The organism is Fibrobacter sp. UWR2 (genome assembly GCF_002210285.1).
Classification (GTDB): Bacteria; Fibrobacterota; Fibrobacteria; order Fibrobacterales; family Fibrobacteraceae; genus Fibrobacter.
Genome location: NZ_MWQE01000001.1, coordinates 57,672 through 519,044, shown reverse-complemented (window position 1 = coordinate 519,044; position 461,373 = coordinate 57,672). Strand labels below are relative to the sequence as shown.

At 53.8% G+C, this 461,373-nt stretch carries 352 protein-coding genes, 8 tRNA genes and 2 pseudogenes (2 of these 362 running past the window's edge); 156 read left to right on the top strand and 206 right to left on the bottom strand.

The features are described 5' to 3' along the window. The 16 genes from B7994_RS02050 to B7994_RS01975 form a co-directional block, all read right to left on the bottom strand. Positions 1-2,739, bottom strand: the 5' portion of a protein-coding gene (locus B7994_RS02050; RefSeq protein ID WP_158213043.1) for an FISUMP domain-containing protein. Its footprint begins 192 nt before the window's first position; the window shows 2,739 of its 2,931 coding nt (coding positions 1-2,739); it begins with the start codon at positions 2,737-2,739; its stop codon lies off the left edge, out of view. Then, a complete protein-coding gene (locus B7994_RS02045; RefSeq protein WP_144063706.1) occupies positions 2,739-3,401 on the bottom strand; it encodes a hypothetical protein in 663 nt (220 codons plus the stop codon). Before B7994_RS02045 ends, B7994_RS02050 begins: the two co-directional genes overlap by 1 nt. A gap of 140 nt (positions 3,402-3,541) precedes the next feature. Beyond that, entirely contained in the window at positions 3,542-5,011 is a 1,470-nt protein-coding gene (locus B7994_RS02040) for an NADH-quinone oxidoreductase subunit N (RefSeq protein ID WP_088636802.1), read from the bottom strand. After that, positions 5,004-6,794, bottom strand: coding sequence for a NuoM family protein (locus B7994_RS02035; RefSeq protein ID WP_088636801.1), 1,791 nt, complete (start codon positions 6,792-6,794; stop codon positions 5,004-5,006). Before B7994_RS02035 ends, B7994_RS02040 begins: the two co-directional genes overlap by 8 nt. Then, positions 6,794-8,821 carry an NADH-quinone oxidoreductase subunit L gene (gene nuoL / locus B7994_RS02030; protein ID WP_088636800.1) on the bottom strand — a complete coding sequence of 676 codons (2,028 nt, stop codon included), beginning with the start codon at positions 8,819-8,821 and terminating at the stop codon, positions 6,794-6,796. Before nuoL ends, B7994_RS02035 begins: the two co-directional genes overlap by 1 nt. 3 nt (positions 8,822-8,824) lie before the next feature. Further along, positions 8,825-9,139, bottom strand: a complete 315-nt coding sequence (nuoK, locus tag B7994_RS02025; protein WP_088636799.1) for an NADH-quinone oxidoreductase subunit NuoK — start codon at positions 9,137-9,139, stop codon at positions 8,825-8,827. Continuing rightward, positions 9,139-9,681 carry an NADH-quinone oxidoreductase subunit J gene (locus B7994_RS02020; protein WP_088636798.1) on the bottom strand — a complete coding sequence of 181 codons (543 nt, stop codon included), beginning with the start codon at positions 9,679-9,681 and terminating at the stop codon, positions 9,139-9,141. Before B7994_RS02020 ends, nuoK begins: the two co-directional genes overlap by 1 nt. Then, positions 9,681-10,247, bottom strand: a complete 567-nt coding sequence (locus B7994_RS02015) for an NADH-quinone oxidoreductase subunit I (RefSeq protein ID WP_088636797.1) — start codon at positions 10,245-10,247, stop codon at positions 9,681-9,683. The genes B7994_RS02020 and B7994_RS02015 overlap by 1 nt, the downstream gene beginning before the upstream one ends. Continuing rightward, positions 10,247-11,602 carry a complex I subunit 1 family protein gene (locus B7994_RS02010; RefSeq protein ID WP_088636796.1) on the bottom strand — a complete coding sequence of 452 codons (1,356 nt, stop codon included), beginning with the start codon at positions 11,600-11,602 and terminating at the stop codon, positions 10,247-10,249. The genes B7994_RS02015 and B7994_RS02010 overlap by 1 nt, the downstream gene beginning before the upstream one ends. Beyond that, positions 11,602-13,194 (bottom strand): 2Fe-2S iron-sulfur cluster-binding protein, encoded by a 1,593-nt coding sequence (locus tag B7994_RS02005; protein ID WP_088636795.1) that lies wholly within the window; start codon positions 13,192-13,194, stop codon positions 11,602-11,604. Before B7994_RS02005 ends, B7994_RS02010 begins: the two co-directional genes overlap by 1 nt. Before the next feature lie 4 nt (positions 13,195-13,198). Then, on the bottom strand, positions 13,199-14,506 hold the full coding sequence (gene nuoF / locus B7994_RS02000; protein WP_088636794.1) for an NADH-quinone oxidoreductase subunit NuoF: 1,308 nt from the start codon (positions 14,504-14,506) through the stop codon (positions 13,199-13,201). 2 nt (positions 14,507-14,508) lie between these two features. Further along, positions 14,509-15,570, bottom strand: coding sequence for an NAD(P)H-dependent oxidoreductase subunit E (locus B7994_RS01995; RefSeq protein ID WP_088636793.1), 1,062 nt, complete (start codon positions 15,568-15,570; stop codon positions 14,509-14,511). Continuing rightward, complete coding sequence (locus B7994_RS01990; RefSeq protein WP_088636792.1) at positions 15,567-16,760, bottom strand: NADH-quinone oxidoreductase subunit D; 1,194 nt, start codon at positions 16,758-16,760, stop codon at positions 15,567-15,569. Before B7994_RS01990 ends, B7994_RS01995 begins: the two co-directional genes overlap by 4 nt. Further along, entirely contained in the window at positions 16,757-17,362 is a 606-nt protein-coding gene (locus tag B7994_RS01985; protein WP_088636791.1) for an NADH-quinone oxidoreductase subunit C, read from the bottom strand. Before B7994_RS01985 ends, B7994_RS01990 begins: the two co-directional genes overlap by 4 nt. Before the next feature lie 3 nt (positions 17,363-17,365). Beyond that, positions 17,366-18,001 (bottom strand): NADH-quinone oxidoreductase subunit B, encoded by a 636-nt coding sequence (locus tag B7994_RS01980; protein ID WP_088636790.1) that lies wholly within the window; start codon positions 17,999-18,001, stop codon positions 17,366-17,368. A 127-nt stretch (positions 18,002-18,128) separates the two neighbouring features. Continuing rightward, a complete protein-coding gene (locus B7994_RS01975) occupies positions 18,129-20,078 on the bottom strand; it encodes an immune inhibitor A domain-containing protein (protein ID WP_088636789.1) in 1,950 nt (649 codons plus the stop codon). Between the two features lie 175 nt (positions 20,079-20,253). Between B7994_RS01975 and B7994_RS01970 the strand changes: the two genes are divergently transcribed. The 6 genes from B7994_RS01970 to B7994_RS14365 all read left to right on the top strand — a co-directional run bounded on the left by B7994_RS01970 (position 20,254) and on the right by B7994_RS14365 (position 26,295). After that, positions 20,254-21,078: a TIGR02147 family protein gene (locus B7994_RS01970; protein WP_088636788.1), complete on the top strand. Its 825-nt coding sequence runs from the start codon at positions 20,254-20,256 to the stop codon at positions 21,076-21,078. 2 nt (positions 21,079-21,080) lie between these two features. Beyond that, positions 21,081-22,634 carry a LamG-like jellyroll fold domain-containing protein gene (locus B7994_RS01965; protein ID WP_088636787.1) on the top strand — a complete coding sequence of 518 codons (1,554 nt, stop codon included), beginning with the start codon at positions 21,081-21,083 and terminating at the stop codon, positions 22,632-22,634. A gap of 71 nt (positions 22,635-22,705) precedes the next feature. Further along, positions 22,706-22,897 (top strand): DUF362 domain-containing protein, encoded by a 192-nt coding sequence (locus B7994_RS01960; RefSeq protein ID WP_088636786.1) that lies wholly within the window; start codon positions 22,706-22,708, stop codon positions 22,895-22,897. Then, positions 22,890-24,092: an NAD(P)/FAD-dependent oxidoreductase gene (locus tag B7994_RS01955; RefSeq protein ID WP_088636785.1), complete on the top strand. Its 1,203-nt coding sequence runs from the start codon at positions 22,890-22,892 to the stop codon at positions 24,090-24,092. Before B7994_RS01960 ends, B7994_RS01955 begins: the two co-directional genes overlap by 8 nt. A gap of 146 nt (positions 24,093-24,238) precedes the next feature. After that, positions 24,239-24,934 carry a type II secretion system protein gene (locus B7994_RS14370; RefSeq protein ID WP_088636784.1) on the top strand — a complete coding sequence of 232 codons (696 nt, stop codon included), beginning with the start codon at positions 24,239-24,241 and terminating at the stop codon, positions 24,932-24,934. Between the two features lie 128 nt (positions 24,935-25,062). After that, the gene (locus tag B7994_RS14365) at positions 25,063-26,295 is read left to right on the top strand and encodes a prepilin-type N-terminal cleavage/methylation domain-containing protein (protein WP_158213042.1); all 1,233 of its coding nucleotides are present in this window, start codon (positions 25,063-25,065) and stop codon (positions 26,293-26,295) included. Here B7994_RS14365 and B7994_RS01940 read toward each other — a convergent pair. Beyond that, positions 26,292-26,990 carry an NAD(P)H-binding protein gene (locus tag B7994_RS01940; protein WP_088636782.1) on the bottom strand — a complete coding sequence of 233 codons (699 nt, stop codon included), beginning with the start codon at positions 26,988-26,990 and terminating at the stop codon, positions 26,292-26,294. The two genes, B7994_RS14365 and B7994_RS01940, sit on opposite strands and share 4 nt — an antisense overlap. A 95-nt stretch (positions 26,991-27,085) precedes the next feature. Between B7994_RS01940 and B7994_RS01935 the strand changes: the two genes are divergently transcribed. Then, positions 27,086-27,331, top strand: coding sequence for a hypothetical protein (locus tag B7994_RS01935; RefSeq protein ID WP_088636781.1), 246 nt, complete (start codon positions 27,086-27,088; stop codon positions 27,329-27,331). A gap of 90 nt (positions 27,332-27,421) precedes the next feature. Further along, complete coding sequence (locus B7994_RS01930; RefSeq protein ID WP_088636780.1) at positions 27,422-29,896, top strand: glycogen/starch/alpha-glucan phosphorylase; 2,475 nt, start codon at positions 27,422-27,424, stop codon at positions 29,894-29,896. 106 nt (positions 29,897-30,002) lie between these two features. Here the strand turns inward: B7994_RS01930 and B7994_RS01925 are convergent, their stop codons facing one another. Next, a complete protein-coding gene (locus B7994_RS01925) occupies positions 30,003-30,884 on the bottom strand; it encodes a Gfo/Idh/MocA family protein (protein WP_088636779.1) in 882 nt (293 codons plus the stop codon). Continuing rightward, positions 30,881-31,585 (bottom strand): 4'-phosphopantetheinyl transferase superfamily protein, encoded by a 705-nt coding sequence (locus tag B7994_RS01920; protein WP_233142939.1) that lies wholly within the window; start codon positions 31,583-31,585, stop codon positions 30,881-30,883. The genes B7994_RS01925 and B7994_RS01920 overlap by 4 nt, the downstream gene beginning before the upstream one ends. A gap of 115 nt (positions 31,586-31,700) precedes the next feature. On the opposite strand from B7994_RS01920, the gene ybaK reads away from it, so the two are divergent. Beyond that, a complete protein-coding gene (gene ybaK / locus B7994_RS01915) occupies positions 31,701-32,201 on the top strand; it encodes a Cys-tRNA(Pro) deacylase (RefSeq protein ID WP_088636778.1) in 501 nt (166 codons plus the stop codon). Between the two features lie 73 nt (positions 32,202-32,274). Here ybaK and B7994_RS01910 read toward each other — a convergent pair whose 3' ends face one another. Beyond that, a complete protein-coding gene (locus B7994_RS01910) occupies positions 32,275-33,291 on the bottom strand; it encodes a glycoside hydrolase family 11 protein (RefSeq protein WP_088636777.1) in 1,017 nt (338 codons plus the stop codon). A 129-nt stretch (positions 33,292-33,420) separates the two neighbouring features. Here B7994_RS01910 and B7994_RS01905 point away from each other — a divergent pair, with 129 nt between their 5' ends. After that, the gene (locus tag B7994_RS01905; protein WP_088636776.1) at positions 33,421-34,437 is read left to right on the top strand and encodes a glycoside hydrolase family 16 protein; all 1,017 of its coding nucleotides are present in this window, start codon (positions 33,421-33,423) and stop codon (positions 34,435-34,437) included. A gap of 36 nt (positions 34,438-34,473) precedes the next feature. Here B7994_RS01905 and B7994_RS01900 read toward each other — a convergent pair whose 3' ends face one another. Genes B7994_RS01900 through B7994_RS01890 form a run of 3 tightly spaced genes read right to left on the bottom strand, consistent with a single transcriptional unit; the run spans position 34,474 to position 40,295 of the window. Next, complete coding sequence (locus B7994_RS01900; protein ID WP_088636775.1) at positions 34,474-36,030, bottom strand: pitrilysin family protein; 1,557 nt, start codon at positions 36,028-36,030, stop codon at positions 34,474-34,476. 43 nt (positions 36,031-36,073) lie between these two features. Continuing rightward, the gene (locus B7994_RS01895; RefSeq protein WP_144063705.1) at positions 36,074-38,101 is read right to left on the bottom strand and encodes a hypothetical protein; all 2,028 of its coding nucleotides are present in this window, start codon (positions 38,099-38,101) and stop codon (positions 36,074-36,076) included. A gap of 25 nt (positions 38,102-38,126) precedes the next feature. Then, positions 38,127-40,295, bottom strand: coding sequence for a glycoside hydrolase family 9 protein (locus B7994_RS01890; RefSeq protein ID WP_233142937.1), 2,169 nt, complete (start codon positions 40,293-40,295; stop codon positions 38,127-38,129). A 234-nt stretch (positions 40,296-40,529) separates the two neighbouring features. Here B7994_RS01890 and B7994_RS01885 point away from each other — a divergent pair, with 234 nt between their 5' ends. Beyond that, positions 40,530-41,360 carry a hypothetical protein gene (locus tag B7994_RS01885; RefSeq protein ID WP_144063704.1) on the top strand — a complete coding sequence of 277 codons (831 nt, stop codon included), beginning with the start codon at positions 40,530-40,532 and terminating at the stop codon, positions 41,358-41,360. Positions 41,361-41,424: 64 nt separating this feature from the next. Here the strand turns inward: B7994_RS01885 and B7994_RS01880 are convergent. Next, a tRNA-Gly gene (locus B7994_RS01880) sits at positions 41,425-41,496 on the bottom strand. Between the two features lie 123 nt (positions 41,497-41,619). Here B7994_RS01880 and infC point away from each other — a divergent pair. The 3 genes from infC to rplT are packed head-to-tail and all read left to right on the top strand — an operon-like array spanning position 41,620 to position 42,818. Next, positions 41,620-42,237, top strand: coding sequence for a translation initiation factor IF-3 (infC, locus tag B7994_RS01875; RefSeq protein ID WP_233142935.1), 618 nt, complete (start codon positions 41,620-41,622; stop codon positions 42,235-42,237). 21 nt (positions 42,238-42,258) lie between these two features. After that, entirely contained in the window at positions 42,259-42,456 is a 198-nt protein-coding gene (rpmI, locus tag B7994_RS01870) for a 50S ribosomal protein L35 (protein ID WP_088636771.1), read from the top strand. Positions 42,457-42,467: 11 nt separating this feature from the next. Next, positions 42,468-42,818 (top strand): 50S ribosomal protein L20, encoded by a 351-nt coding sequence (gene rplT / locus B7994_RS01865; RefSeq protein WP_088636770.1) that lies wholly within the window; start codon positions 42,468-42,470, stop codon positions 42,816-42,818. A gap of 182 nt (positions 42,819-43,000) precedes the next feature. Here rplT and B7994_RS01860 read toward each other — a convergent pair whose 3' ends face one another. The 5 genes from B7994_RS01860 to B7994_RS01840 form a co-directional block, all read right to left on the bottom strand. After that, positions 43,001-44,272, bottom strand: coding sequence for a pitrilysin family protein (locus B7994_RS01860; protein WP_088636769.1), 1,272 nt, complete (start codon positions 44,270-44,272; stop codon positions 43,001-43,003). Between the two features lie 120 nt (positions 44,273-44,392). Beyond that, the gene (locus tag B7994_RS01855) at positions 44,393-46,315 is read right to left on the bottom strand and encodes a carbohydrate-binding domain-containing protein (protein ID WP_088636768.1); all 1,923 of its coding nucleotides are present in this window, start codon (positions 46,313-46,315) and stop codon (positions 44,393-44,395) included. A 147-nt stretch (positions 46,316-46,462) separates the two neighbouring features. Further along, a complete protein-coding gene (locus B7994_RS01850; RefSeq protein ID WP_088636767.1) occupies positions 46,463-48,886 on the bottom strand; it encodes a DEAD/DEAH box helicase in 2,424 nt (807 codons plus the stop codon). A 243-nt stretch (positions 48,887-49,129) separates the two neighbouring features. Next, positions 49,130-49,214: transfer RNA gene (locus B7994_RS01845), tRNA-Ser, on the bottom strand. A gap of 57 nt (positions 49,215-49,271) precedes the next feature. Then, positions 49,272-50,444 carry a TraB/GumN family protein gene (locus B7994_RS01840; RefSeq protein ID WP_088637208.1) on the bottom strand — a complete coding sequence of 391 codons (1,173 nt, stop codon included), beginning with the start codon at positions 50,442-50,444 and terminating at the stop codon, positions 49,272-49,274. A 154-nt stretch (positions 50,445-50,598) separates the two neighbouring features. Between B7994_RS01840 and B7994_RS01835 the strand changes: the two genes are divergently transcribed. The 11 genes from B7994_RS01835 to B7994_RS01785 all read left to right on the top strand — a co-directional run bounded on the left by B7994_RS01835 (position 50,599) and on the right by B7994_RS01785 (position 62,388). Next, positions 50,599-51,204, top strand: a complete 606-nt coding sequence (locus B7994_RS01835; protein WP_088636766.1) for a hypothetical protein — start codon at positions 50,599-50,601, stop codon at positions 51,202-51,204. 58 nt (positions 51,205-51,262) lie between these two features. Continuing rightward, positions 51,263-51,694, top strand: a complete 432-nt coding sequence (locus B7994_RS01830; RefSeq protein WP_088636765.1) for a hypothetical protein — start codon at positions 51,263-51,265, stop codon at positions 51,692-51,694. A gap of 29 nt (positions 51,695-51,723) precedes the next feature. Continuing rightward, complete coding sequence (cmk, locus tag B7994_RS01825; protein ID WP_088636764.1) at positions 51,724-52,392, top strand: (d)CMP kinase; 669 nt, start codon at positions 51,724-51,726, stop codon at positions 52,390-52,392. A gap of 36 nt (positions 52,393-52,428) precedes the next feature. Next, a complete protein-coding gene (gene rpsA, locus B7994_RS01820) occupies positions 52,429-54,219 on the top strand; it encodes a 30S ribosomal protein S1 (RefSeq protein WP_088636763.1) in 1,791 nt (596 codons plus the stop codon). A gap of 189 nt (positions 54,220-54,408) precedes the next feature. Then, positions 54,409-55,686: an FISUMP domain-containing protein gene (locus tag B7994_RS01815; RefSeq protein ID WP_088636762.1), complete on the top strand. Its 1,278-nt coding sequence runs from the start codon at positions 54,409-54,411 to the stop codon at positions 55,684-55,686. Between the two features lie 68 nt (positions 55,687-55,754). Continuing rightward, the gene (locus B7994_RS01810; RefSeq protein WP_088636761.1) at positions 55,755-57,113 is read left to right on the top strand and encodes a phosphopantothenate--cysteine ligase family flavoprotein; all 1,359 of its coding nucleotides are present in this window, start codon (positions 55,755-55,757) and stop codon (positions 57,111-57,113) included. After that, positions 57,106-57,915, top strand: coding sequence for a hypothetical protein (locus B7994_RS01805; protein ID WP_088636760.1), 810 nt, complete (start codon positions 57,106-57,108; stop codon positions 57,913-57,915). The genes B7994_RS01810 and B7994_RS01805 overlap by 8 nt, the downstream gene beginning before the upstream one ends. A gap of 64 nt (positions 57,916-57,979) precedes the next feature. Beyond that, positions 57,980-59,404 carry a replicative DNA helicase gene (gene dnaB, locus B7994_RS01800; protein WP_088636759.1) on the top strand — a complete coding sequence of 475 codons (1,425 nt, stop codon included), beginning with the start codon at positions 57,980-57,982 and terminating at the stop codon, positions 59,402-59,404. Beyond that, positions 59,404-60,186, top strand: coding sequence for an ABC transporter permease (locus tag B7994_RS01795; RefSeq protein ID WP_088636758.1), 783 nt, complete (start codon positions 59,404-59,406; stop codon positions 60,184-60,186). The genes dnaB and B7994_RS01795 overlap by 1 nt, the downstream gene beginning before the upstream one ends. Before the next feature lie 18 nt (positions 60,187-60,204). Next, the gene (locus B7994_RS01790) at positions 60,205-60,993 is read left to right on the top strand and encodes an ABC transporter ATP-binding protein (protein ID WP_088636757.1); all 789 of its coding nucleotides are present in this window, start codon (positions 60,205-60,207) and stop codon (positions 60,991-60,993) included. A gap of 123 nt (positions 60,994-61,116) precedes the next feature. Next, on the top strand, positions 61,117-62,388 hold the full coding sequence (locus tag B7994_RS01785) for a hypothetical protein (RefSeq protein WP_088636756.1): 1,272 nt from the start codon (positions 61,117-61,119) through the stop codon (positions 62,386-62,388). 97 nt (positions 62,389-62,485) lie between these two features. Here the strand turns inward: B7994_RS01785 and B7994_RS01780 are convergent, their stop codons facing one another. Next, positions 62,486-63,223 (bottom strand): porin family protein, encoded by a 738-nt coding sequence (locus B7994_RS01780; protein WP_088636755.1) that lies wholly within the window; start codon positions 63,221-63,223, stop codon positions 62,486-62,488. Positions 63,224-63,510: 287 nt separating this feature from the next. Here B7994_RS01780 and B7994_RS01775 point away from each other — a divergent pair, with 287 nt between their 5' ends. From B7994_RS01775 to B7994_RS01715, 13 genes are all read left to right on the top strand, one after another. Further along, the gene (locus B7994_RS01775) at positions 63,511-64,194 is read left to right on the top strand and encodes a DUF4956 domain-containing protein (RefSeq protein ID WP_088636754.1); all 684 of its coding nucleotides are present in this window, start codon (positions 63,511-63,513) and stop codon (positions 64,192-64,194) included. 9 nt (positions 64,195-64,203) lie between these two features. Continuing rightward, positions 64,204-65,304, top strand: coding sequence for an HlyD family secretion protein (locus B7994_RS01770; RefSeq protein ID WP_088636753.1), 1,101 nt, complete (start codon positions 64,204-64,206; stop codon positions 65,302-65,304). Next, positions 65,304-66,683 carry a hypothetical protein gene (locus B7994_RS01765; RefSeq protein WP_088636752.1) on the top strand — a complete coding sequence of 460 codons (1,380 nt, stop codon included), beginning with the start codon at positions 65,304-65,306 and terminating at the stop codon, positions 66,681-66,683. Before B7994_RS01770 ends, B7994_RS01765 begins: the two co-directional genes overlap by 1 nt. A gap of 1 nt (position 66,684) precedes the next feature. Further along, a complete protein-coding gene (locus B7994_RS01760; protein ID WP_088636751.1) occupies positions 66,685-67,503 on the top strand; it encodes a polyphosphate polymerase domain-containing protein in 819 nt (272 codons plus the stop codon). A gap of 44 nt (positions 67,504-67,547) precedes the next feature. Continuing rightward, positions 67,548-69,215, top strand: a complete 1,668-nt coding sequence (locus B7994_RS01755; RefSeq protein WP_088637207.1) for a lamin tail domain-containing protein — start codon at positions 67,548-67,550, stop codon at positions 69,213-69,215. 147 nt (positions 69,216-69,362) lie between these two features. After that, positions 69,363-71,165 (top strand): TolC family protein, encoded by a 1,803-nt coding sequence (locus tag B7994_RS01750; RefSeq protein WP_088636750.1) that lies wholly within the window; start codon positions 69,363-69,365, stop codon positions 71,163-71,165. After that, complete coding sequence (locus tag B7994_RS01745; protein ID WP_088636749.1) at positions 71,162-72,160, top strand: HlyD family secretion protein; 999 nt, start codon at positions 71,162-71,164, stop codon at positions 72,158-72,160. The genes B7994_RS01750 and B7994_RS01745 overlap by 4 nt, the downstream gene beginning before the upstream one ends. Before the next feature lie 12 nt (positions 72,161-72,172). Next, complete coding sequence (locus B7994_RS01740; RefSeq protein ID WP_233142934.1) at positions 72,173-73,342, top strand: ABC transporter permease; 1,170 nt, start codon at positions 72,173-72,175, stop codon at positions 73,340-73,342. Continuing rightward, complete coding sequence (locus B7994_RS01735) at positions 73,339-74,520, top strand: ABC transporter permease (protein WP_088636748.1); 1,182 nt, start codon at positions 73,339-73,341, stop codon at positions 74,518-74,520. The genes B7994_RS01740 and B7994_RS01735 overlap by 4 nt, the downstream gene beginning before the upstream one ends. Positions 74,521-74,543: 23 nt before the next feature. Beyond that, entirely contained in the window at positions 74,544-75,236 is a 693-nt protein-coding gene (locus B7994_RS01730) for a zinc metallopeptidase (RefSeq protein WP_233142932.1), read from the top strand. Positions 75,237-75,244: 8 nt separating this feature from the next. Next, entirely contained in the window at positions 75,245-75,529 is a 285-nt protein-coding gene (locus B7994_RS01725) for a hypothetical protein (protein WP_144063703.1), read from the top strand. A 64-nt stretch (positions 75,530-75,593) separates the two neighbouring features. Next, positions 75,594-77,828 (top strand): hypothetical protein, encoded by a 2,235-nt coding sequence (locus B7994_RS01720; RefSeq protein WP_144063702.1) that lies wholly within the window; start codon positions 75,594-75,596, stop codon positions 77,826-77,828. Next, a complete protein-coding gene (locus B7994_RS01715) occupies positions 77,825-79,849 on the top strand; it encodes a CotH kinase family protein (RefSeq protein ID WP_088636744.1) in 2,025 nt (674 codons plus the stop codon). Before B7994_RS01720 ends, B7994_RS01715 begins: the two co-directional genes overlap by 4 nt. 9 nt (positions 79,850-79,858) lie before the next feature. Here B7994_RS01715 and B7994_RS01710 read toward each other — a convergent pair whose 3' ends face one another. Then, positions 79,859-81,217, bottom strand: coding sequence for a ScpA family protein (locus B7994_RS01710; RefSeq protein ID WP_088636743.1), 1,359 nt, complete (start codon positions 81,215-81,217; stop codon positions 79,859-79,861). Between the two features lie 122 nt (positions 81,218-81,339). Here B7994_RS01710 and B7994_RS14410 point away from each other — a divergent pair. Together B7994_RS14410 and B7994_RS14405 are read left to right on the top strand one after the other, a co-directional pair. Beyond that, a pseudogene (locus B7994_RS14410) lies at positions 81,340-81,696 on the top strand (Gfo/Idh/MocA family protein); the annotation flags it as partial. Between the two features lie 693 nt (positions 81,697-82,389). Further along, on the top strand, positions 82,390-83,235 hold the full coding sequence (locus tag B7994_RS14405) for a TolB family protein (protein ID WP_369832748.1): 846 nt from the start codon (positions 82,390-82,392) through the stop codon (positions 83,233-83,235). A gap of 1 nt (position 83,236) precedes the next feature. Here the strand turns inward: B7994_RS14405 and B7994_RS01700 are convergent, their stop codons facing one another. The 3 genes from B7994_RS01700 to B7994_RS01690 all read right to left on the bottom strand — a co-directional run bounded on the left by B7994_RS01700 (position 83,237) and on the right by B7994_RS01690 (position 86,494). Beyond that, complete coding sequence (locus tag B7994_RS01700; protein WP_088636741.1) at positions 83,237-83,893, bottom strand: vWA domain-containing protein; 657 nt, start codon at positions 83,891-83,893, stop codon at positions 83,237-83,239. 140 nt (positions 83,894-84,033) lie between these two features. Further along, the gene (locus B7994_RS01695; RefSeq protein ID WP_088636740.1) at positions 84,034-85,146 is read right to left on the bottom strand and encodes a macro domain-containing protein; all 1,113 of its coding nucleotides are present in this window, start codon (positions 85,144-85,146) and stop codon (positions 84,034-84,036) included. 7 nt (positions 85,147-85,153) lie between these two features. Then, on the bottom strand, positions 85,154-86,494 hold the full coding sequence (locus B7994_RS01690; RefSeq protein WP_088636739.1) for an efflux RND transporter periplasmic adaptor subunit: 1,341 nt from the start codon (positions 86,492-86,494) through the stop codon (positions 85,154-85,156). A gap of 103 nt (positions 86,495-86,597) precedes the next feature. Here B7994_RS01690 and B7994_RS01685 point away from each other — a divergent pair, with 103 nt between their 5' ends. Next, positions 86,598-87,527 carry a cation diffusion facilitator family transporter gene (locus B7994_RS01685; protein WP_088636738.1) on the top strand — a complete coding sequence of 310 codons (930 nt, stop codon included), beginning with the start codon at positions 86,598-86,600 and terminating at the stop codon, positions 87,525-87,527. 90 nt (positions 87,528-87,617) lie between these two features. On the opposite strand, the gene B7994_RS01680 is transcribed toward B7994_RS01685, so the two are convergent. After that, positions 87,618-87,691: transfer RNA gene (locus tag B7994_RS01680), tRNA-Ile, on the bottom strand. Then, a complete protein-coding gene (locus B7994_RS01675) occupies positions 87,682-89,112 on the bottom strand; it encodes a glycogen synthase (protein ID WP_088636737.1) in 1,431 nt (476 codons plus the stop codon). The genes B7994_RS01680 and B7994_RS01675 overlap by 10 nt, the downstream gene beginning before the upstream one ends. Before the next feature lie 145 nt (positions 89,113-89,257). On the opposite strand from B7994_RS01675, the gene B7994_RS01670 reads away from it, so the two are divergent. After that, positions 89,258-90,319 carry a lipoprotein gene (locus B7994_RS01670; RefSeq protein WP_088636736.1) on the top strand — a complete coding sequence of 354 codons (1,062 nt, stop codon included), beginning with the start codon at positions 89,258-89,260 and terminating at the stop codon, positions 90,317-90,319. Between the two features lie 295 nt (positions 90,320-90,614). Here the strand turns inward: B7994_RS01670 and opgC are convergent, their stop codons facing one another. Together opgC and B7994_RS01660 are read right to left on the bottom strand one after the other, a co-directional pair. Continuing rightward, on the bottom strand, positions 90,615-91,682 hold the full coding sequence (opgC, locus tag B7994_RS01665; RefSeq protein WP_144063701.1) for an OpgC domain-containing protein: 1,068 nt from the start codon (positions 91,680-91,682) through the stop codon (positions 90,615-90,617). 29 nt (positions 91,683-91,711) lie between these two features. Next, a complete protein-coding gene (locus tag B7994_RS01660; RefSeq protein ID WP_088636734.1) occupies positions 91,712-92,833 on the bottom strand; it encodes a hypothetical protein in 1,122 nt (373 codons plus the stop codon). Positions 92,834-92,938: 105 nt separating this feature from the next. On the opposite strand from B7994_RS01660, the gene B7994_RS01655 reads away from it, so the two are divergent. The 4 genes from B7994_RS01655 to B7994_RS01640 are packed head-to-tail and all read left to right on the top strand — an operon-like array spanning position 92,939 to position 97,423. Continuing rightward, entirely contained in the window at positions 92,939-93,574 is a 636-nt protein-coding gene (locus tag B7994_RS01655; protein ID WP_088636733.1) for an outer membrane lipoprotein carrier protein LolA, read from the top strand. A gap of 2 nt (positions 93,575-93,576) precedes the next feature. Continuing rightward, positions 93,577-95,214 (top strand): hypothetical protein, encoded by a 1,638-nt coding sequence (locus B7994_RS01650; RefSeq protein WP_088636732.1) that lies wholly within the window; start codon positions 93,577-93,579, stop codon positions 95,212-95,214. Continuing rightward, positions 95,214-96,251: a hypothetical protein gene (locus B7994_RS01645; protein WP_088636731.1), complete on the top strand. Its 1,038-nt coding sequence runs from the start codon at positions 95,214-95,216 to the stop codon at positions 96,249-96,251. Before B7994_RS01650 ends, B7994_RS01645 begins: the two co-directional genes overlap by 1 nt. Beyond that, the gene (locus tag B7994_RS01640; protein WP_088636730.1) at positions 96,248-97,423 is read left to right on the top strand and encodes a DNA replication/repair protein RecF; all 1,176 of its coding nucleotides are present in this window, start codon (positions 96,248-96,250) and stop codon (positions 97,421-97,423) included. Before B7994_RS01645 ends, B7994_RS01640 begins: the two co-directional genes overlap by 4 nt. 49 nt (positions 97,424-97,472) lie before the next feature. On the opposite strand, the gene mscL is transcribed toward B7994_RS01640, so the two are convergent. After that, positions 97,473-97,913, bottom strand: a complete 441-nt coding sequence (mscL, locus tag B7994_RS01635) for a large-conductance mechanosensitive channel protein MscL (protein WP_088636729.1) — start codon at positions 97,911-97,913, stop codon at positions 97,473-97,475. An 84-nt stretch (positions 97,914-97,997) separates the two neighbouring features. On the opposite strand from mscL, the gene B7994_RS01630 reads away from it, so the two are divergent. Further along, positions 97,998-98,870 carry a DMT family transporter gene (locus tag B7994_RS01630; protein WP_088636728.1) on the top strand — a complete coding sequence of 291 codons (873 nt, stop codon included), beginning with the start codon at positions 97,998-98,000 and terminating at the stop codon, positions 98,868-98,870. A gap of 31 nt (positions 98,871-98,901) precedes the next feature. Then, positions 98,902-99,522, top strand: coding sequence for a dephospho-CoA kinase (gene coaE / locus B7994_RS01625; protein ID WP_233142930.1), 621 nt, complete (start codon positions 98,902-98,904; stop codon positions 99,520-99,522). Between the two features lies 1 nt (position 99,523). Here coaE and B7994_RS01620 read toward each other — a convergent pair whose 3' ends face one another. The 9 genes from B7994_RS01620 to B7994_RS01580 all read right to left on the bottom strand — a co-directional run bounded on the left by B7994_RS01620 (position 99,524) and on the right by B7994_RS01580 (position 121,302). Further along, complete coding sequence (locus tag B7994_RS01620) at positions 99,524-101,395, bottom strand: glycoside hydrolase family 9 protein (RefSeq protein WP_158213041.1); 1,872 nt, start codon at positions 101,393-101,395, stop codon at positions 99,524-99,526. Positions 101,396-101,656: 261 nt separating this feature from the next. Further along, positions 101,657-103,723 carry a family 43 glycosylhydrolase gene (locus tag B7994_RS01615; RefSeq protein WP_088636726.1) on the bottom strand — a complete coding sequence of 689 codons (2,067 nt, stop codon included), beginning with the start codon at positions 103,721-103,723 and terminating at the stop codon, positions 101,657-101,659. A 197-nt stretch (positions 103,724-103,920) separates the two neighbouring features. Next, positions 103,921-106,890 carry a glycoside hydrolase N-terminal domain-containing protein gene (locus tag B7994_RS01610; RefSeq protein WP_088636725.1) on the bottom strand — a complete coding sequence of 990 codons (2,970 nt, stop codon included), beginning with the start codon at positions 106,888-106,890 and terminating at the stop codon, positions 103,921-103,923. Between the two features lie 158 nt (positions 106,891-107,048). Beyond that, positions 107,049-108,998, bottom strand: a complete 1,950-nt coding sequence (locus B7994_RS01605) for a cellulase family glycosylhydrolase (RefSeq protein ID WP_233142928.1) — start codon at positions 108,996-108,998, stop codon at positions 107,049-107,051. Positions 108,999-109,119: 121 nt separating this feature from the next. Beyond that, entirely contained in the window at positions 109,120-111,735 is a 2,616-nt protein-coding gene (locus B7994_RS01600) for a carbohydrate-binding protein (RefSeq protein ID WP_088636724.1), read from the bottom strand. Between the two features lie 124 nt (positions 111,736-111,859). Then, the gene (locus tag B7994_RS01595; RefSeq protein ID WP_233142927.1) at positions 111,860-113,524 is read right to left on the bottom strand and encodes a carbohydrate-binding protein; all 1,665 of its coding nucleotides are present in this window, start codon (positions 113,522-113,524) and stop codon (positions 111,860-111,862) included. An 88-nt stretch (positions 113,525-113,612) separates the two neighbouring features. Continuing rightward, positions 113,613-116,315, bottom strand: a complete 2,703-nt coding sequence (locus B7994_RS01590; RefSeq protein ID WP_088636723.1) for a beta-L-arabinofuranosidase domain-containing protein — start codon at positions 116,313-116,315, stop codon at positions 113,613-113,615. Between the two features lie 164 nt (positions 116,316-116,479). After that, on the bottom strand, positions 116,480-119,941 hold the full coding sequence (locus tag B7994_RS01585; RefSeq protein WP_088636722.1) for a glycoside hydrolase family 2 TIM barrel-domain containing protein: 3,462 nt from the start codon (positions 119,939-119,941) through the stop codon (positions 116,480-116,482). 179 nt (positions 119,942-120,120) lie between these two features. Beyond that, positions 120,121-121,302, bottom strand: a complete 1,182-nt coding sequence (locus tag B7994_RS01580; RefSeq protein WP_088636721.1) for an esterase — start codon at positions 121,300-121,302, stop codon at positions 120,121-120,123. Positions 121,303-121,453: 151 nt separating this feature from the next. On the opposite strand from B7994_RS01580, the gene B7994_RS01575 reads away from it, so the two are divergent. Further along, a complete protein-coding gene (locus tag B7994_RS01575) occupies positions 121,454-122,614 on the top strand; it encodes a class I SAM-dependent RNA methyltransferase (RefSeq protein ID WP_088636720.1) in 1,161 nt (386 codons plus the stop codon). Between the two features lie 77 nt (positions 122,615-122,691). Here the strand turns inward: B7994_RS01575 and B7994_RS01570 are convergent, their stop codons facing one another. Genes B7994_RS01570 through B7994_RS01560 form a run of 3 tightly spaced genes read right to left on the bottom strand, consistent with a single transcriptional unit; the run spans position 122,692 to position 126,147 of the window. Then, on the bottom strand, positions 122,692-123,309 hold the full coding sequence (locus B7994_RS01570) for a hypothetical protein (protein WP_088636719.1): 618 nt from the start codon (positions 123,307-123,309) through the stop codon (positions 122,692-122,694). A gap of 23 nt (positions 123,310-123,332) precedes the next feature. Continuing rightward, entirely contained in the window at positions 123,333-124,598 is a 1,266-nt protein-coding gene (locus B7994_RS01565; protein ID WP_088636718.1) for a nuclease-related domain-containing protein, read from the bottom strand. Position 124,599: 1 nt separating this feature from the next. Continuing rightward, complete coding sequence (locus B7994_RS01560) at positions 124,600-126,147, bottom strand: hypothetical protein (protein WP_088636717.1); 1,548 nt, start codon at positions 126,145-126,147, stop codon at positions 124,600-124,602. 152 nt (positions 126,148-126,299) lie between these two features. Here B7994_RS01560 and B7994_RS01555 point away from each other — a divergent pair, with 152 nt between their 5' ends. Continuing rightward, complete coding sequence (locus tag B7994_RS01555; protein WP_088636716.1) at positions 126,300-127,484, top strand: MFS transporter; 1,185 nt, start codon at positions 126,300-126,302, stop codon at positions 127,482-127,484. A 3-nt stretch (positions 127,485-127,487) separates the two neighbouring features. Here the strand turns inward: B7994_RS01555 and B7994_RS01550 are convergent, their stop codons facing one another. The 4 genes from B7994_RS01550 to B7994_RS14210 all read right to left on the bottom strand — a co-directional run bounded on the left by B7994_RS01550 (position 127,488) and on the right by B7994_RS14210 (position 132,881). Further along, positions 127,488-128,258 carry a hypothetical protein gene (locus B7994_RS01550; RefSeq protein ID WP_088636715.1) on the bottom strand — a complete coding sequence of 257 codons (771 nt, stop codon included), beginning with the start codon at positions 128,256-128,258 and terminating at the stop codon, positions 127,488-127,490. Beyond that, on the bottom strand, positions 128,255-130,843 hold the full coding sequence (locus B7994_RS01545) for a hypothetical protein (protein WP_144063700.1): 2,589 nt from the start codon (positions 130,841-130,843) through the stop codon (positions 128,255-128,257). The genes B7994_RS01550 and B7994_RS01545 overlap by 4 nt, the downstream gene beginning before the upstream one ends. Positions 130,844-130,910: 67 nt before the next feature. Then, positions 130,911-131,675, bottom strand: coding sequence for a hypothetical protein (locus B7994_RS13865; protein WP_144063699.1), 765 nt, complete (start codon positions 131,673-131,675; stop codon positions 130,911-130,913). A gap of 69 nt (positions 131,676-131,744) precedes the next feature. Beyond that, positions 131,745-132,881 (bottom strand): GGDEF domain-containing protein, encoded by a 1,137-nt coding sequence (locus B7994_RS14210; RefSeq protein ID WP_233142926.1) that lies wholly within the window; start codon positions 132,879-132,881, stop codon positions 131,745-131,747. A 107-nt stretch (positions 132,882-132,988) separates the two neighbouring features. On the opposite strand from B7994_RS14210, the gene B7994_RS01525 reads away from it, so the two are divergent. After that, positions 132,989-133,582, top strand: coding sequence for an NUDIX hydrolase (locus tag B7994_RS01525; protein WP_088636712.1), 594 nt, complete (start codon positions 132,989-132,991; stop codon positions 133,580-133,582). Positions 133,583-133,590: 8 nt separating this feature from the next. Here the strand turns inward: B7994_RS01525 and B7994_RS01520 are convergent, their stop codons facing one another. The 6 genes from B7994_RS01520 to B7994_RS01490 all read right to left on the bottom strand — a co-directional run bounded on the left by B7994_RS01520 (position 133,591) and on the right by B7994_RS01490 (position 139,474). After that, positions 133,591-134,352 carry a hypothetical protein gene (locus B7994_RS01520; RefSeq protein ID WP_144063698.1) on the bottom strand — a complete coding sequence of 254 codons (762 nt, stop codon included), beginning with the start codon at positions 134,350-134,352 and terminating at the stop codon, positions 133,591-133,593. A gap of 171 nt (positions 134,353-134,523) precedes the next feature. Then, positions 134,524-136,752 (bottom strand): NADP-dependent isocitrate dehydrogenase, encoded by a 2,229-nt coding sequence (locus B7994_RS01510; protein ID WP_088636709.1) that lies wholly within the window; start codon positions 136,750-136,752, stop codon positions 134,524-134,526. A gap of 63 nt (positions 136,753-136,815) precedes the next feature. After that, positions 136,816-137,892, bottom strand: coding sequence for a TIGR04133 family radical SAM/SPASM protein (locus B7994_RS01505; protein WP_088636708.1), 1,077 nt, complete (start codon positions 137,890-137,892; stop codon positions 136,816-136,818). A gap of 37 nt (positions 137,893-137,929) precedes the next feature. Further along, positions 137,930-138,313, bottom strand: coding sequence for a hypothetical protein (locus B7994_RS01500; protein ID WP_088636707.1), 384 nt, complete (start codon positions 138,311-138,313; stop codon positions 137,930-137,932). Positions 138,314-138,315: 2 nt separating this feature from the next. Further along, positions 138,316-138,951 (bottom strand): hypothetical protein, encoded by a 636-nt coding sequence (locus B7994_RS01495; protein WP_088636706.1) that lies wholly within the window; start codon positions 138,949-138,951, stop codon positions 138,316-138,318. A gap of 37 nt (positions 138,952-138,988) precedes the next feature. Next, positions 138,989-139,474 (bottom strand): hypothetical protein, encoded by a 486-nt coding sequence (locus B7994_RS01490; RefSeq protein WP_088636705.1) that lies wholly within the window; start codon positions 139,472-139,474, stop codon positions 138,989-138,991. A gap of 277 nt (positions 139,475-139,751) precedes the next feature. Here B7994_RS01490 and B7994_RS01485 point away from each other — a divergent pair, with 277 nt between their 5' ends. The 3 genes from B7994_RS01485 (at position 139,752) to B7994_RS01475 (ending at position 144,336) form a co-directional block, all read left to right on the top strand. Next, complete coding sequence (locus tag B7994_RS01485) at positions 139,752-141,128, top strand: cellulase family glycosylhydrolase (RefSeq protein WP_158213040.1); 1,377 nt, start codon at positions 139,752-139,754, stop codon at positions 141,126-141,128. Between the two features lie 85 nt (positions 141,129-141,213). Beyond that, complete coding sequence (locus B7994_RS01480; RefSeq protein WP_088636703.1) at positions 141,214-142,929, top strand: MATE family efflux transporter; 1,716 nt, start codon at positions 141,214-141,216, stop codon at positions 142,927-142,929. 21 nt (positions 142,930-142,950) lie between these two features. Beyond that, positions 142,951-144,336: an MATE family efflux transporter gene (locus B7994_RS01475; RefSeq protein WP_088636702.1), complete on the top strand. Its 1,386-nt coding sequence runs from the start codon at positions 142,951-142,953 to the stop codon at positions 144,334-144,336. A 3-nt stretch (positions 144,337-144,339) separates the two neighbouring features. On the opposite strand, the gene B7994_RS01470 is transcribed toward B7994_RS01475, so the two are convergent. Further along, a complete protein-coding gene (locus tag B7994_RS01470) occupies positions 144,340-144,825 on the bottom strand; it encodes a hypothetical protein (protein ID WP_088636701.1) in 486 nt (161 codons plus the stop codon). Positions 144,826-144,926: 101 nt separating this feature from the next. Further along, entirely contained in the window at positions 144,927-145,718 is a 792-nt protein-coding gene (locus B7994_RS01465; RefSeq protein WP_088636700.1) for a hypothetical protein, read from the bottom strand. A 33-nt stretch (positions 145,719-145,751) separates the two neighbouring features. On the opposite strand from B7994_RS01465, the gene B7994_RS01460 reads away from it, so the two are divergent. Next, the gene (locus B7994_RS01460; protein WP_088636699.1) at positions 145,752-146,663 is read left to right on the top strand and encodes a hypothetical protein; all 912 of its coding nucleotides are present in this window, start codon (positions 145,752-145,754) and stop codon (positions 146,661-146,663) included. Here B7994_RS01460 and B7994_RS01455 read toward each other — a convergent pair. Both B7994_RS01455 and mnmE read right to left on the bottom strand, forming a co-directional pair. Then, positions 146,644-147,507: a GRP family sugar transporter gene (locus B7994_RS01455; RefSeq protein WP_233142925.1), complete on the bottom strand. Its 864-nt coding sequence runs from the start codon at positions 147,505-147,507 to the stop codon at positions 146,644-146,646. The genes B7994_RS01460 and B7994_RS01455 overlap by 20 nt on opposite strands. Further along, positions 147,497-148,843, bottom strand: a complete 1,347-nt coding sequence (mnmE, locus tag B7994_RS01450; protein WP_088636698.1) for a tRNA uridine-5-carboxymethylaminomethyl(34) synthesis GTPase MnmE — start codon at positions 148,841-148,843, stop codon at positions 147,497-147,499. Before mnmE ends, B7994_RS01455 begins: the two co-directional genes overlap by 11 nt. Before the next feature lie 43 nt (positions 148,844-148,886). On the opposite strand from mnmE, the gene B7994_RS01445 reads away from it, so the two are divergent. The 9 genes from B7994_RS01445 to B7994_RS01405 all read left to right on the top strand — a co-directional run bounded on the left by B7994_RS01445 (position 148,887) and on the right by B7994_RS01405 (position 162,410). Continuing rightward, the gene (locus tag B7994_RS01445) at positions 148,887-149,870 is read left to right on the top strand and encodes an aldose 1-epimerase (protein WP_088636697.1); all 984 of its coding nucleotides are present in this window, start codon (positions 148,887-148,889) and stop codon (positions 149,868-149,870) included. 184 nt (positions 149,871-150,054) lie between these two features. After that, positions 150,055-151,989: a glycosyl hydrolase gene (locus B7994_RS01440; protein ID WP_088636696.1), complete on the top strand. Its 1,935-nt coding sequence runs from the start codon at positions 150,055-150,057 to the stop codon at positions 151,987-151,989. Between the two features lie 104 nt (positions 151,990-152,093). Then, positions 152,094-153,845: a glycosyl hydrolase gene (locus tag B7994_RS01435; RefSeq protein ID WP_088636695.1), complete on the top strand. Its 1,752-nt coding sequence runs from the start codon at positions 152,094-152,096 to the stop codon at positions 153,843-153,845. A gap of 137 nt (positions 153,846-153,982) precedes the next feature. After that, positions 153,983-155,854, top strand: coding sequence for a T9SS type A sorting domain-containing protein (locus tag B7994_RS01430; protein WP_088636694.1), 1,872 nt, complete (start codon positions 153,983-153,985; stop codon positions 155,852-155,854). A gap of 150 nt (positions 155,855-156,004) precedes the next feature. Continuing rightward, positions 156,005-157,903: a glycosyl hydrolase gene (locus B7994_RS01425; RefSeq protein ID WP_158213039.1), complete on the top strand. Its 1,899-nt coding sequence runs from the start codon at positions 156,005-156,007 to the stop codon at positions 157,901-157,903. Positions 157,904-157,923: 20 nt separating this feature from the next. Next, positions 157,924-160,347 carry a DUF3536 domain-containing protein gene (locus tag B7994_RS01420; RefSeq protein ID WP_088636692.1) on the top strand — a complete coding sequence of 808 codons (2,424 nt, stop codon included), beginning with the start codon at positions 157,924-157,926 and terminating at the stop codon, positions 160,345-160,347. Beyond that, positions 160,340-160,867, top strand: coding sequence for a hypoxanthine phosphoribosyltransferase (gene hpt, locus B7994_RS01415; protein ID WP_088636691.1), 528 nt, complete (start codon positions 160,340-160,342; stop codon positions 160,865-160,867). The genes B7994_RS01420 and hpt overlap by 8 nt, the downstream gene beginning before the upstream one ends. Continuing rightward, entirely contained in the window at positions 160,860-161,348 is a 489-nt protein-coding gene (locus B7994_RS01410) for a hypothetical protein (protein ID WP_088636690.1), read from the top strand. The genes hpt and B7994_RS01410 overlap by 8 nt, the downstream gene beginning before the upstream one ends. A 27-nt stretch (positions 161,349-161,375) precedes the next feature. After that, positions 161,376-162,410 carry a CofH family radical SAM protein gene (locus tag B7994_RS01405; RefSeq protein WP_088636689.1) on the top strand — a complete coding sequence of 345 codons (1,035 nt, stop codon included), beginning with the start codon at positions 161,376-161,378 and terminating at the stop codon, positions 162,408-162,410. 122 nt (positions 162,411-162,532) lie between these two features. On the opposite strand, the gene B7994_RS14325 is transcribed toward B7994_RS01405, so the two are convergent. Continuing rightward, the gene (locus B7994_RS14325; RefSeq protein ID WP_255396888.1) at positions 162,533-162,655 is read right to left on the bottom strand and encodes a hypothetical protein; all 123 of its coding nucleotides are present in this window, start codon (positions 162,653-162,655) and stop codon (positions 162,533-162,535) included. Between the two features lie 149 nt (positions 162,656-162,804). Between B7994_RS14325 and B7994_RS01400 the strand changes: the two genes are divergently transcribed. Together B7994_RS01400 and B7994_RS01395 are read left to right on the top strand one after the other, a co-directional pair. After that, positions 162,805-164,613: a BatD family protein gene (locus B7994_RS01400; RefSeq protein WP_088636688.1), complete on the top strand. Its 1,809-nt coding sequence runs from the start codon at positions 162,805-162,807 to the stop codon at positions 164,611-164,613. After that, positions 164,610-165,374: a tetratricopeptide repeat protein gene (locus B7994_RS01395; RefSeq protein ID WP_088636687.1), complete on the top strand. Its 765-nt coding sequence runs from the start codon at positions 164,610-164,612 to the stop codon at positions 165,372-165,374. Before B7994_RS01400 ends, B7994_RS01395 begins: the two co-directional genes overlap by 4 nt. A 7-nt stretch (positions 165,375-165,381) precedes the next feature. Here the strand turns inward: B7994_RS01395 and sprA are convergent, their stop codons facing one another. After that, positions 165,382-172,137, bottom strand: a complete 6,756-nt coding sequence (gene sprA, locus B7994_RS01390; RefSeq protein WP_233142924.1) for a cell surface protein SprA — start codon at positions 172,135-172,137, stop codon at positions 165,382-165,384. Between the two features lie 231 nt (positions 172,138-172,368). Continuing rightward, positions 172,369-174,261, bottom strand: a complete 1,893-nt coding sequence (locus B7994_RS01385) for an AIPR family protein (protein WP_088636685.1) — start codon at positions 174,259-174,261, stop codon at positions 172,369-172,371. Positions 174,262-174,527: 266 nt separating this feature from the next. Here B7994_RS01385 and B7994_RS01380 point away from each other — a divergent pair, with 266 nt between their 5' ends. The 3 genes from B7994_RS01380 to B7994_RS01370 all read left to right on the top strand — a co-directional run bounded on the left by B7994_RS01380 (position 174,528) and on the right by B7994_RS01370 (position 178,115). Then, positions 174,528-175,280: a leucine-rich repeat domain-containing protein gene (locus B7994_RS01380; protein ID WP_088636684.1), complete on the top strand. Its 753-nt coding sequence runs from the start codon at positions 174,528-174,530 to the stop codon at positions 175,278-175,280. Between the two features lie 171 nt (positions 175,281-175,451). After that, the gene (locus B7994_RS01375; protein ID WP_158213038.1) at positions 175,452-176,657 is read left to right on the top strand and encodes a S41 family peptidase; all 1,206 of its coding nucleotides are present in this window, start codon (positions 175,452-175,454) and stop codon (positions 176,655-176,657) included. Between the two features lie 18 nt (positions 176,658-176,675). Next, complete coding sequence (locus B7994_RS01370; RefSeq protein WP_088636682.1) at positions 176,676-178,115, top strand: S41 family peptidase; 1,440 nt, start codon at positions 176,676-176,678, stop codon at positions 178,113-178,115. A 75-nt stretch (positions 178,116-178,190) separates the two neighbouring features. Here B7994_RS01370 and B7994_RS01365 read toward each other — a convergent pair whose 3' ends face one another. After that, positions 178,191-178,994: an FKBP-type peptidyl-prolyl cis-trans isomerase gene (locus B7994_RS01365; RefSeq protein ID WP_088637201.1), complete on the bottom strand. Its 804-nt coding sequence runs from the start codon at positions 178,992-178,994 to the stop codon at positions 178,191-178,193. 173 nt (positions 178,995-179,167) lie between these two features. On the opposite strand from B7994_RS01365, the gene glmS reads away from it, so the two are divergent. The 3 genes from glmS to B7994_RS01350 all read left to right on the top strand — a co-directional run bounded on the left by glmS (position 179,168) and on the right by B7994_RS01350 (position 184,984). Next, positions 179,168-180,997 (top strand): glutamine--fructose-6-phosphate transaminase (isomerizing), encoded by a 1,830-nt coding sequence (glmS, locus tag B7994_RS01360; RefSeq protein ID WP_088636681.1) that lies wholly within the window; start codon positions 179,168-179,170, stop codon positions 180,995-180,997. Positions 180,998-181,128: 131 nt separating this feature from the next. Next, complete coding sequence (pelA, locus tag B7994_RS01355) at positions 181,129-182,865, top strand: pectate lyase (RefSeq protein ID WP_088636680.1); 1,737 nt, start codon at positions 181,129-181,131, stop codon at positions 182,863-182,865. Positions 182,866-182,884: 19 nt separating this feature from the next. Beyond that, positions 182,885-184,984, top strand: a complete 2,100-nt coding sequence (locus B7994_RS01350; protein WP_088637200.1) for a pectinesterase family protein — start codon at positions 182,885-182,887, stop codon at positions 184,982-184,984. Positions 184,985-185,032: 48 nt separating this feature from the next. Here the strand turns inward: B7994_RS01350 and B7994_RS01345 are convergent, their stop codons facing one another. Continuing rightward, a complete protein-coding gene (locus B7994_RS01345) occupies positions 185,033-185,884 on the bottom strand; it encodes an A24 family peptidase (protein WP_088636679.1) in 852 nt (283 codons plus the stop codon). 149 nt (positions 185,885-186,033) lie between these two features. Here B7994_RS01345 and B7994_RS01340 point away from each other — a divergent pair, with 149 nt between their 5' ends. The 4 genes from B7994_RS01340 (at position 186,034) to B7994_RS01325 (ending at position 192,514) form a co-directional block, all read left to right on the top strand. Further along, positions 186,034-191,415, top strand: a complete 5,382-nt coding sequence (locus B7994_RS01340; RefSeq protein ID WP_144063697.1) for a hypothetical protein — start codon at positions 186,034-186,036, stop codon at positions 191,413-191,415. Further along, complete coding sequence (locus tag B7994_RS01335) at positions 191,400-191,864, top strand: hypothetical protein (protein WP_233142922.1); 465 nt, start codon at positions 191,400-191,402, stop codon at positions 191,862-191,864. The genes B7994_RS01340 and B7994_RS01335 overlap by 16 nt, the downstream gene beginning before the upstream one ends. A 5-nt stretch (positions 191,865-191,869) precedes the next feature. Next, complete coding sequence (locus tag B7994_RS01330) at positions 191,870-192,373, top strand: hypothetical protein (protein ID WP_088636676.1); 504 nt, start codon at positions 191,870-191,872, stop codon at positions 192,371-192,373. A gap of 67 nt (positions 192,374-192,440) precedes the next feature. Next, positions 192,441-192,514, top strand: a tRNA-Val gene (locus tag B7994_RS01325). A gap of 105 nt (positions 192,515-192,619) precedes the next feature. On the opposite strand, the gene B7994_RS01320 is transcribed toward B7994_RS01325, so the two are convergent. From B7994_RS01320 to B7994_RS01300, 5 genes are all read right to left on the bottom strand, one after another. Next, the gene (locus tag B7994_RS01320; RefSeq protein ID WP_088636675.1) at positions 192,620-192,919 is read right to left on the bottom strand and encodes an HU family DNA-binding protein; all 300 of its coding nucleotides are present in this window, start codon (positions 192,917-192,919) and stop codon (positions 192,620-192,622) included. Positions 192,920-193,027: 108 nt separating this feature from the next. Continuing rightward, complete coding sequence (locus tag B7994_RS01315; protein WP_088636674.1) at positions 193,028-194,155, bottom strand: AI-2E family transporter; 1,128 nt, start codon at positions 194,153-194,155, stop codon at positions 193,028-193,030. Positions 194,156-194,164: 9 nt separating this feature from the next. Beyond that, positions 194,165-194,923, bottom strand: coding sequence for a hypothetical protein (locus B7994_RS01310; protein WP_088636673.1), 759 nt, complete (start codon positions 194,921-194,923; stop codon positions 194,165-194,167). Further along, positions 194,907-195,635, bottom strand: a complete 729-nt coding sequence (locus B7994_RS01305) for a hypothetical protein (protein ID WP_088636672.1) — start codon at positions 195,633-195,635, stop codon at positions 194,907-194,909. Before B7994_RS01305 ends, B7994_RS01310 begins: the two co-directional genes overlap by 17 nt. Position 195,636: 1 nt before the next feature. After that, positions 195,637-196,143, bottom strand: coding sequence for a hypothetical protein (locus tag B7994_RS01300; RefSeq protein WP_144063696.1), 507 nt, complete (start codon positions 196,141-196,143; stop codon positions 195,637-195,639). Between the two features lie 53 nt (positions 196,144-196,196). Between B7994_RS01300 and B7994_RS01295 the strand changes: the two genes are divergently transcribed. Both B7994_RS01295 and B7994_RS01290 read left to right on the top strand, forming a co-directional pair. After that, the gene (locus B7994_RS01295; RefSeq protein WP_088636670.1) at positions 196,197-197,021 is read left to right on the top strand and encodes a tetratricopeptide repeat protein; all 825 of its coding nucleotides are present in this window, start codon (positions 196,197-196,199) and stop codon (positions 197,019-197,021) included. A 251-nt stretch (positions 197,022-197,272) separates the two neighbouring features. Further along, the gene (locus tag B7994_RS01290; RefSeq protein WP_072812807.1) at positions 197,273-198,847 is read left to right on the top strand and encodes a biotin attachment protein; all 1,575 of its coding nucleotides are present in this window, start codon (positions 197,273-197,275) and stop codon (positions 198,845-198,847) included. Between the two features lie 113 nt (positions 198,848-198,960). On the opposite strand, the gene B7994_RS01285 is transcribed toward B7994_RS01290, so the two are convergent. The 5 genes from B7994_RS01285 to B7994_RS01265 all read right to left on the bottom strand — a co-directional run bounded on the left by B7994_RS01285 (position 198,961) and on the right by B7994_RS01265 (position 201,066). Continuing rightward, positions 198,961-199,152, bottom strand: coding sequence for a hypothetical protein (locus tag B7994_RS01285; RefSeq protein WP_144063695.1), 192 nt, complete (start codon positions 199,150-199,152; stop codon positions 198,961-198,963). A gap of 12 nt (positions 199,153-199,164) precedes the next feature. Next, positions 199,165-199,578, bottom strand: coding sequence for a PIN domain-containing protein (locus B7994_RS01280; RefSeq protein WP_088636668.1), 414 nt, complete (start codon positions 199,576-199,578; stop codon positions 199,165-199,167). Further along, complete coding sequence (locus B7994_RS01275) at positions 199,579-199,794, bottom strand: hypothetical protein (protein WP_088636667.1); 216 nt, start codon at positions 199,792-199,794, stop codon at positions 199,579-199,581. Between the two features lie 103 nt (positions 199,795-199,897). Next, on the bottom strand, positions 199,898-200,833 hold the full coding sequence (locus tag B7994_RS01270; protein ID WP_088636666.1) for an enterotoxin domain protein: 936 nt from the start codon (positions 200,831-200,833) through the stop codon (positions 199,898-199,900). A 160-nt stretch (positions 200,834-200,993) separates the two neighbouring features. Beyond that, positions 200,994-201,066, bottom strand: a tRNA-Glu gene (locus tag B7994_RS01265). A 132-nt stretch (positions 201,067-201,198) separates the two neighbouring features. Between B7994_RS01265 and B7994_RS01260 the strand changes: the two genes are divergently transcribed. The 5 genes from B7994_RS01260 (at position 201,199) to rpmB (ending at position 205,914) form a co-directional block, all read left to right on the top strand. Continuing rightward, complete coding sequence (locus B7994_RS01260; protein ID WP_233142921.1) at positions 201,199-202,899, top strand: ABC transporter ATP-binding protein; 1,701 nt, start codon at positions 201,199-201,201, stop codon at positions 202,897-202,899. Next, positions 202,886-203,494: an isoprenylcysteine carboxylmethyltransferase family protein gene (locus B7994_RS01255; protein ID WP_088636665.1), complete on the top strand. Its 609-nt coding sequence runs from the start codon at positions 202,886-202,888 to the stop codon at positions 203,492-203,494. The genes B7994_RS01260 and B7994_RS01255 overlap by 14 nt, the downstream gene beginning before the upstream one ends. Before the next feature lie 2 nt (positions 203,495-203,496). After that, positions 203,497-204,696 (top strand): 3-deoxy-D-manno-octulosonic acid transferase, encoded by a 1,200-nt coding sequence (locus B7994_RS01250; protein ID WP_088636664.1) that lies wholly within the window; start codon positions 203,497-203,499, stop codon positions 204,694-204,696. Next, positions 204,693-205,625 carry a 4-hydroxy-3-methylbut-2-enyl diphosphate reductase gene (gene ispH, locus B7994_RS01245; RefSeq protein WP_088636663.1) on the top strand — a complete coding sequence of 311 codons (933 nt, stop codon included), beginning with the start codon at positions 204,693-204,695 and terminating at the stop codon, positions 205,623-205,625. The genes B7994_RS01250 and ispH overlap by 4 nt, the downstream gene beginning before the upstream one ends. A gap of 67 nt (positions 205,626-205,692) precedes the next feature. Next, positions 205,693-205,914: a 50S ribosomal protein L28 gene (gene rpmB, locus B7994_RS01240; protein ID WP_088636662.1), complete on the top strand. Its 222-nt coding sequence runs from the start codon at positions 205,693-205,695 to the stop codon at positions 205,912-205,914. A gap of 143 nt (positions 205,915-206,057) precedes the next feature. On the opposite strand, the gene B7994_RS01235 is transcribed toward rpmB, so the two are convergent. Further along, a complete protein-coding gene (locus B7994_RS01235; protein WP_088636661.1) occupies positions 206,058-206,705 on the bottom strand; it encodes a PolC-type DNA polymerase III in 648 nt (215 codons plus the stop codon). A gap of 5 nt (positions 206,706-206,710) precedes the next feature. Then, positions 206,711-207,268: a lysophospholipid acyltransferase family protein gene (locus B7994_RS01230; protein ID WP_233142920.1), complete on the bottom strand. Its 558-nt coding sequence runs from the start codon at positions 207,266-207,268 to the stop codon at positions 206,711-206,713. 73 nt (positions 207,269-207,341) lie between these two features. Here B7994_RS01230 and B7994_RS01225 point away from each other — a divergent pair. Further along, positions 207,342-207,414 (top strand) — tRNA-Cys (locus B7994_RS01225). A 57-nt stretch (positions 207,415-207,471) separates the two neighbouring features. Here B7994_RS01225 and B7994_RS01220 read toward each other — a convergent pair. After that, complete coding sequence (locus B7994_RS01220; RefSeq protein WP_088636660.1) at positions 207,472-208,140, bottom strand: hypothetical protein; 669 nt, start codon at positions 208,138-208,140, stop codon at positions 207,472-207,474. Positions 208,141-208,287: 147 nt separating this feature from the next. Between B7994_RS01220 and B7994_RS01215 the strand changes: the two genes are divergently transcribed. The 3 genes from B7994_RS01215 (at position 208,288) to B7994_RS01205 (ending at position 212,404) form a co-directional block, all read left to right on the top strand. Further along, a complete protein-coding gene (locus B7994_RS01215) occupies positions 208,288-208,950 on the top strand; it encodes a DNA alkylation repair protein (protein WP_088636659.1) in 663 nt (220 codons plus the stop codon). A 208-nt stretch (positions 208,951-209,158) separates the two neighbouring features. Then, complete coding sequence (locus B7994_RS01210; RefSeq protein ID WP_088636658.1) at positions 209,159-211,132, top strand: 4-alpha-glucanotransferase; 1,974 nt, start codon at positions 209,159-209,161, stop codon at positions 211,130-211,132. A gap of 12 nt (positions 211,133-211,144) precedes the next feature. Continuing rightward, positions 211,145-212,404, top strand: coding sequence for a glycoside hydrolase family 13 protein (locus B7994_RS01205; protein ID WP_088636657.1), 1,260 nt, complete (start codon positions 211,145-211,147; stop codon positions 212,402-212,404). Here B7994_RS01205 and B7994_RS01200 read toward each other — a convergent pair whose 3' ends face one another. Beyond that, positions 212,405-212,578, bottom strand: coding sequence for a hypothetical protein (locus B7994_RS01200; protein ID WP_233142918.1), 174 nt, complete (start codon positions 212,576-212,578; stop codon positions 212,405-212,407). 413 nt (positions 212,579-212,991) lie between these two features. Between B7994_RS01200 and B7994_RS01190 the strand changes: the two genes are divergently transcribed. The 3 genes from B7994_RS01190 to B7994_RS01180 all read left to right on the top strand — a co-directional run bounded on the left by B7994_RS01190 (position 212,992) and on the right by B7994_RS01180 (position 218,812). Beyond that, a complete protein-coding gene (locus B7994_RS01190) occupies positions 212,992-214,299 on the top strand; it encodes an FISUMP domain-containing protein (protein ID WP_088636655.1) in 1,308 nt (435 codons plus the stop codon). A gap of 798 nt (positions 214,300-215,097) precedes the next feature. Then, entirely contained in the window at positions 215,098-217,743 is a 2,646-nt protein-coding gene (gene secD, locus B7994_RS01185; RefSeq protein ID WP_088636654.1) for a protein translocase subunit SecD, read from the top strand. 136 nt (positions 217,744-217,879) lie between these two features. Next, a complete protein-coding gene (locus tag B7994_RS01180; protein WP_088636653.1) occupies positions 217,880-218,812 on the top strand; it encodes a magnesium transporter CorA family protein in 933 nt (310 codons plus the stop codon). Positions 218,813-218,827: 15 nt separating this feature from the next. On the opposite strand, the gene B7994_RS01175 is transcribed toward B7994_RS01180, so the two are convergent. The 6 genes from B7994_RS01175 to B7994_RS01150 all read right to left on the bottom strand — a co-directional run bounded on the left by B7994_RS01175 (position 218,828) and on the right by B7994_RS01150 (position 225,680). Beyond that, positions 218,828-219,832: a polyprenyl synthetase family protein gene (locus B7994_RS01175; protein ID WP_088636652.1), complete on the bottom strand. Its 1,005-nt coding sequence runs from the start codon at positions 219,830-219,832 to the stop codon at positions 218,828-218,830. Between the two features lie 3 nt (positions 219,833-219,835). After that, entirely contained in the window at positions 219,836-221,776 is a 1,941-nt protein-coding gene (gene gyrB, locus B7994_RS01170; protein ID WP_088636651.1) for a DNA topoisomerase (ATP-hydrolyzing) subunit B, read from the bottom strand. A 45-nt stretch (positions 221,777-221,821) separates the two neighbouring features. Then, positions 221,822-222,142 (bottom strand): DUF721 domain-containing protein, encoded by a 321-nt coding sequence (locus tag B7994_RS01165; RefSeq protein WP_088636650.1) that lies wholly within the window; start codon positions 222,140-222,142, stop codon positions 221,822-221,824. Between the two features lie 6 nt (positions 222,143-222,148). Beyond that, positions 222,149-222,922: an ABC transporter permease gene (locus B7994_RS01160; protein ID WP_088636649.1), complete on the bottom strand. Its 774-nt coding sequence runs from the start codon at positions 222,920-222,922 to the stop codon at positions 222,149-222,151. An 18-nt stretch (positions 222,923-222,940) separates the two neighbouring features. Then, positions 222,941-224,716, bottom strand: coding sequence for a S41 family peptidase (locus tag B7994_RS01155; RefSeq protein ID WP_233142917.1), 1,776 nt, complete (start codon positions 224,714-224,716; stop codon positions 222,941-222,943). A gap of 118 nt (positions 224,717-224,834) precedes the next feature. Further along, positions 224,835-225,680: an RNA polymerase sigma factor RpoD/SigA gene (locus B7994_RS01150; RefSeq protein WP_088637197.1), complete on the bottom strand. Its 846-nt coding sequence runs from the start codon at positions 225,678-225,680 to the stop codon at positions 224,835-224,837. 202 nt (positions 225,681-225,882) lie between these two features. On the opposite strand from B7994_RS01150, the gene B7994_RS01145 reads away from it, so the two are divergent. From B7994_RS01145 to B7994_RS01130, 4 genes are all read left to right on the top strand, one after another. Further along, on the top strand, positions 225,883-227,109 hold the full coding sequence (locus B7994_RS01145) for a sensor histidine kinase (protein WP_158213037.1): 1,227 nt from the start codon (positions 225,883-225,885) through the stop codon (positions 227,107-227,109). A 187-nt stretch (positions 227,110-227,296) separates the two neighbouring features. Then, complete coding sequence (locus B7994_RS01140; protein WP_088636646.1) at positions 227,297-228,547, top strand: hypothetical protein; 1,251 nt, start codon at positions 227,297-227,299, stop codon at positions 228,545-228,547. Between the two features lies 1 nt (position 228,548). Then, the gene (locus B7994_RS01135) at positions 228,549-231,062 is read left to right on the top strand and encodes a hypothetical protein (RefSeq protein WP_088636645.1); all 2,514 of its coding nucleotides are present in this window, start codon (positions 228,549-228,551) and stop codon (positions 231,060-231,062) included. Positions 231,063-231,159: 97 nt separating this feature from the next. Continuing rightward, the gene (locus tag B7994_RS01130; protein WP_144063694.1) at positions 231,160-231,945 is read left to right on the top strand and encodes a hypothetical protein; all 786 of its coding nucleotides are present in this window, start codon (positions 231,160-231,162) and stop codon (positions 231,943-231,945) included. 100 nt (positions 231,946-232,045) lie between these two features. Here the strand turns inward: B7994_RS01130 and B7994_RS01125 are convergent, their stop codons facing one another. The 7 genes from B7994_RS01125 to B7994_RS01095 all read right to left on the bottom strand — a co-directional run bounded on the left by B7994_RS01125 (position 232,046) and on the right by B7994_RS01095 (position 238,386). Next, on the bottom strand, positions 232,046-233,776 hold the full coding sequence (locus B7994_RS01125; RefSeq protein WP_088637196.1) for a maltotransferase domain-containing protein: 1,731 nt from the start codon (positions 233,774-233,776) through the stop codon (positions 232,046-232,048). A gap of 97 nt (positions 233,777-233,873) precedes the next feature. Then, positions 233,874-234,818 (bottom strand): hypothetical protein, encoded by a 945-nt coding sequence (locus B7994_RS01120; RefSeq protein WP_088636643.1) that lies wholly within the window; start codon positions 234,816-234,818, stop codon positions 233,874-233,876. Between the two features lie 124 nt (positions 234,819-234,942). Continuing rightward, positions 234,943-235,713 carry a DUF3108 domain-containing protein gene (locus B7994_RS01115; protein ID WP_233142916.1) on the bottom strand — a complete coding sequence of 257 codons (771 nt, stop codon included), beginning with the start codon at positions 235,711-235,713 and terminating at the stop codon, positions 234,943-234,945. 26 nt (positions 235,714-235,739) lie between these two features. Next, on the bottom strand, positions 235,740-236,213 hold the full coding sequence (gene purE, locus B7994_RS01110; protein WP_088636641.1) for a 5-(carboxyamino)imidazole ribonucleotide mutase: 474 nt from the start codon (positions 236,211-236,213) through the stop codon (positions 235,740-235,742). Between the two features lie 11 nt (positions 236,214-236,224). Next, positions 236,225-237,517 (bottom strand): phosphoribosylamine--glycine ligase, encoded by a 1,293-nt coding sequence (gene purD / locus B7994_RS01105; RefSeq protein ID WP_088636640.1) that lies wholly within the window; start codon positions 237,515-237,517, stop codon positions 236,225-236,227. Between the two features lie 50 nt (positions 237,518-237,567). Next, positions 237,568-237,903, bottom strand: coding sequence for a hypothetical protein (locus B7994_RS01100; RefSeq protein ID WP_088636639.1), 336 nt, complete (start codon positions 237,901-237,903; stop codon positions 237,568-237,570). Positions 237,904-237,906: 3 nt separating this feature from the next. Continuing rightward, on the bottom strand, positions 237,907-238,386 hold the full coding sequence (locus B7994_RS01095; RefSeq protein ID WP_088636638.1) for an isoprenylcysteine carboxylmethyltransferase family protein: 480 nt from the start codon (positions 238,384-238,386) through the stop codon (positions 237,907-237,909). 136 nt (positions 238,387-238,522) lie between these two features. On the opposite strand from B7994_RS01095, the gene B7994_RS01090 reads away from it, so the two are divergent. Then, positions 238,523-238,768, top strand: a complete 246-nt coding sequence (locus B7994_RS01090) for a TIGR03905 family TSCPD domain-containing protein (protein WP_088636637.1) — start codon at positions 238,523-238,525, stop codon at positions 238,766-238,768. Between the two features lie 11 nt (positions 238,769-238,779). On the opposite strand, the gene B7994_RS01085 is transcribed toward B7994_RS01090, so the two are convergent. The 6 genes from B7994_RS01085 to B7994_RS01060 all read right to left on the bottom strand — a co-directional run bounded on the left by B7994_RS01085 (position 238,780) and on the right by B7994_RS01060 (position 242,093). After that, entirely contained in the window at positions 238,780-239,367 is a 588-nt protein-coding gene (locus B7994_RS01085; RefSeq protein WP_088636636.1) for a zinc ribbon domain-containing protein, read from the bottom strand. Between the two features lie 11 nt (positions 239,368-239,378). Next, the gene (locus tag B7994_RS01080; protein ID WP_088636635.1) at positions 239,379-240,011 is read right to left on the bottom strand and encodes a GyrI-like domain-containing protein; all 633 of its coding nucleotides are present in this window, start codon (positions 240,009-240,011) and stop codon (positions 239,379-239,381) included. 1 nt (position 240,012) lies between these two features. Next, positions 240,013-240,306, bottom strand: a complete 294-nt coding sequence (locus B7994_RS01075; protein ID WP_088636634.1) for a DUF3795 domain-containing protein — start codon at positions 240,304-240,306, stop codon at positions 240,013-240,015. An 82-nt stretch (positions 240,307-240,388) separates the two neighbouring features. Next, positions 240,389-241,012 carry a CatA-like O-acetyltransferase, family 2 gene (locus B7994_RS01070; RefSeq protein WP_088636633.1) on the bottom strand — a complete coding sequence of 208 codons (624 nt, stop codon included), beginning with the start codon at positions 241,010-241,012 and terminating at the stop codon, positions 240,389-240,391. Between the two features lie 6 nt (positions 241,013-241,018). Beyond that, complete coding sequence (locus B7994_RS01065) at positions 241,019-241,570, bottom strand: GNAT family N-acetyltransferase (protein ID WP_233142914.1); 552 nt, start codon at positions 241,568-241,570, stop codon at positions 241,019-241,021. 1 nt (position 241,571) lies between these two features. Next, entirely contained in the window at positions 241,572-242,093 is a 522-nt protein-coding gene (locus tag B7994_RS01060; RefSeq protein ID WP_088636631.1) for a flavodoxin domain-containing protein, read from the bottom strand. A 67-nt stretch (positions 242,094-242,160) separates the two neighbouring features. Between B7994_RS01060 and B7994_RS01055 the strand changes: the two genes are divergently transcribed. Next, the gene (locus B7994_RS01055) at positions 242,161-243,537 is read left to right on the top strand and encodes an MATE family efflux transporter (RefSeq protein ID WP_088636630.1); all 1,377 of its coding nucleotides are present in this window, start codon (positions 242,161-242,163) and stop codon (positions 243,535-243,537) included. Here B7994_RS01055 and rseP read toward each other — a convergent pair. From rseP to pyrH, 9 genes are all read right to left on the bottom strand, one after another. Then, positions 243,494-244,873 carry an RIP metalloprotease RseP gene (gene rseP, locus B7994_RS01050; RefSeq protein ID WP_233142913.1) on the bottom strand — a complete coding sequence of 460 codons (1,380 nt, stop codon included), beginning with the start codon at positions 244,871-244,873 and terminating at the stop codon, positions 243,494-243,496. The genes B7994_RS01055 and rseP overlap by 44 nt on opposite strands. A 111-nt stretch (positions 244,874-244,984) precedes the next feature. Further along, positions 244,985-246,946, bottom strand: a complete 1,962-nt coding sequence (locus tag B7994_RS01045; protein ID WP_088636628.1) for a glycoside hydrolase family 9 protein — start codon at positions 246,944-246,946, stop codon at positions 244,985-244,987. 118 nt (positions 246,947-247,064) lie between these two features. Beyond that, positions 247,065-248,282 (bottom strand): alpha/beta hydrolase, encoded by a 1,218-nt coding sequence (locus B7994_RS01040; protein WP_088636627.1) that lies wholly within the window; start codon positions 248,280-248,282, stop codon positions 247,065-247,067. A gap of 163 nt (positions 248,283-248,445) precedes the next feature. Next, entirely contained in the window at positions 248,446-249,591 is a 1,146-nt protein-coding gene (locus B7994_RS01035) for a 1-deoxy-D-xylulose-5-phosphate reductoisomerase (protein ID WP_088636626.1), read from the bottom strand. 11 nt (positions 249,592-249,602) lie between these two features. Next, positions 249,603-249,977: a hypothetical protein gene (locus B7994_RS01030; RefSeq protein ID WP_088636625.1), complete on the bottom strand. Its 375-nt coding sequence runs from the start codon at positions 249,975-249,977 to the stop codon at positions 249,603-249,605. A 17-nt stretch (positions 249,978-249,994) separates the two neighbouring features. Further along, on the bottom strand, positions 249,995-250,876 hold the full coding sequence (locus B7994_RS01025; protein ID WP_088636624.1) for a phosphatidate cytidylyltransferase: 882 nt from the start codon (positions 250,874-250,876) through the stop codon (positions 249,995-249,997). Continuing rightward, on the bottom strand, positions 250,869-251,579 hold the full coding sequence (locus tag B7994_RS01020) for an isoprenyl transferase (protein ID WP_088636623.1): 711 nt from the start codon (positions 251,577-251,579) through the stop codon (positions 250,869-250,871). The genes B7994_RS01025 and B7994_RS01020 overlap by 8 nt, the downstream gene beginning before the upstream one ends. A 12-nt stretch (positions 251,580-251,591) precedes the next feature. Next, on the bottom strand, positions 251,592-252,125 hold the full coding sequence (gene frr / locus B7994_RS01015) for a ribosome recycling factor (protein WP_088636622.1): 534 nt from the start codon (positions 252,123-252,125) through the stop codon (positions 251,592-251,594). A 74-nt stretch (positions 252,126-252,199) separates the two neighbouring features. After that, the gene (gene pyrH, locus B7994_RS01010) at positions 252,200-252,904 is read right to left on the bottom strand and encodes a UMP kinase (RefSeq protein ID WP_088636621.1); all 705 of its coding nucleotides are present in this window, start codon (positions 252,902-252,904) and stop codon (positions 252,200-252,202) included. 138 nt (positions 252,905-253,042) lie between these two features. Between pyrH and B7994_RS01005 the strand changes: the two genes are divergently transcribed. The 4 genes from B7994_RS01005 (at position 253,043) to B7994_RS00990 (ending at position 258,432) form a co-directional block, all read left to right on the top strand. After that, a complete protein-coding gene (locus B7994_RS01005; protein WP_088637195.1) occupies positions 253,043-254,581 on the top strand; it encodes a M6 family metalloprotease domain-containing protein in 1,539 nt (512 codons plus the stop codon). A 222-nt stretch (positions 254,582-254,803) separates the two neighbouring features. Further along, positions 254,804-255,685, top strand: a complete 882-nt coding sequence (locus B7994_RS01000; protein ID WP_072807907.1) for an electron transfer flavoprotein subunit beta/FixA family protein — start codon at positions 254,804-254,806, stop codon at positions 255,683-255,685. Between the two features lie 3 nt (positions 255,686-255,688). After that, positions 255,689-256,714 (top strand): electron transfer flavoprotein subunit alpha/FixB family protein, encoded by a 1,026-nt coding sequence (locus B7994_RS00995; protein ID WP_072807905.1) that lies wholly within the window; start codon positions 255,689-255,691, stop codon positions 256,712-256,714. A 5-nt stretch (positions 256,715-256,719) separates the two neighbouring features. Further along, a complete protein-coding gene (locus B7994_RS00990) occupies positions 256,720-258,432 on the top strand; it encodes an acyl-CoA dehydrogenase family protein (protein ID WP_088636620.1) in 1,713 nt (570 codons plus the stop codon). A 61-nt stretch (positions 258,433-258,493) separates the two neighbouring features. Here B7994_RS00990 and B7994_RS00985 read toward each other — a convergent pair whose 3' ends face one another. The 5 genes from B7994_RS00985 to rpsB form a co-directional block, all read right to left on the bottom strand. Beyond that, a complete protein-coding gene (locus B7994_RS00985; protein ID WP_088636619.1) occupies positions 258,494-259,429 on the bottom strand; it encodes a hypothetical protein in 936 nt (311 codons plus the stop codon). 176 nt (positions 259,430-259,605) lie between these two features. Next, the gene (locus B7994_RS00980) at positions 259,606-260,697 is read right to left on the bottom strand and encodes a histidine phosphatase family protein (protein ID WP_088636618.1); all 1,092 of its coding nucleotides are present in this window, start codon (positions 260,695-260,697) and stop codon (positions 259,606-259,608) included. After that, entirely contained in the window at positions 260,697-262,610 is a 1,914-nt protein-coding gene (locus B7994_RS00975; RefSeq protein ID WP_088636617.1) for an SUMF1/EgtB/PvdO family nonheme iron enzyme, read from the bottom strand. The genes B7994_RS00980 and B7994_RS00975 overlap by 1 nt, the downstream gene beginning before the upstream one ends. A 220-nt stretch (positions 262,611-262,830) precedes the next feature. Continuing rightward, the gene (tsf, locus tag B7994_RS00970; RefSeq protein ID WP_088636616.1) at positions 262,831-263,712 is read right to left on the bottom strand and encodes a translation elongation factor Ts; all 882 of its coding nucleotides are present in this window, start codon (positions 263,710-263,712) and stop codon (positions 262,831-262,833) included. 1 nt (position 263,713) lies between these two features. Next, on the bottom strand, positions 263,714-264,454 hold the full coding sequence (gene rpsB, locus B7994_RS00965; protein ID WP_088636615.1) for a 30S ribosomal protein S2: 741 nt from the start codon (positions 264,452-264,454) through the stop codon (positions 263,714-263,716). A 175-nt stretch (positions 264,455-264,629) separates the two neighbouring features. On the opposite strand from rpsB, the gene B7994_RS00960 reads away from it, so the two are divergent. Continuing rightward, complete coding sequence (locus B7994_RS00960) at positions 264,630-265,385, top strand: flavodoxin family protein (RefSeq protein ID WP_088636614.1); 756 nt, start codon at positions 264,630-264,632, stop codon at positions 265,383-265,385. A 72-nt stretch (positions 265,386-265,457) separates the two neighbouring features. Here the strand turns inward: B7994_RS00960 and B7994_RS00955 are convergent, their stop codons facing one another. The 5 genes from B7994_RS00955 to sppA form a co-directional block, all read right to left on the bottom strand. After that, positions 265,458-267,107 (bottom strand): sialate O-acetylesterase, encoded by a 1,650-nt coding sequence (locus B7994_RS00955; protein WP_088636613.1) that lies wholly within the window; start codon positions 267,105-267,107, stop codon positions 265,458-265,460. 140 nt (positions 267,108-267,247) lie between these two features. After that, positions 267,248-267,652, bottom strand: a complete 405-nt coding sequence (rpsI, locus tag B7994_RS00950) for a 30S ribosomal protein S9 (RefSeq protein WP_088636612.1) — start codon at positions 267,650-267,652, stop codon at positions 267,248-267,250. Positions 267,653-267,675: 23 nt separating this feature from the next. Beyond that, positions 267,676-268,104, bottom strand: coding sequence for a 50S ribosomal protein L13 (gene rplM, locus B7994_RS00945; RefSeq protein WP_088636611.1), 429 nt, complete (start codon positions 268,102-268,104; stop codon positions 267,676-267,678). Between the two features lie 246 nt (positions 268,105-268,350). Beyond that, positions 268,351-269,418, bottom strand: coding sequence for a hemolysin family protein (locus tag B7994_RS00940; protein ID WP_088636610.1), 1,068 nt, complete (start codon positions 269,416-269,418; stop codon positions 268,351-268,353). 1 nt (position 269,419) lies between these two features. Further along, positions 269,420-271,708: a signal peptide peptidase SppA gene (gene sppA / locus B7994_RS00935; RefSeq protein ID WP_088636609.1), complete on the bottom strand. Its 2,289-nt coding sequence runs from the start codon at positions 271,706-271,708 to the stop codon at positions 269,420-269,422. Positions 271,709-271,772: 64 nt separating this feature from the next. Here sppA and B7994_RS00930 point away from each other — a divergent pair, with 64 nt between their 5' ends. The 12 genes from B7994_RS00930 to B7994_RS00875 all read left to right on the top strand — a co-directional run bounded on the left by B7994_RS00930 (position 271,773) and on the right by B7994_RS00875 (position 286,394). Continuing rightward, complete coding sequence (locus B7994_RS00930) at positions 271,773-273,869, top strand: polysaccharide biosynthesis tyrosine autokinase (protein ID WP_088636608.1); 2,097 nt, start codon at positions 271,773-271,775, stop codon at positions 273,867-273,869. Continuing rightward, entirely contained in the window at positions 273,870-275,315 is a 1,446-nt protein-coding gene (locus B7994_RS00925) for a lipopolysaccharide biosynthesis protein (RefSeq protein WP_088636607.1), read from the top strand. Beyond that, positions 275,305-276,420: a DegT/DnrJ/EryC1/StrS aminotransferase family protein gene (locus B7994_RS00920; protein WP_088636606.1), complete on the top strand. Its 1,116-nt coding sequence runs from the start codon at positions 275,305-275,307 to the stop codon at positions 276,418-276,420. Before B7994_RS00925 ends, B7994_RS00920 begins: the two co-directional genes overlap by 11 nt. A gap of 6 nt (positions 276,421-276,426) precedes the next feature. After that, the gene (locus tag B7994_RS00915; protein WP_088636605.1) at positions 276,427-277,635 is read left to right on the top strand and encodes an ATP-grasp domain-containing protein; all 1,209 of its coding nucleotides are present in this window, start codon (positions 276,427-276,429) and stop codon (positions 277,633-277,635) included. Positions 277,636-277,644: 9 nt separating this feature from the next. Continuing rightward, the gene (locus tag B7994_RS00910; protein WP_088636604.1) at positions 277,645-278,607 is read left to right on the top strand and encodes a DegT/DnrJ/EryC1/StrS aminotransferase family protein; all 963 of its coding nucleotides are present in this window, start codon (positions 277,645-277,647) and stop codon (positions 278,605-278,607) included. Positions 278,608-278,704: 97 nt separating this feature from the next. Further along, on the top strand, positions 278,705-279,985 hold the full coding sequence (locus B7994_RS00905) for an acetyl-CoA carboxylase biotin carboxylase subunit family protein (protein ID WP_088636603.1): 1,281 nt from the start codon (positions 278,705-278,707) through the stop codon (positions 279,983-279,985). A gap of 13 nt (positions 279,986-279,998) precedes the next feature. Next, entirely contained in the window at positions 279,999-281,054 is a 1,056-nt protein-coding gene (locus tag B7994_RS00900; RefSeq protein ID WP_088636602.1) for an NAD/NADP-dependent octopine/nopaline dehydrogenase family protein, read from the top strand. Between the two features lie 28 nt (positions 281,055-281,082). Then, positions 281,083-282,219 carry a TDP-N-acetylfucosamine:lipid II N-acetylfucosaminyltransferase gene (locus B7994_RS00895; RefSeq protein WP_088636601.1) on the top strand — a complete coding sequence of 379 codons (1,137 nt, stop codon included), beginning with the start codon at positions 281,083-281,085 and terminating at the stop codon, positions 282,217-282,219. Between the two features lie 9 nt (positions 282,220-282,228). After that, entirely contained in the window at positions 282,229-283,158 is a 930-nt protein-coding gene (locus tag B7994_RS00890; RefSeq protein WP_088636600.1) for a glycosyltransferase, read from the top strand. 15 nt (positions 283,159-283,173) lie between these two features. Beyond that, complete coding sequence (locus B7994_RS00885) at positions 283,174-284,229, top strand: glycosyltransferase family 4 protein (RefSeq protein WP_088636599.1); 1,056 nt, start codon at positions 283,174-283,176, stop codon at positions 284,227-284,229. Positions 284,230-284,239: 10 nt separating this feature from the next. Next, the gene (locus B7994_RS00880) at positions 284,240-285,175 is read left to right on the top strand and encodes a glycosyltransferase (RefSeq protein WP_198957809.1); all 936 of its coding nucleotides are present in this window, start codon (positions 284,240-284,242) and stop codon (positions 285,173-285,175) included. A 19-nt stretch (positions 285,176-285,194) separates the two neighbouring features. Then, the gene (locus B7994_RS00875) at positions 285,195-286,394 is read left to right on the top strand and encodes an alginate lyase family protein (protein WP_088636597.1); all 1,200 of its coding nucleotides are present in this window, start codon (positions 285,195-285,197) and stop codon (positions 286,392-286,394) included. Between the two features lie 7 nt (positions 286,395-286,401). Here B7994_RS00875 and B7994_RS00870 read toward each other — a convergent pair whose 3' ends face one another. The 8 genes from B7994_RS00870 to glf form a co-directional block, all read right to left on the bottom strand. Continuing rightward, positions 286,402-287,892 (bottom strand): FISUMP domain-containing protein, encoded by a 1,491-nt coding sequence (locus B7994_RS00870; RefSeq protein WP_158213036.1) that lies wholly within the window; start codon positions 287,890-287,892, stop codon positions 286,402-286,404. A 24-nt stretch (positions 287,893-287,916) separates the two neighbouring features. Next, a complete protein-coding gene (locus tag B7994_RS00865) occupies positions 287,917-289,956 on the bottom strand; it encodes an FISUMP domain-containing protein (protein WP_158213035.1) in 2,040 nt (679 codons plus the stop codon). Positions 289,957-290,046: 90 nt separating this feature from the next. Beyond that, positions 290,047-292,293 (bottom strand): CotH kinase family protein, encoded by a 2,247-nt coding sequence (locus B7994_RS00860; protein WP_144063693.1) that lies wholly within the window; start codon positions 292,291-292,293, stop codon positions 290,047-290,049. Between the two features lie 13 nt (positions 292,294-292,306). After that, the gene (locus tag B7994_RS00855; protein ID WP_088636593.1) at positions 292,307-295,165 is read right to left on the bottom strand and encodes a TIGR02171 family protein; all 2,859 of its coding nucleotides are present in this window, start codon (positions 295,163-295,165) and stop codon (positions 292,307-292,309) included. Between the two features lie 32 nt (positions 295,166-295,197). Next, positions 295,198-296,067 carry a glycosyltransferase family 2 protein gene (locus B7994_RS00850; protein WP_088636592.1) on the bottom strand — a complete coding sequence of 290 codons (870 nt, stop codon included), beginning with the start codon at positions 296,065-296,067 and terminating at the stop codon, positions 295,198-295,200. Next, the gene (locus B7994_RS00845; RefSeq protein WP_088636591.1) at positions 296,067-297,254 is read right to left on the bottom strand and encodes a glycosyltransferase family 4 protein; all 1,188 of its coding nucleotides are present in this window, start codon (positions 297,252-297,254) and stop codon (positions 296,067-296,069) included. Before B7994_RS00845 ends, B7994_RS00850 begins: the two co-directional genes overlap by 1 nt. Before the next feature lie 3 nt (positions 297,255-297,257). Continuing rightward, a complete protein-coding gene (locus tag B7994_RS00840) occupies positions 297,258-298,265 on the bottom strand; it encodes a glycosyltransferase (protein ID WP_088636590.1) in 1,008 nt (335 codons plus the stop codon). A 12-nt stretch (positions 298,266-298,277) separates the two neighbouring features. After that, a complete protein-coding gene (gene glf / locus B7994_RS00835; RefSeq protein ID WP_088637194.1) occupies positions 298,278-299,399 on the bottom strand; it encodes a UDP-galactopyranose mutase in 1,122 nt (373 codons plus the stop codon). Between the two features lie 451 nt (positions 299,400-299,850). On the opposite strand from glf, the gene B7994_RS00830 reads away from it, so the two are divergent. Further along, positions 299,851-300,828, top strand: a complete 978-nt coding sequence (locus B7994_RS00830) for an O-antigen ligase (protein WP_158213034.1) — start codon at positions 299,851-299,853, stop codon at positions 300,826-300,828. Here the strand turns inward: B7994_RS00830 and B7994_RS00825 are convergent. Then, entirely contained in the window at positions 300,815-302,719 is a 1,905-nt protein-coding gene (locus B7994_RS00825; protein ID WP_088636588.1) for an alginate lyase family protein, read from the bottom strand. The two genes, B7994_RS00830 and B7994_RS00825, sit on opposite strands and share 14 nt — an antisense overlap. 179 nt (positions 302,720-302,898) lie before the next feature. Between B7994_RS00825 and B7994_RS00820 the strand changes: the two genes are divergently transcribed. Continuing rightward, a complete protein-coding gene (locus tag B7994_RS00820; protein WP_158213032.1) occupies positions 302,899-304,317 on the top strand; it encodes a CotH kinase family protein in 1,419 nt (472 codons plus the stop codon). 5 nt (positions 304,318-304,322) lie between these two features. Here B7994_RS00820 and B7994_RS00815 read toward each other — a convergent pair whose 3' ends face one another. The 4 genes from B7994_RS00815 to B7994_RS14400 all read right to left on the bottom strand — a co-directional run bounded on the left by B7994_RS00815 (position 304,323) and on the right by B7994_RS14400 (position 308,553). Then, entirely contained in the window at positions 304,323-305,546 is a 1,224-nt protein-coding gene (locus B7994_RS00815; protein ID WP_198957808.1) for a glycosyltransferase family 4 protein, read from the bottom strand. Next, complete coding sequence (locus tag B7994_RS00810; protein WP_088636586.1) at positions 305,527-306,840, bottom strand: nucleotide sugar dehydrogenase; 1,314 nt, start codon at positions 306,838-306,840, stop codon at positions 305,527-305,529. The genes B7994_RS00815 and B7994_RS00810 overlap by 20 nt, the downstream gene beginning before the upstream one ends. Before the next feature lie 20 nt (positions 306,841-306,860). Continuing rightward, positions 306,861-308,231, bottom strand: coding sequence for a UDP-glucose 6-dehydrogenase (locus tag B7994_RS00805; RefSeq protein ID WP_088636585.1), 1,371 nt, complete (start codon positions 308,229-308,231; stop codon positions 306,861-306,863). Between the two features lie 151 nt (positions 308,232-308,382). Further along, positions 308,383-308,553, bottom strand: a complete 171-nt coding sequence (locus B7994_RS14400) for a type II toxin-antitoxin system RelB/DinJ family antitoxin (protein ID WP_088637192.1) — start codon at positions 308,551-308,553, stop codon at positions 308,383-308,385. Between the two features lie 298 nt (positions 308,554-308,851). On the opposite strand from B7994_RS14400, the gene B7994_RS00795 reads away from it, so the two are divergent. Genes B7994_RS00795 through B7994_RS00785 form a run of 3 tightly spaced genes read left to right on the top strand, consistent with a single transcriptional unit; the run spans position 308,852 to position 311,496 of the window. Next, positions 308,852-309,820, top strand: coding sequence for a DUF2589 domain-containing protein (locus B7994_RS00795; RefSeq protein ID WP_088636584.1), 969 nt, complete (start codon positions 308,852-308,854; stop codon positions 309,818-309,820). 59 nt (positions 309,821-309,879) lie between these two features. Continuing rightward, positions 309,880-310,593 carry a hypothetical protein gene (locus B7994_RS00790; protein WP_088636583.1) on the top strand — a complete coding sequence of 238 codons (714 nt, stop codon included), beginning with the start codon at positions 309,880-309,882 and terminating at the stop codon, positions 310,591-310,593. Between the two features lie 9 nt (positions 310,594-310,602). Continuing rightward, positions 310,603-311,496: a DUF2589 domain-containing protein gene (locus B7994_RS00785; protein WP_088636582.1), complete on the top strand. Its 894-nt coding sequence runs from the start codon at positions 310,603-310,605 to the stop codon at positions 311,494-311,496. 306 nt (positions 311,497-311,802) lie between these two features. Here the strand turns inward: B7994_RS00785 and B7994_RS00780 are convergent, their stop codons facing one another. From B7994_RS00780 to B7994_RS00735, 10 genes are all read right to left on the bottom strand, one after another. Then, positions 311,803-314,571 carry a CotH kinase family protein gene (locus tag B7994_RS00780; protein WP_088636581.1) on the bottom strand — a complete coding sequence of 923 codons (2,769 nt, stop codon included), beginning with the start codon at positions 314,569-314,571 and terminating at the stop codon, positions 311,803-311,805. 80 nt (positions 314,572-314,651) lie between these two features. Further along, complete coding sequence (locus tag B7994_RS00775; RefSeq protein WP_088636580.1) at positions 314,652-315,500, bottom strand: EamA family transporter; 849 nt, start codon at positions 315,498-315,500, stop codon at positions 314,652-314,654. Between the two features lie 3 nt (positions 315,501-315,503). After that, positions 315,504-317,846 carry a lytic transglycosylase domain-containing protein gene (locus B7994_RS00770; protein ID WP_088636579.1) on the bottom strand — a complete coding sequence of 781 codons (2,343 nt, stop codon included), beginning with the start codon at positions 317,844-317,846 and terminating at the stop codon, positions 315,504-315,506. A gap of 14 nt (positions 317,847-317,860) precedes the next feature. Further along, a complete protein-coding gene (gene ptsP / locus B7994_RS00765; protein WP_088636578.1) occupies positions 317,861-319,675 on the bottom strand; it encodes a phosphoenolpyruvate--protein phosphotransferase in 1,815 nt (604 codons plus the stop codon). Then, positions 319,650-319,919 (bottom strand): HPr family phosphocarrier protein, encoded by a 270-nt coding sequence (locus B7994_RS00760; RefSeq protein WP_088636577.1) that lies wholly within the window; start codon positions 319,917-319,919, stop codon positions 319,650-319,652. Before B7994_RS00760 ends, ptsP begins: the two co-directional genes overlap by 26 nt. Positions 319,920-319,926: 7 nt before the next feature. Continuing rightward, complete coding sequence (locus B7994_RS00755) at positions 319,927-320,835, bottom strand: MlaD family protein (RefSeq protein ID WP_088636576.1); 909 nt, start codon at positions 320,833-320,835, stop codon at positions 319,927-319,929. Positions 320,836-320,922: 87 nt separating this feature from the next. Next, positions 320,923-321,585 (bottom strand): RNA methyltransferase, encoded by a 663-nt coding sequence (locus B7994_RS00750; RefSeq protein ID WP_088636575.1) that lies wholly within the window; start codon positions 321,583-321,585, stop codon positions 320,923-320,925. Next, entirely contained in the window at positions 321,582-322,625 is a 1,044-nt protein-coding gene (locus B7994_RS00745; RefSeq protein ID WP_144063692.1) for a hypothetical protein, read from the bottom strand. The genes B7994_RS00750 and B7994_RS00745 overlap by 4 nt, the downstream gene beginning before the upstream one ends. A 13-nt stretch (positions 322,626-322,638) precedes the next feature. Further along, positions 322,639-324,189 carry a pitrilysin family protein gene (locus B7994_RS00740; RefSeq protein WP_233142911.1) on the bottom strand — a complete coding sequence of 517 codons (1,551 nt, stop codon included), beginning with the start codon at positions 324,187-324,189 and terminating at the stop codon, positions 322,639-322,641. A 408-nt stretch (positions 324,190-324,597) separates the two neighbouring features. Continuing rightward, positions 324,598-325,626 carry a VWA domain-containing protein gene (locus B7994_RS00735; RefSeq protein ID WP_088637191.1) on the bottom strand — a complete coding sequence of 343 codons (1,029 nt, stop codon included), beginning with the start codon at positions 325,624-325,626 and terminating at the stop codon, positions 324,598-324,600. A gap of 183 nt (positions 325,627-325,809) precedes the next feature. On the opposite strand from B7994_RS00735, the gene B7994_RS00730 reads away from it, so the two are divergent. Continuing rightward, complete coding sequence (locus B7994_RS00730) at positions 325,810-326,925, top strand: GGDEF domain-containing protein (RefSeq protein WP_158213031.1); 1,116 nt, start codon at positions 325,810-325,812, stop codon at positions 326,923-326,925. Here B7994_RS00730 and B7994_RS00725 read toward each other — a convergent pair whose 3' ends face one another. The 7 genes and pseudogenes from B7994_RS00725 to B7994_RS00700 form a co-directional block, all read right to left on the bottom strand. Continuing rightward, on the bottom strand, positions 326,926-327,744 hold the full coding sequence (locus tag B7994_RS00725) for a VWA domain-containing protein (protein ID WP_369832747.1): 819 nt from the start codon (positions 327,742-327,744) through the stop codon (positions 326,926-326,928). Between the two features lie 105 nt (positions 327,745-327,849). Continuing rightward, positions 327,850-328,029, bottom strand: a pseudogene (locus tag B7994_RS14395) (BatA domain-containing protein); the annotation flags it as partial. A gap of 132 nt (positions 328,030-328,161) precedes the next feature. Further along, positions 328,162-330,411 (bottom strand): glycosyl hydrolase family 8, encoded by a 2,250-nt coding sequence (locus B7994_RS00720; RefSeq protein ID WP_088636570.1) that lies wholly within the window; start codon positions 330,409-330,411, stop codon positions 328,162-328,164. A 196-nt stretch (positions 330,412-330,607) separates the two neighbouring features. After that, positions 330,608-331,747 carry an acyltransferase gene (locus tag B7994_RS00715; RefSeq protein ID WP_088636569.1) on the bottom strand — a complete coding sequence of 380 codons (1,140 nt, stop codon included), beginning with the start codon at positions 331,745-331,747 and terminating at the stop codon, positions 330,608-330,610. Positions 331,748-331,819: 72 nt separating this feature from the next. Continuing rightward, positions 331,820-333,703 (bottom strand): cellulase family glycosylhydrolase, encoded by a 1,884-nt coding sequence (locus B7994_RS00710; protein WP_088636568.1) that lies wholly within the window; start codon positions 333,701-333,703, stop codon positions 331,820-331,822. 174 nt (positions 333,704-333,877) lie between these two features. Next, positions 333,878-335,656 (bottom strand): endo-1,4-beta-xylanase, encoded by a 1,779-nt coding sequence (locus B7994_RS00705; RefSeq protein WP_088636567.1) that lies wholly within the window; start codon positions 335,654-335,656, stop codon positions 333,878-333,880. A 203-nt stretch (positions 335,657-335,859) separates the two neighbouring features. Then, on the bottom strand, positions 335,860-337,734 hold the full coding sequence (locus tag B7994_RS00700; RefSeq protein WP_088636566.1) for an endo-1,4-beta-xylanase: 1,875 nt from the start codon (positions 337,732-337,734) through the stop codon (positions 335,860-335,862). A gap of 370 nt (positions 337,735-338,104) precedes the next feature. Here B7994_RS00700 and B7994_RS00695 point away from each other — a divergent pair, with 370 nt between their 5' ends. The 3 genes from B7994_RS00695 to trpA all read left to right on the top strand — a co-directional run bounded on the left by B7994_RS00695 (position 338,105) and on the right by trpA (position 341,963). Next, a complete protein-coding gene (locus B7994_RS00695; RefSeq protein ID WP_088636565.1) occupies positions 338,105-339,622 on the top strand; it encodes a PHB depolymerase family esterase in 1,518 nt (505 codons plus the stop codon). A 273-nt stretch (positions 339,623-339,895) separates the two neighbouring features. Then, on the top strand, positions 339,896-341,164 hold the full coding sequence (gene trpB / locus B7994_RS00690) for a tryptophan synthase subunit beta (RefSeq protein ID WP_088636564.1): 1,269 nt from the start codon (positions 339,896-339,898) through the stop codon (positions 341,162-341,164). Between the two features lie 46 nt (positions 341,165-341,210). Next, positions 341,211-341,963 carry a tryptophan synthase subunit alpha gene (gene trpA, locus B7994_RS00685; RefSeq protein WP_088636563.1) on the top strand — a complete coding sequence of 251 codons (753 nt, stop codon included), beginning with the start codon at positions 341,211-341,213 and terminating at the stop codon, positions 341,961-341,963. On the opposite strand, the gene B7994_RS00680 is transcribed toward trpA, so the two are convergent. Both B7994_RS00680 and B7994_RS00675 read right to left on the bottom strand, forming a co-directional pair. After that, complete coding sequence (locus B7994_RS00680) at positions 341,941-342,903, bottom strand: hypothetical protein (RefSeq protein WP_088636562.1); 963 nt, start codon at positions 342,901-342,903, stop codon at positions 341,941-341,943. The genes trpA and B7994_RS00680 overlap by 23 nt on opposite strands. A 57-nt stretch (positions 342,904-342,960) precedes the next feature. Then, entirely contained in the window at positions 342,961-343,926 is a 966-nt protein-coding gene (locus B7994_RS00675; RefSeq protein WP_144063690.1) for a hypothetical protein, read from the bottom strand. A 92-nt stretch (positions 343,927-344,018) separates the two neighbouring features. Between B7994_RS00675 and hisE the strand changes: the two genes are divergently transcribed. The 11 genes from hisE to B7994_RS00620 are packed head-to-tail and all read left to right on the top strand — an operon-like array spanning position 344,019 to position 354,382. Next, positions 344,019-344,279: a phosphoribosyl-ATP diphosphatase gene (hisE, locus tag B7994_RS00670; RefSeq protein WP_072812962.1), complete on the top strand. Its 261-nt coding sequence runs from the start codon at positions 344,019-344,021 to the stop codon at positions 344,277-344,279. After that, positions 344,276-345,115, top strand: coding sequence for an ATP phosphoribosyltransferase (gene hisG, locus B7994_RS00665; RefSeq protein ID WP_088636560.1), 840 nt, complete (start codon positions 344,276-344,278; stop codon positions 345,113-345,115). The genes hisE and hisG overlap by 4 nt, the downstream gene beginning before the upstream one ends. Position 345,116: 1 nt before the next feature. Then, positions 345,117-346,352, top strand: coding sequence for an EAL and HDOD domain-containing protein (locus B7994_RS00660; RefSeq protein WP_088636559.1), 1,236 nt, complete (start codon positions 345,117-345,119; stop codon positions 346,350-346,352). Beyond that, entirely contained in the window at positions 346,342-346,938 is a 597-nt protein-coding gene (gene recR, locus B7994_RS00655; RefSeq protein ID WP_088636558.1) for a recombination mediator RecR, read from the top strand. The genes B7994_RS00660 and recR overlap by 11 nt, the downstream gene beginning before the upstream one ends. Then, positions 346,935-347,585 (top strand): ribosome biogenesis GTP-binding protein YihA/YsxC, encoded by a 651-nt coding sequence (gene yihA, locus B7994_RS00650; protein ID WP_088636557.1) that lies wholly within the window; start codon positions 346,935-346,937, stop codon positions 347,583-347,585. The genes recR and yihA overlap by 4 nt, the downstream gene beginning before the upstream one ends. Beyond that, entirely contained in the window at positions 347,563-348,435 is an 873-nt protein-coding gene (locus B7994_RS00645; RefSeq protein ID WP_088636556.1) for an ABC transporter permease, read from the top strand. Before yihA ends, B7994_RS00645 begins: the two co-directional genes overlap by 23 nt. Beyond that, entirely contained in the window at positions 348,435-349,250 is an 816-nt protein-coding gene (locus B7994_RS00640) for an ABC transporter ATP-binding protein (protein WP_088636555.1), read from the top strand. The genes B7994_RS00645 and B7994_RS00640 overlap by 1 nt, the downstream gene beginning before the upstream one ends. 5 nt (positions 349,251-349,255) lie before the next feature. Continuing rightward, positions 349,256-350,257 carry a dihydroorotase gene (gene pyrC / locus B7994_RS00635; RefSeq protein ID WP_088636554.1) on the top strand — a complete coding sequence of 334 codons (1,002 nt, stop codon included), beginning with the start codon at positions 349,256-349,258 and terminating at the stop codon, positions 350,255-350,257. Between the two features lie 50 nt (positions 350,258-350,307). Continuing rightward, positions 350,308-351,093, top strand: coding sequence for a 1-acyl-sn-glycerol-3-phosphate acyltransferase (locus tag B7994_RS00630; protein WP_233142910.1), 786 nt, complete (start codon positions 350,308-350,310; stop codon positions 351,091-351,093). Between the two features lies 1 nt (position 351,094). Next, positions 351,095-353,437, top strand: coding sequence for a ribonuclease R family protein (locus B7994_RS00625; RefSeq protein WP_088636553.1), 2,343 nt, complete (start codon positions 351,095-351,097; stop codon positions 353,435-353,437). A 3-nt stretch (positions 353,438-353,440) separates the two neighbouring features. After that, positions 353,441-354,382: a hypothetical protein gene (locus tag B7994_RS00620; RefSeq protein WP_144063689.1), complete on the top strand. Its 942-nt coding sequence runs from the start codon at positions 353,441-353,443 to the stop codon at positions 354,380-354,382. 158 nt (positions 354,383-354,540) lie between these two features. On the opposite strand, the gene B7994_RS00615 is transcribed toward B7994_RS00620, so the two are convergent. From B7994_RS00615 to B7994_RS14010, 8 genes are all read right to left on the bottom strand, one after another. Then, a complete protein-coding gene (locus tag B7994_RS00615) occupies positions 354,541-355,506 on the bottom strand; it encodes a hypothetical protein (protein WP_144063688.1) in 966 nt (321 codons plus the stop codon). Between the two features lie 202 nt (positions 355,507-355,708). Next, positions 355,709-356,209, bottom strand: coding sequence for a hypothetical protein (locus tag B7994_RS00610; RefSeq protein ID WP_088636551.1), 501 nt, complete (start codon positions 356,207-356,209; stop codon positions 355,709-355,711). Between the two features lie 85 nt (positions 356,210-356,294). Continuing rightward, a complete protein-coding gene (locus B7994_RS00605; RefSeq protein ID WP_088636550.1) occupies positions 356,295-358,160 on the bottom strand; it encodes a YidC/Oxa1 family insertase periplasmic-domain containing protein in 1,866 nt (621 codons plus the stop codon). Between the two features lie 2 nt (positions 358,161-358,162). Beyond that, positions 358,163-358,408, bottom strand: coding sequence for a membrane protein insertion efficiency factor YidD (gene yidD, locus B7994_RS00600; RefSeq protein WP_088636549.1), 246 nt, complete (start codon positions 358,406-358,408; stop codon positions 358,163-358,165). After that, complete coding sequence (locus B7994_RS00595; RefSeq protein WP_088636548.1) at positions 358,392-358,742, bottom strand: ribonuclease P protein component; 351 nt, start codon at positions 358,740-358,742, stop codon at positions 358,392-358,394. Before B7994_RS00595 ends, yidD begins: the two co-directional genes overlap by 17 nt. A gap of 39 nt (positions 358,743-358,781) precedes the next feature. Continuing rightward, entirely contained in the window at positions 358,782-358,937 is a 156-nt protein-coding gene (gene rpmH, locus B7994_RS00590; protein ID WP_072813226.1) for a 50S ribosomal protein L34, read from the bottom strand. A 171-nt stretch (positions 358,938-359,108) separates the two neighbouring features. Then, a complete protein-coding gene (locus B7994_RS00585; protein WP_088636547.1) occupies positions 359,109-360,050 on the bottom strand; it encodes a GGDEF domain-containing protein in 942 nt (313 codons plus the stop codon). Further along, positions 360,051-360,194 carry a hypothetical protein gene (locus tag B7994_RS14010; protein WP_158213030.1) on the bottom strand — a complete coding sequence of 48 codons (144 nt, stop codon included), beginning with the start codon at positions 360,192-360,194 and terminating at the stop codon, positions 360,051-360,053. A gap of 115 nt (positions 360,195-360,309) precedes the next feature. Here B7994_RS14010 and B7994_RS00580 point away from each other — a divergent pair, with 115 nt between their 5' ends. Both B7994_RS00580 and B7994_RS00575 read left to right on the top strand, forming a co-directional pair. Continuing rightward, positions 360,310-360,843 carry a DivIVA domain-containing protein gene (locus B7994_RS00580; protein WP_088636546.1) on the top strand — a complete coding sequence of 178 codons (534 nt, stop codon included), beginning with the start codon at positions 360,310-360,312 and terminating at the stop codon, positions 360,841-360,843. Between the two features lies 1 nt (position 360,844). Next, positions 360,845-361,069: a DUF167 domain-containing protein gene (locus B7994_RS00575; protein WP_088636545.1), complete on the top strand. Its 225-nt coding sequence runs from the start codon at positions 360,845-360,847 to the stop codon at positions 361,067-361,069. Between the two features lie 86 nt (positions 361,070-361,155). On the opposite strand, the gene B7994_RS00570 is transcribed toward B7994_RS00575, so the two are convergent. From B7994_RS00570 to B7994_RS00545, 6 genes are all read right to left on the bottom strand, one after another. Beyond that, the gene (locus B7994_RS00570) at positions 361,156-363,225 is read right to left on the bottom strand and encodes a carbohydrate-binding protein (protein WP_088636544.1); all 2,070 of its coding nucleotides are present in this window, start codon (positions 363,223-363,225) and stop codon (positions 361,156-361,158) included. A gap of 222 nt (positions 363,226-363,447) precedes the next feature. Continuing rightward, complete coding sequence (locus B7994_RS00565) at positions 363,448-365,643, bottom strand: carbohydrate-binding protein (protein ID WP_088636543.1); 2,196 nt, start codon at positions 365,641-365,643, stop codon at positions 363,448-363,450. Positions 365,644-365,843: 200 nt separating this feature from the next. Then, complete coding sequence (locus tag B7994_RS00560) at positions 365,844-368,081, bottom strand: carbohydrate-binding protein (RefSeq protein ID WP_088636542.1); 2,238 nt, start codon at positions 368,079-368,081, stop codon at positions 365,844-365,846. Positions 368,082-368,298: 217 nt separating this feature from the next. Beyond that, positions 368,299-370,530: a carbohydrate-binding protein gene (locus B7994_RS00555; RefSeq protein WP_233142908.1), complete on the bottom strand. Its 2,232-nt coding sequence runs from the start codon at positions 370,528-370,530 to the stop codon at positions 368,299-368,301. Between the two features lie 165 nt (positions 370,531-370,695). Then, a complete protein-coding gene (locus B7994_RS00550) occupies positions 370,696-371,937 on the bottom strand; it encodes a carboxypeptidase-like regulatory domain-containing protein (RefSeq protein WP_144063687.1) in 1,242 nt (413 codons plus the stop codon). Continuing rightward, entirely contained in the window at positions 371,934-372,797 is an 864-nt protein-coding gene (locus B7994_RS00545) for a DUF4423 domain-containing protein (RefSeq protein ID WP_088636540.1), read from the bottom strand. Before B7994_RS00545 ends, B7994_RS00550 begins: the two co-directional genes overlap by 4 nt. Positions 372,798-372,959: 162 nt before the next feature. Here B7994_RS00545 and B7994_RS00540 point away from each other — a divergent pair, with 162 nt between their 5' ends. Next, positions 372,960-374,012: an HD domain-containing phosphohydrolase gene (locus B7994_RS00540; protein WP_088636539.1), complete on the top strand. Its 1,053-nt coding sequence runs from the start codon at positions 372,960-372,962 to the stop codon at positions 374,010-374,012. On the opposite strand, the gene B7994_RS00535 is transcribed toward B7994_RS00540, so the two are convergent. The 5 genes from B7994_RS00535 to B7994_RS00515 all read right to left on the bottom strand — a co-directional run bounded on the left by B7994_RS00535 (position 373,996) and on the right by B7994_RS00515 (position 380,295). Then, complete coding sequence (locus B7994_RS00535) at positions 373,996-374,259, bottom strand: STAS domain-containing protein (protein WP_233142906.1); 264 nt, start codon at positions 374,257-374,259, stop codon at positions 373,996-373,998. The genes B7994_RS00540 and B7994_RS00535 overlap by 17 nt on opposite strands. Positions 374,260-374,325: 66 nt before the next feature. Beyond that, positions 374,326-376,266 (bottom strand): SpoIIE family protein phosphatase, encoded by a 1,941-nt coding sequence (locus B7994_RS00530; RefSeq protein WP_233142905.1) that lies wholly within the window; start codon positions 376,264-376,266, stop codon positions 374,326-374,328. Positions 376,267-376,368: 102 nt separating this feature from the next. Then, positions 376,369-376,665, bottom strand: coding sequence for an STAS domain-containing protein (locus B7994_RS00525; protein WP_088636537.1), 297 nt, complete (start codon positions 376,663-376,665; stop codon positions 376,369-376,371). A 31-nt stretch (positions 376,666-376,696) separates the two neighbouring features. Beyond that, positions 376,697-379,153: a SpoIIE family protein phosphatase gene (locus B7994_RS00520; RefSeq protein WP_158213029.1), complete on the bottom strand. Its 2,457-nt coding sequence runs from the start codon at positions 379,151-379,153 to the stop codon at positions 376,697-376,699. Between the two features lie 35 nt (positions 379,154-379,188). Continuing rightward, on the bottom strand, positions 379,189-380,295 hold the full coding sequence (locus B7994_RS00515; protein ID WP_088636536.1) for a GTP pyrophosphokinase family protein: 1,107 nt from the start codon (positions 380,293-380,295) through the stop codon (positions 379,189-379,191). Positions 380,296-380,370: 75 nt separating this feature from the next. Between B7994_RS00515 and B7994_RS00510 the strand changes: the two genes are divergently transcribed. Genes B7994_RS00510 through B7994_RS00500 form a run of 3 tightly spaced genes read left to right on the top strand, consistent with a single transcriptional unit; the run spans position 380,371 to position 381,869 of the window. After that, complete coding sequence (locus B7994_RS00510; RefSeq protein ID WP_088636535.1) at positions 380,371-380,916, top strand: RNA polymerase sigma factor; 546 nt, start codon at positions 380,371-380,373, stop codon at positions 380,914-380,916. Further along, positions 380,909-381,259 carry a hypothetical protein gene (locus B7994_RS00505; RefSeq protein WP_088636534.1) on the top strand — a complete coding sequence of 117 codons (351 nt, stop codon included), beginning with the start codon at positions 380,909-380,911 and terminating at the stop codon, positions 381,257-381,259. Before B7994_RS00510 ends, B7994_RS00505 begins: the two co-directional genes overlap by 8 nt. 4 nt (positions 381,260-381,263) lie before the next feature. Beyond that, positions 381,264-381,869 carry a Spy/CpxP family protein refolding chaperone gene (locus B7994_RS00500; protein WP_088636533.1) on the top strand — a complete coding sequence of 202 codons (606 nt, stop codon included), beginning with the start codon at positions 381,264-381,266 and terminating at the stop codon, positions 381,867-381,869. On the opposite strand, the gene B7994_RS00495 is transcribed toward B7994_RS00500, so the two are convergent. Then, positions 381,870-382,433: an HD domain-containing protein gene (locus B7994_RS00495; protein ID WP_088636532.1), complete on the bottom strand. Its 564-nt coding sequence runs from the start codon at positions 382,431-382,433 to the stop codon at positions 381,870-381,872. It lies immediately after the preceding gene. A 73-nt stretch (positions 382,434-382,506) separates the two neighbouring features. On the opposite strand from B7994_RS00495, the gene pgi reads away from it, so the two are divergent. After that, positions 382,507-384,171, top strand: a complete 1,665-nt coding sequence (gene pgi, locus B7994_RS00490) for a glucose-6-phosphate isomerase (RefSeq protein WP_088636531.1) — start codon at positions 382,507-382,509, stop codon at positions 384,169-384,171. 48 nt (positions 384,172-384,219) lie between these two features. Here pgi and B7994_RS00485 read toward each other — a convergent pair whose 3' ends face one another. Further along, a complete protein-coding gene (locus tag B7994_RS00485) occupies positions 384,220-387,306 on the bottom strand; it encodes a fibronectin type III domain-containing protein (RefSeq protein WP_088636530.1) in 3,087 nt (1,028 codons plus the stop codon). Between the two features lie 35 nt (positions 387,307-387,341). Next, positions 387,342-388,550: a C2 family cysteine protease gene (locus tag B7994_RS00480; RefSeq protein ID WP_088636529.1), complete on the bottom strand. Its 1,209-nt coding sequence runs from the start codon at positions 388,548-388,550 to the stop codon at positions 387,342-387,344. 452 nt (positions 388,551-389,002) lie between these two features. Between B7994_RS00480 and B7994_RS00475 the strand changes: the two genes are divergently transcribed. The 5 genes from B7994_RS00475 (at position 389,003) to B7994_RS00455 (ending at position 395,392) form a co-directional block, all read left to right on the top strand. After that, positions 389,003-390,577: a glycosyl hydrolase family 8 gene (locus B7994_RS00475; RefSeq protein WP_088636528.1), complete on the top strand. Its 1,575-nt coding sequence runs from the start codon at positions 389,003-389,005 to the stop codon at positions 390,575-390,577. A gap of 28 nt (positions 390,578-390,605) precedes the next feature. Continuing rightward, positions 390,606-391,607, top strand: coding sequence for a bile acid:sodium symporter family protein (locus B7994_RS00470; protein WP_088636527.1), 1,002 nt, complete (start codon positions 390,606-390,608; stop codon positions 391,605-391,607). Between the two features lie 150 nt (positions 391,608-391,757). Beyond that, on the top strand, positions 391,758-392,633 hold the full coding sequence (gene dapF / locus B7994_RS00465; RefSeq protein ID WP_088636526.1) for a diaminopimelate epimerase: 876 nt from the start codon (positions 391,758-391,760) through the stop codon (positions 392,631-392,633). Next, positions 392,630-393,838, top strand: a complete 1,209-nt coding sequence (locus B7994_RS00460) for an LL-diaminopimelate aminotransferase (RefSeq protein ID WP_088636525.1) — start codon at positions 392,630-392,632, stop codon at positions 393,836-393,838. The genes dapF and B7994_RS00460 overlap by 4 nt, the downstream gene beginning before the upstream one ends. Before the next feature lie 33 nt (positions 393,839-393,871). Continuing rightward, positions 393,872-395,392: a sigma 54-interacting transcriptional regulator gene (locus tag B7994_RS00455; RefSeq protein WP_088637188.1), complete on the top strand. Its 1,521-nt coding sequence runs from the start codon at positions 393,872-393,874 to the stop codon at positions 395,390-395,392. An 18-nt stretch (positions 395,393-395,410) separates the two neighbouring features. On the opposite strand, the gene B7994_RS00450 is transcribed toward B7994_RS00455, so the two are convergent. Next, a complete protein-coding gene (locus tag B7994_RS00450) occupies positions 395,411-398,815 on the bottom strand; it encodes an MFS transporter (protein WP_088636524.1) in 3,405 nt (1,134 codons plus the stop codon). 637 nt (positions 398,816-399,452) lie between these two features. On the opposite strand from B7994_RS00450, the gene B7994_RS00445 reads away from it, so the two are divergent. The 3 genes from B7994_RS00445 to B7994_RS00435 all read left to right on the top strand — a co-directional run bounded on the left by B7994_RS00445 (position 399,453) and on the right by B7994_RS00435 (position 404,072). Next, a complete protein-coding gene (locus B7994_RS00445; protein ID WP_088636523.1) occupies positions 399,453-400,901 on the top strand; it encodes an anthranilate synthase component I family protein in 1,449 nt (482 codons plus the stop codon). Between the two features lies 1 nt (position 400,902). Then, a complete protein-coding gene (locus B7994_RS00440; RefSeq protein WP_088636522.1) occupies positions 400,903-402,498 on the top strand; it encodes a bifunctional anthranilate synthase component II/anthranilate phosphoribosyltransferase in 1,596 nt (531 codons plus the stop codon). Positions 402,499-402,563: 65 nt separating this feature from the next. Next, positions 402,564-404,072, top strand: coding sequence for a bifunctional indole-3-glycerol phosphate synthase/phosphoribosylanthranilate isomerase (locus B7994_RS00435; RefSeq protein ID WP_088636521.1), 1,509 nt, complete (start codon positions 402,564-402,566; stop codon positions 404,070-404,072). Between the two features lie 97 nt (positions 404,073-404,169). Here the strand turns inward: B7994_RS00435 and B7994_RS00430 are convergent, their stop codons facing one another. The 5 genes from B7994_RS00430 to B7994_RS00410 all read right to left on the bottom strand — a co-directional run bounded on the left by B7994_RS00430 (position 404,170) and on the right by B7994_RS00410 (position 414,977). Next, complete coding sequence (locus tag B7994_RS00430) at positions 404,170-406,011, bottom strand: carbohydrate-binding protein (protein ID WP_233142904.1); 1,842 nt, start codon at positions 406,009-406,011, stop codon at positions 404,170-404,172. Between the two features lie 133 nt (positions 406,012-406,144). After that, entirely contained in the window at positions 406,145-407,656 is a 1,512-nt protein-coding gene (locus B7994_RS00425) for a carbohydrate binding domain-containing protein (protein ID WP_088636520.1), read from the bottom strand. 101 nt (positions 407,657-407,757) lie between these two features. Beyond that, positions 407,758-410,094 (bottom strand): family 43 glycosylhydrolase, encoded by a 2,337-nt coding sequence (locus B7994_RS00420; protein WP_088636519.1) that lies wholly within the window; start codon positions 410,092-410,094, stop codon positions 407,758-407,760. A 257-nt stretch (positions 410,095-410,351) separates the two neighbouring features. After that, positions 410,352-411,995: a sialate O-acetylesterase gene (locus B7994_RS00415; protein ID WP_088636518.1), complete on the bottom strand. Its 1,644-nt coding sequence runs from the start codon at positions 411,993-411,995 to the stop codon at positions 410,352-410,354. A gap of 177 nt (positions 411,996-412,172) precedes the next feature. After that, positions 412,173-414,977 carry a TIGR02171 family protein gene (locus B7994_RS00410; protein WP_158213028.1) on the bottom strand — a complete coding sequence of 935 codons (2,805 nt, stop codon included), beginning with the start codon at positions 414,975-414,977 and terminating at the stop codon, positions 412,173-412,175. Between the two features lie 57 nt (positions 414,978-415,034). Between B7994_RS00410 and B7994_RS14005 the strand changes: the two genes are divergently transcribed. Then, positions 415,035-415,484, top strand: coding sequence for a hypothetical protein (locus B7994_RS14005; protein ID WP_158213027.1), 450 nt, complete (start codon positions 415,035-415,037; stop codon positions 415,482-415,484). A gap of 9 nt (positions 415,485-415,493) precedes the next feature. Here the strand turns inward: B7994_RS14005 and dacB are convergent, their stop codons facing one another. The 3 genes from dacB to aroA are packed head-to-tail and all read right to left on the bottom strand — an operon-like array spanning position 415,494 to position 420,604. Next, the gene (gene dacB / locus B7994_RS00405; RefSeq protein WP_233142903.1) at positions 415,494-417,668 is read right to left on the bottom strand and encodes a D-alanyl-D-alanine carboxypeptidase/D-alanyl-D-alanine-endopeptidase; all 2,175 of its coding nucleotides are present in this window, start codon (positions 417,666-417,668) and stop codon (positions 415,494-415,496) included. 18 nt (positions 417,669-417,686) lie between these two features. Further along, positions 417,687-419,282, bottom strand: a complete 1,596-nt coding sequence (locus B7994_RS00400) for an extracellular solute-binding protein (RefSeq protein ID WP_158213026.1) — start codon at positions 419,280-419,282, stop codon at positions 417,687-417,689. Positions 419,283-419,290: 8 nt separating this feature from the next. Then, a complete protein-coding gene (gene aroA / locus B7994_RS00395; RefSeq protein ID WP_088636515.1) occupies positions 419,291-420,604 on the bottom strand; it encodes a 3-phosphoshikimate 1-carboxyvinyltransferase in 1,314 nt (437 codons plus the stop codon). A gap of 92 nt (positions 420,605-420,696) precedes the next feature. Between aroA and B7994_RS00390 the strand changes: the two genes are divergently transcribed. Beyond that, positions 420,697-421,461 (top strand): acyl-[acyl-carrier-protein] thioesterase, encoded by a 765-nt coding sequence (locus B7994_RS00390; protein ID WP_088636514.1) that lies wholly within the window; start codon positions 420,697-420,699, stop codon positions 421,459-421,461. A 3-nt stretch (positions 421,462-421,464) separates the two neighbouring features. Here the strand turns inward: B7994_RS00390 and B7994_RS00385 are convergent, their stop codons facing one another. Continuing rightward, on the bottom strand, positions 421,465-422,415 hold the full coding sequence (locus B7994_RS00385; protein ID WP_233142902.1) for a ComEC/Rec2 family competence protein: 951 nt from the start codon (positions 422,413-422,415) through the stop codon (positions 421,465-421,467). Between the two features lie 65 nt (positions 422,416-422,480). Here B7994_RS00385 and B7994_RS00380 point away from each other — a divergent pair, with 65 nt between their 5' ends. After that, on the top strand, positions 422,481-422,843 hold the full coding sequence (locus tag B7994_RS00380; RefSeq protein ID WP_088636513.1) for a hypothetical protein: 363 nt from the start codon (positions 422,481-422,483) through the stop codon (positions 422,841-422,843). A 99-nt stretch (positions 422,844-422,942) separates the two neighbouring features. Further along, positions 422,943-423,016, top strand: a tRNA-His gene (locus B7994_RS00375). A gap of 58 nt (positions 423,017-423,074) precedes the next feature. Here the strand turns inward: B7994_RS00375 and B7994_RS14205 are convergent. The 12 genes from B7994_RS14205 to B7994_RS00315 form a co-directional block, all read right to left on the bottom strand. Then, positions 423,075-425,882, bottom strand: a complete 2,808-nt coding sequence (locus B7994_RS14205; RefSeq protein ID WP_088636512.1) for a fibrobacter succinogenes major paralogous domain-containing protein — start codon at positions 425,880-425,882, stop codon at positions 423,075-423,077. Between the two features lie 24 nt (positions 425,883-425,906). Beyond that, positions 425,907-428,372: a fibrobacter succinogenes major paralogous domain-containing protein gene (locus tag B7994_RS00365; RefSeq protein WP_233142901.1), complete on the bottom strand. Its 2,466-nt coding sequence runs from the start codon at positions 428,370-428,372 to the stop codon at positions 425,907-425,909. Beyond that, positions 428,362-429,225, bottom strand: a complete 864-nt coding sequence (locus B7994_RS00360; protein ID WP_088637184.1) for a TIGR02147 family protein — start codon at positions 429,223-429,225, stop codon at positions 428,362-428,364. The genes B7994_RS00365 and B7994_RS00360 overlap by 11 nt, the downstream gene beginning before the upstream one ends. A 192-nt stretch (positions 429,226-429,417) precedes the next feature. Beyond that, complete coding sequence (locus tag B7994_RS00355; protein WP_158213025.1) at positions 429,418-432,057, bottom strand: fibrobacter succinogenes major paralogous domain-containing protein; 2,640 nt, start codon at positions 432,055-432,057, stop codon at positions 429,418-429,420. Between the two features lie 38 nt (positions 432,058-432,095). Further along, positions 432,096-432,941 (bottom strand): TIGR02147 family protein, encoded by an 846-nt coding sequence (locus tag B7994_RS00350; protein ID WP_088636510.1) that lies wholly within the window; start codon positions 432,939-432,941, stop codon positions 432,096-432,098. 207 nt (positions 432,942-433,148) lie between these two features. After that, positions 433,149-434,900 (bottom strand): FISUMP domain-containing protein, encoded by a 1,752-nt coding sequence (locus B7994_RS00345; protein ID WP_158213024.1) that lies wholly within the window; start codon positions 434,898-434,900, stop codon positions 433,149-433,151. Positions 434,901-434,932: 32 nt separating this feature from the next. Continuing rightward, positions 434,933-435,787 carry a TIGR02147 family protein gene (locus B7994_RS00340; protein ID WP_088637183.1) on the bottom strand — a complete coding sequence of 285 codons (855 nt, stop codon included), beginning with the start codon at positions 435,785-435,787 and terminating at the stop codon, positions 434,933-434,935. A 187-nt stretch (positions 435,788-435,974) separates the two neighbouring features. After that, positions 435,975-439,397 carry an InlB B-repeat-containing protein gene (locus tag B7994_RS00335; RefSeq protein ID WP_144063685.1) on the bottom strand — a complete coding sequence of 1,141 codons (3,423 nt, stop codon included), beginning with the start codon at positions 439,395-439,397 and terminating at the stop codon, positions 435,975-435,977. 38 nt (positions 439,398-439,435) lie between these two features. Beyond that, complete coding sequence (locus tag B7994_RS00330) at positions 439,436-442,918, bottom strand: InlB B-repeat-containing protein (RefSeq protein WP_088636507.1); 3,483 nt, start codon at positions 442,916-442,918, stop codon at positions 439,436-439,438. Positions 442,919-443,077: 159 nt separating this feature from the next. Next, the gene (locus B7994_RS00325) at positions 443,078-444,238 is read right to left on the bottom strand and encodes a sodium ion-translocating decarboxylase subunit beta (protein ID WP_088636506.1); all 1,161 of its coding nucleotides are present in this window, start codon (positions 444,236-444,238) and stop codon (positions 443,078-443,080) included. Between the two features lie 13 nt (positions 444,239-444,251). Then, a complete protein-coding gene (locus B7994_RS00320) occupies positions 444,252-444,611 on the bottom strand; it encodes an acetyl-CoA carboxylase biotin carboxyl carrier protein subunit (RefSeq protein WP_073188184.1) in 360 nt (119 codons plus the stop codon). Between the two features lie 46 nt (positions 444,612-444,657). Further along, entirely contained in the window at positions 444,658-445,512 is an 855-nt protein-coding gene (locus tag B7994_RS00315; protein WP_233142900.1) for a hypothetical protein, read from the bottom strand. A gap of 142 nt (positions 445,513-445,654) precedes the next feature. Between B7994_RS00315 and B7994_RS00310 the strand changes: the two genes are divergently transcribed. Continuing rightward, positions 445,655-445,727 (top strand) — tRNA-Lys (locus B7994_RS00310). 59 nt (positions 445,728-445,786) lie between these two features. On the opposite strand, the gene B7994_RS00305 is transcribed toward B7994_RS00310, so the two are convergent. The 8 genes from B7994_RS00305 to B7994_RS00275 all read right to left on the bottom strand — a co-directional run bounded on the left by B7994_RS00305 (position 445,787) and on the right by B7994_RS00275 (position 458,381). After that, positions 445,787-447,343, bottom strand: coding sequence for a histidine phosphatase family protein (locus tag B7994_RS00305; protein WP_144063684.1), 1,557 nt, complete (start codon positions 447,341-447,343; stop codon positions 445,787-445,789). A gap of 3 nt (positions 447,344-447,346) precedes the next feature. After that, positions 447,347-449,635 (bottom strand): histidine phosphatase family protein, encoded by a 2,289-nt coding sequence (locus tag B7994_RS00300; protein ID WP_088636505.1) that lies wholly within the window; start codon positions 449,633-449,635, stop codon positions 447,347-447,349. Positions 449,636-449,671: 36 nt separating this feature from the next. After that, the gene (locus B7994_RS00295) at positions 449,672-451,675 is read right to left on the bottom strand and encodes a histidine phosphatase family protein (protein ID WP_088636504.1); all 2,004 of its coding nucleotides are present in this window, start codon (positions 451,673-451,675) and stop codon (positions 449,672-449,674) included. A gap of 79 nt (positions 451,676-451,754) precedes the next feature. Continuing rightward, complete coding sequence (locus tag B7994_RS00290; protein ID WP_088636503.1) at positions 451,755-453,245, bottom strand: acetyl-CoA hydrolase/transferase C-terminal domain-containing protein; 1,491 nt, start codon at positions 453,243-453,245, stop codon at positions 451,755-451,757. A 46-nt stretch (positions 453,246-453,291) separates the two neighbouring features. Continuing rightward, a complete protein-coding gene (locus B7994_RS00285; protein WP_088637182.1) occupies positions 453,292-453,708 on the bottom strand; it encodes a GtrA family protein in 417 nt (138 codons plus the stop codon). Positions 453,709-453,783: 75 nt separating this feature from the next. Continuing rightward, complete coding sequence (locus B7994_RS14125) at positions 453,784-456,240, bottom strand: thrombospondin type 3 repeat-containing protein (RefSeq protein WP_088636502.1); 2,457 nt, start codon at positions 456,238-456,240, stop codon at positions 453,784-453,786. A gap of 17 nt (positions 456,241-456,257) precedes the next feature. Continuing rightward, positions 456,258-456,602 carry a hypothetical protein gene (locus B7994_RS14200; protein ID WP_233142898.1) on the bottom strand — a complete coding sequence of 115 codons (345 nt, stop codon included), beginning with the start codon at positions 456,600-456,602 and terminating at the stop codon, positions 456,258-456,260. Positions 456,603-456,629: 27 nt separating this feature from the next. Then, positions 456,630-458,381, bottom strand: a complete 1,752-nt coding sequence (locus B7994_RS00275; RefSeq protein WP_255396885.1) for a GNVR domain-containing protein — start codon at positions 458,379-458,381, stop codon at positions 456,630-456,632. 209 nt (positions 458,382-458,590) lie between these two features. Here B7994_RS00275 and B7994_RS00270 point away from each other — a divergent pair, with 209 nt between their 5' ends. The 3 genes from B7994_RS00270 to pflB all read left to right on the top strand — a co-directional run. Beyond that, positions 458,591-459,349 carry an ABC transporter ATP-binding protein gene (locus tag B7994_RS00270; RefSeq protein ID WP_088636501.1) on the top strand — a complete coding sequence of 253 codons (759 nt, stop codon included), beginning with the start codon at positions 458,591-458,593 and terminating at the stop codon, positions 459,347-459,349. Beyond that, complete coding sequence (locus B7994_RS00265; RefSeq protein ID WP_088636500.1) at positions 459,346-460,551, top strand: ABC transporter permease; 1,206 nt, start codon at positions 459,346-459,348, stop codon at positions 460,549-460,551. The genes B7994_RS00270 and B7994_RS00265 overlap by 4 nt, the downstream gene beginning before the upstream one ends. Before the next feature lie 209 nt (positions 460,552-460,760). Next, on the top strand, positions 460,761-461,373 hold the 5' end (the start) of the coding sequence (gene pflB, locus B7994_RS00260) for a formate C-acetyltransferase (RefSeq protein WP_088636499.1). Its footprint extends 1,646 nt past the window's final position; only the first 613 of its 2,259 coding nucleotides appear in the window; the start codon lies at positions 460,761-460,763; its stop codon lies off the right edge, out of view.

Here is a 461,373-nt window from a genome sequence, read left to right as displayed (position 1 = left end):
ATCCTTGACCCTCGGGTTCACGGCCCAGCCTGTTTCGGCCTTCAGGGAACCTCCATAACCTGCGCCATTATTGTGGTACGATACATACTGGAACAACCGCGACCATTCCTCTACCGAAGGAACATGCCAGCCTGCAGGGCATATTCCCTGGACTGGTGCGCAGAGTCTCGTCTGAATCGTATCCGCATTGAAATCCGAGGGAACGCCCACAACCGCATCCCAGAAATACAGCCGACCCGTCGTAGAGCACAGGGTCGGAACCTTGGAGCAATCCGAACGATTAACCAGATTGGGCGCGGCAAGCGTATCGTAGTAACCGAGGTTCTCGGCCATCCAGGTCTGTTCTCCGATAGTCACGACGCGATAATTGCGTCCATCACGCGGGTCAGTTATGGAACCGTTCACCACCTCTACCGGCGTCCCCCGTGCAGCCATCTGCTCTTCGCTACAGGCCTCCAGAGGGGGCTTGACCTTCATGAGGTATTCGCGTTCCGGATAATTGGAGTAGTATGGTTCATCCACCTTCAGCAACGTGAAATTCGAATCCATGTCATAATCGCATACGACATAGCGTTTTTCGTACAGGAAACTTTTATAATAGCGCTTCCATCTTGCATTTTCCGCATTACACGGTTCCAAGGTCTTTACCCACTCGTCGACAAGTTTTTCTTTCAGGGAGTCTAGCTCGATAAGTTCATTTTTCCACTCGCCTCCTTCTTCTACGCAGTAATAGTAATACCCGTAGGAATCCCGCTTGTACTCGAGCGTATCTGACTGCGGGTTACAAGGCTCGAGGTTCCCCGACTCATGCAGGCTATTGTAGTAATTCACTTCCCAATAAGGAATCTGAACGTAAGTATAGCCATCATCGACATGCGAGCAATGGTAGTAGCCGTCGCTCTCGGCATTGACCCAAGTTTCCTTGGTATTGTACGGGCAGCTGACAACTTCCGTAGTATCGGATTCAGCAGAGCAACCCGTCAAGGTCTTGGCGAACTCTCCGCAGAAATACGTCCGCCCTTTCTCTTCCTCGACCTCGTAGAACTTGATCTTGTTATTCCGGATTTCACAGTGGTAATACTGACTGCTTAACGAGTCATAATAATACTTCACTGTATCAGCAAGGACAGAACACTCTTTTTTGAAAAAATAGACCTTGTCAAGCGAATCCGCATATGCCTGCGTCGTATCCTTGAAAGTGTACACGGAGTCCTTGCCCCATTTCACATCGTCACATATATAGTAGGTCGAACCGAACGAGAACGTACGCAGGCTATCGGTCTCCTTATCACAGCGACGCTGTTCCGAAAGGAACTTGAGCGTATCGTTCGCGCTCACCCACGAATCATATGTGCAAACATATTCCGATGAATCACCCAACTTTTCTAGGCTCCAGAGATTCTTGACACCACAGTCTCCCAAGAAATAAAGCAAGGAATCCGTACCTTCGTTTTTCCAGAACAGATAATCGTACTGGCATACATAAACGGTATCCCCTAGTTTTTTCCTAATCAGGGACCTATACTCATTCTCCGAACCTTCTACCTTCAGCACTTCCTTGTTGCAAGGTCCCAGCACCTTGTTAAGAGTAACGCCCCACGAAGCCTCGCGCCATTTCTCGATACTGCCAGAATCTTCAAGTTCATCAATCCAGATGGGCTGATAGTTGCAGACATAGAACAGGGAATCACCGATAGAAGCGAACTTGTCCTTGCCGTCAGCACGATATCCGCAAGGGCCTAGTTCACGTTCCAGCGGAGTAAGGGCCCGATAGAAGTAGTCATCGCCAGGCTTAGCCACATCACACACCAGGGAATCCCCCTTGTATTTGGACCCTTTCGCCTTGACTTTGCCAACTTTCCCAGTGGAGTCATTTTCACAGGAAGAAAGGCCATACGCGCGTTCAACAAGCCTCCCTGCGAGTTTCCAGTTCCAGTGGCCTGAGGCAGGGTTCAGCTGTCGCAACAGCGAGTCCAGACGGAGCCAGTCTTCCACGGCATAATCCGCAAAATCAATCATAGCGAGCGTATCGTCAAGAACTCCGTCTTCCATGTCCAAACGGAAATCTTCGATATTCTCCAGGAATTCGCTATCCGACCTGCCACGCAACAGGAATGCATACATCGTTCCGACTTCGACAAATTCCCTTTCGTACGATTCCGCCGGTGCATTCACATACTTAAGGCCGAAATTCTCGCTAAACTTCTGCATGGCAAGTTGCTTGGCCGCCTTGAAAGGGTAGCCTTCGTCTACGAGCGCTTCTACCAGCGGGACTTCCAGATGCGTCATCAGGTCTACAAGCGGATTCATCTCGTTCGAAATATCGCTGATGGTCTCAAACGTCGTCGAGACCGCCTTGGATCCATAGAGTTTCCACTTTCCCTTGACAAGAATCTTCACATACGGGGACTTGTAGTTGCGTGCAGAAAACTCATAACCGATAGCATCGTCCTTGACAATGCTCCCCTTCAAGGTGTCTGTAGCAGCAAGGGAACTATCCAGTAGGACAAGCCGGACCTTTTCGGGAACGAATATATCTTTACCCTTATCCGAAGGGATAACTATTTTCCCTCCGAGGGCTCGGTCCTTTATAGAAATTGCTCCCGAGACATCATGCGAACTCACCTTCGTGTAGTCCGTGTCCGCATTCTCGTAATAGTAATCCTCACAACAGCCGACAAGGGCTATCGCCATCAGCAGTACGGCACAATTCAGTCGCATCTTGCGCATTGATTTCATCAGCAATAAAGACACCATTTCGAAGACCTATAGGAACAAGTTTCAGAACCCTTCTGTGCATCCAGATCAATCTTGACATCGTCCAGGTCGATATTCAGGTGGAAAAAGTATTCCTTGACCACATCGCAATCGTACCCGGCTTCAACCGAAAAGAAATCGCCTTTCGGGCTAGATATTTCAAACTCACCCTTCTTGAGCAACTTGGTAAAACTGTAATCGCCATTACGGAGCACAACCTTTTCAGCCAGCTTACATCCATAATCGCGACACCCGTAGATATCGACAAACAGTGAGTCACCATATTCCTGGGTTCCGTAGGCATCATCCACTACCTTGTATTCCAAGACAAGCTTAATGGAAAAGACATCCTTTTCCGGCTTGACATCGCCCGCGACAGAAAACCTGTATATCGTAGAATTCTTCGAGGTATCGCGTTTCATTTCTTTTGAGCGTGCCATATAGTTGCCGTAGACAACCATTCCGGAATAAGCCGTGTCGGCAAGGAAATCTAGCAGGGCTGAATCTGCTGCCGGCCAGCATGCGGAATAAACCTTAGCCGAATCCAATGTGCTCTCATGTTCGGTATAATCGTATGCCGAGCACCCCTCCATGACGAGACATGCCACAGCAAACAAAAACAAAACGCATATTTTCAACTTCATACCCTAAATATACATTCAACCCGTACAAATAAGGTAACCGGCACCAAGAACCCCGATAAAACGACAAGGAACCGCCCCGAAAGGCAGTTCCTTGCGAAATTCAGCGTTTTTTTTTGCAGTTGGCAATCGCCAAATAGCGACTAGCCAATCAGTGCAAAGCCGGGAACAATGCTCAGTGCAAGCAGGGCGATAGCCGCCACGGCCACCATGAACTTGAGCATGTAACTGTACGAAGACGACATGCAGCTGCACTTGCATTCGCACTGCTTTTTGCGAGGAGCGAACAGCACGAAGGCGATACGCAGGTAGTAGACTGCGGCCACCAGCGAAAGCACGAAGGCAAAAATCGCCACCTTGCTAAGGCCCGCAGAAAATGCACCCGTAAAGAGGGCGAACTTTGCGAGGAAGCCAGATGCAGGCGGAAGGCCGGCAAGGCTTGCAAGGCACACCGCGACGCCAAGCGCCACGAACGGATGCCTGCGGCCGGCACCCTGGATGTCTTCGAGGTTCTCGTTCTTGTCTTCCTTGCCGGCGAGGTAGGCAATACCCGTGAGGGCGCCTGCACTGGCGATGGCATAGGTAACGAGGAAGTAGAACATGGAGCCAAGCTGCACGGTACCTTCGCCCAGGTAATTCGGGAGCAAGAGGCCAAGCACAATGAAGCCCGCGTTCATCACGGCAGAGAAGGCGATAATGCGGCGAATGGATTTCTGGGCAAGACCACTGAAGGCGCCGATGATAATCGAGAGCACAGCGACAATGACCACCACATGGTACAAGGAAGGCCACTGGCCTGCAGCTGTAACAGGTTCAGCCAGGTTCCAGGCACCCGCAACGCCGGCACGCGTCACGAGCATGCCAATCCAGAGGGAACCGAGAGCAGCAAGGGCACCGACCTTCACGACCGCAGCCATGAAGCCCGTCACCGCGACAGAAGCACCCGTATAGACATCGGCAACCCAGTAATGCACCGGAGCAGCACCCGCTTTGAAGAGCAACCCGAAGATTGCAAGCAGCGTACCCACGGCATAGAGTGTTTCGCGGCCATCGATAATCGTGGTGCTGAAGTGCGTCGTGCCGGTAGCGCCGTACACGAGCGATACACCGTAAAGGAAAATGGCGCTGAATATGGAGCCCGAGACGAAATACTTGAACACGCCTTCACCTGCGTTCTGATCCTTGCGGCGGATACCCACAAGGGCATACACCGGGAAACTCGTAAGTTCCATTGCAACGAACAGGGCGAGGAAATCGATGGCCTGAGTCATGAGTACGGCACCGCACGAAGCAAGGAGCAGGAGCCCGTAGGCTTCGCCACCCTTATGCTTCTCGTGAGCGAGGGTCCACTGGAGGCCTGCGACACCCAGGAGGGCGCAAAGCAGCACCGTCACGCCGAGCACTCGACGAATCGGATCCATCGCAAACAAATCATGGCACGTACCCGTATTGACCAGGCAGAACGAAGCCATACCAAGGGCAACGAACACCGATGCAATCCAGGGAATGATCTTATGCTTGTTTTCGTCCTTGAGGAAAGGTTCTGCAGCGAGGGATGCAAGCGCACCGAGCGCGACCAGGATTACCGGGAAAAAGTTGACGATACTAGTCATTGGAAACCTCCTCGCTCTTCACAGCAGATTCATCTTGACTTTCCATCGGGACATCGAATTCCTCGTAAGCCTTGTTCGCGGCGTCGCGGATCCGAGCCTCTTCTTCTTCGCGCTGCTGTTTTTCGGCAGCAACTGCAGTCGCCTTGGCCATATTGGCCTCGGTCTCAATTACCTGCTTGATCAGTTCCTTGCGTTCTTCCTCGGAGAAACCGGCCTGGGTCAGCGAGGAATCGAGCTTTGCGATATCAGCAGAAGAAACGATGTGGGACTCGAGAGGTTCGGATTCCTCTTCCATTTCTTCGTCAATTTCATCTACAGGAACAGCGTCCGCATTTTCTTCCACGACCTGTTCAATGACATCGTCTTCGTAGACATGCAGGGCATTCGTAATGAACGACGGATGGAAGCCGAACACGAGAAGCAGAACGAGCATCACGCCATAGGCAAAGCCTTCGAGATGGCCGCAGAGCTTGCCCTCGGTGTATTCACGAGCAGGCTTACCGAAGATGACCTTCTGGATAAAGCGAAGCACATAGGCCGCCGAAAGGATCATGACAAAGCCCATGATGATTGCGCAAACCGCGCTCAGGTCCCAGAGGGAAAGGAGAACGGAGAATTCTCCGACAAATCCAGCAGTTCCAGGAACGGCAAGCGCCATGACGCCTGCAGCACCGAACAGGAAGCTGAACGCAGGGTTCTTGTGGGCAAGGCCGCCCATCTCTTCGATATTGCGAGTGCCCGTCATGCGTTCGGCAACACCAATCAGGTAGTACTGTACGCCGGCCGAAATACCATGGGCAACCAGGAGCACGAGCACCGCGGGGAGCATCGCCTCGGAAAGGCTAAACACACCCGCAACAGCAATGCCCAGATGGCTCATGGAACTGAAGGCAAGGAGTTTCTTGCCGTCGGTTGCACGCAGGGCCATGAACGCGCCGTAAATGGCGGAACCAAGGCCGAGCCAGACCATCGTGGAAATTTCCTGCATGTTGAACGGGAAAATCGGAAGCACCCAAGCTATAAAGCCGAACACGCCAGCCTTACTCATCGCACCCGTGAGGATTGCAGAAAGCGGAGCCGGGGCCTCGGAATACGTGATAGCCTGCCAGCCGTGGAACGGGAATATCGGAGTCTTCACGATAAACGCAATCAGGAAGCTCATGAGGACAACCAGCTGGGTCGACTCCGGAACGCCCTGGATCGCAATCGCAAGGGACATCAGCAGAGAATTGTCGGCAATGGTAAGCAGGTACCACAGGGCGACCATCATCGGGGCAGAACCGACAAGCGTGTAAATCGCGAACGTCATCGCTGCCTTCTTGCGGTCCTCACCGCCGAAACTGGCAATGAGAATAGCAGCCGGAATCACCATAGCTTCAAAGAAGAAGAAGAACAGCACGGCGTCTGCGGCAAGGAATGTTCCGTTCATCGCGCCCATCAAGGCAAAAATGCCGATGGCGAAATTGCGGTAGTTCACGCCCAGGAGCCCGCGGGCCGAAATCAGGGCGACCAGCGAAAGTCCGCAAGACAGGAACACCATCCAGGAGCCCAGACCGTGACTATACAGGTAATAGTAGGAAGGACCCTTGCAACCAGGAATCCAGAGCCATTCCACAGGAGATGTGGCGATATTCCCGCCAGAGACGAGAACAACGGACATACCCAGGAACACGAGTCCGAAAAGGATTGCCATATGGGTCGCCGCCTTGAAATCCTCCTTGGAATTGAGGACCATCAGGATGGCGGCAGCAAACGGGGCGAGGACAAGGAGATGTAACAGCATTAGACCAAACCTCCAGTCAAAAGAACAACGACAACTAGAGCGACGACACCTAGGATACTAAGACCTAGTTGCAAGCGCACCTTGCGCACCTGGAACACCGTTGCTCCGTCACCCAGAATAGTGGTGATGGCACCGAGTGTCCACTGGAAAGCCTGCAGAAGCGTGTCGACAATCTTTTCGCAAATCCAGGCAGCCACATTCACGCACTTCACGAAGAAGCCGTGCACGTAATCCCACATGAACGTCCAGCCGGCAGCATAGCCTTCAGGAGCGCTAGAGCCCTTGGCAGCCGGAATATGCGCATGCATCCAGCCCTTCCAGGCGATAAACATACCGAACAGTGCGGCAAGCGTGCCGAGCGCGGCAAAGATAATCGGGTTCACGTGTTCAACAGAACGCGGAATGAATTCGCTCAGCAGGACTTCAGGATTGAGAGCCCTAGCCGGGTCAAAGCCCTGTGCCGCACTAAGCACCGGAGCAAGCGTATCGGCGAAGAAGCGCACGCCCATGGAATCTGCCCAGAGGTAACCGGCAAAGATAGAACCGAACGTGAGTATGACCATCGGGATAAGCATCACGGCGGGAGCCTCGTGAATATGGGCTTCGCTTTCCTTGCTACCGCGGTAGCTGCCGAAGAAGGTCATAATGATGAGACGGCCCATGTAGACAGCCGTAACAACCGCTGTGAACAGACCGACGATATAGAAAATCTTGTTCATCGGAACGACAGGAGCAAGCCAGGAACCGGTAATCACCCAGGTGCAATCCGTGAAGATGCGTTCAAGGATGAGGTCCTTGGACCAGAAGCCCGCAAATCCCGGGAAGCCGACAATCGCGAGGAACGCAAAAATCATCACGCAGGCGGTAACAGGCGTCTTCTTGATAAGGCCGCCCATATTGCGCATGTCCTGCTCGCCACCCAGTGCGTGGATAACGGCACCGGCACCGAGGAAGAGGGATGCCTTGAAGAAGGCATGCGTAAACACGTGGAAGATGGAGGCATCGAACGCCGATGCGCCCGCGGCCATGAACATGTAGCCAAGCTGGCTAATCGTCGAGTAGGCAAGCACCTTCTTGATGTCATTCTGGAACAGGCCCGCAAAGGCGGCCCAGAAGGCAGTGAGGGCACCCACGACAAGAATGATGTTCAGTACATCGGGGCAAACGACAAACAAGTTCGAAAGACGGGCCACCAGGTACACGCCACTCGTGACCATGGTCGCAGCATGGATGAGGGCCGAAACCGGAGTCGGACCCGCCATGGCATCGGGCAACCAAGTGAGGAGCGGAATCTGCGCAGACTTACCCGTGCAACCCACAAAGAACAGCAAGCATGTAATGAAGAGCATCGGCATGATGAGTTCGACGTGACCGCCGGCCATCAGCATGCTGATGAAATGGTTGAGCATGTCGTAATTGAGGACACCTGCACCACCGATAGTCACGAGGCTGAGCATACCGAGCAAGAACCCGATATCACCCACGCGGTTCACGATGAAGGCCTTGTTCGCAGCCTTGCAATTATTGAGGTCCTTGTTCCAGAAACCGATGAGCAGGTAAGAGCAGAGGCCCACACCTTCCCAACCGAGGAACGTAAGGAGCAGGTTGTCCGAAAGCACGAGCACGATCATGCTGAACAGGAACAGGTTGATGTAGGCGAAGAAACGCGTGAAACCGCGGTCGCCATGCATGTAGCCTATGGAGTAGAGCGTGATGAGCGTGCCGATACCAGTCACGAACAGCAACATGATGCGTGAGAGGGCATCGAACTGGAATCCGATATCCACCTTCAGGAGAGGAATATCGATCCAGTTGCAAATCGTTTCGCGGAATCCGGATACGGGCATGTTCAGTGCAAGAACCGTCACGCAGGCAAACGAGAGCGCAGGGAGCAGCACGGCAATTGCACCGATGATGCCTTCGGGGGCGCCCTTCTTGTTACCCGAAGAGGAGACGGCGATTGCGCCCAGGATAATCGTTCCCAGCAACGGGAACAACGGAATTAGCCACAAAGGAATATTCGTCATCGATTAGCCCCTCATGTTGGAATAGGAATCCGCATCGATGCTTTCGCGGTTGCGGAAAATCAAGATGACCATCGCGAAACCGACGCACGCTTCGGCGGCGGCAATGGCAATGGTAAACAGCGGAACGATCTGGCCCGTGACACTCAGTTCTGCGGGGAGCGTCTTCGCGAATCCCACAAAGGAGAGGTTCACCGCGTTCAGGGCAAGTTCAATACCCATGAGCACGAAGAAGATATTCCTGCGGGAAATGGCGACCACAATGCCGATAGCATAAATGGCGAGCGAAAGAATCTGGATGAAAATGGGTTGGAGTTCCATCAGTGATTATCCTCCGTATTTTCAGTTTCGATAGACCCGAGGCGCTTCTTGGCCATGAGCACTGCAGCAACCATGGCAGAAAGGAGCAAGAGGCCGAGGATTTCGAAAAGGATAAAGTAGCCAGGGCCGGTCTGGGCCACGTCGAAGAGAGTCTTGGACGTGAGCGCCACGGAGCCGCGGAGCGCCGTCGTGTCAAAGGCAATCGGGGCACGAACGAGCGCAAACCCGACAAGGCCAGCGAGCACGGCCACCGCAGGCACAATGAACAGCGAGACCTTGTCGAACATCGGCGTCTTCGAATCACGGGCACCGTTCAGCACCATGATCACGAACGTCACGAGCATCATGATGGCGCCGGCATAGACCATGACCTGCACGACTCCGAGGAACGGGCTCCCGATAAGACCGTAGATACCGGCCAGGGAAACCATGGATGTCACCAGGGAAAGTGCGCCGTAAAGGGGATGACGGCTCAGGAGCACGCACACGGCAGCCCCGAGGGTAATCACGGCGAGAATGATGAAATAAATCAGGGCAAGCATTACTTAACCTCCATTCCCCAGACCTTGAGGGCCTCGGCATTCTTGGTCCCGCCCGGAGCCACCTGGCTCTGCGCGTCGTCGGGGTAATCCTTCGGATCCCAGGCGGTAAGAGTTTCAAGCGTCGCCACGAACTCGTCGCGGGTGCGGTGTTCGAACACGATTTCCTTCGTATCCATGCGCAGTGCATCCACCGGGCAGGCTTCCGCACACAGGCCGCAGAACACGCAAGTCAAGTGGTCGATATCGAAGCGCTTGACCTTCTTTTCGATACGCGGGTCATCGCTCGCAGTGGCTTCAATGAAGATGCAGTGCGCAGGGCAAGCCGCAGCACACATACCGCAGGCAACACAACGCGGAGTGCCATCGGGGCGCAACATCAGGCGGTGCTTTGCACGGTAGGTATTGCGGACTTCCGGCTGGCCTTCCGGGTACGAAATCGTCGGGAGAGTCTCGTAACGGAACAAGCCGCGAGCAGCATGCTTCAACGTAGTGAACAAGCCACGAAGGGCTTCAAAAATGTAGAGGCGTTCGACCCAGTTCATGGGCCTCTGTTTAATAACGCGCATTAGTTACCCCCTACGAGTTTTGCGATGACGGCAGTCACCACGAGGTTGATGAGGGCGATGTTCAAGATAATCTTCCAGCCCAGGTGCATCACGTGGTCATAGCGGAAGCGCGGGAGAGTCCAGCGGACCCAAATCCACACCCAGCAGAAGAGCACGCTCTTCGCGACAAGCACGAGCAGGTGGATGAGCGCTGTACCGATTGCAGTAGCGAGGCTACCCACGGCAACACCGTTCACGACCATGTTGGCCGGATTATAGAAGAACCAGGCAGCCACACCGAGAATTACGAGCACGGCGACAGCAGCCCAGGCGACAATCTTGTAGAGCTTGTATTCCTGGAGGACTTCGAAGCGGTTCGTCAGCTTGGTCGCAGCGAGCTTCTTGGAATAGCGGTAAATCATGTGGAGGAACGCAAGCGCCAGGAACACGAGCACACCGCAGAGGATGGCGAGCGAACCGCCCATGTGGGCCTGCATCGTCTCGGTCGTCACGAACGGGACGGCGTAACCGCCAAGGAAGAGAGTCGCAATCAGGAAGCTGTTGATGCAGATGTGGGAGTATTCACCCATGTAGAACAAACCGAACTGCATGGCGCCATATTCGGTATGGTAACCAGCAACGAGTTCAGGTTCGCCTTCGGCGACGTCGAACGGGGCGCGGCCGGTTTCGGCGATGCTAGCGATAAGGAAGCAGAAGAACGCCACCGGCTGGGCAACGATACCCCACACATGGTGTTCCTGCCAGTTCACGATATCGGTCAGGTTGAAGGAACCCGCAAGGAGCAAGATGCCCATCATCGAAAGGCCGAGGCACACTTCGTAACTGATGGTCATGGAACTCGTACGCAGCGCACCGAGGAAGCTGTACTTGGACTTGGAAGCCCAACCCGCAAGCACGGCACCGTAGGCAGAAAGCGAGCTGAAACCGAACAACAGGAGCACGCCCACATCGGAATCAATGATGGAACCTGCAATGCGGACGGTCTTGTCGCCCCATTCGAACACCATCGGGCCGAACCACGGAATGACGCAGGGGCTAAGGAACACGATGGCAAACGGGATAGCCGGTGCCACGTAGTAGAGCACCTTGTTCACGCCAGCAGGGGCAAACATTTCCTTGAAGAACAGCTTGGTGCCGTCGCACATGTTCTGCACATAGCCCAACAAGCGGATCTTGCCAAAGAACGGAATCTTGATGTAGGAGCGGTTCGGCCCCTGACGGTCCTGCATGAAGCCCGCACCACGACGTTCCATCGGGATGAGCAACAGGATGTAGAGAACCGGAACAAAGCAGAACCCGAACTTGGCGATGGTAATCAGCCATTCCACCCAGGTTTTGGATTCAATAATATCCATTAGGCGTTACCTCCTTCGAGCAACTTGCCTGTACTCTTGATTGCATCGTAGCTGAGGCCGGCAAGGACCGGCGCATACTCGCCCGCCTTCTTGAAGGCGTCAGCAGCGGTCTCGAACTTGGCTCCGGCCATGTGCGAAATAACCTCGTACGGAGCCCAGAGCTTTTCGTCGGGGCATACCGGGCAGGCGTTCAACTTCTGCAGAATATTCAGGCTGTTCACCATCGTGCCCTGGACTTCGCTCCAGTGGCGAACACCGATGGAAATAGTCGCGTTCTTCACCGTATCGTCATCGAATGCCGAGAGTGCCACACGGCAGTTCACCTTCTCGAGGGCCTTGGCCGCTGCCGGGTCCTCGCCGAAGAGGTTCGCGTTCACGGTCACGAGCGTTTCGAATTCCGCAGTACGCTTCATGAATTCAGAAACGTCGGCGAAACCCAAGAGCTTCATGCCGGCGCGGTTCGCCACCGGGTCACCGCTCTTCGCGATACCGTCGGGTTCACCCACCTTGAGGAGCGAGCCGCCAAAGACTTCGGCGCGGTCACCGAGCGATTCCTTGAGCACGCGGATTGCAGCGAGGTCTTCGATGGTGCAAGAACCGCCAGCAACGATAGCGACCTTGCCGTTACCGAAGGTAACCTTGTGCACGTCCATCGCCGGAATGCGGTTCTTGTCAAAGTTCTGGAACGCGAGGCGGCTCGTGTTAGAAAGCCAGCTGCGGTTCACCACCGGGTTGCAACGCGGCATCACGCGGTAGATGTGGCCGTCGGCATGGTCGAGCCAGATGTTCGCACCGAGGGAATCGTCCATCGAAATCGTCGGCGTGTGGGAAAGCAGCCAAACGCGCTTCTGGAAACGGAAGTACTTCGCTGTCATGGCGCCCACCGGGCACACATCCGTCACGCACAGGTCGTATTCGTGGTCGAGCTTTTCGCCCGGGAACGTAGTAATGTAAGTATGGTCGGCACGGCCAGCGAGCTGCAGCTGTTCGGAACCGGCGATGCTACGCATAAAGCGCACGCAACGGTCGCACTGCACGCAGCGTTCTTCGTCGAGCAAAACACGGGGGCCTAAGTCTACGTGCTTACCGCCACGAACCTGTCCCTTCGCATCAATGAACTGATGTTCCGGATTGCCGTGGTAGTTCTTGCCGTATTCGGGGCGCATGCGGGATTCGTTCTGGCCCGCTTCCATGTAGTTCTCTTGCAGGGTGCATTCACCGGCCTTGTCGCAGATGGGGCAATCGAGCGGGTGGTTCACCAGCATGAATTCCTGGGTGGCCTTGCGGGCGTTTTTGACGCGGGCGCTGGAAGCCGGCGTATAAATCTTCATACCCGGGGCGACAGGCGTGTAGCAGGCAATCACCAGCATGCGGCCGCGCGGGCCTTCCTGTTCCACCAGGCACTGGCGGCAGTTACCCGATACCGGGAGGTAAGGATGGTAACATACGTGGGGAGTTTCAATCCCGACAGCCTTGAGGGCCTCGAGGAGGTTCGTATCGCCAGGAACCATGACCGGCTTGTCGTCCACGAAGATTTCCACCTTCGGGCTGTTCTCGGTCGGGAGTTTCGGCATGTTGTAGTAGTTACTCATATTATTACCAGAAAATTCCAGGACGGTAGGTTTCTTGAACACGCGGCTTGGCGTGGTCGGGATTCTTTGCGATATACTCATCAAAGTCCGCACGGAACTTTGCGGTGTAGCTGGACACCGGACCGCCAAGCGAAATAGACAGCGGGCAAATCGTCACGCCGCCGAAACCGCCGCAGAGGCTCTGCATCAGTTCCACGTCGCCGTCGTGGCCCTTGCCATCGACAATCAGGTTCAGCATGCGGTGCAACAGGCCCGTACCTTCGCGGCACGGAGTGCACTGGCCGCAACTTTCGTGGCTGTAGAAGTTGCCGAGGCAGTTCAGCAGGTCCACCATGTTGTGCGTATCGTTAATCACAATCATGGCGCCCGAACCGAACATCGTCTTCATCGAGGCAAGGCATTCGTAATCCATCGTCGCGACAGCGGCTTCTTCGGCTGTCAAAGGTGCGCAAGAGGAACCGCCCGGCAGCACGGCCTTGAGCTTTCCGCCCACGACGCCGCCGGCATACTCGTTAATCATCGTCATCATCGGGGTTCCGAGAGGAGCCTCGTACACGCCCGGATTCTTCACGTCGCCCGAGATGCAGAACACCTTCGTACCACCGGCACGGGGCGTACCCATCTTGGCATATTCACTCGGGTCGTGCTGCAGGATCCACGGGAGGGCCATGATGGTCTCCACGTTGTTCACGCAGGTCGGGGACTTCCAGGCGCCACTCACCGCCGGGAAAGGCGGCTTCAGGCGGGGCTGACCCTTCTGGCCTTCGAGCGAGTTGATAAGAGCAGTTTCTTCACCGCAAATGTAGGCACCAGCACCGCGATGCACGAAGATATCGAAGCAGAACTTGGTGCCCATGATATTTTCGCCGAGGTAACCGGCAGCGTATGCCTGGTTCAGCGCCTTGTTGATGCTCTCGATGCAGGGCAGGAATTCGCCACGGCAGTAGATGTAAGCCGCACGGGAACCGAGTGCCCAAGCCGCGATAATCAGGCCTTCGATGAGGCGGTGAGGATCTTCCATCATCAGGAAGTGGTCCTTGAACGTACCGCCTTCGCCTTCGTCGGCGTTCACCACGATGTACACGGGCTTGCCGGAATTGCGGGGCACAAAGCTCCACTTCATGCCGGTCGGGAAGCCTGCACCACCACGGCCACGCAGGTTAGAGCGCTGCACGTAGTCGATGAGTTCGAACTGGCTCATGTTGAACAGGCGTTCAGAAATATTCGCGTAGCCGCCCAGCTTCTTGTAGACTTCGATGTCCTGGGCGCCCTTGCCAAAGTTTTGCGTACAAACTTTTACACATTCAGCCATAATTACTTAGCCTCCTCGACCGGAGCCGGCTTCTGGGTGGTCACAGCCTCGTTAGAGGGCTTGGCCGTGCGTTCGCCCGAAGTGGCAATCATGCGGTACACGTCGCCGACCTTGCCGGCAGCGTCCACAAACGCCTTGTCCTTCACGCCGGGCTCGCCAACAGCTTCCCACTTGGAACCGTTCTTCTTTTCCACCACGATCTTCGTGAATTCGGGAGCGCCCTTCCATGTGAGGGTGGCGCCGTTCTCGTCGGCTTCGGCCTTCACATTCAAAACCGGAGAAGGCGGAGCGTAGTCGGCAACCTGCGGCTTGGCAGTTGCACCCGGAGCGCCGGGATGGCCGCCGTGGCCCTTCACCGTACCGCCGAGAACATCGTGCTTCGGCATGTCGTTCACGTGAGCCTTGCACCAGTCAATGATGCGGTCGATGCTTTCTTCGGTAAGGGTCGTGCCACGCTTCATCTTGAGCTGGCCGTCCACGACGTCGGTCGCGAAGTCGTCGTTCACGAGCATCATCGGGCCGTTGCCGCAGCTGCCCAGGCATTCCACCTGGAGGATAGTGAACATGCCGTCGGGAGTGGTCTCGCCGCTCTTGATGCCGAGCTTGTTTTCCACATACTTGATAAGCGGCATGGCGCCCTTGATAGTGCAACTAATGTTGCGGCAGAACTGCAACAGGAACTTGCCCTTCGGGGCGTGGTTATACATGGTATAGAAGGTCGCGACACCGAGCGCATGTGCCGGAGCGCAACCGCAAACGTTAGCCGCCCAGCGGATACCTTCCGTCGGGACCCAGCCGAACACGCCCTGCACGAGCCAGAGCACTTCAAGCAGTGCGCCCTGCCCCACCGGGTAACGGCTGAGCAAGTCGGCGCAACGTTCCTTGATTTCGGGAGTGTTGAGCTTATCGAGCACTTCCTTCGTGGGTGGCTGCGGGACAGCCTTGTGCACATGGCCAAAAGTCTGCGCCGGATCCGGGAGAGCATCGATAGACGCTGCCGGGCCGTCGAACTTCAGGCGGTTATTGGAGACAAACTGAACTGCACCAGTAATGTGATCTCTCATCGGTCAAGTTCTCCAGCGATAATGTTGAGGCCCGAAAGTACGGCCATGGAGTCGGCAAGCTGGCCACCTTCCACGAGTTCGTGGAAAGCAGCGAACTGCGTAAGGCAAGGCGGGCGTACCTTGATGCGGTACGGATGGCCGCTGCCGTCAGAAACAATCGTGAAACCGAGTTCGCCGTTAGCGCATTCGCTACCGCAGTAGTATTCGCCTTCCGGTACGCGGATGCCTTCGTACACGCTCTTGAAGCGACCGATAAGGCCTTCCATATCCTGGTAGGCGAGCTTGTGCGCCGGCACGCGGATGCGTGGGTCGACGATGTCGACCGGCCCTGGCGTAAGGCGCAACAGGGCCTGGCGCACGATCTTCACGGATTCCTCGATTTCGGCGAGGCGCACCTGCAGGCGGTCGTTGCAGTCGCCCTGGGTGCCGACCACGACTTCCCAGTCGTAGGTCTCGTAATCGTAGTAAGGTTCATCCTTGCGCAGGTCGGATGCAACACCGGAGGCACGCAGGCACGGGCCCGTCCAGCCGTAGCTGATAGCCTTCTCGGCACTGATCTTGCCGATACCCACCGTACGGTCGAGGAAGATGCGGTTTCGATCCAAGCAGGCATGCAAGTCCTTCAGGGCCTTCTCGGTAGAATCGAGAGCGGCAAGCACATCGGCTTCGAAACCCGCGTAACTGTCGCGGTAGAGGCCGCCGATACGGGCAAAGCTGTTCGTAAGACGTGCACCCGTGAGCTTTTCCCAAATGCACATGATTTCTTCACGCGGGTTGAACGCGTACATGAACGGGGTCGTACCGCCCAAGTCCTGGAAGGCCGCAGCGACGCACACGAAGTGGTCGTTGATACGGCTAAGTTCGTTCACGATTACGCGGAGCACCTTGGTGCGCTCAGGCAGTTCGATGCCGAACATGTTTTCCACCGCACGGCAGTACGCGATGTTGTTCATGATGGCCGAGCAGTAGTTGAGGCGGTCGGTATACGGAACCACCTGCTGCCAGGTACCGCGCTCCACCATCTTCTCGAACCCGCGGTGCAGGTAACCGATTTCTTCAACACTTGCGACGATGGTCTCGCCGTCCATGGCGGCCATAAAGCGCAAGCAGCCGTGAGTCGCCGGGTGGCTCGGGCCCACGTTCAAGGGCATCAAGTTCAGCTTTTCGCCATTAGGATCCAGTACGATCATTCTTTGATACTCCCTTCCAAAAATTCGTTATCGTTGGTCCCGACTTCCTTGCTACGCTGGATAACCTTGTAGCCGAGATCTTCCAGGCGCTTTTCCAGGGCCGGGAGAAGGTAGTCGTTGGTGGAAAGCCACTGGCGCTTCTGGGCAGGGTAATCCTTGCGAAGCGGATGGCCCACAAATTCCACGTGGTTCAACAGGCGGCGGAGGTCCGGATGGCCCTCGAACACGATTCCGAACTGGTCAAACACTTCGCGCTCGTACCAGTTGGCGTTCGCATAGAAGTCACAGAGCGTAGGCACCTTCGGGCATTCCTCGGAGACCAGCACCTTAAGACGGAAGCGCAGTCCCGGGTTCGAAATGCTCTTGAAGGAATAGGAAACAGCAAAGCGCGGGCCTTCGTGGTTCGGGTAAGTCAGGTAGTCGATACCCGCGATATCCACGAGCATCTCGAGTTTCACATCGGCATCTTCCTTGAGGAACTGCACCGCGTTGCGCAGGTAGCCCGCACTCACGATGGCGGTCACGCTCCACTTGTCAAGCGTTTCCCTCTTGGCACCGAATTTCTCTTCCAGGGCGGTGAAGATTTCTTCTGCAGTCTTCATCTTCTACTCCTTCCAGAACTGTGCTTTTTTTACAAGGTTCTGCTCTTTTTCCTTCACAAAATCCTTGAGTTCCGCGACCTTACCATGGGCAAAATCCTGGGCGTTGGCCTTGGCCTCGGCAGTCTTCGCCTTAATCATCTCGAGCTGTTCCTTGACGCGGTCGGCTCGCTGCTTCATGTAGGATTCGTCCTTGATCTTCTTCTGCAGGTCAAACATCGCGTCGAAGAACGCCTCCGGACGGGAAGGGCAACCGCCGATATACACGTCCACCGGAATGATATGGTCGATACCCGGGACCGTGCAGTAGCAGTCATAGAAACCGCCGGAACAGGCGCAGGCGCCCATCGCGATAACCCAGCGGGGTTCTGCCATCTGCTCGTAGATACGCTTCAGAATCGGAGCCTGCTTGTAGGTAATCGTGCCCGCGACGAGCAAGACGTCGGACTGGCGCGGCGTAAAACGAACATATTCTGAACCGATACGGGAAAGGTCGTAACGACCCACTTCCGTACTCATGAATTCGATAGCGCAACATGCCGTACCGTAAGGGAACGGCCAAAGAGAATTCGTCCTGCCCCAGTTGACTAAAAAGTCCAGGGAGGTCGTTATGATGTTTGGCTTTTCTGCCTCAGCTGTCATAGAGGGTACCTCGTAAAATGCGCGTAAAAGATAGAAAAAACGCCAAAAAGCCGGGAGAATTTACACCCGATTGGAGCATTACAAAACCATCACGAATTTGATACGGAGACGCGTAATTTGGTGATTATCAACGCCTTACGGCACGCAAAGTTTTCAGCAGACGATTGTCCGATTCGACTCGCACAATATACACCCCGCGCACAAGCCTCGGAAGGGGGGCCGAAAAGGCCGTTCCGGCAAAGGATTTCACGAGCAGGAGGTTCCCCTGCATGTCGAACAGGCGCACCGTTTTTTTGCCCGCATCCGGGGCGGCCACATTGAGCGTATTGCCCGAAAGCGAAACGCGCACCCGCGGGTCGGCAGCCGCCACGCCCGCAATCGCGACCGTCGACGAAGACACCGCACCAGAAGACAACGCTTCACTAGAAGACGACCTCACGCTGTTCGAACTCTCCACAGACGAACTCGATTCTTCCGAGCACTCCCCTATGCTGCGGGAGGCATTGGGCGTGAAGCACGCACGGGCATCCCCGTCAAGGGCCACGCTGTATATGCCCGAAATGCCAGCCTTCCCCCCTCCATTGACGAACGAGAAGTCACTGAACTTCGCCCCCGCCTTCAATACACTCTTCACCGCGATACGCTGGTGGTCGCTATCCTTGTTGATGGCGTTCTCGTATTCGTACAGGTCCCTGTCGTAATCGATATACCATACAAACACGCCGTTGTTCCCCAGTTTCGCATCGTATTTTTCGGAAGGGCGGTACTCCACTATATAGTACTCGTCGGACTGCTTCGGATTCGTAATCGAGTACGCCTGCATGTCCACCAGTTTCTTCACGCCATATACCGAATCTTCCACAGAGATCTCGGAAAGCGTAAGCCAGCCCACGGCCTCCCTCTCGAATGCAGAAAAGGCGGCAGGGATGTTGCCAGCATTCCAGCTCGTCCCGTTGTACATTCCCTGCGACATCACGTCGTACTTGTCGGGCCCTACAATCATCTTGCCATTGTCATCTTTGGCGTAATGGTCCTTGAGCCCGAGCACATGGCTGAACTCGTGCGCAAAGATACCCATCTGGTTAATCTGCGAATTGCTGGAACCGTCGGCATACTGGGCAATAAAGAGGTACTTGTCGAAGGAATAGCCGTTAGACTTATAGGCCTCATACCCTGACCCAGAACCGTTGTACATCATCTGGTACGCATGTCCCCAGAAGTTCCGGCTCTGCTTGAGCGCATCCTCTTCCATGCCCGGGAACAGGAATATGAAACCGTCAACACTCTTGCCGCTCGAGCAATACTTGTCAGCATTCGCAAGGAAGTCCGGACGTTGGGTCAGCACCTTGACACCCTCCGCCATAAAGCGCCCCTCGCTGAAACTGTCCCCCATACCGAAACTGGTCAGAGCCGCATTAATTTGTACCGGATACACATCGAAATGCGGGTTAAACCTGCCACCTGACGAATACAGGTAGTAATCGCGGAGGCTTCCAATATTGCCGTTCTTGTTGTAGCCTTCCTGGTTCAGGAAGGCATGGAACGCAGCAGAATCGCCATACGCCTTGTCCGTAGTACCCACGAGCAGCACGGGTATCCAGCGTTCGCCCGTCACCCAGCTCTTGGGCTTGGGTCTGAGCATCCGCGCAGGCATTCCAGCCTGGTCGTAGGCCATCAAGGGAAGGTGCGAAAAGTTTAGTTGTCCCGAGGTTTCTTCGGGAGCGGGAAATCGTCCCCCGTTCAAATTTTTGTGGTTCTTGCGGACCGCCTCCTGATCCAGCCCTTCCAGGAATTTCACATCGGCATCACTGCGGTCTACCGCATTCTTCGCGACCACGGAACTCGGCTTCCCCGACGCATCCACATATACGTAGTTTCCTTCGCCGTCTCCCGTGACCAGGTAGCCGTCGGCCGTTTCGGTAAAGTGGTAATGTTCATCGCCGAAATGGCGGATAGAGACCGAACTGCCGTCCTTGTTCTGCACCGTCTGCACCGCCATGCTGGCCGGACGCGCAAAAACGACCCCGGCACAAATTGCCAGGGCGACAACAACACTTTTTTTCAGAAAACAACCCATTCCAATCCCTTTTCCAAAACGGACCTATTCCGTGTAATCTTGAAAATAATAAAAATTATGCGAAAAATCACACCGGATTTTCATCATGGCCGTTTTTTGGCTTTTTTGGGAGAAAATACGTAAATGTTCTCAAAAAAATTCTCATTTTCAGAAGGGAATTATATATATTTAGAGCGTGAATCGTTTTTTAGACATATTCCAGTTTACGCACTTCCGCAAGTTCCTGGAAGAATACCAGGCCGCCCGCGCCAAGGTGGAGCCGGCCTTTACCCGTACCGAAATCTGCAACATGCTCGGGCTCGAGAAGAGCCGCAGCTACTTCGCCGACGTGCTCCGCGGCAAGAAGGTCTCCCCCCGCATGGTGGCAAAGTTCATCGAGGTGCTGGAACTCGACAAGAAAGAGGCCAAGTACTTCGAAACGCTGGTGCAGCTCGACCAGGCGAAAAGCGACGCCGCCCGCAATGCCGCGATGCAGGAAATACTGAAGTTGCACCCGAACCCGCAGCACATCGTGAACGAGGATGCCTACGAATACTACAGCCGCTGGTACAATAGCGCGCTCTTCGCCATCCTCGATGCGATGGACGTGACCGACGACATGGCGCCGGTGCAAAAGCGCATATTCCCGAAGGTTCCGCTCGGCAAACTCAAGGAATCGCTCGCCCTGCTGGAGAGGCTCGGGCTTGCACGCAAGAACGAGGAAGGCTTCTGGAAGCCCACCAAGGAAAGCATCAGCAGCGGGCCGTACAACAACGCGGACCTGATCAAGCAATACCAGTTGCAGTGTTTCGAGCTCTCGAAGCAGGCGCTGATGACGCCCCCGAAAAAGCCGACCGTCATGAGCACGCTCACGTTCAGCATCTCGAGCGAGGCATACAAGAAACTCGAGGCAGAACTGCAGGAATTCAAGGCGAAGGCAAGGCGCATCATCGGCGAAGACAAGGAAAAGGCCGACGGCGTCTACCAGATGAACATCCACCTGTTTTCGAATTTGGAGTAGGGATGATTGGAGTAAATAAAATTTCCTTTTTTAGCGCGGCGGCACTGCTGTCGCTGTTTATGGCGTGCAGCAACGGCGAAGACACCGCGGGCGTGATTTCCGAGACGGAATCGGGGAAGACCATCGCGGGCATCGTGACGGACTTTGACGGCAACACCATCAAGGGCGCCAAAGTCGCCCTCATGCGGAGAGACTTCATTGCCGTGAGAGACAATCCCGAAATGGAGACGACCACCGACGATTCCGGGAAATTCTCTTTTGAAGATATAAAAAGCGACTCCTTCAACATCCAGGTCTCATCCGACGGATTGCTGGACTTCAGGAATATTCTCGACATCACGAAGCCTGAGGATTCCGTCTATCGCTTTGAGGTCTCCGAAGGCTCGAACCTGAAGCTGGAACTGAACGCCTACGACCTCGCTCTTGGCGACACGATATGCATCGACGGCTCGCTGAATTGCTTCGTCGTGAATTCCGAAGACGTGGACCGTGGCTACATACTGGCCGATGGCATTCCCAATGCTTATTTTGAGAAAATCACCATCATGACTGCAGAAGGCGAAACGGAGACGGATTCCGTCTACTGGAGCTTCCGCTCTGAAGACACCCTCCTTGTGACCAGGAACAAGCCCGGCTATTTGGTGGGACTCCGCAAAATGACATTCAACGACAGTGTCGTGGCAACCCTCAAGGCCATGGATGCAGGCATCACGCTGAAGCACATACCCATCTTGGTGGAAAGTAAGTCCGAAACAGTCCCAACCCTGATCGATGCCAACGGCTACGAAATCGATTACCTGCTGGATGCAAAATCCGCCAAGGGAAAAGAAGTGTTGCTGATGGACCTTCCCGAAATTTCGGCAAACATGCTGGACGGAAACGTATTAAGCCTGCGCGAAATCGAGCCCACCTACCTTTCCTTCGGGCCCCACCCCTACACCTTTTACAACCTGGACGAATACGACAGCGAAGGCTTCTACGGAACCGGCCTACACCTGGATTCAACAAAAAAAGACCTCAAGGTCCACAAATATGCCGATGGATTCCCGCTGTTCGAAGACGGAAGTCTAGGGTTCAGTTTTTGGATCAAGGGAGAAACCCCTGCCGACACCGGGTTCACTATCTTTTCATCTACACCCTCCGTCAACGGAGGCTTTGAAATCAGGCAATGTTCAAAGGACCCCGCCACCATCTGCACAAGAATCTATAGTGGCCTTGAATCCGCATCCACCGACACAACCCTCTACGGAAGCGCCAAAATTCTCGATGGTTCCTGGCACCACTACTTTGTCGTTTTTGTGCAAAAGCACCTGACCATTGCCGTTGACGGGAAAACCATCCGCAACACCGATATCAAAATTAGCGACGATTTTTCTGAATTGCAGTTCAACATTGGTATCGGAGGGAAAAACGCCTTCAATGGAGAAATCGACGAAATCTTCCTCACGTCTTTCGACGATTCCATCCGGGCCAAAGGCGACACCACCTGGCAGCAACTGCAAAGCTGGCTCAGCGTTTTTTACGAGTTGCAAAAAGAACCCGCCATCCTAGACTAGAATCTGTTTATTCCTGATTCTTTGTGATTGTCGCCGCACTCTTGCGGCGATATCTTTGTATATTTTCCTTTATGAAACGTCTCGCTCACAACAAAAGCAAATGCCTGCAGTGCGCCGGCTGTGTGGGCATTTGCCCCAAGATGGCGCTCGACATGTTTGGGCTCGACCTGCAGATTGATTCCGAAAAATGCATCAAGTGCGGCATTTGCACAAAGGCATGCCCCGTCGGTGCGCTCACGATTACGGAGGTGAACGATGCTTGATTCCCGTTACGATGTCGTGGTGATTGGCGCGGGGCCCGGCGGCTCCGTTGCCGCAAGGAACTTGGCACGGGCGGGGCACAAGGTACTGCTCCTCGAAAAGCGCGAACGCATCGGCTTCCCGGTACGCTGCGGCGAAGCGAGCACCAAACTTTCCGACCTTCAGACTTACGGCCCCATCGACGATAGTTGCATCGAAAGCATTATCAACGGGCTTTATATTTACGGCCCTGCCGGCGTGAACATTGAAGTTCCGCAACCGGGCACGGGAATCATGCTGAACCGCGAAGTCTTTGACCCGTGGCTCGCCAAGCTTGCGGCCGACGACGGCGCCCAGGTAGAAACTTGTGCACGTGCCGAATTCGTAGGCGGCGTCGAAGGCGACACCCGCATGGTGCGCGTCGTACTCGGGAAAGGCAACGGCGACGGTAGCGTCACCGAGACCGGCACGCAGGAAATTTTTGCAAAGATGGTCATCGCGGCCGACGGCGTAGAAAGCCGCATCGGGCGCATGGTAGGCCTCAAGAGCGCACAAGACCCGCGCGAAACCTGCACGGGCGTCGACATCCAAGTACAGGGGCTCTTGACCAAGCCCGACTACCTCACCTTCTGGCAAGGCCACGACTTTATCAACGACGGCTACATCTGGAGTTTTCCGAAGCAGAAGTCGAACGTCACGAACTTCGGTGCAGGCTTCCTCGCCAACGGCAAGCATTCGGGCAACATCCTCGAAGTCACGATGGAATGGCTCGAGAAGCTTTTCCCGGGCGCAAAGATCAACCATACCGTCGGCGGGCTCGTGCCCGTTTCCAGCACGCTCAAGGATTACACGCTTGACCGTTTCGCCCTCGTGGGCGACGCCGCCCACCACACCAACCCGCTCACGGGTGGTGGCATCGCTGCCGCGATGAGGGCCGGCCGGTTCTGCGCAGAATACGTGGACCAGGGCCTCAAGGCCGGGAACCTCTCGAAGCAGTTCCTCAAACAGTACGAAAATCGCTGCTACGGCTACTTCGGCAAGATGCACGACTTCGAGTACAAGTTCCGCCGGTTCCTGCTCGCCATCAACCGTGAAGACCAGATCGGCCTCTACAAGGTGCTGCAGGGGTTCGCCCTCGGCGGGTACAAGAAGAGGGCCTTCCTCAAGACGCCCTTCCAGACAGCAAGGTACCTAGTCAAGTTCGCGAAGTTCAAGTAAAAACGTCTTTGGCGTTCGGCATATTGTCGGCAATCACGATAATCAGGCATTCAGCGCAACAAAACAAAAAAAGTTGCGACAGGCGTCCTTGTATATTATATTTTTCTTATTGTTAACTTACATTTTCAACTTTACAAAGGACCACCATGGATAAAAAGAAAGCCTTCACCCTCATCGAAATCATGGTGGTCATCGTCATCATGGGCATACTGGCAGCGGTAGCCGTTCCCAAGCTATTCGGCATGATAGCCAAGGCGAAGGCCGCAGAACTCCTTGCGGCATCGGGCACCTACGTCCACCTGCAAGACGCCTACCTACACCAGGGGCACGGCGTCGGCACATGGAACGATATCGGCTACGTAGGCCCTGAAAACGGAAAGAGTAGCTATTTTGAATACGGGAGCTGCCTCGCTTCCGATGACGGCGGCGAATTTATTGGATGGTATGCGACAAACCTATCCAGCCTCAACGACTGTACCGCACGCAGTTCCTGGGCTATCATCATCACGCCCGTTAGCCAAAACAGGGCCTACTACACCCAGGTAGCGTCATCGGCAGAGTGCGCAACACTCTCTAGGTACTGGGAAGTCGGCAACATCAACGTGAGCGCCTGTACTGCCGCCACAACGCAAACTGCACAGCAAGATTCAGGCGACAACAGTCAATCATCGGACGGCGACCAGGATTCAGACGACGACTCATCAGGTAACTGTGTCGCAAGCAACGGAAAAGGCGCAGGCCTCCAGCACGCCTACGGGCAGCAAAAGAAATGTAACCCGGACGCCGAGAAACCCGGCAATGGTAATGGCAACAGTGGCAGCAATGGCAAAAACAAGCACTAGCCCATATTCCAAGTCGGAGTAACCTAAAAAGGAACAATCATTTCAAGATGACCAAGCCTTATTGCCATAATTTGATTTATTTTTCCTATAGTTCGCATTCCCTGACGAAACAGGGAGGGAGTTCGCCTATGCCCAAAAGGAACGGTTTTACACTCGTCGAGATAATGGTGGTCGTCGTCATCATGGGCGTACTTGCGGCCGTGGGCGTTCCCAAACTATTCGGCGTAATAGCGAAGGCAAAGGCTGCCGAAGTCCCTGTCGCAGCAGGCACCTACATCAGCCTGCAGAACACCTACCTGCACGAGAACAACGCCGTAGGCAGCTGGCAGAATATCGGCTACGGGGCGCCGGACGGCGGCAAGAGCGACAACTTCGAGTACATCGGATGCATCCAGGGGAAGATTGCACTGAAAGCCGGCGGAGAACGCATGGTCGGCTGGCAGGCGTTCAACCTCTCCAGCCTGAATTCCTGCACCCCGCGCAGTTCCTGGTCCATAATCATCAATCCCTTGGGAGAGCACGAGCTCAACTACGAGCACATTGTCTCTTCGGCCGAATGCGGGGCGTTGACACTCAACTGGACCGTCGGAGCCGCAGGCGAAGGCGCATGCGCAGCTACTACCGCAATGAAACCGGAAAGTTCCGCGGCAGAGGAGCCGGAAAGTTCCGACGACAACGAAGAAAATTCCAGCGCATCGGAACCGGAACCGGGCAGTTCCGCAAGCAACCAGAGTTCCACAAGCAGCCAGAGTTCATCGAGCGCCGTTGATTGCGAAGCGTTAATGGCAACAGGGCACGCAGACGACCCCAGACAAATAAAAGGAAACAAGTGCGGATGGTGCTATGTAACAGAATGTAGGCTTGCGGTAAACAAGGGGCATCTCGATGCAGAAACATGCGTGAGATTGTGCGATTACGAAAAGGACCATGACGTAAACAAGGAAATCGAGGAATACGAAGAAGAGCAGCGAAGGAAAGAGCAGGAACAGCAGCAAAGCAGCAATTCCGGAGGATCCGGCACAGGAGGCGGTACCGGTGGAACCAATAGCGGTGGCGGCACTAACCAGGGCACATCTGCAGGCGGAAGCAGCGCGCAACCTACCAGTGCAGTGACACCGGATGAAGAAAGCAGTTCTAGCGAAGGAAGTAGTTCGAGTGAAGAAAGCAGTTCAAGCGCAGTTCCTGTAATAAAGGATCAGAACGGGAACACCTTAAATTATGAATCTATTCCTGCGACTGTATGTACGAAGACTAACGGCAACTGCAACAATAAAGATTATATCCCTAAGGAACAATGTGCTGTCTACAACACCAGTACCAAGCGTTGCACAACGGTGGCATCTTCTTCGTCTTCTAACTAAAGTTTCGTACTTGACAGCATGCGGTTGTATATAATCCGCTTGCCCTTCGTGCCGTCGGAAGCGCATATATGGTCAAATGGCGGCTTGAGCATCGAGGCCACGAGATGAGCCGCGACGGCTTCCGCGAACACCGGGCGGATTCTCGCCGGCAGTATCGCGAGATGCCTGCCAAAAATCTTCTGCATCAGTTCTTCACCGAATCGCTTGTCCTTGTGCTTGCCGAGCAGCAGCGACGGCCGCACGAGCGTGAGCGCCTCGAAGTTCATCATCGTGAGACCTTCCTCGAGCATTCCCTTCAGGCGGTTGTAGAAGAACGGTGAATGCGAATTCGCACCCTGTGCACTCACGCACAGGAAATGCCTTCCCCCCGCCTTCTTCGCGACGGCCGCAAGCGATAGCGGGAGCCTCACATCGATTTTCTCCTGCGCAGGCTTGCTACCCGCCTGCTTTATAGTCGTGCCGAGGCAGCATATCGCCGCATCAAGGCCCGCAAACTTCTCGCGCAACTTGTCCACGTGCTCAAAGTCGACCACATCGAAGTCTACCTTCGCTGCACCTTCCAGGATTCCTGTTTCGGCGGGCTCGGGCACGCGACGTACCGGGCAGTACACACGCTCCACCTGGTCAAGGCGTACCAGGAGTTTCAGGACATTTTTTCCGATTAGGCCGGTCGAACCGAAAAGCGCAACTTTCATGTTGCAAATTTAGTCATTAGTCAATAATCAAGAAAGGAGTTACCAAAAAAGAACTGATTAGGACGCTGTCGGCGTAGATTTCTATCTTTTTCACCATGGCATTCTTCACGAGATCGAACCTAGACGACCTGCGGCGCGAAGCGGACCAGCTTTCCATCTGCGTCGAGCATTTCCTGTACGCCTCCGAAATCGTGCCCGAATGGGACGAGAAGACGAAGGGATTCTACGACAACTGCATCGAGAAATGCAACGGCCGGCTCAAGGCAATCCACTTCCTGATGGAAAACATCCGTACGCAGGGTCAAACACCCGACGAAACCGCCCTGAACAGCGAAAAGTGACCCTGAAACCTTGTAAAGTTTTCTAAATTATACCCCGAAAAAATCGGGTTTCCCGAACCAGTATTTAAACTTTAACCCATAGGCTCATCCATGGCAAAAACATTCAAGAAAGCTGAAGAAGTCGAAGTGCTCGGCACCGATGCGGAATCGTTCCGCAAGGCGTTCACCGACCACATCCACCACACGCTCGCCCGCAACAAGGTGACCGTGACCGACCACGAGAAGTTCCTCGCCGTCGCATACGCCGTGCGCGACCGCCTCGTCGATCGCTGGATCAAGACCCAGGAGACCTACTACAAGCAGGACGTGAAGCGCGTCTACTACCTCTCCCTCGAATTCTTGATTGGCCGTACGCTCGGCAACTCCGTGCTGAACCTCGACGTCGAAAGCGCCGTCACCGAAGCGCTCGACGAAATCGGCATGACCCTCGAAGAACTCCGCGAACAGGAAGTTGACGCGGGCTTGGGTAACGGTGGCCTCGGCCGCCTCGCCGCCTGCTTCCTCGACTCCATGGCAACTCTCGAACTCCCGGCCACCGGCATGGGTATCCGCTACGAGTACGGCATGTTCAGCCAGAAGATCGTGAACGGCGAACAGGAAGAACAGCCGGATAACTGGCTGCGCCTCCCGAACCCCTGGGAAATCGCCCGCCCGGCCAACGCCATCAAGGTCCCGTTCTACGGCTACGTGGTGAGCTGGGTCGACGACAAGGGCAAGCTCCGCAACCGCTGGGAAACCAAGGACTACGTGCTCGCCCTCCCGTACGACACCCCGATTCCGGGCTACAAGAACAACACCGTGAACAACCTGCGCCTCTGGAGCGCGAAGTCCACCGACGATTTCGGCCTCAGCTACTTCAACAACGGCGACTACATCGCCGCCGTGCAAGACATGGAACTCTCTGAAACGATTTCGAAGGTTCTGTACCCGAACGACTCCTCCATGAACGGTAAGGAATTGCGCCTCAAGCAGCAGTACTTCCTGTGCTCTGCCTCCCTGCAGGACATCATCCGCCGCTTCAAGAAGCTCCACGAAGGTGACTGGAAGAAGTTCCCCGAAAAGGTCGCCATCCAGCTGAACGACACGCACCCGGCAATCTCCATCGCCGAAATGATGCGCATTCTCCTCGACATCGAGAACATGGAATGGGACGAAGCCTGGGACATCGTCACCAAGACGTTCGCCTACACGAACCACACCCTGATGCCGGAAGCCCTCGAAAAGTGGCCCGTCAGCCTCTTCGAAAAGCTCCTCCCGCGTCACCTCCAGATCATTTACGAAATCAACGCTCGCTTCCTGCGCATGGTCAGCATGAAGTGGCCCGGCGACAACGCTCGCCTCGCCCGCATGAGCCTTATCGAAGAAGGCGGCTGCAAGATGGTCCGCATGGCCTACCTCTCCATCGTGGGTTCGTTCGCCGTGAACGGCGTGGCCGCCCTCCACAGCGACCTCCTGAAGACGACGCTCTTCAAGGACTTCTACGAACTGTGGCCCGAAAAGTTCAACAACAAGACGAACGGCGTGACGCCGCGTCGCTGGGTCCGCAAGGCCAACCCCGCCATGTCGAGCCTCATCTCTTCCAAGATTGGCGAAAGCTGGGTCAAGGACCTCGACGACCTGCGCAAGCTCGAAAAGTTCGCCAAGGACGCCCAATTCCAGAAGGAATTCATGGCCGTCAAGAAGCAGAACAAGGAACGCCTCGCCAAGTACCTCAAGGAAACGCAGGGCGTGGAACTCGACACCAACATGTTCTTCGACGTGCAGGTGAAGCGCATCCACGAATACAAGCGCCAGCTGTTGAACATTCTCCATGCCATCCACCTGTACATCCAGCTCAAGGACGGCAAGGAAATCATGCCGCGCACCATCATGATCGGTGGTAAGTCCGCTCCGGGTTACTGGATGGCCAAGCAGATCATCCGCCTTGCTAATGCCGTCGCCGCCATCATCGACGCCGACCCGGTCTGCAAGGGCAAGCTCAAGATGGTGTTCCTCGAGAACTACCGCGTCTCCTTCGCCGAAAAGATTATTCCGGCGGCAGACCTCTCCGAACAGATTTCTACCGCGGGCACCGAAGCCTCGGGTACCGGCAACATGAAGTTCGCCCTCAACGGCGCGCTCACCATCGGTACGCTCGACGGTGCCAACGTGGAAATGAAGGAAGAAGTCGGCGACGAGAACATCTTCATCTTCGGCCTCACCGTGGAAGAAGTCACCGACCTGCTCGCCAAGGGCTACCGTCCGCGCGACTTCTACGAGAAGGACGACGACCTGCGCCGCGTGATCGACCTCATCGGTTCCGGCTTCTTCAGCCCCGACCGTCCGGACCTGTTCAAGCACATTGCAGACAAACTCCTCACCCACGACCCGTACATGCTCTGCGCCGACTTCCGCAGCTACGTGGACATGCAGGCCAAGGTGGCGAAGGAATACCAGAACAAGAAGGCTTGGGCCGAGAAGGCCATCCTCAACGTGGCCCGCATGGGCAAGTTCAGTTCCGACCGTACCATCAAGCAGTACGCCGAAGAAATCTGGAACGCCAAGCCCTGCAGCATCAAGCTGTAATCTAAGATGTTCGCCGGAGTTTATCCCGCACTTGATGCGGGACGAACATGACGAATGTCAAAAGTCCCGCGAGAAATCGCGGGATTTTTTCGTTTATCGACAGTATTTATTGACGCGTTGCGACCTTAACGCTATTCGCCGCAGTCTGGGCAAGGCGTTTGCCCCAGTCGCCACAGGCCCCGTCCAAAAGTTTCAGGAAGAATCGGTGTTCGTTATCGAGCGAATCGGGAACATGCGCGATATCCCCGTTTTCGAGATAATGCGCCAGGCTCACGGTATAATCGGAGCCGGGAGAACCGCCCTGACGGCCATAGCTGACGGAAATCGCGCGCACATCCACGTCGCTATCGCGGTTCACATAGAAGTCCGCGGTCACACCCCTGTAGGGCCCACGCACCACCTTCAGGTAAAGCCTCGCCCTGTCGCAGGACTCTGTTGAAGTCTTGAACGAGACTTCGGCATCTTCGTACCTGAACAGCGTGAAAAACAGCCCGAGGTCGTGTACCAGCAGGTCCACAGAAACATCCACGTCGCGGCATCGCGGAGAATACCGGTGTTCGCGCCGGAACTCAAGACGCACTGCTGGCAGTTTGCCACCGGCATCAAGAAGTTCGTTCAATTCCAGCAAGAAGTGCTTACGGAAATTCAGGAACAGCGGGTTGAAGCATTCCGACTGCGCGACAAAAAGGAGCGTACCGTTTTTCACCGAGAGGTCTACAAGTTCCTGCGCTTCTTCCGCCGTAGTGGCAAGCGGTTTTTCCACGAATACGGGAATTCTACGTTCCACAAAGAACTTCGCGTAGGCATAATGCGTTGTCGCAGGCGACGCGATTACCGCGAAATCTACATTTAATTTATCTACAGTACCGTCAAATTCATTCTGGTTGTCTACGACGGCGACAAACTGCACGCCGCACGCTTCAAAACGCTTGCGGTGACGCTTGCCCATGGTACCGTTCCCGACGAGGATTGCACGGAGCGCTCTCATCGCTTTACCTCGTTAAGTGGCAAAACCTCTGCGAGGTCTATTTCACGGCAAGTTACGCGATGCCCCGCAGGCATGTCCTTCAGGCAAAAGGCCGCACAGTAGCCGCCTTCATGGAAAACTTCACGGAAATTATATTCCGGCCTCGGGCCCTCATGTTCCAGCGCAATGCCATCAGGCATCATCGACAGCATGAACTTGTCGGGCGAAAGCGAAATACCGCGACCCGTGACCTTCATGTAGCATTCCTTCAGCGTCCAGAGCCTGCAAAATGCAACATCTTGCGCTTCGCCTTCCGGGAAGGAATGTATCCAGCACGTCTCGGACTCCTTGAAAAAACGTTCCGCCAGTCGGGAGCGGCCTTCCTTTACCCGCTCCACATCGCAACCCGCCTCGTAGGGCGAAACCACGCACATCACGCGCGTCTTGGAATGCGAAAGATTGAAGTGCACCTCCGGCGCATCGCGAAAGGCAGGTTTTCCGTTCTCGCCGAGCACCACATGGGCATCCGCACCTTCAATCCCGAAATCGCGACAAGCAATGCGCAACAACAGCCCCACGCCAAGTGACTGCACGCGCCCGCTCTGAAACTTGAAACGCATTGCCTTCTCGCGGCGATACTCAGGAACCGTCCCGAGCAGCCGTTCAAAAACTGCGGGGTCTTCCAGCACCGATATATCTGCCGTATAGACAAGCGTATCCATACCGCGCAATATAGCAATTTAGGCCTATTGCACGCCATACCGCAAAGATTTATATTTTGCAACGCAAGAAGATCCTCGCCTACGCGAGGATGACACCACTAAGACAACAGTAATCATGGATATCAAGAAGACAAACGCGGCACGCATTCTGGACCGTCAGAAAATCAGTTACGAACTCATCCCCTACAAGGTCGACGAGAACGACCTCGGCGCACAACACGTGGCCGACAGCCTCGGCGAAGACATCAACCAAATTTTCAAGACCATCCTCGTTCACGGCGACAAAATCGGTTACCTCGTATGCGTCGTACCCGGGAATCTCGAAGTAGATTTAAAGGGGGCCGCCAAGGTGAGTGGCAACAAGAAAATCGATACCGTCCCGCTCAAGGACCTCACCCCGCTTACTGGCTACATCCGCGGCGGCTGCAGCCCGCTCGGGCTCAAGAAAAACTTCCCCATTTTCATTCACGAAACGGCGATGCAGTTCCCGTTCATCTACGTGAGCGCGGGCGAACGTGGCCTGCAACTGAAGGTTGCTCCCGCCGACCTCGTAAAGGCGACTCGCGCCACCGTGGGCGTGATTGCACGTGTCCCGCCCGAAGCCCCGCAGGACTAAGCGAGCAACAAGAGTTTCGCATCAAAAAAGCCTCTCCCGAAGGAGAGGCTTAAAAATTTCACAGCAAACCGGATTACTTCACCGAAATGCTACGGACGGTTCCTCCCTGCTTCACCAGGAAGACGCCGGAATGGAACCTAGCCTTGATAGCCGTTTTCAGGGAGGCGTCATTTTCGGTTTCAAAGGAACTGAGGAACTTGCCCTGGGCGTCAAACACGAGCGACGTGTTGCTGCCGATCGCCATAGAACGAATTTCAGCGATAGCCGTGGTCGACGAGCTGCTGGCAATAACAGAGGAACTAGGCGGAGCAACGGAAGAACTGGACGCTCCTTCAATATAGACCTTGGCATAGGGGAAGTCGTATTCGCCACGTGCATTTGCACCCGAATTGCTTCCGGCTTCGCCAAGGATCTTGGCTTCGTGCATCTTACCCATCTTCATGCCAAGTTCTTCCCACTTCTTGAAGTGCGCAGTAATGTCGATGGTACCGCAATCGCGCTTACTCTTACGAACGCTGAAATACTGCTTGAAGTAAGTGTTGTCGCCATCGATGGAATAGGAGGTTCGGTCTCCCTCGTAAACCGTATACTGTGCGCCATCGATTTCATAATCGCCGTGATTCTTTGCCGAAGCGCCCTGGGCAACCCACGAACCAGGCATATACTGGCTACCGGTGTTATCCACAATGTACCATTCCACCAGGGGTTCACGAGTCCAGCCGTAAATACCGATGTAGGAATAATCGATTCCGGAAAGATTACCCTTGACCAACTTGAAATCAGCCTTCATGTGGCCAAGTTCCTCGTGGGTCTTATCGCTGTTGAAAGAAAGACCAGCACGGCACAGATAGTCCTTGGCACCCGTCATCTGACAATTGAACGAACCATCGTCGTAGAACGTCGCGGAGCCACCGTTTCCACCTTCGTTCCAGAGCTCGTAGCCAATGCCATTGGTGAACGCCCCTACTTTATTCGAAGTGACCTCGACCTTGGATCCGCTATGGGCGGCAGTTTGACAGAAATCCTGAGCAAAGGCATTTACAGTCAGGGCACAAGCGGCAATCAAGCCATATTTTAGAAGTGTTTTCATATGGACATCCTTTTTTTTAGAAATCTACTTCAATAAGCATTGTTTTGCTGAGTGCTTTCATCGCCCCCATTATTCCAAGTTGGAGTATCCCCTCCCCCATGAATTGGAATTATAGGCTATATTTAAAAAATGCTCAACAAATTCGCAGCGACCCTTATAACCGTCACGGCAGCAAGTGCATTTTTTTTCGCGTGTTCCGACGATTCGAACAGCTCCGGACCGGCAGATGATACATCCGTAGAGTCATCCAGTTCTTCGCGTCATTCCGAGCTTGACCCGGAATCTTCTAGCACATCGTCCTCATCAAGCAGCGCAGATGGCGGGTCCTTGCCCGCCATGACGAGTTCATCATTCACATTATCCTCGTCACGTCATTCCGGGCTTGACCCGGAATCTTCCAGCAGTTCCGTCACAGTTTCCTCCTCGAGCGATTCGCCCTACCTTTGGAACGACGAATTCGACACCATCGACACCACAAAATGGACATTCGAAATCGGCACGGGAGCGAGCGGCTGGGGCAACAACGAAAAGCAGTACTACACCGCGCGCAGCGAAAATGCCTACGTACAAGACGGCATCCTCCACATCCGCGCGAAAAAGGAAGATTACGAAGGTTCCGGCTACACATCCGCCCGCATGATTACCAAGGGCAAGTTCAGCTTCACGTACGGCACCGTCGAGGCCCGCATCGCGCTGCCCACAGGCAAGGGAATCTGGCCCGCGTTCTGGATGCTCGGGGCAAACATTGACGAAGTCAGCTGGCCCGCCTGTGGCGAAATCGACATCATCGAATCCATCAACGACGAGAGCGTTGTCTACGGGACCAACCACTGGCAATTCGAAGGTAGTCACGCCGAATACGGTAACAACACGGGCGATTTCCATGGAGCAAAGAAGGAACTCGACATCACGCAGTTCCACACATACAAACTCACATGGGACGAAAAAATCATCGCGATGTACGTAGACGACTTCAAGTACCACGAAATTTCCATCGAGAACAATGCCGGCGGGACCGACGCCTTCCATAAGCCGCAATTTTTCCTGCTGAACGTCGCCGTGGGCGGAAACTGGCCCGGATTCGAGATTGATGACACGCAATTCCCGAACGAAATGCTCGTCGACTACATCCGCGTCACAAGATAGTGGCGCAGGCAAAACGCCTTCGCAGGAAATTCAGAGTTACTTTTTCGCAGGGGCCTTGGCGGCCTTTTTCGCCTCGCCTTTCGCAGAAGCCTTTTCTTCCTTCGCAGCGACAACACCGTCATTCTTCAGCAAGAAACCCGCCACGCTCTTTTCGCGCACGAACGTCTCTTTCGCGGCCTTCTGCACGTCGGCAGCGCTGACCTTGTCGAGCATCTCAGCCCACCTCAAGAAGATATGGTAATCACCGAACATCTCGTACCAGGCAAGCATTGTCGCCACGTTCTCCATGTCGGTAAAGCTGCGCACCAGGCCCGCATAGGCGTGGTTCTTCACCTTCTGGAAGTCGTGTTCGCTTACGGGTTCGTTCTTGAGTTTTTCCAGTTCTTCCCAGACAATCTTCTCGACCTTATCGGCATCGGCACCAAGCCGCATGCTCACACGTACTGTGAATTCCGAGACATACTTGTTAGGGCTGTTGCCGGCACTCACGCTCACGGCAAGCTTTTCCTGTTCCACCAGGCGCTTGTAGAGCCTTCCCGAGCGCCCGTTCAGCACGCCTTCGGCAATGTCGAGCGCATAGAGGCTCGTATCGCCCACCTCGGGCGTCTTGAACACCAGGACATACAGGTTCGGGGCATCTGCACGCACTTGCTTAAAGCGCTTTTCCCCCACCTGTTCAGGGTCGCGGATCGTAAGCGGGGGGAAAGCCTCCCCTGCTGGAATATTCCCGAAATACTTCTTCACCATCTCCATCGTGGAGGCCGTATCCAGGTCGCCCGCCAGCACGAGGATGGCATTGCGGGGCTTGTAGTACTTGCGGTAATGCTCGTCGGCCATCTCGCGGGTCAAATTCATGATGTCGCTCGGCCAGCCGATGGTCGGCACGCGGTACGGGAAAGCTTCGTATATCAGGGAATTGAGCGTCTCGAAAAAGCGGCCCGTGGGCTTGTCGTCGTAACGCATGCGGCGTTCTTCGCGCACCACGTCACGTTCAGAATAAAACTCGCGCAAAACCGCATTCTGCATGCGGTCGGATTCGAGCCACATGAAAAGTTCAATCTTGTCTTTCGGGAGCGTCACGATGTAGGCCGTCATCAAATCCGTCGTAAACGCATTGAGACCGGTACCGCCCACGGACTGGTATGCGCCCCAGAGTTCGTCCTTCACAAAGAGCTTGCGCTGTTCGTTCAGGAGGGAATCGTGTTCGGCGGTAAGCTTCTTCACGGTAGCCGTATCGCCCGCAAGTTTCGCCGGACGGATAAGCGCCTGCAGGCTGTCTTCACGCACCATGAACGCCGCATCGGCGATGCTGTCGGTAACGCCCACCTTGTTGGTGCCCTTGAAAAGTTCATGTTCCAGGATATGCGCCAGGCCCGACTTGCCCGGGACTTCGTGCACGGAGCCTGTCACGTAAAACAGGCGGCAGCTCACCGTAGGGGCCTGCTTGTTCGGGTGCAACAGCACCGTAAGGCCGTTCGGCAAAACTTCCTTGTGAACATCCAGTTTCACTTCGGCATGGGTTACAACGCAAAAAGAAAGAACCGCCGCGGTAACCGCGGCGAGCCTTCCAAAATTTCTCGGTAAAAAGCTCATGCCCTAAATTTACACTTTTTTCGGGCGAGAGCCCAGCGCCAGATCAGCGGAGAATGAAGTTCTTCGCGCGATTGTGCGATTCCAGGCGCACTACAAGCGGCGTTCCGCGGGCAAGGCCTTCAAGTCCGATGCGGTACAATGCCCCTGCAAACGAGGAGGACGCGAGCAGATTGCCCTGCATGTCGAAAATGCGGACAACCTTCGCACCCATTTCGGGAGCGTAAATTTCAAGCGTGCGGCCAACAAGAGCAACGCGGATTTCTGCACCTGCCGGAACATGATTCACGATTGTCGTCGAGGAACTGGACTCAGACATAGAACTGCTAGTAGACACACTTGTCGAGCTAGAGCTTGACGGCGGTGTGACGCTGGAAGAGGATTCCGCGCTCGAACACGACTCGGGCTCCGCACTACTGGAGCTAGCCGTACTGCTGGAACTAGCCACGCTGCTTGACGAAGACATAACGAACTTGCATTCAGTCACGGCGACATTCGAATCGAGGGCAAAGCAAACATTCGTATCGGACTCAGTAATATTGAAGAGGCCCGCAAGCACCACAGAACTGTCCCAAGCAAGCACCGGTGAAAGTTTCGTCACGTTCTGACTTCCGGGGAACGGGTCGTCCTTCTGCCTTGTGCCGCCACCCTGGCTCATGTAGCCGCCTGTTTGCGAAAGCACTCTCACGTCTCCCGCCTCGATAATGTCTACACGTTGGTGTTTCGGGTTGTCGTTCAGCGTGTCCTTCACCCATGCCGAGGAGTTATAGTCGATATGCCATACGAGCATGCCATGATTCGGAAGACCGCCATCCCACTTATCCTGCCGACGGTTCTCGAAAACATACCATTCGTTATCGTTTACGCTCACGTAGTATGCAAAATTATTCGTGCCAAGCGGAGGAACAGCTTTCACTTGGGAATCAATCTCAAGCGTTGTATAATCGAGCCACCCCATGAAATTCCTCTCGAACGCATTGTAGTTGGGCGGTTTGCGATAACTACCGCTGTACATGCCAGTCGCCATCACGTCCCAAGCATGCGCCCCCGGGGCCTGGTAGATGCTGTCGGCATAGCTCGCCGAGCAACCGCTAGAACGCACGCAGTAGTGGTCCTTGAGGCCCATCGTATGGCTGAACTCGTGAATCAACTGCACGACATGGCTAGGGCCCTGATCGATGATAAAGCAGGTATTGAAAATCTTTCCATCCGCCGTTTCCACCGTCGACTTGTATTTTTTGAGTGTCGTCTGGAATCCGCCCAGGTGCTTTGTACCACTCTTGTAACGGTCCCCTGCATACATCACGCCGAACGCATCGATTTCGCCATCGTTGTCACGATCGTATAGCGACGCGTCAAACGACGGATATTTTTCGAGCATTGAAATAACAGCCCTTTTCATGAGGGTCGCCTCGTTCCCGATATATCCGATAAACGGTTCGCTCTCGCTTACCAGGAATACATCAAAGGTCGGGACAAACGCACCGGACGACTGGTCGGCAAAGTAATCCCTGGCAGAACCCAGATAACCATCCTCATTGTAGTTTTTTGCGCTCAGGCGCGCGTACATGCCCGCAGAATCGAGATTTTCCCTACCGTCAGCCTCCCCTGCCACAAGGATAACGGGGAAACGCAGTTTCCCTTTGGAATGGTGCGACTTCGGGAGCACTTTAGGTATCCAGGCTGCCCGAGCCTCCTTACGTTCCGCATCCGGAATTTCGAAACGATTCGGCGTATTCAACCGGTGTGCCTTGAAAGCCTTTTCACGGTTGAGCCCGTTCAAGAAAGCCCTTTCGGCACTCCTGCGCTTATGAGAATTTCGAGCCTTGTATTTCGAGGGCTTGCCATTTTCGTCGGCGTAGTAGAAGACATTCCTTTCGTCGGTAACCACGAGGTAACCGTCCTCCGTACGCGTGACACTGTAGTATTCGTCGCCCAGGTCCTGGAGCGTAAGCGAATCGCCGTCGTTGATGACAACTCGGCGTTCACTAGGATCAAGCGGGGACGCAAGCACCGCCGCCGGCAATAGCACGCACAAAGCAGCCATTCCGGCAGTCAAGCGAAATCTACCCATCAAGCACATCCTATTGCACGTCCTGCTAGCGGACAAGCACCTTCTTCGCGCCGAAGCCGTCAACCTTCACTAGGTAGGCGCCGCTCTTCACCGAGGAAAGATCCACCGTAGCATAGCCGGCAACGAGCGCACCCGATGTCACCTTCGCACCGTCAAGCCCAACTACAGTAACAGCCGCCGACTTCGCGTTCGCCGCATTCACCGTAAGTGTACGGCCAGCAAGTTTCACATCAAAGCCTGTCGAAACAGCAACTGTACGCTTGATGGATACGGGCAACTGAATCTTTTCCGCCTTCTCGTCGTAGCGGGTCGCAAGCGCCATCAGATACCAGGTGCTATGCGGAAGCCACTGTTCAATCCAACGCCAGTTGTTCCAAGGTTCCAAAGAAGAGAATCCCACATAGGCAACGCCGTCGTCGTCCCAGGCAATCCCCGAGCCATCCGTATTCTTGCCCGTAATGCCGTTCGCGATACCGCCCTTGAGCGTTGCATCGTACTCGGACTGACCGTTGTACACCTCAGGATTTTTCTTACCAATACCGTTCATCATGCATGTTGCATACGGGTTCTTACCCAGAATCCAGTCAAGCTGGTCGGCAGCATATTTTTGCACGCTATCAGCGACAGTCCCATTCAAAGCACGGTCGGCATATACCGCAGCCGCGGCAAGGCTTGCAATACGAGCGTCCTCACCCTGCCACCAGTAGTCACTCTCGTTGTCGTGCGGAATAAAGAAGCCATCCTTGATAGCGTTGTTCGTCTTGTATGTCTGGCGGGCATAGCCGAACGGATTTTCAACCTTGTTCGTAATAGAAACCAACCAGTTGTAATGCCTTTCAATAGCATTAAGGACATCCATCAAAAGCATATTGTGGCAAGCGCAACTAAGGCAGTCCGGGCATCCCCAGATATCTAGATCATTGTTATCGTCGGCCATTTTAACCGCGGATTCAATTTCCGCGAAACGGACTAGAGCTACCAGCGGAAGCCCCGCATCGCTCGCATGCCAGAACGGGCGCGTCTTCGCGTCGTCGCTCCAGAAATAGCCATCTCTGCTCAAGCGGTTAGAAAGGTTCTGAGCGCGGTCACGGGCTGCCATGCGGTAATCCCTTTTCCCTGTTGCCACATAAAGTTCAGTCGCCGCAAGGAGAGCCGTATAGTCGTCGATGATATTCTCCTTGCCATCGTCGCAATAGGCACAGGACTTACCGATACCCTGCTTTTCGGACAAGTGAGCGAATGCCTTCTCGGCTGCGGCAAGATACTGTTCGCTGGTGTAGTCTCCCTTCGCACCGAGTTTCGACACACGCGCAAGGCCTGCAATCGCCATGCCACCGCCTTCACGGAATGCAGTCTGGTAATCGGCACTCTTTATGCCGTCGGAACCCTTGAACGCGCAGAGTTCGCGCCTGTCCATCGGGTTACCCCACTTGTCGAACACCGTCATGTAGAAGAATCCCTGGTCGTCGAGCATGCGCACCAGGAAATCCGCACCATAGGCTGCTTCAGCAGAGGTTTTCGCCTTGCTAGAGGTAGAACTGAGCAGAGTCGGAATACGTTCCGCCGTAAAGGCAAGCGCCCACACCGTCAGCGGAATCTGCTGCGGGTTCAGGTAGTTCGCATAGGAAAGGTGCGAAAGGTACTTGCTCACGTCGCCGCTGGCATCGTACCAGCCGCCGTGGACATCACGCGTGGCACCGCTCCCGTACACAGGCAAGTTCTTGTCTTCCCTCACGATATTTTCGTTCACCGCACGGTCATCGTAGAAATAGTCGAGAACCATACCGAGCGTCTTTTGCGCGAGAGCCTTGTCGCCGATAAAGAACTTCTGCGAGCTCGACGGGCTACCCGCAGTCACCTCCACATGGAAGCTGCCCGAATACGCAGGCTTGTCCGCCAGTTTAATGGTGTAGTACTTACCGCTCTTAGCCCAATTGTCCGGATCTTCGCCCTTGTCGAACTTGCCAGAAGCAACGGAAGCCCCAGTCATGTCGCCATCCGGATCATACCAGAGGGTCCACGAGGCCCCTTCGAGGTTGTCGGTGCTGCGGACCACGATGGAAATAGGCTGATCAGAATCGTAACCCGCCTCGTTGAAATAGAAGACGTTCTCAGCAAAGGAGGGTACAGAGAAAGCCACGGCACCGAGAACGGCCATGGCGGGGAATTTCTTGATAAAAGGGTTCTTCTTCATATTCCCAAATTTAAATTAAGAGTCGCAAAAACGAGTGTAAACAATTATATAGGCTTCGCACAGGTGACAAAAAACACGAAAAAAAACATTATTTGTACGAATCTAGCTCCTTGTTAGTTGCCTTAATAAAGAGGATTTTAAAAATCGTTGCAAAGTAGGGAATGTTCGTCCGCATTTTTTTATCTTGTAACGAGGAATTTCTCGTTTAATATTGCGTTGAAGGAAGATGAAATCATGAAATTCTGGGCGTTGTTTTTGACTTTGGCCTGCTCGGTTCTTTCTTGGGCGGATTGCCATACCCTTGATCTGTCTGTAGTGATTACGAAGGATTTTATGTTCATCGGTGCCAAGGGCGGTTTTTCTCCCAATATTTTCTATACGACGATGACCGACCAGTATGGAACCCGTTACGTGACGCTCCATCGCGAAAGCGAGGACGACCCTGGCCGCATCATGTGGGCGCTGTACTCCGAAAAGAATGGAACGCTCGATACCGTAATTACCGATAAGAGCCATAAGATGTATACGGCCGTAGGCCTTGGCGAAGGCGGAAAAAATCCTCCGCCGAAAAAAAGTTTTAAGTATCGTGGAAAAGGTGGCGTTGTTGCTCCTTTGTCTGCACTTGATGAAGTTGCTTGGAATCTGGTTGAATTCCGCAAGCAGGGCGAATACCGTGCCGATACGAATGATGTTTTGCTCGGTGTGGAGTCGGAGGAAGATAGAGATGTTTTTCTCCAAAAAATTCGTTCTTACAGGCCCTTGGTGCAGGCTGCAAAAAAATTCGGTTTTACTTATTTTAGCTTTGCTGTGTCGGGTGAGATTGGTTCGAATTTTGGTGATTTGACAAAATTATCCCAAGACATGTTTGATGCGGTGGAACTTAAAATGCCACCCCAGGAAGAGGTGAAAAAACATCAGAGATGCTCTTGCGTCGTTGGGCGTGAAAATAAAACTCTAAGAGCCGTAATATTTGAAAATGACAATCGAGATACGATGAGCAGGGACTCGAAGGAAGTAAACACCCCTCATAATAGGGGAGTAATACAAATTCTTAAAGGTAATTAGTTGTAAAAAGAGCCCTCTTTGAGAAGTAAATGCAAAAAAAGGACCCCTCTGAGAGGGGTCCTAGAGCGGCGGACCGGGATCGAACCGGCAACCATTAGCTTGGAAGGCTAAGGCTCTACCATTGAGCTACCGCCGCAATTTAGCCCAAATGTACTAAAAAAGGGCCATTTTATAAAGGGGTCAGGCGAAAACTATTGGAAAATTTTTTAAAACTTGCTAAATTTTCGCCCACATTAACAATCATACCCAAGGAGTATACTTGTTCCCTAATCCGCGCGATCGTCGCATGCCCAACCGTCCCAGCGATGGGACCCGTACCAACGAAGATATCCATATCTCCCCGATTCGTCTCGTGAAGGAAGATGGCGAGGCCATTATTATCGAGACGAGCAAGGCATTGCAGATGGCAAAGGACGCCGGACTGGACCTGGTGGAAGTGTCTCCGAATGCAAAACCGCCTGTATGCCGCATCATCAACTACGGCAAGTACAAGTTCGAGCAGGTCAAGAAGGCCAAGGCCGCCAAGGCCAAGCAGCACGTGGTGAAGCTGAAAGAAATCAAGATGCACCCGAAGACTGCCGAGAACGACTACCAGTACAGGATCAAGCAGGCCGGCGAGTTCTTGCAGGACGGTATGAAGGTGAAGCTTATCATGCAGTTCCGTGGGCGCGAGATGGCGCACATGGACTACGGCAAGCGCCTGATGGAACGCGCCAAGGAAGACTTGGCTCCGTTTGGCGATTTGGAAATGGACTCTAGGGTCGAAGGCAACACTATGCTTTCTATCTACGGTCCTAAACGTGGTGCAGGTTCTGCCAAAAAGCAGGACCAGGCACCGAAGCCCGCAACCGAGCCCATGGCAGCAGGTGAGGCTTAACATTAACCTAACGAGGTAAAAATGCCTAAAATGAAAACACACAGCGGTGCTAAGAAGCGCTTCCGCCTGACTGGTTCCGGCCATGTCAAGTTCAAGCGCGCTGGTATGCGCCACATTCAAGCCAAGATGACCACCAAGCGTAAGCGCAACCTTCGTAAGGGCGCTCTCGTCAAGAAGGTCGACACCTATCACGTCAAGCGTCTGCTTGTAGTAGCATAAGGAGAGTAAGAATGCCACGCGCTAAAACCAGAGTTCCTTCCCGCGAACGCCGCAAAAAAATCCTCAAGGCCGCCAAGGGCTTCTACGGCCGTCGCAAGTCGAACCTTCGCCTTGCCATCGACGCAGTCGCCCATGCTGGTCAGTATGCCTATGCTCACCGCCGTGACAAGAAGGGCACGTTCCGCTCCCTGTGGATCGTCCGCCTCAATGCCGCCGTCCGTGAACACGGCATCAGCTACAGCCAGTTCATTTACAAGCTTTCCAAGGCCGGTATCCAGATGAACCGCAAGGTTCTTGCTGATATGGCCGTCGCCGATCCTGAAGCATTCGCCAAGGTCGTCGAAGTCGTGAAGGCTGCCTAATTAGCTGACTTAGCGAAAACGCGAGAAATTGTCCCCTGCCGGTAAAACGGCGGGGGACTTTTTATATATCGCTCGTTCGGCGTCTATGGTGCTGAACTTCCGGTTTCTCACTCGCTCTCGCAGCCACGACTAGTTAATACTAGTCGCTTGCTGCTCACGGCTCCTTGCGAGTGGGGCGTTTTTTAGAAGAAGTCAACCGGCAGTTCGGTCTTCTTGCGGCCGGCGGGTTCGATGACTGCGGCCGAGAATTTCGCTGCATTGAATAGTTTATTCGTAGTCGCGACGACTTCGTCTTCGGTCATGGTGCGGATAATCTTTTCAGAGTGTTCCATCGTGTGGAATTCCCCGAGGTGCAGCATCTGTTCCGCCATGCGGACCACGCGCTTCTCGGGGCTATCGGCACCGAGGTACATCCCGCCCAGAATGTTCGTCTTGGTGCGTTCGAATTCGCCCTTGTTGAACCCGCGCTTCAGGAAGTTGCGGGTCTCGTTCAACGAAAGCTCGAGGGCAGTATTCAGCTGGTGCGGCTCGGTCGCAAGCGATACACCCCAGTCGGTGCAGTCGCGGTAGATGTCCGCAGTGGAATACACGGAGTAAGCAAGTCCCTTGTCTTCACGAATCTTCTGGAAGAGGCGGCTTGCCATGCCGGCTCCCATCGCGACGTTGAAGAGCGAGAGGGCGCAGCGCCCGCGCTCGTCCATCAGGTTGCGGTCAAAACTCAGACCCCAGAAGAGGTTCGACTGCGCGATGTCCTGCTTCTGCACGACCTTCACGCTGTTGTGTGCCCTGTAGGTGTCTGCGGGCAACACGCCGGAGCATTTTTTCTGCGCGAACTTTTCCGCACAAAGTTGCACGAGTTCCTCGTGGTCCACCTTCCCCGAGGCACAGATGAGAAGCGGGATTTCGCTCGTGACCTGCTCCCTGTACTTGAGCATCTGCTTGTGCGTAAGCGATTTCACCTGCTTGATATTGCCGGTGATGGAATGCGCAATGCCGCAACCCTTGAAGTGGATGGCGTTGAACACGTCGCCCACGATTTCTTCGGGAATATCGTCGTAGCTGTGAATTTCCTCGATGATAACGCGGCGTTCCTTTTCCATCTCCTTCTTGTCCATGCGAGGGTGCATGAGCATGTCGGCAATCACGTCGACGGCGAGCGGAAGGTGGCTACGTTCAATCTGCGCGTAGAACCCGGTTTCCTGCCTCGTGGTGTAGGCTTCCAGGTTCCCGCCCTTGTCCTCGATGGAGCGAGCTATCTCGAGAGCCGTGCGGTTCTCGGTTCCCTTGAAAACAAGGTGCTCATAGAAATGGCTCAGTCCGTATTCGTCCTTCGCCTCGTGGCGGGACCCGCGCGGGATCCACACCCCCATCGCGACGGAATATGCGTGCGGCATGTAGTCGGTTAGAATGGTAATGCCGTTATCGAGAACGGTCTTCTTTACAAGTTGCTTCATGTTGATTATCAAATTCTGCGGCTCAATTTAATAAAAACAGATGTTGCGTTTTTCCGGCGCATGAAAAAACGCCGCCCTATGGCAGCGTTTCTCGTAAAAGGTCTGTCGCCAAAACTCGCCTTACTTATAGTACACGCAGTTCGTGGTACTGCTTCCAAAACACTGCTTCTGCATGCCGTCGACGCTGTTCACCACGCGGGGCTGACCCACGTTCGATACCATCTTGCTTCCGCTGAAGCTCGGCTTGAACGCGATATCCGATGTGCCGTAGTAGTTGTCGGCGGTAAAGTTCACGCTGTACTGCGTGCCTTCTTCGGAATTGTTCGTGCCGAAGCCAAGAAGCTTGCCGCCCGTGATGCTCGTGGAACCGTCGGAGTCGACCATGCCTCCCATGCCGCCGTTCATGCGGCATTCGATGACGACGACTCCTCCGGATATGTCGATGTCGCCGTTGCTGTCGAGTCCGTCGGTGTCGCCCGTGCCCACGTAGATGTAATGGAAACCGCCGGTCACCTTGGCCTTGCTCCCGTCGCTGCTGCCGAATCCTCCGCCCCAGCCGCCCTGGTTGCCGCCGGTAGAGGTGCTCGTTCCGCCGGCCGCGTTCCAGCCGTCGTTGGTGGTCACGACGCTCGTGACGCCGCCTTCGAAATTCATCTCGGCACCTTCCATGCCTTCGTAAGCCATCGTGACTTCCACGGTGCCGCCCTTGATGGTCAATGCCTTTTCGGAGAGCAAGCCATCATCATCTGTCTTCACGCTCGCGAAGCCGCCGTTCACGGTAAGGTTGCCATCGCTGTGGATGCCGTCGTCGTGGCTGTCGATGTCAATCTTGCCTGCTTCGATGACGATATTCGAGTCGGCCTTGATGCCCTTCATGCTGGAGTCGGGAGAGCAGGAGTTGCCTCCGCCGAATCCGCCTCCGGGGAATCCACCGCCCATGCCGCCGCGGCCGCCTTGGCCACCGGTGCTGTTGCCGAGGCAGGTCTGGCCACCACCCGCCGTAATCTTGATGGTCGGCTCGTCGGTAGTTTCACCCTTGGTCACCTGCACAGTGTTGCTTGCACTGATGCCATCGAATGCCGACGTGATGGTAATGGTGCCGCCCGCAATCTTCACAAGGCCCTTGCCTTCGGCAAGCTTAGTGACGTCGTCCTCGTCGCTCTTGATGCCGTCTCCGCTGGCGTTGACGGTGATGTTTCCGCCGTTGATGGTGAGCGAGGCCTTGCCCTTGATGCCGCAGTTCTGCGCGGTAACATTCAGCGTACCGGTGCTCTTCTTGATCTTGAGGTCGTTGCTCGTGTGGATGCCGTTGTTGTAGTTTGCCTTCACGGTGAGACTGCCGCTACCCTTGATGCTCAGGTCGTCTTTTGCGTAGATGACCGCCTTCGCGGTATCGGCCTTGCCGTTATAGGTATGTACCTGTGTGCGGGTCGAACCGTCTTCGAGCGAGTTCGTGGTGCCCTTTACCAGGTGGAGTTCCGCCTTCTCGGCGTTCTGCACGTAGATGGGAGCGTCGCTGCTCTTGAGCGAGACACCGTTCAAGAAGAGGTCTACCTTGCCGGTGTCGGTCGTAGCGGTACTTACGATAACCTGGTAATTACTTGCCTCACCCTGCAGGTAGTAGTTGCCGGAGCACTTGACCGTAATTGCATTTGCCGCCTTCTCGAGACATCCGTTGTCATTGGTAACAGTTGCGTCGGTGGCGTTGAATATGATGGTCGTCTCGGAACCATCGAGTGCAACCACGTCATCTTCTTCGGTGTCGGCACTTTCTCCGTTGCCACCGGGAGTGATGTTCGCGCTGCTTACGGGTAAGACGTTGGAACTGGATGATTCAATAAGATCAGGTGGCGTTTTGACAAGCGACGTGTCAAACGGATCCAGGTTAGTCGACGACGTAATATCGCCTGGCATGATGCTGCTGGAACTATCAACGGAGCCTTCGCCAGGAACGCCTTCGGGTACGGTAACGCCGGAATCGTCGCCGCAGGCGATTAGCATTGCAGACGCAATCCCGAACGGAATCAAATAAGGAAATTTCATAACATCCCACCTTTTTTATTGTAATATACAATAAACCTCTATTTCAAGGAAGGTGTCGCAATTTGCTTGCGTACGCCCCTTCGGCTCCGTTCCGCGATCCGAAACAAGCTGTTTTAGGGTATTGGGGGGATTTGTCCCGAAAAAGGATTACACTCTGCCGAATCGCCTTGTCTTGCGGAAGGGCTTGTCGCCGAAACTGCGCTCATCGTGGTCCTTGCGGAACGGACGGTCTTCGCGGTCCTTGTGGAACTTGCGGTCGCCGAACATCTTTTCGCGACGCGCCTTGCGGTTCTCGAAAGGCTTGCCGCCTTCAAACTTGCGATCGCGATGGAACCCGCGGCGGCCTTCCCTGCTTTCGCGCGGGCCTGCGGGCGGTTCGTCAGTCATCAGACGGAACTTGGAATCGTTCCCGCGGATTGTCATCCCGGAGAGAATGTCAAGAACTTCCTGCGGGAGCGTCTCGGGCAATTCGACGGTACTGAACCTGTCGAAGAGTTTGATGCGCCCGATGTTGCTGCTGCTGATGTTGCCTTCGCCGGCGATGGCGCCCACGATATCCTTCGGGGTCACGCGGTCCATTCGGCCTACGCCCATGTAGTAGCGCAGGAACCCTTCTTCCACACCGTTGCTGCCTTCCTTGCGTTCCTTGCGCAAGCGGCTCCTTTCTTCACCGGTGAATTCGCCTCCGGACTTTTCGTCACGACCGAGGAAATCCCTGCCGCCCAACTTCTTCTCGCGCCTTTCCTTCGGCGTATCGAGCGGGGCAAGTTCCGGGAACAGCGGCTGCTTTTTCTGGTACATCTTGATGACTGCCGCAGCGACGTCTTCGGCAGTCATTTCGCGCACGGAGCCGTCTTCAAGCACCACGCCGTTTTCCATGTTGCAGCCTTCTTCGACCATCGCACGGACAAGGGCCTTGAACTTGTCGAGTTCGCCGTAGCTCACGACGCTCTTGACCTTGTTCTTGAAAGCCGTAACGCGCTTTTCGCTAATTTGTTCGGAAGTCGGCATCGCCATTGCTTCGATAGGCTGGCGAGTAGCCTTCTCGATGGTCTTCAGCAGGCGGCGTTCACGCGGGGTAATGAACAAGATAGCGTTTCCGCTCCTGCCGGCACGGCCCGTACGGCCAATACGGTGTACGTACGATTCCGTATCGTAGGGAATGTCGTAGTTCACCACCAGCGAGATGCGGTCCACGTCGATACCGCGGGCGGCAACATCCGTCGCGACGACGATATCGAGTTTGCCCATCTTGAGACGATTGATGGTGCGTTCGCGCATGGACTGCGCAAGGTCGCCGTTGAGCGGGGCCACATTGAACCCGCGGCTTTCGAGCTTCTCGGCAACTTCGGTGGTATTCTGCTTGGTACGCACGAATATCAGCACGCCGTCAAAATCTTCTCCTTCGAGCACGCGAGCCAAGGCCTCGATCTTGTACTCGCTTTTAACCAGCAAGAAACGCTGACGGATATTTTCTACCGTCGTCGTCTTGCCCTCGATACGGGCTTCCTCGTATTCACCGAGGTGCTGGTCAATAATCTTCTTCACGTCGGCCGGCATGGTCGCACTGAAAAGGGCGCGCTGGGCATCCGCCGGAATTTCCTTCAGGATGGTTTCCACGTCTTCCATGAATCCCATGTCGAGCATTTCATCGGCTTCGTCAAGCACGATGGCCTTCACGCCGGAGAGCACGATGGAACCGCGCTTGATATGGTCGATAAGGCGGCCCGGAGTAGCGACGATGATGTTCGCCTGGCGCTTGAGCGCACGCATCTGGATGGCGATGTCCTGCCCGCCGTAAACCGGAACCACGTGGACCTTCGGCATCTTGACCGCATACTGCTGGATCGCTTCGGCCACCTGAATGGCAAGTTCGCGAGTCGGCGTCAGCACGAGCATTGATGTCTCATGCCCGTTGAACTGCAGCCTGGAAAGGAGCGGCAGCGAGAACGCGGCCGTCTTTCCCGTACCTGTCTGCGCCGTACCGAGCAGGTTCGCCCCCTGTAGCAGGGCCGGAATCGCCTTCGCCTGAATCGGGGACGGAGTCTCGTAGCCCGCCTTCTTCACCGCCTCGAGCACCTCGGGAATAAGTCCCAGGTCGTCGAACGTGACGAGCGGTTCATCGGCACCTTCTTCGGAATCCAAGGCCGCCGAGTTCGCCGAAGCGTCGTCGGCAGTGACATCGGCACCCGCTTCTACAGGTTCTTCGGACTGCACCTCTGCAGGCACCTCCGCTTCGGCACTTTCTGCACAGTCCTTCTTCGACTCGGCGTATTCCTTGTCGTTTTCTTCGGCGGGATCCTCTTCAACATCTTCCTGTTCGACTTCGCCTTCTTCAAATTCGACCTTCGTGCCGACCTCGATGGCGGATTTCGGGCCCTTCCTGAGCACGTCACCTTCTTCGTCAACAACAACGCCATTCGGATTTAGCGCGAAAAACGCGGCTTCGTCAGCCTCGTCTTCGTCGGCACCGCTGGCAATGGCATCTAGGAACGCGCCCGCTTCGCGAGCAATTTTGGATTTCGGGTCAATACCCTCTTCAGGGATACGTTCTTCGGTATCTTTCGACATAGTTCACCTTCAGGACCCGTAAACTTCATCTGCGGCCCATGCCGCACTATCGTAAGAAAAGCCCCGGAGCGCACTCGCACTCATAAACCTGAAGTCTGTCTGGATCCGCTTGATTGGATTTGGCGCCAAATGTAGAAATAAGCACCTACGAAAACAAGGGTGGATATACACGCCCTCTTCGAGGGTTCGTTCTACTAGCCTATTGAAACAAAAACGAGGCTTTGCAGCCTCGTTTTCGTTTCAAGGAGAGAGAGGGATTCGAACCCTCGGACCTGTGACAGTCTCCGGATTTCGAGACCGGCCCAATCGACCACTCTGGCATCTCTCCAAGGTTCGCATAATGTAGTAAAGTTTTGCCGTTTTGTCTAGACTACACGAACTTGCTCTAGAACGCCTGGTATATCTGGAATATCGCAAGAATCTTCCCGATAATCGCCGGAATTCCAGGGCACAGGAAGCAAAGGATTACGCGGGTCACGCGGTTCTTCCACCAGCGCTTCACCTGCCAGATGTCGTCGGAAAGCGTTTCCATCTCGGACACTCGCGGCGGGCGCATGTACACCTGCGTTAGCGCCGTAAAGAACCCGACCCCGATAAGCGGAGTAAGTCCCGTAAACGGAGCGACCAGCAGAGCCACAAGAATCGTGACCGGATGCCCGCCCGCAATAATCGTACCGAGCATGGCGCCGCCGCCCGTAAGCATCGCCCACTGCAGGCTCAGTTCGCCCGCCTTCTCGACGCCCGCCTTGTACCCCACGAAAATAATGCTTGCGACAATCGCGAGCGGGATGGCCCACCCGATAATCTTCCAGATGGGAGCGCCCTTCGGGATAACCGAGATAGATTCCTCGCTCGGGAGTTCCTTGTTCTCGCTAATGACGGAGGCGATGCCCTTCACGTGGCCTGCACCGACGACCGCCACGACCTTCTTGCCCGGAGCGTTCCTGATCTTGCTTGCGAGGAACTGGTCTCGTTCGTCGATAAGCACCTGCTTCACCTCGGGGAAGCTCTTCCCGAATTCCTGCATCATGGAGCTGAGGGCGTCCTGCTCCTTGATTTTCGCGAGTTCCTCCTCGCTAATCTTCGTCTTGTCGAAAATGCTCGCGAACAGCCCGCCCAGCAGGCTGAACTTGCGGTACCACGGTGTACACGCCCACGTGCGCTTGAGGGTTATCTTGATATCGCGGTCCGCCAGTACCACCGGGATGTTCTTCTCGCCAGAGACATCGACTGCCTCCTTGAGTTCGGAACCCGGTTTCACGCCGGTCTGCTCACCCATCCTCTTCTGGTACGACCCAAGCACGAGGTTCGCAATCAGTGTTGCGAGCTGCTTCTTCTTGATGACCTCCTTCAGGTCGGTCTTTTTCCAGCGGTCCGGATCTTGGATGGATTTCGCACGTCCTTCGTCAAGTTCGACACAGACCGTATCGGGGTTCTCCGCCTCGATGGTTTCACGCACTAGTTCCTTGGACGCCTTCGATATGTGGGCTGTCCCAATAAGGATAATTTCACGACCATCCGGAGTGCCAATGCGGTAAATATCTGCGTTTTCGCTCATAATGAGCGAGAAAATAGAAAAAGTACCATAGGAAAAACGCCATAATTGCAATAATGGCACAGAGTTACGATAAAAATAGTCGTTTTTTTAGATAATTTCTGAAAAAATTGTTATATATTAGGAATGGGATAATTTTTTAAGGAGGTTTCTCCCTATGAAAAAGATTTTGATGGGTTTAGCATTCTCCGCATTCGCACTTATCGGTTGTGCCGGTACTTCGGACGATCCTGAGGCCCTGGACAACGCACTTGTCGGCTTTACATCCTGTGTGCAGGGTTCCCGCTGGCAGGAAGCCCTTGATTACGTAACTCCCGACGAAGCAAACCAGATTAGCCCCGACGGCTACGAATTCAAGCAGGAGTACCAGATTGCCGCACGTCGCCTGCCGCTTTCCACGCTGCGTAAGGCCGGCCTCCAGGTCGATGGCCGTGGCCGTCTCGTCGGCATCAAGGCCGCCATGGACGAAGCCAACGAACGCTACGTGATGTCCGAGGAACAGGCCAAGGTCGGCACGAACCTCGAAGAAATGGAAAAGAAGCACATCCAGCAGCGCCTGGAAGAAGGCCAGAAGATCCTCCAGGAAGAAGAACAGGAAGCCGAGCAGGAACAGCAGGTCGAAGTGTTCACCAACAAGCTGACCGACGAAGAAAAGCGCAAGTACGGCAGTACGCGCGACCTCCAGGCTCCCGAAGAGTTCCATGACGAGAACACCGAGGAAGCCGAAGAGAAGATTTTCAACGGTGACTACGAATCCGACTAATCTTCGCACCGTCTAGTTTTTTCCCCGGCCTCGGTCGGGGTATTTTTTTAGGTAAAGCATGAAATTCATAAAGGCCATACTGTTCGGAACCATTCTGTTCCTGGCTGCATGCGGTGACGGCTGGACCACGAGTTCGCCGGAAGCCGATGGCGCCCTGTTTTCGCGTTCGTACCGCTACTACTACGTAAAGGACTGTCGCTACGATTCGTTCGGGCTGTACGACTGCAGCTACGAGGAGTCGATAAGCCCCGCCTACACGGCCTCGCTCCGGATTGATTCCGATGGCCTCGCCACGCTCAACCTAGACGGCGGGTACAATTACTACTACACAGAAAGGCAGTATTCCCTAGGATACGACGACTACGGGAGCTATTACCACTTCATCGAAAACGACTGGGAAGTGTATTTCTACAAGGACGGTTCACAGATTGTAATCTGGGATACCCGCGAAAATACGGCCACCGTCTACCTCTACGAACTTGAGTACTAGGGCAAATAATTCTATATTTGCGCCCACTCATGAGTAGTTCTGAAAATTTTGTCATAGCCCTTGACGGCGGCTCCGGCACCGGAAAGAGCACGACCGCGAAAATCGTGGCCAAGACCCTGGGTATCACCTACCTCGACACGGGCGCCATGTACCGCGCGGTGACACTCGCCGCCCTCGACAAGGGACTGCCGGCCGAAGAAGGCCCCGCGATGGACGAACTTCTCTCCAACCTCACCCTCGGGTTCGACTCCGAAAACCACATCCTCATCAACGGCGTGTGCCGCGAAAGCGAAATCCGCGGGATGAAGGTGTCGAGCAACGTGAGCATCTACTGCGCCCTCCCCTCCGTCCGTGCCGCCATGACGGCGCAACAGCGCGAAATCGGCAAGAGGCAGAGCTGCATCCTGGATGGCCGCGACATCGGCACCGTCGTGTTCCCCGACGCAAAGTACAAGTTCTTCATGGTGACGGACGTGAAAGTCCGCGCTGAACGCCGCTACAAGGAACTCCTTGAAAAAGGCGAAAAAGTTACCCTGGAAGAAGTCCTCGAAAACCTGGTCGAACGCGACCGTCTGGATTCTTCCCGCGCGAACGCCCCGTTAAAGAAGGCGGACGACGCTATAGAAATTGACACTACACACATCTCAATCCAACAACAGGTCCAAAAGATTCTTGACTACGTAGGTGTAGTGGCGTAGCCTGAATCCTTTGTTCCACAACCCAATCTAAACAATATGTCTCAAAATCTCAAATTCGGAACCGCTGAAGATCTCGCCGAAATCCTTGCCGCCCAGGGTGAATGCTCCCCGGACTTCCGCAAGCAGAACGCCGACGTGTATGCCGGCATGGGCTGCCTCGAACAGGGCAAGCTCGTCATGGGCAAGATCAGCCAGGTCAACGACCAGGAAGTCCTGATCGACGTGAACTACAAGAGCGAAGGTGTTATCGACCGCGCTGAGTTCAAGGAATCTGACTCTCTCGAAATCGGTTCTGAAATCGAAGTGTTTGTCGAAAAGCTCGAAGATGAAGACGGCCGTCTCATCCTTTCGAAGCAGAAGGCCGACTTCGTGCGCGTGTGGGATCGCATCCACGCTGCATTCGAAAACAACGAAGTCGTGCGCGGCACGCTCACCAAGCGTATCAAGGGCGGTGTGGTTGTCGACCTGTTCGGCATCGACGCCTTCCTCCCGGGCTCCCAGATCGACCTCCGTCAGATCCCGGATATCAACGCCCTCATCGGTCAGGAATTCGACCTCAAGGTCATCAAGGTCAACAAGGCTCGCCGCAACATCGTCGTGTCTCGCCGCGTCGTTCTCGAAGAAGAACGCAACAAGCAGCGTGGCGACGTTCTCGAAACTCTCGAGAAGGGCCAGGTCCGCAAGGGCCTCGTCAAGAACATCACCGACTTCGGTGCGTTCATTGACCTCGGCGGCGTAGACGGCCTCCTCCACATCACCGACATGAGCTACAAGCGCATCAACCACCCGACCGAAATGGTCCAGCTCGGCCAGGAAGTCGAAGTCATGGTGCTCGACTTCAACGACAAGAAGGAACGCATTTCTCTCGGCATGAAGCAGCTCAAGCCGCATCCGTGGAAGGACATCGCCGAACGCTACCCCGAAGGCGCTATCGTCAAGGGCAAGGTCGTTTCCATCACCGATTACGGTGCATTCGTCGAACTGGATTCTGGCGTCGAAGGCCTCATCCACGTTTCCGAAATGTCCTGGACCCAGCACGGCAAGCACCCCTCCAAGATCCTCTCTGTGGGTCAGGAAGTGGAAGCCGTTGTGCTCAAGGTTGAAGAAGATGCCGAACGCATCTCTCTCGGCATGAAGCAGCTCGAAAGCGATCCGTGGGATTCCATCGAAACCGAACTTCCCCCGGGTGCCCGCGTGGTTGGCGAAATCCGCAACATCGCTTCCTTCGGCGCATTCGTCGAAATCAAGGAAGGTGTTGATGGCCTCATCCACGTCTCCGACATGTCCTGGACCAAGAAGATTACCCACCCGAACGAAATGGTCAAGAAGGGTGACAAGGTCGAATGCGTCGTGCTCGCTGTCGATAAGGAAAAGCGCCGCATTTCCCTCTCCATGAAGCACCTCACCGAAGACCCGTGGGATTCTATCGAAACCACGTACCCGGTTGATGCCGAAGTGAAGGGCAAGATCGTCCGTATGCTCGACCGCGGCGTCGTCGTTGAACTCAACGACGGTATCGAAGGCTTCATCCCGGTCTCCAAGCTCACCGCTGAATACATCAAGGTTCCGGCCGATGCATTCAAGGTTGGCGACGAAGTTCCGGCTGTTGTGACCGAGATCGACCAGAACAACCGCAAGATCTACCTCTCCGTGGTGGACTACTTCAAGAACCGCGAATCCGCTGAACTCAAGGCTTGGATGGACTCCCACAAGCCGGGTGAATCGGGCACGACGATTGGCGAAGCTACCGCTCCGAAGAAGAAGGCAACCAAGAAGAAGGCTGCTGAAAAGCCGGCCGAAGAAGCTGCCGCTGAAGAAGCCAAGTAAGTTGCCGTTGTGCACTCCGTAAGGAGTGCGGCAATCACTTGCAGCATTAAAAGTCCCGTGGGTAAAACCACGGGATTTTTCGTTCTATTTTTTATCGACAAATTACTGCTATTTATATAAATTATTCGTTACATTTTATCCATTCGGAACAAATTAGCATTCCTATTTCTACAATACAAGGAGAAATCGATGGTCGGGAAAAGCAAGCAATGCTGGGGAGTTTTCGCAGCAGGAATCGTCACTTCCATGTTTTGTCTCGCCGCTTGCGGCGACAACATTACGGAAACAAAAGGCGTAGAGTCGGTAGCCACGTTCAAGAAACTTGGCGACTGCTCCAAGGATAACGCCGGCGACATGGTGTTCGTGGCGGATTCCGCAATGCTCTACTACTGCTACGAAGGCGAATGGACAAGAGTGAAGGGCCTTGACGGCAAAAAGGGAGAAAAGGGCGATAAGGGCGACAAGGGTGATGACGGCGAAAAAGGCGACAAGGGAGACAAGGGCGATAAAGGCGACGATGGCGCCAAGGGAGCAAAGGGCGATGATGGCGACAAGGGTGACGACGGCGAAAAGGGCGACGACGGTGCTGATGGCAAGTCGGCCTACGAACAGGCTGTTGCAGCCGGTTTCACAGGAACAGAAGAAGAATGGCTCGCTTCGCTGAAGGGTGAAAAGGGCGAAAAGGGCGATGACGGCAGCGGTTGCACCGTTGCTAAAACCAGGAATGGGGTCAAATTCGTATGCAGCGGAGACACACTCGATGTCTCCCTCCAGAACGAACAGGAATATCCTCTTTGCGGCGGCATTCCCTTTAATCCCTCGACTAGCTTCTGCGATGTGCGCGACAGTTCGCTGTATTACTATGTTACCATCGGTAACAAGAAGTGGATGGCCGAAGACCTCAGGTACATCGATAGCGTCCAGACCCCCAGCCTGCAGAACAATTTCTGGTGCAAGGACAGCTGTGAAACCGGTGGCCGCTACTACAAGTGGGCGGCAGCCATCGATTCCATTTACACTTACGAGAACAGCGATATCAACTGCCATGATTCGGTCGACTGCAATCTCCCCGAAACGCTGAGAGGCATTTGCCCCAGAGGCTGGCACCTGCCGACAATCGAAGAATGGGAAGGCTTGTTCATTCTTATTGGCGGCCTCGAAAATGCATCGTGGGTTCTCAGGGAAAGAATGGAATGCTACGGACAGTGGTACGGCCATGGAGGCATTCGCGGCCTGAACTCGTTTGATTTTACCGCAGATCTTGGTGGCCACATGGAATACATGGATTACTACGGCTACGAGCATGTCCAGAACTACGGTGGCATGGCGGAATACTGGACCGCATCGACTCCGTTCCAGGAGGCCGACAAGGGTTACGGCGTCCAGTTCTCGTGCGAAAGGAAAGACGCCGTCTTCACAAAATACAAGAAGGATATTGCACTTCCGATTCGCTGCGCTAGAAATTAACCGCTTGCTTGCAAGAAATATTTCCCTGAAAGGGCCGGCCATGCCGGCCTTTTTCTATCTTGCATTATATGGAACTAGCTGGAAAGAAGATCCTCCTTGGCGTTTCGGGCGGAATCGCCGCCTACAAGAGTTGCGAACTCTTGCGCCTGTTGCAGAAGAAGGGAGCCACGGTACGCGTATGCATGACCGATGCCGCCACCGAATTCGTGGCGCCGTTAACTTTTGCAAGCCTCAGCAAGTGCCCCGTCTACCTCAAGAGCGGAGCCGTCGAGGCGCGCCCCTTCCAGCATATTGATTTTCCGCATTGGGCCGACCTCTACCTGGTGGTACCCGCGACGGCAAATGCCATCGGCAAGTTCGCCTGCGGCATCGCTGACGACCCGGTGAGCCTCTGCTTCATGAGTTGCACGTGCCCGCGCGTCATTGCCCCTGCGATGAACGTCGCGATGTACAACAGCCCCGCCGTCAAACGCAACCTCGAAGTCCTGCGCAGCTTCGAAGGCACAACCGTTCTTGAATCGCCTGCGGGGGTACTCGCCTGCGGTGAAGTGGGGCAAGGCCGCCTGATGGAACCGGCAGAGATTGTTGAATTTTTGGAAGGGGAGGGCTCTCCCCTCGCTGCAGCCGCTCGCGCGTCTTCCGCTACCCCTTCTAGCGGGGGGCATCCCCGCAACGCCCCCGAACCGCCGGCATTCCCTGTCGCACAGGACATCGACCCGACTCTGGACGAAACCCTCCCCGGACACGGCAAGAAGTTGCTCCTGACCGCGGGCCGCACCGAAGAAGCGATTGACCCGGTCCGCTACATCAGCAACCGCAGCAGCGGCAAGACAGCCGTCGCGCTCGCTTCCGTATTCTACGCGAACGGCTTCGAGGTCGAAGTCGTCGCAGGCCCGATGGAAGCAAAATTCGCGGATGGCATCCATGTGACGCGCGTACGCAGCGCCCAGGAAATGCACGACGCCGTCATGGCCCGACAGCCCTCTGCCGATGTCATTGTCCACTGCGCGGCTGTCGCGGACTACCGTCCGAAAACCGCCGCCGCCGAAAAAATCAAGGACAGCAGGAGCCAGCTTTCCATAGAACTCGTGCCCAATCCGAACATACTGCGCGACTGCACCGCCGCCCGCACTGCCAGCGGTAACGAAGACAAGCGCCAGGTCATCGTAGGTTTTGCCCTCGAGACCGACCACTTCAAGGAACACGCTGCAGAAAAACTCACGAAGAGCGGTGCCGACGCGCTCCTGCTGAACGCCCCCGTCGCAAGCGGCAGCGGTTTCGGCCATGACGACGTGCGCTACACCCTCATCCGTCCGGGTACCGAGATCCCCGAAATGAAATTGGGCGGCAAGGTCGACCTCGCCACTGAGATTGTTGAATTTGCCTTGAACGAACTACAAGAGAGCCGCGGAGAGACAGATGCCTGAAGAGTTTGACTTTAGCGAATTGCAGAACTACCTGCAAGGCCAGATAGACATGGGCCTTTCCGACGTGTACCTCGACGAGCCCTGGACGCTCCAGAAGCCCCAGCGCGCAGCCAGCGCCCCTGTACCAAGGCCTGCTATACCGGCACACCCGCAACCCGCACCGCAGCCCGTGCATACCGCACCGGCAGCACCTGCACCGGAACCTCCTATTATGCCCGCAGTGGCGATGCCCGCCGCACGCCCTGCCGTCAAGAAGACCGCAGCCGCATTCGAATCCGCGGAATCCCTGGACGCCTTCTACGAAGCCATCCAGGGCGAAGCCGTCTACGCAAATGCAGGCAACCTCGCCCGCTACGCAGGCCCCACGAATCCGAAACTTTTGCTCCTGATGCCGCGCCCGCTTCCCGATACGGCCGACTTCTTCTCGTCGGAACCGGGCGCCATGCTCGTAAGGCTCTTTGCGAACCTGAACATTTCCGCAGGCGAAATCGGGGTCAGCTACTTCTACAAGAGCGCTGTCGCCAAGAACATCCCTGCCCTGCTCGAAACGGCCCTCCGCAAGATGCTCACAAAGGAACTCTCCTTCATTGCCCCGCAGGTCATGGCCACCTTCGGTGAGCCCCTGTTCCACCAGGTATTCGGCAAGGGAAAGAACTTCAACGACCTCGCCGGAACGGATCTCGAGTTTTCGGGCGTCAAGACGTGCGCTCTTGTCGACGCGGTCGAAATGTCCAAGGACAAACAGCTCAAGTGGGTCACCTGGAAAGTCCATATTCCCAAGTGTTCCTACTTCAAGGCGTAAACCAAAAATTATATTTCAGCACATTAGCATCATTCGATAACAGAAGACGACAGAAGAAGCAGAAATGGCAGAATTTGCAAAAGAAAGCGATAAGTTCGAAGGCCGCCAAGTCCCGATGGACTGCGACGCCGAGCGCTATTTGCTGGGTGGCATTCTCCGTGACCCGAATGTAATCGCCCCCGTCATCGAGGTGGTTTCCGAAGACGAGTTTTTCTACCTGGAACGTCACCAGCTAATCTGGCATGCCATGAAGAACCTGTACAGCCAGGGAACCCCCATCGACATGCTCACCCTGCCTGCCGAACTCGAGAAGGCGGGCAAGCTCCCCCAGGCTGGCGGGCGCGAATACATTTTCGAAATGATGGAAAGCGTCGCATCGTCTGCAAACGTGGACTGGAACCTCCAGCACCTGCGCAACAAGTACGTGCTCCGCAAGCTCATCAAGATGTCGTCGGAAACCATCAAGAAGGCGATGGACGCCTCCAACAGCCCGGACGAAGTCCTGCAGGCTGCCGAAAGGGATGTTTTCGCCATCGCCGAAAAGCAGGTGAAAAACTCGCTCAAGCCCATCGAGAACTTCGTGACCCCGCTCCTCGACCGCCTGAACAACCGCAAGGACGGCATCACGGGCGTGCCAACGGGAATCACCGAACTCGACCAGCTCACGAACGGCCTCCAGAATTCCGACCTGATTATCCTTGCAGCGCGCCCTGGCGTCGGCAAGACCTCGTTTGCCCTCACGATTGCAGCAAACGCGGCTATCGACTACCACAAGAACGTGGCGTTCTTCAGCCTCGAAATGGACGGCGTGCAACTCGCACAGCGCCTGCTCTGCTCCAGGGCACAGATCGACCAGAGCAAGCTCCGCAACAACAAGCTTTCGCCCGAAGAAATGCGCAAGCTCATCGCGACGGTCGCCCCCATCAACCAGGCTCCGCTCTATGTGGACGACAATGCCGACCTCGGCATCATGGAACTCATGAGCAAGGCCCGCGACTTGAAGCGCAAGGGCAACCTCGACATGCTCATCATCGACTACCTGCAGTTGATGAAAACCGGCGGCGAAGAAAACCGTGCGGTCGCTATCGGCGCCATTTCCCGCGGTCTCAAGATCCTGGCCAAGGAACTGCAGATTCCCGTCATCGCGCTCGCACAGCTCAGCCGTAAGGTCGAAGAGAAGGGGCGCGAAAGGCCCCAGCTCAGTGACCTCCGTGAATCGGGTTCTATCGAACAGGACGCCGACATGGTCTGGTTCGTGGAACGCCAGTTCGTGCGCACCCACAAGGACGAAGACAAGTACAAGGCAGAACTCATCGTCGCCAAGCACCGTAACGGTTCGGTCAGGGACATCGATCTCTCGTTCGTCCCCGAATACACCACGTTCTACGACGCCACTAACGAAGAAGGCGACGGTGGTGCCGGCGATAGCGAATATAGTTACAGCGACGACCCGCAGGCCAGCGGCTACTCATTCGGAGACTACCAGTAATGTCTATTCTGCTTAAACCAGTAGCATGGATCGGGCACGTCATTGTCGACGGGATTTCGAGTATCGGCGAAGTCCTCTGTATCCTGCTACTGACCCTCAAGCAGATGCCGCATGTTTTCAAGAATCCCGACCTCATCGTCAAGCAGATGATCTCCATCGGCGTATCGAGCCTCCCGCTCCTGTTCGTGACCTCCATATTCACGGGCATGGTGGCGACCGTGTGCGCCGAGTTCGAGTTCCAGAACCTGGTGGCCGACAAGTTCGTCGGAACAGCCGCCTGCAAGATGGTGCTTATCGAACTTGGCCCCCTGCTCACGGCCATCGTGCTTTCGGGCCGCGTGGGCAGTGCCGTCGCCGCAGAACTCGGGAGCATGAAGGAGAAGGAGGAACTCGCCGCCTATACGGTGCTCGGGCTCGAACCCTACCGCTATCTCGCCCTCCCTCGCTTTATTGCCTTCATGACGATGATCCCATGCCTTACCGCCATCTCGAACGCGCTGGCCCTTATCGGCGGCTGGATCGTATGCGTACTCGGCCTCGACATCACCACGTATACCTATACCACCGGCATGCAGTACCTGTTCGATTCCATGGACCTCTGGTCAGGCATGATCAAGTCGCTCGTGTTCGGTGTGCTGATTTTCGTTCTCGGTTACTATCACGGGATCAACGCCAAGCCCGGCGCGCGTGGCGTGGGGCTTGCCACAATGAACGTCGTCGTGTCGAGCTGCCTCATGATCCTAATCTCGGACTTTATACTTGACGCCATCATGTTCTTCTAGTTTATTGCAGGTGAGACTATGCCTAACGTAAAGATAGACCCAAATGATATCGCCATCCGCCTGAAGGGGCTCAAGAAGTCCTTCGGCCCGCAGACCGTGCTCGAGGACGTGAACCTGGATATCCGCCGTGGCGAGACCATGGTCATCATCGGCAAGTCCGGTGGCGGCAAGTCCGTCATCCTGAAGCACATGATCGGCCTGCTGCAACCGGACGGCGGTGAAGTTTCCGTGGACGGTGTCACCATCAGTACGCCGAAATTCTTCGACACCCATACCATCCGAAAAAAAATGGGCATGCTCTTCCAGATGGGCGCGCTCTTTGACTCCATGAACACCGGCGAGAACATCGCGTTCGCACTCCGCGAGCACCACCCGGAACTTTCCGAGAAGCAGATCCAGGACGTGGTGACCGAAAAGCTCCAGATGATCAACCTCGTCCCCGAGTTCCGCACCAAGATGCCCTCCGAACTTTCGGGCGGTATGCGCAAGCGCGTAGCCCTTGCCCGCGCCATCGCGTTGAACCCCGAGATCCTCCTCTATGACGAACCGACAACCGGCCTCGACCCCATCACGAGCGACGTCATCAACGACCTCATCCTCGACATGCAGAGCAAGCTCGGGGTGACATCCGTGGTGGTGACCCACGACATGGTGAGCGCCTTCAAGGTGGCCGACCGCATCGCGATGCTCCTGAACGGACGCATCATCGAGGTCGGGACTGTCGACGAGATCAAGAACACCAGCAACCCCTACGTGCACCAGTTCATCACCGGACAGCGGAAAATTTCGGTCGACGAGGAGCAGTAGAGGGTCAAAAAAGCCGTTTTTGGGGCTAAAAAGCAGTTTTTTCTGTGTTTTCTTTCACGAAAAATTGTTTCAGGCGTCCTTTTTTATAAAGATTAATGTAAATTTCCTCAAAAGAGGTTTTGTATGAAGAAGAAACTTTTGATAGGTCTTTCCGCTATCGGCGTCGCGGCCGGCTTTTGGGCCTGCGGCGGTGGTACCGTGGAACCCATGAATGCAGACGATGACTTTATTAGGGCAATGCTTAATGCAGATGAAGGCGGTCTTCAGCTTTCTACGCAGATAGAAAAAGCCAAGAACCAGTGCACCGAAGATCTCGATTGCTACAACGAGATGATCAAGGCAAACGGAAGCGAACTCGAGTCGTCCTCTAGCGAGGCACCCGTCTCCTCTTCTACGCCGGTGTCCTCCGTCAAGGCAAGTTCTTCTAGTTTCATGCCGTTCTCCTCGATTGGCCCCATCGGCCCGGGTAACAGCAGCAGTTCTTCTACGCCTCCCGTACAGTCTTCCTCTTCCTCCGAAACGCCGCTAACCGGCCTTGGAGACTGCGCTCCCGCTACTGAAACGGTGGAACTGAACACTCCGACAACCTGGAAGTTCACCAGGGGACCGGGCCTAGACATTACGGCAATTTCCACTGTCCAGTTCGATTGGACTTTCGAAGACGGAACACCGACGACATCCTCTGTAGCCCGTTCCTTAACCTCTGGTCAAGTGAGTTACTCCAAGTCCGGAAAGAAGACCGCCACCGTCAAGGTGTCCCTCGCCACTGGTTCCGAGACGATTACCTGCAGCAAGACACTCCAGGTGAACGGCATTCCTATCACGGGCTGCAAGTGCTCGGGCGACAACCTCCAACCTGATATTGCGAAGGGAGAATCCGCCTCGTGGATCCTCTCCGGCTGCACCTCTACCGGAGCGAACATCATCAGCTATACCTGGACCGGCGCCACCGCCGATGCCACGGGCCAAGCCGCAACTGCCGCGGTCACTACGAAGGGCGAAGAGGTCAAGGGCGTTTCCGTTGCCGTCGCCAACGATGACAACACCGTCGTAACTGTCACCTGCCCCGATGCGAAGGCAATCAACTCTGACATTCCCGACTTTTCTATTTCGTCAACCGAAGACCGAGTCACTTTCGACAAGTCTGGCGAATACAGCCTGGTTGCAGACTTGCCGCAGGGATGGCACAACAGCGACCAAACCTGCACTGTATTCTGTAACGGAGGCAACACTTCGTATTCTGTATCCATAGATGGCATTACCCTTTCTGGTGTCAACTACGTTTCTGTACAAAGCAAGATGCAAGTTGCTCACACCATTGGGAAATACGCTATGCCGGTGAAGGTCACTCTCGGATCCGACAACGCACCCATCGAATGCGGCATTGGTTGGTAATCCAACCAAATCAGAGTATACAAGAAGCCCGCTCAATCGAGCGGGCTTCTTTTTTATACAAACTACTTTCCAGTTCCCTATTCCGGAATCCGAATTCCTACAGGATCCAGAATCCGACACCGAACTTGAAGCTCATCAGTTTCGAGCCGTCAAGTACCAGCCAGGAACTTTCGGCATCGTCGCTTTCAACGTAGGCATCCGTCACGCCAAGAACAAGGCGGGCATCGAACGTGAGGCGGTCCATGATGTTGACGCCCACGCCGAACACGAGCCCGAGAGTGAAGGCGGAATTTTCCACATCGATTTCAAGCAGGTCATCCATGTCGACAAAGATTTCATTCTCGACATCGACAGCGTCTTCCGTTTCCAGCGAGGCATCGGAATAGATGTTCAGGTTTGCCTGAATGCCTGCCGAGACATAGAAGATGTCGATAACGAATGCGCGTACGGCAAGGGGAACCTCGATGTCCATCTGCGTGAACCTGCTCTTTGTCCCTTCGTCCGACTGTGTAAGGCTAATGTAGTGAAAGTTCACCTCGGGGTTGAACTGCAAGAAGTTCGTCATGGGGATGCGACCGCGCACACCCACGTCAAGACCGATTCCCGAAGGAGCGTCGGTCTCGTCGCCACCGTTCCAGTCCTGTTCGAGACCGTAAAGGAAGCCGTACTCGAAATCGCCATGTAGCCCGAAGCCGATCTTGTCGGCATTCACAGCCTTGCTTGCGCTCTGTGCAACCGGCTGTGTGTTACCCTGGTCAGCAGCCTGAACATTCTCCTGGGCAAGCGCGCACGTAGCGGCAATCGCTCCAGTGGCAAATGCTTTAGAAAGGTTCATCTTTCCTCCTGTAAATTTTCTGTAAATATAGGAAGTTTTTTGAATGTTTTTCAACGATTTCAAGCGCCCGCTGGTGTACCAAATTACAACGGATTTCGCTTTATAAACTCTTCTTTACGTGTGTTTTGGGGTGCTTTTATCTATTTTTCGGGTGAAAACATCACTCTACACCTTTTTTAAGGAATTAAACATGTTTTTGTTGACCCATTTTTACAGAAAAACGCCCTAAAAAACGGCTTTTTTAAGTAGATTATGGAGACAAAAAGCAATTAATAAATGGAGATGCTATGCTCGACCTTCTTGCGGTCCAATCCAGTACGACCAATGCTACGATCATTACCCTGATCTACACGCTTACATTGGCCTTTATCCTCTCTTCCATGATCGGGTGGACATACGAAAAAACGTTCCTCGGCCTTTCCTACTCCCGCAACTTCGTCCAGGGCATCGTCTTGAGCTCGGTCGCGGCGGCAATGATTATGCAGGCCATCGGCGATAACGTCGGCCGCGGCCTCGGTATGATGGGTGCCCTCTCGGTCGTCCGCTTCCGTACGAGCTTCAAGGATCCACGAGATATCATGTTCATATTCGCTGCGCTAGGCGCAGGTATCGGTTGCGGCGTGTACGCCTGGGGTGCTGCCGCCGGTGGTACGGTCGCTTTCTGCTGCGTGGCATTCCTCCTCTCCCGCACAGGGCTTGGCACCAAGCACTTCTTTGACGGCATGCTCCGCTTCGCCCTCCCCAACGAAGGCCCGGTCCGCGCCCAGGTCGAACAGATCATGAAGACGAGTCTCAAGACGTTCATCCTGATTACCATGCGCGAAGTCGATGGCGGAGCCCGCCTCGACGTGGCCTACCAGATTAGGCTCCGTGCCACAAAGCCCGCCGCAGAAATCCTGAACGAGCTTTCAAAACTTGATGGCATCTCGGACGTGCAGTTCATGATGCAGGATGCCACGACGGAAATGTAGGGGTCGAAGATGAACAAGATTGAAGATTTTCTCGATACATTCTGGAACACCCACAAGAACAACGCTGGCGTAGCATACGTCTACACTCACAAGCTCTCCATCGCATGGGCTCTGTGCCTTATCATGGCAATTGTGCTCGGCTTCATGTACCAGGGAAAGGCCGCCATGTTCCGCGGCATCGCCGAAGCTAGCGAAACCATCATCAGCGTGCCCTCCGCAACAGAAATCGTGAAGGTGCACGTAGTTCCCGGCCAGGAAGTCCAGGTGGGCGACACGATTGTCGAAATCAACCGCCCCGACCTGAACCTCCGCATCTCGGAACTGACCCGCGAACTTGACGCCCTCGAAGGCCGCAGCAACCTGAGTTCCGCCGAAATCGACCAGAAGGTGGCCGAAGTCAAGGCGAACCTCGAGACCCGCCGCCTGGCCCTCTCCGCCGAAATCCGCAACCTCGAGACGGAATACCAGAACAACAAGGCCATTTCCGCTAAGCTCAAGAGCCTCTCGAACTCGAAGTCCGGCAGTGACGGCAACGACGCGATGGCCATGCGCATCAAGAGCCTCAAGAACGAACTTGCACTTGCAACCAAGAGCGCGAACGAACAGATTGCACTCCTCCGCGGTAGCGGCAGGCTCCAGAAGACCAGCGGCAAGAGCGAAGCCGAGAACCTGAAGAAGGAACTCGAGGAACTCCAGAAGCAGCAGGAAGAACTCATCCAGATCGCGAAGGAAAACTGGGTCGTGGGTGACGTGAACGTTCGCGACGGCGAGAAGGTTTCGAGCTTCGCCCCGATCGTGACCCTCACGCACAAGAGCCCGACCCTGGTGCGCGGTTACATCAACGAACAGATTTACCAGAACATGAACGTGGGCGAAGCCGTGAAGGTGACCACGCTCGCCGGCACGGGTAAGGCCGTGGTGGGCGAAGTTGTCGGCCTCTCGAGCCGCATCGTTCCCTTCCCGACACGTATGTGGAAGATGCCCGAAATGCCTGTCTATGGCCGCGAAGTGACCATCAAGATTCCTGAAGAGAATCCGTTCCTGCTGGGCGAGATGGTGACCATCACCGAGACAAGCGTAAAGAAACTCAAGAAAGACGGTAAAAACTAATGAAGCGCATTTTTGCACTCCCCGCATTGCTTTCGGCAGCGGTATTCGCAGGCCCCCTCACATGGGACAAGCTTGTCGAATCCGCAAAGAACGACCCCCGTTATGAGGCCGCGCAGAAACGTTCCGAAGCTACGTCTGGCGAAAGGAACACCAAGCTCTGGGACAAACTGGAACTGCGTTATCAGCTCGACGGTTTCAGTTTCGCAAAGCACGATTTTGAACTGCGCATGACCCCGAAGACTTTCGGCGAAAGCAGCGCCGACAAGGAAAGGGCCGACGCCGTAAGGAATTACGAGAAGGCGAGATTCGGCGTTGAACGCTCGCTGTTGCTCTACGACCGCTACGAACGTGGCGTGCGCTATGTGATGCGCAAGAAGATCAACGAAATCAACAAGCAGCTGTTGCAGGTGAACACCGACCGCATCGAGGTTCTGCACCTCAAGTCCGGTTCGGCGACGTTCAATGCCGAAGACCTGATGAGCACGCTCGAGAAAAGCGCATCCATCAAGGCCGAACTGCTCTCGGACAGCACGGCGCTCCGCGATGCGGAACTCAAGATGAAAATCTGGGTGCCCGACTTTGATGGCGTCGAACTCGATTCCACGTTCCTCCCGACGATGGAAGAACTTGCGCAGAACCTCTCGAACGGCGTAGAAGTGAACGAGAACTTCCCGCTGGTGGCGATGGCCCGCGGCAAGCGCGACAGCGAAGTCGCCCAGGCCAAGCAGGACGTGAGCAAGGGCCGCGACTACATCTCGCATATCGGTATCGGGTACTCCTTGCAGATCGAATCGCTGATGGAAAAGTACAAGACTTTGGACGCATCTGATGTGTTTGGTACAGGGCAGTATCGCGATTATGTAGAAGATTTTAAAACAAAAACGGGTTGCGCGACCGCTGTAAATTGTGTCGAAACAGCGGATTTTCTCGTCCCAGATAAGGACAGCCGCAAGACCGCCGACAAGTTCTTCGTGAACCTCGCCTTCCGCCTGCCGTTCTTCGACAGCGGCAAGGATTCCGACCTCAAGCTCCAGGTTGCAAAGCTCGATGCCGAAAGCGACTACCTGGCCGACGTGCGCGACATTAACCAGAAGGTGGCGCGCCTCACCGAAGAAGTGCTCGCGCTGATTGGCCAGTGGAAGGTGCAGAAGGAATTCGTGGAACAGGTGGGCGCGAGCGGGTTCATGGAACAGTTCGCCCGCAATGCCGGTTCCGACCCGCTGCTGCTCCTGCGCGCCAAGGAAAGCGCGCTTGAAAGCGACATGAAGGCAGTGAAGCTCGAATACGACATTTTCGCCCGCTACCTTGAACTGCTCAACTACGCAGGCATCCTTGCCCGCGAAAACAGCGTGAACCACTTGCGCGAGGCTTTGAAGTAATATGGCAGAAGCCCGCGGTTTTAGCCTCCTCGAACGTTTCGAGCTCAAGTACCATATCCCCGTCGCATGGGCGGACCGGATTGGTGCCTTCCTTGCTCCGTACTGTGAAGAGGACTATTATTCCAAGATTACACCGGGCGGATTCTACTGGATTACGAACCTTTACCTGGATTCCCCGAAGTGGACGTTCCTCGGCTGGAAAAAGAAGCAGTTGCTGGACCGATTCAACATGCGCATCCGCACCTACGGTGAACACCCCGCACAGGACGGCACGTTCCATTTCGAGGTCAAGCGCAAGATCCGCAGCATCTGCTACAAGAGCCGCGCCACCATCAAGGGAATCAATCCCGGCGAAGTCTGGAACATGAAACCCGAGGAATGGCCCTGCAAGGGCGAAAAGGACCGCATGTACCTCAAGGATTTCCTGTACAAGACGGAACTCCACGGGGCACATCCACGCCTTTTGACGCAGTACAAGCGCCGCGCCTGGTTCGGACTCCGCGAAGAATATTCCCGCGTCACCATCGATACGGGCATGCGCTTCCGCGAAGAGAACGGATTCGACTATACGGTGGACCCGCACTACATGCATTCGACCGGCCTCCCCCGCTTTTTCCAGCCGGGAATGGACGCCGTGCTCGAATTAAAGTGTCCTTGCTCACAGGTTCCCTACTGGATGTTCGACCTGATAAGATTTTTGAACCTCAAGCACGCCGCATTTTCTAAATTCGGTAATGCGGCTGCCGAGTGGAAGCGTGTTTACGAGAACCCCCGCCGGTTTAAGAGTCCCTACTGGACAAAACTGGCTGGCAACTTCTAGGAACTTTTACTATAGGTTATGGACATAAAAAAAGGATGGCCCTTATGAACATGAAGAAGTGGCTTTTGGCCGGATCCTGCATCGCAATGCTCGGTGCATTTTCGGCTTGCTCCGACGATCCCACCTCTGCCGACCCCGATAGTTCCTCGTCTGGAACGAGCGCAGGGATTCCCGGCAGCAGCGGAGGCGTTCCCGGAAGCAGCGGAGACAACCCCGGAAGCAGTTCTTCCGTGGTAAAGTCCAGTTCCTCTATCGCGGACAATGCCGAGCCGCAGATGGCCTGTTCCGAAATCATGTACCATGCAAAGGATTCCAAGCTCGAATGGATCGAGATCTACATTGCGGGCGGCATGGACATGGACAACATGCAGAACTTTTTCCTTCACCTGAGTGGCGCCGTCGATTACACGTTCCCGGCAGAGCCCCTCAAGAAGGGTGAATATGTCGTGGTCACGAACGACCTCGCCGCATTTGCCGCTGCCTACCCGACGTTTAGCGGGAGGGTCTTTGGCCCGTGGGACAACGCCTCTACGGTCAAGCTCTTCAACGAAGGTGACGTGGTCAACGTGAAGGTCCAGGGCGAAGGTGACGTGAGCTGCGCCTTCAGTAACGAACCTCCCTGGCCGAGCCTTGCCGATGGCAACGGCCGTTCCCTCGTGTACAAGGGCGGCAATGCTGCCCAGCCCAACTCCTGGGCGGCTAGCCAGGTTGACGGCGGAACCCCGGGCGTAGGCGGAGACCAGTGGGTCGCCCCGACAAACGTACGCATCAACGAAATCAAGCCGTACAAGGCCGGCGAGGAATCCTGGATTGAAGTCTACAACGCGGGCGACCAGGCCGTAGATCTCACAGGCTGGACTCTCGAAGTCAAGCGTCGCGGCCAGACTCTCACTATTAAGTCGGGCACTGTCCCTGCAAAGGACTACCTCGTTCTAGATGCCACAACAGCTTTTGATGCCGAATTGATTGTCGCCCCCGATGGCGGTGAATTCTACCTGCGTGGCCCGCAGGAAGGCGATGAATCAAGCATCTGGGTGTCGGCAACCAACTCGACGAGCGGTGTTGTCGACCTGAGTGACGGATCTACCGCCCAGGGCCCGCTTGCCACGGCAACCCCCGGTGCAAAGAATTCCGCCCTTTTGGTTGGCTCTCTCTATATCAACGAAATCCATTACCATCCGGCAACATCCAACACCAATGTTCCGTTCGAATTTATGGAAATCGTGAACAGCTCTGATGCAGACATCACCCTCTACAGTTCCTCCGTGAACAAGGGATGGAAGGTCGAAGGCATCAACCTGGAATTCTCCAGTACCAAAATTCCCGCAAAGGGCCTGATGCTCCTAATTCCTGAGGTCCTCGAAGACGTAGACATGCAAGATTTGGGCATCACCAACTGGAACGCCGATTTCGTCCGTACCACCTATTCGATTCCGGCCGAAGTACAAATCGTGACCTACAAGGGCAAACTCTCTAACCGCGGCGAAACGATTGCGGTGAAAGAACCCTTCTCCAAGGAGCAGGATCCCCAGGATGCCTCGATTACCAAGTACTTCTATATCTGGCACGATGCAACGCTCTATTCAGACAACTGGGATGGCCTTGCCGAAGCAGACGGCTATGGCTACAGCCTGCATCGCGTAGACACATCCACCATGGGCTACGAGGCCAAGGCCTGGAAGGTCGATGTTCCGACTCCGGGCAAGCTCTAATCCGAAGCCGTAATCATTTGGTAGCATTGCAAGGAACCCGCAAAGGAAGCGGGTTCCTTTCTTGTATACTGGGCGTCGGATGTATTGCACAAATAGCCGACGAACGGAGTTGCCTAAACTTTACAAAATATGTATCTTATTCTTGCTATGAAAAAGTGCTTACTTTACATTGTTTCGTTGGGCGCTTTGGCAATGGCCTCCCCGCTTACGCTGCAGGAAGCCCTTGACATGGCAAAATCCAACAACTCCCAGATTAAGGCAGAAAGGGCGAAAGTGGACATGGCCGAAAGCGGCAAGACCGAAGCCCGTTCCCGTTTCATGCCGAAAATATCCCTTTCTGCCAGCGTAACCAAGATTAATGACCCCATTATTATTGACCTGAGCAGCCTGCAGGAACCCCTTAGCGATATCGCGGGGGCAGCGGCCTATTCCAAGGCCTACCTTTCCGCATACGACATTGCGTACTCCACAGCCTACGATAACGCCGTGAAGCAGACCATGAACGCCTATGGCCTTGACGAGGCGACAGCCAAGAGCATGGTCGACCAGAAGGCCGACGAAATCAGGAGCGGCGTCATGGGCAGCAAGGATGTCGGGGACCTCGCCCAGAAAGCCGCAGGCGAATACGGGGAAGCCGCATCCAAGAAAATCAAGGACACCGATTTCGGCATGAAGGTGCAGGACGACGTGTTCTTCAACGCGCGCGTGACCGTGGTCTGGCCCATCTTTACCGGCCTCAAGATCTATTCGGCATACGATGCCGCCAAGGAGAACGTGAACGCCCGCAAGGCTGAATTCGACATGGCGCAGAACGCCGTGCTGATGGATGTCGCGACCAAGTACTTCACGCTCCGCCTGGCCGAAGAACTCACCGTGATGCGCGAAACGACAATGAAGAACCTGGAAGGGCACCTGGAACGTTCCAAGAAGCTCGAAGAGGGCGGCCAGATCAGCAAGGCAGAACGCCTCCGCGCCGAAGTGGCCCTCGCCGAGGCTCAAAACGCCTACGAAGACGCCCTTCGCGACCAGTCGCTTGCCCGCATGGCTCTCGCAAGCCTACTCCGTACGGACACAAGCATTACGGCGACAACTCCCGTCGAGGCTCCCGAACTGATCCGTTCGATGGAAGAATTCAAGCAGCTCGCCCGCGAAAAGCACCCAGGACTGCGCCAGCTGCGCACGGAACGTAAGCGCAGCCACGACGCTGTAAGCGCCGCTCGCGCCGACTGGTTCCCGACTATCGCGCTGTTCGGCTACCGCGAACTCTACACGAAAGATTTAACTATCCTTGAGCCCGAATGGGCCGTCGGCGCGAAAGCGCAGTGGGACCTTCCCTTCCTAGGCGGTGCGGAATCCCGAGCGAAGGTGAGTTCCGCAAAGGCCATGGAACGATCGCTCGCCAGCAAGGAAGAACAGACTCTCGACAACATCAACCTGCTCGTCGAAAAGCGCTGGCGCGAACTCGAACATGCGAAAGGCCGCCTCGCAAGCCTCGGAAAGACGCGTGAACTCGCCGACGAGGCGCTCCGCAGCCAGACCCGCGCCTACGAAGCGGGACTTGCCACCGGCCTCGACGTGGTGGATGCGGAACTTGCCCTCGCCCGCCTGCAGGTCGGCGACCTCAAGGCGCATTTCGATGCTGTCGTCGCATGGCTCGGGCTCCTCGAAGCCTCGGGTGACGTAGCAGAAGCCGGCAACATGCTGAATGCGGTACGCCCGGTCGAAAAGAACGAAACTGAGACACAGGCCGAAGTTCCTGCCGATACGGCTGCAGCGGCACAGCCTGCAGCCGACCAGAATGCGGCAAGCCAGGACAACGGCGAACAGGCCACTAGCCCAGCGGAAGCAACAGCCAACGTGCAGGAACCTGCCGGAACGACTCCGGCCCAGAATGCTGAAGCACCTGCAAAAGAAGAAGCGGCAAAAGAAAATACGGAGGTCAAGAAATGAACGTCCTGAAAGCTATCGGTAAGGTAATCATTGTCCTGGTGCTTATTGCACTTGTCGTCTTGGGAATCGCCCAATTGCAGAAATTCGCAACCGCCCCGCGCGAGAACTTCTTGCAGGGCCAGATGGAAGCACGGCGCGTGCTCGTGGCCGGGAAGGTCCCCGGCCGCATCGAACGCCTGTTCGTGCACGAGGGCGACATGGTGACAAAGGATTCCATTGTGGCAATCATCTCCAGCCCGGAAATCGAGGCCAAGAAGATGCAAGCCCAGGGCGCCCTCGGTGCCGCACGCGCCCAGGCAAGCAAGGCCCGCAACGGAGCCCGCAGCGAAGACATTACCGCGCTCAAGGCCATGGCCGACCGCGCCCAAGATGCTGCTACCCTCGCGAAAAACACTTACGACCGTGTGCAGAAGCTCTTTAACGAAGGCGTGCTCCCGCTCCAGAAGCGCGACGAGGCCGAAACCCAGATGAAGGCTAGCCAATCCGCTGCCGACGCCGCGAAGGCACAGTACAACCAGGCCGTGGCCGGCGCCCGCAGCGAAGACAAGGCCGCAGCAAACGCTCTCGTAATGCAGGCGAAGGGTGCCACCGCCGAAGTGGATGCCTACCTTGAAGAAACCAAGATCAGGAGCCCCATCAGCGGCGAAGTCTCCCTGAAGCTTGCCGAAGAAGGCGAAGTCGTCGGTTCCGGCATGCCCGTCATCGCGGTGACCGACCTCGACGATGCCTGGGCCGTATTCCACCTGCGCGAAGACATGCTCAAGAATGTATCGAAGGGCAAGAAGTTCACCATGCACATACCCGCGCTCGACAAGGATATCGAGATGGAAGTGAGCTACATCGCCTCCGTGGGCGACTACGCCACCTGGCGCAGCAGCAAGGAAAGCGGCGGATTCGACCTCAAGACATTCGAAGTGCGCCTCCGCCCGACGACAAAGGTCGAGAACCTCCGCCCCGGTATGAGCGTCCTCCTTTCGGCTGACTCCATCAAGTAGCCCGGTTGTGCCATGATATTGAATGGCCTACTAAAAACCATCCGGAAAATCTACCTCAGCCACAATATCGTGCTGTGGATGATTCTCGTGGTCCTGCCTGTCGGCGTATCCCTGTTTACGATGGGGATGTTCTCTTCGCAGATCGTGCAGCACGTTCCCATAGGGATTGTCAAGCAGGACAACGGCCAACTTGCAGACAGGCTTGAATCGAAACTGCGTTCAAGCCCCGTACTCAACATCAAGATGATCTGTTCCGACATGGGCGAATGCGAGCATGCCGTTGTCCGTGGCGACATCCAGGCCTTCCTCGTTTTCCCGAACGAAATGGAACGCCGGGCACTTCGCCTGGAAGCCCCCGTTATTCCCGTGTATTCGAGCGGACAGAACTACCTCACCAACATGTTCGCGACTAAGGAAATCCGCTCCGTGCTCGCGGCCGCGGGGAGCGAACTGTTTACCGCCCAGATGGAAGACCCCGTGAAGGTGCAAATCCATTCGGTAGGGAACCTCAAGAGCAATTACCAGGGATTCCTCGTGTTCGGCCTCGTGACTGCAATTTTCCACCTCGCGGCAATGATTGTCGGGGTGTACGTGACCTCGTTCCCGCTTCGAGACCACCGCGTGACCGAGATGATCCGCTATGCGGGCGGCTCGCGCCTTACCTTGTGGGTGGCTAGCGTGTTCCCGATGAACATTATCCTCTGGCTCGAATCCCTCGGCTGCTACGCCTACTGCCACAGGATTCTCGCACCGCTCTCCTTCGAAGAATTCGTCATGACGGCAGCAGCCCAGCTGTTCATGATTCTCGCATGCTCCGGTGCCGGCACCGTTTTTGTCGGCGTATTCGGAGTGATGCGCATGGCGACCGGCGCTGCAGGCATTATCGGAAGCCCCGCATTTGCATTTGCAGGCCAGACATTCCCCGTGATGGCCATGCCCTTTGCCGTTCGCTGTTTTGCATTTATCCTGCCCCTCACCCACGTTCTCATAATCCAGTCGACCATGCTCCTGGGCGACGTGAACATGGCGACCGCGTGGAACAGCATGAAGATCCTCATCGGAATGGCCGTGTTCTGGAACCTGCTCGGAGCGTTCCTCATGTCGATGCGCTGGAAGCAGTTCACACGTCGTGAAACCAGGCGCGAAGAAGAAGCCAGGAAACTTGCGGAGGCAAGCATATGATCAAGCGCCTCTGGAAAGTCGCCTTTGCCGAATGGAAACTCATATACACGGACCCAGCCGCCGTGCTCTTGCTTGTGGTGGCGGGGCTCATCTATGCGTTCTACTACCCGGTACCGTACGTCTACCAGACGGTATCGAAGGTGCCCGTGGCGGTTGTCGACCTCGACAATACGGCCATGTCCCGCGACCTGGTGCGTATGGCGTCTGCCGCCCAGCAGATCGAGGTAAAGTCCATCTACCCCGACATGCAGCAGGCCGAGGCCGCCATGGCCCGCGACGAGATTTACGGGTTCATGGTCATCCCCGAGAACATGGAGAAGGATATCCGCGGCAAGCACCAGGTGACCGTGAACATCTTTACGCACGGTGCCTACGTGATGTTCCATGGCGCCATCGGAACGGCATTCTCCACCTGCGCCCTGACGGTAGGTGCCACGAACAAGGTGAAGCAGATTGCGCTCGGCAAGAAGGTGCCCTCGGCCAAGGCCATCGCCATGCGTGACCCGATCCCTATCAGCATACAGACCCTGTACAACAGTACCGGCGGCTATGCCAACTATGTGGTACCGAGCGTTCTCGTAGTCATCTTGCAGCAGTCGCTCATCATCGGCATCTGCGTGCTGGGCGGCTCGCGCGCGCACAGGCGATTCCGCAAAAAGTTCCGTGACAGTCCCGTCGAGAACGAGACTGTCGCCTACCGCTATTTCGGACGCTCCCTCGCCTTCTTTGTCCACTACTGCTCATTCATCCTGTTCTATCACTGCATCGTCTACAATATCTTCGATTTCCCGCGCCGCGGAGAACTCCTGCCCATGGTGGTTTTCTCCATCGTATTCCTCGCATCGGTTATCAACCTCGGCATGGTTGTCTCGCAGATCTTCTTGCGTCGCGAATCGAGCATGCAGTTATTCCTATACCTCTCCATCCCGGTGCTGTTCCTTGCAAACTTCAGTTGGCCTGCCTACCTGATGCCGCGCTGGATGACCGCAATTTCGTATATTCTACCTAGTACCTTCGCCGTACCCGCGTGGCTCTCGATAGAGCAGATGGGGGCCGATATCTACGATGTGGCGCCCAAACTCTACCAGCTTGCGATCCAGGCTGTTGTATATTTGATACTTGGACTGTTGCTAACCCGTGCCCGTGACAAGGCGAAGATAGATATAGGAGACATGTAACTATGTATCTCGACCCTTTATACATGATGATTCTCGTAGTGACGATTGCCCTTTCGGGTGGCGTGTCACTGCTTGTCAAGACACGCTTCAATGCGGGCCAGAAGGTGAACATCTCTAGCGGGCTTACCGGCGCCGACGTGGCAAAGGCAATCCTCATGGACGCAGGCATTACCGACGTGAAGGTGCTAATGCACCAGGGATTCCTTTCGGACCACTACAACCCGCTGAACAAGACACTCAACCTTTCGAAGGAAGTCTACTACGGGCGCAACGCGAGTGCCGCAGGTGTCGCCGCGCACGAGGTGGGCCATGCCATCCAGCATGCGCAGGGATATTTCCCGATGTGGCTGCGGTCGGCAATTGTCCCGGTCGCAAACATCGGAAGCAGTCTCGGGCCCTGGCTCGTGATTATCGGAATCATGCTGATGAGCCTCGGGAAAGCGATCGGCTACTCCGTCGCCATTATCGGCGTACTGCTGTTTGCCGCGACTACCATCTTCACGCTGGTTACCGTGCCGGTGGAATTCGACGCCTCCAGCCGGGCAAAGAAGGCGCTCGCCCGCATGGACGTGGTGGCGCAGGGCCGCGAATACAATACCGTTTCGGGCGTGCTCTTTGCCGCAGGCCTCACCTACGTAGCAGCCGCCATCAGTTCGATCCTGCAGTTGCTCTACTGGGCATACCGTGCGGGCCTTATCGGCGGGCGCAGGGACTAGGAGGCTCTATGGCAGTAAGGACTCTTACCATCGAATGCCCCATGTGCAAGGGCGAAATCGTCGTGGATGCCGATTCGGGCGAAGTCCTTTCGCACAAGGAATTCAAGAAGGAAGTCAAGTCTTTCGACGACTTCCTGAAAGAACAGAGCACCCGCAGTTCCGACCTAGAAGCGAAATTCGCCGCAGCGAAGGAAGCACAGAAGAACCGTGCCGAACTCCTACAGAAGAAGTTCGAGGCCGCAAAGCAGAACAAGGACCTGAAGGACCCTCCGCCAAGCATCAACTGGGACTGATTATACAGAAATACAGGAAGGCCGGACCTTGCGCAGGCGGCCCTCTTTATGTATATTTGTTTACATGAGAATTCAGAATCCACTTTTCCTTTCGACGGTAGCATTGTTGCCGCTCTTTTCGGCGTGCGGGGACGATACATCCAGCGCCGGATCCCATACACCGGATAACCACGGCGCACAGGGGGAATACGCCTCCGTAAACGAATTGCCGGAATGCACTTCCGAAAATTCCGGAACGCTCGTCAAGGTAAAGGACTCCTACTACACATGCTTTGACAACGTATGGGAGCAGGTTGACGGCTTTGCCGCCGGAGTCTGCAACATCCGCGCCTGCAATGGCGATACCGAAGGCGAATTTGTCTATGTGGAATCCGGAAAGGAAGCCTACCAATGTAAATCCGGAACCTGGAAGAAGTCTTCCGGCAAGACGTTCTCGGATTCCGCATTCATGGAATGCTATGTGGCCGCCATCGTGACGGCAAAGGCAAGTTCCGTAGACTCGCTGAAAAGCTGCACCGAAAAGCGCGAGGGCGACCTAGCCTATGTCGCAGATGACCTTTATGCCTGCGCTTCCAGGAAGTGGCTTAAGCAGCAGGACCTGGTTGTCTCCGTATCCGACTTGGGCACATGCAGCGACGACAAGAGCGTGTATGTCCTTTCCAAGCTGGCCTCGTACACCTGTAAGGACGGAAACTGGTATCGGACAGGAGAATCTTCTCCAAAGCAGTCTTCCTCTTCCAGCCGAAAAGAAGATCCCGTTACATCATCTTCCAGTTCTAGCGAAACTGTCGTCATTGTCCCGATCAATGACAGCACGAAGGTGCGCGGCGTTTGCGTCGCATCTAAGAGCAATATCGAAAGCGGCGATTCCGTATCGTACGTGTTCTACAACATGGGTGGCACCCCGGTCACGTTTGGCTGGATCTTCGGCGAAAAGGCCTCTCTGCCAAGCAGCGACGAAGTATCCCCGACTGTAACCTATTACGGCGGAGGTAGCCACCGGGCACAATTGATCGTAAACGAAGGTCTCCCCTCGGAAAGCGACGTGATCGTTTGTTCCGGCGTAAAAATCCCGGGAGTCCCCATCAAGAACTGCAAATGCAACTCGGATATCAAATCTGTACGCGTTTCCACAGCATTCCCGGACACCGCAACATGGTACGTCTCGGATTGCGAAGGCGGCACGGACTTTGTCTATGAATGGTACTTGTCGAACCGCACGAAATCCACCATTCTCAACGGAGACACATTCCAGGCGATAATCGACTATAACGGGAAATACGCGCCCGTCCTGACCGCGATCAACAACGACGACGAAATGATGGACGTGACCTGCCCAACCGTCAACGCAATGCAACGTCAGGATATTTCTGCCACTTGCGAGGTCTTTTTCGGAGACCGCTATTACGGCAACAAAGCCGGCGCTGACGATTTTATCATTGAGATGCGTGATCTTAGAAATGCCAATTATGTCACCCAGCTTCCGATTGCCCTGACGAGCGATTACGGATATTCGGCAGACTACACGGTAAAATGCGCGTCTTCGGGCGAGACGTATTACGATGGAGAATACATTCCTGTTTGCTACTATTGGGGCTACAACGAGAATTCATACGCCATTCCCAAGCCGGATGTTCCCGGCAGACACACCTACACGCTTTCGACCGAAGGCGATGTAATCTGTACGGTAAAGAGCCCTGTTACGTGCGGTCCGGCAAACGGATACATTACACGTTTCGATTCTACCCAATGGAAAATTCGCGGAATCGGGAACTACACCGAAGGAACCTACCTGTGGACTTTCGTGGATAGCGACAGCAACATTGTACAGAGTACCGAGATGGAACCGAAGTTCTCCTACCCCGAAATGGGAACAGTCTCTGCGTCACTGACCATAGACGAAGGCAAGGATACGGAGATTACCCTGACGTGTTCCGGCCTTTCTATAAGCGGGCGCCCGATTCTGGGTTGCGAATGCACTTCGGAACTGGTTTCCGATACGAACGACCTAGGCGCAATCGACGAGGTCGTATACAAGTGGACCGTCGCCGGCTGTAAAGACTACGGTGCAGCCCCCCTGACCTACAGTTGGGACGAAGACTATACGCAAGATGCGGAAGACTCCACCATAGCGACGAGAGCCTTCAGCGAAACGGGCGAGTTCACGCCGATTGTACAGGTGATAAACGCGGACAGCACCGTCGCGAACGTAAGGTGCGATACCGTTTCCGTCATAAGCATAATACCCGAAAATCCCATCGACTCGACGCTCACCGACTCAACCGAGGTTGATCCATGAAAAAAATATTCCTTATAGGCATTAGTTTCCTTGCAGTCGCGTTCCTCGCTTGCGGTGATGACAACTCTACGGGTAATTCAGAAAATAACGGTGAAGTTGTCGGGCCAGACGGCAAGGTGATTCCCGATAGCATCCTCTATTCCGATTCGCTCTACTCCTGGTACCTGGAGCAGTTCGACAAGGAAAATCCCAAAAGTTCCAGTTCAAAAAATCCATCGGGTTCTAGTGGCAGCGATTCGACGGGCACATCGGTAAGTTCCAGTTCCGGAATCGTCCTCGACGAGAAACTTGTCGAGGCATCGAAAGTCCACCTGCTGCCGCCGGCAGGGTTCTATAGCGAGTTGACCATTCCCGTTCCGGCACCACTGTACGGCGGCATTATCCGCTGTACCTTCAACGGAAGCGAACCCGACGAGGAGACGGAAGAATTCACCGAGCCGTACAGGGTCATGCGGAATACTCCGGTACGGTGCGCGGAATTTGTCGACGACACTATCGCGCGCAAGTCCAGCCACACGTTCTTTATCCGGGAACAGGTCTCTATGCCGGTAGTGGCCATCAGTGTCGATTCAGAATTCTTCTATACAAGATACGGCAATACGTCGGACTGCTTCGGAGAGAATCCCTATGGCTGCAGGCTCCCCATCATGGAGGACGCCGAATTCCCTGTCCACGTGGAATTCTTCGAGAACGGGAGCGCCAGCACCAAGAAGGCATGGCAAATCGATGCGGGCATATCCCTGATGGGCAATTACAGCCGCACATACGCCAAGAAGCCCGTGGCCATCAAGATGAAAAAAATCTATGAAGACGGCAGGCTCAAGTACAACCTGTTCTCCACGCGCCCCGAAGACAACAAGTTCAAGGGATTCAACCTGCGCAATGGCGGAAACCGCTTTGTAGGCGATTTCGTGGCCGACCCCGCCATGGTCAGCGTAGTGGAAGGATCTAGCGTGGATTACCAGCGTAGCCGCCAGGTCGTGGTGTTCTACAACGGCGTATATATGGGAATCCATGACCTGCGCGAACGCCTGAACGAGCACTTTGTGGAAACGAACCACGGAATCGATTCCAAGAGTGTCGACATGATCAAGCATGTGAAGGATACGGTAACAGCAAATGGGGGAACAGCTGATTCCTATATCGAGATGCTGAACTTTATCGGGGCAAACAACTTCAATACGGACACCTCGGATGAAGATGTCGCAAAAAAGGCGGCAGAAAACTACAAGCATGCGCAGACCCTGCTCGATGTAGGCAACTACGCCGACTACATGGCTGCCGAGATATACCTGCGCAACGGGGACTGGCCTAGCAACAACGTGCGCGCCTGGCGCACGGCTGAACAGCCCTACCGATTCATCCTGTTCGATGTAGACCAGGGCTTCGGATGGGAATGGACTGCATTGCCGGGCATTGGTTCCATGTTTGACTGGATCAAGAACGATCGCGGTTCCGGCCGAACGGCTCCAGGATTCTTTGCCAACATATTTATCCAGCTGCGGCAGAATGCGGATTTCTGCAGGATGTTCGTGAACCACGCCGCCGTGATGCTGACTACATACCTGACATACGACCGGATTGTAGCGGCTGTCGACCGCGTCAATTCCGAAATCCCGCAACAGGAAATGGACCGCGATCTGGATAACGAGGAAGTTTTCCAACGCAGGTACAGCCCCTACGGCTCGTTCCCGCAAGGCTTTGACCGTACCGGCGCATACGTGGTCTCATACGCAAGGACCCGTACGGCAAGTACGCGCAACGAATATCGCGAGGAATTTGGCTTGGGTGAAGATATTTCTGTCACCATTTCCGCCACCGGAAACGGCAAGGTCCTGCTCGACGGCATGACCCTCCCGAATTCCAGCTACACGGGAACATTCTTTGAAGGCAACGACATGCTCCTGACCGCTGTTCCGGAAGGCAGTTCCAAATTTGTCAAGTGGGAAGACGGCTCTACGGAAAACCCGCGCCTTGTCACCCCCGCAGACGGAGATGCTTTTACCGCAATCTTTGAGTAAATCGAGCTGTTAGTCGTCGCCGGAATGAACTTCCAGCGACGGAAACTCATCATCATCGCCGGAATCTTCGGCGATGTTTTCTTTTGAGGAATTTTCCTCGGCCTGGCCGGAGTAGAACGCCTGCGCCTTCTTCATGAAGGCCTCAAATTCCTCATCGGACATTTTTGAAGTGTCGGCCGGCTTGTCGGACGCTTCGACTACTTTATCTGCACTGTCGACATTTTCTGCCGGAGCGATAGCTTCTTCTGCAGGAGCAGAAATATCTTCGGACGGGGCAACGGATTCCTGTACCGGCGGCAGGGGCGACGGGTCCGGCGCTCCACCGGCAGGCGCATTAGACATCGCGGCTTCGGCGGCATCGTCCTCGCGCATCATCTCGGCAAACGGGTTCTCCTGGACTTCGCTCAGGTCCTCGCGGCCCTCGAGCATGGCCTGCAGGTCGTCTTCGGTCACATCCCTACCGCGGGTCGTCCAGAGTACGGCCTCCTTCATCACGGCGGCGATATCGCCTACGCTGCCTGCCTGCGAGCGGGCTAGAGCCATGTTGCGAATTTCTTCTACAAGACCAGGTTTTACATCCGGATCCTTCGAATAGAAGACCGTTTCGCGAGCCATTTCGTCGGCATACTCCGCATTGTTCTTCTTGCGGTAGATCCAGATGGGGCCAAACAGTTCGCTCTGGCGGAACACCACCTCGTCGGTCTTGATCATTTCGAGGAGTGCCATGAATGTCACAGCGGCCACAATCGGGTGGCTGTCGTTGTCGAGCAGGTCCTCGAACAGCGCACGACCGTTCACGCTCAAGTAGTTGTTTATCGCCTGCTGGCGGTCCTGGATGGTCACGTAGTCGAGTTCGATATGGTGGACCGTATCCGAAATCTTTGTCTTGAGGCTCTTCTGGTAAGCGCGGAACAGCTGCCAGATGTTCGCGTCGGCAAGAGTATCTTCTTCGTTCTGCGTCTTTTCGAGGCGGCCACGGCTGTACGTACCGAAGTTCTTGCCTTCCATGTCCTGGAGCCCGCCCGCGACCTGCTTGTAGCGCTGGTACTCAAGCATTTCCTGCATGAGCTTTTCACGGTCGGCATTGTATTCCTCGACGAGTTCGGGGTCGCGTTCTTCGGCAGGGAGCAGTTCCTGCACCTTGAGAGCCATCAGGCGGCTCGCCATATAGAGGAAGTCACCCGCCTTCGAGAGGTCGGTCACCCCAATCTTGTTGACCCACGCAAGGAAGTCGTCGGCGATTTCGGCAATCGGAATCTGGTCGAGCGACATTTCCTTCTTCTGGACCAGGTAGACGAGCAGGTCCATCGGCCCGTTGAACGAACCAATGCGTACTTCGTAGTCTTCCTGCTCTTCGAGTTCAGTCATCCAAACCGAAATGTAGAAATAAACTGTTTACACAGGAGTCCAATTATACGCAGAAAAGGCAACAGATAAGCCCCGAAAGAGAGTATTTTTGGAGAAAAGGCGAATCCAAGAGGAACAAGAAGATGGTCCTAAAATTTGCAATTCTCGGGTGTGGCCATATCGCCACGAAGATGGCCAAGGCGGTCAAGGCTCTTGAAAAGAACGGCATGGGCGTAGAATGTTACGCCGTGGCGTCGCGCTCACTTGACAAGGCGAAAAAGTTTGCCGACGATTACGGGTTCGGCCGAGCCTATGGCAGTTACGAGGAACTTGCAAAAGATGCGAACGTAGATCTGATTTATATCGCAACCCCGCACTCCGAACACTATAATAATATTTTACTTTGTCTGGAATACAGCCGAAACCTGCTCGTGGAGAAGGCCTTTACGGCGAATGCGCTGATGGCATCGGAAGTAATTGCTCTTGCCGAAGAGAAGGGCGTATTCATGAGCGAGGCGATGTGGACCCGCTTTTTGCCCGCGGTGCAGATGGTGAAGGACTGGATTTTGGCCGGGAAGATTGGCAAGGTCGAAAGCGTGGAAGCCGACTTCTCGATGCCGCTTTCGCATATCGAGCGACTGAAGAACCCGGCGCTTGCGGGCGGTGCATTGCTTGACCTGGGGATTTACAGCCTCACGTTCGCGGACATCTTTTTGACGGACGAAGAAATCGGCGGTGCGAATCATGTCGTGCAGACAAAGACGAAGTGCGTCAAGTTCCATACGGGCGTAGATGCGACGGACTGGATTGACCTCGTGTATGCTGGCGGGCAAGTTGCCCACCTCAAGACATCTATGGTGGCCCCGCTCAAGAACGAAGGCGTGATTTACGGTTCCGAAGGATTTATCCGTGTGCAGAACCTCAACGACATGGTAGAAATCCAGCTATTCGATGGCGCCGGAACACTCGTGGAATCCGTGAAACCGCCCCGCATCGAGAACTGCTACGAGTACGAAGTGCTGGGCTGCAAAGCCGCCCTCGAGATGGGATTGAAGGAATGCCCCGAGATGCCGCACAGCAAGACCATGCAGATGATGACGCAGATGGACTCGCTCCGTGCACAGTGGGGAGTCTCTTACCCGTTCGAGCTCAGCCCGGGAGAAGTCTGGGACCGCAGTGACGACAGGTCCTTCTTGGAAGTTTTCGACATCGAGACCGGCGAAACAAAATTGCTCAAGGAATTCGACCGCGTAATCGAGGCACCGAACTGGAGCGCCGACGGCAAGTTCCTCACCTACAACAGCGAAGGGCGAATCTACAAATTTGAACTCGCCACAGGCGCGATTACCGAAGTGCCGAGCCACTTCGTGGACAACTGCAACAACGACCACGTCCTTTCTCCGGATGGCGAGGGCCTTTACGTAAGCCACCACACCAAGGAAGACGGCCTTTCGCGCATCTACAAGATTTTCTTTGACGGACGCATGCCGGAACTCGTGACACCGCTTGCGCCGAGTTACCTGCACGGCATCACTCCCGACGGCAAGACTCTCGCCTACTGCGCCGAACGGGACGGCGAATACGACATCTACACGATTCCTGCTACCGGCGGGAACGAAATACAGTTGACAACCGCCTTCGGGCTGAACGACGGGCCGGAATACGACTGCGACGGCGAATACATCTGGTTCAACTCGGTACGCACGGGCCGCATGCAGGCTTGGCGCATGAAGGCCGACGGCTCCGAACAGACGCAGATGACGTTCGACGCGCACTCAAACACCTGGTTCCCACACATCTCCCCCGACCGCGAAAAAGTCGTGATGCTCGCCTACCACGAGCGCGATGTGCGCCCCGGCGAACACGTGCCCAACAAGAACGTAGAAATCCGGCTCATGACCGGCTGCGATGAAACCGGCTGGAGCGAGCCCCGCACCATCCTCAAGCTATTCGGCGGCCAGGGAACCATCAACGTGAATTCCTGGGCCCCCGACAGCAAACGGTTTGCCTACGTAAGGTACCAGAACCGCCGCACATAACTTACCTCGTGCGGTTGTTGCGTTTCTGGTAGTCGGCGTCGACATTCTTTTTCCACATGCGCTCGTTCTTGCGGTTATGGCGGATATCGCTCATAAGGCAGCACTGTGCTTCGTACATAACTTCGATTCCGGCTCCATCGTTCACGAAGTTTGCGGCACGTTCTTCATCGATACCGAAATTCCTTGCGGTCTCGACGGCATCTATATTCGCGCCGAGGAAGATGAATTCCCAGCCGTACTTTTGTTTTTGGCGTTCCACCATCTGCTTCACGCGATCGGAGGAATACTTGCGGCTCGCATTCTCGTAACCGTCGGTGGTGATGACGAAGATGGTCTTTTCAGGGCGGTCTTCTTCGCGGGCATACTTGTGCACGTTACCGATGTGGTGGATTGCCCCGCCGATAGCATCGAGCAGGGCCGTGCTTCCGCGGGCATAGTATTCCTTGTCGGTGAGCGGCGCAATCTTTTCCAGCGAAACACGGTCGTGCAATACTTCCGTGTCGTCATCGAAAAGTACGGTGGAGACAATCGCTTCGCCTTCCTCCCGCTTCTGCCTCTCGATGGTGGAATTGAATCCGCCGATGGTATCCTTTTCGAGCCCGCTCATGGAACCGCTGCGGTCCAGGATAAAAACGATTTCGGTAAGTCCCTTTTTCATATTTGCGTCCGTGCCGCTATAAGTGCGGCTTAGGTGATGGTCGCTGGCTTAGTGCGTTCGCACTTTTGCGTTTGCTACCGGTTGACGAAAGCAATAATAGGTGCTATATAGGGAAATTTGGTCGCCTGGCAGGCGACATTTTATGCGCCGAGAGTCGGTTGCCCGAACTTGAAAAGCATGCTATTGATTTCCCAGATATCGTACTTCTGTCGCTCAATAAAATACATGACAATCAGGTCGCCCCTGTTGGAAGGCGATAGCGCAAGTTCGGCGCGGGCAAGCAAGTCGGCCGTTTCGTCCATATTCAAGCGCAAGGCGATGGCGAGCGCGAGCGCCGTCTTTTTGGTGGGCCTGTAATTCACGTTGCTGCGAATCTTGGAAAAATGTTTGCGGTCGAGATTCGCGCGCTTGTAGACTTCCACGTCGTCCTGGTTCTTTTCGTGAATGAGTCTGAAGAGCTTGTTACAGAAGGTTTCGCCCGGCTTCGCAAGAATATCCTCGAGGCTTTCGAGGCTTTTTTCCGCTGATTTGACGCACAGTCTTACGCACTCGTCTGCAGCACCATCTTCTTCGACGAATTCTTCTCTATCCAAGATACGGTGAGGTTCCTCGTCGGGAATGTCGCATTGCGGTGCTTCTAGGGCATAAAACCTTTCTTCCTGTTCGACCTGCAAATTTCGCCGGCGATTGCTTACGTACCTATTGACATCGCCGTATTTATCCTGTACGTAGTTATCGTCGATAAATGCCTGAATATCGCTACTCAGTTCTTCCGAGACTTCAAACGCCTTGCGGTCGAATACGACCAGCATTACATTCATTTCGTTCGTCTGCAGGAACTCACCGATGGCGCTCAACGCAATCCTTAGCGCACTATCCTTGGGGAACTTGAACACGCCGCTAGAAATAAGCGGGAAGGCGATGGACTGGCAGCCCAGTTCCTGCGCCTTGTCGAGCGCACCCCGGTAGCAGTCGGCAAGGGCCAGCGATTCTCCGGAATCACCGCCATTCCACTTGGGCCCGACAGTATGGATGATATATTTGGCATCGAGTGCGAAGGCGGGCGTCACCGCGACCTGCGCCACCTTGAGCGGCCCCACCTGCTCACGAGCCTTCAGCAAGTCATCGTAACCGGCGGCCTTGTATATATGATATTCCGCGCCTCCCCCGCAAATAGGATTCTTGTTTGCGGAGTTGACAATGGCATCTGCCTTGACCTTCGAAATGTCGGCGCGGATAATCTCTAAAGGCATGGCAGGCCTACTTCTTCTTTTTATTCTTGCCCGGAGGCCCTGGCATGAAGGGGTTGCTAGCGGAAGCCTTCTCGCTCTTCGCTGCGCTGACGGTTTCCTGGCTTACGACCACGGAATCGCCGACGGAGAGTCCCTTCAGAATCTGGATATTCACGCCGTCGCTGATACCGGTCTTGACCCTGCGCGGGGCAGCCTTCCCGTCGATGCTCACCCATACATGGTCACCCGAGGGCTTCTTCGCGCCGGCGCGCTTCTTGAAGCCACCCTTTCCCGGAGGCCCGAACTTTCCAGGGCCGCCTGCGCCCATGTCGGGCGGCGGAGGCGGGAAATCTCCCTTCGCAAACGCGCTGTCACCGCCGGCAAGCGAATCGCGGCCCATGTGCGGCGGGAACGGCATGTCCTTCGGGTCCGCCATCGGGGTGCCGTCTGCGGGCGTAAACTTGAGCGCCTTCACGGGTATCGCGATGGCGTCTTCGACTTCCTGCGTCACGATAGTGCAGGTTGCCGTCATGCCGGGGAGCAGTTTCTGGTCCGGATTCTCGGCGGTAATCACTACGGTATAGGTCACCACGTTGCTCGTGGTAGTCGGATTCAAGCGGACTTCCTGCACGGAGCCCTTGAACTTGTCGTCCTGGAAGGCGTCGACCGTGAATGTCACGCGCTGGCCCTGCTTCACCTGCCCGATATCGGCCTCGTCAATGGCGGCCATCACCTTCATCTGGCTCAAATCCCTAGCTATTACGAACAGCGTCGGCGTACTCATGGAGGCCGCCACCGTCTGGCCCACTTCCACGGCGCGCTTCAGCACCACTCCGTCGATGGGGCTCTTGATGGTCGCGTAGCTCAGGTTGAGCCGGGCCTGGTTCACCTCGTTCTTGCTGCGTTCCACGGAAAGCTTCGCCGAGTTCATGTTATACTCGGCGGTCTCGAGTTCCACAGCGCTTGCGGCGTTGCTCTCGGAAAGTTTCTTTACGCGGTTGTAGGTGGATTCCTTGTACTTGTAGTCGTTCTCGGCACTCCTGTAGGCGATTTCTGCCTGCGTGAGAGTGGCCTTCAGTTTCGACTTGTCGAGTTCGGCGATGACCTGGCCCTTCTTGACCTTAGAATTGAAGTCGACATAGATCTTTGCGATGTCGCCCGAAACCTGCGTACCCACTTCCACCTGGTCCACAGGCTCGAGCGTACCCGTCGCCGAAATCGTGGTAGAAATCGTCGTCTGCGTGACCTTCGCACTCACGAGTGGCCCTGCGGCGTCACTTGCACTTTCTGAAAAAAAGAAATGCTTCACGCCGAACGCGACAGCAGCAAGGACTGCAACCACAATAATGAACTTTAAAACCTTTTTCATACGAGTCACCCAAAAATAAAAAGTATTATCGTCGTTTTCGTGTATTTGGATGCACAACGTTAGTGAAAGGTTGCGTTTTGTTATATTTAGAAAATCAATAATTATGACCCGTATCACAAAAAAAGATGACAGTGCGGAGGTCCGCCACGTCACTTGGGTAGGGCTCGGCTGGAACGCCGCGCTCTCGGTAGGCAAGTTTTTTGCCGGCTATTTCGGCGGGTCCCAGGCACTCGTGGCCGACGCTATCCACAGCGCATCGGACTTCATCACCGACATTGCGATCATCGTAGGTTCCAAGTTCTGGAACCTGCCCCCCGACGAGCAGCACCCCTATGGGCACCGGCGATTCGAGACACTGATTTCTGTAGGCATCGGGCTTGCCGTCTGTGCGGTAGGTATCGGGCTTGGCTATAACGCCATCATGGCGCTCATCAACGGCGAGCAGTCTCACCCCGAATGGATCGCCGCCATCATGGCCGCCGTTTCCATCATCGTAAAGGAATCGCTATTCCGCTACACGCGAGCAAAGGGCCGCGCCATCCGGAGCGAAGCCGTCGAGGCGAATGCCTGGCACCACCGGAGCGACGCGTACAGTTCCATTCCCGTACTAGTCGCGGTACTTTTCGGGATCCTCTTCCCGAGCCTCTGGTTTGCGGACTCCATCGGGGCCATCATCGTGTCGGTATTCATACTGCATTCAGGTTTCGAGATTGCCTGGCCAGGAATCCACCGCGTCGCAGACGAAGGCGCCAGCGAAGAAGTGGCGCAGAAACTAAAGGATGTCGCCCTCTCCTGCCCTAACGTCATCAGCATTCACGGGTTCCGCACCCGATATGTCGGTTCGGACCTGCATGTGGACCTGCACGTGGTGGTCCCAGCCGAAATGACACTCCTCGATGCGCATGACCTTGCCGAAGAGGTGGAACGCAGGCTTATCGATGCCGGCGAAAACGTAGTCGACGCCCTGGTGCACATCGACCCCTACAGCGAAGAACGCGTGAAGCGCGGAACCATCAAGACACTCGAGCGCTGAGGCCGGACCAGCACCCCTGCATTGCAGGCGAACTAACAAAATTCGAACAAACAAAAAAAGGCCTGCAACCTTACAGTTGCAAGCCTTTCGTGGGACCTCCGGGACTTGAACCCGGAACCCGCGGGTTATGAGTCCGCTGCTCTAACCAATTGAGCTAAAGTCCCAGTTCGCCCAATATTAGCAAATATTTTGAAATCGTGCGGGCCCATTCGTAATGGAAACCGCTGTACGCGTTCACCACCGCCTTGTCCCAGTCGGCGACCTCGTTCTTGTACACGTGGAGCGCATCCTTGAGACGGCGCAACATCTGGTGCGGGGCATTCTCGTCTTCGACCAGGAACGCATTCGCGCAGCCGGCAGTCTCGGGAGCATAGTCGCTCAGCATACTTGCCACGCCCACATTGAAACCCGTAAGCGGAAGCGTTCCGCAAGCAAGGGCCTTGAGGATTATAGAAGTCGACGGTTCACGCAGGTTTGCAGCAAACAGGACATCCGAACCGGCAAGGACTTCCTTGAGCGGCTTCACGTTCTCGGTTTCCTTGTCGAGCGGCAGCACATGCAAGATGTCGGGATACTGCTTCGACACGTCCTGGTAGAAATGCCATTCTGGATCTTCGGGCGAGATGCCCACGATGATGAACACTTCCTGCTTGGTAATATCGGCAAGGATAGTTGCTAGCGTCTCCGAAGTATTGCCGGCTTCGTCATCGAGGTGCACGTAAAGCACAAGTTTCGACCCGAAATTCACGTGGAAGGATTCCTGCAACTGGAGTCTCGCCCTGTGCTTGGCTTCCTTAATCGGGAGTTGCTCCTCTCGGTTGAAGTCCCAGACCTTATAACTCACGCCAAACTGCACACCGATAAGCTTATCGGCATTGTGACTCAAGAATCCACTGAGCCCACCAGGCAAGTTCGTGTTGAGCATCGCGTCGCGATAGCCGGGAGAAGGGAACAGCACCTTTTCGGCAAAGCAGATGCCCGCCTTGAGGAGGCTCACCTTGCCCCAGAACTCGTAACCGTCCATGTTGTACCTATCGCGCGGAAGGCCGATTCGCTCAATTTCATCGGACCTCACATGGAAGTCGTAGGTGATGTTGTGGACGGTAAAGAAGAACGGCACGTCGCCAAATTCTTCCTTGTAGATATTGTGCGCCAGCGCACCTACAAGCGCACCGCCCCATTCGTGGCCGAGAATCGCCTGGACCTTGGTCTTGGTCTCGATAGCGTAGCTCAGGCAAGCCGAGGCAAGGAAGGCAAACCGCAGGTGGTTGTCTCCGTACGGGACACTCTTGGGCGGGCCATAGACATAGGGGCGCCCGAAATAGTCTTCATTATATATATAGGTGTGTAGAGGATCTTCCTCTGATACCCAGACCTCGTAGGGCTTGCCGTGCAGGCGTTCCGCTCCGCGGAACACGCACTTGTAACTTTCCAGATTTTGTAAGTGGTTCTTGTAGAACGGGGAACAGGTTACAACATTCACCCCGGCCTGGGCGAATGCATCGGTCAACCGGTTGACCGCCGTGGTCAGCGGACTCGGTATCTGCCAGTTACCCGCTTCCGGGCTGACAACTAAAATATCCATTCCCTACACACACTCCAAAAAAAAATTTACCTACATGTGTGATATAAGACAAATTTATTTAATTAAATTATCATGTGGAAGGCCTTCGACCCATTTAACATGGGTTTTTAGGTTATTTTGAACTTCATCCTCGAGGATTAAACCAATGAAGAAAATTTTTCTTGCCACTTTAGCCATGTCGGTGGCCTTTACGCTTACCGGATGCAAGGGAGCCAACGAAAAGCGTGGCGACGAACACCTGGCTAACGAACGTTACAGGAACGCCATCGCCCAGTACGTGGATGCCCTAAAGAAGGGCAAAATCTCGGACGAGTTCTACGACAACTTTACGCTCGCCCTCGTGCGCGGCGCAAACATCGAAGCGAAGAGCAATATCAACAGCGACCTCATCAGCGGTTACTTTGACAAGGCTGCATCCAACATTTCCAAGGTGCAGAAGCCCGAAGTCATCGAAGAATTCGTGACGAGCTACGCCACTATCGGTAAGCAGCAGGCCGCCCAGCAGGGTCTGGACTACGGTTCCACCCTCCAGGCCTTCGCCAAGATCGACACCGCCCTCTCCATCGCGAAGAGGATGAACGTCGGTGAAGCCGCCGTGAAGACCATCCGTACCGAAGCCGAAAACCTCTACGTTCCGGCCGCACTCGCCGAAGCGAATGACGAAACGGATCCGGTCGTCTGCGAATACTACCTGCTCCGCATTGCCGAAATCGCTCCGGAAAATGCCGACGTGAAGGCCGCGCTCAACAAGAGCCGCAAGGGCACCCGTGGCTACTTCCTCATCTTCGGTGAAAACATCCCCGACCCGTCCGGCAAGAACCGCGTGGACAAGTGGGGCTACGTGATGGCCCTCCCGACCATCAAGTTGACCGCCACCTCCCTGAGCGGCGAACTGCAGTTCTGGGCATCGACCGGCAACAACACCGTTCTTGACCCGGCAAACATCACGCTCGTCTCTACCGACGGCAAGTCCGTGAACGCCAAGGCCGGCACCGGCTGGTGCGAAGCCGAAGTGCTCGTGGGCAAGAAGGGCGACGAAAAGATCGAGAAGAAGCGCCAGAACCTCAAGGTTGGCGAAAAGGGCAAGCTGATGAACGAATTCCAGTGCGGCGTGAACATCACGTTCAACTTCGAAAAGGGCTTCGTTCCGGACTACATCCAGTACAAGGATGAATTCGGCATCGGCAAGAAGTTCCTCGGTCAGTAATTGTAATTGCTACAGAGAATGTAACAAGGTCCCGGCTTCGCCGGGGCCTTGTTTTATATAGTTGGCTACAGACATGCTTCACACACTCACACGATCACTTCGTTCAAGTGTTCGCTTAGTGAAGCATGTTCCTCCGCCAAGGATAGGCGGTGGCTCCGGTAGAAATCTGTTTGTTGCTCTGTCGCAAATAGGGGATGTGTGTTCCGGGAGGAAAACCTTGTGACTGTTAGTCCCTGCGGCTTTCCTTTAAACTGTTTTTCTCGCCGCACCATGAGGGGCGCCCCCCCCCCTTGTCTCATTTAACTCGCGGTTCGCGGAGTTTGGCGAGCGCCCAGAGCAGCACGCACGAAAAGAGCGGAGCGACGACATTCCACGGCCCGTGGTAACGCACCTCGCCAGGCAGCGACATCCAGATATAGACGAGTACGATATGTGCGGTATAGACGTCGAGGCTGTGCCGGCCCATCACGTTTGTCGGCCTGAAATCCAGAAGGGCCGGCCACCTGCGCACAATGGCGCAAATGCCCAACATGAACGCGAAGAAGTTCACAAAGCGCAGCACCCCCACATGGTCCTTGCTCACGAAGAAATCCGAAGGCAGTGCTAGCGACCCGAATGGGAAAAACTGGTGCGACCAGAGGAAGCAGACTGCAAGAAGCACGATGATTGCGGGAGTAAGCCTCTTGACGGAGCGGACGGCAAGCGTGTCGCCGGCGGATTCACTTTTGCGGGCAATACGCCACCAGGAAGCGGTCGCCGCACCCGAGAAGTACACGAACTGCCAGCCGAAAGGGTCAAAGAACCCGTGGCTTACCCAGGCGGGGAAAACGGAATTGCACATGTCGCGGAGTCCGAACTGCGCCGCAACCCACACGCAAAGGGACGGCAACCACAGCAACAGCACCATGCGTTTGCGGTCCGCCTTCACGAACAGCGGGAACACGAACGACCCCAGAAGCAGGAACAGCACGTATAGCGGGAGCACGTCGAGCCATTCAGGAGTATTCACGAGCAGGAGGCTGAGCACGCTCCCCTGCACCGGATGATTGTACAGGGAATCGAAGAAGTGCGTGACCCGGGGCAAGAACAGCCACGCCGCAAGGCAAAGGCATACAAGCGTCACGATATGGTAGCGCCATGTCTTGAAGGCTCGGGCGCGCATCCACGACTGCTTCGGGTCCTTCACGCCCTTGCTTGTCGCGGCGAGCATACCGACAAATCCGGACAAGAAAAAAAAGCCTTCGGCCGCACTGAAGAAGCCGAAGCACTGATAAAGGTAATAGGATATGGGCCTGCCGAAATGGTCCAGGGTCATCTGCAGGAGCAGGAGCCCCCGTATAGAATCTAAAGCCCTGATTCTCACGGGTATCCCTAGACAGGCTCGGCCGACGGCTAGAAGCTAGCCTTCGCGCTGACACCCATCGCGAAATCGGTGTCGATCTGCTTGCTGAAGTTGTAACCGGCCCAGAACACGAGTTCAGTCTTGAGCGTCGGGTACAGGTAGGCGTTCAAGCCGAGGTAATGGTAGCTGTCCTTATCCACATTGGTATCGCGGTCGTGGTATTCGTAGCCCACGCCGAGAGCAAACTTCTTGTGGAGGTTGAAACTCGGTTCAATGGCGAACATCAGCTGGTCTTCGGTAAGGATCTGGTCAGCAGCTGCGTAGTCTTCATCGGTAATCGCGTAGAAGAAGTTAGCCGAGAGATTGAAGAAATCGTAATTGAAGGTCGGTTCCAAGAGGAAGGAGTGGACGCCCTTGCCCTTGTACGGATGGACACCCCAGACGGCGTACACGCCGTAGTTCAGCTTTTCGTAGCTCCTGGTGTAGTCGACTTCGAGACCAAACGTGTAGGTGTAGCTACGGCTGATTTCCTTACCGAACAGCCAGTCCACGCTCGGGGTAAGCACGAGGTGCTGGTCCACGTGGTTGAGGAGAGGATAGGAGTAGGATCCGAAAAGGGCCATGGAATGCTCGTTGTTCTCGGAAGCACCCATGTAGACCTTACCGCTACCGTACTTCTCGTTGCCGACTTCGATACCGGCACCACGCATGTACTGTTCGCGGACAATCACGGCATAGCGGGCCGGATCGCGCCAGTAGTAGTAATTGAAGGCGCCAGCCGTGTACATGAGGTCACCGAACACGAGGCTAATGGAGTGAGCCACGTCCCAACGGAGTTCCACACCATCAAAGTTGAACTCGGTGTACTTGCCCCCATCGTTGATGGCGGTAGAATGCGCGTAGTAGTGACGGCGGGTCTCGGAAGCCTTGGTAAGGCCATCGGAGCTGTCCACATAGGTGCTGTGGGTATTGGCAAACACCGTGACAGACACGTTTTCGTCAAGTTTGGCCTTGGCAGAAAGGTCGATATCCTGGTTGGCCGCGTTAGTGGGGCTGAAAGAGCTGTCGAAATAGCTTCCGTAGTCAAAGTTTACATCCCCGTGAAATTCCACATCCAAGGCGAATGCGAAAGACGCAGAAACGAGAGCGATAGGCAAAATGAGTTTGCGCATAAAATCCTTCCAAAAATGTTCTAGGACAAAAGATAGAAATATATTGCACAAAAACCCAACCTGCACGGCTATCGTTTTGTATTTTTGTGCATATTTAGGAGCGTTATGAAAAATCGCAGTTTCCTTATTATATTGTGCACCATGATGGTCATGGCCCTGCAGGCATTTGCCCTGACCGCAGAAGAGGCACTCGCCAAGTCTCAGGCCTGGTTCAAGTCAGGCAAGGCATGGAGCCTCGAGTTCCAGGTGCAGGTGTTCTATTCGGAATCGCCGGATATCGCAAGCCAGAAGGGTTCGCTCCTAGTCGCAGACGGCGACAGGTTTAAGTTGAAGGTCGCGGGCATCGAATTTACGAGTGACGGCGAGAGCCTCTGGCAGTACAACCCCGAACAGAAGCAAGTGCTCATCAAGGCCATCGAGGACCTGTCCTCGGCGTTCCACCCCTCCGAGATGCTGTTCAAGTACCTGAACTGCAAGGCGAAGGAACTGAAGGAAGCGGAATTCAACAAGCAGAAGCTGTGGGTCCTGAAACTCGACGCTTCGAAATATGCCGGACAGTTCGACCAGATGGAGGTCTGGCTCTCGCAGAAGGACTTCTCGCCCGTAAGGCTTTTCACCGTAGACCCCTCGGGTAACGCCTCCTGGTACAACATCATCAACCTGAAGGTCGTAAAGAAGGTATCGCCCGACGACTTCAAGTTCAAACCCGGCAAGGACGTCGACGAAATCGACATGAGGTAACGATGGCTCTGAGTCTAAAGAACAGGACAATGCGCTCGCTCGGCATCGTAGCCATTTCTGCAGGCTGCGCATTCGCGGCGAACGAGACGCTGTTCAGCAACTGGGCGTTTTCAGTCGCGCCAGGGAATTCGAAAGGAACCCTGCTGGTATTTTCCCGCGGGGAACTAAATAGCGGAGTGACCCTCCTGAACCTGACGGTCACATCATCGGGCCAGGTGCACGTCGACAAGACTGTGCAGGAATCGCTCTCGGATTCGATGACCGCCGTTCACGACGGCTTCTATAACGATGTATATGCGGAACACCGCCGCATTCCTGTAACGAAAGCCGGCAAGCTCGGGACGGTATTCCCAATGTTCGGGATCGACAACAGCGGCAACTTCATGAATCCCGAAGGTTTCATTGCGGCCCAAAATGCGAACGGTACACTGAGTACCCCGCTCGAAACCCCGCTGGAACTGCCGTCGGCAGCGAATGACCTAGATTCGGCGATGACATATGCCGTAAGCGGGTTCGCCTACGACTCCACGAAGTCTACGCTCTGGATTGCACGGGGCATGCTGGGCCTTACGGGATACGACATCTCGAGGGGGGCGCTCGACCCGAAGGAATTCCACCTCATATTCAATCGCAACGAAAAGCGCCTTGATACGCTCAAACTGAATGCGTCCAAGAACCTGAAGAAGTTCACCGAGATTTTCGACGTAGCCTTCGACAACGAATCCCAGACTCTCTGGCTTGCAACAGCGAAGGGTCTCTGGAAACTCGACAACAGCGGAAAACTCGCAAGCGCATCGAAAGCGCTCGACACCATGCGCGTAACGGGTGTCTGGCTAGGAGGCTCTCCCCCGCAGATTATCGCCGAGACTTCGACACAGAAGAAAGAATCCATCTCGGGCAGCCTGTGGCGCAAATACGCCGACTCGTCAAAGGACTTTGCTAAAGTTCCGTTTATCGGGATCGACGGCAAAGCGCTCAAGAAAGACGTGTACGACAACGCCGACTACACCGTGAGCGACGTGGCCTTCGTCGGGAAGGAAACGTTTATCGCCGTCCGTGCAGTAGGCAGTTCAGAAAGCGGATTCCTGAAACTCGATTCCCTGGGCGTGCGCGCCTACGAGAACGACGATGAAGAAAGCGCATGGCTATACGGTTTCAACATGGGCGTGACCGACCGCGATGTCGTCATATGGTCCATGACCTCGTTCCCGCTCACAAAAGATATCGAAGGTCTCGCCATCGCGACCTACGGCAACGGGATTTCCGTCTCGGCGGATACCGGCAAGACCTGGACTTCCATACAGAACCGCGCAAAGCTTAGCGGAGACCTCGGAACCATCCGTATGGTTCCTTCCGTTATTACCGCCGGCAGCGAATCGCTTGTTTCGTACAAGGTCAGCAAGGATTCGAAGATTACCATCGAAGTGTTCAGCTACGACATGAAGAAGGTAAGGAAAATCGTAAAGTCGGCACCCCGTTTTGCAGACGCTTCGCGCAGCACGAACGCGAAGGAAGATGTGTGGGACGGCCTTGACGACCGCGGCAACCCCTGTACCATGGGCGTGTACTACGTACGCGTAAAGGACAACCATGGCCATGTCGGCTGGGGCAAGGTCATGACGCTGGGAGGGGGTCGATAATGAAACGAGAGATTCTCCTAGCCCTTACCCTACTCCTAGCCGGCAACGCATTTGCGGGCGTCGTCGACAAGAAGGCGGCCCTCGGCGGATTCGACGGCTTTGTAGAACGCATGGGCGCCGGCACGCGCGAACTCGGGCGCGGCAACACCGGCACAGCAGATACTTCGGCAATGCCGGGCGCCTATTGGAACCCCGCCATTCTCGGGTTCCGCCAGAACTTCAACTACACATTGAATCTAGAACGCCGGAGCCTCGACCGTCTGGGCGGATCACTCGGCCTCGAAACCTCCGTCGGGAACCGCATGGGCATCGGGTTTGCCATGCTCTACCGTGGCGATACCGACTTCAAGGTAATCGACGAGGACGACCAGACTCTCGGCACGGCGACTCCATTCTTCTCGATGATGTATCTCGGATTCTCGTACCGCGCAACACGCAAGGACGCATTCGGCATTTCTCTTTCGCTCGGATACGACAACATGGACATATCCGAATACTACGAGAGCAACGAACTGGTCGACGGTTTTACGAGTCCGGTCTCACTCAACTTCGGATGGTTGCGCCAGTGGAACGAGAAATGGTCATCGTCCGTTGTCATCAGGAACATAAGCTTCAGCCGCAACCTCTCTGCCCGATGGACGCGTACCCCGAGTACGGACAACAGCGTTTCCTCCACAGAAGGCGTGCGCCCTAAGGTCCTGCAGGTCGGCCTCGGCTACCGTTCGAAAGTGTTCGACAAGCCCGTTTACGCCTGGATGGAAGCCATCGACTACCAGGTAGCCGACACGCTTCTCGTATTCGACCCGCAGCACCACGTATGGACAGGCCGCGTCGGTTTTGAATGCGAAATCATCCCTGCAGGCACGGTCCGCATAGGCATGGACGGGCTCGATGCGATGCTCGGGCTTGGCTACAAGTTCAACGTACGCATCGGCAAGAAGAAATACCTGTTCGACGTGAACTACGCCCTGACATACGAATCCAGCGCGGGGCTATTCAACCCGCTCAGCATCGGCGTGAGGGGATTCATCCCGTGATCAATTCGCTTTCGGTCGGCCACGTGCGTAGCCTTGACGGCCAGGAGTTCTCGTTTACTCCAGGTATCAACGTAATTCACGGGCCGAACGGTTGCGGCAAGACAACGATTCTCGAATCCGTACACCTGCTTTCGCAGGGGTTCTCGTTCCGTGCAAAGGACCTGAAGGAACTGATTGCGTGGAATGCGGACGAACTGATCTTGCGAGGTTCATTCGACTGCGACAGCATAACACTTTCCCGCGCCTTGCAGGTCGGACGCCGGAAGGTCACCGCCAAGGAAAACGGGAACACGGTTCGTGCCGTCTCTTCATTTTTCGGAAAGTCGCCCGCAGTAATAATGCAGCCCTCCGACATCGAACTGCTGCGCGGTGCGCCTGAGATACGCAGGCACTGGCTCGACGAAATTCTTTGTTTCCGCTCGGTCGCGAATGCAGGTGTACTCCGGAACTACAAGCGCGTGCTCCAGCAGAGAAACCAATGGCTCCGGCAGTTCAAGAAGGACGGCCTTGCCGTAGGTGGCGAAGACCTGTTCCATGTGCTTTCGCAGCAACTCGTGGACCTCGGGGCGAAGCTCTGGCTTGCGCGCATTAACCTTTCCGCAGAAATATCCCCGGTGATAACCGGCTATTACCGCAGGCTTTCCGGCGGCGTAGACGAAATTACCTGCGACTACAGGAGTTCCATCCTCAAGGAACTGGATGCGCTTGACTGTGCCGACTTTTTGGGAACGGACGAAATCGATTCGATGGTCGCGGAAAGCCCTACGGAATACAATGCCGGCGGCGTGACCGAAGAAATGTTGCGCAACGCATTTGCAGAAAAACTAGAGGGACTCGAACTGGTGGAGAAAATGCAGGGCATCACCATGGCCGGCCCGCACAAGGACGACCTCGCGCTGTGCGCCTCGGGCTACGAGATGCGTTCGGTGGGTTCGCAGGGGCAGTGCCGTTCGGCGGCAATCGCCATGCGGTTCGCTGCAGTCGATGTCGCATCGCAACATGTAGGCAAGCCCATCCTTTTGCTCGACGACATCTTTGCAGAACTGGACGTAAACCGCCGCGACGCAGTGGCATCGCTCGTACGTGAAAAAGATTGCCAGGTACTCATCGCTACCCCGCAGGTCGAGGAACTGCCGTTTAAGGCCGACAAGGAAATCCCCCTCGGGGCATAAAAAGAAGGCCGCCTTGCAGCGGTCTTCGTTCCGAAAACATTCGGGAAAATTACTTCTTCAGCAAGTCACGGATTTCAGTGAGGAGCTTTTCTTCGGCGCTCGGCTCAGGAGGAGCCGGAGGAGCTGCCGGGGCTTCTTCCTTCTTACGCATGTTGGACATGAAGCCGAGGAACTTCTTCATCACGATGAAGACAACGAGAGCGACAATCAAGAAGTCGATAATGCCGCCAATGAAGTTGCCGTACGGAATGGTCACGCCTTCAGCGGTCGTGAACGCGAGAGCCTTGAGGCCTTCACCGGCATCCTTGCCACCGCCCATGGCGATGATGGCCGTAACACTCGGCATCACGATGTCGTTCACGAAGGATGTGACGATTTTACCGAAAGCACCACCGATGATAACACCGATAGCCATATCGACGATATTTCCCTTGAACGCGAAGGCCTTGAACTCTTCGAGAAGGGAAGCTGCTTTACCTTTGATACCCATGTGGGCTCCTTTGTTGATTGTTGCTGCTTGAAAAATAGTATTGTGGTAAAGTTTGGCAAGCCATTTTTCTAAATTTGGCGCGCTATGTCATGGTTGATTCTGGCTTTTGCCTCAGCGGTTTTTCTCGGTTTTTACGACCTGGCCAAGAAAAAGTCGGTACAGGACAATGCTGTCCGCCCGGTACTTTGCCTGTGCAGCGCCTTTTACGCCCTCTTTATGCTCCCGGTACTCCTCTCCGGGCACTGTGAACCGCTTTCCCTGCACGACCACCTGCTGCTGATGGTCAAGGCGGTCATTGTAGGCCTGAGTTGGCTATTTACCTACAACGCCATCGCGCACATGCCGCTCAGCATTTCTACGACCATCCGCGCCCTCGCCCCCCTGTTCACCATCATGATTGCGGTCGGGTTCATGGGCGAACGCCCCTTCGCGCTCCAGTGGGTGGGGATAGCCCTCTGCGTGTGCTCGTACATCGGGCTGAGTCTCGCGGGCAGGAAGGAGATGGGGCACTTTTTCAGCAACGGCTGGGTAGTGTCCATGCTCATCGGGACAATACTCGCCAGTTGCAGTGGCATTTACGACAAATTCATCTTGCAGCGCATGAACTTCGAGCCCATGACGGTTCAGGTGTGGTTCAGCATCTACATGCTTGCGGTGCAGTTCATCACGACGGCATTCACGTGGTTCCCGACTCGCAAGAAGACGACCCCGTTCCAGTTCCGCTGGAGTTTCTTGGCGGTGGCAGCACTCCTCATTATCGCAGACCGTTGCTATTTCCTTGCGGTGAGCCACGAAGACGCCCTGATCTCCATCATCACGGTGCTCCGGCGTTCAAGCGTATTCATCAGCTTTCTGGCCGGGATCATCATTTTCCGCGAACGCAAGAGCAAGCTCAAGTTCGTCGCCCTGCTGGGAGTTGTAGCAGGCCTCTGCCTCATTTCGCTCGGCAAGGGGTAGTTCCCGGGGCATGCCCGGAAAATTTGCTATAATGAAAACCATGAGAAAAATCGGTATCACAGGTACAATCGGTGCCGGCAAGTCGTTTGTCTCGTCGCTCCTGCGGGAGCGGGGCTACGCCGTTCTCGATACCGACAGCAAGGTGCACGAACTGTACCGCGGCTGCAAGGAACTGCGCGCAGAACTTGCAGAGGCGTTCGGGCCGGAATGCCTTGCCGAAGATGGTGTAAACCGTGCATTCTTTGTAGAGCGGGCTTTCTCGGACAAGAGCGTCCGCAACAAGCTGGAAAACACAGTCTACCCGTACCTGACGCAGGCGGTGCAAGCGTTTTTCAACGAGCCTTCGGGGAACATCGCGGGTAACGAAAAGCCTGCAAGCCAGCCGCGCTTTCTGGAAGCGGCCCTCCTTTCGCGTGTTCCCGAAATAGTCGGGATGCTTGACGAAATCTGGATCGTAGACGCCCCCGAAGGGACGCGCCTCGAGCGCCTTGTCGCCCGCGGGATGGCCCCCGAAGACGCAAAACGCCGGACCTTGGACCAGGCCGGCATCTGCGATGCAGCGCGATTCCCGGGAAAAACGCTGCACATGATTGAAAACAGTGAAGGAACCCAGAGCCTCAATCGGCAGCTGGATTCCCTTTTGGGTGGATAACTTAGCGGATTACCTTACCGCGAAGGTCGAAGTAGGACTTCGTCCCATCTTTCAGAGTCCTTTCCAGACGCACGGCATTGTCCTTGAACACGAGCCTGTCACCGGCAACGAAGGTCTTTACACCGGGCTTTTTACCAGGAATTGCATCGACCGTGAAGGTTTCCGGCTTTTCGCCGCCCACCTCGTACTTTTTACCCGTCGCATAGATTGCCTGCAAGGATCCGGCGAGATAGGCAAACGGTGCGTTCCAGTTGATAGCGACTTCGTTCGTCGCATAGCTGCAGGAATTATCGTAGAAGGACTTGGCGGGAGCATCTGCATCAATAAACTTCTTGGCGCAGTCATCTGCAGTGGAATTCGGGCCACCCACAAGCATACCCGGAACTGGCGCCACGACGGTATCGCCCTCGCTCGGGCGGTGGTGCGGGTTCATGACCTGGTTTACGCCCCATCCGGTCAGGTACGAGAGGTCCAGCGGGTTCCTGCCCAGCAGGTAATCCAGGATTCCCTGGGCCGCATCAAGGTACTTCTTGTCGTCGCTCAGGATATAGGCATGGATAAGGACCATACCCTTGTTCGCCACGACGCTATTGGAACCCCAGTAGAAATCCTCGTTGCCGATAGCAAGCCCGAATCCATTGTTGAGTTCCTTGATATAGCTGTCAGCCAGTGTGAAAATAAGAATCTTGGCGGAATCGACATCTTCCTGGTCAAAAACCTGCGGGTTCGTGGCCATGGTAAATGCCGCCAGGGCATACACGGTCTGCCAACCCTGCAACTTGCGGCGATTGTTGATCAGCTTGAACTTGTGCAGGTCCTCGAGAACCTCGGGCAGGCCAGAAATGCGGTAAAGTTCCGCGGCGCCCCACATCCTTTCGTCGACAGCGCTGCCGTCCGTATAGCTTCCGGTACCGACATCCTTCGGCTGGGTAAAGTAATCATACGGATGCAAGGTCGCCCACCAGCGGGCCGCACCGGCAGCCTTCGCGCACTTTTCCGCAAATTCGGCATCGAAACGCTTGTAGATATCGGCAGCGAGAGCCGTCACGCCCACAAAATCCCAGGTAGCGGTAATACTCTTACCAATGGCAAAGCGCTTGGAGGTCGCCTTTTCGGGCAAGACCATGCCGGCAAACTGCTTGGTCGTAAGCTTGTGGAACACGCCACCGTCATCGTCCTGCATGGTAAGCATCCATTCAATATTCCAGCGAATTTCGTCCAAAATATCAGGCACATCGTTCTTGCTTTCAGGAATATTCAGGTTGAGCGTATCGAAATACGCCTTGTTGTGCTGATAAAGCTGCAAGAGCGTATAGGTGGTAATGCCCGAGTTCACGACGTACTTGCCGTAGTCGCCGGCATCGTACCAGCCCTTGGAACCATTGAAGGTCGCAGTAAGGTCTTCCTTGCCGGTAGATTCATGGTACAGCACTGCCGTATCCGGGTGGCCCATGGCACGGGCATACTTTCCGGCATATTCCTCGGTGAGTTCCATTGACGAACGCTGGAAGTAGAAGAACTTCAGGGAAGCCTTCGTCACGCCTTCAAGCGCATTATCCGAAATGTTGATGGGGTGGCCTATGGAATCGTCACCGACAAACGCACGGTATGTCCCCGGCGTGGTAAGTTCCGAGAAATCGACGAGGGAGGCTTCCTGGTTTGCAGGGGCCCACATGGAAGCCTCGGGAGCCGTAACCGTCAACACGGAATTGCCTTCGGCATCCCTGAACACGACGTCCTTTCCGGCAGCGTCCACAACGGCTATCTGCTTAGGAGCCTTGGAGATGAACCCTACCTGATTCTGGTAGGATGTTGCGGCAAGCGTCGCCGTTACGGCGAGTGCCGAAAGAATCGTTACTTTTTTCGAAGTCATAGGAACCTTCCCTTTCACACCTTGTTTCCACATTCAAAATTAAACTCGGATGACTCGGACAAGTATAGTCCGCGGATACAAAAGTGTTTTCACCTGAAAACACGGGCGTTTTTTGTTTACCCCCGTATCCGAAAAGCCCCAAAAAGTTACAAAGGTTTACAAATCGGGTCTCAAAAATCCCGTAATATGGCGCAAACGGCAAAAAAAAATAGAACCGGCCCCGCTATTGCGGAGCCGGCCCCATACATCAAATTCGTTCTTTTACTTTACCTGCACACGGAACGCCTTCGAATGCCCAAGGTCACGCACCATGTAGATTCCGCGGGCAAAACCGTCGCGGGCCAAAGCCTTGGCAACAGTTTCTCCCTGCAATTCCACACGGCCCATGTACTGGCCCGAAAGCCCGTAGACATCGAACGTGGTCTGGGCATGAACATCGAGGTGCACATCCTTCGCAATGGAAATCGTGCCGTTCGGGTCGGTAAACTGGAGCCAGTCTACGTTCAGGTAGTCGCCCGTAATCAGGAGCTTGAGCACATGTTCGCCCTTCTTGAGTTCCACGGAGCCCACATCGACAACCTTGTAGGTGGTGAAAACAGAGTCTACTTTTTCGAATGTAACCGCATCCGTAACCGCCTTGTCGTCAACAAACAGCTGCATACCGGCAGTCTCGAACGCAGTCGCGATGTTCGCAGTGACATCGTACTTGGCATCGGCAGTGACATTTATAGTATATTCCACCCATTCGTCCGCCTGCGTGTAGCCGATGGCGTAGCCCGTGCAGGCAGCGTCACCGCACTTGGAATCGCTGATATCCACCACGTCGACCTCGTCTTCGCGGTAGGCCTTGCCCTGGTTTTCGCGGTCGTTGTCGTAGAAGGCCTTGTTGTGGCCGCCTTCGTCGTAGTTTTCAGCCTCGATCTTGCCCGGAACCGCAGCGGCAGTGCCCTTGTAAGGCGTCTGCGGAACGGCAGTCTTTTCGCTTTCCATATACCAGTAGTCGAAATCGAAACCGCCCTGTTTGACGACAAAGAACAGGTCGTCGACGCCGGCAGCATCGGTCACGTCGAAGGTATGTTCTTCCCAAGCAGAACTTGCAGGGATATTCATGGATGCAAGGAGAGCGCCGTTTTCGGAACCGGCATGGAGTTCAAGCTTACCGCCGTTACCCCTGGTGCAAACGATAATGCGGTCGGCACCGTCGCCCATGTCTACGGAGCGCACCTTCGTGTAGAACCCGCTGTTCATCTTGGTGAGGAACACATTGCCGTATTCGGCACCGACATGCTCGATGATGGTGTAACCGCCCGACGTATTGACAGTCATGCCGCCAACCCAAGCCTTGGTTTCGGCTTCCACGCGCACGAACGGGTCAAGATTCTTGATGGGCTTCACGACGCCATTGTTGGTGGCGCGAATAGTGGGAATGGTACCGTCGGCATTCCAAGTGAATTCTTCGATGGCGGTAGAACGGCTGTAGCCGCCGCCCTTCACGTTCTTCTGGTTGTGGTAGAAGAAGAAGCTGCGGCCCTTAAAGTCGACAATGCCGGAGTGGACGGTGAACGCGGCACCCGGTTCGCTACTTGGCATAATGACGCCCTTGTAAGTCCAGGGGCCCGTCGGAGAATCGCTCCAAGAATAGTCAATGGATTCTGGAATGCCACCGGCAGCGTAAATCATGTAATACTTCTTGCCGCGCTTGTGAATCCACGGGCCTTCGGTATACTTGCCGTTAAAGCCGCTCATGTCGGAGACCTTGATTTCGCTTGCGCATTCAATCATGTTCTCCTTGAGGGGGCAGTAATAGAGCTTGGGGTTACCCCAGTAGAGCCATGCCTGGCCATCGTCGTCAATAAATACGGTGGGGTCGATGTAGTCCCAGTTGGGGCCCGCCAAGTGCTTGCCGTTCAGGGCATCCTTGAAGGGGCCTTCCTTCTTGTCGGACACGGCCACGTTGACGGCGCGGCCGCCGCGGGTAGATTCCACGGTCACGTAATAATAGTACTTGTCATTGCGGCGAATACATTGAGATGCCCAGTCGCCGTTTTTCTTGGCAGAACCGTTAAAATCACCCGCTTCCAAAATGAGGGTGTTCATGTCGGTCCAGTTCACCATATCCGTGGTGCAAGAGACGCGCCAGCCGTGCATCGTGAAGAAGCTACCGCCCTCGTCGTTGCCGGAATAGGTGCAAAGCGTATCGCCAAACACCACAGGCGCCGGGTCCGGAGAATAATATGTCTGAATAAGCGGGTTTTCGGCAAAAGCCGTAGACGCAAGTCCGAAACCCAAAGCAACCGTAGCAGTCTTTATCGCTTTTTCAAATCTCATTGTTACATCCCTTTCGCCCGAAAGGCGGGTATATATTTCACACCATTCTAAAGATATTTTCAACAGGCCGGAAAATTACATGAAAAAGGCCAGTTCCTATGGATAACTTGTCAATGCGCCAAAAGCAAAAATTCCCCGAAAAACGGGGAATTTCGCCAAAAAATCATGAACCAGCAGGCAGTGGTGCGCAAGCCAGCCTAGAAAGCCCTGACGCGCAGCGTTTTCTGGAGTTTTCCGCTCTTTACGACCGCAATGTAGTTGCCCTGCGGGAGTTTTTCGCTTTCGCCAAATTCGACAAACGCATTGCCCGTACCGCGCTGGCTAGCGATAAGGTTTCCGTTCATGCCGTAGAGATGCACCTCAAAATCATCCGAGGCATGCACCATGAGGCCGACGGAGCCCCGCGCCAACGATACCGGGCGCACCGAGAGCATGTTCGCCATCTGGACACTCGGGCGAATCGGTGACGGGTCGCTTTCAATGCTAAACCAGTCAAAGTTCATCAGGAAGTCGCTTGCGCCGGAATACTCGAAGTGGAGTTTCTGCTCGCCTGCGCCAAGGGCGATGGTGGCCGAAGTCTCGTACCAGTCGTTCCATCCGTTCGTCTTCTCGGGGTCTACCGTAAGGGTCGCGAGCGCCTTGCCGGTAGAATCCGTTATCGTGATGGTCGAGGATTCTTCAGCCTCGCTCGCCACGCGGGCCGTAACCGTGTAGGTGCCTGCAGTCGGGACCTTCACCAGGTATTCACTAAAATCGCCAGCGTTAATCCAACCCAGATTCGGCTCGCCATCAGCATCGGGTTCGATCTGCACGCCGTCCATGGCGATGTAGCTTTCGGCCTGAATCTTGCCCGGGATGGTCACCGGCTCAAACGGCTGGTTCGTGAGTTTCAAATTGCCATCGAATTCATAAATCTTGCCGGGGACCGTCGTAGTCGTGAAGGTATTCGTACCGCTGACCAAGTTCAGCGTCTGGCCCACATCGGACTTGATGGCAATATACGTGAGCTTGCCGCCCTTCCAGGCCATGGAATCGATTTCGAAACCACCGCGGGCACGGATACCCTTGATGCTACCGTCCTTCCACTGCGATGGGAGCGCCGGCAGGAGCTGGATGCGGCCGTTATGGCTCTGCATGAGCATCTCGTTCACGCCCGAGACCGCACCAAAGTTGCCATCAATCTGGAACGGCGGGTGCGCATCGAACAGGTTGTTGTACGTCTTGTTCGGGGTAAGGAGCATGCGGATCATCGTGTAGGCGTGATCGCCGTCGTGCATGCGGGCCCAGAAGTTGATTTTCCACGCGAGAGACCAGCCGGTCGCATCGTCGCCGCGCTGTTTCAGCGTAACGCCTGCACCCTTGATCAGGTCAGGAGTCTCTTCCGGCGTAATCTGTGCGCTCGGGAAAAGGCCGTACAGGTGCGAAATATGGCGGTTCTTGTTGTTCGGGTCATCCCAGTCCTGGAGCCATTCGGTAATTTGTCCGTACTTACCGGTCTTTGTCGGCGGCAAGCGTTTGACAGTCGCTTCCATCTTGGCGCGCACATCCTCGTCAACGCCGAGAATCTTGGAAGCCTCGATGGTGTAGTTCAGTACGTCGCGGATAATCTGGTTATCCATCGTGGGGCCAAAGCAGACGTTGTAACCGCTATGGTCGTTTTCCGGAGAATCGCTCGGGGCAGTCACCAGATACTTGTGGCCGGTTTCAGGTTCTTCCACAAGGCTGTTCACGAAGAAGAGCGCCGCGCCCTTCATGGTGGAGTAAACATCTTGCAGGTAAGCCTTGTCCGTCGGGTTGAAAAGGAAATGTTCCCAGAGGTGCGTGCTGAGCCAGCCAGCGCCAGAGGGCCACAAGCCCCATGCGCCATCAATCGGGGCAGTACGGTTCCAGAGGTCGGTATTGTGGTGTTCCACCCAACCTTCGTCTACGCCCCAATGCACCTTCGCAGTCTTTTCGCCCTGCGGGACCATGCTCTTGATCTTATCGATGAGCGGCCAAACACATTCGCCAAGGTTAGCCGTCTCTACCGGCCAGTAGTTCATTTCGAGGTTGATGTTGGTAGTATACTTACTCCCCCACATCGGGTTCGTATCCTTGTTCCAGATGCCCTGCAGGTTAGCGGGCTGGCCGCCCTTGCGCGAACTCGCAATCAGCAGGTAGCGGCCAAACTGGTAATGCAGTTCTACGAGCGAGGGATCGTTCGTGGAATTGAAGTTCTTCACTCGGGTGCTGGTGACATCGCCCGCGCTCGCGTCGGCGGTGCCCAGGTCAATTTTCACGCGGTTGAAAATGGTCTGGTAATCCTTCAGGTGCGCTGCAAGCAGGTCATCGTAGGACTTGCCCTTCACCTTGCTCATGATGTCGGCAGCAATAGCGCCCGGGTCGCCGCTCACGTCATTATACGATTTGAAGTTTGTCGCAATCGTGAGCACGAGCATTGCGGAATTCGCGCCCTGCACATTGATGTTCCCGTTCGCAACAGAAACCGTACCGCCGTCAGCAACCACGTTCAGGCGGTTCTGGAACTTGATGGAATTGACCGTCACGTCGTAAATGAGAGTGTTCCCGCTATTCGACATCTTGTTTGAACGATGCGGGGTGGTCATAGTGGCGCCGAAACTCACCGATCCCGACTTGTCTGCAGACAGACGAATGACAATCACGTGGTCCGGATAACTCGCGAAGTATTCACGCGTGTACTTGACTCCCCCGCTCGTATAAGTCGTCTTCGCGATGGCTGTCTTGAGGTCGAGTTCGCGGCGGTAATTCGTGGCCCCCGAATGCGACGTGGTAATCACGAGGTCGCCTACCGGCTGGAAACTCGCAGGGCCGGGGCCAATCATGTAGTTGGAGACGATGGATTCCGCCGTGCGGTAGTCCCCGCGGAACATGGCGTCGCGGGCATCCTTCAGGTGGTTTGCCGCACCCTGCTTGTTGTTGTCGCCCGGGCCGCCCGACCAGACCGTGCTCTCGTTCAGGCCGATGATATCCTTCGTGACGCCACCATAGACGATACCGCCCATGTAGCCGTTACCTATCGGCAGCGCATTCGTAAATTCCGTACCCGCGTCGCTATTGTACCAAAGCGTAAGCGGATTGTCTGCAGAGGCAAAGGCGAGAGTAACCGCACAAGCGAGAGCGCCAAACATTACACCAAAGGATTTCATACGTTCTCCTATTTTTCTAACATCCTCCTTAAAAATATCCCCAAAAAAGGCCAAAATTCCCCTCAAAAAGGCAATTCCCATTGACTTTTTATCAATAGCAAACAAGAAAAACCCGCACATCCGATGATGGCGGGAATGGGGAAAAACGATAAATCGGCCTATCTTACGGTGTTTACCTTGACACTCCTGCGACTTGCAATGTCACGAACCATGTAAACGCCGGGGTTTACGCCCTTGGCTGCGAGAGCCGCCTTGATGCCGCCCTGCGCCTGCACGCCTTCGATGTGACAGACAAACTGACCATCCATGCCGAAAACGTCGTAACCGCGTTCGTCCGCATTTAGGTGCAGTGGTTGCATGTCCACCAAACGCGTTGTGGCCGTGTCTGCCGGGTCGGCAAAATTAAGCCAGTCGATATTCACATAGTTGCCCACAATTTCAAGTTTCAGGACATGCTTGCCAGCAGAAAGGTTCACTTTGCCCGCTTCGAACGTGGTGTAGGTTTCCCAGTCGGCCCCCTGAGGGAACACGATATCGTCCTTGACAACCTTGTCGTCCACATACAGCTTGATGCCAGTATTTTCAGAAGATGTCGCATAGCTTACGGAGAGGTTGTAGTCACCCGCCGCCGCCACATCCACGGTGTACTCGAGCCATTCGCCTTCCTGTGTATACCCGATGGCATACCCCTCGCCCGCCTTTACGATATCTACCGCATCTTCGCGGTACTCACCGCCCTTATTATCGTCGTCCTTATCCAGGTAAGCCTTGCCCGAACCACCGACATCGTAGTTTTCTACCTCAATCTTGCCCGGGATGGCGGCAGCGACATCCTTGTAGGGCGCCTGCGGGATAATCGGCGTAATGTTGATATGATAGCCATACTTGGTGTTCGTAATGTTCACCGGCACCGTAATCTTGCCACCGTTCACATCGTATTCCTTGCTGGATACAGGCGTCGTCGAGGGCACGGCCTTGTCCTTGTTTTCCCAGACAACGTATTCCACGTCGACATTCACCTTGTTGCCAAACGCCTCAGGGATGCCAGAAATGTTCACGCTGATTTCGCCCTTGGTGTTTCCGCCGAGCACGATGCTTGCAAAGCCCTTCTTCTTGTCGAGGGCGGCAAAGCCGTCTACGCCGTCGCTCTTGTCGTTGGGGGGCGTGACCTTCGCCATGTAGCCGCTCATGTCGCCATACCACTTGTACAGCCACCAGCCGCCACCGCGCTCGTTATTGGAGGTAAGGAGACTGCCGAGACGCCCCGGAAGCGGTACGAACCACCAAGAAATCATCGCGCTTTCGACACCGTGGCGTTCGAATTTGGCAATAAACGGGACGGACACTCCGGGGCAACCCTCTTCGGAGTGTTCCGTCGAAGAATATTCGTTAATGCTCAGCGGGCGCGGAGACACATTGTACTTTTTTTCGAGATTGCGGTAGGTCTCGACAGAGCCCACGAAACCGCCCGATCCCCACTGGTGCCAACTCACCACATCGGGCATGCAGTTGTTTTGCGAACAGTACTTAACGAATTCTTCCATTTTCGAAGCGTGATAGAACGAATAAGAAGGTCCGATGATTTTTGCACCGGGGTCCATCTGGCGAATCAGATCATAAGTCTGTTTCCAGAGACCCGAATTAAAGTCGATATTCGATTTCCAAGTGTCGTTCGGTTCGTTCCAGATTTCGTAGCCGTCAAAGTTCTTGTTGTTCGAGGCAAGCTTATCTTGGATAACGGACTTCACCTCGTTTTTCCAGTGGTCCATGTTCTGGAACTTGTACGGCCAGCCGGGCAATACGTCGGCAAGGCGAATCTGGATTTTGGCCCCGAGGCTTTCTACACGCGGAGCAACGAGGAAGGCTCCGCCTATACCCTGCTGGCGACCGCTGCCGCTGCGCGCCGGCGAAAGGAAAACATTAGGCTTGAGCGGAGCAACATCCTTCTCGATATTGCTCGGGAGCGTTTCCGTAAGGCCATAGAGTGAACCCGTGGCCACGTGGGTCACCGGCTTAATGCTATCGCCCAGACTCACATTGAGGTTTACCGCCGCAAAAAGGCACGACGGCAGCAAAACAAGCGGAAAAATCGTACGAAAATCCATCATAACCATCCCTTGTGCCAAAAAAGCACATTTTACATATATAAGGTACCTAAAAGAGCATGGTTTTAAAAGGAGGTCTCCAAATATACTTTTGAAGAAAATACAATGGGTTTTTCGCAAAAAACTAGCGCACAGTGTTTATCCTGATACTCCTATGACTTTCAAGTCCGCGAACCACGTATATGCCGGGATTCACCCCCTTGAGCTTGAGAGCCGCCTTGATGCCGCCCTGCGCACGCACGTCCTCGATGCGACAGATGTAGGAGCCATCTACGCCAAATACATCGTAAGCGCGCTCGCCCAGGCCAAGGCGCATATCCGTCTGGCGAATGGGAGAAAGTTCCTCGGTAGTAAGCGCGAACTTTATCCAGTCCAGATTCACGTAGCTACCGGTGAACAGGATTCTGAGCACATGCTCGCCCTTCGCAAGTTCGGCGGTCTCGCCGTCGATTGTGGCATAAGTATTCCAGTCTTCGCCCTGCGGCACAGGTATCGTATCCGAAACCGCCTTGCCGTCGAGGAACAACTGGAAACTGCCGCCTTCAAGCCCGGTCGCCGCGTTCGCGCGGAACAAGTACTTGCTCGCCGTCACCACGTTCACGCTGTATTCCAGCCATTCGCCCGCAGCCGTGTAACCGATGGCAAAGCCCTTGCAATCCTGGGTATTGAGCGTATCGCTGCAGCCGAAGCCCACCACATCGACGCCGTCTTCGCGGTAGGTATTGCCCTCGTTCACGAAGTCCTTGTCGCTGTACGAAACGCTCTGGCCGCCCACATCGTAGTCTTCGGCCTGGAGGATGCCCGGAATAGTCATCACGACCTTGAATGCGGCCTGCGTGACGGTATTACTGAAGTCTGCCAGCGGAATTTCCTTGATGTCGCGGATGTAGCGGAATTCCTTCTCGATACCGGCATTGTTCACGACATTTTCGCTGTAGTAGTTGCCGTCCTGCTGAATCGTATTCTGACCGGCCTGATTCTGGCCCACGCCCGAAGGGGAATTCTTGAACACATTTTCTTTCACGGTAAAGCCGCTGGAACCTTCGTCTAGGTAAATGGGCACGTTCCAGTAGTCGGCCCACTTGGATGTTCCGTTGTCGTGAATATAGTTGTGCTGGATTTCGCTGCCGGTTCCCTGGTTACTCAAGGTGTAAATCGGGCCGGAGTCGCAAAGCAGGCGGGCAATATGGTGAATCTCGTTCCAGTTCACATGGTTGTTGGTCATGGCCGTCTGGGCCTTTGTCCAGCCAAATCCGATGGAAATGCCGGAGTAGTACGTGTAAGAGACTTCGTTATGCTCGATCACCACATAGCGCGGGTAACCGGCGCCAATACCCACGGCACCCTGATGTTCGTTCGTCACGTTGGTGACCAAATTGTTCTTGACCGTATCGCGGGTGCTGATTTCGTCCTTGTCGCTCGGATTGTAGGCGATGTGGATTTCGGTGGTAGAATCCTGATAGAACTTGCCGAGCATAATGCCCGCTGCACCGATTTCGAAGAAGGCGTTGCCCTGGATCATGTCGTCATTGGTGCCGGAGACAAAGTCGAGGCCCGTAGCCGCAATCTGCGAGAACACATTGCCCTGCACCAAGAAATGATGTGCGTTCTCGACACGGAACGCCGCATCGGGGCGCCATAGCAGATACTTGTTGCTGTTCAGCTTTTCCCAATTTCCGCGGCTAGGATCCGGAAGCACGTCTACGTTGAAGTTTGCCGCCTGCAAATCCAAGAAGCCTTCTTCGCTGGGGCGTGTAAAGTTGGAATGGGCGAAGGTCAGGCCCTCGAAAGACATGTAGCCAACTTTGTTCTTGGTATCTTTACCCAAGACGCTGAACAAGGTATTGAGACGGGGCGCAACCACGTGGGCTGTCGCCATGCTTTCGCCTTCACGGGGCTTGTAATAAAGCGTTTGATTCTTTTCGTCCAGGTACCATTCACCCGGAGCGTCAATCAAATCGTAGGAGTTTTCGAGATAGAAAACCTGCTGCTTGGGCGGATTGCTCGCGAAAGCGGTGCCGAGCATCGGGTAAGCACGGTGGAACAGCTTGGTGCGTTCAGGGTCCTTGGGAATGAGCTTTGCCGTACCGCCGTTCACCTGGGCCTTCTCCAAGCGCAAGATGTTTTCGGACCAGGCAATCATCAGGTGGATTTCGACATCTTCGATGTTCTTGATATTCTTGATGTAGTCGGCGGAGACATCGAAGGCGCGGCCCGAAGAGTCTACCTTCGTGAGGCGCACGAAATCGTGGTCGAAACCGCCATTGCCCTTTTCATTTGCGGCAATCACATTGGGGAAGCAAGCACGAACCGCCTTGCGGTTGTTCACGTAAAGCTGGCGGAAACGACCGTCAACGCCTTCGGCTTTCCAGATGTTTTTCGCTTCATCGTGAATGGCCCAGCCCGTAATGGGCATACCACCGGTAATCAGGGGCTTTTCGCCTTCGTAGGCTTTATAGCGCACATAGTGGCCGTCCTTACCGCCATCGGCTTCCGTGAAGTTGACGGTTGACGGAAGCACGTAGGTGCCCTCGCGTAAAACCACTTCGATGTCGCCCGTCATGGTGCCGTTTATGGCACGCACAGCCTTCTGCGCCTGCGTAATCGTCTTGAAGGGAGCATCCTTCGATCCGTCTGCGGCATCATTGCCCGAAGGGGACACGTAGAAGGTTGCCTGCGTCGCGGCAAGAGACATGCCCGACATCACCAAACAGAAGGATAGTAACGACTTCGTTCCCATAATTTCCTCTTTTTCCCGTTTTTACACCAAGGGGGGATCCCTATCCCGAAAATTACCATTTACGAATAAAAAAAGAACCCCCGGAAAGGGAGTTCTCGTTGACAACTTATCAATGGAGGGACACTTACTTGATGCGGTGGCCCGTCAGGTCGAAGCGCATGCCGTTCCTTTCCACAAACAGCTGGCCGCCCTGCTTGCGGAGGCGCGGGGCCGAAGCCTTGGTAAGGGAGGCGGGCATGATTTCGCGGATTCCCGTAGGCGCCTCGCAGGCCTCGCCTTCGCAGAACTTGAGCCAGTCCACGTTCACGTAGCTACCCGCAATGGCAAGTTTCAGGATGTGTTCGCCCGCAGTAAGGTTCGCGACACCGACATCAACTTCCTTGTACACGTTCCATGTGGTATCGACCTTCTCGAAAGTCACCGTATCGCCAATCGCCTCGCCATCGACAAACAGCTGGATTTTCGAGGTCTCGGACGCGGTCGCCACGTTCGCGCGAATTGCGTACTTGCCGCTCGTAGCGACCTTCACGCTGTATTCGAGCCACTCGCCCGCCTCGGTATACCCGACGGCATAGCCCTTGCAGGCCTCACCGCCACAGGTTGCGCCATCGAGGGTAACGACATCCACCGCATCTTCACGGTAGGTTTCGCCCTTGTTGGCTGCATCCTTGTCATAGAAACTGAAGCGGTTGCCGCCCTTATCATAATTTTCGGCTTCGATTACGCCCGGAATCGCCGCAGGTTCGCCGTTATACGCCTCGCGCACGAGCGGGGTCGTCTCGACCGTGTCGGCCCAGGCCATCTTCATGCGGTCCACGCCCGACTGGTTCACGATTTCAAGCTTGATGTTGGCACCTTCGCCCGTGCGCTTGGTCATGCTGTACCAGTCGCCATCGCGCAGGCCCGGCCAGTAGAAACTGCCCATTTCCCATTCGCGCAACTGGGCAGACATGCCGCGGATGTATGCCATAAAGTAGTTGGTCGGGTTCGCATTGTAGTCCATGTAGTCGTAGTGCACACCGTTCTTTTCGCCGGGGCTCATCGCGCCACCCCATTCCGTACACACGGTGCGGTCGGCATACTTGCCCACCTTGCCCTTGAAGCTGTTCTTCCAGCCCTGTTCGGTGGTGATGCTCATGTTCCAAAAGGTGTATTCGTGCACAGCGAAAAGGCAGCCTTCAAAGCGCGGGTCGTCGGCAATATCGGGCACGTTCCATGCAAGGCCCGAGCCGTCGAGCAGAATATGGTCGCGCGGCACATTCGGGAATTTTTCGAGCCATGTGGCATACAAGTTGCGCAACTCGTCCTTACTATACATGTGCGGTTCGTTGAAAATCTCGAAATAGGCATTCGGGTGGTCGCCGTATTTTTCGACGATTCTCGCCCACATTTTCCACCAGTCGTCCATGTTCTTGGGGCCGGAGGGCTGCGCGGGGCCCCAGTAGCCCATCACGATGCGGCCCTTGGAAAGGCCCATGTCGATAACGCCCGTGTAGGTATCCCAGAACGTAAGAACCGTGGGCTCGTTCACCGGAATGCGCACGCTGTTGGTGCCGAACAGTTCCTGGAACTGCCCGATGACGCGGTCCGCCACCACAGATGCCGACTGGTAATTGTCCGAAAGGCTCATGCCCGAAAGTACGAGCACGCCAGAGACGAAATTGTCACGCTTGTCCGCCCAGTTTACGCCGCGGAACTGGCTCGTGACGGCGAAGGAACTCACTGCCGAAAGTGCGGTTGCAGCAAGAACAGAACAGGCTACACGCCTGAAACCATAACCAAACATCATAAGAACTTCCTTGTTAACACCAATAAGAAAATTACTTGAAAAAAGCGTAAAAAGGAACCCCCGCTAGGGAGTTCCTATGGACAGAATGTCAAAAGCCACCCTTCCTGAAAATCGTTGAAGCATAGCTGAAACCATCCCGCTGGATTTTCAGGATATACATTCCGCTTTTCATGTTACCAATTCCGATGCTGAAACTGGACTGCCCTGCTGGGAGAGCCTCGGATTTCACGAGACGGCCATCCATCGCGTAAATCCTTGCGGTAAAGCCCTGCGAGAGCGCCGTTCCGGAAGCAATCTGCAACTCACCGCCCATCACGCGGGCCTTCAAGTCGGGGCGCGCAGGCATTCTCGCGGGTGTAGCAATCGCCGACGGCACAGAATCCTTTACTTCGGGCTTCGGCTTGTTGCGGAGCAGTCGCACGCCGTAGATGCCGCCCACCATGCCGGAACTTGCCGTAAACGAGATGCGCACGATTTTCTTGCCCTTCACCATGTTGTCCGGAATCGGGTACGTCACGTTCACGAACTCGTTCTTGTTCCAGCGATTCGAAATCGTCTCGGTCACGAGTTTCTCGCCATCGATATCGATATCGAATATGCGGGTGCAGCCCTCGTTGCCCCAGTAGCGCACCATCAGGCTCAGGGAATCCTCGCTGTTCGTCTCGAATTCATAGCTGATAAGGCCACCGTCGCCACCGCTGCACTTGCCCGCATCGCGGTAGAATTCCCCATTCGCCGTGCCCGAGGTGGAATTTTCAATTTTCATCTTGTGGTCCGCTTCGGGCTGCTGCTCACCGGGCGCCACCTTGTCGACCGTCTTCTCGTCGAGCGCAAGAGCCTCTTCCTGCTCCTTCTTCAGGCGTTCAAGAATGGAGGGGTCGGTAAGCACCATCCAGTACATCATGTAGCGGGCATCGTGCACCTCGTAGAATGGCTCCAGCAGCAGGTTTGCATCCTTCTTGGCCGCAAACAGGTAGGGCGCCTTGAAGTGCATCGGCTCGCCCTTCACGGGTTCCACCTTCGAGGGGATATCTTCCTTCTTGCTCGCAAGCATCGGGGCCTGATCCAGGGATTCAAGCGCTCCCGACGCGATATGGCTCCAGCGCCCGTCATCGGCAACGAGGCCGTTCAGGTTCGCCGTCCCCGTCTTCGCGGAAAGCACGATTGGGCCATGCAGCAGGGCCACGTAGTCAGAAACATTCGGGAGTTCTTCCACGTGCGTGTACATCGGGAACAGCACCTCAATCACGTCGCCGGACTTCCAGGACTTACCCACAGACACATAGCTAGACGGGTCGGATTTTTTCACAACGGTATCACCGTTCACGATAACCTTGAACGCATCTTCCTTCACCCAGTACGGATGGCGAATTTTCATGTCGAAACTGCCGCTACCCGTAACGGTGAACTTCGCGCTTTCGCCCTTCGGAAATTCCGTCTCCTGCTTGATTTTCACGCCCTTATCCTTCCAGTTCAAAAGCGAAGCCGCAAACAGGTTCACGTAAAGATTGTCGCCATCCTTCGTGTAGATAAACTGGTTGTACTTCGCGGGGTTTTCCATGCCCGAGCCCACACAGCACCACATGGCGGCATTCACCTTCGAATAGACGCGGTAATGGCGCGGCCTTGCGGGCGTAAAGTACACGTAGCCGCCGTGCGTCGGGTGAATTGTCGAAAGGATATGGTTGAAGAGCGCTCGTTCGTAGAAATCCGCCTGCTTGGCGCTGTGATCCATGTTGAACAGGCGTTCCGTCAGCTTGAGCATGTTGTAGGTGTTGCAAGATTCCGGCCCTTCGCGCTCTTCCACGTACTTCTTGTGGTTATCGAAAGACGGGAAATGTTCCGAAATGCTGTTGCCGCCAATCGCGATACTGCGCTTGTTCACGACGCGGTCCCAGAAGTACTCGGAACCCTTCACGTAAGTCTGGTCGCCGGTAAGTTCCGCAATGCGGGCAAAACCCACCACCTTCGGGACCTGCGTATTCGCGTGCACGTTCGTGAGGTTGTCGTTACTTGCCGCCATCGCGTTCAAAAGCCACTTGTGGCTCCAGCGCTTGGCCTCTTTCAGGTACTTGTCCTGCTTGGTGAGCGCATAGGCGTCGGCATAGACTTCCGCCATGCCGCCGTGTTCCGTACCGAGCATCGATTCCATGGCGTTGTCGTTGAGCCCGCCCGTAATCGTGAGGCCCCAGTCGCAAAGAGCAAGGAACATCGTTTTCGCCTGCTCGTAGCCCGCATAGATATAGGCATCGCGCAAGCCCGCATAAAGCTTGTGGATGTTGTACCACGGCACCCAATAGCCGTTCTGCGCGCCCGCATTGCCGCTCTTGAACTTGAGCCACATCTGCTTGCCATTAGGTACACCGCTGATGTACCCCTTGAAATTGTTGTCGCGGGAATTGTAGTCCTGGATGGTCTTGAGTTCGCTCAGCACGTATTCCAGGCGCTGCTTGATAAGTTCGTCCCCGGTATCCGCAAAGTGCATGGCAAGCGCGCTCAGGTAATGCCCCAGCACATGCCCATCGAGGCCAGCCCAGTTCGAGAACTTAGTCGCCTTCGGCTTCATGCCCGCCTCTTCGTAGAACGGCGCAATTAGTTTGTCCGTATCGTAGGAAAGCAGCGTTTCCGCATTCAGATCCTGGCGATCCTTCAGGGGGCCGCCCAGCAACTGCACGTCGCCCAGCGGGAACATATCCGAGTAAAGCAGGTCCTGCGAAAATCCCTGCGAGAAAATGCCGCAAACCGCAGCGAACGTGACAAAGGCGAGCCTTTTTGCATTAAAGCCAAACATCTTATACCATCCTTTCCCTATACCTTGCACCAATACAAAAAATAAATCCTGCAATATGCAAAAACACCCCCCTTCGGGGATTCTCCTTTGCAGAAATTTCAAAGACGCAAAAAGACGCTCCGGCACGAAGCCGGAACGCCCGATGTTGGATGTGTGGAACTTTTTTACTTGACGTTTATGCGGAACGTCTGCCCTGCCTTGGAACGCACCAAGTAAGTGCCCGCATGCTTGACGGCATTCTTGGTGAGCGCGTGCAGGTCTTCAACACCGCGGGTCATGAACTTCGCCACGAAACGGCCTTGCATGTCGAACACGCTATAGTTGCTTCCCATTTCAGGAATCCTGAAGACAAGAGGCTGCGTTTCCTTTACCGCAACGGTGACGTCGGTATCGGGCTGGTTCTCGTAAATAGCCTCAATTTCCTTCTGGCCATAGGGTTCCGCCGGCAAATCGTTCCAGCCGAAGTTCTTGAAGCCGAGCAGCGAGTATTCCGTCGGGTCATTCAACTGCTTGCGGATCGGAGCGATGCGGAACTTGTGAGAGTATTCGCGGTTCGCATTCAGGCGGTAGGCATCAAGCGGTTCGGCACCCCAGGAGTTGATACCGCCGAGACCCATCTGATGCAGGTCTACACGGAGCGTGATATCCTTGTTGCGCTTGAGTTCCCACGGGAGCTTCACGTCGGTAAGCTGTTCCGGAGTGTAGTGCTGTGCACTGAATTCCATGCGCGGGTTACCCACGACCATGAGGCCCTTGCCGGTCTTCTCGTTCGTGAGCGTCGCCCACTTCACGTCGGTGCGCTGGCCCGTTTCGCCAATTTCCATATACTTGACCGTCATGGAATCTGCAAGCGTAGAGAAGAGGCCCATGAAACTTCCGCGGTTGCGGCCCATGTAGTTCTCGTCGGGACCACGGCCAAACCAGCGGACCTTTTCGTAACCTTCAGGAACCGTGAAGAGAGTACCTACGTTCGGGATATAGCTCTTGGAGCCATCCGGATTGAACGTGTATTCCACAACGATATCGCCACTGCCGTAAACGGTGTAAGTCATCTTCATCTTGGAACTGCCCACATCCGGGAAACCGAAGTTGAATGTCACCTGGGTCTCTTGCGGAGAAACTTCCTTGACTTCGGAGGACACATTACGGTTCTTGCTCGCCTTGCGCCATTCGCCGTGGCCGCGTTCCATATTGAAGCCCTTGTCGTTGTCGGTCGGGGCGCGCCAGAAGTTCGGAATACCGCCGTTCTTGATGATGGTATCGCCATCCAAAACGTAGCTGGCAAGCGTTCCGTTCTTGTCGTCGAAGGTGACCTTGAAATCCGTACCTTCGATGACAACACCGCTGACACGGGAAACCCTGGCGCCGTCCATGGTGCTGATATCCACTTCGGTAGACCAGAGCTGGCCCAAGTTGATACCGAACTGTTCGTGAGCCACGCTGTGGCCTGCCTTCGCCCAGAGTTCATCCTTCTTCAGGCGGAAATCGATATCCAGGTGGTATTCGGCGCCGATGGTCGTCTCGATTTTCGGCATTTCGATAGAAACTTCCTTCTTCTGGAGGGGTCCGATATTCATCTGCGAACCATCCAGCTTACCGCTCTTGATAACCTTGCCGTTTTCCTTGAGTTCCCAGAAGGCATCGAGGAAGTCGCCGAGATTCTTGTAGAGGTAACGGCTCTCGATTTCAACCTTGCCCTTGGCGGCATCCACGTTCTTCACGCGAATCTGGCTGTACTGATACTTGACTTCCCACATTTCCGGCTGAATCGCACGGTCGGGGAACACGAGGCCGTTCGCACAGAAGTTGTCATCGTTCTGCCAGTCACCCCACATACCGCCGAATTCCCAGTACGGAGTGCCCTTGTGGTGCAGGCCCTGGTCAATAAAGTCCCAGATGAATCCACCGAAGGCGCGCGGATTGCGGTAGAAGGCGTCCATGTATTCCTGCAAATCGCCCACGGAGTTGCCCATAGCATGTTCGTATTCGCAGAGCATCACGGGTTTGTTGCCATCGTTGTAGCCGTTGATGTAGTCGTAACCCCAGTACATCTGGCTCGTCACGTCGGCATTGTTGTTATCGCCTTCGTAATGCACGTAGCGGGTGGAGTCAATTTCATGAGCACGCTGGCGTTCGGAGGCAAACACGTTGCCGTTGCCCGCTTCGTTACCTAAAGACCAGAGGATAATGCAGGGGTGGTTCTTGTCGCGCTGCACCATGCTGTTCAGGCGGTCCACCACCGGAGCGCGCCAGTCGTCACTGCTCTTGGGCAAGTCGCCGTTTGCGCCATGGCTTTCGACGTTCGCCTCGTCAATCACATAAATGCCGTACTTATCGCAAAGATCGTACATTACCGGGTTGTTCGGGTAGTGCGACATGCGGAGCGCATTGATATTGAATTTCTTCATCAGGATGATGTCCTGTTCCATGCGTTCGCAGTTCACCGCGCGGCCGTTATCCGGGTCGAGTTCGTGGCGGTTCACACCGTGGAACTTGACCGGCATGCCATTCACCAGCAGGCGCGGAGCACCATTTTCCTTCTTGATTTCAATCTTGCGGAAACCGATTTTGTTGCTTTCGACCTGGATAATCTTGCCGGCATTGTCCTTGATGGTGAGCACGGCCGTGTAGAGGTACGGGGTTTCTGCAGACCAACGATTCGGCTTGGTGAGCGGGAGTTCAAAATGCACGCTCTTTTCGCCACCATTCGCACCGATGCCCGAAACCTTCTGCGCGCTGGGAGCAATCACTTCGGCGCCGGCATCGTTGTAAAGCGAAAGTTCGACGGTGAATTCACCCGAAGAGGAACCCGTAGAGTTGTAGATCCAGGCGGTTGTCTTCAGGAGACCATCGGTATAGTTATTCGTAAGGGTTGCGTCAATCTGGAAATCCTGAATATGCACTTCGGGAACAGCGTAGATGTACACGTCGCGCATAATGCCCGAAAGGCGGATGAAGTCCTGGTCTTCGAGCCAGGAACCGTCGCACCAGCGGAACACCTGCACGGAGATGTTGTTCTCGCCCTTGCGCAGGTACTTGTTGATGTCAAATTCGTGACCCGTGAAGGTGTCTTCGGAATATCCCACGTAGTTGCCGTTCACCCAGACGTAATAAGCAGATTCTACGCCTTCAAAGTGCAGGCGGATGCGCTTGCCGTTCCACTTTTCGGGAACAGTGAAGGTACGGCGGTAGTGGCCCACCGGGTTGAAATCCGTCGGCGCGTACGGTGCGGACACGCGGTTGTTCTGCGCCCACGGGTAAACCACGTTCGTATAAATCGGATGGTCGTAGCCAAGCAGCTGCCAGGAAGACGGAACCGGGATTTCGTCCCAGCCGGAAACATCGTAGTTGTCCTTGTAGAAGTCGTTGTTGCGCTGGCTCGGTTTTTCGACGTGGTAGAATTTCCACTTGCCGGAGAGCGTCTGGTACCATTCGGATGCATGACGGTCGCCCTTCACGGCCTCTTCCACCGTAGTGTAGGGCATCGAGGTCACGTGCGGGTTAAGACGGTTTACACCGAAAATGCGCGGTTTGCCGTTCCATTCGTCGTTCGGGCCGCTCTGCGCAAATGCAGTAGCACAGGCAAAAAGGCCGATAAGGCCCATCGTAGAAACAACTTTGTTCATAACATCCTCTTTTTTTATACACCTAGAATAAAAATACCCCTTTTTAGAACGCAAATCAATCGTCAAAAAACAATCTCTATGGATGTTTTGTCAAGGGTCAAAAACGCATTTAGCCCGCAAACAAAACAAAAATGCCTCGGGATATCCGAGACATTTTTGGGTGTGTGGGATTGTGAAACCTAGAAATTCTTGCACTGGCCTTTCCACTTGCCCGGCTGACCATTAATTGCGCCATCGATGTACTTGCCGCTAGTGCCGACAAAGTCCTTCTTGCGCCAGTCTTCGCCACCGAGGTGCCAACGCATCCAGGCAACCGTAGCAGCCATGCCGCCCCACGGGCCCGAACCGTGGCCCCAGCCACATTCGCCGTTGTAGCATTCATTGCCCTGACCGCCGGTCATCTTGAGGAGGCAAGCCGGAGCCTTGACGTTATTGTTGTTGTAGTCGCCTTCGGCGTTCGGGCGTTCCATACCGCCTTCACCGTAAACGATTGCAGCAGTCTTGGAAGTAGAGACGTTGGCCAGTTCCGCATGGTTGAATGCACCGCTGTTGTTGAGCACCGCAGTAATCACGCGATCGTCGTTAATGAGCATCTTTTCGGACTGGAGACCGCCCATGGAGTGGCCGCTTGCACCCACCTTGGTCATGTCGAGCTTGCCAAACAGCACGTCGCCCTGGGTTTCGTTCTTCTTGGAGAGCCAGTTGAGTGCAGGAATGCCACGGTTCGTGCCATCCGGAGATTCGCTCGTAGCAACCACGACGAAGCCGTGAGAAGCAAGACGGCGAATGATGCCTTCGTAGTCGTTCGGGCTGGAACCGCCGCCGGGGCCCCAAAGGATAACGCCGTGCTTCTTGTCGTTAGAAAGCTGCTTCGGGTAGCAGAGGACGCCACCGCCGTTATCGGCAGTATTCCTGATATATTCAACTTCGAGGTAGTTCTTGTCTTCGTCCGTGCCTTCGGTAAGGAAGATGCCGGCCGGCTTCACTTCTTCGCTGGAAGAAGAAACGACCGTTTCGCTAGAAGAGGACTGCGGATTTGCGACTTCGCTGGAGCTAGAGGCCGGCGTCACCGTTTCGCTAGAAGCAGGGGGGACCGTCTCGGAACTAGCCGGATTGACTGTCTCGCTGGACTCGGGAGCAGCAATTGTGCTGGATTCCGGGCCCACGCCAGTGCTGGACTGCGGATTGACGGACGTGCTAGATTCCAAGTCAACAGCCGCACTGGACTCCGGGCCGAGCGCAGCGCTGGATTCAGGATTCATTCCCGTTTCTGGCCCTGGTGCGGCAATAGTACTTTCATCACAACTCATGAATGCGAAGGCACTCACCATAATCAAACCCTTCAACATCATGGATTTCATGTTTGTACTCCTTTTCCTAATCGGTTGTACCCCTAAACTACATAAACGCTCCCCCCTTCCCTACACGCCGCAAGGCAGTTTTCTTGGACAAAAAATCCATAGTCCAAATTTCCCCCTACAAAGAAATTGCGCAAATTTCTACATTTTGGGCATGCTCTTTGAACAAGCCATCGCCCACCAAATCCCCAATTACACGAAAGAATCCGATTCCGCCTACGGCGAAACCCTCGCTCCCCTCAGCTATAAAGAAGAGCTGAAAGTCAAGAACGATGCCATCCGTGAATTCTGGGATGTAAACAGGCTCCCGCGCAACCCGCAGCCGGTAACCGCAAGCCCCATGCCCCGCAACTACCGTACCACCAGCAAGCGGCGCGTCGACATGCAGCCGGGCGACCTGCGCTTCAACGAATACGACAGCATCTTGGAGCCCGAAGAGCACAACGCCATTTACCGCCTGCTGTTCGACAAGCTTATCACGCCGCCGTACAAGCCCCTCGCCTACGCGCTCAACTGGATTATCATCCGCGGCACGTACAAGTACAGGGTCGTGATATTCAATATCAAGAAAATCGATGCCGCGATCGTCCGCAAATTGAAGCAAATTGCCGAAATTTTGCAAAATTCGCCCTATCACGTGACTGCGGCGCACGCCTACATTGACACGACGGAGTCCGATTACTACCTCGAGGCCAAGCGACCGACCGAAGGACTTTCCTTTAAGCAACTCTTTGGCCCGCGCGAACTTACGCTCAATTTAGGGCATTTCAGCCTCAAGTACCCCGCGACCGGCTTCAGCCAGGTGAACGAGAGCCAGATACACAACCTCATCAAGGCCGCTGGCCGCCTGCTTTCGCTTACCCGCGAAGACAACTTCCTCGACCTGTACTGCGGTTACGGGCTCTTCAGCTTTGCGCTGGGCGAAGCCGCAAAATCCGTACTCGGCGTCGAAATGGAAGGCCCTTCCATCGAATGCGCGAAGGCTTCTGCGAAATATCTCAAGAAGAATTACCGCTTTGTCGCAGGCAAGATCGACGAGAACTTCGTGCAGACAAGGCTCCCGCGCCCCGTAGCCGGCGAACCCGAGAAAATCCTGCTTGACCCGCCCCGCAAGGGCTGCGAACCCGGAGTCATCCACGCGCTCGCCATGCGCAAGCCCGTACGCGTCTGCCACGTTTTCTGCGGCACCGACGAGATTCCCGCCTCCATCAAGGAATGGGAACGCTACGGCTTCCGCGTCAAGGAAGTGCAGCCGCTCGACCTGTTTCCAGGCACCCCGCACCTGGAAACCATCGTGATGCTGGAACGCAAATAGGGTGTCAATCGCCATCTAGGGACGTGAAACACTGAAAAATCCAAGCCCCACTCATTTTGATGGATTGGAGGGGGTGATTATTGTCGATGAGTCAATGCGATGATATTCATTATTAATGCAGTTGCAATAAGAAGCATTGATAAGAAAATCCCGGCTCCTGGAGATACAGAAATCATTCCCATTGCGCTTGTTGACAAATCTCTACATGAAAAATATCCAACCAAGAATGTAATCCATATATATAAAACGCTTATTCCGCCGGCAATAATTGCCAAAACAGCTTTGTTCATAAAGCTAAAAACGGCAGCGGCAATCACAAAGACGAATATTCCCGCCACCCAAGGCGATGCATCATAATGAGTAGATTGATTCTTGTATGAGGAATCGATTTCTCTAGCAATTTGGTCTAGGGAACCAACTGAAGAAGTTCTGATATCACCGCCTATAGTAATCTCATAGGCATTGAATTCTGCGACGGGGACATCGGAACATGTGACTGTAAAAAGAGGCAGCGCTAAAGCAACAAGGACCAATAAGTAAGGAATTCCTGCTATACGATTCAAAATGCCGCCCAGCATTGTTGTGCCAGAAGCTGCGTTTGCTTGCGGTCTCGCCGCAAAAGTTTGCTGGTATTTTTCGTATGCATCTTTTTGTTGGCTTGACAGCAAAGATTCTTTCATTTCGTCTAGAGTCATGGGTAAATTCCTTTTGAAGATTCTTATTGGTCCTTATATAATTTTTCTAGCTTCTCACAAATCTCTTTTTGTGCTTGCCCAGAGAAAGCTTGCTTATCAGGAATGTTGCCTAATTCTTCTGCTAAATATTGAATAAGCCATACGGGAACGCTCGGGCGTTCTGTACGACAAGTAACATCCGCGTTAGCCATAATTACAATTCCATTCACCCATTTTTTTTCTTTATTGCGTATAAAATCTGATTCAAGATATTCAGCAAGTTGAGCGGCATTTGCTTTAACCTGAATGGTCGGATTATTCTTCAATCTCTTCCTTTTCTTTTTTTGCAAATAAAACCAATCGTCCCCTGAATTTTCATATTTTCCATTGTATGTTTTTACTTCGAATACGAAAACGCCTTGAGGGCCAACCAAAACAATATCCATATCTCCTTTTTTGTTTGGCAAAATTAGGTTTCTGAAGGCGTGATATGAACCATCTAGGTATTCTCGCATTACATCGATAACTTTATCTTCTCCTTCTCGGCCTAGCCTGTGCCTTTTGATTTGTTCGCCGTAGTCATCAAATTTTTTTTCTGCAGTATGTTTTATGATGAGGTTGCCTAAGAAGACACAAAGCATAACTATTACAAGAATGAATGTGAATCCCAGAAATTTTGCATCTGCAATAAATTTGACAAGAGTTGGGAATGCTCCTGTTATAGCCATATAGATAAGATCTGCAATAAGTATGACTATGCAAATGGCTAAAAATGCTCCCCAAAACGCTCCTTGTTTGAAAGAAAGTATTTCAATTTGTTTTTCCATGAAACTTCGATTGGCGGTCACCTTTAGTGAGCCCTTTGGTTCGTTCATTCGTTCATTTTCTATGCCTAATTGTGATTGAAGAATAATGTGCGATGCTACACGAACCTGCTCGTCCCATGCTTTTTCTATGGCGTACGCTAAATCCCGCTTTGTTATATCACGGTTGTCAGTTAGCTCACCCATCGTGCAACCGATTTTTCCAGTGTATTTGCTGAACGGCCATATCACAGCCCTTGCTTCATCGAGGTTCTTGGGGATGTGCCCTTTTTCAATAAATCTTTTTGTTGAAAGTTGTTTTTGTTTTAGTAAAACGGTGCAAGCGTTCTTAATTGCCGGATCGTAGGCATTTTTTGCACCCCACTCGAGACGGCTTGTGGTCAGAAAACCACAGTCAAATAATTCACCCATTGGCCTATAATTATTTTTTAGCCAATAAGTACTGCGAGCTCTTTCTAATGTCATAAAAGGTGCAGCATTCTGCATATTATTCCTCTTCCAATTTCAAGATGGGATAACCGTCATTCAGTTCGGAGTCGTAGACGAATTCGTCACCGAGGAGTTCCGCGAAATCCTCGGACTTCATTTCGTCGGATGTCTTGGGGGTGGCGACACCGCCGCCATTGTTGAGTCCAAAGGGTTCCTGTTCGCCTTGCTCAAGGTAATAGTAGTCGGCCATGGTGGTGTTGTAGTTATAGCCAATCATTAAGCCGACTAAAGAATCGCCGTCGACTTTGCCGGTACTGTAAGCGGCACTGGTGACACCTTCTTCGTTATAACCGACAATGCCGCCAACATCATATGAACCAAATATATCGCCATTATTATAAACAGCATCAATCTTTGCTCTTTGAGCGTGACCAGAAATTCCACCAGAGAATTTATTTCCTACAATATCATTCACATTAGACGCTTCATTTATAGACACACATTGGGCTTCTCCAACAATTCCTGCCGTATAATTTGTTCCGGTTATTTTACCAACATTTTTGACATTAGACATAAATCCATAAATTTTATTAGCGGGGCAATAAATATCGCCAAAGTAACTTGCAATTCCTGCAGTAAACTCTTTCCCAGATATGTTCGCATTATTGATTGCTTCATCCAAATCTGTAGAAGAACCTAGATGTCCCGCAATTCCGCCCACACCATACGTTCCCTCAATTTCACCTTCATTCGTCACGCTCCTTATTGTCAATCCTCCATCACTAGAAGCAACAATTCCTGCAACCAGTTTTTCTCCCTGAATAAAGCCGTAATTGCCACAGTTTTCAATAATTCCTTTCTTTGAATAGACGTACGATGTTAGCGCTACAACTCCCGCTGTTGATTCCGCTTTACCGATTACACTTGACTTGTTTTTGGCGTTTCTTACAATTCCATCTCCACGAAGAACAGCAACAACACCCGCAGTATTTTTTCCTCCGCTTACCCAAGAATTTTCCACAGTCAAGTTCTGCACGGTTCCGCTGTTGTTCCCGAACAATCCATTATGCGAACTCGTGGTGTTGATGAACATTCCGCTAACCGTGTGCCCGTCGCCATCAAAATTTCCCGAGAAAGCAACGCTTGAATTCCCGATAGGAGTCCATTTGTGGAGCTTGGCGGAGTCCGCAACTAACGCACCCTTGTCATCGATAATCTTGCCTTCGTTGAGAATGATATCGGCGCCGAGTTTGTAGTACTTGCCTTGATATTCTGTCTCGTTTGCGCCGACGATAAAGGAAAGTTTGGCCAGCTGTTCTGCAGTCAAAATGATATAGGGGCTAAGTTTAGTCCCAGCACCGCACGCAAAATCCTTGGCTGTTGTTCCGTCCCACGCATTGCCCGATTCACCAACGCAATCTTCATCTAGATCCTCTGCAAAACTACTGGAAGAAACCTTTTCTTTTGAACTGGAACTTTTGTCCCCCTTCTTACTAGAAGAACTTTCCGTCGCGGAATCATCTTCCTTCGGAGCCGATACGGTTTGCGAACACGATGCAAAAAACACCGCGCAACCAAGGATTATCATTGCCTTAAAATGATTCATAACATAACCTCCTTTTTAATATACCTTTTTCCTATAAAAAAAGATCCTTGCCACCGAATCACCCTTCCGAAGCATATTCCCAAGCGGAATAAAAGCTCCCTTTTTGTAAGCAATCTCCAAAATTTCTATCTTTGGCCTCCGGGATATTTGACATGACGGACGCTAACACAAAACCTGCCCTCTGGACGCGGAACTTCACGACCTGCGCCGCAGCGAATTTTTTGCTGTTCTTCAGTTTCTACCAGCTGTTGCCCATCCTCCCGATGTTCATCATCGAGAAGTTCCAGACCGACAACGCGACCGCAGGCATCGTCATCTCGCTCTACACCATCGGCGCGCTCGCCTGCAGGCCCTTCGCGGGCTTCCTCGTAGATACCCTCAGCCGCAAGCCGCTGTACTTCTGGACATTCTTCGCGTTCACCCTGTGCTTTATCGGCTACAAGGCGCTCGGGCTCATCCCGCTCCTCGCGGTGCTCCGTTTTATGCACGGGCTATGCTTCGGAATTTCTACGACAGCAAGTAACACGGTCGCCATCGACGCGCTCCCTTCGAGCCGCCGCGGCGAAGGCATCGGCTACTTCGGCGTCAGCGTGAACCTCGCTTTCGCTACGGGCCCCATGACAGGCATGTTCCTGTACGAAGCCTTCGGCGACACCATCGTATTCGCGATTTCCATAATCCTGTGCATCATCGGCCTCGTCCTGGTGCAGACCCTCAAAGTCGCCCCCAAGGAGAAAAAGCCGCATGCCCCGCTCTCGCTCGACAGATTCTTCCTCACGCGTGCCATCCCGCAGTTCGCGAACTTCATCTTCGTGGGGTTCGCCTACGGGCCAGTAACCAACTACATCGCGCTCTACGCGAAGGAACTCGGCATCGGCGGTTCCGGCTGGTTCTACGCGCTCATCGCCGCAGGGCTTATCATCAACCGCCTCACCACAGGGCGGCTCATCGACAGGGGTTACCTCATCCACCTGGTAGGTACAGGCATGACGCTCAACATCGTCGCCTACTTCCTGCTCGCCTTCAGCCACTCTCCCGCAACCTTCTTCGGGGCAGCATTCCTCATCGGCACGAGCCTCGGGCTAATCTTCCCGGGCTACCAGACCATGTGCGTGAACCTCGCCCGCCACGACCAGCGCGGCACGGCCAACAGCACCTACTTAAGCGGCTGGGACATCGGCATCGGTATCGGCATCCTCGCGGGCGGCTCGATGGCCGAACACTTCGGCATGCACCAGCAGGTATTTTTCACCTGCGCCATCGCGCTTGTAATCGCCGACATCCTGTATTTCACATGGACGGCACGGCACTACCTGAAATATAAACTGGAAGGGTAAGGCCTAATTCTTCGACAAAAACGGCTTTTCGTTGCCGACTTTCAGGATTACGGGGTAAAGCGGCATACGGATGGTTTCGCGGGCAATACCTTGCTGGATGACCCGGCCGTTCATGTCGAAAATGAAGTACGTTTGACCAATCAAGCGCTCCGGGATATGCGCAAGGCCATTTTCAAGAACAATTTCCGCGGCACCGTTTTTCTTCACCTGTGCAATGGGGGCCTTTGCACAGGCCTTTTTGGCCCAAGTTATGATTTGATCTGGATACACAAAGGGAGTTTCCATTACTTTGACCCACGATGTCTGAAACACTTCTCCCTCATCATAATCGTTCAGCGCATATACCAAGGAATCAATTAATGAATCAGCCTCCTCGTACGCCATGTTTAAAAAACCACATTGCTGCCAATGGAGGAATTCATCTCTAAAGACATCGCCTAAGCCATGTGTTGCAACGGGAATGCTATACATGTAAAGGATGTGTTCTCCATCTTGAGGATATACCCCCGGAGGCAAGCCCGTATAGAGGAAGACATTAGAGTCAAGAAATGCTTTTTCACTTGCTCTCCCATATTTAAAACATTTATACCCATCTTCCAATTCTTCTGATAACGTATCTGCAACGACAACATAAGTTCCCGATGAAAACACATAATCATCATACCAAATCGTTGAATCTAAAAAATGAATTTGTACCCCATAACGAATATTGCAATCATCTTCTGCAAAGACCAGCGAGCCGACTAGTAAAAGAAAGGCCAGAATTTTTTTCATATCTTTCCTCCATTGTTTTTTTGTTTATTTTCACTAAACACATATTCCACCCGTTCTCGGTCGAATTCAAAGGGAATATTTTTCAACTGGGTATATTGATGTACTGTAATTTTATCTGCAAAGAACTGACCAAAAAATTTTTTTTCGTGTGTTTGACCCAATACAATCTCTGCGTTCGGAGCAATAATCGAGCCGAACCAATTCACATCAAAAAAGACCCTGTCGACACCTGAATAAATCAGCTTAAACTTTGCCGCGACAGGTTCGTAAGAGAACTGTCCATTAGCCTTGTAGATAAACTTTGACCTCCATATGATTCTTCGTTTAACATAAAGAATCGTATTTCGCGCCTGATTTTCAAAACCCACCTTGCCTCCAGAATCCAACTGTAGGTCCCCAACATAAACTTTTCCTGTAGGAAGATAGACCACACCTCCCGATTCAACCTTCAGTTTTTTCAAATGAAGATTATCTCTCAAAAAACAGGTATCCCCCCGCTGGACAACCAGGACGGAATCACCCTCGTCAAAAGAAGGGGCCTTAATATCCAGTTTCCAGGGCCATTCATCATCATCGAAATGCCGTTCAATGGTAGCCTTTCCATCAGGCCTCACCGTGGTCAAATCACTGGAACCATAATAATTAACCGCAAAAGTATTATCGTTGCTGCGAATAAGTATTTTATTCCTTGCATAAAGATTTACCGGAGCCACCCTAGCCCCCATAATCATCCCATATTCAGAGTCTGTCCCTTCCGAGGCATACATACAGTATCGGTTTAAATTACTTTCGCAAGCAGTGCCATCATTGACATTCAGCTGCTTCCGTACGTAAAGCACGACATCTTTCGGCAACTCATTTATGTCCATCGAATCTTTAAAGACGTTTACCTTATAGGGCTCCGGGTCATCTCCATCCAAGATGCCATCGTTGTCAGAATCCGGGTCTAATTCCGCACGCTTGCCATCCCCATCCACATCGGCCATATATTCCCTCTGGACTCCTGCGATAAATCTCATTTGCGTCAAATCAATATTCATCCCGACATACGAGCCTCTTAAATCAAGGGATCCCTTTTCGAGAATGGTGTAGGAATGTATTTCATCCTTGTCTTTCACCCGATCCGAATCGGAATCATCCAGGTTTGGATTAGTCCTGAAGCGATAGATTTCGTCAAAGTCCGTTATTCCATCATTGTCAGAATCAGTCCATTCGATTGTTCCTTCATTGTTTTCAACGCCGAGCAAGGGGCTCATATTCCGAACGCTTTCCGGTTTGTCGATTATTATATACCAGCCAATTGCTTTAAAAAGGGAGTCCGCCAAGAACACTCCGTTATTTCCTAAATTATCTACATTGACACACCGGACAAAGTTGCCATCATCCGTGATATAATAAGAATCTATCAACATAATATGCCCACTAGTCGTATTTGGCCAGGTCATCTTTATTAAAATTTCCTGGTTCTGCGCCAAAAAATCCTTGACCTTATCGAAAGTCAAAGGTTCTTCTTTGTATGAGATATTTTCATAAGGCGCCAGCGAATCTAGCGCATATTTCAGTCCAATTTTACTCTCTTCATAAGAAGCCTCGGCATTCAACAAAAAACGGAACGCATTAACGGAGTCTCCGTTACTCTTCACACGCCAGATTATTTCATCGAGCGACAGGTTGCCCTCATATAACTGATTCAGATTCTTTATAGCAATAGCCCAGCAGGAATAGTCCTCTATTTCGTCCAGAAAAGTTCGCCCTAGGTGAGGTCTGTCCCATTCACGGAGGTCCGCGTATTCTCCCCACCCTACAACAAGCATCGGGGTATCCTTGTGTCCTGATACCGATCTGATATTGTGACTCATCGAATCCCTCACAACCACAGAGCCAAAATAGTCAATAGTCAAGTAATTGAGCAATCCACCAGCCCCTGCACCAGAATAACCGGTTCCCGAATTTTTCGCCTCGACCTGCCACAAATAATCCCCGGCACCAAGAGCGACAGATTCTCGGTTCTCGTAAGTTTCTTTCTGGTACACCAGTTGCGTATCCGTAGTGAAAACCCTCAGCCTGTATTTCTCCGCATTGGGGACCCTGTGCCACGCAAAAGGAATAGGATCTCCCTCGTCAATAAGCATATTGGTTCCAGAGACTAGAGTCACGGGAACTGCATCGGGTAAGTGGTTCCCGTCAACATTCACTTCGACTTTGCTATTGTTTACAAAAATGGATGATGCAATGTAGCTCGGATCCAGACTCTTGTCTCTTTCTTGCCAATTCACGTCATGTATGCCAAGGCAAATACCCGATTCATATGGGTAGATTCCCGGGGGCAAGGTGTCGACGGAAATCGTTAAGACCCAGATATTCTCACGCAGCGAATCTAGTCTAGCTCTAGCTCCGCCCAGATCATACCCCTCTACTACAAGAAGTTCATTTCGCCCTTTCTGTACAAAAAACCTTACATTTATATCATAGAGGTTTTTCCCCGTCTCGTTATTTATCCGGAGTCGAAGAGCAGTCTGCTTCGATGAATTTACCTGCTCGTCTAGAGTCTCCACAGTAATGGCAGAAACATCACAAATAAGCACAAGGAGAAAGATTATCTTCGATAAAAAGAATCGCATCGCCTGTTTCCCGAAGCAGTTTACAACCAATCTATAAAACAGGCACTAGTTTGTCAAGAACAATTTTCTCATTCCCGACTTTCAGGATTACGGGGTAAAGCGGCATGCGGATGGATTCTTTTGCAATGCCTGCCTGGATGACTCTGCCGTTCATGTCGAAAACGAAATACTTTTGCCCCATCAGGCGTTCTGGAATATGCGCCAAGCCGTTTTCAAGAACAATTCCCGCGACACCGTTTTTCTTCACTTGTGCAATGGGAGCCTTTGCACAGGCGCGTTTCGCCCAGTTTTTAATTTGGTCAGAAGATACATCAAAATAAGCCTCCTCAATTTCAACCCAGGACGTTTGAATCACTTTACCCTTGTAAAAGTCATTCAACGCATCAACCAAGGATCCGACCAACGAATCCGCTTCTTCGTACGACAAGTTTAAAAAGCCACATTGCTGCCAATGGAGGAATTCATCCCTAAAGGCATCACCTAAGCCATGATTCAGTATGGAAATACTATACATATAAATACTTTTTTCACCAACATGCGGATAATAAAGAAAAACATTAGAATCAAGGTAGGCAATTTCACTCGTTTCTCCTTTTTTTAAACACTTATAACCATCAGGAAGAGATTCTGATATAGAATCCGCTATTACAGTATAGGTCCAATAAGGGAGAGTTTCACTATTATTCCAAATTGCAGAATCTATGAAGAGCACTCGAATTCTTGTATCAATACCGCAATCATCTCCCGCAAAGGCAAGCGATGCGACTAGTAAAAGAAATGCTAAGGCTTTTTTCATCTTATAATTAATCTATAAAACAGTTGCCAGCCTGTCAACTACATGTCCAGCAGATAAATTAAGGCGCCCTTAAGCGGCGGAGCGCTTGTCTTCGTACATCTTCTGGTCTGCGCTTGCCACGCAGTCCTTGAAACTCGAGATATCGCCATCCCACCTGGCGTAGCCCATGCTCGCTGCAATCCTATAGGAATGCGGGCCTTCGCGGTTAGCGATTTCCTCTTTCAGGCAATCCCTGACTTGGTCGATGACTTCCTGCGGCGATTCCGTCTTCGCCAGCAGCATGAACTCGTCACCACCGTAGCGACACAGGAAAATCGAGATATCCATGCGGCCACAGGCCTTCTTCAGCGCTCGCGAGACCAGCATCAGCGCCCTGTCGCCCTCGATGTGCCCGTAGGTATCGTTAATCCTCTTGAAGTGGTCCACATCCACCATAATCACATGCAGGTTCTTGGCTCCGCGCTGTAACTGCAGGTAGCGTCGCAGCTGGTTACGATTGTTGAGCGATGTCAGCGGGTCGGTCGAAATCAATTTGTTTAGCGAATTCAAGAAAACAAACAGGAGTATCAGTGTACACCAGAAGCAGAAAATCGGAGTCGTCAGCGAGAAGAAAATCTGGGCCCCGGCCGCAACGATACAGCCCGGAGTATAGCTCGCAATAATCAGGTACGTCTTCAGATTCTTCCGGTTTTGCGGTTTAAGCCCACGCGCGACACCTCGGATTGTCACCGAAATTATATAGATAAACGGAAGGAACGACAAGATGAAATAATACAAGTCGCAGGGCTCCAGATTTTCGTCAAGCCAAAAACTAGGCGCTACAGCGAACGAAACAAGCAACACCACCATTTCTACAAAAATCGGAATGCGCAATTTCGCCTGCAAGGAACTGATTTGTGCACGAGTCATATCTGGACGCGTGCTCATTTCGGCATAGATAAAACAACTGTAAAACAGGACCGCCGCAATAATTGCATTCGAATAATTTACAGCAAGAACAGTGACGATATTTTTCGGAATAACGCCGTCATTCACCAGAGCCCACAGAGCATCGCTCACAAAATAAGCGATATGCCAAAGCACCAGTTTGCGGAACAGCGTAAACTTCAGCTGCGGAGTCGGTAGTCTATTGATGCTATATAGCAGGACTGTCAAGATGCACGCACACCCGACGCTGATATAGGCATAAAAGACATAAGTACTCATATTGGAGAAAATACACTAATTCCCCGAAAAAGTCAAATATGGGGTCTCCATACCCCCGCCAGTGTGCAAAAACTCACTTTTTCGCAAAAAATTCTAAATTACAGACCATGAAACCCTGGAAACTACTCGATACGGAATACCTTGTGAACGCCCCCTGGCTCAAGGTCGCCAAGGAAAAATGCGAACTCCCCAACGGGAAGGTTATCGACGATTTCTATACGCTATGGCAACCCGACTGGGTGCTAATCCTCGCCCGCACGGCACAGGGTAACTGGGTCATGACGGAACAGTACCGTCACGGCAGCCAGACCATCGAGCTAGAGTTCCCCGCAGGAATCATCAACAAAGGCGAAACGCCGGAACAGGCCGCACTGCGCGAACTGCAGGAGGAATGCGGGTATTGCATAGATCCTCGCCTACGCGAGGATGACGATGGGGCTCGCGAGGATGACGATGGCAAGGCAATCCGTTACCTCGGGGAGCTACCGGTGAACCCGGACAGGCACCGCGGCAAATTCCACATCGTCTCTATCGACGGTGTCGTAAAGGCTGGCGGCACGCATTTCGACAGCACCGAGGATATTGAATCGTTCGAACTCTCCGACGATGAACTGCAAAAGAAAATGGCGGACGACACGTTCTGCCATCCGCTCCAAATGGCGGGCTACTTCAAGTGGAAACTTGCCGCCCGCACTTTATAGTCCGCTAGCTACTTGCGCCTGATATAGACCGCAGCGCAGGCGTCCATGAACTTCACCTCGAACTGTCTAAAGTTGCCCCAGGCCTGGCCGTTCTTGTAGTGCGGAATGTGCTTGCCCAGCTGTTCCCTAGTAATCTGCATCCACTCGCCCTCACCGGTAAAGCAGAAGAAATCGTTATCATTGAAGTCCTCGAACAACAGCGTTTCCTCGTTGAATTCCGAATCCGCAAGTTCGAATCCGTCCACGGAACCGCCGTTGTCCAAAATTTCCTTGAGGCTATCGAGTTCGGACTGGGCGTCATCAGAAACAGCAGTCATATCGTCCGTCCCGATGGAGAATTCGCCTTCTTCTTCATTTATAATGGTTTCCTTGCCTGCGGTGGCGCTGGACTCGGGTTCAGAGGAACTCGATTCCGCCTCTTCCGAGCTGGAAGACTTCGCCTCGCTGGAACTGGATTCAGCCTCGCCCGAAGAGGAGGAATCCTTCGCGGAACTCGAACTGGAGGTCGCCTTCTCCGAACTAGAAGACCCCTTCGTGGAACTCGAGGACACCTTCTTGGAACTGGACGACTTTGCCGTCGTATCCTTTACAATGACATTGCCCTGGTCGTCGACTTCACCTTTTTCGACCATTTCGGCATATTCATCCTCGCCAAGGATATCACCCTTCGGAGTGATTACCTGAACAGGGCCGTCCGCAGAACAGGCCACGAAAAACGCCATAAGTGAGGCGCCTGCGAGAATCCAAATGTTTTTCACCATCGTTTTCATAATGGCTCTCCTTTCGCTTGTCACGAAATTGGGTTTCTGTCTAGACGAAAATAAAATTTTTTATACAGAAAGTAACGTAACGGACAACATAAGTGTTCTTTTTGTGCTCAAGCACACAAAAAAAAGGGCCCGGAAGGGCCCTAAAATTTGTTCCAAACTGGAATATTACAACTAGATTCCGTCGATGACGGCGTTGAACGCATCCACCGGACGCATCCACTTCTTCAAAAGATCCGCCTTCGGGATGTAGTAACCGCCGATGTCTGCCGGCTTACCCTGTTCTGCGGCAAAGGCAGCGACAATCTCGCCTTCCTTCGCTTCGAGGGCTGCTGCCACCGGGGCAAACTTCGCGGCGAGTTCCGCATCAGCCTTCTGGTCTGCAAGGGCACGGGCCCAGTACATCGCGAGGTAGAAATGCGAGCCACGGTTGTCGAGTTCGCCAATCTTGCGGGCAGGAGTGCGGTTGAATTCGAGAATCTTGCCGTTCGCGGCATCAAGCGTATCGGCCAAAACCTGAGCCTTCTTGTTGCCGGTCTGTGTAGCGACCTGCTCGAACGACGGCACCAGCGCGAAGTATTCCCCGAGGGAATCCCAGCGCAGGTAGTTTTCGGCGAGGAACTGCTGCACCTGCTTGGGGGCAGAGCCGCCCGCGCCGGTCTCGAAGAGGCCACCGCCGGCCATCAAAGGCACGATGGAGAGCATCTTCGCGGATGTCCCGACTTCGAGAATCGGGAAAAGGTCGGTGAGGTAGTCGCGCATCACGTTGCCGGTGACACCGATGGTGTCGAGGCCGGCCTTCGCGCGCTTCATCGTCTCGACAATCGCCTTGCGCGGGCTCATGATCTTGATGTCGAGGCCGTTCAGGTCATGTTCGGGCAGGTAGGCCTCGACCTTCTTCTGGATTTCGCGGTCATGCGCGCGTTCCGGGTCGAGCCAGAAAATGGCCGGCGTGCTGGAGGCGCGGGCGCGGGTCACGGCGAGCTTCACCCAGTCGCGGATAGGAGCATCCTTCGCCTGGCACATGCGGAAGATGTCTCCCGCATCGACATCCTGCTGCAAAAGCACTTCGCCCTTGCTGTTCACGGCGCGGATAACGCCCTTGCCCTTCGCGACAAACGTCTTGTCGTGGCTGCCGTATTCTTCGGCGCCCTGGGCCATGAGGCCCACGTTCGGCACGGTACCCATCGTCTTCGGGTCGAACGCGCCGTTTTCTTTGCAGAACTTGACCGTCTCGTCATAGATGCCGGCGTAGCAGCGGTCCGGAATGCAGGCGACAACCTCTTGCAGCTTGCCTTCCTTGTTCCACATGCAGCCGGAATTGCGGATCATCGCGGGCATCGATGCATCGATAATCACGTCGCTCGGAACATGCAGGTTGGTAATTCCCTTCGCGGAATCGACCATGGCGAGGTCCGGGCCATTCGCGAGGGCAGCATCGATGGCTGCGCAAACTTCAGCTTCCTTCGCATTGCCTTCGAGGCGCTTGTACAAATCGCCCAGGCCGTTGTTCGCATCGATCCCGAGTTCCTTGAACAGGTCGGCATACTTCGTGAACACATCCTTGAAGAACACGCGCACAAAGGCACCGAACAGCACCGGGTCAGAAACCTTCATCATGGTCGCCTTCAGGTGCACAGAGAACAGCAGGCCCTGCGCCTTGGCCTCGGCCATCGTCTTCGCGATAAACTTTTCGAGCGATGCCATGCGGAGCACCGTCGCGTCGAGGATTTCGCCCTTCAGGAGCGGCTTGGCGGCGCGCAGTTCGGTAACGGTGCCAGCAGCATCCACAAATTCAATCTTGAACGTGTCGGCATCGGCAAGCGTAATGGACTTCTCGTTCCCGTAAAAATCATCCGCATCCATGCTCGCCACGCGGGTCTTCACGGAAGCATTCCACGTGCCGTTGCTGTGCGGGTTGTTGCGGGCGAAGTTCTTCACCGCATTCGGGGCGCGACGGTCGGAGTTGCCCTGACGGAGCACCGGGTTCACCGCAGAACCCTTCACCTTGTCGTAGCGGGCACGGATAGCCTTCTCCTCGTCGGTCGCGGGGGCATCCGGGTAATCGGGCAATGCGTAGCCGTTCTGCTGAAGCTCGGCGATGGCCGCCTTGAGCTGCGGCACGGATGCCGAAATGTTCGGGAGCTTGATGATGTTCGCCTCGGGCTTGAGCGTAAGCGCACCGAGGAAAGCGAGGTCATCGCTCACGGGCTTGCCGGCAAAAGTCGTGCCCGCCGGGAGCGTATCGGCGAAAGCCGCGAGGATACGCGCCGGCAGCGAAATGTTCTTGGTCTCCACGTCGATATCCGCAGTCTTCGCGAAGGCGGTTACAATCGGGAGGAGGGATTGCGTCGCCAAGAACGGCGACTCGTCAGTCAGGGTATAAAAAATCTTTGTACTCATACGAATACAAAGATAGAAAAATACGCCTTTTGGCCTTTCGGGGCTGTGGAACGAACTGCGCGTTTATGCGCCGGCATCCTCCAGACGCTGTACGTGGCAGTATGCGAGTTCCTTTGTTTTCTCGTCCCTAAGGTGCAGACTAGAGCCTTCGCAGTAGCGCCAGTATTTACATTTTTTGCAATCGCCAATCTTGGCCCAGCTGCGGTCGCGCATCACCTGGTAGCGGTTCTGCCATACATCCCACAAGTCGTCCTTGTAGATGTTGCCCTGGATATAGTCGCCGCGCAAGCTCGGGCAGGCAGAAATGCTGCCATCGCAGAGCACGGAAGACACGTTCACGCCGGCACGACAGAAGAACGGGTAGTTGCGGGCGTCCTTCTCGTAGCTCCCGAGGAACCCTTCGCAGCCGTAATTCACGTTGATGAGGTTCTGCTTCTTGACTTCGTGGATAAAGTCGAACACCTGGCGAAATTCCTGGTTCGTGAGCTGGAACAGCGGATTGTCCTTCGCGCGGCCCTTCGGGAACACGGTCGCAATGCGCCAGCGCTTCACACCGATTTTTAAAAGCATGTCGAGAATCTTCGGGAGTTCCTTCAGATTCTCGCGGTTCACGCACGTCATCACGTCGAAGGTGAGGCCCTGCGTGTGGGCAGCCATGTCAATGGCACGCAGTGCGCGCTCGAAGCTATGCGGGTCACCGCGGAAATGGTTATGATTCGCCTCGAGTCCGTCAAGGCTGATGGTAAGCGAGCGAAGCCCCGCCTTCAGCAACTTGGTGTAACGTTCGGGAGTCATCGCAAGCCCGTTCGTGACCATGCCCCACGGGTAGCCGCGCTTCTTGATTTCCTGGCCGCATTCCTCGAGGTCAGCGCGCATCAGCGGCTCACCGCCGGTAATCACCACGATAAAATGTTTCGGGTCGATGTGCGGGGCCAACTTGTCCAGCACGTTCATGAAGTCTTCACGCGGCATGTCCGGGATGGCGTCCTTCACGCAGTCACTACCGCAGTGCAGACAGTGCAGGTTGCAGCGGAGCGTGCATTCCCAGAAAAAGTACGTAAGAGGGTGCGCCTTGATTTCGTTGTGGCGGTAAAGGCGGTAGGCTTCGAGAGCGAGTTTCTTCTTGAGAGAGAGTTGCATAAAATGTGTAGTGTGAAATGTGAGGTGTGATTAGGGATTAATGGATGCGTTGTCCATCCACGTAGTATTTCGACTTGAATTCGTCTTCAGTGTAGAGAGTCTTGTTGTCCTTTTCATCGCGACAGTCGAAAGTTTTCGTTTCGTCGTCGGTCGATTGGAAACAGGTGACGTCGTCTTCACAATAGTACGTGTCTGTGCATGCCGGGTACGACACTGTGCAGTTTTCGAAGTTCCCGGAAATCCTGTCTTCGTCGTTCTCGCAATTGTAGAAAATGCCATATTCGGGACATATCTGGTCGAGTTCGCATGCGACCAGTTTTTTCCCGGCTGAAGGGCTGTCGCTGGACGAATCGTCACTACAACCGCCCCAGAACAGAGCGCACAGGCTTAAAAGGATTTTTTTCCAGTGTTTCTTGAACATGATTACTTATCAGCCTCGCCGGAAAGACACTTGTTAATCCGTTCTTCGATTTCCTTCATCTTGTCTTCGTAGACCTTCTGGAGTTCTTCTTCCAGGGCAGGCTTGTTCGCTTCCCACTCTTCCTGCATCTTGAGGAACTTGGCATATTCCTCGCTGGGCCTGATGGTGCCGTCGCTGCAAGAGTCTACCGCGTTATTGATGATGGTCGGGGCGCCGTAAAGGGCCACGAACCTGTCTAGTTCCATGCGCAAATGTTCGAGGCACAAGGGCGTTTCTGCCAAGGTCGGCGTGATGGAGTCTATCTTGTCTACGGCATCGTGCTTGGCCTCTTCCTCTTTCCACATCTTCTTGGTATCTGCGCTGTAATCCTGAGCGAAATACGCAACACTAGAATCCATGGGGGAGCATGTGAAGTCTATATCTATGCCGTAATCGAGCGCCATTCTTTCTAGGTCGAAACTGCTGGAACTTTCGGGCTGTGAAGCCTCGCTGGAACTGGAAACCGGGTTTTCGGTGGCGCTGCTATAATTGGGGTCGGGACCATAAAGGCATACGGCCGATGAGGCCGAGTCTTCGCAACCAGCCCAGAACAGGGCGGTCAGCGAAAGCGCAATTTTTTTCCAATGATTGTAGAACATATTTTCTCCTAAATTTAATCTAGTAACTAATGGTTAGTTACTGTTCTGTCTTTTCCGGGCACTCGATGATGGGGTGGCAGCCAGCAAGAGAATCCTGTTCAATCGGTTTTTCCGGATTCCGTTCGATGCAGATATCTTGGTCGCTTGTGCAGTTTATGGCTTTTCCGCTGCCGGCCTCCGGGGCGAATATCTGGACTCCTTCGGGAAGCTCAACACCCTCGTAACCGGCATCAGACGGATCTCGAAGGTACTTGTTGCCATCGGTGCAGTCGATAATCTTGAACACTTTGCCCGAATCGTTCGTTGCGGTATCGTTGTAGCAAAGGACTCCCTGTTCGATAATGACTGGAGCCTCTACCCCATAAAGGCAAACTGCACCCCCTATAGAGTCGGATGGCATTACCTGAACGCCATACTCGGGAGCAAACACAGCTGTATCGTCTTTCGATCCATCGTCCCCACAGCTGGCCCACAATAATCCGGTCAGCGCAAGTGCAATCTTTTTCCAGTGTCTGTAGAACATTTTTTCTCCTTTTTGGATCCCCAGGAACTTTCTATAACATAAATATACGTTTATTTCCTCACGGCCGAAGTAAGCCTAAATTCATTTTACCTCTTTGCCGATTTTCCGTACACAAATCACAAAAAATCACATTTTTTGGGAATTTTCCACCCAAAACAACCTTTCCAAATATGCGAAAAATCACTCGTTTCCCCCTGTAAACACCTAATCCTGAAAAAAAACACCTTCTTTTTTCGCAAGCGAATATATTAAGAGCGAATGTATGGAGGTTTGTACCATGAAGCATCTGCTTTTCACATCCCTGGCGCTAGTTTCTGCCCTCACGGCAACGACTTTTGCCCAAACCATCACCCCCACCCGCGTGGGGCCCGTGAGCCAGTACGGCCAGCTGATGACCGGCAAGAACTCGCAGGGCAAGGGCCAAATCTACGGTAGCTGCGAAGGCGTGAAGGACGGCGCCGAAGTGCAGGTGCGCGGCATGAGCCTCTACTGGAGCCTTATGCCCCAGGCCGTCGAATACTGGAGCGAAGAAGGCGTTTCCACCATGGTTCGCGACATGAACATCCAGATTGTGCGCGCAGCCATGGCAACCGGCAACGAAGACTGGAGCAACGGCTACAAGGGCTACGGCAGCGACCCGACCACGCAAATGAACTTGATGAAGACCGTCGTGGAAGCGGCCATCAAGAACGACATCTACGTGATTATCGACTGGCATTCGCACAACGCCAACGAACAGACCAATTCCGCAAAGGATTTCTTTTCGAAGATGGCACAGGAATACGGCAAGTACGACAACGTGATTTTCGAACTCTTCAACGAACCCACGGACGTTTCCTGGAACACCATCAAGACCTATGCAGACCAAGTGGTTTCGGCCATCCGCGAACACTCCGACAACTTGATTCTCGTCGGAACACCTAGATGGGACCAGAACCCGCATGCACCTATCGGCAACGAAGTCAACGACCCCAAGAAGAACACGGCCTACACCCTGCACTACTACGCCAACAGCCACTGTTGGAGCGGCAGTTACGATTGGAGCGACCCGACATGGGGAGGTGATTGCGAAGGAACCAAGGGCGAAAAGGCAATGAACGCGGGCCTCTCCGTATTCGTCTCGGAATGGGGCACCGCCAACTCAGATGGTAACGGGAATCCCGACCAGAGCCGCAACCAGAGCTGGCAGGACTACATGAACAAGCACAAGCTCTCCTGGGCGAACTGGTCCGCCTCCTACATTTCCGAAGGAACGGCCGCCTTCCAGAACGGCTCCAGCAAGACCTCGCTGCAGTACACTACATCGGGCAACCTGGTGAAGGGCTACCTTTCCACCAATCCCACGACCTACAAGGCCTGTCACGACGTGACTCCCGAAAGTTCCTCTTCTTCCGTCATCGCCATTCCGTTCTTCAAGAGCAACGACCAATTCAGCGTCTCCTTCGCAAATGGCAAGCTCGCTCTTGAATCCAGCGCTAGCGGCGCCACCAAGATCGAAGTGTTCGACCTGCTCGGCAACACTCGCCTCCAGAAAGAGGAATCTCTTTCGTCCGGCAGCCACCTGGTCGACATCGGCGCACTCCCCGCAGGCAGTTACCTTGCCAGGGTCCGCCAGGGAGCCAACATCCGCCAGGTACGTTTTGACATCCGCTAGGACATAAGTCACAATCATCCCATTTACACCAAAGAGAGAGAAGTCCCGGTGGCCTTGTGCCGCCGGGATTTTTAAATTAAGGTCAATGCGGATCAAATCGACATTCTGCGGAAGGCGCTTCAGGTCGATGCTTTTTACAGCATCTATTTCGGTCTGTGCCGAAACCCTGAATATCCTCGTCGACAAGATTGTCGCGGCACAGTTCCTGGGCGAAAAAGCCCTTGCCGCCATCACATTCTTCACGCCGCTTTTTTCGATCGTGCTATTCGTGAGCGCCGTCGTCATGGTCGGGACCCTGGTTTGCTACTCGTTCGAGATTGGCAAGATGCAGAAGGACCGCGCCAACCAGTTTTTCGGGCAGGGCATCATTCTCTCCTTCGCCAGCGGGATCATCCTAGCGGGGCTATTCACCATCATTCGGAGCCTACTGCTGCGGGGTCTAGCCCTAGATGCCGACCTCATCGGCTACATCGACGGATTCTACACCTGGTTCATCTGGTTCTCGTTCCTCATCCCGGTAAACAATGTTTTGCAGGAGATGGTCTATATCGACGGTGACACCCGCACTTGCAACCTCTCCTACGCGGCCCTCCTGGTCGGCAACGCCATCTTTTCCATCGTATTCTGTCAATCCATGGGCATCAAGGGCGTCGCGCTCGGCACGCTCGTATCGGTACTCCTGAGCATAGCGATTCTCTGCACGCACTTTATCAAGAAAAGCAACACACTCAAGTTCGTATGGTACATTAAATGGCGCGACATGGCAGCGGTAGTCCGCTTCAGTCTCGCCGAGGCCAGCGAGTTCCTGATGTTCGCCCTATTTTCCTCGATACTGAACTACTATTTCATCTGCTCGTTCGGGTTCGGCAAGCTTCCCGTACTCTCGATGGTCTACGAAATCGTGGAACTCAGCGTATTCTTCAACGGAATCTGGATGGCGGCAGAACCCCTGGTGAACACCTACCGCGGCGAGAAAAACTGCAAGGGAATCATGCGTTCCATGCAGTTCGTGAACCGTACTACCATGAAAGAAGCGCTGCTCGCGTCGCTGCTGCTGTTTATTGCCGCACCGTTTGTCATATCGATATTCCATATCCATTCCGAAGGCCTAAAGGACACCGCCATATTTGCAGTAAGGGCTTGCGCCATCGGGTTCCTGCCCCTCGCCTTTTCCAAAATCTACGCGAACTACCACGTACACGAGAATCCCTTCATCTCGTTAACCTTCATCACGCTTGTCATGTTCGTCTCGCCGCTCATAAGCATCGTGACTCTCGGTTCCCTTTTGGGGCCGAAGGCGTTCTGGGTCGGCTTCTCCATTTCGCCGTTTATCGCTTTTGCACTCGGTTGCCTCTTGCAGATTGCCGCCTACGGGAGGGAAAAATTCCCACTCATGATAGAAGACCCGAAGGACATGGCGAACTGGTTCATCACCGACACCAAGCTCTCGCCCGAAAGCCTCCTGATGTTCCGGGACCGCATGGGGCGTATCATGGAACGCCGGAACGTGAATGCGAACACCCGCATGAGGGTAATGCTCATGATAGAGGAACTCGGGATGGAAATCTACCAGCACAACAATGGGAAAACCGTCTATATCGAATTCGCGCTGGTTTTCCGGAACGACCATGTCCTGCTCATCTGCAAGGATGACGGCAAGAGAATCGACATGACCGATCTCGAGCAGTCGATCAACGACCTGCGAATGTACCTGATAAACATGTTCATGGCGGCCCAACAGGAGAAAAAGTACCTGCCTACCGCCAACTACAACCGCTACACCTTCAAGTTCGAACGCTAAATAAGTATATTTGGCGCCGAAATGAGCGATTTCTACTCCAGCAAGCTTAATTCCTTCGGTACCGCGAGCATTCCGAAACTGGTTTTGCAGTTCTCGGTCCCCTCCATCATCAGCATGATGGTGAACGCGCTCTACAATATTGTAGACCGATTCTTCGTGGGCCAGGGAGTCGGAAGCCTCGGTATCGCGGGCATCACGCTCTGCTTCCCCATCACGCTCTTCATCATGGCCATGTCGATGATGATTGGCGTGGGCGGCAACACGCTTTTCGCCATCCGCCTCGGGCAAAAGAAGTACATTCAGGCAAGCATTATCCTGAACAACTCGTTCTCGCTGCTGTTACTGATGGCAGCAGGCACGTTCACGCTCGGCGAGATCTTCATGGAGCCCCTGCTCAAGCTGTTCGGCGCCAGCGACCAGACGCTCCCCGTTGCAAGCAGCTACATGCGCATCCTGCTTTGCGGCGCATTCTTCCAGACGGTCGCCCCGGGCATGAACCATTTTATCCGCAGCATGGGCCACCCCAAGACGGCCATGTTCCGCGAAGTCATCGGTGCCGTCACGAACATCGTTCTCGACTGGCTCTTCATCATGAAGTTCCACTGGGGCATCGAGGGCGCCGCATGGGCGACCATCTGCTCGCAGCTGGTTTCGGCATCGCTCATCACGCAGTTCTTCGTAAAGAAGGGGACTCCCATACGCATCCGCTGGCGCCATATGAAGTTGCGCTTTGCCTATGTGAGGAAGATTATCATCCTCGGCATTCCGCCTTCAATAATGCAGGTCTGTAACAGCCTGATGAACGCGATTCTCGCCTGGAGCCTCACCACCTACGGAAACATCAGCCTGCACGATACGGGCCTGCTTTCGGGCGGCGACATGGCAATTTCTGCCTTCGGTATCGTGAACAGCATAGCCTCCTTCATATTGCTCCCGCTGCTCGGATTCGTGCATGGCACGCAGCCGATTATCGGGTACAACTACGGCGCGCGCCTCAATGCCCGCGTGAAGGCGACCCTCAAGTTCACGTTCATCTATGCGTTTGGCGTGATGCTCGTGGCATGGGCCATCATGATGTGGCAGGCAGAGGCGCTCGTGGCCCCGTTCGCCCCGAACGACCTGAAACTGCAGGAGACCGCCTCCTGGGCCATGAGGATTTTCGGCGCAGGCTTCTTTATGATTCCACTCGGGCTTGTATCGGGGAGTTTTTTCCAGGGTACAGGAAAGGCGCTCAGGTCCATGTTCCTGAACGCCTGCCGTCAAGTTATCTTACTGATTCCCTTCCTGCTCGTGCTCCCGCGCTTCTTTGAACTGAAGGGAGTGTTCCTCGCGCAGCCTATTTCCGATGTCGGCGCGGCCATCATCGGGGTGTGCATGCTCGCGCACGAACTGAAAAAGCTGAAATAAACCTTAGAACAACTTTTTCGCGTCGGTCAGCTGGCCGTCCTTCTCGTGGAACAGGATGACAGAGCCGCCCTCGAGGGTCTTGAGAACTTCGACCAGGCGGTTCACGGTCTTCGCCTCGTCAAACCCAATCTCGTTCTTCGCGCCCTCGTTCACCACGATACCGAAGGTCACCGCATTCGGAGCTGGGCGGCGGAGGTAGTTGATAAAATCTTCTGCAGAGGCAATCACGTCGGTACGGCCCTTGACCTCGATGTTCATCGGGTCGCGGACGCTGGCCGAAAGCGGGAAGAGATCCTCGTTCACGGTCTGCTTCGCGTTCAGGAAGAACATGTTGCCCACGTAGAGGCTGATGGTATCGTCGAGCACCTTGCCCACTTCGATGGAGACATCGCAAGAGGAGGACATCTCCTGGATTTCGAGTTTGGAGGGGCCGCAAGCGACGAGTGCAGCGGAAACGAGGATGGCGAAAGCGGCCAGAATCTTTTTCATAGAAAACTCCTTATGTTCCTGTTATGCTAGGAGATCCCCGCCTTCGCGGGGATGACATTTGCAATTAGGGAACATCTTATATTGCTGAACCTAAATATATACTATTTCGAGAGGATTCCGAGAGCCTTGGACACGAGTTCGGGCGAAAGCTTGAAAATTTCGCTCAATTTCGACACCCTTTCGGGTTCGGCAATACGTTCCATGCGGCTTCCGTTCGCATCACGGGTCACAAGGTTGCCCTTCTGGTAATAGTACTGCACGCCGCGCTCGCGGTCGAGGCGGTTCAGCACCGGGTAGGTCATCATCTCGCGGTAGAAACTTTCACTCCAGTGCTGCTTGAATTCCTCTACGCCTACTCCTGCCACCGGGTACTCGAACCGCAACTTCATGGGTGAAGAAAGCGAACCATCCCCGCGGATGGCGCCGCCGGTCCAGAGTTCCATGGAATCCATGTCGGGCCGTACGAGGCGCACGCTGTTCGGCACGAGCGGGAAAAGTGCTTCGCCGGAACCGAATGGCTGCGGAAGCGGGATAGGCAGTGGATCGAAGATGAGGTAGCCAGGATCGAAGAGGAACTCTTTGGACGAGAGGGAATCCTGATCGGGCAATATCAGCGCGCAGTGGATGTTTCGTTCCTTGCGCTTGTGGCCCATCACAAGCCGAGGTTCAAGTTCCATGTCGCGCAGGCTCTGGTAGAGGTGCCACGTCATGCTGAAGCACGTGCCGCCACCCATCCATGTATCGACATCGTTCTGGTCGCTATCGTCGAGGTTGCGTGCCGCAGTAGCGCTGCCCGTAGATTCAAGGCGTATGATTTTCGTGAGGTTCTCGTAGGTCACATGCGAGAGCCTGTTGCACAGGTCGAGAATCTTTTGCCATGTCGCGGGTTCCATAAGTGCAAAGATAGAAATTGCTATATTATACGCATGCTCGGAATTGAACAGAAAAAAGGAAACGACGAAAAACTTTGCGGCAGGATGATTGCCTACGCAAGAATTTTGCCTACGCCCGACAACGAAGAAAGCGACTCCCCGTTCGGAGATATGATCAAGAACGGACTCCTGACGCTCGAAGGCGATTTCCGCAAGTTCAACCCGACCGTGCCTTCTCGCCAGAAGAGGAACCGTGTCATGGACGAGCGTCTGAACGAACTGCTCGAGACCATGGAAGAGAACGGAGTGGAACTCCCGGAGAACCTCGACGTAGAAACCATGCGCGACCGCCTGCATGAACTTTCGAACATGGAAGTCATCCCGATTCCTGCACGTATCGGGAACTTCACGCAAGAAGAGGAAATTCTCAAGGAAGATGCCGACATCTACTACGTCGGCGAGTTCATCGGCGCGAACCAGGCGCATTTCTGCCTTACGACGCTCCCCATCTACTACCAGGCGCGCTACCGCGAACAGACAAAAAAGCACGAGATGGAGCTTCTGAACGACATGCTCTCGCAATTCGAGAACGGCGGATTCCTCGACAACGACGACATCATGAACGACACGGTGGAACTCTTCCCCGAAGGGGCTTCGCTCAACACGTTCGCGGGCGACCTCAACAACCTGCTGAACGTGAAGGTAATCCCCTTCCTGCTCGCCTGCGAAAGCGACGACGAATACGACCAGCAGGTAAAGCAGCTCTATGCCTTCATGAAAAGCTACCCCGAGCAAGTGGATATAAAGCGCATCGACGCGTCGTTACGCATGCTGCGCGAAAAAGGCGATAACGAACTCGCCCGCAAGGTACTCGAACTCAGCTGCAAGAAGATAAACGCGCTCTACAACGAAGACGCGAAGACCGCCGAGAAATTCGAAGCGGAAATTACATCTTTGAAAGTGTAAGCAGGGCTGCGCCCGCAAGGATAATGACCGTCGAAGCGGCAAGCTTGACGCGTTCCTTGTACGTCGCGTATTCCCCGAAGGCGAACACGCCCCACATCTGGTTCACGACCAGATTGAGTTGCAGCAACGGATAGCCCACCGCATAGCCGAACATGCCGTCATCGGCAATGGCCCAGAATATGGCGAGGGTACCGAGCATCCAGAGCATGCCGGCAGCAAAGGCGAAAATCGTCGGAACCGCAGGCATTTCAAAACGCTTGCTGCGCGCCAGCGAAAGGATAATGAAGAGGACGACACTCCCCACACAGATACCGAACGAGAACGGGAACAGGAATTCCATGTCGCCCATTCCGCTTAACTTGTAAGGAATCAGGTACGTACCGAATACGGCACCCGAAAGGAGCGAGCGCCAGTTCTTCCAGATATGCTTTATATGCCCCGCCGGAATCCAGATGCCCACAAGCATGCACACGATGGCGGGAATCGAGAAATAGAAAAGCGAATGTTCGGCAAAAAGAGTGACGCCCGTGATGAACGAGAGCAAGATGCTCACGCTCATGGAACGCAGCCCCGTGCCCGCGAGGTCGGCCTCGGCCTGCACCGCCCAGAAGCAAAGCGCACCGCCGAAAACCCAGAGGAGCCCGCAAAGGACACCGACCGGATGCAAGTTGAACTGGCCCGTGACGCATGCGATAATCGCCGAGCAGAACAAGGCGCCTACGGCCATCACGGCAAGGAACGCCCACGAGGAATAGTGAGGATACTTCTTGAGAGGGACCATGTAGGTGCCGAAGGCGAAAACGCCCAGCAGGACACCGATAATGCTGAGAGTGCTACTTGCCAATGCAGAACCCCGCGAAAATAGATTGAAGAATGTCTTCGGACGAGATTTCGCCCGTTATGCTCTGGAGTGCGCGACGCACCACCTGCATCTCGAATGCCAGCAGTTCCACAGCAGGATTATTCCTGAGCAGGTCGAGAGCGCGGTCGACTCCGGCAAGGGCTTCCTCGAGGCATGTTTTTTCACGCTCGCTCGTTATCCAGAAGTCTTCGGAATTGCTGTTTTCCTTGAAAAGGCGGCCGTTTATCGCCATGCGGAGGGCGTCGAGCCCCTCGCCTGTCTTGGAGGAAATTCTGAGAGCGTTCTCCGCCAACGTCATGGCGGCCCCAGAGCCGCCATCCGACAAATCACTCTTGGAATAAACGATAAAATCGGGCTCGAAGGCGCGCGGGTCGCATTCAGAATCATGCGCACCATCCACCACGAGAATCTTCATGTCGGCTTCTTCGAGAACTTCCCTGCTCTTTTGCATGCTGAGCGCATCGAGCGCGTCGGTCGCCTTGTCCGCGATGCCCGCGGTATCGACAAGCCGGATTTCTCCACCCGGCAAGAAAAGGCGAACTTCCACGAAATCGCGCGTCGTGCCGGGAATGTCACTCACGAGGATGCGGTCCTCGCCCAGGAGCGCGTTCACCAGGCTCGACTTGCCCGCATTCGGGGCACCGTAGAGAACCGCAAGCGGTAGCCTACCGAGCGATGCCTTGTTGTGGAAACTTTCAAGAATTTTCCGTATGGATTCACGGACGTTTTCAAACTTTTCCTGCCAGCCCGCGAAGTCCGGGTCAGCCTCTTCCTCAGCGAAATCCACATCAAGTTCCAGGCGCGCGGAAATGTCCTTCACCTGTTCGGCAAGTGTCGAGACCCTTTTCGAAAGTGCTCCCCCAAGAAGGCGGTGTGCATTCTCGAGTTCTGCACGGTTCGCGCTGTGGATTACGTCGGCAACCGATTCCGCCTGAGCCAGGTCCATCTTGCCGTTCAGGAAGGCGCGACGCGTGAATTCCCCAGGTTCGGCAAGACGCACGCCGTCGAGCCCGCGAATCGCCTGCAAAAGTTCGCGCACGATAAGTGGGTTTCCGTGCGGGTAGAGTTCCAGCACGTCCTCGCCCGTATAGGAGTTCGGGCCTTCGAAGAACAGGAACAACAGACTGTCAATGAGTTTGCCGTTTTTCGGATCCCGCGCAGTCCCGAGGGATGCCCGACGCGGCTCCAGACTTTTTGCGGCACGTTCCCCGAAAAGGGCAGCCACCACGTCGCGAACCCGAGTTCCGCTCACACGGAGCGCAGCAACGGCACTCACGCCGGCCGGAGTCATCGGGGCAACTATCGTCTGGGAATCCATATGTAAAAAGATAGTTATTAGTTGTTTTGCTATCTTACCCCATATGAGCAACTTCAAACTGATTTCTCGCCCCCTGGGCACTGTCCAATGTTTTGTCCTCCAGCGCGATGACGGCGCCGAATTCGAAGTCCTTTCGGGCTACGGCGGCGGCCTCAATGCCTGGCGCATCCCCGTAGCAAGCAACGGCGCATCCGCCGAAGGCAAACTCGACCTTCTCTACGGTTACCGCGAGGGCGACGACATCTTCAAGATGGGACCCGACACGAACGCGGGCTGTAGGCTCTGCCCCTTCCCCGGGCGCACCGCCTACGCGAAGTTCACCTGGCGCGGAAAGACCTACCAGCTCATCAACAACGTCAGTTGGGCACCGCACGCCCTGCACGGGTTCCTACAGAACCAGGAATGGAAATTCGAGAGCTTCGAGACCGACAGCGAGAAGTGCTCCGCAACCTTTACCTGCGACTGGCCGGGCGCCTTCGCCGGATTTCCCTTCCCGTTCCACGCTACAAACAAAATAACATTCACAGGTGAATCGTACGAGGTCACATCGACCGTCGAGAACACCGGCAACACGGACATGCCCTATTCCGAAGGCTGGCACCCCTACTACATGCTCGGTGAAAAGATTGACAACCTCACGATGGCGCTCCCCGACTGTCTGCTCGCGGAACTCGACAGTGCTGACCTCCCCACCGGAAACTTCCATGCAGACAACCGCTTTACCGGCGGCAAGAAAATTGGGGAAACATTCATCAACGACTGCTTCTGCCTCGTGGACAACAGCAACCCCGGCGAGAATGGGTTCGGGATTGTCACTCTCGAGGGCAAGAACGGCAAGCTCACCCTCTGGCAAGACGCGCACCTGGGGCAATACAAAGCCATCCAAATCTACACGCCCCCGACCCGCGAAAGCATCGCCATCGAGCCCATGACATCGGAGCCCGACGCGCTGAACCACCACCGCGGACTCATCGTGATCCCGCCGGGCGAAAAGCGCACGTTTACCTTCGGCGCGAAATTCGAATAGCCACCCGGCGCACCGTAAGCCACTTACAATTTACTTGCAAATCACTAGAAATGCCGTTTTTACGCCAAAAACGGCATTTTTGATGTTGAGATTTGCCCAACATCTTCTTCGGCCCTATTCAAATAAATAGTGCATTTCGCACCCCATAAACCTATTTTCATGAAAAACAAAAAAGGACGTGTGTATGGACATCCAAAAGATTCTCGTTTCCCTTGGCCTTGCCACCGCCATTTCGGCAAGTGCCGCCATCAGTTACACCCCTGTCACCGAAGGTGCTACCGAAGGGGCCCAGAAACTCTATAACTTCCTCGCCACCAACTACGGCGTTCGTACCGTTTCGGGTGTCATGACGGGCGACGTGAATGACGCAACCGTCAAGGGACTCGTGGATGTGGATACCTTCAACATCCGCACCGGAAAGTACCCTGCCCTCGTGGGGTTCGACTTCCTGTTCGCTACCGGCGTGAAGGCCAGCGATTCCTGGTACAAGAGCTACACGCAGAAGGCCCTTGATGCAGCAAAGGACCTGTGGAGCCAAGGCGGTATCCCCGCATTCACCTGGCACTGGAAAGACCCGAGCGACCAGATTGATGCGTTCTACACCAAGTCGGGCAATGCCAGCGAATTTACCGACTTCGACTTCACCCAGGGTTTCGCGGACCCTGCATGCACGGCCAACTGCACCTGGAACAAGGAAAGCGAAACCTACAAGCAGATACTGAGCGACATCGACGAAATCGCCGACATGTTCCTCGGCCTGCAAGAAGCGGGTGTCGCCGCCATATTCCGCCCGCTACACGAAGCGAGCGGAGCATGGTTCTGGTGGGGCACCAAGGGCGGCGCCGCATTCCAGGCGCTCTACAACCTCATTTACGACGAGATGGTGAGCGTGAAGGGCGTAAAGAACCTCGTGTGGGTATGGAACCCCGAATACACCAAGGATACCGACTGGAATCCGGGTGCCACCAAGTACGACGTGATAAGCCTCGACATTTATGAAGCATGGGATTACACATCCAAGTACACCAAGGCCTACGCCGAACTGACCACCAACTTCGGTAGCGACAAGATGTTCGCCGTTTCCGAAAACGGTTCCATTCCCGATATTTCCGCCATGACTGCTGCAAAGACCACCTGGTCCTGGTGGATGCCCTGGTACCAGAGCTGGAGCGGCAAGTTCCTGGACCAGACCGTGGAATCCGTGTGGAAGGCAAATATGGAAAGCCCCTGCACTATCAGCCTCGAAAGCATGCCGGGTTGGGACAAGTACACCATTTCTACGACTCCGGTCGCCGCCTGCGAAGTCGGCTATGAACTCGGCAAGCTCGATACCGCACGCAAGATCGAAGAAGTGTTCCCAGGCGACCTCGCCACGAACGGATGGCTCCAGGTGAAGTTCTCTGCCAGCGGCGAAGACACCGCCAAGGGCAATGTTGTCGTTCTCGACAAGAACATCCCCGACCTCTCCACCGCCAAGAAGCTCACAATGAAGGTCTACAACACCAATTCCATGTCTGGCATCTGGTTCACGGTAGCCTTCCTCACCGGTGCTCCGGACTGGGCATGGGCACAGCCCGACGGTTGCTGGATCAACGCGGGCGACTCCACTACTTGTGAAATCGACCTCTCCACCACAGCCAAGGACCAGGTTGTGCTAGAAGGCGATGATTACACGAACTTCATGGGCAACATCTCGAAGGTATACCTCGAAGTATTTGCCGCAGGCTTCAACGGAACCGTCTACTACGACGACATTATGGTTGACGGCACAACGCTCATCAACGACTTCAACACCGCACAGAAGATCAAGGTGGAACAGGGCTCGCTCGTCGAAGTGAACGTTCTGCCCCCCGGGTCTAGCGCCATCGAGCCGAAGGTTGCAACCACGGCATCCAAGCTCAGCGTCTCCGGAAACGTCATCTCGTTCGCTGCGGCAAAGTCCGGCATCGTAGCGGTCGACGTGTTCGGCATGAACGGCAAACGCGTCGCAACCCTCTACAGGGGTAATCTCGCCGCCGGCAACTACAGCTTCAGCCTCGAGAACATGCCCAAGGGCCGCTACATCGTGCGCGTGAAGGGCACAGGAATCACAGCCACGCAGCCCGTGCTCGTAAAGTAAAATACTCCTATGGTAAAGGCCCTGCGGGTTTTCCGCGGGGCTTTTTTGTCAAAGAAAAGATAACCAGTTGTTGATTAAATTATCTTAGGTACTGGAGATTCCCTATGAATATATTCAAACTGCTGACCGCATCCGCAATTACATTCACAGGCTATTCGATGGCCGAGGCCCTCCGCTACGAGGCGGAAGACGCCATCCCCGCCGACGACCACGAAATCGAGACGCTCACCGACGCGAAGGCATCGGGCGGCAAGTACGTCGACATGGGCTCGGGAAACCTCCTGTTCACCGTCGACATGCCAAAAGACGGCTACTACACGCTGTTCATCAACTACAAGCTACCCTCCGACCGTACCAGCAAGATACAGAACCTGACCCTAAACGGGAATTCCGCAGGCCAGGTCAGCTTCGGCCTCACCGACGAATTCACGGTCATCAAGGGAGCCGGCAAAATCAAGCTTTCCAAGGGCACGAACACCATCGGCATCGAGAAGTCCTGGGGATGGGTCCAGATCGACTACATCGAGATTACCGAATTCGAGGCGACCCCCTGGAACATCTCTCCGACTCCTGTCACGCCTGAACCGACCGAAAGCGCACAGAAACTCTACAATTTCCTGTACAACAATTTCGGCAAGCACGTGATTAGTGGCGTCATGACGGAACGACCGTTCGAAAATAACGGCCAGTACACTCCGCAAAACTACGAAACGCAAACCGAACTCAGCTACATCTACGAAGCAAGCGGCAAGAACGTGGTTCTCGTGGGCTTTGACTTCTTGCACGCATCGGGCAAGAATTCCGACCAGCAATGGTATCAGGGTTACACACACGCCTCACTCGAAATGGCAAAGACCGTCTGGAAGGCTGGCGGCATTCCGCAATTCAACTGGCATTGGAAAGACCCGATGCACGAAGTCGAAGCGTTCTACACGCAATCTAGCGGAAACGACCCCTATACCGAATTCAGCATCACAAAGGCCTACGACGAAGACACCGGCAAATGGAAAACAGACAGCGATGCGTACAAGGCCATAGTCCGTGACATGGAAATGATTGCCGATTCGCTTTTGACTTTGCAAAAAGAAGGAGTCGCTGTTCTTTGGCGCCCGCTCCACGAAGCTAGCGGAAAATGGTTCTGGTGGGGCACCGATGGCGCCAAGCCGTGCGTCGCCCTGTACAAACTCATGTTCGATATTTTTGTGAACCAGAAAGGCTTGCACAACTTGATTTGGGTGTGGACCACCGACGAAGCAAGCGATGCTCTTGACTGGTATCCGGGCGACGAATACGTAGACGTTGTAGGCCGCGACTACTATTACTACCCGCGCGAATCAAATCACGCCTCACTCATCAGCTCGTTCGAGAAAGTCAAGGACATGTACGGAGCCAAGAAGATTGTCACCTTGTCCGAGAATGGTTCCGTGCCTTACCCTGACGAGATGAAGGCCGATGGAGCAAACTGGAGCTGGTTTATGCCGTGGTATGGCGACTACGCCATGGAAAGCTGGGCGAACGACAACACCAAGGAAAGTTGGAAAACCGTAATGAACAACGAATACACGCTGACTCTCGAAGACATGCCGGGCTGGGACAAGTACGAAATGCAGACAACCGTCGTCGCAACCGTCAGGAAAGCAGCCCCAGCAATTCGGCTTGTCGGTCGCGATTTGCAAGTGAACCTGAACGCCTCTACGGCACAGGTCTCGATTTACGATTTGCAAGGAAACCGCGTAATCGCCCAAAAGATGAGCCAGAACGGCACGATAGCGCTTTCACGCCTCGCCCGCGGACCGTACCTAGTGCGCATCCAGGCAAACGGCTTGACACAAAACCACAAAATCATGCTAAAATAAGCCCCACTTGTGCGCCAGAACAAACACCTGACAAGGTGTTGACATAATCCGTGATTTTTGTCAACACCCCAAAAGCGGAAAAGTCCTTTTTTCGCTTTTTTTATTTATTTTTCGGGGAAAGAAATGAGGATGTTTACATGAAAAAAACTTTCAGGATCTTGCTTGGCGCCACCCTGCTCGGTGGGGCTGTTTCTGCATTTGCCGCTCCGGGACTTACCGTAAGCGGAACCGACTTGCTCTATAACGGCAAGAAGATTTTCTTCTCGGGCACGAACCTCGCGTGGAGCGACTACAATTCCGACGTAGGTGACTCCCCGCTGAACGAGAACGCCTGGCGCAAGGCCGTAGAAGGCACGCGTGCTGCGGGCGGCAACGCCATCCGCTGGTGGCTCTTCAACAACATGAGCCAGAGCCCGACTATCGACCAGAGCACACACCTGGTGACCGGCCCCAAGGAAAATACAATCGCCAACATGAAGAAGGCGCTGGACATCGCCGAGGAATACGGCGTGATGGTCTCGATGTGCCTCTTTAGCCATAACCTGATGGAACCGAACCAATGGGGACTCTACAACGAGAAACTCGATATCACGGCGAACGAAAAACTGTTCGAGGACGAAGGCACCAAGGCCTTCATCGATAATGTACTCGTTCCGGTCGTGAAGGCCATCGGCAACCACAACGCGCTCATGACCTGGGAAGTGTTCAACGAGCCCGAAGGCATGACAAGCGTGGGCTGGACCACCCAGAAACTTGAAAAATCCGTGCTGCAGAAGTTCACGAACAAGATTGCTGCCGCCATCCATACGACGAATCCGGAGCTGCTCGTTTCTACGGGTAGCGTGAATATCCAGTATCAGAGCTGGTGGAACGATTCCGAACTCATCGCCGCCGGCGGCGAAGCCAATGGAACGCTCGACTTTTTCCAGACGCACTACTACCCGTATTACCAAAACGACGACGTTTCGCCCTTCGTGAATACGGCTGCCCAGATGGCTGCAAAATACAACTACGATAACAAGCCGATGATTATCGGTGAATTCCCGGCAAGTGGCTGGAAGGGCGATACCTACACTTCGAGCATGGCCGCGAAGACCCAGATTTCGACCGAGGAATGCTACCGCAAGGCCTTTGATGGTGGCTACGCAGGCGCACTCGCCTGGCAGTACATCGGCGACAAGACCGAATCGCAGTTCGGCGGCTACACCTACACCATCGACCCCGCACTCAATGCCATGACGGCACTTGCCGCTACAGAAGAAGCCTCCATCAAAATCAAGGACGTAACGATTAGCCAGGAAGGCGGCGACGGCAAGATGTCGGTGACCTACGGCGGCGATAACGCGCAGATCGAATACCAGAAGACATGGGACCTGAGCAACGCAAATACGTTCACGTTCGAAGCAACGAACAAGGGCGAAAGCAACGCCCAGTTGCACCTGATTTTCAAGCTGACTAGTGCATGGACCTGGACTCCGGTGAACGACGATGCCGGCGCATGCGTCGTGCCTGCGGGCGAAACGGTAACCTGCTCCTTCGACATCTCCAGTTTTGCCGACCGCAACCAGACCTTGAGCGTCGTTGTCGCAAACTACGCCGCAGGCTATACAGGCACCATCCTGTACGACAACTTCAAGGCGGGCGACCAGGTTCTCTGGGACTTCAACAGCGACAAGTACGATGCCTTCAGCCGCGGTTTCGAGAACACCGAAGAGATGATTCCCGAAATCAAGATCGTGTTCGATGGCTCTGTGGCAATTCCCCACGTCGCCCAGGTACGCACGGCATTCGGCATCCAGAACACCACGATTTCACTTACCACCGCAAAGGCCGGCAACGTGAGTGTCGACGTGTTCAACATGAACGGCAGGCGCATCGCGACCCTCTTCCACGGCAAGCTCGCTCAGGGCAGCTACGCCTTCAGCCTTTCTGAAATGCCCAAGGGAATGTATATCGTGCGCGTGAAGGGCACAGGCTTCACCGCGACACAACCCGCGCTTGTAAAATAAAGGATTTCTGACTCTTCGCCCCTGCGGGATAACACCTGCGGGGGTTTTTGATATTGTGCGTCACGCAACAGGTTTTCTTTCTTTTTTCTTGTAATCGTTCAATCGGGCTTTTTTTAGGATATATTTAGACCAAAGATGTATGGAGTGTTTATGGAATTCAAGTCTATCGCGGCGATAGCCGCATTCTCCGTGGCGGTATCCGCTTTTGCCGCCCCCACAGTCTACGAAGCCGAAGCGCAGCCGGGCGTAAATGCCGGCGATATCTCGGCAGATTCTACCGGAGCGAAGTTCGTGTCGAAATCCTCCGGCACCGAGTTCACCTTCACTGTCAAGGTCGAAGAAACCGCGATGTACGACATCACGACCAAGGTGCTCATCAAGCAGTACGACTGGACCACCTCCAAGATTCTCGTGAACGGCGTCGAGGCGGGCTCGATGCTCACGACCCCGCGCAACTGCGATTCCAGCTACGTGGTGGCGGCATCTGCCAAAATGCGCGTCGGCGAGAACACAATTACCGTAGGGAACGGCGCCATCGGTGTCGACTACATTACCGTAGAACGCCATCCCGATCCCGTTTTCAATATCAGCGCATTGCCCGTAACGCCTAACGCAAGCGAAAGCGCCATGAAGATCAAGACATTCCTCCGCGACAACTTCATGAAGAAGACGGTGAGCGGCATGATGATCAGCGACCAGAACTTCAACTACGATTACGGCAACATGAAACTTTTGAAGGCGGGCGAATGCACTCCGGCAGATTCCTGCAAGTTCAGCGACGAGGAAGTTTCGTGGAAGGGCCAGACCGACATTGCCGAGTTCTACAAGCGCAGCGGGCACTACCCTGCCGTGGGCGGGTTCGACATGCTCTTTGCCGCGGGCGGGCATCACGAAGAAGGCTGGTTCCGGGGCTACACCGAGAACAACCTGGTTATGACCGAGCAACTGTGGGAAATGGGCGGCATTCCGACCTTCACCTGGCACTGGAAAGTCGGGGAAGATACGATTTTCTACACGCAGCAAGAAGGTTTCAGGAACGCGGGCTGCACCGAAGGCGTCACGAAGACGGCCGACAACAACACCTGTTTCAACTACACGAAGGCCTTCAAGGATTCCACCTGCAAGGAAATCGACGTGACTTCGCAGGTCTACAAGGACATCGTTGCCGACGTGGATATCGTTTCGGGCTACTTCAAGGAACTCGAGGAAAAGGGAATCGCCGTCGTGTGGCGCCCCCTACACGAGGCCAGCGGTGGCTGGTTCTGGTGGGGCGTGGGTAGCCCCGAGTGCTACGTGCAGCTTTACCGCCTTGTGTTCGACCGCATGGTGAATACAAATAAACTCACGAACCTCATCTGGGTATGGAACATCAATACCGACCCGAAATTCGGTTACGACTACAGCGCTCTCAATGCGGAATGGTACCCGGGTGACGAATACGTGGACATTGTCGCGGTCGATATCTACGACCCGCTTAACAACCACAATTCCGCCGCGAACTACTTCAATAAGATAGTGAGCGACGTCGGCACCAAGAAGCTCATCGCCCTGAGCGAAAACGGCGCTATCCCGGATATCGACAGCATCGCCGAAGACAAGGCCTATTGGAGTTACTGGATGACCTGGAGCCAGACGTGGAGCGGAAACTTCCTCGAAAAGACTCCTACCGACATGTGGAAGAGGAACCTCGATGACGAACGCATTATCGCACTCGACAACATGCCCGGCTGGGACAACGTCGTCGCCGACACTAGCAGCGAGGGTGCCATTGTCGCCCCGACTGCAATTCCTGTCGCGAAATCCGCGAACGTTTCGAATAAACTAAACATTCACTTGAACGACAATATGCTCGAGATAAACGTGAGCGACAATACGACGGCAAACATCGCGCTGTTCGACATGCTCGGTCACAAGGTCGCAACGCTTGTCCGGGGCAACGTGCCCGCAGGCTCCACACTATTCGACCTGCAGGGAATCGCAAGCGGAAACTACGTCGTTCGCGCCAAGATAGGTAGCACAAACTACGCCCAGAAAATCCTCGTGAAGTAAAGTTTTCTATCTTTGAGGGCATGGACAAGAAGTACCCCCTCTACTTTACGATTCACGGTCATTTTTACCAGCCCCCCCGCGAAAACCCCTGGACTGGCGTCATCGAGAACCAGCCCAGTGCGAGGCCCAATCACGACTGGAACGACCGAATAGCGAGCCAGTGCTACAGTCCCAATTCCGCTAGCCGTATTTTAAGCCCGCACGGCCATATCGTAGATATCGTCAACAACTACGAGTATATGAGTTTCAACATGGGCCCCACGCTCATGGGCTGGATCCGCACGAACACGCCGGATACATACAAGCGCATTCAGGAAGCCGACAAGAAAAGCTTCGAGAGGCTCGGGCACGGCAACGCGATTGCGCAAGTCTATAACCACATCATCATGCCGCTCGCAAGCGAGCAGGACAAGCGCACACAAATCCGCTGGGGTATCGAAGATTTCAAGTTCCATTTCGGTCGCATGCCCGAGGCGATGTGGCTCGCCGAGACCGCCATCAATCTCGAGACGGTTGTCGAACTCATCAAGGCCGGCATCAAGTTCACCATCCTCTCGCCCACGCAGGCCGAAAGTTTCCGCAAGCTCGGTGAAGAGGAATGGAAAGACTGTTCCAACACCAGCATCGATACGACACGCCCCTACCGCGTGTACCCGCGCGACAAGGACGGCAACCTTCTCTGCGACGGCTACCTCGACGTATTCTTCTACAACCCGTGGCTTTCTTCTGCCGTAGGTTTTGAGCACCTCCTGCGCGACGCCGGCACGTTCGGCAGGCGCATCGCCGACGCCTGGGATGCCAACCGCGAAGAGCCTCAACTCGTAAGCATCGGAACCGACGGCGAAAGTTACGGCCACCACGAACCCTTCGGCGACATGTGCGCTGCCTGGCTCTACAACCGCTACGCTCCCGAACACAAGATGGTCCCCGTAAACTACGGCTGGTTCCTCGAGAAGTTCCCGCCGCAGCACGAGGTTCTGCTCAAGAACTTCCACGGCGAAGGCTGTGCATGGAGCTGCGCCCACGGTGTGGGCCGCTGGTACCGCGACTGCGGTTGTTCGACCGGCGGCGGACCCGACTGGAACCAGAAATGGCGCGGCCCCCTGCGTGACGCGTTTAACCACCTGAAAAAGCTCGCCGACCACGTCTTTGCCCGCGAACTCGAAAAAATTTCCACAATGAACCCGTGGGATGTGCGCGACGCCTATGTCGAGACGCTTGTCGCCCCCGAGCAGAAAGCCCGCACCGAAGCCTTCCTGCAGAAGGTCCTCCTGCATCCAGACAATCCCGAAGAATGCGCCAGGGCTATCAGGCTCCTTGAAATCCAGAAGTTCTGCCTGTTCAGCTTCACAAGTTGCGGTTGGTTCTTCAACGACATCGAAGGTCTGGAACCCGTGCAGAACATGCGCTACGCCCTGCGTGCCATGGAGCTCCTGGAACCGTTCCTCCCCTTCGGGCACAACATCAAGAGCGAGGTACTCAGCATTCTCGCCCGCGCCACGAGTAACGAACATAAGTGGAACGGAGCCGAAGTGTTCACGCGTTACGCCGAAGACGCGGTTCCCGTCATCCTCAAGGAGATGGCCGAACGAGCCGCCATATTCCACCTAGAACTCGATGACAACTACAGCGACAAGGATTCCCGCATGAAGGCGGAGAAGATTTCAAGCCGTCGCCGTCAGACCCTCGTGCGCGTCACCTACGAAGACAAGCTTATCGCCGAAAGCCGCGAGACGACGAACCTAGTCATCACCGATGCGCTCGGCCGCATCAATATCGTGGTCGCCATGGGCACCATCGAGCAGAACGGCCTCAAGTTCGTCGAGAATCCGAACATGAGTACGCAGGAACTACGCCACATGTTCCCCACCGCCTATGTTGTCCGCATGCGCGACCTCATGAGCGACTCGCTACAGTGCATCAACAAACTCTGCACGCAGAAACATCTCGCCAAGCTCACCGAGTCGTACTCCAGCTTCGCGCTGAACCACGGCATCTCTATCGACAGTCTCGCCGACCCGGACCATACGCTTCCCGACACCATGCGCAAGATACTCTCGCTCGAACTGAACGCCCGCATTCACCACGAGGCGCTCAAGCTGCTCGAAGGTCCGGATCCTAGCCTGGTCAACGAAATCAAGGGACTCATCGACGAGGCGAACGCCCTCGACACGAAGCCCAGTTTCGGAGGTACGGGCCGCATGTTCTTCCGCAGGCTGAACACGCTCATCGACGATGTCTACGCCAAGATTGACGAATCGACGGTCAAGTACATCACCGACCTCATCACTGTCGCCGACTGGCTCAACCTCTACATCGACAAGACGAGCCTCGAGAACAAGGTCTTCAATATCTACAAGCAGTACCAGCTAGCCCCCACGGGCCCGCTCGCCGCGCTCAAGCCGATGTTCGGCTGGCTCAACTTCGAGGTGGACGATGTATAGGAAATCCGACAAGCCGCTGATTACGGCGCAGGCGATAAACGAGCGTCTAGAATCGCTCGCGAAGGACATCGCCGCATTCGGCTGCGACATCGTAATCACCGTGCTTTCGGGCGGTTTCCTGTTCAGCGCCGACATCAGCAAGCGTATCGCAAGCCCGAAACTGCAACTCGCCTTCATACGCGCATCCAGTTACGGCAACGGCACCGAATCAAGCGGAAACCTGAAAATCACGGGACTCGAGAACATCGACATCCGCGGCAAGAAGGTACTCGTAATCGATGATATCCTCGATACCGGAAATACGATGTTCGGAATCAAGAAGGCCCTCTCGGGTATGGGCGCAGAGGAAATCAGGACATGCGTACTGCTCGACAAGCCGGCACGCCGCACTGCGGATATAACCGCCGACTTTGTAGGCTTTGAAATCGAGAACAAGTTTGTCGTAGGCTACGGTCTAGACTACGCGGGAGACTACCGTACATACCCCGAAATCTGGACAATGGAGGAATCCGATGGCTAAGAACGATTTTGATGACGTCCGACTACACGCCACGCAGGCTTTCGAGGCAGTAGAGCGCAGCTACAACAAGATAAGCCGCGGCAAGCGATTCCTGATCAATGCCGTCGTATGCCTCCTGTTCTTTATCGCGGGCTTTATCGTGAGCAAGGTGATAAACGACGTGCCTTCGCAGGGGATCATCGAGAAGGTGGCCGCCCAACCCGACCTCAAGAACAAGTGCAAGGGCCGTTACGACCGCCCGATGGAATACGCCATCATGCACGAATGCGTCTTCGCGAAGGGCATGCCTTCCAACGAAACGAAGCTCGTGCAGCGCATCAACTACTGTACCTGTGCCTTGCAGAACGTGCAGGCCCGCAAGCCCTACCAGAAGATGTTCGAGAACAACCTGGTCGACTTCACCTTCAAGATCCGCGAAGAGAACCTGTGCCAGGAAGAAAAGAACATCCCGGTACTCGACAGCAATGACGCGGAAAAGTAGCGGCTAGGCATTGTCGGTGAGCGCACGATGAACTTGTTATTGCAAAAAGCCGTCAACGGCACCCGGCTCACTCCGGCGGAAGCGCTCGAGATCCTGAAAAACGCCCCATGGACCGATGTAGTGGAAGCGGGCGACGCTGTGCGCAGGCGCATGAACCCCGGAAACCGCGTGGGCTATACCGCGTTCCGCATCGTGAACTACACGAACGTGTGCGAGGTGACCTGCAGTTTCTGCAGTTTCTGCAGGCCTGCGCACAGTCCCGAAGCCTACTTGCTTAGTTTGGACGAAATCCGCCAGAAGACAATCGAGGCGAAGGCGAAAGGCGCCGACCAGATCTTTTTGCAGGGCGGAGTGAACCGCGATATTCCGCTCAGCTACTACACCGACGTGCTCAAGATGCTCACCCGCGAGATGGGCGTGAAGGTACGCGGCTTTTCGCCGGTAGAACTCGTGCACATTGCAGAATTCAACAGCATTTCACTAGACGAACTGTTGGACACGCTGAAAGAAGCGGGCCTCAGTTCTGTTCCGGGAGCAGGCGCCGAGATTCTCAGCGACCGCATGCGCCAAATGCTGAGCCCCAGGAAACTTACCGCAAGGCAGTGGTGCGACACGCTCGCTGCCTGCCACAAAAAAGGACTTCCCGGCAGTGCAAATATCGTATTCGGGAGCGTCGAGACACCCGAAGAAATCATCGAGCACCTGAACTACGTTCGCGAAACACAGGATATCGCACAGGGTTTCAAGAGTTTTGTGGTATGGACATTCCAGCCTCAGACAGACAAGTTCCCCATCAGGCACGTGCGCGGCGACGAATACCTCAAGTTGCTCGCGCTCAGCCGCATATTCCTCGACAACATCCCGCATATCGAAGTCTCGTTGCTCGGGATGGGGCTTTCCCTCGGGGAACTCGGGCTCCATGCCGGCGCCGACGACATCAACAGCATCGTCATCGAGGAGAACGTGCTCCAGAACTACGGCCTTACCACCATAGAGGCTGCAGAAGAGTTTATCAGGAACGCCGGCTTCACCCCATACCGCCGCAGCCTAAACTTTGACTAGGGCTTTGCCGGTGGATACCACCGGCTGTTTTACAAATCTTTTAAAATAAAACACCGGTCCGCCTGTTCAGCGAAACCGGAAATCACTAGAGAGAGAGTAAAAAAAACGTTGTCGTCTAAAAATTAGGCGCGCTTAGCGTATTTCTTGAAGCTCTTGACCAGCAGGGCGGCGAGAATGCAGTACATGTCTATCCTTTTATCCTTGATTTTTTCTTTTTTATCGCCATTTTCGAAACGGCGAGCCAATATTAACAATTTTTTACTAACGCTGCAAGGGTAAAAATTATATATATTTAAAGTTTATCCTTTCTTTTCCCTGGGTTTCACAGCAAGATGGGCCAAACCCGCCCGGATTCGCTTGGTCTAGCCGTGCAAAATTTGGTATTTTTGGCGGTATGAAACGAATTCTACTCTTATGCCTTGCCCTCGCTCTCGGAGCGTCCGCGCGGCCGTCCCTGCAACTTGACAAGGACAGGATCGAAGCGGGCAAGACTTTTGGATTACAGCTTATATACCCGTTAAGTGATTTGCCCGAAAACAGGAGCGGGTTTTCCATCGATACCCAGAACGGATTTACGTTCCTGGGCCTGGATAGTTCCGACCAGGTGATTCGCCCCAGCATGGAAGACATGTTCAATTCCTTTTTCGGGGGCGGTAGCCGCGGTGGCTACAAGGCACGCGTCTATACCTTCAAGCTAAGGGCTCCCAAGAAGACCGGGCGTTTTAACGCCGGCAAGATCATGATTGAATTTGACGGGCAACGGCACCCCATCTCGGGCGATATTCCCGTAACCATCCAGCGCGCCTATACCGACGACGCACTTGCCGTGTCGCTTACCGCAAGCAAAAAGGCCATCTACGAAGGCGAACAGTTCTACGTGACGCTCGGCCTCCATACCTACGAGCACTTCGAAGGCAACCTGCAGGCGACCGACATGAACACGGGCAACGACTTCATCGTCCACCGTAGCGACCTCTCGAACCTGAAATTCGAACCCGTGGAAGGCAGCCGCCGCGAAATGCAGGCGAACGCAAAGTTCGCATGGCTCAGCCCCACCAAGAGCGGCAACCTGCAAATTCCACCGTTCAAGTTCAAGTACACCAAGCGCGGCGAACCGAAGATTGTCGAAGAGAATAAGCAGATGGGCGGCATGTCGTTCCATTCGCAGAGCATCCGGCAGGAATCCGTCGAAGCCGAGGCACAGTCCCCCACGATAAACATCACCGTGAAGCCCCTGCCCGAAGAAGGCAGGCCCGCAGACTTCAGCGGCATGGTAGGCAGTTACAGCTTCACCGCGGACTTTGACCGCACCAACCTGAAGGTGGGCGAGGCGCTCACGCTCTCCGTCGAAATCAAGGGCGACGGAACGCCGGGCACACTCACTGACCCCAAGTTCCCCGACTTCAGCGACTTCCGCTCCGTGCCGCCCGAAAACAACATCAGCAAGAAGATCGTGGGCAGCAAGGTCATTACCAGCAAGAGCATCAAGGTGTTCCTCTACCCCAAAAAGAAGGGCGAATTCACCATCCCCGCGATTTCCTACTCGTGGTTTAACCCTGCCAAGAAGAAATACGAGTCCGCAACAGCCGGCCCGTGGAACATCGTCGTGGAGAAGGGCGAAGCCGCTCCCGAGGCGATATTCCAGAACCCCGTAGCCGCCACAGGCCCCGCCGCCGTACAGAAGCAGGAAATCGAATCCCTCGGTTCCGATATCCGCTTCATCCACCAGGTAAAGGGCACGGGCAACACCGCCCCCTATAAGAGCATCGTGTACTGGGCCCTGATGCTCGCGGCCCTCCCCTTCTACTTCATCGTGGTATGGGCCATCCGCAAGCGCCGCAAGCACAACAGCGATTCCGCCCTGGTACGCAAGGGCAAGGCAAACAAGATGCTCAAGGTCCGCTTTGCAAGCGCACGCGAGGCACTCGCAAAGGGCGACGCCAAGGCACTCTACGCGGCCCTCGAAAACGGCCTCATCGGCTACCTGAGCGACCGTACCAACCTGGAATTCAAGGGCATGACCCGCCCGCAGATGAAATCGAAACTCGAAGAACTCGGCGTGAAGGCAGAGCTGATTGGCGCCATCGACAGCTGGCTCGAAAAATGTGCCTTCGCGCGGTTCGCACCCGTGAACCCGAACGAAAGCGAGCAGAAACAGATGCTTGCCGACGTGGAAAAACTTTGCGAGGATCTCGACCTATGAATTTCTTGAAATATTTCTTTGTGGCACTTTGCATTTCTGCGGCATCGGCCGCAGCCGCCCCCGACTGCGCGGGTATTGACGCAGGCACCAAAGCCTATAACGGGGGCGACTTCGAGCGCGCCATCGACGAATGGCGCACCTGTGCCGATAACGGCACCCCCGATGCCGACCTGCTCTACAACCTGGGGAACGCCTACTTCAGGAGCGGCAAGATTGGTTTCGCCATCTTCTATTACCGCTCGGCCCTGAGGCTTCGCCCGGGTGACGACGATATCCAGCACAACCTGAAGTTCGCGCAGGCCATGACCCGCGACAAGGTGGACGAAGACGAAGAAGAGAACCCCATCCTTTCGGGCCTCTTCAAGCTGCATCACGCGCTTTCCCTGAAGGCACAGCTCATCACGCTGCTCGCCATCTTCTGGCTCATCGCCCTCATCGGCATCGCCAGCAAGGTTCTCATCGGCGAACGCGCAAAGAACATCTGCACGGGAGCCATCTTCGCGCTCACCGCGATCTTCTGCGTCATCGGCTCCAGCGCCGCCTACAAGATTTTCGTACTTGAAAAGGAAATCTGCGGCGTCGTCACCGCAGCCGATGCCGACGTGACGAGCGCCCCGAGCGACAAGTCGCAGACGCTCAATACGCTTTCCGAAGGCACCACGTTCGAAGTCATTTCCGAACAGGGCAATTACGCCGAAATCCGTCTCGGCGAAAAAATCAAGGGCTTCGTAAAGCTCTCCGAAGTCGGAATCGTGAAGTAATTAGTTATTAGTTAAACTTCAGCATCAGGGCCAGTTCGAACTGCAGGATCTGGCGGAGGTGCGGAGTTTCGTCATCCAGTTTCTCGTGAATCTGGCGGTATTCGATGTAGGCGCTCATCGAGGCCATCTTGTTGAACTGGTAGCCAGCACTCGGACGGATGAACCATTCATGCGTGCGAGAAGGAACGGTACGGTCCGTCAACTTCAATTCAGGATTGTAGGCCGTATAGTCCTGGGAATCGAATTTCCACTGCTTATACACGCCATCGGTACCGCTCTCCTTGTTCCACATGTTATAATCCTGCCCGTTGACAGGCTTGTATTCCTTGCGGATGGTCTTGTTGTAGTCGTAGCCCGCGGTAAGCTTGAGGTCCACGTTGTTTTCGAGCTTGAAGTACCATTTCCACAGCTGGAACCCGCGCTTGAGCTTGAGCGGGTAAGATATCGTAAAGTCGTCGCCGACATTGATGGCGAAATCGTTAAACAGCGCCGTATGGATCCACGGAGTTTCCCAGAAGTAATCCGTGGTATCGGTCATGTTGCCTAGGGAATCCGGCCAGCAGGGGAGCCCAATGACTTCTTCCTTCGGGCGGCGATCGGTCGTCTCGATCTTCAGGCGCACACTATTTTCAATCTTCAGGTTCTTCTGCGTGAGGAACGTGATACGGACGAGCGGGTTGAAGTTAATCTGGTAGCCCCAGGAATCTTCGGCACTCTGGAAAGGCTTCACTGTAGTCGTCTTCGTAAAATCGAACCTGTGGGTCGTACTCACGCTCCTGAAACTGTTCAGGAACGATATGCGCTGTGCAAAGTTGGGGACAGAGACACCGACTCCAATCTTGGGCCACACCGTAGTCGTATCTGTGTATAGCGGGTATTCACGGGACTGCGAGAAGTCTTCCTTCCACTGCAGATCACCCGTAAGGCCGATATCCCATATCGGGAGCGTAATGCCCGTACCAATCTGGAAACTGCGCGACACGGCATGGCGGAAATTACCCTGGTACACAAGCGTATCGACATCCCTGTTGCGGTACTGGCCAAACCTTTCGAAGTCACCGCGGGAAGTGAGCCCCATGTCGCCCGAGACGATATTCCAGAGGCCACGATTGCGGTAGCCATTCCCAAGGCCGAGGCCGTACAGGTAATATTGCAGCGGAGACACGCCCTGCTGTTCGTAGAGCTGGGCAAGAGTGAAGTTTTCACCGATGGTATTGGTACTTGCGTTCCAGTTGAAGCGGACTTCGCGCCACTTGATCTTCTCGAAGAGTTTCACCACCTTGGACTCGTCACCGAAGAGTTTCAGGAAGTCGATAATCTTGAGCGTCGGGCTGAATTCAAAACGGTTCGTCTGCGAAATGGTCCAGTAGTTCTTTTCGAGGTTATTCTGGTCCATGAAATCAAAGGCATCGGGAATCGTCTTCTGCTGGTTGAAATCCGAGGTGAAGTTTGCATTGAACGGCAAGAAGGGTATAAGGCGCGGGTTGAAACTCACCTTGAACTGTTGCTGCCTAGAACGTTCGTTACGGAGGATACCGTAAGATTTGCCATACTCGCGATGCCCCACACTATCGACCTTGTAGAACACCGTCGTATCGTAACGAATCTCATAGGAATCCGGGTTCGACATGTCTATCGTCTGCTTCACGCCGGCAGCATTCGTGCGCGCCACCGTATCGGTCGGTATGATGACCAGGCTGTCGTGCGACACATAGACCTTCCTGTCGGTATGGTCGAAGTCAAACACGTAACCGCTCGCGAACAGGCCGCCTTCATCGGGCGAGAAGAAGTTTTCCTTCACGAACCCTTCCCTATCGCCGCCGCCATACATGTCACGCTTGATATTCAAGGAGTAACTCGTAGAGAGGAACGAAAGGATGTTCCAGCGCATATTCAGCTTGTGGGTCAAATCTGCGGTATAGGTCACGACCTTGTCGACCTGCGGTTCCACGAAATCGGGGTCGCGCACCTGGTTCACATAACGCACGTAGTTGAAGTCGAACAGGGTCAAGTCAAAGGTCTGCGGCCACGGTTCAAGTTCCGTCTTCGCAAGGGCCTTCAGGAACGAATTCTCGGACTTCGCCAGTTTCTCGAAGGGCTTCAACTTGAACAGGCTAAAGGTTCCCAACTTGTATTCAAGCATCGTATGGTAGGAATACGTAGAGTCCGCCGTAGTTGTCGCACGGCCTTCCGACTGCCTAAAGGAGTAACTTGCCGCCGGGCGTTCCAGGAAGATCTGCGAGAGCGCCTCGCCCACCTTGGAATCCGACGCCTTGTAATTCTTGCTATAGCTTATGCTGAAGTTCTTTTCACGCGTGTACGATTCGTAACCCTTGGACTGTGCACCGTCACGAAGTTTCTGTTCTTCCTTACCCGATGTCACGGCAAGTTCATTCTGGAACATGTCCTTCGTGAGTTCGCCAAATCCACTGCGGTCAAGGGTCAGGTCATCCGAAGGTTTCATGTAGGGGCGCTTCGTAGAACTCCTGTAACCGAGATTGAGCGGAATATGGAATCCGAGGCTATCGTTGAGGAACTTGTTCAGGCTAATCGACACATCGCCCGATACATCGAGCTGGGATGCCGCCTGCGAAAGTTTCGGTTTCGGAGACCCGCCCGTTGTCTTGAGCGTTGCGAAGTTTCCGTCCTGGTAACGCACGGCACCGGAAACAGAGAGGAAGTCCGCGAAGTTCACCTGAGCCGAGGTACGGGCCGCGTAGCCCCATTCCGTATCCATGTCCGAAAGGCGCAAGTCATCAATCCAGAAGGTACCCTCGAGGTCATCGGCAGATGCACTCGAGTCCGCAATAATCACGAAGCGCATCCAGTCAATGTTCGTAACGGTCGGGTTACCTACCAGGCGGAGTCTTTCCTCGCGGTCGCCTCCGAGTTCCTTCACCACGGGCTCCACAAACGGCGGGCGCCTTCCCTGCTTCAGGTCGGAGAAGTCCGAGACATTCATGGCGAATGCGTTCGCAAGCCAGTTTTCTTCGTGGCAGTCCTGTTCGCGTTCACACGAAGAACCGTCGTATTTTACCGGGCGGAAACTCCATTCGTAGTAATCGCTGGAACCGTCTAGAGAACCGGAACCGAACTGCAGGGCGAACCTGATCGGGACAGTCTTCGCGGGCGTCGTGTAGTGGATTTCCATCTTCAATGACTTGTACGAGGAGAGGTCCTTCTTGTCGGTCTCGAATATGCGCGTCACACCTACTTCCTGGCCCGGCCGCATATTCTGGTAATCTAGTTTAAGAGCAGTCTCCTTCAGCGGGGCGTTCGTCTCGGAATCGCGTTCCGTCTTGGTGTTCGGTGACTTGAAATACGTATTCGCATCTTCGCGGCTATTGATGGTCGAAACCCTCACATACGTCGTATCCGACGAAGACACGTTCTCCGATATCGTGGTCTCGTTCCCGTTCACGCTCACAATCTGGGAATGTTCCGTCGAGCTAGTCTTGTACAGGTCGGCGACCGTCGTTTCTTCCCAGGCGTTACCCAGCACGGCAAGGCTCACAATCTGCACCTTTGCTTCCGCAACACCCGGATTCAGTTTGCCAATCCACAAGCGGGTATACAGGGACTGGGCCAAGATGGACTTGTAGTCGCTACCCGCCGAAGATACAATCGTGTCGTACTGGTTCAGCGGGATACGCCACTTGCGCCATCCATTCCGGAGTTCTTCGAAATTCGTCCTGTCCGTATCCGAAAGGTCGATGCGGTAGCGTACGAAGTTGATGTCGGTATCGAGCGAGCCATTCTTGTTGATATCCTCGGTATCGTACGTACGTTCACCGGAGTTGTTTTCCGTACCGTTGATGGTGACCGGCGGGTCGCTGTCGTCGTCCAGGTCCTCGTCGAAGTTATCCAATGCAATATCGGTTACGGCGCCCGAGTTGGTCGAGTTCCACACCGTTTTCTCGCAGCCCGAAATACGGCAGTCCCATACGGTTCGGGATTCCTCGTCACCCGATTTTCCGTCAAGACCATTGTCGTGGAGCGCAGTCGTCGAGCCTAGTTCGTTTTCACCGTTGTAGTAGCCGTTAGGTTCTTCGCCATTAATGGAAAGGTCTTCGCTCACCTGCCCCAAGTCGAGGAAGATCGATCCCACGTTACCGCGGGCCACCACCTCGATATACTTCATCTGGCTCATGTCCTGATAGTAGGCGCTATTAGGCCTCATCACGCCACCCCAGGAATTTCCCGCCAAGTTGTCGTTGGCGCGGAGCGTCATCTTGAGTACGGTCAGGTGCTGGTTATCCACGTCGGAGTTACCGACGTTCGGGTAGATGTACTTGTAGAGTTCGGTATTATTGCTGTGCCAGATAAACTCGCCCTTGTGACGATAGTCCTGGTTCTCGATATATGTCGAAGGGTTGCTCGCCACGCCGCCCGGAGGAGACGCATGGTACCACGAAAGTCTCGACAGCGGGTACGTAAGGCCGTTCGACGTCGCCTCGAAATCTTCGACAAGCGCCTCGGCATCGTCACTGGTATTCGCATTGTGGCGGCTGCCGGCAAATTCCGCTTCGAAGCGCCAGCTGGACTTGGCTTCGGTATTGATACCCGGAATCATGTTCACGAGGTCGGTAAGAGCCTGGACTGTATCTTGCAGGCGCAGGTTCATGCCCCACAAGAAACTGGAGAAGGGTTCGTTACCGAGAGTCGGGGTCTTGGCCGTAGTGCTCTGGCTCTTGTAGAGGGCGGTAATGCCGAATACGGAACCCGTACCGAACCCGTAACGTTCCAGCGGCAATTCCGCTCGCGCGCCCAGCAAGAGCTTGTTGTCGATCTCGAAAAGCGGTTCACATTCAAAGGTGACCTTGATTTCCTTATTCGGGTCAAGGGCGCGCTCGCTCAAGAGTTCAATCTGGCCGAGTTCGTAGTTCACCTCGTAGTCGGTGCCGCGGGTAAGTACGGTAGAACCCGCAGTAAGCTTTTCCGTACCCGGCGAAATATCCATACAGGCGCTACCGCTCACGGAATAGCTCGAGTTCGGGTCACGCACGCTAATCGTAGAATTACGGCGCTTGCCAACCGATTCAAAATAGAACTGGCTCGTGTAGCGGTTCAGGTTGTAAACCGGAAGCGTATAGAGCTGCGAGACAGCGTTTGTCGTATCGAGCAGGCGCAACGGTTCCAAGCAGTTCGTGCGCGCACGCTCTGTCGCATTCGCGCCCGAATACTCCGAAAGCGGTTTACACGGGAGCCACATTTCGCCCGTGTAGTTGCCGTTCGCATCCTTCTTGAAAATCGTAGCGTCGCTCACCAGCGGACTACCCGTTGAAGTGTCCGCGACACCAATCGTCTTGAGGAACGACCCCGCCACTCCGGACTTGTTCTTCATGCGCAGCACAAAGCTCGAGGCACTCGCATCGGTGATGCCGATGGAATAGACGTTACGGAGCATGAGCTTGCTGATATCGGTCAGTTCCGCAAGTTCCGCATCCCACTGAATCAACACAATCTTGGCGCCATCGTTAATCGTCGTTCCGGTACGGCCCGTTCCGTCGTCGCTCCAGCTTGCTGCCAAGAGTGTCGTACGTGTTACGCCGTTCACCTTCAAGATACCCGTCTTCTGGTCGTAGGTATATTCGCCACTGGGGATTTCCACCATGCGTTCGACCTTCTTCTCGATGGTCTTGCCGCTCGGAGTCGTGTACACGACCTTAATGTTGTCGAGGACATCCTTCGAGTTGTTCAGCGCACTTCTCTTGTAGAGCTTGAGGTTCGTCGCCGGGTAACTAGAGGTGGTGCGGCCCGCAATCGCAGCATTGATGTAGGCATTCCTCGCCTCATGGTTCAAGAAGTAGTAGCGGTAAGATATGAACTGCTTGTCGAGCACCTGGAATTCCGTAGTGGTCTCCGAGGCGTTGATGGTGTATTCTTCCTGGCTTCCACCATCCTGCGAGGCAATCGTCGTAAGCCTCCAGTCACCCAACTTCCAGTCAGCCTTGATACCGAACAGGCCCTGGTGGTTTTCAGAGTAACCCGTAAGTTCCGTACCGGTAAGCGAAAGCGAAGTCGTACCCGCCTCGACACGCTGCAGTATGTAGTCCTCGAATTCTCCCTTGAACGATTCCTCGTATACCACGCGCACCTGGTTCTGCACACCAAGGCCACTTTCCACGTTGTTGACCTCTACCGTGATATACGGGCCAATCTTTCCCTTCACCATAAAGCTCGGTTCGTACTCGAGCGAAGGCGACGGCCAGAGACTAGTCTTGGTGCTACCCTCGGCATCATCCAGTTCCCCGTACCCCTTGAGGCGTACGTTCATCGTTCCCTGCAGCATCAGTTTCGGCTTGTCGAAACCGAAGGTCTTCATCCATGCAGGCATGTTCACCGGAATCGTGATGTCGAACATGGAGCCCGTCTCGGGCGCCTCGTAGCCTTCATCGCGCTGCCCGATAAGGCTATTGAGCCACAGGTTCTTGCGGCCCACGTCGTACATGTCCGCCACGTAGTCTGTCAGTTCCGGATAGTGTGCCGACCAGAGCGTCGTCGTATCCCTCGACACCGAGTTCACGCGTTTCTCGCTCACGTCGAGTTCACGCGTCGCCATGTTGATGTCGTGCGTGAACACCTGCCCCTTCGTTTCTTTCATCAGGCGGGGAGATGCACCCACACCGCCAAACGGCAGAAGGCTATTCAACGGAGTCGCCGACGAGGGCAGCGGGAAGTAGTTCAGCGTAGGCTGCCATTCCGTTTCCGCAGGGTCAGCCGCAGTCGAGTCCGCAGATTCCGCATCTGCGGAGACGCTCACGGGAGCATCTCCCTGAGACCACGCGATGCCGAATGCCGTTAGGCAAAGGGCAAAAAAACCCGACGGGGTTCTATGTAAGAACCTTCTAAATAGCAACAGTCACAAAATACAGAATTCGGCGATGCCAAATTCATCGGAAAGTTGATTTTTGCGGTAAATTAGCAAATTTTTTACAAAAAAAACACCTGCAGTCCAAGAACCGCAGGCGTTTTCGATACTTTAGAAGAGCGACTAGATGAACATCTCGATGCCACCGCGGACCTTCGCCCATGCGGGGTTCTTCTTCACCAGGAGATCCATCATCTTTTCGTAGGTCGCCGTGTTGGCGAAGCCCTTCCACAGGCGACGTTCCACCGATTCGCCGCTATCCTTGTCGATAGTGGTGATGGTGTCGTAGTACGCCGTGTTGTCCTTGAATTCGTTGATAAGGATTCCCTTCAGGTCTTCCGTATAGATCTTGGAAGCGTACTTGAGGATGGATTCGTTGAAGTTCAGTTCGTTTTCCACGAGCCATTCGAAGTCCTGGATCGGGTCACCGTACACAAGCCAGTGCTTGAGCGCGAGAGCCACAACGAGGTCCTTCACGGCGCTACGGAAGATGAACTTGTCTTCAAGACGGCCATTCCAGGTAATCTTGGTCAGCGGGTTATCGTCGTTAGCTTCGATAGACACGCCCTTGCCCGGAGTCACCTTGCGGATCTTGATCGGGAGGCGGCTAAGGAGCTGCCAAGCCTTCGTGAAGGCGATGGTCTTGCGTACAAAGTCCTTTTCCTTGTCCGGGGAAACACGCACGAACGCGCCGAAGCAACGCTGGTACAGGGTTTCCTTGTCGAAGATGCAGTCGCTGCTGCGGCATTCGCTGAGTTTGCCGTCCATCATAAAGAGGGTCTTGGCAAGTTCGGGGCGCATGCGCACTTCGAGCTTACGGGTACGTGCTTTGAGGCGCACGCCATCCTTGTAAACGTAGGTAAAGCCTTCTTCCTGGTAACGCTGCCAGATGAAGAACTGCAGGTCGTCAGCTGCACGCAGGTGGTAGCTGAACACCGGGTTCTGGCGGTTGTTGGCCATGGTCACCTGGTTCAGGAAGTTGTCGGCACCGGGGTACGGCACAACGACCTTCACGAGAACCATCGGGTTCACGGGCTTCTTGCTCTTCTTCGCATAGGTTTCGTAAGTGAAGAGGGACTGGGCACCGTTGATGATCTTCGGGCGTTCGATGACGAGCACCTTCTTGCCGTCGCGTTCCTTGGCGCGCAGGTCATCGCCCGTGAGGGTCATACCGTTGTGCAGGAACGGGAAATCGTCCACGTTCACGTTTTCGTCGTCGTTACGTTCCATGGTCTGGAAGGCATCGATGAGGGCCGCGTTCGTGTGGGTAAGGTTACCGAGGTAAGTACGGATGTTGGAACTGACGATAGCCATGTTGTGCTTCGTCTTGAGGCGCTTACCGAGGGCAACGTGGTAGTCGAAAATCGTGCGGATCGGGCAGAAACCGAGGAAGAGTTCGCCATGATCGCTAGTGAGGTGGAGCGGTTCGGATTCCATGACAATTTCGAGTTTGTCATCGGCGCTGCGGAGGTCACGGGTAAGGTCGTCGTGTTCGGCGATAATCTCGAGTTTCGCCTTCACTTCGTTCTTCCAGATGCCGAGCTTGCGGCGCATATCCTTGAGGGTGCGTTCCAGTTCGGAGTCAGTCAGGTCACGGCTCGCCTTGGTGCGGAGCACGGTAATCTGGAGTGTTTCCATGTACGGGCGGCTTGCCGGAGCGTCTTCATCTTCATCTTCGTCGCCGTCAGAAATCTTTTTCACGTCCCACGGGTCTGCTTCTTCGCGGAGCGACAGGAAAAACGGGTTTGTGGGGTCGCTTGTGCGGAACACCGCAATCTGCAACTGTTTCAGGTCGGAATTCAGGTGTGCGACAACCTTTTCAAGCGGAGTATCCTCATCCAGGAAGATAAAGAATTCCATGAAGCCCTGAGAATACTGGAATCCGTGGAAACAGGCGTTTTCGTCTAGATTCAGATGCCGGAGTGCCTTTATTCGGTCGTTAGGATCATTAGCGTTGAGACTCAAGAGGCTAGCGACAAATGCCAAGCGGCGTTCCTGCGATTTTGTTAGTTCCATTTTTTCCTCAATTATTATACTTGCGACAAAGCATATATATACATATATGAATGTAGCATGGTATTTCGCACATTAAAAATAGTTTCAAAACACCAATTTGAGTAAAAAAATAACAAATCTTTTGTAAAAACACCAATATAAAGGGCAAAAAGCAGTGCTCACATGTATAGATTTTTGTTTTTTTCGTATTTTTTTACGTCCGTTGCCGCAAAATCGGGGAAAAATACTATGATTTACAGTGTAAGTCTATTGTCTAGGAGAGTTTTATGAATCTGCTCGATATTATTGCAAAAGCCAAGTCCGAAAAGGCCACCTCGCTCGACCTTTCCCAGAAGGAACTCAGGCTCCTTCCGCCCGAACTTTTTGAAATCGAGACACTCGAAGAACTGAACCTCGACCGCAACAAACTCGTCGAGATTCCGGACGAAATCGGCAAGCTCAAGAACCTGAAGAGCCTTTCCATCAGCGAAAACGACCTGATGGAACTCCCCGAGACTATCGGCGACCTCAAGAAACTCGAGCACCTGTACCTGGGCTACAACAGCCTTTCGGAACTGCCCGCCTCGGTCGGCAACCTTGTAAACCTCCGCACGGTGAACATCGCCAAGAACCAGATGCTCGACCTGCCGCAAGAAATTGGAAACTGGAAAAAAGTTGTAAAGCTTTCCCTGCACGATAACATGCTTTCCGAAATTCCCGCAAGCATCGGCAAGATGGAAAGCCTCGTGAAGCTCTACCTCGACAACAACGACTTGACATCTATCCCCGGAACGCTCGGAGAACTTTCGAATCTCGAAATCCTCATGGTGTCCGGCAACAGCCTCGGTGCCGTTCCCTCCGAACTTGGCAACCTGAAGAAGCTCCGCGAACTCGTACTCGACGCCAACCAGCTTTCGACACTCCCCGAGTCGCTCGCCCAGTGCGATAGCCTCGAAACCATCTCCGTCGTCGAAAACCCGATGGAAGGCGGCATCCCCCGTATCTTGCTCGACAAGAAGGGCATAAAGGTAGACCAGTAAGCGCCCTTGGCGCAGTGCTGAATGTGGGGAACGAAGAATGTGAGGTGTGAAATGACAAATGAAAAATCAATCATTACACGAAGCTCACTCCACATCCCACATTCCACATTCCACATTTTTTTCCTCCCGCTAGTAGCGTTGCTCGCCGCATGCAGTGATTTTCTCGAGCCGGTGGAAAGCACTCCCGCGCCCGACGAATACGCCTACAACTACTGGCTTCTGCAGAAGACATATCTGTACGGAGACGAACTAAAGAAACTCCCCGAAGAGGGCGATTCCATACAGGTTCTCTACAACGCGCTCTCGGACAAGTACACCCGCTATACGGAACCCGCAAAGAGCGAAGAAGTCATCGAGTCCCGGAACACAAGCGTCATTACCGGCGACATCGGACTCGAATTCTGGTTCAATCCCGATGAAGAATTCCCGCTCTCCGTGCGGCATGTATTTCCCCAAAGCCCCGCCGATCGCGCCGGAGTCCCAAAGGGTGGCCGGGTTATTTCGATAAACGGCATTCCACTCACCGGAGAAGATGCGGATATCACGTACACCTCGGTATTCAACGAGAACGCAGATATCACCCTGGTCATCGCTTTCGGCGATTCCACGCACACATACGAGATGACGCGAGAGACCATCTACGCGCCCACGGTTCTCGTAGATACCATCGGCGACTACGAAGTCATCAACATCCGTGAATTCAAACTGAACACGCTCGACCGAGAAAACGGCACCTACGGGGAACTCGCCGCCCACCTGGATTCCACTGCGCACGACAAGTCCATCCGCATTCTCGACCTCAGGAACAATCCCGGCGGACATGTGGACCAGTGCATCAGGATGGCGGACCTGTTCGTGAAGAAGGGAACACTGTCGTCAAGAGGCTGGTATGTATTTTCGGCCGACGGCAAGCGCACCAAATTTGAGTCCAGCAGGGAGGCCAAGGCGGGCGACCCCGGAGAGAGCGGCAAGTTCATCATGCTTGCCAACGAGAGAAGTGCCTCGTGCGCCGAGATATTTATCGCGGCAGTTCGCGAGTTGACCGACATTCCGCTTGCCGGGACGACCACATTCGGCAAGGGAATCGGGCAATCGTCCTGGAACACCGTCGACGGAGGGCTGGCAACCATCACGACGCTCGAATTCTACACCCCAAAGGGGAATTCGTATCACGGGAAAGGACTTGTGCCCGACTACCCCTGTACGGAGGGTGCGAATATTCAATGCGCCATCAAAGCAGCAGAAAAGCATTTCGGCAAGGGCCTCAAGAAGCTTCAGGGGCAAAAGACCGTCGAGGAGCACTCGATATTGAGGAATATCCGGCAGGTCGAAGACGTCGAAGGTGGCGCATACGACGAAAATTTTCTATTTAGATAAGAAAAGGAGATCTTAGCAATGAATTTTTTCCACAAGGCTATTTTAGGGCTTTCTTGCCTCACATTGCTCGGCATGCAGGCCTGCACCACGAAATCAAGCGATAATCCGTTCAAAACCACAGAAATCGGCGAAGAGGATTTCGAGAACCTCCCTGAAGACGCAAAGGAACTCTATTACACCGGATGGCTGCTTTCGGTATTCTACGTGAACGCCGACACGGAACTGGGTGAATTCGAGGACTACTACAAGCAAGGAACCAAGAACGGATTCCCGACCGATTATTTCGAATTCCCCGATGTCGAATACATGTTCTACTCCCTGAGCGACAACTACACGAGGTACTTCAGCCCGAGGTATGCCGAGCAGATTATAAACATGCTGCTCTATTCCGAAGAGAACGTCGGTATCGGCGTGGACATCAAGGAAGTCACCGTACCCAGCTGCGAAACTGGCGACGATTGCGATGAAACCCAGACAAAGCTCGTCTTCAAGCACGTGTACCCCGGCGCTCCGGCAGCCAAGTCTGGCATCTTGAAAGACGACACGCTCGTAACTATTGACGGCGTAACTCCGACTAACGCCAACATGTTCCAGAAACTCGCATCGGGCGAAAGCGGCGAGACGACAAGCATTGTCGTCAAGAGAGGCGAAGAGAACCGCACCTATGTCGTAAAGTTCCAGGAATTCCTAACCCCGACCGTATTCGTCGACATGGAAGATTCCATCCCGGTCATCACCATCACGGAATTTACCGACACGACCTACCTGAATACCGGAACCTACGGTGAATTCGTCAACGCCCTCGAAGAGACCAAGGACGCAAAGGCGACAATCATCGACCTGCGTGGAAACCCGGGCGGAAGCGTAGACCAGTGCATGAACGCGACTGCCGAACTGATCGACAAGAACGACACGATGGCATTCATGATCTCGCACAGCATTGACACCCTGACCGAAGACCCCATTGTCGACACCCTCACGTGGACCGCATCAGAAGACGGCATTGCAAAGGGCCGCTACTTCGTGTTCCTCGCCGACACGGGAAGCGCGAGCTGCGCAGAACTCATGCTTGTCGGCGCCATCTCCAACACGAAGTCCCCGGTAGTGGGCCTCACCACATACGGCAAGGGAATTGGACAGAGTTATCTCGGAACATATGCTAACGGCATTGCAGGCATCACCAGCATGAGGATGCTTGACAAGAACAAGAAGATTTACCACAGGTACGGAATCGAGCCCGACTATATCGAAGGCGACCCCGACAAGGCAATGGAGATTGCCGTAAAGCTCGCAAAGGAACGGACTGCCGTACGTACAAAGGAATACGGCAGTGTCGATACGGGCCATTTCACTCTCCTGAAATCGCGCGGATTGGCCGGCAAGGCGGACCGTCCCGAACGTGGCGGAGCCTACAAGGTCATCCGCGAAAAACAGCAGAAGCCTTTCCCGTTCAAATAAGGCGACAAGTCTGATACAACAAAAAATCCCCGCCTCGATGGCGGGGACTTTTGCTTTATAGACTATTTGCCAGAACTAGTTGGCAGCCGGCTTTGCAGCCTTTGCCTTAGCGGGCTTCTTCGGTTCTTCAGCCTTCGGGGCTTCGGCAGCATGCGTATCGATGAGTTCCATTTCGAAAATCAGCATGCTGTTGCCAGGAATCTGAGGAGGACGGCCAAACGGACCGTAAGCGAGGTCGCTCGGGATCCATGCGGTAACCTTTTCGCCAACCTTCATGAGCTTGAGCATCTCGGTCCAACCCGGAATCACGGCGTTGATCGGGAATTCGAGCGGTTCGCCACGCTTGACGCTGCTATCGAATTCCTTGCCATCGAGAAGCGTACCCGTGTAGTGGACCTTCACGATATCAGAATCACCCGGAGTGGCACCGGTACCTTCGGTAATGACCTTGTACTGAAGTCCGCTTGCAGTCGTCACGACGCCTTCGGCGGTCTTGTTCTGTTCGAAGAAGGCGGTGTTAGCAGCCTTGCGTTCTTCGTTAGCAATACTGTCCTTCTTCTGGAGTTCGGCCTGCTTCTTCTGCTGGATGTTCATCAGGGTAGCGAACACCATAGAATCGTTCATGAGAACCTTGCTGGAATCCTGGCTGAAACGATCCCTAAAGGCTTGGACAAAAATGTCGACATCCAGTTCAAGGGAATCACGAGCAATCAGCTGCTGGTAAACCTGGTTTGCAAAGTGGGCACCGAAAGCGTAGCTGTTCGAATCCTTCTCCGTAACGAGGGAAGCCTTCGAGGAGGCCGCACCGGGGCACAATTGATCACAGCCGGTCATCAGCATAGCGAGGGCGCCGGCAGCAACAATCAGTTTAGTTTTCATATAGTTCCTCTTTTTGAGTTTTGAAGACATATGTAAAATAGCAAATCAAACGTGATATTTCTCACACTCTAAATATTTTTTACGATTTCTTTTGATATATTATGCAAAAATCCCCGTTTTCCGCGGTTAAAGCCCCCGGAAACGTTTTTTGAGTTTATTTCAAGGAAAAACTTATGTGCGGTATAGTCGGTTACATCGGTCAAAACGAAGCTTTGCCCATCCTGGTCGGAGGCCTCAAGAAACTGGAATACAGAGGCTACGACAGCTCGGGAATCGCCGTCATTGAGAAAGACGGCATAAGCGTCGTCCGTGCATCAGGGAAGATTTCGGCCCTCGAGGACTGCCTGAAGACGAAGGTTATCCACGGCCATACCGGAATCGCGCACACCCGCTGGGCAACCCACGGCGCACCGACCATCGCAAATGCACACCCGCACACGAGTTTCGACGGAAAAATTTCCATCGTCCATAACGGCATTATCGAGAACTACGCAACCCTGAAGGCAAAGCTCGTTTCCGAAGGCATCCAGTTCAAGTCCGAAACCGATACCGAAGTGGTGGCACACCTTATCGCCCGCTACTACAAGGGCGACCTGAAGGCCGCGGTGTTAAAGGCCCTCGCCCTGGTCGAGGGCACTTTCGGCCTTGCAGTCGTCTGCATGGACGAGCCCGATACGCTTATCGGGGCACGCCGCGGCAGCCCGCTTATCCTCGGCATCGGGAATGGCTCGGAATTCTTCCTTGCAAGCGACGTTTCCGCCATCATCAACCACACGCAGAAGGTCGTGTACCTGGATGACAACGACGTAGTGCAGATAAAGAACGGCGACTATTCCATCGTCAACATGAACAGCCACGAAGTGCAACGAGAAGTCAAAGACGTGGAGTTCGATGCAGACGCCGTCGCGAAGGGCGGGTTCGCCCACTTCATGCTCAAGGAAATCTTCGAACAGCCCGAAGTGCTGCGTAACACCATGCGTGGCCGCCTGCTCAGCGCCGAAGGGAACGCCAAGCTCGCGGGCCTCGACACGAACATCAGGGAACTCAGGAACATCAACCGCATCATCATTACCGCTTGCGGCACGAGCTACTACGCGGGCATGGTCGGCGAGTACATGATCGAGGACCTCGCCGGCGTCCCCGTCGAAGTCGAATACGCCTCCGAATTCCGCTACAGGAACCCCATCATCAAGCCGGGCACGCTCGTGCTCGCCATCAGCCAGTCCGGCGAAACCGCCGATACGCTTGCTGCCCTCAAGGAAGCTCAGCAGAAGGGCGCCACCGCGCTTGCCATATGTAACGGCGTGGGCTCCACCATCGCCCGCACAAGCGACGGCGGCGTGTACCTGCACGCCGGTCCCGAAATCGGTGTCGCAAGTACCAAGGCGTTCACAAGCCAGGTGACCGTCCTCGCCATGATTGCTCTCTTGCTCGGCCGGCAGCGCAGGCTCAGCTTTGAGTCGGGCGCCGACATCGTCAAGGCAATGCAGGAACTCCCCGGCCTGGTGGAACAGACGCTCAAGCTTTCGGACCAGATTGCGGGCATCGCGCACCAGTACGTGAAGGCGAACAACTTCCTGTACCTGGGCCGCCACTACAACTATCCCGTCGCCATGGAAGGCGCATTGAAGCTCAAGGAAATCAGCTACATCCATGCCGAAGGTTACCCCGCCGCCGAAATGAAGCACGGGCCAATCGCCCTTATCGACGAGAACATGCCCGTAGTCGTCATCGCCCCGAAGGATGCGCTGTTCGACAAGGTCATCAGCAACGTCCGCGAAATCAAGGCACGCGGCGGCCGTGTCATCGCGGTCACCACGGAAGACTGCCAGCCGCTCGACGAGTTTGCCGACCACCTGATCAAGGTGCCCAAGACCATCCCCATGCTCATGCCAATCGTGACCTGCGTGCCACTCCAGCTACTCGCCTACCACATCGCCGTGCTCCGCGGCAACGACGTGGACCAGCCGCGCAACCTCGCGAAAAGCGTGACCGTCGAGTAATCTTGGCCAAATAGCAGGCCGTTGTCCATGGACAACTTGTAAATAAAAAAACCGGCCTAGGCCGGTTTTTTCGATATATATTATGTTAGATTAACGGTGTATGGCACCGTTGTCTTGCCAATGAGGATGTTATGGGAAAAGATTGGTTTGGAATTTCTGTAGCAGCCGTTCTGATTTCAGGAACGGCAGCCACATTTGCAGCGGACTATACACCGCCTTCTACCGCAGTATCGAAAATCAACAGCTACCGCGGCTACTCGGAACTCACCGACGCGGCGAGCGGCATGGATATCGACCAGTACACCTACAACATGACCACGTGGCAGATCAGCAACGGCGGTTTTTACAAGGCGATGGCCGACAAGTACAAGAGCGCATACACCGGCGGGCAAAAGTCGGAATGGCGTTCCAAGGACGGCGGCGACCTCGGCACCATCGACAACAACGCGACCATCCAGGAAATGCGCCTGCTGGCGGTACGCTACAAGGAAACGACAAACAGCAATTACAAGAGCACGTTCAAGTCGAGTTTCAACAAGGCTTTGAACTTTATCCTCACCATGCAGCGTTCCACGGGCGGCCTCCCGCAGGTTTGGCCCAAGCGCGGCAACTACAGCGACCACGTAACGCTCAACGACAACGCGATGGTGCGTGCGATGGTCACGATGATGGATATCGCGAACAGGACATCGCCCTTCGATAGCGACATCATCGACGATGCGACACGGAACAAGATGAAGTCCGCCCTCGACAAGGCTGTCGACTACCTGCTCAAAGCGCAGATTGTGAACAACGGAAACCTGACGGTATGGTGTGCCCAGCACGATACCGCAAACTACGCGCCTCGCCCCGCACGCGCCTACGAACTGGAATCCAAGTCGGGCAGCGAATCTGCAGGTGCGGTATGGTTCCTGATGAACTGGCCCGAACAGACCGAAGCCATCCAGAAGGCGGTCAAGGGCGCAATTACCTGGTACAAGAAGACCCGCGTCGTCGGGCTGTACTTCAACAAGAAGGCGGGGACTTTCGAGCAGCGCGACGGAAACGTGCTGTGGTACCGCTTCTACGAGGTGAACAACGACAACTATTTCTTCTGCGACCGCGACGGCGCAAGCACCAAGACGCAGGACTTCACCAAGATTAGCGAGGAACGCCGCACAGGCTACCAGTGGGCAGGCGACTACGGTACGGCTCTACTCTCCACCGAAGCGGCATACCTGACCGCACTCGAAAAGATGCAGGGAACCTACGTGGAGCCTCCCCCGCCGGCGGCCATGTGCGGGAGCGATACCTGCAAGGTATTTATCGACGGCGTAGACTTTACCGAAATCAAGGGAGTGAAGGAAGCGAGCAACCTCGGATTCGTGGGCGAAGGCTACGCGAACGTGGATAACGAAAAGGGCAGCTACGTGACCTACGGCGTGACCGCCGAGAAGGATGGCAAGTACACACTCTACATCAGTTTCGCGAATGGTGGCAGTTCTGCACGCGGGTACAGCGTTACGATCGGCGACAAGACACCCATCGCAGACGGCAGCATGGAATCGACCGGCGGCTGGACCACTTGGAAATCGCAGTCCGTCGAGATTGAACTCGAAAAGGGCTACAACGAACTCAAGTTCGAAAGCCTCTCGAGTGACGGCATGGCGAACATCGATTACATCGGCTGGATGGATACCACCCTGCACGCGGGCAAGGTGGACGCGAGTGACACCACGACCGCCATCGGCACACGCGGCGTGCGCAACACCCCGGTATCGGTAAGCGACCGCTACTTTGTGGACTTTGGCACCCGCGCAAACCGTGCGGGAGTGTACCTGATACGGAACGGCAGGACTTTCCGCGTGAACGGGAAAACAACTAGATAAGACGCCATGGATGACGATTATGCTAAATAACTGGACCTACAAATTTCTTTTGGCGACGCTTGCACTTGCGGCAAGCGCATCCGCAGTCGACAAGAAGAAAATCGACTTCGTGCTCGGAGTCGACGGCGACTTCAAGGCCGCTATTTCGAAGGCCGGCAGCTCGGGAGCATCGGCAAGCAACCGCTTCGTCATCTTCGTGCCCGACGGTGAATACGACATCACCAAGCTTACGGGTGACAGCCACGGCAAATCGACCGTGAGCGCATCGTACCTCTCAATTATCGGGCAGAGTCTTGAAAAGTCGATTATCGCAAACACGACCGACACCGAAGGCATCGGCCTCACGGCGACAATATACTTCCCGAAAAACAACGAGATGTACATGCAGGATATTACGCTCAAGAACAAGAGCACCTACAGTACATCCAATGCGGCGCGCCAAGTGGCCCTGCAGCAGAACGAAGGTGACAAGTATATCTACAAGAACGTGCGCCTGCTGAGCGGGCAAGACACTTACTACACCAAGAAGGGCCGCACCTACTGGGAAGGCGGCGAAATCAACGGCACGGTAGACTTCATCTGCGGTGGCGGCGACGTGTTTTTTGAAGGCACCAAGCTCGTGATGACGCGCAACGGCGGCTACATTACCGCATCGCAGAATCCGGGAGACTGGGGCTACGTCTTCAACAATGCGACCATCACGGTGAGCAACAGCAGTTTCAACGGCACGTTCTACCTAGGGCGTTCCTGGGGCCACGCGAAGACAGTCTTCTTGAACACCAAGATGGTGGCTCAGCCCAAGGGCGAAGGCTGGGGCCCCGACATGAATTCCGCACCGGTTGTCTTTGGCGAATACAACAGCAAGGACGGCAACGGTAACGCGGTGAACACGAGCCAGCGCAAAACGTACTTTGACGGCGGCAAGGATGGTTCTACCGCGACTACGCTCAAGACGGTATGGAACGCAAGCGATGCCGCAAAGTACACGCTCCAGAACGTACTCAAGGGCAGTGACAACTGGGACCCGACCAAGTTGACCGCACAGGTGAACGCTCCGAAAATCGCGCAGGAAGGCGCCGAAATTACCTGGGCCGACGACAACAACGCCCGCTGCTGGGTGATATTCGTGAACGGCAAGTACAAGGCGAACGTGATTACACCGAGTTTCTCGCTCGAAGGCGTTGCGACCGGCTCCAAGATTACAGTGCGTGCCGCAAATAGCATGGGCGGTCTCGGGAGCAGTTCCAACGAAGTAACGACCCTGGATGCCACGGCCACCTATTACAAGGTAACGCTCAACACACCTATCGGCGGTACCATCGAGACATCGTTCAGCGGCAACAAGGTCATGGAAGGCAAGGACGCCGTGTTTACCGCAAAGCCACTCAGCGGCTGGAAATTCGCAGGCTGGAGCGGAGCAAGTGCCGCAGGCATCAACGCGGACAAATCTCCAGCGACCATCAAGGCAACAGGCGACATCGAGCTTGCAGCAAGCTTCGTCGGAGACGGCTCCAACAAGTTCCAGGCCGAAGAAGGCGTTATCGAAAACGCCATCAGCGAGAGCACCAACGCAGGCTTCGCGGGTGCGGGCTACGTGAACTTCGGTACAGGCACATCGTCCGTAAAGGTGCCGGTCTATGCCGACGCTGCCGGCGAATACAAGCTCACTCTGACCTACGCAAACGGGAGCAATGCGGCCCGCAGCCTTTCCATCAAGGGCGAAGCCGGCGCCGCGCAGGAAGTCGAATTCGCGACGACCGCCAACTGGACCACCTACGTGACGAAGGATGTCTCCATCACGCTTCCGCTGGGCGCTAGCACCATCACGTTTGCGACCGTCGGCGGGAACGATGGTCCGAACCTCGACCAGCTGGAACTCACCGCAGTGAACGTGACCAAGCCCGATACCTCCGACACGACGACGGCAATCGGCCAGCTCGCGGAACCCCGCCTGGATTATACGGGCTCGACGCACGTGCGCCTCTTCAGCACGACCGGGAAACTGTTGCGTGAAAGTACCGGAGAGGCTATCAGCACGGCAGGCCTGCCCCGCGGAATCTACATCATGCAGGTGCGTGACGGCTCACGCAACATGCAAAAAACAATCCGCGTGAAGTAAGCCAACGCAGTTTAATACATGCAAAACGCGCGCAGTTTAAGACGCGCGTTATTCCCCGAATACAAATTTTACGTACAAATCAAACAGTTGCTCGCCCCACAGGTACATGAACGGGGCTGCCACCGCAAGGAACGGCCCGAAGGGAATCTGCCCCGAGCCGTCATCACTCTTGCGCAACTTGCCGTAGGGGACCATCACGAGAATCCCCAGCAAGGCAGCAACAATCAGCGTCTCGACGGCACCCGTCACTCCCATCAGCGCTCCGTAACCCGCGAGGAGTTTCACGTCGCCGAACCCCATGGCATCTTTCTTCAGGAGCTTTGTCGCGGTCCAGCCCACCAGGTAGAGGCCGCCACCAGCGACCACCGCCCCGAGCAGGCTCTGGAACGGAGTGACACCGCCGGGAATAATCGAAATCAGAAGCCCCGCGACAATCCCGCCCACCGAGATGGAGTCGGGAATCAGCTTGTACTTACAGTCGACAGCGCATACCGGATACGCCCCGAGCAAAAGCCAGAACATGGCGAACGCGGATGCCCATACGGCAGGTTCCATCACCGGCGCGCTAAGCAGCCCCGCCGAAACCGAGCCCGCGTTCACCGCCACGGCAGAAAACAGCGCGAGCACACCCAGGAGCCCGCACAGAGCCTCCCCTATCGGGTAGATTATGCTAATGGGTTGCTTGCAGCAGGCGCTCTTCCCGCGGAGCCACAGCCAACCCACGATAGGCAGGTTGTACCGGATAGGGATATGCTTCTTGCACAGCGGGCAGTGGCTGGGCGGGTTTATGAGAGAAATCCCGCGGGGCATGCGGTACACGATCACGTTGTAGAAACTCCCGACGCACGCGCCGAACCCAAAAAACACGATAAGCCAGTACCACAGGGGAATTTCTTCCATAAAAATGCCTCGAAATCGGTCTATACTACATAAAGGAATATATAAAGAGCAATATAATATTTTGCTTTTCCCAATTAAAAAGATAAATTTAATTTCATAGGACGCTCCCGAAAGGCGCCCCGTTGTTTTGTGTTTAAAAAGGATTCTTTATGCGAATGAGAACCTCGTGCCTGATTATATCTGCAGTGGCGTGCCTTATTGCGTTATTTGCCTGCTCCAGGGAATCTTCCATCGTGGAGAACCCCAGACTCCGGGACAACCACTCCATCGTCTTTGCGTTCACGCACCCCTTCGAGAATCCCGAATCCTTTGCCGACTCGATTTCGCATGCCGACCTCCCGGCCGACACTATTTCCGACACGATTACCGTAACCGTAGGTGACTCCATCTACTTCATGGGATTCCTACCCCTCTATGCCGAAAAGATCTACCGCTTTGAATGGATTTTCGAAAAGACCGACGAGAATACCCTAAAGGCAAAGAAAAAGGACAAGAAGGTTTCCACGGACACCGTCATCACCAGCCAGAACAAGACTACACAGAGCTGGGCATACGAGAAGGAAGGCGTCTACTTCCCGATATTCCGCGCAGTCGACGGCAATAACGCAATCGACACGGCAGGCGTCCACCGCCGCCCGCTATACATCCGCGTCATCGACACTCCGCCCGCTCTGTCCGTCCCGAGGGATACGGTAAGGGCCAAGCACAAGAAACCGGCGACATTCACCATATGGGCCATGGACTCCTGCGGTACAATCAAGAGCGTGAAGGTGGACCTCGACGCAAGCGGGAAGGATACCGCAAAAGTCTGGGAAACGAAGCCCGTCGAAGATACCGACAGCCTATCCATCACTATTCCCTACAAGGAAGACTATGTCGATTCCCTCGGCAACCAGACCATCCATGTCAGCGTGGTCGACGACGATGGAAACGAGGCGATAGACACCGTATACTTGCACTTCAACCAGCTTCCGACCATCGAGATGCTGCAGCCGGTCGACAATGCCTCGCTCAATAGCAAAAAGCGCCAGGCACTGTACTACCGTGCCGAAGACAAGGACAATCCGGGGTCTCTACGTTACTACATCCGCATGGCGAAAAGCCCCGACGGGCGTAACCCGCCTATCTTCACCGATCCCGAAGAAAGCCTCATCGCATCGAACATCATCGAGAAGAGTTTTGAGATTATCGAGATTACCCCGGACTCCGTCATAAAGAATAACATCGGCATGGCGGGCATCCTCTACTGGGATGTGTGGGTAACCGACGGCTACGACACCGTCTACGCAAAGCATATCAAGGACGGCAACAAGGAAAGGCCGTGGAAATTCTACCTGGGTACCGGCGGCACGCAGAGTCTCGAAGATATCGACGGAAACTTCTGGGGATACGCAAAGTACCAGGGATGGAGCAGCAGGCACAACACCATCCGCATTACCGTCGAAGACACCCTAGGCAACAGGTTCTATACGAACACGAACGAGAAGGGCAAGTACGAGATCAACCTCAAGCCGGGCCTGTACAGCATCACGGCGACGGATACATCGAACTACAGGTTCGCTTCCGCCACGCTCAAAAAACAGCAGATGTTCCCCGACGACACCCTGTTCCTCGACACCATGACCCTCAAGGACACGGCGAAGCCCATCATCACGTTCAACAAGATCGACACACTTAGCAAGCGCGACTTCCAGTTCAACTTCAAGCTATACGATTTCGGCTCCCAGGTCGCAAGCGCAACGGCATGGCTAGACGGCGACGAAGTCGAAGCCTCCTACTTCACGACAAACAGCTGGAGCAGGAACCATACCGGGCTTCTCGATGGCGACCACGTGTTCAAGTTGGTCGTCAGGGACAGCGCGGGCCTCGTCTCCGACACCGCAAAGCAGGAATTCTTCGTGCACGCATCGAAGATAACGCTCACCATAGACGGCAAGACATCGAAGATGGTCAATTCCACGCAGTCGATTACCTTCACCGCGAAGGTCGAGAACGCCATCCCGATGCCAGACACCCTAACCTGGGAGACAAACATCGAAGGCGCCCAAAGCTTCATCTCCGAAGTGAACCCGGACGACAGCACGGCGACACTCACAATCGACAAGAGCAGGCTGCCTGATGTCACCAAGACGGGCACGTTCTACGAAATGATCGCCAAGACCAAGGACAACATCGTAACAAACAAGGTGCGTTTCGGATTCTTCGACGATGGCCCTGTCGTCTACTTCGAATCGCCGGCAAATGACACCACCATTTCCATCAACGACACCATCACCTACAGTATCTTCGCCGACGGCAACAACAGCGACCCGACCGACAAGACCTTCACGCTCAGCTGGGATTGCAACGGCGGCTACCCGTGCCCGACCGGCAACAATCTGAATGGCGAAATTTTCTGGGGCGATGCCGGCACCAAGAAATTCATCGTGACCATCGCCAACACCGCAACCGAAAAGCGCAAGGATACGCTCGTCGTGAACGTAACCAGCGACCCGCCCACGGTCTCGGTAACCTCCGAATCCCTGGACAACCGCCACAAGATCAATTCTTCCGTGACCTTGCAGGTGAGCGCAAGCGATGTATTCGGCACCATCAAGAGGATTGACTGGGGTTGCACGAACGGTTCCATGGTCTCCTTCGACAACAACAAGATCTTCGATACACCGCAGAAGACCATTTCTAACGAGCCCATCACCGTAATCATGCCGGGCACCGCCACCGAAAACTACAAGTGTATCGTGAGGGCGACCGACGACGACTATGAAACCGCTAACGATACCATAACCTTCAAGGTATTGCAGGACCTTCCCTACATATCCCTCAACATCGCAAGTCAGACACTTACCATCAAGGATCAGGTACAGCTTGGCTACATAGCGATCGACACGCTGGGGCAGCTAGTCGGATACGAACTCGCCTGCGACAGCATCAAGAGCAACCTGAAGAACAACTGGACCAGTTTCGCCAACGCAACGACTCCGACCATCACGATGCCCCCCGAAGCCTGCACCTGGTACTGCGCCATCCGCGTCACTGACGATGACAACAATACCGCTGCCGACACGGCGACATTTACCGTATTGCAAGATCCGCCGACCGTACAGGTCCTTGGAAACTACACAGTCACTCCGAAGGATACCATCAGACTCGACGCCATCGCAAGCGACCACTATGGTGAAATCGTTCTGTACGAATGGGGCTGCGGAGCCGCCGGCGCTCAGAATATCGGATTCACCTATTCCAACCCGAATTCGCCCAGCTATTCCGCCATCATGCCCGCTACCGCACAGAGCGGATACCGCTGCATCATCCGCGTCACCGACGATGACGGCAACACCGCCCGCGACACGACCTTCATCGACATCATCCAGGCGCCGCCTACCGTAATAGTCAATACGGAATCCGTGATTGTCCGCGAAGGCTATAACATCGTGCTGGGCGCCACCGCATACGACTATCCCGATTTCCCGGGCTACATCACCAAGCGCGAGTGGAGCTGCGCGACACCTTCTGATATCGACAGGAACTGGAAGACGGTCTCGCAGTTCGACACCGTATGGAAAGCGCCAGCTGCAGCCGCCACCTTCTACTGCGTGGCCCGCGTCACCGACGATGACGGCAACACCGCGATGGATACAATGAATATCATATTCTCGACCGAGACTCCCTCCATCCAGGTGAGGGACGACGTAGTCTACGTCTCTGCAGGGGATCCGTTTGAACTTAACGCCACCGTCAACAACGTATGGCAGGGAATCAGCTGGTTCACCTGGGAATGCTTCGACCAGAAGACGAAAAAATCGCTCGAATCAGACGTTCCCCGGTACGACTACTACGCGAACGGTTCCAGTTTCTACGACTTCCGTGAAGGCGGGTTCACGATGGACGGCAAAGACATGTACTGCGTCGTCAGCGCCGAAGAATCCAGTACCAAGGCCGTATTCCGCGACACCACGAGCGTGCGCATCATCAAGCAGCCGCCTGTAGGCGTGATTACCGCAGCCGACACCGTTTACCTGTGGAGTGGCGACGAATCCTTCGACAACGGCGAGGCTTACTACTTCTACGACACCAGCTGGGGTGGCAAGCACTCTACGCTCGGAACCATCGGCGACCAGAACAATCAGGACTTCTGGTGGAACTTCAGTAACGTCGACGGAAACTACTATCAAGGCAACCACGACGGATCGCTCGACACCAGCATTGCCGAATTCAACTCGGCATTCATCCGCAGTTCAAGAGAAAACTCCGTCACCATCTGCCTCGACTACCGCGACAGTACCGCCGCGCACCCGACGCAGGCATTCTACTCCAGGCACCGCGCCGAAGAAGTCTGCCGCAAGGTATACTTCCGCAAGGCATGGCGCAATATCGCCACCAGCGACACCGTGATCGATTCAACCAAGATGACGACGCCCCCGGTACTCGAGACCCTCGCAAACAAGCCCGTCATCACCTACCTCAAGAACTCGACCACCGTCAAAACTAAGTATCTGGACAGTTCATGGAAAGATCTCAGCACGAGCGGAATTACCACAACTGATTCCATCACGCAGCTTCTGATCAAGGCAGGCGGTTCCGACCTCTACCTCGCCGTACTCACCAGCGCAGGCAAGCTCAACATGTACAAGTCCGCTGGCGGAACATCACCATGGGCAAACATGGGCACTATCAGCGAAGAAGCTTCAAATATCGCCCTAGACTGCCACCCCACTTCCGGCTACCCGCTAGTGAGCTACATCAAGACTTCGACAAAGTTCTCGGCATTCAGCCGCTGGAACGGCTCCGCATGGGTTGCAACCAATATGACGGCCCCGCAGGGGGTTGTTACAAGGAACTGCCGCACATCGCACGGTAAGCAAGTCTGCGACACAACATATGTCGACCGGAAAGTTCGCGAACAGAAAGTAGCCTACCTGCAGAACGGGGCCCTGGCATTCGTCCTCGTCGATACAACGACATCCTATAATGCATACTACACACTTTACAATAATGAATATGACGAGAAGAAGGGTGGCAAGGCCTTCGCAAGCAACGTGAACGGCATCAACCTCGCTGCAGACGGTAACACGGTCTACATGGGATTCCTGAACCGCGACACCGAGCACTACGGCCCGTACGTGTACAAGGGAGATGTGGGCACATCTTCCATCTCGTGGAATACGTCAGGTGTATATGGGGCTTCCATCCACGAAGGCCTTCTCGCCTACCACATCCACATCAAGGCATACGACAACAAGCTCTACGCCATCGTCGACGACAAGGGCAAACCCTCGCTCGCACAGAGCCATGTGTTCAAGCTAGACGGGAACACCTGGAAACTCATGGGCGAAAACGAGTTGCCCTACTTCAAGAGCGTATTCTACAACAGCAAGCGCTACTACCTGCGTGGATCCCTCCCGAACATTGCCATCAGCGCAAACGGGACGGTCTACATTTCCATGCTCGGGTGGGAAAATGCCGGCGGTAGCGGTAAAAACTTCGGCCCCATCATCATGAAGTATGTGGCCGATACATGGACGGTACATTAATGAACATCGAAATAGCATCTATCTGTGACGCCGCCACTGCAAACGGAGCAGGCGGCAGACTCAATATTCTCGGAGCATTTGACAGGGTTTTTCCGCAAAAGTTTCCATTTGTCATTCCGCAGTGCGCGGCGGCGTTCCGCATCCGCTACCTGAGAGCGGAGGCCGGCACACACAAGCTCGCGCTTGCCATTGAAGACGTTTGCGGACACCCGATTGTCCCGGTGATGGAATCCAACATTCCCTTCGAACCGGTCGCCACGGGGCTCGACACCGCGGCCATCAACCTGGTACTGAACATGCAGCGCCTGCAGATTGCCCGCCCCGACAAGTACATCGTGCGCCTAATGATCGATGACGAAGAAATCGCGACACTCCCGCTGTACATTCTCGAGGACCCGCGCACAAAGCAGGCCGGCACACCCTCCCCTAACGGCGAAATGAGGAACTAGTATCGATGGACCTGGGCAAAGTCTCGGCCTTTGTTGCAATGTCGCTCGGGCTTATCGCCTGCAGCGGCATCAACGACAGCTGGGAAGTCAAAGGCGGGGGCTACATCAAGTACAAGATCAATGGCGGCGAAAGCCACACCATCGAACTCCATGCCGACGATGTGGAAATTCCATTCATCCACAATAGCCATCACTACCTATACCTGCAGACACGCGCCAAGGAAAGCTCGCGGGGCGACCAGATTTCGCTCATGGTAAACAAGCCCACCCTGGGCGACAATGCTCCCGTTCAAGGGCAATATTCCTGGTTCGTTGTCGAAAATTCCGAGAAAGGGACGATATTTGCAGACAGCAGCATAGTCCATTTCGACCAGAAGGACGATTCCACCTGGACTGCGGACCTGGACCTGTACGCCATGGACTGCAGGAGCGGATTCTGCAAGGAAGATCTCCCCAGGCTACACATCAAGGGCAGATTGCGCTACTGGATACCTGCAGAAGATCGCTAGTGGCTAAAAAAACGCCATTTCCCCTTGACAAATCGGGCCCAAGTTTCTACTATTGGGCTACCTTAATGGTCGATTAGCTCAGTTGGTTAGAGCGCCACCTTGACATGGTGGAGGTCACAGATTCGAGTTCTGTATCGACCACTGAAAAAGACCCTGCGTTGCAGGGTCTTTTTTTATTCCCGAATATTCAAAAAAAGAAAACCGCTCCGAAGCGGAGCGGTTCCCTAAATTCAGCCGAAGTAGAAATTACTTCTTGGCCTTGCTCTTGGCAGCGTCAGCCTTGAGAGCAGCACCGGCCTTGAAGCCGACGGTCTTGGAGGCCTTGATCTTGATGGTGGCGCCAGTCTGCGGGTTGCGGCCGGTACGGGCAGCGCGGGTCTTGACAGTGAAGGTGCCAAAGCCGATGAGCTGGACGTTGCCGTCCTTCTTGATGCCAGCAGCGATACCGTCGAGAACGGCGTCAACAGCGCGAGCAGCAGCAGCCTTGGATTCAATGCCAGCTTCCTTGTTAGCGAGGATGGCGTCGATGAGTTCTTGTTTGTTCATTTTTTAACTCCTTGAGTTGTTGAGATTAATTGTATGGTGATATTATACCTTTTTTTTTCGCATGTGGAATATTTTTTTTGAAAAAAATTCGTTCCAAGCCCTATAAAATCAAGCCTCGGGTGGTGGTTCGACTTTTTCTTCTTCGCGCGTGTCAGTCCTCTCGTGGAACTTCTTCACATACACAAGACACAAGCAGGTAAAGGGAATTGCAACAAGTAAACCTAAGAAGCCCAACAACTTACCCCACACGGAAAGCGAGAGGAGAATGCCTACGGGAGGCAAGTCCATAGACTTCCCGACGATATGCGGAACCAGGAAAAAGTCTTCGATGACCTGCACCACCAGATAGATGCTGCCGATGATGAGTGCGACTTCCCAGAACGGAAGCCCTGTGTTGAGGGCGTAGACGACCGCCAGTAGCAGTGCGAGCGGGATCGTAGTGAGCTGCATGTACGGAATCATGTTGAGCGCACCAGAGAAAAGACCAAAGGCGACCCCCATAGGCAGTCCCATCACGCCGAAGGCCACCGCATAAAGGATTCCGACAATCAGGGCAACCAGCGCCTGAGCACGGAAGTAGTTGCCCATAAACTTGTCTGTCTCTTTTGCGAACAAACTAGCATCCTTGCGCATGCGCTTCGGGAACATGCTGAGCGCACCAGCACGCAACTTGTGCATGTCGAGCATGATGAACACGAGGTACATGAAGATAATCGCAGCACTAGAGAACCAAATGACAATCGTGCCGGTATAGGAAAGTACGCCCCACGCACCAGGCAACACCTTCGACGCGATGTTCTGCACTTCGGTCCAAAAATCCAAGCGTTGCATTGCCGATGCAAGTTTGTCCCATGAAATCATCGAACGGATGGAATCGAGTAAGTTCGCGGGCAATATTTCGTTTAGGCGTGACGACCATTCCGAGTCCGTGAACAGGCGTGTAATCAATACGCCTAGAGTCTGGACTTCGCGAACGATTTGCGGGATGAAGAACTTGCCAAACCCGAACAAGATAAGGAGAACTGCAATAAGTACGATGATAACGGCAATAACACGATGCTTCACCTTCTTCTGCAGCCAGTTTACGATAGGGTCTACAATGTAGGCAAGCAGGAACGCCGCAAAGAACGGGAACAGCACGCCACGCAGATAATACACCAGGAAAACAGAGAGGCCAACAGCGACACTCCCTAAAACAAACCGCATGACGCGGTCAAGATTCCAGTATCTAGACATTTTTACTTCCTATTTTCGGGAGTTTCCGTCCATGCGTCTTTTGAGCACGCCTGTCTCAATCAGCACAAACGTCACTGCCATCAATAGTAAAATAGCATACATTGCCTTCTCTAAATCGCGATTGATTCCCCAGACACGTACTTTTTTCACGTTGATTTCGTCGGGAATGCCCCGCATCACGCCATCACCGTTCGTTATCTCGAGCAACACGCTCCTGTGCAAATGCGTAAGGCCATCGTCCTTTTCCATGCCCATCGCGGCAATCCACCACACAGCCGTCCTAAAGCCAGTCACCGGGAACTTCACCGATTCAAACGAACGCGTTGCCGACACGTTGTACACAACCGGACGGAGCGTTTCGCGGAAGCCAGCCCTCGTATACACCGGGTCGTCCGTCATGACGCGCACCGAGACCGAGTTCATACGCTTCGTCGCGAGAACAATCTCAAGAGAATCATATTTCGAAAAATCAAAATAATCTACGGGGCGATTATTGACCGACCTAAGATTGAACCCGACTCCTACCGCCGGATACGCAACGCCCGAGCGCACATTGATTTCAACGCCAAGCGTAGAATCCGAGAAATCCAACACCGCAGTAGAGTTCCCGCCCATGGATGCATCCGTTACTTCATATATCTCGAAAATCGAATCCGGGAAAAACTCGTGCGCAGTATTCCTATAAGAAAAAAGCACGAAGACCCATACCAGGAAAAGGGCACAGAAAATCGCAGCAACGATGGCCCTACTTCTATTTTTCTTCGTCATTATGAATCTTGTGGCTACGGCCCACGGCGATGATGGTGAGAATCAGGAACGCAAAAAGCACTGCGCCAAAATAGATGTTGCTTACTCCGCTCGCAGAAATCGAAAGCACCTTCACGGAGAATGCCTTCCCGCGCGGCTGGTTCCAGCCTGGAGTAATCTCAAAGCGGGCGACTGTTTCCTGGTGGCGCTTGTTGAACTTCGGGTCGACACCCGCAGTCTCGTACCAGAAATCCGGCGTATAGAGTTGTTCCATCGGGATAGCGATACGCTGGCGCCCCGCCTTCACGGGGATTTCCTTCAAGAGGAGTTTGAAGGTTGCAGCCTTCTCGATATCCGTCACATCCGGATCGAATGTCCAGACCTTCACAAGGATTTCGTCAGTCCCCTTCACGTCGATATCAAACACGAGCGAATCCACGAACATCCAGTTCCTGTAATTCTTCTCGCCCTGCGGGTCAAAGTTCCAGAGCAGGCCGCACCATGCAAACTTCGAAGTGTCCGTACCGAGCGTACACGAGAAATCGACCGAAGAATCGCGCAGTTCCATGGACGCTTCCGAAGAGCCGCCATCCAGGCGGTCATCGTACTTATCAAGGCTCACGCCTTCGGAAAGCGGGAATACCTCTTCGGAAAAGGACCTATCCGGAAGTAGTGCGTAGGCGACGAGAATCGCAGCAGCGACAATCGCGAGCACGGCATATGTTTTTTTCATGTTATTCGAAAATCTTCTTTAAGTGGAGGTTGTACTGTATTTCGTCCAGAGGGTCCACCTCCGGCATTTTTTCCCCAAACCACTTATTCACGATTGCATCAATCGCACGAATAAAAAAGAAATGATGCTTTGTCGAAGAAGACGCAGGCTTCTGGAAAGGCGAATCCAGCGTACGTTTCAGGATAGTAAGCATCTGCGACGGCGGAAGGTGGAACATCTTGCAACAGGTTGTCACCTTGCCGGGCATCCCGTAATCGGGAATGTTTCCGTCAATCAAAGGTTCTCCGTGATCGATGCAGCAGGCACACGCCATATCGGGGTCGGGTGCATTTTTCGCCTTGAGGGCGTTGTACCACAGTTCGCGCGAACGATCCGGAACATCACCGCGCAAGGCCATCGTCTGGTCGCACGGGAAAAAAGTCGAAAAGCACTTGGGGCAAATGCGCAGGTCCAGATGGCCTATTTTCTTCTGAACTACTTCCGTTTTGCAAAAAGGGCATATACTCATGGTCATGAATATAGTTATTTCAATATCAACAACTATTAACTAAATTTAGGCACATGGCTAAAGTAGTACAGATTACCGCTGAAAATTTTGAGACCGAGGTCATCCAGGCCTCCGAGACCCGCGCTGTCGCGGTGCTTTTCTCTTCCGCAGAATACCCTGACTGCGCCCCCTACTCGCAGTTGATGGGCCAGCTTTCCACCAGCATGGACTTCACCCTCGGGGTGGTGAGTTGCGACGACCGCGAAAACATGCAGCTCATCCAGGCGTTCCGCGTGCAGTCCGTACCGGAGGTGCACGTGGTGGACAAGGGCCAGATTGCAGACGTCATCGCGGGCGTATTGCCCGAAGCCGACCTGAAGAAGCGACTCGAGAAGTTCTTTATCTCGGACGAGGCCCGGTTCCAGATGGCACTCGAAGACGCGATTGCCCAGAAGAACTTTGACCAGGCGCTCCCGATGCTCGACGAGGCCCTCGCGAAGACTCCCGACGACAAGAAACTGCAGTTATTGTGGGCGAAGGCGAGCCTCGGCATGGGCGACACCGAGAAGGCGAAAGCCGTGCTCCAGAAGTTCAACGAGGGCGATGACCAGTACCGCGAGGCGAAATCCCTGCTGGAACTCCTCGACTTCCACGCCGAAGCCGCGAAGAAGGACGTACAGGGCAAGGAGGCCATCGTGTACCACGAGGCCTGCAAGCTCGCCTGTGCCGAAGAATTCGAAAGCGCACTCCAGGCGTTCCTTAACTTGTTCGTAGAAGCGCCCGAATGGAACGACGGCGCCGCAAAGAAGGCGATGCTTACCTTGTTCGGTGTGCTCGGGCCCAAGCACGAACTCACGTGGAAATACCGCGCCAAGCTGAATACAATGATGTTCATTTAATAGGTGTAGAGGTTATAGACTAGGATCTAGGGTTTTACAGAAACCCCTGCGGCTCGGCTATGCCAATTCGCACAAGTGCGATTGGCACGGCTCTCGCCTTTTGGGGTTTTAGGGGCCTGCCCCTAGGCGAAGGGGTAGGTTAAGACCACGGGCTTAACCGAGGGGGAGACCTCCCCCCTTATTTTTTACTATTTTTCCCCCCGTATTTTATTGTACAGTAAAACAAGGGATTTATCCCACAGGAAAACACTATGAAAAAGATCAAGTTCCAGGACACCTCGTTCCGCGATGGTTTCCAGTCTATTTTCGGTGCCCGTGTCTTCGCGAAGGACTTTATGCCCGCCGTCGAAGCTGCCTGCAAGGCCGGCATCACCCACTTTGAAGCTGGTGGTGGCGCCCGTTTCCAGGCCCTTTACCAGAACTGCGGCGAAGACGCCTTCGACATGATGGACGAATTCCGTCGCGTCGTGGGCCCGAACGTCCGCCTGCAGACCCTCGCCCGCGGTATCAACGTGGTGGCCCTCGCCCCGCAGCCGCGCGACATGATCAAGCTCCATGCCGACATGTTCAAGAAGCACGGCATGACCCGCATCCGTAACTTTGACGCCCTCAACGACGTGAACAACCTGATCTACTCCGGCAAGTGCATCACCGACGCCGGTCTGGAACACGAAGTCGTCGTGACCATGATGGAACTGCCTCCGGGATGCGACCTCAACGCCGCCCACAACCCGGAATTCTACGAACGCATCCTCCGCAACATCCTGGACGCGGGTGTTCCGTTCGCTTCCGTCTGCTTCAAGGACGCTTCCGGTACGACGAACCCGACCAAGGTGTACGAGACCTTCAAGCGCGCCCGCAAGCTCCTCGGCGACAAGGTTGAACTCCGCATCCACAGCCATGACACCTGCGGTACCGGTGTGGCCCAGTACAAGGCCGCTATCGAAGGTGGCGCCGATGGCGTCGACCTCGGCCGCAAGCCGCTCTCCGGCGGTACGGCTCAGCCCGACCTGTTCTCCATGTTCCACGCCCTCAAGGGCACGGAATACAAGCTCGCCCTCGGTGAAGACAGCATCGTCGACGATCACATTCCGGAACTCATGGAAGCGAACAACGTCGCCGTCGAATGCCTCAAGGACTACAACTTCCCGCCCGAGGCCCGCCAGATTACGACCGACGTGATCTTCAGCCCCATGCCGGGTGGCGCTCTTACCGCCAACACCCTCATGATGCGTGAAACCAAGACCTTCCACCTGTTCCCGAAGGTTATCGAGAACATGAGCGAATGCGTCCGCCGCGGTGGCTTTGCTTCTTCCGTGACGCCGGTTTCCCAGTTCTACTTCCAGCAGGCCTACATGAACACCCTGAACCAGGCCGCAGGCCGCGGTACGTGGTTCAAGATGACGGAAGGCTACGGCAAGATGCTCCTCGGCTACCAGGGCAAGACCCCGTGCGAACCGGATCCGGAGCTCGTGAAGATTGCCGCCGACCAGTTCAACATGAAGCCGTTCAAGGAAGCCTATCCGGGCATCCAGTGCGCCGAAGAAATCCTTCCGCCGGGCATCCCGGCTGCCAAGAAGCTCCTCGAAGAAAATGGCCTGCCGGTTACCGACGAGACCATCTTCATCACGGGCTGCCTCCAGACGAAGGCTGGCAACAAGGGTATCGAGTTCCTCAAGGGCAACCGCCACATTGGCGTGCCGAAGAAGGACCCGAACGCCGCTCCGGCAGTGGACACCAAGAACATGAAGGCCGGTGCAACGAGCACCTACCGCATTGCCCTTGGCAACCAGAGCTGGGACGTGCAGGTCAGCACGCTCAAGTAAGTCTTATAGACAAATTAAAAGAAGTTCCGCTAATGCGGGACTTCTTTTTTTGTGGAAACGAAAGACTACTTCGCGTCAATCACATGAAGCATAATCTAGACCAGTGGATCGATTTAAATCATCAAACCCTTGATGAATTTTTCTGCATCAACGACCGGTGCTCCGTTATTGATTTCGGAGATGGCTTTGGAGAGTTTAGCATACACGTCGTTCCAAGGCGTAACACGACCGTTCAGCATATCATTGTAGCCTTTCTCGAGTTCCGCATCAAAGCGTTCTTTTGACCATTTGGCAGAGTTTTCCATCTTGTTCATATACTAGAAAAATTTAGACAGGAATTGCCCGGGTTCAATGGCAGGAACGGTGGATGTCCCGAAATCGTCAATATTTCGCGTAACGATGTAATCGAGATTTAAACGGGCGGCGCACTGTTGTTGCAAACCATCTTCCAAATCTTCGGTATCCGGATTTTCTGTGACAGCCGCGAAATCCGAAGCCGTTTCAGGAATAATTGTAAAGAACTGGCAGAACATATTTACCAGTTTCAACCTTTGCTCGGCAGACATATCCTTGCGGAGGATGTAGTAGATGTCGCAAAGGGAATGCGCCGTCACAAAACCGAAATGGCTCTGCCTGATACATTCTGCGATGATTTCTTTTGACTCGCGAAAAAACGGTTCACGATGTTGAACCATGTCAAGAATGACATTTGAATCTATCAGCAGATTCATTTAGAAATCCCTGCTTTCTTCGCGTTCTTTCTTGTAGTCAATTTCGCGTTCTACTGAACCAGCGAATTCGTCAAGCAGGGCAAGACCAGCGGCCACATTAGTCGCAGACTTTTTGCGTTCCAGAATGCGGTCCAACTTTTGCCGAAGGACAATGATCTGAAACAGGGGGAGTTCTTCCACCTGGGATTCGAGTTCTGCAAAAGCCGTATCCGACATAATTGAACCTCTTGTCTATCTTAAATATACTCTTTTCTTTGCCGAAAAACAAGCGAATGGCGTTGCAATATGGAGTAAAAATTTACCTGCTGCGGACAATCCGTTAGTTTTTCGGTATTGGCATCGTGAGGATGGTGGCTTTTACCCTATTTTTATCGTTTATTTCTTTTAGTCCGAGAACAACAATTGAATCTTTTGTCACCAACAACCGTTCGTGTGAAAAAACTGGTATTTTTTCATTTTCCCATGTTTCTCCTCCATTAACGCTATAATATAGATAGTGAAGTAAAGTTCCTGTTCCTATATGAAATCTAAAAATTCCAATCATTAAATTTCCATTAACATAGAAATCAGACGGTTTCATATATTCTAAACGAAAAAAGTGCCATTTATTTGGAAAAGATGTATGGAGTTTAAATACACCTTCTGATCTATGTATAATACGAACTTCATGGATTGACGATGGCGCATCATCATATCCACAAACAACCCAGTCGTTGCTATTTTGGGCATACATTTTTCCCCATCTTTTACAATAGCCGGACAAATTTGAACTGGGACCATTCAATTCTTCTAGTATAATCGTTTTTTCGTTTGAAAAAGAATCTTGTTTACTCACGTATATTTTTCCAAAATTTCCACCTAAAACGGCATCGCCATAATAATTCCATTCATCTATTTTTTCATTAAAATACACTGCTGTGTCAGCACCTGTCAACGTCCAAGTTTTACCGCCATCGTTTGTATTCAGACTTACCTGCCATTGTTTTCCAAAGGAACCCATAATGGAGTATTGCTTTGCATGATCCTTTATTGTCACTTCATTTGCAAATACAAATACTTTATCATATGAAAAAGACTTTTTTTCAAATACATCCGAAACACCTTCATTAATCCATTTTTCATCTATTTCCCTAATCTTCATCCCACCTAAAAGAAGCAACGGAACAAGAATCGCAATTCCAATAGGAAATAGGCAACCGATAGCAAAGATGAATTTGCCTAGTTTCGTAAGTCTAATTTTAGAGAGCATCATCATATGCAGACATCTTAATTACAAAGATTGCGGCTACCTGTAAATATAACCTATTCCGCGAAAAGGGTGACTGATTGGGCAAAGATGAGGTCAAATGGGCACAACCTACCGCTTGAACACAACCAAAAAAGAAAGAAACCAATCTTTCGATTGGTTTCTTTCGTACCCCCAAGCGGTTTCGAACCGCTGTTGCGGGAATGAAAATCCCGAGTCCTGGGCCACTAGACGATAGGGGCGTCTTATGTAGGGCCAAATATAGTTATTCGTGGATTTTTGTAAAGGGGGCCAAATGACTTTTTTTGTATTTTTTGGGGGTGAACATCGAAAAAAGGCTAAAAAAATCCCTGTTTCGCGGGATTTTGCGGTTTTTGCCGCTCGCTCTCATGGCCAGCATCGCCGATGCGGGCATGCTGTGGGGCATCCGCTCGTTCATGGGGCTGCTTTCGGGGCAGTCGCCGTTCAGCCTCTGGGAATGGGCCGCCCTGATGGGGCTCCTGGCCGCGCTCCGGCTCGTGTTCATGTTCGCGAAGGTCCGCAATTCCGAGACATTCCTGTTCAATACCGGCAAACGCGTGACGGAATGGTTCCTCGGGACCCTGCGGGGACTTTCACCCAGGCTTTTCCATGACGGTTCGGGCGATTCGAAGGTCGAGGCCGCCTACGAGGCGACGCTCTCGCTGCAGAATAACGGCGGGGCGTATTTCCAGCTGGTGCAGGCGCTTCTGCAGCTTGCCATCTTCTTGCCGGTGCTCCTGTACATCTCGTGGCCGCTCACGCTGTTCCTGTTTGCGGCGGTGGTGCCGTTTGTCGCCTGGATGCAGCGCAGGCTCCATGCGCTCGGGCCCCAGGAAGAATCACTCCTGTACGCGCGGTCGAACTTTAGGCTTTCGCTGAATACCGCCCGCAGGCTCTACCGCAACTGGAGCGGTAGAACCGAGATTGGGAAGCTTTCGCAGGAGGTGTCGGAGGAGGCTGGCACGCTCAACCGCAAGGGGCTAGACGCGAGCATCCGCAAGAACGCGCTCGCCATCGCGATGGAGACGCTCTCGGTGGTGGCGATGGTCGCGGTTCTCGCATTCTGTGCGATGCTTATCGCCCGCGGGTGGATGGACGGGACGGGGCTTGTGCTGTTCTGCTCGGCGCTGCTGCTCTGCTACAAGCCGGTGAAGGAATGCGCCCGCGCGGTGCCGCAGTTCCGGGCCGCGGCGAGCGCCTGCAAGGTGCTTGTGGAATTCGAGGGGTTGCCGATGCGAGCCGCGGGCCGTTCCATGCCTGAAATAAATGGCGCAGATGAACAAGATGCGCGCGGTTCTAATCAGGATTTAAACGGCGCCGCCCAAGATGCCGGCGCATCTCGTACACAAAATGCCGCCGGGCTTGAAATCGCCCATGGGAACTTTACCTACGAGGGGAGCGACACGCCGGTCTATCGCGATTTCGGGATTACTTTGTCCAGAGAGAAGCCCGTTCTGCTGCGCGGCAGGAACGGCATCGGGAAATCAACCCTCTTGCGGCTACTCGCAGGCCTCGAGGAGTGGGACGCCGCGACCCGCGATACGCCCGCGCAGTCACTGCCCGAAGGAAGCGACCAGTCCGAAAACGTGTTCTTTATCCCGCAGGACCTTGAACTTCCGCCACGCCGCCTGCTTCTAGAACAAGTTAACAGCGTGAAATCCGCGGGCAGTTCAACACCCGCGAACTCATCCAAACCCGAGCGCAGTTCGACATCCGAAAACAGCCCAAACTCCGCGAGCACCCCGAAAGCACAACTTCTCGCGGAATTCGCCCGCACCGCCGGTACCGACCGCCTGCTCGAAAAGCAGGGCCTTTCGGGCGGGGAACGCTCCCGCATCGCCCTCCTGTGGGCACTCGCCAGCGACTCCCCCACGGTCCTCCTCGACGAACCGATGGCGGCCATCGCGCTCGATGATCGCGAAAGGATCCTCCTCGCATTCCTCGATACTGCAGGTGCCCTCGGCAAGTGGGTCATCATGGCAAGCCACGACCCCTTCAGCGAGGCCGCCCAGGCCCGTTTCAACGTAGTGGAACTGGAACATGCGAAAGGCTAGCGCAATCCTCTACCGCTTCCGGGGCTATATCCTCGCGCTGTTCGCCATAGCGCTCATCGCCTGCCCCGCAGCACCGTTCCCGCAGGGCAAAACCATATCCGAATTCGTCCCGTACATCGCGGCACTCTTCCTGTACGCCGGCGGAATTGCCCTCCGGGTAAGGGCGCGCCAGTACATCGGGCAGCACACCCGCGGCAGCACACATACAGCCGACGAACTCGTTACCGACGGGCCATACGCGCAGTGCCGCCATCCGCTCTACACGTCGAACCTGTTCATCGCCCTAGGGGCAGCATCCTTCCACCTCGGCACAAACCAACTGTTTGTCCTTTTCGCCCCCGCGCTCATGCTCTTTGAATTCGTGCTCGCCCGCGCCGAAGACCGATTCCTCGAAGAAAAGTTCGGCGACACCTGGCGCACCTGGGCGTTAAGGACGCCGATGGTCCCCAGCAGAGTGGCGATATTCACCTCCAAAAGCGGTTCTGTACCCAGGCGTACCTTTTTACAGGCTTTCAAGGCCGATGCATCGACGTGGTTCTGGTTCGTATTTTTTAATTTGATTATCGTTCTACTTAAACTACACGGCCTGAGATAAACATGTTTAACGCGATTGATTTTGCACGATTCGCCATTGGCACTGCCGCCAAGGCAGTCGCTAAGGTCCCTGCCGTAAATACACGGTTCCATATCGGCGACCGCCTGAATGGCCCCTGGCCCGAAGGCCCCTTCCTGTGGATGCACGGGGCAAGCCTCGGCGAATGCAAGATGCTCCTGAACCTCGCGAAGTTTTTGCAGGAGGATATCGAGAACTGCCCGAAAATCTTGATTACCTCGCAGAAGGCGGAAGTCGTCGAGTTCATCAAGAACACCGAGACCAACATCGAAACCTGCATCGCACCGGCCGACACGCAACACACCATGGCCGCGTTCGCCAAGACTGTCAAGCCCATGGCGCTCATCCTCGGAGAGAACGAACTCTGGCCGGGCTACCTCTCCACCATGCGCCGTCTCTGCCTCAAGCCGTCTGTCGCCATCGTATCGGGCCGCTACCGCGCCTCGGTGCCGGGCATCGATTTTTCTCCCATCGGTTTCGCAAGCATGCAGACGGGCGACGATCTCTCGCGCTTCATGAACGTAGCCGCCAAGTTTAACATTGCAAGCTCTGCCATCGGCGGGGACTGGAAACTCCTCCCATGGGCACGCAAGGGCGAGCCCGTCAAGCCTGCGGAAAACCCGACAGTCGACGTCGCATTCGTCTCCATGCACATGTCCGAATGGACTAGCCTCGAACGCATGGTAGAATCCTCCATCAAGCGGCAGGAATCGGTAGTACTCGTCCCGCGCAGGCTCGAAGAAGCAGAAACTTTCCGCAGGGCCCTCATCGAAGAAGAATATACGGTCGTCGACTGGCCTCTCGTGCAGAAGGGAGCCATTTCCATCGTGAACAAATTCGGGCTTACAGGCGATATCTTCGCCATCTCGAAATCCGCCGTGATTGGAGGCTCGTTCGCACGCGGCCTCGGAGTCCACAACTTCTGGGAACCTCTACAGGCCGGAGTCGCCACCTGTATCGGCCCGTTCTCCGCGGGGCAAAAGGAAAATGCCGCCGCGCTCGTACGCGAAGGCGTCATCATCCAGCTGCGTACCACGGCCGACTACCCGAGGCGCATGCTTCCCGATTCGAAACTCGTGAGCACGTTCCTCGCCCACGAGCGCACCAAGATCCAGGACTCCTACCAACAGTTCATCGCATTCCTCAAAAGCCTGCCCGGATTCCAGGACGGAACTACGAAATGAAAAAGATTGTACTTGCCACCCCCCGCGGGTTCTGTGCCGGCGTTGACCGTGCCATCCACGTAGTCGAGAAGGCTCTCGAAAAATTCGGCGCCCCCATCTATGTGCGCCATGAAATCGTGCACAACAAGTTTGTCGTCGACACCCTCAGGGAAAAGGGCGTCATATTCGTGGACGAGGTCGACGAGGTTCCCGAAGGCTCTGTCGTCATATTCTCCGCCCACGGGGTCGCCGAACACATCTACGCCGATGCCGAAAAGCGCAACCTGAAGGTCCTCGACGCAAGCTGCCCGCTGGTGCTCAAGGTCCACTACAGCGCGAAGCGCCACTATAACGCAGGCCGCCACATCATCCTCATCGGGCATGCGGGCCACGCCGAAGTGGAAGGTACGCTCGGCCAGCTCCCCGAAGGCGCCATCTCGCTCATCCAGAACGAGGCCGACGTCGCGACCGTACAGGTTCCCGAAGGCAAGGAACTCGCCTACATCACGCAGACCACCCTCTCCGTAGCCGAGACCCGCAAGATCATCGAGGCCCTCAAAGCCAGGTTCCCGGGAATCATCGGGCCGGATGCAGGCGACCTCTGCTATGCTACGGGCAACCGCCAGGCGGCCGTGCTCGAACTATGCAAGCAGGTCGACATGCTCCTGGTTGTAGGTGCCAAGAACTCCTCCAACTCGTCTCGCCTCATGGAACTCGGGCTGGAGCAGGGCATCAAGAGTTACCTCATCGCCGGTGTCGGGGACCTCGATCCAGCATGGTTCGACGGCATCGAATCCGTAGGCATCTCGAGCGGGGCCTCCGCGCCCGAGGTGCTGGTTCAGGATGTCGTACAGTGGCTAAAATCGCATTTTTCGTCCCTAAACATCGAAAATTTCATAAAATTGGTGGAATCAATCAAGTTTAACCTGCCCAGAGAACTCCAGGATTAACTTTAGCCTTGACAATTCGCCAATTTTTATCTAAAATTGCAGTCCGTAAAAAACAACGGAGTTTATTATGAGCCGCATTTGTGAAGTTACCGGTAAGGCCGGCCTCGTGGGTAACATGGTTTCCCACTCCAACCGCAAGAAGTTGATGAAGCAGCTTCCCAACCTCCAGAAGAAGCGCTTCTACATTCCCGAAGAAGATCGCTGGGTTACCCTCCGCGTGAGCGCTGCCGGTCTGCGCACCATCAGCAAGCTCGGCATCCAGGCCGTCGCCCAGGAACTCGGAATCTAATTCCCGTTTCGGAACAAAATTTAACCGCCAGGGTTGCCCTTGGCGGTGTTTTGTGTATTCTTGCCTCTAGTAGGTATTTTCAGTCATCAGTCCAAAGCAGGCGCCACCGGCGCCTTTTTTGACCAATGGCCAGAGACCCGTGACTACTTATTGATAAACAGCGGGATGCCTTTGTACTTGGCCAAGCTCGCCATGATGTTCGCCATTTCCCAGTCCTTTTCCTTGAAACGGCGGCGCATGAGGGCAACGAACACTTCCATGAGCATTTCGCAGTCGTAGACGGCTCGGTGCATCTTGGCAGGGTCGATCTTCATTGTGAATTCCCCGCGCTTCATGAACAGGTTCGCCATGTAGCCCAGTTTGTGGTTTTCGAGTTCCGGCAGGATCGTGCGGGCGATGACCAGGCTATCCATCGCAGGGTTGCCAGGCACATATTGCGGGTTCTTGGAGTAGGCCACACGCAAAAACCCCACATCGAACGGGGCGTTATGCGCAATCAGGATAGAGCCCTGCCCGCAGAACGCGGTAAACTTCTTGAGGCATTCGCCCACCGGGGGGGCGTCCTTCACCATGTCGTCGGTAATGTGGTTCACCTTCGACGCCTCTTCGGGAATCATCATGTTCGGATTCACGAGCGTGTTGAATTCCGAGATGAGCTTGGGCACAACCTTGCCCTTTTCTACGGCAATCGTAAACTTTACGGCACCGATTTCGACGATTTCGTCTTTCGTATTCACAAGACCAGTCGTTTCGAGGTCAAACGCGACAAATTTTGGCGGCAATGTAATCACGACGGTTACTCCTTTTCTGTTTTTGTTTCTTCTTTGCAAAAATACTTAATTTGGATGTCAATTGATGACAGCGGCAGCGGAACGATGAAATTATCCCAGGTCTTGAGCCGGAAATGCGCTCCGTAGCGCGGGCAGACAAGCCAGAGCGGGCGGCCAGAAATTTCGGAAAGCCACGGGGAACCCGGCTTGACCTGCAGTGCCGGACCGCGAGGGCCATCGAGCGCCATGCCCACGAATCCGCCATGCCTAAGAGTTTGTACCAAATGCCGCACGTTGAGCGCGCCATGCGTATCTGACCCACGAGTCACCTCGAAGCCCAGGCGTTCAATCGCACGGGCAAGTATTTCGCCATCACGGGATTCCGAAACCAGGGCATGCACCCCTCTATTCCTGAAAGCGGCAAAACTGGCCATCAAGTCGCAGTGCCACGCCCCGATAATGCCTGGGCTGAACCCTTCGGGGGTGTTCATGTGCACGCGGAGGCTCCGGATCCACACAAACCCGAGCAAGGCAAGGATTTTCAACTTTATTTCGTCAAACATGCGCGTTACTGCACTGAACATGGTCAAAAATTAGTTTTTTTGCCCCTAACCCTTGGCAAAAACGCTCAAATTACCTATATTGGCGCTCACAATCGGCGACGTACCCAAGTTGGTAAGGGGCGGCTCTGCAAAAGCCTTATTCATCAGTTCGAGTCTGATCGTTGCCTCTTAAAAGCCCGCTTTCGCAAGAAGGCGGGCTTTTTTGATTTCTCTTTCCAGGTTATTTACAGCTGTTCCGGCAGCGGATTCTTGCGGGGCCGGCCGCGCGGGCGTTTTACCGGAGTGCCATCTTCTGCAACAGCGGGCGCCACGGTCTTGTTCTTGCGGGCGAGTTCGGCGCGAATCTTCTTGGCGCGTTCTTCCATACGGATGCGTTCCAGTTCCGCGACGGAATAAACCTTGGCCTTGGCCTCGTCGGAGATCTTGGCTCCGAACGAGCCCCTAAGGACGCGGCCCGACGACGGGACGGAGGGCGGCGTGAACTTCGGCTCCTTCTTTACCGGGGCCGCTGCGGGAGTCTCTTCCACATGGCGCTCACGGCGGAAAGCGGCGCTATAGAGCGATTCGAGTTTCTTGCGGGCAAAGGACGGCTGCTTTTTCTGGGGAGCCTCCGTCGCCTTCTGTTCGCCGTTCATGGCAGACACGTGCTGTACAGGAGCGGGCTGGGCTAGGCTTGCCGGCGTGACGCCAGAACCTATTTTCGACATGGCGGCAAGTTCCTTATTCATCTTGCGGCGCAACCTTTCGCGCTTGGAGGGCCTAGCAGCCGCCCGGCGGCGCCTTTCGGTGTCTTCACGTTCCGACATCTGCAAAATTTCTTCATTGGAAGGGCCACGAAGTTCAGGCGGAACCTCGATTACCCCACTATAAAAAGAGCCGTTTTCCGTAGCCATAAAGCCTTAAAAAATCAAAAATTTTATTTGTCAAGAGTATTTTTTGTCATTTTTTTGCAAAAAAGCACAAAAAAAATAAAAAATTTTAAAAAAAAGTTTTGTCAAGACCTAGAAAAAAAAAACTTTTGGGACTATTTTTGTGGGGTCATGTTACGGTTCACTCAAGAAATACTGCTTGCCCTACGTGCTATCGCTAACGAAGAAGAAGCACACGAGATGTCCAAGAAGACGAGGGAACAATTCGATTTCCTCGGCATCAGGCTTGTCCCGCGGCGCGAAGTCACCTACCCGATATTCGACAGGAACCCGCCCAAGGATGACGCTGAACTCGTTGCGAGAGTCGAGGACATGTGGTCGCAGCCCTACCGCGAAATACAGTATGCGGCATGTGACTACCTCTTCCGCCATAAGGAACTTCTCGGTGGCCAGCACTTAAACTTCTTGAAAAAGCTTATCAAGACCCGCGCTTGGAGGGACACAGTCGACACGCTCGCGGCCTGCATTCTGGGCGACCTCGCCCTTAGGCTCCCCGCACTGCGCAGCAAGATATCCGCCTGGATACGCGACCCGAACATCTGGGTCCGCCGTAGCGCCATTATCTTCCAGATCCAGTACAAGGACCGTACCGACTGGCCATTACTCCGCCAGTTCTGCCTCACCTGCGCCAAGGAAGACGACTATTATATTAGGAACGGAATCGGGCGAGCACTCTCCGAATACGCCCGCATCAACCCGACCGAAGTGCGCCGCTTTGTACAGGACAACAGTTTCGCCGAGCAGACCACGCAGGAAATTCTGCGCCTCATCTAGGCGATCGGCTAATCCGCCGAACTCCCTTTAGGCTCCCGCTTTTTGGCGGGAGCTTCTTTTAACGGGAAAGAAACCCGGCCACGCAGGACGCACCCCGGTTCCCCAGGATCGCATTCCTTTTGACGCTTGGCACAGAACGTACCGCGCAAATGCCTGCATTCGTAACTCATATGCAGGAATATAGATATTTATTACTACATTTTCCGACATGCGATATGGTGATATTTCTTCTTTTCAGAGCGGCGTAGCCGTCCCCCTTTTCAGTCTCCGCAGCAGATCCGGCATTGGCATCGGCGAATACCTCGACTTGATTCCCTTTGCAAAATGGTGCAAGATGTGCGACTTCGACATCATCCAGCTTTTGCCGGTAAACGACACCGGTGCAGAGGCAAGCCCCTACAGCGCACGGAGCGCGTTCGCGCTGAACCCGGTCTTCATCAACATCCAGTCGGTGCAGGGTTCCGGCGAATTCGAGAACGAAATTGAAGAAGCCAAGACGGAATTTGACCACCAGGAAAGAATCGACTACTACAAGATTTCGACCTGGAAACGCACCATGCTGCGTCGCATCTTCGACAACCGCTACGACCAGATCAAGAAGGACAAGGAACTGTCGAAGTGGATTGACAACAATTCATGGGCAAAGGCATACTGCGCCTACAGCATGCTCAAGGCACAGAACGGCGAATCCAGTTGGAAAGACTGGAAAAAGTTCCGCGAACCTACCGAAGAAGATATCGAAAAACTTTGGACCAAGCACCACAAGGACATGCTCTACCAGGCTTGGATGCAGTTCATTGCCGAGCTACAGTTCTCGGCAGCCGTAGGCGAAGCCTCCAAGCTCGGCATCCGCATCAAGGGCGATATTCCTATCCTCATCAACGAAGACAGCGCCGACGTGTGGGCCAACCGCAACTACTTCTCGCTCGACGACCGCGCAGGCGCTCCTCCTGACATGTTCAGCTACAGCGGGCAGAACTGGGGCTTCCCCACCTACCGCTGGGACGTCCTCGAAAAAGATGGTTTCCGCTGGTGGAAACAGCGCCTCGCCCAAGCAAGCAAGTTCTACCACGCCTACCGCATCGACCACGTGCTCGGTTTCTTCCGCATCTGGTCTATCCCGCAGCGCGAAGTCACCGGCATCCTCGGGCGCTTCAGCCCCTGCGTCCCGCTTACCTGGGACCTGCTCCACAATGCAGGCTTCAGCCGCGAAACGCTCGAATACCTGCGTAGGCCCAACTACTCCGTGGACCAGCTCCGCGCTTTCCTCGGCGACGAGACCGAAAACCTCGTCTCGGTCTACTTCGAGAACCTCCCGAACGAGGCGACCCGATTCGTGTTCAAGCCCGAATTCTACAGCGAACGCGCCATCACCTCGCTGGATGAACCGCAGAACGTGAAGGACGCACTCCTGAAGGTCTACTGGAACCGCATATTCATCCCGGCGGGCGACGAGAACACGTTCTACCCGTTCTGGTACTGGTACAACCAGCCCGTACTCGGCACCCTCCCGCAGAACGAACAGGACAAGCTGAAAGATATCATCCACGCGAACGAAGCCGCACAGGAAGGCCTGTGGGAACAGAATGCGACCAAGTTGCTTTCCGTGCTCGCGAAAGAGACCGACATGCTCGTGTGTGCCGAAGACCTCGGTGCCGTCCCGAACTGCGTGCCTGTGGTACTCAAGAACCTCAACATCCTTTCGCTGCGCATCGAACGCTGGGCCCGCAACTGGAAAGCCCCGTATTCTCCGTACTACGAGATGGCGGAATACCCGCGCCTTTCCGTATGCACCACTAGCTGCCACGATACCTCGAGCCTTCGCGGGCTCTGGGAAGAGGCCGATTTCGACAGGGATCTCTACTGGTCGCACGCACAGATGACCGGCAAGGCGCCCGAAAAGCTCACCCCGCCGGTGGTCCGCGACATCCTTGCGCACGTGTTCTCCTCGAACAGCATGTTCTGCATCTTGCCGGTACAGGATTACTTCGCGCTCTCCTCGACGCTTTCCGAAATACCCGCCGAAGAAGAACGCGTGAACATCCCGGGAACCGTGGGCGGTAACAACTGGACTTACAGGCTCCCGCTTACGGTCGACGACCTCGAGACCTTCACCGCGCTCAATTCCGAAATCCGCAAGCTGGTCGACACCCGCAGGCGCCGCCCCATGTGGAAAATCTAGTGCACCCCGCCCATGAACGCTCCTGCCTGGGTTAAAGACGCCATCTTCTACCAGATATTCCCCGACCGGTTCTGCCGTTCGGAGCGTTACCATGCGGCAGGAAAGTTCGTGCCATGGGGTACCAAGCCCACCCGCGAGAACATGTTCGGCGGGAACCTTGCCGGCATCGAAAGCAAACTCACGTACATCAAGGGGCTCGGCGTAAACGCCATCTACCTCTGCCCGATTTTCAAGAGCAATTCGAACCACCGCTACCATACGGTAGACTACTTCGAAATAGACCCGGTGCTCGGCACGCTCGCCGACTTCGACCGCCTGGTAGAAAAGGCCCACAGGCTCGGGCTCCGCGTCATCCTGGACGGCGTTTTCAACCATTGTTCCCGCGGGTTCTTCCAGTTCAACAGCCTCATGGAACTCGGGCCCGATTCCCCCTACGTAGACTGGTTCCACGTGAAGGGCTGGCCGCTCAACGCCTACTCGGGCAAGCCGAATTACGAATGCTGGTGGAACTACCCCGCCCTCCCGAAATTCAATACCGACTGCACCGAAGTTCGCGAATACCTTTTCAAAGTCGCCGAATACTGGACAAAACGCGGTATCGACGGCTGGCGTCTCGACGTGCCGAACGAGATTGATGATGACAGTTTCTGGCAGGAATTTCGCAGGCGGGTCAAGCGAATCAACCGCGACGCCTACATCGTGGGCGAAATCTGGGACAACCCGGAACGCTGGCTACAGGGCGACCAGTTCGACGGCGTGATGAACTACCCGTTCCGCAAGGCGGTAATGCAGTACCTCTTCGACGAGAATCCCATTTCCACAGGGGAATTCTGCGAGAAGGTACGCAGCGCGTTCCCCGCGAACCGCTTCGGGGTGCAGATGAACCTGTTGGGGAGCCACGACACCACGCGCATCGCATCGCAGCCCCGCACGAGCCCCGAACGTATAAGGCTCGCGCTCGCCCTGCTGTTCTTTATGCCCGGAGCCCCCTGCATCTACTACGGCGACGAAATCGGCATGGAAGGCGGCAAGGATCCCGATTGCAGGCGAACATTCCCGTGGGACCAGCTGAAGGCCCGCAAGGCACTGCCCATCTACAAGTTTATCCGCGAGCTCACCCGCATGCGCCGCGAAAACCCCGTACTCCGCGACGGGAAGGTGCAAATAGAGAGCGACGGCGACACCTTCTCGGTCGTCCGCACCCTCGGCCGCAAAAAGATGACACTTGCCGTAACGCTCACCGGCGGCCAGCCGACTTTTGAAATCAGATGATTACAACTTGAACTGCAGAATCTCCTCGGCAGTCAGTTCTTCTATTTTCTTCCCGACGCGCTCGGCGTACCTCGCCAACTCTAACAAGTTCAGCCTGCAGGGCGGAGCATCCTTATACGGATTGGGAACAGCTGAAATCGGTATCCGAATATCAGCCAAAATATCTTCAGCCATCTCCGTTCCATTCATAGGTGTACGTCTCCAACAATTTTTTTGCTGCATTTATCCCTAACATAAAATGATAAGGATGAAGAGCCCCAATATGGGAACATCCCAACATTCCAATATAGTGATTTAGCAACTCTTTGTTAAGAGCAAAATGAAAACCACGGTCTCTTTGATTTCTCCAGTTTCGGTATCCTTGAGGCACGGCACGATTTCGTCCAGCCAAATGTCAACACAACCTGTACTCAGCGCATTATTCATTTATACTCCGTTTATGGTGGAACTGCGGAATTGCAGAGCCCCTACCTATAAAACGGATTTGACCCACAAAATGAGCCGAAAAAGTTTGTTTACATGCATTTTTTACAATGTGACGGGGTGTTTTGGTTATATTTGTGGTGTATGATTTGGAAGGAGGACATATGAAGAAGTTTGGACTTTTGTCGTCGTTAAAATGCGTTGGGCACATCGGTATGGTGTTCTTTATCGCAAGTATCTTTCTCTTGGCCGCCTGTGATGATGAGAGCAGTTTTGCCCCGCGCGACGACGAGTCGTCCAGCAGTATCGAAGACGTCACACCGCAGTCGAGCGAAGACGAGACAAGTGTGTCCAGTAGCTCTGCCAAGTCTTCTTCTTCAGTCAACGCGAAGTCGAGCTCTAGTGCGAAGTCCAGCAGCAGTGTGAAGTCTTCCTCGAGCGTCGCGTCTAGCAGTTCCGCGAAGTCCTCTTCGAGCGTCACACCGAAGTCGAGCAGCAGCGAGACAAGTGTGTCCAGTAGCAGTGCAAAATCTTCCAGCAGCTCTGCAAAATCTAGCAGCAGTGCGAAGTCTTCCTCGAGCGTCGCGTCTAGCAGTTCCGCGAAGTCCTCTTCTAGTGTCACGCCGCAGTCGAGCTCTAGCGCGAAATCCAGCAGCAGTGTGAAGTCTTCCTCTAGCGTCACTCCGCAATCGAGCAGTAGTGTGAACTCCTCCTCCAGCGTCACTCCGCAGTCGAGTTCAAGTGTTCCCAGTAGCAGCGGCTATGTCCCGTATGACCATAAGGCTGATTTGGGTGATGCTATTCGTATCAAAAGCAGCGATTACAAGACTTTTGTTGATGAACGCAATGGTCGTAGCTACTACTACATTACGATAAACGGGAAAAACAAAAAAGGCGAGGCCGCTTCTGTGACCGTAATGGCAGAAAACCTCAATATCGGCAAGATGGTTGGTATTACAAAAGATCAGGCAAACGATACGTTAATCGAGCGTTACTGCTACGATAGGGATACCACAAATTGCGACCGTTACGGAGGACTTTACCAGTGGGCCGAGATGATGCAGCTGCCGAGCCGCTGCAATACCGAAAGCTGCGCCGATTTAATCCAGCCGAACCACCAGGGAATTTGTCCGGATGGCTGGCGGCTTCTGACTCAGGACGATTTTTACATTGTGCTTCATGCGGACAACAATAAGCACGGAATTCAAGACGCTCGAGCAATATCATTTGGGGGCTTTAATTACAGCGGCTATTCCCTCGTCGGTGCAGGGTATATTTGGGATCGAAGATTAACGCGTATAGGTGAGGCTACATATTGGTATTATCCCGACGAAGGTTCTTATTCTAAAAATGGTGAAGTAATTTCAACAGCGTTTGCCGCTGCAACATCTCGTTCGGGAGAGTACCTAACTGAGCAGGAAACGTACAAAACTCACGGCTTCTCCGTCCGCTGTACTAAACTAGAAGAATAATCAACATTTTTGAAAATAATTACAACGCACCCCGAGGTGCGCTGTAATTGTTTTATCCCAAATGGAATTTTCTTCAAATTCCACACGAAAAGTTTTAACTAAAAAGGCGAAAATCATGTCCAAGAACGTCAAGTCCAACAACAAGAACACCAAGAAATCCGCTTCCAAGGCTAAAAAGTCCACCCGCAACAATTACAAGATCGACGCCTAAAAAAAAACATCTACCCGCAGTTTAATACGATACCCGCCGTTCGCGAAAGCCGCAGCGACTAACAGCCGCAAGGCTTTCGCAGTACCAGATTCTTGCATGTCCCTACAATAAGCGTTCCCATTCCAAAGAACCTCTCGTGTTTCTTTGCGGAGAGAGGCTCTTCGCTAAGCGAACACTCGAACGAAGTGAATGTGTGAGTGTGCAAAGAGCCTCTTGTAGCAAACTTTCTTATAGGAAGCGGTTCTGGTAAGGAACGGCGATGTCGAAACAAGTTCGGCATGACATCTGGCATGACATCCGGCATGACAATCGGGGGTTTGCAGAACCCCCTTGCGTTCGGCCATAGCCAATTGCATAAGTGCATTGGCTATGGCGCTCACTTCTGGGGGTTTTAGGGGGTGGAACCCCTTAGGCGAAGGGGTGGAGAGCAACGTAGTGCGAACCAGGGGGAGCCCTCCCCCTTAAAACACTCAAAAAAGCCCATTCTCACCCGTATTTCCGGCACCCGGCAACCATTAACCGGTGACTATTTTCTATCTTTGCACCCGCAACTAAATGCGTATTAATGCCTTATTAAGGGATTACAGATGAACAAACATAAATTCGGCATGCGAGAATTCTTTATTCTCCTCGTCATTGCACTCTCGGCCTACACTGTTTGGCCCTCTATCCAGGTTCACACCAAGAAGGGCGAAGAGCAGAAGGCCTTCCTCAAGGAAAACCCGAAACTTGCAACTAGGTCCATCAACTTCGGCCTTGACCTCGCGGGTGGTACGAGCATCACGCTCCAGATCGACCCGTCCGGCCTCAAGGAAGACGACGATATCAAGGACATCCAGGCCCAGTCTCTGGAAATTATCCGTAACCGTGTTGACCAGTTCGGTCTTTCCGAACCGCAGATTTCTCCCTCCGGCGACGACCGCATCCTGGTCGAACTTGCCGGCGTGGACGATTCTACCGCCAAGTCGCTCGTGGGTTCTACCGCAAAACTTGAATTCAAGATTCTCGCAGAATCTGAAAAGTTCAACACGACGCTCACCCTCATCGACCAGTACCTGACCCGCCAGACTTCCGATGTGACCGCAGCCGACTCTGCCGCTACGGACAGTGCCGCAGTCAAGGACTCTACGGTCGCTGCTGCCGCCGACACAGCCAAGCAGCTCTCCGATGAAGAACTCCTGAGCGGAAACGTCGCTGCTGCCGAAGCCCCGAAGGCCGAAGATTCCTCCAAGACGGAAGAAACCGAAGCCGCACCGGCATCCGCGGTCGGGAAGGCTCTCAGCGACTACTACATGAATATCGGCAACGGCGGGTTCATCGCCGAAGAAGATATCGAGAAGGTCAAGAAGATCCTCGAACTTGACGGTGTCAAGAAGCTCATTCCGCGCGATGTAAACTTCGCCTTCGGTAGCGGTCTCGAGAAGATCAAGAATGACTCTCCGGTGAAGGCCAAGCGTCTCTACCTCCTCAAGCGCCGTGCCGAAATGGGCGGTGACGACATCGTGAACGCCCAGCCGCACCGTATCTCTGACGGTGTGAGCGCCGGTGAAATCGCCGTGACCCTCAAGTTCGGCGGCATCGGTCCCAAGAAGTTCTCCGCTGTCACGGCCGCCAACGTCGGCAAGCAGATGGCCATCGTGCTTGACAACCAGGTCATCAGCGCCCCGCGCATCAACGAACGCATCCCGAACGGCGACGCCCAGATTACCGGTCTCGACGACATGGCCGAAGCTAACCGCCTCGCTGTCGTGCTCCGCGCCGGAGCCCTCAAGGCCCCGATGAAGATTATCGAAAGCCGTACCGTCGGTGCCACCCTCGGTGAAGAAAACATCGTCCAGGGTTTCGGTTCCGGTGCTATCGGCCTTATCCTCTGCTTGGTGTTCATGGTCGCCTACTACCGCCTCGGTGGTTTCATCGCGAGCATCGGTATGTTCATCAACACCCTCGTGACCGCCGCCGTGATGTCCGTGTTCAACGCGACCCTCACGCTCCCCGGTATTGCGGGCTTCATCCTCGTCGTGGGTATGTCGCTCGACGCAAACGTGATTATTTACGAACGTATCCGTGAAGAACTCAAGGCCGGCCTCACCGCCCGTGCTGCCGTCGCCAAGGGTTACGAACGCGCCTTCAGCGCCATCTTGGACTCCAACTTGACGACCGTTCTCACTGGCCTTATCCTGTACAAAATCGGTACCGGTTCCGTGAAGGGTTTCGGTCTTACGCTTACTATCGGTATCCTGACCTCCCTCTTCTGCGCCATCACGCTCACCCGCGCTATCCTCGACTGGAAGCTCGCCAAGCGTGACGCCACGACGCTCTCCATCGGCAACGGTTTCAAGGCCATCAACGAGGCGAACCTCCAGATTATCCCGAACCGTCGCAAGTTCGGCATTATCTCGCTCGTCCTCATCGTGGCAAGCATCGCCTGCATCGCCGTGAAGGGTTTCGACTTCAGTATCGACTTCACCGGTGGTCAGGTTTACACCATCCAGTACCAGGATGACGCCAAGCACGAAAAGGATTTGAGCAAAGCTCTCTCCGCTGCCGGCATTACGGGCACGAAGGTCCGCTCTCTCGGCGGTACTTCTGCCAACTCCTACCAGGTCAGCCTCCGCACCGACGACGCCAACTTCGAAGCCACCATGCAGCAGGCCTTCGACAAGGCCAACCAGAAGTGCGTGATCGTTGCTAAGGACACCGTGGGTCCGACCATCGGTAAGGAACTCCGCTTCAACGCTATCTTGTCCGTGATTCTCGCCTGGATCGGCATCCTGCTCTACGTGTGGTTCCGTTTCGGCAAGTTCGGTCTCGGCTTCGGTGTCGCAGCCGTGCTCGGCCTCGTGCACGATACCATCATCACGCTCGGCTTCATCTCGGCATTCAGCCTCTCCTTCGACGGCGCCCTGATTGCCTCGCTCCTCACGATGATCGGTTACTCCGTGAACGACACCATCGTGAACTTCGACCGCATCCGTGAAAACACCGTGGTATTCGGTTCTGCGAACTTCGGCGAAACCATCAACAAGTCCATGAACCAGTGCTTCAGCCGTACAGTGGTCACCTCCCTCACGACCTTGTTCGTGTGCGTGATCCTCGCCGTGAAGGGCGGTTCCTCCATCCGCGACTTCGGTCTCGTGCAGTGCTTCGGTATCCTCATCGGTACCTACTCCTCCGTGTGCATCTGCTCGCCGATCGTTCTTTGGTGGTCCAACCGCTCCAAGAAGACGGTGTAATTCCTGTTATCATCCTCGCGAAAGCGAAGATCTAAAAAGCCCTCGGCACCACGCCGGGGCTTTTTTCTTTATTACTAAACTTGTGGTTTCCGAGAGTTTTTTCTATATTGGCAGGCGTTCGATCAAAGGGGGCTCCATGCTCAAGTATTACAAAATCGAATCGGGTCGCATCGCAGTCGCCCCGAACGAAGACGCAGCGGATATCGTCATCATGGGCTCCCTCAGCCAGGAACAGCGAAGCGTCCTAGTCAAAGAATACGAGATTACCGAGCATACCATCGCCTCCGCATTCGACTCCGACGAGCTTTCCCGCATCGAGTACGACGACGACTTTACCACGATAGTGTTCAAGAAGCCCAAGAACTACTCCGCGGCCGACAATTTCCAGTTCCGCGTCGAATCCTTCGGCATTTTCATTTTCAAGGACTGGGTGCTGCTCCTTACCGACAGCGACATTCCCGTAATGGATGAGCGTCGCTTCTCGAAAATCGATAGTTTGAACACCTTCGTGCTGCGCGTGCTGAGTTTCGCGATTTCTCACTTTAACGAGCACCTGCGTATCATCAACCGCATCAACGACGACTTGGAGTTGCGCCTCAACACGTCGATGGAAAACAAGTACCTGCTTTCCATGTTCAGCCTCAACAAGGGCTTGATTTACTACGTGAGCGCACTCAACAGTAACGATACGCTGCTCCGCAAGTTGCAGCTGGGCCGCAGCCTCAACTGGACGGAAGCCGAGCGCGAGCTCCTGGAAGACATCCAAATCGAGAACGGCCAGAGTTTGCAACAGGCAAACATCTACGCCAACATTTTGACATCCATGATGGATGCCCGCGCAAGCGTCATTAACAACAACGTGAACCAGCTAATGAAGAACTTGACCATCGTGACGATTTCCATATCGCTCCCGACGTTCTTCGCAAGCTTGTTCGGCATGAACGTAAAACTCCCCTTCGGCATGAACGGCGATGCGGTCACCGGATCGGCAATCGCCTTCTGGGGCATCATCGCAGTCTGTATCCTGTCGGTGGTGGTGTTCCTCGCCTTCTGGATGCGGCGTAAATAACTACGCCGCAGGCGCTTAATTTCCGCGGTCGCTCATGCTCGCAAACATGGCGACAATCTCTTCGGTAAACGTGTTCTTCGGGAACTTGTCCGCAATCTCGAGCGCCTGTTCCAGGTGTTCCTGCGCTTCGGCTTTCGCCTTGTCAAAGCTCTTCTTTGCGTTCAGGCGTTCCAGAATCATTTCGGCTACACCCTCTTCCGAAGCCTTCTTGATAAGCGATTCCATTTCAGCGCGCTCCGCAGTACTGCAGTCTTCGAAGTAGTACAACAGCGGGAGCGTGATAAGTCCATTCGAGAGGTCGGTAAACTTCGCCTTGTCCAGGTTCTTGGAGCCGTAGCCGTAGTCCAGCAGGTCATCGATAATCTGGAAGGCAAGCCCGAAGTGAGCCCCCATCTTGCCGCATTCGTTCACGAGCGACTCGTCGAAACCCGCCATGATACCACCCAGGCGCGACGCGGCCTCGATAAGGGCTGCCGTCTTGCGGTTGATAATCTCGTTGTACATTTCCCTGGAAAGCGTCATTTCACCGCAATGATCCAGTTCCATGATTTCACCCACAATGAGCATGTCGGCGGCATCAGAAATAATGACAGGTACGCTACGGACTTCTTCGTCAATCACGCAACGCATGGACTGCGAAAGCACGTAGTCGCCCACAAGCACAGCCACCTGGGTACCCCATTCCTTGTGCGCAGTCTTCTTGCCGCGACGCACGTCCGTACCGTCAATGATGTCGTCGTGCACGAGGCTTGCAAGGTGCAGGAGTTCCACGCTCGCACAGGCATGGGCCACGCGGTTTACGTCCGGCGCCTTTTCCCCGCAGTTTGCGATAAGGCACAGAAGTGTCGAGCGTATGCGCTTCCCCTTGCGGCCAAACAGCGATACAAGGCGGTCAGAAATGCCCACAGGGGCAGTCTCGGCCACCTGCATAATCACCTGTTCCGTCCTTTCTAGCGATTCGCGGACAAGTTCACGCGCCTGCCCAAGAACCACCTGAAAGTCTGCTTTCGTAGGGCTCATAAATTAGACATCCAAATCGTTCAGGACCTTGTAGGCGTTGCTCTCGATGAACTTGCGGCGCGGTTCCACGTCTTCGCCCATGAGCATGCTGAAAATCTGGTCGGCAAGCACGGCATCTTCCACGTAGCACTGCTTGAGGAAGCGGCTCTTCGGGTCCATGGTCGTGTCGTTCAGCTGCTCGGCAGACATTTCGCCAAGGCCCTTGAATCGCGTGATGGTCACGTTCTTCTTGTCCTCGACTTCGGCCATGGCCTTGTCCTTCTCGGTTTCGTCGAACAGGTAGCGTTCCTTCTGGCCCACCTTCAACTTGAACAGTGGGGGCATTGCAAGGAATATGTGGCCTGCATCGATAAGCGGGCGCATGTAGCGGAAGAAGAACGTAAGGAGGAGCGTCTGGATGTGAGAGCCGTCCACATCGGCATCGGTCATGATGATAATCTTGTCGTAGCGGAGCTTCTCCATCTTGAACTCCGTACCGATACCCGTACCGATGGCGTTCACCAGGTTCTGGATTTCCTCGGTATCGAGCACACGGTGCAGGCTTGCCTTTTCCACGTTCAGGATCTTACCGCGCAGCGGGAGGATGGCCTGGAATTCGCGGTTGCGTCCGCTCTTCGCGGAACCGCCTGCAGAGTCACCCTCGACAATAAAGAGTTCGCATTCCTTCGGGTCGCGGCTACTGCAGTCCGCAAGCTTGCCGGGGAGTCCGCCGCTTTCAAGCACGTTCTTGCGGCGAGCGAGAGTACGGGCACGGTGTGCAGCTTCGCGGGCGAGAGCCGCATTGTACACCTTGTCCAAAATGACCTTGATGGCGGCCGGGTTTTCCTGGAAGTATTCTTCCAACTTGGCGCCGAACGCAGAGTTCACGTAGCTTGCGATTTCGGAGTTGCCGAGCTTGCGCTTGGTCTGGCCTTCGAACTGCGGCTGAGAAACCTTGATGGCGATAACGGCGGTAAGGCCTTCACGAATATCGTCGGCGGTAATCTGGGCTTCCTTTTTGCCCTTGGGCATTTCTGCAGCAAACTTGTTAATGACGCGGGTAAGGGCCGTCTTGAAGCCCGTCACGTGAGTACCGCCGTCATAGGTGTTTACGTTGTTCACAAAGCTGAAGAAGTTTTCCTGGTAACCGTCGTTGTACCACATGGCGACTTCGAGCGGATATTCGCCATTGGGGAGCACCAGGTGGATAGGCTCGTTAAACAGCGGAGTGCGGTGTTCGTCCACGTAGCGCACGAATTCCGAGACGCCGCCCGGGAAGCAGAACGTATCGCTCTGGATTTTTTCAGGGTCGCGCTCATCGGTAAGCGTGAGCCTGAGCCCGCTCATGAGGAACGCAAGTTCGCGGAAGCGCGTCGCCAGCGTATCGTACACGTAAACGGTCTCGGTAAAAATCGTATCGTCCGGATAGAACTCCACGGAGGTTCCGGTCGTGCCGTCGCTCTCGCCCACGTCGACCTGCGGGCCACACGGGATACCGCGGGAGAATTCCTGCTTCACGACGCGGCCATTGCGGCGCACCGTAACCACGAGCTTGTTCGAAAGCGCGTTCACACAGCTCACGCCCACACCGTGCAGGCCGGCAGAAACCTTGTAGGAATTGCTGTCGAACTTACCGCCCGCATGGAGCTTGGTCATCACTACCTCGATGGTACCAATGTGTTCCTTCGGGTGAATATCCGTCGGAATGCCGCGGCCGTTATCCGTCACGCGGATGCCGTTACCCGGCAGAATTGAAATCTCAATATGGTTGCAGAAGCCAGCCAGGGCCTCGTCGACAGAGTTATCGACGACTTCCCATACCAGGTGGTGGAGTCCTCGGATATCGGTCGACCCGATATACATGGCGGGGCGGACTCGTACCGCTTCCAGGCCTTCGAGAACCGTAATGCTCGAACCGCTATAGGCCTCTTCGGCCTTCTTCAATTCTTCTGTTTCTTCTGCCATATTTCCTCTAAAAACATCTCAAAAATCTGCACCGGCAATCCCCGTTCAGACAAAGCGTATAGCCTGTATAAACGGCTCTCCGAGCAGCGTATTACACTTGTCAATAATAGTTTTTTTTTGCAAAAAGAGTTCGCTTTTCCAGGCCGAAGAAGCGGCCTTCAGCACCAGTGTCCGCTTGTCCAATTTCACTAGTTGTACATGGGGTAAAACGGCCGTCCCGACGATGTCCCCGAAGTGTTCCGAAATGGTCCTCAGGTGCATGTTTTCGTCGATGTGGTTCTTCTTCAGAACCTGCTCCAAAAGCACGCTCACGTCCATGACGCGTTCCCCAGTAAACCCGTATCCTTTGCGTCTTTTCTCTGGCATCTGGAACTACACGAGCAACAGCTTGGAAAGCGTAAAACCGCCAATAAGGATGCTTGTCATGCCGGCCACCACGGTAGCCTTGGTGCTCTTGCCTACGCCCTCTGCGCCGCTATGGGTGAAGAACCCGAAGAAGCATGCGTAACTTGAAATAAAATAGCCGTAGAGCGTCGCCTTGATAAGGCCAACGACAAGGTCCCAGTTGTGGTAGAACATGCGCACGCCGTAAAAGAACACCGACCACGAGACTTCCTTGTACAGGTGGGCGACTTCGTAACCGCCGGCGATACCGATAAAGATGCTTATGACGGTAAGTGTCGGGAGCATAATGACCGTCGCGATAAGGCGCGGTGCCAGCAGGAACTTGTAAGGGCTGAGCCCCAATACCTTATACGCATCGAGTTGTTCGGTAACCGCCATGGTTCCGAGTTCGGAACACATAGAGGCCCCGATACGCCCAGCAAGCACCATTGCCGTAAGGATGGGGCAAAGTTCCACCATCACGGATTTACCCACGGCCATGCCCACGAACATCATCGGGATCATGTCACCGAACTGGTATGCCAACTGCCACGACATGATGGCACCGGTGGCAAGTGAAGCGGCAAACACAACAGGGATGCTAGTCACGCCCACGCGCTGCATCTGTTCCACGGTCGTGTGGAAGTTAGAGAATGCTCCGGGAATGTTCTTGAAGAGTTCCCATACGAACTTAAAATAGTTCAGGACAGTTCGCAAGAATCTCTTTACGAACCGCCCCAGGGCTTCCGCTATGGCATTCATTAGACTCACGTGCGCGGCCTACTTCCTCTTCTGCTTGGGCTTTACGGCCTGCGGACGCTTGCCCGGGCCCGAGATCGTCTTCTTGAAGAGGGCGTCGTTGGAGAGGTACTTGATAGCTTCCTTCAACTGTTCATCGCGCTTGAGCGAGAACGCCGTGCTCACGGAATCGCCGACCATCGCAGTCAAAAGTTCGCGCTTGATGCCATCCTTGATGTAGTCCTTGTTCTCGTCGAACTGCGCATCGCGCTTGTTCTCGAGGGCCTTGCGCATCTCGGTAAGCCTCTTCGAAAGAGTCGTATCCGCAACCGTCTTCGAGCTGTCGCCCATATAGTTCTGTTCGGCAACGATGCTCTTTTCAAGCTGGTCCACACCCACGAGGGCGTTGCTCTTCACCTTCACGAAGTTCGTATCCTTCATGCAGAATTCCTTGAACTGCGTGTACAGGGAATCAGGCACAACCCAGTTCGCATCGACCTTCACGCCGGCCTTGTCGAGCAGCGGGCGCACCTTCACGGCGAACTTGAAGTACATCGCCATGCGTTCCTGCACCTGCACCACCCACGGCATCGGGGAAAGTTCCACATCTACGTCGGGCTTGATACCGCCACCGCCGAACATCATGCGGCCGTTGTTGGTATAGAACGTATCACGCGTTACGGTATCCTTCTTCACGGAATCTGCCGGAGCCTCTTCGTCATCCTCGGCCGGTTCCTCTTCTTGCAGCTTGAGGCCCTTGATGCCGTTTTCAGGCTTGTTGATGCAGCGGCCGAACGGCAGGTAGTAGAATGCCGTCGTAAGTTTGAGGGCGTTGCCCTGGTTGTCTAGCGGGAAAATCGTCTGCACGGAGCCCTTACCGAACGAGGTCTTGCCGACCACGAGCGCGCGGTCCCAGTCCTGAAGCGCCCCAGAGACAATCTCTGCGGCACTTGCAGAGCCCTGGTTTACAAGGACCACCATGGGTACCTCGGGCCCGAGCATGCCGTCACGGCGGGCACGGCTTTCGGTGCGCTGCGTACGACCGAGCGTAGACACAATCACATTTCCCTGCTTGAGGAAGAGTTCACTAATCTCGATAGCCTGGTTCAGGAGTCCGCCCGGATTGTAGCGCACGTCAAGAATCAGTTTCTTCATGCCCTGCTTCTTGAGGCCACGGATGGCGTTTTCCACGTCACTCGTAGTCTTGTCGCTGAAGGTGGCGAGCTTGATATAGCCAATATCCTTGCCGACCATGCCGTAGTACGGCACTGCATGCACCACGATTTCGGCACGGGTAATGGTAAAGTCCATCAGGTCGGGCACGCCTTCGCGCTGGATAGAGACCGTAACGTCGGTGCCGATCTTTCCGCGGAGCTTGCTCACGGCATCGTCGAGGGAAAGTCCCTTCGTGTCCTTGCCATCAATCTTTCTGATACGGTCACCCGCACGGATACCGAGCCTAAAGGCAGGCGTTCCGGAAAGCGGGGAAATCACGGTAAGCACGTTATCGCGCAGGCTAATCGTAATACCTACGCCGCCGAACTTGCCTTCCATCGAGACCTTGAGGCCTTCGTAATCCTTCGGGGTAAAGACCGTCGTATGCGGGTCCAGGATATCGCGGATACCATTCAGGGCCGCATCCGTCAGTTCCGTAGGGTTCACGTCTTCCACATACTTGCGGTTGACTTCGGAAAGCACCTTGTTCAGGCGGGAAACTTCATCGTAAAAATCGCCGGGAGGGGTCTTCGTGTCGTTCGCGGCGAGAGCGAGAGAGGCCGCAGAAAGCGCGACCACAAGGGAATTGCGTAAATACATCATATTGAAAACCATATGCCTAAAAAATACAATTTCACAGCACAATGGTTCGGGCAGAAACGGAAAAAACCGGCCTTTAAAAGACCGGTTTTTAGTAAAAAAAGGAGAGAGATATGAAAAATCAAGCGGCTTCGTTCAAGATCCTATGAATTTGTTCGGTCTTGAGTTTAGCCAGTGCGGATTCCTTGAGCTGGCGGACCCTTTCCTTGGAGAGGCCCACCATCGGGGCAACTTCCTTGAGGTTCAAGTCCGAATCCATCGCGAATCCGAAATAAAGTCTTAAGATATCGAGTTCCTGCTCGGTGAGGTTGTCCTGCATCACCTTCTCGAAAACGTTCGTACGGTTCCTGCGTTCTGCAAGTTTGTCTGTACGAGACGCAGAAGCAATCGTATCGCCAAGAGTCGCATCGCCATCTTCGCCAACGGGAGTCTCGAGGGATGTCGCACGATTGTCCATCATGAGCACCTTCTCGATAGCATCGCCCTTGTACTTGGAAACTCCGGCGAGGCTTTCGGGGTCGAGAACGTAGCTGCCGCCCACGACCTGGCGGAGCTTGCCGCCCTTCTTCGCGAATCTGCGGAGCACGAGTTCCTTTTCGGCGCTGATGCGGACCATGCGGCCCTTTTCGGCAATGGCGCGGGTGATGTTCTGACGGACCCACCACACGGCATAACTGATAAACTTGATTTTCTGGTTCGGGTCGAAACGGCGGGCGGCTTCCATGAGGCCCATATTGCCTTCGCTGATAAGTTCGCCGACTTCAAGTCCCTGGCCCTTGTACAGGTTGGCGATATTCACCACGAAGCGGAGGTTTGCCTTGACGAGCATGTCCATCGCTTCACGGCTCCCCTGCCTAATCTTTGCGAGCAGGAGAGTTTCCTGTTCCCTCGTAAGCAGAGGATATTTTGAAATATCGTTCAGGTACTGGAAATAGACATCCCTTTCTTCCCTGTTGCGCGTATTCATAATCATAATATTACCTCTGTCGTTACGGGTTCGTTGTTCTTTACGTATTCAAATTTACCTCCGTAACGCCCTGACTGTGTCAGCATCGGGAAAGGGGCTTGCAAAAGTTAAATTGGGTTTTTGTCGTTTTTTTTCGTACTTTCGTCATAAAAATGTCATATAGGGGATGAAATTTGGCCAAAATAGACTTAATTTTGAATACATGACCGTTAAAAAGACAGCAAAAGCAGTTACAAAGTTCTTCGAGACAAAACGTGGGACATTCGAGGGTTTACAAGAAGCAAGCTTCATGCGAAGCGAAAAGTACTTGATGGACCTGCTCAAAGAAGAAACGAAGTCCATCAGCTATCCCATTCCCCCATTCGTACCCCTCCTGCTTATCTGGATTTTCGTACTTCTGTTCCCGCTGGCCACGTTCCTCGACCCCTCCGTCATCACCTCCCCAAAAATTAACGCGAAGGGCGTCGTAGGCTTCTACGTTCCCTTCTGCACCACAACACTCATCTTCTTTCTCAACCAGAAATTTCTCGTTCCGAGCTGCATATTCAAGAAGCACTATATTCCATTCGTCATTCACAACGCCTTACTTGTCATCGGAGCCATCTTTGTACGCGAAGTCGCATTTTTCCTTATCGAACGCAACCCAGGCGAAGGCATAACCTACTTTTTCACCTCGTATTGCTTCTCGAACATGAAGGGCGGGCACTTCTCTTTCATTACAGTCATATTATTTTCCATTCTCGTAGGGTTCGTCTGCGGCATCAGCGTTTTGTACAACATTGTCTTGAGACACACGCTAAGAGCATTCGTCCAGCGCGAACAGAAGAACAAGTCCCTGCAATACGAACTTGACTTTCTCAAGAACCAGCTGAGTCCGCACTTTTTGTTCAATACGCTCAACAACATCTCCGCACTTATCCAGTTCGACCCCAAGCGCGCCGAAGAATCGATGGCGAAACTTTCAAAGCTTTTGCGCGTGATGCTCTACCAGACATCGGACAGCACCATCCCCATCAAGGAAGAAATCGACATCCTGGAAAAATACGCCGACCTGGAAAGACTGCGACTCGACCCCAGCTACAAGCTTGAATTTACGACAGACCTCGAAACCGAAGATTTTCAAATTGCACCGCTTATCGCGATGCCGCTCGTGGAGAACGCCATCAAGCACAGCGTAAATCCGGACGGACCGAGCTTTGCACGAATCAAGATTGTGCAAAAGGGGAACATCGTAGAATTCTTCACCGAAAATTCGAACTTCCCGCGGAAAAAGAAATCAAACGAAGGCGGGCTCGGACTTGCCACCTTCAAGAAGCGTCTCGACCTCCTTTACAGCGAACGCTATGAATATAAGACCGAAGTCGTCGACAACACTTACAAGGCTTCGTTGACAATAGTCACTGATCAAGCAGTCCGGGCAAGTGATTAATCAGCCAAAACGATAATATTGGCAAAAATTTTTCTGCGAATCCTCCTTTACGGAGGATTTTTGTTTATATAGTTTTGACCTTACGACATTCAGGTTTCCCGGAAAATCCTGTCGACTTTTCCTGGCGAAGCTTAGGCAATGGCCGGACGGCCATTTTTTCTATATGCATCAACAATGGAGAATTCCTATGTCAAGTAGGATTCTGAAAGGCGCTGTACTTGCGGGTCTTGTGCTGGCATCCGCAGGCAACGCCGAAAACTGCAGGGAAGCCGTGCTCTACGACGGCTCCACACACAATGGACAGATGGAAAATTCCAGTCGCACGTTCCCCGAGGCGCCGGAATGGACCGCAAACTGGGGAGACTTCGAAAACATGAAGGCCCCCTACATCCGGCTTTCGGGCATCAAGAACGAGACTGCCGACTGGACTGGAACACTCTCATTCAACGGATTGCCCATTCCAGTTGAGGGCGGCTCATTCAGCATTTCGGTCCGTTCCACCCAAAACGTGAAATTCGGCCTTTGGCTTACAGGGAACTCCGGTAACGGCAACGTCGTGTTTTATACACTGACGGCAAACAGCACGCAGGTCATCAGCCTTCCCACGCGCGACCTTCTCGGTAGCAGCAGCACCCTGAACAAGGTGGGGATCGGACTATTCGGCGTAGGAGCCTACCAATACACCACGCTGTTTGTAGACAACATAAAGGTTACGTGCACAGGCAGCGCACAGGAGGGAGACCTGCCTCCAGACAACGGGAATGCTGGATACGTATTCCGCGACGTAAACCCGGAATCGAACGTGAGGAACTTCTACACGGAACCCGTGCCCGATGCAAAAAAAGCGCTGAACGAGGAAACACGAAACGAGTTCGCCCGCAGGACAACAAGGCTTTTCGTGCTTACGGAACAGGAGCATCAAAAGGTAATCCGTTTCCAGACGGCAACAAGCCTCACCCCGAAGGAATCTCGCGACGGCTGGTACAAGAGCATGTTCACTGTCGACAGAAACCGTCTCAGGGACAGTGTCATTGCAAGCCCCAAGAACCTGTTCCTCGAGGCTGGAGATATTGCCGCAAGCATGCAGAAGCACACCATCCCCGTACTTATCGCCGACATAGACTACGCCGTAAAATACTATGCCGACACAACCTTCAAGAAAAGCGAGTTCGAGGATTTTCACCTGCTATTGACAGGGTTGCCGACGAGCACCGTATACGGTTCCAGGGTGACGTTCGTATACGATCCGTACTTTGTAGCAACAACCCGCAGCAGCCTCCCCCTTATGGAAATCTGCGTCAAGGGCACATGCACTGCAGTAGCCCCGAAGACCGAAGCAGAAATAGAGTTCGATTCTGCGGGGGAACAGGAAATCGTGTTCAAGCTCAGTTCGGACGGGAGAACAGTACAGCAGAAACTCAAAGTGGAGGTGAAGTAATATGAAAAAACTTATACATCTCGTCTTGGCAATTGGCTTCACTCTCGTACCCGGAGCAGAGGCGGCCTCCCATGACTTCCATTTCTTCTCGAACCATTCGCAGCCCTGCATATCGGACATCATGAAGCCGGCCCAATGCGATACGCGAGAAGGGAAAACGGAAATCGCGAACGCGGCTCCGGATGTCCGCATCAGGGTCATTGACCCTATCGTAGACGACGCCGCGAAATACGGGATTGCACTCAGCAGGCCGTTCTTTATCATCGACGGAATCCACCTGAGTACCGACGAGGCCAGGACCCTCGAACAGCTGTACGAGGAAACCGAGGCTTTCGGCATTCCTGAAATTCTTTCGAGCCTTGGATACACCCCCGTACTCGTGCAGTTTGCACAGACCGTAAGGGTTGGGCTCGAAGACAATGCGGCCGCACTCTCTAAGTTGCTCAAGTTCCTAAGCGACAACACGCTTATTTCCTTCCCGAACAGGCACGGAGACGGCTTTATCATCCTGGGAATAAGCCAGGGCGGCATCATCGGGCGCTACGGCGCCTACCTGTACGACACATCGCGCAAAGCCGCCGATGCGCCCGTGCGAATCTACGCCTCGCTAGATTCGCCGCACCAGGGTGCCGTGATGCCGCGTGGCCTGATATCCACCATCGACTTCTGGGCGAACGAGGCCGGAGTCGCCTCCGCAGAGGCTTTCTACGACCTGATTTCGAGTCCGGGAGCGCGCGACCTGCTGCTCTATAACACGACAGCCGGAAACAGCACCTACGAAGTAAAGACGGACACGTCACGGTTCCTGTTCGGCAAGTACCGCAAAGCGGCAAACTACAAGGGGTTCCCCGCGATTCTCCTTTCGCAGGGTCAAATGAAGGGGAAAAGCCCCAAGCACGCAAACAAGTACTACTCCCTGAACCGAACCGCAAAAAACGGCGACGAGGCGTGGGGCCGTGCCGTAAGCGAGATGGCCGCCACCGACAAGGAATCCGGGATTTTCTCGCACAACCGAGTCTACGAATACCTCTCGCAGAACACGAAGAAGTCCCAGACGGGCGAAGCCTCACACGACTTTATCCAGGGCAGCACCTATCCCTTCGCGCGGACAATATACAACTCGCTACGCGAAGGCATGATGGAAGCCATTCCCGACGACATGTCGTACACCTTCAAGGCCTTCGGCGCCTCGCTCTATACCATTAATTTCGACAACATCTGGGAAGCGGACACCCTTTACCAGGCAAGCAGCACATTCATCCCGACAGCAAGCGCTATCGACCTGCAATGCAACGGGGACCTGGCCATCCGTTCGGATTGCGCATTCAGCACATCGCAGGCAGGTTTCCCGTTTGAAAATCCGGGAAAGCGTTCCACCGCAAAAGCCGTTTATGCAGTTGACGAAACACACCCGCGCTACAATGAATCCATCAGTGGAAGGCATATCGAATCGCCCATAAACAAGGACGGAAGCATGGACAGCACCGTACTCAAGGGAATGCAGACCGAAATCTGGCGCCTGCTCTGCGAGGTCGCCAAGGCAGATTACGACAGCGTAAACAAGGAGTTCCGCAACGCAAAACTCATCGGGATGTTTTCCCCGACCACAAGTTGCATGGACCTCTCGTCAATGCCCGAAATCATCGCTAACGGAGGCGCGATCCAGTCCAGGAAATTCGGCTACATCCGTTATGACTACAACAAGGATGCCACCGAGACGACCAAGGAAGTAAAGTTTACGCTCCCTTCCGGATGGCAGCGCGTCGCCCTGATTGACAACGCGAAGGACGTTCCCGAAGGTGCAATTTTTGAAACGGAAATCAAGGTGGAAAGCCCCAAGAGCAACTGGATGAAGGCAGAACTCCTGCTGACCCCGAACAAGGGCGGCGGAGGCCAAGTCCAGCTAGAAGAACTAAACGTGGTACAGGATGGAGATTTCCACGCCATACGCTGGCAGATGCCTACGGTCAAGGGCGCGATGGCAAAGTACCGCTGGTTCCGCCTGGTACTCAATTCCAATGGAGGCAAAGTCACCCTCAGGAACACGCGACTGCTGACCACGTTCAAGACATTCAGCGAGAAACCCGCCGATATCGGGAGCGCTACGCTATTCCCCTCCAACTACAAGACTGTTAACTGGAACTCCTCCACGACAATCAAGCAGGTTAAAGTCGGGAACAGCGATGCAACCGAATTCAGTTTCAAGGAGATATACGCAGGCATCCATCTCGATTTCGGCGGAACGTTCTCGCTAGACAACTACAAGGAACTGAAGGTCGAATACCTCGGATCGACATGCCGGAACAGCGAAATCTATTTCGGCACCTATTCGCACGGGAAGGTCAATCTTGGTAACAACTCTATGCAAAATGAGTTTGTTAACAAAGTTTTACCCCTCAAGGATATCATCAATACGGATGTCACCGCAGGCAACGGATTTTCGGCATCACGCCTAACCCTGCAGGCACTGGACGCCAACGAGACCTGCACCATACGGTCCGTAAAGCTCCAATAGCCGACCCTCATCCATTATTGACACAGGATAACGGATAAGGTAATTTATGAGAACAACATATTCCTCCCCCAAAAGGGGAGCCACAATGGGATGAAAAATGAATACAAAGAAACCATTACTGCTGGCTGCAAGTATCGCTGCCCTTGCATTGACCGGGTGTATAGCCCCTTCAATGCAATCCATGGGATCGGCCCCGATGACGACGGCACACCAACCGAAGATCTCGCCGGCAGGCGAAAAGCAAATCGACCTTTCTGTCGACGCATTCGGCACAATCGGCTCTACCGGACTCAACGTGGAGCAGGTGAATGCAGGCGGTGGTGCAGCCACCATCGGGTTCCACCCTGCAAGCGCAATTTCCCCGCTGTTCGTGAGCGCATCGGTCGCAGGATATGCCGGTACGCTGCAGTTCGGCTGCAATGACACCCCGTGCAGCCGCACCTACAACGAATGGCTCGCAAGCGACGACGGAGACAAGGACTATACGTTCTGGAATATTCAGGAACGCATTCTCGCCGGTGCAGAGTTCAATATCGGTAGCCACCTGTTTCTGGGTGCTGCCGGCGGATTCCAGTTCTACCAAGGCGGCGGAGACTTCGAGAGCAAGCGTGACCGTCTAGAATCGCAGCATCTCGTCAAGAATGTCGACGGAAAGTTCGACTGGAGGCCCACCGCCTCTGCCTGGTTCGGGCCCCGCTTCGGCGAGAACGGGAGCGCAGGCGCCATATCTGTCGAATACGCCATCACGTTCGCCGAAAAGGTGAAGGAGTGGGACACCCAGCTGGGGATCTCGTACTTCCACCCGAGCGGATTCCACGGAGGCGTGTTCACGAACTCGAACGCTTCGTTCGTGGCCTCCCTCGGGAAAACATTCCTGTTCTAGAATTCCACTCATCATACGCAAAAAAGCCGCACGGAAACGTGTGGCTTTTCTCATATTAAAAATGTCATCGCAGGCATCGAAGATGCGTGGCGATTACCTACTAGATCTTCTTGAGCACGAGCAGGTGGCCAGGAGCCTTTGCCGGGTCAAGGCGCACAAAGTTGCGATTGCCGCGCCAGACGAAACTCTCGTCGGTAATCAGGTCCTTCAGGAAGAAGAATGAATCCGGCGCAAGTCCGAGCTTGCCCATGTCGAGTTCCACCATACCTTCCTGCGCGTTGTCCATGTCCATGTTGCATACGCACAAGATAACGTCATCGCCAGTCTTCTTGGAGTAGACCATCAGCTGATCGTTGGCGCAGTAGTGGAAGTCCAGGTTGTCGTATTCCTGCAAGGCGATATGTTCCTGTCGGGCGGTATTCACGCGGCGCACGAAATCCTGGATACCCGGGCCCTTCCAGTTGTGGACCTTGTACTGGTACTTCTCGCTGTCGGCGAGTTCTTCCTTGACCGGCGAGGGAATGTTCTCGCACAGCTCGTAGCCGTTGTACATGCCGGTGAGGCTAGAAAGCGTGCCGGCCAGGAAGTAGCGCTGCTTGAAGGCGTTCGGTCCCTTGTAAGCGAGGTACTTCGGGAAGATATCCGGAGTGGTCGGGAAGAAGATGCCGCGCATGTATTCCTTGGCATCGCTCTGCGTGAGTTCCTTCAGGTACTGCTCGAATTCCCACTTGGCGCTACGCCAGGCGAAATACGTGTAGCTCATGTCGAAGCCGGATTTTGCAAGGCGGTGCATCATCTTCGGGCGGGTGAAGGCCTCGGCGAGGAACACGAGTTCCGGGCGCTTTTCCTTCACGTCAGCGATGAGCCATTCCCAGAACGGGAACGGCTTGGTATGCGGGTTGTCGATGCGGAAGATTTCAATACCCTTGTCGGCCCAGAACAAGATAATATTCTCGATTTCCTGCCAGAGAGCCTTGTAGTTCTCGTTGTAGTAGTCGAACGGGTAGATATCCTCGTACTTCTTGGGCGGGTTTTCCGCAAACTTGATACTGCCGTCCGGTTCGTGGTAGAACCATTCCGGGTGGCTCTTCACGTACGGGTGGTCGGGGCTGCAGTTGAGAGCGATATCGAGCGCGAGGCGCAGGCCCTTTTCGCGGGCAGCCTTCGCAAAATGTTCGAATTCCTTCATGGTGCCAAGTTCCGGGTCCACGTCATAGTGGCCACCGTGCTTGTTGCCTACGGCATACGGGCATCCCGGTTCAAGCGGATTCCCCTTCTTGTCGGTCTTGGCATGCAGCGCGTTGTTTGCGCCCTTGCGGTTGGTGACACCGATCGGGTGGATAGGCACCAGGTAGACCGTATCGAATCCGAGGTCGGCAATGTAGTCGAGTTGCTTTTCGCAATCCTTCCAGGTCGCACTCTTCTTGGGGTCCGTTCCCTGGCTCTTCGGCCACATTTCGTACCATGTGCCGATGCGGCTGTAGGAGGGGTCCACGCGGAGCTTCATCACGGGGCTTTCCGTCGGGACATCCTTCGGTTCCTTTGTCCAGGCACAAATCTTGTATTCGTAGTAGCCAATGCTGTTGACCGTAAACGTACCTTCCCAGAGGTCGTTATCCACGAAATGCATGGGAGCCTTCTCCCACTTCTTCTTGCTCACGTGGCGATAGAAAATCGCGGCGTCGTACTTCTCGTGGCTGTGGCGGAAAATGTCCGCCTGGAGAGTCACGGAATCGCCCGGTTCGCGCTTGAGCATAAAACGGCCGCCCTCGATATTCGGGCGGATATTTTCAATAACGAGATTTTCTTTGAGGGTAGGGATGGTTGCCATAGTAGCCCAAAGATAGAAAGTCGGCGGGACAACGGCTCCCCAATACAAAAAAAACCGCAGGCACAGCCCACGGTTTTCAAACTTTCCCAAGTCCAGATTACCTGGAGCGGTTGCGTTCCTTCTCACGCTGGCGGCGGCGCTTTTCGGTATCGTCCGGGAAGAATTCCGGAAGCGCATAGCCGATAGCAATGCCGAAAACAATACCCGTCTTGCTCATGCCATCGGGATTGACCACGGACGAAATGATCTTAGAACTACCTTCGGACTGGTAGCGCAGGCTCGGGTTTTCTTCCGGAGTTTCCTTGCCCAGTTCGGGAGAGTAGTACATACCCACGGAGAACTGCAGGTAGTACCATTCGTTGGTCATGTAGGAGATAAGCACGTCGAACTGGTAGCCGTTAACCGTGATAAGCGGACGGACGCCGTCCTTCGGTTCCACGTTGTGGTCGTAGTATACCGTACCATAAGAGGCAGACACACCCAAGTGCAGCGGGTTCTTCGGGAAGAGGTAGTAGTTGATACCCACCTTGTAGCCGTAGCCTCCCTCGAGTTCAATACCTTCGAAGTCGTTGTCATCGCCCTTGGGAAGAAGACCGCCGGACGCGTAGACACCAAGGCCCCAGCGCGTGATGTATTCGGCGCCGAGACCAAAGCCCATACCCATGCCGGTTTCACCCATGAACGGGTAACGGGAACCCATACCGATCTGGAAAATCAGACGGTCCTTGAGCCAGTTACGACGGCGCAGGGAGTTGGCGTATTCATCCAGACGCTGCTCTTCTTCGAACTTCTTGCGGGCATCGAGGTCTGCTTTCTGGGCACCCGTAAGAGAGGGGTCCTCAGCCTCTTCGAAATCCTCATCGTCGTCGCCAGCAACACTTGCCTGAGACGATTCTTCGGAATCTGCCGATTCAAAACCGCTGTCATCAAATTCGTCTTCAACGGCAGCCTTGGGCGCAGGAGCAGCAGACTTAGCCTTGGGCTTGCCAGCCCATGCCATAAGACAGAGCACGCACAGCAACAAAATCACTTTTTTAAACATTAAAAGCCTCTGATTATAAAATCACCTTTGGAATATAAATTATTATCCGCTTTTTTTCCAAACACATTGTTGTAAAAGTTCCTTAATCTTGGCAAAAAAAGGCACTTTTAGGGAGATTTTCGACCTATTCCGCCTTGGTGAGCTTCGCCTTGATACTCCCCAACGCGATTTCGCATTGCATGAGCACCGGAATCCGGCGGTCATCGTCCGTGAGCCAGATGAAAATACGGCCCTTGGAGTTGAATATTCCGTCGCCGTCGAGCACCGGTTCCACCTTGACCGTATTCACGTTTCCGATAACCGTCTTGAGCGATTCCCGCCCGTGGACTAGCACCTTCAGTTCGTAACGCTTCTTGCCGCTCACCGCCGAAAAACGGGTCGTATCGCCGACCGTGAGGGGCATCGTGCGCACGTAGTAGAACGCCGACATAATGCTGTGCTCCATGCCCTGGATGGTGACCGCGGTATCGGCAGAGCGTTTGACCTTGCGGGTCTTCATGTCGGTGAACACCGTGTCGGAAAGCCAGGCCTTCTCGCCCTTGCGGTCGAAGCGGATGACGGAAGTATTGTGAAACTTGCCCTCGTGCAGCTGCTTGCGGAAGACCTCGGTCATGAGTCCCTTGTTGCGCACACGGGTATAGACCGTATCGTACACGGGGTAGATGCGCGTGATGGTGCTGTTGCCCTGCGCGAACGAGAGGAACTCCGTCTTGCCCTCCGGGAGGGGTTTCACTTCAAGCGTAGCCTCACCCGCGGTAATCGGGCCCCAACCGAGACTGAAGGTCAAGCGTTCGCCCTTCATCCACGGGGCCTTGACCTCCGGCAGGTTCGGTTCGCCCGCGAAGCAGAATGCGGCAAGGAACATCGCGAGCGCGACAATCCTTGCACCGGGCATGGTGTTCCTCCTAAACATCACGCAGACTAGCCCTCGATATCCCCGAGGCTCTTGCGGTAAGCGACGAGCTTCTCACGGACAGCCGGATCTGCGATGGCGACGATGTGGGCGGCGAGGTAACCGGCATTCTTGCCGTTGCCGATGCCGACTGTTGCCACCGGGATTCCCGGGGGCATCTGCACGATGGAGTGCAGGGCATCGACGCCGTTGAGCGGGCCGCCGGCGCAGGGCAGACCGATAACGGGAAGGATGGTGTGCCCTGCGAGCACGCCCGGGAGGGCTGCAGCGAGGCCAGCGACACCGATGAGGACCTGGAGGCCTCGCCCGGCGGCTTCGCGAGCATACTTCGCGGTGGCGTTCGGGGTGCGGTGTGCAGAGAGGATGTTGTATTCCCACACGATGCCGAAGCTGTCAAGCACGGCGGTGATTTTATCTACAGTTTCCTGGTCGGACTTGCTACCCGCAACGATACCGACCTTTGCATTTTCTTTCAAATCCATTTTGTTACCTCTTATTTCGCCATCTTGGCGAGACGGGCCAAGCCCTTCTTGCCGATGTCCTTGCGGTAGAACTTGCCTTCGAACTGAACCTTCTCGGCGGCTTCGTAAGCGATGTCGAGAGCGGCCTGGAGCGTTTCGCCATGGCCCACCACGCCGAACACGCGACCACCGTTCGTGACCAGCTTGCCATCGACCATCTTGGTACCGGCGTGGAGCACCTGGGCGCCGTTCTTTTCGGCTTCTTCGATACCCGTGACGACCTTGCCCTTTTCGTAGGAGCCCGGATAACCGGCGCTTGCGAGCACAACGATAGCGGAGCTGCCCTTCGGAGCCTTCGGGGCACCGAGCTTGGCGAGTTCGCCCTTTTCGGCAGCATCGAACAATGCGAGCACATCGCCGTCGTAGAGCGGGAGCACAATCTGGCATTCGGGGTCGCCGAGGCGGCAGTTGTATTCCACGACCTTCGGGCCCTTCGCAGTCACCATGATGCCCACGTAGAGCACGCCCGTGTAGGGCTTGCCTTCGGCGGCCATGCCCTTGAGGGTCGGTTCGATAATCGTCTTTTTCACCTCGTCGAGGAGAGCGTCCGTCACCACCGGAGCCGGGCTGTAGGCGCCCATTCCACCGGTGTTCGGGCCCTTGTCGTCGTCAAAGACGCGCTTGTGGTCCTGGGCAGAAGAGAGAATCACGTAGTCCTTGCCGTCGCAAACCACGAAGATGGAGGCTTCTTCGCCGTCCATGAATTCTTCAATCACGACCGTCTTGCCGGATTCGCCGAAGACGGCCTTGTCGCCGAGCATTTCTTCGACAGCGTCGTTCGCTTCCTTGTCGGTCATGCAGACGATGGCGCCCTTGCCCGCAGCGAGGCCCGACGCCTTCACCACGATCGGAGCCGGGTGTTCGGCAAGGAACTTCTTCGCGGAGGCGAGATCGGTGAAGGTCTCGAAGGCTGCCGTCGGCACGTTGTACTTCTTCATGATATCCTTGCTGAAGGCCTTGGAGCCTTCGAGCGCGGCAGCAGCCGCAGTCGGGCCGAATGCGCGAAGACCGCGACGGCGGAATTCATCCACCACGCCCGCGACCAGCGGAATTTCGGGGCCGATGACTGCGAGGTCAATATGCTCTGCTACGGCGAGGTCAGCGATTGCCTTCGGGTCGGCCACATCCACCGGCACGCACTTGCCGAGGTTTGCCATGCCCGGGTTGCCCGGAGCGCACACGAGAGTATCGCACAGCGGCGACTTCTTGACTGCAAGAGCGATGGCATGTTCACGACCACCACTACCAACGACGAGAATATTCATATAGCGTATCCTTTACTGTTACGGAAGGATAATTTAGAAAAATTTGCACATCAAAACGCCCAGTACATGCCTAGGGCCCCTAAAGCAGTTATACCTAGGCCACCACCAAGCATCGCACCTCCGTTATCGCCCCCGTCCTTGAGTTCCGCTGCCCCCATCACACCCCAGGAAAAACCAAAAATAACAAGCATAAACGAGATTACGCCCACAAAGGGTTTAAAGAAACTGAAATCAGCCTCCGATCTTTCATTATAGTCAAAATCGTCGGAGGTCATAGTGCCTTCATATTCCTGCATCGACAGAACCAGCGGAGGATTCAGCGACACTGCAAAAGAACTTGTCGCCACCAACGAAAGAGTCAAAAGGAATACTGCTAAAAACTTCATTTACTAAAACCTTCGTGAGTGTTTGCAATACTCTTCGTATTCTTCGCCGAAGTCGCGGCGGAGGCGTTTTTCTTCGCTCAGCACCTGCACCATCATGATGGCAAAGAAGGCGACAAATACAACGCACGATTGCCAAGTCCACAGCCACACGGCGGCACCCACGAGATAAACGAGGGTTCCTGTAAGCATCGGGTTGCGGTTAATCTTGTACGGACCTTCAATCATCAGATGCTGCGTACGCGGGGCCACTTCGTGGCCGAAAGCATCCATCGGGTTTCCTTTGCCACGATTGCGCATGTAGACGATAGTCCAAATACTCAGCACAAGGCCCACAAGCATCACGACAGGCGCCACAATGCAACGCCACGTATCGACCGGCCACAGCGTGGGCATGCCAGACGCAAGCCACATGATTGTCGGGATCAAGGCAACAAAAAGAACTCCGCCCAGCAAGTAACCAAAGAAATCTCTTATACGTTTCATAATTGTTCTCTCCTGATTTTGATATAACATAATTTAAAAAACACAGATGAATACAGGCTTATTTCCATCAGAACATTCTGCGCTTTTATCGGGAATCATTGTATATTTAAGGCAGACATTCAACCCCGAGACACGTATGGAAGAGACTTTCAAGACTAGAGGCGTTTGCGCGACGACAATCCAATTCACGCGCGACGGAGACAAAATCAGGAACATCCGCTTTACGGGCGGATGTAACGGCAACCTGAAGGCGATTGCGAAACTCTGCGAAGGCATGCGCGCCGAAGATATTGCGGCAAAGCTCTTGGGCAACACCTGCGGCGGGAAGCCGACTTCATGCGCCGACCAGCTCGCCCGCGCCGTTCTCGGGAAAGAAGCGTAATATCTTAAACATTACCGTTTCTTGAATACGACAATTTCGGCATCAGCTCCGTTTTTGCCGTATTCGCTCACGAGAATATAGCGTTCGTCGCAGGCGATTCCGAAGCAGCGGCCTTCGGCACCAATTTTTTCGACTTGGTTGCCCCAGTAGCTTGCGTTATCGTCCAGGAGCTTGACGGTGTTGCCGTTGATCTTGTATTCCTGATTGATGAACGAGCCCTGCAGCACAAAGAGGTTGTCGATTTTCGGCATGTCCTTGATATTAAGCGCGTTTACCTCTTCGATGAACTTCTGCTTCATGGGCGAGGTGGCATGCGGCAATTGGTCTGCCGGAAGTCGCCAGCGTTTGAGTGTCGGGAAGTACTTGCGCAGCTCCGCCTTGTATTCTTCGCGGGTGAGGCTCTTGCCTGTATTCTTGTTGAATTCATCAACGAACTGCGAGCAGAATTCGACCATCTGTTCCATATTGAAGTCGCCGGTGAAGGCACCGTCTTTATAGCAGTAGATGCAGTATTCTTCGCTCTTGCTGCCGTCGGCGTTGGTGCCCAAGATTTCCGGCGTGAGCGGCATTCCGCAGCTTTGACAAAATTTCATTTCCATAGGTCCTCCTTTTATTTCTTCTTTATCGGGTGGCGGATGACTGTTTTCAACTTTTCCGGGGCGACTTTGCGCGCGTCGGAGAGGTAAATCTCGTGATGACGCCTCGTGTCCGAGATGTCATTTTCGTAACCGTTGTCGGCGATAAACTTGTCCATTGCAGCGATTGACGCGGGTTCGTCGTCGTACGAGCCGGAATGCATGCACTGTACGCAAAGCCCTTCCTCGATTTCTAGAAATTCGACTTTCGAAAAGTCCATTTTCTTTTTGCGGGTCGCCTCGTCAACAGCCCAATCAAAATCGGCTTTGGTAACAAAGTCAGGGAGCCTGATGACAGAAATCCACTGGAAATTTTCCTTGTGGCTGTAATCGATTCCGTCAACGTCGTCCTGCCACCAGAATCCTTCAAGCGGTGGCACCACGTAATCAAAGTAACCTTCGATTTTGTGGTCACCCTTTTTACTCATCTTAATCGTGTATGCGATTCCGTACAGAAGTTCAATTGACTTCTTGTAGTCACCGCCTTCTTCATTCGGGTTGCCGCTACCACGGACAGCGATATAGTTCATCGCCGGAACGGTGACAATTTCCGGCTTGCCTTTCGGCATGTAGAATTCTTTGTATTCTTTCTTGAAGTCAAAGGGCATCTTATTTATTCCCTTTAAGACGGTTTACTCTTTCTTCCACACTCTTCATGAATTCTTCTTCAGTCATCTTCGGATCTCTCGTGCCGAGAATAATGTCGCACGGGAGTTTGTCGCATTCGCCGCAGGATTTATAGCCATTCTTCGTAACACAGCAGTGATAAATAGCGCATTCCTCGCCTTCGGGGCAATGGAAGACTTTGCCGCATGAGGCATTGCATCCCTGGCACATCTTTCCATAGCAATAGCATACGCTGCAATCGGAGCCGCAGCAGCTGATAATAGCATTATTCGTCATAATCGTTCTCCGCTTTTGCTCAAATGTACACTAATAAAAACGATTCGTCAAGGGATTCCGCAAAAAAAAATGTCACCGTTTTTTAGCGTAGGTCGTCAATGGCTTTTTGCAAGTTCGCGAGGAACTTCCCGGCGTGAGCTCCATCCATTTGCGTGTGGTGGAACTGGAACGAAACCGGCAATTCATAGCGGAAAAGTTTTCGCCTGAAACGGCCCCAAATCATAAACGGGTTGTTGAAAATGCCGGAATTCATGCCGACAGCGCCATCGATTTCGGTATCGATAATAGCCGACGTGCCGATGACCATGCTGTTCTCGGACAAGTCCCAATCCTCACAACTTTCCGCTACGATTTTTGTGTACTTGAGGTAATCGCGGTTGAATGTTGCCAAGTCCTCGGAAAACGGAATGTCGCAAGAACTGACTTCGCCTTTGCTGTTCTTGACGATTGTATTGACCGCAATGGAATCGTATTGCATCAACTTGCCGTTTACCGGAAGCATATAAAATTCCTTAACGCTCGCAGCCGCCTTGCCGATGCAGTAATCCATAAGCATGTTGAATTTCAGGCCGCGTTTCTTGCTGACCTTTACAAGCCTTGTGACGTTCAATGTTTTGAAGAATGTCACCATCGGATTCGGAGCTTGCATCCAAAGTTTGAACGCCATTGCTCTAGTGGTGCTTTTCGGATCGATTTCTTTTGCCATGATGAATTACTGTTTAATTGTTTTGTGGCTTGCTTCCAGTTTCATTACTCTTACGGGGCGGTCGGCACCCACGACAAGGCTTGGGCACAACGTTTCTTTGCCGGTATCGACGAACCCGCATTTTTCCATCACGCGGCCCGATGACGGATTGTCGAGAAAGTAGTCGCCCCAAAGAGTGGTAAAGCCTTTCACGCGAATGCAGTAGTCTACCACCAACTTCATCGCTTCGGTGCAAATTCCCTTTCCCCAATACGGGCGGGCAATCCAGTAGCCCACTTCGCATTCGGTTTCCGCAATTTTCAAGTTCGAAGCGGTTGACGGCAGATAGCCAACGCAACCGATGGCTTCATTCGTCTCTTTCCAGATGACGGCCCACATTCCTTCCCCGCTGAAAATGGTGCGGATGATTTCCTGGCTTTCTTCTACGGACTTGTGCGGAGGCCAACCTGCACGCGGCCCCACTTCCGGGTCGCTCGCATATTTGAACAACGCCGCGGCATCGCTTTCTTGCCAGTGGCGCAATATGAATCGTTCTGTTTCCATCACTTGGTGGCCCATTTTACAGCGCCTTGACAATCGGTTCCAGGGTATCGAGATTCACGAAGTCCACTTGCTTGCCGTAGGTGGCGATGAGGGCGCGGACTTCGGCGTTACGCTCCGCTTCGGGAATTTTCAAGACCTTTGAATACAGGAGCTTCATCATGATTCGATGCTTCAGGCCGAGTTTGGTGTAATCGATGGCGCCGCGAAGGTGGAAGATTTTGCTTTCGTCGTAATGCGATGCGGGAACCTGCTTCTTGATGCAGCCCCTGATATGGTTGACGTTTTCGGCATCGGTCGGATCGGCGAGACCGACGGTCGCAACAAACAGTTCCTGATTTGCAGAGAGGCCGCAAACCGTTTTCTTGAGGCCCATGACGCCACCTGCGCAGAGGGCGCCCAGATAGACGACGCGGTCATAATCGGCAACGTTCTTCACGTCGGTGTAGAAAACGGCCTTGAGCCCCGCGATTTCAGCGAGGCGTTCGGCGTAGCGTTTTGTCGAGCCATAACGGCTCCCGTAGATGATAATAGAGTTCATCGAAATACAATCCTTTCTGTTCCCACAATTTAAAAAACTAAATTTACGCCCGTTTTCAAGGTACTGCATGACGGCGGCAAAGACGAACATAGATATGCTGAACGGGCCCCTCGGGAGAAAAATCCTGAGGTTTGCCATCCCTATTGCCCTGAGCAGCATTTTCCAGCAGATGTTCAACCTGGCAGATGTCGCCGTAGTGGGGCAGTTCGCGGGCGACAAGGCACTGGCGGCCGTCGGCGCGAACACGTTCGTCATCAACATGCTCATCAACCTGTTCGTCGGGATTTCCGTAGGCGCGAACGTAGTGGTGGCCAATTCCATCGGCGCGCGCAGTTACCGCTCCGTAACCCGCAGTGTCCACACGTCGGTGATGATAGCGTTCTTTAGCGGGATATTGCTCTCGTTTGTAGGCATCTTTTTTGCAAGGCCGATTCTCGAACTGATTTCAACGCCAGCCGACATCCTGGACTTGGCGGTGCGCTACCTGCAAATCTACTTTGCCGGGATGCCCTTCGTGATGATCTACAACTTTGTCGCAGCCATTCTGCGCAGCAAGGGCGATACAAAGCGGCCGCTTTACGTGCTCATGGTGGCGGGAGCCGTGAACGTGGCGCTAAACTTGATTCTAGTAGCTGGCTTTGACATGGGCGTATCGGGCGTAGCCATTGCAACCGTCATCGCCAACGTCATCAGCGGAATCACCTTGTTCTACATGCTCATGCACGAGGTGGGTCCCTTCAAGCTGGAATTCTGGAAGTTGCGCGTGACGCCCTTCTTCCTGAGCCGCATATTGCGCGTGGGAATCCCGACGGGACTCCGCGGCGTCGTATTCTCGTTCAGCAACGTGTGCCTGCAATCGGCTATCAACAGCCTGGGCTCCGCGACAGTGGCAGCATCGTCCATCGCCCTCAATTACGAATTCGTCGTATATTACTGGCTAAGTTCGTTCTCGCAGGCTTGCGTGACCTTCGTGGGGCAAAACTTCGGGGCAAAAAATATGGAACGTTGCCGCCGCACGGTCCGTTGGGCTCTCTTGCTCGGGTGTTCGTCCACCATCGTGTTGAGCGCGCTCTGCTGTATTTTCGCAAGGCCCATGCTGAGCGTATTCACGTCTAATAACGATATCATCGAAATCGCGACCATCCGCATGTACGTAGTGGTCGGGCTCCTCGCCATCAACGTCTTCCTGGACGTATTTTCGGGTGCACTTTCTGGAATGGGCAAGTCGCTACCGCCAGCTCTCACCTGCATGGCAGGCGTTTGCGGCATCCGCATCCTCTGGGTGATTTTTGTGTTCCCCAGGTACAACTCGTTCGCCTCACTGATGGTCGTCTACCCCATCAGCTGGGTCATCACGATTGCGGTTATCATGGGAATATATTTCTACAATATTAAGCGTTTCACTTCAGGAACAGCGAAAGCTTGCCGAAGTCAAGAATCGTGATGAACACGAAGAAGCTGATGAAGAATGCTGCAGCGACGTTCTGAATAATGCTCTGCGTCTTGGTGGAAAGTGGCTTGCCGCGCAGCTTCTCGATTCCGAGGAACATCAAAAGGCCGCCGTCGGTAATCGCGAGCGGGAGCAGGTTCATCACGCCCAAGTTGATGCTGATAAGGGCAAGCAGCATCAGGAATTCCTGGAAACCGCTCATCCAGACGTTGCCCATCACGGCGACAATGGAGACCGGACCCGAGAACGCATCGACCTTCACCTGGCCCTGGAACATGCGCTTGAAGTAACGGAAAATACTCGTCGTCATTTTCCAGCTGGTGGCGCACGTCTTGGTGAACGCTTCCACTGGGCCACGGCGTACAATCTTCGTTTCGCGGAAGAGCACGTAGCCCATCTGGATGCCGACCATGTAACGCTTGTATTCCTCGTTGAATACAGGAGTAAGCGGCTTGGTAAGAGTGTCACCATTGCGGATGACGGTCACGTTGACGGTTTCGCCCTTGCTTCCGTCGATAATGCGCACGACTTCCTCATAGCGGGAAATGTGCTCGCCGTTGATTTCAAAAATCGTATCGTTCTGGAGGATTCCCGCATTCGCCGCGGCGGAACCTTCTACAGGCGGAACGCGCACAATGACGCGGTTGCGCGGGTAAATGCCAATGTCGCCAATGCCCATCGCGATTTCGGAACCGGTGGAATCCTGCGCCGGTATTACAAGTTCTTCGGGAACGACAGTAAGCGTCAGCGGTTCACCGCCGCGATGCACCGTGAGGGGAACGCTAGCACCGAGGCTCACGCCTATCTGCTCGCGGAAATCGTCCCAGCCCTGCGTCGGCTTACCGTTCATTTCGGTAATGGTATCGCCCGGCTGGATGCCTGCCGCTGCCGCCGGAGAATCCTTCCCAACAAAGCCCACGATGAGCTCGTTCGTCGCAGGTTCCTGCACTCCCACCATGTAGAGCACCATCAAAAGTACGAACGCAAACACGATATTGATGAACGGGCCCGCGAAAGCAATCGCCGCGCGAGCGCCCACGGACTTCGCCACGAAATCACGTTCGTCAGGGACCTCGCCCTCCTCGAGCGTGTCCGGATTCTCGCCCGCCATGGCCACATATCCACCGAAAGGAATTGCCGAAATGCAGTATTCCGTCTCGCCACGCCTGTAGCGGATTAACTTCTTGCCGAAACCGATGCTGAACGTGTTCACCTTGACGTTGTTCCACTTCGCGACCAGAAAATGGCCGAGCTCGTGAATCGTCACAAGAAAGCTGAGCGCCACTAGGCCCAGCACAAACATCAGTACATTACTAAAAATACTTTCCATCAAGGGACAATGTAGTAAAAAACAAAGATCCCCGGCAGGTCCTATCGCCACTGCGTGGCTCCAGGATGACAGGGGATGACATTACAGAGAAGTCAGGGATGACAATGCGGATTAGTGCAGTCTGTTACCGCGGAGGTCGTAGCGCTTGCCGCTTTTCTCGACAAACAGCTTGTGACCATCCATGCGGAGCTTGGGGCTAGCGTCTTTGCCCGAGTCGGCCTCGTACCCGAAATCACGTATGGCAGTCGTAGACGAACTGCTCGTGGGCACAATTGTCGAGCTAGAGCTCGACTGCGGAACGACGCTGGAACTAGAACTGAACTGCGGTGGGTTCCCCTGCGAAGAACTGGATGACGTTGCCGTATTCTTCCTTGCGACACCTTCCACCGCAAACGAGGGTGCATACCCGGCATTAATCGCCTCGAGCGCACCAGCCAAGTAGGCGAGCGGGGCGTTCCAGTTGATAGCCACCTCGTTCGTTGCGAAACTGCACTGCTGATCGGTATAATCCTTCGCCACATGTCCCGTCCTATAGTCGGCACACTTCCATTCGGCAGCGGAACCAACGTCATCGCCGCCAGAGTGCGGGCCACCCACAAGCATGCCGGGAATCGGTTCAGTTACGTTGTCCGAAGTACTCGGACGGTGATGCGGGTGCATCGGGGACTTGGAGCCATAACCCGTCACGAACGACATGTCAAGCGGGTTCTTGCCGAGCAGGTAATCGAACGCCTTCAAGGCTGCCGTATAATACTTTTCGTTGCCGGTGAGGTAGTAGGCATGCAGCAGCCAAACGCCCTGATTTGCGGCAGACGAATTGGAGCCCCAGTTAAAATCACCCTTTGCCATCGTCACGCCGAATCCCGACTTGGCGCGATCTACGAAACCGTCGGCCGTAGAGAGGATATTCTGCTTGGCTTCGCCTGCATCGTTAAATACGGACGCATGCGTTGCCTTGCCGTAAGTTGCAATTCCATCCATTCCGCCCCACCACGAGACATACGGCGAAGTGCCCGACTGCTTGTAAGATGCATCGCCCGTGGTAATCGCAAGTTCCGTACCCGCAAAAAGTTTCTCGTCGGTAGCATCGGAACCCTCGTAAGCGCCCGTCGAGACGTCAGAAGGATTCGCCTTAAAGTGCACGTTCATGTTATTCGAGCCCCAGGAGTAGGCCTTCTTCGCCGCTTCTAGGCACTTGCTCGCATAACTCGCATCAAACGGCTTATACACGCGCGAAGCCAAGGCCATCACGCCAGCAAAGTCAAAAGCGGCCTCGGCGCTCTTGCCGATAACGTAAAGCTTCAGGTTATCCTGCGCGGGCATCACGTCGCCCGGGAACCCGAGCGATGTCAGTTTGTGGTAAACGGTGCCGTCAGACGCCTGCATGGTGAGCATCCAGTCTAGATTCCACTTGATTTCGGCGAGCAGGTCCGGGAGGCTGCCCTCAGCAGGGATATTCCACTTGGCCATCTTGAAAAAGTCCGGGAAATGTTCGTAAAGCGAGAGGAGCGTGTAGGTGGTAATGCCCGAATTCACGATATAGCGGCCGTAGTCGCCGGCATCGTACCAGCCCTTGGTCGAATTGATGGTGCCCGAACCCGCAGAATTGTGAAGTTCAACCGTCGCGTTCGTGTGGCCCGCCGCACGGCTCCACTGCCCCGCATAACTGGATTCCAACGCCATCGATGCACGCTGGTAGTAGAACCACTTGATGGCCGCCTTGTAGACATCGGCGAAGGTGTTGTTCTTGACCACCAGATCCTGGCGGAGTACCTGCCCGCCCACCTTGATGGAATACTTGCCCTCGGCAGTCAGTTTAGAGATATCTACAAGCTGAACATTCTGGCCGCTTGGATCCCAGTAAGATGCAGCGCTTGGAGTCACCGTAAGCACGGTCTGGCCCGATGCGTTTACAATCTCGACATTGCCAGAGGCATCGACCAGCGAAATTTCCTTGGGGTCGGAAGGGCGGAACCCAACCTGGTTTATGTAGGCATTTGCAGCAAAAGCCGCCGATGTACCGGCGGCAACGATTGCGAAAAGCGCAATCCGCTTGATATCATTCTTTTCCAAAACTGTCCTCTCTTGCGCAAGAAAGTTCCATGCACCAGAGATTAATATAAAGAATAGCGGCCCACGCAGGACCGCCAATTAGCAAAAATTATACTAAAGTGTATCAAGTGTATCCGTGCTAGCGCTTCACGATACGGAACATCTTGCGTTCACCCGTGTTGTACTTCGACACCACGTAGTAGACGCCCGGCCTGAGCGCTTGCTTGTTGAGCACGGAAGAGCGCGAGACCAAGGTACCGTCAAGCGAATACACCGAGTAAGAAACCGGCGCAAGCATGGGTACGCGCATTGAGTGAATTGCGATGGACTGCGTATCAGGCGGCAACGTATCCGTCTTGGACGTATCAGTCACGCTCGTATCCTGCTTGCTTGTATCCGGCGGGACTACGGCGGCAGCGGCCTTGGCCTCGCGAGCCTTATCCAAGAAGGCGACCGCCTTGTTCAGGTTTTCGGTTGCGTACATCACGTTGCCGCCATGCTCACCGTTCGGCACCGTGTCCAATTCCACCACCACATTGTGATGCTTGAGAGAGTCGTAAAGTTCCTTGCTCTGTTCGATGTTCACAACCTGGTCTTTAGTTCCGTGGAAAATGATAACCGGCGGATCGTCGTCGCTCGCATAGTACGGCGAACTTGCGACCATCCATTTGTCCTTGTTGCCCTCGCGTTCCACACCAATGAAGGCGCCTTCCATTGTACCGGAACCGCCAATGCTGATGGGATTCATCGTGTAGATGTCGGTCGGAGGAGACCAGAGAACGGCTCCATCGACGCAGCTGCTGAACGACGTGAATTCACCGAGATTGCCGACCAAATCAACGGTCACCGAGCCAGACTTGCCCTCTTTCAAACCGCAAGTCGTCGCCACAAGGCTCGAAAGGTGACCACCCGAAGAAAACCCGGAAACGGCCACAAAATTCGTGTCGAACTTGTACTTGGCCGCATTGCCACGGACAAAGCGCACCACGGCCTTGATGTCGTGCAACTGCGCCGGATATATGGCATCGCTTGCCGAACGATGGTTCGGAGTCACGACGGCATAGCCCGCCTTGGCATAAGCCGCACAGATAGTGCTCAAGTCCGCGGAGCCTTTCATGTTGTTCATGCTCCAGGCGCTGCCGTAAGTATGGATGACCACCGGATATGAATCCTTCGCTTCCTTGGGAATGTAAATGTCCAGCGTATGGTAAGTTTTTCCGTCGCCAGCGTAGTTCACGTCGGCCGTCTTGTCGGCATCCGGCACACTGCCGCCACCTTGAGGGCCACCGAAACCGCCAAATTGGGCGAACGCCGTCGCCGCGGCCAACAGGCACGAGGCCAAAATTATTTTCTTCATAACCTAGCTCCTTAAAACACCCCATCCAGAGGGGGTATATAAAATTTATCCATAAAAAAGACCTCTTGTCAAACTCGGAGCCAGCAAACGTTGTAAACAAATACAACCCTATTGCCATTTTTAGGCAATAGGGCCAAGAAAGTGTTTTTCAACGATTGTAAAATTACTTTATCAGCGCTTCGGTGAGCCTGCGGGCCTCGGCGTCAGCCTCAAGCACCTGGTCGAGCGTCAGGTGGCCGGTCACGTTCGGGGCTCCCGCCATGATGGTTTCCACATGGCGCGGGATGTCGGTGAACTTGAGGTTGCCCTTGAGGAAGGCGTCAACGAGAACCTCGTTCGCGGCGTTCATCATCGAGGGGACGATACCGCCACGGCGGCCCGCCTCGAACGCGAGGGCGAGGCAACGGAACTTGTTGAAGTCCGGCTCGAAGAAGGTAAGTTTCGCGAGCGTCGGCAGGTCGAGGCGCTTGGTCTCGAGCGGCAGGCGGTCGGGCCACGTGAGCGCCACCTGGATAGGAATGCGCATGTCGGGCGCGCCGAGCTGAGCCATGAGGGAACCATCGCGGAACTGCACCAGCGAATGCACCATCGACTGCGGGTGAACGACCACCTTGATCTGCTCGTACGGAATGTGAAACAAAAAGTGTGCTTCGAGCACTTCGAGACCCTTGTTCATCATCGAGGCAGAATCGATGGTAATCTTCTTGCCCATGCTCCACACCGGATGGTTCAAAGCATCGGCCACGGTTATCTGCTCGAACTTCTCAATAGGCCATTCGCGGAAAGGTCCGCCGGAAGCCGTAATCTCGAGGAATTCCACTTCCTTTTCGGGGCGGCCGGAAAGGCACTGGAAAATGGCGCTGTGCTCGGAATCGATCGGCGTAATGAACGACTTCGGGTTTTCCGCAAGCTTGTCCCAGATGACGGGACCCGCCATGACCATCGTCTCCTTGTTCGCAAGCGCCACATGCTTGCCGTGCTCGATGGCGGTAATGGTCGGGAGGCAGCCCACCGCACCCATCAGGGCGTTGATAATGATGTCAGCCTTCGGGTCGGCAGCAAGTTCGCACAGGCCTTCCATGCCGGCAAGCACCTTCATGCCAAGTTCTTTTTCAAGTTCCTTCGCGGCGTTCGGGTCGAACATGCATACGCGTTCCACCTTGAACTTGCGCACGATTTCGGCCACCTTCGCGACACTGCTGTTTGCGGCAACCGCATACAGATTGAAGATGTCGGAATGCTGCAAGATGACATCTACGCTAGAAGTTCCGATAGAACCGGTTGCTCCGAGAAGAACGACATTTTTCATTTCCTAAACCTCTACATTTCCTGATAGGACAGGCATTCTTTCATAACTTTATTAAAGAACTCGTCACGATTCACGCCCGTGTAAGTCGTATCGTCTTTGTCCATGTGATACGAGTTCATGTAGGCCTTGTAGTCAACCGTGCTCTCGTCGATCCACGTGTAGACATCGATGTAATTCCATGTAGAATACTTGTACTTCCAGACATTGTCTTCTTTTTCAAAGTTACAGCCGGCTTCCAGTTTGCCATCATCCTTCTTGCCTTTACCGCCGTTGTCGGGATCGGTAGTACCATTACCGGAAGTGGGATTGGAATCGTCATCGCCACACGCCGTAAAACCGAGGGCAGCCACCAAAGCGAAAGCCCCAATAATAAACTTGAGTTTCATAATTTCCCCTTAAATTGCTAAGCTATGTTCTTGAGAAAATCCAGAAGCAGGTAGAGTGCGGGAGCCGCGAGGAAGAAGGAGTCGCAGCGGTCGAGCACGCCACCATGCCCCACGAACAGGTTACCCGAATCCTTCGTACCGCTCCAACGCTTGAGGGCACTCATCAAGAGGTCGCCTGCCTGGCCCGCGACAGTGAGCAGCACGCCAATCGCAATGGCAATACCCCAGTTGAAGTCGATATTGAAGCTGGAGAGAGCCGCGCTGCACTTGACCCAGTAGGCCACCCACGCGATAGTCGCGATGGAACCGGCAATGCTACCTTCCCAAGTCTTCTTGGGGCTGATGCTCGGAGCAAACGGGTGCCTCCCGAAGGGGCCCTTGCCTGCCGCAAACTTGCCGAAGAAGTACGCCACCGTGTCGCAGAGCCACATGGAGGTCATCACGAGGATAAACGGATAGCAGTGTTCGAAGCCCTGGCCGTTACCCATCATGAGAGCGTTCATGCCACCCCAGAGACCAATGTACAGGGGAGCGCCGAGCTGCATCACGAGCCAGGGGAACAGGTGGTCGATTTCCACCTTCGCATAGGCAATACCGATATAGATTGCAAAGATTACAAGGAACGTCATGCCGACTACATACGGAACAGCGGGGAGTCCGAAGTAGTCGCCCTTCGAAAGCGCCCAGGCCAGCGTCAACGCGAGGGACGATGCAAAGGAGAGGTACCGCATGTCGGGACCCTTGTACATCTTGGATGCCATGCCCGCCCATTCCCAGGCACCTACGCCCGCCAGGAAGCACATCAGCCCGATACGGCTGTAGTCGCAGAACCACAGCAGGAAAAACACTATCGGTATGGCGATAAACGCCGTTATCAAACGCTGAGCCAGATTACTCATGCAACACCTTCCCAAATCTCCGTTCCCGTGTCTTGAAAAACTCGACAGCCTTCATGAACTCTTCCTGAGTGAAGTCGGGCCACAGCGTGTCCGTCACGTAGAACTCGCTGTAGGCAGCCTGCCAGAGGAGGTAGTTCGAAAGTCTAAATTCACCGCCCGTACGGATAACGAGATCCGGGTCGGGCGCACCCTTCAAATACAAGTTCCTTGCGAACAGGTTTTCGTCGATATCCTCGACCTTGAGCGTTCCTGCAGCCACCTGGGCCGCAATGGACTTCGTTGCATCCACAATCTCTTGCCTACCACCATAGGAAATGGCAAGGTTCAGTTGCATACCCGTATTGTTTGCGGTCATGTCGATTGCGGACTGCAGACTTGCGCGCGGTTTTTCGGGCAGTCGGTCCATGTTCCCGATAACCTTGAGCTTTACGTTCTTTTCCATGAGGTCGGGGATTTCCTTCACCACCATCTCGATGAGGAGATTCATCAGGTAATCCACCTCCTTGCTCGGGCGGCCCCAGTTTTCGGAACTGAACACATAGAGAGTCATGTGCTCGAGCTTAAGGTTTACGCCAACCTCCACCGCGTCGATAGTCGCCTGGGTCCCCTTACGGTGGCCCAGAAAACGTTCGAGCCCGCGGCTCCTAGCCCAACGGCCATTACCATCCATGATAATGGCCACATGTCGAAGTTCGTTACCCACGCAAGCCCCGAACTACACCTTGAGGATGTCCGCTTCCTTCTCGGCGAGAAGGGCGTCAATCTGCGCGATAGCCTTGTCGGTCGCCTTCTGGATTTCGTCCTGCTGCTTCTTGACTTCGTCTTCGGGCAGGTCCTTGTTCTTCTTGATGGCATCATTGGCATCGCGGCGGATGTTACGGATGGCCACACGGCCTTCTTCAGCATGCTTGCGCACGATCTTCGCAAGTTCCTGGCGGCGTTCGGTCGTGAGAATCGGGAGCGACACGCGGATGCAGTTGCCGTCCTTCATCGGGGTAAGGCCGATATTCGCAGCGAGAATAGCCTTCTCGATCGGGTCCACCATGGTCTTTTCCCACGGGGTCACGAGGAGCATGCGCGGTTCGGGCACAGAAACCTTTGCCACCTGCGAAATCGGGGTCGGAGTGCCGTAGTAGTCAACGCGCACGTCGTTCAGGATTGCAGGGGTCGCCTTGCCGGCGCGGACCTTCGCAAATTCACGTTCGGTGGCCTCGATGGCCTTGTCCATTTTTTCGTTATAATCTGCCATAATAACTTTCAGGTTACAGGTTTTAGGTTGCGGCGCTTGGCGCCATTATTCTGAAATAAATATAAGTAAAAACACTAGCAGTGGACCAGCGTGCCGAGGTCGCCTTCGATAGCGGCACGCGTGAGGTTGCCCTTTTCCATCTTGAACACGAAGATGGGCATGTCGTTTTCCATGCAGAGGGCAACGGCTGCCGTATCCATCACCTTAAGACCGCGGGAAATGACTTCCTTGTAGCTGATGTCGTCGAAGCGGGTTGCCGTCGGGTCCTTGACCGGGTCGGCCGTATAGATGCCATCGACCTTGGTAGCCTTCATGATGACGTCACATTCGCTTTCGATGGCGCGAAGGGCGGCGCAGCTGTCCGTTGTAAAGAACGGGTTACCCGTACCGGCGGAGAAGATGACCACAGAACCAGCGGAAAGGAGTTTGAGGGCCTTGCGGCGGTCGAAGAACTCACAGACCGGTTCCATGCGGATGGCAGACATCACCACAGAGTCAATACCCTGCTTATCGAGGGCGTCCTGCATGGCAAGGCCGTTCATCACGGTGCCGAGCATGCCCATGGCATCGCCCTGGGCGCGATTCATGCCGCCTGCGGAGGCGGAAATACCGCGAACAAGGTTACCACCACCAATTACGAGCGCGACCTGCACGCCCTGCTTGACGATGGAGGCAATTTCGCTCGCCATGTCGGAAAGTATAACGTTATCGATACCGTGGCCCTTTTCGCCTGCGAGGGCTTCGCCACTGAGTTTCAGGAGAATGCGTTTAAATTTCATGACGGAAAATGTAATAAAATGCGACTTGCTCGGAGGTCGTTTACACACCTTCAACACAAAAACTGCATACCGGGGCGCCTATCGTCCCCAAAAGAATATATAATTAGAGAAGGTTTATTTTCGGTAATGGGATTGGTCATGAAAAACAGGATTTCACTCTTCTGCCTTGCGCTATTTGCGCTTCACTCGGCACTCTTCGCCGACATCGTGTATCAAGGAAAAAGGGTCGCCGCATGGCCCGATGAGGCTACACCCACGTTCGACAACTCCCGTGGGCTGTTAAAGGCCATCGCGACACAGGAAAAAAGCCACTACGCCGCACCCAAGGGTAAAATATATAGTCTTACCCTGCTCGTGGACTTTACAGACAAAGTAGCGCCAGTCACCATCAACGAAGTCGAGGACTGGCTCAACAAGGAAGGCTTCAACAGGGATGGCTGTAACGGTTCCGTGCGCGACTACTACCTCGACGTCTCCAACGGGCAGCTGGACCTCACCAACGAAGTCTACGGCTGGTACCGTGCGAAGCACCCTAAATCCTGGTACGAAGGTTTGCAAGGGTACTCGGGATCGGATTCCCTCATGAAAGAGGTTTTTGACTACTTCGATCCGCAAGTCGATTTTTCACGCTACGACAACGACAAGGACGGCACCACCGAAGCCATAAATATTGTCTATGCCGGAGCCGGAGAAGTATGGGGTCAGGGACTGTGGCCGCATTCCGGATGGTCATCGGAAAGAAGGGATGGCGTCAAGCTGACGCACCACCAGATGACGGACATGCCGGGCACATTTTCGATATACGTATTCGTACACGAAAGCGGGCACATGATCTTCGGCTGGCCCGACCTCTATTGGTACGGGGACTATTGCACCATGGGCAATAGACCGAGCGACAAGAACCCCGTCGCCATCAATGACTTCTACCGCGCGGACCAGGGCTGGATTCCGTTTGTGGACATTACAAGCGAAGACGTAAACAACGCAACTGTTCTTGAAGTTTCCAAGCCCGGCGAATTCTGCTACCGCTACAAGAACCCCGAAAGGCCTGAAAAAGAAGGGCTCGTCTGGTCGTACGTGCAAAATACGGGCCGAAACAAGGTCCTCAAAGGCAGTGGGCTCCTGATGCAGCATTACGATTTTTCCATTGATGGGAATTCCGCCTCGGACAAACTCGGCTTGAGAATCGTACATGCGAGTTCTCAGGGCAAGTCAAGCGACATCGAGCCCAACCAGTGGCCGGATCCTGGAAGCACGGCGAACACGTTCTTCAAGAGCGGAACCTATTCTGGATTTTCGGACGACGCCTACCCCGCTATCCGTTGGTACAGCGGTTCCAAGACAGGACTCAAAATCACAGACATCGGGACACCTGGAGAAACGCTCACGTTCTGCATCGGTGAAAACTGCTCCGACCCGGTTTCAAGCTCGTCTAGCGAACCGGAACAGTTCTCGTCAAGTTCTGTGGCCCCAGAAACATCGTCTAGTTCCAGCGCACCGGAAATTTCCAGCAGTTCCAGCAGCACGGCCCGCATTATCATTTCGAACATCGAAAAAAATGGGAATGGCAAGCCCGGGAACAGGATTTTTAACGTGCTCGGCCAGCCCGTAGGGGCGCGCAACGCCAACGGCACCCTCCCCGACCTGCCCAAGGGTATTTACGTGGAAATAAAATAGCGGAAGTATAATATAGGATAAAATTATTTTCAGCCAGTCCAAATTTACGGATTGGCTTTTATTGTGCATACTCAAAAGAAGTTTATTACAAAAAAGTGTCAATTTTCTTATGCAGAGATGACGTAGGAAAGACCGCAACTCGAGGTCGGGGCGGAGCACCCGATAATTTCTATCTTGTACACAGCAAAACATTAAACGTAAATTCAACACTATAAGGATATAATGAGTCTTAAAATCGTTGTGCTTGCTAAGCAAGTACCTGATACACGAAACGTGGGCCCCGATGCCATGACGGAGCAGGGAACCATCAATCGTGCCGCATTGCCCGCGGTCTTCAACCCCGAAGACCTGAACGCCCTGGAGCAAGCCCTTCGTTTGAAGGACCAGTTCCCGGGTTCCACCATCTCTGTGCTGACGATGGGTCTCCCGAAGTCTGCCGAAGTCGTCCGCGAAGCTCTGTACCGCGGTGCCGACGAGGGTTTCGTGGTGACGGACCGCCCGCTCGGTGGTGCAGACACTCTCGCCACGAGCTACACGCTCGCCCAGGCCGTCAAGAAGATTGGCGACTACGACATCATTCTCGGTGGCCGCCAGGCTATCGACGGCGATACCGCACAGGTCGGTCCGCAGATTGCAGAAAAGCTCGGCCTCACCCAGGTGACCTACGCCGAAGAAATCCTCTCCCTCGACGAAAAGGCCCGCAAGGTCGTGATCCGCCGCCACATCGACGGTGGCGTGGAAACGGTGGAAGCACCGCTCCCGCTGGTCGTGACCGTGAACGGAAGTGCGGCCCCGTGCCGTCCGCGCAACGCAAAGCGCCTCATGAAGTTCAAGAACGCAACTGTGGTTGCCGAACGCAAGCCGGAAGATGCCGAAAAGTACGAAGCCCTCATCGCGAAGAAGCCCTACCTGAACATTCCGCAGTGGGGTGCCGCCGACATCGACGCAGACCCTGCCCAGATCGGTAAGGCCGGTTCGCCGACGAACGTGAAGGCTGTCAAGAACATCGTGTTCAAGGCGAAGGAAAGCCGCACGCTCACCGCAAGCGACGCCGACGTCGAAGGACTTATCAAGGAACTTTTAGACGGGAAGATTATTGGCTAGCCTATGAATAACGTATTTGTATATTGCGAAATTGAGGGCACGACCGTTGTCGATGTTTCCCTCGAACTTTTGTCCAAGGGCCGCAAGCTCGCCAACACGCTCGGCGTTCAGCTCGAATGCATCTGCGCAGGCAAGGGCCTCGACGGAATCGAAAAGCAGGTGTTCCCCTACGGTGTGGACAAGGTCCATGTGTTCGACGCCGAAGGGCTCTTCCCCTACACCACCAACCCGCACGCTTCTCTCGTGGTGAACCTCTTCAAGGAAGAGCAGCCGCAGATTTGCCTGCTCGGTGCAACGGTGATTGGCCGTGACTTAGGCCCGCGTATTTCCAGCGCCATGCACAGCGGCCTTACCGCCGACTGTACCGAACTCGAAATCGACAGCTTCGAAATGAGCATCGGCGGCGTGAAGAAGTTCTACGAAAACCAGCTCTGCCAGATTCGCCCGGCGTTCGGCGGCAACATCGTCGCTACCATCGTGAACCCGGAACACCGCCCGCAGATGGCGACGGTGCGCGAAGGCGTGATGAAGAAGGAAATCGTGGACCCGAACTACAAGGGCGAAGTCATCAAGCACGACGTGGCCAAGTACGTGCCGGAAACGGAATACGTGGTCAAGGTGCTCGAACGCCATGTGGAAAAGGCCAAGCACAACCTCAAGGGCGCACCCATCGTGGTGGCCGGTGGTTATGGCATGGGCTCCAAGGAAAACTTCGACATGCTGTTCGAACTGGCGAAGGAACTCCACGCCGAAGTGGGCGCAAGCCGTGCCGCTATCGACGCGGGCTTTGCCGATCATGACCGCCAGATTGGCCAGACCGGCGTGACCGTACGCCCGAAGGTGTATATCGCCTGCGGTATCTCCGGCCAGATTCAGCACCTCGCCGGCATGCAGGATTCAGGAATCATCATCTCCGTGAACTCCGACCCCGACGCCCCGATCAACGCTATCGCTGACTACGTGATCAACGGCACCGTCGAAGAGGTCATCCCGAAGATGATCAAGTATTACAAGGCAAACAACAAGTAGGCGTTATGGCGAATTTTTACACAGACCATCCAGAGATTAAGTTCAACCTTGAAAGTTCTCCTCTGATGCAGCGCATCGTGGAGCTCAAGGAAAACGGCTACGCCGACAAGGACAGCTTTGACTATGCGCCGGAAGACTACGCCGACGCGATAGACAGCTACAACCGCGTGCTCGAAGTCGCAGGCGACATCACCGCGAACACCGTGTTCCCGAACTCGGAAGACGTGGACGCCGAAGGCCCGCACTGCGAAAACGGCCGCGTGCGTTACGCAAGCAAGACCTACGAGAACCTGGAAGCCACCCGCAAGGCTGGCCTCAATGGCGTGACCATGCCGCGCCGCTTCGGCGGCCTGAACTTCCCGATTACCGCCTACACGGCCATCAACGAAATGATCGCCTCCGCGGACGCCGGTTTCGAGAACATTTGGTCCCTGCAGGACTGCATCGAGACCTTGTATGAATTCGGCGACGAGGACCAGCGTTCCCGCTTTATCCCGCGCGTGTGCGCCGGCGAGACGATGTCTATGGACCTGACCGAACCCGATGCCGGTTCCGACCTGCAGCGCGTGATGCTCAAGGCCACCTACAGCGAAGAAGACAAGTGCTGGTACCTGAACGGTGTCAAGCGCTTCATCACGAACGGCGACAGCGACATCCACCTGGTGCTCGCCCGCTCCGAAGAAGGCACCCATGACGGCCGCGGCCTTTCCATGTTCATCTACGACAAGCGCGACGGTGGCGTGAACGTGCGCCGCATCGAGAACAAGCTCGGCATCCACGGAAGCCCGACCTGCGAACTTGTCTATAAGAACGCAAAGGCGGAACTCTGTGGCCGCCGCAAGTTCGGCCTCATCAAGTACGTGATGGCCCTCATGAACGGCGCCCGCCTGGGCATTGCCGCACAGTCCGTGGGCATCAGCCAGATGGCATACAACGAAGCTCTCGCCTATGCCAAGGACCGTAAGCAGTTCGGCCAGGCCATCGTGAACTTCCCAGCTGTCTACGAGATGATTTCCAACATCAAGGCACGCCTCGACGCAGGCCGCGCACTCCTGTACCAGACAGCCCGCTATGTAGATATCTATAAGGGCCTCGAGGACATCGAGCGCACCCGCAAGCTCTCCGACGAGGAGAAGGCTGAACTCAAGCTGTACCAGAAACTCGCTTCAGCTTGCACGCCGCTTGCGAAGGGCATGAACTCCGAATACGCGAACCTGAACGCCTACGACAGCATCCAGGTTCACGGCGGTTCGGGCTACATGCTCGAATACGCTTGCCAGCGCCTCTACCGCGACGCTCGCATCACCTCCATTTACGAAGGCACGACGCAGTTGCAGACCGTTGCAGCACTCCCGCACATCAACACCGGAACCTACAGCCAGATGCTCGAGGAACTGGAAGCGGGCGAAGTGGCCGCCGAATACGAGAGCCTCAAGGCCCGCGCGAAGGCCATGGACGCGAAGTTCAACGAAGCTATCGAAACTGTGAAGGCCGCGAACAACAACGAGTTCACCGACCTTTGCAGCCGTCACTTGTACGAACTCGCCGCCAACTGCGTGATGAGCCAGCTCATGCTCCGCGACGCCACCAAGGCACCGGAACTGTTCGAAAAGAGCATGAAGGTGTACCTGAACCTCGCCGAAGCCGAAGTCGCCAAGCACTACAACTTCGTGAAGAGCGTGAACGTGGAAAGCATGGAGAGCTACAGGAAGGCGTAAGCCTCGCTAACGCGAAAAGAAATTGCCCCGGCTCGTTAGAGCCGGGGCTTTCTCTTTGTTCCTACTTTAACCAGTTCCTGAACTTGATCCAGACGTGAAGCCAGATACGCGCAAGCGAATCGATGGCATCGCCAAAGATCATGACACTGTACTTGTCAAAGTCACGCCCCCACTCCGTCTGTTCCATAAACTCCTGAATAGTCTGAGTGTTCTTGAACGTTTCCGGAATCAGGTAGTAGGAGAACACATAGGAGTACTGGGAAACAACACTCATGAAATCCCAGGTGTTGTTGTTGCCGGTACCCCAGCCATGTGCATATTTTCTCGTTTCTACATCATGTTCCACATCCAGAACGAACTGGGTGGGATTAAGGTGAAGCGGATAGCCATCGGGATCATAGAAGAAACGATTGTTGGCCTTGTCAATCTTATAGGACTTGTTGACCTGGTCCTCCCATTTCTTCTCGATCGCTCCATGAATGCCCTTACCATCAGAGAACGGGCGCGCATCACAGTGCAGCGGCATGTGGCAGTCCGCGATGTAATGGCTAAGGATAAAGAATCTCATCGCGATATGGTTACCCGTAGTCGCAATCGGGCAGCCCCTTTCCTCGCGGTGAAGCATCTTAAAATTGTCCACAATACTGTGGGATATAGATTCACAACGGTCAGCGCAGTTACCGCCTTCAATGACATACGGCTTTTCTAGCAGGGGGGACTTCACCTTCGTCATCTTCTGGAATATGGTATGGGTCGAGGGCAATTTACCAAACGCAGAATACGCGGAGTCTTCTGAAGGGCGGTACTTCACAATATGGCTCGAACCCATGTCCTTGAACACATCGTCAGGATACCAAGCCCCTTCGATAACGAAGTCGCGATAATCTTTGAACCATTTGACCAGTGCCTTAGCTTCGGCGCGGACACTATCGCTAACGCCTTTAACGACGGAAGCATCTTCTGTAGAGGCAATAACCTCCAGACGTTTAATTGCCATAAAGGCAATCCATGCGTGAGAGTATTTTTTCATGGTGATATCCCTTATTATTCGTTTGTTAGTGTTTTTAAATATAAGAAAACATTTTTCAAACAAAATAATATACAGGATATTCAGTGAAAAACGGTCTATTTTCCGTTATTTTGTTTACAATTTGTTACAAAAACTTCCCAAACTTACCTGGAATAGCCCCCGTGTTCCGCCATATAAATAGCCAGATAGTCTATAACTCCTGACTCGGCGCCTTTCACGGGGATGTAACGCAGGTTGTTCTGCTCGTCGGCAATGACGGCTAGACCCGCGATATAGTTAATCCAGTGGTAATCCTCGTAGTACTTGAGTGCGACCTTCTTCTGCGAGCCAAAAACGGCGAGCGGCATCACGAAGATATCGTGAGACACCATGATTGTCACACGTTTCCATTTTGGCAGATTCTTGAGAATCACGGACTGCATGAATTCCTGTGCACGCGGTCCTAATTCGTAGAGCGCGTCGGGATAGCCGCCCTCGTACGCCCAATGCGACATGAGTTCAACGGAACCGCCCCTCATTCCAAGCACAGTCCCATACTGCGCCAAAGAATCTGCCGAGATTTTCAGGAACCAGTTGCCAGTGATGTCGTAATTCGTGATGAGTTTCGGGAGACTCGCCTCTCCCCTGCCTTTCGAGATATTATTCGCAGTCTCGTTCGTACGCACGAATCCCGAGGTGACATACGAGAATTCCTCGTCACTTTTGAGAGCCGCCCCCAAGTTTTGCGCCATCTTGATGCCGTTTGCCGTGAGTTCCGTCTCTATCGTCACGGCATCTTCACGCTCCGAATGTCTGATGATGAAAACAGCCTTCTCTCCGGGAGCAAGACCCCGATATACATCGGCCACCGTCGCGAAGCCGTCCTTGTCCAGGACAATCTCCGGAGAGGCTTCAACAATCGCAGACGAGGACGTTGGCTCGATCGATGACGACATCTCAGGCGAAAGATGTCCGTCAGAAGAAGGATCCGGAATGGCCTCCGACGACAAGGCCGCAGAAGACCATTCCGGTGAATCCTGCGCAGATGACCCCCCAAACATATTCCAGGAGCTAGGAATTTCCGAGTCAGAAGAACAGGATTCTATAATCGACGTTTCAGATTGCGATGATGAGGCGGGCTCCGCAGAGTCGGCGGACTGCGGATCTGATGACAAATCCGAATCGCCACATGCGGCCAACACAGTGAGCGCCATGACAGCTGCGACCGCAGTAAAGGATGTAAACTGCACGCGCATCACGAACCCCACTGGTAGTCGCCCGCCTCATAAACAGGATTCTCTCCATTAAACCCACGAGGCCGTTTAATCTTGTCATCAAAAACGGTCTTGTTGAATATGCGGAAATCCCCACGTTCGTAACTCTGGAACGAGATATGGCAGAAGATAGGCCCAGCAGGCATATACTCGCTGTAACTCATGGTGCGTTCGCCTGCGGTATAGAGGTAGTTGAAATACTTTCCATTCAGCACAATGTGAAGCCCGATATTGCCTACGGTGAACCAGCGGCCTTTAGCGAGAATATTCTCGTGGTGCGTGTCATCGTAATCCATCACGACGAATTCCGCATCACCATTCCTATCTAGATGGAAGCGGTACTTGTGGTTTCCACCACAGCAACGGCCATCAAAGAACCAGGTATATCCGCTAGCAGCAGCGATTCGCGGATCACGCACGCTCGTATCGGGATGAGCAAGTTGTTCATCGGTCACGAGGCGTTCGGGCTCTACCGCCGCAATCAACTGCTCCAAGGTCTTCGGGTTGCTGACTGTCGGGAGGTTCACCTTGTTCTTCGCCTCACTTGCGGCGCGGCGGTAGAGACGGTATGGAATGCCGTCGTCACTGATCATGGTGAGTTCATCTTCGCTGAACACGTAGTAGGCATACGTCTTGGTTCCGCTCTTGGTGACCACATTGAAACTGCGGTTATTGAGCGTGTACCACTGGCCAGAAACATTCGGATACCCAGAAACAGCGGCAACGCCGTCTTCACCGATTACCACGGTATAGTCGTCGCTGACCCACGCCTCGTCGGGATCCGTAATCAGGCGACAATCCCGATTCTTGTTGCCATCGCATACCGCAGCCGAGGGGTTCGCCGCCTCGCAGGGGCCAACCATCCCCGGCGGGAGTTCCGACGAAACCCCTATTCGGAACCCCATATCGGCAGCGCCGTCACGGCTGCGGATGGCACGACGGCTCACGCGTGCAAATTCGGCAGGCTCTCCATAACTGCCCCCACGACGCGTCTTGTTGCCGGCGCCCGTAAGCTGAACCGGATTCACCTTGTCTCCGGAAGTATAGCCTACAAGCCAGTCGTACACCCATTCCCAGGAATTACCGCTCATATCATAGAGGCCAAGCTTATTAGGTTTCTTGGTCGCCACATCATGAGCTTTTCCACCACTATTTTCAGAATACCACGCAACATCATCAACAGAATTACTACCAGAAAACTTGAAGTTGTCCGCAACACCGTCCTTGCCGCCACGCGCCGCGAATTCCCATTCGGCGTCAGTCAGCAAACGGTACTGGTGGCCCGTCAGTTGCTCAAGCTTGCATGCAAAAGCGTTCGCATCGAACCAGCTCACACCTATTTTTGGAGCGTTGTCTGATTCCCATGCACTCTTCTTGCCTCCCATCACGGCGTTCCACTGCCCGATTGTAATCTCGGTTTTTGCCGCATGATAATCGCCAACCGTCACCTTGTGTGCAGGGGTCTCGTAGATTTTGTCCTGTTCGGCGCAGTTATCGCAACCACGCGTATACGAGCCTCCCGCCACATACACCATGTTAAACACAGCGCCATTCACCGTATCCGAGAAATTCGCCGGAGCCACATAAACGAATTCTATCTCGCTAGAAGACGAAACAGGAGGAAATGTTGCTGAAGAAGCAGGAAGAGATGCAGAAGACGAAACGGGATGAATCCCTGAAGAGGAACTCACGAGAGTTCCTCCCGACGAACTGACGATAGGATTTTCAGTAGAAGACGTACCGTCTCCCTGAAGGTCTGCAGATGACAGAAAAGCCGCGGCTGAGGAATCCCCCACCACTGGAGAAACCCCACTATCGGTTGACTCCGTACAACCCCCAAACAACCCAGCAACGACAACCGACGCCGCTAAAACACCCGAGGAATGCTTCTGCATAGGCACCTCCATCGAGCAACAAACCATAACCTGGTTGTAATATACACTTTAAAAAAAAGAGATTGCAGTATAAAAAAAATTTACTGTGGACAAAAATGTCCACTGAACAAGTTCTCCAAATAAAAAAAAGGCCGCCCCGCGAGGGAGCGACCAATTTAATTTCGCTAGAGATCCTTCGACTCCGCACCTTTCGGCGCTTCGCTCAGGATGACACCGCAAATTAGTTACCGCGTTCGAAGCGGATGAAGTTCACGACCTTCAGGCTGGAAAGACCGAGCTGCTTGGCAACGACTTCCTGGAGGTAGTCCTTGACGCTGAGCTTCTTCGGGTTCTTTTCGGACATGAAGAATTCCTGATCTTCGAGAACGATTTCCTTGAGGACCTTAGCCACGCGGCCATCGATCTGGCGCTGCATGAACTCAGGCTTGGTCTGCTTGCCGGAGGCTTCGATCTGGGCCTTGGCAATTTCCTTTTCCTTCTCGATCGTTTCGGCCGGGACGGAAGCATCGTTCAGGGCAACCGGAGCAAATGCGGCAGCCTGCATGGCGATGTCCTTGGCGGCAGCCTTGAGGGCGGCTTCGTCGGCAGAACCTTCGAAAGCGAGTTCGGTAATCACACCGATCTTGCCCTTCATGTGGCTGTAAACACCGAACACGGAATTCGGGACCTTCTTGAGTTCGCCGAACTTGCGGAAGTCGATGTTTTCCTGGATCTTCACGAGCACGTCCTGGAGGCGGTCGTTGATCTTGACGCCGTCGACGACAGCGTTCTTCAGGTCTTCCACGGAGGAGATGGCCTGAGTTTCAACAGCCTTCACGGCGAGGTTTGCGAGAGCGACGAAGTCTTCGTTGTTGGAAACCGGTTCGGTTTCGCAAGAGAGTTCGAACGCAGCAGCCTTGTCGGCAGTTTCCACGAGGTAGATGCGGCCTTCCTTGGCAGCCTTGTCGGCGCGCTTTGCAGCGACGGCGGCACCCTGCTTGCGGAGGAGTTCGACGGCCTTGTCCATGTCACCGTCAGTTTCGGTGAGGGCCTTCTTGCACTGCATCATGCCCACGCCAGTCTTCTGGCGGAGTTCGTTAACGAGGGAAGCGGTAATCTGCATATTACTTGTCCTCGCCGTTGTCGAACTTCTTGGGTTCTTCCTTGTCGGCCTTCTTGTCGTTGGCGACGCGGGCCTTGACGTTGGCGGCGATGTAGTCCACGATGAGCTTGATGGACTTCACGGCGTCGTCGTTAGCCGGCACGGGGTAATCCACGAGGGTCGGATCGACGTTCGTGTCGCAGATGCCGATGATAGGAATGTGGAGGCGACGGGCTTCGGCCACGGCAATCTTTTCGTGGGCGAGGTCGGTCACGACCAGGAGACCCGGAAGGTTCACCATTTCACGGATGCCACCGAACACGGAAAGGAGCTTTTCGCGTTCGCGGTTCTTGTCGAGCACTTCCTTCTTGGAGAGGGCCTGGAAAGTACCATCCTGTTCCATGGCGTCGATCTTGTCGATCTTCTTGATGGACTTGCGGACCGTCTGGAAGTTGGTGAGCATACCGCCGAGCCAGCGGTTGGTAACGGAGAACTGGTTGCAAGCGGCAGCGGCATCGAGCACGCACTGACGGGCAGTCGGCTTGGTGCCAACGAAGAGCACGGTCTTGCCAGATTCAGAAATCTTGGCAGCGGCCTTGGCGGCTTCTTCGAGGAGGTCGCGAGTCTTGGACAGGTTGAGAACGTAGATACCGTTCTTCTCGGCCAAGATGTAGGGTTTCATTTTCGGGTTCCAGCGCTGAGTCTGGTGACCAAAGTGAGAGCCTGCAGCAAGCAGATCTTCAACAGAAGGCAGATTTGCCATAATGTATTCCTTTTCGGTTGTTACTACCCGGCATGCAAATAAGCCGCGAAGCGAAGCCCGAACCTAGGGTTGTGGACCGCGCCACCGAAGCGACTCTCGCGTACCGGTGATTGGTTTTACCCTGGCGTAATTACCAAGGCGCGCGTAAATGTAGAAAATTTCTAAATTTGCGTCCATGCCTGAAAAGAAGAAAGTCCTCGTAATGGTTGCAAGCCCCAAAAAAGAACGCAGTGGAACGCTAATTCCCACCAAGGCGTTCGTAGAAGGCCTTGAAGAAAGCGGCGAATACGAGTCGGAATACCTTTTTATCGATAATCTGAACATCAAACCCTGCCGCGGGTGCCTCAGCTGCTGGGGCCGTGAAGACGGCAGCTGCTTCATAAAAGACGACGATGTCCCCTGGATTCGCGAAAAACTCACGAATTCCGACATCGTGATCTGGAGTTTCCCTTTGTACCTGTTTAGCGTGCCGGGCCAGATGAAGGTACTCATGGACCGAATAGTAGGCATGGTCCACCCCTACATGGGCCAGAAACTGAAGGAAGGCGCGAACGCGCTCAACTCGCACCTGCACGGGCTGCAGTTCCAGAAGGAAGGCCAGAAAATCATTCTGCTTTCGAGTTGCGCCTGGATGGACCTGGACGTAGTCTACGAGCCCATCCGCAAGCAGTTCGACATCATCCTCGGGCATGAGGGATACACGCTTGTCGCCGCCCCCCAGATGCGAGCGCTGGACCACCGCGGAGGTCCGCGCCGCCTGAACATGCTGCGCGAAAAGTTCCGCAAGGGCGGCGCAGAACTTGCTAGCACCGGCGCCCTCTCGAAAGAAACAATCGACCTGATGCAGAAGCCCATCTTCAGCGACGACGCCTACGTGACGCTCGTGACCGAGTTCGTCACGCACATGTTCGACAGGCCGGATAATTTTTAAAAAAAGACCCCCGCCTTCGCGGGGATGACAACGCAATAAAGAAAAGCCCCCGAAACTATCGGGGGCATTCTTCTAGAAAACAGAAACTTTTTTCATGCCTAACTTTCCAGGGCCACGCACTAGGTACACGCCCTGACGGATTCCCTTGAGGCCATGCTTTACCATATCCACAGCCGCATCCATGCCGGCAGCCTTGAAGTTTGTCACAAGGTGGCCTTGCATATCAAACAAAGTAAAGTTGCTTTCGGCCTCGGTCATGCTAAAGCGGACATTGGCAATCCTGATTGGAGGATCATCCTTCGCCACGGCCTTGAATTCCACGTAGTCGATATCGATCCAGTCGTTCGTGATTTCAAGTTTCAGTTCGTGTTCGCCCGCCTTCAAGATGGCCTTGCCGCCACTCACCTCCGTGAAGTTGTCAAAGCCCTGCCCAGCGCTTGCCATTTCATCGCCAATGCGTTCGTCATCCATATAGAGGACGAAACTGCCGGTAGTATTGTCGCTTGCCACGTTGGCAGAAATCTCGTATTCGCCATCGGCAGCCACGTTCACGGTGTACTTGAGCCATTCACCCTTCTGGTTGTAGCCCACGACAATGCCCATGTTCGGCTGGTAAATGTCCACGTCATCCTTGCGGAGTTTGCCGCCCTCGTTACCCTTGTTCAGGTCGTAATAAGCCTTGCCCGCACCACCCTTGTTGTAGTTTTCTGCCTGCACCTTGCCCGGGATTTCGATCGGGTCGGTATACGGACCATATTCCTCAGGAGGTTCGTCAGGAACCGTAGACTGGCTCGGGTCCACCAGGTTTACAGGAGGAGCATCCGGGTCAATCGTCTTGTCGATAAGCTTGAGCATCTCGGAGCAGTAGCGACGGCCAAGTTCAATCACGCCCGCACGGCCAAAGTGATACGGGTCCTTGCCGTTGCCCTGCAGACCCTTCGAGGAGGCCAAGCCGAACTTCTTGAAATTGTTCTTGAGCTGAGCGATGCCGCCGTTCTTGCTACCACAGCAGTTATTGCCTTCCTGGAGCAGTTCCCCCGCCACAAACGGGACTTCGTTCTCGTCCAGGCCAAGCGCATCCACAATGTCCTTGTAGGTCTTGTACACGGTGCGGCGCCAGTTGTCGTCGGTGCCATCGCTTTCGCCCTGGTGGAAAATGAAGCCCTTGATTACGCCAACCTCTTGCGCCTTCTTCGCAAGTTCCAGGATGCGTCCCGGAGGGTTGTTATCGTAATCCCTCGGCCAGCCCCAACTCATGATGTCCTTGCCGTCACCCCTGAAATAACTCTCGTACTGGTCCTTGTCAAAAGCGCGGATACTCACCGCACCGATTGCCACCGGGATAATGCCCACGGTCACGCCCGGGAGGGAATCGACCATCGCGCGGCCAAAATAGTCGGCCGGGGAGAGGTTCTCGAAAGCATGGAACATCGGGGGGATTGCCGGATACCACTTGCCCATCTCTATAGACTGAGTGGTGCGACCGCTACGGCTACTTGCACTTGCCGTATGGGAGGCAATCATCAGAAAGTTCTTGGGGTCGGTCGCCTGGTCTACGGAAGGGTCGATATCGCCGTTGCCCGCCATGTTGGACTGCCCGTAGGCAATGTAAATATGAAAATTAGGGTTCGGCGCCGCAGAGGCAAGTGTCGACAGCATAAGAATTCCGCCCACGAGCCACAGGGCCATGGTCAGAAAGTCAGAAGCCTTTTTCAAATCCATCACACACTCCTTTCGTTTTGTATAAAAGTATCCTAAAAAAACGGCTATTTTTATCAAAAAACGGCAGAAATCATGGATAAATAGTCAATAGGAAAAGCCCCGCCGATGGCGGGGCTTTTCGTTGTAAAGCGTTTCGCAGATTAGCGCTTGCTGAACTGGAAGTGCTTACGGGCCTTCTTGCGGCCGAACTTCTTACGTTCAACGGCACGAGCGTCACGAGTCATGAGACCTTCCTTCTTGAGGGCGGGCTTCACTTCGGCGTCGTTGGCGACGAGAGCGCGAGAGATGCCAAGACGGACAGCGCCCATCTGGCCGGCGATTCCACCGCCACGAGCGGTGACTTCGACGTCCCATTCTTCCGCGTTGCCGAGGATGGCGAACGGAAGGTTGGCAATCATGTTCTGCACTTCAGAATGGAAGTAATCCTTGAAATCACGACCATTGATAGTGCGCTTGCCGGTACCCGGCTTCAGGATCACAGCGGCGATGGCGTTCTTGCGGCGGCCCGTGCCACGGTAGATCTTCTTGTTCTTTGCGGTAGCGATAGAGGTATCCTCCGTTCTAAAGATTAGAAGTCAACGACTTCGGGGTTCTGCGCAGCGTGCGGATGTTCGGCGCCGGCATAGATTTTGAGTTTCTTAACCATCTTGTGGCCAAGAGCGCTGTGCGGGAGCATACCCCAGATAGCAGCGGTCAGCGGGGCGGTCGGGTCCTTCGCCATGAGGTCGGCAAAGTTGATCCAGCGTTCGCCGGCGATGTGACCGGTGTGGTGGAAGTATTCCTTGTTCAGGTTCTTGTTGCCGGTAACGGCAACCTTGCCGGCGTTGATGACAACAACGAAGTCACCAGTGTCGACGTTCGGGGAATAGATGGCCTTGTGCTTGCCCATGAGGAGGCGAGCAACTTCGCTTGCAACGCGTCCCATCGGCTTGTCGGCGGCATCCACAAGCTTCCACTTGCGGGTGACGGACTTCGGGTTTACCGTAATGGTCTTCATGTAAATCCTCTAGGTGAATTAGATTCCCGGGCTTCGGCGCCCAGGGAAAAGCGAAACAAATATAGATGAATTCGGCAGGATAAACAAGGGTAGAAAAACCCGTTTTTGCAAAAAAGTCGATAGTTTAGGCGTTTTTCATTCTACCAATTGATATAATTGCCACAATTGATATAGCATTTTTGCTAAAAATCTTCAAAAAAACAAAAAAACGTACACGTAGCCGAGTGCCAATAACAGGCAACAACCCTACTTCCTACTTTCCTTCGGATAGTTCTTGCGCATGAAGGCAAGCGCCTTGCTGCGACGGCGGGCCGTTTCCTGCAAGTTTACGGACTCGTCGTACTCATCGACAATTTCACGACCAAGGATTTCTTCGAGCACATCCTCAAGGCTCACGATACCAGCGATGGCGCCGAACTCGTCAACAACGCCGACCATGTGCCCGCGCTGTTTCAAAAAGCGGAGAAGCAACTTGTCAAGCATGACACTGTCGGGTATCAGCTGCAGGGGGCGCATGAGCTTGCGGAGCGTAACATCGCGTTCCCCTTCCGCCAACTTGTTGTAGGCATCGCGACGGAGCACGATTCCTATCCAACGGTCCTTGCTTTCGGCATACAGGGGAACTCGCGAGAACGGCCAGTTCCCAAGTTCGTCGACAGTCTCACCGATAGTCTTGTCGGCAGGGAGGCTGAACACCACCTGACGCGGAGTCATCACCTTGCGAGCGGCAACCGACTTGAGCGAAAGAATATTCTTGATGACAGACGCCTGCTGCCTATCGATAACCTCCTCGCGGAGGCCGAGACTCACGAGGCTGTTGATGTCCTCGATGCTCACATCCTTCTTCTCCTCGTCCTCGTGCGTCCAGTGCTTGGTTAGCGTGAGGCAGAGCCAGATAAGGCCGGTCCAGCTGAGAATCTTCGTGATATAGTAGAACGGCACGGCGACCAGCGGGGCAAACGTCTTGGCCTGCTTGACTCCGAGCGTCTTGGGCGTAATTTCACCGAAAAGCAGGATAAGGATGGTAAGGATTATCGGTAATGCCATCGCTCCCGTAGAGGAAAGGCGCTTTACCGCGAGAGCCGTGGCAAGCGACGCACCGACAGTATTCGCCACCGTATTCACGATAAGCACCGAGGCAATGTAACGATCGATGTTATCCTTCACGTGCGTGAGGTACTTCGCCGTAAACTTCTTGTTCTTCTGCAAGAACTCCACCGTCGCGGGCGGCACACTGTAGAACGACGCCTCCGTCACGGAGCAGAACGCCGAGAAGAAGAGGCAACATAGGACGGTAAGGACAATTGCGAGCATATCAGGGTTCCATATTCCACAAGAACGGGTCGATGGCCCACAGGCTCACCTGCCCGATATCGTCAAAGAAATTCGCAAGGGTACGCAGTGGCTGTTCCGTCACGAGGCGGGTATCACCTGTTGCAAGCGAGATAAGTTCGATTTCGCGACCTTCGCCGATACCGGCAAGCGTACGCGCCTCCTTGATGGCAAGGTCAATGCCGCCGAGCCCCTGTACAAGTCCATACTGGAGAGCCTTCTGACCCACGAACACGCGGCCGCCACCATACGCCGAATCGACAGTCGCCTTCGGGACTCCGGTCTGTTCCGAGACAATCCCGACGAAGCGGTCGTAGAACTCATCCATGTACTGCTGGAGAGCCGCCTTCTCGGATTCGCTCCACGGGCGAGCGAAGGTCTGCGCATCGGCATGCTCATGGCTCTTGACCGGTTCAGCACGTACGCCCAGTTTGCTCAGCAGGCCCGTAGCATCGATCTTACCGCCATAAATGCCGATACTCCCCACGATGGAGTGGGGCTCGGCGATAATCTTGTCGGCACCGCACGCGATATAGTACGCCCCCGAGGCACCCATACTACCTATACTTGCAACCACGGGAATTTCACGCCCACGAACAGCCTTGACCGCTCCCCAAATCTTATCGGAAGCAAGGGCGCTACCACCCGGAGAGGAAATGCGCAAGATAACGGCAGCGACATTTCCGGGAAGCGTGCGGAGAGCTTCGGAAGCGTAGCGTTCCATGTCGGAGTCAATCGTTCCGTCAATATTCAGCACTGCGATTTTCGCACGGCGGCGCCAGCTTTCAGAAAACACCTTGCGATCGGTCGGGTACCAGTCACTGTAACGCGCCTGCGGGGCATCCAGGTCAAAGAACGTCTTGAGAGCATAGGCGGGAACCTGATCGATATAGAGGAGCGTATCGACAAGATTCGCCTTCACCGCACCCGACGCGGCGACAATAGGCTCCTTGGCCAGCGAGTCCAGCTGCTGCATCCTCCTGTAAGAGTTTCCGCCACCACGAAGCGCGATACGGGCCGACAGAGACTGCCACAAGTCCTTGTATAGGGCTTCCCTATTTTCGCGGGCCTCGACCGACATAGAATCGGCAACATACGGTTCAACGGCCGACTTGTACGCACCATGCCGCAGGAATTCCACCTTCACGCCAATCTTGTCAAAAAATCCCTTGTAGTAGAGCGAATTGCCGCCTAGGCCGCGCCAGGCAAAGTGAGCAGAAGGCTCGGCTACAACACGGTCCACTGACGAAGCCGCCAGGAGCACGGAGGGGCGGATATCGTCCATATAGGCGACAACCTTCGAGCCACGCGCCCTAAGCTGCGTCACCATGCGGTCGATTTCGCTAGAAACACCCACATCGCCGCTATACCCCGAGAAGTCAAGAATGACAAGGCCAGCCGCAGGATCGCGCAGCAGGTGTTCGAACAAATTACGCACTTCGGCAATGCCTATCTTTTTCGTTCCGAAGAACGGTAGGCCCTGCGCCACTTCCACGACATCTGTATTCAAGGGTACGCGTACGATACGCGCAAACCGGGATGCATTCGGATTGCGGGCTGAATGGAAGCCCCACACACCGCGCTTCGGGAGGAAATCGTCAAAGAATGTAAGAGCAAAATCGTTGTATCCACCGATTGACGTGGATACCGTAAGGCGCCATTCATCTTCGCCATAAAGGGGCATCTGGAGACCAAAACGGAACCCATAGAATCCCATTTCCAGGAGCAGCCTATGCTTCTCGAAATCTTCCCAGTCGTAACTTACCGCAAGGAGGTTGCCCAGGCGGAGCGTCGCACCAAAGCTATGGACGCGTTCCTGCGACTGCGGGCCCAAATAGAGCAGGTTTTCGCACATGTACCCAAGCGAGAAGAACGAAGTCGGGCGCACGATAAAGCCCTGGTCAAGCACCCATTCCGTACCCTGGAAATCGGCGCTACGGAACGCCATGGCTCGCGTACCGGAAAATAGCAGACGCGAGAACATCGGGAAGGAATACGTGAGGTTCCAGCGGGATTCGTCGAAGTGCTCTCCATCGGTACGGTAGTCAAACCCGACACCCACGCGATTGAGGTTTACTCCGGCACGGAAAACGGAAATCTCGTTATCGTACTGGTAGCCAAGCAGGGCCCCTTTCGAATCGAACGCAGATAGGCCGGCGGGGTTCCCGAAGACGCCCTGCCCATAGTCAAGAGAAACGAAGCCCGATTCGCCCGGAATGTAGGCAAAAGAAGCACAAACAGCCGTAAAGACAATAGCAATCAACTTTTTCATTGCAAATATTTTAGCAATTTTTTCTAATTTATGGAGAAGTGTTTAGAACATTGAGGATTATCTAATGGCTTCGTCATCGAAAAAAGAAGAAACCGATCTTTTTGATCTTCTAAAGAACATCGCCAAAAACTGGCAGATAATGGTTCCGTGCCTAATCCTAGCCGGAATTATCGGCGTATTCGTCGCCATGTGGATTAGACCTATCTACAAGGTCGATGCGTTGCTACAGATTGAATCGAAAAACGGCAAGAACGTCGGGATGATGGCCGGCCTCGGAAACCTTTTCTCGACAACAAGCCCCGCCGAAACAGAAATCGAGCTCATCATGAGCCGCCAGATTATCGGCGAAGCCGTCGAAAAAATGCACTTGCAATACGAAGCGACCCCCATAAGCAAGATCAACAGGATTCTGCACCAGGAAGGTCGCATGGAACTCAGCGCCTTCGAGGTTCCCTGGAGTAAACTCCCTCCCGACGAAGAAACCGGCCCCTGGCATGCCGTCGTTATCGACAGCAATCACTACTACCTGCTAGACCACAACAAGAAAAAATTCCTGGAATGTACCGTAAGCCAGACATGCAGGGCTCCCTATGCCGGTGACACCGTCACGATCAACGTTTTCTACATGGATGCCGAACCCAAGCAGAAGTTCAAACTCCAGAAAATGGAAAGGCTCGACGCCATCGCCTCGTTCAAGAGCAAGTTCAAAGTGAAGGAACGTGGAAAAAAGACCGGCATCCTGGAATTCAGCTACCAGGACATCTACCCGGACCGTGCAACAAGCATCCTGAACGAAATTGCGACAACCTACCTGCGGCAGAACGTGGAACAGCGTAACGCCGAAGCGCAGAAGACCCTTGAATTCCTGGAAAAGCAGCTGCCCGACGTAAAGGCCCAGATGGACAGTTCGCTCCTGAAGTACAACACCTACAGGAACCGCGTCGGTTCCATCGATATCAATGCGGAAACGCGCCTCGTGCTCGAGAAACGCACCAAGTTGCAGCAGAACCTTCTCGATTTGCAGCAGAAGAAGCAGAGCGCCATCCGACTGTTCCAGCCGGAGCACCCGACCATTAAGACTCTCGAGGAACAGGAAAACGCGCTGAAGCGTGAACTCGCCAGCAACTATAACGAGACAAAGAAACTTCCCTCCACACAGCAGGAAGTCCTGAAGCTCACAAACGAAGTGGACATGAGCAAGATCATGTACACAACCATGCTCAACAACATCCAGCAGTTGAAGCTTGTATCCGCAGGCGAAGTCGGCTCAGTCCGTATCATCGACTTTGCAGAACCTGCCCTGCGCCCCGCAAAACCCAAGAAACCTCTAATCATCTCCGCCGCTCTCTTTATCGGGCTCTTGTTCGGTTTCGCATTAATCTCCATCAAGAGCAAACTGAGCAGCGGAGTCCGCGACGCGAACTTCATCGAACGCGAAACGGGATTCAGCGTCTACGCGAAAGTCCCGAAGGGGAATCCGAAGGGAACCAAGGGAACGCGCCCGCTTGCCGTTGTCGAACCCGACGATGTGGCAGTGGAATCGTTGCGCGCCCTCCGCAGTTCTCTCGAATTCAGCATGGAAGACGGACAGCGCAGGATTATCGGCGTAAGCGGACTTATCCCCGGTGTGGGCAAGAGCTTTATCTCGGTTAACCTTGCCGCCCTGTGCGCCGGCCTTGGCAAGAAGGTCCTCCTTATTGACGCCGACCTCCGCAAGGGCCGCCTGCACAAGGAATTCGGCATCAAGCGCGGCAAGGGTCTTTCGCAGGTCCTATTGCACAACGCAACCCTCGACGAGGTCATTTGCAGCACCGAAGTCGAAAACCTCGATATCATCCCCTGTGGAAACGTCCCGAGCAACCCTTCCGAACTGCTCGGTTCCAAGCACTACACAAGCACTATCGACGAATTGGAAAAGAAGTACGACCTCATCATTGTCGACACGCCGCCTATCATGCTCGTAACCGACGCCGCACTTGCATGCCGCGTCGCATCGCAGATTGTCATGGTCATCGAATACAACAAGCACAGTATTGACGCCATCAAGGACGGCATGAAGCAGTTGCTCAAGGGCAACAACGATGTTCACGCCAGTTTCGTCATTAACAAGTACGAACACAGCCACAGCGATGGTTACGGCTACAAGTACGGGAAATACTAATTGCCCACTAAACGAACTATAATCACATCGCTTTTTTGGAAATACTGCGAACGACTGGGGACTCAGCTCACCCAGTTCGTTGTATCCATAGTCCTCGCAAGGATACTCGCGCCTGATGACTTCGGTGTTGTGGCGTTAGCCCTAATATTCATCGCCATCGCAAACATCTTTGTCCAGAGCGGCCTGAATACCGCCCTTATCCAGAAAAAAGATGCCGACGATTTGGACTTTACTAGCGTATTTTGGGCAAGTCTCGGCGTTTCATTCATCGCATACGCAATATTCTTTTTTGCAGCCCCCCTCATTGCCTATTTTTACGAAAAAGAAATCCTCGTCCCGGTGACAAGGGTTCTTGCACTAACAATCCCCATAGGAGTCCTGAATTCCATCCAGAACGCCTATGTGTCTAGGCACATGATGTTCCGAAGCCTCTTTTACCGGAGCCTCGGGGCCATGATTCCATCGGGCATCGCGGGTATCGTGGCGGCTTTGTATGGGGCTGGAATCTGGGCTATAGTCATCCAGCAACTTTCCATCAGCGTTTTAAACATCGTCATCCTGTGGGTAATCGTTCCCTGGCACCCGAGTTTCAATTTTTCGGGAACACGTCTCAAATCACTATTCAGTTTCGGCTGGAAACTGCTCTGTTCCTCGCTTCTGGACGCCTGCTATTCAAACCTGCGCGGGCTCATCATAGGAAAGGTATTCACCCCAGCAGACCTCGCCTACTATAACCGCGGCGACCATTTTCCGAACCTGGTCGTGAACAACATCAACAATTCTATTCAGTCCGTGATGTTGCCTTCGCTTTCTGCATACCAGGATGACCGTCCCATGATGAAGAAACTCATGCGGCGTTCCATCGTCACGACGTCATTCCTGATTCTTCCGATGATGGCCGGGCTTGCCATTCTCGCCAAGCCCCTTATTCTTTTCCTACTCGGAGAAAAGTGGCTCCCGTGCGTACCCTTCGTACAAGTTTACTGTTTCATCTATGCATTCCGCCCGATTCACACATCGAACCTTTCCGCAATAAACGCCATGGGCCGAAGCGACATATTCCTAAAACTTGAAATCATCAAGGAATTCGTCGGCATAGGCATTCTTCTCGGGAGTCTATTCCTCTTCAAGACGCCCATCGGTATTGCGTACGGCGCGGCATTCGGAACACTCATCAGCGCATTCATCAATGCACATCCCAACAAGAAACTGATGCAATACGGCTATCTAGAACAACTAAGGGACATTTTGCCATCATTCCTATTGTCTATTTTCATGGCCGGATGCCTTTACCTTTTCAGCCTCCTTGATATTCCTCTATATTTTTCGGCAATTCTACAAATTCTGCTAGGCATCGTCATCTACATCGGAACGGCCAAAATACTACATTTCGAATGTCTAGACTACCTAGTTAACACCATCAAAGGATTCCGTCATGGAAGATAAACTGATTACCGTCACGTCCCCCCTTCTTCCTTCTTTGGATGACTTTATCCCGATGCTCAAGGATATTTGGGACCGCAAATGGCTCACCAACAACGGTCACTACCACAAGGAACTTGAGAAAGCCCTTGCCGAGTATCTCGGAGTCGAATATATCAGTTTGTTCACGAACGGCACGCTCCCGCTCATCACGGCATTGCAGGCCATGAGAATCACCGGTGAAGTGATTACCACCCCGTACAGTTTTGTCGCAACAACACATTCCATCTGGTGGAATGGCCTCAAGCCCGTCTTTGTCGACATCGAGGAATCCACGGGAAACATCGATCCTGAAAAAATCGAAGCCGCCATTACGCCGCACACAACGGCAATCATGCCCGTACATGTTTACGGCACTCCATGCAATACAAAACGAATTCAAGAAATCGCAGACATTTACGGACTTAAGGTCATCTATGATGCGGCACATGCCTTTGGCGTCAAGGTGAACGGAGAATCTATCCTAAACCACGGTGATATGAGTACGCTCAGTTTTCACGCCACTAAGGTCTACAACACCGTCGAAGGCGGAGCACTGGTTTGCCACGATGCTGCAACCAAAAGAAGAATTGACTTCCTCAAAAATTTCGGTTTTAACGGAGAAACGACCGTGGTTGCTCCCGGCATCAACAGCAAGATGGACGAAATCCGCGCGGCCTACGGTCTGTTGAACCTGAAGCAGGTAGACGGCGCCATTGCGAAGCGAAAGGCAACCGCCGAAAAGTACCGAGAAGCCCTCAAGGACATCCCCGGCGTACGCTGTCTGCAGGATATCGAGGGCGTGCACCATAACTACGCCTACTTCCCGATTTTCGTTGACGAGAAGGAATACGGCATGAGCCGCGACGCACTCTACGCGAAACTGCAAGAACACAACATCTACGGACGCCGTTACTTCTACCCCCTCATCAGCACATTCAGTGCCTACAAGGGGCTTGAATCCGCCAATCCGAAAAACCTCCCTGTTGCCCACAAGCTCGCCGACCAAGTGCTCTGCCTGCCCATGTTCGCAGGCCTCGACGAAGAAAGTGCGAACCGAGTCATCGACGTCGTCAAGAACAAAAGGTAATCCTGAATGCCGCAAAAGAGGTTGATGCTTTTGGGCGGGCTCCGTTATCTGCTCCCTATAATCGAGGAAGCCCACAGGCTGGGAGTCCATGTGATTACAGCAGACTACCTGCCGAACAACATTGCGCACAAGTATTCCGACGAGTATTGCAATGTAAGCATCATCGACAAAGATGCCGTACTCAAGGCTGCACTGGAACTGAAAATTGACGGAATCCTCTCGCACGCAGTAGACCCGGGCGTTGTCTCTGCAGCCTACGTTGCCGAGAAAATGGGGCTACCATTCCAGTGCAGCTACGAAGCCGCCTGCATTCTGCAGGACAAGTCCTTGTTCCGAAAGTTTCTCTCCGAGCACGGTTTCAACTGTCCGAAGGCGAAGGGCTACACTGACATCGAGGACGCCCTGAAGGACGCCGACTATTTCAACTGGCCCGTCATCGTAAAACCCGTAGATTCCGCCGGAAGCAAGGGCGTCACGAAGGTCGTTGACAAAGCCAACCTGAGATCCGCCATCGAGACAGCGCTCTCGGCCTCCATTTCAAAGAACTTCATCGTCGAAGACTTCTTGGACAAGGTTGGCGCACAGTCCAGCGCAGACGTCTTCACAGTGGACGGGAAACTCGTCTACCCAGCCTATTCCGACCAGCTGTTTGACAAAAACGCAGCAAATCCATACACGCCCGCAATAGAGATCTGGCCAGCATCGATGGAACAGAGTTTTCAGGACGATCTGACCGCGCAACTGCAGCGTCTGTTCACGCTACTCGGTGTGAAATCCGGCATCTACAACGTGGAAAGCCGCGTGTGCTCCGACGGCAAGGCCTACATCATGGAAGTCTCCCCCCGCGGCGGCGGGAACCGTATCGCCGAATTGCAAGACATGGCGACCGGCCAAAGCCTCATCGCCAACGAGATCAAGAAGGCTCTCGGCATGCCAATGGACGACATCACCACACCGCAATACGACGGAGTCTGGTGCAACTATATCCTGCATTCTTACGAAGAGGGCACGCTCGTTTCCATCGAAATCGAACCCGCATTCAAGAGCAAGTATGTTCGCGACGTGGGCCTGATTGTAAAGCCCGGAGACCACATTACACCTTTCAAGGGCGCAAACAATTCGCTTGGCACGCTGTTCCTACGCTTTGATACCCGCGAGGAACTCGACAAGGCCATCAGCAATCCCGATTCGTGGGTACACATCAAGCTTAAATAGGGATTTGCAATGAGACCAATCGGCGGATATTTTGAATGGGAATTCCCTTCGGCAAAAGGACAGCAACTGCACAAAAATGCGGTTTACCTGAATAGTGGCCGCCATGCACTCGAATACATTCTGAAAGGTCTCGGGAACATTCACTGCCTTTGGATACCCTATTTCACTTGCGACGCCGTCATGTTGCCAATTCAAAGAGTCGGTGTCTCTTGGAAGTTTTACCACATCAATGAAAAACTCGAAATCGCCGACAACCTGGAACTTGGCGAAAACGAATTCATTCTCTACACAAACTACTACGGAATCAAGGACGAATACAGCAAGCTGCTTGCAAAACAATATGGCGAAAAGCTCATATTGGACAACGCACAGGCTCTTTATTGCAGGTCTGTTTCGAGTTCGCACCAGTTTTACAGCCCGCGCAAATTTATGGGCATGCCAGACGGCGGCCTTGCCGTAACGACCGTTCCCGACACCACAGGCGAATTGCCGATTGACAAATCCTTTGACCGTTGCAAGCACCTTTTGAAACGAATTGAATTGCCCCCCTCTGAAGGATACAGCGACTTTAAGGATGTGAGCAAGGCCATTACAGAAGCCCCGCTTTGTCAAATGAGCAATCTGTCGAAATCCATTTTTGCCTCTGTCGATCTTGACGGCATCAAGCACAAGAGACGTGAAAATTTCGAGAGCATTCACAAAGCCTTGAATGCCTCCAACCGGCTACAAATTCCTTCCATAGATTCTTTCGAATGTCCGCTGGTTTACCCCTATTGGGCGGACAACGGCGACTCCCTCAAGAAAAAGCTTATCGAGCAGCAAGTATTCGTCGCCACTTATTGGCCCAACGTCTTTGAATGGGCCAAGCAAAACGACTTGGAATACGAACTGGCAAACCACGTGGTTTGCATTCCCATCGACCAACGTTATGGGAATGAAGATATGAAAAGAATAGCAAGCATTATCCTGTAAAAACGTGCGTCCAGAGCCCGTCAAAGAAAGTTTTCACAGGAAAAAAAGTATATTTAAAATTAAGCATAAAAACACACTATTTAAGAACTACAAGACTATGAACGACCTCAAGGGAAAGAAACTTCTCATCATCGGTGCTACCACGACAGAATGCGATATCGTCCGCTACGCAAAGGCGGCCGGCGTGTACACCATCGTCGCCGATTACCTCCCTGATTCCCCGGCCAAAAAGGTGGCCGACAAACCTGTATTGATTAACGCACTTGACGTTGACGCCCTGGTCGATTTCTGCAAGAAAGAAAAAGTTGACGGCGTCATTACCGGTTTTGTAGACATATTGCTCAAGCCGTATATGGAAGTCTGCAAGCAGCTCGGCTTGCCATGCTACATTACCGATAAAATGCTGAGCATGTCGACCAACAAGGTTGACTTCAAGAACACCTGCGACAAGTATGGTGTACCTGTTCCGCAGACTTACCTGATGGACGGCAAGATTGACGACACCACCCTCCAGAAAATCACCTATCCCGTATTCGTGAAGCCGCTCGACGGCAGCGGATCCCGCGGAGCCGGCGTGTGCTACAACGAAAAGGAACTAAAAGAACGCTTCGCCGACGCGGTCAGCTATTCTGCCAGCGGGAACGCCATTATCGAAGACTATATCAGCGGAAGGGAATTCCTGTTGGACTATATCGCTGTCGGCGGAGAATTTAGGCTGCTGTCAATCTTTGACCGTTTTATGGCCTCTGACCGCGGCAGCGCCATCAATTACTCCACAATTAGCATGTCTCCGTCAAAGGCGGTTGATTACTATCTCGAAAAGATCAACCCTGCCGTAATCAACATGTTCAAGAGCGAAGGCTTTACGGACGGTGTACTCTTTATGCAAGGGTACTTCGACGGAAAGAATGTGAAATTCTTTGAGATGGGTTGCCGTCTAGGCGGCTCGTATTTCAACCACGAACAGGCCTGCCTAGGCTACAACGCCATGGACATGATTATCCGTTTCGCATTGACTGGCAAGATGGTCGAAGACATCGGAACCATCAGCGAAGAGTCGGCAAGGTACAAGAAGTTCGCCCTGGATTGCAACTACCTGCTGAAGGGAGCCGACCAGACCGTGGCCAAAATCGTCGGCATGGACAAGGTAGAAGCCCTCCCGGAATGTATCGAAATTCAGAAATATCATGATGTCGGCTACCACTATGGCAAGGACAGGACTGTCGACAGGCCTATCATGGTTGCCGAAATTGTTGCCGAAAACAGGGCCGAAGTCGAAAGACTCGTTAACTTCATCAATAAGGAATACGATGTTTTCAACGAACACGGAGAATCCCTGTTAATGGAAAAACTCAACCCCGAAGCCTTGTTTAACTAAGAGGAAACGACAAATGAAAGTAGCGGTCATTGGAGCAGGCAATTCCGGTTGCGCACAGTCCATCAAGTTGATGCAGAACGGTCACCAGGTCAATCTAATCAAGACTTCGCACAGTCTGCACGACGACAACTTCGAACAGCTTTTGAAAACTGGCGAAATCAGTTGCCTTGACACCACAGACAACAACAGGGAATTTTCTCTCAAGCCCAACATGATCACCCGTGACATCGAAAAGGGCTTGGATGGCGCCGAAGCGGTCATGATCTTGACCCAGAGTCTACAGCACCGCGAACTTGCAAAAAAGATCGGTCCGTTCCTGAAAGAAGGCCAGATTGTATTCTTGATTCCAGGCAACATGGGTTCGACTCAATTCGCCAACCACACCAAGGGCAAGCACATCATTTACGTTGAAGGCGAATCAACCCCATATGACGCCCGCATTATCGCCCCTGGGAAAGTCGAAATTCTTTTCAAGAACGTCCGCAACGCTGTATCGTTCCTCCACAAAGAAGATGAAAAGTATCTGCCCGTCGTTACTTCCTTATTCGGCACGCACAAGTACCTGAGAACGAACATTGTCGAATCGACCTTGCATAACCCCAACATGGTCGTCCACACAATCGGCACCATCATGTCCGCTAGCAGAATCGAATATTCCAAGGGAGAATTCTGGATGTACCGCGAATCGTTCTCACCGGCCATCTGGAACTTAGTCGAACAACTGGACGACGAAAAAAAACAGGTAATCCGAGCCTACGGCGGAAAGAATGCCATCAATTACCTAGACGCATGCAAGTGGCGTAACGAGGAAGACCTTTCTATCGACAGCCTGCAAGTCTTCAAGAACTATGCTGCAACCGGTGGCCCCAAGGGTCCGGCCAGCTTGGACACCCGTTATATTTACGAAGATGTTCCGATGGAATTGTGCATGCTCGAAAAGCTTGCCGCCGAAAAAGGGATTTCGACACCTATCGCATCGGCATTGATTACGATAGCATCCGCTCTGAAGTCGACCGACTATCGAATGATGAGCTACGAGATTTCCGACGTAATCGACTACATACAATAATTAACAACAGCTCATTTCGTTATCGCCTATGAGAGTCGCCCACCTGAGTCTTGATGAAAAGTTCATCGATTGTGCCATTGACCAATTCAAAGAACTGGAGGGAGTCGACTCCACTTTTTGTGCGCTGTCGAACGGTGATATTTTCAAGTACATAAAAAGCGATAATGTCCTTATGTTCCATTCATCCGACGAGATGGTGGACTACATCAACAGTCATGGTTTCGATTACGTCGTAATCCATTCTCTTTGCATCAGCCCAAGATACCTTCTAAAACTAAGCCTCCCTATTCTTTGGAATTCATGGGGCTATGACATTTATTCAGACCGGTCAGATCCTTTCCAAAAAATTCTGAACTTGTCTCTATATAAGCCAATGACTCGGCGCATTGCCAAAGTCGGTCCACAAACGCTAAAGGACAGAGCGATCCTAGTCCTCAGAAAATTCGGAATTCTTTCCAAGAAACAGAAAAGGTACTATCAATTAATAAAAAAGATACGCCACATATCTGTCGTACTGCCTTCCGAATTCACAGAAATAAAGAAGAGATTCCCGCACTTTGAGCTCTACCCATTCCGGTACATTGAAAGAAACACAGAAAACGAAGACACCGTATTATTACCCAACAAGGACGAGCGCTATTCAAGGAGAATTCTACTCGGCAACAGCAACGACCCGACAAATAACCACCTAGACATACTCCATAAATTGAATTCCATCGGCAAGGAATACGAAGTCTTCATTCCGTTTAGTTATCCAAATACCGACCCAAAATACATTCAGAGCGTAATAGACAGAAGCAAGGAATTCAAAAACCTCAAAATAACGTTCATAAAGGATTTCATGCCATTCGAAGAATATTCGAAAATATTGAAATCCTGCCAGTCCGCAATTTTCGGGCATTTCCGTCAGCAAGCCGTAGGGAACATTTCCTACATGATGAAAACAGGAAGGAACGTTTTCTTTTACGAAGGTTCGACCCTGTATTCATTCTACAAAAACAATGGCTACAAAGTCTTTTCTCTAGACAGCGAATTAGACTCCGAGCACATTGAGACTCCGTTAAGCATGGATGACCGGAAGAGCAATCACGACAAAAATGCAGCCAAGCATGATTACCAGGCGTACATCCAAAAATTGCAGGCTTTTTTTGACAGTCTCCGCTAAGCGACAAGCATGACCAATTACTCCATAGTCATCCCCCACTACAACTTGCCGGCGCTGCTAAGGCGCTGCCTTGGGAGCATTCCGCAGAGGGATGACATACAGGTAATTGTCGTTGACGATGGCAGCAGCGAAGAAAGCAAGTCCGCCCTGGAAGATATCGGGATCGATTTTCCTAACGTGCAGGTTGTCTACCAGGAAAACCTTGGCGGTGGTGCCGCAAGGAACAGGGGCCTTGCCGAAGCAAAAGGCAAGTTCGTCATGTTCGCGGACGCAGACGACTACTTCTGCAAGAATTTCATCGAACTGGTCGACAGGTACGCCACCCAAGATAACGATATCGTCTACTTTAACGCAAACTTTGTCGATGCCGACACGGGCAAGCCCGCCAAACAAAAGAACCACGTAGACGAAATCATCAAGCTGTACAAGAAGAATGCCACAAAAGGCGAAACGCTGCTGCGCTACTATTTCGGCGAGCCCTGGTGCAAGATGGTACGCCGTTCCATCATCGAGGACAACGGAATCCGATTCGAGCAGACAAAGATTCACAACGACACCAGGTTCTCTTACCTGGTCGGGTACTTCGCCAAGAACATGGCCGTCTGCGGGGAACCGATATACAACTACATCGTCCGCCAGGGCAGCGTATCGAAAATCATTTCCGACGACAGGCTTATCGCCCGCGTCTCCGTTTTCGGGCAGAAGAACAGGTTCCTGCAGGAACACGGCATCGACTTTTTCGACAAGCTGATGGTATGGCCGTTCAAGTACTGCAAGGAGCACGGCAAGGGCGACATCTACATGCGATGCCTGGAAGAGGCGGCAAAATACGGGTACGACGAGAAATTCATCCGCAAGCTGCTCCGCCAGAACAAAATCGAGACATTCCTCCCGCGTGTCAAGAAAAAAATCTGCAAGATGATGGGAATCAAGAAGTAACCAGGAACAGGCACGATGAAAAAGATTCTCCTGATTTCGAACCGCGTGATGCACTACCGCAGCCGCATCTACAACAAGTTCTTCGACATGTTCAAGGAACTCGGTTACGAATTCCATGTGGCGAGCAACGACTTCCAGAAGGTCGACTTCCCCATTCGCTACATCCGGCACGACGCTCCTTTCAGTACCAGGAACTACACCAGGCTCATCGCCGAAATCAAGCCCGACGTGTGTATCAACTTCCTGCACCTAAAGGATAAAATCATCATTCCGCTCACGTTCTACTGCCGATGGAAAAAGATTCCCATGATTTACTGGAATCACGGGATCAATATCAAGACGCCCGACGCGAAACTCAAGAATTCCATCTTCCACTTCATCCACACTATCAGCAGCGCAATTATCCTCTATTCGCCCGCGCAGCTGAAATACCTGAGCAAGCGGAACCAGAAAAAGACGTTTATCGCGAAGAACACCCTCGACTTTTCCGATGTCGACCGGAAGGCGTTGCGTACGCCCGACGAAGTCAAGGCGGCCTACGGCATCAAGGAAAAACGCGTCATCCTCTACATTTCGCGCATCCTCCCCTACAAGGGGCTCGACATTCTGCTGGAACAGTTCAAGGACTGCACGAATACCGCACTCGTCGTTGTCGGCGGCGGGATAAGCGAACAGCAGCAGGCCATGATCGATTCCAACCCGCACTACTACTACCTCGGCGAAAAGTACGGCAAGGACGTCGATGAAATCTACCAGATTGGCGATGTATTCAGCACGCCGGGCCACATCGGGCTCGCGCTGAACCAAGCCATGTTCTGGGGCATTCCCGTCGTGGTACTGAACCGCATCCACGCGCCCGAAATCATCTATCTAAAGCAGGGCGAGAACGGGTTCATCGTCGATTCGGAAGCGGAACTCAAGTCAAAAATCCTTGAAATATGCAACGACACGGAACTGCACAGCCGCATGTCCGCAGCCGCACGCCATACCTACGAGACCGAGATGCAAATCGAGAACATGTTCCAGGGCTTTATCGACGCAATCCGCTTTGTAGCAGAGCCATATAGATAACTTGAGGCACATGCAACTACGAAAACAAGAAGAAATCATGGCGAAATGGCCTGCCGACGCAGAGCCGCTTGTTTGCGTCCGCTGTGCAACGTATAAACAGGAAAAATTCATCGCAGAATGCCTAGAAGGATTCCTAATCCAGGAAACCGATTTCCCGTTCGAAGTTATCGTCCATGACGACGCCTCCCCCGATGGCACGGCTGACATTATCCGGGAGTACGCAGCCAAGTATCCCAAGATAATCAAGCCCTATATCGAAACCGAAAATCAATGGTCCAAAAAAGACGGGTCTTTTATGAGAATCATGTATTCGCTCTCCAAGCGCAAATATATCGCCATGTGCGAAGGAGACGACTACTGGATTGACCCGCACAAATTGCAGACACAGGTCTCGTTCCTCGAAAGCCACCCCGACTATTCCATGACATTCCACGATGCCGAAGTCAAGGACGAACCCGGCGTTCCGCCAATGGAATCTGTCTATTCGAAACTTGAAGACCGCGACTACTCGGCCACCGAAATATACGAGAACTGGGTCATACCGACAGCTTCCATGGTTTACAGGCGCGAAGTCATTGACTTCCCCATAAAGAATCCACAGAACATTTTGAACGGAGACATTTTCCTTGGCGAAAAGTGCGCCCACATGGGAAAAATCCGCTGTTTCAACAAAAAGATGTCTGTCTACCGCAGGCAACCAAGCGGATGCACATGGGACGAGAATCTTAAAAAAGCGAGAGCACGAGCCCTGCCCAACCACATTCGCGAACTCAAGGCAAACTTTCCCAAAATCAAATCAAAAAAAATCAACGTAGATTTGTGCCGCAGCATCATTCACGTAGCCCATATCGACGGAAAAAAGAAACACCTGAAGGACTTGATGCAGGCGTTCGTCCTTTCTCCATCCACGTTTATCAAGGCCCTAAGCAAAAAGAAGTTCTTCTAGGGATTAAAACAGGCTCACCATGTTCCGACTGCTCCTGGCCATATTCCTTGCCACCCCATGCTTCGCGCAGTTCCTGTGGAACGGGGCGCACCTCCTGCAGGTAAAGGAATCCCTCAAGGCGAAGGACAGCCCGTATGTGCAAGCGTTCCAGAGCCTGCAAGAAAACGCCAGGGAAATGCAGAAGCAGGCATACGCCTCGGTGATGGACAAGAAGCATGTCCCCGCAAGCGGGAACAAGCACGACTACGCCAGCCTCTCGCGGTACTTCTGGCCGGATTCCAGCAAGCCCGACGGACTCCCGTATATATCCCGTGACGGCGTGAGCAACCCGGAATTGAAGGAATACGACCGCAAATCACTCGACAGGATGAGCCGTCGCGTACAGACGCTCACGCTCGCCTGGTTCCTGGGCGGGGACACCTCCTTCGCGGAAGACGCCGTCCGTCAAGTCCGTATATGGTTTATTGACGACTCCACCAGAATGAACCCGAACATGAATTTCGCGCAGATGATTCCCGGGCGCAATCACGGCAAGGGTTACCCCTTCGGCGTCCTGGACGGATACTCCTTCGTGCAGATGATGGACGCACTCACGCTCCTGGAATCCTATGAGGGCTACAAGCCCGCCGACCGCGCCGCAATGAAGAAATGGTTCTCCGAATACGTGCAGTGGCTCACCACGAGCGAGCAGGGAATCGAGGAGAGCAAGGCGAAGAATAACCACGGCACGACATACGACACGCAACTGCTGGCCTACAGCCTCTACACCGGCGACCGCAAAACGGCAGAACGGCTCATCGCGCATTTCGCGGAAAGGCATATCCTGAAGCAGGTCGAAAAGGACGGGAGGCAGCCCGAAGAACTCAAGCGTACACTCGCGTTTCACTATTCCTGGTACAACCTATCGCACATGCTGGACTTCTACACCATCGCAAGAAACAGCGGGCTCGACATCCGCAAGGCGACCGAAATCCAAGGGCGTTCATTCTACAGGGCGCTCGACTTCCTAGCAGGCTACATCGGGAAAGATTCCAGGCAGTGGCCCTACAAGCAGATTTCCGGCTGGGACAACGCGCAAAAGGAACTGACCCGCGATCTATATCGGGTATACCTACTAGATACAAACAAAGTAAAATACCGCGACACCTATTACAGCAACAGGAACAAAGCCGGCTACGGGATGTTCAACCTGCTGTATGTCAGGGCTACGGATCTATAGGATAAATTCAGTCCTTGATGCAGCGGACAGGATAGAGGTTCCTTCTGTCTCCCAATTGATCATCAACTCCAATGTATTCTTCATCACCCCCCAATGTACAAACATACACATACCACATCGATTCAGGCGTATATTTGCCTATCGTCGAACTCCAGAACACCCCCGAAAACGCGTTAAACCCAAACCGATTCGTGCCTCTAGGCCCATAATCGCCCCAGCTTTCCTCAGACATCAGCATATAACCATTATAACTGTGTTCACCACTTGCATCCCAATTGTAATACTCATAATAAATATTAGGCTCTGTTTCCCAAAACAGAGTGTTCCATTCGTCTTTGCTCGGGATATGCCAACCCGCAGGGCATACTCCCCGAACCGGAGTTTCCGGAGCACAAGGCGTTCCAAGGCCGCATCCTTTCGCATTTGTAGAGTATAATGCCGCGCTATCCATCGCGGCGCTCCATAAATACTCCCTTCCGTATTTTTCGCAATACGCAAGCGAATCGTTCCGGCAGAAACTGCTCGAATCCAGCGATTCCGTCTTTTGCAGATAACGGAAATTCAGGTTTTCCGCCATCCACCACTGGTCTCCTATTTTCACAGTCTTGTAGACCTGCCCGTCACGTTCGTCCGTCAGTGTTCCATACTCACAATGGTCTTCTTTCGAATTCCTGCAACGGTCCAGAATGGTACCGGTAGTTAAACTATTGCACGGAAGTTCTATTCCATGAGAAATTTTAGGAGCCGCAGTCGTATTCTTGACGCAACGAGCATGCAACTTCATGCGAGTCTCCCATTCACTCACAAGAGAGACTCTAGCCAACGTATCTTCCAAACGAAAAGCATACCTAGCATTCTTATACATATCTGCATCAGAATCATTTTCAAAGGCTGTATCCGAGACATCGGTAGAACTCCAGAATGATCTTTCAAGTCGGGGAGCACCCCAATATTCCCCATACACCCTAACGGCAGAAAAACCATAATCATCGGTCCCTGCCGGGCAGTTTTCACAATCGTAAAGATTGCTGGAACCGAGCACTCGCCCCGCAACAGAATCTCCACCCACCATAGCAATCAATTTCCTGAACTCAGCTTTTGTGGGCAAATGCCAACCCGCAGGACAAGCATTCAGGACTTCTTTGCTATCATAAGCACGGCCAGGCCTTATGCAAGCATCGCTCTCACAGCAATTCTTAGCAGTACTTCCGTAATTCAGGTTCTCGGCAGTCCACCACTGGTCACCAATTTTCACCGTTTTATAGACCTGACCATCGCGCTCATCCACCACGGAACCATACTCGCAATTATCCTCGCTCTCCGTTTTACATGGTGGCACAATGCCGTCAGACTGTTCGCTGGAACTCTCTATCGTCGCACTGCTTGAAGATCCGGAAGGTCCGGATTCATCAGAATTCCCGGACACGCTGTTGCTACAGGCGGCAAGGTAAAGCGCCGAAAAAAGCACGGCCAACTGTAATGCAGCAAGTTTTCTCATCTTCATCTTCCCTATAGCAAGTTCCTAGTCCTTGACGCAGCGGACTGGAACCGCACTGCTAAGGCTCATCTTCTGAAAAAAAAGCTCAGGTTTTCTTTCTTCATCAATACCCACATCTACAATCTGGGGGATTTCCTCACTAAAACGAGGGCCTTTAGACTTCTCATCGGAATAAGTCCAGAAGATAATATAATCACCATGCCAATCCATCCTCTTTCCATTCCATTTACCATAGCCCACAGCACGCATATCAAGGCCAAAACCGTTTTCACCTTCGTCTTCAGACATCAGCATCGTTCCCTGAGCGAGAAGAAAATCCGTATCCCATTCATCCCACTTCAGGTTTTCCGGGGTTTCACCGTACCTGTCCCAATGCAGCGTGTCCATATATTTCCAAGCCCTCAAATCATGAGTGAAGCTATCCAAGACAGCCCATTCGCTCCTGCTTGGAATATGCCATCCATCAGGACAAACGCCCCGCACCTGTTTTGTCGGAGAACATTCAGCACCGTAGCCACATCCCTTTCCATCGTCCGAATACCGGCCAACACTATCCATCGCAGCGCTCCACAAATAGAACCTGCCCCTGCTTTCGCATTCCTCTGACTGATTATTGAAGCACATGCTGCCGTCAGAATTAAGCCTCAGGTTTTCCGCCATCCACCACTGACTTCCGACCTTCACGGTCTTATAGACCTGGCCGTCGCGCGCATCCGTCAGCGAATCATATTCACAGTTATCTTCATCCTTGTTCCTGCATCGGGAATCACCCACGACAAACGTCCCCTCGCATGGAATCTCCGAAGAAGAAGCCTTCAATGTAGAATAGCCTTCTTCCATTCCATCGTCCACAGAAGCATCCCTTATACAACGTACAGACGCGTATGGAGTTGCAACGTCGATAAAGCAACCCATTGTAGCGGAAGAATCATTCAAATCAAAGTAACAGCCCGAATATTCCAAAGATCCCCGATCCACCCAAAATCTTCTTGTATAGCTATTTTCCATCCACCAGGGCGTATCATCCCTATCCATATCGCTTAATCGTTGCAGCATATAGATAGCCGAAAAGCCGTAAGCGTCCGTCCCCGCCTTTTTCCCGGACCTAAAGGCATTCCTCGAGCCAAGAACCAAGCCCGCAACGGAGTCGCCGCCCACCGCAGCGAACAAGGTGTCCATATCCGAACGTTTCGGCAAGCGCCACCCTGCAGGGCAAGCTGAATCAGCGCCGATATCAACGTTGCTATTACTCCAAACGTGATACATGTAGGGATTACCGTGTTTAAAGCATTCTTCACCATCGCAACAGTTCCTGAAGTTTGCCCCATAATTGAGGTTTTCTGCCATCCACCACTGGTTCCCGATTTTTACGGTCTTGTAGACCTGTCCATCGCGTGCATCTGTCAACGTGCCATACTCGCAGTTATCTTCCGTTTCTGTCTTGCAGGGAACGGCAGTCTTCTCTATTGGAGGGTAATCCTTCTGACAGCGTATATGGCCATGGTCGCGGCCACGATACAGTTCCACCTTGTCATCATCAGAACTAAAGTCCATGTAATAACCTTCACGGGTCCATAATTGCCCCAGGCCAGACGGGAGAAACGAAAAGCCGTACTCATCGGTACCCGATTCGCCATCCCATCCGTCAACCGACCTGAGAACTTTACACGCTCTATTCCAACCCACGAACGACATCAGCCGGTCAATATCATTAGTGTCGGGCACGTGCCAGCCAACAGGGCATATCGAAGGATTTCTTGCATCTTCAGAGGAGTAGGACCTTCCGAACTTTTCACAAAAATCGGGATCGTCAAAACACGTGCTACTGTCCGTTTCGTAATTCAGGTTTTCCGCCATCCAGGTATAGCCCCCGATGGTTACCATCCTGTACCTCTGACCATCGCGGGCATCGACAAGGTACTCGCCATTAGAAGGCAGGGAATCATTGCTCTCGGCGGACGTATCGGGTTCCGAAGCAGAATCGCCGGAACTATCCCTAGAAATATCTAGCGAATCGCTGTTGCTACAGGCAACAAAATAAAGCGCCGAAAAAAGTACGGCCAACTGAAATGCAACAAGTTTTCTCATCTTCATCTTCCCTATAGCAAGTTCCTAGTCCATGATGCAGCGGGCGGTGCGGGCAAACCGCTTTGACTATTTGAATATGGCCGTAAAAGTAGAGTCTCCCTCGGGTGATACAAGGCGCGGATTTTCGAAGCTTCCGTCGGACCATCCGGCAAACACGCTTCCGCCCTGCGGAACGGCCTCTAGAAGAAGGTCGTTTCCCTCAAAAAAAGTACATTCATAGCCATCCGATTGGGAATCAACAGGCAGTTCCATTTCGTCTACGGTAATTTTCCCACGTCCTTTCGCAAATAGCGTTATGGCAATATCCTTGCCGAGATTGAATTCTTGTCTATAATCCTCTCGAACGGAAACATCGCGTTCCTTAGCCCACTGTATAATGGCGTCGCCATCCTTCGACGATTTTCTAGGGAACTTCTGCTTGTCCCTATCCATTTGCTTGGATTCTATGGTTTTTCTCAATTTTTGAATTATAGTCGATATTTTTTTCTCGGTTAGGTAGCTATTGAACATTATTGCGGAGTGGTTGATAAACTTTCTCTTGAAATCCTTGTTTTGAATGAGCTTCGTATAGACTTGAGCAAAGGAACGCTCCGTCGACTTGTTCCTAATCCAATTGAAAATATTCTTGTCGCTATTTTCCCATGATGGCAAGTCCTTGTCGTAACCACAATCCATGTCGTAAGCCATGAATTTCCAAGGGGTATTTTTCGCCTTCCATACACGGACATTATTTGTTGGCCAATCGTCATTGAGGCTGTAAATTTCGAAGGCCATGTAATTCGCAAAGTTGTTGAGATCCATTCGCTGGAGTATAGAATTGTACGACAGGCTATCGGACAAGTCCGATTCTGCAATCCACCTGATTAGACTTTCATATTCCCCCGAGGAGTCACCTTCGAAGCTGTTGTTAATGTGTTTTACGACGGTGACATTTTCTGCCTTTATTCCGTAATTCGTTTCGATATAGTATCTATTGAGCTTTTCGCGAATGTAGTGGATTCCGTAGAATTCACCGTTGTAGAAAACGAGAACCGGATGATGGCGTTGGTAGTCCACACCGGTACCTTCGAGTTGGCTTGTAAAGGCCGCATCGCCAAAGAAATCTTGACTGTATCGGTTTCCGAGGTTTCTCAGGCGGAAAGCCTTGAATATGTTCTTTTCAGGCCGGACATCAAAAAGAGCATACTGGAGTCTTCCGTCTTGATAGTCTTCACGCATTTTTATATCGACTGACTTCTTGGGCAAATAGCGGGTGCAGTTGCCGCCAATGGTTAAACCGGCATCAATTTCAAAGGCCCTTTCCTTGGACTCTACACCATTTTCAAAGTATTCCACATGAACTGGATATTCGGTGTCTTTGAGGTAGCCGGCATCGGGATCCGGGTTATTGCAAGAATGGTTGTTGTAATAATAGGTTTCTTCGAAGAATTTTGGATCGATGCTAATAGAAACAATCGACATCTTTGTATTTTCGCCGATGAAATAGGAATTTGTCATAATCGACTTTGTGAGTGTTTTCGCCTTAAAAAGACCACAACGCAATATTGTGTTTTGCCGTATAGTGATGGGCGCATCAAAAATAGGAGACAGGCTATCGGGGATACTCCCGTCTTGAGTACAACGGACCGTCCCCGAAGAATTCACTGCAGGTGGTTGTATTGTTATGGGTTCCGAGTAAAAGCCCGCATCTGGTTCGACGGAAACTTCCTCGCTTAGATTTCTGTACCAAGTCGAATTCCTATTTACAGCTTCCGGTGACGGAGCCGAAATGAACCCCCAAACCTTTTTTTTGTTTTTACCGAAACTGACTCCCGAAGGTAGATCTGGGTATGAGGCGGAATCGACTACATTAAGCAAGGAATCTAGCAGAAAGATTGTTCCACCATTTTCTTTCAATTTCCAACTGGTATGGTTCGCAGTATTCTTTTTGTCACAGAAAAAAACTTTATATGAATTGGCCTTGATTACAATGTCGCCGAACCGCCACTTTTGTTCCAAGGCAGAATCATTCGACAAATAGAAGTTCTTTAAAGAAAACGGGCAATTGTTCGGGTTGTATATTTCTATCCAACTTGGGGTTTCCCCGTATTCGTCAACCCAGTCTAGATTGTGCGTCAGGATTTCAGAAATTTCCAAGGGTTGCAAATCACTTGTATCCAAGTATTCATTTGTATCCTCTTTGCCAGACGTAGATTCTGCATTTTCGTCATATCCCGTAGCAGAATTGTCGGAATCATCCTTGGAAATATCCAGCGAATCGCTGTTGCTGCAGGCAACGACAAGCAGGAATAAGCAAATCAGCAAACATCTCATAGCGTGCCAAGCCTTAGTTATCAAAATCAATATTCAACGTCTTGATGAGAGAATCGATACGGTGAGTTAACTGTTCGGCACCAGCATGGTTTAAATGACTACAGTCAAGAGCCATTTCACTTGTATAATCGTGATTTCCCATTTTATTTTCGTCCAACAAGATAAATCTCGAATATTTATCGCTCAAACCAGATATTTCTTCTATCAAATCCGGCGCAACACTCCTTCTAATGCCTCCAAAGCCAAAAGCGCCCGTATTTTTGTAGTCAGGACTTTGCGGCAAAATAACTCCAATAATATAGACACCTCTTTCCTGACATTTTTTTATAAAATCTTCCAAAACCTGAAAATTGTCGTAGTACAACTTGGGATTCTCATCATACCAAGAACTATCATTCTTCACAGTAGGAGAAGATCCCCACCCACTAGATGACGTGTATTTAAAATGTCCACGCGTAGGCAAAATGATCTCTGAATATTTCGTTGAACCAGGAGCATTCCTCACGGCTTCAACCATAAAATCCGTAGACTGATTTTTCCAGTACTGATGATTTACATCATAAGAAAAACCGGGTATTTCCTTGTATTTTTTATGGAAGAAACTATTTCCCGAAACCAAATATCCTCGATCAATATCAACACCCAAGACAACATATTTCAAGTTTTTCATATGCGTAATTACATAATTATCGAAAATATACTTTGACCCCTTTATCGTATTGTGCAAGTTAGCCATACTAATCGCAAGATGGTCCTCAGAAAACAATGTCGGGTCAATTCCATAAAGCACTCGTGATGACCCCAAGACAACGACATCGGCCAAATCCTTATATTCCCACAGCAATTCCATCTTGTATCGCCATATGATACTTTCCTCATCACCGCCAGGCAAAAAGTAAATCCCTGCAGAATCCAGATCTGGAATGAAGGCACGGCCTGTTCCAGTAGAGTCATCGGCCTGCGTAGCATCGGAGGGAAAATTTGACGCATTGCGATTGACCCACAGGCACGGGTGCCAGATTTCCTCGCCTGCGGCGAGTTCCAGGACGCTGCTGTCGGAGGGGCTCACGAGCACGATTCTCGTATGAGCGCCATCTGCATTCGCAAGTGTCGCCACAATGTTCGAGGTCACGCCGTCGCTCGCCCATTCGCTATGGTCGAACGTGTAGCCAGCAGGCGCCTTGAGGGTCTGCACCAGTTTCCCGCTACTGTCGGCGACAAGGATGCGTTCGTGCGTGGCGTAGTCCTCCCCGGCGAACTTGCGGCCGGGTTTTCCGCCGAAGTCGAGGAACGCGGTACGCTTGCTGCCGTCCTGCGCGAGCGACGCGTTGCAGGCCTGTGCACTGTCGTACCAGATAACGTTGCGGGCATTTTCTGTGAGCGACGAGCCGGCATCGGCGACGCGGGCGCGGAGCAGCCGCGCTCCCGTAACGGCGAGCGTGTAGTCCTCGCTGATGCCGCCGTGAAAGGCTCCGTCAAAGAGTTTTTCCGGCGTACCGAACTTGCCTGCGGCGAACTTGACCTGCCATGTGGAAGCGCTTCTGAACGCGGTCTCGTCCTTGTTGTTGCCCGCGTCGGTCACATAGACGATCACGGTGTCGCCGCTCCCGAGCACACGCCAGCGCGGGATGGCGGCGCTCCCGACGTCGAGTTTCACGAGGTTGCCCCCTTCGGCATCCAGGTCGCGCACGTACAGCGCGGACTTGCCCGCGACACCCTCGAGCCCGGTACAGAAGGCCACGCGCCTGCCATCGGGGGATATGTCCGGATGATAGACATCCAGGGAGTCGTCGATCTCGGTCACGGAAAGGCTTCCGTCGCGGTAGTCGATGTAGGCGAGATTCCCGCTGATGTCGTTGCGGAAGGCGAGGACCATGTTGTAGGTCCCGGTACGGGCCTTCAGTGACGTCGCGCCGGCAAGCGGCGTGACGACGCTCGCTTTCGCGTGCCCGCTGGCGTCGAGCCATACGGGGTCCGGGATGCGCCCGAAGGCGAGCCTGAACCCGATGCGTTCGGCGCGGCTGGAGCCCACCACGGTATAGTCGTCACCGCGGGCGACGACGTTCATCTCGGACACCCTTTCCGAGAAGTAGCCGCCCTTCAGCACGCGCTCGCCGAGATCTCCACCGTCGGGTGCGCCCAGGTAGTTCGTGACCGTCGTGTCGAAGAAGCTGCCGGCCCAGTCGTTCACCCATTCCTTCACGTTACCCGCGAGATCGCAGAACCCGAGGGTATCCGCGCCCGCACTGCAGACAGCATGCGCATGGTATTCCGAGTTGTCCGCATTCCAGCTGTACTTCGCGGGGTTCCAGCCCTGCGATGCGGCGAGCACCCATTCCGCCTCGGTCGGCAGGCGGTATGCTTCTACTTCGGGGTGGAACACGAGCGCTTCCAGGTTCGTGCAGTGGCCCTCGGCATCGTACACCGCGTTGCCGTAGGCGTAGGCCGTATCGCTTTTCCCGTTTTTGCTCTTGGCGTTTGCGAAGAGTACCGCATCGTAGTAGGTGACGTCGGAAAGCGGCAGGCTATCATTTTCGCACTTGCCGAATTTCTTGAGGCTCATCTTCTTCGCAAGGTCGCGGTATTCCCCGCAGGTCACCTCGTGTATGCCAAGATTGAAGCCGTAGTCCAGGCGGACCTTCATGGCGGGGCGTTCCGATGGCCTGTACTTCGTGTCATCGCTACCGAGTGTCACCGTACCGCCACGGACAACAATCATTCCTTCTATTTCGGGAATATTCTCAGATGCCTCGGAACTGGACGAGTCCACCGCGCCCTCTCCTTCCATACACTCAGACGCGCTATTGCTGCAAGCAATAACAAAGAAAAATGTGAGAAGCCAGAGAACAAAAAAAGGCGTCCATCTAGTCATCAATACACCTCAGCGGACTCTTTTAATATATACTAGTTTTCGCCATTCCGCATTACATCCAGCATGACTTTAGCCGAATTGATGTAATGTTCGTACTGGAAACGGCGTTTCAGGCGGCTTTTTGCCGAAACGGTCTTCGTTGCGGCATCTTCCTTGTGGAAGATTTCGATATCCGGTGTAAAGACGGATTTCATGCCGTTTTGCAGGAGGCGCAGGAACAGCAGGCGTTCTTCGTGATACAGGAACGTGCGGTCGTTCAGGCCATCAAACTTGGAAATGTAGTCTCGCGAAAAAATAAGGAAGCTCCCGTGCAGCAACACATTTTCCGCACGGCGCGTGAGCAGGGATTCATCGAACTTCTTGTCCTTCTGCCCGAGCAGTTTGCGCAAGAGCCACTCGTAGACGGCATCCAGCCCGAAAATCCGGTTCAGGAACAGTTTGAACGAGACCTTGCGCACATACTTCTTGTACCAGTTTTCCGACGGCAACTTCGAAGGCCCCGGGTTGGAACTGTAGGGCTTGTGCGGCGTCTTGATAACCGGTCCCAAGACGGCAAAATGACTTTGTTCGTATTCCTTCTCTACGCGGGCAGCAAAGTCATCCTGCAGAATCATCGTATCGTTATTGAGCATCACGATAAAGTCAGGATTCTGGTATTCCTTCGCATACCGGAATCCGACATTGTTCCCGCGGGCAAACCCCTCGTTTTCGGGATTCAAGATTACCGTCACCTGGGTATCATCGCGGTACTTCGCATCGAGTTCCACGCCAGTCCCGTTCGGGGACTTGTTGTCGACAACCACGATACCGCAATCCCTTCCGACGCACTTCTTTATCGAATCGATGCACTCGATGGTATCGGGCAAGGCATTGTAATGCAAGATGACGAACGAGAATTTCATTATACTCTGGCCTCGTAGCAGTTCAGGTACTGCGTTACCACCTCTTCCCAACCGTTCCTTTCGAGCCCTTCGCCGGCGATATACTTGCGGAACGATTCTAGTTTTTCCGGATGTTCCACGAGGTCCGCCATCGCGCCTGTCAGCGCATCGACATCACATGGCGGGACAATCACACCAGACTTTCCGTTCTCTATGGCTTTCGCAAAGTTACCTACATCCGAAGCGACTATCGGAGTCCCCATGGAGAACGCCGTCTGCACCACACCACTCTGAGTGGCATCCTTGTAGGGGCAGACCGTAAACAGCGCGTTTTTCAACAGGCTTGCTAACTGCGCCAGGGGCACATAATGGTTCATCAGGACCACATTCGCATTCCCCCTGTACAGCGATTCATCGAAATACAGTCTGCCCGAGCCCGCAACCAGCAACTTGATATCAGGGTGTTTCTGCTGTAGTTTACCGAAGGCCTGCAGCAGGAATTCAACGCCCTTGTAGGGAGCAATCAGGCCGAAAAACAAGATGTACTTCTGCCCGCGCAGGGATTCCGGCAACCCAACCAGATTTTCTTGCGAGCTGGAAGATTTTTCGGACAGGTAGTTGATGCAGTCGTATTTCCCGAGCCGTGCATGGAAAAGCCGGCTCCGCGGGAACTTGTACACCTCGCAGAACTTTTCCGTCTGCGCATCGTTCAGCAGGATGATTTTCGGAATCCAGCGGAACGCCAGCTTGCGGCAAAATTCAAACTCGCGGTTGTTCTTTGCAGAATGCGGGAACGGGTCGTGCAGGGTGAATACCAGCTTTTTCCGCAGCAGGTACAGGAGCATCTTGTTGCGGCGCGGGGGCCAGGTAATGTTCACCGCATCAACGCCCAGCTTCTTGATCTTGCTCACCAGCGACAGCATCGTGCGGATGTTCGCCGGGTGGAAATCGGACTGGTGCAGGCTATTGACAACAAACACCTTCGACATGTCCATGTAGCCTTCGTACGCCTTGAACTCCTCATAGACTGTCGCGGGGAAAATTCCCTGCTTCCTGTAGACTTCGGGAATATCTACGAGCGTCGCACGGTGGCTATAGACAGAGACATATATGAAAAAATATACATCGACACCCTGCCGCTGCATCTCGCGGACTAGCGGAAAATCCGCATCTGCAAAAGGCAGGTTGCTGATGTACGCGACCTTCATACGCTACTTCTGGTTGCCCATGAGCCTATGCAACTTCACGCACAGGCGGAATTTCAAGGACGGCTTGTAATTCTTGCGCCATTCCTTGATAAACGGAATCTTTTCGCGCTTGCCGTAAAGGCAGTCGTCGAGAACCTTGTACAGGCGCGGAGATTTCGATTCGATGAACTTGTCCATCTCTATCAGGAAATCGTTGTCGCCTTCTTCGTTCCGCACCATGTTCTGCATGTAGATGCGGCGCAAGCGATGCACCAGATACTGGTCGAAATACTTTCTCTCTTCTTCGGGGAGTGCATCCCAGAATTCCACCATGCGCTTGGTAATAATCAGTTCCTGGCTACGGCCCCGCCTGTAGACCTCCGGAGCCATCGTCTGCCCCGCACGCCCTATCAGGTAGCGGTACAGCGGCTTCGGGAAATAGCAGCAGGTCTTTACCGCCTGCATCGGAAAGAACGCCCATTCCGTATCGGTATACGAAATCCCTTCCGTCTGCCTGTAGCCCAGCCTGCGGACATTTTCCAACTTGTAGGCAATGCTGTGCATGGGCAGTTCGTCGACCTTGCAGTAATCGTCAAAATTCAACGTTTCGCCCGCAGGCATCGAGAACCGGATTTCCTTCACGGTGTCACCATCTTCGGTCACCTGCAGGGTATCGCTCAGGAACAGGTCCACATCGGCCTTGGCTAGAGCGTCAAGGTAGTCGTCCAGAACAGCAATATCATAGCGGTCGTCGGCATCCAGGATCTTCACATACTTGCCACGGCCTTCAAGAATCCCGCGATTGATGCAGGACCCGTAATTGCCGTTCTCCTTGTCGATAACGCGAACCGTTTCCGGATACTTGTCCGCATACCCGTGTGCGATTTCCGACGAACGGTCCTTGCTTCCATCGATAACGACAAGGATATCCAGCAAGCCCCGGGCCTTCTCCGTCAACAGGGAATCCAGGCACTGGTTCAAGTACTTTTCCATGTTGTACGTAGGGATGATTATCGTCAGTAATTTTTCCATACAGTTTCCGAACTAGATTTCCAAATTCAATACGCGTTCAATAATCGGAGCCATGTCGTAATACTTATATTCGGCAAGGCGCCCGCCGAATATGACCGAAGGCTCCTGCGCAGCAAGGGCACGGTATTTTCCGGCGAGTTCGTTGTTGCGCGAATCATTTACGGGGTAATACGGCTCCATGCCCTCGGTCCATTCCGTCGAATACTCCCTGGAAACAACCGTCTTGGGGCAATCATAGACCGTCTGCCCAAACATTTCAAAATGCTTGTGTTCGATAATGCGGGTATAAGGGATTTCTCGCTCGGTATAGTTCACCACGGCATTGCCCTGGTAATTAGGCATATCCAGGGTCTCGTTCTCGAAGCGGACCGTACGGTATTCCAACTTGCCAAAACGGTATCCGTAAAATTCGTCGAGCTTTCCCGTAAAGACAATCTTGTCGGCAACGGATTCCCAATGGGCGCGATCGTCAAAGAAATCCACGTTCACCCGAGTTTCTATGCCTTCCAGCAGACCGTCAATCAGTTTGTTGTACCCGCCAATGGGAATGCCCTGGTAGCGGTCGTTGAAGTAGTTGTTGTCAAAAGCCAGGCGCACCGGGAGGCGCTTTATGATGAAGGCGGGCAAGTCTTCGCACTTGCGGCCCCACTGCTTTTCGGTATAGCCCTTGATCAGTTTCTCGAAAATATCCCTGCCTACAAGCGTCAGCGCCTGTTCTTCCAGGTTGGCGGGTTCGCGACCATTCAGCGATGCAACGGCATCCGCCTTCTGCTCCTCGATTTTCGCGCGCGCCTCTTCCGGAGTCTTCACGCCCCACATCTGGTAGAACGTGTTCATGTTGAAAGGCAAGTTATAGAGTTTGCCCTTGTAGTTGGCCACAGGGCTATTGGTGTAGCGGTTGAACTCGACAATCGAATTCACGAAATCCCACACGGCCTTGTTGGACGTATGGAAAATATGCGCACCGTACTTGTGGACATTGATGCCTTCCGTATTTTCGCAATAGACATTCCCGCCGAGATGCGAACGCTTATCGATAACCAGGCAGCGTTTCCCCGCCTTCCTGGCCCGATAGGCGAACGTCGCACCAAAAAGGCCCGAGCCAACAATTAAAAAATCGTACTTCTTTTCCATACCCATAAGGGATCCTTGTTTCAGCGTAAATTTAATTATTGTCATCTAGGCCATCACCAAAATCTTCCTATATTTAAAGGAAAAAGCCGCCTTTATGTTAACCGCCATTGTCTATGCCATCCTTTTCTCGCTATTGACCATCATGGTCATAGGGTCCTTGAAAGCCCGTTTTCTAGCGTTATTTCTTGGCATAGTTCTTTTTCCTCTCGGAATCAGCTTTCTTCAATCCCCTACGGTAAGGCCCCAGGACCTATTTCTTTATGGTTTCCTCTTCGTCTCGTGCATAAAAGACCGGCAACACCTCTTTGAAGACCTAAAGGCTTTTCCGCTCAAGATATTCCTGCTACTTATCCTCATATGCCACTTCGCTTCTGTATATTTCAATGAGGGTTTCGCCGTCAAGCAATTTTATGCCTGTACGCGAGAATTTATCGAACTATACGGATATCTATTGGCTGCATTCCTAATAACGAGGCACTCCAGTATCGACGACATCATGAAAGGGCTTTATTCCATCACGGTCGTCATCTGTATTTTCGGCATCCTAGAAATCTTATTACAGGGAAACTACCCCTACACCTACATCTGCCGGGCGTTCCCCATCTATAGCGGATACCACTCACTCGATTCCATCGTCACCTGCATCAGGGACTACCGAATCCGCGCAATGCTTACTACGGCACACCCAACAGCCTACGGTACGTTGCTATGCTGCCTGTTCATGCTTTTTGTATCCCTATGGAACAAGCCCAACTGGGAAAAGAAGAATCTCGCCATTCTCTATACTCTGCTAACCCTTAATCTGTTCCTGAGCGGTTCTAGAACAGGCATGGTTTGTGCGGCAATAGGCGCCTTCCTGATTTTCCTCCAAAAGCGATCCATCATGCTGAAAATTGCATGCATCGGCATCTGCTTTTTCATAAGCGCAGCCTATATCAACATGGCCATCGACGAATTTTCTAAAGAAAGCCAGGGAAGTTCTCTTTCGATGCGCCAGCAGCAACTTCTTTTCACATTTTTCCAGATACAGCAAAGTCCCATATTTGGGAATGGCGTCGGCTACACAAAGAATGTCTTTGACTACGATGATGAAGGTAGGCCCATAAACGATGCAGATATCGGAGGTCTGGAATCCATCGTCTTTAAAACTCTCATCGACTACGGAGCTATCGGGCTTTTCGCCTACTACCTCTACAGCATAGGCCTTTTCTTTATTTTCTTTAGGCGTCGGAAGAACTCATGGGCGGCATCGATTGGATACGAGCTGGTTTTCTGCAGCACGCTATTCTTTACACTGTCCGGCCACATTGGGAACAACACTGCGTTCGTATTCCTGATTGAAGGCCTTCTCATGGGACACATCTATAAGGAACATTCCCTAGAGGGAATTGAAGACGCACAGCAGGTAGAGAAAATTACAGAATCCTGATTTTCGTTACGAATTCAACACTACCTTCACGGTCTATTTTCGCGTACAAGTACTTTGCCGGAACCTTCTCGCCAAAGTGCTCTGAATACCAGCCATCTTCACGTATCTCGTAAGAGAGCTTATTGTCGAATTCCATTACCACATGGCGGCTCCCCGGCACAGATATTTCAGCAGTGGAACCATTCAGCTTCACTGTGGCCGACGGATGCAAATGGAACGGTATTTCAAGAGAAACCTTCCGTTCGCATCGCAGAGTATCGGCAATGATGAATTCTTCAGTATCACGGTTAAATTCCACACGACGTTTATGCGACACGCCTTCGGATTCATACCCGTTGTGCGTTGCCTCGGCAAACCCCAGCATCTCATCGTTCGAAACAACATTCACCTTATAATGCTTGAGCCACATCGTCGGGCCAGCCTGCTCCGCCTGATTCTTGCCATTCACGCATACCGTATTGTGAGCAAGGGTGCTAACAAAATAACGACGTAAATCCTTATGCGTATGGTAAGTAAACGTTCCCGGGTCAACAAGAACTGGGGAACCATCTACATGCAATATGAACGAAAGTGCGTCCGCATGCCCATGCGCGGCGATACTCAGGTAACCCAGCGGAGCCGCATCGAAATGCATATACGTCTCTCGGGCCACAGCACCGGCATCAGCCTGCTCTGCCTTGCGGAAAATAAAATGCCCGCTTTCAGCGAAGAAGCGATTGCCGTCTAGTGAGGAAATCGGCGCTACGGGCAAAGCATCAAACTTCTCGCGGCCTTCCTTCCCGAACAAAATTTCATTTTTTTCATCCCAGGCAAGGTTTTCGCGCTTGAACGAGGAATCGCCGAAGTATGTCGCGAAGGAAACAAGCAACGACTTGAAATTATTGAAATGCCCGCCCGCATCAGGGCGTAACACGAATCCGTCGTCACCGTCGCCATACATCGGGTAATTGCAGTTCATGTCCAGCATGGCATCCATATAGCGCGCCATCGCATGGAGGCGGTCCTTGTACGTTGCAGAGAACGGATGCCCCGTAGCATCGCCCACAACTGCTGCTATCAAGAAGAAGTCATCAATAAACTGGATATATTCCGCGGCCTCTTCGCGGTTTACCCCTTCGGACGTATTCTGTTTCAGGATTTCACGTTCGAGCCCTTTTTGGGCATACTTCAGGCGCGAGTTCCGGTGAGGGATGTTCCACTTGCATGCAGCAATGAACAGGCCTGCATATTCAGCAATCAAGTGGTTATTCGCCGACGAGTAGAACGACGGATGCTTGTACGAGAAACAGGCATGGTCTCGAATGAGATAGTTCCAAATTTCAGCAACAAAGCTATCGACAATCGGATTCTCTTTGCGGAGGCCGTCTATATCCAGCAGGTCCCAGCAGAAAAACCAGCAGATTAGGCGCAGGTTCACTTCGATATTGCTATACCAGTTGACACCGACCAGGTAGGGATTTGCATCCTTCCACATTCCAAGGTGATGGCAGAAAAGCACCAGGTACTTTTGCTGGCCAGTCGTCTTGAAGAGCCAGGCAATATGCAGCAGGAACTGCATGCGATTCACTTCCCACACATGCTTTGCACTGCCATACTTATCGCTCCGGATATCAATCGCATGCGAAAAAGTCCTAGGGAAGCGCCGTTCCGTCGATACATCCAGATGCCAGTCAATATCCTTGAAGATATCCACGCTGGATTCGAAAATCGGATAGAAGCAGTGGGCGTTCGAGTCCAGAACAATCGGGCAGTCCGGTTTCTCGTGCGTATAGTCGCTATCGTCAAGCTTTATCCAGTCCAGCACATGCGTACGGATCCGTTGACGAATGCGGTAGAATATTTCCCCTGCAGAAAAGGTACGTAATCTTTTTAAATACCAGGATAGCGCCATTACGATACAATTATAGGATTTTTTCGTTCAAGCAGTGCGCCTGTTTACAATTTGACAACAGAACTTTGATAAGAGGGGGCCCAAAAAGGCACCCACTAATATATTTTTCACGGGAAAGACCACCAAAAAACTCGGATTACCCCATGAAAAGCGCCCGTCTTTATATTGCCAGCGTTTTTTTGGCTACCGGATTCGGCAGCGTTTTCAGCAGTTGCAGCAATTTCGAAGACATGCCCTCCATCGCGAACTCCTCCACAAAGTTCGACGACGAGCTAGCAATCGACCCCGTAGACATCACTGCAAGTACAACCCAGCCCATCCCCACTGCAGGCGTGATCCCAGACTCGCGTTCACCGAAACTCTTCATCCAATGCGAGAATCCCAACTCGTCGGATTTCACCCCTGCGTTCTTCCTATTCTTTGATGCCGTAGAGCACTACTCCTACTTTTCGCCGACTCCGGATCGTACAGAACCCGGCTATATCCGCATCCGGGGAAACTCAACCGCAAAAGCCCCGAAGAAACCGTACAATATAAAATTCAACCAGAAAATCGATTTCTTCGGCATGGGAAAAGCCAAGAAATGGGTCCTCCTCTCCAATCCCTTCGACCCGACCCTAATCCGGAACAAACTGATTTTCGACCTCGCAAGCAACCTATCTTTTGAATACTCCCCCAAATCGTATTTTCTAGATGTCTGGTTCAACGACGAATACGTCGGCAATTATCAACTTGCAGAAAAAATCGAGTTTGGCAAGAACCGCATTCCCTACGATATCAACAAAGGGGATTTCCTTTTCGAATACGTCGAAAAACGCAAAAAGAAGGACGTTACCTACACCCTATCCCCGCTCGATTCCTTCCGGCTTGCCATGGCAGAACCCGAGTCCCCTACAGAAGCCCAGCTGGAGTCTCTAAAAAAGGAGCTCTACAATATTGAAACCGCGATTTCGACCAAGGATATCAGGGAGTATATGAAATTCGTCGACCTGCGTTCCATGATAGACCACTACTGGATCGAGGAATTCGTCAACGACCCCGACATGCATACCGGTTCAAGATACTTTTCCATCCATAACGGCATACTGAGAGCCGGCCCCGTATGGGATTACGACCTCTCCATGGGCAATACAAAATCATCCTCCCGTTCATCCACCACTGGGATACATGCAAGAGCCATATGGTGGAAGGATTTATTCCAGGATTCCGTCTTCGAAAAAATCGCCTGCGAGCGGTTCCTGCAAATCGAGCCCCTCTTCGAGAATCTTGTCAGTGACAACGAACTCGGCAAGAACAAGCTCGATTCTATCCTAGAATTTTTCGGAGAATCCTTCCAACGGAACTACTCTGACTCCGGCTGGGCATACTGCGGCGCTCCCGCTGGCGCGGGCAATTCCAAGCGTACGCTCACCTGCCCATACAACCCCATTCCGCAACCGACCTACGACGAAAACATCCTTTTCTTGAAGGACTGGATTATACAGAGGCATGCATACCTCAAAAAGACAGCTCGAAAGAAATTAACCGAACTTGATTACATCAAAATAGACCTGGAAAGCATTCTTGCCTCCCAAGATTCCATTTTCGCCCAGAAATAGACGAATCAGAGTTTCAGCAGTTTCTTGTACGCACCGATTAGTTTCGGCTTCTCGTAATCCCAACTGAGTTCGTTCACCACGCGTTCGCGACCGAAGCGGCCCATTTCGGCAGCCTTTTCCGGATTTTCGAGCAACCAGAGGATCTTTTCTGCAAAGTCATCCGTGTCGGTATTCTTCGCATAGAGCGAAGCCTCCTGCGCGGAGAATTGCCCTTCCTTGAGCGTAAACTGCACGATGGGCTTTCCGAACGCCATGTACTCCATAATCTTGTTCATGGTGGACTTGTCGTTCATCTCAGAAGGCAGGTCGGGGTTCACGCAGACATCGGCAGTATTCAAGACATCGGCCAGGAACTCATCCGAAACGCGACCCGGGAATTCCACGTAATCCGTAAGTTTCATCTGCTCGTTCATCTGGCGCAGTTCATCGAGAGCAGGGCCACCACCCATAATGCAGAAACGGATATCGGTACGGTTCTTCTTATGCACAAGGTAATCGACCGACTGCAGCAGAAGATCGATACCCTCCTGCTTGCCCATTACACCAATGTAACCGACGAGGTACTTGAACCCCTTCTTGACTTCGGGTTTAGCCGGGCCCACCTTGAGTTTGGAAATATTCGGCCCGCTGCGCACAATCGTCACATCCTCTTCGCACTTACGCCCTCGACGCATCGCGATTTCCTTGTACGATTCGTTTGTCACAATCGCATGCTTCGCAAAGTGGTACGTCAGGCGCTCCACCAAAAGCATCGCACGGTAGCCAAGGCCCTTCTTGCCGAATTTCGCAATCCAGAGTTCGGGATTGATATCGTGATGATCGAACAGGAACTTGCAACGAGTAAAGAAGAAGAACGGCGCCGCCGCAATGAAAATCAGGTCAGGCGGATTACAGGCATGAATTACATCCTGCACGCCCTGCTTGCGGAACACCTTGAACAACAGGCGCGTCTCATGATAAAGCGCACCGAGGTATTCCTTGATGTATTCGATGGAACGGTTCGCCTCGGGGAGCGGATGTCGATAAATCTTTATTCCATCCAGTTCCTCGTATTCCAGCGGATAGTTCTTCGTTTTCGGGCAGATGACTGTAACCTCGGCTCCTGCCTCCTTCAAGGCAAGCGACTCCTGCCATACGCGGCGGTCAAAAGGTACAGGAAGATTTTCGACTACAATGCAGACTTTTTTACCAGCGAGTTCCATGACGTTATTACCAGCAGAATCCTTCATAGTTCGGCAGCGTTTCTACCGCAGAGTCCTTCATGCGCACAAGATCCAAGAAGTGTATTTCCGGATACTTGCGGATCAAATCAGGTATTTCGGGATTCTTGACAGTCACGATAACAAGAGAAGTCTTGCTCACGACGCTTTCCACATCCTTGTCCAGCAACGGAAGCAAGTGCGGGATGCGCTTGTTGAGTTCGTTCAGGTTCGTTTCCTTCTCGCGCGCGATATTCAGGTAGCGGTCGTAAATGCGGAGGGTACAACCCTTGCCAAGAACCGCTTCAGCAAGGCGAATAGCCGCAGAATTGCGGAGGTCGTCGGTACCCGCCTTAAAGGTCAAGCCGACAATACCCACCGAACGTACGCCAATCTGCTGTACGCGCTCGAGTACGCGGTGGATATGGAGGTTATTGCTGTTCTCGATGGAGCCGAGAATCGGAGCTTCCACCTGGTTCGATTCCGCAAGGAAGTTGAGCCCGCGCAAATCCTTCGGGAGGCACGAGCCACCATAGGCAAACCCGGGCTTAAAGTAGTACGGGGAAATATTCAACTGCGTATCCTTGCAGAACAGGTCCATCACTTGGTGGCTGTCGATATCGAGTTTCTTGCAGATAGCGCCAATCTCGTTACCGAAGGCAACCTTCAACGCATGATAGGAATTGTTGACAAACTTGATAATTTCGGCGACCTTCGGGTCGACTTCCACGACCTCGCTGCCGAGTCCCGAATACATTTCCTTGAGCTTGTTGAGGGCCCTGCGGTTCCTGCTTCCGATAACCGTAATCGGCGGATTCAAGAAGTCGGAAACGGCCATCCCCTCACGCAAAAATTCCGGGTTCGAGACCACCGTAAAGTTAATGCCGTCGCGCTTGCCGGAGACCTTTTCAATGAGTTCAGAAACAGCGGCGTTCGTTCCAGGAGGCACCGTGCTACGGATAACCACGATGTGGAACGTAGACTTGGAGCGTATTGCGTTGGCAATAGACTTCACCGCCGACATGAGAAACGAGGTATCAAGCCTACCATCAGATGCATTCGGGGTACCGACGCACAGGAACGATATTTCAGACTTGAGCACAGCCTCTTCAGCAGAAGACGTCGCCGAGATGAGCCCCGCCTTGAAGCCTTCCATCATCACTTCGTCGATATCGCGCTCGACGATGGTCGGAAGTCCCATAGCAACACGGGAGACCTTGTTGAAATCCACATCGCAGCCGACAACCTTATGCCCAAGTTTTGCAAGGCACGCGATGCCCACGCATCCAACATATCCCAAACCAAACACACTGATAGAAGCCATAATAAAAACCTATTCCGTTATTACTCTGCTTTACCCTTGCCTATAGACGACACTTCGAAACCAATCTTACGGAGGGCGTCGGCATCAAGAATATTACGACCGTCAAACACAAAAGCCGGCTTAGCCATGCCCTTATAGATTCGGTTCCAGTCGAGTTCGGCAAAGCACTTCCATTCGGTACAGACAACTACAGCATGAGCGCCTTCGGCCGCCTTGTACGGGTCTTCCTCAAACTGAACCTGATCGAGAACGTCCTTCAGGTCGCGCTTGGCATCGGGGATAGCCTTCGGGTCAGTCACGACCGGCTGTGCATGTTCGGCGAGCAAATCACGGACCACGAGGTTCGCAGGGCTTTCGCGGGTATCGCCCGTGTTCGCCTTGAAGGCAAATCCAAACACGGCAATCTTCTTCCCCGCAATCGTATTGAACATGGTTTCAAGCATGCGGTCCACCACGCGATGGGTCTGCCACTCGTTGATTTTCACGACACTTTCCCAATAGGCGGCAACCTCGGGGAGACCATAGTAGCCACACAGGTACACGAGGTTCAGGATATCCTTCTTGAAGCAGCTACCGCCAAAGCCGATAGAGGCCTTGAGGAACTTCGGTCCGATGCGACGGTCCTTGCCCATCACATAGGCGACTTCGTCCACGTCGGCGCCGGTCTTTTCGCAGAGGGCGCTGATGGAGTTGATGGAACTGATGCGCTGGGCCAGGAAGGCGTTCGCGGTGAGCTTCGTGAGTTCGGAGCTCCAGAGGTTCGTCGTGAGGATACGGTCACGCGGCACCCAGTGGGCATACACGTCCACCAGCTTCTGGCAGGCGGCAAGGCCAGATTCCGTCTGGTGGGAGCCAATGAGTACCCGATCGGGCTCAAACAGGTCGTTGATGGCAGTGCCTTCGGCAAGGAACTCGGGGTTGCTAAGCACTTCGAAATGCAGGCCCTTGTCGTTGCTGTTCAAAATGCGTTCCATCGCGGCGGCGGTGCGAACCGGGAGGGTCGACTTCTCGACGATAATCTTGCCCTCGTCGGCAATTTCAAGAATGTTGCGGGCAGTCTTTTCCCAGTACTGCAAGTCCGAAGCCTTGCCGGCACCATGGCCAAACGTCTTGGTCGGGGTATTCACGGAAACGAAGATGATGTCCGCTTCCTTGATAGCGGAGGGAATATCCGTACTGAAGAACAGGTTGCGGCCACGGGCACGCTTGACCACGTCATCAAGGCCGGGTTCAAAAATCGGGAGATTGTCGCTGTTCCAGGCATCGATTCGGGCCTGGTTAATGTCGACTACGGTAACCTTCACGTCGGGGCACTTGTCGGCAATAACAGTCATAGTGGGGCCGCCGACGTAGCCCGCGCCAATGCAAAGGATCTTAGTATTGAAATTCATAATGTGTAAAAAATAGCAATAACCCGCCTTCGGAGCACACCCGACGATACAAGATAATCGGTATGCCCAGCAAACGGAGCCACAGTACCGCAAAAGTACTGCACAAAAAGGCAAGTTTTATGTGTTTACAGGGCCACGTCCGGCCCCACATTTAATGATGTTCAGAGGGGTGTCCCTTAACATCAAATGGTAAGCGGTTCTCGCGCACAGTCATTTTCACGAACATGTTTACAGCCGCAGAAATCGATATTCCTACGGAACTGCAAAATTCGTCGAACCGTTTCTTTGTTTCATCATCCATTCGTACACTGACCACAGCCATCGCGTACTCCTCTGCAAAAGAGCCCAAAAAATTTTTTACGATGTAATTATAACTATTAGTCAAGGCATTTCAAGTAATATTTTTATTACATATAAACGAATGTCGCAAAAACATTTTTACATACAAACTACATATCATTATACATAGTAGCACAAAGTCACACACATCAAAATTATAAATAAACTTTGTTAAAAAAAACACATACAAATTCACAACATACATATTTTTTTGCTTTTAAAAAATGTTTTTTTAAATTAAAACACATCTATTCAACAACAGCCACATAAAGGAGACGAACATGGCAATAGATACAACCCCCGGCACCGTTGCGCAGAACATGCTAAACGGAATTGATTACAGCGCCCTCATCGGCGGTCCGCTTCAGGCTGCAATCACAGCACAAGCAATGGCTGCAAAATCCACTTGGGAATTCATTCAGCAAGTTGGATTGAACACCAATGCTGACGGAAATAAGGAAGCTGTAAATGTTACATTCACATATCAAAAAGACGGCAACCTAACAACGATGATTGTCCCGATTCTGACAATCGTCCCCATTCCGATGATCGTTATCGACAAGGTTCAAATCGACTTCAAGGCGTCCATCAACGCATCTTCTTCGCAGTGCACCGAGAATTCCGAATCCACTGCGCTGGATGTTGGGGGCGAAGCAAAGGCCAAATTGGGTTGGGGACCATTCAGCCTTTCCATCACAGCAAAGGCGAACTACTCTAGTAAAAAAGATTCAAAGGCAACTTCTGAATCACGTTACTCCGTAGAATACACACAGGATGTCAGCGTTCACGCAACACAAGCCGACGTTCCCGCCGGACTTGCAACCGTACTCAACATCCTGACCATGGCCGCCACAGCCGATGCCGGCGTCAACGGAAAAATTGAGGTCGAGCAGGGAGAAATTACACCTAGATTCGACGAAGAAATTGCCTGCCGTATCGCGCTCAAAACAGCAAGCGGCCTCTACGCCAAAGGCCAAAAAATCAAGATTAACCCCGTTACGGCATCCGGTTCCGGCAACTTTGAAGGACTTACCATCACTTACGACCACATCAAGAAGCCGGTCGTTGCAAACGAAGAAATCACTCTGGCAGATGGCTTTACAACACTCTATATTTCAATTGCCCCTGACGCAAAGAACATTCCACCGATGATTCTCCAGATTACCAGCACCCTCAATAATCAGGAGGTCAAGTCAGAAATTCTCATTGACGAAGTCAAAGCAATCGAAAACAATTCGAATAACCCCTAAACTATAAACAACCCCGGGCAGGTTTTTCCCTGTCCGGGGTATAACCCCCATCTAAAAACATGCCTAAGTTAAAAACTGTTATTGCTTCCATCCTCAATGCTATTGATAGCGCACAACACCAGAGTAACCTCACCACCAGCAAACTTGCCAAGCAGTACAGCAAAGATGAACTGCTCAAATACCTCCAATTGCCAAACGCAGTCATGTCCGAAGTCGACATAACTCTGCGTTATGCCGTAGAGGAATTTATCGAGGGTAACACTCTCAACACGACAAAAAAACTCCAGTCCATCGAACCGCAGATAACGCTGAACAGGTCTGCAAACCAAGCTACAGCCGAAAAACTAATCGACAAACTGCGTACAAGCCTCCCCGAAAAGGAAGCGCTCATACTCGATGACGATATCAAACGGAAAGCACTGATATCACGAGTGCAGGAAACACTCTACGCATCCGGTATCGAAAAGAAATCTGCGGACGACACTTCTACGGCCGTCGCAAAGGTTCTGAGTTCCTCCCTCCTAGGGGATACAGAAATTTCCTCAAGTCAAAAGAAGGCCTTGTCCGATATCATCACCAATGAGCGTCAGAATATCGAAAACTTCACTGCTGAGCAAATCGGTGAACTTGAAGTAATCGTAGATGGTACGACTCTGTCCGGCTTGTCACCGGAAGTTATCCAGACACTCCACATAACCACCAAACTGGAAAATTATCGCTGGGTAGAGAATCCGCATAATCCTAGTGGCGGCGATTTCGTCATAGTTGACTAAGGAGGCTCCATGTCACAAACAGCAACCCTTGAAAACATCTTCTTTACACCCATCGATGCCATCATCACGGCAGATTACATGGCTGCGCGAAGGACCGCTGAATTCATTAGCGAGTATGGCTTCAGCAAAGAACCTGTACACTCGGGCGAGCCCCAACCGGAGCCAAAAGACACCAATATTATCGGAGATCTAAAAAAGACTACATTCCGTTACACGCAAACTGGAGCAAACGGCGAAATCGAGACAAAGGCGATGTCTATTCCCACATTGTCCTTGATTCCTCTTCCACTTCTCCACGTAGACAATGCAGATTTTGATTTTTGTGTCCGGATCATCGATTCTGTCAATGATCTTACAAAACAAATAGACGAGAATTCTCCCGATTTAATCAAAAAAAATATTATCGCCACCCTGGCTCCGCAAAAAGGGAAGAATAGCCCAAGCAATCCCAACAGCCCACATCTCGACGCCAATATAAACGTCAAAGTGAAGGTCGTCCAAGCAGACATGCCTGCCGGATTAAGCAACCTGCTGGCAATGATGGGCGCCAACGCACAGAATATTTCTACAGCAGAGATTTGTCCACAAGACAAGACCGTCAAGGTCGAAATCGGAAAGGGAAACGATTCCTTCCTACAGTTGAAAGACCCCTTAACTAATCAGGGCGTCGCGAACGAACTTGTCACGGTCTACTACGACGAATCCACAGGTCTCTCGCTCTCAAACGACAAAAAACACTGGGGTAGCGGACTCAGCGTGGTCACCAACGAACAGGGCGGAATTCCATGGGTCGCGAGCATCAAGAACAAGGGACAAGTCAAGCATGGTTCATCACAGAAAGTCACTTTCACTCACAGCAATGGTTCAACAGTCAGCGTCGACATCTACTACTACGTAAAATAACCATGAACGAAAAAACATACAATTCACCAACCGGAGTTCCGTGCCCTGTTTGCCAAAAGGGGTACATCAAGTTAAGCCTGCACGACTTTCTCTGCGGTACTTCAGTAAAATGTCCTATTTGCGGAACAAACTTCAATATGGACAAAAGCCAGTGCGCCCCCATCATCGAGAAACTACAGAAACTAGACATGGCCAATAGAGAAGTAGAGCGTTTAAAGCATCAGAAGCTGTAAGCCACAAGTCTTACTTAGGCAAACAGAGACCCGTCGGCTTTTGTCGACGGGTCTTTACTGGATTGCACCCAGACTACTTGAATGTCGCCGTCAGGGCATCGATTTCTTCGGGCAGAATCGTACGGGAGGCTTCCATAACGCCGTCGCTCCAACCGGCAAATATCCCTCCGCCAATTCCCTCTGCAGATAGGGTAACCGGCGTGCCCTTGAAGAAGTTGATTTTCAGCGAAGGACTGTCGAGCGGGAGGCCGTCTACAAGCACACGTCCATTTCCGTTTGCAGAAAGTGTCACCGAGACGATTTCATCTAGATTAAAGAATTCCTGCATTTCACTATAGAGGACACCGGGGCGCTCTTCCGCAAAATCCTTCATACCATCAAGCACCTTTCCCATCCAGCTTGCACTATGGCCCCAACGTTTCTGGTCGCGCCCCACCTCGGCTGAAATCTCATCCATCATCGCCTCTATGCGGGCAAGTACGCGAGATTTTTCGAAGTTCATAGAAAGGAGCGCCGACATACGGTTCACAAACTTATTCGTAAACGACTTGTTTTCTAGCAATTTCCGGAACAGGAAGGTCGACTTGGGGCCATTCGGCCAGTCTTCGCCATCCTCGGCGGCAGCAAACTCAAATATATTGTTCGTGTACTCGCTCATATCGTTCCCGAATCCGAAATCCATGTCGTACAGGAACCACCTCCACGGAGAAGCCGGGTTACGCACACGCCACTTTTTCAGGTTGTTCGAGGGCCAGTCGCGGTTATTCGCGTAAATTTCCGTCTGCTGATAGTTGATAAAATTGTCTATATCAATCTTCGACGCCACATATTGGTAATTCGCGTCATCATCGAGCGGGTGCATTTCCATCCAGTCCAAAAGTTCGGTATAGTCCGAAGACTCTCCACTGCTTGCCGAGTTATCCGCCTTCAGAAGGTCGATGTTGTCCGGATCGTAGCCGTAATGCGTCTCGAAGTAGTAACGGTTCGAGCGTTCACGGATATTCTGGATTCCATAGTACTCGCCATTGTAGTAGACGATTGCCGGTCTGCTCCGCTGGTAATCGACCCCGAGGCCTTCGGAAAGCGAACTTGCTAGGTCATCGTGGATGTAGTCCATCCCGAAATTGCCCGTACGCAGGATAAAACTCTTGAACTTGTTCAGTTCCGGATATGCAGGGAAAAGCGGATATTCCAGGCGCTTGTCGCCGTACTTCTCGCGGAACACGATAGCGACAGACTTCTTCTCGCGGGCCCTGCTGTAGTTGCCAAAAATCTGGAAGCCAGCATCCTTCGCAAATCCGGGTTCACTGCCACCGGGTTCAACAAGTTCCACAAATGCGGGGAGTTCACGGTCGGACCAGTAGTTCGCACCGTAATGCGGCTCCTTTGCCTGCGCATCGGGGCCATCCATGTAGAGGCCCGTATCCGGATCGAACAGCGAAAGCGGATTTGCGGTAATGAACACGGAGGCAATCGTCGGCTGGTCCTCGAATACGTAGGTACGGGTTTCCACGTCGCCCGGATACTTTCCCGGCATAAAGGAGGCGCAGCGCAAAACTGTCGTAGAAGAAACAGTCAGGCCCATTGTTTCGGGCTGGCTCGCATCGGGCAACGCTCCACCTTCCCGGCAACGCACGTGCGCATTGCTCTCCTCATCGGTATAGAAAGTCACGAAGAACGGTTCCTTGTAAAAACCCGAGGGAGGCATCTTATCGGAAACTACCGGAGAACGTTCGGAATAAACAACCGACGAGAAGGCTCCACCATAAGGGCTCGGGTCCGCGAAGCCATAGGTCGCCGCACCTGCAGGCGATACACCGAATGACCACGTCTTACCGACAGGCATCGCAGGGTATGCGACGGAATCCACAATAGCACCGTCTTCATTCATCAGGTAGAGGCTCCCGCCCTTGTGATGCAGCTTGAAGTTCGCATGCGGTTCGTGCCCGCGATTGCGAGCTATGTACGAGGTCACCTTCATGTTGACCTCCTTCGTCTCGTTCGATTCCGGGCTGAATCGCGTACCGTAGATGTTCTCGAGGTCAGGGAGTTTAGTCCCCTGCGGAAGAGCGATAGTATACGTCGTATTGGAATCGCCCGTACCCTCGATGACAGATTCCCACCCAAGCCAGTCATCTACATCGGGCTGCGCGAGCCTAAGCGAAAGCTTGCGGCCCGCCGTCACAAATCCCGTCAAAAGAATCTCGTTCGCATTCGAGATGTCGAGCACATCATTTTTCGAGGACGACCCCGTCCCCACGAAGACTGAAATCGATGTCCACCCCAGTTCCTCGTTCACACCGTACTGCATGCTGCTCCCGAAAGCCTGGCTCCCATTTTCAGCAAAACAGATCTTTGACTTGCCCGGGAGATTATCCGCACGGCTCTCGCCCGCAACGGGCTCATTTTGCGAATCAGTCCAGGTCCAACATCCATGACCAATCAAATCTGCTGAATCATGGGGAGCCTCGTAATCGGGCAAGTCTTTCCCCGAAAGAAACAGCACCATGAACCCCTGCGGCGGCACAGGAACGTTCCCAAAAGCCCACTTCCTAGGCTGCGAAAGGTCATCGGTCAAGTAGAGACCAGCAAGGTTTACGGGCGTTTCGGACGGATTGAAGAACTCCACCCAGCCGGCATCGCCACCCTCATGATCCTTAAAAGTGGTATTCACCGGGTCCACTTCCGTCACCACCACCGGGGAGCCCCCCACAAAGGGAACCGATGACGAGGCGGAACTTTCGGGCAATTCGACGGAAGAGCCCGATCCGCTATCGTCCGAACATGCCGCGAGAAGCACCGTCAACAAAGAGAGTGTTACAAGAGTGGACCTACACACCATATACAGAATATACCTTCTCGAACGGGAAAATTCAAATTTTCCCGCACGTCACGTGATTTTCCGCAAGGGAATCCAGCCAACTAAGGCATTTTTTTCGTCTGAGAGCGGTGCGGGCGCCGGACAATGAACAGGCAAGCGCCAATCAGTACCAGAGTCACCGAAATGACCTTCCCTATAGGGAATGCCTCCGAAAACACGACTGCTCCCGCCAAGGTAGGCACAGCCGCCCCGACGGCAGCACTGAACGGAATGATGAACAGAGCACGCCCACGCGAGAACGAGACCTGCGAATACAGGAAAGCAATGCTGTAGGTAGCCACATAGCCAAGCGTCCTGAAATCAAGCAGCAGGCTTGCAACTGACGAAAGCGCGATATGGTCCAAGTCAAAATCCATTGCGAGGCTCTTGTAGAAAGCAGCAGAAAGGCCGAACCCAACACCCATGATAAGTGAATCCACCACCTCGCGGTTTTTCACGAACAAATGCGCAACCAGCGTTACCGCACAAAGGATACCGGCGTAAACCCAAAGAATTCCAACATTCTGCAGGCTAGTCGATTCTCCCAAATTTTCTACCGAATAGAGTAGGCCTGCCACCACAAAGCAGATTGCGACAACAATGCGCTTTGTCAGGACCTCCTTCAAGATGCAGAACCCCATCAGAGCGGTCAGTACCGGATTCAGGACCATCATGGGCTGCACCTGCGAAAGGTCATAGCGGGCCATGGCGATATAGTACCCGAGAGTTGCAAGCCCCGAGCAAGCGATACCCAGCCACCAGAACTTGTTAGTCACCACGCCCTTGAAGAATTCCCAAGGTCTGGACGTGCCGCCGGTGCGCTTGCCTACCGTCGAAACCCCGGACTTTTCCAGGATATTTCCACAAGCAAACAGGAATGCCGGGCCAATTGTCAGAAGAAGGAAAAGCATCTGCTAAATCTCGTCGTATATTTCCTGATAAATCCAGTAATTCCCCATGACCCGCTTCACGTAGTCACGGGTTTCCCAGTAACTGATTTCTTCGGCACGGATATCCCAGGGCTTGCCCTCACCCGCCTTTTGCCAGCGCTTGGTGGGCTTGGGGCCAGCATTGTAGTTTCCCAGCACATACATGTAGTCGTTGCTGTATTGTGTCTTCAGGTCTACAAGATAGCGGACTCCCAAACGGATATTCATGTACGGGTTGTAAAGTTGCGCCGGATCGAAGGTATCCAGGTATTCCTGCTTTGCAAGCATCTTACCGGTCGCAGGCATAATCTGCAACAAGCCACATGCACCTGCAGGCGACGTAATCTGGTAGTCGAATATGGATTCCTGGCGCATCACGCTATAAACGAAAAACGGGTCTATGCGCATTCCCGAGTGGAACTTCACCTGGTCGCGGTAAGGTAGCGGGAACAGGTAATGCAAAATCGCAATCGGGGCATCGGCCAGAAGGCGACGGTCGATATTCGCCTGGAACTGGCGCGCAAGCCTGTACCCAGCAGCAGTCTCACCCATCTCATAAAAGAGGTTCCCGTACTCATACAAAAAATCAAGGCGTTTCGCATTCTTCTTGCGGGCCTCGTCGTACAGGGCGAAAGCCTCGTCGCTAAACCCGTACTGGAACAGTTTCTTTATGCGGTCATAGCGTTCCTGCGTGTACGTCGGGTCTTTCGCGCCCTTCTGGATATTCTTCACCCAGGCAAGCGTCGCCTCGCCGGTCATAGGCACGCCCTTCGCATAGGGCACCTCGAACTTTTCCATCAGTTCATATTCAACGAGTTTCATGCGGCTCCGGTGCGCATAGTAGCCAAGCGGGAAATCGGCGATACAGTCCAAAAAGGCATCGCGAGCGAGGGAATCTTTCCCCATCTTCATGTAGGTTTCGGCAAGGAAATACCTCGACGCGCTTCCGCTCCACAGGAACGGTTCGCGTTTCGCCTCGGCCAAAGCCTTCTCGGCATCGGCCCAGCGTTCCTGCTTGAAGTAGATAAAGCCTATGCGGAATTTTGCCCACTGGTGCTTGATATTGTTCCCGAAATGCTTATCGGCAAGTTTTTCGAACGTTACAACAGCACTGTCATAGCGCTCCTGCTGTTCGTGTTCGAATCCGCGGACCCAAAGGTTGTTCGCATTTTCCTTGCTGTACTTGTTCGCACTCTGCAACATGGCATCAAGCCTGCGAATTTCCTTTGCATTCTTTTTCGCTGCACTGCGATGCAGGCGCAGCGCCGCCTGAATCCATACCGCGCGCGCCTCGACAGAATCGATAAGGAACGTAAACTGCGCAATCGCCTCGTCGTTCCTGTTCATCGCCTTGAGCGCATCGCCGCGTTTGCTCCACAGTACGATACGCGTATTCATGTCGAGCGAACTCTTCAGTTCTGCAAGCGGGGACCCTTCCGGAACCGGCTGCACCGACTGCGGATTTTTCGCCACCATGTCCTCGTCGAGAATACGGATGGAATCCAAAAGTCCAATACAACTCTGTGCCTCGTCCTTCGCGCAAGCCATCTTCGCATAGGCGACCTTTTCGGCAAGCGTTTCAGGAGATGCCTGCACCGTACGCAGGCGTCTTATGGCCACAAAGGCGGAATCCCTGTACGGAGTCGAAGTCGTAAGCAACTGCATGTAATAGCGTTTCGCCTGCTTCTGTTGCTTATTTTGTTCCAAATACGAGGCGTAACGGTATTTCAGTACCGCAGCATCGTCTCCCTTAGGGAACCTATCCAGAAAGGCCTTCAGGGAATCCGCATGAGCCTTCTCTCCCAGTGTCGAATCGGCAAGGGAAGCCTCCACGCGGAGTCGTGCCGCCGCACGGGCAAATGCATCATTCTTCGAGAACTTCGAGCCAAGTGTAAGTGCACGGCGCATTCCATCATAATCGTTCACATGGAACTTCGATTTTGCCATACGCAGGACCACCTCGGCCTCGAGTTTCGGGTCTCGGCTTCGAAGTGCGTCGTAGGCAGAATACGCACTATCCCATTTCTCGGAGTAATAGTAAAATGCGGCACGGGCATAATCGCGCACATCGCCAGCAAGCAAGGAATCTTCCATGCTCCTCTTGGCACGGTCAGCGCGGACAACGCGATTATGAAAATCGCCCGGCGCTATCTGTTCGAGTGCTGCGTACGGGTCTTGCGGGATGGCGTCTTCTATCGTCGTATTGGAATCAGCGGGGGCAGCATTCTCGGAAGTCCGACCACCATTCTCGCCGCATGCATTGCATGCGACAATCAATCCCAAAGCAGGAATAAAACGGCGGAAGGGCACCGATCTACAAAACAACATTCACACCTCCAAAATCAGGACTTCGCCGATTCGCTCGCGACCTGGCCGATAAAGCTCGAGATGCCGAGATCGGTAATGGTCTGCGCGTACTTCCTGTACATATACCCGTTCACGCTGTTGGCATCGTCCATCTGCAATACAGTAAGCGCACTTTCGCGGACATCTTCGAAGTTAATCGAACGAATAATCTTCTTTGTGGCCATCACGCTCCAGGGCGTCATGGAAAGTTCATCTACACCCAGGCCGACAAGCAAAAGCACACTCATGGGGTCAGAGCCCATTTCGCCACAGACCGCCACCGGAATGCCTTCCCTGTGGGCCGCATTCACCGTTTGATAAATCATCTTGAGTATTGCAGGATGGTGCGGCTGGAACATGTCCGTGATAAGTTCGTTCGTGCGGTCGACCGCAAGCGTGAACTGGATAAGGTCGTTCGTACCGATGCTGAAGAAATCCGCCTCCTTCGCAAGCATGTCTACGAGTACGACTGCGGCAGGCACCTCGATCATCACGCCCACCTTCACCGGAGCGACCTCGATACCTTCCGCCTTCAGTTCGTCGGAACAGCGCTTAATGTAGGACTTCGCCTTGCGGAATTCATCGAGGCCCGAAATCATGGGCAACAATATCCTCAGGTTGCCCTTCTCGTTCGCCTTCAAAAGCGCCTTCAGTTGTGTGCAGAAAATGTCTTCGCGGTCGAGGCACACGCGGATAGACCGCCATCCCATGAACGGGTTTGCCTCGCTCGTCGCGGTAATGCCCGACACAAGCTTATCGCCACCCGCATCGAGCGTTCTAATCGTCACCGGGCACGGAGAAAGCGTATCGAGGATCTGACGGTATGCCTCGGTCTGTTCCTCCTCCGTAGGTGCGGCATACTGCAGGAACAGGAATTCCGAACGGTACAGGCCCACACCCGTCGCACCATAGTCCATCACCTTGGAGGCTTCGCTCGGGAGTTCGACGTTTGCATGCAGCGTAATATACTTTCCATCGCGAGTCATCGGTTCGAGCCTACGCATGGTGAAAAGTTCACGGCGCTGGCGTTCAAACACTTCCTGGCGTTCGCGGAACTTGCGGATATCGTCTTCGTTCGGGTTCACGATGACAAGGCCGCCGGAACCATCCACGATAAGGGTATCATCGGGTTTCACGACCGCAGCAACGTTCCTAAGGCCGGAAACTGCCGGAATCTGGAGGGAGCGGGCAAGAATCGCCACATGGCTCGTTCTACCGCCGGTATCCATCAATAGCGCTCGCGCCTGCCCGGGCTTGAGCGCCATCAAGAAACTCGGCAAAATCTCGTGAGCGACAATGACGGCCCCATCTTCGCTAGACACTTCCTGCAAGGCCGGTCCGGCATCATCCATCGCCGCCATGAGGCGGTTATGCAGGTCACGCAGGTCCGTCGCCTTGTCGCGCATCGCGGGCGAATCAATCTTCTCGAAATTATCGATATAGCCGCCAAGGACCACGTGCAAGGCCCAGCGGGCATTCTTGCGTTCCTTGCGAATCATGTTCAGGACGCCGTTCACGAGCCCCGGATCCTGCAAAATCATTAGGTGAGTCGCAAATATCAGGCTATCGTGCACGCCCGTGCGTGTCTCCGATATTTCCTTGATTTGTGCAATCTCTTTTGATGTACGCGTCACCGCCCTGCGGAACACTTCTACTTCCGCATCAATTCTCGATTCGGGGATTGTCTCTTCGACTACCGTTATTTCACGACTAGCAACCTGAAACGCGCGCCCCATGACAAAGCCGGGCGACGCGGGAATACCGACAAGGACTTGCCTTGCGGACTTAGGGCTCTTCGTTGAAATTGTCATGGAAGAGCGTTTCCAGTTTCAGCACAACTTCCTGCTCGTCCTCGCCGTCCACTTCGAAACGGACCTCCGAGCCTACCGGGATAGCAAGCATCATCACGTTCAAGATACTCTTCGCATTCGCCCTAGAGCCATCGAACTCGATGGTGACATCGCTTTTTGCAGGGCCCGTAATATCGACAATCATGCCAGCAGGCCTTGCGTGAATTCCAAGTTTATTCGTGACTGTGAGAATCTTCTCTATCATCGTTTCCTCAGAAGAAATCCACGTTGACATCAAGCCCGTCGTGCAGAATCACGCGGAACAGGCTATCCGCCGAATGGACCGTCTTGACCAAGTCGTCATGCAATTTTCTGTCAGACAGAAGGACTCCGACCGTATTGTCCTTGGACTGCACCTTAGCAATTAGTTCATCCAAATGCTTCGTCACGCCCTCGAGTTCACCCACCAGGCCATCGGCGTTCCCAATAACCTTGTCGGCGTTGGCAAACAAGCCATCCAGCGGAGGCTTAACCCCATCCACAAGAGCATCGACCTTACCCATCACCTCGTTCAAACTGGCAAGGCTCTTTTTAAGCTGCGGATCGGTCGTATTGACCATGGTCATCAGGCGGTCTTCCAGAGATTCGGCCTTGGCAAGAATGGTCCTGAAGCGGTCCTGAAAATCGGGACTCGCAATAGTGCCGTTCAGGGCGGCTTTCACGGATTCCAGCAGCACCTTGGTGCTGTCACAGACTTCGCCAGCAAGCCCAAGAGCTTCGGCAATACCCGCATCGAACTGACCGTTGATGGTATCGTTCGGGGCCCAGTAGGTTTCGGCATCGCCCAGAATCATGCCAATCTGGCGTTCACCCATGATACCGATATTCTGCACACGAATCTCGGAATCCTTCGGAATCTTCACGTCGGTGCGGAGCCTGATGCGTACGACAACGCGGTGGCCAGCCAGGCTAATGTCCTCGACCTTACCCATCTTGACGCCGTTGACCTTCACAGGGTCGTCAAGAACCAGCGTACTGACCTGGGTAAAGCGCAGATAGTAGGTATGGAATGTTTCGCGCGGGTCCTTCTCGTTCAAGAAGAACATCCCGAACACAAGAATCACGATAGCCAGTAATACGACTAGGCCAACAGAAAAGTATAGGACCGAATTCTTTTTCATTTGTCCCACAATCTAGCATATTCAACAGGACTTTCAACGAAAGTTTCCGCAAAACAGGCGATTTTTGGCAGTTTTTTCAAGGGAGGGTTACCCTTCCACACGTACAATGGGGCTGTTGTTCTCGATGCCGTTCACGTGGCGATCAAGCCAATCGCGCAGCAGGGCATTGCGTTCTTCAGGCGGAAGCAGGAACTTCTCGCGGCCTTCCTTCTGCATGAACACGTCGAGGTAGGTCATGAGCACGCCACCCGCGACAGAGACGTTCATCGATTCGGTAATCCCATACTGCGGCAGCTTGAATTCATAGTCGGCATGCGCAAGCGTATCGGGGTGGTTCCCGTGGAACTCGCTCCCGAGATAGAATGCCGTAGGCTGGCTCAAATCGAGATCCAGCACGGAGTTCGTGGTATTCGTACTCGCAACAGCAATCTTGTAGCCCTTGGTGCGCAGTTTTTCCATGCAGAGCATGCGCTTCTTGTACAAGTACAGGCTCATCCACTTGTAACTGCCCTTCAATATGGACTTGTTCACGCTGTATGCGTTGTCTTCTTCGATAATGTGAACGTCCTGCAGGCCGAACACTTCTGCCGTACGGATTACCGCAGAAATATTGTGCGGGTCGAAAAGGTCCTCGAGCACCATACAGAAGTGCCTCGTACGACGGTTTACCACGCCGGTCAAAAGCTCGCGACGGCGTTCCGTAACACGAGCCAGGAGGGATTCAAGACTTTCTTTTTCGTTCTCGCTCATTTTTTTTCGATCCTTGTATCGTCAACCTTTATCGGGACGCTTTCGAGCCTCTGCTTTTCGCGTTCCTTCTGTAACTTTTCAAAATCGCCCAGTTTCCACGGGGCACCATTCACCACGTTCTCGAAATCAATTACGTACTGCACGTTCTCATAGGATTTCAGGCTCGCGCTTTTGAGCATGGGTTCCTTATTCCCCCCGAAATAGCTACCCGACGCCTTCTTGATATCTTTTACGATATGGTCAATCTTGTCGTTCACCACACTCTTGAACACATTCATCTGCATGATAGAATTGAGTACGGAATTTCCAGGAAACACGACGGCAGTTAGTTTATACTTAATCTGCTTATTAGGAGTTTCGTCCATATCCAGGAAGGCAATAGCCGTGCCATGCAGCGCCCACTTGAGCACCTTCGCATGCCCGTAGCCGAAAAACAGGTTACGCATGCCAAGTTTTTGCCCTGCGCTATCTTGCAGGGCCCAGTAGAATTCGCCCGAAAGGCTCCGTCCGTTACTGCCGTTAAAATACCTGCGGTTCCTGCTCGTGTATTCAAGCGAGTAGTTCGTCCCGAGATAGGCATTGATGAGTTCCGCCGTAAAAGGCATATTGTCAAACAAGTAGCTGATGACATTTTCGCCGAGCGGAAGCGTACCCTTGTTCTCGTAGATAGCCCTGTACCTGCGTCCGAGTCTAGCAAAGACTTCTTCGGCCATCGGGACACCCGGCTTAGGCTCAAATCCGCGCTTCACTACCTCGTGGTATACACTGCAGTACGCTTCGTCGTACTTGAGGTGCGGCCAGGTGTGCTTATCGCCTGCAGAACACCCGGGAAAATCGATATTAAGGCACTTCTTTAGGCCAGAACACAGGGAGCGCAAATCATCTTCATTGCCGAGTTTTTTCAACAGGCTATTGCGCACCACGGAATCGGCGCCGAGCATATTCTCGTTTTCTGCAGCAAATGAACACACACCCGAAAACATCACGAAGAGTATCGCGATTACAACCTGAGGAACGCATGTCCAAATTCTTTTCTGCATAACAATCCGGAAACTACCTAAATTCGAGACTATCAAGCGGGACGACTGTAAACGGCTTCAGCGATTCGAGTTTGCTTACCGGGCCCACTACAGAAATCGTCATCTTGTCCTTGGTGTAGTACTTGGCAATCATCGCCTTCACCTGTTCGGCGGTAACAGCGTTGATTTCTTTCACATAATCCAGGTAATGGTCGAACGTCTTGCCAATCATCTCGTTCTTTGCAAAAATGATGGCCGTCGATGCCGGGGAATCGAATTCGCCCGGCAGGCTTTCGACCAGGGTCTTCTTCGCCATCGCCAGTTCCTCTTCGCTCGGGCCCTCTTTTGCGAGTTTTTCGATTTCGCCGTAAATGAGTTCAAGCGCACGGGCGGCAGACTCCACCTTCGTCTGCAAACTGATGGTAACCATCGCCGTATCGCGGTAGTCGTTGCCGGCACGGCTGCTGATATGGTAAGCAAGGCCCTCGTCGCTACGCACGCGCGTCATGAGGCGCGACGAGAAACTGCCTCCCCCCAGAATAAAGTTCGCGACGGCCGTCGGGTAATAATCCGGATGCGGGCGTTTTACAAAAGGCTGGTTCAGCGAAATGTTCGCCTGCGTAATATCCTTGTCCACAACGTAGGTTCCCGGCTTGTTCAGGAAGGCAATCGGCGTCGGGGCGTCAAAGAGGGGCTTGCCCTTAACGGGCTTCGCCGGTTCCACATTCCAGCGGGCAAAAAAATCCTTCAAGGTGACGATAGCACTGTCGCGGTCGATATCACCCGAAAGCGCGAACACGACACGGCCCTTCGCGAAGGCACCCTGCGACAAGCGTTTCAAATCGGCAACGGCAACCTTCTTGTACTCGTCGGCGTTCGCTTCCCACAGGCGTGGGCAAGGTACATAGTTCACCTTGTTCCGGAGCGAAGAAAGTACCTTTGCCGGAGTGTCAAAGCGCTGTTCGTATGCCGTCACAAAATTCGCCTTGACGATTTCGAGCTGTTCCTTGTCGAATGCAGGCTTCAGGACAACCTTCTGCGCCAAGTCAAGCATTGTCGCAAAATCCTTCGTCAGGCTGTTGACGCTGAAACTCGACACCCATGTCCCAACAGATGTCGAAAGCCCGGCACTTATAAATTCAAGCGTATCGTCCAGTGCATGTGCAGAAATATCGACTCCACCTCCACGACGGAACATGGAGCCCACAATCTCGTTACCCGCCTCGTCCTTGATATCAGTCGGTACGCGCGGATTTTCGAAATAGACGGTAAAGTTCACCAGCGGAAGGCTACGGTCGGGAACGATGTACCCGGCAATGCCTTCACCCAGTTCCACACGGTAATCCTTTGGGTACGGGGCTACGTACTTGTAATCGGGATACTTGATATCCTTATACGAAGCAGGGAGGGCATCTACAGCTACGGGAGCCGGGGCCGGATCCTCCTTTGCAGAGGGAGCGACAGCAGCGGTAGTATCGGCAGAAGGCGCCGGAGTCTCGGTTGCGGGAGCCGGCCCGGAAGAGCACGCCACCATGCCAACCAGCCCGAACCCCATACAGGCAATAATACAGTCAAATTTACGCATTTCCCTTAAATATAGATTTTCCGTAGCGCGAAACAGCATTCTTCCATATTGGAATATCGTTTTTGAGGGCGATGCGCTCCAACGGCAAAAAAATCTGTATATTACAAAATGAGCCCTTCCGGTGGATAATTACTCGGCATCGCCTCGGCGAGCCGCCCGTCTCCAGGAGAGACACAGTCCACCCGAGGGGCTCTTCTCTATCCTCCTAAAAACTAAAAGACTCAGTGCTGATGCACTGAGTCTTTTAGTTTTTAGTTATGTATAAGACCGTTCGCGCTTCACTCTAGCATCAAGTTACTCCGGCATGCGCTCACTCTCGCAACCACGACTCGTTGATACGAGTCGCTTGTTGCTCACGGAGACCTTTCGCGCAACATCCGCACAGCCAACAGCCTACAACAAACGTCTTTAGCTGAAGCGGCCAGCGAGTTGCTTGCGGCGGCGGCCGCGCTCCGACACGACAGCCTCTATCAGGAACAGGAGGGCGGCAAGTCCGAGGAAAATCTGGTAGCGGTCCTGGTAGTTCTCCATGCGGTCAGACGCTTGTTCCTTCTTCTCGAGGCTCGCGATTTCGGTCAGCACCTTCTGCAGCTGGAACTCGCCCGGACTCGCATAGAAGTACAAGGCTCCCGTCACGCTCGCAATCTCCTGCAGCGTCCCTTCCTCGAGGCGCGTCGTCACGATATTGCCCTGCACGTCCTTCTTGTAGGCGACTTCACCGTTCTTCGTCTTCACCGGAATAGGCACTCCCTCGCGGCTGCCGATACCGATGGTATAAATCTTGATGCCCATCTCCGCCGCTTCCTTAGCGGCATTCACTGCGGCGGCCTCAAGTTCCTCGCCGTCACTCATGAGGATCATCACCGAATACTTGCCCGCGCCGCCCGAATTCTTGAACAGGCTCATTCCCTTGCGGATGGCGTTCTCGAGGTTCGTGCCCGGCATGAGCCAACCCGGATTCAGTTCGCGCAGCATCATCTGCACGGTGCCGTAGTCCAGCGTAAGCGGGACCATCACCTGAGCCTCCCCACTGAAAGCGACAAGGCCCACGCGGTCGCCCGAAAGGCTTTCCAGGAACGACGAAATCTCGTGGCGGCTGCGCACAAGGCGGTTCGGTTTCACGTCCTCGGCAAGCATCGAAAGCGAAATATCCTGCAGCAGCACAAGGTCCAGGCCACGACGTTCGATATGTTCCATCTTGCGGCCCCACTGCGGGCGTGCAAGCGCGACAAAGAGGAACGCTATGGCAAGCAGGAGAATCAGGACCTTCGCAAGCCTACGCCAGGGAGAGACACTCGTAGAGAGTTTGGAAAGCATCGGGAGGGACACAAACCGGGACGCCAGCTTTTTACGACGGCGATAGGCATAGTAGAACAGAAGCGCGAAAAACGGGAGCGAAAACAGGCACCACAAGAAGTTCGGTTCGGCAAAACGCATTACATCCTCCGGAGGGGCAAAAAGGCGGGGCATACCCCGCAACACCCTGAATATACAAAATACAGGCTTTTTTGCCCCGTTTTTTGCATTATTTTGCTCCAAAATCACAAGAATTCGTTTTTTCTTACGAAAATGTTATTATTGTTAAGGAAAAGATATATTTTCCTCATTGGGAAGATCGTTATGGCTATAGATGCTTTAAGAATCGAAATCGACATTATCAGCATTATCGTGTACCTATTTATATGGTGTGGTAACAGGGAGCGTGCTGTCCTGGAAAAGTCGGCACGCGCCTTCCAGTGCCTTGTAGAATGTTCCGTCTTGTTTAGCGTACTCAACTCGATCGAGCTATTCATTCCCACATCAAGTTTCCCCATTATCAGGCTCATCAACAGCCTCAAGGTCATCGCCTGCATCTGCATGGGGTGCTGCTGGTTCCTTTCCGTTTTCTACACGACCTCGGCAAACACCTACGTACTGCGCAAGTGGCTTATTCCCATCATAGGTCCCAGCATCATCGTCAGCTGCATCACCCTCATCGAGACCCTAATACACCTGACGGAGGAAGCCGCCGTCATGAACCCGACCGTATGGATCTTGTTGAACATGCTTTCCATCCTCTACATCGCCGCAGCATCCGGTCTCTGTCTAAAAAAAGCACGCAAGTGCACCAGCAGATTCCATAGGCGGTGTTTCTACATAATTGCAGCCGTTATGCTGTTCCCGCTTTTAACCCTGATCCTGCAGGCAAAATTCTATGAACTCCCCATAACCTCGACGGTATTCGTTCTCGTCACCCTGTTCATCCACATGTACCGGACCCGACAGTATATTACCGTGGACCTGACAACGGGACTCAACAATGCGAACAAGCTATCATCCTACCTGGATACCATCACACAGAGCCAGGACCCGGCCAAGAGGCTGTTCCTTGTCAAAATCGAGATAGACAACTTCAAGGCCATGCAAAAGAAGCACGGCAAGGACGCGGGCGTCGTCGCCCTCCAGAAAATGGCGACATTCCTGCGCGAGCAGAGCGTCCAGCGCGGCACGTTTATCGCCCATTACAGCAAAGCCAAGTTTGCGGTTATCGCCGAATGCAGCGACTTCGCAGAAATCGAGTTTTTTGCAAACAAGCTGATTACGGCAAGCACAACGAGCCAGGAACTGTCGCAGGGGGCGTGGCCTATCACATTCAGCATACACTGGTCCGAATACGGCACGCCCGATACCCGCACCATCGACACATTCCTGGACAAGGCCGAAAGTAACTGCATCAAGCCCGCGGCACCGCTGTAACTACGGGATGCGCACGAAGCGCGTATTCGCAAGCAGCAATTCCAGCAACACGAGGATAGCGCCCACCAATAGCCACGGGTAGAACTTTTCGGCATACCGTGCGTAGGCGACTGTCTCGATTTCGGTCTTCTCGAGCTGGTCGATTTCCGAATAGATTTCTTCCAGCTGTTCCTTGTTCTCGGCACGGTAGAACTTTCCGCCCGTCTTTGCGGCGACTTCCTTGAGGGTCGACTCGTCGATACCTTCTTCGGGGGTAATTTCGCGCTCGCCCCACGAGATTTCACCCGTCCACGGGTTCTGCTGGAACGCGAGAATCTTACCCTTCTTCTTGCCCACGCCCACGGTATAGACTTTCACTCCGAGCGACTGCGCAACTTCGGCCGCACGGACCGGCGAAATCACGCTTGCATTGTCGCGGCCATCTGTCAGCAAGACAACGACCTTCGATTTTGCCTCGGACTTCTGCAGGCGGGCGAGCGCGTTCATCAGGCCATCGCCGATTGCCGTGCGACCCGCGATAATGGAATCCTTGGCCAGTTCGTCTGTCGCCTTCAATATCTCGAGTAGGCTACCGTAATCGAGCGTGAGCGGGCACTGCGTCACCGCGCGGCTACCGAAGGCAGAAAGCCCGATGCGGTCGCTGTGGCGCTTCTGGATAAAGTCGGCAATCACCACCTGGGCATAGCCCATGCGGCTGTATTTCCAGTAGTCGCCCGACTTGAGGATTCGTTCGGCATTCATCACCCCGAGTTTCGCCTGCTCGGTACGCGTAAGCATGTCGAGCGTCCCCATGGAGCCCGAGACGTCGAGCGCAAGCATGATGTCTACGCCGTCGGTATTCGTGTATTCCACCTCCATCGCATTCTGCGGGCGGGCAAGCGCCACCACAAAGCAGCAGAGGGCCGCAAGGCGCAGCGCGGGCACAATGTGGCGCAGGCGCACGCGGCGGCTCGGGATAGCCTTTTTCGCTATGGAAAGCGCCGGGAACTTGATAGTGCTCTTGCGGCGCTGCTGGCGGTAAACATACAATGCAATAAGAACCGGTACAAGAACAAACAGCCAGAAGGCTTCGGGATTCTGAAAATGAAGTGAACCGATGTCCATCTTACGCTCCTAAAAACAAAAAATCAGGGCAAAAAAACGCTTGCCGCATACAGAATATACAATTTTACACCCTAAAAGAAAAGGAACCGCGACCCGAAGGCCGCGGCTCCATTTCAAGTTCGATTCACGCGATTACTTGACAGCAACCATGTGGAGCTTGGTACCAACACGTACCAGGAACGTTCCCTTGTTCGGGACAGTGATGCCCTGGGAAGCGCTGGTGATCATGCCGGAAGCGACAACCTTGCCCTGCAGGCTGAACACGGTGTAGGCAGAACCGACGGAGGCGCCGAGCACCTGGACCTGGTTACCGCTAGCAATCACCTTCACCTTGTCGATGGACGGAGCATTGTAGAAGCCGACAGCGGAGCTACCCGGATTGCTGGAGCTGGAACCCGGATTGCTGGAGCACTGGTATTCCGGAACCCTAATGCCGGTAATCAAGAACGGATCAATGACATTCTTACTTGCATCGAGGAATTCGATGGCCTTGATGGAGACAGAGCCGAAGCCGCCCTTGGCGTCCTTGACTTCCCACTTGAGGCCAGTAACACGCTTAATGATCTCGGCGCCGATGGGGGCTTCGGTGCTCACCCAGCTAAGCTTGTCAAATTCGTTCTTGCCATCACCCACAAATCCATACTGACTCGGGGTCATGTCATAGAGAACGGCTGTGTAATCGTCAGTGGGGTCCACATATGTACCCGGTTCAGAACCAGCACCTGCGTTCGGAACGCCCTTGGCATCGTTCTCGTTGGTAATCTCGTTAAGGACAGCCATGCGGATGGGGCCCTGAGTCTTAGCAGTAACGCGCAGGTACTTGACTCCGAGAGCTTCGAGGTCAACACCCTTCTTGTCGTTAGAAAGGAACGACATGGCAATACCGGCGGACGGGTACTTGAGTTCGCACTGAGCCGGAGTATTCTTGCACACGTCAGCCTTGGCCTGCGTCCATTCCGGTTCAGGGCCAATTTCCATGGTAGCTTCAGCAGTAATTTCACAGTTCTTGGCATAGAGCGGAGATTCGCCGGAATCCGGAGACATCACGGTACCAATGCCGAGCTTGTCGTGGTAGCCACCCCAGTTCCAGAAACCAGAAACACCGACCGTAGAATCCTTCTTAGCCATCTGCACGCCTTCGGCATCGCCGACACCGCTCATGAGGCTCGGATCCGGAGTAAACTTTTCGAAGCCCGTCATGTTGTAGAAGTTGGGCATGTTACCCGTCATGAGGAGGAGGTAGAGGAGGTTGAGCGTTGCCGGGTAGTACTTTTCACCCGGGTTGCTGCCTTCACCACAACCAGAAGCATTCTTGCAGCTCTTCATGTTGACAAGAGCCTTGTAGACCGTTTCCATGAAGGACTTGGAGGCAGATTCATCAACGCTAGATGCGGCAATGCCCATACCACCAGAGAAGGTGGAAGACACAAAGTTGCGCTTTTCACTCTTCACGGCCTGGCCATTGATGAAGTAGCCGGAGTTGATACCGCTAGCCGTACGAGTTTCAGGAATCATCCAGTCGTTAATCTTCTTGTTGAATGCCTGAGCCTTGGTATCGCCATACCAGTAGTAGGCCCACGCCATGCGCCACGGGGTACGGGCAGCATCGTCGAAGAAGCCCGGATTTTCGTCCTGGGCAACGGAAGCACTCGTCTTGGTCGGCTGGTGGCTATTCCAGTCGCACCAGTCAGGAACAAGGCCGGTCTTGGAGTTAGCACAAGCGTTCAAATCGGTATACGCCTGGGAAATGACTCCAGTCCAGGAACCACCGGCAACATCCTGGAAAAGTTTGAAGTTTGCGGTAGTCGCATAGCTCGGGTTAAAAGCGTCGTTCCACTGGTTACCCGGCTTAATCTTGCTGCCATTGAGATCGTTCGAGGAAATCCAGCTGATGAGGGACTTTGCCTTCGTCATATAGCTTTCATCACCCCACTGCTTGGAGGCCATCACAAGGGCAAGGGCAGCGTCGAAGTCGGCGTCAGATGCAGAACCCGAACCGCCATCACAGCCAATGCGCCAGTTCATACCGCCATTAGAACCTGCAGCATTGCTTGTCCAGGTGTTATAGAGCTTGTCGAACATCTGCTTGTATTCGGAGCTCTTGCCATCGTCCATGTACACCGTAATCAACATACCGTAAGCGATTGCTTCGGAAACGGTAGAGCAGGTGCCTTCAGGAGCGAGAACCCAGCCCTGGTTTGCATCGTACCAGGCCTTCTTCCACAGGTCAAAATGAACCTTGATCGAATCCGGGCTAGCGAACGGAATCGTGTAGCCGTAGGGGCTCTTCATGTTCTGCGGGAACGGGAAGTTCGCCGCAGCCATGGACATCGTGGCGGCCATAGCGACCGTGCACATAGTAGCTTTAAGGAAAGTTTTCATCTACATCCTCATTTTTTTCTAGTTATTCCCACCCGCAATAAATATAATTGAACTTGGGGATTATTGCACCCCTTAAAGATGTAATAATTCGGTTGCACAAGCCCTAAAAACGTAAAAACGTAACGAAAAACACCAAAAAATCGCACAGAAGTGTGCGCTTACTCACATGGCCACGACAGGCCGCATTTATATACCGTCAATGGGCCTTTTTGCGCTTGCGGCGCCAGGTCTTGAATTCCATGTAGAGTGTGCTCACCGTATACACGAACAACATGAACAGGAGCGTATTTTTGGGGGTATTCAGGTTGCAGATTCCCCACGCAATAGAGATAAGCGGAAGGTGTATAAGGTACGGGTAGAAGCTCGCCCGGCCGACCTTGCGTACAAAGCCTATACAGAAGAACCGGGCCATGAACCCCTTGCCCGAAAGGAGCGAAAGTACGAAAAGCCCGTAAATAAATACGGCGATACTGTGATGTATAAAGTAGTTTACACCCGGATTGTAGGCCGGGGACATGAGGAACAGGCTCCCGTAAAGGGTGGCCAGGAGCAGGGCCTGCGCAATCCCGCTCACGTAGTCCTTCTTGAGGAAATCGAAACAGCCTTCGGCGTACAGGCGGTAGATGACCATGCCGAAGATGTACTCGAACACACGTACCGGCGCGAACATGTGGAAGAACCTGTATTTTTCGGCATAACCGGCGAACCAGAGGTCGCCCGTAAGCCCGAAGGTCACCGCCCAGAGGATTCCAGGGACGAACACGGCCCCGAACAAAATCCAGAGCGTACGGCGGCTGCGCCTGAACAGCCAGCGGCTAAACCACGGCGTAATCGCATAGCACAGGAAGAAACTCGTCAAGGACCAGCTGGGTTCGTTCAGCTTCATGCCCAGATCGGGCACAATGGACCACGTGAGTGTGAGGTGCAAGAGCAGGCTCCGCCAGGGGTGAACCATCGCAGAGAGGCCCTTCGAGGCGCAGTCGCCGATTTCACTGAAAGCAGGCAAGTGCGTATAGCCGCTGAACTTGAACACGAGCACCACGAACATCAAAAGCGTCATGAAGAAGTGCAGGCGGTAGAGCTTAGCTATGCGGGCGAACATGAACGGGATTACCGGAATGCGGCGTTCCGGATCGCTGAACTTGCTTGCAAAAAGGAACCCCGCAAACACGTAGAAAATGCCGGCCGCAAAGGCGGGCGCCGATACGATGGGCATGAGCCACTTGTAGTCCGCCATGTAGGCGAGCGCATTCGAACTGCCCAGGTGGAGCATCACGATATTGATGCTCGCAAGGAGCCGCAGCCCATCGATTGCGGGGAAATAACTTGCCTTCATACCCCAAATGTAGAAAAAAAGCCCCCGAAGCCAGACTTCGGGGCGCTTAAGGTGTATGGATAACAGTTCTTACTAGCGGACAACGCGGACGTTCTGCATTGCGCCGGTAAAGCGGTTGCGCAGGTAGTACACGCCGGACGCCTTCACCATGCTGGAAGCGCGGAGCATGTCGGCAGCAGCGTTAAACCCGTAGGCGCTCATCAGGCCGAGGCGTACGCCGTTCTGGTCGAATACATAGTAATCCTGGAGCTTGCCCGCGTCAAACTTGACATTTGCAATGGAAATCGTGCCCGGGTCATCGTCACCGACAATCGGTTCGGGATCGGTTGCGTCCTTGCCCTTCACGAAGGTGAAGTAGTCCACGTCGAACCAGGCGCCGGTCACGTCCATACGCAGGACATGCTTGCCTTCCGGGAGAGTCACGTTAGCTTTGACCTTGTTGTAGTCATCGTAGTTCTCTTCGCCTTCCTTGGCGGCGGGGACAGATATCTTTTCGGTAAGAGCCTTACCATCGAGGGAAAGCTGGAAGCTGGAGGTAGAACCCGCGGCAGCCACGGCGGCAAACATCGTGTAGTCGCCCGCTTCCTTCACGTTCACGGTCCATTCGAGCCAGTCGCCTTCGCTGTTGTAGCCCACAATCACGCCGGTCGCCTTCTTGTAGAGGTCGACGCCGGTATCCTTGCGGTAGTCGCTATCGCCGTGGTTTTCGGAATCGTCGCTATAGGACTGGTTGCTCGTGCCGTCTTCGTTGACGCCCTTGCCCGGGATATCGAAATCTTCGGCTTCGACCTTACCCGGAATATCAATCGGCTGGCCCTTGAACGGGAGCTGCGGTTCAGGTTCAACCGGCGTGAAGGTCACATCGTTCTGGCCCTTGTTGAGGTTTTGCGCGAAATAGTCTTCGAGCCAGTTCATGGAAGCGCGCTTGCGGCCATCCTTTTCGATGAGGCCGGTGTTTGCCACCCAGGTAGAGCCGTTGATATAGCCCCAAATGGTAATGCCTGCAACCCACGGAGTTTCCCACATGAAGGGAACCTGGTTTGCATAGTCATTTTTCTGCTTGGTATCGTCGGCTTCGCCGATATCGTATTCCGAAACGAGGAGCGGAAGGCCCGTCTCGTTATGGATTCGAGTCATCTTGCTTTCGAAATCAGACTTGCTCATGCCCTTGCAGTCGTGAGCCTGCTGGCCGTAAGCATCGACCGGAGCGCCGTTCTTGACAATGGTCTGGATGAGTTCGATACCTTCGTTGATCTGCCAGGAAAGCGTGTTGTAGTCGTTGTAAATAAGCACTGCCTTCGGCCAGCGTTCGCGGGCCATCTTGAAGGCGTTCGTGATAAAGTCGTACTGGTGTTTGCCATTCACCACACGGTCGCCACCGAGGGCCTCGATAATGTAGGAGCCGCCGCATTCGGTATCGTCGGTGCTGTGGCCTTCGGCACCTGCAGCGGGCTTGCCGTAACCGGAGTGGTAGTTGTCACCGGCCCAAATGGCCTCGTTCACCACGTCGATGTATTCAAGGTCCGGGAACTTGGCCGCGACGGCATCAAACCATTCGGTGATGTACTGCTTCGTGAGCTCTACGGTAATGCCCGGATTCTTCTTCTTGCAGAGGAAGTTCGGGTACTGGGAACCCCAAACGAGAGCGTGGAACTTGAAATGGCGTTCACCCGGTTTTTCCTTGGCCCACTTGTAGGCGCTTTCGCACTTGTCGAAGTTGTCCCAGGCGAACTTGCTTGTACCGCTGTTGCCGTTGGAAAGGGAATGGATGGAACCCCACTTACAGCCGTTTTCGGGAGTAATCTGGTTCCAATATTGAGCAAAGTCGCTACGGATCTGGCCGCCCGTAGTAATATTGCCCAGGAATTTAGCGCCACCATCGGCGAGAGCGGCATTTGCCATGGTGGCAAAGCCTGCAATGGCGGCGACAGCAAGAGAAAGAGAAATCTTTTTCATAACCAACATCCTTTTTTTGTTTCACCTATACCCCAAAATTACCTTGAAAAACGCCAAATATTGGATGTAGGAACGGTGTTTCTATGGATAGATTATCCATGAGGCTAAAAAAAAGAGCCCCGAAACTCTCGTTTCGGGACCCGTCTCTAAAGGATGAACTTTACTGGTCGATGATTAGCGGACCACGCGCACGCTCTGCATTTTGCCAGTCTTGACGTTGCGCAGGTAGTAGATACCGGATGCCTTCACGTCGCCGGAGTTCCGGAGGATTTCCTTGGCGGCATCGAAACCATAGGCAGAGAGCACACCCATGTGCACACCGTTCTGGTCGAACACGTGGTAATCCTGACGGACATTGTTGTCGAGCATGAGGTTCTGCTGCACGAACTGCGGTTCGTCACCATCAGCAGAAATCTGGAACCAGTCGACGTCGATATAGCCCTTGGCAATTTCCATAGTGAGGATCTGTTCGCCCTTTTCAAGCGTAATCGAACCGGAAACTTCATCAAAAGAAGTCCAGGAAGAACCAGTGTATTTCAACGAATCAGATACGACCTTGTCACCGACCTTGAATACCACAGCTCCCTCACCATCTGCAGCAACTGCGGCCTTTATTTTAAACGTGCCAGCAGAAGCAGGGTTAATGGTATACTGGAAGTAGTTTCCTGTAGGGTTGCAACCGAGAACAAGACCGCCATTCTTTTCACCAATTTTTACAGATGTTCCCTTTCTATATTCCGTATTCCAGGTATCATCACAATCGCCAGATACAGAATATGAATTATTGCCCTTACCCTTTCCCGGGATATCAAAGTCTTCAGCTTCAATCTTGCCCGACAAATCAAACGCCTGACCCTTGAACGGCTTCTGCGGTTCAGGTTCAACCTGAGTGAGTTCACCCGTCGGAAGGCCTGTCGTATTGACGCCCTTGTTGCTCTTCAGGTATTCCTTGAGCCATGTCATGGCCGCACGGTCCTTGTTGTCCTTGATGATACCCGATGTACCGTCGTTCCACGTTGCACCGTAGATATAGCCCCAAATGGTAATACCCGCAATATTCTCGTTCTCCATGAAGTAGGAGATCTGTTCGGAGTAGCACTTCTTCTGGACGTTATCATCGCTTGTGAAAATATCGTATTCAGAGATGAACAGCGGAATCTGGGTCTTGTTCCAGATTTCTTCGATGGTGCTCTTGAGCGTGGAGATGTTCAAACAGGAGCCGCCACCGCCGGTACCGCCCTGGCCACCGCCCTGGCTCATCATGTCGTGAGCCTGCAGGCCGTAGGCATCCACCGGAGTACCAGCCTTCTTCAACTTCTGAATGAGGTCGATACCTTCGTTCTTCTGCCACTGAACCGTGTTATAGTCGTTATAAATGAGGATTGCATCCGGCCAACGTTCACGGGCCATCTTGAATGCCGTTTGCACGAATTCGTAATTGCCGTTATCGCCACCGAGGGCTGCAATAATATTGTTGCCACCCTGCGGGCCGTAATTGGAATGGTACTTACCACCCGACTTGATGGCTTCGTTCACCACGTCGATCATTTCGAGATCGGGGTAATGTTCCTTGACAGCATCCATCCAAGCGGTAATCGCCTTCTTGGTTTCGTCGGCACTGAGATTGTTCAACCAGTTCGGGTATTGGGAACCCCAAACCAGGGCGTGGAACTTGAAGTGACCACCGTTGTTCTTTGCCCAGTTAAAGGCAGCATCGCAACCGCTCCAGTTGTAACGGCCGCGGGTTCCTTCAATAGAAGCCCACTTACATTCGTTTTCGGCAGTAATCTGGTTCCACAATTCGGTAAAGTCACTACGGACCTGACCACGTGTCGTAATGTTACCGACAAACTTGGCAGCTCCATCAGCCAAGCCGGGACCAGCGAAAGAAAGGGTCGAAGCAGCGAGTGCGACGGCCAAGGTTTTAGTAGCAGTAGAGAATAGATTTTTCATATCCACATCCTTTTTTTGGCCGACACTTCCAATAACGGCCTAATATGGAATTTATTCTCCACAAGGCTTTATGGATCGCCCTCCGCAAAATGATTCGTAGACAAATTGTCCACGCGCCGCACCACCTAGGTGTGACGAAAATCACAGAATTGCGCCCCGAAACGGTTTTTCGGGGCCTTAAGGCATATGGATATCAGTTATTGCTAGCGAACGACTCGCACACTCTGCATTTCACCGGTCCAGCGGTTACGCAGGTAGTACACGCCGGAACTCTTGACCGCACTGGAGCTCTTGAGGATCTCCGCAGCGGCTTCGAATCCGTAAGCGCTCAGAATACCCATGCGCATACCCATCGGGTCAATGACATAGTAGTCCTGGACACGGTCGACGTTCATGTGCTGGTCGAGAGCGATTGCACTAGGCGGTTCATCCGGTTCGTCAATCGGTTCGGGGTCGGTAGCGTCCTTGCCCTTCACGAAGGTGAAGTAGTCCACGTCAAACCAGGAGCCGGTTACCGTCATGCGGAGGATATGCTTGCCTGCAGTGAGGGAAACGTTGGCAGAAACCTTGTTGTAGTCGTCGTAGTTCTCCTCGCCCTGCTTGGCAGCCGGAACGCTGATGACATCGGTAAGGGCCTTGCCATCGAGAGAAAGCTGGAAGCTGGAGGTAGAACCGGCAGCAGCCACGGCAGCGAACATGGTGTAGTCGCCCGCTTCCTTCACGTTGACCGTGTATTCGAGCCAGTCGCCTTCGCTGTTGTAGCCCACGATGATGCCGGTAGCCTTCTTGTAGAGGTCGACACCCGTCGTGTCCTTGCGGTAATCCTTCACGTCGCCGTGGTTTTCGACATCGCCTTCGCTGTAAGAGACGTTGCTTACACCATCAGTTTCGCCGACTCCGGAAATATCGAAGTCTTCGGCCTCGATCTTGCCCGGAATCTCGAAGGCAGAGCCCTTGAACATCTTGCGCGGCACAGGTTCGACCGGAGTGAGCACGCCAGTCTTGAGGCCGGTAGTGTTCACGCCCTTGTTGGAAGCCAGATATTCCTTCATCCATGTGAGAGCCGGACGATCCTGACCATTCCTGACAAGACCCGAGCAACCGTTCGCCTTACCATTACAGTTAAGCCAGGTCTGACCGTAGATCCATCCCCAAATGGTGATACCGGCAACATGGGGGTCTTCCATCCAGTACTTGACCTGTTCCTGATAGCACTGCTTCTGGATGCCATCGTCAGTAGACGGAACATCATATTCAGAGATGAGAACCGGGAAATTATTGGTTTCCTTATGGATCTTCTGCATGGTAGAAACGAAATTATTGTAATTCATGCAGACGCCGCCGCCGCCAGTACCGCCAGCCTGGCCACCGTCACTCATCAAGTCGTGAGCCTGGAGGCCGTAAGCATCAACGGGAGCGCCATTCTTTCGAATGGTGTTGATCAGGTTGATGCCCTGGTCCACATGCCACTGGATGGTGTTATAGTCGTTATAAATGAGGATAGCCTTTGGCCAACGTTCGCGAGCCATCTTGAAAGCGGTCGTCAAGAAGGCGTAATCGCCGTTGTTATCGCCACCCAGTGCAGGAATAATCTTGGTTCTGGTATAACCAGAATGATACTGATTGTTGCCAGTACGGATAGCCTCGTTGGCCACGTCAATCATCTCGATATCGGGGTAATGTTGCTTGACGGCGTCGAACCAGTCGGTAATCGCCTTCTTGGTATCTTCAACGCTCAGGCTTTCGAGCCAGCCAGGATACTGGCCGCCCCAAAGAAGGGCGTGGAACTTGAAGTGACCGCCATTGTTCTTTGCCCAGTTGTAGGCCGCGTCGCAACCGGCCCAGTTGTAGCGACCGCGAGTACCTTCGATGGAACCCCACTTACAACCGTTTTCGGCGGTAGCCTGGTTCCACAGCTTGGTAAATTGGTCATTTGGACCAGGAGAAGTGTTAGACTGAGTAATGTTGCCAATGAACTTTGCTGCACCATCGGCAATGCCGGGCCCCGCAAAGGAGAAAGAAGACGCTGCAAGAGCGACTGCAGCAACTTTCGTTGCCGTCGAAAGAATGTTTTTCATAACCGCATCCCTTGTGTGTTATGGTCGGCACACCAATACCGGCCTAATCTAAAGATATCTCCTCAGGTTACAAAAAACTCACACCGGCACGCCCATTCCATTGACGTTTTATCCACAATCAAAAGTTTACAGTGAGATTCGAAAAAAGTTCTTGTTTTTGAATAAAAAAACGCATTTTCAAAAAAAAACGGGATTTTTCACCCCAGCAAACGCGAGCGCTTTTAGGAATGGGCTTTTTTCGCATAATTTGCCATTACCAAAATGTAAATAACAAAATGTTTACAAACAAAACAGCACCGCGCAGAAAGATGCAATGGTTAAATTTGTTTATGGTGTGTAAGGAATGAATGGGTAAAAAAAGGAGCAAAAAATGAAATTTCCCAAACTTATGGGCATTGCTAGTGGTATAGCATTGTCTAGCAGCATGGCTTTTGCCTGGAGCATCAGTGGCGTGGTTCAGACCCAGATGGGGCAGCCTCTCCCCGGTGTAAAAATAACTTCCTTCAACTTCGCGGGCGTCGAAGCCACCACTAGCGATGGCGGTACGTTTACCATCAGCGGTGGCGAAGGCTCAGATGCAATCCCCGGAGCAAAGGTTGCAAACATGGCTATCCATATGGATGGCAACACTCTCACCATCTACAATGCAGACGCAAACTCCCTCAAGGTATCCGTGATTGACGCCCTGGGCAAGGTCCTTGTACAGAATAATCTCGGACATGTTCAGGGAATCGTCTCTCTCGACCTGGGCAAGCTCGCCCGCGGTGCCAAGTTTGTCCGCATCAACGCCGATAGCGACAGGGCTACCTACATGGTAACCAGCAAGGGCGTCTCCTCCCTCAAGAAGGAAGGCGACCCGCTGCCGTTCCTGCAGTTCTCCAAAGACGGCTACAAGAATGCCACCTACCAGGCAAAGGCCGAAGTAGAAACCGATGTCCAGATCGTCATGGAAGCCGGCACGACTCCGCCGACCAGTTCCAGTTCGATCCAGCCGCCCCAGAGTTCTTCTGTCGTAGCTTCGTCTTCGAGCGAAGTCAAGTCTTCCAGCAGCGCAGGCAGCGACGAACCTATCGTAGTCGATTGCTCCGGCAAGACTGCACAGTCCGGCAAAGACGAGACGGTAAGATTGACTGTCAAAGGCAGTTCAGGCCAACGCTCATTTATCATGCATGTGCCGAGCACCTACAAGGGCGATAAGGCCGTACCGCTGCTTATTGACTATCACCCGATTGGTGGCAGCAGCGATGGACAGATGAGAGATACGAAGTACAAAGCACTCACCGACAAGGAAGGCGTCATCTCGCTCTACCCGCAAGGCACCACCAAAACGATGGGCCCGGGTTGGAACGTCGGTCCTTGCTGCTCCAACGACGATGACCTCGAGTTCACTCGCGAAATGATCAAGTATGTCAGGGAAAAAGCCTGCATCGATCCGCAGCGTATCTACGCAGCAGGTTTCTCCATGGGTGGCGGTATGAGCAACCACGTGGCCTGCATGATGTCCGATGTCTTCGCCGCAGTAGCACCCGCAGCCATGGACTTGAACAGGACCAACAGCGCCCAGTGCACGAAGGCGCGCCCGATTGCTGTCATCAACTTCCGCGGCACAGCAGACCCGGTCTGCAAATACCAAGGTGGAGACAGTGGCTACAACGACGGTTTGAACTTCCTCGGCGCCGAAGGCACCTTCAGGTATTGGGCAGAAGCGAACGGCTGTCAAGGCTCTCCGTCCAAGAACAAAGACGGTTGTGACGAATACTCCAACTGCATGGACGGCGTGAAAGTCGTGCTCTGCACCAAGCAGGGCGGTGGCCACGAACAGGGCGATGGCAATATCGGCTGGCCGTTCCTGAAGCAGTTCACTCTGCCCGCCAGCTTCGTGAAGTAATATTAGTAGTACCTCCTCGTTTTAAAAGCCCTGCACACAACGTGCAGGGCTTTTTGGTGTTTTTCGGGCCCACCCCTTGCCAAACAGCCGGCGACTTCCTATATTGAGGCCCATGATGATGAATACAGCAATCCGTTTCAACCGTTGGTGGTGGGGCTCTAGAACATAGAGTCCGGTTTCGCCGTTTTCATCAAGAGATTTGTAAAAGGCTTTCGGACTCCCGAAGGCCTTTAATTTTTTCCTGAGAATTTAAACCTAAACCCAAAACCTACTATGATTACTTCTAATAACGGTTTCTTTGACAAGTTCGGCGGCAAGTACGTTGCCGAAATCATCCGCCGCCCTCTCGACGACCTCGAAGCGGCATTCAACAAGTACATCCACGATCCGGAATTCATCGAAGAGCTCCGCATCATCCAGCGCGACTATATTGGCCGCGAGACTCCGCTGTACTTCGCCCCGACGGCGACCGAACTCCTGGGCGGCGCTCAGATCTACATCAAGCTGGAAGGCCTCGCCAACACGGGCGCCCACAAGATCAACAACGCCATCGGCCAGTGTTTGCTCGCCAAGAAGATGGGCAAGACCCGCATTATCGCGGAGACGGGTGCCGGCCAGCACGGGCTCGCCACCGCCGCCGCCTGCGCCAAACTCGGGCTCGAATGCGTCGTGTACATGGGCGAAGTCGATGTCCGTCGTCAGCAGCCGAACGTGGCCACCATGGAAATGTACGGCGCGAAGGTCGTGCCGGTTACGAGCGGAAGCCGTACACTCAAGGATGCCGTGAACGAGGCCATGCGCGACTGGGCCACGAATTTCAAGAACACGCATTACGTGTTGGGTTCCGCGCTCGGCCCTGCCCCGTTCCCGGATATCGTACGCACCTTCCAGTCCATCATCGGCGAAGAGGTCAAGCGCCAGGCGGCAGAACGCCACATCGACATTGCAGCAATCGTTGCCTGCGTGGGTGGCGGTAGCAATTCCATCGGCGTGTTCACTCCGTTTATCGAAGACAAGAACGTGCGCCTGATCGGTGCAGAAGCCGGTGGCATTGGCCCGAACATGGGCGAGAACGCTTCCCGCATGACGGGTAACGCGAGCCGAGAAGGAATTGTGCAGGGGTACAAGAGCCGTTTCCTCATCGATGAAGACGGCCAGTCGCTGCCGACCCGCTCGATTTCTGCCGGCCTCGACTACATGGGTATCGGCCCGCAGCTCGCCGCCCTCGGTGAATCGGGGCGCGTGGAATTCACGAGCATTCTTGACAAGGAAGCGCTCGAGGCCGTGAAGTTCTTCGCCCGCAACGAAGGCATCCTCTTTGCGCTCGAAAGCGCGCATGCCGGAGCCGCCGCCATGAAGATCGCGAAGGAACTCCCGAAGGACAAGGCGCTCGTCATCAACATGAGCGGCCGCGGTGACAAGGACATCTTTATCACGAGTCCGGTGTTCCGCCCCGAAAAGTGGAAGGAATTCCTGAAGGCGGAACTCAAGCGCCTCGAAAACAACGAAGACATCCACGACGCGGAGATAATGAACAAATAAAAGGAGATGCCCGCCTTCGCGGGCATGACAAAACGGGATTATAACTATGAACTTAATGTCTCATCTCATTGCCGGGTTCCCGGACGCAGAAACATCCATTGCCATTGCCGACGCCCTCGTGAAGGGTGGCGCCAACATCCTTGAAATCCAGCTCGCCTTCAGCGACCCGAGCGCCGACGGTCCCGCCATCCAGACGGCATCTACTGTCGCTCTCGAGAAGGGTTTCTCTACCAAGCAGGGTCTCGAAGTCGTGAAGAAGATTCACGAACGCCACCCCGAGACGCCCATCTACATCATGACCTACGGCTCGCTTGCCTTTACTCCGGGCATCGAGAACTTCGTCAAGATGTGCAAGGACGCGGGTGTTTCTGCCTGCATCATTCCGGACCTGCCGTTCGATTGCGACGAAGGCCTTACCGAAGCCTGCAAGAAGCATGGTCTCGAAAACATCCCAGTCGCCGCTCCGTCCATGACGAAGGAACGCCTCGAAACGATGGCTTCTGCAGGGTTCAAGTACATCTATGCTGCGCTCCGTGCAGGCACGACCGGCAGCGAAACGACGATTGACCAGGCGACGCTCGACTTTATCGACACCGTCGGTAAAGGGGGTGCGAAAGTGCTCGGCGGCTTCGGTATCCGTAACGGCGAACAGTCCAAGGTGCTCAGCAAGCATGTGTACGCCGTCGTAGCGGGTTCCGTGTTCGTGAACATCGTCCTCGGTAACGAGGACTCCGCCGAAGGTCGCAAGAAAGCGATTGCCGAAATCGAAGCGAAGGCTAGGGAGTTGACAGGCGCTTAACGAACGCCTCGATGACTTGCGGGTTAGCGGGTTCCCAGAATCCGCCCCTCGCAAAGTCCATGTCCTGCTGGACTTTTTCGAACCGGCTGAGGTCTTTCCTTACGGCATTGAGCTTTACGATTGCCACGGTATCGCGGAATAACGTGACCGTCAGATGCGGAATGCACAGGCAGTTTCCACTGTAGGATTCCCGCTTGGATTCCCGCAACAGCGAAAGAAGTTCACCAATCTGACTGGAATCGAGTTCTGCATACAGAGCCGATTCCTTTTTCATTTCGTATTTTTTCCCTTCTTTCTGGGCCTTCAAAAACGTAGTGAGTTCGCTATGCGGTACAAAGCCCGGCTTGTAAACCGTCACGCGGTTCACGCCCTTCAGCATATCGACAAGAGGCATTCCGAGTGCCGTATCGGATTCAAGAATCATTCCATTTAGGGCATCCGACCCTGCAGTCGCATTCGCATTTCCGTCAGCACATTCCCTGTAATAAACCCACTGGCTCCGGAAAAAAGCATTGATTTTCTTCATCACGGCAGGATCTTGCGGTTGCCATACGCCGACATCATTCCCGACATAGCCAATCTTTTCGGCAACGCGCAATTCTGCCATAGACAAAGTATCACGAAAGAGCTGTACTCGCAAGCCCGTTGTACATTCCGTCTTGAAAGTATCCTGCAGGGATTCCGTCGCATCGACAAAGCGGAGCATCTGCACAAAGTTCCGATAGGCACGCCCGCTCACCACCTTGCCATCAGCACGGTCGCCAAGGCCCTCGGGGGTCACGAGCATCATGTTCGCGCTATCCAGGGTTTCCAAAAGCGGCAACGTCTCGTGCGGGGTAATATTCCCGATTCCACGACAGCAGAATGCCGCAATACAACCCGCCACGACAATACATGCGGCGCCTGCACCACAAATTATTTTCTTGTTTTTCCAAAACATGCCGTAAATATAATTTGTTTTGCCAGCAGAAGAAACCGCGAATCCGGTAATTTTACTTTAATCTTCCAGCGGTAAACTGATGCGGTCAAAGAAAGCCTTGAGCGCAGGTGCGTCAGCACTTTCCCATATACCGCTCGCTCCGGGCCCCAACACAAGATCGTGTTTTTCCAGGCGTCCGTAATCCGACCCGATGACATGTAGTCTAAACGCCTCCACGGAATCGCGGTAGAACGTAACTGACGCCCTCGGGATGCACAGACACCCTCCGGTAAAGGATTCCCTCTTGGGAGTGCGCAATAGAGAAAGGAGTTCCTGCAGCTGGCTGGAATCGAGTTCAACATTTCCGCGTTTCTGCAATTCGGTGTCCACAACGTCTATCTTCTTTTTGTTCTTCTTGTGTGTAACGAACTTCGGCGAGACGATTCTCGTAAAACTGACGACCGCACGTTCTGAATTCTTCAGCAACTCGTAAAGAGGCTTCCCGATAGTCGTATCACGTTCAAGAATTATTCCGTTCAGCACATAGTCGGGATATTCCGACACTTCGGCAGACCCTATGGCGCAGGGTCTGAAGTTTATGCCCTGATTCCGCAGGAACGTGTTCACCTTCCCCATCGTCACGAGCTTCTCGGGTTCCCATACTCCGATATCGTCCCCGACATAGCCAATCTTTTCGGCAACGCGCAGTTCCGCTACAGACAAAGTATCGTGAAAGAGTTGCACGCGAACGCCCGTTGCACATTCCGTGTGGAAGGTATCCAGCAGGGATTCCCTTGCGTCGGCAAGGCGCAGCATCTGCACGAAGTTCTGATAGGCGCGACCGCTCACCACCTTGCCTTTCGCATGTTTCCCGAGGCCCTCGGGGGTCACAAGCATCATGTTCGCGCTGTCCAGGGCAGTGAAAAAAGGCAGAGTCTCGTGCCGTCTTTCGCCGGCGGAATCGTCCGAACACCCAGCAAGCACCAATGCCATACAGGCCACAACCGCAATACAGACAATTTTCTTTTTGTTTCTCTTCTGCACGTTCAAAATATAACTTGATTTTTGGCCCGTGCGGCCTTCGCGCCACTTCTAAAAAACTATCTTTTACCGCGTAAAAACAAAAGAGGTCTATCATGACGTTTGAAGAAATGTACGCCCTGGCATGCCAGCGCAAGAAGGAAATGCCCGAAGGCAAGGGAACCACGGAACTCTTCAAGAAGGGTCCGCACGCCATCGGCAAGAAACTTGTGGAAGAAGCCGCCGAAAGCTGGCAGGCCGCACGCTTCGAAAGCCGCGACGCCCAGTGCCTCGAACTTTCGCAGGTGCTCTACTACGTGGCCGTGATGATGGCCGAAAAGGGTCTCACTCTCGAAGAGGTGTACGCTAAACTATGATCAAGGTAGCTCTCCCGAACAAGGGCATGCTTTTCGAACCCACGCAGGAGCTCCTCAAGGCCTGCGGCTACAAGGCATCCAAGCCCTACAAGACACTGACTCAGCTCGATACCAAGAATGGCATCGAATTCTTCTTCCTCCGCCCGAGCGACATCCCGATGTACGTGGGCCGCGGCATCATCGATGCAGGCATCACCGGCATCGACTTCAACGCCGAAGCGAAGAGTCCCGCAGTGAAGGTCCTGGACCTCCCCTTCGGCGCCTCCAAGATGTGCGCCGCCGTCCCGAACGACAGCCCGGTGCAGTCGCTCGACGAACTCAAGGACAAGACCATCGCCACCAGCTTCCCGAACATCGTGGAAGGCTTCTACAAGAAGCCGATGGATTTTGTGGTGCTCGAAGGCGCCGTCGAGATCTCCGTGAGCCTCGGTGTAGCCGACGCCATCGTCGACGTGGTGGAAACCGGCACGACCCTCAAGCAGGCCGGGCTGCGCATCGTGGGCGACCCGCTCTTCCGCAGCAACGCCGCCCTGTTCTGCAACCCGCAGAAGACGGAACTCGAAGAAGTCAACACGCTCATCCGCCGCATCGAAGGCAAGCTCGTGGCCCAGTCGTACATGATGATCGAGTACGACTGCCCGGCAGAACTGCTCCAGAAGGCATGCGAACTCACGCCCGGGCTCGACGCCCCGACGGTGACCAAGTTGCACGGCCGCGAGTGGTACTCCGTGAAGGCAATGGTCCCGCAAGAAGAGGCGAACGCCATCATGGACAAGCTCTGGGATGCCGGCGCCCGCAGTATCCTGCTATTCGGAATCAAGAGCGCACGAATCTAACATGCATTCTCTTGCCTACCTAGCACGCCAGCCCATCCTCGACCGCGATGGGAAGATTTTCGCCTACGAACTTCTGTTCCGCGACTCGCCCACGAGCGATACCGCAGTTATCGCGAGCGATATGCTTGCGACCGCGCAAGTCCTCGAGAACGTGCTCAACAACATCGGGCTCCCGAAGCTCATCGGCGACCACAAGGCGTTCGTGAACTGCAGTCGCGATATGCTGCTCGACAACCTCTTTGGACTTTTAAACCCGCGCTGCTTTGTGCTCGAGGTCCTCGAAGATGTCGAGGTGGACGACACCCTCGTGAAGGCCGTCGCTCACTACCATGCCCGCGGGTTCGAAATCGCGCTCGACGACTTCATCTTCAACGATGAATTCCTCAAGCGCTGCGCCCCGCTCTATCCGTTCATCTCGTACGTGAAGATGGACCTGGTGGAAAACAGCGACGAGGACATGGCAAACGCAGCCGCATTCTTCAAGGCGAAGAACATCAAGATTCTCGCCGAGAAGGTAGAGACGAAGGCGTGTTTCAAGAAGTGCCTTGCAAACGGCTACGACTACTTCCAGGGATTCTTCTTCGCAAAGCCCGAACTCGTGACCGGCAAGAAGATTGACGCGACCTCCGCGGCAATTCTCCGCATATTGCTCCTGCTCCGCACGCACCCGAGCCTCGACGAACTGTGCGACTGCCTCTCCAAATACGGCGATGTGGCAGCCAACCTGCTACGTTTCGTGAACTCCGACGCGCAGTTCAGAAGTCAAAGCATCGCAAACGTACGCGACGCCATCGTGTGGATCGGCATGCGTAACATCCAGGAATGGCTGATGCTCATGCTGTACGCCCGCCCCGAGATGGGCATGACGCCGCAGAGTTCGCCCCTGTTCCAGAACGCAAGCCACCGCGCGAAGTTCCTCGAGATACTTGCCCGCGTGGTGAGCGGCACCGACAACGACCTGCCCGCGAAGGCTTTCATGGTCGGGCTTATCAGCCGTATGGACGCACTCGTGGGAGCCCCGCTCGAAAACATCCTTACCGAATCGACCGCCGACGATGATATCCGCGAGGCTCTGCTCCAGCGCTCAGGCCGCCTAGGTAAGCTGCTCCAACTCGCCGATGCCGTGGAACAGGACGACCAGCCCAAAATCCTTGGGCTCCTCAAGGAACTGAATATTTCTTCCACCTTGTTGAACCGTTGTGTGAACGACGCGTATACGTGGGCCCATGAGCACTGAACCCGAAAGCCTTGAGGCGCTCATCGCCGAATTCACAAGTCTGCCAGGGATTGGCCACAAGACCGCCCGCAGGCTCGCCTATCACGTGCTGACACGACCCAAGGCCGACGTGGAACGCTTCGCCGGGAACCTCATAAACGCAATCGAGAAAGTGCACCCCTGCCCCAGGTGCCATGCCTATACAGACCTCGACGAATGTTCCATCTGTACCTCGCGCTCCGGAGCAAAATCCCTGTGCGTCGTCGAGAAGAGTTCCGACACGATGCCGTTCGAACGCTCGGGTATTTTCAAGGGGCTGTACTTCGTGCTCGGCGGCGTGATATCGCCACTAGACGGAATCGGTCCGGAACAACTTCACCTACCTCAACTCGTGCAGCGCGTAAAGGACGAGGGCATCGAAGAACTGGTACTCGCCCTCGGGTCAAGCCCTGAAGCCGACAGCACCGCCCTGATGATAGACCGCATGCTTGAAGGAGTGAACGTGAAGCGCACGCGCCTTGCCCGCGGAATCCCGATGGGCAGCGACCTCGAGTTTATCGACGAAGTCACCATGCTCCGCGCCTTCGAAGGGAGGGTGAACCTATGACACAGCACCAGGCTCCCGTCAAGTTCGGCGACTTCACCGTATCCTCCGCAGAATTTGTGAAGGCTGCGGTAAACATCAAGGGACTTCCCGAAGAACGTTTACCCCAGGTGGCGTTCCTCGGACGCTCCAATGTGGGCAAATCTTCGCTCATGAATGCCCTCATGGGGCAGAAAAAACTGGTAAAAGTCAGTTCGACCCCCGGAAAAACGCGCGAAATTAATTTTTTTAGAGTCAACAGGCAATTTTTTCTTGTAGATTTACCAGGTGTAGGCTTTGCCAAGGTAAGCAATTCCAAACGCGACGAAATGGCCGACTTCATCCGCAACTACGTGGAAAAGTGCCAGGACTTGCGAGGACTCGTCTACCTGGTGGACATACGCCACGGAGGCACCGCGATCGACATCGAGACCGTGGAAAGCATCCGTGCAACGGGTTGCCCCGTGCTGGTCATCGCCAGCAAGCGGGACAAGGTGAACCAGTCCGAACTGGCGAAGAACCTGAAGCTCATTCAGGAACGCCTTTCGCTGCCCACCAAGCCCCTGTGCGTAAGTGCCATCAAGAAGTTCGGGCTGGAAGCCCTCTGGCAAGAGATACTGAGTGCAGTGAACGGGACGAACAAGGTAGATGGAAGTACAGGCGAGCAATAAGAAGCTGACCTTCATCGGTCAGAAGTTCCATGCCCTGGGCATGTTCCTGCTCCGTAGAAAGGCGGGGCAAGAAGTCGCTTTGTTTCTCCGGGCCGTAGCCTCTATCTTCTCCCAGAACAGAAGTTTCAAGACAGACTCGAAGAATGTCATCCTCCAAACGTTCTTCACCGGCGTGGAGATATTCCCTATCCTCTTCGTCGTCGCGACCCTTTTCGGTACAGTCGTCATCATCGAAGTCATCACCCTCATGGGAAAGGTCGGCTTCTCGGACGTGGTCGGCGGGCTCATGGTGGTGGTCATCATCCGCGAACTCGGGCCAATCCTCACCGCATTCCTCATCGCGGGCCGCAGCGGTTCGTCGCTGACGACATACACCGGCGGCATGGTCATCAATTCCGAAGTCGACGCACTTGCGACAATGGGCGTGGACCCCGTGCGCTACCTTGTAATGCCCGGCCTTATCGGCGGATCGATTGCGACGTTCATCATGACGATTATCTTCAGTTCGAGCGCTATCGGGGTAGGCTTCCTGATGACAAAGGTCGCGATCGCGCTTACCGGCAACGCAATAAACCTCCAGCTTACGTGGGATTACCTTTCTACCGAAATTTTGAAAGCCATGACTTTCACGGACTTCATTTTCATCATCGTAAAGCCCCTCGTGTTCGGCTGCATTATCACCACGAACGCCTGCTACCAGGCGATGAACATTCCGCGTGATATCCGCCAGGTCCCGAAGGCTACCGGCAAGTCCGTAATTCAGTCGTTCTTCTACATCGTTTGTGCCGACGTGTTCCTTTCCCTGTTCTATTTCCTCGATTACTTCAACGAAATTTCGAAGATTATCTAATGCTAGACGAAGCGCTCAGACTTGAAGGACTGCACCTTTCCTACCAAGGATTGGTCGGTACGGCATTCTCCAAGCCGAGAGCTCTTGGATTCTTCGACCAGTCCAACAAGAACGGCGAGCAGGAACTTATATCCGGAGCAAACCTTACCCTAAGAAAAGGCGAAACCCTCTGTATCGGAGGCGCTTCCGGACAAGGCAAGAGCGCCCTGCTGCGCGTGATTGCCGGACTTGCGAGGCCCACAGCCGGAAAGATCTACGTGTTCGGCGAATATATCCCGCCCGAAAGGCTGACCGCGCTCGAAATCGCCAAGCGTCAGGTAGGTCTCGTGTTCCAGAACGGGGCACTGATCTCGAACCTGAGAGTACGTGACAACATTGCGCTTCCGCTGCGCTACCACAAGATGGGTTCGACAACGGAAATCGAGGACAAGGTTCGAATGGCCATGGACCTCATGCGCGTTCGCGACTACGCCGACCTGTTCCCGCACATGCTGAGCGTCGGCATGCAGAAGCGTGTCGCCATCGCCCGCAGCTGGGCGATGGGCCCGCAACTATTGCTGATGGACGAACCGACCGCAGGACTTGATAACTACAACCGCCGTAACCTGCTGCCGCTGATCGACAACATGCGTACGCTGTTCAAGACTTCCATCATTATCGTGACACACGACCTGATGGTAGCAAAGGAACTCGGTTGCAAGATTACGTTCCTTACACACAAGACGCTTACAGAGCCGCAGTATTTCGACGACTGGCTGAACGGCGATACCGCCATTTCAAAAGAACTGTTCCGCGACCTGCGAACTAGTGGTTAGTTTTTATGTTTCTCCCCTTACCCGACGACTTTCATGCACACCTGCGCCAGGGCGACCTGATGCCCGGCTACGTGCGCGATCTGGTGGGCCAGTTTGGCCGCGCCATCATTATGCCGAATACCGTACCCGCGATGACGAGCGCAAAGGCGATAAGCGAGTACAAGAAACAAATTCTGGATGCCGCGAAGGACGTGCGACCCGACTTTGTTCCGCTTATGACTTTCAAGCTGAATCCGAACTACACGGAACAGGACCTGAAGGACATGATGGCGGAAGGAGTGGTCGCCGGAAAGTACTACCCCGCGGGCGTTACCACGAACAGTGCCGACGGCATCAGCGATTTCGAAGCCGTATTCCCGGTAGTCGCGATGATGGAGAAACTCGGCCTTGTGCTGTGCGTGCACGGCGAGGAACCGGGCGAGTTCTGCCTAGACCGCGAGCCCGCATTCATCAAGCGTGTAGAGACACTTGCCGCAAAGTTCCCGAAACTGAAAATAGTCTTTGAGCACCTGAGTTCTGCAAAATCCGTAGTAGCCGTCAAGAGGCTCCCCGCCAACGTGGCAGCAACCTTTACGGTACACCACCTGATGATGACACTCGATGACATCGTCGGGGACGCCCTCAGGCCGCACCATTTCTGCAAGCCGCTACCGAAGCGGCCTGAAGACCGTGCCGCCATCCGCGAGGCCGCCTTCAGCGGCAACCCGAAGTTCTTCCTCGGCACGGACTCCGCCCCGCACCAGCAGGGCAAAAAGGAATGCCCGTGCGGGGCGGCGGGCGTCTACAGCGCTCCGGTCGCCATCCCGCTCCTGGTGCAGGAATTCGAACGTGCCGGCCACCTCGACAAGCTCGCCAATTTCATCGGCGGCTTCGGTGCAGACTTCTACGGAATCCCGCGGCCCACGAAGCAGATCGAGGTCGTGAAGGAATCGTGGACCGTGCCCACGCTCGTAAACGGCGTGGTGCCCCTCGCCGCCGGACAGACGCTCGAGTGGAAAGTAAAATAAGCCCCTAACAGCGGATTTACTTGTCCCTCTCGGGGCAAAAAATATACATTATGGAGGTAATTATCAGCCTCCAGGTGTTTATGGGTTTTATTCGCGCCATTCTTTACTACATCGTCGTTTTTACCGGGATGATTATTCTCGGCACACCGTACATCATCTACAAGAGCATCACCGGACGCAAGTACGAAATCACGAACGTCTGCAGTTTCTACTTCACGCACGTCATCTTCAAGCTGTTCGGCGTAAAGATCCAGGTCGAAGGCACGGAGAACATTCCCAAGGACCGCGGCTTCATCATCGTCGCCAACCATATCAGTTTCCTCGACATCAACGTCATCTGGCCCGCCATCGGCAACACCGCCTTCATCGCGAAGGCAGCCCTCTGGAAGGCACCCGTCTTCGGCTGGGTGCTCAACAGCATCGGCTGCATTCCCGTGCACAAGAATCCGCGCATGAACGCCGGCATGGGCAAGCTCGTGAGGAAACGCCTCGACGACAAGTACAATATCGCCGTATTCCCCGAGGGCCACCGCAGCGAAGACGGGCACATGGTCAAGTTCCAGAACGGAATTTTCCGCATGGCAAAGGACAACAAGCTGCCGCTCCTGCCCATAACGATTATCGGCACGGGCGACTGTCTCCCGAAAGTCAAGTGGGCGATGAACCCTGGCGTGGTACGCATCATCGTGCACCCGCTGCAGACTCCCGAAAGTTTCGAGAATACTCCCATGAACGACTTGCGCGATACGATGCACGATTTGATCGAATCCGCGCTCCCCTACAAGAAAGAAGAATTAGCCCAGGCGCAAGCCGCAAACGGCACAAAGGAGGCCTAGAATGGCTCAGCATTTACCTAGCGAAGAACAGATTATTGCAATTTTACGCGACGAACCGATGGTCGGAAGCCAGCTGCGCGGAGCACTCGGGCTCCCCAAGAAGCAGAAGATGGCGTTCAAGCAGATGCTCGCCGACATGGTGGAGCGCGGGCTCCTGAAGCGCACTAGCCACAAGGAATACCAGCTCGGTGACGGGGAAAGCCTCGACGAAAAGCGAGAGAAGCGCTTCAAGAAGATTGCAGAACAGTACCCCGAAGACAACCGCCGCCCAGGAGCACGCAGCCGCAGGCAGAACGACAAGGAAAACGAGACCCGCGTCAAACGCGGCATTCTGCACCAGATTGGCGACGAGCAGTGGGAAGTTCACGAAATCGACACCGGTAAGGTGTACGAGATGTGCCACCGCAGGCAGGCTCCAGGCAAGGAAGGCGAGAAGATCAACTTCACACTGTACCCGCACCCGAAACTCAAGCACAGCTACCTCGCAAAGGTCGACCGCAGCGCCGAAGCGATGAACGTGAGCTGGGACGAGGTCAAGGCGAAGTTCATGGAAGAAAGCAACCTGCCCAAGGACTTCTCCCCCGCTATCAAGAAATTCGTGGAAGGTATCAAGGAACCTTCTGCCAAAGATTTCAAGGGCCGCGTCGATTACCGCAAACTCGACGTGCTCTGCATTGACCCCGATGGCGCCATGGACCACGACGACGCCATCAGCGTGGAACGCACCGAGAACGGTTACAGGCTCGGCGTGCATATCGCCGACGTGAGCTACTACGTACCCGAAGGTTCCGAACTCGACGAAGAAGCACTCGAACGCAGCTACACGCAGTACCTGCCGTGGACGGCGGTGCCCATGCTCCCCGAAAAGCTTTCGAGCGGTGTGTGCAGTTTGCACCAGGGCGTGGACCGCTGCGCTTTCACCTGCATGATGGAACTTGACAAGAATGCAAACGTTCTCAGTTGGGATTTCCACCGCAGTATCGTAAATGTATCGAAGGGCATCACCTACCGCGAGGCAGTAAAGCTCATGGAAGCCGGCGACGACTCCATCAAGGCGCTCGCCGAAGTGACCGCCATGCTCAAGAAAAACCGCACCAAGGAAGGCCTGCTCGAATTCAAGAGCACCGAATACGGCTGTAAGTTCAATGAGGCAGGTGAACCCGAAAAAATCGTACCGCGCGAAACCGACGAAAGCAACTCGTGGGTCGAGGAATGTATGCTCATTGCGAACAACTGCTGTGCGAAGGAACTTTCCAAACGCAAGTTGCAGGGCATCTACCGTATCCACGAAGCGCCCGATACCAAGGACATCATGGAACTGTACTACATGTACCCCGACCTGTTCAAGGATGCTCCTGTGATGTTGCGTGACCTGGGCAAGCCGCGCAGTGGCGACACCAACCTGAACCCGGTCGCCTTCAAGCTGTACCAGCACCTGGTGAAGCGCGCCGGCGATGACGAAACACTCATGAACCGTATCCTCCGCAGCATGCAGAAGGCTCACTACGACAGCAACAGCTTCGGGCACTTCGCGCTGAACTGGCAGGACTACAGCCACTTCACATCGCCTATCCGCCGTTATGCCGACCTCTGGTGCCACCGCGAACTTGCGCGCAAGGGCAAGGAAATTACCGCCGAGCGCAAGAACAGCGTCATTGAAGTTTGTGACCTGATTTCGGCAAACGAAATCAAGAACATGAAGGTGGAACGCATCTCCATCAAGGTGTGCAGCTGCTGGATTCTGAAGAGCCGTATCGGCGACGACTTCGAAGCTAGCGTCACAGGCATCGAGGAATGGGGCATCTACGTCTCCATCGCCGACCCGATTGCAGAAGGCCTGGTGCGTTTCCGCGACATCGCGGGCGACGACTTCTACGTATTCAATCCGGACCAGGGACTCGCTTTCGGGAAACGCAGCGGGCGCACCTTCCGGCGTGGCGACAAGGTACTGGTGCGCCTGCTCCGCGTAGACCCCCTACGCGGCCAGGCCGACTTCAGCATCATCGAAAAGCTCAGCAGCGAGCCCAAGAAGCGCCGCCGCCAGGGGGAACGCGACGTGAATGAACGCGCAGACCGCGCCGCCGCTGCAGAAGCACTCGGTTACCTGAGCCAGCCCGACGATATCGACGAGCGCGATGACTTCGGCGATTCTCCGGAATACGAATCCTCCCGCAGTTTCAAGGCCAACAACCGCGCCGCACGCCGTGCAAGCAAGCAGCGCGCCGGCAAACAACGCGGCAGGCAGGAAGACGACTTCCTCGGGCAAAAAGGTGGTCGCAAGGGCAAGCAGAGAGCACGCAAGACCGATGCACGCGGAGGCCGCGGCAAGGGCGGCCGGCGGTAATACATGCCTAGCTACAAGAAAATCGCGCTCTATGCCAGTTACCAGACCGGGAAAGACCTTCCCGGCTACGTGCGGTTTGCACTCAGGCACTTGGCGGCGACAGATTTTCACGTGGTACTCCTGACAAACGACCGCGAACTTTCCGAAGAGACCTACAAGTTCATCGCCGACAACGATATCGAACTGTTCCTCACACAGAACCACGGTTTCGATTTCGGCATGTGGCACCGTTACCTCAAGCTCAAGGTAAACAATCCCACCGCAGGAGTCGCGCAGGAATCCATGGGCAACCTGGACAGACTGCTCGTGCTGAACGATTCCATCGTCTACTTCCAGAACAACTTCGAGAAGTTCTTTGCCGAAGCGGAAAAGAGTACGGCAGACGTCGTCTCGCTCACCAGCAGCAACGAGATCTACCCGCACCTGCAATCATTTTTCCTCTACATGAAGCAGCCCGCACTCGGAGCGTTCTTCATGCACCTCTTCGAGACTCCCGAACAGGAGGACTTCCTGAGTACCGTACGCCACATGGAAGTGGGGCTCAGCGAAAAGTTCGTGGAAGCCGAAGTCCGCATGGAAGCGCTCTACCCCACCGATGGCAAGGCGCTGTTCTCCGCAAGGGAACTTATCGAGCAGGGAGCAGGATTCATCAAACGGAAACTCCTGCAGCGCCGATTCAATTTCGACGAGAAGGTGTACTTTATCCGCATGGGCGCCAAGGACGCGCTCAACACCGACTATGCGGCAATTGTCAAGCAGGCAGGGCTCGCCCACGATTTCAAGGAAGAGTGGCTCCCGACTGCGGTAGACTCCCCGCTGCGGCACAAGGCTGACCTTCTGTGGGAAGGCGCTTTCGACAAGGTCGGCTGGCCGTTACTGCGCACAGCCATCAAGACCAAGTACAAGCTGCTCGGCAAGCCCCTCGAAGGCGACGAGTACAAGTAACCCGTCACTTTAGATTCTAATCCTGAGACGTCGAGGCGAGAGCGAGCGCCTACCGGAGTAATTTAATCCCCGAGTGAAGCGCGAGCGGTCTCCGTGAGCCACAAGCGGCATAGCGTAAGCATGCCGTGGTGGCGAGAGCTCGTGAGATGCCGGAGGTTCTACTCCCCAGACGTCAAACGAGCGGTCTTAAACAAAGTGGTTACCTGGATGGAATCTTTCTCCTCCTGTCCCCCCTCATAATGAGTATATTCCAGAGTCCAGGTAACCGTAGTATCTGCTTCTAGCGTGTTATCTCTTTCAATTTGGTAATAATGTTTTTGGGGGCCCCACTTCTCCGGCCATTTCACATCCGAAATTATCTTGTCTTTGACGATGACACCGATTTGTACCTGTTCCCGGACCGTCAGCGGAAACCCGTGAAAATGCAATTCCGAATTGATTTCAAGGTGGTTCTTGCCTCCCAGCAGAGAATCGCTCACATCCAGGGTATCGAAGAAGTCCCGTAACTCGGTAGAATCGAACGGGAATTCGCCCGGTTCATAGACGCGCTCTGGCGGGATATAGTCGGTCATGCGGCTTTCGCCGTAATTGATAAACGTCGTATCGTGTTTGAAGCTGTACGAATCCTTGTAGAACGTATCCTTGACAACCGTATCCGTAATTGTGACATGGCAATGGACAGTATCTATAACCATAATCTCGTATTCCATAGGGTCATAAGAAATCAATGGACCTTCTATGGGAATCAGGATAGGGTCAGTCGAAGAATATCGACACGAAAAATCATTCTCCCCGACATCACACTTCAATTGTGACGAATATTTGGTCACCGTATCGATTGCGCCGGCCGTATCCCTGTACACGAACGATGTATAGGAACTCCCCTCTTTTTCAATCACCCTTTCCGCCGTATCGCGGAAGATAGTGACCGTATCGTGATGATAAATTACCTCCCTATCCCCACAATATTCCGGCTTATCGCCAGACACCTGCGGTCCAGTCTTTTCGCCGGTTTCGCCTTGCGGCCCGGTCGGCGAAGTCTCTTCTTGCGAGCATGCCACCATGAAAGTGGCCAAAAAAGCCGCCAGCACCAGTAGCGGCACCCTAACACCCAAACGTCTCATTTTTTTCTCCTTTTTTCCCATTTTTTAAAGGGTCCCTTCCCTTTTCTTATAAAATAATTTATTCTGAAGAAAATAAAACAGGCAATTTTCAGCCTGCAAGATTCCCGTATACAAAGTCACAGGATTTTGCAAACGACAAAAAAAGCCCCCGCAGGGGCACTAAGGGCAAAGTTTCAATCGAGACTGACCCGCCGCAATGGAACTAGAAAGCCAACTGCACATCAAGTAAAATGCTAGTCGGTGCGGACAACAGCACCTCCGCATTAAAGCCTACGTGCCTATTGATATCATAGTTCAGGCCAAAAATAAAAGCCGTAGAGAACAGACTATAGGCTGCCGCAGCTACGTTAGCCGAGTACCCTAGGATTACATGGAAGTTTTCACCGCCTAGATGCCATACAGCCGGAATGCGGATTATATTCCAGTCAAACTGCAGACTGACCTGCATATACTGGTGCCAGGTTTCGCCAATATAGAAACGCAGACCAACGCCAAGGTCCAGCAAACCGATTTCTCCAAAGAAACGGACAGGCGAACCGCGATCATCCTTCTCGCCCGAAACACATGCGGATTCTTCCTTCGGGGCAGCCGATTCCTCGCCAATTGCAGACGTATGCTTAGGCCCAGTATATACGGAATCCACGTACAAGTCTGCGAAAGCCGAAGCAGAGAGGAAAAGTAAGACCAGCAGAATCTTTTTCATGGTTATTCTCCTTTTGGGCTACAAATATATAAAAAATCCCGTACTATTACGGGATTTATAAACTTTATATGTAATTTACAAAGGATTACTTCACTATCTTAGCGTCTTTCACGTTCTTGCCGTCGAGCTTAGAAGAGGGCTTGGCGGCAACAATGTTGCGGTTCATGATCTTGTACTGGGCGATGGTCCAGAAGTTACTGATAATCCAGTAGAGCACGAGGCCGGAGGGCATCACCGCGCTAAAGACGAACATCATGGCAGGCATCATCCACACCATCATCTTCTGCTGGGCAGGGTCCATGCCGGCGCTGCCGCTCATGGTGACCTTCGTCTGGAAGTAGGTCGTCACGACCATGATCCACGGGAGAATAGCAAGGCCCGCAGGCATGATGAACGGGATGGAAATTCCGCTCCACACCACATCGCTCTTGCTCAAGTCGGTAATCCAGAGGAATGCTGGCATGCCGCGCAATTCAATAGCACGACCAAGCACAAAGAAGAGGCCCATGAATATCGGCATCTGGAACAGCATCGGCAGGCAGCCCGTGCAGCTAGAGAACGGGTTCACGCCATTCTTGGAATAGAGTTCCATCATGGCGGCCTGCTTCTTCTGCGGATCGCTCCTGTACTTCACGTTAATCTCGTCCATCTGCGGCTTGAGCGCTGCAAGCCCGCGCGTAGCCTTCATCTGCTTGACGGTAAAGGGAGTCGTAAAGGCGCGCACGATAATCGTAATGAGGAGGATGGCCACTGCATAGTTCGGGACAATCGAGTAGAAGAACTTGAGCAGCTTGAGGAGCCACTTGCAAATCCACACGAACCACACACTGGAACCGGGGAACCACTTGGAACCCGTCACGATAATCTTTTCATAGCCCTGGCCGAGGGCTTCAACTTCGTCCCACTGGAGCGGGAGAACCATGAGGTTGTAGGCCATGGAATCGGCACGGACTTCGTCGGCGATGGTGAGGCTGTAGGTACCGGGGTCAGAATGGCCTTCAACAGTAACATTGATATGTTTGGCCTTCACCTTGGCAGGGACAGGCTTATCGAACTGCACTGACATGGCCACGTACTTGCGGCGCAGGCCCACCCAGTAGTAGTTGGCCTCGTCGAACGACATGGCATCAGTAAACGTCTCGCGCTCGGTAATCTCGTTGTTCCTGTAGATGACTTCACTGAAGAAGTAGCTCGCGCCACCGACACTCTTGCCCTGCGGAATGACTTCCGTTTCCTTCATGCCGCCCTTCCAGGCAAGTTCGTAGGCTTCGGGCTTGAACCCGACAAACCTGTTCACCTGACGCACGGCAGCACCGGCCTTCGTAAACCCGTAAGAACGCACGACCTTATTTCCGTTCGCATCGGTAAACGTGAATTCCACGCTCGTATCAGCATCTACCGTAATCCATTCCGGGGCATCGACAGCAAAAAAGGTTTCGCTCAGGTCGGCACCGCCAAGCTTGAGGTCGAGGGCGCCAAGCGCCGTATCCTGGATGAGCTCGGGGAAGTTACCGGCACTGTCCTTCAGGGCCTTCACGATAACGCTCTGGACGCGTCCGCCCTCGTTGGAGAGCGTCATGATGAACTTGTCGGTTTCGACGGTCACCGTGCGCGGGACAATCGCAGGGGCCTTGACTGCGGCAGCAGAATCGGCGGCAGCTACAGAATCGGCAACGGAAGCAGCGCTGTCGGCAATAGCCTGGGCAGCGGAATCCTTCGGGGCAGCGGCAGGAGCGCCAAGTACAGGCGGTTCCTTCTCTTCGGGCTTATTCACCGGAAGCACGAGTTCAGAAGGCGCTTTCGTATCGGCGACCTGTTCCGCAGCAGCCTTCTTGGCAGCCTGGGCGGCCCGGGCCTTCGCCCTAGCCTCTTCGTTCGAAGCGTTCACCGTCATCCACACGATGACGATTACCGCCATGAGTACGGAACCGATAATGGTATTCTTGTTCATCTCTATTCCTTCCTGGGCGGAACCGGATCATAGCCGCCCTTGCAGAATGGGTTGCATCTCAAAATCCTAAAAACAGCAAGATAGAAACCTTTGAAAGGGCCATGAACCCGAAACGCTTCTATCGCATACTGGGAGCAAGTCGGACGGAACCTGCATACCCCATGAAAAAAGAACGGATGGACCATCTGGTAAAGGCGGATCGGGGCGACCAGCACCTCCACAAGCATGTTCCTAACCTTCGCAAGCATTCTCCGAACCACCTTCCGGCACCTTCCATTCCATCTTGCGGAATATCTTCAGGGCAGATTCCCTGAGGCGGTCCGGCGTCATCACATCTGACGGGTCGTTCACGATGACCATCGCCCAAACAGGCTTCTCTATCGCGGGAACCATCCCGAAGAACAGCGGGCGAAGGACACGGCGGCACTTGTTCCTGTATACGGCGTTTCCGTTCCTCTTTTTTGCCAAAAAGCAAAAACGACAAGAACCGTCCGGGCTGTCAATCCACCTCATCGATAACGATGGAGAGCGGACGAACTTGCCTTGGACGGCTACTTGCCGATAAGCAGGCTGGTTTGGCAGCCGGTAAGAGCGCAGAGCGGCGATATGCCACCCCCCGACTTACTTCTTGTAGATGGAATCGCTAATGGTGAGGCGCTTGCGACCCTTGGCGCGACGGCGGCTCAGGACGGCACGGCCCCAGCGGTCTTCCATGCGGGCCATGAAACCATGCTTGTTGACACGCTTACGATTGTGAGGCTGGAATGTTCTTTTCATGATAAAACCTTTTTCTTTGCAAAATTTTGAGCCACAAAAATAGCAAAAAATCCGCACATATCAAGGGGTTACGAGCCGCGTAGCGGCTTTTTTACAGCCTCTTTTGGCTATCCCCAGGAACATCTTCGATTAATCAACAACTTATCAACACCAGGCCAATCCGCACGGGAACTAGTCAGTCAACGTGCGCACCTGGTTCTTGCCACGCGACTTGAAACTGTCGAGCAGAGAATCCACCTTCTTGAGCAGGCGTTCGCGGTCGAACTCATTCTCGTCGCGACACGGCACCAGGCCGCCACTGATGGTGACACGCAGGCGCGGATCAATATTCCAGGAAAGCTTCCATATGCTCTCGCGGAATTCATCTGCCCGCACAAAGGCGTCGACACCGGAATCGGCCGCCATGATGAAAAGGAAGGTATCCTCCCCATAGCGGGCACCACATTCACCCACATCCTCGTTGACACACTTCCACAGTGCATGGGCCACATCGCACACGACGCGGTCGCCCATCACGTGCCCGTAGGTATCGTTCAGGCTATCGAAATCGTCGACAGTGAACATGAACATGTAGAACTTTTCGCGGCTGTGCCACACGATGTTCTCGAGGTACTGGATAACATAACGGCGATTATACAGTTCGGTAAGACTGTCGTGCTTGGACTGGTAATCCAGCTTGCTCATCAAGCTTTCCCTCTGGACACGTTCGCGCACATAGGCGTTTATCGCAAACGAGCAGATAAGGAACAGGCTCACACCTACCAGCAGATAGTTCGTCACGTAATCCAGATACACAATGTCAATCGTCGGGTAAATCGACATCCAGTCCGGATGCCGCCAAGCCACCAGAAACACACCGGTACTGACAACAAGCGTAAGGAAGGCCGAGAAGAAGCGCATCCGGCGATTATCGATAAAGCTACTGAGGAAGGGACCTACCAGCAGGTAATATGTCGCAGCACTCGCCGTACCACCGCAGAAGAAGAACTGCAGCGGTGAAGACAGGCACGAATAGTAAAAAATCACAATGAAAAAGGCGACCGAATAGGATGCGGTCTTTTTCACGAATAACGCCACCAGGACGCACACGACCACGTTGAGAAGGCAGACCACTTATGCCGCATGGTTCACGTTCTCGACAACGGTAAGAATGGTCCCAATCACCGAAACGATAATAAAGACACCCTGGATAATCCAGAATAGCTTCTGCTCCAGAGTTTCAAGGTTATCCCAAAATTTTTTTAGGCGAGCAACCATATTTATGTCAATCTCCACTATCTAATATAACTAGAGATTTCAAAAGTAGGACAAAAAAAGAAAAAATTATTTTATATTTCCTTGAAGAAACCGATTTTACCCCGGAAGGCACAAAATGGAACTCACTCCGCTTGACATCCGCAACCAGACATTCCACAAGAAATCATTCGGCGGCATCGACGCCGAGGAGGTCAAGGCCTTCCTGGAAACAGCAGCGACCGCGTTCGAGCAGCTTTCCCGCAACCGCACGGACCTGACCGAGAGGCTCAAGATTGCCGAGGAACGCGTCAACTACTACCGTCAAATCGAAAAGACCATCCAAGATGCCGTCATCACCATGCAGCGCACCGTGGACGAAGTGAAAGCGACCGCCGAGAAGGAAGCCGAAATCATCATCGCCGAGGCCAAAGCCAGGGCGGTCCGCGAAGTGGAGTCCACCAAGAAGCAGGCCGAAGACCTTCGCGCCGAAATCGAACAGCTCAAGCAGCTCAGAAGCAACTACTTTATCCGCTGCCGCGCACTCATCCGCGGGCAAGAGGAACTCCTTGCCGCCATGGAAAACGACCAGAAGGAACTTGAAGCCCCGGCCGCGCCACAGGTAAGGCCAGCCACTCCAGGCATGAACATGGGCGGCAACGTTCTCGCCTAATATGCGGGTAAATATCAAGGTACATGCGAGGAGCAAGCGCGAAAGCGTAACGCCCCTCCCCGACGGGAGCCTGAAGGTCGAAGTGAAGGCTCCGCCCGTCGAGGGTGCGGCAAACGAGGCCATTTGCGAACTGCTGGCAGAGCATTTCAAGGTACACAAGCGCGACGTGAAGGTCGTCCTCGGCTCCACCAACAACAAGAAAGTCGTCGAAATCGCCGGAATATAGTTAGCCCCTCCCGCAACATTTTTATACCAGAAAAAAAGTCCCAGGATAACCCTGGAACTTTTTGATTTTATCTAGGATAAGGAAATCTACTTGGTCACGGTGAACCGGATCATCTGGCCGCCACGGAGGGGCTTTGCGATAAACATGCCGCCGTTACGGACAAGCGCTGCAGTCTTCGACCTGACTTCGGCGAGACCCGTAGCCTCGACACGCCCGTGGAACACGCCCGACACGTCGTAAATTCCGTACACGGCAGGCGACTTACCCGCATTGAACTTGGTCGTTACAAACGTCGGATCGCAGGGTTCCTCCGTGCACTGGCTGGAACCGTTCGAGAAGGCAAAGTAGTCCACATCGAACCAGGAGCCCGTCACCGTCATGCGGAGGATATGCTCGCCCGCCGGGAGAGTAACTTTGGTCTTCACGTCGACGAACTCATCCCAGCTCGTTCCAGACAGCGGAACTTCGGCAATGGAATTTCCATCAAGGGAAAGCGTAAAGCCCGATGTCGAATTATCCGTCGCCACGGAGGCAGTCATCGTGTAGTCTCCCGCCTCCTTCACGTTCACGGTGTATTCGAGCCATTCGCCTTCCTGGTTGTAACCCACGACATAGCCGGTAGCCTTCTTGTAGATATCGACACCGGTACCTTCACGGTAGTTAATCTCGCCATGGTCATCGGCATCGTTCTCACTGTATGTCTTGTTTTCCTTACCCGTGCCCGGAATGTCGAAGTTTTCGGCTTCAATCTTGCCCGGAATTTCGGCAATCTTGCCGCCGAACGGTTCACGAGGCACAGGGTCGGCCGGAGTACCCACACCCACGAGCGTCACGATACAGTCCTTGAAATTCGAGCTACCCGGATCCATGGTAATGGTCACGGAGCCGTTCTTGACTTCGACTTCGCCGTCATACTTTGCATCCTTCGACTGGCTCGTCGTGTACACATGGAAAGACTGAACGTCCGCACCCTGAACCTTGACGGTCACGGTCTTCGTATTCTGGTAGTCACGGTTCACGAGCACCACGATGACGCTATCGCCTTCGGAACTCTTGTAAGCACTTGCGAACAAATTCGCTTCGGGCTTGGCGGTCGCACCCACGCGGATTGCACCCGGACGGATAAAGCGGGCGAACTGGCTCATCACGTAGCCGCGCTTCGAGACCTTGCCGATTTCGTTGGACGGAATCTGGAGTTTGTTGCCGAAGTCCTTCTCCATGATGAGGCCGTAGCAACGGCGGATATACCACCAGGTGTACTGATTGAAGTTGCCCACAACCATAGCGCGGTGGATTTCGTAAGCCACGTCCATGGCGTTCACGGTATCGCGCTTGTTCTGGTTCGCCTGGTCACCCGTATTCGTAATCGTACGCCAGTAGTTGCCGCTGCCCTGGCTTTCGGTGTAGTGCTCCGTCATCCAACGTTCCACTCCCTTCTGGTCAGCCAAAGAATACTGGAAGAAATTGTCACCAGTCGTTCTGTCGCTCGCATAGAAGTGCGCACCGAGAATGTCCCAGTTCTTGAGGGCAGAAGCATCGTTCAGGACTTTGTTGTAAAGGTTCTTGTCGTAGCGGAAAGATTCCGTCGAAATCACCTTGGTGCCGTTCTTGCGCATCTGATCGGCATAACCCTTGGTGAAGTTGTATATTTCGTCAGCGCTCCAGCAAGCCCATTCACCGCACCAGTCCGGTTCGTTACTGATGGAAATTGCATACAAAGGAACGCCCTGGTTCTTCATGTAGGCAGTAAAGCTGTTCAGGTGGTCCACGTACTTCTGGTAGTTCGAGGAAGCCATGTGCTGGTTTGCACCTGCATACGGCGAAGTCCACGGCGTTGCATACAAAATAAAGTCATCACCGGCCACAGCCTTCGCATACTTTGCAGCCTGAACTTCTTTATTGAAATCACTGGAATTTGCATACACAGGAATACGCAGTGTGTTGAGGCCAATCTGGCCATCGCCCGTACCGAATGCGAGCTTGGCATCGGCCTCGGAAAGTCCGCCACCGCCCTGCCACTGGTTATGCACCATGCCACCAAAGCCGCGAATGACCTGGTGTTCATCGGTCACATCGACATTGACCGTCGAAGCAAAAGCCTGCGCGACCAAGGCGCTGCAGCCAATTGCGAGAGAGACTTTATTGATGAATTTCATACTAGCCCTATTTTTCCAAACAGAAATCCGCAGGATTGCGGTCCCATACTATAAAGATACCTGTTGGAAGGCATTTTTTACCATAAAACGCAATATTTTCCTTTTACGTTTTGGCAACGGACAAGAGCGGAAAAACTCCAAAAATGACAACAAAACAACACCCTCGGACGTTTGCCCGAGGGTGTCGTTTCTGGATGTGTGGTTTAGGGACTCTTTTCTGGTTTACTTTGCAGTAGATACCATGAATTTCTTGTTGCCGGCTACGGAGCGGAGCATGTAGACGCCCTGCCCAAATCCGGCAGCCTTCAAGACCTCCGCGGCACTCCCTGCAGAGAGATCAACCGTACCGAGTTTCTTTCCGGTAAGGCCAAACACGTCGTATGCCTTCGCAGAAGCATGTTGGAACTTGGTCGGGACAATCCCGATGGTCTCGACATTCCCGAGAGAGAACCAGTCCACATTCACGTTGTCGCTCGTAATGAGCAGACGGATGATGTGTTCACCCTTGGTGAGTTGGGCGCTGCCGCCTTCAAATTCCTTATATACGCTCCAGTCCTCGCCCGTCTGCGGAACCTTGATGGTATCGCCAACAAGCTTTCCATCAACAAGCAGGCAGAAACTTGCACCGTTTTCCATGCCGGTAGAAGCGGATGCCTTAATGGCATACTCGCCATCTTCAGATACGTTGACAGTGTATTCAAGCCATTCACCGGAAGCCGTGTAACCGATTGCCTTGCCGGTGCCGCCTTCCACAATGTCGACACCCAAGTCTTCGCGGAACTTAGCATCGCCCTGATTTTCGGAATCGTTGTCGTTGTAGGAATCGACATCGCCGCCGCGGCCCGTACCCGGAACGTCGTAATTTTCAGCCTCAATCTTCGCCGGAAGCGTCACGGCCGTGCCGCCATACGGAGTTTGCGGAGTGGGCGGAGTCGTGCCGCTGCCTTCGAAGCCCCAGGCCTTAATAGCCATGGTAGAATCCCTGCTGCCCTTGAACACGAGGAACACCTGTTCCACGATTCCCTTGAGGCCAGTGACTTCGCAGGAATTCTCGGCAAAGGTATTCTTGTTGCCGGTATTCTTAATCGTGCAGGTGCCGGCGAGCGTACCCGTCGCAGAACCCGTGTGGATTTCAATCTTGTCGCCATCGGCAGTGCTTGCTGCCTGCACCACGAAGCCCGTCGCGGCAGTACCGAAGTCAACGCCACTCACGCGGATCCAGGATTCCTTCGTAGAAAGCGGGAGAAGGAGATGTTCAGCCACCTTGCCCAAGCTCCAGTTGGAACGGCTACGGATGCCCTTCTGCTTGGAGCTCGTGAGAGCCGGATACCAGTCATACGGATCGAAGTTTTCTATCTGCTTCGGGCCTTCCTTCGTGAAAGTCAACGAGTTCATGGAACCATCGGCTGCATAGGTGAATTCATCTACGCTCACGCTGCGGTGGTATGCCGGGTTCGGATTCGCCTGTCCATCTTCGGCAGGAATCTTTTCGAGGCCGTCGTATCCGTTCGCAATGCGACGGTCATGGTAGGCGACGTACCAGTGGCCCTTGAATTCGGCAATGCCATGGTGGTTATTGTTGTTCGCGTTGATGTTCTGGCCATTGATGTTCGGGTTCCCCATGAAGATGCCCTTGTAGGTGTACGGGCCCATGGGTTTATCGGACATGCCGTAGGCAATACGCAAGTCGGCCGTACTGTAAGAGAGATAGTAGTTGCCCTTGTACTTGTGGATGTAAGAAGCTTCCATCGCCTTCGGGCCACCGATCTTCAGGTGAGTCTTGGAACTCACATCAAAGCCCTTCATGTCGGAGTTGAACTTGTAGATATTGAAGATGTCGTTGTTATTGTCGGCAGCCGGACGGCTATCGCTGCTACCGCCACCAAAGGTGAAGTAGCCCGTGCCGTCGTCATCAAAGAAAATACCCGGGTCAAAGCACCAGCCGATGCCGTCGCAGTCCGCAAGGCCGCCGCCCCAGTTGTTGATGAGCTTCTTGCCGCCCGAAACCGGGTTCGTCCACGGGCCGGCAATGCTGTCAGCAGAGATGAGGCCCACACCGCCGCCACCGCCATCGGGGAACACGATGTAGAGCTTTCCGTCCTTGGGGTTCACGGCAATGTCAGACGCCCAGATATCGCCGATACCGTCCACCTTGCGCGCATCGTAAATGATACCGAAATCGGTCCAGTTTTTCATGTCCTTAGTACGGAAACCGTAAAGGGCCTTGATGCTGTAGCCGTTTGCGTTGTATGCCGCCGGGTCATCGGAGTCGGTAATGACATAGAAATACGTATCGTCAGCGGCTGCACCCGGGTCAGCCAGATAATGGTAACTGGAAATCGGGTTATCGGCAAGCGCCACCCCAACGAGGCCACCCATGAGGGCAAGTCCAAATATTCCCTTATGATTCATCTTCATTTTACACATCCCTTTTATAAAACCGTTCCATTACGGCTTTTGCATTCTATAATCTACCCCTAAAAGGGGCTCTTTTTACCCTCAAAAAGGCACATTCCATTGACTTTTTATCCATAACGGCAAAAACATCCCAGAACGACGTCTGGGACGTTTCTAATGTCTAAATCGTCTTTTTTTGCTTAAAAAAACGCAGCTTTGGGCTATTCAGAGACCGTAGCCATAAACTTTTTGCCACCTTCAAAGGCGCGGAGCATGTAAACGCCCTTCGCATAGCCTGCAGCACGGAGGGCCTCGCCCACTTTCGCGCCCTTCAAGTTGATCTGGCCAACCAGGGAACCCTTCAGGTCAAACACGCGATAGCTTTCGTACTGACCGGCCTTGAACGCAACCTTGTTCTGGAGGGAAGTCGTTCCAATCGGGTCGGAATCTTCCGCATCCTTGCCTTCGACAAAGTTGATGTAGTCGATGTCCATCCAGTCGCCAGTGACGGTGAAGCGGAGGATGTGCTCGCCGGCGGTCAGTTTCACGTTGGCAGAAACCTTGTTGTAGTCGTCGTAATTATCTTCGCCGGAGGTTGCCTGAGGTACGGCAATCTCATCGGTGATGTTCTCGCCATCGATAGACAGCTGGAAGCCGGAGGTCGCATTGGCAGAAGCCACGGCGGCAAACATCGTGTAGTCGCCATCCTTAGCCACATTCACCGTGTATTCAAGCCATTCGCCAGCCTGGTTGTAGCCCACCACGTAGCCGGTAGCCTTCTTGTAGATGTCGACGCCAGTACCTTCGCGGTAGCTCTTGCCGCCGTTGCTTTCGGCGCCATGGTCGTCCATATCGTTGTCGCTGTAAGAATCGACACCTGCACCACGGCCCGTACCCGGTTCGTCAAAGTTTTCCATCTCGATCTTGCCGGGGATCGCCCAGGCCTTGCCGCCAAACGGCTTCTGCGGTTCCGGAGGCGTAGTGCCACTGCCCTCGAAGCCCCAGGCCTTCACGTACATGGTAGAATCCTGGTTGCCCTTGAACACGAGGAACAGCTGGTTCACGATGCCCTTGAGGCCTTCGACTTCGCACTTGTTCTCGGCGTAGGTATTCTTGTTGCCGGTATTCTTGAGCGTGCAGGTGCCTGCGAGCGTACCCGTGGCAGAACCCGTGCGGATTTCAATCTTGTTGCCGTCGGCAGCACTTGATGCCTCGACCGTAAAGCCCGTCGCCGCGGTACCGAAGTCCACGCCACTCACGCGAATCCAGGCTTCCTTACTGGAAAGCGGAATCAGCACGTGTTCGGCCTTCTTGCCCTGCACAAAATTGGAACGACTGCGGATGCCCTTCTGCTTAGAACTCGTGAGTGCCGGATACCAGTCGTATGGGTCGAAGTTCTCGATCTGCTTCGGGCCTTCGTTCGTCACCGTAACAGTCTTGATAGTGCCATCGTTATTGTAGAACATTTCGTCTACGGAAACACTGCGGTGATAGCCTTCGTTCGGGTTCGGCTTGCCGTCGTCGGCCGGAATAATTTCAAGTCCGTTATGTCCCTTCGCGATACGGCGGTCATGGTACACCACATAGGAATGCCCCTTGAATTCGGCAATACCGTGATGGTTGTTGTTACCGTTGATGCTACGGCCGTTCATGCTCGGGTCGCCGAGAATCGTGCCCTTCCAGGTGTACGGTCCCATCACGTTGTTGGACATACCGTAGTCAATGGTAGGCGCCCCCTGCTGCCAGCCGGTACTGTACGAGAAGTAGTAATTGCTCCCGTGCTTGTGGATGTAAGACGCCTCGAGCATCTTACGGGTCGGGAGGTTATTCACCTTCACGTGGGAACCGTTACCCACCGGGGCATCCTTCGCATCGTTCAGTTTGACGATATCGAAGTTGTCGGTATTCGGACGGCTATTGCTTTCACCACCGCCCCACGTGACGTAGGTCGTGCCATCGTCATCGATAAAGATACCCGGGTCGAAGCACCACGAGACGCCGTCGCAACCGATGATACCGCGGCCACCAACCAGTTTGTCCTTGCCCTGGCCCACGGCGTTTGTCCACGGGCCGTCAATAGCAGGCGCCTTGATGTAGCCGATACCACCGCCACCGCCATCGGGGAACACGATGTAGAACGTTCCGTTGTGCACGGCAATGCCGGATGCCCAAATGTCGTTAATGCCGTTCACCTTGCGGGCATCATAAATGATGCCGTAGTCGGTCCAGTTCTGCATATCCTTACTGCGGAATGCATAGAGGGCGTAAATCTTGTAGCCGTCGGAGTTGTACGGAGCCGGGTCGTCGGAGTCGGTAATGATGTAGAAGTAATCATCATCAGCAGCCGCACCGGGGTCCGCCAAGTAATGGTAGGTAGAAATCGGGTTATCGGCAAGCGCTGATGCCGCAAGGCCAAACGCAAGCGCTAAACCAAGCTTTCCCTTGGAAATCTTTTTCATCTTAACATCCCTTTTAAAGACCGCACCATTACAGTCTTCACCATTCTATAATTTAACCCCCAAAAGCCCGATTTTCATCCTTCCCCGAGCAAATAGCATTGACGTATTGTCCATAGTTGCATTAATAAAAAAGCACCTCGGGAAATCCCGGGGTACTTTCATGACGCCGAAAAAGGCGTCGGTCTGGATGTGTGGTGTTTAGGGACTCTTTTTGGCCTTATTTCGTCACCTTGGCCATAAACTTCTTGCCACCTTCGACCTGCTGGAGCATGTAGACGCCCTTCTTGTAGCCTGCGGCCTTAAGCGCTTCGGAAACGTTAGCGCCGTTCAAGTCGACCTTGCCAAGCATTGCACCATTCAAGCCAAACACACGGTAGGTGGTGTACTGCAGGGCCTTAAACGCAACCTTGTTCCCGAGCGCAGACGGTCCTCCGATCGGGTCGGAATCTTCGGCGTCCTTGCCCTTCACGAAGTTGATGTAGTCAATATCCATCCAGTCGCCGGTCACGGTGAAGCGGAGGATATGCTTGCCCGCAGTGAGCGTCACGTTTTCCTTGACCTTGTTGTAGTCGTCGTAGTTTTCTTCGCCGGCACTGGCCTGCGGAACAGCGACTTCGCCGGTAATGTTCTCGCCATCGATAGAGAGCTGGAAGCTGGAGGTCGCATTGGCAGAGGCGACGGCGGCAAACATGGTGTAATCGCCTGCTTCGGCAACTTCCACAGTGTATTCGAGCCATTCGCCGGTCTGGTTGTAGCCTACAACGTAGCCGGTCGCCTTCTTGTAGATGTCTACCCCCGTGCCTTCGCGGTAGCTCTTGCCACCGTTGGTTTCGGCGCCATGGTCATCGGTATCATTGTCAGCGTAAGAATCGTTACCCGCACCGTAACCCGGTTCATCGAAATTTTCCATCTCGATCTTGCCCGGAATGGCCCATGCCTTGCCGCCAAACGGCTGCTGCGGTTCAGGCTCGCGCTTGGTGCCCTGGAATTCCCATTCGAGAATGCCCATGGTGGAATCCTTGCCATTGTTCTTGAACACGAAGAACAGCTGGTCCACGACACCGCTCAGGCCCGTCATGGCGCAGTCGTTATCGGTGAATGTCATGTTGTTGCTGGTCTTTGCCAGTTCGCAAGTACCGGCAAGCGTACCGGTGGCACTGCCCTTATGAATTTCAATCTTGTTGCCGTCGCCCACGTTCGCGGCCTTGATGCGGAGGTTCTCGGCACCATTACCGAAGTCCACACCAGAGACGCGGATCCAGGATTCGCTACGGCTCGTGAGCGGCAGAAGCACGTGCTTCACCGGCTGGCCCTTCGTCCAATCGGTACGGCTACGGATATTCATCTGCTTGGAACTCGTAGTCGCCTTGTAGGTCTTGTACGGATCAAAATTCTTGATCTGCTTCGGGCCTTCACGCGTGAAGGTCAGCTTGTTCATCTTGTCGCCACTCCAGGTGAGTTCGTCGATGGACACGCTTCTGTGGTTTTCGTAGTTCGGGTTTTCGGAACGCACGCCAGCCTGCGTCGTTGCGGCCGGGTGGTTGTCGGAAGTCACCAGGCGACGGTCGTGGTAAACTGCATACCACTTGTCCTTGAACGGAGCGAAGCCCTGGTGGTTGTTGCCACCTTCGCCATGAGCATCAGGCACAGAGCCGATTCCCGGAATGACCGTGCCCACAAAGGTATAGGGCCCCCAAATATTGTTGGACATACCATAGTCAATCACCTGGCTACGGTTGTTGAAGCTCAAGTAATAAGTGCTGCCCTTCTTGTGCAAGTACGGAGCTTCGAAGGAGTTCGGCAAAGAGACCTTCTTCAAGGAGTTCTTGTCGAAAGTAATCTTGCCATTGCTTTCGGTAAAACTGATAATGTCAAAGTTGTTGCCATACGGACGGCTGGAGCTTTCACCACCACCGAAAATCACGTAACCCTTACCGTCATCATCAATCAAGATGCCCGGGTCAAAGCAGTGCGCAATGCCATCGCAGCTGCCAATCAAGCTACCGCCACCTGCAATTCTATTGACACCATGAGTTTCCTTAACAGGGTCAGTATAAGGGCCATCGATAGCCGGGGCGGTAATCATGCCCACGCCACTTGCGCCATCAGGGTAAACGATATAGACCTTACCATCCTTGACGGCAATGCCCGATGCCCAAGTATTGCTCGGATAGTTGCCGAATTCGCGCTTGGAACGGAAAATCATGCCGTGGTCGGTCCAGTTTTTCATATCTTCGGACGTAAAGGCATAAAGGCCGACGATGTCGTAGTTCCAGTTGGTCTGGTTGTTGTAGTCATCGACGTCAGTCAAAATGTAGAAGGTGTCACCATCGGAAGCGCAAGAGGGGTCTGCCAGATAGTGATAAGATGAGATAGGGTTATCTGCCAAACCGTAGGTGGCAAGACCCACTACCAGAAAAGAAGTTGCAACACCACAACTGAATTTCATAACAGCTCCTTTTTTCAAGAGCCACGAGTCCACCCACCAAAAAAAGACCCGCGTCCCATACATCTACAAAAATACCTACAAAAACACAAAAAGTGTCACCTTCGGCAACACTTCTCATTTACAATTTGTCTAGACTTCTGTAAGGTTTTTGATACGCAGATTAGGTTAGTCTTCTGGCTTTTTAGCGACAAACTCGCTATAGCCGAACACCTCGATATCGTCTATCCAGAATTCACCGCCCGTACCACCAAAGATGGAGATATCGGTGATGCGCCTCTTCACGACATCCCAGCCCAGGTTTCCGCCAGTCTTGTTGCTGTCGGGCTCCTGCAGTTCGCTGGGCACCACCACATAGCGCTTCCAGGCCGTATCCACATCTATGTGCATCCAGGCCTTTCCGCTTTCTTCTTCGGAGGTGCTGTCGAGGTTCATGTCGAACGAGAACGAGACATAGGTACGCTTGGTCGTGTCTTCATTCGCTTCCGCACGGGCCCAGAACACGATGGAATCAAGCCCGCTCATGTCGACAAAGCCACCCAGCTGGTAGCCCATCAGGACCCACTGGTACAGCGAATCGTTCGTACAGGTAAAGTGTGCGGCTTTGCCTTCGCGGCCAAAGCCGGCATCGGCCGATTCAATTTTGCCCGAGGCATCCTTGGAGTGGTCGATTTTCCAATTGTCTACACCGTTCTCGAAGTCTTCAAGAACAAACGAAAGTACGGGCGGCCTTGCGTCGATAAGGATTTCGCGGAACTGGCCAGACTTGACTTCGGCAAGGACAGAGCCGAGTTTGCGTACGAAACTCACGTGCTGTTTTTTGCCCTTCTCGTTTACAACCGTGGAATCATCCTGGATAAAGGCGACCACTTCGAAATTGCCTGCAGGCAGGGATTCAAATTCAAAATTGCCTTCAGAATCCGTCGAAGTACTATAATCAAGCCCCTGGACCGCAACCGTGACCGGCGCATCGACATTCTCTTCGAGCAACACCTGACCGGCGACCGCCCCCGGAGGTCCGACATGCAGGGACACACGTCCATCGCCAGCATGCCATGATCTGTAATTGAACTTAGAGGCGCCCTTCAATGAATCACTACGGGCTTCCACTATATAGCTACCATAGCCCAAATTGGTAAGAGTCAACGAGCCGGAGTCGTTGGTTTCAAAATTCATGTTCTCGTTAGCAAGGGAGTCCGCAAGAGAATCGCCACTTGCCAAATAGCTATCCGGACGAATAAAAACCTGAACACGGGCCGCAGGAGTACCGTCAGCCAACTGCACGGAAAGGGCGATGGAGTTTTCTGTCTCCAACGACGAACCGGAGAGCTTGTCACCGCCCTCACCAGAACAAGCGGCAAGGATTCCTCCTAGAGCCGCAATCCCAAATTTCCACACCCTATTCATCATTTTTTATCTCCTGCGCCATCCCCCATAATAGCATTTTCAGGAACGCCCCCCTTACGGGCGACCGGATAAAACGCCATCGAAAGTTGCATCACACGGTCCGGATTTTTGGATTCGTCAACGCGTTTTTGCACTAACCTGCGGAATTCCCTCAGCATATCGCCCAAATCCTCGAAACAGGACTGGTCGACAGAAAGAGTCAGGGTGGAAATATTTCTCTCGGTAACAGGCACGTTTTCCAGGGAATCGCTGGCAAGAGACAGCACCTGTCGCTGGAAATTTCTCACGGCCTTCGCTTTTTCGGGGCCACCCACCGTAAGATGCGCATCCGTCAAGGCCAGACGTCCGCTCGCCAACTTCTTGACAAGCCCAACTTCCTTCAAAATTTCAATAGCCTCGGTCACCTGCTCCTCGGAAATGGGCGGGCAGATATCCTTGGCAATCTGCTTTACGTTCACAATCCCGCCATTCAGGTCGAGGTAGGCACGTACAGCCGGAATCCACCAGTTCTCAAGCAACTTGAGCTCGGCAGCCTGGAGGCTGTGGCGTTCCACGTCGCGAAGGGAAAGCGCCTTCGCCATCAGTTCTTCTTTCTTGGCCTTGTCCTTGCTTACTGCGGCAGAGAACAGCAGGTCGAAGTATTCGGCCTCGCGGCCGTTCAGCGCAAGGATTTCCTTGGCAGCCTGGAGCGCATGAGCGGGCAAGTGCTGTTTTTTCTGCAACACGCGGTAAAGGTAGCTGGAATCCAGCCCCAACTTATCGCCCATCATGCGATAACTATAGAAGGGCATCTCCGCCTTGCGGCGGTCGTAGTAGTCCTTCAAAAAATCACGGTAATCCGCTATGTCCGAAAAAATAACCATCAGTTATTAAATTACCCATTGCAAAGTAGAAAAAAAAGGCTGTTTGTAAATTCTCTATTGACTTTTTATCCATAGAGGGGTTGACAAAAATCACAAAAAGGCCCCTTTTTCTCACTTTTTCGGCATTTTTTACTATTATGTAAATGTAAAACGAGGTTCGGGATGTCCATAACAATCGAAAACAACAACGAATTGGTGTCGCGTAACATCATTCGTGACATGAGCGATGGTGTCGTATATACCGGACCCACCGGTAAAATCCTCGTCGTCAACGACGCAGCAACGAAAATACTTGAAAAGTCGAGAGAAGAGCTCGTCGGCAAGAACTTCGCGACATGCTTCTTCGGTTACGAAGAGAACGACGGTTTCAACGACTGCATCGTCAACATGATTTCGCAGAAGGACATCTCCCCCAACAAGAAGGTCACCGATTTCTACACCGGGAAGGAATTCAAGAAACTCTACCTCACAACGTCGTACACGCAAGACGACGAAGGGAACATCACCGGAACAATCCTCATCCTTGACGACATCACGCAGACAATGAAACTGCAGGAACGCCTGTTTAGAAACCAGCTCGGGACCATCATGATGATGGCTGAACTTGTGGAAAGCCGCGACGGCAGTACCGGCGGGCATATTAGGCGCACCGCGGAATACGTGAGGATTATTGCGCAGCAACTTCTCGACGACCACAAGTATCCCGATATCGTGACTCCTGAATTTATTCGTGATATTTCGACTGCGGCACCGCTCCACGATGTTGGCAAGATTAACGTGCCCGACACCATATTGAACAAGCCGGGGCGCCTCACCGACGAGGAATTCGCCATCATGAAAAGCCACGCCGAAACCGGCCGCAAGATTCTTTCGGACGCCGTGGACATGACAGAACACTCCGCCTACCTCGATCACGCCATCGACATGGCGGGAGACCATCACGAATGGTGGAACGGCAGGGGCTACCCCAACGGGATCCAAGGCGACCAGATTCCCGTGAGCGCACGAATCATGGCCATCGCCGACGTGTTCGACGCGCTTGTCTCCAAGAGAGTCTACAAGCCCGGCATGCCCCTAGAAAAGGCCTACTCCATTATCCGCGAGGAATCGGGCACACACTTCGACCCGATCTGTGTCGAAGCATTTTTCAAGGCCCAAAACAAAATTGAGTCGGCAATGAACCGACTCAATGACGATGCTACTCAATCCGCATAACGCGACTGAATCCAGTCTCGTCGAAGTATTCACGGAATTCTTCCGGTAAGTTTCTGATGGCCATGGACCCCTGTTTGTCCATGATTTTCTGGAGCATAAGCAACACGCGGAGTCCAGACGAAGAGATAAACTCCAGTTTCGACAAATCAAAAATAAGATGGGCCACACCGTCGAGTTTACCGACAATCTCACCTTCCAGCTGCGGAGACGTCTGCGAATCCAAGCGCCCACTGACAGCGAGCGTCATTGTTACATCTTTGCGAGTCTTGACAATGTCCATGATAACCTCACTAAAGTTGTTGCTTTTCGGCCTCTAGGCTTTTTCCGGAACGCCATCGTAACGTACCGTCAGCATGGCCATATCGTCCAGCTGCTGCACGTCACCCGTAAAGCGGTCCAACCGTTCCTTCACGAAGTTATTAATCTCTGCAGGCGCCCGGTCGCCGCATTCCGCAAGTGCACGCAGCAGGCTGTCTTTGCCAAAGACCTTGCCTTCGCCGTTCCTGGCACCCGTCACGCCGTCGGTATACATGAACAACGTATCACCCGGATGGAGGTCCAAAGTCTGCGTGTTGTAGGAGAAGTCTTCCTTCACGACAAGCGCGATATCGGGAACGCAGTTCACGAATTCCACGGAGCCATTCTTGCGGCGTACCACAGGGGCCTTGTGGCCCGCCGAGGCAAATTCCATGTGCCCAGTACGCAGGTCCAGAATGCCCATCCACGCCGTCACGAACAAATGGTCCCTGTTATGGCTTAACAACCCGTCGTTCGCCTCATTGAAAATCTCGGCTACAGACGTGTGGTGCAGAGCAAGTGTACGGATCACGATTCGGGACACCATCATGACAAGTGTCGCCGGCACGCCCTTGCCCGCCACGTCGGCGACCAGCAAGGCAAGGTGGTCATCATCCAGCTTGAAGAAATCGTAATAGTCGCCACCGGCATCGAGTGCTGGCAGCAGGAAAGGAGCCAGCGCATGCCGGTTGTCGCCGCAGCCCTCTTCCGCCTCGTTCTTCGAAAGGATTCCCAGCTGGATACTGCGCGAGAATTCCAGGTCGCGTTTCGAGCGGTCCATGTCCTTCTGCGTCTCGATAAAGCTCTTGAGCGAAGTACGCATTTCCGTAAAGGCGCTAGCGAGTTGCGATATCTCGTCGTGGCCTTCGACAACAGGGATTTCCGCATCGAAATCTCCCTTTCCAAGCTTGCCCGCCGCAACAGAGAGCGTCTTGAGCGGACGGGAAACGCGGAAGGTTATCACGAGAATCAGGATAAACATAACCACATAGCCGCCAAAACAGATTCCGGCAAACGTATGGCTTACGGAGCGTTGTTCTTCCATGAACCTGCTTGCAGGCCACACAATCAGGAATGTCCAATCGATGGCATCCATCGCCGTAAAATAAATGGCGGCATCTTCACCGTCAACGGACGACCCGAGGAACAGGCCACTCTTCATGGAATGCACGGCATTCTCGAACTCGACAAGACGCTTATGCGAAGAGTTCCTCGAAAGCGATGCGAAATTCGCCTTGAACGTAAGTTCGTTCTTCGGATGAGCGATAATCGTGTTATTCGCCGAAAGCACCACCGCGTAGCCGTCATTGGAAACCGGCATGTTCGCGATCGCCTCTTTCAGGAACGCGATGGAAATATCCACACACAGGACTCCTGCAAACTCCTTCTGTCCGGCAGCATTGTTGCGGAAGATGGGAGTCGTAAAAATAACGATCGGTTCCTTGATGAAGTCCCCGATAAACGGTTCCTGCCAAAGACCTTTCATTGCACCCTTGGTGCTTGTGTACCAGGGTTTCTCCTGGTAATTGCCTCCGTTAATCACGTAGCTGCTGTCACCCGAAAAGTAGGCGAGGCGCATGTATTCATTGTTCGAGCCATCCGGCGCCATTCCCGGTTCGAAGGCAACGACCATCGCCACCACCTGCGGTACCGTCGCGCGCACACCCGAAAGAGTCCGGAGCAAGAAGTCGTCAAGTTCCGCCCCGGAAAGGTTCTGCTCGCCAACCTTGTACGAAATTTCTTCGCCAATACTGCGGCCCGAGGTAAAGAGCTTGTTGATAAGCGCCACGTTTGCGCGGCTGACTTCTTCGCCCTTATCCAAAAGCATCTGGGAGAGTTTTCCCTGTATCTGGGAATTACTGAAAAGAAACAGAGCGGCGAATACAATGCTTATGCCAGCAAGGACTGCCATCGACTGCTTGAATGCCAGGCCATGAACGTTTATCTTCATCGGCATACCTCTTTATGTTCTTGCGTATAATGTAATAAAAACCATAATAACGTAAAAGTCCCCGGCAAAAAAGCCAGGGACTTTCCGTCTAAAAGCACTTTATGCTGTTTATTCGAGCGTCAGGATGTCGCTGAAGCCAGTAACATCGAAAATCTCGCGAATTTCCGGGCCGGCGTTCCTGATGACCATCGTGCCCTGTTTGTTCATGATCTTCTGTGCGGCAAGCAGAATACGGAGACCTGCAGAAGAGATGTAGGCGAGTTTCTCGAAATCGAACACGAGCGACTTGATGCCGTCGAGCGCACCCTGGATTTCGGCATCCAGCTTGGGAGCGGTCAGTGTGTCGAGACGCCCTTCGAGAGCGATCATCAAGCTGTCATTTTCCTTAATCTTGTTGATTGTCATATAATCACCTCTCTATTCAATTTAAAAAAATTTACAGTGCTTTGGTAATGGCCAACTCGTTGCAATCACCATTTCTACGGTAACATACGCTATCCATGGTCTTCTTGACAATGAATATCCCGAGTCCGCCGATTTCGCGCTCTTCTGCCGGCAAGGTGATATCGGGGTCCTTGCTCTTCAGCGGGTCATAGGGAGCGCCATTGTCGATAAAGGTCAACTTGGCCGTAAGCGTCGCTTTGCGGACCTCGACAATCAAAGTTACCTTCGTCGCACCCGAGAACTTGACAATATTACTGTAGATTTCATCGATAGCAATGTTAATCTGCATCTGCGACTTTACGGAGCCTTCCATCGGAGCAAGAATTCCTTCGACAAAGGCCGTAAGGATATCCTGGTTCTCCGGAATAACATCGACTATCTTCTCATAGCGTTCCCAAGCATTCTGCATCTGTACCTTCGCAAGACCATCCATGGGAGTGAGGATGCCTTCGACAAACGTCTTGAGTTCGCCCTGGCCCTCGATACCCACGTCAATCGTCTTTTCGTAACGTTCCCAAACTGGTTCATCGTTGCCTATGTACTTCACACCCATCATCGTGATATCATCGAATTGGGGCGCTCCGTTCACAAACGAATCGATTTCGTTTTTGACAAATTTACAAATATCTGTAGTAGCCAAATCCTTGCTCTTCGCAAGAGTATCCAAAAGCCTTGCATCGCCGAACAGTTCGTCATTGCTATTGGTTGCTTCGGTCACGCCGTCTGTATACAGGAACAGCGTATCGCCCGGAAGGAGTTCGCAAGTCTGCGTCTGGTACCGGACATCTTCCATGGCGGCCATGACAAGCCCGGACTTGCTCTTCACGAATTCGACGGAGCCATCGGCATGGCGAATTGCCGGCGGATTATGGCCCGCCGATGCAAATTCCACATGGCCCGTGCGCAAGTCGACAACGCCCATCCACACCGTAACGAACATATTCAACTTGTTGCGTCTGGCAAGCGCGAAGTTCGTACTGTTGAAAGTCTTCTCCACGGACTTCAAGTTTTTCATCATCGTACGGAGAATAATTCTTGAAACCATCATGAAGAGTGATGCGGGCACGCCCTTGCCCGAAACATCGCCAATCACGACACACAGGTGGTCATTGTCTATCTTGAAGAAGTCATAGAAATCGCCGCCGACTTCCTTTGCGGGCAACATGAATGGAGCGAGCTCATGGCGGTCGTCATTGCAGTTTTCTTCCACCTCGTTTTCAGGAAGCATCGCGAGCTGGATGTTCCTCGCGAAGTCAAGTTCGCGTTCGATACGGCCCAGGCTCTTTTGCGTCTTGATGTTTTCCTTGATGGACGCCTGCATGCCCGAGAACGCCGAGGCGAGCAGCGCTATTTCATCGTGCCCCTTTACTACCGGGAGTTCTGCATCAAAGTTCCCATGGCCAAACTTATCCACCGCCTTCGCCAGCTGCCTTAGCGGGTGCGAGATACGGTACGATATTATGAGAACAAAAATCAATATCAGTATATAGCCACCCAGGATAAAGACTCCAATGAGCCGAACAAAAGACGACTGGTCCTCGAGGAACTTCTGCATAGGCCAGACCACCATGAAGATCCAGTTATTCGACTTAATTGTGGTATAGTAGATGGCCGACAGGTCACTGTCGCCGACAAATCCACGGAACAACCCATGCTCCGCCTTCTGGGTGACACGGTCAAAATCTTCGCCATTTTCCGTCTTGACCTTCTCGACAACGAGGTTATTCTCGTCGCCACCCAGGTCAACACTTTTCGGGTGAGCCACAATAGTACTCTTGGACGAGAGGATCATGGCATAGCCGGAATCGGAAACTGGGATGGAAGCAATGGTGTTCTTCAAGAAGTCGATAGACATGTCAACAGCAAGCACACCCACCAACACATCCTCGCCCTTTTTGTCCCTACGGATAATAGGAATCGTATAGACGGCAATCGGTTCATGCACAAATTCACCGATAAAGGGTTCCTGCCAGCGGCTCGTACCGCCATCCTTTGTACTGGCATACCATTCCTTGTCCTGGTAGTTAGCTCCAGTGACAAGGACTGTGGCATCGTTGACATAGCGTGCCAGCCTCATGAATTCACCGTTCTTGGTCTCGGGTCCCATCCCGGGTTCGAAAGCAACGACTACGGCAATGACCTGCGGGAGAATCCTGCGAGCATTGCCCAGCGACTGCAACAGGAACTCGTCCATCTCGGCCTTGGTCATTTCGCGTTTGCCCAGGTTTTCTGCGATGTCATCGCCAATCTTTCGGCCCGTATTGAACAACTTGTCAATAAAGGTGACGTTTGCCTCGCTGATTTCTTCGCCCTTCTGGACGACCAAGTTGTATATACCCTGCTTTATCTGCGATCTAATGACGCCGAAGGTCATCGCAAAAGCGATGGTCACGCCGATAAGGATCCATACCGACTGCTTGAAGGCAAGTCCACGGAAATTAAACTTCACTTTACACCTCTCTTTAATTTTCCGTTCTAAAAAAATCAACCGCCCGCCGTTTCCATGAAGGCCAGTTTCTTCGCCCTTTCGTACAGGTGTTCCGCCCTACGGCGGTTGACCTTGGACACTCCGTTCAGTTCGTCCAAGCAACGTGTCAGTTCCAGCACCCCGCCACCGCGCTTCAGGATATGGACGGCGCAAAGATTCACTAGCGCAAGCGACGAGTTAATGATATCGAGATCCGTATTCGCGAGCTGGAACGCCGCCAGCTGATAGGCATCCTCGGAATTTTCCTTTATCATTTTCTCGATATCGCCAAGAGTCTTGAATCCAAGGAACAGGAGCACCTTCAGGTAACCGGCCAGCGAGGTTTCATGGACTTCGGCCTGATTAATAGCCGCAATGCGTTCATTCAGGGAATCGAAAGGCCTTAACTCCAGGTAGTTCCCGAAGGAATCGCCATCCAGCGCCACCTCGTCGAACTTTCCAGAATGCACCAGGGACTGGACCTGGCGTCTATAGTTGTTTATGCCTGTACGAATAGCGCAGAACTGCTCGTCGGCAAGTTCGAGCATCCCCGCAAGGCGGTTCAGGTTGCGCAGGTACTCCTTGGGCACCTCGAATCCCGACTTGTAGCCCGTATCGTGGTCAAGCACCGACCACACATGCTGTAGCGCAGTACGCATCTGCACCTCGAAGCGGATACTATTCAGTTCGGGGTATGCGGGATCCTCGAAGAGCGCCTTGGGGACACGGCATATATAATGGAGCGAACTGTAGCCGAAGCTGTGGATATCATGCATCTTGCGCTTGTCGATACTGTTTTCCCAGTCGATTTCGAAAAGCCTGCCGACCATGGCCGCAATCTTATCGACTTCGTCGCTGTAAAACGTGATAACCCGGACCCCGAGGATATCGGTGAGGTCGGAAAGGCTTGAATACTTGCCCGCCTTGCGTTCCAGTTTGCCCGCCAGGCTGTCTTCGGCCTTGATACGCGCCTCTATGGCGTTGATATATAAATTGTTCGACTTGATGCTATCGGCAAGAACGTCCTTAACAACCTGTAACAGTTTGTCATAGGTAGCTCGTTTTTCGCGATATTCGTCAAGAATCAGGGTTTCCCGGGGGGGGAAGCCCGTAATCGGCCACATTCTGCATATTCGTAACTTAATATAATTTACTTTTTTTTGCAACCGAAACACCCCTATACGCATCAAAAGGGCATAATGGACGAAAAAGTGATACTTCAACACCTGATGGAAGGCAGCCGCGAGGCCCTTGCCATCGTCTGGCAGGAGCACAGTACGAACGTGCTGAACCTCGCCTTCAGGATGCTGAAGGACCGCGACCAGGCCGAGGACATCCTCATGGACGTGTTCGTACAGGTGCCAAAGGCCGTTCAGGGGTTCCGTGGACAGTCCGCGCTCAATACGTGGCTCTACCGGCTCACCGTGAACGCATGCCTCATGAAGTTGCGCACGCAAAAGAGGCACCGCGAACTCGAAGAGGCTAAACTCGATATTATCATCGAGGAGGTTCTTGGCAAGGACGAATCGCAGGACGAAAACTTCGACGCCGAACTCCTGGAAAGGGGGCTCGGGCAGCTGCCGGCCGAAACCCGCAGTATGCTCTGGCTCAAGGACGCCGAAGACCTGGACGTGAAGGACCTCGCCGAGATCTACAGGATGCCCGAAGGCACCGTCAAGGCAAGGCTCAGCCGCGCCAGGCACTTTGTAAGGGACTATTTAAAGGAGCGTAAGGATCATGGCTAACAAAATCGACTTCTCGAAGCTCGAAAGACTTACCCCCAGGGAAGATTCCTGGGCCAAGGTCTGCGCCCGCTTGGACGCGGCTGCCAAGGCGCTACCCGCTGGGAACATCATCAACATCAAGGGCTGGTATAGCGCCATCCCGATTGCCGCGAGCATCGCACTCGTGAGCATTATGGCGCTCCTCCCCGCACTCAACCGCACCACCGCGACAGAGACTATTTCCATAAACAGTTCCGCTCCCTCGGAAGTCATGAGCTGGTATTCCAGCCTGGGCAACTCGATGAGCGACGACTTCGACACGCTCGAAGAAACTGTCGGATTCAACTATTTGATAAAGGAGTAATACCATGAACGGAGCCAAACTATTCGTCGCAAGTCTTGTCGTACTTGCACTCACTTTGGGATTCTTCCTAGGAAACATCTGTAACAAGAGCGGTTGCTGCTGCAACAAGGCCGAAATGGCATGCTGCAAGAAAATGGAAGGCATGTGCCCGCGCCAGGGCATGATGCCCCCACCGCCGCCCCCCGGCCCGCATCATCACGGAGACTTTCAGAAGGGGCCGCGAGGCCCCCATGGCGACTTCCGCGAGAGTCCGAGATTCAAGGAACGGTTTAACCCCGCCCTCATCGATTCCATGCTAGAGGTGACCCCAGAACAGAAGGCCGCCCTCGATGCGAACCGTGCCAAGGGAGATTCCATTTTCAAGGAACTCCGCAAGCAGAAGCACGATGCCGAAAAGGCTCTGGGTATGGCCCTCGAGAAAAACGTAGCTGAAGAGATCGAAACCGCAAAGATTCAGGTTCTCGATGCAGACAAGGCTTTGCTCGAGCACCGTATCAAGGGGGTTGCCGCCCTCACGAAGATTCTCTCACCGGAGCAACGCGCCAAGTTCGACCAATACCGCAAGGAGCAGAGAGAAAAGTTCCGCGAGCAGAAACAGGCCCGTCAATAACTATTTCTTGAAAATCTTGTCTACCGTCTCGGCGAATTCCTCGAAGGCGAGAGTGCCTTCCAGTTCCGAGAGGGCCTTTACCAGCCCACGGTAATGCCATTCGTGCTTTTTCTTGCTCTTGACATGAAAGAGTTTCCACACTTCATCGCCACATGCCCGACAATCGCGATAGATTGCGCGGGCATTACTTAATTTATCCGAAAGAGCCACGATTTTCGCATCGCGCGATGCAGTTGTCAACTGGTCTATCGCGATGGACTTACGCAATTGCCAGCTTTCCTCTTCGGTCTTGCCATTCACGACAATATCGGATTCCGTCTCGACGAGCTGCGCGACCCGTTCGCCGAATTCCTTCCTGATATCGGAATATTTCACGTCGGTATCCTCGACGGTATCGTGCAAAGCCGCCGCGGCCAGGAGTTCCTGGTCGTTTGTCATGGTGGCGGCAATCGAGACCGCCTCCATCGGATGAACGATATAGGGGAATCCCTTGCCCTTGCGCTCCATGCCCGCATGGGCCTTCACGGCAAAGACGATAGCCTTGTCAAGAATCGATGTATCCATGCTTTAAATGTATATAAAAATTGCTATCTTTACCCTCGCAACAAATACCCGCACTTGCGGAAAGGATTAATCTATGTCTAAACTGACTGATTCTAAGGAATGGAAGGCCCTCGAGGCCCATGCCGAAGTCGCCAAGACCTGGCAGATGAAGGAACTCTTCGCGAAGGACCCGACCCGCGCCGACAAGTTCAGCGCCGAAGCCTGCGGCCTGTTCCTCGACTACTCCAAGAACATCATCACCGACGAAACCATGGCGAAGCTCCAGGACCTCCTGAAGTCCGCAAACTTCGACGACATGCGCAAGAAGTACTTCGCCGGCGAAAAGATTAATACCACCGAAAAGCGCGCCGTGCTCCACACCGCTCTGCGCTACAAGGGCAATGAGGCGATTTGCGTCGATGGCAAGGACGTGATGCCCGAAGTCCGCGCGGTTCTCAAGCACATGGAAGACTTTACCCACCTCGTCCGCAGCGGCAAGTGGAAAGGCCACACCGGCAAGTCCATCAAGTACGTGGTGAACATCGGTATCGGCGGTTCTGACCTCGGTCCGGTGATGGTTACCGAAGCTTTGAAGCCGTATGCCGACAAGCCGATTGCCGGCGAATACTCCCCGGAAGTCTACTTCGTTTCTAACATCGACGGCACCCACATGGCCGAAACCCTCAAGAAGGTGAACATCGAGGAGACGCTCTTCATCGTCGCTTCCAAGACATTCACCACTCTTGAAACCATGACCAACGCCGAAACTGCCAAGGCTGCCGTGCTCAAGGCATTCAACGGCGACGAGAAGTCCATCGCCAAGCACTTCGTGGCGCTCTCCACCAACACCGAAGCCGTTGCTGCCTTCGGTATCGACACTGCCAACATGTTCGAATTCTGGAACTGGGTCGGCGGCCGCTACTCCCTGTGGTCTGCCATCGGCCTTTCCATCGCGCTCCGCATCGGCTTCGAAAACTACATGAAGCTCCATCAGGGCGCCTACGAAATGGATCAGCACTTCAAGACCGCTCCGGCCGACAAGAACCTGCCGGTGATCCTCGCCCTCATCGGCGTGTGGTACAACAACTTCTTCGGCGCTTCCAGCTACGCGATGCTCCCGTACGACCAGTACCTGCACCGCCTCGCCGCTTACTTCCAGCAGGCCGACATGGAATCCAACGGCAAGACTGTCGACCGCGACTCCCTGCGCGTCGACTACCAGACCGGTCCGATCCTCTGGGGCGAACCGGGCACCAACGGCCAGCACGCCTTCTACCAGCTCATCCACCAGGGCACCAAGATGATTCCGTGCGACTTCATCGCCCCGGCAAACAGCCACAACAAGGTCGGCGACCATCACCAGAAGCTGCTCTCCAACTTCTTTGCACAGCCCGAAGCCTTGATGAACGGTAAGACGCTCGCCCAGGCTCAGGAAGAACTCCGCAAGGACGGCAAGAGCGAAGAAGAAATCGCATTCCTCGCCCCGCACAAGGTGTTCGAAGGCAACAAGCCGACCAACTCCATCATGATGGACTACGTTTCTCCGGAAACGCTCGGCGCCCTCATCGCCATGTACGAACACAAGATCTTCACGCAGGGCGTTATCTGGAACATCAACAGCTACGACCAGTGGGGTGTTGAACTCGGCAAGCAGCTCGCGAAGAAGATCCTTCCGGAACTCGCCAAGGCCGACGCCGAACTGAACCACGACAGCTCCACCAACGGGCTCATCAAGTGGTTCAAGGCTCACCAGGCTTAAAACTTGACTAAAGAAAAGGCCGCGGTTTTAGAACCGCGGCCTTTTTTGTTACTCGAGCCAAATCAAGTTGTTTGCACTACGGAAAAATCCCTTGGTTTTAGCATCGGTATCAGGCCCCACTCCTATATAGCAAAGTTTTTTATGCTGTTTCAGAATAGCCTGTATCGTATTCGCATCCGCTTCATTATGAGCGCGGAAGTGACACAGGACTCCCTGACTCGACCGTACTTCCACCTTCCACATTTCATCAGTCGCATGGCTTTTAACGACACTAGTATATGCCATCTGTACACATTGCGTTTTAGGCAATGACGTACTGCTTTCAAGAGCGCTAAATTCATAATTATGATTTGGCGAACACGTATAAAGCCAGCCTACCGTATGGACCTTGCTGAATTTTTTCAATATAGTCAAAGCGGCATCCGCATATTTTCTCAGTTTAAACTTCTTCACAAGAACGCCGTTATCGACAACTTTATATACAGTTTCGTTTACACCATCATTGTTTTCGGTAGCAGAAACAACTACCAGATTTGAAGGATTGTAGTAGACATTTTTCTCTTCAGTATCACGGAGCTTGTGAGCATAGTGTTTAAAGCACACGCATTCCTCTGTCGCTATATCATTCATCAACATACCGATATGAAGAGAACCTTCACCCACATAACTCTGCGGAGGCGTCCTTTCGGCAAATGTAAAGTCATAATACATCATGCCCTCCGGCTCCTCATCATCGGTGGGGTCAAACTGATACCTGAATCCCGACTTTTGATTTGACTGTGCAATAAGTATACCCTTAGTGCAGTCAAATGGCAAATTCAGGTCGCCCGATTTATACGCCTCGTAGATTTTAGCACGTTCTTCGTCATTTCGAGCGGCGCTCAACTTTTCTCTAAGCTGTTTTGAATCGTCACGAATCAGCTTGAATACATGGACACCTTCACCTGTTCTGTGGCCGTCCGAATAGCCACTATTGAGATAAAGGTTGTTGTAGTAATCAAAGCATCCTCCCTGCATGCATTGCTTCACGCATTCGGATCCATCGCTAAGATACAGGCGCACCACCTTGGGGTCTACAAATACATTGTCCCATTTTGCATTCTTGATATTATCCACATTAACCTTGAATGAATAGAGCGGAGCATTCGGTCCAAGGGCTTCATCTCCCTCGCAAACATACAGTCTGCCGTCACAGGGGTTTACGGCACACCATCCAAGTTTTTTAAAGGAGGAACCATTATTCTTATGCAATTCAATACATTTAAGCCTATCGCTGCTTTGGACGCAGCTGTTGCTCTTATCTGTTTTGAAAATCCATATCTTGCCGTTTTCCCCACTCTTATACACAGGAACAAATAGATAGCCCTTATAGAAATCGAGGTCTCCTACATGGGCTTCATCAGGCACCGTGTAGTCACGACCGATTCCACTATCCAATGTTCTATCCAGAGAACGTTTTCTTATAGAATGGTACCACCCATCAGCACCATTCGTTATATACCACCACGTTCCATCCGTCGTTATTCCCTGGAAATTGAGTTGCCACTTTTTCGCAAAATTTCCACCGTAATCATCATCTTTATTCTGTCCAATATACCCATAATAATCACCCACCTTTCCTTTATTTTCCGTTATCGGCTTCACGACATCGCAATAGCAGAGGCCGGACTTTCCCCATCCATTACAGGCCTGAATTGTGTACGTGTACAGCTTTCCCGCCGTAATACTGCCGTCGTATAACGTAGTGTACCCAGTTTTCTTGGTCCAATTATACGTCGAAGGATTATCGGTTCTTTCAATGCGGAATGTCTTCGCATTGTTTATTGCGGTCCAGCACAATGTATTTGAACCCGGTTCAAGAATTCGAGGCGTATTAGGAGCCGCATTGGTCATGGTTACGGAAACTGTTGCCGAAGAATCGCCCCATCCATTGTGAGCAGTAACCCTGTATGCATAGGTTTTCCCCTTCTTGAGGACCTTTTCGTCTTCCGATTCGTCAATATCTTTACAGGTATTCTGAGTTGTATTAGAACCAACCTTTGTCCAGGAACTAGTCCCCGACAAAGACCGCTCAACGATAAAATAAGAAATATTCGCAACAGACGGCCACTGTAATGTCACGCCACGGTCAAACGTTTCTATCGTCGCAGTAACCTTTCCCATAGTCGGCTTAAGATTCGAGCAGGAGGCTTTAGCCGTTTTTTTCACAGATTCCCATTTGTTGGCCGCCTCTAGAACATATTCATACGTCTTACCCAGTTCAACATTGGTGTCTTCGTAAGGGCTAGACAAGACCTTCCCCGTGTCCTTTCGATAAACCTTCATCGTACTTGCGTTTTGCACGCTGCATGTTACCACGACCTTTTTATTGATCGAATCCGCGCGAGCACTGAATTCAACAACATTCAATTTTAATTTTTCGTATAGGACAGTCGCCTCAAATGATTCCGTCTCATTTGTGTCCGTGTAGTTCAAGACCAACCGATACGTGTACTTGTTGCCTTCCTCCGCCGTATCATCATGAAGAACAAACCCATTTACGATATGCGATGTACTCGTCGGCACTAATATTTCCCACTCCAGCGTCTTCAGTTTACTAGTAATCGAGGAACTTCCGTTTTTGGCAGTCGCCTGTTGTTTATCACCTCTAACAGCAATAACCTTCAAGCCTTCTTTCTTTCGCAGAAGCGAATACGTATACTTTCTAGCAGGCTGCCTCCACATTCTCACATACTTGCAGGTCACGCCCCCTGCAGGGTCCACTTCTGCAGTGAAACCGGACATTCCATATTTTTTTATGTTATCAAGCGATTCCTGTAGTTCTCTTCTTGCCCTTCCTTCGTCAAAGTAGTCCCTCTTATCAAGAAATTCTCCCTTTTGACGAATTATTTCATCTAGTTCAGTCCTCACGTCATCAAGCGTCTTGCTAGTAGAATCAACCCTTAGTTCCAATACCGAAATTCCAGCATTTTCCCTAAAGTCCAAAAGCTGTTCTTTCTGCACCCTAGAACCCGCTGCAGTCTTTATTTCACTAACGCCCTTGACTTCTTTAACGGAGATGTTCTCCACCCTAGTAGTCTTTTTCAAATTCAAGGAAGCCTTGAGATCTGCTGTCTTCAACGTCTTAGTTGCCATTTTTTATCCTTTTTTTGATTTATTGTTTGTTGATTTTACACGTAGTATAGGTTGTAGAAATATTCAAGGAACATTTCGAACTCAATGGAGAACACCCCATTGGCACCTAACGCTAGTCCATTCCAACTGCCCGTTCTACAATACTCACTCGGGGTTTTCCACGCCCACGGATTTCTCAAGACGATTCGTTTCTTCTTATTCACGGTTTCAATGCCCAGAACCGAGTAGACATGGCTAGAAACAATTCCAAGAGAATCATACCTATCAATACTAGACGTATTGACAACCATGGGGATCATCGTCTTTCCCAAGTAATTGGTATTCTTGTCAAGCCACCCCCATATAGTGTTTATCCTACTCTTAGTGTTATACAGGTAATAAGAGGAATACCCCCTACCCGTAATTTGCCTTAATGCCGTTCCGCCATTACCCCCCGCAATCTTCGAAACATTGGGATGATCATGGCTACAGCCGGTGTCCCATTTTGCAAAAGCCTTCTCCCAGACGGCAGGCCAGATTTCCCCAGTAGTAGTACTGCCCCCAAAAGCAGGTCGATTACTCGAAAGATTGCAGGGAATTTCTTCACTTACGGACACCTTTTCCGGATTTTTTAGCCACGTATAGAAGGTCATCGTATGAGAGCCGTTTACATCGGTACTCCTTATGTAGTTCCTATTGACCCATCCCGCAGAACACAGTGCTGCCAAGAAATAGCAGTCTCCTAGAGAACCCTGGTCAATTTCAAGCGGTTCCGCGCCGTTAATATAATAGGTACCTACTTTTTTCCAGCCGACATTTTCGGGTAGCCAGGAATCGTCCGACTTGAAACTGATTTCTGCGGATGCCGCGCGATTCCTTAACGGAACATAGACGCTAGCGATTTGTTCCGGAATACTTTTCTCTTCTACATCCGATGTTTTGAACACACTCTTTCCGGAGGCATCAATCATCCTTCTAATTGGGCGTAAAAAGGATTTTTTTGGGTCATAAATGTCTTTTACACTTGACGCACCAAGAATTTTCACAAGCATCTTTTCACGTTCTTCATCATTACCCCAATCAATCTTGCGGCCTTCGATTTGTTCTGCAAGGGCGCATGGGTTAATCGCAGTACTAATATCATTTTCAGTAAAGTTCGGGTGTTCCGTTTCCCTGACTGCGCCCAGCTTATATTCACGGAATGTCATATCCTTCGGTTTCAGTTTCATCAACTTTCTTTTCGAGATATACTTGTCTTTTTTCATGTTTTATTCTTGTTGTAAATGTTCAAGGGGAATTGCCTAGTTTTCGCCAAACAATTTTTAAATGTTTTTAAAGCAAATAGTTATTATTCATTTGTTAAAAACGCATGAATAATATAAGAAAAATAACATGTTACACACAAAGTTTGTTTGTAATTTTATTTTGTACGTAATTTAACGATTTTTGTACACACAAACAACTTGATTGTACAAACAGTATATGACAATGAATCACATCTTCACCCGCAGGTTCAAGACTCTCCGGCTCCAATTAGACGGCAGACGCATAGGGCAAAGAGCACAAGACCTCTCCAAGGCAGGATAAAACTCAAGTTACACTAAGGAAACTGGCTTTTTAGCGTGACTCCTTTCACAGTTACCAAAAGTTTTACAGGGAGCCGGCCCCCTTTATTATATATTTGAAGCGGAGAGCGATTGGGTAAAATGGAGACGTTATGAAGAATCTTAATCTTATTCCCCTTTGCATTGCAGCGGCATTCTCTTTCTCGCAGGCAGTGCTGGACTTGCCCAACACCCAACCGAAGGTAGACGAATCCTACTGGAAGGCGGCTCTCGACAGCACATGGCAAGGGCTTATCCGCCGCAACATCAATCCCTATTCTGAAGGCAAGGGGCTGATTCACCGTCCCAAGAGCGAAACCCCGGGTGACGCGGTAAGCGAAGCCGTCGGCTACGGCATGCTCGTAGCCCTGTTCGCCAACGATCAGGATCACTTCAACAGTATCTGGGATGCAGCGAACGACAAGATGTGGGGCGGCTGCTACTACAACTGGCAGATGGCGCCTAGCGGCATGATTAGCGGCGAGGGCGCCGCAACTGATGCCGAAGAAGACGTCGCGCTCGCCTTGATTTTTGCAGACAAACTAGTTTCTGCCGGCAAATGGCAGCCCTATACCTCGACCAAGTTCAATTACGGCTACGCAGACCATGCCAAGAAGATTTTGGGCTGCATGTGGGGAACGCAGCAAATTACGAGCAGCGGAATTCTGGCCCCCGGCGCGGGCTGGGGCGGTGACAGCTTCGTGAATCCCGGCTACTTTTCCCCGGCATGGTACAGGATTTTCGCCAAGTTCGATAGCAATGGCGACCGCTGGAATAAGGTTGTCGAAAAGACCTACGAGATCCTTTCGAAGAGCCCCGGCTATAGCATGGGCATGATTCCCGACTGGATGCGCCCCGATGGTGGCTGGGCAGGAAGCCTCGGCTACAACGCCTATTTCAACAGCCGCGCCTTCTTCAAGGACGCCATCCGCATCCTGTGGAGGCTCGCAATTGACGCCGTCTGGTTCGACGAGTCCAGGGCAAAAGCATTCCTCGAGAACTCGCTCACATTCATCAACGGAAAGGGCGGCCCCGAAGCCGCGAACTTCTACCAGATCGAAAATCCCGGCGAACTACTGCCTGCCGAAGATATCTGGACAGACTTTAACAACAGCAAGGACACGTCGACCTGGCGCTACCGCCGCGAACACAGCCACCTGACAATCGGCATGTGGGCCACCGCAGCCGTCGCCGTCGGTAAATCCGAGGACCGCATCGCCTTCAGCGAGGAACTTGCGAAGTTCTACGAAGGCGGCGACTACTTCGGCCTTGCAAAGGACACGACTGGCGCCCTCGAGGACACGCTCCACAACGAGATGTATTTCGACCAGTTCCTCGCCTGGTTCGGAGCCTCGATGATGAGCGGAACCTTCGTGAACGTGATTGACGCCATCGATAATCCGAAAGAAGCGACTGCAGGAGATTCCTCGTCGCTCACCAAGACTGTCGCCATCAAGGCCGCGGCGCAGGCTCAAAAGGCCGACAACATCGGACTGACCATTAGCGGACATTCCGTCCTGCTTACGCTGCCCGAAGACGCCGAATGGAGCATCTACGACATGAACGGGCACAAGGTTGCCGCAGCGCGCGGCGCCAAGTTCCTGTGGCAGAAGGCAGACCGTGGAGTCTACGTCGTAAGGGCTCGTTCCAAGGGAACAAGCTACATGCGTAGAGTCGCCGTTCGCTAGCCGCCTAAAATATCGCTATATTTTAGGCATGTCCAAGATTATCCGGGCCGTGAGCCACACTCTTTCCGCCTACGCTTCCCCGTTCGTCATCGCAAGCGCAATCGTCGCATTCTTCGTTCCCGTAGCCTTCGGCTGGGTCCACGGGAACGTCTCCTCGGTCATCCTCGGGGTGATCATGCTGAGCATGGGGCTCACGCTTTCCGTACAGGATTTCAAGATCCTGTTCAAGCGCCCGCTCGACATTTTGCTCGGGGCCGTCGCACAATACACCATCATGCCGCTGGTGGCCTTCACGCTCACCAAGATTTTCGGGCTCGACCCCTACCTCGCCGTGGGCATCGTGCTCGTAGGCTGCTGCCCGGGCGGCGTCTCCAGCAACATCATGAGCTTCCTCGCGAAGGGCGACGTGGCCTACTCCGTAGGCATGACCACAGTCTCCACGCTGCTCGCCCCCATCATGACCCCGCTGCTCGTGCTGTGGCTTGCCGACACGAGCATCAACGTGAACGCCCTCGGGATGTTCCTCAACATCCTCTACGTCACCATCCTCCCGGTGACCATCGGGTTTCTCCTCAACGTATTTCTCGGGCACCGCGCCGTATTCAAGGAAATCCAGGCCAACATGCCTGCGGTCGGTGTCATCGGGCTCATGCTTATCGTGGGCGGAGTGATGGTGACCGTGCACCCGCAGCTCGTACTCAACGGGGTCGGCCTCCTGTTCCTCGTGCTCGCGGTCGTGTTCTGCCACAACGCGCTCGGCTACGTGCTGGGTTACAGCGTAGGCAGGCTGTTCAAGTTCAACACCGCGAAGAAGCGCACCATCGCCATCGAGGTCGGCGTGCAGAACGCGGGCATGGCGACAGTCCTTGCTGCAGGGTTCTTCGCTAACCCCGAGAACCTGGCAGTTCACCCCGAAGCGGCACTCTGCGTTGTCCCCTGCGCTTTGAGCTGCATCTACCATTCCATCAGCGGCACGATTCTTGCTAACATATTCGCATGGTTGGACGGGCGCAAGGCAACCGCCAAGTAGTTTTACACAAAATGTAAAATAAAACACTTGTTTTTACATAAAATGTAAACGTTACATTTTATAGAAATATCGTATTCTGGCGAAAAACCGCGGTTTTTCGCATTTTTAACAAAATCTGTAAAGTTGGCATGCTTCTTGCAAATAAGGGGCATGTTTACCAAATTTTCTAAATGGACCGGACTCGGCAACGATTTCATTTTATTGGAACCGGGTCAAAAAGTGTATTACGGCGCGGAATTCGAACAGAGCGTCATCAAGTTGTGCGACCGCCGCTTCGGTATAGGCGCAGACGGCGTAGTCATCGTAACCCCGATGGACGGCGAAGGCTGCCTAGTACTTGACGATGCGGGGGTCGGCCCTGCATCCAAGTCCGTCGCGAACGGCATCGATTTCGAGATGCGCATTTTCAATGCCGACGGATCAGAGGCCGCGATGTGCGGTAACGCGACACGCTGTGTCGCGAAGTTCATCGTAAGCCGCGGGCTCGCGAAGCCGGGGCAAAAGGTATTCAACCTGCACACGAAAAGCGGGCTCGTGAAACCCGAACTCCTGGACGACGGACGCGTGTGCGTAGACATGGGCAACCCGAGAAACTTCCTCGGGAGTATAAAGCTTACGGCGGACAGCTATGACTTTACTGCAGAGACTGTCTCGATGGGAAATCCGCACGCCGTCATCTTCGTTGACGACATCGAGAAAATCCAGTTGGAAAACTGGGGGCGCGTGCTGGAATGCGACAAGCAGTTCCCGGACCGCTGCAACATTGAATTCGCACAGGTTCTCCACTCGGGTCAAGAGACGCCCACCCAAATCCGCATGCGGGTTTGGGAACGGGGTTGCGGCGTCACCATGGCCTGTGGAACCGGCAGTTGCGCAACCCTCGTTGCGGCCCAGCGCACGGGCCGCGTGGGCGTCGAAGCCGATGTCATCCTGGACGGCGGAACGCTCCATATCAAGCACGAAAATGACGGCCCGGTCCTCATGACCGGCCCTGCACAGGAAGTATTTAGAGGAACGATCGAATGAACGAATCCATTATAAATCCGAACTACGACTTGCTGCCCGGCAGCTACCTGTTCTCCACCATCGCAAAGAAGATTTCCGAATACCAGGCAAAGAAACCCGACGCCGACATCGTACGTCTGGGTATCGGTGACGTGACCACGCCGCTTATCCCCGAGGTCATCAAGGCCATGCACAAGGCCGTCGACGAGATGGCCGAGAAGGGAACGTTCCGCGGGTACGGGCCCGAACAGGGCTACGATTTTGTGCGCGAGGCGATTGTCGCCGGCGAGTACACTTCCCGCGGCATCGAGATGGACCCGGACGACATCTTCGTGAGCGACGGATCCAAGTGCGACGTCGCGAACATCCAGGAACTTTTTACAGAAAATGTAAAAATTGCCATCCCGGACCCCGTCTACCCGGTCTATCTGGACTCCAACGTGATGGCCGGGCGTGCAGGCGTGTTGCAGGATGACGGACATTTTTCTAAGGTCACCTACCTTGCGTCGACTGCCGAGAACAACTTCCAGCCCGACCTGCCCAAGAACCCGGTGCAGATGATCTACCTCTGCAGCCCGAACAACCCGACGGGTACGGTGCTCAGCCGCGAGACGCTCCAGAAGTTCGTGAACTACGCGAACGAGAACGGTGCGATTATCCTGTTCGACGGCGCCTACAACTGCTACATCCAGGACGAGAGCCTCCCGCATTCCATCTACGAGATTCCGGGAGCCCGCACCTGCGCCATCGAATTCCGCAGTTTCAGCAAGACCGCCGGCTTTACTGGCGTTCGCTGCGCCTATACGGTCATCCCGCATGAACTATCCAAACTCCGCTCCATGTGGAACCGTCGCCAGTGCACCAAGTTCAACGGCGTGAGCTACGTGACCCAACGTGCCGCCGAGGCTATATACTCCCCGGTCGGCTGGCAGCAGACAAAGGCCGTTATCGCGGGCTACATGAAGACTGCCGGCGTCATCCGCAAGGAACTGACCGCGGCGGGCTACACGGTGTTCGGCGGCGAGCATGCCCCGTATATCTGGTGGAAGATTCCCGATGGCGAAAAGTCCTTCGACTTCTTCGACCGCCTGCTTGCCACCTGCGAGGTCGTGGGCACCCCCGGCAGCGGCTTTGGCCCCTGCGGCGAAGGGTATTTCCGCCTGACCGCCTTCGGTGACTACGAACGCACCTGCGAAGCCCTCAAGAGAATTAAGGAAAAACTCTAACCCCTATTCCCGATTTTCTATCTTATGTCACATATGTCAACACCCATAGGCCCGGAAATCTCGGTCATCCAGAAGATTAGCGTCGCGATTATTCACGAACGCAACGTGGAGAAGTTGCTCGAGAATGTTCTCGGTATCCTAGAATCCGAACTCGGCATGTTGCGCGGCACGTTCGCGCTCCTCTTTGGGGACACACTCAAGATCGAGGCGTCGCGTGGGCTCGACGAATCCGAAAAGCAGAAAGGCTTCTACCGTATGGGCGAAGGCATTACAGGACATGTCGCCGAACGCGGCATAAGCCATGTCATTCCCGATTTGCGCAAGGACTCCAGGTTCCTGAACCGCACCGGTAGCCGCCACTACGATAGCCAGGTGGCCTTCATTTGCGTGCCGCTCATCCATGACGAACAAATTATCGGGACCCTCTCCATTGACCGCCCCGTAGACGGTACGACGGACCTGGACCGTGACGTGGCCCTGCTCGAAATCATCGCCAACATCACGGGCGATGCAGCAAACGAGTGCATCGAACTGCGCAACGAACAGCAGGCCATGATTGACGAGAACCGCAAACTGCGCGACATGCTCTCGAACAATCCCACCGAAATCGTGGGCAACTGCCGCGAAATGCAGATTGTCTACGAGCAGGTCCGTCAAGTCGCCCCAAGCGACGCGACCGTGCTTATCCGCGGTGGGAGCGGTACGGGTAAGGAGATGATTGCCCGGGCTATCGTGAATCTATCGTCCCGAAAGGACAAGCCCTTCATTACGCTCAACTGCGCCGCACTCCCGGAGAATCTCGTAGAAAGCGAACTTTTCGGCCATGAAAAGGGAGCCTTTACGGGGGCCATGGCCCGCCGTATCGGGCGAGCAGAAGCGGCAAATGGGGGAACGCTCTTCCTCGATGAAATCGGTGACCTGACAATACAGACCCAAGTCAAGCTGTTACGCTTTTTGCAGGAACGCACATTCAGTCGCGTGGGTAGCAACGAGGAAATCCATGCGGATGTCCGCTTCTTGGCAGCAACTAGCCGAAACCTCGAGGAACTCATGGCCCAGGGCAAGTTCCGCGAAGACCTCTACTACCGCCTGAATATATTCCCCATCGTAGTACCCGACCTTGCAAAACGCAAGAGCGACATCATCTTGCTTGCGGAACACTTTATCGACAAGTTCAATCTCAAGTACGGGAAAAAGATTGCCCGTCTTTCGACAACCGCCATCAACCTGCTCATGAGCTACTACTGGCCGGGTAACGTACGCGAACTCGAAAACTGCATCGAGCGCGCCGTGCTTACCGCGAAGGACGAATGTATCCACAGCTTCAACTTGCCGCCTTCACTGCAGACAAGCGTCACATCGGGCAACGGGAATTCTATCGTATTGACGGGAGCGCCTCTCGACGTGATGTTGCAGAACTACGAGAAGGAAATCCTGACGGAAGCCATCAAGCAGAACGACGGGAACCTCTCCGCTGCTGGCAGGAGCCTCGGCGTTTCACCCCGCATGATGAACTACCGCATGAACAAGCTGGGAATCGCTTCCCACAAGTAAAGTATATTCCGCGAAAAACTAACGGCCTTGGAGCTTGCTGTCGACAAGTTCCTGGGCCATTTTCTTCATGCCGGGGAAATCCCACTTTCCGGAACCGAGTTTCGGGATTTCATTCACGCTGAATACGGAGCCCGGCAGCATGAGGGGCGGGATTCCCGACTTGCGCAGGTTACGGGAAATTTCTTCGGTATCCATGTCTCCCTTGACCAATAGCACGATTCGTTCGCCCTTCGATGAATCCGGAACCGCCGTCACGGCAAATTCCTGATTGTCCAGTACCTTCGATTCTGCAATACGGAGTTCCACCGCGGTAAGCGAAATCATTTCGCCACCGAGTTTGGCAAAGCGGCTGTAACGGCCGAGAATCTGCACGAAACCATCCGGCGTAATCAGGCACTTGTCACCCGTCTTGTACCAGCGGCGGCCATCGATTTCAAGGACGACATTGTCCGTCTTTTCCTTGTCCTTCAGGTAGCCCTTCATCACCTGCGGGCCGGTCACGACCAGCATGCCTTCGGCACCCTGCGGTAAGAACTCGTTTGTTTCGGGGTCGACAATCGCAGTCACGGTACCCGGAGGCGGGAGCCCAATGCTGGAGGGGTCGCAGCACTTTTCCATAGTGAGGAAGTCGTCGAGCAAGACGTTCGGGGCATTGATGGTTGCCAGCGGAGTAAGTTCCGTACAGCCGTAGCCTTCGTAGATGTCCTTGCCAAACTTGAGCTTGAACGCCTCGCGCATTTCGGGGCGGAGCTTTTCGGCGCCGGCGATAATGAAGCGCAGCGAATCCAGACACATCGGGTGCACCCAGCGGTTGATGGCAATAGCGCGCAAGAAGGTCGGCGTACCCATCATGATAGTAGTCTTGTACTGTGCGCACACGCGTGCAAGCGTCTTGATATCCGTCGGGTCGGGGCAAAGCACCATCGGCACGCCATCGAGAAGCGGCATAACAAACGTCAGCGTAAACCCGAAGGAATGGAACAGCGGGAGTAGCGCGGTCATCACGTCGGTACGGCTAAGCTTTACGACATAATCGCACTGCTGCGCATTCGCAATGACATTCTTGTGCGTGAGTTCAATGCCCTTCGGAGTACCTTCGGAACCCGAACTGAACAGGATAACGGCATCGTCGCCAAGTTTTGCGGCAGTGAACCACAGCCTGCGAAGGAGCGCACCCGGGCATGCCATGATAATCGCAGTAGAGAGCACCTTGCCAATCGAAGAAATCTTGGTCTCTTCTTCATCCAGGTAGAGCATCTTGCATTTTTCTGCGATCTGCATGAAGGCGGAATTCTTGCCGCACAGCTTATCGAAAAAGGCATGCGTCGTCACGACGGTATTCACGTCCGCCTTTGCAATGCACCCGAGGATTGTATCGACAGGGGCGGAATAGTTCAGGTTCACGCTCGTCTTGCCCGTCCCGAGAATGGAGATAATCCCGAGGGCGGCATCCCTGCTCGTAGGCATCATGAAGCCGACATTTTTCTCGTTCTTGGTAACAGACCGGATTACACGCCCGAAATAACGGCAGAGGCGGATCATGCCATAACCGTTCACGTGGTTACCCGCAGGGTCAATGAGAATCGGGCGGAAGCGGCGCTTGCGCATCGCCTTGAACCAGAGCGGGACAATCGTTTCGGAATGGTCTATGGCGACATTCCATATGTCCGCACCCAGGAAATGCAATTCACGGAGGATAGTCTCTTCGGGAGTGTTCGCCGGCAGGACCTTGCCATAACCGACACTAATCACGCGGTTGAATGCCTGCGGACGGTTCACACATTCCGAAGCCTGGCTATAGCGGCTCCCCCACAGCCCCTGAATATAGAACGGGACAATCGGAGCGTTCGTGCCTTCGGTAGCCTTCGAGTAGTCCAGCGAGAACGCAGGCATAAACGTTTTTTTCGAGACTTCGCCTTCGGGGAAAATGACGACCGCCTCGCCCTTCAGAAGGGCGTCGTGAATGCGTTGCATTGCAGGGGCCGGGTCGCGGCGGTTGATATTGATAAAGAACTTTCCGTGCGAGAACCAACGCTGATACCAGTCCGCAAAAGTGTTCCTGTTGCTCGCAATGCGAAGCGGTCTGGGCGACGACATCTGGAGTACAGCCCAGTCAATAAAACTGAAATGCGGCCCCACCAAAAGAACCGGGCCCGTTTCAGGAATGTTCTTCACGCCCACGACCTTCACGCGGTAGCGGAACACGAACGCAAACGCAAAGCGGAGCGCGGCACGTAACAGCGGCATCGGGGTATGCCTCAGGTTCATCACAAAGCACAGTGTGAGAATCACCGCGAGAATCATGAAGCAATAGTCGAGCGTCACAGGCGTAAAGATAAGCAGCAAGGTCTGCCCACCCATGATGAGCACGAGGAACGCCATCTGGATGGTGTTCGCCACCGCATGGATGCGGCCAGCGGTATCGGGACGCGTGAAGTTCTGAATAACCGTGCGCAAGATGACGAACGAGGAACCAGCGCAAAAACCGATAATGCCGTAGAGTACCGCCTGCAGCCAGGCGTTATGCACGAACGGGAGAGCAAACATCGTGATGGCCGAAGCTGCAGCAGAGAACGGGATAAGCCCGGTCTCGACAAAGCCCTTCGACGCCCAGCTGGCAGAAAGCGCACCCAGCACATAACCCATCGTGACGATAAACATCGAAACAGGTATGACGGCCGTGTTGAGCATGTCCGTCATGTTCTGGATAAGGATGAGGAATATCTGCGTGACCCCCCAAATGGCGGAAAGTCCAAGGATGGCAAGGCGCACAATCGGATGCCGCCACGTGGCAGCGAAATTGCGCCGGGGAGAACGGAACTTCAAGGTATCGTGCGTAGCGCCGACGCGGATAAAGAACCCCGCGATTGTCGTGACAACGCTCAGGCCTAGGTAAATCCAGAGCGTGAGTTCGATGCTCACCGGAGAATCGGGCCTGCCCGAAAGTCCCATCGCAAAGAACGCGGCGCTAGCGGTTCCGAGTACGGAAAGAGCCATGTACCACGAATTGATCTTTACGAGGTCCTCGCCCTCGACCATTTCCTTCATGATACCGAGTTTCGCTGGAGTCAGAATCGCAAGAAAAACACCATAGAGGCCAAGCAGGCCATAGGCCACCCATTCGGCTCCGGCCACATAGCAGACGACAATGGCGATGACGGAGGCAAGCATGCCTACCGAGGACCAGGCCATCACGCGACCCTTGTGGTAGCGCCCAGCAAAGAAACTCGCCGCAGGCATCATGAAGATGGCAGGAGAGAAGATGGCGACCTGGAGCAGCATGCTGCGCCACCAAAAAGCCGAACCTTCGAACGAGAAAGAGAGCCAGCGCTGAAAATGGACAAAAAGGCCCATCTGGACAAAGATGCTACAAAACACGAACAGCAGGAACAAAATCGCGCTGGGGTACTTGCTCAGTTTCATAAAACCTCAAAAGATGCCTAATAATAGCATTATGATATTTTTTATGCAGGGTCGCAAATCGGGCAAATAACTTACAATTTTATTACACATAAACCTTTTGTAAGACGCGTTGTAATAGGCTGTATATGAAGAGTAGGACACAAGGCAAATAAAAAACAGAATTTAATAACAATCCTCTTGCTCATAATTGTATATATTTTGTACGTAACGCATAAACTAAAAATACACGTTCCCGGATGGGAATTTACTGGTTAGACTTACACCTCTCTTTGTTGAGACCATACTAGAGCGGCTCCCTTCACCAGGAGTCGCTCTTCCTTTTTTTTGCGAAAAAACGCCATTTTTTCAGAGAAAAACACTTTTTTAGGGACAACCCCTTGCCAAAAATCCGCCCGATTGGTAATTTTGGACCATGATGAACTTTGTGACAACAGCATGCTTCAACCGTCGTTGGTGGCGCGGACTCTAACATAGAGCCCGGTATTTGTCGCAAATCACCCAAGATTTTAAGCAAAGGCTTCCGGACTCACGGAGGCCTTTCTCTTTTACCCAAATCGCTGAAATCCTCCGGGACAAAAAAGCCTTTGCGGAACCCGAAACCGAGAAACGCAAAAGAATTTATAAACCAGAGGATCACATGACGAACAAGATCAAGCACATCACAGAACAACCGGGTTACGAGCCGCGTACCGACAGCATCTACGTGGCGCTGCCCGGTGAACGTTACACCCCGTTTTCGCTCGGCAGGAAGCTCGGCGCGAAGGCAATCTTCGAATCGGCTAGCTTCTCGCATGGCCGTAGCCGCTACTCCACTCTGATGGTGGACGAAGGCTTCCGTCTGCGCCAGAACGAGAAGGACGTGAGCATCATCATCGACGGCAAGGAAAGCACGTTCCTCAAGGAAGGCGAAGGTGATATTCTCGACGCCCTCACGCTGATCTCTGCCGAAAATACAGTGCCGCCCAACCAGATTCCTATTCCTTCTTCGGGCGTGGGCTACCTCGGTTACGAATTCTGTGCCCGTTGCGATACGATTCGCCTCGCCCCGCAGGTCGATGAACTCAACATTCCCGAAGCGGAATTCCTGGTGGGCCACATCTACATCGTGTTTGACCACTTTACCGAAAAGCTTCACTTGTTCGCCCTGAACTATGAAGAACACCAGATTGATTTGAAGGCCGCCATCGAAAAGGTGAAAGCCCGCCTCGCCGACCTCGACTTCAGCTACCTCGCCCCGGAACAGCAGTACGGCAAGGGCATTACGATGACCGACCTGGAACAGTCCCGCAAGGAATACGTGGAAAAGGTCGAAGCTTTGCAGAAGCATATCATCGCCGGCAACATCGTGCAGGCCGTGCCTTCCCGCCGCATTCAGTTTGCAAGCGACATCGCGGCGCTCGACATTTACCGCCGCCTCCGTACGGTGAACCCGTCTCCGTACATGTTCTTCCTCGATTACGGTACGCACCAGTTTATCGGTGCCTCGCCGGAGAGCCTCGTGCGCGTGCGTGAAGGCATTGCGACGATTCACCCGATTGCAGGTACCCGCCGCCGCGGCAAGGATGATGCCGAAGATGAAGCCCTGATGAAGAACTTGAAGAGTGACCCGAAGGAACGCGCCGAACACCTGATGCTCGTGGACTTGGCCCGTAACGACCTGGGCCGCGTCTGCGAAGCCGGTACGGTGGAAACGACCAAGTACATGGAATGCGAAAAGTTCAGCCACGTGATTCACCTGGTCTCTGACGTGCAGGGCCGTGTGGCAAAGAACAAGAAGGCCATCGAAGTGCTGCGCTCCAGCTTCCCGGCAGGTACGGTGAGCGGCGCTCCGAAAATCAGCGCGATCGAAATCCTTTCTGGCCTCGAAAAGGTCAAGCGCCGCTTCTACGCCGGTGCGGTTGGCTACATGGAATCCGACGGTGACTTGGATTTCTGCATCGCCATCCGTTGCTGCCTCAAGCAGGGCAAGACCATCAGCCTGCAGGCCGGTGGTGGCATTGTCGCGGCCTCGAACGCCGACCGCGAATTCGAAGAAACGAATGAAAAATTGGGTGCCATCCGCGCCGTGCTCGAAGGAGAAAACTAAGATGATCGTCATTATCGATAACTACGACTCTTTTACTTACAACGTTTACCAAGCGTTGGCCAAGATTACTACTGAAGAAATCCGCGTGCTCCGTAGCCGCGAATGCACCATCGCCGATATCGAAAAGCTGAACCCGAGCCGCCTTATCGTGAGTCCGGGCCCGGGCCGCCCCGAAGACGCCGGCATATCCGTGGAAGCCATCAAGCACTTTGCGGGCAAGCTCCCGATTCTCGGCGTTTGCCTCGGTCACCAGGCCATCGGTTACGCCTTTGGCGCAAAGATTGTGCAGGCCAAGTTCATCAAGCACGGCATCGCCGAAGAAATCGACCTGGACGGCAAGGGACTGTTCCGCACCATCGGCAAGAAGAACATCTTCACGCGTTACCACAGCCTCGTCATCGATGAATCGACACTTCCTGCCGACTTCGAAGTGACCGCCCGAGCCACCGACGGCGACATCATGGGCATCCGCCACAAGACGCTCCCGATTGAAGGCGTGCAGTTCCACCCGGAATCTATTGCCAGCGGCCGCGCCGACGAATTCTTCAAGGCGTTCCTCAACTACCGTCGCGAACCGCTCGACGTGCGTGGAATCTTGAACACGCTTACCGAGGGCAAGGACTTGAGCCGCGAAACCGCCGAAATGTTCATGGAAGACTTGACCGACGGCATCATGGACGAACGCCAGATGGCCGCAATCCTTACCGCACTTTCCAGCAAGGGCCCTGTCGCCGACGAAATCGCCGGCTGCGCGAAGGTACTCAGCAGCAAGAAGCGCAAGTTCCCCTACAGCGGTGACGAACTCACCGACATCGTGGGTACCGGTGGCGACGGCAAGGGCAGCTTCAACGTGAGCTCGCTCTCCGGCCTGATTGCCGCCAGCTGTGGCGCAAAGATTGCAAAGCACGGCAACCGTGCGGTTTCTAGCAAGTCCGGTGCCGCCGACTTCTACACGGCCGCAGGCTTCAAGCTCGACATGACTCCGGACAAGGCCGCGAGCGTCATCAACAAGACGAATTTCGTGTTCCTGATGGCGCCTGTTTACCACAGTGCCATGCGCTTTGCCGGCCCGGTTCGCGGCGTTCTCGGCGTAAAGACCATCATGAACTTGCTCGGCCCCCTCACGAACCCGGCCGAAGCCAAGTACCTGATGCTCGGTGTCTATAGCACGACCGTGCTGGAACCGTTCACCAAGGCGGCAAAGGCCCTCGGCGCGAAGCGCGTGATGGTCGCCATCAGTGACGACGGCTACGACGAAATTTCGCCCTGCGTGCCGACGACCATCGCCGAAATCCTGGAAGATGGCGAGTACAAGACTTACCGCATCGATCCCAAGGACTTCGGCATCCCTTCCGTGGATCCTGAAGACCTCGCCGGCGGTACGGGTGTCGACAATTTCAACCTCGCTCTCGACGTGCTGAACGGCAAGGGCCGCCCGGGCATCAAGTACGCTTGCGCCCTGAACGCCGGTGCCGCCCTCTACATCAGCAAGAAGGCGGAGAGCATCAAGGAAGGCTTCGACAAGGCCATGAAGGCGATGGAAGACGGCTCCGTTCTGAAGAAGATCGAGGAAGTCAAGGTCGAAACGAATAGCTAAAAGAACAATAATGGATGTCATGCCCGCGCAGGCGGGTATCTCCTTTCATTTTGAAGTACAAAAACATGAGCGAAGATATTCTTGCGAAGATAGTGCGGATGCGCAAAGCCGACATCGAACGGCTTGGGCTTAACTTTGGCATCGACATTCCGGAAAAGCGCCGCGTAGGCCATACGGAATTCCTCGGCAATGCGGGTGCGATTCTCGAAGTCAAGCGCGCATCGCCATCGAAGGGCGATATCGCTCCGGACTTGGACCCGGTAAGGCTCGCGACGACATACGCCGAAGCGCATGCCCAGGCGGTTTCGGTGCTGACCGAAGGCAATTTCTTTAAAGGCTCGCTCCGCGACTTGATTGCGGTTGCAGACCTGATGGAAAAGCGCCGCCAGCAGGGGCTACACGCCTGCGCCGTGCTCCGCAAGGATTTCTTGCTCTACGAAGACGAAATCAACATCGCCTACCGTTGCGGCGCCGATGCCGTCCTTTTGATTGCACGCATCCTAGATGACGAGCAACTTGTGAAGATGGCAAAGCGCGCGCAGTCTTACGACATGCAGGCGTTTGTCGAAGTCCGCGAAAAGGATGACTTCCGCAAGTTGCAAATCGTGACGGAAGCCCTCGGAGACGGCGCCGCAAAGACGATTGTCGCAGGCGTGAACTCGCGCGACCTCGCCACGTTCCATACGGACCCGCTGGTACCGGCATCGGTTCGCAGCAAGCTCCCGGCAAAGGCGGTTTTCGAATCGGGAATCCTCACGCCGGCTGATGCCGACTATGCACGTAGCCTCGGGTTTACAGGAATCCTCGTAGGCGAAGCTGTAGCCAAGAATCCTCCGCTTGCCAAGGAAGTCGTGAACGCATTCGAAAGCGGGCGCGAAAATGCGAAGGGCAAGTTCTGGAAAAAATTTGCCGAACGCAAATTTGGACGACAAGATGTGCGCCGCCCGTTGGTCAAAATCTGCGGCATCACGCGCGAAGAAGACGGCATGCTTGCCGCCGAACTCGGAGCCGACATGCTCGGGTTTGTTTTCAGCACCACAAAGCGTCTCACGACCGAAAGCTTCGTGCGCAGTTTCGCCACAAAACTTCGCACATCTAACGCAAACAAAAACGGTCCGCTCCTCGTCGGCGTCATTACCGACCCGAATTCCGAAGAAGGCAAGACCGCCATCCGGCTTGCACAGGAAGGCATCTTGGATGCAGTCCAGTTCCACGGAATCGCGCCATCAGCAGCCGACACCAACCTCGCCCACTACTGCGCCGCCCGAGTGGGCGAATCCGCAGACTTCGAGCAAGTTGCTTCCCTCCGCAAGAGCGGAGAACCCCGCATCTTGCTGGATGCTAAGGTAGAAGGCATTCCCGGCGGTACCGGCAAGACCATTCCCGAAACACTGCTGCGCGAAAAAGCAGGCGATTTGCCGCTCTGGCTTGCAGGCGGCATCAACCCCGAAAATGCCGCAACCCTCATCAACAAGTTCCAGCCTGAACTCATCGACGTTTCCAGCGGTGTCGAAGACGCTCCCGGAATCAAGAATCACGACAAGATGCGCGCCTTGTTCTCATGCATTGATTAGTGATTCCGATATTCGTCCGGCTGCTTGATGCATATAAAAAATACCCCGCTAGCAATAGCGGGGCGTTTTGTTCTTGTTAGGAGGAGAACTTTTTAGATTAACGCAGGCGATGACCGGTCAGGTCAAATCGCATACCGTTCTTTTCAATGAACGCCTGGTTACCCTTAACGCGGAGACGAGCCGTAGAGGCATCGCGTACCTTGGCCGGAGCCACCACGCCAATCGAAGTCGGATCTTCGCATTTTTCCTTTTCGCAGAATTCGATGTAGTCGATGTCCATCCAGTCGCCGGTGACCGTAAAGCGGAGGATATGTTCGCCCTCCGTCAAACTCACATCGGTTTCGACCACATTGTATTCATCGTAATTGTCTTCGCCAGTGGTTGCCTGCGGCACAGAAATTTCTTCGGTAATGTCCTTACCGTCCATAGAAAGCTTGAAACTCGAAGTATTGTTTGCCGAAGCCACAGCAGCCTTCATGGTGTAAGTTCCAGTTGAGGCGACCTTTACGGTGTACTCGAGCCATTCGCCAGCCTGATTGTAGCCCACAATGTATCCGGTTGCCTTCTTGTAGATATCGACACCGGTACCCGGGCGGTAGCTCGTGCCACCATTGGTTTCAGCACCATGGTCATCGGTATCGTTTTCGTTGTAGGTGGTGTTGCCCTGACCCACGCCGTTAATGTCGAAATCTTCCATCTCGATCTTGCCCGGAATGGCGAAAGCCTCACCCTTGAACAGTCCGCGAGGAACCGGCTTGAGAACCAAGCGGAGCAATGCAGAACCGTGAGCAGGAAGTTCTATAGATACGTGGGAAACCGGTCCCAAATCCTTCTTTTTCCAAGCATCGCGGACTTCCACTTCACCTTCTACGCCAATGTCTGCAAAGTTGCATTCCACAGTCTGAGTAGAGTTGTTGTTATTGAGGAGTGCCACGGCAAGGTCGCCATTCTTCAAGGGCTTGGTCCAAACCTGCTTGCCTTGCTTGTCAGAGATGCGGTGGCCCTGAACGCCCAGGGAATCCTGGTTGATGGCAATCATGTCCTTGTTCAGGTACAGTTCCTTGGTCTCGTTGCTCATGTTGCGCACGTCAGAACTGATCATGATGGGAGCGGCCATGATGGACCACATCGTCATCTGGGAGCGTTGTTCTTCGTAAGAGAGGCCCCTGTTGCCGACTTCGAGCATGTCCGGGTCATTCCAGTGGCCGGGCTTTGCAATTTGCCAATACTTGTTGTTGGCATCGATAATTTCGTAGACGCCGCGGTACCAGGAGGTAGAAATCCATTCGGGACCGATATCGAAAGTGGTGCGCCAGAGGTTAGCGATTTTGGGCATCCAGTCCTTGTATTCCCACATGCAAATGCTGAACACGATATCGCGTCCGGAATTGCGAAGGGCCTTGGACATGGCGGTGTAATCTTTTTCCTGGGTGCTCGGGTCGGAATCGCAGTTATCGTACTTCCAGTAGTCCACGCCCCATTCGGCGAGTTTCTTGGCATCCTGTTCTTCGCGGCCATTGGAACCGCTTTCACTTTGCCAGTTGCTGTTGTAATGGTGGCAGGTACGCTTGCCGCGGTCGCCGTAAAGGCCGAACTTGAGGCCCTTCGCATGCACGTAATCGGCAATGGCCTTCATGCCGCTCGGGAAAGTCTTCGGGTTGTTCTGGAGGTTGCCTTGCGCATCACGCTTGGTGTCCATCCAGTTATCGTCGAGGTTCAGGTAAATGTAGCCCGCGTCTTTCAAGCCGGAATTGACCATCGCGTCGGCGATTTCCTGAATCTGCTTTTCGTTAATGTTTTCGTGGAATACGTTCCAGCTGTTCCATCCCAGCGGGGGCGTAAGCACCAAACTATCCGGGTGCGCGAAAGCCTGAGAGGCCATACCCAAAAAGGCAAGGGCAACAGCCCCGCCAAGCGAGTTCTTTTTTAATCCAAACATCTTCATCTCCACTTTTTTGATTTGCTGATTTAAAAATACTCTCCAAAATGGGCAAAATACCCGCCATAACAGAAGGCGCCATTGATTATTTATCAATGGCGCACTATGAGAAAATTGGCGATTTCAGCGGTTTTTAGCGGGAAACGGGCACCAGGAACGATTTTTCGCCCTTCAGGCCACGCAGGAGGTAAACTCCCTTCGTGTAACCCGCGCGCAGGAGTGTCTCTGCCTCGGTCGCATCTTGCAATTCGACCGTCCCGAGCCTGTGTCCGCGCAGGTCGAACACGGCATACGATGCCGGCTGTTCGCGCACAAACTGCACCCCGCGCAGAGCGGTTTTTCCCGTATCGGCAGGGGCATCCGTCTTCACGATTTTTACGTTGTCGAGCGTGAGCATGCCGGTAGCGGCGCCCGCATTGAAGCTCAGGCGGCTATTCGTATCGGTCGCGGCCGTCATCTGGAACTGGAACGTAAACGTCTTCGATGTAGTCCCAATTTCAAAATTTTGCTTCTCCGTAAGGTAGGAATCCCACGGGTCGTTGTGCTGTTCCACGTTCACCTCGAGCGTACGGGCAGCCCCCGCACTCGCGTCAAAGCTGATTTCATACCACTGGCCCTTTTCTAGGTGCAAGTCGTGCTGGATCAGTTGCACCTGGTAGTTCTGCGTGCCGATTGCCGAGATATCGAGCTGGTACTTGCCATCCTTCGCCTCACCCACTGCACTCGCATCGCCATGCAGCTGCAAGTCCCAGGCCACCGCGCTGGAATCGAAACCGCCGTTAAAAATGCTGTCGCGGTTGGTCGGCACCACAATCGCAGGGGCCGGAGGCGTAATGCTGGAACCGTCGAGCGAGTAGTTCTTCACGAAGTTCCAGATTTCCACGCTCGTATTGACACTGACAGCCTCGTCCATGGAATACCAGTGGCCCTTGCCTTCAATAGTCAGCAAGCGAACTTCCACGTTGTCGGTGCAGCCGCTCCAGATTTCGAGGGAAGCGGCAGAGCCCGGCTTTGTCGAGGGATACGGTTTGATCTTCTGCGAATTGCTAGAACACTTTTGCGCGTTGACCCAGCCCTTGAGGGTATTCACGGTGCTGTTGTAGTTCACCACGTCGTCGCTCGTGCCGTGCGTATGCATAATCGGCATGGCGCGCTTGGGCGAGTTCACGCCACCGCCACCCGAAACGGGCGCGATGGCTGCAATCATGTCGCCCATCTTGTTTGCCGCATGGTAGCTCATCATACCGCCCATCGAGAAGCCCGATACGTAAACGCGGTTCTTGTCGATGCCATACCTGCTGTACATCTCATTGATGATTGCCTTCAGGAAATTGATATCCTTGTCACCACCGATATCCCAGGCCTTGTTCTCACCATTCGGGAACACCACCACGAAGCGTGCCGTATCGGCAATCGATTCCCACTTGGCAGCGTTCTGCTGGTATGGCGCATCCTGGTTCATACCGTGCATCTGAATGATGAGCGGGCGGCCCTTCTCGATATTTTTCGGGGCATACACGTTCATCGTACGGTTAGCACCGTTCACGTTTAGGTTGTCAGCAAAAACCGGGGCCACCGCGATTGTCGCGGCAGCCAGCGCGAAGGCAGAGAGGGCCTTCGCAGAGAGAGATCTGCGTCCAAACATCTGTTCTCCTTTTTGAACATTTTACACCAATCTAAAGATATATACGAAAAACCCCCGCAACCATGTGCGGGGGAAATAAAGCATTATCAAATTGTTAAAGACTACTTTGTAACTAGAACGCGGCGAGTCAGTCCATTCTGGCCACGGATAAGGTACACGCCCTTCTCGGAAACCATCGCGCGGACCTTGGACTGAACCTCGTATGTACTGACCGCATCCACGGAGCCCACGAGCGTACCGTTCAGGGAGAACACGCGGTAGGTCTGCACGCCCTGCACATCGAAACGGACATTCTTTACGATACCTGTCGGGTCAATAGGTTCAGGGTCCGTAGCATTAGCACCCTTCACGAATGTAAAGTAGTCGATGTCAAGCCAGGCGCCAACAACCGTAAAGCGGAGCACGTGTTCGCCTGCAGGGAGCGTTACATTGGCCTTCACCTTGTTATAATCGTCGTAGTTGTCTTCACCGGAACTTGCTGCCGGCACCGCGATTTCTTCAGTAATGTCCTCGCCATCTAGGGAAAGTTTGAAGCTCGAAGTGGATCCAGCCGCAGCGACAGCCGCAAACATGGTGTACTCGCCCGCTTCCTTGATATTCACGGTATATTCGAGCCAGTCGCCTTCGCTATTGTAGCCCACAACGACGCCAGTTGCCTTTTCGTAGAGGTCCACGCCAGTGCCTTCGCGGTAGTTGCTCGTTCCGTGATTTTCGGAATCGCCATCATAGTAAGAGGAGCCATCCTTGCCCTTGCCCGGCACATCGAAATTCTCGGCTTCGATCTTGCCTGGGAGCGAAATTGCGGGGCAGTTCTCGCCAGCGGCACAGAACGGAGTCTGGGGAACAGGTTCCGAGCTGGCACCATCGAGATAGATTTCATCGTTCACGTCGACACCGACCTTGAACCAGTCAAAGTCCGCATAGCCGCCGGCAGTCTTTGTCGCAAAGTTGAAGAGGCCCCAGCGTACGCCCACGAACATGTGGAGGTCGTAATTGAGTTTCACGTCGCTACCGATCTTGGTCCAAGAGTTACCATCGGTGCTGTAGTAGAAGTATGCGGTACCGCGGTCAACCGGAATGTCGAAATCAATTCGCAGGTAAACCTTGGAACCCGAAATCGCCTTGCTATCCTTCAGGCTTTCACCGTCCTTATTCCCGGTGTACATCACCACCTTGTAGCTGCCGCCATCTTTAGCAAGCGCCACAAAGCCCTTGTCATCTTGCAGGGCAACGAGGCCAGCCATATCGCCATCCTTCATGCCGGTGCCATCGACAAGCGTACGGCCGGAGCTCTTGGGGCCAAAGGAGCGCTGGGTCAGCGTGTTCTTTGCATTCACCACGCGACTATCGGTGCGGCCCGTAGTAATGCGGTAGAAGCCCGGATTTGCAGACAAACTCCAGTTCTTGTTATCGGGGTTATGGTTGAACTGCCATTCAAGAGCAAGTTCACTAGATTCGAAATCATCGCTGGTGACCATGCCGTAGCCCGGGAGCGGGGATTCCGGCAGGTCAATCGTAGAGGGAGCCTTGCTTCCGCTGGTCGGAACCGGCCAGCCGTCCTTCCATTCCATCGGGACCAGGTGCGACATACGGCCAACCGGGCCGGAATCGCGGAACAACAGGGCATACCACTTGCCTTCGGGAGTATCGAAAATGCCGCCCTGCGCAACACCGTTATCGGAGAGGAAATACCTTCCGCTAAATCCGGAGAGCAGGCTCTTGGAACGGTAAACAATTTCGCTACGGCTCTTGCCGGCCGGCCAAGAAATCGTGAACAGGTAGTATTCGCCGTTCACCTTTTCCATGTGCGAGCCTTCCTGCTGCACGTAATAGTTGCTAGTGCCAGTCACCTGGTTCACGCTCACGCCGCCGAGCTTACCGCTCTTGCCACCGGCCTTCACGCCGCTCGCATCGTCGTTCAGCTGCACGTAGCTGATCTGGTCGCCACTGCCGTAGAACACCCAAACGGTACCGTCGTCATCGAAGAACAGGGACGGATCGTGATAGAACGGGAGCTGCACTTCGCTCCACTGGCCGCTTTCCACATCGGCGGTCTTGTAAAGGTGCGTCTTGTTCGTGGTGTAAGACGGCGTCAATACGTAGAAGAACCCCTTGTGGTAACGGATGCTCGATGCCCAGGAACCCTTGCCGTAGGCGTCCTTGCCGCCGTTCAAGTTCATGTTGTCGTTATTGGTGAGGGTCTGGTAGGCATAGCCCACCGTGCGCCACTGCGCAAGGTCGGTGCTCTTGAAGACAGGCACGCCAGGCGCAAAGTGCATGGTCGTTGTCACCATGTAGTAGGCGTCGTCAACGCGGACAATGGAAGGGTCCGGGCTATCGACGAACATAATCGGGTTATTGACTGTGACTGCTGCGGCAACGCCAGCAGAAATCATCGTAGCGCACGCTACGCGGGCCAGTAAACGGAAACATCCCATACAGAAACTCCTTTTTGCGCAGGGCACCACCCCTGCACAATTCCATAACCTAAAAATACCTCTAGAAGAGCCCTTTTTATATACTTTAGAGCTGCTTTTTATGGACTTTTTGTCAATAGGGATAGCGCAAAAAAACAAGGCCCCGGCATGACCGGAGCCTTTTTTGATGCGATTATTGAATTACCTAGCCGTAAATGAACCCAAGGGTAACAGCGACAACAATAAAGAACGCAATCTGCTTAACGATGATAAATTCGCTATTTCTCATTGATGACCACCTTTTTCATTTGCTGCTTTGAGGTTCCTGGGTTAGAAACTACAAAATATACGCCCTTAGAGGCAATGTTGTGCATCACACTATTTTTCACTTTTGCCACTGCCTCGTTCATATTTTTTGCTTGCATGCTGAAAATCACACGTCCCTGCAGGTCAACGACCGCGAAATTGGACTCCGTTTCAGTCGCATGCGACACAAAGGCGGGCTTGACAAAGGAGGGGGGCTCATCGGGGTCGGTAGCGTCCTTGCCCTTCACGAAGGTGAAGTAGTCCACATCGAACCAGGAGGCCGTCACCGTCATCCTCAGGATATGCTCGCCCGCGGGGAGCGTCACGTTCGCCTGGACCTTGCTAAAGTCATCGAATGTGCCCGCCACATCGGTTTTTGAGGCAAGGAGCGCATCCGTAATATTTTCTCCGTCAATGGAAAGCTGGAAGGCGGATGTCGCGTTATCCGTCGCCACAGCGGCAAACATCGTGTAGTCGCCCGCTTCCTTCACATTCACGGTATACTCGAGCCACTCGCCTTCCTGGTTGTAGCCCACCACATAGCCCGTAGCCTTCTTGTAGATATCGACACCCGTGCCTTCGCGGTAGCTCTTGCCTCCGTTGCTTTCGGCACCATGGTCATCGGAATCGTTTTCCTTGTAGGAATCGTTGCCGCTACCCTTGCCCGGAACGTCGAAGTTTCCGGCCTCGATCTTGCCCGGGAGTTCAACCACCGTGCCGCCAAACGGAGTCTGCGGTTCGGGTTCCACCGGTTCGACATTGATAAGCTTGAGCATCTGCTGGGCGTAGCGTTCGCCCATGCCGCGGTAGCCTTCCACCGTAAAGTGCAGGCCGTCGCCCTTGCTGCCGTAGCCCGCGGAACTCGCCACACCAAAGTTCGCAATGTAGTTGGAAAGCCCGCGTACGCGGCTGCTAAAGCCCGCACACGAACCGCCGTCCACCATTTCGCCCGCGACAAACGGAGTCTCTTCGGCGTTCAAACCAAGCTGGGTAAGCATGTATTCGTAGGTCTTCTTGACCTTGCCTTCCCACACGCCCTGGCCCATACCGCCGTCGGTTTCGCCCTGGTGGAAGATAATGCCCTTGATAACGCCCTTTTCTTGGGCCTTCTTGGCAACGTCAATGATGCGCTTCATGGCATTACCATCGTTACCGTAAGCCTTGGCGCTGTTCTGCAGCCAGCTCTCTGCCGTACTCAGATAAGCCTTGTAGTCATCCGGGTCAAACAGGCGAATGCTGGTACCGCCCACGGCCACCGGAATAATGCCGATGGTGATGTCCGGGAGGGAATCGGCCATATGGCGGCCGAACCAGTCAGCCACAGAAAGGCCCTGGTTACACTTGAACATCGGCGGAATAGCCGGGTAGACCTCACCGACCGTGGGGCGCCCGAGATTGCTGCACTCCGTCGTCGCAAACATCTTCACGCGGGGATGTTCCTTCTTGTCGACATCGGTAAAGTTCGTCGCGTTGCCTTCCATGTTGGACTGGCCATACGCAATGTAAATGTGGAAGTTAGGGTCCGGAGCAGCCTGCGAAAGCGTCGGTACAAGCAGTGCACCGCCAATAAGCCCGCACGCAACCGTCAGGACCTGGGAGAATTTTTTCACATCCATATCACACCTCTTGTGTTACCCTAAAAGTATCCCGAAAAACACGGAAGGTCACGTAAAGGCATTTTTTTACCGTGGACAAATCGTCAAAAAAAACAGAGGCGACTTTCATAAAAGTCGCCTTTTTTCCATTTTTCGTCACTTTTTGTTTACAAAAAGCGCTTCAAGGTATCTTTTCATTTACTTAAGGGTCCGGAGAACCGAATCTACCTTGGCCGTCATCTTGACCGCCCCGGGATATGCGAGATGGTCCTTGTCGTTGCTCATTTCACCCAGGAAATCGTGGTTCCCCATCTTGTTCTCGTCCATGAAGATGAAGTTCGGGTGTTCCTTGCTCAGGTCTGCTATTCCCTGCAACAACGCGGGAGCCTCGCTGCGGCGCGGGCCGTAACGCCCGAACGAGCCCGTCTTCTGGAAGTTCGGATTCTGCGGAAACACGATACCGATAACATATATGCCCTTGCTTTCGGCCAGTTCTATGATTTCCACAAGGTGTCCCAGCGCCTCATAGTAGTTGTCCGAGGCAAAATCCATCCAGGTGCTATCGTATTCCACGACAGGCAGGTCTTCCCAGGGTTTCGCATTGAACCGCACATAGCCCATCTCGTCACGGAAATAGCCCGCATAGAAATCCGACCCGAACGAAGACTGCACCACCTCGGCCAGGCCGGTAGGGACGCTGTCTTGCCAGAAGTTATGATTTGCGTCGTACACATAGCCCGGATATTTCTTGTACTCATTGTAGAAGAAGTTGTAGTCGCTCCGCTCACTATGGAACCACAGGTCAATATCCAGCGATACGACGAGGTACTTGAGATTCTTCACATGCGGGAGAATATAGTTCTCGAACAGGTACTTGGAACCATAGACCATGTTGGGCACATTTGCCATGTTTATAACAAAGTAATCGTCACTGAACAAGGCCGGCACAAGGCCTTCGAGCGGGCGCGACGACCCGACGATAGCCACGTTCGCGCTGTCCTTATACGTCCAGAGGAGTTCCAGCTTGTAACGCATCATGTAGGGAGCCTCACCCGCACCGAGCGCGCAGTACACGCCCGCGCTATCGAGATCCAGATCCGTCTGGAGAGCACTGCCCGCTTCTTGAGTCCAGAGGGCAGGATGCCAGATTTCTTCGCCTTCCAGGAGGACAATCATGCTAGAATCCGAGACATCCACCAGCAAGACCCAACCGTGCCTGCCTTCGGCATTTGTAATCGAGGTCACCACAAGTTTTTCGTCGGAACGCATTGTGGCATCGTGCACCCATTCCGTATGGTCAAACGCGTAACCTGGAGACATCCCGATGGATTCAATCAGATTGCCGGTGCTATCGGCAATAAGCAGGCGTTCATGCGTGCCATAGTCCTGCCCGACAAAGGTACGGCCCGTTTGCCCACCAAAATCCAAGAACAACGTGCGGTTACTGCCATCGCGCGCGAGGCTTGCATTGCATGCCTGCTCGCCACCATACCATACCGTATCGACAAATGCGCCCGTGCTGTCCGTGATATGAGCCCGCAGTCTCGTGGAACCCGTAACGGCAAACTTGCCATCGCGACTTACGCCACCATGGTACGCCCCGTCAAAGAGTTTCTGCGGTACGCCAAAGCCGTTATTTGCAAATTGCACCTGCCACGTAGACTGCGAAAGGAACGTCGCGTCATCCTTGTTGTTTGCCGCAGAAGTCACAAAGACTATTACCGTATCGCCCGAATCCAGCACACGCCAGCGCGGGATTGCGGCACCATCTACATCGAGCTTTACGATATAGCTCCAGATGGCATCGAGACTACGCACGTATATATGCGACTTGGCATCAACACCCTCGATTCCTGTACAGAATGCGACATACTTGCCATCGGGCGAAATATCCGGATGATATACCTCCAGCGTGTCGACAATTTCTTCGACGTTCGGGACCCCGCTGGAGTAGTCGATGTACGCAAGATTCCCCGTCAGGTCGTTCCTGAAGGCGAGTTTTACGTTGTACGAACCCGTCTTCCCGCGAAGCTTTGCGGCAGTAGACATGACGACAAAGCGGCTGTTCCCCGCATTGCCCTTGTCATTCATCCATACGGCATCGGGAATGGCGCCTATCGCGAGGCGGAATCCGACATATTCGGCATGAGTAGAGGACGTCACCGTGTACACGTCACCACGGGAATACCTCTGCATTCCATTTGCCGGCATGCGGAACGAACCGCCCTTCACGATGCGCTTGCCCTGATGACCGCCATCGGGCGCGCCCGCAAAATTCACAAGCGAAGTATCGCGCAGGTTCGCATACCAGTCGTTCACCCACTCCATCACGTTACCGGCCATATCGCAGACAGCCGCCTGCAGGGCGGCAGAACACACACCATGGGGTTTGTCGTCGGAATTTTCTGCGCTCCACACATGTTGCACGTCCCAATGCCAGCGGGCGACATACATCCACTCCGCCTCGGTGGGGAGGCGAATCCCGTTGGACTGCGGATCAAACGCATAGCCTTCCAAGTAGGTGCAGTGGCCCAGGTTATCCTTCACCATCGAGGAATACCTGTAGGCGGTATCCAGACCCTGCGAAATACTCCTTGCGTTTGCGAAAAGCACCGCATCGTAGAACGTCACATCGGTCACAGGCAAGGAATCGCTTTCGCATGCAGGCACAAACCCTCGACCTTCCATCACCGACTTGTATTCACCGCAAGTCACCTCATGTTTCGAGAGCCAAAAATCGTAGTTTAATTTTACCAGCATACGCGGGCGTTCGCCGGCAGGGACTGTCGCAAGGTCAGACCCGAGATACACGGAATCGCCGGCAGCGTTAAACTTTACGAATCCGGGATTTTCAGAGAGCGAATCTTCAGGTGGTTCAAATGGCTGCGGGGGTCTAGAGGAAACTTCGTCCGAACACCCGATAACAGCAGCAAAAGCAAGCAGAACGAGCAGTGGAATCCTGCAAGCACGGGCAACATCTTTTATGGAACATTTATAAAACATCGCTAATTTTCTCTTTCCCATTCCACCTTCATATCTGCAAATATATATTTTTTCAGCATGCCCACCGAAGCCATCGAATCGCTCATCAAGAAACTTTCCCCGCTCATGGAGGAAGATTCCGAAATATTCCGCGAACTTGCGGTATTTTTTGGCGACAACTCGAAGGTTCAAACGCACCGGGACGATCTTTCGAAATTCCTGGGCCGCAAGCGGCTTTATCAAGTGCTGCGTTTTACGGGCGAAAGCTACAAGGACTGCGTGTACCAACTCGTAGACGACCATCCTGAATCGATGGAAGCGCTCGGCATGTTGCGCTACTACACTTCGCCGAGCAAAAAGATTGACTGGGAACAGATCGAGCATGCCGAAATCGCGCTCGGCAAGGAGCTCACCACAAACGCCTACGGCTGGATGCCCGACGCCTGGACCGCATTCGAAGGCACCGAGGATAGCTCAGAAAAATCGCCTAGCCTCGTAGCCATTCTCGCATTCGATTACGGCGATTAACCGCACGCGCTACTGCGGAATGAATTCAAATAAAGTTATTCCCGGAAGTTTGCCCTTTCGGCTGTCCAGGTAATCGGCAAGGGACATGTCCACCACCTGCTTGCGCTGCGAAGACGCATGGCGGAGTCGCGGCGCTTCGCCCGGCTTGAACACGACAAACCCGGTATGGCTTGCATCGTACTTTTCGGCCTTCGAAATAAAGGCGACGCCCATAACCTTCAGCGTATCGGACCGCGTTTCCTTGGCCCACTTGCGGGCCTTTTCACAAGGCAGGTAGCGGATTTGTACCTTCGGGTCATCGGCAGGTTTGCCGTCGACCAGGTACTTCATCTTTTTCGACTTGAAGAATTCCTTCTTCGCAATGGTGCGCTCCATGAGCGTATCGCCTTCTACGGGCTTGATGCGGGCGAACTTGCCCTCGCCCAGCCAGTCGACAATCATGTAATGCTTGCGCGTGCGGTAATTGATTTTCCCGTCGATGTAGCGGATACGCTGCAACATGTTGAACAGGGAATCTTCGTTCACTGCGTTCGCCATCGCAAGCACGTGCTCTACGTAGGTAACGCAATCCACGGAATCCAGGTACACCATCGGTTTCTGCTCTACGGTATCGATATGGCCCTCACCCATCTTGCCCAGGCCATATGGCGTTTTCATGAGCCTTCTGGAGAAATACTCCAGGCGGGCATCAAGGCCCTTCACTTCAATGCCCTCGCGCCACATATCCTTCATGCGCAGTAGCGACGGGTAGCCGTTATTCGCCCATTCCACAAGCGCTATCCACACAGAATCCATCGTGTTCTTGCAATCGGCATCCTTGTTTTTGCCCGTCTGGTTCAGGTACATCGCTACAGAAAGCGTGTCGCCCGCCATCGTGAAGATGTAGCCCGCAAGCCCGTGGACTTCGGCAATGTAGCCCGTCTTGAAGCGCGTAAACCAGGGGTACAGAAGCGTCTGCATGCGCTTGCTGCCCGAACCGATACGCGGGCTCGCAAACGAATTGATGTAGTACTCGCCCTTCGGGTGGCGCGCCATCTTGGCAAGCATCTGCGTTTCGACAGACGGTTTTAGTTTGTTCTTAGCAGCAAGCCCGCAACCGTCGTAAACTTCGAACCCGCTGGAATCAAGCCCCATTTCGGCGAGGAACCGTCGTTCAAGCTTCTTGCCGTTTTCTACACTGCCCACGCCGTACATGTAGGCTGCCGCATTGCGGAACAGCGTTTCGGCATGCAGGTTTTGGCTCCGCTGGTTGATTTCGTCCATCACGCTCAGCAGGGGCGCAGAGGAGAAAGAGAACTGCCTCATCTTCTCGCCAGAAGAGGCGACGGCGACCTCGTTCAAGATAAGCCCGCGGTCACGGAAGGCCTTCAAGAGCGCCGCACGGAAATAACCGAGGGCTCCGCGCACAGGAATCACGAACTGCGTCGAATCCGTCTCGATATCGAACTCGCCTTCGATGGTCACCACGGGTGCGACCGGGTCGAGAGCGCGGTTCCACTTGAGTTTCTGCTTGCGGCCACGCTTATTGCGGGGGGCCGTCTTCGTAATGAGTTTATTCACGACCTTCACGTAACCCACATCGGGCACCACCGATACGCGCACCGTATCGTCTTCTGCACCAGGCTTAATGCGGATTACCGTGCAGTTATCGTTAAACTGCAGGGGCGTCACTTCGGCACCGTAGTAGTAGTCAAAAAAATCGCTGCGCCAGTGTTCGGGCTTCCAGGGCGGAGTAAAGAAGTTCGTGTCGAGCACGATGCGCCCGCGCACGGTATCGATTCCAAGAGACTTGATGGAATCCGCCATTGCGTAAAGTACGAGCATCGGGTCGGTATAATAGCGGGCCGAAATGTTCGGATCACCTTCGCCACGCACGTTCACCTCGCCGGTAAACACATTGCGCTTTTGAGTCCCGAGCAAGGAAACCTTTGTCTGCGGGGCATAATCAAGCGGCAAAAAATGTAGCGCCGTCGCCGTCGAAAGCGTCTTCATCGTGCTTGCAGGCGTAAAATAGTCGTTCGCATTCACGTTCAAAAGTTCGGCACCCGTGCTCACCGAACGCACCGAAAGCCCGAACTTCACTTCGGGTATAACGGAATCAATATAGGCCTGGTAAGGTGCGAAATCAAACCCCGCAAGGAGCGGCGCTATCGCAAACAAAAGAACAACAACAAACCTACGCAAGAACCCCAACCCAACCACTCACTTTTTGCGACGAACAATGTAGGTTATCAAGCCAATAGGAACAATGATTGCGGCAAGAATAACTAGAACGACAAAAGCGTCTATCAAATGCCACAAATGCACCGAAGCCGCTGACGGCTCGAACTTCAAGTCTTCGGGCATGATTTCCGGGATGTCCGCAGCAAGCGCTTTTTCAACACGCTTAATAGCGCCAACTTCATCGAGCGCGCTATCGTTGCGGAGAATTCCGTTTACATCCTTGTGCGCCTTCACCAAAAGTTTTGCAATATCACGATTGCGAACCTCGGCATTTGCATTTGTAGAAAGCGTCGCGCCGATATCATTGGCAAGCAGGTTCAACACGCCTTCAATTTCGCCCCATTCAGGAATGTTCGGAAAGCTCTTGCCTGTTTCGAGGCTCTTGATAATCTGCGAATAGCGACGGTCCTGGTTCCAGATGCTAATGAGCCCGCGATCCGAAGGCAAGAACCCGACCGCACGGCAGAAGGCATCAATGTTATCGGCGCGAACCAAATAGGCCAGCAGGTTTTCTGCAGCATGGAACCGCACTGAATCGTCATGTACAGGTAAGGCGAGATGGCTCCCGCCCACAAACGTAGAACGGGAGTACGGGCCCTCGGGGCCAGACAGAATCATGATGCCGTCATCCGCGATAGCGCTCGACCGGAGACCGCCGACATCTGCAGGGTACTCCAGCTGACGCACCAATTCCGATGTTCCATAATGGATAAGCAGTTCGGAATTCACGAACCGCGCCGCGTTCTGAGCCGAATTCTCCGAAAGGCTTAGAGGAGCAAGTTCCTCGTCACCTAGAATCTTCACGTACACGGCAAAGCCCGCAAGTGTCAGGGAATCCAGCAGGCTACTCTTGCACTTTCCCTCGTCGCACTTCAAGAAATCACCGCCAAATCCCCACACGAAGGGCGCCATCTGTTGCGGTCCAGTCCAGTCGTCCTTGCCAGGGAGCGCGAACGCGGCGACACGCTTCATTTCAGAATTCTTCAGTTCACCACGATTGATTGCGCGGAGGGCCCCGAGGAACTTGGTAAAGTCATTGATATCGCTATCCTGGATATCAAGCGTATGCCAGAGCCATTCATTTGCGAAAAGGGTGCGCACGTCCAGGAACCACGGGAACGAATACACATCCGCCTGGCCCGCGATGCGGCTCGCCTTGAACGCTTCCGTATAGAAACGAGAGGAATCAATTTGCGTAAGGAGCGTATCGAGTGTGCGGAGTTTACCGACCGAGGCAAAATGCGGAACCCATGTGGAGCCCAACTGCAGTACGTCGGGGAAGTCGGGAACGGAATCCGGATTGGCAAAAGCATCGGAGATGACCGAGTAGGCATTACCCCAGTTCAGTACGCGCACTTCGACAGGGATGCCCGTATCGCGTTTGAATTTTTTCACCAGCTTGTGTACAGCCTTCTGTGAACCAATCCCGTTATCCATGACCCACAGATTAAGCGGACCCGACCAGGGAGCGCTCTGCAGTACCGGCTCTGCATGCACAGGATTTTCAAAGAGTACAACAGCGGCAACCAGCATGGCAAGCAGGCCGCGCTCCGAATGCCGCATAATCTTTTCCATCACGTCCATCATTTTGCGAGCTTGCTGAAATCCTCGAAAAAGTTCGGATAAGTCTTGTTCACGCACGCAGGGTCAAGAATCTTGATAGGCACACCACCAAGGGACACGAGACTGAAGCACATGGCCATGCGGTGGTCGTTGTAGGTTTCAATAGTTGCAGGCTGCAATACTTCGGGAGGCGTCACCGTGATGCTGTCCATGGACTCGCGCACCGTAGCACCCACCTTGCGCAATTCCGCAGCCATCGCCGCGATGCGGTCGGTTTCCTTCACGCGCCAACTTGCGATACCGGTAATCGTCATCGGGGCATCTGCGAACAGGGCGAGCACCGCGACCGTCATCGCGGCATCAGGAATTTCAACCGCATTGAATTCCCCGAGGCTCCTGAGTTTGCCCTTCGGGCCTTCGCATTCGATAAACTCGTTGCCCCAGGTAATTTTTGCGCCCATGCTTTCTAGCACCTTCGCAAACTGTGCATCACCCTGCGTGCTACACTTACCCACACCCACGACCTTCACCTTCCCGCCGGTAATGGCGGCAGCGGCAAGCGGATAACTGGCCGAACTCGCATCGCCCTCGACAAAGAAGTCACCTGGAGTCTTGAACACGCCATGCGGCACATCAAAACGATACGGCTGCGATGCCGGCCACGAGACTTCTACGCCAAAGCGCGTCATCACGGCAAGCGTAAGCCTGATGTAGGGCTCAGAAATCAGTTCGCCATCCACGTGTATTTTCAGCGGAGCCTTGCAGTACGGGGCACAGACCAGAAGCGCCGTGAGGTACTGGCTCGAGATATTGCCACGCACATGCACTTCTCCGCCCTCGAGCCCGGATGCATCGATGCGGAGCGGCGGATATCCCTCCGTTTCGAGGTATTCAATCTTTGCGCCAAGCGTAAGCAACGCGTCTACAAGGTCGCGTATCGGACGTTCGCTCATGCGTTCTTCGCCCGTAAGCGTAAACTGGCCCTTCCCAAGCGAAAGCGCGGCCGTAAGCGAGCGCATCGCCGTACCCGCGTTGCCGAGGAACAGGTCCACGGCGCCATCCACCGCTATAGGCTTGCCGCTCCCTTCCACTACCGCCTCGGAATAGTCATCCGAAAAATCAATGCGCACGCCCAACTTCTGCAGGGCCTCGCCCATGTAGCGCGTATCGTCGCTCTTGAGCAGGTTATGCAGGCGGGTTTCCCCTTGCGCAAGGGCCGCAATCAAAAAGGCCCTGTTGGTAATGCTCTTGGAACCCGGGAGGCGGACCTCGCCATTAAACGATGTAAAAGCCGGTAACTGAATAAAAGAAGGGCGGAACTGAAAATCATCCATAATTCAAAATTATAAATTATTGAAAAGGCGGCGCACGGAGCGACGCAAAATCCGCTTAAATTCGACGACAACCGTAAAACGGCAGGTAGACCATGGAACAAGACATCACGACAAAGGAATTCGAAGTCCGCTTCTCGGACTGTGACCACCATAGCCGCCTAAAACTTTCGAACCTTTTCCTGTTCATGGAAGAGACTGCCATCGCCGATGCCGAAAAGAACGGATTCGGCCTCTGGAAGATGATGCAGGCAGGCTACACCACCGTCATCACGCGCTTCAAGATTCGCATTTTGCACACGCCCGTCTGGGGCGAAAAGATTGCAGTTTCGACCTGGGCAAAGGACATCATCAAGGATAAAGTCGTATTGAAGGACTATTCCATCGTCGATTCGCAGGGGCACTCTATCGCCCAGGCGACTTCGAGCTGGCTCCTGGTGAACCTCAAAACCGGCAGGTCCGAGAATCCCGCCGATTGCCCGTTCCCCATCCCGCTGTTCCCCGGCAAGAACGCGCTGCCCGAAATGATGGACATTCTCGACCCACAGATCGAGCCGAGGGTGGTATGCACGGAAACGGCCAAGTACAGCGACCTCGACATGAACAGGCACGTGAACCACTGCCGCTACGTGGACTGGGTCATGGACGCTCTCGATGCCGAAGAACTCAAGAGCCGCCGCATCCGTTCCATACAAATGAATTATCTTTCGCAGGTCCCGCTCGGGGGCAAGGTGAGCATCGTGCGGTTCAAGAACACGAACCACCACGCCTACATTTTCGGGATGAACGAGGTCGGCATGCAGCGCGACCCGCACGATGCGGAATGCCACTTCCAGGCACGCATCGGATTTGCGGACTAGTCGCTAGTCCCTGCCGGTAACCACACCGATATCAGGCCACAGTTCGAATTCCACTGTCCCATCGCGGTCGGTGCGGAAGAACCGCGCCGTATCCCCGAGCACAAGCCCAAGTTTGCGCAAGACCTCTTCGCGCGGGTGCCCGTAGCCATTACCCGCGCCGACACTTATCACAGCGTAATCCGGAGCAACCTGCGAAAGGAACCGGAGCGTACTGCTCCCCGCAGACCCGTGGTGACCCACCTGCAACAAGCCCGCGCCAAGCGTGGGGGAAAGTTCCAGCAGGCGGCGCTCGCCCGCAGAGTCCAGGTCGCCCGTCAGCAGCAGGGAGGCCGCCCCGAACTCCACCCGCAGAACAACGCTTGCAGGGTTCCCGCCCTCATGCACGTAGTCCGGCGGCCAGAGCACGTCGAACCGCGGGGCATCCCCGGCACCCGCGCAGTCACCACCCGCAATAGACCCGCAACCTGAAATCTGCCCGAGCGAGGATCCACGCACAAGCGTATCCACTGGGATGCCGAACCTGCGGGCCAACCCGAGCACGCTATCGCGCACGAAACCACCCGCGGTATCGGGCCCGACGTACAGGTGCTTCACGGCGACACGCGCCGTTTTGGAAGGCCCGCGCCCCGCAAGCTCCATGAACCCGCCCGCATGGTCCCTGTGGTTATGGCTCATCACCACCCATTCGAGCGTATCCACCCCGCGCACGACAAGCGAATCCACCACCCCCGCGGAATCCGGCCCCGTATCGTACATCGCGTACCGCCCGCCATTCTCGACCAGCACCGCGAGCCCCTGCCCCACGTCCAGGAACGAAACCCTCAGGGGCGCAGGCTCTGACGTGCCATCGTCCACCACAAAACTGCATGACGCCAGCACCAGCGAAAAGAACACGGTCAGGGCAAACACGACCGCCAGAATCCACTTTTTCATCGAAATTTCAGAGTATCTCATACCCTTAATACGGTTATCCCCCTCAAAATCAGCCAAAACCACACCATTTTTACTATCTTTTAGGCATGCAGTTACCCAAATACAAGAAAAAGAAGCGTATCAAGCTCAAAATCTGCCAGGAACCCGGCTGCGGACGCGAATTCTGGGGTCACCCGATTGCCAAGTACTGCGAACTGCACCGCGACATCAAGTTGCGCCAGAAGCAGAAGAAGAACGTGGAGAGCATCGAGTCCAAGAACATCGTCATCCGCCACAACTACACCGAATCCATGGACCTGATGTTCAAGTGCTGCCTCGAGGGGTGCAACGAACTCTTCTCCATCAAGATCTACCCGAAGCAGACCGTCTACCCGCGTTTCTGCAAGGAACACACGAACGACTTCAAGCGCGAGAACTTCATCCGCGTCATGCAGAAGAAAAACTCGTAAAATTAAAGCATCAGGCCAAAATCCGAGCCTTTTTACCAAAAAATTCACGCCATCCCTTGAAATTTGGGATGGCTTTTTTATATTTGGGCACGCTACATGGTGGATGTAGCTCAATTGGTTAGAGTCCCAGATTGTGATTCTGGATGTTGCCGGTTCGAGTCCGGTCATCCACCCGAAAAAAGGCCCCGCTAAAAAGCGGGGTCTTTTTCTTTGATAGTAGAACTCTTAAAATTAATCCTTCACGCAGCGGACAGAAAGTCCCTCGGGCTTGTATCTGTAGGTCAAGTCCGCATTTTCAACGTAGTAAGTCAAAGACATGGTATATACGGTGCCACTATCTTTCTCAGAAGAACTCCAGAAGTTCGTGAAGTAGCCCTTGTTGCGGTAATCGCCACCGGCGGTCCTGCTGTCAGCAGGCAGCGCAGCAAAGGAATAACCATCCGTTCCGTTGCCGTTACTTGTCCAACCGCTTGTCGATTTGAGCATCTTGCCCGCCGTCGACATTCCACCGACAGCGGCAAATAACGTTCCCCATTCCGTTTGCGTAGGCAAGTGCCAGCCCTCGGGGCATATGCCTCGCACCGAGCCCGTCGAATCGACGTTACAAGTCCTGTCATAACCGCACCCCTTTCCTTTCGTAGACCAAACACCCACACTATCCATCGCAACGGACCAGGTGTAAAGACGACCGTACATGGCACAGTTGTCTAAGGCATTGTCAAAGCACCAACTCGTAGAATCGGATTCGTAGGCTGCATAACTATAGGGGACATCAGTGTATGCATAGTTAAGATTCTCCGCCATCCAAGTCTGCGTACCAATGGTGACCGTCTTGTAGGTCTGGCCGTCGCGGGAATCGATCAAAGTTCCATATTCGCAATTGTCTTCGGTTTCAGTCTTGCATGGCGCCACCAAAGCAACCGAACTGGATGATGGGCTAGACACTTCGCTACTGCTGGACGCAGGAACAGCAATACCATCCTTCACGCAGCGGACAGAATTCCCGACGTTTTTCCGTTCGTCATTTATGCACCCTCTATCACATTTCATGTTATTATCCAGTGTCATTTTGTAGGCGTAGTCACTATAGTGATCAAAGGAACTCCAGAAGTCTGCTTCGTCGCCAGCGTGATTGAAACTGCCATTATAGTAACCAGCAGGCAACGCAGAAAAACCGGAAGAATCAGAGCCATTTCCATTTCCGGACCAACCGCTCTGGGATTTGAGAACCTTATTCTCATTTGACTGCCAACCCACAGACGTAAGCATAGCTACCCATTCATCATAGTTCGGCAAATGCCAACCATCGGGGCAAACACCCTGCACTTTCGCAGGCAGGGTACACGACTTGCCATAACCGCAATCCAGCGGCGCCTTTGCATCGTTCGCCAAGGCAACAGAGTCAATCGCTGCAGCCCAGGTATAAAGGCGGCCATACTTTACGCAATTGTCAGATTCATTATCGTAGCACCAAGATTTGTCTTTTAGACTCGCGGTCTTCGTGCTATCTGAATAATTGAGGTTCTCCGCCATCCACACCTGGTCGCCGATTTTCACAGTCTTGTAAACCTTGCCATCACGCAGGTCCTTGAGCGTATTTGCAGTCGCATCGTATTCACTACCCTTTACACAACGGACCGAGTGTCCGACATACGTGCGGCCGCTAATCAGGCGTACGGCAAAGGCATCTGCGAGCAAACGTATAGCGGCCGCATAGTTTCCGTACCCTACAGAGCTCCAAAAGCCTGCAGCTTCCCCCTCAAACATCTTGTTATCCCAGCCACCAGCAGGCAACACAGTGAAGCCGAAATCATCCGTACCATTGCCGTCACTATTCCAGCCACTCGTAGACTTGAGCATCGTGCCCGCAATCGAATCCCCACCAACCGCATCGAGCAGCGTTCTCCATTCCGCAGTATCAGGCAGGTGCCAGCCGCTAGGGCATGCATCCATTGCCGCACTCCATTCATAAAGGCGACCATACTTTGCACAGTATTTGGCAGAATCATTATAGCAGTAACTGGAATCCGTTTCAAAGTTCAGGTTTTCCGCCATCCACACCTGATCGCCGATTTTTACGGTTCTATAAGTCTGGCCGTCGCGGGAGTCCGTAAGTGTTCCTTCGGCAGGCTCAGAACTGCTGCTGGATCCTTCGCTGCTATCGCTGCTCAGGATAACGGTATCGCCGAAGGCTTCGATGTACTTCTCGAATGCGGGCACCACGTCGGCATAGCCCCAGCCCTCAATATTCTTGCGGATAGAATCGAGTGTTCCGTCGGCCGTAGCGGCAATCTGCCACTCTTCAATCGCGGCCTTTGTTTTACCATCGTTCCAGTCGCCCGTTTCCGCGAACGAGTCGGCAAACTTCTCGATGCGCTTTGCAAGGCCCGCATCGTCCGTTTCCGCCTGCATCAAGACGCTCACCGCAAGCAGCGCAGCATTGCCATCGCCGCTTTCATAGATGGTCAAGTCTTCAGAATTGTCAAAGTCACCCGCTATGCCGAACGCAGCAAACACTTCCTTTTCGGCCCGCACCTTCGCGTCTGCAAACTTCTTGCCCTTCTCAGTCACGAGGTACATCAGGCGTTCGTATTCCAGTTCCGTAAGCACGTTGATGTTCACGTTCTTGCGGTCCTTGAGGTCGGTCAGTGCGTGGAGCGTCAACTTTTCCGAAGACTTCTTTCCGGAAATTTCGTTGCGGTAGACACCCGTCACCTCGAACAGCGCGCACGTAGACTTGAGCGAGACATCCTCGACGGTAAAGTCGCCCTTGTCGCTCTTGACCTTACCCTCAAAAATTTCGTCCGTAAACTTGAGCGTCTTGCAGTCAATACCCTGCACCGTCACCGTAGCGCCCTTCACGAACGGGCCCTTCTGCGAAACGCCAGCCACATTCAGGTTGGCGATAATGCCGGCATCTTCCGTAGAACCGCCCGCAAAATCTGACCCGTCGTCGGAACACGCCCAGAACATGGCGCACACCGCAAGCATCCCGAGAGCAGCGCCCCACTTCATTACAGATTCCTTCATCGTGAACATATCTTGTTCTCCCTTTCCCTAAATTTAATCCTTTATGCAGCGGACGGAAAAACCGTAGTTCTTATAGCTGTCGAACAGGCCTGCACCCACGTCGTCGCCGCGATAGTACAAGTACATGCCGTAGGCGTAGCTGCTATCGTTCTCAGTAGCACTCCAAAAATAAGCATAGAGACCATCGAAGTCGAAGTTGGCATAGCTGTAACTGCGGCCGACGGACAACGCGGTGAACCCGAAAGCGTCCGTACCATTGCCATTACCATACCAACCGGTCTGGGACTTGAGAAGTGTGCCAGCCTTCCCTGACCCGCCTACAGCCGTGAACAGGGAATTCCATTCACCGTTATTTGGCAAGTGCCAGCCATCGGGACAGATTCCCTGAATTAAGGTCGCTGAGCCCGCCGAATCGAGGCCACATTCCTTGCCATAGCCGCAGTCCATCGTCTTGTCCGCATCGGTAGCAAGTTTCACCGAGTCGATGGCCGCAGCCCACGTATAAAAACGACCAGCCACATCACAGTGTTCTGCTTTATTGTTGTGGCACCAAGACCAATCGTATTTTGCATCGCCAGAACCACCCTGACCAGGGTCAAAGTTCAAGTTCTCTGCCATCCATACCTGGTCGCCAATTTTCACCGTCTTGTACTGCTTGTTGTCTCGGGTATCGATCATGGTGCCATAGTCAATATCAGGATTAAAACGACATTCCTTCGGCACATCCCAGTTCCAGTCCGTTTCGCCTTCCAAAAGCGCCGAGCAATTCATCTTGTCGTCGCCACTACTGGAACTTGACTCAGTTTCGCTAGAGTTCGGCTGCACTTCAACAGAACTGCTGGACACGCTTGTCTCGCCACTGCTCGACTGCGGTGTGACGCCGGAGCTGGATTCCAGAGCAGAAACGTCATCCTTCACGCAGCGAACGGAGAAACCGTCGGCCTTGATATCACTGGTAAAATTCACAACATTGTTACGGTACAAATACACTCGGTACGCATCGTTTTTATCCACCTGCGTAGAAGTATAGAACCCCGTGCTAACACCCTCATAGTAGGTAAAGGCAGACCCATAACGATCCATGTAGCCGGCAGGCAACGCCGAGAATCCATAAGCGTCCGTGCCGTTGCAGTTTTCTTCTTCACAATCTTGCCAGCCACTCGTTGACTTGAGCATTTTAGCCGCCACATCGAGGCCGCCAACCGCTGTCAATAGTTTTCCCCACTCTGTTGAATCAGGCAAATGCCAGCCCTCGGGACATGCTCCACGCACAGGATATGTCGGAGAGCACTCCCCAGTGTAACGGCAGTTCACACTGTTCGTAGACCATTTGCCTTCAGCATCCATCGCTCCTGCCCAGTTATAAAGACGTCCGTACTTGGAGCAATATTCAGCGGAATCGTGATAGCAACAACTATTCGCCGCATCAATATTCAAATTCTCCGCCATCCACACCTGGTCACCGATTTTCACAGTCTTGTACGTTTGGCCGTCGCGTTCATCCGTCAAGGTACCGTATTCGCAATTGTCTTCGGTTTCAGTCTTGCACGGAACCGCCAAAGTAACCGAACTGCTTGACAGATCCTCGACCGGAGTCGAGGATGACGACGGAAGGGAATCGCTGCTCAGGATGACAGTGTCGCCAAAGGCTTCCACATACTTCTCGAATGCGGGCACCACGTCGGCATAGCCCCAGCTTTCGACATTCTTGCGGATTGAATCGAGCGTTCCGTCGGCCGTAGCGGCCACCTGCCATTCTTCAATCGTGGCCTTCGTCTTGTCATCATTCCACTTGCCCGTTTCCGCAAACGAGTCGGCAAACTTTTCGATGCGCGTTGCAAGGCCCGCATCGTCCGTTTTCGCCTGCATCAAGACGCTCACGGCAAGCAGTGCCGCGTTTCCGTCGCCACTTTCATAGATGGTCAAGTCTTCAGAATTGCCGAAGTCGCCCTTGATGTCGAATGCCGCAAGCACTTCCTCTTCGGCCTGCGCCTTCGCTTCTGCGAACTTCTTGCCCTTCTCGGTCACAAGATACATCAGGCGTTCGTATTCCAGTTCGGTGAGCACGTTGATGTTCACATTCTTGCGGTCCTTCAAATCCGTCAGCGCATGGAGCGTCAGTCCTTCCGAAGATTCCTTGCCGGTAAATTCATTGCGGTATTTACCCGTCACCTCGAACAAGGCACATGTAGACTTGAGAGAGACCCCATCGATGGCAAAGTCGCCCTTGTCGCTCTTGACCTTGCCCTCGAAATGTTCATTCGTCAACTTCATCGTCTTGCAATCGATTCCCTGCACCGTGACCTCGGAACCCTTCACGAACGGGCCCTTCTGCGTCAAGCCAGCCACATTCAAGTTGGCGATGATGCCGGCATCTTCTGTAGAACCGCCCGCGACGCCCTTGTCGTCGGAACACGCCGTCAAAAAAGTCGACGCCAATGCCAACGACATTGCCCAAACAATGCCACCACGGAACATATCACTCAAGTTACTTTTCATCTCGTTCTACTCCCTTATTTTTTAAATCCTTTTTCTTTTCCAGGCGTTCACTCAACGGGAACAATTGCAGATTCATGCGGTACACCTGTTCAGTCTCGTCGTCTTCTGTGGCAATCGCCACGATGCGGCGGCGAAAATCCGCAATTTCCTTCCTGATGCGTTCATACGCATTGCGCGTAAGCCCGAGCGTAAGGCCCGACATATCGCGTTCCGAAAGCGGCAGGTCCAAGGCCTTCACCGCAAGCTCCCCCATCTGCCGCTGCATATCGCGGGCAGCCACCGGCACCGCATCCACGGAGACCATTGACACGGACTTTTCCGTCTGGTGGTAAACGCCGTTTTTGCCCTTCTTCAAAAGCTTCGCCTTCACCAAAAAATCGAGCGTCTCGGAAACCTCCGCCGCCGAAATCTTCGGCTTGCAGGCATGCGCAATCTCGAGCGGTTTCGCTCCAGGCATCTGCACCGCCAGCTCGCGGATAACCGGATTTTTCCACGACTTGAAATAATCGAATTCCTCGCTCCCGAGCACGCGCACCTTGTGCGCCCGCGCCAATGCGCAGCGTTCCTCGAAAGCGGCCCGTTTCGCCACATCGCTCTTGGCATGCGCATACGAGACCATCAGCACAAAGTAAGTGCTCTCGAAACCCGCGAGCCCCATGGCGTTCGCGACCGAGCCCGCCACGCCGATGCTCAGGTTCTTCTTGCCTTCGCACACATATTTCAGGTAAACCGGCGACGTGAACCCGGCATCGCGCGCAAACTCGCGCCACGTAAAGGCCGAACTGCGCTTGCGTTCATCGTAGTAGTCCTGGATGAACTTGCGGTAGTCCGTATATTCGACGATGTCCTTCATGAGCATAAATATAGGTTTTCACAACCCTTATAGAATACAAAATTAGCGTTTTTGAGCAAATTTTACCGCTTTTTGCCTTTTTAGCAAATTTTAGCATTTTGGAATACAAGCAACGTATCCCCAGAATACAGAAAAACCTCGCTAGCGCACTAGCGAGGTCTTTTTCTCTCTTCTTTCCCCTTCGAGCTTCTGCTACTTGTCGTAAATCGTAATCTTTATGTTGGCACGGGTCTCGTACCAGGTCATCAGACCCGAACAGAAATTAGCGCTCGGATAGACTTCTGCCTTGTAATAGAAGCCGTCTACTTCTTTTTCAAAGCGGTACAATGTCACCATTTCACTATCCCTATTGATATCCGTCAATCCCATCGGGCTCGAATATCCCATATTTTCGTACTCCTCAAGCGCATACTCCTTCTTGCTAATCAAGGTGAAGCCATGAGCCTTCATCAACTCGGCATACTCATCGGCCTTCTTCTTGGCGTCGTTCCAATTGCTCGTGCCATACGCGTCGGTAAGGTAGGAATAAACCCAGGAAGTCCACATCGAATCGTTTGAATAATCCTTAACTTTTCTATTAGGAGTTTCAACAGATTCATCAATAAATTTCAAGTCTTCAGGCAAATCCCTATACTGGGGAGAATTGTAATCCTTCCGCGATTCCGAAGGAACTTCGTCAATATTGCTGTCATAAACAATGACCTTCAGGTAGAAGAAACAATTTTCCCGCGTCAAGACAACCATTCTCACATTATCCATCGTGATTATGATCTTGTATACCTTACCCCCCTCAGTCTTGGTATAGACATGGGATTCCGTCGTGTATTCGTTATCCAGGGAGTCGTTGGAATACGCTTCTAGGTATTCGAATCCATTGTCAGACGCTTCACGTATCAACGCAGAAGCCGCAGAATCCCAGGGAGACGCAACACTGTCTCTTCCGCCCGAGATCTCTCCAAACGAAGGAGATCTTCCCCACCATACAAGCTGTTTTCCATCCGCATATTCCTTGTATTGCGTTCTTATATCATAATACTTTTCGACAAAGGCCAGTTCATCGGGCAAATCCGGCAACGTATCCTTTTTCACATGCACGCTCGAAGAAGACTGCTTCGCAAACGGATCGTATATGGAACTCGACGAAGCAATACTGGAGGAGGATTCCGGCCTCTTATTGCCCGTTCCCTTGACGCAGCGGACGGAGAGACCCCAATCGACATCACCACCTCGAGACCTCGTAATCCCGGAAGATTTTTTCTCAAGCATCACATAGTTCAAGGTAGTGATGGAACCATTCATAATAACGTCTACTATTTTCGACGACGTCCAAAAAATAGCCACGGAATCCAGCCCTACATATTTCCCGCTATCAAACATGCCTGCAGGCATGGCATTGAATCCAAACTTGTCTGTACCATACTGCTTTTCCCAATCATCGTCCCAGTAATACGACTGCAAACTGAATCCAAAAGTTTCCTCGTCACTATCATCATCAGTATATTCTATAAGGTCATCCCATTCTCCAAGATCCGGCAAATGCCATCCATCGGGGCACACGCCTTGACGGGGATAGAAATCGCTCTTCAAGGTACATTCATTGAAATTTTTACCGCACCCTTCGCTTGTCGTATCCAAGGCAATGTCCCAGTTATACAGGCGGCCATACTTTTCACAATTCTTCTTGTCATCGCCATAGCAACGGCTTCCTTCAGCGGCATAGTTCAGGTTCTCCGCCATCCAGACCTGATTGCCGATCCGGACCGTCTTATATTCCTGCCCGTCACGGGAATCCTTCATGACGCCAAAAGATATTCCGGACGGATCCTGGTTCGAACTGCTACTCGAACGCGGTTCGTAACCCGGAATGACCCAGCGGCCGCCTTCACAGACAAAGTATTCGTTGTACAGTTTACTGAGCTTGTTCACGTTGCGCTTGGTTTCGTTTTCGCGCTTCGCATTGCAAACGCCAAGGCCGTAATTGTCCCACCAGAAGTTAGACACATACTTCTCGAACGCAGGAACGGTATCGGCATATTTCCAATCTTCCACGTTCTTGCGCACCTTCGAAAGCGACCCCTTCAAATCCACATCGCAGGCCCAGTCCGCAATCGCGGTCTTCGCGTCGGCATCGTCCCAGCTGCCGCCTTCCGCAAGCGATATGCTGAACTCGCCCATGCGTTCGGTAAGCCCGGCCACGTCGACATCGCTCTGCAAGAGCACGCTTATCGCAAGCAGAGCCGCATTTCCGTCGCCCGTCTCGAAGATGTTCAAGTCCTCCGATTCCGCGAAGTCGCCCTCGATCCCGAACGTCGCGAGCACTTCCCTTTCGGCCTGTTCCTTCGCTTCGGCAATAGACTTTTTCTTCTCGGTCACGAGGTACATCACGCGCTCGTATTCCAGGTGCGTGAGCAGGTTGATGTTCACGTGCTTTCTGTCCTTGAGGTCGGTCAAGGCGCGGAGCGTCACCTGACCAGAAGACTTCTTGCCCGAAATCTCGTCGCGGTAGTAGCCCGATGCTTCGAGAATCGCGTACTGCGATTCCAGATTGATGTCCTTGATGGCGAAGTCGCCCTTGTCGCTCTTGATGGAGCCCTTGAAGCTCTTGCCCGTCTGCTTGAGCGTAATGCCGTCAAGTTCCTGCACCGTCACGGCAGAACCCGTGACAAACGGGCCCTTCTGCGACACGCCCGCCACTTCCCAGTCCGTGACGGCAACAATGCCCGCATCGCCCGAAGCACCGCCAGCAACGCCATTGTCGTCGGAACCCGTGTCCGAACAGCCCCAGAACATGGCCCCGGCAGCGAGGCAACCTAAAATACGATTCCACTTCATAATCGTTTCCTTTTTCATAAATCTACACTTTTTCATGACTATCTCCCCTTTTTATCTTCATTTTTCTTCCCCAGGCGTTCGCTCATCGGGAACAGTTGCACATTCAGGCGGTAGACCCGTTCCGTCTCGTCGTCTTCTGTCGCAATCGCCACCACGCGGCGGAAGTAATCTTCCGTTTCTTTTCTGATGCGTTCGTACGCACGGCGCGTAAGGCCAAGCGTGTACCCCGACATCATGCGTTCCGATAGCGGCAGGTCCAGCGACTGGATGGCAAACTCCCCCATTTGCCTTTGCAATTCGCGTGCCGCCACCGGAACCGCATCTACGCTCCCCATCACGATGGCCTTGTCCGTCTGCTGGTAGTTTCCGCTCCTGTCCTTCTTCAGGAGTTTCGCCTTCACCAAGAAGTCGAGCGTCTCGGAGACTTCCGCCGCCGAAATCTTTTGCCTGCAGGCCTTCGCCATCTCGAGCGGCTTTGCGCCGGGCATGTGCGGGGCAAGTTCGCGGATTACAGAATTTTTCCACGACTTGAAATAATCGAACTCTTCATTCCCGAGCACCCGAATCTTGTGGGCCTGCGCGAGTGCACAGCGCTCCTCGAATGCGGCCCGCTTGGCCGTATCGCTCTTGGCATGCGCATACGACACCATCAAGATAAAGTAGTCGTACTCGAAACCGACCAGCCCCATTGCGGTCGCCACCGAGCCCGCCGAAGCGATGCTCAAATTCTTTTTCCCCTCGCAAACATACTTCAGGTAGACATCCGAAGAGAAACCCGCCTTCTGGGCAAACGCGTGCCAAGAAAAAGCGGAGCAACGCTTGCGTTCATCGTAGTAGTCCTGGATGAACTTGCGATAATCTGTGTATTCAATGATTTCCTTCATGGTATCAAATATAGGTTTGTTTTCACGATTCAGAACATAAAATTTGCGTTTTTAAGCAAATTTTACCACTTTTTGCTTTATTTTGAAAAATTTTGCAATTTGGAACATGCTATACATGTTCCCAGAACATGCCGCAATCTGCACAACAAGAAACCCCCGCCAAGATTGGCGGGGGATCCCCTCTTCTTTTTCCTGTTGCAGACTATCCTAGTTCTTTACGCAGCGGACACGAGCTGCCTTTCGAGGTTCATCGGTCGGCATTCCATAATCGATAGAGATTTCGAAAGTGTGATTCTTAATGTCCCTGTAGTTGCCATAATCATTTGCGTAGCCAAGGATCCATTCAACATCTTCGGTGTCCTTATGCTCTTCGTAGTAATCCCACCACATTAAACGTTCCGCTTCTATATCCCCAATAAACGATTCGTCCGTATACGTGTGGTAATAAAGGTCCAAGTACTTTTTATCCATCGGGTAAAGATTGAAATCGAACCTGTCATAGAACACTCCAAACAAATCCTTCGCTGCCGCGGTTTCGGGATCAGTTTTCCAAGATTCATTGAGCAGGTTATTGACACCTCCAACATAGGTAACCAAGGCTTCCCAATCCAGGCTATTAGATATATGCCAGCCGTCCGGGCAAATTCCCTGATGGAGCGAATCAACCGAGCCATCCCTGACAGGCTTCGACATATAGCTCTCACTAAGGCGCATAGCTTCGGCCCAGCTATAGACCCCGGCTTGGCGACGGTTTACAAGGCCTCCCTTTGTAGGCGTTTCCGGAGTAATACTGTACATCAGGTCTTCGGCCATCCACTCATACTTATTCCCGTTGAACTCGAAACTTACCGTCTTGTATTCCCGGCCGTCGCGCGGGTCCTTCATAATTCCCGACTCGTGAGGAATCGGCATCTTGAGGGAATCGAGGTGTCCTTTCGTCGTCTGTTTCCAGTCAGTTCCATCACAAAGGAAGTAGGCGGGATTCTCATATTCCATTTCGGCATCATCATCGTAAGATCTGAACGGCTTGTCGAGCCTTCTAGATTCACCCCAGCGGCTGTCGTTGCAGGTTTCAAAGCCAAGATAGTGGTCCAGCACCAGCTTGTAGAAATAGGTCCTCTCCGCCATGAGAGCGTATTCATCTTTATCTTTCAAGCCCAGTTCTTCACCATACATGACGTTGCCAAAGTAGGTGTTGATTAAGTACGCTTCGGCAGCAAGAGGTGCTATCAGGGAATCACTGAGAGTTCCATCTTCAGCAAGATCATCCGCAAACGAATCAACGTATTCCTGCAGCTTGGAGCAGTCTATATTGGCCGTATCCCGTTCGTATTCCCATTCATCGACATCATCATCATGAGGATAGAAAAAGTCCCTGTCCACAAAAACGCTGAGATGGTAGAGCGTCCTATCCCCATAAGAGGTATTAAAAATATTCAAGTCTTCTGCAGATTGTGCAGGAACATCAACACCGAACGCATTCATAAGTTCCGTTGCGGCCTGCCTCTTGGCTTGCGCGAAGCTCTTGCCCTCCTCGACCAACTTCAAGACGCGCTTGTATTCAAAATGCGTCAACATGTTGATATTTGCCGTATTACGTTTTTCCAGGTTGGAAACCGCATTAAGGCGCAAAACACAATGAGAGCGTTGGCTATTGACCTCGCGGGTATAGTAGCCTTCCGCAGAAAGAAGCGCATACTGACTTTCCAATTCAAGACTGTCGAACTCGAAATCGCCCTTGTCATTGATGGTCTTAGTCGTAAATTCCCTGCCCGTGGGCTCAAGGCTCCCGTCTGCCGAAGTCTCCCTAAGGACAACGTCGGAGCCCTTCACGAAAGGTCCCTTCTGCACCGCACCCACAATTTTCTTGTCAGCCAATGCAACAACGCCTTCAGTTTCATCACTTGTACCCGCCGTTTCAAAAGAACACGCACAAAGCGCGATACCCAAAGCAGACACACTCAAAAAATGATTCATTCGCATAAACATGTTTATTCTCCTTTACCCGTCGTGGACTTTCCACTATTCAAATTTTCCGTCAGCGGGAAAAGTTGCATATTCAAACGGCACACTTTTTCCACGCCCTTATCGGCCGAAACAATAGACACAATACGCTTGCGGCATTCCACAAGTTCTTCTATGACTTTCTCATAGCTCTCGGACGTCATGCTCATGGTAATACCACTAAAAAAACGTTCCGAGATTGGCAACTTATCAAGGGCATCAAGCGCGAACTCGCCCATCTGGCGCAATAAAGAATGCACCGCCACAGAAACAACTTTCAAGCGCCCTGTCGAGAGAGAATGGTTCGTCTGGTGGTAATCCCCTTTTATATCCACCGTGAGGAATCCTGAGTTTACGAGGAAACGGAGGCTGTTGCTTACTTCTGCAGCAGAAATCGGCAGCCTGCAAGCTTTCGCGATTTCGTGCGGTTTTGCTCCCGGCATTGCAACCGCCAGCTCACGGACGACGGAATGCTTCCAGGTTTCATAAAACGTAAAGAATTCGCTCCCCAAAATCTTCACATTGTGGGCCGAGCTCAGGGCCTCCATTTCCTCGTAACACATTTTCTTCTCCTTATCAGTTTTTGCGCTTTCATAGCGCACCATCAAAATAAAGTAGTCGTACTCGAAGCCCTGCAACCCCATTGCATGAGCAGTCTTCTTCGCCCCCTCCAGGCGAAGTCGAGTCTTGCCATCGCAAACGAGCTTCAAGTACGACCCCGATGCGAATCCAGCTATCTTGGCAAATTCGCGCCACGTAAACGCCGATGTGCGCTTACGTTCGCGGTAGTATTCCAGCACGTACTCGCGGTAGTCCTTATATTCAATGATTGATTTCATCATGGCAATAAAATAGATAAAGTAACAATCCGATGCAATATTTTTCAAAGAACAAATTTGGCGATTTTAAGCAAATTTCAGCAATTCAGTATTTCATAGAAAAATTTTTTGCAATCCATAAAACAAATTGCAGATTTCTATAAAACAAGCGATGATCGCGGAACAGAGTCCGCGATGACAAATGCAGGTATTATTTCACGGATACGCGCCGCACACGGTCGCCGACACGGACAAGGTAATTACCGCCACGGCTCACCGGGATGGAGAAGTTCGCGCCATAGACCGCTCCCCTGCGGATTACGCGCCCTTGCATGTCGAGCAACGCATACTGCGAGCCTTGTGCGCCCGCCACCTGGATTGTACGTCCGGCGACTTCTACATTGAACAAAGGCGCGGATGCAATTTCGGGCAGGCCCATTCCAACGCAGTTCTTGCACGAGCTGGACGACTTGGGCGCCTTGCTCGAAGAAGACTTCGCCGAAGAACTGGACTTCGCGCTGCTGCTCGATTTCGGGGCAGAACTGCTGCTGGACTTCAGGGAGGAACTGCTAGTGGACACACTTGTCGAGCTGGAGCTCGACTGCGGTGTGACGCTGGAAGAAGACTTCGCGGAACTACTCGATGGCGAAGTGACGCTGGAGCTGGACTGCGGCGCGCTAGAAGAACTTGAGCTATACTTGCCGAAGTAAACTGTAATGGTCATATCCCTATCGACATAGAATTCACGGACCAGCGGCTGCTCGGTTTCGCCTTTGAGGTCGCTCCAATAGTTCAGATAGAAGCCTTCAAAGGGTTCCACCGTTACCGACACCAATTCGCCATAGGTATACCAACTACCCGACTTAAGGCCCGTAATACGGCCCCCATCAGGATTATTGATCAAAATGCGTACGCTAAAGGTCTTCAGTTCCCACTTGGCATAGAATTTCAAATCGCCCTCATCCGATTCTTTAATGTACGAAACACGGTCCCCACCAAGCATGGCATTATCGTACCAGCCCATAAACCACATGCCTTCCCTTTGTGCCTGCGGGAGTTTCGTTTCCACACCCGCCCAGTATTGATTAAAGAAAGTCGTCGTATCTTCATCAAAGGTATAGAACGTTACGTTGTACCTAATAGCACCAGAATTCTGGATTTTCCCGGAGAACAGCGGGAACGAATCTACACCGACATTCTGGCCCCATATTTCGCCATTTACGCCTTCGCGCAGTATTTCCGCGACCGTACCGTCGGCAAAGCGCGTTCTCGGAGCCAAGATACCTCCGAGTTCCCTTTTCGACGAATCCATATAAACACTATTGACAATCTCCGCAACGCCCTCCAACTGCGCCGAATAGGCAATCAGCTGGCTTACTACGGACGAACTCACCACATAGCTGACGGGTTTCGCATTGTAGCAATTCGACATAACAACCTTGTCGGAAAGGCCAGAATACCCAACAAGCCCCGACATATAGTTCCTGTAACCACGGATTGCCCCCTGGTTATAGCAGTTTTCAATATGCAGGTACGCATCCCTGTCGACATGGCCCACAATTCCGGCCACAGAAAGAGTGCTGTCGGAAGTTTCCAGGGTAGATGTACTGTAGACATTCCTGATTTCGGCATAATAGCTTATCCAGATTGTCCGATATTCCAGAACGCGCGCGACAATACCCCCTACACTCCTCGCATCCGATGCAAAATACGAATCGACAAGGCCCAGGTTCTCTATAACAACGGGCGAGCTCTTTTCGCCTCCAACGGCACCGAAGAGCCCGACGTCCTTCTTTTTACTATGGTCTTTCGGGTCGTTATAATACAGGCCCGAAATCGTATGCATCTGCCCGTCGAATGTTCCCTCGAAACTGTCAATCGGATTCCACGGAATATATCCCGCCATTCCCGCCTCGTTGAGGTTACCTTCATCGTCCAGCACGTTCCTGTTCACCACGATATCCTGCGAAAGGACGGCGCATGCGTCTTGCTGACGGGTAAAGCCATCCGCCCCGTTCACGATGGCGGCAAAGCCGTAGAGCTCTTCCGCATTCGAAATGACATAGCAATCATTCCCATCCATTTCCGGAACCTTCGCCTGGAACCACTTGGCATAGAAAATCTTATCGCCTTCATCTGCTGCGGTAATGGAATCGACGGCGTTCCCGCTGAAGTCTTCTTCTGCATACCAGCCGGCAAAGACATATCCCGTGCGCGAGACGGCCCGCGGGAGTTTAGCTCCGATAGTATGGACATACGAATCTACGCCCAGCGAATCCACCTTACCGCCATTGGTTTCAAACGTCACACGGTACACGCGCTCGTAATGGCCCCAGTATTTCACGTCGGTAGTCTGCGCTGCAGGAACATGCGTCACGGGCTCGTCTTCAAAGTTCTTTTCGGCATGCCAGGCCATCAGCTTGTAATTTTCGCGTTCGATATCGGGTATCCTGAACTTGTAACCGGCAAGAATTTCCTTTGTCCAAGGTTCACCACTACCCGTATCGAGACTGAGCGTAATCGTAGGTAACGCCACATCGCCAGTGACAACCCCGGTAAGTTTTGGCAGCGGATCGGAACCAATATCCTGGCCCCACACTAGGCCGTCAATACCTTCGTAGCTATAATTCCGCATCAGGGTGACCACGGTACCGTTGGCAAACTCTTCTTCCGTCATGGAGATTCCGACCGAATCCACTCCCGGAGCAAGGAAAAACATATTATCGAAGGTTCCCCTTTCTATGACGTACTTGTTGGCACCTCCAATCACAGCACCCACGCCAATAGACTTATCAGATGTCGCATTTACGGGGCCGGCGCTGAATCCATTCACTAGGCGCACGCTCTCACCATAAGCAATGCCAACAATCCCGCCTACATCATTATCACCCGAAATAGAGCCCACATTATAGACATTCGCTATCGAGGCATCCTTGAGTAAACTCACAATTCCGCCAACATAATCTTCCCCACTCACGCGGGCCGCGTTAAAGCTATTGGTGATAGAGAGACTGTTAATGCCCCAGCCCACCAGACCGCCTACCTGCGCTTCACCCTCGATAACTCCGTCGACACCGCACCGGTCGATGGTAGCCTTTCCATAACGATCGACAACGCCGATAATTCCGGCCACGTTAAAGCTTGCATGGAAATAGGTGTCTACTAGGCGAACATTCTTGATAGAAACTTCCATGGCAGCGGCATTCTCCGAATACGAGCCCGCCGAAGAAAATAACCCCACCTGGTCAACATCATCAGAATAAAAGTACAGGCCCGAAATCGTATGGCCCTGGCCGTCAAACGAGCCCATGAAATGCTGAATCTTGGCCCACGGCGCAAATTCTGCCGTGTCCGCCACATTCAGGTTTCCGTCGGCGCCAAGAACATTCTCGTTCACCACGATATCGGCTGTAAGCTTGCCACAGGCGGTGCTATCACGGAGGCCCGCATAATCCGTCAGGTTCCCAAACGTGCCGTTCACAATCTCGGCAAAACCGTACAGTTGCGCGGCAGTCGAAATCTGGTAACAGCCATCTACAAAATCAGGCTCTTCCGAGACAATCGCCTTCGCGGCATGCGCAGACACAGCCAGCATGGCGATTACCACAGACAAAAACAACTTTCTAGAAATCACAACTCCTCCTAACACTACACGCCGCAAATTAAAACTTCTTACCTCACGGATACGCGCCGCACACGGTCGCCTATACGCACCAGATACGTCCCTGCACGTGTAACCGGGATGGCAAAATTCGCACCAACGACCGCCCCCCTGCGGAGTACGCGGCCCTGCATGTCGAGCAACGCATAGTCATACCCGGCCGAAGCCCCCGCCACCAGGATATTGCGGCCGGCAACTTCCACATTGAACTGCGGGGCAACAGCTACGACAGGCAGGCCCACGCCAATGCAGTTCTTGCACGAACTGGACGACTTGGGAGCCTTGCTCGAAGAGGACTTCGCGGAGCTGCTGGATTTCGCCGAGGAACTAGATTTCGCGCTGCTGCTCGAGGACTTCGCAGAACTGCTCGTCATGGCGGACGAAGATCCGCCATCTCCCTTACTGCTGCTGGACTTCGCACTGCTCGAGGACTTTGCGCTGGAGCTGGAAGGCGGCGTAACGCTGGAGCTCGAACGCGGAGCAGACGAGGAACTGGACTCGATTACGCTAGACGAACTCGACCTCGCCTCACCAAAATGCGCCTTAAACGCCGTATCGCCCAGAATCGTAACCGTGCGGACAGGGTTCGTGTTAGTAACATCGTCTTCCCAGTAATAGAATTCATAGTCCCTGTAAGGTACTGCCTCAAAGGTGACTTCCGTGCCGTACTTGTACGAACCACGGTCGTCGTCCTCAAGGCCAACAATTTCACCATAGAGCGAGCTATTCGTACGAACAATAATATCGAACGGTCTCAGTTCATACTTGGCAAAGAATTCAAGGTCGTCTTCATCCTTGGGATAAATAGCCCACTGCTTTTCACCGTCGAAATCGGCCGTCTTGTACCAGCCGGCAAATACCATGTCCTCATTTTCCACAGAGACTTTTTCCGGAAGATACGTGTAGAGCCCCGCCACATAATGGTCAAAGTAGGTTGCCGTATCGCCTTCAAAAGTATGGAATGTCACGTTGTACCACGTAGTAGCAGAATTTTCAACGGTACCAGAAAACACAGGGTACGGATCCACCCCGACGTTCTGTCCCCATATAGAACCGTTCTCGCCCATGTGCAGGGCAAGCGCGACCCTTCCATCGGCAAGTTCATCCTCATCGACCGATACGCCGCCCATTTCCCCATTGGTACTATTCCCGAAAGATTTATACAGGTAATAACTGTTTACAATTGTTCCCTCATCGAACGTGCAAAACTGGCAAATATTCAGAACAAGATGATTTCTCCGTTTACCAAAAACATCTCCGGCGTTATAGCTATTCACAACACGGATTTGTTCATCATCGCCAACCCCAGCCAATCCGGCAGCATCATCCTCAGATGCAATCCTACCAAGATTATAGCAGTTTTCTACAAGCAGGTGGGAATAAGAACCGACATAGCCCACCAAGCCCGCTGCATTACCATACTTATATGTAGAATACACTGAAGACGTGTTAAAAGTATTCCTGATTTCGGCATACAGATTATAGTCCTTCCACGATTCAACAACATAACCGACAACAGCAGCCACTCGCGGAGCATCGCTCATAAAATAGGAACCCACAATGCCTAGATTCTTTACAACAGCAGGTTCTTCCTCTAAGCCAGCCATGACCCTGATAAAACCGACCGGTTTTTTATCAGAAGCCTTGAGCCCCGCATATTCATCTTCGCGCGTCAGCGTATCCACGACGAACAGGCCCGAAATCGTATGCATTTGTCCGTCAAATGTTCCCCACAAATATTGTATCGGAGTCCACGCCACGAACGCGGGAGCCTCGGCCGTATTGAGTTTGCCTGTAGAATCCAGTACGTTCTTGTTGACAACGATATCCTGGGTGAGAACAGCGCATATCGGCTCCTCAAAATCTTCCGCCTCCGATCCGTTCATGATTGCGGCAAAGCCATAAAGTTCACCGGCATCCGAAATGGCATAGCAACCATCGGAATTCTTTTCTGGAGAGCGCATTTCCAACCACTTCGCATAGAAGGTCTTGTCGCCCTCGTCTGTCGCAGTGATGGAATCGACCGGGTTTCCGCTAAAATCGCTCCTGGCGTACCAGCCCGCAAATATATAGCCTTCACGCAGGGCGCCACCCGGGAGTTTCGCTCCGACCGTATGGATGTAAGACGCCACACTGTCTACAGGTACCGTTCCCCCGCTCGTTTCCAAAGTCACCTTATATACGCGCTCATAATAACCCCAGAATTTCACGTCGGTAGTTTGCGTGTCGGGAACATGCGTCACCTTTTCGCCCGTCAGTTCCGCATTGTCGTACCAGCCAAACAGCACGTAATTTTCACGATTGACATCAGGAATCCTGTGACGGTACCCAACTGCAATCTCACTAGTCCAGGGAACAGCGCTCCCCGTATCGAGACTGAGCGTTATCGTAGGCAAGGCTACCGCTCCGGAAATGTTTCCGCTAAAGTTCGGCAGCAGGTCAGCACCGACATTCTGCCCCCATATTGAGCCGTCAACGCCGCTGTAGTAATAATCGTGCATTAGAGAAGCGACAGTGCCGTTGGCGAACTGTTCTTCCGTCATGTGGACCCCTATACCATTCCCGTCCGCAGCAACGTAAAAGACATTGTCGAAAATAGATCCCTCAAAGAGAATAGTAGAATAACCACCTACCACAGGACCAACTTCTTTTGGATTTTCACCTGTTGCAATCACCGGTCCCACATTGAACACATTCATCAATTTCACCGTATCAGCCCAAATATCAACATTTCCGATAATACCGCCCACGTAATCCTTAGCAGACACGACACCAACGTTGTACGTATTCGCCATTTCAAAATAGGTTTTCCAATTAGGATCCACACAGCCCACAATGCCTCCGGCATTATAACCTGTAGCCAACACGCGGGCTTTATTATAGCTATCGTATATGAGAACAGGCAGAGCGTTTTCCACCTCACCAACCAAACCCCCTGCACAACTCGACGCAGCAATAACTCCATCGACGCTACTGCGTTCTATCACCACATTCACCCCGGCATCTATGTATGCAATAAGCCCTCCGGCATCATAGCGGCCAACGTTGAAATATACATCTACAAGATGAACGTCCTTAACAACAAGATTCTGTGGTTTGTCTTTGCTATTGTAAAAATGATCGCCAACAGACGAAATCAGCCCCATTTCGTAACCCGTAGAATCATTGTTGTAGAGACCCGAAATCGTGTGCCCCTGGCCGTCAAAAACTCCCGCAAATTCGTAAAAGGGAAGCCCTCTCCACACGGCAAAATTCGCCGTATCGGCCACATTTAGTGAGCCATCATTGATAACGTTCTCGTTTACCACGATGTCGGCGGTAAGCTTTATGCAGGTATCATTTTCCAAATAATAGTGAGCCGCATAATAGAGCTCTTCCGCATTCGATATCTGGTAGCAGCCCTCAACAAATTCGGGCTTCTGCGGAGTAATTTCCCTAGCGGCATTCGCATACACGGCAAGCACGGAAACAGCAACAAGCAATAGTTTTTTCATGAAATGGTCTCCTCCTACGGATAACAGAAAGAAGATACTTTTTATTCGGAGCCGTGTCAACAAAGGAGCCCCCGGCGCATTGCCGAGGGCTTTCCTTTGCTCAAAGATCCCCGCCTTCGCGGGGATGACATTAATGTCGCGGGGATGACGTATTGTCAACTAGCTCAGGCGGCTAATCATGTAACCAGCGCAGACTGCGGTACCGATAACGCCAGCCACGTTCGGGCCCATGGCGTGCATCAGCAAGAAGTTCTGCGGGTCATACTTGGCACCTTCCACCTGGGAAACACGTGCAGCCATCGGCACGGCGGACACGCCAGCAGAACCGATAAGCGGGTTCACGGGGTTCTTCGGAGAGCACCAGTTCATGATCTTCGCGAGGAAGAGGCCGGCTGCGGTCGAGAAACCGAAGGCGACAACGCCCATGGCGATAATCATGAGGGTCTGCGGCTTCAGGAAGATGTCGGCAGACATCGTGAGGCCCACGGAAGTACCGAGGAAGATAGTCACGATGTTCATGAGTTCGTTGGAAGAAGTCTTCACGAGACGTTCCACGACGCCGGCTTCCTTGAAGATGTTGCCGAGCATGAGCATGATGATAAGTGCAGAAGCGTCGGGCACCACGAGGATGCAGACGATCATCACCATCACGGCGAACACGATGCGTTCGGCCTTGGAGACCGGGCGCAGGGCCTTCATGCGGATCTTGCGTTCCTTGTCGTTGGTCATCAGGCGCATGATAGGCGGCTGGATGAGCGGAACGAGAGCCATGTAGGTGTAGGCCGCCACGGCGATAGGTCCGATGAGGTGTTTTGCGAGTTTGTTCGCAGTGAAGATGGAGGTCGGACCGTCGGCGCCGCCGATGATACCGATGGAGGCCGCTTCACCGAGAGTAAAGCCACCGAGGGCCACGGCACAGAACATGGTCGCGAACACGCCGAACTGGGCGCCACCGCCGAGAAGCAGCGTACGCGGGTTGGCGATAAGCGGTCCGAAGTCCGTCATGGCACCCACGCCCAAGAAGATGATGGGCGGGAAGAGTTCCAGGTGGATACCCTGGCTAATGTAGTAGTAGAGGCCGGCAGTCGGCGTGAACATACCTTCGATGCTCCAGCCGCCATCGTAGAACCCGGCGCTCGGGATATTCACCGCCAGTGCGCCGAGGGAAATCGGCAAGAGCAGCAGCGGCTCATACTTTTTGACAATCGCCAAGTACATCAATACGAAACTCACGATCCACATAATCACCATCGAAGGGGTGACATATGCGAATCCGGTATCGCAAGCGAACTCGACGACCGAATTTAAGAGTGAACTCATTTATCTGTACCTCTTAGGCGATGGTCATGAGGGTCTGGCCGTCGACGACGGTATCGGTTTCCTTGACGGAGATGGAGTTGACGGTGCCGGCGCACGGAGCGACGACCGGGTTTTCCATCTTGAGGGCTTCGATGATAGCCACTTCCTGGTTGGCTTCAACCTTGTCGCCAACCTTGACCTTCAGCTTGAACACGGAACCGGCGAGCGGGCACTTCACTTCGGTACCACCGGCTGCGGCGGGAGCTGCGGCAGGAGCGGCAGCGGGGGCAGCGGCGACCGGGGCTGCCGGAGCGGCGGCGACGGCGGAATCAAGAACTTCAACTTCGACGTCGTAGGTCTTGCCTTCGAAACTGATACGGACTGTTTTCTTCATTTTGATTTTTCCTGGCTATAAGCCTGTTAAGTTTTAAAAGTTTGCCTTACTTGACGATCGTCCAAGCAGGGGAGTTAATGTTTCTGTAGGCGGTCACGCGGCAGGGCTGACCGATGGCCTGGGTCGCAGCAGCGGTCACCAGGGCGAGGAACGTGTCGTTGCTCATGCCGGGGTGTTCTTCCAGGGCGGCGACGGCGGCAATGCCGAGGAAAGCCTGGAGCTGCTTGTTGGTGAAGCCCGGGTGGACGCTCTTGGCGTTCGGATCCCAGTCACAGTGGGCCGGGGCGATTGTCTTGGGAGCAGCGGCGGCAGCCGGAGCAGCCTTGACCGCGGGGGCCGGAGCCTTGATCTTGTTGAGGCCGAGCTTCGCCATGATGAAGTTCATGAGGTAGCAGAGCACCGTGAGGCCAACGATGACGCACATCACCACGATGAGGCCGGTGGCCTGGAATTCAACCAGGGAACCAATGCCGAAGGTGTCGGATTCGCCCTTGCAGCCCTGTTCGGTGGAGTATTCGCCCTTGCAGTAGGTGGACCCGAGCTTCGCCTTGGCGATGGGGAGCACCTTGTGGCCGGCGGCATTCTCGATGGAATCGCGCACGTCACGGGCAAGAACAGCCTGGTCGTATGTCTTGTAGAGAACCGCATGGTTACCGCCGTGGGTTTCCACGATCTTGTAAACCATGTCATCGCTCATGCCCGGCATGGAAAGCTGCGCCTGGACCTGGGCCGCGTCGGAGGGGAGCATGAGCCCGAGCTGTTCGTCGAACTTGCCCTTCACCTTGGCTGCCGGTTCGCTTGCAACGATAGCCGGTTGCTGCACAGCCGCTTCGGCGACAGGGGCTTCGGCCGGGGCCGGGGCTACTGCGGAATCAGCTGCATTCTGTACTGTTTCATTCATATAGGAATGTGTCCATTTAATTAAGTGAACTGTTTGATAAAAATCAACGCGGGATAATTTAGAATTTTTTTTCGGCAAGGGCTGTAAAAACCCTTGCCACATGGCGGGATTTTTCTATAATTGACCCCGTCCAAGCGACAATGGATGATTAGCTCAGTTGGTAGAGCAGCTGACTCTTAATCAGCGGGTCGCAGGTTCGACCCCTGCATCATCCACTCAAAGCCGATTTCCTCGCGAAATCGGCTTTTTTGCACCCTGAACATTGCACTAGAGGCTACATCGTACCCGATTCGAGTCCCTTCACGGGAATATAGCGCACGGAACCGTCGGCAGAGATAATCATCGCGACGCCCGCCATGTAGTTGACCCAGCGGTATTTTTCGTAATAGCGCACGTTCGCGTGGCCGTCCGTCGTGTATGCAAGCAGTGGCACCACCAGGTAGTCGTGCGTGCACATCACGTTCACGCGCTTCATGCTGGCGATATTCGCAAGGATTTCGTCCTTGAGCAACTGCTCGCTGCGCGCCTCCAAATCATAGAAAGCATCGGGATAGGCGCCGGTAAAGCCGTACTTGGAATACACCACCCAGCCACCGCCGTCGGAATCCACGTAAGCATTGGCCTTGTCGGCATCCTTCACGTACCAGGCGCCATCCATGTACGGGAGCGCCTCGATAGTGTAGTTCAACTGTCCCTTGCCCAGCGCAATGCCTTCGCAGGTCTCGTAGGTGCGCGTATACCCGGAGTAGCCGAAGTAGAAATCTTCTGCACCAACTTTTGCGATGCGCGCGCCCAAATCGCGGGCATATTTCTTCCCGTTGTCGGTCAAGTGACCGTTCGGGCCCGTATCGTTCGTGCGTTCGCTGTGCCGGATGATGAACACCACCTTCTCGCTCGACTTGAGGTTCGCGTAGACATCCACGATGTCGGTAAAGCCGTCGGCCTCCTGCGGGGTCGCGACACGCCACGCTCCCTTAGCGGCCTCGTAAATGTAATAGCTGTCGTGATTGACCTGGCCTTCACGCACCTCGCGGTCATACTCGCCCGCACCGAAGCCTGCCGTGTCCTTTTCGATGGCATTTGCAGTACGCCACTGGAACCCATTTGCATCGCAGATGAATCGCACCCGCGAATGGTCTGCATGGTTATAGTCGTTTGCAAAATAAACGCTCTGGCCCTGGTTCACGTACGTGACCTTCCCCGCGTTCGAGGCGCCACACGGTTCAAAGCCGTAGGCTATTGGGAAAAACGCCCGCATGTACTTTTCGAAATACGGCACGTTGCCGCCATAGTACGGAGCCGCGTTGTTGCGGACATCGTTATACCGCCAACTGGAATCTAGCCCCACGACCCAATCTGCAATCCTGATTTTCCAGTTCGGGTCGCTCCACACGCCATCTCCCTTCAGGTCTTCTCCCAGATTGCGGATAAAGTTCTGCGTCTCTTCCTTGCTGGCGCGGTTCTGCACCATCGCCGACACGGCCAGCATTACCGCACCGGAATCCGTCGCAAGCTGCACGGAATCTACGCCGAAGGCTGCAGCCGCCTCGTATTTTGCCTGCACCACCGCCACCTCTTCCGGGACATGGTTCATCAGGAGTTGTTCCACACGCGGTTCAGACAGCAAGTCCAATATGTCTATACCGGCCGAATCAGCAGCCGTACGTTCTGCCAGGATTTCATAGACATAGAGCGGAGCGTCAATCGCCTCGAGATCCTCAGGGGAACCGTTATCGCCGTTTATAAGGCCGTTACCGTCACTGCAGTCAACAAGGAAAAACGTCGCGAAAAACGCAACTACAAACCATACATCCCTTTTTAAATCCACCATAAACTACATCGTCATCGTTCCGCTATCCAGGCCCCGTACAGGCACATAGCGAATCTTCCCGCTACCATCCATAATTATCGCGATACCCGCAAGGTAGTTTATCCACTGCTTTGTATCAAAGTAGCGCAGGTTCACCTTCTTTTCCGTACCGTAGACCGTCAACGGAGTCACAAGAACATCATGCGAAATCCAGACCTGGACACGGTTGTTCACCCTCTGGAATCCGGGTTTCACCACTTCGTCGATAAATTCCTCGCTACGCTTACCGAAGTCATAGAAGGCGTCGGAATAAGCGCCCTTGTAGGCATACGCCGAGACAACGACCCAGCCGCCACCATCGGAATTCTTGTAGTTTTCGAACTTGGAATCGTCCTTCACGTACCATTCACCGTCAAGATCCTTGATGGTATCGGACACAAACGGAGATATGCCGGCACCGGCAGCAACATTCTCGCAGGTTTCGTAGCTACGCGTATACGTAGAATTCGCGAACGAGAGTTTTTCTCCCTTGAGTTTCTCGCCCACGGTCTTGCCCTGCTTCTTACCGCCATCCGTCAGGTGGCCCTTCTTGCCCGTATCGTCGGTACGTTCCGCATGGCGCAAGATAAAGATGACCCTCTCGTTTGAGCCAAGGCTCGCATACACGTCCTTGATATCCTCGAATTCCATGATATCGTCGCTCGTGGCCTCGCGCCACTTGCCCGTACTTTGTTCATAAACGTAGTAGCGGTCACGATTTATAACGCCATTCTTGATCTGACCGTCGTATTCACCCTTGCCAAAGCCCACCGTATCCTTCTCGATATCGGTCGCCGTGCGCCACTGGTGCGTCTCGGCATCGCAGATAAAGCGCGTGCGCGTACCTTCGGGCTGTTCGTAGTACGAAATAAAGAACTTACTCAGGCTGTTGTTCACATACTTGACCGTCCCCGCATTCATGGAACCGCAACTACCGAACTGGTAGATGCCTGTCCAGAAGTTGCGCAGGTGCTTCTCGAAATCTGGGACCTCGCCCTTGTTCCAGCTAGCGATATTCGACCGGATAGTCGCATACGCGCCGCTCGTATCGAGCACCATGAGCCAGTCAGCCAGGTCCGCCTTCGCATTGTTGTCGTCCCAGTTGCCGTTACCCTTGATGCGCTCGGCAATGCCCGACGTGTACTGGAGCATCTCGCTACCCGAGCCCTTGCGCTGCATCATGATGGATACCGCAAGGAGTGCCGCACTGTACTCGTCACCATCGAACAGCGAGATATCTTCGGCAAAGCGACCATCCGTTGTCGTCGTAGTCTGCTGTTGCTGCCCCCATCCCGGGAATCCGGTGTAGCCACCGCCGGAGGAGCCTCCCAGGTTTATCTCGAACGAAGAGAGGATTTCCTTGAGGGCCTGAGCCTTCACGGCGCGTATAGGCTGGTTGTTGCCGCTATTCTCCACGAGCTTCAGAACGCGTTCGGCCTCCATGTGCGTCAGCATGTTCACGTTCACCGTATCGCGGTCCGTCACATCGACAATCGCCTTCAGCGTAACCGTATGCGAAGAAAGCCCGCCGGTAAGTTCGTTCTGGAAATATCCATTCGCCTCTATGCGCAGGTACGGCGAAGCCAGGTCCACACTATCGAAACTGTAGTTGCCCGAAGCATCCGTAATGCAGGTCCTGTGGCTACGCTTGGAATCCCCGAGACGCTGCATGCTGTCGAGTTCCACAATCTTCACCGATGTACCAAAACGGAAGGGCCCCTTCTGCGCAGCACCCACAATGTGAGCACCAACCATGCGCGGTTCGGTATCCATGTCCATTGTCGAATTATTCTGGCCACCGAAATTTCCGCCCCACGGCGAGACATAGCCACCGGACGAACTCGGTTCCACAATCTCTTCACCCGGATTCTTGAGCACGAGCATGCCATCGCGGCAGCTCAGTTCGAAAAATTCACGTACGAGTTCCGATTCGACCCATTCCTTGCTCACGCAGAAATAGAGTTTCTTCTCGCTCTCCACCATGAAGGACTCGCCCTCCTTTTCGGAGGTGCAGTCGGGCAGGTGATCGACGTCGGTCACTACGGTTGAATCATGGATAAGCGTATCGGTAACGACGTCGGGAACACCCGGCGACACGCTGGAACTGCTGTTGTGATGAGAGTGACTCTTACCCGAACTAGAAGAGTCTCCCGGTTTATGCATATAGCCGCTCGAAGAAGGATCTCCATCCACAGAGTCTTCAGATGCCGGGTTATCGGAACCGCAGCATACCAAGAAAAAGGCGAGTAGTGCTATAGGCCAGTACGTCTTCATAGGTACGAAGAATAGTAAATTCCCCTCCAGAATCAATTACATATATGCCGAACTCAGGCCTTTCACGGGAATATAGCGCCTGTTTCCGAGTTCATCGATGATAATGGCGACTCCCGCAAGGTAGTTGAGCCACTTTCCACCGTCATATTTCTTGAGGTTCACCTTCTTGTTCGTGCAGTAAACCACAAGCGGGACCATCACCTTGTCGTGAGAACTGAGTATCACGAAACGCTGCGTGGGGTCGTTGTATTTGGCAAGGAGCACATCCTCGATAAGTTCAACAGAACGTTCCGCAAGGGGGTAGAACGCCGCATTCTCGCCGGTCGTGTAGGCTGCCGTGTAGGCATACTTGGAGGTCGATTCCCAGCCACCACCACATTCGGACTTCGCCTTCTCGCTCGCCTCATGGTTCTTCTCGTACCAGTCATCATTCAGTTCGGGGAAGGTATCACGTACGTCGTACGATTGGCCGCGGCCACGCGCAATGTATTCCACTGTCTGGTGTGCGCGCAGGAACTCGGATGCCCCCAGCAAGAAATCCTGCGGGAACTTCGTAAGTTTCGCACCAACCTCCTCGGATTGCTTCTTGCCGTTAGAAGTGAGGGTTCCACTCTTGCTCGTGTCGTCACCGCGCTCCGCATGGCGAACCACGAAAATGACACGCTCGTTCGGCTTGATGCTCTCGTATACATCCTTGATATCGGTAAAGACGGAGGTAGCCGAGACCTGTACAAAGTAAGCATCCTTTTCAAGTGCGGTAGAGGGCCTCCAGGCGCCGTCTTCATAGGTATAGTAGAGATTCCCGCTAAAGGCACCAACCCGCACCTCGCCCTCTTCGCCCGGCCCGAACGCGAAGGTATCCTTCATGTTGTCAGACACGAACGCAATCGAGCCCGATTCCTTGCATACAAAGCGTTCCGTCACCTCGGAAAAGTCCGATATTTCCTGAACAAAGTAGCGGCTCGCCGTATTAGCCACATACAGGACTTCACCGGCATTCCCAACGGAGCATTCTGAAATTCCGAGTTCCTTCTGGTAGAATATACGCAGGTACTTTTCGAACCCGGATTCCACAGAAAGCGCACTCCGGATAGCGGCAAAGCCATCGGTCGCATCTACAGTCAAAGCCCAGTCCGCAATTCTTGCCCGCGAAGCCGAATCGCTCCACAGGCCATCTACAGCGATATCGTCACCAAAGTCCGCAAAAGTAAAACCGTCACCCTCAGCCACCCTGGAAGAAGCCAGCAGGTGGATTGCCAAGAGCCGCGCCGAAGACTCCTCTTCGGGCATGCCCGTAAATTCATCCATGTGGAACGCACGCAGAATTTCCATCCCGGCTTGTTCCACAGCTACAGCAGGATCCTGCCCTGCCATCACGAGCGCCCTGACACGCGGGAACGCTGCGCTCGTAACAAAATCCAACTCGACCGAGTCCTTCGACGTCAGGTCTTCAAATGCAGAGAGCGACAACCCAGTCACCGTCTGCGCCACGCCAGGGAAATCAAGCGTGACACCATCGACAGTCACCTTCACGTAGGGACTCTCGAACGAGAGGCCTGCTGTCTCGATACCGGCAACGTCAACAGAATCGGCTCCGACTACGGAGAGGCCCGCCTTGACATCCAGCGCTTCGACCTTCACGTTCGCGCCCGCAGGCACGCCGAACATCGCCGACATGCGTTTATCCAGAACGACACGGCGCACAGAATACACCTGCTTTCTGGAGATATCGGGAAGCGTATCACCGAGAGAATCGGTACCAGAGCCCTTCGCAAGCGTATCGACAAGGGAATCCTGCGCCCTCAGTGTATCCCGACCAGTATAGATGGACCCGATGGACGAATAGACGAAATTTCCCCACGACGATGAGCTCCTCAGCGCCGTCTGGGAAGAGGTATTGCTGTCAGAAGAAAGCGGTTCGTCCGGATCGGCAGATGTGCCCGATGAACCGTCACCACAGGCTACGAACAGGGAAAGGGCCGCGCACAGCGCGAACCATACGGGTATACCCCCCCAGATATTTATTCTTTTCGTAGCCATGCAATCCTACCCTATCCCGCCAAAGCGGGACTTCCGTACTTAAAATAACTTTTTTTTACAAAAAAGTAGGGCAGGCAGGCTATTTTTTCATATTTCCAGTTGTAAGGAACCGCAAATGCATCTCGAAAGCCCTGTCCAGCGGCAGGGGCTGATGTAACCCCTTGGCATGGCGCAGGCCGTATTCCAGGAAATCCGTCATTTCATCCTTGAAGTCGGGGTGCACGCAGTTCTTGATAATCAGGCGCGCACGCTCCTCGGTGGGGAGCCCGCGGAGGTCGGCAAGGCCCTGCTCCGTCACGAAAATCTGCGTATCGTGCTCCGTATGGTCCACATGGCTCACGTAGGGCACGATGCTACTGATGGCGCCGCCCTTCGCGACCGACGGCGTAAGGAAGAACCCGAGGGCACAATGGCGGGCAAAATCCGCCGCACCGCCAATCCCGTTCATCATCGCCGAACCGCACACGAGACTGCTGTTCACGTTGCCGAAAATATCGGCCTCGAGGGCGGTATTCATCGAGATGACGCCCACACGGCGAATGATATCGGGGCTGTTGCTCACTTCCTGCTGGCGGAGCACAAAGTGCTTTTTCCATTCGGAGGCGTTCTGCACGAACTCCTGCTGGGCTGCCTGCGACAGCGTGAGCGCCGTACCGCTCGCCACCCCGAGCTTGCCCTTCTTCAGGAGCGGGAGCACCGCCTCCTGGATGACTTCGGTAAACAGGTCGATGCGCCCGAGGCGGTCGTCATCGGCCATCGCGCAAAGGACGGCATTTGCCACCTTGCCCACGCCGCTCTGGTAGGCCATGCCCTTCGGGAGCCTGCCGTGCGATTCCTCGAACCGGATAAAGTCGAGGATGCGCTCGCCGATATTCTTCGAGACCTCGTCGGGTTCCACGAAGGGGGTCACCTCGTCAAAGGCATCGTTTTCGACAATTGCAATTACTTTATTCGTATCTATCCTGACAAAATCGTTACCCACGCGATCGCCTGCGGAATAGACCGGCAGGGGTTTTGCGTGCGGCGGGAGTTCGGGCAGGGCGTCGTCGTGCATGCCGATGCAGCTGTCGCCCAGACGGGTGTTCAACTCCAGAATAATCTTCGGGGCCATTTCCAGGTAGCATACCGAATTGCCGCCCGAGGTAGAAAGGCACACGCGTCCATCGGGCAATATCGCGCTGACCTCGATCACGGCGACAGTGGGCGCAGGGACTGCGCCCGTGCGCACAAGGTAACCCATCTTGCCGAGGTGGGCATCGATATAGCGGATGCTGCCGTCATTGATGCCCTTGCGGAGGCTCGGGTTGCTCTGGTAGGGCATGCGGAGCTTGAGCGCACCTGCGCGGGCCAAGGCCCCGTCGCAGCTGTCGCCGGTAGAGGCGCCCGCATAGAGTGTCACCTGGAAAGGCTCGCCGGCAGCATGCAGTTTTTCGGCACGGGCCGCAATCGCAAGCGGGACTGCCTTGGGGTAGCCGGCCAGCGTAAAGCCCGAAACCCCGAGGTTATCTCCATCGTGAATCATCGACGCGGCATCTTCCGCGGAGCATTTTTTGCCTTCAATCCAATTCATATTCTCAACCGTTTTTCATTCTACAATCTGGTCTGGATCCTTCGCGTCACTTTCTGAACACCCATTTTTTATATAGCGTATAACTCGCCAGCACATACACAACATTTGCCACGATGTTCGCCACATAGGAAGGCTTCATGAACTGCGAAACCCAGGTGCAGAACGGCTGCAGGCAATCCACATGGTCAAGCACGTACACGCAGGCTTCCAGTGCGACAAAGTTCAAAGCATAGCTCAAGAGGAACACGACTATAAACCGGACAACTTCGGTGCGCTTGCGGTTCTCGCTCTTGAAATTCCAGATGCGATTCATGAGGTAACTATTGATACCGCCCGCGACAAAACCGAGAAAATTCGAAACCTCCAGGCTCCAGTCCAACAAATGGAGCAGCACCCACGACACCACAAGCGTGATGAGGGTATTTACAATACCGATGGCGTTGTACTTGATGAAGTGGAGCACGGGGTATAATATAGTTACTAAAAAAAGCATCCGCATTTCTGCGGACGCCTTTTAGTTTCTAGAACCTAGCTTCGATCAGTCGAACGGAACGAGTTCCACGCGACGGTTCTTGGAACGGCCAGACTTCGTCTTGTTGTCGGCAATCGGCATATCGGAGCCGTAACCCACAGCACGGAGACGTTCGGAGGCAATGCCCTTCTTGATGAAGTAGTTAGCCACCATGTCGGCGCGTTCCTGAGAAATCTTCTTGTTCTTCACGTCAGAACCGGTGTTGTCCGTATGGCCCTGGACTTCAATCTTGGCGGATTCGACCTTCTTCAAGAGCTTGATAATGTTATCAAGAGTCTTGTAGCTGGCCTTGGTCAGCTTCGAAGAACCGGTCTTGAACTGGACGCCCTTCTTGAGGAATTCGAGGTCTTCCTTCTTGTTGACCGGGCAGCCCTTCTTGTCAATCTTGATGCCTTCGAGAGTGTTCGGGCACTTGTCCTGATAATCAGCAACGCCGTCCCTGTCGGTGTCGAGCGGGCAGCCGACGGAGTCAACCGGAGCACCCTTCTGGGTACCGGCACACTGGTCAATGCCATCAGGTACGCCGTCCTTGTCTTCATCGAGCGGGCAACCGAGAGAATCGACAGTCACACCGGCCCTGGTGTTCGGGCACTGGTCAACGTCATCGGCAATGCCATCCTTATCGAAGTCCGCAGCGCAACCGGTGTTGTCAACCGTCGTTCCGGCAGGAGTATTCGGGCACTTGTCGTTCACATCGAACACGCCATCCTTATCGGCATCGGCCGGGCAACCCGTAGAATCAACAGACACGCCCTGCTTGGTGTTCGGGCACTGGTCAGCGGCATCCGGGATGCCGTCGCCATCGAAGTCGCCTTCGCAACCATCAGCGTTCACCTGTGCACCCGGCTTGGTATCCGGGCACTTGTCAACAGCATCAGCCACGCCATCCTTGTCGGCATCGGCCGGGCAACCGACAGAGTCGACCGGGATGCCAGCCGGAGTATTCAGGCACTTGTCGAGAGCATCGGGCACGCCATCCTTGTCGGTATCGACCGGGCAACCCGTAGAATCAACAGCGAAGCCAGACGGAGTATCAGCACACTTATCAGCATCATCCGACACGCCATCCTTGTCGGTATCGAGCGGGCAGCCCGAAGAATCGACAGGTACACCCTGCTTGGTGTTCGGGCAACGGTCGAAGGAATCTTCAACGCCATCGCTATCGAAGTCACCTTCGCAGCCATTGATACCAACGCTAGCGCCTTCCTTAGTTTCGGGGCACTTGTCGAGGCCGTCGTAAACGCCATCCTTGTCTGTATCGAACGGGCAGCCGACAGAGTCGATGGTAGCGCCTTCCGGAGTAGCCGGGCACTTGTCGAATCCATCGAGAACGCCATCCTTGTCGCTGTCGATCGGGCAGCCAAGAGAATCAATCACAGCGCCGGACGGAGTATTAGCACAGCTATCCTTCTTGTCTTCTACGCCATCGCCATCGGAGTCCTTCTTCCTGTCGCCAAAGCGAACAGTAAGAGCGGCAGTACCGGCATAAAGCGGAGTCGGGACGTAACCGTAAGTAGCCCTGTGGCCCTTTTCATCCATGTAGTGGACGATGTAGTCGTCGACGTTCTTCATTTCCTTCTTGTAATCGTAACGGAAGTTCTTGAGAGCGCGAACAGCAACATCCAGACCCATAGCGAAGTCGATACCCCACGGCAGGTGGAAGCGCAGACCCGGAGTAATGAGCATCGGGTCGTCCATCGGGTCACGCGGATATCCAGTTTCCTCTACGCGGAATTCGCCAGAGAATTCGGCAAAGACATCCATCCAGGAGAGCGGGAGCCAGTTCAAGCCCGTGCCATACACGAACGTGTTGGCCTGACCGTCACCGGTAGCGTACACGAAGCCGGCATGGCCGTTCCAGCGGATAGGCACGTTCACCTTGGAGAAGTCGAGAGTCATCACGAGGGTTCCGGCCACAGCAAATGCATCGGCGGTAAACGGATGCGTAATGCCCTGGTCGTTCAGGTACCAGGCATGGCGGGGACGCATACCCACGGAAGTTTCACCCGTCGGGATATAGAAGTCGAACATGGCCGCAAGTCCAAAGACGCGGTCATCGTCGAACGGGATGCGGGCTTTCAACCACAGGTCGAGGTCGCCACGGCTGGTCGTCCACATGTCGTACCAGCCGGCAACGCCATCATCGTTCGCATGTTCGTAGTACAGAGGGAGGCTTGCGCCCACATCCAAGAAGTCAAGCAAACCGAGAGCTAAATTGACTCTGCCCGAAAGGGAGCCATCCCATTCGTTGAGCCCGTAGGTCTTGCCGTTTGCGGTGTACTGGCCGCCACGGCTCAAGCTCCAGGAATCCAGCGCGAGGTCGCCACCCACGCCAATGGCAAGATTCCACTGGCCTAGGGTGTAGGCATTCTGCTGGTGAATACCGTCAGACCCGGCCATCAACCCGCTTTGGGCGAAGGCAAAGCCTACGGCTAGTAATGAAAGAGCGAATGATTTTTTCATCTATTCTCCTTTGTGTGTTAATACTTCTTGCGGTAATAGCCATAGTAACCATAGCCATACCCCGAACGGCTGTGTTCGCACTTGTTGAATACGAACGCCTTCGGCAAAGGTTTGTCTGTACTGCGGTCGAACATGGCAAGCGCATCCTGGATGCTTTCCATGGAATGCGAGGCATACTTGAGCACGCACAAAATGTGGTCGACATATTTTTCGACAAGCAGCGCATCGCTGCACTGGAACACCGGCGGCGTATCCAGGATAATCAGGTCGTACTTAGAACGTGCCACATCGAGGAACTTTCCGAAGCGATCCTTGCCAAGCAGGTCACCCGGGTTCACCACACGCTTGCCAGATGCAAGCACATAGAAATTCTCGAAAATCTTCTCGATTTATTCATCGGAATAGTTGTCGGTGCGGAGCATTTCGCACAGGCCCTTGTGGCCACGTTCAAACATATGCCCGCGGCGCAGGTCCATATCCACAAGTAGCACCTTCTTGCCCGACATGGCAAAGGAACTTGCAAGGTTTATAGAGACAAAAGACTTGCCCACGCCTTCGACGAGGCCCGAAACCATGAGCACCTTGTCCTTGTCCATCATCAGGGAGAACTCGAGGGCCGTCCTGAGGGCGCGCACGCCTTCAGCGAACGGTTCGTCGGGGCTTTCGTGCACCACAGGCTTGAGCACGTTGTTTACGGTATCCTTCCCTATCAACGGGAGCTTGCCGTAGACGCCAACACCAGTCGCCAGTTCAAGTTCACTGCTACTCGTCACCCCGTTCTGGGCCATGCGGCGCACAAGCACGAGCGCACAACCAAGGAGCAAGAACCCGAACACCACGCCCAGGAAAATGAGCTTGCGGTTCGGCTTGCTGGGCCTGATAGGCACAAAGGCGCGGTCCACGATACGCACGTTACCGACTTCACCCGCCTGCACCACGCGGAGCTGCTGGATATTGTTCAGGAGGTTCGTGTAGAGCCTGTTGTTGACCTCAACTTCCTCTTGCAGGGAAAGGACTTCCTGCTGCGTCAGCGGGAGCTTTTCGGCGGCCTTCTGCTGCTTGGCAAGTTCACCACGGAGTTTGGCCTGCTGCTGTTCGATGGTACGGATGGTCGGGTGTTCCGCCTGGAACAGGCGCAATGCCTCCTGCTTTTTCTGCTCAAGTTCCAGGAGCTTCTGCTGCAGGCCCACATCCTTTTCAAGGTGCATGCGCGTTTCGCCCGAAAGGTCGATTGTGCCCTTCGTATGGCGGTACGAGGTAAGCTTGTGCTCTGCAGAATCGAGCTTGGCCTTCACGCCCGGGAGCTGTTCTTCCAGGAACTCGAGGGTCTTCTTCGCCTCGGCACTGCGCATCTCGATATTCTGCTTGAGGTACGTATTGGCTATCGTATTCAGGATGCTTGCCACGCGGTCGGGATAAAGGTTGGACGTCGACACGCGGATAATGCCGGAATTTTTGCCCTCTTCAGAGACATGCAGCTTCTTCAGGAGGCCTGCAACCGCCATCTGAGGATGGATCGCAGAAAGCCGGAACATCTGGCCGGGCTTTGCGGCAATGGAACGCACACACACGACAAGCGTGTCGCCCGCATAGGGCAAGCGGTACGTTTCGCCAATAGCCCCCTTCTTCAGGAGCACGTTTTCGTCGTCAGCCAGCAATTCATACGATGTCGAATCGGCAAGCACGCGGGCGGTAATCCTGATTTTTGCCTCCGTCACCGCCTTCGGAATCTTGAGGTATTCGAGATCCATGCGGCCCTCGCGGTGCAACAGGCGGTCCGCCTTGCTGAGCGGGGTGGCGGAATAGCACAGGCGTTCATCGTCGACGACGGACGAGAGTACCATGCGGCTCTTGATGAGCTGCATCTCGGCCTCGGACGGAGTCGATACATCGAGCAGGGCGCCCATTTCGCCAAGGGCCTTCGCGGACTTGTTGCCCTTCACGTCAACCTGAAGCAAAATATCGCTATTGTAGGCCGGCCGTAACCACATTGAGGCCAGGCCGCCAGCACAGACGCCCAAAATAAGGAATATAATCAGAAAACGCCATTTCGTTCGAAGGAACATCAATATTTCCAAAATATCGATCTCATCATCTTCGGGCTTCGGCGCGGCCGCTGTTTGCGGAACCTTGTTATCCATCAAGAAATCTCCAAGTCCTTATCACACGACAAAATACGTGCAACCAAGGAACAATACATATTTATTACAAAAACTAGCAAAAAACAAAAAGGTGGCAAAATACATTCCGCCTTCACAGACGGGATTTTGCCACACATCCTCCATAAAGATATTTATCTTAGGGCCGAAATGCAACGAAAATACGTGCAGGCGCATCTAAATTAGCGAAAATGAGTGAAAAAAGCCCCATACTTTCGATACAGAACCTCCGCCGCGACTTCAAAATGGGCGAAGAAACCGTGCATGCCCTGCGCGGAGTCTCCTTCGACATCTACCCCGGCGAATTCGTGACCATCATGGGAACAAGCGGTTCCGGCAAGTCCACCATGCTGAATATCCTCGGATGCATGGACCGCCCCACCGGCGGGCACTACATACTGGACGGGGAACATACCGAAAAACTCAGCCGCGACGCGCTCGCGAAGATCCGCAGCAAGAAAATCGGGTTCGTATTCCAGAGCTATAACCTGCTCTCCCGTACTACGGCTATCGAGAACGTGGAACTGCCCCTGCTATACAATTCCAAGGTATCTTCCGAGGAACGCCACCGCCGTGCGGTAGAGGCGCTCAAGATGGTCGGGCTCGAAGACCGCATGAACCACCTGCCGAACCAGATGTCCGGCGGCCAGCAGCAGAGAGTCGCCATCGCCCGTGCCCTGGTGAACGACCCCGTAATCATCCTCGCCGACGAGGCGACCGGAAACCTGGACACGCGAACCAGCTACGAAATCATGATGATTTTCCAGGAACTGCACCGGCAGGGGAAAACCATCGCCTTCGTAACGCATGAACCCGACATCGCTACGTTTAGCGGGCGTACCATCACGCTGCGCGACGGGCTCCTGAAAAAAGATGTAATCAACGAGAACGTGCAGGACGCGAAAGCCGCATTCGAGGCGTTGCCCCCACCGGAGGTTTTTGAGGAATGAGTCCTTTCACTTTAGCAAAAATCGCCATACGCGCGCTACTACGCAACCGCATGCGCACCTTCCTCTCGGTACTCGGCATCGTCATCGGTGTCGCGGCCGTCATCGCCATGGTCGCCATGGGCGAAGGCTCCCGTATTTCCATCAAGGAACAGATGACCGCGATGGGCTCGAACGCCGTCATCATCATGCCAAACCGTGACAGGCGCGGCGGCGTGCAGACGGAATCCTCCGAGATGCTCGAGGAGGCGGACCTAGTCGCAATCCGCGAGCAGGCGACATACATCGACGGGGTCTCCCCGATGGTCACCGTGAGCGGGCAGGCGATCGTCGGCAACAACAACTCCCCCACGACACTTTCCGGCGTTTCCGCCGACTACCTCAAAATCCGCAACTACGAAATCGATGACGGCGTGATGTTCGATGACGAAGCTGACCGCATGGCGAAAGTCTGCGTCATCGGGCAATCCGTAGTGAAGAACCTTTTCCCCGAGGGGGACCCTATCGGGAAAACCATACGCTACAAGAGCATCCCCCTGAAGGTCATCGGAACATTGAAATCGAAAGGCTCCGGCGATTTTGGGCAGGACAACGACGACGTGATTTTCACGCCGTACCAGACCGTAATGAGACGCTTCTCGGCGACAACGAACATCAGGCAAATCTACGCGAATTCTATCGGCGAAGGCTACGCCGAGAAAGCGACCGAGGAGATTATGGCCATACTGAAGGAACGCCGCAGCTGGACAAAGCCCACCGACCCGTTCCGCATATTCACCCAGGAAGAAATGATACAGACCATCACGAGCACATCGGACATGATATCGCTTGTGCTCACCATCATCGCCGGCATTAGCTTGTTTGTAGGTGGCATCGGAATCATGAACATCATGTACGTCTCGGTGACCGAGCGCACCAAGGAGATTGGGCTGCGCATGGCTATCGGCGCACGCGGTCGCGACATCATGTTCCAGTTCCTGTTCGAATCCGTCATCATCAGCCTGCTGGGCGGAATCATCGGGATTGCGCTTGGAATCGCAGCCTCCGAAATCGTAAAGAACGTGTTCAACATGCCCATGAGCGTATCCGTGATGAGTGTCGTGGTAAGCTTTGGCGTGTGCTTTGCCACCGGCGTATTTTTCGGTTGGTATCCCGCCCGCAAGGCAAGCCGGCTCGACCCCATCGAAGCACTCCGTTTCGAATAATTCTTTTACATTTTTTTGTCTAATCCTTTGACTTGCAAAAGGTTACAGGTGAGTTCATTTGCAACCCCTTGTCGGTAGTGCTATTTCCGCACATCAATCCTCGTACCCAGGACCGCGAACTTGCTATATTGCAGTGCAAGAAAAAACAAAGAAACAAAAGCCTCGGGCCCACTTATTTGGGTGTAGGGATCCGAGCAAAGAGGTACATAATGAGTGAAGCTTGGAAAGGCTTTAACGGCGGACTCTGGCAAGAAGAAATCAATGTCCGCGATTTCATCCAACGTAACTACACTGCCTACGAAGGCGGCAAGGAATTTTTGGCGGGTCCGACCGACGCGACCGAAAAGCTCTGGGGCGAACTCCAGAAGTTGCAGGCCGAAGAACGCAAGAAAGGCGGCGTGCTCGACATGGACACCGATATCGTCTCGACGATTACGAGCCACAAGCCGGGCTACATCAGCGAAAGCCTCAAGGACTTGGAAAAGGTGGTCGGCCTCCAGACCGACAAGCCGCTCAAGCGCGCATTCATGCCGTTCGGCGGAATCAAGATGGCCGAGGAATCCTGCCAGCAGTACGGCTACACACCGAGCGCCGAGTTGCACAAGATTTTCACCGAATACCACAAGACGCATAACCAGGGCGTGTTCGACTGCTACACTCCCGAAATCCGCGCCGTCCGCAAGGCTCACCTCCTTACCGGCCTCCCGGACACCTACGGCCGCGGCCGCATCGTGGGCGACTACCGCCGCGTAGCCCTCTACGGTATCGACTACATCATCAAGCAGAAGCAGAACGACCTCGCCCACGTGGGCGACGGCACCA

Coding starts and splice junctions, on each gene's coding strand:
- B7994_RS00570 (WP_088636544.1), bottom strand. CDS start 363,225: ATGAAATTCATCAATAAAGTCTCTCTCGCAATTGGCTGCAGCGCCTTG.
- B7994_RS01710 (WP_088636743.1), bottom strand. CDS start 81,217: ATGACTGAACTCGAAGAGCAGGAAGACTACGAAGTACGCATTGGTTCG.
- B7994_RS00390 (WP_088636514.1), top strand. CDS start 420,697: ATGGAACAAGACATCACGACAAAGGAATTCGAAGTCCGCTTCTCGGAC.
- B7994_RS00995 (WP_072807905.1), top strand. CDS start 255,689: ATGAATAACGTATTTGTATATTGCGAAATTGAGGGCACGACCGTTGTC.
- B7994_RS00565 (WP_088636543.1), bottom strand. CDS start 365,643: ATGAAGATGAATCATAAGGGAATATTTGGACTTGCCCTCATGGGTGGC.
- B7994_RS01330 (WP_088636676.1), top strand. CDS start 191,870: ATGGACCTGGGCAAAGTCTCGGCCTTTGTTGCAATGTCGCTCGGGCTT.
- B7994_RS00910 (WP_088636604.1), top strand. CDS start 277,645: ATGAGACCAATCGGCGGATATTTTGAATGGGAATTCCCTTCGGCAAAA.
- B7994_RS00325 (WP_088636506.1), bottom strand. CDS start 444,238: ATGAGTTCACTCTTAAATTCGGTCGTCGAGTTCGCTTGCGATACCGGA.
- B7994_RS00330 (WP_088636507.1), bottom strand. CDS start 442,918: ATGAAAAAACTATTGCTTGTTGCTGTTTCCGTGCTTGCCGTGTATGCG.
- hisE (WP_072812962.1), top strand. CDS start 344,019: ATGACGTTTGAAGAAATGTACGCCCTGGCATGCCAGCGCAAGAAGGAA.
- B7994_RS01750 (WP_088636750.1), top strand. CDS start 69,363: ATGAAAAAGTGCTTACTTTACATTGTTTCGTTGGGCGCTTTGGCAATG.
- B7994_RS01055 (WP_088636630.1), top strand. CDS start 242,161: ATGACGGCGGCAAAGACGAACATAGATATGCTGAACGGGCCCCTCGGG.
- dnaB (WP_088636759.1), top strand. CDS start 57,980: ATGGCAGAATTTGCAAAAGAAAGCGATAAGTTCGAAGGCCGCCAAGTC.
- B7994_RS00615 (WP_144063688.1), bottom strand. CDS start 355,506: ATGAGACGTTTGGGTGTTAGGGTGCCGCTACTGGTGCTGGCGGCTTTT.
- B7994_RS00305 (WP_144063684.1), bottom strand. CDS start 447,343: ATGGTGGATTTAAAAAGGGATGTATGGTTTGTAGTTGCGTTTTTCGCG.
- B7994_RS01890 (WP_233142937.1), bottom strand. CDS start 40,295: ATGAAGAAGAACCCTTTTATCAAGAAATTCCCCGCCATGGCCGTTCTC.
- B7994_RS01480 (WP_088636703.1), top strand. CDS start 141,214: ATGCGGATCAAATCGACATTCTGCGGAAGGCGCTTCAGGTCGATGCTT.
- B7994_RS00660 (WP_088636559.1), top strand. CDS start 345,117: ATGCATTCTCTTGCCTACCTAGCACGCCAGCCCATCCTCGACCGCGAT.
- cmk (WP_088636764.1), top strand. CDS start 51,724: ATGAGTAGTTCTGAAAATTTTGTCATAGCCCTTGACGGCGGCTCCGGC.
- B7994_RS00475 (WP_088636528.1), top strand. CDS start 389,003: ATGAAGAATCTTAATCTTATTCCCCTTTGCATTGCAGCGGCATTCTCT.
- B7994_RS02020 (WP_088636798.1), bottom strand. CDS start 9,681: ATGCTTGCCCTGATTTATTTCATCATTCTCGCCGTGATTACCCTCGGG.
- B7994_RS01670 (WP_088636736.1), top strand. CDS start 89,258: ATGAAGAAAATTTTTCTTGCCACTTTAGCCATGTCGGTGGCCTTTACG.
- B7994_RS01905 (WP_088636776.1), top strand. CDS start 33,421: ATGCTCAACAAATTCGCAGCGACCCTTATAACCGTCACGGCAGCAAGT.
- B7994_RS01140 (WP_088636646.1), top strand. CDS start 227,297: ATGTCAAGTAGGATTCTGAAAGGCGCTGTACTTGCGGGTCTTGTGCTG.
- B7994_RS01935 (WP_088636781.1), top strand. CDS start 27,086: ATGGCATTCTTCACGAGATCGAACCTAGACGACCTGCGGCGCGAAGCG.
- B7994_RS01490 (WP_088636705.1), bottom strand. CDS start 139,474: ATGTTCTACAGACACTGGAAAAAGATTGCACTTGCGCTGACCGGATTA.
- B7994_RS00805 (WP_088636585.1), bottom strand. CDS start 308,231: ATGAATTTCAATACTAAGATCCTTTGCATTGGCGCGGGCTACGTCGGC.
- B7994_RS00725 (WP_369832747.1), bottom strand. CDS start 327,744: ATGCTTGCGCTCGACGTCTCGGGCTCCATGGGGACGCTCGACATGCTT.
- B7994_RS00880 (WP_198957809.1), top strand. CDS start 284,240: ATGCAACTACGAAAACAAGAAGAAATCATGGCGAAATGGCCTGCCGAC.
- nuoK (WP_088636799.1), bottom strand. CDS start 9,139: ATGGAACTCCAACCCATTTTCATCCAGATTCTTTCGCTCGCCATTTAT.
- B7994_RS00710 (WP_088636568.1), bottom strand. CDS start 333,703: ATGAAAAAGATTTCTCTTTCTCTTGCTGTCGCCGCCATTGCAGGCTTT.
- B7994_RS00810 (WP_088636586.1), bottom strand. CDS start 306,840: ATGGCTTCTATCAGTGTGTTTGGTTTGGGATATGTTGGATGCGTGGGC.
- B7994_RS01995 (WP_088636793.1), bottom strand. CDS start 15,570: ATGAGAGATCACATTACTGGTGCAGTTCAGTTTGTCTCCAATAACCGC.
- B7994_RS01285 (WP_144063695.1), bottom strand. CDS start 199,152: ATGGAAAACTCTGCCAAATGGTCAAAAGAACGCTTTGATGCGGAACTC.
- B7994_RS01435 (WP_088636695.1), top strand. CDS start 152,094: ATGAATATATTCAAACTGCTGACCGCATCCGCAATTACATTCACAGGC.
- B7994_RS00955 (WP_088636613.1), bottom strand. CDS start 267,107: ATGGATTTGAAAAAGGCTTCTGACTTTCTGACCATGGCCCTGTGGCTC.
- B7994_RS01345 (WP_088636679.1), bottom strand. CDS start 185,884: ATGGAAGAAATTCCCCTGTGGTACTGGCTTATCGTGTTTTTTGGGTTC.
- B7994_RS01900 (WP_088636775.1), bottom strand. CDS start 36,030: ATGAGCTTTTTACCGAGAAATTTTGGAAGGCTCGCCGCGGTTACCGCG.
- B7994_RS00885 (WP_088636599.1), top strand. CDS start 283,174: ATGAAAAAGATTCTCCTGATTTCGAACCGCGTGATGCACTACCGCAGC.
- B7994_RS00900 (WP_088636602.1), top strand. CDS start 279,999: ATGAAAGTAGCGGTCATTGGAGCAGGCAATTCCGGTTGCGCACAGTCC.
- B7994_RS01580 (WP_088636721.1), bottom strand. CDS start 121,302: ATGAAATCCATGATGTTGAAGGGTTTGATTATGGTGAGTGCCTTCGCA.
- B7994_RS01445 (WP_088636697.1), top strand. CDS start 148,887: ATGAGCAACTTCAAACTGATTTCTCGCCCCCTGGGCACTGTCCAATGT.
- B7994_RS00355 (WP_158213025.1), bottom strand. CDS start 432,057: ATGAAGTGGAATCGTATTTTAGGTTGCCTCGCTGCCGGGGCCATGTTC.
- B7994_RS01790 (WP_088636757.1), top strand. CDS start 60,205: ATGCCTAACGTAAAGATAGACCCAAATGATATCGCCATCCGCCTGAAG.
- B7994_RS01200 (WP_233142918.1), bottom strand. CDS start 212,578: ATGGCTGAAGATATTTTGGCTGATATTCGGATACCGATTTCAGCTGTT.
- B7994_RS01500 (WP_088636707.1), bottom strand. CDS start 138,313: ATGTTCAAGAAACACTGGAAAAAAATCCTTTTAAGCCTGTGCGCTCTG.
- B7994_RS01585 (WP_088636722.1), bottom strand. CDS start 119,941: ATGAACAAAGTTGTTTCTACGATGGGCCTTATCGGCCTTTTTGCCTGT.
- B7994_RS01205 (WP_088636657.1), top strand. CDS start 211,145: ATGAACGCTCCTGCCTGGGTTAAAGACGCCATCTTCTACCAGATATTC.
- B7994_RS14205 (WP_088636512.1), bottom strand. CDS start 425,882: ATGTTCACGATGAAGGAATCTGTAATGAAGTGGGGCGCTGCTCTCGGG.
- B7994_RS00500 (WP_088636533.1), top strand. CDS start 381,264: ATGAACGGAGCCAAACTATTCGTCGCAAGTCTTGTCGTACTTGCACTC.
- B7994_RS01810 (WP_088636761.1), top strand. CDS start 55,755: ATGGAACTAGCTGGAAAGAAGATCCTCCTTGGCGTTTCGGGCGGAATC.
- B7994_RS00440 (WP_088636522.1), top strand. CDS start 400,903: ATGATCGTCATTATCGATAACTACGACTCTTTTACTTACAACGTTTAC.
- B7994_RS01595 (WP_233142927.1), bottom strand. CDS start 113,524: ATGATGTTTGGTTATGGTTTCAGGCGTGTAGCCTGTTCTGTTCTTGCT.
- B7994_RS01410 (WP_088636690.1), top strand. CDS start 160,860: ATGGCTAAGAACGATTTTGATGACGTCCGACTACACGCCACGCAGGCT.
- B7994_RS00785 (WP_088636582.1), top strand. CDS start 310,603: ATGTCACAAACAGCAACCCTTGAAAACATCTTCTTTACACCCATCGAT.
- B7994_RS01295 (WP_088636670.1), top strand. CDS start 196,197: ATGGCTAAAGTAGTACAGATTACCGCTGAAAATTTTGAGACCGAGGTC.
- dapF (WP_088636526.1), top strand. CDS start 391,758: ATGTTTACCAAATTTTCTAAATGGACCGGACTCGGCAACGATTTCATT.
- secD (WP_088636654.1), top strand. CDS start 215,098: ATGAACAAACATAAATTCGGCATGCGAGAATTCTTTATTCTCCTCGTC.
- B7994_RS00980 (WP_088636618.1), bottom strand. CDS start 260,697: ATGCGCGTGCAGTTTACATCCTTTACTGCGGTCGCAGCTGTCATGGCG.
- B7994_RS14370 (WP_088636784.1), top strand. CDS start 24,239: ATGGATAAAAAGAAAGCCTTCACCCTCATCGAAATCATGGTGGTCATC.
- B7994_RS01785 (WP_088636756.1), top strand. CDS start 61,117: ATGAAGAAGAAACTTTTGATAGGTCTTTCCGCTATCGGCGTCGCGGCC.
- B7994_RS00620 (WP_144063689.1), top strand. CDS start 353,441: ATGCCTAGCTACAAGAAAATCGCGCTCTATGCCAGTTACCAGACCGGG.
- B7994_RS00550 (WP_144063687.1), bottom strand. CDS start 371,937: ATGATGAATAGGGTGTGGAAATTTGGGATTGCGGCTCTAGGAGGAATC.
- B7994_RS01600 (WP_088636724.1), bottom strand. CDS start 111,735: ATGGGAACGAAGTCGTTACTATCCTTCTGTTTGGTGATGTCGGGCATG.
- B7994_RS01855 (WP_088636768.1), bottom strand. CDS start 46,315: ATGAAATTTCCTTATTTGATTCCGTTCGGGATTGCGTCTGCAATGCTA.
- B7994_RS00790 (WP_088636583.1), top strand. CDS start 309,880: ATGCCTAAGTTAAAAACTGTTATTGCTTCCATCCTCAATGCTATTGAT.
- yihA (WP_088636557.1), top strand. CDS start 346,935: ATGACACAGCACCAGGCTCCCGTCAAGTTCGGCGACTTCACCGTATCC.
- B7994_RS00605 (WP_088636550.1), bottom strand. CDS start 358,160: ATGAACAAGAATACCATTATCGGTTCCGTACTCATGGCGGTAATCGTC.
- B7994_RS01925 (WP_088636779.1), bottom strand. CDS start 30,884: ATGAGAGCGCTCCGTGCAATCCTCGTCGGGAACGGTACCATGGGCAAG.
- trpB (WP_088636564.1), top strand. CDS start 339,896: ATGATTACTTCTAATAACGGTTTCTTTGACAAGTTCGGCGGCAAGTAC.
- mnmE (WP_088636698.1), bottom strand. CDS start 148,843: ATGGATTCCCAGACGATAGTTGCCCCGATGACTCCGGCCGGCGTGAGT.
- B7994_RS00555 (WP_233142908.1), bottom strand. CDS start 370,530: ATGAAATTCAGTTGTGGTGTTGCAACTTCTTTTCTGGTAGTGGGTCTT.
- B7994_RS01190 (WP_088636655.1), top strand. CDS start 212,992: ATGAAGAAGTTTGGACTTTTGTCGTCGTTAAAATGCGTTGGGCACATC.
- B7994_RS01430 (WP_088636694.1), top strand. CDS start 153,983: ATGAAAAAAACTTTCAGGATCTTGCTTGGCGCCACCCTGCTCGGTGGG.
- nuoF (WP_088636794.1), bottom strand. CDS start 14,506: ATGGCTGAATGTGTAAAAGTTTGTACGCAAAACTTTGGCAAGGGCGCC.
- B7994_RS00415 (WP_088636518.1), bottom strand. CDS start 411,995: ATGGATGTGAAAAAATTCTCCCAGGTCCTGACGGTTGCGTGCGGGCTT.
- B7994_RS01300 (WP_144063696.1), bottom strand. CDS start 196,143: ATGAGTATATGCCCTTTTTGCAAAACGGAAGTAGTTCAGAAGAAAATA.
- B7994_RS14365 (WP_158213042.1), top strand. CDS start 25,063: ATGCCCAAAAGGAACGGTTTTACACTCGTCGAGATAATGGTGGTCGTC.
- B7994_RS01270 (WP_088636666.1), bottom strand. CDS start 200,833: ATGATGATGCTCTCTAAAATTAGACTTACGAAACTAGGCAAATTCATC.
- B7994_RS00845 (WP_088636591.1), bottom strand. CDS start 297,254: ATGAAGGTCGCGTACATCAGCAACCTGCCTTTTGCAGATGCGGATTTT.
- hpt (WP_088636691.1), top strand. CDS start 160,340: ATGTATAGGAAATCCGACAAGCCGCTGATTACGGCGCAGGCGATAAAC.
- B7994_RS00480 (WP_088636529.1), bottom strand. CDS start 388,550: ATGAAAAAAGACAAGTATATCTCGAAAAGAAAGTTGATGAAACTGAAA.
- B7994_RS01730 (WP_233142932.1), top strand. CDS start 74,544: ATGATGATTCTCGTAGTGACGATTGCCCTTTCGGGTGGCGTGTCACTG.
- B7994_RS01125 (WP_088637196.1), bottom strand. CDS start 233,776: ATGGCAACCATCCCTACCCTCAAAGAAAATCTCGTTATTGAAAATATC.
- B7994_RS00825 (WP_088636588.1), bottom strand. CDS start 302,719: ATGGCGCTATCCTGGTATTTAAAAAGATTACGTACCTTTTCTGCAGGG.
- rseP (WP_233142913.1), bottom strand. CDS start 244,873: ATGGAAAGTATTTTTAGTAATGTACTGATGTTTGTGCTGGGCCTAGTG.
- B7994_RS01550 (WP_088636715.1), bottom strand. CDS start 128,258: ATGAAAAAAATTCTGGCCTTTCTTTTACTAGTCGGCTCGCTGGTCTTT.
- B7994_RS01910 (WP_088636777.1), bottom strand. CDS start 33,291: ATGAAAACACTTCTAAAATATGGCTTGATTGCCGCTTGTGCCCTGACT.
- B7994_RS01290 (WP_072812807.1), top strand. CDS start 197,273: ATGAAAAAGATCAAGTTCCAGGACACCTCGTTCCGCGATGGTTTCCAG.
- trpA (WP_088636563.1), top strand. CDS start 341,211: ATGAACTTAATGTCTCATCTCATTGCCGGGTTCCCGGACGCAGAAACA.
- B7994_RS00445 (WP_088636523.1), top strand. CDS start 399,453: ATGACGAACAAGATCAAGCACATCACAGAACAACCGGGTTACGAGCCG.
- B7994_RS00680 (WP_088636562.1), bottom strand. CDS start 342,903: ATGTTTTGGAAAAACAAGAAAATAATTTGTGGTGCAGGCGCCGCATGT.
- B7994_RS00920 (WP_088636606.1), top strand. CDS start 275,305: ATGGAAGATAAACTGATTACCGTCACGTCCCCCCTTCTTCCTTCTTTG.
- B7994_RS00410 (WP_158213028.1), bottom strand. CDS start 414,977: ATGTTTTATAAATGTTCCATAAAAGATGTTGCCCGTGCTTGCAGGATT.
- rplT (WP_088636770.1), top strand. CDS start 42,468: ATGCCACGCGCTAAAACCAGAGTTCCTTCCCGCGAACGCCGCAAAAAA.
- B7994_RS01470 (WP_088636701.1), bottom strand. CDS start 144,825: ATGAAAAAGATTCTGGCCGCTTTCGCCATCCTCGTTTCCGCTGCACTC.
- B7994_RS01070 (WP_088636633.1), bottom strand. CDS start 241,012: ATGGCAAAAGAAATCGATCCGAAAAGCACCACTAGAGCAATGGCGTTC.
- B7994_RS01130 (WP_144063694.1), top strand. CDS start 231,160: ATGAATACAAAGAAACCATTACTGCTGGCTGCAAGTATCGCTGCCCTT.
- B7994_RS01770 (WP_088636753.1), top strand. CDS start 64,204: ATGAACAAGATTGAAGATTTTCTCGATACATTCTGGAACACCCACAAG.
- coaE (WP_233142930.1), top strand. CDS start 98,902: ATGAAAACCATGAGAAAAATCGGTATCACAGGTACAATCGGTGCCGGC.
- B7994_RS00380 (WP_088636513.1), top strand. CDS start 422,481: ATGCAGTTACCCAAATACAAGAAAAAGAAGCGTATCAAGCTCAAAATC.
- B7994_RS00400 (WP_158213026.1), bottom strand. CDS start 419,282: ATGGAAAAGATTATGCGGCATTCGGAGCGCGGCCTGCTTGCCATGCTG.
- B7994_RS01485 (WP_158213040.1), top strand. CDS start 139,752: ATGAAGCATCTGCTTTTCACATCCCTGGCGCTAGTTTCTGCCCTCACG.
- B7994_RS01525 (WP_088636712.1), top strand. CDS start 132,989: ATGAAACCCTGGAAACTACTCGATACGGAATACCTTGTGAACGCCCCC.
- B7994_RS01975 (WP_088636789.1), bottom strand. CDS start 20,078: ATGGGTTGTTTTCTGAAAAAAAGTGTTGTTGTCGCCCTGGCAATTTGT.
- B7994_RS00975 (WP_088636617.1), bottom strand. CDS start 262,610: ATGCAGAAGCATTCCTCGGGTGTTTTAGCGGCGTCGGTTGTCGTTGCT.
- B7994_RS02040 (WP_088636802.1), bottom strand. CDS start 5,011: ATGACTAGTATCGTCAACTTTTTCCCGGTAATCCTGGTCGCGCTCGGT.
- B7994_RS01615 (WP_088636726.1), bottom strand. CDS start 103,723: ATGAGATTTGAAAAAGCGATAAAGACTGCTACGGTTGCTTTGGGTTTC.
- B7994_RS01575 (WP_088636720.1), top strand. CDS start 121,454: ATGCTCTTTGAACAAGCCATCGCCCACCAAATCCCCAATTACACGAAA.
- B7994_RS14400 (WP_088637192.1), bottom strand. CDS start 308,553: ATGGCTGTGGTCAGTGTACGAATGGATGATGAAACAAAGAAACGGTTC.
- B7994_RS01830 (WP_088636765.1), top strand. CDS start 51,263: ATGAAATTCATAAAGGCCATACTGTTCGGAACCATTCTGTTCCTGGCT.
- B7994_RS01760 (WP_088636751.1), top strand. CDS start 66,685: ATGGCAGAAGCCCGCGGTTTTAGCCTCCTCGAACGTTTCGAGCTCAAG.
- B7994_RS01365 (WP_088637201.1), bottom strand. CDS start 178,994: ATGAAAACTAAACTGATTGTTGCTGCCGGCGCCCTCGCTATGCTGATG.
- B7994_RS00300 (WP_088636505.1), bottom strand. CDS start 449,635: ATGAAGACGTACTGGCCTATAGCACTACTCGCCTTTTTCTTGGTATGC.
- B7994_RS00760 (WP_088636577.1), bottom strand. CDS start 319,919: ATGATAGAGAAGATTCTCACAGTCACGAATAAACTTGGAATTCACGCA.
- B7994_RS01720 (WP_144063702.1), top strand. CDS start 75,594: ATGAGAATTCAGAATCCACTTTTCCTTTCGACGGTAGCATTGTTGCCG.
- B7994_RS00715 (WP_088636569.1), bottom strand. CDS start 331,747: ATGAAGGCAAGTTATTTCCCCGCAATCGATGGGCTGCGGCTCCTTGCG.
- B7994_RS00530 (WP_233142905.1), bottom strand. CDS start 376,266: ATGCCGATGAAGATAAACGTTCATGGCCTGGCATTCAAGCAGTCGATG.
- B7994_RS00735 (WP_088637191.1), bottom strand. CDS start 325,626: ATGCGTTTTGCCGAACCGAACTTCTTGTGGTGCCTGTTTTCGCTCCCG.
- B7994_RS01715 (WP_088636744.1), top strand. CDS start 77,825: ATGAAAAAAATATTCCTTATAGGCATTAGTTTCCTTGCAGTCGCGTTC.
- recR (WP_088636558.1), top strand. CDS start 346,342: ATGAGCACTGAACCCGAAAGCCTTGAGGCGCTCATCGCCGAATTCACA.
- B7994_RS00730 (WP_158213031.1), top strand. CDS start 325,810: ATGGCTATAGATGCTTTAAGAATCGAAATCGACATTATCAGCATTATC.
- B7994_RS01990 (WP_088636792.1), bottom strand. CDS start 16,760: ATGATCGTACTGGATCCTAATGGCGAAAAGCTGAACTTGATGCCCTTG.
- B7994_RS01135 (WP_088636645.1), top strand. CDS start 228,549: ATGAAAAAACTTATACATCTCGTCTTGGCAATTGGCTTCACTCTCGTA.
- B7994_RS01465 (WP_088636700.1), bottom strand. CDS start 145,718: ATGGAACCCGCGACATGGCAAAAGATTCTCGACCTGTGCAACAGGCTC.
- B7994_RS01985 (WP_088636791.1), bottom strand. CDS start 17,362: ATGAAGACTGCAGAAGAAATCTTCACCGCCCTGGAAGAGAAATTCGGT.
- B7994_RS01805 (WP_088636760.1), top strand. CDS start 57,106: ATGCCTGAAGAGTTTGACTTTAGCGAATTGCAGAACTACCTGCAAGGC.
- B7994_RS00580 (WP_088636546.1), top strand. CDS start 360,310: ATGGAACTCACTCCGCTTGACATCCGCAACCAGACATTCCACAAGAAA.
- B7994_RS00365 (WP_233142901.1), bottom strand. CDS start 428,372: ATGAAAAGTAACTTGAGTGATATGTTCCGTGGTGGCATTGTTTGGGCA.
- rpmI (WP_088636771.1), top strand. CDS start 42,259: ATGCCTAAAATGAAAACACACAGCGGTGCTAAGAAGCGCTTCCGCCTG.
- B7994_RS02005 (WP_088636795.1), bottom strand. CDS start 13,194: ATGAGTAACTACTACAACATGCCGAAACTCCCGACCGAGAACAGCCCG.
- B7994_RS00640 (WP_088636555.1), top strand. CDS start 348,435: ATGCTAGACGAAGCGCTCAGACTTGAAGGACTGCACCTTTCCTACCAA.
- aroA (WP_088636515.1), bottom strand. CDS start 420,604: ATGGATGATTTTCAGTTCCGCCCTTCTTTTATTCAGTTACCGGCTTTT.
- B7994_RS00625 (WP_088636553.1), top strand. CDS start 351,095: ATGGCTCAGCATTTACCTAGCGAAGAACAGATTATTGCAATTTTACGC.
- B7994_RS00700 (WP_088636566.1), bottom strand. CDS start 337,734: ATGAAAAACATTCTTTCGACGGCAACGAAAGTTGCTGCAGTCGCTCTT.
- B7994_RS01425 (WP_158213039.1), top strand. CDS start 156,005: ATGGAATTCAAGTCTATCGCGGCGATAGCCGCATTCTCCGTGGCGGTA.
- B7994_RS01215 (WP_088636659.1), top strand. CDS start 208,288: ATGTTACGGTTCACTCAAGAAATACTGCTTGCCCTACGTGCTATCGCT.
- B7994_RS00275 (WP_255396885.1), bottom strand. CDS start 458,381: ATGGATAACAAGGTTCCGCAAACAGCGGCCGCGCCGAAGCCCGAAGAT.
- B7994_RS00745 (WP_144063692.1), bottom strand. CDS start 322,625: ATGCAGAAAAGAATTTGGACATGCGTTCCTCAGGTTGTAATCGCGATA.
- B7994_RS00265 (WP_088636500.1), top strand. CDS start 459,346: ATGAGTCCTTTCACTTTAGCAAAAATCGCCATACGCGCGCTACTACGC.
- B7994_RS02015 (WP_088636797.1), bottom strand. CDS start 10,247: ATGCGCGTTATTAAACAGAGGCCCATGAACTGGGTCGAACGCCTCTAC.
- B7994_RS01250 (WP_088636664.1), top strand. CDS start 203,497: ATGTTTAACGCGATTGATTTTGCACGATTCGCCATTGGCACTGCCGCC.
- B7994_RS01685 (WP_088636738.1), top strand. CDS start 86,598: ATGACCCGTATCACAAAAAAAGATGACAGTGCGGAGGTCCGCCACGTC.
- B7994_RS01080 (WP_088636635.1), bottom strand. CDS start 240,011: ATGCCCTTTGACTTCAAGAAAGAATACAAAGAATTCTACATGCCGAAA.
- hisG (WP_088636560.1), top strand. CDS start 344,276: ATGATCAAGGTAGCTCTCCCGAACAAGGGCATGCTTTTCGAACCCACG.
- ptsP (WP_088636578.1), bottom strand. CDS start 319,675: ATGACAATTTCAACGAAGAGCCCTAAGTCCGCAAGGCAAGTCCTTGTC.
- ybaK (WP_088636778.1), top strand. CDS start 31,701: ATGGATATCAAGAAGACAAACGCGGCACGCATTCTGGACCGTCAGAAA.
- B7994_RS13865 (WP_144063699.1), bottom strand. CDS start 131,675: ATGAAAAAAGCCTTAGCATTTCTTTTACTAGTCGCATCGCTTGCCTTT.
- B7994_RS01725 (WP_144063703.1), top strand. CDS start 75,245: ATGGCAGTAAGGACTCTTACCATCGAATGCCCCATGTGCAAGGGCGAA.
- B7994_RS00545 (WP_088636540.1), bottom strand. CDS start 372,797: ATGGTTATTTTTTCGGACATAGCGGATTACCGTGATTTTTTGAAGGAC.
- B7994_RS02010 (WP_088636796.1), bottom strand. CDS start 11,602: ATGGATATTATTGAATCCAAAACCTGGGTGGAATGGCTGATTACCATC.
- pgi (WP_088636531.1), top strand. CDS start 382,507: ATGTCTAAACTGACTGATTCTAAGGAATGGAAGGCCCTCGAGGCCCAT.
- B7994_RS00775 (WP_088636580.1), bottom strand. CDS start 315,500: ATGCTTTTCCTTCTTCTGACAATTGGCCCGGCATTCCTGTTTGCTTGT.
- nuoL (WP_088636800.1), bottom strand. CDS start 8,821: ATGACGAATATTCCTTTGTGGCTAATTCCGTTGTTCCCGTTGCTGGGA.
- B7994_RS01570 (WP_088636719.1), bottom strand. CDS start 123,309: ATGACTCTAGACGAAATGAAAGAATCTTTGCTGTCAAGCCAACAAAAA.
- B7994_RS01895 (WP_144063705.1), bottom strand. CDS start 38,101: ATGGGTAGATTTCGCTTGACTGCCGGAATGGCTGCTTTGTGCGTGCTA.
- B7994_RS01220 (WP_088636660.1), bottom strand. CDS start 208,140: ATGGCTACGGAAAACGGCTCTTTTTATAGTGGGGTAATCGAGGTTCCG.
- B7994_RS01180 (WP_088636653.1), top strand. CDS start 217,880: ATGCTCAAGTATTACAAAATCGAATCGGGTCGCATCGCAGTCGCCCCG.
- B7994_RS01565 (WP_088636718.1), bottom strand. CDS start 124,598: ATGCAGAATGCTGCACCTTTTATGACATTAGAAAGAGCTCGCAGTACT.
- frr (WP_088636622.1), bottom strand. CDS start 252,125: ATGGCAGATTATAACGAAAAAATGGACAAGGCCATCGAGGCCACCGAA.
- B7994_RS01835 (WP_088636766.1), top strand. CDS start 50,599: ATGAAAAAGATTTTGATGGGTTTAGCATTCTCCGCATTCGCACTTATC.
- B7994_RS00855 (WP_088636593.1), bottom strand. CDS start 295,165: ATGACTAGATGGACGCCTTTTTTTGTTCTCTGGCTTCTCACATTTTTC.
- B7994_RS01025 (WP_088636624.1), bottom strand. CDS start 250,876: ATGAGTAATCTGGCTCAGCGTTTGATAACGGCGTTTATCGCCATACCG.
- B7994_RS01150 (WP_088637197.1), bottom strand. CDS start 225,680: ATGAATACGCGCAACAGGGAAGAAAGGGATGTCTATTTCCAGTACCTG.
- B7994_RS01460 (WP_088636699.1), top strand. CDS start 145,752: ATGCTCGGAATTGAACAGAAAAAAGGAAACGACGAAAAACTTTGCGGC.
- B7994_RS00860 (WP_144063693.1), bottom strand. CDS start 292,293: ATGAGATGTTTGCTGATTTGCTTATTCCTGCTTGTCGTTGCCTGCAGC.
- B7994_RS00435 (WP_088636521.1), top strand. CDS start 402,564: ATGAGCGAAGATATTCTTGCGAAGATAGTGCGGATGCGCAAAGCCGAC.
- B7994_RS00340 (WP_088637183.1), bottom strand. CDS start 435,787: ATGATGAAATCAATCATTGAATATAAGGACTACCGCGAGTACGTGCTG.
- B7994_RS00505 (WP_088636534.1), top strand. CDS start 380,909: ATGGCTAACAAAATCGACTTCTCGAAGCTCGAAAGACTTACCCCCAGG.
- B7994_RS01840 (WP_088637208.1), bottom strand. CDS start 50,444: ATGAGCGAAAACGCAGATATTTACCGCATTGGCACTCCGGATGGTCGT.
- B7994_RS01400 (WP_088636688.1), top strand. CDS start 162,805: ATGAAACGAATTCTACTCTTATGCCTTGCCCTCGCTCTCGGAGCGTCC.
- B7994_RS00630 (WP_233142910.1), top strand. CDS start 350,308: ATGGAGGTAATTATCAGCCTCCAGGTGTTTATGGGTTTTATTCGCGCC.
- B7994_RS00425 (WP_088636520.1), bottom strand. CDS start 407,656: ATGTTTGGACGCAGATCTCTCTCTGCGAAGGCCCTCTCTGCCTTCGCG.
- B7994_RS00430 (WP_233142904.1), bottom strand. CDS start 406,011: ATGTTTGGATTAAAAAAGAACTCGCTTGGCGGGGCTGTTGCCCTTGCC.
- B7994_RS01660 (WP_088636734.1), bottom strand. CDS start 92,833: ATGCGCAAACTCATTTTGCCTATCGCTCTCGTTTCTGCGTCTTTCGCA.
- B7994_RS01940 (WP_088636782.1), bottom strand. CDS start 26,990: ATGAAAGTTGCGCTTTTCGGTTCGACCGGCCTAATCGGAAAAAATGTC.
- B7994_RS01095 (WP_088636638.1), bottom strand. CDS start 238,386: ATGAAACGTATAAGAGATTTCTTTGGTTACTTGCTGGGCGGAGTTCTT.
- B7994_RS00535 (WP_233142906.1), bottom strand. CDS start 374,259: ATGACGCTCGCTGTCAGTGGGCGCTTGGATTCGCAGACGTCTCCGCAG.
- B7994_RS01165 (WP_088636650.1), bottom strand. CDS start 222,142: ATGCCAGAGAAAAGACGCAAAGGATACGGGTTTACTGGGGAACGCGTC.
- B7994_RS01605 (WP_233142928.1), bottom strand. CDS start 108,998: ATGATGGATTTTCGTACGATTTTTCCGCTTGTTTTGCTGCCGTCGTGC.
- B7994_RS00985 (WP_088636619.1), bottom strand. CDS start 259,429: ATGGCAATTAAACGTCTGGAGGTTATTGCCTCTACAGAAGATGCTTCC.
- B7994_RS00940 (WP_088636610.1), bottom strand. CDS start 269,418: ATGCTCGCAATTGTCCTTACCGTCCTATGTTGCCTCTTCTTCTCGGCG.
- B7994_RS01695 (WP_088636740.1), bottom strand. CDS start 85,146: ATGCCTTTAGAGATTATCCGCGCCGACATTTCGAAGGTCAAGGCAGAT.
- B7994_RS00850 (WP_088636592.1), bottom strand. CDS start 296,067: ATGAAATTCTCGTTCGTCATCTTGCATTACAATGCCTTGCCCGATACC.
- B7994_RS01610 (WP_088636725.1), bottom strand. CDS start 106,890: ATGAAATCCTTTGGTGTAATGTTTGGCGCTCTCGCTTGTGCGGTTACT.
- B7994_RS00990 (WP_088636620.1), top strand. CDS start 256,720: ATGGCGAATTTTTACACAGACCATCCAGAGATTAAGTTCAACCTTGAA.
- B7994_RS01115 (WP_233142916.1), bottom strand. CDS start 235,713: ATGCCCGGTGCAAGGATTGTCGCGCTCGCGATGTTCCTTGCCGCATTC.
- B7994_RS01630 (WP_088636728.1), top strand. CDS start 97,998: ATGTCATGGTTGATTCTGGCTTTTGCCTCAGCGGTTTTTCTCGGTTTT.
- B7994_RS01385 (WP_088636685.1), bottom strand. CDS start 174,261: ATGGAACTAACAAAATCGCAGGAACGCCGCTTGGCATTTGTCGCTAGC.
- B7994_RS01520 (WP_144063698.1), bottom strand. CDS start 134,352: ATGAAAACGATGGTGAAAAACATTTGGATTCTCGCAGGCGCCTCACTT.
- B7994_RS00540 (WP_088636539.1), top strand. CDS start 372,960: ATGTCCATAACAATCGAAAACAACAACGAATTGGTGTCGCGTAACATC.
- B7994_RS00905 (WP_088636603.1), top strand. CDS start 278,705: ATGAACGACCTCAAGGGAAAGAAACTTCTCATCATCGGTGCTACCACG.
- B7994_RS00270 (WP_088636501.1), top strand. CDS start 458,591: ATGAGTGAAAAAAGCCCCATACTTTCGATACAGAACCTCCGCCGCGAC.
- B7994_RS01655 (WP_088636733.1), top strand. CDS start 92,939: ATGAAAAATCGCAGTTTCCTTATTATATTGTGCACCATGATGGTCATG.
- B7994_RS00695 (WP_088636565.1), top strand. CDS start 338,105: ATGAAATTTCCCAAACTTATGGGCATTGCTAGTGGTATAGCATTGTCT.
- B7994_RS00960 (WP_088636614.1), top strand. CDS start 264,630: ATGCCTGAAAAGAAGAAAGTCCTCGTAATGGTTGCAAGCCCCAAAAAA.
- B7994_RS00460 (WP_088636525.1), top strand. CDS start 392,630: ATGAACGAATCCATTATAAATCCGAACTACGACTTGCTGCCCGGCAGC.
- B7994_RS00795 (WP_088636584.1), top strand. CDS start 308,852: ATGGCAATAGATACAACCCCCGGCACCGTTGCGCAGAACATGCTAAAC.
- B7994_RS01305 (WP_088636672.1), bottom strand. CDS start 195,635: ATGAAAAAAACATATGCCGTGCTCGCGATTGTCGCTGCTGCGATTCTC.
- B7994_RS01755 (WP_088637207.1), top strand. CDS start 67,548: ATGAACATGAAGAAGTGGCTTTTGGCCGGATCCTGCATCGCAATGCTC.
- B7994_RS01510 (WP_088636709.1), bottom strand. CDS start 136,752: ATGAGTACAAAGATTTTTTATACCCTGACTGACGAGTCGCCGTTCTTG.
- B7994_RS01650 (WP_088636732.1), top strand. CDS start 93,577: ATGGCTCTGAGTCTAAAGAACAGGACAATGCGCTCGCTCGGCATCGTA.
- glmS (WP_088636681.1), top strand. CDS start 179,168: ATGTGCGGTATAGTCGGTTACATCGGTCAAAACGAAGCTTTGCCCATC.
- rpsA (WP_088636763.1), top strand. CDS start 52,429: ATGTCTCAAAATCTCAAATTCGGAACCGCTGAAGATCTCGCCGAAATC.
- B7994_RS01040 (WP_088636627.1), bottom strand. CDS start 248,282: ATGAAGAAAATAATTTTGGCCTCGTGCCTGTTGGCCGCGGCGACGGCG.
- B7994_RS01275 (WP_088636667.1), bottom strand. CDS start 199,794: ATGTCGGATACGGCTTTTGCAGAACTCGAATCCCAGGTGGAAGAACTC.
- B7994_RS00515 (WP_088636536.1), bottom strand. CDS start 380,295: ATGTGGCCGATTACGGGCTTCCCCCCCCGGGAAACCCTGATTCTTGAC.
- B7994_RS00720 (WP_088636570.1), bottom strand. CDS start 330,411: ATGAAAACTTTCCTTAAAGCTACTATGTGCACGGTCGCTATGGCCGCC.
- B7994_RS00290 (WP_088636503.1), bottom strand. CDS start 453,245: ATGAATTGGATTGAAGGCAAAAAATGCTCCGCGGAAGATGCCGCGTCG.
- B7994_RS00645 (WP_088636556.1), top strand. CDS start 347,563: ATGGAAGTACAGGCGAGCAATAAGAAGCTGACCTTCATCGGTCAGAAG.
- B7994_RS00750 (WP_088636575.1), bottom strand. CDS start 321,585: ATGAGCGAGAACGAAAAAGAAAGTCTTGAATCCCTCCTGGCTCGTGTT.
- B7994_RS00895 (WP_088636601.1), top strand. CDS start 281,083: ATGAGAGTCGCCCACCTGAGTCTTGATGAAAAGTTCATCGATTGTGCC.
- B7994_RS01255 (WP_088636665.1), top strand. CDS start 202,886: ATGCGAAAGGCTAGCGCAATCCTCTACCGCTTCCGGGGCTATATCCTC.
- B7994_RS01735 (WP_088636748.1), top strand. CDS start 73,339: ATGATCAAGCGCCTCTGGAAAGTCGCCTTTGCCGAATGGAAACTCATA.
- B7994_RS01155 (WP_233142917.1), bottom strand. CDS start 224,716: ATGATGTATTTACGCAATTCCCTTGTGGTCGCGCTTTCTGCGGCCTCT.
- B7994_RS02035 (WP_088636801.1), bottom strand. CDS start 6,794: ATGCTGTTACATCTCCTTGTCCTCGCCCCGTTTGCTGCCGCCATCCTG.
- ispH (WP_088636663.1), top strand. CDS start 204,693: ATGAAAAAGATTGTACTTGCCACCCCCCGCGGGTTCTGTGCCGGCGTT.
- B7994_RS01090 (WP_088636637.1), top strand. CDS start 238,523: ATGGAAGAGACTTTCAAGACTAGAGGCGTTTGCGCGACGACAATCCAA.
- B7994_RS14210 (WP_233142926.1), bottom strand. CDS start 132,881: ATGAGTACTTATGTCTTTTATGCCTATATCAGCGTCGGGTGTGCGTGC.
- mscL (WP_088636729.1), bottom strand. CDS start 97,913: ATGGGTATCAAAGGTAAAGCAGCTTCCCTTCTCGAAGAGTTCAAGGCC.
- B7994_RS01885 (WP_144063704.1), top strand. CDS start 40,530: ATGAAATTCTGGGCGTTGTTTTTGACTTTGGCCTGCTCGGTTCTTTCT.
- B7994_RS01930 (WP_088636780.1), top strand. CDS start 27,422: ATGGCAAAAACATTCAAGAAAGCTGAAGAAGTCGAAGTGCTCGGCACC.
- B7994_RS01370 (WP_088636682.1), top strand. CDS start 176,676: ATGAATTTTTTCCACAAGGCTATTTTAGGGCTTTCTTGCCTCACATTG.
- B7994_RS00930 (WP_088636608.1), top strand. CDS start 271,773: ATGGCTTCGTCATCGAAAAAAGAAGAAACCGATCTTTTTGATCTTCTA.
- B7994_RS01030 (WP_088636625.1), bottom strand. CDS start 249,977: ATGAAACTCAAGTTTATTATTGGGGCTTTCGCTTTGGTGGCTGCCCTC.
- B7994_RS01690 (WP_088636739.1), bottom strand. CDS start 86,494: ATGAAAAAGGTTTTAAAGTTCATTATTGTGGTTGCAGTCCTTGCTGCT.
- B7994_RS01145 (WP_158213037.1), top strand. CDS start 225,883: ATGACCGTTAAAAAGACAGCAAAAGCAGTTACAAAGTTCTTCGAGACA.
- B7994_RS01590 (WP_088636723.1), bottom strand. CDS start 116,315: ATGTTTGGCTTTAATGCAAAAAGGCTCGCCTTTGTCACGTTCGCTGCG.
- rpmH (WP_072813226.1), bottom strand. CDS start 358,937: ATGAAAAGAACATTCCAGCCTCACAATCGTAAGCGTGTCAACAAGCAT.
- gyrB (WP_088636651.1), bottom strand. CDS start 221,776: ATGGCAGAAGAAACAGAAGAATTGAAGAAGGCCGAAGAGGCCTATAGC.
- pelA (WP_088636680.1), top strand. CDS start 181,129: ATGGGAAAAGATTGGTTTGGAATTTCTGTAGCAGCCGTTCTGATTTCA.
- B7994_RS01230 (WP_233142920.1), bottom strand. CDS start 207,268: ATGTTCAGTGCAGTAACGCGCATGTTTGACGAAATAAAGTTGAAAATC.
- B7994_RS00740 (WP_233142911.1), bottom strand. CDS start 324,189: ATGCGTAAATTTGACTGTATTATTGCCTGTATGGGGTTCGGGCTGGTT.
- rpsB (WP_088636615.1), bottom strand. CDS start 264,454: ATGGCAAATCTGCCTTCTGTTGAAGATCTGCTTGCTGCAGGCTCTCAC.
- B7994_RS01560 (WP_088636717.1), bottom strand. CDS start 126,147: ATGAATCATTTTAAGGCAATGATAATCCTTGGTTGCGCGGTGTTTTTT.
- B7994_RS00755 (WP_088636576.1), bottom strand. CDS start 320,835: ATGAAAAAGAATTCGGTCCTATACTTTTCTGTTGGCCTAGTCGTATTA.
- B7994_RS01320 (WP_088636675.1), bottom strand. CDS start 192,919: ATGAACAAACAAGAACTCATCGACGCCATCCTCGCTAACAAGGAAGCT.
- B7994_RS00575 (WP_088636545.1), top strand. CDS start 360,845: ATGCGGGTAAATATCAAGGTACATGCGAGGAGCAAGCGCGAAAGCGTA.
- B7994_RS01120 (WP_088636643.1), bottom strand. CDS start 234,818: ATGTTTAAAAAAGTGATTTTGTTGCTGTGCGTGCTCTGTCTTATGGCA.
- B7994_RS01475 (WP_088636702.1), top strand. CDS start 142,951: ATGAGCGATTTCTACTCCAGCAAGCTTAATTCCTTCGGTACCGCGAGC.
- B7994_RS01850 (WP_088636767.1), bottom strand. CDS start 48,886: ATGTCGAAAGATACCGAAGAACGTATCCCTGAAGAGGGTATTGACCCG.
- B7994_RS01335 (WP_233142922.1), top strand. CDS start 191,400: ATGGACGGTACATTAATGAACATCGAAATAGCATCTATCTGTGACGCC.
- B7994_RS01065 (WP_233142914.1), bottom strand. CDS start 241,570: ATGGGCCACCAAGTGATGGAAACAGAACGATTCATATTGCGCCACTGG.
- B7994_RS01085 (WP_088636636.1), bottom strand. CDS start 239,367: ATGGAAATGAAATTTTGTCAAAGCTGCGGAATGCCGCTCACGCCGGAA.
- B7994_RS01210 (WP_088636658.1), top strand. CDS start 209,159: ATGCGATATGGTGATATTTCTTCTTTTCAGAGCGGCGTAGCCGTCCCC.
- B7994_RS01555 (WP_088636716.1), top strand. CDS start 126,300: ATGACGGACGCTAACACAAAACCTGCCCTCTGGACGCGGAACTTCACG.
- B7994_RS01860 (WP_088636769.1), bottom strand. CDS start 44,272: ATGAAGCAACTTGTAAAGAAGACCGTTCTCGATAACGGCATTACCATT.
- B7994_RS00295 (WP_088636504.1), bottom strand. CDS start 451,675: ATGGCTACGAAAAGAATAAATATCTGGGGGGGTATACCCGTATGGTTC.
- B7994_RS01740 (WP_233142934.1), top strand. CDS start 72,173: ATGATATTGAATGGCCTACTAAAAACCATCCGGAAAATCTACCTCAGC.
- B7994_RS00455 (WP_088637188.1), top strand. CDS start 393,872: ATGTCAACACCCATAGGCCCGGAAATCTCGGTCATCCAGAAGATTAGC.
- B7994_RS01700 (WP_088636741.1), bottom strand. CDS start 83,893: ATGAAAAAGGGACTTACCGAAATCGTTTTTATCCTGGACCGCAGCGGT.
- B7994_RS00705 (WP_088636567.1), bottom strand. CDS start 335,656: ATGAAAAATCTATTCTCTACTGCTACTAAAACCTTGGCCGTCGCACTC.
- B7994_RS00510 (WP_088636535.1), top strand. CDS start 380,371: ATGGACGAAAAAGTGATACTTCAACACCTGATGGAAGGCAGCCGCGAG.
- B7994_RS01495 (WP_088636706.1), bottom strand. CDS start 138,951: ATGTTCTACAATCATTGGAAAAAAATTGCGCTTTCGCTGACCGCCCTG.
- B7994_RS01350 (WP_088637200.1), top strand. CDS start 182,885: ATGCTAAATAACTGGACCTACAAATTTCTTTTGGCGACGCTTGCACTT.
- B7994_RS01815 (WP_088636762.1), top strand. CDS start 54,409: ATGGTCGGGAAAAGCAAGCAATGCTGGGGAGTTTTCGCAGCAGGAATC.
- B7994_RS01920 (WP_233142939.1), bottom strand. CDS start 31,585: ATGGATACGCTTGTCTATACGGCAGATATATCGGTGCTGGAAGACCCC.
- B7994_RS00350 (WP_088636510.1), bottom strand. CDS start 432,941: ATGAAGGAAATCATTGAATACACAGATTATCGCAAGTTCATCCAGGAC.
- B7994_RS00470 (WP_088636527.1), top strand. CDS start 390,606: ATGTCCAAGATTATCCGGGCCGTGAGCCACACTCTTTCCGCCTACGCT.
- purE (WP_088636641.1), bottom strand. CDS start 236,213: ATGGATTTGAAAGAAAATGCAAAGGTCGGTATCGTTGCGGGTAGCAAG.
- B7994_RS01005 (WP_088637195.1), top strand. CDS start 253,043: ATGAAAAACAGGATTTCACTCTTCTGCCTTGCGCTATTTGCGCTTCAC.
- B7994_RS01505 (WP_088636708.1), bottom strand. CDS start 137,892: ATGCAACTCTCTCTCAAGAAGAAACTCGCTCTCGAAGCCTACCGCCTT.
- B7994_RS00815 (WP_198957808.1), bottom strand. CDS start 305,546: ATGAAGGATTCTGCTGGTAATAACGTCATGGAACTCGCTGGTAAAAAA.
- B7994_RS01380 (WP_088636684.1), top strand. CDS start 174,528: ATGAATCTGCTCGATATTATTGCAAAAGCCAAGTCCGAAAAGGCCACC.
- B7994_RS01440 (WP_088636696.1), top strand. CDS start 150,055: ATGGACATCCAAAAGATTCTCGTTTCCCTTGGCCTTGCCACCGCCATT.
- yidD (WP_088636549.1), bottom strand. CDS start 358,408: ATGCTTGCGAAGGTTAGGAACATGCTTGTGGAGGTGCTGGTCGCCCCG.
- B7994_RS00525 (WP_088636537.1), bottom strand. CDS start 376,665: ATGACAATCAACAAGATTAAGGAAAATGACAGCTTGATGATCGCTCTC.
- B7994_RS00360 (WP_088637184.1), bottom strand. CDS start 429,225: ATGAAGGACATCGTCGAATATACGGACTACCGCAAGTTCATCCAGGAC.
- B7994_RS01745 (WP_088636749.1), top strand. CDS start 71,162: ATGAACGTCCTGAAAGCTATCGGTAAGGTAATCATTGTCCTGGTGCTT.
- pyrH (WP_088636621.1), bottom strand. CDS start 252,904: ATGAAATTTAAACGCATTCTCCTGAAACTCAGTGGCGAAGCCCTCGCA.
- B7994_RS00320 (WP_073188184.1), bottom strand. CDS start 444,611: ATGAAGAAAACAGTCCGTATCAGTTTCGAAGGCAAGACCTACGACGTC.
- B7994_RS00385 (WP_233142902.1), bottom strand. CDS start 422,415: ATGAGATACTCTGAAATTTCGATGAAAAAGTGGATTCTGGCGGTCGTG.
- B7994_RS01620 (WP_158213041.1), bottom strand. CDS start 101,395: ATGACTTCGAAAAAAGTAACGATTCTTTCGGCACTCGCCGTAACGGCG.
- B7994_RS01795 (WP_088636758.1), top strand. CDS start 59,404: ATGTCTATTCTGCTTAAACCAGTAGCATGGATCGGGCACGTCATTGTC.
- B7994_RS01160 (WP_088636649.1), bottom strand. CDS start 222,922: ATGAATGCCATAGCGGAAGCCCTGGGGCGGTTCGTAAAGAGATTCTTG.
- rplM (WP_088636611.1), bottom strand. CDS start 268,104: ATGAAGACCATTACGGTAAACCCGAAGTCCGTCACCCGCAAGTGGAAG.
- B7994_RS01340 (WP_144063697.1), top strand. CDS start 186,034: ATGCGAATGAGAACCTCGTGCCTGATTATATCTGCAGTGGCGTGCCTT.
- B7994_RS01405 (WP_088636689.1), top strand. CDS start 161,376: ATGAACTTGTTATTGCAAAAAGCCGTCAACGGCACCCGGCTCACTCCG.
- B7994_RS00610 (WP_088636551.1), bottom strand. CDS start 356,209: ATGAAAAAGATTCTGCTGGTCTTACTTTTCCTCTCTGCTTCGGCTTTC.
- sppA (WP_088636609.1), bottom strand. CDS start 271,708: ATGAAAAAGTTGATTGCTATTGTCTTTACGGCTGTTTGTGCTTCTTTT.
- B7994_RS01645 (WP_088636731.1), top strand. CDS start 95,214: ATGAAACGAGAGATTCTCCTAGCCCTTACCCTACTCCTAGCCGGCAAC.
- B7994_RS01100 (WP_088636639.1), bottom strand. CDS start 237,903: ATGAAGTTTTTAGCAGTATTCCTTTTGACTCTTTCGTTGGTGGCGACA.
- B7994_RS14005 (WP_158213027.1), top strand. CDS start 415,035: ATGCCCACCGAAGCCATCGAATCGCTCATCAAGAAACTTTCCCCGCTC.
- B7994_RS01420 (WP_088636692.1), top strand. CDS start 157,924: ATGGACAAGAAGTACCCCCTCTACTTTACGATTCACGGTCATTTTTAC.
- B7994_RS01280 (WP_088636668.1), bottom strand. CDS start 199,578: ATGAATCTGCTGATAGATTCAAATGTCATTCTTGACATGGTTCAACAT.
- B7994_RS01075 (WP_088636634.1), bottom strand. CDS start 240,306: ATGACGAATAATGCTATTATCAGCTGCTGCGGCTCCGATTGCAGCGTA.
- B7994_RS01980 (WP_088636790.1), bottom strand. CDS start 18,001: ATGACAGCTGAGGCAGAAAAGCCAAACATCATAACGACCTCCCTGGAC.
- pyrC (WP_088636554.1), top strand. CDS start 349,256: ATGTTTCTCCCCTTACCCGACGACTTTCATGCACACCTGCGCCAGGGC.
- B7994_RS00315 (WP_233142900.1), bottom strand. CDS start 445,512: ATGAATGAAACAGTACAGAATGCAGCTGATTCCGCAGTAGCCCCGGCC.
- B7994_RS00890 (WP_088636600.1), top strand. CDS start 282,229: ATGACCAATTACTCCATAGTCATCCCCCACTACAACTTGCCGGCGCTG.
- B7994_RS01955 (WP_088636785.1), top strand. CDS start 22,890: ATGCTTGATTCCCGTTACGATGTCGTGGTGATTGGCGCGGGGCCCGGC.
- B7994_RS00560 (WP_088636542.1), bottom strand. CDS start 368,081: ATGAAAAAGATTTCCAAGGGAAAGCTTGGTTTAGCGCTTGCGTTTGGC.
- B7994_RS00770 (WP_088636579.1), bottom strand. CDS start 317,846: ATGTTGTTTTGTAGATCGGTGCCCTTCCGCCGTTTTATTCCTGCTTTG.
- B7994_RS00780 (WP_088636581.1), bottom strand. CDS start 314,571: ATGGTGTGTAGGTCCACTCTTGTAACACTCTCTTTGTTGACGGTGCTT.
- B7994_RS01765 (WP_088636752.1), top strand. CDS start 65,304: ATGAAGCGCATTTTTGCACTCCCCGCATTGCTTTCGGCAGCGGTATTC.
- purD (WP_088636640.1), bottom strand. CDS start 237,517: ATGAATATTCTCGTCGTTGGTAGTGGTGGTCGTGAACATGCCATCGCT.
- B7994_RS01060 (WP_088636631.1), bottom strand. CDS start 242,093: ATGAACTCTATTATCATCTACGGGAGCCGTTATGGCTCGACAAAACGC.
- B7994_RS00495 (WP_088636532.1), bottom strand. CDS start 382,433: ATGGATACATCGATTCTTGACAAGGCTATCGTCTTTGCCGTGAAGGCC.
- B7994_RS00870 (WP_158213036.1), bottom strand. CDS start 287,892: ATGAGAAAACTTGCTGCATTACAGTTGGCCGTGCTTTTTTCGGCGCTT.
- B7994_RS01965 (WP_088636787.1), top strand. CDS start 21,081: ATGATTGGAGTAAATAAAATTTCCTTTTTTAGCGCGGCGGCACTGCTG.
- B7994_RS01315 (WP_088636674.1), bottom strand. CDS start 194,155: ATGTCTAGATACTGGAATCTTGACCGCGTCATGCGGTTTGTTTTAGGG.
- B7994_RS01775 (WP_088636754.1), top strand. CDS start 63,511: ATGCTCGACCTTCTTGCGGTCCAATCCAGTACGACCAATGCTACGATC.
- B7994_RS00485 (WP_088636530.1), bottom strand. CDS start 387,306: ATGGCAACTAAGACGTTGAAGACAGCAGATCTCAAGGCTTCCTTGAAT.
- B7994_RS14010 (WP_158213030.1), bottom strand. CDS start 360,194: ATGGTTGCTCGCCTAAAAAAATTTTGGGATAACCTTGAAACTCTGGAG.
- B7994_RS01395 (WP_088636687.1), top strand. CDS start 164,610: ATGAATTTCTTGAAATATTTCTTTGTGGCACTTTGCATTTCTGCGGCA.
- B7994_RS01780 (WP_088636755.1), bottom strand. CDS start 63,223: ATGAACCTTTCTAAAGCATTTGCCACTGGAGCGATTGCCGCTACGTGC.
- B7994_RS00420 (WP_088636519.1), bottom strand. CDS start 410,094: ATGGGATGTTTCCGTTTACTGGCCCGCGTAGCGTGCGCTACGATGATT.
- B7994_RS00915 (WP_088636605.1), top strand. CDS start 276,427: ATGCCGCAAAAGAGGTTGATGCTTTTGGGCGGGCTCCGTTATCTGCTC.
- B7994_RS01675 (WP_088636737.1), bottom strand. CDS start 89,112: ATGGATATTTTAGTTGTCAGCCCGGAAGCGGGTAACTGGCAGATACCG.
- B7994_RS01175 (WP_088636652.1), bottom strand. CDS start 219,832: ATGAGCCCTACGAAAGCAGACTTTCAGGTGGTTCTTGGGCAGGCGCGT.
- B7994_RS01035 (WP_088636626.1), bottom strand. CDS start 249,591: ATGAAAAATGTCGTTCTTCTCGGAGCAACCGGTTCTATCGGAACTTCT.
- B7994_RS00875 (WP_088636597.1), top strand. CDS start 285,195: ATGTTCCGACTGCTCCTGGCCATATTCCTTGCCACCCCATGCTTCGCG.
- B7994_RS00840 (WP_088636590.1), bottom strand. CDS start 298,265: ATGGAAAAATTACTGACGATAATCATCCCTACGTACAACATGGAAAAG.
- B7994_RS01310 (WP_088636673.1), bottom strand. CDS start 194,923: ATGACGAAGAAAAATAGAAGTAGGGCCATCGTTGCTGCGATTTTCTGT.
- B7994_RS01960 (WP_088636786.1), top strand. CDS start 22,706: ATGAAACGTCTCGCTCACAACAAAAGCAAATGCCTGCAGTGCGCCGGC.
- B7994_RS02045 (WP_144063706.1), bottom strand. CDS start 3,401: ATGAAGTTGAAAATATGCGTTTTGTTTTTGTTTGCTGTGGCATGTCTC.
- B7994_RS00450 (WP_088636524.1), bottom strand. CDS start 398,815: ATGAAACTGAGCAAGTACCCCAGCGCGATTTTGTTCCTGCTGTTCGTG.
- rpmB (WP_088636662.1), top strand. CDS start 205,693: ATGAGCCGCATTTGTGAAGTTACCGGTAAGGCCGGCCTCGTGGGTAAC.
- tsf (WP_088636616.1), bottom strand. CDS start 263,712: ATGCAGATTACCGCTTCCCTCGTTAACGAACTCCGCCAGAAGACTGGC.
- B7994_RS01000 (WP_072807907.1), top strand. CDS start 254,804: ATGAGTCTTAAAATCGTTGTGCTTGCTAAGCAAGTACCTGATACACGA.
- glf (WP_088637194.1), bottom strand. CDS start 299,399: ATGGAAAAGAAGTACGATTTTTTAATTGTTGGCTCGGGCCTTTTTGGT.
- B7994_RS14125 (WP_088636502.1), bottom strand. CDS start 456,240: ATGAAAAAATCATTCGCTCTTTCATTACTAGCCGTAGGCTTTGCCTTC.